The 461,373-nt window shown below is 63.9% G+C and carries 378 protein-coding genes, 9 tRNA genes, 2 pseudogenes and 1 riboswitch (2 of these 390 only partly in view); of the genes and pseudogenes, 166 read left to right on the forward strand and 223 right to left on the reverse strand.

Annotation, left to right across the window (positions count from 1 at the left end):
* On the reverse strand, positions 1-534 hold the beginning of the coding sequence (locus tag FFS30_RS01960; RefSeq protein ID WP_137911431.1) for a TonB-dependent hemoglobin/transferrin/lactoferrin family receptor. 1,788 nt of this gene lie to the left of the window's left edge; 534 of the gene's 2,322 nt are visible here — the first part of the coding sequence; its start codon is at positions 532-534; its stop codon lies beyond the left edge, outside the window.
* A 146-nt stretch (positions 535-680) separates the two neighbouring features.
* Complete coding sequence (locus tag FFS30_RS01965; protein WP_137911432.1) at positions 681-887, reverse strand: hemin uptake protein HemP; 207 nt, start codon at positions 885-887, stop codon at positions 681-683.
* 229 nt (positions 888-1,116) lie between these two features.
* On the opposite strand from FFS30_RS01965, the gene FFS30_RS01970 reads away from it, so the two are divergent.
* The 3 genes from FFS30_RS01970 to FFS30_RS01980 all read left to right on the forward strand — a co-directional run bounded on the left by FFS30_RS01970 (position 1,117) and on the right by FFS30_RS01980 (position 4,084).
* Entirely contained in the window at positions 1,117-2,151 is a 1,035-nt protein-coding gene (locus tag FFS30_RS01970) for a hypothetical protein (protein ID WP_137911433.1), read from the forward strand.
* Positions 2,152-2,218: 67 nt separating this feature from the next.
* Entirely contained in the window at positions 2,219-3,214 is a 996-nt protein-coding gene (locus FFS30_RS01975) for a hypothetical protein (RefSeq protein ID WP_137911434.1), read from the forward strand.
* A 309-nt stretch (positions 3,215-3,523) separates the two neighbouring features.
* Entirely contained in the window at positions 3,524-4,084 is a 561-nt protein-coding gene (locus FFS30_RS01980) for a TMEM165/GDT1 family protein (protein ID WP_137911435.1), read from the forward strand.
* Between the two features lie 56 nt (positions 4,085-4,140).
* Here the strand turns inward: FFS30_RS01980 and FFS30_RS01985 are convergent, their stop codons facing one another.
* Positions 4,141-4,518 (reverse strand): GFA family protein, encoded by a 378-nt coding sequence (locus FFS30_RS01985; RefSeq protein WP_343182320.1) that lies wholly within the window; start codon positions 4,516-4,518, stop codon positions 4,141-4,143.
* 27 nt (positions 4,519-4,545) lie between these two features.
* Positions 4,546-5,541 carry a LysR substrate-binding domain-containing protein gene (locus tag FFS30_RS01990; protein WP_137911436.1) on the reverse strand — a complete coding sequence of 332 codons (996 nt, stop codon included), beginning with the start codon at positions 5,539-5,541 and terminating at the stop codon, positions 4,546-4,548.
* 309 nt (positions 5,542-5,850) lie between these two features.
* Between FFS30_RS01990 and FFS30_RS01995 the strand changes: the two genes are divergently transcribed.
* The gene (locus tag FFS30_RS01995) at positions 5,851-6,867 is read left to right on the forward strand and encodes a cysteine synthase A (protein ID WP_137911437.1); all 1,017 of its coding nucleotides are present in this window, start codon (positions 5,851-5,853) and stop codon (positions 6,865-6,867) included.
* Between the two features lie 135 nt (positions 6,868-7,002).
* On the opposite strand, the gene FFS30_RS02000 is transcribed toward FFS30_RS01995, so the two are convergent.
* From FFS30_RS02000 to FFS30_RS02025, 6 genes and pseudogenes are all read right to left on the reverse strand, one after another.
* Entirely contained in the window at positions 7,003-7,941 is a 939-nt protein-coding gene (locus tag FFS30_RS02000; RefSeq protein WP_137911438.1) for an EamA family transporter, read from the reverse strand.
* Between the two features lie 194 nt (positions 7,942-8,135).
* A pseudogene (locus tag FFS30_RS02005) lies at positions 8,136-8,798 on the reverse strand (ATP-binding cassette domain-containing protein); the annotation flags it as partial.
* Positions 8,799-9,027: 229 nt separating this feature from the next.
* Positions 9,028-9,900 (reverse strand): sulfate ABC transporter permease subunit CysW, encoded by an 873-nt coding sequence (gene cysW, locus FFS30_RS02010; RefSeq protein WP_137911440.1) that lies wholly within the window; start codon positions 9,898-9,900, stop codon positions 9,028-9,030.
* A gap of 13 nt (positions 9,901-9,913) precedes the next feature.
* A complete protein-coding gene (locus tag FFS30_RS02015) occupies positions 9,914-10,930 on the reverse strand; it encodes a sulfate ABC transporter substrate-binding protein (protein ID WP_137911441.1) in 1,017 nt (338 codons plus the stop codon).
* A gap of 17 nt (positions 10,931-10,947) precedes the next feature.
* Positions 10,948-11,751, reverse strand: coding sequence for a sulfate ABC transporter permease subunit CysT (gene cysT / locus FFS30_RS02020; protein WP_137912545.1), 804 nt, complete (start codon positions 11,749-11,751; stop codon positions 10,948-10,950).
* Positions 11,752-11,808: 57 nt separating this feature from the next.
* The gene (locus tag FFS30_RS02025; RefSeq protein WP_171014367.1) at positions 11,809-12,798 is read right to left on the reverse strand and encodes a sulfate ABC transporter substrate-binding protein; all 990 of its coding nucleotides are present in this window, start codon (positions 12,796-12,798) and stop codon (positions 11,809-11,811) included.
* 374 nt (positions 12,799-13,172) lie between these two features.
* Between FFS30_RS02025 and FFS30_RS02030 the strand changes: the two genes are divergently transcribed.
* The 4 genes from FFS30_RS02030 (at position 13,173) to trmB (ending at position 17,716) form a co-directional block, all read left to right on the forward strand.
* Positions 13,173-15,818, forward strand: a complete 2,646-nt coding sequence (locus FFS30_RS02030; RefSeq protein ID WP_137911443.1) for a DUF6600 domain-containing protein — start codon at positions 13,173-13,175, stop codon at positions 15,816-15,818.
* Between the two features lie 103 nt (positions 15,819-15,921).
* A complete protein-coding gene (gene thiS, locus FFS30_RS02035) occupies positions 15,922-16,125 on the forward strand; it encodes a sulfur carrier protein ThiS (RefSeq protein ID WP_137911444.1) in 204 nt (67 codons plus the stop codon).
* Between the two features lie 98 nt (positions 16,126-16,223).
* Positions 16,224-17,036 (forward strand): thiazole synthase, encoded by an 813-nt coding sequence (locus tag FFS30_RS02040; RefSeq protein ID WP_137911445.1) that lies wholly within the window; start codon positions 16,224-16,226, stop codon positions 17,034-17,036.
* Positions 17,033-17,716, forward strand: coding sequence for a tRNA (guanosine(46)-N7)-methyltransferase TrmB (gene trmB / locus FFS30_RS02045; RefSeq protein ID WP_137911446.1), 684 nt, complete (start codon positions 17,033-17,035; stop codon positions 17,714-17,716). The genes FFS30_RS02040 and trmB overlap by 4 nt, the downstream gene beginning before the upstream one ends.
* Here the strand turns inward: trmB and FFS30_RS02050 are convergent.
* Positions 17,701-17,988, reverse strand: coding sequence for a hypothetical protein (locus FFS30_RS02050; protein ID WP_137911447.1), 288 nt, complete (start codon positions 17,986-17,988; stop codon positions 17,701-17,703). The genes trmB and FFS30_RS02050 overlap by 16 nt on opposite strands.
* Here FFS30_RS02050 and FFS30_RS02055 point away from each other — a divergent pair.
* Positions 17,980-19,824 carry an SLC13 family permease gene (locus FFS30_RS02055; RefSeq protein WP_171014368.1) on the forward strand — a complete coding sequence of 615 codons (1,845 nt, stop codon included), beginning with the start codon at positions 17,980-17,982 and terminating at the stop codon, positions 19,822-19,824. The two genes, FFS30_RS02050 and FFS30_RS02055, sit on opposite strands and share 9 nt — an antisense overlap.
* Positions 19,825-19,901: 77 nt before the next feature.
* On the opposite strand, the gene FFS30_RS02060 is transcribed toward FFS30_RS02055, so the two are convergent.
* Positions 19,902-20,249, reverse strand: coding sequence for a Rieske 2Fe-2S domain-containing protein (locus tag FFS30_RS02060; RefSeq protein ID WP_137911448.1), 348 nt, complete (start codon positions 20,247-20,249; stop codon positions 19,902-19,904).
* Between the two features lie 75 nt (positions 20,250-20,324).
* Here FFS30_RS02060 and FFS30_RS02065 point away from each other — a divergent pair, with 75 nt between their 5' ends.
* On the forward strand, positions 20,325-20,588 hold the full coding sequence (locus FFS30_RS02065; RefSeq protein ID WP_137911449.1) for a hypothetical protein: 264 nt from the start codon (positions 20,325-20,327) through the stop codon (positions 20,586-20,588).
* A 78-nt stretch (positions 20,589-20,666) separates the two neighbouring features.
* Entirely contained in the window at positions 20,667-21,572 is a 906-nt protein-coding gene (gene yedA / locus FFS30_RS02070) for a drug/metabolite exporter YedA (RefSeq protein WP_137911450.1), read from the forward strand.
* A gap of 124 nt (positions 21,573-21,696) precedes the next feature.
* On the opposite strand, the gene FFS30_RS02075 is transcribed toward yedA, so the two are convergent.
* The 6 genes from FFS30_RS02075 to FFS30_RS02100 are packed head-to-tail and all read right to left on the reverse strand — an operon-like array spanning position 21,697 to position 29,733.
* On the reverse strand, positions 21,697-22,122 hold the full coding sequence (locus FFS30_RS02075) for a type IV pilin protein (protein WP_137911451.1): 426 nt from the start codon (positions 22,120-22,122) through the stop codon (positions 21,697-21,699).
* Between the two features lie 24 nt (positions 22,123-22,146).
* Positions 22,147-26,400 (reverse strand): PilC/PilY family type IV pilus protein, encoded by a 4,254-nt coding sequence (locus FFS30_RS02080; protein WP_171014370.1) that lies wholly within the window; start codon positions 26,398-26,400, stop codon positions 22,147-22,149.
* Between the two features lie 52 nt (positions 26,401-26,452).
* Entirely contained in the window at positions 26,453-27,145 is a 693-nt protein-coding gene (locus tag FFS30_RS02085; protein ID WP_137911453.1) for a PilX N-terminal domain-containing pilus assembly protein, read from the reverse strand.
* Positions 27,132-28,616: a PilW family protein gene (locus FFS30_RS02090; RefSeq protein WP_171014475.1), complete on the reverse strand. Its 1,485-nt coding sequence runs from the start codon at positions 28,614-28,616 to the stop codon at positions 27,132-27,134. Before FFS30_RS02090 ends, FFS30_RS02085 begins: the two co-directional genes overlap by 14 nt.
* Complete coding sequence (gene pilV / locus FFS30_RS02095) at positions 28,613-29,191, reverse strand: type IV pilus modification protein PilV (RefSeq protein ID WP_171014371.1); 579 nt, start codon at positions 29,189-29,191, stop codon at positions 28,613-28,615. Before pilV (FFS30_RS02095) ends, FFS30_RS02090 begins: the two co-directional genes overlap by 4 nt.
* Complete coding sequence (locus FFS30_RS02100) at positions 29,188-29,733, reverse strand: GspH/FimT family pseudopilin (RefSeq protein ID WP_137911456.1); 546 nt, start codon at positions 29,731-29,733, stop codon at positions 29,188-29,190. Before FFS30_RS02100 ends, pilV (FFS30_RS02095) begins: the two co-directional genes overlap by 4 nt.
* A gap of 365 nt (positions 29,734-30,098) precedes the next feature.
* Between FFS30_RS02100 and FFS30_RS02105 the strand changes: the two genes are divergently transcribed.
* Positions 30,099-30,752, forward strand: a complete 654-nt coding sequence (locus FFS30_RS02105; protein WP_137911457.1) for a dihydrofolate reductase family protein — start codon at positions 30,099-30,101, stop codon at positions 30,750-30,752.
* A gap of 138 nt (positions 30,753-30,890) precedes the next feature.
* Here the strand turns inward: FFS30_RS02105 and FFS30_RS02110 are convergent, their stop codons facing one another.
* Positions 30,891-32,405, reverse strand: a complete 1,515-nt coding sequence (locus FFS30_RS02110) for a fumarate hydratase (RefSeq protein ID WP_137911458.1) — start codon at positions 32,403-32,405, stop codon at positions 30,891-30,893.
* A 288-nt stretch (positions 32,406-32,693) separates the two neighbouring features.
* On the opposite strand from FFS30_RS02110, the gene FFS30_RS02115 reads away from it, so the two are divergent.
* Positions 32,694-36,068: a PAS-domain containing protein gene (locus FFS30_RS02115; RefSeq protein ID WP_137911459.1), complete on the forward strand. Its 3,375-nt coding sequence runs from the start codon at positions 32,694-32,696 to the stop codon at positions 36,066-36,068.
* A gap of 824 nt (positions 36,069-36,892) precedes the next feature.
* Here the strand turns inward: FFS30_RS02115 and FFS30_RS02120 are convergent.
* Complete coding sequence (locus FFS30_RS02120) at positions 36,893-37,543, reverse strand: response regulator transcription factor (RefSeq protein WP_137911460.1); 651 nt, start codon at positions 37,541-37,543, stop codon at positions 36,893-36,895.
* Between the two features lie 63 nt (positions 37,544-37,606).
* On the opposite strand from FFS30_RS02120, the gene FFS30_RS02125 reads away from it, so the two are divergent.
* From FFS30_RS02125 to FFS30_RS02140, 4 genes are all read left to right on the forward strand, one after another.
* Positions 37,607-39,505 carry a D-(-)-3-hydroxybutyrate oligomer hydrolase gene (locus tag FFS30_RS02125; protein WP_249352120.1) on the forward strand — a complete coding sequence of 633 codons (1,899 nt, stop codon included), beginning with the start codon at positions 37,607-37,609 and terminating at the stop codon, positions 39,503-39,505.
* Positions 39,506-39,813: 308 nt separating this feature from the next.
* The gene (locus tag FFS30_RS02130; protein WP_212742385.1) at positions 39,814-41,214 is read left to right on the forward strand and encodes a pectin acetylesterase-family hydrolase; all 1,401 of its coding nucleotides are present in this window, start codon (positions 39,814-39,816) and stop codon (positions 41,212-41,214) included.
* Positions 41,215-41,265: 51 nt separating this feature from the next.
* Complete coding sequence (locus FFS30_RS02135) at positions 41,266-41,940, forward strand: hypothetical protein (RefSeq protein ID WP_137911462.1); 675 nt, start codon at positions 41,266-41,268, stop codon at positions 41,938-41,940.
* A gap of 84 nt (positions 41,941-42,024) precedes the next feature.
* Positions 42,025-43,452 (forward strand): TIGR00366 family protein, encoded by a 1,428-nt coding sequence (locus FFS30_RS02140; RefSeq protein ID WP_137911463.1) that lies wholly within the window; start codon positions 42,025-42,027, stop codon positions 43,450-43,452.
* A gap of 97 nt (positions 43,453-43,549) precedes the next feature.
* Here FFS30_RS02140 and metB read toward each other — a convergent pair whose 3' ends face one another.
* From metB to FFS30_RS02165, 5 genes are all read right to left on the reverse strand, one after another.
* Entirely contained in the window at positions 43,550-44,758 is a 1,209-nt protein-coding gene (gene metB / locus FFS30_RS02145; RefSeq protein WP_137911464.1) for a cystathionine gamma-synthase, read from the reverse strand.
* An 18-nt stretch (positions 44,759-44,776) separates the two neighbouring features.
* A complete protein-coding gene (locus FFS30_RS02150; protein ID WP_171014372.1) occupies positions 44,777-45,799 on the reverse strand; it encodes an alpha/beta fold hydrolase in 1,023 nt (340 codons plus the stop codon).
* Positions 45,800-45,857: 58 nt separating this feature from the next.
* Positions 45,858-46,010, reverse strand: a riboswitch (SAM riboswitch).
* A 128-nt stretch (positions 46,011-46,138) separates the two neighbouring features.
* Positions 46,139-47,035: a DMT family transporter gene (locus tag FFS30_RS02155; RefSeq protein WP_249352122.1), complete on the reverse strand. Its 897-nt coding sequence runs from the start codon at positions 47,033-47,035 to the stop codon at positions 46,139-46,141.
* Positions 47,032-47,694: a glutathione S-transferase family protein gene (locus FFS30_RS02160; protein ID WP_137911466.1), complete on the reverse strand. Its 663-nt coding sequence runs from the start codon at positions 47,692-47,694 to the stop codon at positions 47,032-47,034. Before FFS30_RS02160 ends, FFS30_RS02155 begins: the two co-directional genes overlap by 4 nt.
* 215 nt (positions 47,695-47,909) lie before the next feature.
* Positions 47,910-48,176 (reverse strand): DUF2007 domain-containing protein, encoded by a 267-nt coding sequence (locus tag FFS30_RS02165; protein ID WP_137911467.1) that lies wholly within the window; start codon positions 48,174-48,176, stop codon positions 47,910-47,912.
* Between the two features lie 124 nt (positions 48,177-48,300).
* On the opposite strand from FFS30_RS02165, the gene FFS30_RS02170 reads away from it, so the two are divergent.
* A complete protein-coding gene (locus tag FFS30_RS02170) occupies positions 48,301-50,028 on the forward strand; it encodes a glutamine--tRNA ligase/YqeY domain fusion protein (protein ID WP_137911468.1) in 1,728 nt (575 codons plus the stop codon).
* A 100-nt stretch (positions 50,029-50,128) separates the two neighbouring features.
* Here FFS30_RS02170 and FFS30_RS02175 read toward each other — a convergent pair whose 3' ends face one another.
* Positions 50,129-51,082 (reverse strand): haloalkane dehalogenase, encoded by a 954-nt coding sequence (locus FFS30_RS02175; protein WP_137911469.1) that lies wholly within the window; start codon positions 51,080-51,082, stop codon positions 50,129-50,131.
* A gap of 117 nt (positions 51,083-51,199) precedes the next feature.
* On the opposite strand from FFS30_RS02175, the gene FFS30_RS02180 reads away from it, so the two are divergent.
* The gene (locus FFS30_RS02180; protein ID WP_137911470.1) at positions 51,200-52,135 is read left to right on the forward strand and encodes a LysR family transcriptional regulator; all 936 of its coding nucleotides are present in this window, start codon (positions 51,200-51,202) and stop codon (positions 52,133-52,135) included.
* 105 nt (positions 52,136-52,240) lie between these two features.
* Here the strand turns inward: FFS30_RS02180 and FFS30_RS02185 are convergent, their stop codons facing one another.
* The 4 genes from FFS30_RS02185 to FFS30_RS02200 form a co-directional block, all read right to left on the reverse strand.
* Positions 52,241-57,694, reverse strand: coding sequence for an Ig-like domain repeat protein (locus tag FFS30_RS02185; protein ID WP_137911471.1), 5,454 nt, complete (start codon positions 57,692-57,694; stop codon positions 52,241-52,243).
* A 35-nt stretch (positions 57,695-57,729) separates the two neighbouring features.
* Entirely contained in the window at positions 57,730-62,394 is a 4,665-nt protein-coding gene (locus FFS30_RS02190) for an Ig-like domain repeat protein (protein ID WP_212742386.1), read from the reverse strand.
* 329 nt (positions 62,395-62,723) lie between these two features.
* A tRNA-Gly gene (locus FFS30_RS02195) sits at positions 62,724-62,797 on the reverse strand.
* 79 nt (positions 62,798-62,876) lie between these two features.
* Positions 62,877-64,328 (reverse strand): FAD/NAD(P)-binding protein, encoded by a 1,452-nt coding sequence (locus tag FFS30_RS02200; RefSeq protein WP_137911473.1) that lies wholly within the window; start codon positions 64,326-64,328, stop codon positions 62,877-62,879.
* Between the two features lie 326 nt (positions 64,329-64,654).
* Here FFS30_RS02200 and FFS30_RS02205 point away from each other — a divergent pair, with 326 nt between their 5' ends.
* The 3 genes from FFS30_RS02205 (at position 64,655) to FFS30_RS02215 (ending at position 69,159) form a co-directional block, all read left to right on the forward strand.
* The gene (locus FFS30_RS02205; protein WP_137911474.1) at positions 64,655-66,517 is read left to right on the forward strand and encodes an assimilatory sulfite reductase (NADPH) flavoprotein subunit; all 1,863 of its coding nucleotides are present in this window, start codon (positions 64,655-64,657) and stop codon (positions 66,515-66,517) included.
* Between the two features lie 25 nt (positions 66,518-66,542).
* Entirely contained in the window at positions 66,543-68,264 is a 1,722-nt protein-coding gene (gene cysI, locus FFS30_RS02210; RefSeq protein WP_171014476.1) for an assimilatory sulfite reductase (NADPH) hemoprotein subunit, read from the forward strand.
* A 175-nt stretch (positions 68,265-68,439) separates the two neighbouring features.
* Positions 68,440-69,159: a phosphoadenylyl-sulfate reductase gene (locus tag FFS30_RS02215; RefSeq protein ID WP_137911476.1), complete on the forward strand. Its 720-nt coding sequence runs from the start codon at positions 68,440-68,442 to the stop codon at positions 69,157-69,159.
* Between the two features lie 99 nt (positions 69,160-69,258).
* On the opposite strand, the gene FFS30_RS02220 is transcribed toward FFS30_RS02215, so the two are convergent.
* A complete protein-coding gene (locus FFS30_RS02220; protein ID WP_249352124.1) occupies positions 69,259-70,704 on the reverse strand; it encodes a glycoside hydrolase family 30 beta sandwich domain-containing protein in 1,446 nt (481 codons plus the stop codon).
* 297 nt (positions 70,705-71,001) lie between these two features.
* Here FFS30_RS02220 and FFS30_RS02225 point away from each other — a divergent pair, with 297 nt between their 5' ends.
* From FFS30_RS02225 to cfa, 6 genes are all read left to right on the forward strand, one after another.
* Positions 71,002-74,016 (forward strand): TonB-dependent receptor, encoded by a 3,015-nt coding sequence (locus tag FFS30_RS02225; RefSeq protein WP_137911477.1) that lies wholly within the window; start codon positions 71,002-71,004, stop codon positions 74,014-74,016.
* Positions 74,017-74,286: 270 nt separating this feature from the next.
* A complete protein-coding gene (locus tag FFS30_RS02230) occupies positions 74,287-76,143 on the forward strand; it encodes a glycoside hydrolase family 3 protein (RefSeq protein ID WP_249352126.1) in 1,857 nt (618 codons plus the stop codon).
* 16 nt (positions 76,144-76,159) lie between these two features.
* Positions 76,160-77,176 carry a LacI family DNA-binding transcriptional regulator gene (locus FFS30_RS02235; protein WP_137911478.1) on the forward strand — a complete coding sequence of 339 codons (1,017 nt, stop codon included), beginning with the start codon at positions 76,160-76,162 and terminating at the stop codon, positions 77,174-77,176.
* Between the two features lie 21 nt (positions 77,177-77,197).
* A complete protein-coding gene (locus FFS30_RS02240) occupies positions 77,198-78,616 on the forward strand; it encodes a glycoside hydrolase family 30 protein (RefSeq protein WP_137911479.1) in 1,419 nt (472 codons plus the stop codon).
* Between the two features lie 90 nt (positions 78,617-78,706).
* The gene (gene crcB / locus FFS30_RS02245; RefSeq protein WP_137911480.1) at positions 78,707-79,093 is read left to right on the forward strand and encodes a fluoride efflux transporter CrcB; all 387 of its coding nucleotides are present in this window, start codon (positions 78,707-78,709) and stop codon (positions 79,091-79,093) included.
* 360 nt (positions 79,094-79,453) lie between these two features.
* The gene (gene cfa, locus FFS30_RS02250) at positions 79,454-80,572 is read left to right on the forward strand and encodes a cyclopropane fatty acyl phospholipid synthase (RefSeq protein ID WP_137911481.1); all 1,119 of its coding nucleotides are present in this window, start codon (positions 79,454-79,456) and stop codon (positions 80,570-80,572) included.
* A gap of 55 nt (positions 80,573-80,627) precedes the next feature.
* Here cfa and FFS30_RS02255 read toward each other — a convergent pair whose 3' ends face one another.
* Together FFS30_RS02255 and FFS30_RS02260 are read right to left on the reverse strand one after the other, a co-directional pair.
* Positions 80,628-80,855 (reverse strand): hypothetical protein, encoded by a 228-nt coding sequence (locus FFS30_RS02255; protein ID WP_137911482.1) that lies wholly within the window; start codon positions 80,853-80,855, stop codon positions 80,628-80,630.
* Entirely contained in the window at positions 80,852-82,243 is a 1,392-nt protein-coding gene (locus FFS30_RS02260) for a putative sulfate exporter family transporter (protein ID WP_137911483.1), read from the reverse strand. The genes FFS30_RS02255 and FFS30_RS02260 overlap by 4 nt, the downstream gene beginning before the upstream one ends.
* A 177-nt stretch (positions 82,244-82,420) precedes the next feature.
* On the opposite strand from FFS30_RS02260, the gene FFS30_RS02265 reads away from it, so the two are divergent.
* The 7 genes from FFS30_RS02265 to FFS30_RS02295 all read left to right on the forward strand — a co-directional run bounded on the left by FFS30_RS02265 (position 82,421) and on the right by FFS30_RS02295 (position 92,365).
* The gene (locus FFS30_RS02265) at positions 82,421-82,918 is read left to right on the forward strand and encodes a MarR family transcriptional regulator (RefSeq protein ID WP_137911484.1); all 498 of its coding nucleotides are present in this window, start codon (positions 82,421-82,423) and stop codon (positions 82,916-82,918) included.
* A gap of 4 nt (positions 82,919-82,922) precedes the next feature.
* A complete protein-coding gene (locus tag FFS30_RS02270) occupies positions 82,923-85,034 on the forward strand; it encodes an FUSC family protein (protein WP_137911485.1) in 2,112 nt (703 codons plus the stop codon).
* The gene (locus FFS30_RS02275; RefSeq protein ID WP_137911486.1) at positions 85,024-85,224 is read left to right on the forward strand and encodes a DUF1656 domain-containing protein; all 201 of its coding nucleotides are present in this window, start codon (positions 85,024-85,026) and stop codon (positions 85,222-85,224) included. Before FFS30_RS02270 ends, FFS30_RS02275 begins: the two co-directional genes overlap by 11 nt.
* 10 nt (positions 85,225-85,234) lie before the next feature.
* A complete protein-coding gene (locus FFS30_RS02280) occupies positions 85,235-86,236 on the forward strand; it encodes an HlyD family secretion protein (protein WP_137911487.1) in 1,002 nt (333 codons plus the stop codon).
* 100 nt (positions 86,237-86,336) lie between these two features.
* Positions 86,337-88,577: a DNA topoisomerase IV subunit A gene (gene parC / locus FFS30_RS02285; protein ID WP_137911488.1), complete on the forward strand. Its 2,241-nt coding sequence runs from the start codon at positions 86,337-86,339 to the stop codon at positions 88,575-88,577.
* Between the two features lie 940 nt (positions 88,578-89,517).
* A complete protein-coding gene (locus tag FFS30_RS02290; RefSeq protein ID WP_137911489.1) occupies positions 89,518-91,953 on the forward strand; it encodes a penicillin acylase family protein in 2,436 nt (811 codons plus the stop codon).
* Between the two features lie 94 nt (positions 91,954-92,047).
* On the forward strand, positions 92,048-92,365 hold the full coding sequence (locus tag FFS30_RS02295; protein WP_137911490.1) for a pyrimidine/purine nucleoside phosphorylase: 318 nt from the start codon (positions 92,048-92,050) through the stop codon (positions 92,363-92,365).
* Positions 92,366-92,460: 95 nt separating this feature from the next.
* Here FFS30_RS02295 and FFS30_RS02300 read toward each other — a convergent pair whose 3' ends face one another.
* The 8 genes from FFS30_RS02300 to map all read right to left on the reverse strand — a co-directional run bounded on the left by FFS30_RS02300 (position 92,461) and on the right by map (position 101,880).
* Positions 92,461-93,528, reverse strand: coding sequence for a DUF5694 domain-containing protein (locus FFS30_RS02300; protein WP_137911491.1), 1,068 nt, complete (start codon positions 93,526-93,528; stop codon positions 92,461-92,463).
* 128 nt (positions 93,529-93,656) lie between these two features.
* Complete coding sequence (dapE, locus tag FFS30_RS02305) at positions 93,657-94,787, reverse strand: succinyl-diaminopimelate desuccinylase (RefSeq protein ID WP_137911492.1); 1,131 nt, start codon at positions 94,785-94,787, stop codon at positions 93,657-93,659.
* Positions 94,788-94,832: 45 nt separating this feature from the next.
* Positions 94,833-95,192 (reverse strand): Spx/MgsR family RNA polymerase-binding regulatory protein, encoded by a 360-nt coding sequence (locus FFS30_RS02310; protein ID WP_137911493.1) that lies wholly within the window; start codon positions 95,190-95,192, stop codon positions 94,833-94,835.
* Positions 95,193-95,270: 78 nt separating this feature from the next.
* A complete protein-coding gene (locus FFS30_RS02315) occupies positions 95,271-96,689 on the reverse strand; it encodes a sulfotransferase (protein WP_137911494.1) in 1,419 nt (472 codons plus the stop codon).
* Between the two features lie 171 nt (positions 96,690-96,860).
* Entirely contained in the window at positions 96,861-97,241 is a 381-nt protein-coding gene (locus FFS30_RS02320) for a VOC family protein (protein ID WP_137911495.1), read from the reverse strand.
* A 3-nt stretch (positions 97,242-97,244) separates the two neighbouring features.
* Entirely contained in the window at positions 97,245-98,072 is an 828-nt protein-coding gene (gene dapD, locus FFS30_RS02325; RefSeq protein WP_137911496.1) for a 2,3,4,5-tetrahydropyridine-2,6-dicarboxylate N-succinyltransferase, read from the reverse strand.
* Between the two features lie 143 nt (positions 98,073-98,215).
* Positions 98,216-100,945 carry a [protein-PII] uridylyltransferase gene (glnD, locus tag FFS30_RS02330; protein WP_137911497.1) on the reverse strand — a complete coding sequence of 910 codons (2,730 nt, stop codon included), beginning with the start codon at positions 100,943-100,945 and terminating at the stop codon, positions 98,216-98,218.
* A 167-nt stretch (positions 100,946-101,112) separates the two neighbouring features.
* Positions 101,113-101,880, reverse strand: a complete 768-nt coding sequence (gene map, locus FFS30_RS02335; protein WP_137911498.1) for a type I methionyl aminopeptidase — start codon at positions 101,878-101,880, stop codon at positions 101,113-101,115.
* A gap of 296 nt (positions 101,881-102,176) precedes the next feature.
* Here map and rpsB point away from each other — a divergent pair, with 296 nt between their 5' ends.
* The 25 genes from rpsB (at position 102,177) to FFS30_RS02460 (ending at position 133,180) form a co-directional block, all read left to right on the forward strand.
* Positions 102,177-103,070: a 30S ribosomal protein S2 gene (gene rpsB / locus FFS30_RS02340; protein WP_137911499.1), complete on the forward strand. Its 894-nt coding sequence runs from the start codon at positions 102,177-102,179 to the stop codon at positions 103,068-103,070.
* Positions 103,071-103,341: 271 nt separating this feature from the next.
* Positions 103,342-104,217, forward strand: a complete 876-nt coding sequence (tsf, locus tag FFS30_RS02345; protein WP_137911500.1) for a translation elongation factor Ts — start codon at positions 103,342-103,344, stop codon at positions 104,215-104,217.
* Between the two features lie 112 nt (positions 104,218-104,329).
* Positions 104,330-105,955, forward strand: coding sequence for a sigma-70 family RNA polymerase sigma factor (locus tag FFS30_RS02350; protein WP_249352269.1), 1,626 nt, complete (start codon positions 104,330-104,332; stop codon positions 105,953-105,955).
* 75 nt (positions 105,956-106,030) lie between these two features.
* The gene (locus tag FFS30_RS02355) at positions 106,031-107,230 is read left to right on the forward strand and encodes an acyltransferase (RefSeq protein ID WP_137911502.1); all 1,200 of its coding nucleotides are present in this window, start codon (positions 106,031-106,033) and stop codon (positions 107,228-107,230) included.
* Between the two features lie 64 nt (positions 107,231-107,294).
* The gene (pyrH, locus tag FFS30_RS02360) at positions 107,295-108,020 is read left to right on the forward strand and encodes a UMP kinase (RefSeq protein WP_137911503.1); all 726 of its coding nucleotides are present in this window, start codon (positions 107,295-107,297) and stop codon (positions 108,018-108,020) included.
* An 83-nt stretch (positions 108,021-108,103) separates the two neighbouring features.
* Positions 108,104-108,661 (forward strand): ribosome recycling factor, encoded by a 558-nt coding sequence (gene frr, locus FFS30_RS02365; protein ID WP_137911504.1) that lies wholly within the window; start codon positions 108,104-108,106, stop codon positions 108,659-108,661.
* A gap of 519 nt (positions 108,662-109,180) precedes the next feature.
* On the forward strand, positions 109,181-109,903 hold the full coding sequence (gene uppS / locus FFS30_RS02370) for a polyprenyl diphosphate synthase (protein ID WP_137911505.1): 723 nt from the start codon (positions 109,181-109,183) through the stop codon (positions 109,901-109,903).
* 139 nt (positions 109,904-110,042) lie between these two features.
* Positions 110,043-110,858, forward strand: a complete 816-nt coding sequence (locus tag FFS30_RS02375; protein ID WP_137911506.1) for a phosphatidate cytidylyltransferase — start codon at positions 110,043-110,045, stop codon at positions 110,856-110,858.
* Positions 110,859-111,000: 142 nt separating this feature from the next.
* Positions 111,001-112,179, forward strand: a complete 1,179-nt coding sequence (locus tag FFS30_RS02380; protein ID WP_137911507.1) for a 1-deoxy-D-xylulose-5-phosphate reductoisomerase — start codon at positions 111,001-111,003, stop codon at positions 112,177-112,179.
* Positions 112,180-112,372: 193 nt separating this feature from the next.
* Positions 112,373-113,722, forward strand: a complete 1,350-nt coding sequence (gene rseP / locus FFS30_RS02385) for an RIP metalloprotease RseP (RefSeq protein WP_137911508.1) — start codon at positions 112,373-112,375, stop codon at positions 113,720-113,722.
* Between the two features lie 110 nt (positions 113,723-113,832).
* On the forward strand, positions 113,833-116,313 hold the full coding sequence (bamA, locus tag FFS30_RS02390; protein WP_137911509.1) for an outer membrane protein assembly factor BamA: 2,481 nt from the start codon (positions 113,833-113,835) through the stop codon (positions 116,311-116,313).
* A gap of 140 nt (positions 116,314-116,453) precedes the next feature.
* Positions 116,454-117,029 carry an OmpH family outer membrane protein gene (locus tag FFS30_RS02395; RefSeq protein WP_171014373.1) on the forward strand — a complete coding sequence of 192 codons (576 nt, stop codon included), beginning with the start codon at positions 116,454-116,456 and terminating at the stop codon, positions 117,027-117,029.
* Positions 117,026-118,057: a UDP-3-O-(3-hydroxymyristoyl)glucosamine N-acyltransferase gene (gene lpxD / locus FFS30_RS02400; protein ID WP_137911511.1), complete on the forward strand. Its 1,032-nt coding sequence runs from the start codon at positions 117,026-117,028 to the stop codon at positions 118,055-118,057. Before FFS30_RS02395 ends, lpxD begins: the two co-directional genes overlap by 4 nt.
* A complete protein-coding gene (gene fabZ / locus FFS30_RS02405) occupies positions 118,054-118,521 on the forward strand; it encodes a 3-hydroxyacyl-ACP dehydratase FabZ (protein WP_137911512.1) in 468 nt (155 codons plus the stop codon). The genes lpxD and fabZ overlap by 4 nt, the downstream gene beginning before the upstream one ends.
* A gap of 118 nt (positions 118,522-118,639) precedes the next feature.
* The gene (gene lpxA, locus FFS30_RS02410) at positions 118,640-119,410 is read left to right on the forward strand and encodes an acyl-ACP--UDP-N-acetylglucosamine O-acyltransferase (protein ID WP_137911513.1); all 771 of its coding nucleotides are present in this window, start codon (positions 118,640-118,642) and stop codon (positions 119,408-119,410) included.
* Positions 119,411-119,846: 436 nt separating this feature from the next.
* Positions 119,847-121,121 carry a lipid-A-disaccharide synthase gene (gene lpxB, locus FFS30_RS02415; RefSeq protein ID WP_137911514.1) on the forward strand — a complete coding sequence of 425 codons (1,275 nt, stop codon included), beginning with the start codon at positions 119,847-119,849 and terminating at the stop codon, positions 121,119-121,121.
* Positions 121,122-121,262: 141 nt separating this feature from the next.
* Complete coding sequence (locus FFS30_RS02420; protein ID WP_137911515.1) at positions 121,263-123,068, forward strand: sulfatase-like hydrolase/transferase; 1,806 nt, start codon at positions 121,263-121,265, stop codon at positions 123,066-123,068.
* Entirely contained in the window at positions 123,065-123,652 is a 588-nt protein-coding gene (gene rnhB / locus FFS30_RS02425; RefSeq protein WP_137911516.1) for a ribonuclease HII, read from the forward strand. Before FFS30_RS02420 ends, rnhB begins: the two co-directional genes overlap by 4 nt.
* 6 nt (positions 123,653-123,658) lie before the next feature.
* Positions 123,659-125,392, forward strand: coding sequence for a sulfatase-like hydrolase/transferase (locus FFS30_RS02430; protein ID WP_137911517.1), 1,734 nt, complete (start codon positions 123,659-123,661; stop codon positions 125,390-125,392).
* Positions 125,393-125,540: 148 nt separating this feature from the next.
* The gene (gene mfd, locus FFS30_RS02435) at positions 125,541-129,080 is read left to right on the forward strand and encodes a transcription-repair coupling factor (protein WP_137911518.1); all 3,540 of its coding nucleotides are present in this window, start codon (positions 125,541-125,543) and stop codon (positions 129,078-129,080) included.
* Positions 129,081-129,189: 109 nt separating this feature from the next.
* Positions 129,190-129,510, forward strand: a complete 321-nt coding sequence (locus FFS30_RS02440; protein ID WP_137911519.1) for a hypothetical protein — start codon at positions 129,190-129,192, stop codon at positions 129,508-129,510.
* Positions 129,511-129,562: 52 nt separating this feature from the next.
* Entirely contained in the window at positions 129,563-130,060 is a 498-nt protein-coding gene (locus tag FFS30_RS02445; RefSeq protein ID WP_212742387.1) for a hypothetical protein, read from the forward strand.
* Between the two features lie 37 nt (positions 130,061-130,097).
* Complete coding sequence (locus tag FFS30_RS02450) at positions 130,098-130,562, forward strand: GNAT family N-acetyltransferase (RefSeq protein ID WP_137911520.1); 465 nt, start codon at positions 130,098-130,100, stop codon at positions 130,560-130,562.
* Between the two features lies 1 nt (position 130,563).
* A complete protein-coding gene (locus FFS30_RS02455) occupies positions 130,564-130,974 on the forward strand; it encodes a GFA family protein (RefSeq protein WP_137911521.1) in 411 nt (136 codons plus the stop codon).
* A gap of 226 nt (positions 130,975-131,200) precedes the next feature.
* Positions 131,201-133,180, forward strand: coding sequence for a sigma-54-dependent Fis family transcriptional regulator (locus tag FFS30_RS02460; protein WP_137911522.1), 1,980 nt, complete (start codon positions 131,201-131,203; stop codon positions 133,178-133,180).
* A gap of 105 nt (positions 133,181-133,285) precedes the next feature.
* Here FFS30_RS02460 and gfa read toward each other — a convergent pair whose 3' ends face one another.
* From gfa to fghA, 3 genes are all read right to left on the reverse strand, one after another.
* The gene (gfa, locus tag FFS30_RS02465) at positions 133,286-133,858 is read right to left on the reverse strand and encodes an S-(hydroxymethyl)glutathione synthase (RefSeq protein ID WP_137911523.1); all 573 of its coding nucleotides are present in this window, start codon (positions 133,856-133,858) and stop codon (positions 133,286-133,288) included.
* Positions 133,859-133,954: 96 nt separating this feature from the next.
* Positions 133,955-135,064: an S-(hydroxymethyl)glutathione dehydrogenase/class III alcohol dehydrogenase gene (locus FFS30_RS02470; protein WP_137911524.1), complete on the reverse strand. Its 1,110-nt coding sequence runs from the start codon at positions 135,062-135,064 to the stop codon at positions 133,955-133,957.
* Positions 135,065-135,084: 20 nt separating this feature from the next.
* Positions 135,085-135,936 carry an S-formylglutathione hydrolase gene (gene fghA, locus FFS30_RS02475; protein WP_137911525.1) on the reverse strand — a complete coding sequence of 284 codons (852 nt, stop codon included), beginning with the start codon at positions 135,934-135,936 and terminating at the stop codon, positions 135,085-135,087.
* A gap of 881 nt (positions 135,937-136,817) precedes the next feature.
* Between fghA and FFS30_RS02480 the strand changes: the two genes are divergently transcribed.
* Positions 136,818-137,054, forward strand: coding sequence for a hypothetical protein (locus FFS30_RS02480; protein ID WP_137911526.1), 237 nt, complete (start codon positions 136,818-136,820; stop codon positions 137,052-137,054).
* 94 nt (positions 137,055-137,148) lie between these two features.
* Here the strand turns inward: FFS30_RS02480 and FFS30_RS02485 are convergent, their stop codons facing one another.
* From FFS30_RS02485 to rfbB, 8 genes are all read right to left on the reverse strand, one after another.
* The gene (locus FFS30_RS02485; RefSeq protein ID WP_137911527.1) at positions 137,149-139,269 is read right to left on the reverse strand and encodes a S9 family peptidase; all 2,121 of its coding nucleotides are present in this window, start codon (positions 139,267-139,269) and stop codon (positions 137,149-137,151) included.
* Between the two features lie 79 nt (positions 139,270-139,348).
* Complete coding sequence (locus tag FFS30_RS02490) at positions 139,349-140,803, reverse strand: mannose-1-phosphate guanylyltransferase/mannose-6-phosphate isomerase (protein WP_137911528.1); 1,455 nt, start codon at positions 140,801-140,803, stop codon at positions 139,349-139,351.
* Between the two features lie 73 nt (positions 140,804-140,876).
* On the reverse strand, positions 140,877-141,818 hold the full coding sequence (rfbD, locus tag FFS30_RS02495; RefSeq protein WP_137911529.1) for a dTDP-4-dehydrorhamnose reductase: 942 nt from the start codon (positions 141,816-141,818) through the stop codon (positions 140,877-140,879).
* Positions 141,815-143,794 carry a S9 family peptidase gene (locus FFS30_RS02500; RefSeq protein WP_249352271.1) on the reverse strand — a complete coding sequence of 660 codons (1,980 nt, stop codon included), beginning with the start codon at positions 143,792-143,794 and terminating at the stop codon, positions 141,815-141,817. Before FFS30_RS02500 ends, rfbD begins: the two co-directional genes overlap by 4 nt.
* A gap of 88 nt (positions 143,795-143,882) precedes the next feature.
* Positions 143,883-145,841 (reverse strand): S9 family peptidase, encoded by a 1,959-nt coding sequence (locus FFS30_RS02505; RefSeq protein ID WP_137911531.1) that lies wholly within the window; start codon positions 145,839-145,841, stop codon positions 143,883-143,885.
* 45 nt (positions 145,842-145,886) lie between these two features.
* Positions 145,887-146,450 (reverse strand): dTDP-4-dehydrorhamnose 3,5-epimerase, encoded by a 564-nt coding sequence (gene rfbC / locus FFS30_RS02510; protein ID WP_137911532.1) that lies wholly within the window; start codon positions 146,448-146,450, stop codon positions 145,887-145,889.
* A complete protein-coding gene (rfbA, locus tag FFS30_RS02515) occupies positions 146,437-147,336 on the reverse strand; it encodes a glucose-1-phosphate thymidylyltransferase RfbA (protein ID WP_137911533.1) in 900 nt (299 codons plus the stop codon). The genes rfbC and rfbA overlap by 14 nt, the downstream gene beginning before the upstream one ends.
* Positions 147,337-147,486: 150 nt before the next feature.
* Positions 147,487-148,539, reverse strand: a complete 1,053-nt coding sequence (gene rfbB, locus FFS30_RS02520) for a dTDP-glucose 4,6-dehydratase (RefSeq protein ID WP_137911534.1) — start codon at positions 148,537-148,539, stop codon at positions 147,487-147,489.
* A 180-nt stretch (positions 148,540-148,719) separates the two neighbouring features.
* Between rfbB and FFS30_RS02525 the strand changes: the two genes are divergently transcribed.
* Positions 148,720-150,066: a hemolysin family protein gene (locus tag FFS30_RS02525; protein ID WP_137911535.1), complete on the forward strand. Its 1,347-nt coding sequence runs from the start codon at positions 148,720-148,722 to the stop codon at positions 150,064-150,066.
* A gap of 131 nt (positions 150,067-150,197) precedes the next feature.
* Here the strand turns inward: FFS30_RS02525 and FFS30_RS02530 are convergent, their stop codons facing one another.
* Positions 150,198-150,971: an RNA methyltransferase gene (locus FFS30_RS02530; RefSeq protein WP_137911536.1), complete on the reverse strand. Its 774-nt coding sequence runs from the start codon at positions 150,969-150,971 to the stop codon at positions 150,198-150,200.
* 184 nt (positions 150,972-151,155) lie between these two features.
* Between FFS30_RS02530 and FFS30_RS02535 the strand changes: the two genes are divergently transcribed.
* Complete coding sequence (locus FFS30_RS02535) at positions 151,156-151,953, forward strand: inositol monophosphatase family protein (RefSeq protein WP_137911537.1); 798 nt, start codon at positions 151,156-151,158, stop codon at positions 151,951-151,953.
* Between the two features lie 109 nt (positions 151,954-152,062).
* On the opposite strand, the gene FFS30_RS02540 is transcribed toward FFS30_RS02535, so the two are convergent.
* The 5 genes from FFS30_RS02540 to FFS30_RS02560 all read right to left on the reverse strand — a co-directional run bounded on the left by FFS30_RS02540 (position 152,063) and on the right by FFS30_RS02560 (position 157,165).
* Positions 152,063-153,388: an ABC transporter permease gene (locus tag FFS30_RS02540; protein WP_137911538.1), complete on the reverse strand. Its 1,326-nt coding sequence runs from the start codon at positions 153,386-153,388 to the stop codon at positions 152,063-152,065.
* A 10-nt stretch (positions 153,389-153,398) separates the two neighbouring features.
* Positions 153,399-154,559, reverse strand: a complete 1,161-nt coding sequence (locus FFS30_RS02545) for an FtsX-like permease family protein (protein ID WP_137911539.1) — start codon at positions 154,557-154,559, stop codon at positions 153,399-153,401.
* Between the two features lie 92 nt (positions 154,560-154,651).
* Positions 154,652-154,954: a GIY-YIG nuclease family protein gene (locus FFS30_RS02550; protein ID WP_137911540.1), complete on the reverse strand. Its 303-nt coding sequence runs from the start codon at positions 154,952-154,954 to the stop codon at positions 154,652-154,654.
* Between the two features lie 62 nt (positions 154,955-155,016).
* The gene (locus FFS30_RS02555; protein WP_137911541.1) at positions 155,017-155,706 is read right to left on the reverse strand and encodes an ABC transporter ATP-binding protein; all 690 of its coding nucleotides are present in this window, start codon (positions 155,704-155,706) and stop codon (positions 155,017-155,019) included.
* Between the two features lie 208 nt (positions 155,707-155,914).
* Positions 155,915-157,165, reverse strand: a complete 1,251-nt coding sequence (locus FFS30_RS02560) for an efflux RND transporter periplasmic adaptor subunit (protein WP_137911542.1) — start codon at positions 157,163-157,165, stop codon at positions 155,915-155,917.
* A gap of 181 nt (positions 157,166-157,346) precedes the next feature.
* Between FFS30_RS02560 and FFS30_RS02565 the strand changes: the two genes are divergently transcribed.
* From FFS30_RS02565 to FFS30_RS02600, 8 genes are all read left to right on the forward strand, one after another.
* Complete coding sequence (locus tag FFS30_RS02565) at positions 157,347-157,799, forward strand: DUF3052 domain-containing protein (RefSeq protein WP_137911543.1); 453 nt, start codon at positions 157,347-157,349, stop codon at positions 157,797-157,799.
* A 72-nt stretch (positions 157,800-157,871) separates the two neighbouring features.
* Entirely contained in the window at positions 157,872-158,273 is a 402-nt protein-coding gene (mscL, locus tag FFS30_RS02570; RefSeq protein WP_137911544.1) for a large-conductance mechanosensitive channel protein MscL, read from the forward strand.
* 241 nt (positions 158,274-158,514) lie between these two features.
* A complete protein-coding gene (locus FFS30_RS02575) occupies positions 158,515-159,954 on the forward strand; it encodes a M20/M25/M40 family metallo-hydrolase (protein ID WP_137912552.1) in 1,440 nt (479 codons plus the stop codon).
* A 71-nt stretch (positions 159,955-160,025) separates the two neighbouring features.
* Complete coding sequence (locus FFS30_RS02580; RefSeq protein WP_137911545.1) at positions 160,026-160,508, forward strand: glutaredoxin family protein; 483 nt, start codon at positions 160,026-160,028, stop codon at positions 160,506-160,508.
* Positions 160,509-160,547: 39 nt separating this feature from the next.
* A complete protein-coding gene (locus FFS30_RS02585; RefSeq protein WP_137911546.1) occupies positions 160,548-160,985 on the forward strand; it encodes an EamA family transporter in 438 nt (145 codons plus the stop codon).
* Positions 160,986-161,191: 206 nt separating this feature from the next.
* The gene (locus FFS30_RS02590) at positions 161,192-161,587 is read left to right on the forward strand and encodes a lysozyme inhibitor LprI family protein (RefSeq protein WP_137911547.1); all 396 of its coding nucleotides are present in this window, start codon (positions 161,192-161,194) and stop codon (positions 161,585-161,587) included.
* A gap of 150 nt (positions 161,588-161,737) precedes the next feature.
* Positions 161,738-162,088: a YciI family protein gene (locus FFS30_RS02595; protein ID WP_137911548.1), complete on the forward strand. Its 351-nt coding sequence runs from the start codon at positions 161,738-161,740 to the stop codon at positions 162,086-162,088.
* Between the two features lie 5 nt (positions 162,089-162,093).
* A complete protein-coding gene (locus tag FFS30_RS02600) occupies positions 162,094-163,326 on the forward strand; it encodes an RNA polymerase sigma factor (protein ID WP_137911549.1) in 1,233 nt (410 codons plus the stop codon).
* A gap of 12 nt (positions 163,327-163,338) precedes the next feature.
* On the opposite strand, the gene FFS30_RS02605 is transcribed toward FFS30_RS02600, so the two are convergent.
* Both FFS30_RS02605 and FFS30_RS02610 read right to left on the reverse strand, forming a co-directional pair.
* Complete coding sequence (locus tag FFS30_RS02605) at positions 163,339-165,582, reverse strand: alpha-N-acetylglucosaminidase (protein WP_137911550.1); 2,244 nt, start codon at positions 165,580-165,582, stop codon at positions 163,339-163,341.
* A gap of 4 nt (positions 165,583-165,586) precedes the next feature.
* Positions 165,587-166,459, reverse strand: a complete 873-nt coding sequence (locus FFS30_RS02610) for a TrmH family RNA methyltransferase (protein ID WP_137911551.1) — start codon at positions 166,457-166,459, stop codon at positions 165,587-165,589.
* Positions 166,460-166,498: 39 nt separating this feature from the next.
* On the opposite strand from FFS30_RS02610, the gene FFS30_RS02615 reads away from it, so the two are divergent.
* Entirely contained in the window at positions 166,499-167,017 is a 519-nt protein-coding gene (locus tag FFS30_RS02615) for an O-acetyl-ADP-ribose deacetylase (protein ID WP_137911552.1), read from the forward strand.
* A gap of 56 nt (positions 167,018-167,073) precedes the next feature.
* On the opposite strand, the gene FFS30_RS02620 is transcribed toward FFS30_RS02615, so the two are convergent.
* From FFS30_RS02620 to FFS30_RS02630, 3 genes are all read right to left on the reverse strand, one after another.
* On the reverse strand, positions 167,074-168,093 hold the full coding sequence (locus tag FFS30_RS02620; protein ID WP_137911553.1) for a class I fructose-bisphosphate aldolase: 1,020 nt from the start codon (positions 168,091-168,093) through the stop codon (positions 167,074-167,076).
* 184 nt (positions 168,094-168,277) lie between these two features.
* Positions 168,278-168,760 carry an energy transducer TonB gene (locus FFS30_RS02625; protein ID WP_137911554.1) on the reverse strand — a complete coding sequence of 161 codons (483 nt, stop codon included), beginning with the start codon at positions 168,758-168,760 and terminating at the stop codon, positions 168,278-168,280.
* Between the two features lies 1 nt (position 168,761).
* The gene (locus tag FFS30_RS02630) at positions 168,762-169,292 is read right to left on the reverse strand and encodes a hypothetical protein (protein ID WP_137911555.1); all 531 of its coding nucleotides are present in this window, start codon (positions 169,290-169,292) and stop codon (positions 168,762-168,764) included.
* A 180-nt stretch (positions 169,293-169,472) separates the two neighbouring features.
* Here FFS30_RS02630 and FFS30_RS02635 point away from each other — a divergent pair, with 180 nt between their 5' ends.
* Entirely contained in the window at positions 169,473-171,524 is a 2,052-nt protein-coding gene (locus FFS30_RS02635; RefSeq protein WP_137911556.1) for a S9 family peptidase, read from the forward strand.
* 136 nt (positions 171,525-171,660) lie between these two features.
* Here the strand turns inward: FFS30_RS02635 and FFS30_RS02640 are convergent, their stop codons facing one another.
* The 4 genes from FFS30_RS02640 to FFS30_RS02655 form a co-directional block, all read right to left on the reverse strand.
* Positions 171,661-172,179, reverse strand: coding sequence for a hypothetical protein (locus tag FFS30_RS02640; protein WP_137911557.1), 519 nt, complete (start codon positions 172,177-172,179; stop codon positions 171,661-171,663).
* A gap of 27 nt (positions 172,180-172,206) precedes the next feature.
* Positions 172,207-172,416: a hypothetical protein gene (locus FFS30_RS02645; RefSeq protein ID WP_137911558.1), complete on the reverse strand. Its 210-nt coding sequence runs from the start codon at positions 172,414-172,416 to the stop codon at positions 172,207-172,209.
* A 27-nt stretch (positions 172,417-172,443) separates the two neighbouring features.
* Positions 172,444-173,910, reverse strand: coding sequence for a pyruvate kinase (pyk, locus tag FFS30_RS02650; protein WP_137911559.1), 1,467 nt, complete (start codon positions 173,908-173,910; stop codon positions 172,444-172,446).
* Positions 173,911-174,239: 329 nt separating this feature from the next.
* On the reverse strand, positions 174,240-175,373 hold the full coding sequence (locus FFS30_RS02655) for a D-alanyl-D-alanine carboxypeptidase family protein (protein WP_249352128.1): 1,134 nt from the start codon (positions 175,371-175,373) through the stop codon (positions 174,240-174,242).
* 238 nt (positions 175,374-175,611) lie between these two features.
* Between FFS30_RS02655 and FFS30_RS02660 the strand changes: the two genes are divergently transcribed.
* From FFS30_RS02660 to katG, 9 genes are all read left to right on the forward strand, one after another.
* Entirely contained in the window at positions 175,612-177,609 is a 1,998-nt protein-coding gene (locus tag FFS30_RS02660) for an ATP-binding cassette domain-containing protein (protein ID WP_137911561.1), read from the forward strand.
* Positions 177,610-177,887: 278 nt separating this feature from the next.
* Positions 177,888-180,131, forward strand: a complete 2,244-nt coding sequence (locus FFS30_RS02665) for a patatin-like phospholipase family protein (protein WP_137911562.1) — start codon at positions 177,888-177,890, stop codon at positions 180,129-180,131.
* Between the two features lie 54 nt (positions 180,132-180,185).
* Positions 180,186-180,749 (forward strand): shikimate kinase AroK, encoded by a 564-nt coding sequence (gene aroK / locus FFS30_RS02670; protein WP_137911563.1) that lies wholly within the window; start codon positions 180,186-180,188, stop codon positions 180,747-180,749.
* Complete coding sequence (aroB, locus tag FFS30_RS02675; protein WP_137911564.1) at positions 180,746-181,852, forward strand: 3-dehydroquinate synthase; 1,107 nt, start codon at positions 180,746-180,748, stop codon at positions 181,850-181,852. The genes aroK and aroB overlap by 4 nt, the downstream gene beginning before the upstream one ends.
* Positions 181,853-182,946: 1,094 nt before the next feature.
* Entirely contained in the window at positions 182,947-186,054 is a 3,108-nt protein-coding gene (locus FFS30_RS02680; RefSeq protein ID WP_171014374.1) for an efflux RND transporter permease subunit, read from the forward strand.
* Positions 186,055-186,149: 95 nt separating this feature from the next.
* Entirely contained in the window at positions 186,150-186,617 is a 468-nt protein-coding gene (locus tag FFS30_RS02685) for a nuclear transport factor 2 family protein (RefSeq protein ID WP_249352130.1), read from the forward strand.
* Between the two features lie 74 nt (positions 186,618-186,691).
* On the forward strand, positions 186,692-187,741 hold the full coding sequence (locus FFS30_RS02690) for an efflux RND transporter periplasmic adaptor subunit (RefSeq protein WP_137911566.1): 1,050 nt from the start codon (positions 186,692-186,694) through the stop codon (positions 187,739-187,741).
* Positions 187,742-188,130: 389 nt separating this feature from the next.
* Positions 188,131-189,621 (forward strand): NAD-dependent succinate-semialdehyde dehydrogenase, encoded by a 1,491-nt coding sequence (locus FFS30_RS02695; protein ID WP_137911567.1) that lies wholly within the window; start codon positions 188,131-188,133, stop codon positions 189,619-189,621.
* A gap of 397 nt (positions 189,622-190,018) precedes the next feature.
* Positions 190,019-192,208, forward strand: coding sequence for a catalase/peroxidase HPI (gene katG / locus FFS30_RS02700; protein ID WP_137911568.1), 2,190 nt, complete (start codon positions 190,019-190,021; stop codon positions 192,206-192,208).
* A gap of 228 nt (positions 192,209-192,436) precedes the next feature.
* Here katG and FFS30_RS02705 read toward each other — a convergent pair whose 3' ends face one another.
* Positions 192,437-193,720, reverse strand: coding sequence for an OsmC family protein (locus tag FFS30_RS02705; RefSeq protein ID WP_137911569.1), 1,284 nt, complete (start codon positions 193,718-193,720; stop codon positions 192,437-192,439).
* Positions 193,721-193,872: 152 nt separating this feature from the next.
* Here FFS30_RS02705 and FFS30_RS02710 point away from each other — a divergent pair, with 152 nt between their 5' ends.
* The gene (locus FFS30_RS02710; RefSeq protein ID WP_137911570.1) at positions 193,873-196,959 is read left to right on the forward strand and encodes a TonB-dependent receptor; all 3,087 of its coding nucleotides are present in this window, start codon (positions 193,873-193,875) and stop codon (positions 196,957-196,959) included.
* Positions 196,960-197,030: 71 nt separating this feature from the next.
* Entirely contained in the window at positions 197,031-198,086 is a 1,056-nt protein-coding gene (locus tag FFS30_RS02715) for a DUF1684 domain-containing protein (protein ID WP_171014375.1), read from the forward strand.
* A gap of 128 nt (positions 198,087-198,214) precedes the next feature.
* Here the strand turns inward: FFS30_RS02715 and FFS30_RS02720 are convergent, their stop codons facing one another.
* Entirely contained in the window at positions 198,215-200,983 is a 2,769-nt protein-coding gene (locus FFS30_RS02720) for a serine/threonine-protein kinase (protein ID WP_171014376.1), read from the reverse strand.
* A gap of 388 nt (positions 200,984-201,371) precedes the next feature.
* Positions 201,372-202,115 (reverse strand): ECF-type sigma factor, encoded by a 744-nt coding sequence (locus tag FFS30_RS02725; protein ID WP_212742388.1) that lies wholly within the window; start codon positions 202,113-202,115, stop codon positions 201,372-201,374.
* 506 nt (positions 202,116-202,621) lie between these two features.
* On the opposite strand from FFS30_RS02725, the gene FFS30_RS02730 reads away from it, so the two are divergent.
* A complete protein-coding gene (locus tag FFS30_RS02730) occupies positions 202,622-205,309 on the forward strand; it encodes a DUF11 domain-containing protein (RefSeq protein ID WP_171014377.1) in 2,688 nt (895 codons plus the stop codon).
* Between the two features lie 799 nt (positions 205,310-206,108).
* On the opposite strand, the gene FFS30_RS02735 is transcribed toward FFS30_RS02730, so the two are convergent.
* From FFS30_RS02735 to FFS30_RS02805, 15 genes are all read right to left on the reverse strand, one after another.
* Positions 206,109-206,184, reverse strand: a tRNA-Thr gene (locus tag FFS30_RS02735).
* A 77-nt stretch (positions 206,185-206,261) separates the two neighbouring features.
* A complete protein-coding gene (locus FFS30_RS02740; protein ID WP_171014479.1) occupies positions 206,262-206,681 on the reverse strand; it encodes a type IV pilin protein in 420 nt (139 codons plus the stop codon).
* A 13-nt stretch (positions 206,682-206,694) separates the two neighbouring features.
* Positions 206,695-207,270: a PilX N-terminal domain-containing pilus assembly protein gene (locus FFS30_RS02745; RefSeq protein WP_137911576.1), complete on the reverse strand. Its 576-nt coding sequence runs from the start codon at positions 207,268-207,270 to the stop codon at positions 206,695-206,697.
* Positions 207,267-208,433: a PilW family protein gene (locus FFS30_RS02750; RefSeq protein ID WP_171014378.1), complete on the reverse strand. Its 1,167-nt coding sequence runs from the start codon at positions 208,431-208,433 to the stop codon at positions 207,267-207,269. The genes FFS30_RS02745 and FFS30_RS02750 overlap by 4 nt, the downstream gene beginning before the upstream one ends.
* 77 nt (positions 208,434-208,510) lie before the next feature.
* The gene (gene pilV / locus FFS30_RS02755) at positions 208,511-209,017 is read right to left on the reverse strand and encodes a type IV pilus modification protein PilV (protein ID WP_171014379.1); all 507 of its coding nucleotides are present in this window, start codon (positions 209,015-209,017) and stop codon (positions 208,511-208,513) included.
* Between the two features lie 225 nt (positions 209,018-209,242).
* The gene (locus tag FFS30_RS02760; RefSeq protein ID WP_171014380.1) at positions 209,243-209,680 is read right to left on the reverse strand and encodes a type IV pilin protein; all 438 of its coding nucleotides are present in this window, start codon (positions 209,678-209,680) and stop codon (positions 209,243-209,245) included.
* A gap of 35 nt (positions 209,681-209,715) precedes the next feature.
* The gene (locus FFS30_RS02765; RefSeq protein ID WP_137911580.1) at positions 209,716-214,263 is read right to left on the reverse strand and encodes a PilC/PilY family type IV pilus protein; all 4,548 of its coding nucleotides are present in this window, start codon (positions 214,261-214,263) and stop codon (positions 209,716-209,718) included.
* Between the two features lie 12 nt (positions 214,264-214,275).
* Positions 214,276-214,824 (reverse strand): pilus assembly protein, encoded by a 549-nt coding sequence (locus tag FFS30_RS02770; RefSeq protein WP_171014381.1) that lies wholly within the window; start codon positions 214,822-214,824, stop codon positions 214,276-214,278.
* 119 nt (positions 214,825-214,943) lie between these two features.
* Complete coding sequence (locus tag FFS30_RS02775) at positions 214,944-216,338, reverse strand: PilW family protein (RefSeq protein WP_137911582.1); 1,395 nt, start codon at positions 216,336-216,338, stop codon at positions 214,944-214,946.
* On the reverse strand, positions 216,335-216,997 hold the full coding sequence (pilV, locus tag FFS30_RS02780; RefSeq protein ID WP_171014382.1) for a type IV pilus modification protein PilV: 663 nt from the start codon (positions 216,995-216,997) through the stop codon (positions 216,335-216,337). The genes FFS30_RS02775 and pilV (FFS30_RS02780) overlap by 4 nt, the downstream gene beginning before the upstream one ends.
* On the reverse strand, positions 216,892-217,473 hold the full coding sequence (locus FFS30_RS02785) for a GspH/FimT family pseudopilin (RefSeq protein WP_137911584.1): 582 nt from the start codon (positions 217,471-217,473) through the stop codon (positions 216,892-216,894). The genes pilV (FFS30_RS02780) and FFS30_RS02785 overlap by 106 nt, the downstream gene beginning before the upstream one ends.
* Before the next feature lie 141 nt (positions 217,474-217,614).
* The gene (gene ispH, locus FFS30_RS02790; protein WP_137911585.1) at positions 217,615-218,565 is read right to left on the reverse strand and encodes a 4-hydroxy-3-methylbut-2-enyl diphosphate reductase; all 951 of its coding nucleotides are present in this window, start codon (positions 218,563-218,565) and stop codon (positions 217,615-217,617) included.
* 103 nt (positions 218,566-218,668) lie between these two features.
* Positions 218,669-219,154 carry a signal peptidase II gene (gene lspA, locus FFS30_RS02795; protein WP_249352132.1) on the reverse strand — a complete coding sequence of 162 codons (486 nt, stop codon included), beginning with the start codon at positions 219,152-219,154 and terminating at the stop codon, positions 218,669-218,671.
* A gap of 11 nt (positions 219,155-219,165) precedes the next feature.
* Positions 219,166-222,030: an isoleucine--tRNA ligase gene (gene ileS, locus FFS30_RS02800; protein ID WP_137911587.1), complete on the reverse strand. Its 2,865-nt coding sequence runs from the start codon at positions 222,028-222,030 to the stop codon at positions 219,166-219,168.
* Positions 222,031-222,208: 178 nt separating this feature from the next.
* Positions 222,209-223,138, reverse strand: coding sequence for a bifunctional riboflavin kinase/FAD synthetase (locus FFS30_RS02805; protein ID WP_137911588.1), 930 nt, complete (start codon positions 223,136-223,138; stop codon positions 222,209-222,211).
* A gap of 149 nt (positions 223,139-223,287) precedes the next feature.
* Here FFS30_RS02805 and FFS30_RS02810 point away from each other — a divergent pair, with 149 nt between their 5' ends.
* Positions 223,288-225,957 (forward strand): Ig-like domain repeat protein, encoded by a 2,670-nt coding sequence (locus FFS30_RS02810; RefSeq protein WP_137911589.1) that lies wholly within the window; start codon positions 223,288-223,290, stop codon positions 225,955-225,957.
* Between the two features lie 15 nt (positions 225,958-225,972).
* On the opposite strand, the gene murJ is transcribed toward FFS30_RS02810, so the two are convergent.
* Complete coding sequence (gene murJ, locus FFS30_RS02815) at positions 225,973-227,580, reverse strand: murein biosynthesis integral membrane protein MurJ (protein WP_137911590.1); 1,608 nt, start codon at positions 227,578-227,580, stop codon at positions 225,973-225,975.
* 101 nt (positions 227,581-227,681) lie between these two features.
* Between murJ and rpsT the strand changes: the two genes are divergently transcribed.
* Positions 227,682-227,945 carry a 30S ribosomal protein S20 gene (gene rpsT, locus FFS30_RS02820; protein ID WP_137911591.1) on the forward strand — a complete coding sequence of 88 codons (264 nt, stop codon included), beginning with the start codon at positions 227,682-227,684 and terminating at the stop codon, positions 227,943-227,945.
* 206 nt (positions 227,946-228,151) lie between these two features.
* On the opposite strand, the gene cgtA is transcribed toward rpsT, so the two are convergent.
* From cgtA to FFS30_RS02845, 4 genes are all read right to left on the reverse strand, one after another.
* Entirely contained in the window at positions 228,152-229,201 is a 1,050-nt protein-coding gene (gene cgtA / locus FFS30_RS02825; RefSeq protein WP_137911592.1) for an Obg family GTPase CgtA, read from the reverse strand.
* A 183-nt stretch (positions 229,202-229,384) separates the two neighbouring features.
* Complete coding sequence (gene rpmA / locus FFS30_RS02835) at positions 229,385-229,645, reverse strand: 50S ribosomal protein L27 (protein WP_137911593.1); 261 nt, start codon at positions 229,643-229,645, stop codon at positions 229,385-229,387.
* A 15-nt stretch (positions 229,646-229,660) separates the two neighbouring features.
* Positions 229,661-229,972, reverse strand: a complete 312-nt coding sequence (gene rplU / locus FFS30_RS02840) for a 50S ribosomal protein L21 (RefSeq protein WP_137911594.1) — start codon at positions 229,970-229,972, stop codon at positions 229,661-229,663.
* Between the two features lie 99 nt (positions 229,973-230,071).
* The gene (locus FFS30_RS02845; RefSeq protein ID WP_137911595.1) at positions 230,072-230,356 is read right to left on the reverse strand and encodes a hypothetical protein; all 285 of its coding nucleotides are present in this window, start codon (positions 230,354-230,356) and stop codon (positions 230,072-230,074) included.
* Positions 230,357-230,619: 263 nt separating this feature from the next.
* On the opposite strand from FFS30_RS02845, the gene uvrA reads away from it, so the two are divergent.
* A complete protein-coding gene (gene uvrA, locus FFS30_RS02850) occupies positions 230,620-233,472 on the forward strand; it encodes an excinuclease ABC subunit UvrA (RefSeq protein WP_137911596.1) in 2,853 nt (950 codons plus the stop codon).
* On the forward strand, positions 233,469-233,894 hold the full coding sequence (locus tag FFS30_RS02855) for a thioesterase family protein (protein ID WP_137911597.1): 426 nt from the start codon (positions 233,469-233,471) through the stop codon (positions 233,892-233,894). Before uvrA ends, FFS30_RS02855 begins: the two co-directional genes overlap by 4 nt.
* A 103-nt stretch (positions 233,895-233,997) precedes the next feature.
* Here the strand turns inward: FFS30_RS02855 and FFS30_RS02860 are convergent, their stop codons facing one another.
* Positions 233,998-234,429 (reverse strand): copper chaperone PCu(A)C, encoded by a 432-nt coding sequence (locus FFS30_RS02860; protein ID WP_137911598.1) that lies wholly within the window; start codon positions 234,427-234,429, stop codon positions 233,998-234,000.
* Between the two features lie 112 nt (positions 234,430-234,541).
* Between FFS30_RS02860 and FFS30_RS02865 the strand changes: the two genes are divergently transcribed.
* Both FFS30_RS02865 and FFS30_RS02870 read left to right on the forward strand, forming a co-directional pair.
* Positions 234,542-235,984 (forward strand): hypothetical protein, encoded by a 1,443-nt coding sequence (locus FFS30_RS02865; protein ID WP_137911599.1) that lies wholly within the window; start codon positions 234,542-234,544, stop codon positions 235,982-235,984.
* Positions 235,985-236,154: 170 nt separating this feature from the next.
* Positions 236,155-236,919 (forward strand): enoyl-CoA hydratase/isomerase family protein, encoded by a 765-nt coding sequence (locus FFS30_RS02870; RefSeq protein ID WP_137912554.1) that lies wholly within the window; start codon positions 236,155-236,157, stop codon positions 236,917-236,919.
* 6 nt (positions 236,920-236,925) lie between these two features.
* Here FFS30_RS02870 and FFS30_RS02875 read toward each other — a convergent pair whose 3' ends face one another.
* The 4 genes from FFS30_RS02875 to FFS30_RS02890 all read right to left on the reverse strand — a co-directional run bounded on the left by FFS30_RS02875 (position 236,926) and on the right by FFS30_RS02890 (position 239,550).
* Complete coding sequence (locus FFS30_RS02875; protein ID WP_137911600.1) at positions 236,926-237,774, reverse strand: sulfurtransferase; 849 nt, start codon at positions 237,772-237,774, stop codon at positions 236,926-236,928.
* A complete protein-coding gene (locus FFS30_RS02880; protein WP_137911601.1) occupies positions 237,771-238,403 on the reverse strand; it encodes a CoA pyrophosphatase in 633 nt (210 codons plus the stop codon). The genes FFS30_RS02875 and FFS30_RS02880 overlap by 4 nt, the downstream gene beginning before the upstream one ends.
* Positions 238,400-238,678, reverse strand: a complete 279-nt coding sequence (locus FFS30_RS24150; RefSeq protein WP_249352134.1) for a DUF1289 domain-containing protein — start codon at positions 238,676-238,678, stop codon at positions 238,400-238,402. Before FFS30_RS24150 ends, FFS30_RS02880 begins: the two co-directional genes overlap by 4 nt.
* Positions 238,679-238,794: 116 nt before the next feature.
* A complete protein-coding gene (locus tag FFS30_RS02890) occupies positions 238,795-239,550 on the reverse strand; it encodes an FKBP-type peptidyl-prolyl cis-trans isomerase (RefSeq protein WP_137911602.1) in 756 nt (251 codons plus the stop codon).
* Between the two features lie 305 nt (positions 239,551-239,855).
* Here FFS30_RS02890 and FFS30_RS02895 point away from each other — a divergent pair, with 305 nt between their 5' ends.
* On the forward strand, positions 239,856-240,638 hold the full coding sequence (locus FFS30_RS02895) for an enoyl-CoA hydratase-related protein (RefSeq protein WP_137911603.1): 783 nt from the start codon (positions 239,856-239,858) through the stop codon (positions 240,636-240,638).
* A gap of 154 nt (positions 240,639-240,792) precedes the next feature.
* On the opposite strand, the gene FFS30_RS02900 is transcribed toward FFS30_RS02895, so the two are convergent.
* The 5 genes from FFS30_RS02900 to FFS30_RS02920 form a co-directional block, all read right to left on the reverse strand.
* On the reverse strand, positions 240,793-241,698 hold the full coding sequence (locus tag FFS30_RS02900; RefSeq protein ID WP_137911604.1) for a DUF1684 domain-containing protein: 906 nt from the start codon (positions 241,696-241,698) through the stop codon (positions 240,793-240,795).
* 30 nt (positions 241,699-241,728) lie between these two features.
* A complete protein-coding gene (gene mutL, locus FFS30_RS02905) occupies positions 241,729-243,615 on the reverse strand; it encodes a DNA mismatch repair endonuclease MutL (RefSeq protein WP_137911605.1) in 1,887 nt (628 codons plus the stop codon).
* Between the two features lie 97 nt (positions 243,616-243,712).
* Positions 243,713-244,981 (reverse strand): N-acetylmuramoyl-L-alanine amidase, encoded by a 1,269-nt coding sequence (locus FFS30_RS02910; protein WP_137911606.1) that lies wholly within the window; start codon positions 244,979-244,981, stop codon positions 243,713-243,715.
* A gap of 98 nt (positions 244,982-245,079) precedes the next feature.
* Complete coding sequence (gene tsaE / locus FFS30_RS02915; RefSeq protein ID WP_137911607.1) at positions 245,080-245,553, reverse strand: tRNA (adenosine(37)-N6)-threonylcarbamoyltransferase complex ATPase subunit type 1 TsaE; 474 nt, start codon at positions 245,551-245,553, stop codon at positions 245,080-245,082.
* On the reverse strand, positions 245,550-247,031 hold the full coding sequence (locus FFS30_RS02920; protein WP_137911608.1) for an NAD(P)H-hydrate dehydratase: 1,482 nt from the start codon (positions 247,029-247,031) through the stop codon (positions 245,550-245,552). Before FFS30_RS02920 ends, tsaE begins: the two co-directional genes overlap by 4 nt.
* 82 nt (positions 247,032-247,113) lie before the next feature.
* On the opposite strand from FFS30_RS02920, the gene queG reads away from it, so the two are divergent.
* A complete protein-coding gene (gene queG / locus FFS30_RS02925; RefSeq protein WP_137912556.1) occupies positions 247,114-248,193 on the forward strand; it encodes a tRNA epoxyqueuosine(34) reductase QueG in 1,080 nt (359 codons plus the stop codon).
* A gap of 34 nt (positions 248,194-248,227) precedes the next feature.
* Here queG and FFS30_RS02930 read toward each other — a convergent pair whose 3' ends face one another.
* The 6 genes from FFS30_RS02930 to pcnB all read right to left on the reverse strand — a co-directional run bounded on the left by FFS30_RS02930 (position 248,228) and on the right by pcnB (position 253,120).
* Complete coding sequence (locus FFS30_RS02930) at positions 248,228-248,623, reverse strand: DUF4345 domain-containing protein (protein WP_137911609.1); 396 nt, start codon at positions 248,621-248,623, stop codon at positions 248,228-248,230.
* 44 nt (positions 248,624-248,667) lie between these two features.
* Entirely contained in the window at positions 248,668-249,048 is a 381-nt protein-coding gene (gene panD, locus FFS30_RS02935) for an aspartate 1-decarboxylase (protein WP_137911610.1), read from the reverse strand.
* Between the two features lie 421 nt (positions 249,049-249,469).
* Positions 249,470-250,312 (reverse strand): pantoate--beta-alanine ligase, encoded by an 843-nt coding sequence (panC, locus tag FFS30_RS02940; RefSeq protein WP_137911611.1) that lies wholly within the window; start codon positions 250,310-250,312, stop codon positions 249,470-249,472.
* Between the two features lie 5 nt (positions 250,313-250,317).
* Entirely contained in the window at positions 250,318-251,142 is an 825-nt protein-coding gene (gene panB, locus FFS30_RS02945; RefSeq protein ID WP_137911612.1) for a 3-methyl-2-oxobutanoate hydroxymethyltransferase, read from the reverse strand.
* An 81-nt stretch (positions 251,143-251,223) separates the two neighbouring features.
* A complete protein-coding gene (folK, locus tag FFS30_RS02950) occupies positions 251,224-251,715 on the reverse strand; it encodes a 2-amino-4-hydroxy-6-hydroxymethyldihydropteridine diphosphokinase (RefSeq protein ID WP_137911613.1) in 492 nt (163 codons plus the stop codon).
* Between the two features lie 10 nt (positions 251,716-251,725).
* Complete coding sequence (gene pcnB, locus FFS30_RS02955) at positions 251,726-253,120, reverse strand: polynucleotide adenylyltransferase PcnB (protein ID WP_249352136.1); 1,395 nt, start codon at positions 253,118-253,120, stop codon at positions 251,726-251,728.
* Positions 253,121-253,223: 103 nt separating this feature from the next.
* Between pcnB and FFS30_RS02960 the strand changes: the two genes are divergently transcribed.
* Positions 253,224-253,299, forward strand: a tRNA-Glu gene (locus FFS30_RS02960).
* A gap of 101 nt (positions 253,300-253,400) precedes the next feature.
* Positions 253,401-253,724: a ferredoxin FdxA gene (gene fdxA, locus FFS30_RS02965; protein ID WP_137911614.1), complete on the forward strand. Its 324-nt coding sequence runs from the start codon at positions 253,401-253,403 to the stop codon at positions 253,722-253,724.
* A gap of 136 nt (positions 253,725-253,860) precedes the next feature.
* Here the strand turns inward: fdxA and FFS30_RS02970 are convergent, their stop codons facing one another.
* Both FFS30_RS02970 and dapA read right to left on the reverse strand, forming a co-directional pair.
* Entirely contained in the window at positions 253,861-254,511 is a 651-nt protein-coding gene (locus FFS30_RS02970) for a hypothetical protein (RefSeq protein ID WP_137911615.1), read from the reverse strand.
* A gap of 31 nt (positions 254,512-254,542) precedes the next feature.
* Positions 254,543-255,457 carry a 4-hydroxy-tetrahydrodipicolinate synthase gene (dapA, locus tag FFS30_RS02975; RefSeq protein WP_137911616.1) on the reverse strand — a complete coding sequence of 305 codons (915 nt, stop codon included), beginning with the start codon at positions 255,455-255,457 and terminating at the stop codon, positions 254,543-254,545.
* Positions 255,458-255,629: 172 nt separating this feature from the next.
* Between dapA and FFS30_RS02980 the strand changes: the two genes are divergently transcribed.
* The 3 genes from FFS30_RS02980 to FFS30_RS02990 all read left to right on the forward strand — a co-directional run bounded on the left by FFS30_RS02980 (position 255,630) and on the right by FFS30_RS02990 (position 258,192).
* The gene (locus tag FFS30_RS02980; RefSeq protein WP_137911617.1) at positions 255,630-256,220 is read left to right on the forward strand and encodes a glycine cleavage system protein R; all 591 of its coding nucleotides are present in this window, start codon (positions 255,630-255,632) and stop codon (positions 256,218-256,220) included.
* Positions 256,221-256,236: 16 nt separating this feature from the next.
* Entirely contained in the window at positions 256,237-256,701 is a 465-nt protein-coding gene (locus FFS30_RS02985; RefSeq protein ID WP_137911618.1) for a peroxiredoxin, read from the forward strand.
* Between the two features lie 90 nt (positions 256,702-256,791).
* The gene (locus FFS30_RS02990; RefSeq protein ID WP_137911619.1) at positions 256,792-258,192 is read left to right on the forward strand and encodes a PhoH family protein; all 1,401 of its coding nucleotides are present in this window, start codon (positions 256,792-256,794) and stop codon (positions 258,190-258,192) included.
* A gap of 56 nt (positions 258,193-258,248) precedes the next feature.
* Here FFS30_RS02990 and FFS30_RS02995 read toward each other — a convergent pair whose 3' ends face one another.
* The 3 genes from FFS30_RS02995 to FFS30_RS03005 form a co-directional block, all read right to left on the reverse strand.
* Entirely contained in the window at positions 258,249-260,219 is a 1,971-nt protein-coding gene (locus FFS30_RS02995) for a YncE family protein (protein WP_137911620.1), read from the reverse strand.
* 141 nt (positions 260,220-260,360) lie between these two features.
* Positions 260,361-261,260, reverse strand: a complete 900-nt coding sequence (locus FFS30_RS03000) for a hypothetical protein (RefSeq protein ID WP_137911621.1) — start codon at positions 261,258-261,260, stop codon at positions 260,361-260,363.
* Between the two features lie 192 nt (positions 261,261-261,452).
* Entirely contained in the window at positions 261,453-262,703 is a 1,251-nt protein-coding gene (locus tag FFS30_RS03005; protein ID WP_137911622.1) for a hypothetical protein, read from the reverse strand.
* Between the two features lie 185 nt (positions 262,704-262,888).
* Between FFS30_RS03005 and thiD the strand changes: the two genes are divergently transcribed.
* From thiD to FFS30_RS03020, 3 genes are all read left to right on the forward strand, one after another.
* Positions 262,889-263,695 carry a bifunctional hydroxymethylpyrimidine kinase/phosphomethylpyrimidine kinase gene (gene thiD, locus FFS30_RS03010; protein WP_137911623.1) on the forward strand — a complete coding sequence of 269 codons (807 nt, stop codon included), beginning with the start codon at positions 262,889-262,891 and terminating at the stop codon, positions 263,693-263,695.
* 91 nt (positions 263,696-263,786) lie between these two features.
* Positions 263,787-264,074 carry a hypothetical protein gene (locus FFS30_RS03015; RefSeq protein WP_137911624.1) on the forward strand — a complete coding sequence of 96 codons (288 nt, stop codon included), beginning with the start codon at positions 263,787-263,789 and terminating at the stop codon, positions 264,072-264,074.
* Positions 264,071-266,470, forward strand: a complete 2,400-nt coding sequence (locus tag FFS30_RS03020; RefSeq protein ID WP_137911625.1) for a pre-peptidase C-terminal domain-containing protein — start codon at positions 264,071-264,073, stop codon at positions 266,468-266,470. The genes FFS30_RS03015 and FFS30_RS03020 overlap by 4 nt, the downstream gene beginning before the upstream one ends.
* A 48-nt stretch (positions 266,471-266,518) precedes the next feature.
* On the opposite strand, the gene FFS30_RS03025 is transcribed toward FFS30_RS03020, so the two are convergent.
* From FFS30_RS03025 to grxC, 3 genes are all read right to left on the reverse strand, one after another.
* On the reverse strand, positions 266,519-267,526 hold the full coding sequence (locus FFS30_RS03025; protein ID WP_137911626.1) for an isocitrate dehydrogenase: 1,008 nt from the start codon (positions 267,524-267,526) through the stop codon (positions 266,519-266,521).
* Positions 267,527-267,596: 70 nt separating this feature from the next.
* A complete protein-coding gene (locus FFS30_RS03030) occupies positions 267,597-268,031 on the reverse strand; it encodes a carboxymuconolactone decarboxylase family protein (RefSeq protein WP_137911627.1) in 435 nt (144 codons plus the stop codon).
* On the reverse strand, positions 268,028-268,294 hold the full coding sequence (gene grxC, locus FFS30_RS03035; protein WP_137911628.1) for a glutaredoxin 3: 267 nt from the start codon (positions 268,292-268,294) through the stop codon (positions 268,028-268,030). The genes FFS30_RS03030 and grxC overlap by 4 nt, the downstream gene beginning before the upstream one ends.
* Before the next feature lie 200 nt (positions 268,295-268,494).
* On the opposite strand from grxC, the gene FFS30_RS03040 reads away from it, so the two are divergent.
* The 6 genes from FFS30_RS03040 (at position 268,495) to dusB (ending at position 277,588) form a co-directional block, all read left to right on the forward strand.
* On the forward strand, positions 268,495-270,498 hold the full coding sequence (locus FFS30_RS03040) for a M48 family metalloprotease (RefSeq protein WP_137911629.1): 2,004 nt from the start codon (positions 268,495-268,497) through the stop codon (positions 270,496-270,498).
* 60 nt (positions 270,499-270,558) lie between these two features.
* Positions 270,559-271,254 (forward strand): phosphate regulon transcriptional regulator PhoB, encoded by a 696-nt coding sequence (gene phoB / locus FFS30_RS03045; RefSeq protein ID WP_137911630.1) that lies wholly within the window; start codon positions 270,559-270,561, stop codon positions 271,252-271,254.
* A 232-nt stretch (positions 271,255-271,486) separates the two neighbouring features.
* Positions 271,487-272,815 (forward strand): phosphate regulon sensor histidine kinase PhoR, encoded by a 1,329-nt coding sequence (gene phoR / locus FFS30_RS03050; RefSeq protein ID WP_137911631.1) that lies wholly within the window; start codon positions 271,487-271,489, stop codon positions 272,813-272,815.
* Positions 272,812-274,977 (forward strand): polyphosphate kinase 1, encoded by a 2,166-nt coding sequence (gene ppk1 / locus FFS30_RS03055; protein WP_137911632.1) that lies wholly within the window; start codon positions 272,812-272,814, stop codon positions 274,975-274,977. The genes phoR and ppk1 overlap by 4 nt, the downstream gene beginning before the upstream one ends.
* Before the next feature lie 170 nt (positions 274,978-275,147).
* Positions 275,148-276,497, forward strand: a complete 1,350-nt coding sequence (locus FFS30_RS03060; protein ID WP_137911633.1) for a nucleoside permease — start codon at positions 275,148-275,150, stop codon at positions 276,495-276,497.
* 107 nt (positions 276,498-276,604) lie between these two features.
* Positions 276,605-277,588 carry a tRNA dihydrouridine synthase DusB gene (gene dusB, locus FFS30_RS03065; protein ID WP_137911634.1) on the forward strand — a complete coding sequence of 328 codons (984 nt, stop codon included), beginning with the start codon at positions 276,605-276,607 and terminating at the stop codon, positions 277,586-277,588.
* Here the strand turns inward: dusB and FFS30_RS03070 are convergent.
* On the reverse strand, positions 277,539-278,483 hold the full coding sequence (locus tag FFS30_RS03070; RefSeq protein WP_137911635.1) for a LysR family transcriptional regulator: 945 nt from the start codon (positions 278,481-278,483) through the stop codon (positions 277,539-277,541). The two genes, dusB and FFS30_RS03070, sit on opposite strands and share 50 nt — an antisense overlap.
* A gap of 91 nt (positions 278,484-278,574) precedes the next feature.
* Between FFS30_RS03070 and FFS30_RS03075 the strand changes: the two genes are divergently transcribed.
* Together FFS30_RS03075 and FFS30_RS03080 are read left to right on the forward strand one after the other, a co-directional pair.
* Complete coding sequence (locus FFS30_RS03075) at positions 278,575-279,621, forward strand: putative sulfate exporter family transporter (RefSeq protein WP_249352138.1); 1,047 nt, start codon at positions 278,575-278,577, stop codon at positions 279,619-279,621.
* A 60-nt stretch (positions 279,622-279,681) separates the two neighbouring features.
* Positions 279,682-280,662 (forward strand): catalase family peroxidase, encoded by a 981-nt coding sequence (locus FFS30_RS03080; RefSeq protein ID WP_137911637.1) that lies wholly within the window; start codon positions 279,682-279,684, stop codon positions 280,660-280,662.
* 103 nt (positions 280,663-280,765) lie between these two features.
* Here FFS30_RS03080 and upp read toward each other — a convergent pair whose 3' ends face one another.
* The 4 genes from upp to FFS30_RS03100 all read right to left on the reverse strand — a co-directional run bounded on the left by upp (position 280,766) and on the right by FFS30_RS03100 (position 284,454).
* On the reverse strand, positions 280,766-281,395 hold the full coding sequence (upp, locus tag FFS30_RS03085; protein ID WP_137911638.1) for a uracil phosphoribosyltransferase: 630 nt from the start codon (positions 281,393-281,395) through the stop codon (positions 280,766-280,768).
* 172 nt (positions 281,396-281,567) lie between these two features.
* Positions 281,568-282,842 (reverse strand): URC4/urg3 family protein, encoded by a 1,275-nt coding sequence (locus FFS30_RS03090; RefSeq protein WP_137911639.1) that lies wholly within the window; start codon positions 282,840-282,842, stop codon positions 281,568-281,570.
* Positions 282,835-284,091 carry a GTP cyclohydrolase II gene (locus FFS30_RS03095; protein ID WP_137911640.1) on the reverse strand — a complete coding sequence of 419 codons (1,257 nt, stop codon included), beginning with the start codon at positions 284,089-284,091 and terminating at the stop codon, positions 282,835-282,837. The genes FFS30_RS03090 and FFS30_RS03095 overlap by 8 nt, the downstream gene beginning before the upstream one ends.
* Positions 284,092-284,103: 12 nt before the next feature.
* The gene (locus tag FFS30_RS03100) at positions 284,104-284,454 is read right to left on the reverse strand and encodes a hypothetical protein (RefSeq protein ID WP_137911641.1); all 351 of its coding nucleotides are present in this window, start codon (positions 284,452-284,454) and stop codon (positions 284,104-284,106) included.
* Positions 284,455-284,486: 32 nt separating this feature from the next.
* Between FFS30_RS03100 and metK the strand changes: the two genes are divergently transcribed.
* Positions 284,487-285,680 (forward strand): methionine adenosyltransferase, encoded by a 1,194-nt coding sequence (gene metK / locus FFS30_RS03105; RefSeq protein ID WP_137911642.1) that lies wholly within the window; start codon positions 284,487-284,489, stop codon positions 285,678-285,680.
* A 119-nt stretch (positions 285,681-285,799) separates the two neighbouring features.
* On the opposite strand, the gene FFS30_RS03110 is transcribed toward metK, so the two are convergent.
* The 6 genes from FFS30_RS03110 to FFS30_RS03135 all read right to left on the reverse strand — a co-directional run bounded on the left by FFS30_RS03110 (position 285,800) and on the right by FFS30_RS03135 (position 294,322).
* Positions 285,800-287,155, reverse strand: coding sequence for a hypothetical protein (locus FFS30_RS03110; protein WP_137911643.1), 1,356 nt, complete (start codon positions 287,153-287,155; stop codon positions 285,800-285,802).
* Between the two features lie 51 nt (positions 287,156-287,206).
* Entirely contained in the window at positions 287,207-289,807 is a 2,601-nt protein-coding gene (locus FFS30_RS03115) for a TonB-dependent receptor (protein ID WP_137911644.1), read from the reverse strand.
* Positions 289,808-289,905: 98 nt separating this feature from the next.
* Entirely contained in the window at positions 289,906-290,904 is a 999-nt protein-coding gene (locus FFS30_RS03120) for a FecR domain-containing protein (protein ID WP_137911645.1), read from the reverse strand.
* A 22-nt stretch (positions 290,905-290,926) separates the two neighbouring features.
* On the reverse strand, positions 290,927-291,475 hold the full coding sequence (locus FFS30_RS03125) for an RNA polymerase sigma factor (protein WP_171014385.1): 549 nt from the start codon (positions 291,473-291,475) through the stop codon (positions 290,927-290,929).
* A gap of 252 nt (positions 291,476-291,727) precedes the next feature.
* The gene (locus FFS30_RS03130; protein ID WP_137911647.1) at positions 291,728-293,398 is read right to left on the reverse strand and encodes an amidohydrolase; all 1,671 of its coding nucleotides are present in this window, start codon (positions 293,396-293,398) and stop codon (positions 291,728-291,730) included.
* Between the two features lie 126 nt (positions 293,399-293,524).
* Positions 293,525-294,322 (reverse strand): alpha/beta fold hydrolase, encoded by a 798-nt coding sequence (locus tag FFS30_RS03135; protein ID WP_137911648.1) that lies wholly within the window; start codon positions 294,320-294,322, stop codon positions 293,525-293,527.
* Positions 294,323-294,426: 104 nt separating this feature from the next.
* On the opposite strand from FFS30_RS03135, the gene FFS30_RS03140 reads away from it, so the two are divergent.
* Together FFS30_RS03140 and FFS30_RS03145 are read left to right on the forward strand one after the other, a co-directional pair.
* A complete protein-coding gene (locus FFS30_RS03140; protein WP_137911649.1) occupies positions 294,427-295,389 on the forward strand; it encodes a LysR family transcriptional regulator in 963 nt (320 codons plus the stop codon).
* A 68-nt stretch (positions 295,390-295,457) separates the two neighbouring features.
* The gene (locus tag FFS30_RS03145) at positions 295,458-296,024 is read left to right on the forward strand and encodes a DUF2845 domain-containing protein (protein ID WP_137911650.1); all 567 of its coding nucleotides are present in this window, start codon (positions 295,458-295,460) and stop codon (positions 296,022-296,024) included.
* A 75-nt stretch (positions 296,025-296,099) separates the two neighbouring features.
* On the opposite strand, the gene rpoC is transcribed toward FFS30_RS03145, so the two are convergent.
* From rpoC to FFS30_RS23725, 15 genes are all read right to left on the reverse strand, one after another.
* The gene (gene rpoC / locus FFS30_RS03150; protein ID WP_137911651.1) at positions 296,100-300,296 is read right to left on the reverse strand and encodes a DNA-directed RNA polymerase subunit beta'; all 4,197 of its coding nucleotides are present in this window, start codon (positions 300,294-300,296) and stop codon (positions 296,100-296,102) included.
* A 124-nt stretch (positions 300,297-300,420) separates the two neighbouring features.
* Entirely contained in the window at positions 300,421-304,593 is a 4,173-nt protein-coding gene (gene rpoB / locus FFS30_RS03155; protein ID WP_171014480.1) for a DNA-directed RNA polymerase subunit beta, read from the reverse strand.
* Between the two features lie 386 nt (positions 304,594-304,979).
* A complete protein-coding gene (gene rplL / locus FFS30_RS03160; protein WP_137911652.1) occupies positions 304,980-305,360 on the reverse strand; it encodes a 50S ribosomal protein L7/L12 in 381 nt (126 codons plus the stop codon).
* Between the two features lie 60 nt (positions 305,361-305,420).
* The gene (rplJ, locus tag FFS30_RS03165; RefSeq protein ID WP_137911653.1) at positions 305,421-305,948 is read right to left on the reverse strand and encodes a 50S ribosomal protein L10; all 528 of its coding nucleotides are present in this window, start codon (positions 305,946-305,948) and stop codon (positions 305,421-305,423) included.
* A gap of 373 nt (positions 305,949-306,321) precedes the next feature.
* Positions 306,322-307,023 carry a 50S ribosomal protein L1 gene (gene rplA / locus FFS30_RS03170; RefSeq protein WP_137911654.1) on the reverse strand — a complete coding sequence of 234 codons (702 nt, stop codon included), beginning with the start codon at positions 307,021-307,023 and terminating at the stop codon, positions 306,322-306,324.
* Between the two features lie 2 nt (positions 307,024-307,025).
* Complete coding sequence (rplK, locus tag FFS30_RS03175; RefSeq protein WP_137911655.1) at positions 307,026-307,454, reverse strand: 50S ribosomal protein L11; 429 nt, start codon at positions 307,452-307,454, stop codon at positions 307,026-307,028.
* Positions 307,455-307,616: 162 nt separating this feature from the next.
* On the reverse strand, positions 307,617-308,177 hold the full coding sequence (gene nusG / locus FFS30_RS03180) for a transcription termination/antitermination protein NusG (RefSeq protein ID WP_137911656.1): 561 nt from the start codon (positions 308,175-308,177) through the stop codon (positions 307,617-307,619).
* Between the two features lie 140 nt (positions 308,178-308,317).
* Positions 308,318-308,701, reverse strand: a complete 384-nt coding sequence (gene secE, locus FFS30_RS03185) for a preprotein translocase subunit SecE (RefSeq protein ID WP_137911657.1) — start codon at positions 308,699-308,701, stop codon at positions 308,318-308,320.
* A 108-nt stretch (positions 308,702-308,809) separates the two neighbouring features.
* Positions 308,810-308,885, reverse strand: a tRNA-Trp gene (locus tag FFS30_RS03190).
* A gap of 132 nt (positions 308,886-309,017) precedes the next feature.
* Positions 309,018-310,208: an elongation factor Tu gene (gene tuf / locus FFS30_RS03195; protein ID WP_137911658.1), complete on the reverse strand. Its 1,191-nt coding sequence runs from the start codon at positions 310,206-310,208 to the stop codon at positions 309,018-309,020.
* Positions 310,209-310,294: 86 nt separating this feature from the next.
* Positions 310,295-310,370, reverse strand: a tRNA-Thr gene (locus FFS30_RS03200).
* A gap of 96 nt (positions 310,371-310,466) precedes the next feature.
* A tRNA-Gly gene (locus tag FFS30_RS03205) sits at positions 310,467-310,540 on the reverse strand.
* 63 nt (positions 310,541-310,603) lie between these two features.
* Positions 310,604-310,689 (reverse strand) — tRNA-Tyr (locus FFS30_RS03210).
* 163 nt (positions 310,690-310,852) lie between these two features.
* Positions 310,853-311,365 (reverse strand): acyl-CoA thioesterase, encoded by a 513-nt coding sequence (locus FFS30_RS03215; RefSeq protein WP_137911659.1) that lies wholly within the window; start codon positions 311,363-311,365, stop codon positions 310,853-310,855.
* Between the two features lie 83 nt (positions 311,366-311,448).
* On the reverse strand, positions 311,449-312,294 hold the full coding sequence (locus FFS30_RS23725) for a glycosyltransferase (protein ID WP_171014386.1): 846 nt from the start codon (positions 312,292-312,294) through the stop codon (positions 311,449-311,451).
* A gap of 39 nt (positions 312,295-312,333) precedes the next feature.
* Here FFS30_RS23725 and FFS30_RS23730 point away from each other — a divergent pair, with 39 nt between their 5' ends.
* Entirely contained in the window at positions 312,334-313,053 is a 720-nt protein-coding gene (locus tag FFS30_RS23730) for a hypothetical protein (RefSeq protein ID WP_171014387.1), read from the forward strand.
* Between the two features lie 213 nt (positions 313,054-313,266).
* Here FFS30_RS23730 and ychF read toward each other — a convergent pair whose 3' ends face one another.
* The 9 genes from ychF to FFS30_RS03265 form a co-directional block, all read right to left on the reverse strand.
* Complete coding sequence (gene ychF / locus FFS30_RS03225) at positions 313,267-314,358, reverse strand: redox-regulated ATPase YchF (protein ID WP_137911661.1); 1,092 nt, start codon at positions 314,356-314,358, stop codon at positions 313,267-313,269.
* A gap of 69 nt (positions 314,359-314,427) precedes the next feature.
* Positions 314,428-315,015 (reverse strand): aminoacyl-tRNA hydrolase, encoded by a 588-nt coding sequence (gene pth, locus FFS30_RS03230; protein WP_137911662.1) that lies wholly within the window; start codon positions 315,013-315,015, stop codon positions 314,428-314,430.
* Positions 315,016-315,084: 69 nt separating this feature from the next.
* Positions 315,085-315,795: a 50S ribosomal protein L25/general stress protein Ctc gene (locus FFS30_RS03235; RefSeq protein ID WP_137911663.1), complete on the reverse strand. Its 711-nt coding sequence runs from the start codon at positions 315,793-315,795 to the stop codon at positions 315,085-315,087.
* Positions 315,796-315,959: 164 nt separating this feature from the next.
* Positions 315,960-316,895, reverse strand: a complete 936-nt coding sequence (locus tag FFS30_RS03240) for a ribose-phosphate diphosphokinase (RefSeq protein WP_137912559.1) — start codon at positions 316,893-316,895, stop codon at positions 315,960-315,962.
* A gap of 111 nt (positions 316,896-317,006) precedes the next feature.
* A tRNA-Gln gene (locus tag FFS30_RS03245) sits at positions 317,007-317,081 on the reverse strand.
* Positions 317,082-317,136: 55 nt separating this feature from the next.
* Positions 317,137-318,057, reverse strand: coding sequence for a 4-(cytidine 5'-diphospho)-2-C-methyl-D-erythritol kinase (ispE, locus tag FFS30_RS03250; protein WP_137911664.1), 921 nt, complete (start codon positions 318,055-318,057; stop codon positions 317,137-317,139).
* On the reverse strand, positions 318,054-318,755 hold the full coding sequence (lolB, locus tag FFS30_RS03255; RefSeq protein ID WP_343182321.1) for a lipoprotein insertase outer membrane protein LolB: 702 nt from the start codon (positions 318,753-318,755) through the stop codon (positions 318,054-318,056). Before lolB ends, ispE begins: the two co-directional genes overlap by 4 nt.
* Positions 318,695-320,344: a M28 family metallopeptidase gene (locus FFS30_RS03260; RefSeq protein WP_137911666.1), complete on the reverse strand. Its 1,650-nt coding sequence runs from the start codon at positions 320,342-320,344 to the stop codon at positions 318,695-318,697. The genes lolB and FFS30_RS03260 overlap by 61 nt, the downstream gene beginning before the upstream one ends.
* 66 nt (positions 320,345-320,410) lie before the next feature.
* Entirely contained in the window at positions 320,411-322,207 is a 1,797-nt protein-coding gene (locus FFS30_RS03265) for a tetratricopeptide repeat protein (RefSeq protein WP_137911667.1), read from the reverse strand.
* Positions 322,208-322,394: 187 nt separating this feature from the next.
* On the opposite strand from FFS30_RS03265, the gene hemA reads away from it, so the two are divergent.
* The 8 genes from hemA (at position 322,395) to FFS30_RS03305 (ending at position 332,271) form a co-directional block, all read left to right on the forward strand.
* Positions 322,395-323,660 (forward strand): glutamyl-tRNA reductase, encoded by a 1,266-nt coding sequence (hemA, locus tag FFS30_RS03270; protein ID WP_137911668.1) that lies wholly within the window; start codon positions 322,395-322,397, stop codon positions 323,658-323,660.
* A 99-nt stretch (positions 323,661-323,759) separates the two neighbouring features.
* The gene (gene prfA, locus FFS30_RS03275) at positions 323,760-324,851 is read left to right on the forward strand and encodes a peptide chain release factor 1 (protein ID WP_137911669.1); all 1,092 of its coding nucleotides are present in this window, start codon (positions 323,760-323,762) and stop codon (positions 324,849-324,851) included.
* Entirely contained in the window at positions 324,848-326,938 is a 2,091-nt protein-coding gene (locus tag FFS30_RS03280) for a tetratricopeptide repeat protein (RefSeq protein WP_137911670.1), read from the forward strand. The genes prfA and FFS30_RS03280 overlap by 4 nt, the downstream gene beginning before the upstream one ends.
* 178 nt (positions 326,939-327,116) lie before the next feature.
* Positions 327,117-327,638 (forward strand): molybdenum cofactor biosynthesis protein B, encoded by a 522-nt coding sequence (gene moaB, locus FFS30_RS03285; RefSeq protein WP_137911671.1) that lies wholly within the window; start codon positions 327,117-327,119, stop codon positions 327,636-327,638.
* 40 nt (positions 327,639-327,678) lie between these two features.
* A complete protein-coding gene (locus FFS30_RS03290; RefSeq protein WP_137911672.1) occupies positions 327,679-328,356 on the forward strand; it encodes an MgtC/SapB family protein in 678 nt (225 codons plus the stop codon).
* Positions 328,357-328,375: 19 nt separating this feature from the next.
* A complete protein-coding gene (gene ppk2, locus FFS30_RS03295; protein WP_137911673.1) occupies positions 328,376-329,143 on the forward strand; it encodes a polyphosphate kinase 2 in 768 nt (255 codons plus the stop codon).
* A gap of 250 nt (positions 329,144-329,393) precedes the next feature.
* Entirely contained in the window at positions 329,394-331,661 is a 2,268-nt protein-coding gene (locus FFS30_RS03300) for a TonB-dependent receptor (RefSeq protein ID WP_137911674.1), read from the forward strand.
* Between the two features lie 55 nt (positions 331,662-331,716).
* The gene (locus FFS30_RS03305; protein ID WP_137911675.1) at positions 331,717-332,271 is read left to right on the forward strand and encodes a hypothetical protein; all 555 of its coding nucleotides are present in this window, start codon (positions 331,717-331,719) and stop codon (positions 332,269-332,271) included.
* Between the two features lie 48 nt (positions 332,272-332,319).
* On the opposite strand, the gene FFS30_RS03310 is transcribed toward FFS30_RS03305, so the two are convergent.
* The 5 genes from FFS30_RS03310 to FFS30_RS03330 form a co-directional block, all read right to left on the reverse strand.
* A complete protein-coding gene (locus FFS30_RS03310) occupies positions 332,320-333,063 on the reverse strand; it encodes an MHYT domain-containing protein (protein ID WP_137911676.1) in 744 nt (247 codons plus the stop codon).
* A gap of 179 nt (positions 333,064-333,242) precedes the next feature.
* Positions 333,243-334,109: a 4-vinyl reductase gene (locus FFS30_RS03315; protein WP_137911677.1), complete on the reverse strand. Its 867-nt coding sequence runs from the start codon at positions 334,107-334,109 to the stop codon at positions 333,243-333,245.
* 204 nt (positions 334,110-334,313) lie between these two features.
* Positions 334,314-334,622: an acylphosphatase gene (locus FFS30_RS03320; protein WP_137911678.1), complete on the reverse strand. Its 309-nt coding sequence runs from the start codon at positions 334,620-334,622 to the stop codon at positions 334,314-334,316.
* Between the two features lie 11 nt (positions 334,623-334,633).
* Positions 334,634-335,101: a TlpA disulfide reductase family protein gene (locus FFS30_RS03325; protein ID WP_137911679.1), complete on the reverse strand. Its 468-nt coding sequence runs from the start codon at positions 335,099-335,101 to the stop codon at positions 334,634-334,636.
* 27 nt (positions 335,102-335,128) lie between these two features.
* The gene (locus tag FFS30_RS03330; RefSeq protein WP_137911680.1) at positions 335,129-336,388 is read right to left on the reverse strand and encodes a YihY family inner membrane protein; all 1,260 of its coding nucleotides are present in this window, start codon (positions 336,386-336,388) and stop codon (positions 335,129-335,131) included.
* 70 nt (positions 336,389-336,458) lie between these two features.
* Between FFS30_RS03330 and wrbA the strand changes: the two genes are divergently transcribed.
* The 15 genes and pseudogenes from wrbA to FFS30_RS03405 all read left to right on the forward strand — a co-directional run.
* Complete coding sequence (wrbA, locus tag FFS30_RS03335; protein ID WP_137911681.1) at positions 336,459-337,052, forward strand: NAD(P)H:quinone oxidoreductase; 594 nt, start codon at positions 336,459-336,461, stop codon at positions 337,050-337,052.
* Entirely contained in the window at positions 337,049-337,390 is a 342-nt protein-coding gene (locus FFS30_RS03340; protein ID WP_137911682.1) for a DUF2069 domain-containing protein, read from the forward strand. The genes wrbA and FFS30_RS03340 overlap by 4 nt, the downstream gene beginning before the upstream one ends.
* 147 nt (positions 337,391-337,537) lie before the next feature.
* Positions 337,538-339,148: an acyl-CoA dehydrogenase family protein gene (locus tag FFS30_RS03345; protein ID WP_137911683.1), complete on the forward strand. Its 1,611-nt coding sequence runs from the start codon at positions 337,538-337,540 to the stop codon at positions 339,146-339,148.
* Between the two features lie 129 nt (positions 339,149-339,277).
* Positions 339,278-339,853, forward strand: a complete 576-nt coding sequence (locus FFS30_RS03350) for an RNA polymerase sigma factor (protein WP_137911684.1) — start codon at positions 339,278-339,280, stop codon at positions 339,851-339,853.
* A complete protein-coding gene (locus FFS30_RS03355; protein ID WP_137911685.1) occupies positions 339,850-340,806 on the forward strand; it encodes a FecR domain-containing protein in 957 nt (318 codons plus the stop codon). The genes FFS30_RS03350 and FFS30_RS03355 overlap by 4 nt, the downstream gene beginning before the upstream one ends.
* Positions 340,807-340,883: 77 nt before the next feature.
* Entirely contained in the window at positions 340,884-343,370 is a 2,487-nt protein-coding gene (locus FFS30_RS03360; protein ID WP_137911686.1) for a TonB-dependent receptor, read from the forward strand.
* Between the two features lie 208 nt (positions 343,371-343,578).
* A complete protein-coding gene (locus tag FFS30_RS03365; RefSeq protein WP_137911687.1) occupies positions 343,579-345,279 on the forward strand; it encodes an ABC transporter ATP-binding protein/permease in 1,701 nt (566 codons plus the stop codon).
* Positions 345,276-346,982: an ABC transporter ATP-binding protein/permease gene (locus FFS30_RS03370; RefSeq protein WP_137911688.1), complete on the forward strand. Its 1,707-nt coding sequence runs from the start codon at positions 345,276-345,278 to the stop codon at positions 346,980-346,982. Before FFS30_RS03365 ends, FFS30_RS03370 begins: the two co-directional genes overlap by 4 nt.
* Before the next feature lie 29 nt (positions 346,983-347,011).
* Positions 347,012-348,214, forward strand: coding sequence for a LuxR C-terminal-related transcriptional regulator (locus FFS30_RS24395; RefSeq protein ID WP_283235188.1), 1,203 nt, complete (start codon positions 347,012-347,014; stop codon positions 348,212-348,214).
* Positions 348,215-348,415: 201 nt separating this feature from the next.
* Positions 348,416-349,969 carry an ATP-binding protein gene (locus tag FFS30_RS03380; protein ID WP_171014389.1) on the forward strand — a complete coding sequence of 518 codons (1,554 nt, stop codon included), beginning with the start codon at positions 348,416-348,418 and terminating at the stop codon, positions 349,967-349,969.
* Between the two features lie 60 nt (positions 349,970-350,029).
* On the forward strand, positions 350,030-351,637 hold the full coding sequence (locus FFS30_RS03385) for an ATP-binding protein (protein ID WP_137911690.1): 1,608 nt from the start codon (positions 350,030-350,032) through the stop codon (positions 351,635-351,637).
* Positions 351,638-351,664: 27 nt separating this feature from the next.
* Positions 351,665-353,041 carry a thioredoxin gene (gene trxA, locus FFS30_RS03390; RefSeq protein ID WP_137911691.1) on the forward strand — a complete coding sequence of 459 codons (1,377 nt, stop codon included), beginning with the start codon at positions 351,665-351,667 and terminating at the stop codon, positions 353,039-353,041.
* Positions 353,041-355,809, forward strand: a complete 2,769-nt coding sequence (locus tag FFS30_RS03395) for a pitrilysin family protein (RefSeq protein WP_249352142.1) — start codon at positions 353,041-353,043, stop codon at positions 355,807-355,809. Before trxA ends, FFS30_RS03395 begins: the two co-directional genes overlap by 1 nt.
* Positions 355,810-355,823: 14 nt before the next feature.
* Positions 355,824-357,323 (forward strand): hypothetical protein, encoded by a 1,500-nt coding sequence (locus tag FFS30_RS03400; protein ID WP_137911693.1) that lies wholly within the window; start codon positions 355,824-355,826, stop codon positions 357,321-357,323.
* 30 nt (positions 357,324-357,353) lie between these two features.
* Positions 357,354-357,953 (forward strand): annotated as a pseudogene (locus FFS30_RS03405) (FAD-dependent oxidoreductase); the annotation flags it as partial.
* Between the two features lie 527 nt (positions 357,954-358,480).
* On the opposite strand, the gene FFS30_RS03410 reads toward FFS30_RS03405, so the two are convergent.
* A complete protein-coding gene (locus FFS30_RS03410; protein WP_137911695.1) occupies positions 358,481-359,509 on the reverse strand; it encodes a N(4)-(beta-N-acetylglucosaminyl)-L-asparaginase in 1,029 nt (342 codons plus the stop codon).
* Between the two features lie 96 nt (positions 359,510-359,605).
* On the opposite strand from FFS30_RS03410, the gene FFS30_RS03415 reads away from it, so the two are divergent.
* Complete coding sequence (locus FFS30_RS03415; protein ID WP_137911696.1) at positions 359,606-360,094, forward strand: asparaginase domain-containing protein; 489 nt, start codon at positions 359,606-359,608, stop codon at positions 360,092-360,094.
* Between the two features lie 116 nt (positions 360,095-360,210).
* Here the strand turns inward: FFS30_RS03415 and FFS30_RS03420 are convergent, their stop codons facing one another.
* The 3 genes from FFS30_RS03420 to FFS30_RS03430 form a co-directional block, all read right to left on the reverse strand.
* The gene (locus FFS30_RS03420) at positions 360,211-362,811 is read right to left on the reverse strand and encodes a protease pro-enzyme activation domain-containing protein (RefSeq protein ID WP_137911697.1); all 2,601 of its coding nucleotides are present in this window, start codon (positions 362,809-362,811) and stop codon (positions 360,211-360,213) included.
* A gap of 599 nt (positions 362,812-363,410) precedes the next feature.
* The gene (gene sufT / locus FFS30_RS03425; RefSeq protein ID WP_137911698.1) at positions 363,411-363,968 is read right to left on the reverse strand and encodes a putative Fe-S cluster assembly protein SufT; all 558 of its coding nucleotides are present in this window, start codon (positions 363,966-363,968) and stop codon (positions 363,411-363,413) included.
* A gap of 902 nt (positions 363,969-364,870) precedes the next feature.
* On the reverse strand, positions 364,871-366,319 hold the full coding sequence (locus tag FFS30_RS03430; protein ID WP_137911699.1) for a PLP-dependent aminotransferase family protein: 1,449 nt from the start codon (positions 366,317-366,319) through the stop codon (positions 364,871-364,873).
* Between the two features lie 120 nt (positions 366,320-366,439).
* Between FFS30_RS03430 and FFS30_RS03435 the strand changes: the two genes are divergently transcribed.
* The 5 genes from FFS30_RS03435 to FFS30_RS03455 are packed head-to-tail and all read left to right on the forward strand — an operon-like array spanning position 366,440 to position 369,058.
* The gene (locus FFS30_RS03435; protein ID WP_137911700.1) at positions 366,440-367,090 is read left to right on the forward strand and encodes an FMN-binding negative transcriptional regulator; all 651 of its coding nucleotides are present in this window, start codon (positions 366,440-366,442) and stop codon (positions 367,088-367,090) included.
* Between the two features lie 30 nt (positions 367,091-367,120).
* Positions 367,121-367,621, forward strand: coding sequence for a DinB family protein (locus tag FFS30_RS03440; RefSeq protein WP_137911701.1), 501 nt, complete (start codon positions 367,121-367,123; stop codon positions 367,619-367,621).
* Positions 367,622-367,626: 5 nt separating this feature from the next.
* Positions 367,627-368,076 carry a GNAT family N-acetyltransferase gene (locus FFS30_RS03445; protein ID WP_137911702.1) on the forward strand — a complete coding sequence of 150 codons (450 nt, stop codon included), beginning with the start codon at positions 367,627-367,629 and terminating at the stop codon, positions 368,074-368,076.
* An 11-nt stretch (positions 368,077-368,087) separates the two neighbouring features.
* Positions 368,088-368,465, forward strand: coding sequence for an NIPSNAP family protein (locus FFS30_RS03450; RefSeq protein ID WP_137911703.1), 378 nt, complete (start codon positions 368,088-368,090; stop codon positions 368,463-368,465).
* On the forward strand, positions 368,462-369,058 hold the full coding sequence (locus FFS30_RS03455; protein WP_137911704.1) for a GNAT family protein: 597 nt from the start codon (positions 368,462-368,464) through the stop codon (positions 369,056-369,058). The genes FFS30_RS03450 and FFS30_RS03455 overlap by 4 nt, the downstream gene beginning before the upstream one ends.
* An 828-nt stretch (positions 369,059-369,886) precedes the next feature.
* Here FFS30_RS03455 and FFS30_RS03460 read toward each other — a convergent pair.
* A complete protein-coding gene (locus tag FFS30_RS03460) occupies positions 369,887-371,407 on the reverse strand; it encodes a glycosyl hydrolase family 39 (protein ID WP_137911705.1) in 1,521 nt (506 codons plus the stop codon).
* A gap of 218 nt (positions 371,408-371,625) precedes the next feature.
* Here FFS30_RS03460 and FFS30_RS03465 point away from each other — a divergent pair, with 218 nt between their 5' ends.
* The gene (locus FFS30_RS03465) at positions 371,626-372,081 is read left to right on the forward strand and encodes a hypothetical protein (RefSeq protein WP_137911706.1); all 456 of its coding nucleotides are present in this window, start codon (positions 371,626-371,628) and stop codon (positions 372,079-372,081) included.
* Positions 372,082-372,185: 104 nt separating this feature from the next.
* Here FFS30_RS03465 and FFS30_RS03470 read toward each other — a convergent pair whose 3' ends face one another.
* From FFS30_RS03470 to FFS30_RS03485, 4 genes are read right to left on the reverse strand one after another with little or no spacing between them, the layout of a single operon-like run.
* Positions 372,186-372,761, reverse strand: coding sequence for a YajG family lipoprotein (locus tag FFS30_RS03470; protein WP_171014390.1), 576 nt, complete (start codon positions 372,759-372,761; stop codon positions 372,186-372,188).
* 29 nt (positions 372,762-372,790) lie between these two features.
* Entirely contained in the window at positions 372,791-374,224 is a 1,434-nt protein-coding gene (locus tag FFS30_RS03475) for an NAD(P)(+) transhydrogenase (Re/Si-specific) subunit beta (RefSeq protein WP_137911707.1), read from the reverse strand.
* A complete protein-coding gene (locus FFS30_RS03480) occupies positions 374,224-374,532 on the reverse strand; it encodes an NAD(P) transhydrogenase subunit alpha (RefSeq protein ID WP_137911708.1) in 309 nt (102 codons plus the stop codon). Before FFS30_RS03480 ends, FFS30_RS03475 begins: the two co-directional genes overlap by 1 nt.
* A complete protein-coding gene (locus FFS30_RS03485) occupies positions 374,529-375,668 on the reverse strand; it encodes a Re/Si-specific NAD(P)(+) transhydrogenase subunit alpha (RefSeq protein WP_137911709.1) in 1,140 nt (379 codons plus the stop codon). Before FFS30_RS03485 ends, FFS30_RS03480 begins: the two co-directional genes overlap by 4 nt.
* Before the next feature lie 293 nt (positions 375,669-375,961).
* Between FFS30_RS03485 and FFS30_RS03490 the strand changes: the two genes are divergently transcribed.
* The gene (locus tag FFS30_RS03490; RefSeq protein WP_137911710.1) at positions 375,962-376,531 is read left to right on the forward strand and encodes a nitroreductase; all 570 of its coding nucleotides are present in this window, start codon (positions 375,962-375,964) and stop codon (positions 376,529-376,531) included.
* 120 nt (positions 376,532-376,651) lie between these two features.
* Complete coding sequence (locus FFS30_RS03495) at positions 376,652-377,551, forward strand: 5'-3' exonuclease H3TH domain-containing protein (protein WP_249352144.1); 900 nt, start codon at positions 376,652-376,654, stop codon at positions 377,549-377,551.
* A gap of 24 nt (positions 377,552-377,575) precedes the next feature.
* Here FFS30_RS03495 and FFS30_RS03500 read toward each other — a convergent pair whose 3' ends face one another.
* Positions 377,576-379,180: a hypothetical protein gene (locus tag FFS30_RS03500; RefSeq protein WP_137911712.1), complete on the reverse strand. Its 1,605-nt coding sequence runs from the start codon at positions 379,178-379,180 to the stop codon at positions 377,576-377,578.
* A gap of 132 nt (positions 379,181-379,312) precedes the next feature.
* Between FFS30_RS03500 and FFS30_RS03505 the strand changes: the two genes are divergently transcribed.
* Complete coding sequence (locus tag FFS30_RS03505; protein WP_137911713.1) at positions 379,313-379,852, forward strand: NUDIX hydrolase; 540 nt, start codon at positions 379,313-379,315, stop codon at positions 379,850-379,852.
* A gap of 4 nt (positions 379,853-379,856) precedes the next feature.
* Here FFS30_RS03505 and FFS30_RS03510 read toward each other — a convergent pair whose 3' ends face one another.
* From FFS30_RS03510 to rsmD, 6 genes are all read right to left on the reverse strand, one after another.
* Positions 379,857-380,567, reverse strand: a complete 711-nt coding sequence (locus FFS30_RS03510) for a TMEM43 family protein (protein ID WP_137911714.1) — start codon at positions 380,565-380,567, stop codon at positions 379,857-379,859.
* A gap of 31 nt (positions 380,568-380,598) precedes the next feature.
* Positions 380,599-382,308, reverse strand: coding sequence for a gamma-glutamyltransferase (gene ggt, locus FFS30_RS03515; protein WP_137911715.1), 1,710 nt, complete (start codon positions 382,306-382,308; stop codon positions 380,599-380,601).
* Complete coding sequence (locus FFS30_RS03520) at positions 382,301-382,579, reverse strand: YfhL family 4Fe-4S dicluster ferredoxin (RefSeq protein ID WP_137911716.1); 279 nt, start codon at positions 382,577-382,579, stop codon at positions 382,301-382,303. The genes ggt and FFS30_RS03520 overlap by 8 nt, the downstream gene beginning before the upstream one ends.
* A 106-nt stretch (positions 382,580-382,685) precedes the next feature.
* The gene (locus FFS30_RS03525; protein WP_137911717.1) at positions 382,686-383,234 is read right to left on the reverse strand and encodes a hypothetical protein; all 549 of its coding nucleotides are present in this window, start codon (positions 383,232-383,234) and stop codon (positions 382,686-382,688) included.
* A 35-nt stretch (positions 383,235-383,269) separates the two neighbouring features.
* Entirely contained in the window at positions 383,270-383,782 is a 513-nt protein-coding gene (gene coaD, locus FFS30_RS03530) for a pantetheine-phosphate adenylyltransferase (RefSeq protein ID WP_137911718.1), read from the reverse strand.
* A 25-nt stretch (positions 383,783-383,807) separates the two neighbouring features.
* Positions 383,808-384,413, reverse strand: a complete 606-nt coding sequence (rsmD, locus tag FFS30_RS03535; protein ID WP_137911719.1) for a 16S rRNA (guanine(966)-N(2))-methyltransferase RsmD — start codon at positions 384,411-384,413, stop codon at positions 383,808-383,810.
* A gap of 65 nt (positions 384,414-384,478) precedes the next feature.
* Between rsmD and ftsY the strand changes: the two genes are divergently transcribed.
* The 3 genes from ftsY to FFS30_RS03550 all read left to right on the forward strand — a co-directional run bounded on the left by ftsY (position 384,479) and on the right by FFS30_RS03550 (position 387,075).
* Entirely contained in the window at positions 384,479-385,636 is a 1,158-nt protein-coding gene (gene ftsY / locus FFS30_RS03540) for a signal recognition particle-docking protein FtsY (protein WP_137911720.1), read from the forward strand.
* Positions 385,633-386,715, forward strand: coding sequence for an A/G-specific adenine glycosylase (gene mutY, locus FFS30_RS03545; RefSeq protein ID WP_137911721.1), 1,083 nt, complete (start codon positions 385,633-385,635; stop codon positions 386,713-386,715). Before ftsY ends, mutY begins: the two co-directional genes overlap by 4 nt.
* An 84-nt stretch (positions 386,716-386,799) precedes the next feature.
* Positions 386,800-387,075: an oxidative damage protection protein gene (locus tag FFS30_RS03550; RefSeq protein WP_137911722.1), complete on the forward strand. Its 276-nt coding sequence runs from the start codon at positions 386,800-386,802 to the stop codon at positions 387,073-387,075.
* A gap of 196 nt (positions 387,076-387,271) precedes the next feature.
* On the opposite strand, the gene FFS30_RS03555 is transcribed toward FFS30_RS03550, so the two are convergent.
* Together FFS30_RS03555 and FFS30_RS03560 are read right to left on the reverse strand one after the other, a co-directional pair.
* Positions 387,272-388,513 carry an NAD(P)/FAD-dependent oxidoreductase gene (locus FFS30_RS03555; RefSeq protein ID WP_137911723.1) on the reverse strand — a complete coding sequence of 414 codons (1,242 nt, stop codon included), beginning with the start codon at positions 388,511-388,513 and terminating at the stop codon, positions 387,272-387,274.
* A 117-nt stretch (positions 388,514-388,630) separates the two neighbouring features.
* A complete protein-coding gene (locus tag FFS30_RS03560) occupies positions 388,631-389,047 on the reverse strand; it encodes a DUF6491 family protein (protein ID WP_137911724.1) in 417 nt (138 codons plus the stop codon).
* 214 nt (positions 389,048-389,261) lie between these two features.
* On the opposite strand from FFS30_RS03560, the gene FFS30_RS03565 reads away from it, so the two are divergent.
* Positions 389,262-389,337, forward strand: a tRNA-Phe gene (locus FFS30_RS03565).
* Between the two features lie 68 nt (positions 389,338-389,405).
* On the opposite strand, the gene FFS30_RS03570 is transcribed toward FFS30_RS03565, so the two are convergent.
* Entirely contained in the window at positions 389,406-390,935 is a 1,530-nt protein-coding gene (locus FFS30_RS03570; protein ID WP_171014391.1) for an alpha/beta hydrolase-fold protein, read from the reverse strand.
* A 113-nt stretch (positions 390,936-391,048) separates the two neighbouring features.
* Here FFS30_RS03570 and FFS30_RS03575 point away from each other — a divergent pair, with 113 nt between their 5' ends.
* The 5 genes from FFS30_RS03575 (at position 391,049) to FFS30_RS03595 (ending at position 395,503) form a co-directional block, all read left to right on the forward strand.
* Positions 391,049-392,464 carry a PLP-dependent aminotransferase family protein gene (locus FFS30_RS03575; protein WP_137911726.1) on the forward strand — a complete coding sequence of 472 codons (1,416 nt, stop codon included), beginning with the start codon at positions 391,049-391,051 and terminating at the stop codon, positions 392,462-392,464.
* A 258-nt stretch (positions 392,465-392,722) separates the two neighbouring features.
* Positions 392,723-392,932: a twin transmembrane helix small protein gene (locus FFS30_RS03580; protein ID WP_137911727.1), complete on the forward strand. Its 210-nt coding sequence runs from the start codon at positions 392,723-392,725 to the stop codon at positions 392,930-392,932.
* 26 nt (positions 392,933-392,958) lie between these two features.
* The gene (locus FFS30_RS03585; RefSeq protein ID WP_137911728.1) at positions 392,959-393,666 is read left to right on the forward strand and encodes a c-type cytochrome; all 708 of its coding nucleotides are present in this window, start codon (positions 392,959-392,961) and stop codon (positions 393,664-393,666) included.
* Positions 393,663-394,943, forward strand: a complete 1,281-nt coding sequence (locus FFS30_RS03590; protein ID WP_137911729.1) for a cytochrome c — start codon at positions 393,663-393,665, stop codon at positions 394,941-394,943. Before FFS30_RS03585 ends, FFS30_RS03590 begins: the two co-directional genes overlap by 4 nt.
* 236 nt (positions 394,944-395,179) lie before the next feature.
* Complete coding sequence (locus tag FFS30_RS03595) at positions 395,180-395,503, forward strand: hypothetical protein (protein ID WP_137911730.1); 324 nt, start codon at positions 395,180-395,182, stop codon at positions 395,501-395,503.
* Positions 395,504-395,653: 150 nt separating this feature from the next.
* Here the strand turns inward: FFS30_RS03595 and FFS30_RS03600 are convergent, their stop codons facing one another.
* Both FFS30_RS03600 and FFS30_RS03605 read right to left on the reverse strand, forming a co-directional pair.
* On the reverse strand, positions 395,654-396,814 hold the full coding sequence (locus tag FFS30_RS03600) for a PilT/PilU family type 4a pilus ATPase (protein WP_137911731.1): 1,161 nt from the start codon (positions 396,812-396,814) through the stop codon (positions 395,654-395,656).
* Positions 396,815-396,991: 177 nt separating this feature from the next.
* Entirely contained in the window at positions 396,992-398,029 is a 1,038-nt protein-coding gene (locus tag FFS30_RS03605; protein WP_137911732.1) for a type IV pilus twitching motility protein PilT, read from the reverse strand.
* Positions 398,030-398,107: 78 nt separating this feature from the next.
* Here FFS30_RS03605 and FFS30_RS03610 point away from each other — a divergent pair, with 78 nt between their 5' ends.
* From FFS30_RS03610 to FFS30_RS03635, 6 genes are all read left to right on the forward strand, one after another.
* A complete protein-coding gene (locus FFS30_RS03610) occupies positions 398,108-398,779 on the forward strand; it encodes a YggS family pyridoxal phosphate-dependent enzyme (RefSeq protein WP_137911733.1) in 672 nt (223 codons plus the stop codon).
* Positions 398,780-399,003: 224 nt separating this feature from the next.
* Positions 399,004-399,468, forward strand: a complete 465-nt coding sequence (locus tag FFS30_RS03615) for a YfiR family protein (RefSeq protein WP_171014392.1) — start codon at positions 399,004-399,006, stop codon at positions 399,466-399,468.
* Positions 399,465-400,766, forward strand: a complete 1,302-nt coding sequence (locus FFS30_RS03620; protein WP_137911735.1) for a sensor domain-containing diguanylate cyclase — start codon at positions 399,465-399,467, stop codon at positions 400,764-400,766. Before FFS30_RS03615 ends, FFS30_RS03620 begins: the two co-directional genes overlap by 4 nt.
* Before the next feature lie 40 nt (positions 400,767-400,806).
* Positions 400,807-401,349 carry an OmpA family protein gene (locus tag FFS30_RS03625; RefSeq protein WP_171014393.1) on the forward strand — a complete coding sequence of 181 codons (543 nt, stop codon included), beginning with the start codon at positions 400,807-400,809 and terminating at the stop codon, positions 401,347-401,349.
* Positions 401,346-402,179, forward strand: a complete 834-nt coding sequence (gene proC / locus FFS30_RS03630; protein ID WP_137911737.1) for a pyrroline-5-carboxylate reductase — start codon at positions 401,346-401,348, stop codon at positions 402,177-402,179. Before FFS30_RS03625 ends, proC begins: the two co-directional genes overlap by 4 nt.
* A gap of 160 nt (positions 402,180-402,339) precedes the next feature.
* Positions 402,340-402,906, forward strand: a complete 567-nt coding sequence (locus tag FFS30_RS03635) for a YggT family protein (protein ID WP_137911738.1) — start codon at positions 402,340-402,342, stop codon at positions 402,904-402,906.
* A 54-nt stretch (positions 402,907-402,960) separates the two neighbouring features.
* Here FFS30_RS03635 and FFS30_RS03640 read toward each other — a convergent pair whose 3' ends face one another.
* From FFS30_RS03640 to FFS30_RS03680, 9 genes are all read right to left on the reverse strand, one after another.
* The gene (locus FFS30_RS03640; protein ID WP_137911739.1) at positions 402,961-403,341 is read right to left on the reverse strand and encodes a VOC family protein; all 381 of its coding nucleotides are present in this window, start codon (positions 403,339-403,341) and stop codon (positions 402,961-402,963) included.
* A 37-nt stretch (positions 403,342-403,378) separates the two neighbouring features.
* Positions 403,379-404,074, reverse strand: a complete 696-nt coding sequence (locus FFS30_RS03645; protein WP_137911740.1) for an SRPBCC domain-containing protein — start codon at positions 404,072-404,074, stop codon at positions 403,379-403,381.
* A 23-nt stretch (positions 404,075-404,097) separates the two neighbouring features.
* Positions 404,098-404,895 carry a cobalamin-binding protein gene (locus FFS30_RS03650; RefSeq protein ID WP_137911741.1) on the reverse strand — a complete coding sequence of 266 codons (798 nt, stop codon included), beginning with the start codon at positions 404,893-404,895 and terminating at the stop codon, positions 404,098-404,100.
* Positions 404,896-404,983: 88 nt separating this feature from the next.
* Entirely contained in the window at positions 404,984-405,598 is a 615-nt protein-coding gene (gene pdxH, locus FFS30_RS03655; protein ID WP_137911742.1) for a pyridoxamine 5'-phosphate oxidase, read from the reverse strand.
* Between the two features lie 64 nt (positions 405,599-405,662).
* On the reverse strand, positions 405,663-405,866 hold the full coding sequence (locus FFS30_RS03660; protein ID WP_137911743.1) for a dodecin family protein: 204 nt from the start codon (positions 405,864-405,866) through the stop codon (positions 405,663-405,665).
* A gap of 78 nt (positions 405,867-405,944) precedes the next feature.
* A complete protein-coding gene (gene xrtH, locus FFS30_RS03665) occupies positions 405,945-406,475 on the reverse strand; it encodes an exosortase H (protein ID WP_137911744.1) in 531 nt (176 codons plus the stop codon).
* Between the two features lie 539 nt (positions 406,476-407,014).
* Positions 407,015-407,422: a hypothetical protein gene (locus tag FFS30_RS24060; protein WP_212742389.1), complete on the reverse strand. Its 408-nt coding sequence runs from the start codon at positions 407,420-407,422 to the stop codon at positions 407,015-407,017.
* A 16-nt stretch (positions 407,423-407,438) separates the two neighbouring features.
* Positions 407,439-412,274, reverse strand: coding sequence for an RHS repeat-associated core domain-containing protein (locus FFS30_RS03675; protein ID WP_137911746.1), 4,836 nt, complete (start codon positions 412,272-412,274; stop codon positions 407,439-407,441).
* Positions 412,275-412,289: 15 nt separating this feature from the next.
* Complete coding sequence (locus tag FFS30_RS03680; RefSeq protein ID WP_137911747.1) at positions 412,290-414,281, reverse strand: hypothetical protein; 1,992 nt, start codon at positions 414,279-414,281, stop codon at positions 412,290-412,292.
* A 210-nt stretch (positions 414,282-414,491) separates the two neighbouring features.
* Here FFS30_RS03680 and FFS30_RS03685 point away from each other — a divergent pair, with 210 nt between their 5' ends.
* Positions 414,492-415,505 (forward strand): cytochrome c peroxidase, encoded by a 1,014-nt coding sequence (locus tag FFS30_RS03685; RefSeq protein WP_171014394.1) that lies wholly within the window; start codon positions 414,492-414,494, stop codon positions 415,503-415,505.
* A gap of 247 nt (positions 415,506-415,752) precedes the next feature.
* Here the strand turns inward: FFS30_RS03685 and FFS30_RS03690 are convergent, their stop codons facing one another.
* The 13 genes from FFS30_RS03690 to FFS30_RS03750 all read right to left on the reverse strand — a co-directional run bounded on the left by FFS30_RS03690 (position 415,753) and on the right by FFS30_RS03750 (position 427,506).
* The gene (locus tag FFS30_RS03690) at positions 415,753-416,493 is read right to left on the reverse strand and encodes an acetoacetate decarboxylase (protein ID WP_137911749.1); all 741 of its coding nucleotides are present in this window, start codon (positions 416,491-416,493) and stop codon (positions 415,753-415,755) included.
* 95 nt (positions 416,494-416,588) lie between these two features.
* A complete protein-coding gene (locus tag FFS30_RS03695) occupies positions 416,589-417,083 on the reverse strand; it encodes a phosphatidylglycerophosphatase A (RefSeq protein WP_137911750.1) in 495 nt (164 codons plus the stop codon).
* The gene (gene thiL, locus FFS30_RS03700; RefSeq protein WP_137911751.1) at positions 417,080-418,042 is read right to left on the reverse strand and encodes a thiamine-phosphate kinase; all 963 of its coding nucleotides are present in this window, start codon (positions 418,040-418,042) and stop codon (positions 417,080-417,082) included. Before thiL ends, FFS30_RS03695 begins: the two co-directional genes overlap by 4 nt.
* A gap of 1 nt (position 418,043) precedes the next feature.
* Complete coding sequence (gene nusB, locus FFS30_RS03705) at positions 418,044-418,505, reverse strand: transcription antitermination factor NusB (protein ID WP_137911752.1); 462 nt, start codon at positions 418,503-418,505, stop codon at positions 418,044-418,046.
* Positions 418,498-419,022 (reverse strand): 6,7-dimethyl-8-ribityllumazine synthase, encoded by a 525-nt coding sequence (gene ribH, locus FFS30_RS03710; protein WP_249352146.1) that lies wholly within the window; start codon positions 419,020-419,022, stop codon positions 418,498-418,500. Before ribH ends, nusB begins: the two co-directional genes overlap by 8 nt.
* A 69-nt stretch (positions 419,023-419,091) precedes the next feature.
* On the reverse strand, positions 419,092-420,807 hold the full coding sequence (locus FFS30_RS03715) for a DUF3300 domain-containing protein (RefSeq protein WP_137911753.1): 1,716 nt from the start codon (positions 420,805-420,807) through the stop codon (positions 419,092-419,094).
* A gap of 240 nt (positions 420,808-421,047) precedes the next feature.
* On the reverse strand, positions 421,048-422,157 hold the full coding sequence (gene ribB, locus FFS30_RS03720) for a 3,4-dihydroxy-2-butanone-4-phosphate synthase (protein ID WP_137911754.1): 1,110 nt from the start codon (positions 422,155-422,157) through the stop codon (positions 421,048-421,050).
* A gap of 56 nt (positions 422,158-422,213) precedes the next feature.
* Positions 422,214-423,050, reverse strand: coding sequence for a type II CAAX endopeptidase family protein (locus FFS30_RS03725; protein WP_137911755.1), 837 nt, complete (start codon positions 423,048-423,050; stop codon positions 422,214-422,216).
* A gap of 1 nt (position 423,051) precedes the next feature.
* Positions 423,052-423,642 carry a riboflavin synthase gene (locus FFS30_RS03730; protein WP_137911756.1) on the reverse strand — a complete coding sequence of 197 codons (591 nt, stop codon included), beginning with the start codon at positions 423,640-423,642 and terminating at the stop codon, positions 423,052-423,054.
* 3 nt (positions 423,643-423,645) lie between these two features.
* A complete protein-coding gene (gene ribD, locus FFS30_RS03735) occupies positions 423,646-424,719 on the reverse strand; it encodes a bifunctional diaminohydroxyphosphoribosylaminopyrimidine deaminase/5-amino-6-(5-phosphoribosylamino)uracil reductase RibD (RefSeq protein ID WP_137912562.1) in 1,074 nt (357 codons plus the stop codon).
* Between the two features lie 65 nt (positions 424,720-424,784).
* Complete coding sequence (gene nrdR, locus FFS30_RS03740) at positions 424,785-425,312, reverse strand: transcriptional regulator NrdR (protein WP_137911757.1); 528 nt, start codon at positions 425,310-425,312, stop codon at positions 424,785-424,787.
* A 108-nt stretch (positions 425,313-425,420) separates the two neighbouring features.
* Complete coding sequence (glyA, locus tag FFS30_RS03745) at positions 425,421-426,674, reverse strand: serine hydroxymethyltransferase (protein WP_137911758.1); 1,254 nt, start codon at positions 426,672-426,674, stop codon at positions 425,421-425,423.
* 64 nt (positions 426,675-426,738) lie between these two features.
* Positions 426,739-427,506, reverse strand: coding sequence for a DUF817 domain-containing protein (locus FFS30_RS03750; RefSeq protein WP_249352149.1), 768 nt, complete (start codon positions 427,504-427,506; stop codon positions 426,739-426,741).
* A gap of 267 nt (positions 427,507-427,773) precedes the next feature.
* Between FFS30_RS03750 and ettA the strand changes: the two genes are divergently transcribed.
* The 3 genes from ettA (at position 427,774) to FFS30_RS03765 (ending at position 431,326) form a co-directional block, all read left to right on the forward strand.
* Positions 427,774-429,435, forward strand: a complete 1,662-nt coding sequence (ettA, locus tag FFS30_RS03755; protein ID WP_137911760.1) for an energy-dependent translational throttle protein EttA — start codon at positions 427,774-427,776, stop codon at positions 429,433-429,435.
* A 13-nt stretch (positions 429,436-429,448) separates the two neighbouring features.
* Complete coding sequence (pyrF, locus tag FFS30_RS03760) at positions 429,449-430,306, forward strand: orotidine-5'-phosphate decarboxylase (protein ID WP_137911761.1); 858 nt, start codon at positions 429,449-429,451, stop codon at positions 430,304-430,306.
* A 78-nt stretch (positions 430,307-430,384) separates the two neighbouring features.
* The gene (locus tag FFS30_RS03765) at positions 430,385-431,326 is read left to right on the forward strand and encodes a glycosyltransferase (RefSeq protein ID WP_171014395.1); all 942 of its coding nucleotides are present in this window, start codon (positions 430,385-430,387) and stop codon (positions 431,324-431,326) included.
* On the opposite strand, the gene FFS30_RS03770 is transcribed toward FFS30_RS03765, so the two are convergent.
* From FFS30_RS03770 to xerD, 25 genes are all read right to left on the reverse strand, one after another.
* Entirely contained in the window at positions 431,294-432,208 is a 915-nt protein-coding gene (locus FFS30_RS03770) for a glycosyltransferase family 2 protein (protein WP_249352151.1), read from the reverse strand. The two genes, FFS30_RS03765 and FFS30_RS03770, sit on opposite strands and share 33 nt — an antisense overlap.
* 10 nt (positions 432,209-432,218) lie before the next feature.
* Positions 432,219-434,075, reverse strand: a complete 1,857-nt coding sequence (locus FFS30_RS03775; protein ID WP_137911763.1) for a hypothetical protein — start codon at positions 434,073-434,075, stop codon at positions 432,219-432,221.
* Positions 434,076-434,133: 58 nt separating this feature from the next.
* The gene (locus tag FFS30_RS03780; RefSeq protein ID WP_137911764.1) at positions 434,134-435,024 is read right to left on the reverse strand and encodes a class I SAM-dependent methyltransferase; all 891 of its coding nucleotides are present in this window, start codon (positions 435,022-435,024) and stop codon (positions 434,134-434,136) included.
* The gene (locus FFS30_RS03785; protein ID WP_171014396.1) at positions 435,021-436,295 is read right to left on the reverse strand and encodes an ABC transporter ATP-binding protein; all 1,275 of its coding nucleotides are present in this window, start codon (positions 436,293-436,295) and stop codon (positions 435,021-435,023) included. The genes FFS30_RS03780 and FFS30_RS03785 overlap by 4 nt, the downstream gene beginning before the upstream one ends.
* The gene (locus FFS30_RS03790; RefSeq protein WP_137911765.1) at positions 436,292-437,065 is read right to left on the reverse strand and encodes an ABC transporter permease; all 774 of its coding nucleotides are present in this window, start codon (positions 437,063-437,065) and stop codon (positions 436,292-436,294) included. Before FFS30_RS03790 ends, FFS30_RS03785 begins: the two co-directional genes overlap by 4 nt.
* Before the next feature lie 98 nt (positions 437,066-437,163).
* Positions 437,164-438,099 (reverse strand): peptidylprolyl isomerase, encoded by a 936-nt coding sequence (locus FFS30_RS03795; protein WP_137911766.1) that lies wholly within the window; start codon positions 438,097-438,099, stop codon positions 437,164-437,166.
* A 193-nt stretch (positions 438,100-438,292) separates the two neighbouring features.
* Positions 438,293-438,682: a hypothetical protein gene (locus FFS30_RS03800; RefSeq protein WP_137911767.1), complete on the reverse strand. Its 390-nt coding sequence runs from the start codon at positions 438,680-438,682 to the stop codon at positions 438,293-438,295.
* A gap of 895 nt (positions 438,683-439,577) precedes the next feature.
* The gene (locus FFS30_RS03805; RefSeq protein WP_137911768.1) at positions 439,578-441,044 is read right to left on the reverse strand and encodes a hypothetical protein; all 1,467 of its coding nucleotides are present in this window, start codon (positions 441,042-441,044) and stop codon (positions 439,578-439,580) included.
* Positions 441,045-441,267: 223 nt separating this feature from the next.
* Positions 441,268-441,825: a hypothetical protein gene (locus tag FFS30_RS03810; RefSeq protein ID WP_137911769.1), complete on the reverse strand. Its 558-nt coding sequence runs from the start codon at positions 441,823-441,825 to the stop codon at positions 441,268-441,270.
* Complete coding sequence (gene gspD, locus FFS30_RS03815; RefSeq protein WP_249352153.1) at positions 441,825-444,242, reverse strand: type II secretion system secretin GspD; 2,418 nt, start codon at positions 444,240-444,242, stop codon at positions 441,825-441,827. Before gspD ends, FFS30_RS03810 begins: the two co-directional genes overlap by 1 nt.
* Positions 444,243-444,279: 37 nt before the next feature.
* On the reverse strand, positions 444,280-444,684 hold the full coding sequence (locus FFS30_RS03820; protein WP_137911770.1) for a hypothetical protein: 405 nt from the start codon (positions 444,682-444,684) through the stop codon (positions 444,280-444,282).
* Between the two features lie 31 nt (positions 444,685-444,715).
* Complete coding sequence (locus FFS30_RS03825) at positions 444,716-445,489, reverse strand: hypothetical protein (RefSeq protein ID WP_137911771.1); 774 nt, start codon at positions 445,487-445,489, stop codon at positions 444,716-444,718.
* Entirely contained in the window at positions 445,486-446,124 is a 639-nt protein-coding gene (gene gspM, locus FFS30_RS03830; RefSeq protein WP_137911772.1) for a type II secretion system protein GspM, read from the reverse strand. The genes FFS30_RS03825 and gspM overlap by 4 nt, the downstream gene beginning before the upstream one ends.
* The gene (locus tag FFS30_RS03835; protein ID WP_137911773.1) at positions 446,108-447,322 is read right to left on the reverse strand and encodes a PilN domain-containing protein; all 1,215 of its coding nucleotides are present in this window, start codon (positions 447,320-447,322) and stop codon (positions 446,108-446,110) included. Before FFS30_RS03835 ends, gspM begins: the two co-directional genes overlap by 17 nt.
* Positions 447,323-447,494: 172 nt before the next feature.
* A complete protein-coding gene (locus tag FFS30_RS03840) occupies positions 447,495-448,406 on the reverse strand; it encodes a general secretion pathway protein GspK (RefSeq protein ID WP_171014397.1) in 912 nt (303 codons plus the stop codon).
* On the reverse strand, positions 448,403-449,062 hold the full coding sequence (locus FFS30_RS03845; protein ID WP_137911775.1) for a prepilin-type N-terminal cleavage/methylation domain-containing protein: 660 nt from the start codon (positions 449,060-449,062) through the stop codon (positions 448,403-448,405). The genes FFS30_RS03840 and FFS30_RS03845 overlap by 4 nt, the downstream gene beginning before the upstream one ends.
* A gap of 2 nt (positions 449,063-449,064) precedes the next feature.
* Positions 449,065-449,547, reverse strand: coding sequence for a type II secretion system protein (locus FFS30_RS03850; protein ID WP_137911776.1), 483 nt, complete (start codon positions 449,545-449,547; stop codon positions 449,065-449,067).
* Complete coding sequence (locus FFS30_RS03855) at positions 449,544-449,990, reverse strand: GspH/FimT family pseudopilin (protein ID WP_249352155.1); 447 nt, start codon at positions 449,988-449,990, stop codon at positions 449,544-449,546. Before FFS30_RS03855 ends, FFS30_RS03850 begins: the two co-directional genes overlap by 4 nt.
* A 45-nt stretch (positions 449,991-450,035) precedes the next feature.
* On the reverse strand, positions 450,036-450,464 hold the full coding sequence (gene gspG / locus FFS30_RS03860; protein ID WP_137912566.1) for a type II secretion system major pseudopilin GspG: 429 nt from the start codon (positions 450,462-450,464) through the stop codon (positions 450,036-450,038).
* A gap of 48 nt (positions 450,465-450,512) precedes the next feature.
* A complete protein-coding gene (gene gspF / locus FFS30_RS03865; protein ID WP_137911778.1) occupies positions 450,513-451,730 on the reverse strand; it encodes a type II secretion system inner membrane protein GspF in 1,218 nt (405 codons plus the stop codon).
* Positions 451,730-453,433: a type II secretion system ATPase GspE gene (gene gspE / locus FFS30_RS03870; protein WP_137912567.1), complete on the reverse strand. Its 1,704-nt coding sequence runs from the start codon at positions 453,431-453,433 to the stop codon at positions 451,730-451,732. Before gspE ends, gspF begins: the two co-directional genes overlap by 1 nt.
* Before the next feature lie 43 nt (positions 453,434-453,476).
* Positions 453,477-454,169, reverse strand: a complete 693-nt coding sequence (locus tag FFS30_RS03875) for an exosortase H-associated membrane protein (protein ID WP_137911779.1) — start codon at positions 454,167-454,169, stop codon at positions 453,477-453,479.
* Between the two features lie 7 nt (positions 454,170-454,176).
* A complete protein-coding gene (gene purL / locus FFS30_RS03880; RefSeq protein ID WP_137911780.1) occupies positions 454,177-458,064 on the reverse strand; it encodes a phosphoribosylformylglycinamidine synthase in 3,888 nt (1,295 codons plus the stop codon).
* Positions 458,065-458,238: 174 nt separating this feature from the next.
* Positions 458,239-459,072 carry a DsbC family protein gene (locus FFS30_RS03885; RefSeq protein WP_137911781.1) on the reverse strand — a complete coding sequence of 278 codons (834 nt, stop codon included), beginning with the start codon at positions 459,070-459,072 and terminating at the stop codon, positions 458,239-458,241.
* Positions 459,073-459,273: 201 nt separating this feature from the next.
* Entirely contained in the window at positions 459,274-460,155 is an 882-nt protein-coding gene (xerD, locus tag FFS30_RS03890; protein WP_249352277.1) for a site-specific tyrosine recombinase XerD, read from the reverse strand.
* A gap of 170 nt (positions 460,156-460,325) precedes the next feature.
* Between xerD and FFS30_RS03895 the strand changes: the two genes are divergently transcribed.
* Positions 460,326-460,778: an RDD family protein gene (locus tag FFS30_RS03895; protein ID WP_137911783.1), complete on the forward strand. Its 453-nt coding sequence runs from the start codon at positions 460,326-460,328 to the stop codon at positions 460,776-460,778.
* A gap of 63 nt (positions 460,779-460,841) precedes the next feature.
* On the opposite strand, the gene lptG is transcribed toward FFS30_RS03895, so the two are convergent.
* On the reverse strand, positions 460,842-461,373 hold the end of the coding sequence (gene lptG, locus FFS30_RS03900; RefSeq protein WP_137911784.1) for an LPS export ABC transporter permease LptG. Its footprint extends 605 nt past the window's final position; only the last 532 of its 1,137 coding nucleotides appear in the window; its start codon lies beyond the right edge, outside the window — the gene reads right to left on this strand; it ends in the stop codon at positions 460,842-460,844.

Consider the following 461,373-nt stretch of genomic DNA (forward strand, 5'->3'; position numbering starts at 1 on the left):
ATAGCTGACCACGCCGCCGAGCGCGTCCGATCCGTACAGCGACGATGCCGCGCCGCGCACGATCTCGACACGCTTCAGGCTGTCGATGTCGACGCTGTCGCGGCCCGCGTTCGAGTAGCTGCCGATCGCGAACGCGTCGGGCACGGCGATGCCGTCGACGAGAATGCGCACGCGATTGCCGTCGAGTCCGCGGATCGTGAAGCCGTTGAAGCCGAAGCGCGTACCGTCACCGTTGACCGAAACGCCGGGCTCGTAGCGCACGAGGTCGCGAATGTCCTGCGCAAGCCGGCGCTCGATCTCGGCCGCATCGATCACGCTGGTTTCGCCGGCGATGTCCTTTTGCTGGCGCTCGTTCAGCGTCGCGCTGACCACCACCGTGTCGAGCACGTCGAACAGCGTGGGCTTGTCCCGCGCGGCATCGGTGTCGGGAGTCTCGGCCGCATCGGCCGCTCCCGCCGCACCGAGCGCGATCGCAATCGCCGCGCTCAGGCTGCGGGCGCAGATTTTTTTATAGAAAGAATGACGGCGGCGCATGTTTCCAGCAGATTCCTAAGAAGGAACGGCGTGCTGGCGTGCAACCCGATGCGGGCCGCGCGAGGCTGGCTACCGTGATTGATGACGCTGCCCGCGAACGCGGGCAGCGAGGCTTGCGGATCGGCGGCCTGACGGCCGCGCGAAGGCTATTTGGTCAGAATCAATTTGCCGTTGCGCGTCTGGCGCAGACGATATTCCTGGCCGAAATGTTCGATGCGCACTTCCTGCGCGCCGCCGAACAAGGTGCGGCTGTCGAACTGGCGCTGGACCTGCGCCGCATGCGGGCGCGGTGCCGGAGCAGCTGTGCGGAAAGAAACGTCGCCCGAATTCAGCGGCAGGGTTGCGGTGTGCATGACGCGACTCCGTTGTGGGGTTCGGTCAAATGATAATAATTCTCATTTGCGTGTCAAGCGATTTCTCGAACCCGCTTCTATCTATGCATATTCCTCCGTGCGGAAGTGCTGCAAAACATCGCGCAGGAAATGTGCAGGCGACTTTTCAATTCTTAACCCATCTTGCTTCGACAACGCGTCCACGGCTGAGCAAAAATGCGTGGTCTTGTTGCGAAGATGTGGAGTTCGTGTGTCGCGCTTTTCTTTTCCGATAGTTCTCGGTGTCATTGCCATCGCCGCGATCGCCTTCTACAGCGGCCGCCACAGCGCCCCCGTCGCGGCGGAAGGCGCGGAAACCGAAGCGAAGCAAAAAGTGGAAAATGCGGCAATTTCCACAAAGGGCAAAAGCGTCTCTCCCGCCACACAGCCCAAACATGCCCTCGTCCGCGCACCCGGCAGCCATATGCTCGACAGCGCCGTATCGAACGCGAGTCAGCGAGCGCCGCTGCCGCCGGCGAACACGCCGCTCAAGTCGATCCTCGCCGACCTCAAGGCGCGCGCCGATGCCGGCGACGCCGATGCTGCGTCACGCCTGTTCAAGGACATGCAGACATGTACTCAGGTGCAGCGCCTTAGCCAGACCATGCCCGGCCTCGCCAATCGCGTGCTCGGCGACGCCTCGGCGATGGATGCGCAGCGACAGAACCGCATGCTCGACTTCGTTCAGCGCAATCTGGACTACACCAAGAACAACGCGGCGATGTGCGCGGATCTCAGCGCCGACGACATGGCCTCGCTCGTGCCCGCCACCCTGCAGGCCGCGCAGCTAGGCGATCCGGAGGCGGCGAACTGCTACGTCGGCGCCAATCTGAACAACTGGCCCGGCCTGCTCGACAATCCGCAGTGGGTGCAGGACTACAAGAGCAATGCGCTCAATCTCGCCAACGGCGCCCTGCAGCAAGGCGACTGGGCGATGGCGACGCTGATGGCGCAGGCCTACGGCGGCAGTACGCGTCAGAGCAATATGCTCGGCCAATTGACCGGCGCCAATCCAGCCCAGGCCTATACCTACGCCAAGCTGATGAGCCTCGGCCAGCCCTCCGGCTCGCAACCTTCGACGCGCTCGACCAATGCGCTGACCAATCTCTCGAGCCAGCTCACTCCCGACCAGATCCAGGCGGCCGACGCACAAGCGCAGCAGATGTACCAGCAGTACTTCAACAGCACCCCGCGCCAGACCGGCGACGTCGCCAACGCGATGCGCTCGTGCCAGGGCGGCCCGTAAATCTCGCTCTGGACGCACCAAAACCGAGACGGCACACTTCGCCTCTGCTGGGCCGGAGGAAGAGTTCGTGCTGCGCAAATATGGATGGATCGCCTTGGTTTTGTGCGCAGCCCTCGCATGCGGCTGGCTCTACTGGCCCGATGCCTTATCCCACAATGATGTTTCGGCCTCAGCGGACCCGCACAAGGGCAACTCCGCCGCAGCCGCTTCAGTCGTTGCGCCGACGACGCTGTCGACTGCAGCGAAATCCGCCGCGCTCCCCGCACGCGTCAGTTCGGGTTCCGCACCGCCGCTGCCGCCGTCCGGCACCCCACTCAAGCAGATTTTCGACGAATTGAAGGCACGCGCGGATGCGGGCGATGTCACTGCGGCTTCACGCCTGTATCGCGACCTGAGCACCTGCTTTGCCGCAGAAGCGACGATGCGCAGCAATACGCTAAACGCGAGTGCGCTGCTCGAACACCCGGACAACTCGGCTCCGGCTGCGATCCAACAGCAACAACTGGACCGGGCGCAGGAATTGCTCAAGGGCACGGACCGGCTGAAAACATTGTGCGCCGGCGTCGATCAGGGCCTGCTCGGCTCGCTCGCCACGACAACCCTGCAGGCCGCGCAGCTCGGCGACGCCTCTGCGCGCGACTGCTACGTCCACCGCGGGCCCTTCGTCAATCCGCGCGGCATGGTCGACGATCCCGCATCGGTCGGCGCCTATCGGCAGCAGGCGCCAGCGTTGATCGACTCGTCGATCGCGTCGGGAGACTGGAAGATGGTCGATATGCTTCAGTACGCCTACGGCCCCTCCGGCACCAATCTGATTGCCGGCCTCGTCGGTCCCGATCCCGTTCAGCACTATCGCTATTTGAAACTGTATCGCCTTGGCGCCAGCGGCACTCGCATTCCGGCTTTGGACAGGCAGTTGGCTTACGCTGCCAATCAACTCGACGCCCAGCAACGCGCCGACGCGGACGCCTGGGCGGCGACGACCCAGCAATCCTATTTCCACGGCAGCTCGACCGATGCGACGCCGCAGAACTGGAACGCCTGCGCAGTACCCAACGAATAACGCACTGCACATACCGCAGGGCTCAACCCGAATTCCGCACGCGCAAATACGCGCAAGTGCGTATCGCACATCCGCTGCCTGTTGCGATCCGCGCGGCCCAGTCGTTACACTGCGCGCACTCCATCGGGGAGTAGTCGGCCGGATCGATCCATCGATTGGGCGTCGCGCGTCAACACACTCGGGCAGCAGCCTGTGGCGCGCAAAGCGGAATCTTCCGCTCGACGAGACCTTTGGTTCGCTCGTGTCGCACCCAAGCCGGGGCCGCGCGGGAGAATCATTGCGTCCATCGCCCCGGCTTCGGAGTTTTTCGTGGAAACACTTTTCATCTCGACGCTGACCGTCACCCTTGGCGAGATCGGCGACAAGACCCAGTTGCTGGCGCTGATCCTGGCGGCCAAGTACCGCCGGCCATGGCTGATCTGCCTCGGCATCCTTATCGCCACGCTGGTCAATCACGCGCTCGCCGGCGCGTTCGGCGCCCTCATCAGCCAATGGCTGTCGCCGCAGACGCTGCGCTGGATCGTGGCGATCAGCTTTCTCCTCATCGCGGTGTGGACGCTCAAACCGGACAAGGCCGACGAAAGCGAAGCCGCCCATGGCAGCGGCTACGGCGTGCTGATCGCGACGGTATTCAGTTTCTTTCTCGCCGAAATGGGTGACAAGACGCAGATCGCCACGGCCGTGCTCGCCGCGCAATATCACCCGCTCTGGCAGGTGGTCAGCGGCACCACGCTCGGCATGCTGATCGCCGACGTGCCCGTGGTCTGGCTCGGCGCGCGCTTCGCCCATCGCCTGCCGCTGCGCGCGGCGCGCATCGGTGCGGCGCTATTGTTCGCTGCGCTCGGGCTTTGGATTATTTTCGGCAGCTGATTCGCTCCGATTCCAACGAGCAAGCTCCCGCTTCGGCGGGAGCGGCAAGAAAGCGTCTAGCGCGAACGTCCGTCGAAGTGGTTGACGGACAACGCGGCGAGATCGACGTCGTCCAGACAGCGCGCATTGATCGCAGCCATCGCGTTGCCCGAAGCGTCGACGCCTTCGCCGAACGGATGGATGCCGCAAGTCGGACAGAACTTGTGCTGGATGACGTGCTTGTTGAAGGTGTAGCTCGACAGCGCGCGATCACCGCGCAGCATATGCAGGTTTGCGCGCGGGACGAACCACATCAGCGAGCCCTTGCGCTGGCACATCGAGCAATTGCAACTCATCACGCTGTTGAGATCACCCTCGACCTCGAACGCCACCTGTCCGCAATGACAACTACCCTGGTACTTCATCACGCCGCGCTCCTGCATGCCGGAAGACATGCAGGGTAACGCAGCAATCGGGCAAAGTCAGGCGACCTTCGCGACGAGTTTTCTCTGCAACTCGCCCCAGTATGGCGGCAGCGGCCATTCCGCGGGCTCCTCGCCGGCGAGCGCACGCTGCAGGTCGCGCTGGTCGATCTGCGGCGCAATCAGCTCGGCGAGCGTTGCTGCATAGGCGCGCAGCACGCGATCGCGGCGCAGGACCAGCCAGGTCGTGCATTCGGGAAACAATCCCGTCGCATCGATCTGGTGCAGGTCGCGTGCGTCCTCGGCGGTGAACGCCATGTCGGCGAAGATGCCGACGCCGAGGCCGGCGCGCACGTAGGTCTTGATCAGGTCGGCGTCGCGCGAGGTGCACGAGAAGCGCGGTGTGATTCCTGCCGCGGCGAACGCGCGGCGCAGCGACGATTCCGGGCGCAGCGAAGATTCGTAGCTGACCAGCGGCTCGCCGTCGAGATCGGAGAGCTTGAGCGGACGCTTGAGCTGGGCTAACGCATGTCCGTTCGGCACGACCACCGCGCGGCGCCAGCGGAACAGCGGCACGGCGAGGCCGTCGCTCGGCGACGCGCCCGTCGTCGAGATGATCGCGAGATCGGCTTGGCCGCGCTCGAACAGGCCCATAACCTGCGCATCGCCGAGCGGTTTCAGATGGACGTTGACCGCCGGATAGCGCAGCTTGAGCGTGGCGATCGCATGCGGCAGCACGAAACGCGCCTGCGTATGCGTGGTCGTGATGGTCAGCTCGCCCTTGTCGTCGCCGCGCAGATTCGCGGCAAGCGCACGGATGTTGCGCGCTTCGGCAAGGATAATGCGTGCACGGTCGATGACCTGCTGGCCGGCCGGCGTGATCGCGGAAAGACTTTTGCCCTTGCGGGCAAAGAGTTGGAAGCCGAGCTCGTCTTCGAGCTGCTTGAGCTGCTTGGACAGGCCCGGCTGGGTGGCGTGGACCTGATCGGCGGCCTGGGTGATGTTGAGGCCGGCGTCGGAAATGGCAACGAGATAGCGGAGCTGGGTCAGGGTCATAACGGTGTACTCAAAGGCGGTCGCAATCGGGATTCGACAAGACGGGAAACGGCGGATTGGCGACAACAACAGCGAGCCTTATGCAAAAACGTCATGGATTTCTCCCGATTGATGCCACGCAGCATAACCGTTCGTTATTTGGGGGTCCAGACGTCTAGACGGCCAAATGCGCCATTTTGGCCGCACTTTATGCTTAATAACCCGAAGTTATATATCAAGCCGGGTACGATCTGAACGAGAAAACGGTCGCCCTTTGACTTTTTCCCTTCGACCTTCGACCCTTTGCCACCCGCCTCCCACCTTCCGGTCATGGACATTCGCCAAGATTTCGCCGACGCGGTCGGCCGTACGCCGCTGATCCGCCTGCGCCGCGCCTCCGAACTGACCGGCTGCGACGTGTTCGCCAAATGCGAATTCGCCAATCCGGGCGGCTCGATCAAGGACCGCACCGCCCTGGGCCTGCTGCTCGACGCCGAGAAGGCCGGCGCGCTCCGCCCAGGCGGCACGATCGTCGAAGGCACCGCGGGCAATACCGGCATCGGTCTCGCCCTGCTCGGCGCGAGCCGCGGCTATCGCACGATCATCACCATGCCGAACACTCAGAGCCGCGAGAAGATCGACGCCCTGCGCGTCACCGGCGCCGAGGTGCATCTCGTTCCGGCCGTGCCCTACGCCAATCCTGGCCACTACGCTCACGTCGCGCGGCGCATGACCGAGGAACTCAACGAACGCACACCCGGCAGCGCCTGGTTCGCCAACCAATTCGACAACACCGCCAATCGCGACTTCCACGAAGCCACGACCGGGCCGGAAATCTTCGTGCAGACGGCCGGCCGCATCGACGGCTTCGTCTGTTCGACCGGCACGGGTGGAACGCTCGCCGGCGTCGGCCGCTATCTCAAGGCGAACAAGCCCGGCGTCTGCGTCGCCTTGGCCGATCCCGCGGGCTCCGCGCTCGCTAACTACGTCAATACCGGAGAACTGAAAGCCGAGGGCGGTTCGATCACCGAAGGCATCGGCTCGAGCCGCGTCACGGCGAATTTCAAGGATGCGCCGATCAATCTCGCCTGGTCGATTGCCGACGCGGAATCGCTGCCTCTGGTACACGCACTGCTCGCCGAGGAAGGCCTCAACGTCGGCGGATCGAGCGGCGTCAACGTTGCCGGCGCGATCCGGCTCGCGCGCGAACTCGGCAAGGGGCACACGATCGTCACCTTGCTCGCCGACGCGGGCACGCGCTATCAGGCAAAGCTCTTCAATCCGGAGTTCCTGCGGTCTAAGGATTTGCCGGTGCCGGAGTGGCTCGCGCGCGCATTCCCTCAATAACGATCCCCTTCTCCCCTCGAGAGAAGGGGATCGAATGACGGATCAAGGGGAAGAACCCGTCACATAACGGCACTGAAATCGTGAAGTGCCCGTTCACTCGGCGCTTCGCACAACTGCACGCAGCGGTAACCAAGGCTAGAACCGGGCGCGCAATCGCGGCCACAACGTAATCGTCATTAGGCCGAGCAGCACCAGCGCGCCGGCTTCGAGCTTCCACACCGGCAACGGTTCGCCGAACCAAACCGCCGCGCTCGCCATACCGACGACCGGCACGAGCAGCGACAACGGCGACACCGTCGCCGCCGGATAGCGTGCGAGCAGCCAGTTCCAGGCGCCATAGCCGAACAGCGTATTGGCGATGCCCTGCCATACCGACGCCACCCAGCCGAACCAGGTCGCGTGCGCGAGGCCGTCGGCGATGCGCTGTGGCCCCTCGAATATCAGGCTCGCGAGCAACAGAGGCGGCACGGCGAACAGGCTCGACCAGACCATGAAGCCGAGCATGCTGAATTCTCGCGGTCGGCTCTGACTGTGAGCATCGAGAGATGCTCCCACCTGGGTGTTCCCGACCGCGCCGTTCTGGCTGGCCTTCTTCGCCGCCAGATTCGCTATCGCCCATGATAGGCCGCAACCGAGCGTCAATATCAAACCGCGCGTCGTCGTCGTTGCGTCGACGTGCAAAAACAGCATCACGAGTCCGGCAATGCACAGCGCCAGGCCCCCAGCCTGAAACGCGCGCAGTCGTTCGCCGAGCAGCAGCATCGACAAACCGATCGTGAAGAACGCCTGGGTCTGCACCATGAGCGACGCGATGCCGGGCGCGATGTCGCTGCGCATCGCGATGAACAGCACTCCGAACAAGCCGAAGCCGAGAAAGAAGCCGTTCGCGATCAGCAGCCACCACGACACGGCCGGGCGCCGGATAAAGAACAGCCACGGCACGCAGGAGAAGAAAAAGCGCAGCGTCGCGAACAGCAGCGGTGGCAGTTCGCCGAGACCGAGCTTGATGATGACGAAGTTCGTGCCCCAAACAACGATGACCGCGAGGGCAAGCAAGAGATGGGAAAAAGACATGGACTGCAGAATGACGGCGTATGTGCCGCCATTTTAACCGCTCACCGCACCGATCTTGCTCAGCCGACTCGCGAGAAGCGCGCGACCTTCGAATGCACGGTATGGTGCGGCGGCGTGGGAACGAAGCTCTTGCCCGAATCCTGTTCGATGAATTCGGCGACGAAGCGCGTCGCCGGCCGGCGCAGGATCGCTTCCGGCGTGTCGACCTGTTCGATCGAACCCGCATTCATCACCACAACCCGATCGGCAAGTTCCAGCGCCTCTTCCTGGTCGTGAGTGACGAAGATCGTCGTATAGCCGGTTTCGTCGTGCAGCTGACGCAGCCAGACGCGCAGTTCCTTGCGCACCTTCGCATCGAGCGCGCCGAACGGCTCGTCGAGCAACAGCACACGTGGCTCGATCGCCAGCGCACGCGCGAGCGCGACGCGCTGACGCTGTCCACCGGAGAGCTGATTCGGATAACGTTCCTCAAGACCGCCGAGTTGAACTAGCTTGAGCAATTCCTCGCCACGACGGAGGATTTCTTCGCGCGTGGGGCGGTATTTGCGCTTGCGTACGCGCAGACCGAAGGTGATGTTGTCGAGCACGCTCATGTGCTTGAACAGCGCGTAGTGCTGGAAGACGAAACCAACGCGGCGCTCCTGCACGGACAACTCGGTCGCATCGATATCACCGAACTGGATGCGGCCGCCGTCGATCGGTTCGAGTCCGGCGATCGCGCGCAGCAGCGTAGTCTTGCCCGAACCCGACGGACCGAGCAGCGCGAGCAGCTCGCCCGAGGCGATGTCGAGATCGATCGCGTTCAGCGCGGCGACACTGCCGTAGCTCTTGTTCAATTTGCGTATCGAAATCTGCATGGATGCCTCATAAAAGAGCTGCTTTGACACGGATCAACACGGATGGACACAAAAGACACGGTGACACTTGAAATGAATCAACGGCGTGGAGATTTCGATTCATCGAATGCTGATTTCAACGCTCGGCGAATCAATTGCAGAGCCGCGGTTTTCGCCCTCTGCTCGCATCCATTTCGCAACGGCTCTCCGATCCGTGTTCATCCGTGCCAATCCGTGTCCAAAAATCCATTTAACGATGGCCTCGCAATGCGGCAAGCTCGTCGCCGTGCCGCCATTCGAGGAAAGTTTTCAAACCGAGCGTCAACAAGGCTAGCAGGGCGAGCAGCGAAGCTACCGCAAACGCCGCGACCATCTTGTTGTCCTGGTACAGCACTTCGACATGCAGCGGCATGGTATTGCTCGCGCCACGAATCTTGCCCGATATCACCGATACCGCGCCGAACTCGCCCATCGCGCGCGCGTTGCACAGCAGGATGCCGTAGAGCAGGCCCCAGCGTATGTTCGGCAGCGTGACGTTCCAGAACGTCTGCCAGCCACTCGCGCCGAGGCTCAACGCGGCGTATTCCTCGTCGGTGCCCTGCGCCTGCATCAGCGGAATCAGTTCGCGCGCGACGAATGGAAATGTGACGAATACCGTCGCGAGCACCAGGCCGGTCTGGGCGAAGATGATGCGGATATCGTGATCGATCAGCCACGCGCCGAGCCAAGTCTGTGCACCGAAGATCAAGATGAAGACCACACCGGAAATCACCGGCGACACCGAGAACGGCAGATCGATCAAGGTGATCAGGAAATTCTTTCCGCGGAACTCGAATTTCGCCACGGCCCAGGCCGCGGCGACGCCGAACAGCGTATTGAGCAGCACCGCAATCGCCGCGGTCTTCAGGGTCAGCACGATCGCGGACAACGAATCCGAATCGGACAGCGCCGCCAGATACGCCTTCACGCCGCCGGCGAATGCCTGCACGAACACGACGATCAGCGGCAGCAGGAGGAACGCAGCGAGGAATACGAAGGTAAAGCCGATCAGCAGCCAGCGCACGGAGCGCGGCTCGGCGGTGGCCGAACGGAAACGGCGACGTGGGGCGAGGGTCGCACTCATGCCGTTTGAACCTTCATTTCTTCGCCTCGGCGATCGCCTTATCGAACGTCCCGCCCGCGGCGAAGTGCTCCGGCTGCGCCTTGGCCCAACCACCGAATGCCTCATCGACGGTGAACGTCTTCAGCGCCGGGAAGTCCGCGTGTGCCTTGGTCACGTCGGCGTCGACCACGCGCAGGCCGTTCTTGGCGAAGATCTCTTGCGCCGGCTTGCCGTAGTGGAATTGCAAATAGGCTTCGGCGAGTTTGCTTGTGCCTTTCTTGTCCGCATTCCTCGCGACGACCGCAACCGGGTTGTCGGCGCGCACCGTCAACGAGGGATAGACGATCTCGAAACCGCCGTTCGCGAAGGTCGTACGCAGCGCGCGCGCTTCGCTCTCGAAGGTCAGCAGCACGTCGCCGATGCTGCGCTGGGCGAAGGTCACACTCGCGTCGCGGCCGCCGACGTCGAGTACGGGCACGTTGGCAAGCAGCTTTTTCTCGAATTCAAACGCGGCAAGTTCGCGCTGAACGCCGGCATCTGCACTGTTTTGCGTCCGCGCGAACTGCCACGCGGCAAGGTAGCTATAGCGGCCGTTGCCCGAGGTCTTCGGATTCGGCAGCACGACGGCGGTGTTGGGCTTGACCAGGTCCGGCCAATCCTTGATCGCTTTCGGGTTGCCGCGGCGCACGACGAAAACGATCGCCGACCACGACGGGCTCGCCGCATTCGGAAACTTCGCCGCCCAATCGGTCGGCAAAAGTCCCGCCTTCGCGATCACGTCGATGTCGAGCGGGCTGTTCATCGTCACCACGTCAGCCGGCAGGCCGTCGATCACCGCGCGCGCCTGTTTGCTCGAACCGGCATGCGACTGGTCGATCGTCAGCGTCTCGCCGGTCTTCGCCTTCCACTCGGCGGCGAAAACCGGGTTCAATTCTTCATACAGCGCGCGCGCAACGTCGTAGGAAACGTTGAGAAGCCCTGCCGCCGACGCATCGGCTGCGCCGGCGATCAGGGCGAGAACTGCGGCGATGTATTTCGCGATCGTTTTCATCTTTCTCTTGAGTGGATTCAACTGCCGCTTCGCCGTGCCCAGGCCTGCAGCAGATTGATGCAGAACAGGATCGCGAACGAGAGTACGAGCATCGCCGCCGCGATCGCAGTGGCGGCGCCGATTTCATGCTGATCGAGATTGATCGCGATCAGCAGCGGCGCGATCTGGGTCAGGTTCGGCAGGTTGCCGGCGATGAAAATAATCGAGCCGTACTCGCCGACTGCGCGCGCGAACGCCAGCGCCGTGCCGGTCAGCAGAGCCGGCGTCATCGCCGGGAAAACGATGCGCGAAACCGCTTGCCAGCGCGTCGCGCCGAGCGTCGCGGCGGCCTCCTCGTACTGTTTGTCGATCTGTTCCAGCACCGGTTCGAGCGTGCGCACGACGAAAGGCAGGCTGATGAAGGTCATCGCGACGATCACGCCGAGCCGGGTATAGGCGACCTCGATGCCGATCGCTTCGAGCGGCACGCCGAGCCAGCCGTTCGGCGTCGAATACAGAGCGGTCAGCGCGATGCCGGCGACCGCGGTCGGCAGCGCGAACGGCAGATCGATCATCGCCTGCAGCGCGCGCTTGCCCGGGAAGTCGTAGCGCACGAAGGTCCAGGCGATCAGACTGCCGAACACGGCATTGATTGCCGCGGCGATCAGCGCGCCGCCGAAACTGAGCCTCAGCGCACTGAGCACCTGCGAGGAATTGAGCACCTTCCAGATGCCCGCTACACCGAGGCCCGCGGCATTGACCATGAGCGCGGCAAGCGGAATCAGCACGATCAGCGAGAGATAGCTCAGAGTGAAGCCGAGCGTCAGGCCGAAGCCGGGCATCACGCGCCTGCGCGCGGGCGCGGGGGCCTGCTCGATCGCGATCGCACTCACGGCCGGCTACTTCTTGTCGTAGATCTGATCGAACACGCCGCCGTCGCCGAAGAATTTCGGCTGGGCGGTCTTCCAGCCGCCGAATTGGGCGATCGTGGTCAGATCGATCTTCGGAAAACTCGAAGCGTATTTGGCCGCGACGCCGGAATCGAGCGGACGATAGTGGTTCTTCGCGATGATTTCCTGCGCCTCGGGCGTGTAGAGAAACTTGAGGTAGGCCTCGGCGAGCTTCTCCGTACCATGCTTCTTCGCGTTCTTGTCGATCACCGCGACCGGCGGCTGGGCGAGGATCGACGTCGCCGGCACGACGATGTCGAACTTGCCTTCGCCGAATTCGCTGATCGCCAGATAAGCCTCGTTCTCCCAGGCGATCAGCACGTCGCCGAGGCCGCGCTGGGCGAAGGTGACGGTCGAACCGCGCGCACCGGTGTCGAGCACCGGCACATTCTTGTAAAGCGCGCCGATCCATTCGCGCGCCTTGGCCTCGTCGCCGCCGTTCTGCTTGAGCGCGTAGGCCCAGGCGGCGAGGAAATTCCAGCGCGCGCCGGCCGAGGTTTTCGGATTCGGCGTGATGACCTTGATGCCAGACTTGACCAGATCGCCCCAATCCTTGATGCCCTTGGGATTACCCTTGCGCACGAGCAAGACGATGGTCGAGTTATACGGTGTCGAGTCGCCCGGCAGACGCCCTTGCCAGTCGGCCGGCAGCAAGCCGGCTTTGTCGGCCAGAATATCGATATCGGAGGCGATGCCCAAGGTGGCGACGTCGGCTTCGAGACCGTCGATGATCTTGCGCGACTGCGCGCTGGAACCGCCGTGCGATTGCTTGATCGTTACGGTCTCGCCTGTCTTCGTCTTCCAGTCGGCGATGAACTTTTCGTTGAGCTGCGTGTACAGTTCGCGCGTCGGATCGTAGGAAACGTTGAGCAACTCGGCCGCCGACGCGCCAGTCGCAAGGGCGCTCAACACGGCAAAAGCCCAAATGTATCGTTTCATACTTCCCCCGATTATGAACATCCGGTAGACAGGTTAACGGAACTTGGTTGCACCGCAATATGCACGAACGCATATCCTTATCGCCATGGCGACTTTGCGCGTGTCGGCGTTGTCTTTTCGTTAGCGGGAAAACCGGCGGCGCCCGAGTGGGGAATTCATCGCTAAGCGCCCGATAAATCCTCCTTCGCGGCGGCCTCGCGAGGGCCAAACCGAAAGTCCTCATTCAGCTTGGTTGCGCTTAACTATATGCACGTAAAGTCACGCAATTCGACAGGGGCAGGCGCAGCGCCATCACCGCATTCGTCGCGCCGTTTCCGCATCGAGATTTCGGACCTTACCCCCACACTTCCGCGTAACGCAAAGGAGCGTTCGCCATGACCATGTTCAAACCTGTTGCCGTGCTGCTGGCCGGGCTGCTGTTCGCCGGTACGGGTTTCGCCCAGCCGCCGCCGGATTACTCTTCCGACGACCCCGGTTCCTATAACGACGCTTCCGGCACCGCCATCGATCCGCCGTCGCGCGTCGCACGCCTGTCGGTGATCCGCGGTGCGGTGAGTTTTGTACCGGCCGGCGAGAACAACTGGGTGCAGGCCGAGGTCAATCGCCCGCTGATTTCCGGCGACAAACTATGGACCGACCGCGGTGCGCGAGCCGAGCTGCAGATCGGCTCGTCGGCGATCCGCGTCGACGAGCAGTCGAACTTCCACTTTCTCAATCTCGACGACAACATGGCGCAGATCGAGCTGACGGAAGGCACGATCAACCTGCGCGTGCGCCGCATCTACGATGGCCAGACTTATGAGGTCGACACGCCGACACTCGCCTTCGTCATCAACCGCGTCGGCGAATACCGCATCGACGTGGCTCCGGACGGCCGCGGCACCATCGTCACCGCATTCCGCGGCGGCGGCGACGCCTACGGCGAGGCCGGCGCGCGCTTCCGCATCGAGGAAGGCCAGTCGATCCGCTTCAACGACGCGCAACTGCGCGATTACGTCAGCAACGGCGTGCCGAGCCCGGACGACTTCGATCGCTTCTGCTTCGATCGCGACGGACGCTGGGACAACTCGCGCTCGCGCCAGTACGTTTCCGAAGACATCATCGGCTACGACGATCTCGACAGCTATGGCTCCTGGGACTCGACGCCCGACTACGGCAACGTCTGGTATCCGAGCCAGGTGGCGGTCGGCTGGACACCGTACAGCTACGGCCGCTGGAGCTGGGTTGGCGCCTACGGCTGGACCTGGGTCGACTCTTCGCCTTGGGGCTTCGCGCCGTTCCACTACGGCCGCTGGGCCTGGGTCAACAACCGCTGGGGCTGGTGCCCGGGCCCGGCCAATGTGCGTCCGTACTACGCCCCTGCCCTCGTCGCCTTCGTCAGCGGCGGCGGCGCGCGCCTGGCCTTCAACGTCGGTGGACCGGTCGGCTGGTTCCCGCTCGGCCCGCGCGACGTCTACGTGCCGAGCTATCGCGTGAGCCGCAATTACTTCACCAGCATCAACATCCACAACACGACGATCAACAACGTCACGATCAATAATTTCTACGGCAACTACCAGCGCGGCAACTTCGACTACAGCCGCGTCAACTACGCCAACCGCAACGTCACCAATGCGATCACCGCGGTGCGCGGTGACGTTTTCACCGGCTCGCGCGAAGTGCGCGGTTCGGTGGTCGCGGTCAATCGCGAGACGTTCGCCAATGCACGCGTGTCCGGCTTCGCCGCGATCGCACCGACGCGCCAGAGCTTGGCTTTCGATGCCGGCGGTCGCAGCGCCGCGGCGCCCCCGCAGGCCGTGCAGTCGCGCAGCATCATCGCGGCGACGCGCCCACCCGCGCCGATGGCTTCGTTCGCGCAGCGTGAGAATGCCCTGCAGCGCGATCCCGGCCGTGCACTGCCGGTCGCGCAGCTGCGCGCGGCTCCGACCGTGATCGGCAACGGCGAAGCGGCGCAACGCGCCGCGATGACCTCGCGTCCGAACGTGAACGTGGTCACGCGCGACGGTGCGCCAGCGCGCTCGATCGCACCGTCGATCCAGCCGCGCGGTCCTGCTCAGGCGGACGGTCGTGCGGTCGATATGCGCCAGAGCAACGACAACGCCCGCGCCGGCGCCGACAACCGCAGCATCGATACGCGCCGAGCGATCGACAACAACAGTCGCGCGCCGAATGATCAGGCGCAGCGCGGCCAGCAGCCGCAGGGTAATCCAGTCCAAGGCCGCAGCATTACCGTACCGCCGGGCGGCCACCCGCAGCCGGAAGAGCAGCGCGGCCTGCCGTCGAGCCGCTACGTGAATCCGAACGCGCCGGACAACAGTGCCCAGCAGCGTTCGCTGCGCGGCAACGACAATGCCGGCCAGCGCGACAACACGCCGCAAAACCGCTCGGTACCGATCGAGCGCCAGCCGCAGCAGGACAACCGCTCCGCGGTGCAGATGCAGCAGCGGCAGACGCCGGAGTATCGCTCCGCGCCGGTCGAGCGTGCGCCCCAGGTCGATATGCAGCAACGCGCCCAGCAGCAACAGGAAATGCAGCAGCGCCGTCAGCAGGAAGTCGATCAGCAGCGTCAGCAGTCGCAGCAGCGCGAGATTCAGCAGCGCGCCCAGCAGCAACAGGAATTCCAGCAGCGCCAACAGCAGGAATCTCAGCAGCGCGCTCAGCAACAGCAGGAGATGCAGCAGAGAGCGCAGCAGCAGCGCGATATGCAGCAGCAACGTGCGCAGCAACAACAGGAAATGCAACAACGCGCCCAGCAGCAACAGGAGGTGCAACAGCGCGCGCAACAGCAGCGTGAAATGCAGCAACAGCAGATGCAGCAACGCGCCCAGCAACAACAGGAAATGCAACAGCGCGCGCAGCAGCAGCGTGAAGTGCAGCAACAGCAGTTCCAGCAGCGTGCTCAGCAGCAACAGGAAATGCAGCAGCGCGCGCAGCAACAGCAGCGCTCAGAACCGCAGCAGCGTTCGGAGCAACCACGCAGCCGCGGCGATAACAACAACGATCGCAACAATCACCGTTGATCCAAACGGCCTTAGATCCTCTCCGCGAACGCCCGGTACATGCCGGGCGTTTCGTTTTGCGCACACTGCGCCGGCACGTAGTGCAAAGCGCTACAATGCGCGCATGCTTACCATCCAACTCAACGGCGAAACGCGCGAGACCCCCAGCGGAACCAGCGTCGCCAATCTGCTCGAAGCCAGCGGCTACGCCGACCGAAAAGTCGCCGTGGAGATCAACCGCGAAATCGTGCCGAAAAGCCTGCACGGCGAACGCGTGCTGCGCGAAGGCGATCGCGTCGAAATCGTGCACGCGCTCGGCGGCGGCTGATCGACACAGACCTGCCCGGCGACCGGCCTGACTGCGGCCGGCACGGCGAGACCGAACTGCAGTGTTCCCCATTTTGATTCTGCATACGAACCGCACCGATGAACGCTCAAATCCGCTCCATCCCCGCCGCTGACAACGACACGCTCGTCATCGCCGGCAAGACCTATCGTTCGCGTCTGCTCACCGGCACCGGCAAGTTCAAGGATCTCGAAGAGACGCGTCGCGCGACCGAAGCAGCCGGTGCAGAAATCGTGACCGTCGCGATTCGCCGCACGAATATCGGCCAGGACAAGAACCAGCCCAACCTGCTCGACGTGCTGCCGCCCGATCGCTACACGATCCTGCCGAACACCGCCGGCTGCTATACGGCCGATGACGCCGTGCGCACCTGCAAGCTCGCGCGCGAGCTGCTCGACGGACACAATCTGGTCAAGCTCGAAGTGCTGGGCGACCAGAAAACGCTGTTCCCCGACGTCGTGCAGACCTTGAAGGCCGCCGAACAGCTCGTCGCCGACAAATTCGAAGTGATGGTCTATACCAGCGACGATCCGATCCTCGCGCGCCGGCTCGAAGAAATCGGCTGTGTGGCGGTGATGCCGCTGGCCGCGCCGATCGGTTCGGGCCTCGGCATCCAGAACCGCTGGAACCTGCTCGAAATCGTCGAAAACGCGAAGGTGCCCGTGCTCGTCGATGCCGGCGTCGGCACGGCGTCCGATGCCGCCATCGCGATGGAACTCGGTTGCGACGGCGTGCTGATGAACACCGCGATCGCTGGCGCGAAGAATCCCGTGCTCATGGCGAGCGCGATGAAGAAAGCCGTCGAAGCCGGCCGTGAAGCGTTCCTCGCCGGCCGCATTCCGCGCAAGCGCTTCGCATCGGCATCGAGTCCCATCGACGGAACGATCGGGTGAACGAAGCGCAGCACCGTCATATCCGCAGCTTCGTTCTGCGCCAAGGACGTTTCACCCCAGCACAGCAGCGCGCATTCGAGCAGCACTGGGCGCGGTTCGGCCTCGAGCCCTCGCCGAGCGTGCCCGACTATGCGCAGATTTTCGGGCGCAGCTCGCCGCTCGTGCTCGAGATCGGCTTCGGCAACGGCGAGCAGTTGCTTCACGCCGGCCTGCACGAGACCGAGAAGAGCTTCATCGGCATCGAAGTGCACCGCCCCGGTGTCGGCCGTCTGATGAACGCGCTTGCCGCTCAAGACGTCGCCAATGTGCGTCTCTACAACCACGATGCGGTCGAGATATTGCGCAACGCGATCGCGCCGGACTCACTGGCCGAAGTGCGCATCTATTTCCCCGATCCTTGGCCGAAAAAGCGCCAGCAGAAGCGCCGCCTGATCCAGCCCGATCTGCTGCATCTGCTCGCGACCCGCACCGAACGCGGCGGCCGCTTGCATTTGGCTACCGACTGGGCCGACTATGCCGAGCATATGCTCGCCGTGCTCGACGCGGCGCCGGATTGGCGCAACACGGCCGGCGAAGGCCAGAGCGTGCCGCGGCCCGACTGGCGCATCGAGACGCACTTCGAGAAACGTGGTTTACGCCTCGGTCACGGCGTATGGGATTTCATCTACGAACGGATTTGAAGACGCAAAGAGAACACGGCCTCAGAGCAAAATGTTTTTGATTTGTGCCGCACCACCGAACCCTGCTTGCCGCGACGAGAATAAGACATAAACGCTTCAAGGGCTGCGTGCGCGAGGCGGGCGAAAAACCGAATCGACGCACCGGCAATCGAGATCGAAAACGAAAGGCACTGGATAAGCAGCCCCGCGGCTGTTGAGAGCCCCGCCGAGAACATGCGGGAACGACGAGCGAAACAAGAAAGCACCGAGCCCCGACGGATGAGATGAACCAAGGCCTGATCCTCACCCACGACATGATGCTCGTGTTCGGCCTTCTCGCCTTCACCGTGCTCATGCTCGTACTCGAATGGATACGCGGGGATCTGATCGCCCTGCTCGTCATCGTCGTGATCGGCATCACGCGCCTCGTGCCGGTCGAGCAACTGTTCGAAGGCTTCGCCGGCAACGCAGTGATCTCCCTGCTCGGCGTAATGATCATGGGCGCCGGGCTTGACCGCACCGGCGTACTCGGCAAGGCCGCTTCGTTCCTTCTGCGCGTATCGCGCGGCGCCGAATCGCGGCTCAGCTTCGCGATCAATGCAATGGTCGGTAGCCTTTCATCGATCATCCAGAGCCAGGCCCTCGTCACGTTGTTCCTGCCCGTGGTCAGCCGGGTCAGTTCGCGCACCGGCGTGCCGCTGTCGCGCCTGCTGATGCCGATGGCGTTCTGCATCCTCGCCGGCACGAACATGACCATGATCTCGAACTCACCGCTGATCGTGCTCAACGACCTGATCGTCAGCGCAAACCGCAACCTGCCGCAGGGCGCGCGCACGATCGAGCCATTCTCGCTGTTCTCGATCGCCCCGGTCGGCATTCCGCTGCTGATCGCCGGCCTCGCCTACTTCGCCCTGTTCACGCGCCGGTTGCTGCCTTCGGATGCGGAAAGCCAGGGCGTCACGCCGGGCCGCACCGACACTTACTTTGCCGAGACCTACGGCATCTCGGGCGAAGTCTTCGAACTGACCGTGACCGCGGAAAGCCCGCTCGTCGGCATGAGCGTGCTCGAAGCCGAGGCGCTGCGCGGCGCGCCGCTGATCCTCGCGATCAAGAACGGCGACGAGGTGCGTCTGGCGCCCCCCGCCGACACGATGATCTGGGTCGGCACCGTGCTCGGCACGCTCGGCAAGCGCGCCGACATCGAGCATTTCGCCAACCTCAACCTGCTGCTCGCGCAGACGCGCCTGCGCTGGTTCCGCGACATGTTCAACCCGACGCGCGCCGGCATCGCCGAGGCGGTGATTCCGCCGAATTCGGAATTCGTCAAACAGAACGTCGGCGCCCTGCACCTGCGCAAGCGCTACGGCATCAGCGTGCTCGCGGTCAATCGCGGCGAGGAGATTTTCCGCGAGGACGTGCGCGGTATCGCCCTGCGCGCGGGTGACACCCTGGTCCTGCACGGGCTCTGGCGCGATCTCGCCGTCGCCGCCGAGGATCACGACTTCGTCGTCGTCACCGATTATCCGAAGGACGAAGGCCGCCCGGCCAAGATCTGGCACGCGGTCGGCTTCTTCGCCCTCGCCATGGGCCTCGGCCTGTTCACCGACCTCAAACTCTCGATCGCGATGCTGACCGGAGCGGTCGGCATGCTGCTCGCCGGCGTGCTCAAGATGGAAGAGGCCTACAGCGCGATCAACTGGAAGACGATCTTCACTCTCGCCTGCCTGATCCCGCTCGGCTGGGCGATGGACGCAACCGGCGCCGCAGCCTGGCTCGCACAAGAGGTGCTGCGTTATCTCGGCGCGTGGCCGCAATGGGCACTGCAGGCGGTGATCGCGGTGCTGACGCTGTTTTTCGCCCAGATCGTCTCCAACGTCGGCGCGACGGTCATGATGGTGCCGATGGCCATCAATACCGCGCTCGCCTCGAACGGCAACCCGGCGATCTACGCGCTGATCGTCGCGATCTCCACCTCGAACAGTTTCCTGATCGCAAGCGCGAACCCGGTGCTGACCCTCGTCGCTGGCCCCGGCGGCTATCGCGCGCGCGATTTCCTGCGTGTCGGCCTGCCGTTGACGGTGCTGATGCTCGTGGTGATGCTCGTCGCGGTGAACCTGGTTTTCCGCTGAGCGGGATTCTCCCCGATCCGCGGCAAACACACCGCGGTGTCTTTGCCGCGGCGCAGACGAAAAACTATCGACTCGGCTTATTCGCCGCTTTCGAGGACCACTTCATCCCCGCGCGATTCGACCGCCACCGACGCCAGATGCGCGCCGCGGCACGGTCCCGATACGCACTCGCCGGACTCAAGCCGGAACATCGCCCCGTGCGCCGTGCAGATCACGAACCCGTCCTCGATCAGGAACTGTCCCGGCGACCAGTCGAGCGGCCGCCCGGCGTGCGGACAAATGTTGCGATAAGCGCGCACCGCGACGCCGCTGCGCGTCAACATCAGCGAGTCGCGAATTGAGTCGCGCTCCGAAACGACGCCCACTTCGATCGCACCGCCATCGGGGATGTCATTGATTCTGCATAACGTTTTCGTAACGGCCATCGGTGTATTTAGTTGCCTTGCTCAACGGTATGCGGGGGTACCGTCCTGTCCATTTTGCCACGGAGCGTCGCCGACATGTTTTATTGGCGCTGGTTCAACCGCCCTCGTCACCCGCTAATGCGCATCCTCATCGGCGCCCTCGGTCTCATTCTACTTGGGGGCGTACTGGCCCTCGGCTTGGTGGCGCTCGTCGCATTTGCCGTGATCGGCACGATTATCGCGATCGTGCGTGCGGTCGGCCGCTCGAATGCACCGAAAAGTACCGCACCGCGCCATCCCGACGTGATCGAAGGCGAGTTCGTCGTACTGCCGAACCGCACCGCGCCGATCAAACACTGAACGCAAGCATCACCGGCACCTGACGGCGCTGCGCAAGCGGCGCTGTTGCATTGCCACACCGGCCAGTAAAATCTGCCGATGAACGATGCTGCGCGTGCCGAATCCGCCTCCCCTTCACGCCTGAATTCTCGCGCGCTGGTTCCGCTCGCGCTGATCGGCGTCTACCTGATCTGGGGTTCGACCTACTACGGTCTGCGCGTGGCGCTGACCGGCTTCCCGCCGTTCGCGCTTGCCGGGATTCGTTTCTTCATCGCCGGCGGCCTGTTGTTCGCGCTGCTGCTCTGGCGCGGCGGCAAGGCACCGACGGCGCGGCAGTGGTTCAACTGCCTGATCACCGGCACCTTGCTACTCGGCATCGGCAACGGCGGGGTCTGCTACGCCGAGCAGACCGTCGCCTCGGGCATCGCCGCCGTGGCCGTCGCGAGCGCCGCGCTGTTCATCGCGATCTTCGCCGGCCTCTACGGGCACTGGCCGAACCGCATAGAATGGATCGGCCTCGGCATCGGCTTCGTCGGCATCATCGTCCTCAATCTCGGCGGCGAACTGCGCGGTTCGCCGGCCGGCGCGATCGCGCTCGTCGCTTCGCCGATCGCCTGGGCATTCGGCTCGGTGTGGAGCAAGCACCACGATATGCCCGAGCCGATGATGAGCGCCGCAGCGCAGATGCTCGCCGGCAGCCTCCCGCTCGCCCTCGCTTCGTTCGTCAGCGGTGAACACTTTGCCGCGGCGCCAAGTCCGACCGCGCTGGCCGCAATGGGTTACCTGATCGTGTTCGGCTCCCTGCTCGGTTTCAGTTCGTACATCTATCTGCTGCACCATACGCGGCCGGTGCTGGCATCGAGCTATGCCTACGTCAATCCGCCGGTCGCCGTGTTGATCGGCGTGCTGCTTGGTGGCGAGGCGGTTTCGCGCCTCGATATCGTCGGCACGGTGATCATCGTTGCCGGTGTTGCCGCGATTACGCTGGCGAAGGCGAAGTCCTGAGGAAGCCGGGCGAACTGCCCGTTGTTTTTCTGAACGTTGTTTGCCGAACGACGCTCGCTAAAATCGACCCGAAGCCGCGGCTCTCGAATTCTTCGGCTGCGCGAACCGAACTCTTTTCACCGATTCACCAGCACGAGCCGTTCGCCGTCAGGCCCGCAGGCGCTTTGTTCAAGGCATTGTCTACGCTCAGGGTCGGACAAGCGGTGTCGCCCGTCTGCGCCCCTTGCGGTCTGGCCAGAATCGTATAGCCGGTCGCGCTCGCGACGACATCGGCAGGCAGCACGCGGTAATAGCCGCTCGAGGAAGTGCTGTTCATGGCTAGCCCCCCTGGCGCGGAGCCGGTAATGTCCGCGGTGTATTTGTTGAAATTCGTGTAGTAGCGCTCCTGCGCCGCCGCGATTCGCATGAGCAAATCCTGGCCGTCGGCGCGGCGCGCGCGGTAGACGTATCTCGTATAAGAGGGGTACGCGATCGCCGCCAGAATCGCGATCACCGCGACGACGATCATCAGCTCGATCAGAGTGAATCCTTTTTTTGCGCTGCTCCGCATCTTATCGCTCCGCACCCTTCGTTCTTATTGCATTTCGAGCAGCTGGCGCCACGCTCCGCGATGCGGAGTCTGCGCGCCGTCGATCGGGAAAACGCCGCCGCCGAACAAGACCCGATATTGGCCGCCGCCCGGCGGCACGAGCACTGAAATGCCGTCGCTCTTGGTCGGAATGGCGTTGTCGTTGCGCCGTACCTTTCCGGTCACCCGCGAGGTCGATGTATTCGCGCCGCCGAACGACCCGGTCAGGTCTTGGATCGGCGCTCCGCCGGTCGCACCGTTGAGCATCATCAAGGCGCCGCTCAAACCCGGCCGGCAGGGATCGCCACCCGGGATCAGCGTGGACGCAATGAAGTTGTTGCTGTCGAACAAGGGGCTGATCGTGGTGACGACACGCTCGCCCGCATCGATGCCGCCCAGATTGAGTCTGATTTGCCAGCCGCCATTCGCACTCGCGGAAACCGGCGTGTTGGTGACCGAGCGTACATCGGCAGCCTCGGACATTTTCTGCTGCACGAGCACGCCACCGCTGGCACGCGGGCCATTCTTGTTCACCGGATAATTGCCCGACTTCGTGCCGTAATCGAAGATGCCGTAGAACGACTGGATCGCCGCGCTCGAATCCGGGCCGCAGTTGCTCTGCCCCGACGTCGCCGTGCTCGTGGTCGTATCGCACTTGCCGAGATACTTGCCGGTGCCGAAGATCCACACGGGCATCATTCCCGTGGCATCGCGCAGCGCAATCGGCTCAGTCGATATCGGCTGCGTGCCGATCGTATTCGCGGTCGTCGGATCGTAGGTCTGGAACAGCAGGTCGACACTCCACTTGTTCGGATTCGCATCGGAAATATCGAAGCGCCAGACATTGCCGGCCAGATCGCCGGCGACGGCGACGTCGGTAGCCTGGTCGTTGCCGACGTCGTACGCGGCCGGCGTCGACAAACCGTAGCTCGTGACGGTCATGTTCTGGTTGTTCGTCGCGGTCGGAATCTCACGGATCAGTTTGCCGCTCGCGAGATCGATCACGAACAGCGAGGTCTGCGATGCTCCGGCTTCGGAACTCGCGGGATCGCCGCTGTCGGCATTCGGGAAATAGCCGCTCGAGGCAAGCACGGCCCAGGTGCCTCCCGTTCCGGAACAGGCTGCGTTCGTCGCGCTGTTGCAATTGATGCGCACGATGTTCTGCGACGCATAGGTGTAGCCGAGATTCTTGAACGGCGTCGTCGCGAGGCTCCCGCTGCCGACCGACGTCGTGTTGTCGATGTCCCAGAGCACCTTGGCTTGCAAGTCGCTCTCGCTCTTGATCGACGCGGGATCGGTGATGTCGAGCGCGAACAGGCCGCGGCCGCCGAGGCGCAGGCCGCCGACGAGAATCGTGCGCCAGCGGTTGTTGAAAAACACATCCGCGACGACCGGCGTATCGTCGACGCCCGGCGGCGGCGTGACTCCGTTGGTGATGCCCGCAATCGCCGAGTTTTTCACCAGCTTGCCGGTCGTATCGATCGCGCGGTTGTACTGCACCGCAGGCAGATAAGCGAAACGCTCCTTGCCGCTGACAGTGTCGAAGGCGTGCAGCATGCCGTCGGCCGCACCGACGTAGAGCGTGGCCGGACGCGAACGCTGATCGACCGCGAATTGTTGATAGGTATTGCCCGCGGCCGCCGCCGTGGCTTCGCCCGAACCGGACGGGAACGCGTCGGCCCAGCCGCTGGTCGCGGACGACACGTAGACCGGCGACGAATTCATGATCGCACCGAGCATCGAGGCGCGGACGCGGAACTTCGCCTGCGCGGCAGCGCCCTCCTGACCGTGATCGCCGCGCAGATAGTCGATGCGCGCATTGGCAAAGCCGTCGCAGCCCGCGGGCGCGGACTGCTGGCCGAGCAGCGAAGTGAGGATGCCGTTGACCAGCGGCGCAAGCAGGCCGCTCTGGCAGGCGACACCGCCGCTCGGCGCCTGATTGAGCGCGGAGAATTTCGTTACGCCAAGCACCTGCCCGAGCGTGCTCGTCAGGCCGTCGATCAAATTGCCGAGCAGGTTGGTCACTCCGCAGAGCAGGCCGCCGAGCAGCCCTCCCGATGAACACGATTTCGTCGGAATTCCGCGCAACGGCGATTGGCCGCTGACGATGATGCGCGCCGCCGCGCGCGTGGCGCTGTCGCTGCCGATCTGCGTGCACTTGGGCGAGGAACCGCTCTTGTCGAGCGTGCCGCCGTCGAGCACGCAGCCGGCTTCCCAAACCGATTGCGACAACGGCTTGGCCGCGCCGTAGTTCGGGTCCGTGGGATCGGAGATCAGCGGCACCTTGTACAGGGTGCCCGCCCAGGTCGTGCTGTTGTAGCCGGGGACGAAACCCTGCGAGGCCCCGGTGAGGATGTTCATCGTCGTCGATGCCGCCGCCGGCTGCGCGCCGCGGCCGACGACGTTGTTCAAGATGTTGTTGAGCTGGGTGGTCATCGCCTCGGGATCGGTCGCGAGGAAGAACGAACCGCGGCTGTTGATCGCCGCATGCCAGGTATCGTCGATGTTCTGCGGGATGCCGCCGCCGGTTCCGTTCGGCTGCGGCCAGCCGATGCTGCCGGTGGAATTCTTCTGTCCCTTGCGCAGCGCGCAGGCATCGTTGGCCGAGCCCGCGGTGCAGTCGAGATCGTTCGGCGAGCTGCTCAGCGCACCGCCCGCGCCGAGCGAGATGGCGAACTGCACCATGTGCGGCCAGGTGGCGGGGTCGTTGTTCGGATTGAAGTAGACCTCGGCCGGGAAATTGCTGTCGCTCGGATCGAGCCAGAGCCTCGAAGGATCGGTGACGGCCGCCCCGGTGACGCCGGTCATCGTGTCGGCGATGTAGGCCGGCACCTTGACGCCCGGAAACTTGGTCGCGAAGTCCGGGCGCAAATTCTTCGCCCAGTAGTGGAAGGCGATGTTCGACAAGGTCGCGTTGCCGGCGGTGTCCGTACCGAAGCCGTTGTAGATCAGCGAGGTCGCGTCCGCGGGGCTGTAGGTTTTTCCGTCGGGCAGCGCGGTCGAAGTCGACGTTTTCAGATACGACGCCGCACTCGGCGTATCGACGTTCCAGTAACCGTCGGTCACGAGCAGATTGAAGTTCTGCCGGCAGGCCAGTTCCTGGCCGCCGTTGGCGCTCGAGTCGGGCTGCCAGTACGGATTGGTCAAGCCGGTGCCGCTGCGCATGAAGAACTGGCCGGCCGCGTCGATCGCGGTGCGCGTCGGCGTGCCGTTGTAGCTGCCGATCTGATAGAGCCAGTTGAAGAACCGCGTGCGATAGCCGGTGATGCCGGCCACCGTCGCGTCGGTGAACGTAGTGATGATCGAACTGCTCTGCAGCAGACCCGGACTGTTCGCGCCGAGGTTCTGCCACGCCACGCGGATGTTCGCCGCGGTGAGGCTGCCGAAGGCGCGCGACAGTGAGGTGCGCGCCATCTGGCTGCGCGTGCGGTAGTAGGCGTACCAATTGGCGAAATTCTTGCGTTCGTTCGCGTCGGTGATCTGCACCGCCTCCCAGTTCGCCGCGTTGTAGAGCACGCTCGGATCGGGCACGCCGTTGACCGCGGTCAGAGTCACGCCGGACTTCAGGCGATAGTAGTAAGGGCCGCCGCCGCTGTTGGCGAAAGGATTCGCGTCGGTGAAATTTTCGGGAGTGCGATAACTGTCGTAGCCGTCGTTCAGGTTCGCCGTCACTCCGCACTTCCAGGCGCTCGTGCCGGTGCCGGTCAGGTTGGTACTGCCGGTGTCCATCGCCGCGAGATTGCCGTTCACCTTCAGATTGGCGGTCAAGTCGCGATTGTTGTTGAACCCGACCGGGCTGGCCGACACCGCGTTGACCGGTCGATACACCGCAATACCGTCGATCGGCGCATTGGCGATGCCGAAATCGCCGTTCTGCGCGTCGGGGAACGGCGTGCCGTCCGGCTTCAGTGGCGGCCGATAGGTCACGCGCGGGTTGTAGTAAACCGCATTCATCGGCAACTGGCGCAACGCGGCGTCGCTGGCGTTGGCCGGCGGGATCGCATCGATCACCGCGGCGCAGCGCCACGGGCCGTTCCAATGCTTGCCCGACGTGTAAGGCGGGTAATCGCCCATCCGCGCCCACGTCATCGATCCGGAATCGTCGAAGGTGATGACGAAATTCGGCAGCACCGACGAATTCACCTGCGGCGGAATCGCACTGAGGTCCACGGCCTGCGCGCCGGAAGCGCAGACCAGTCCGAGCACGAACGCGGCGAGCGCGGTGCGCAGGCGCGGTTTGTTGGCGGCTGACATCATCATGACTCTTCCCTTTCCCATTCCGATGCGATCGCGCGGAGATCCTTCCGCACGCTCACGAGTTGTACGCACAGGTGACGTAGGCACTGAACACGCTCTCGGCGACGCGCACGGTCGAAGCATTGCCTCCCGAGCTGCGCGCGGTGACGCGGAACAAACCCATCTTCGGCGTGCTGCCGTCGCAGACCTGCTGCGAGCCGCGCTGCGCCGTGCCGCTCATCACGCCGCGCTGCTGGGTCGCGTCGGACGAGTAACCGAGCCACTCGATCACATATGTCGGCTGGCTCAGCAGCGGACCGCCCGGCGCCGTCAGCGCGACCGAAGCGATCGGCGTGGCGATCGCGCAGACCGCCGGCTTCGCATCGCAGGAATCGGGCGAGACCTTGAACGTCGCCACGGCAGCGTCGATGACGCCGCCGTCGGCGCGATACACGCAAGGCCGCGGCGTACCCGCGCCGAGACAGAACGTCAGCGCCGCCGAACCGATCGAGCGCTCCGCCAGCGTGCGCGCGGAACGCTCGCCTTCGCGCAACGCCGTCTCCGCGCCCATCAGCGCGAGCTGGCCGTTGCGCAAGCCGCCGGTCATGCGCTCCTGCAGCACTGACGAACTCGACGCGGTGACCGCGAGGACCGTGATCAGCAGCAGGAACACGAGCGCGACGAACAGCACCGCGCCGTGCTGGCGTGTCCGCGCAGAATGGCCGCGGCAGCACATTGCGAAGCGTGGCGGAAAGTCAGCGATTGCCATTGCGCACCGCCACCATCGAAATGAACTCGCGGCGCATCAAGCGGCCGGCCTTCGATCCATTGGTTACCTTGGCGCCGCCGACGCAGTATGTCATGTTGTCGGCCGCCGAACTCGGCGGCGTGCACGACGTTCCGCCGTCGACGCTGTAGCTGTAGACGGTCTCGGCATCGCTCAGCGGCAGATTGCCGACCGAGTTGAGCAGCATATTGACCTGCACCGACCTCACCGAGCCCCATAGGCAACCAGTCGGGTCGGTCACACCAGCCGGTACGGCACAGTTGACCAGGTTGCTGTTCGCCGTGACTTCGGCCGCGGTGAGGTAATGGAACCCGCCGTCGCTCTTGTATTGCACGCCGTAGAGAAAATCGAGCCGCTCGACGCCCTGCACGACCTCGTCGCCCTGATTGGCAACGCCCTGATTGGCACCACCGTTGACCTTGCGCATCAGCGTCGGGACCACGCGCCCGGCCGTCGCCGGATCGGCCTGATAGCTCAGGTAGTAGGTGACGGTGACGAAGTTCTTGGTGAAATTGAACACGCGCGCATCGAAGGTCGTGGCGTGACCGACGCTCGGATCGTCGACTTTGAATGTGCTCGAGATCGGCACCGTCGGATCGGGCGACAGCGTCGGCGTCGTTCCTGTGCCGGCGACGCTGACCTGGAAAATCTGTCCTCCGGAACACTTCGTCACCAGGGCGCGATCGCCGGTGGTGAAGGAATAGCGCGGATCCGTCGGATCGTCGTCGAAGTAGCGGTTGGGTACGGCGGGCGGCGCGTACTGAGGATTCTGCTGGGGATTGAGAATGAACGTCGCGTTGTTTCCGCTGCCGACGCCGGTCAGCGTATACGCCCAGCCCGTGCCCGATTGATAGCGGATCGTCAGCACGTCGGCGCCCTGCACGCGATTGCCGACTGCGGTCCCGATCGGCGGCAGACCGTCCGCCGCATTGGCCGAGCCGCTGGGAACGGCCCCGCACGTGGCATCACTGAGGCCGCAGTCGTAGCCCTGCGCCGAAATGGCCGGACTCAGTGCATACGGCGCCATGGTGAGATCGGTTCCGCTCGGCACCGCGCCAGCGATGCCCCCGCCGTCCGGCAGCGCATTGGCCGTCGTACCCAACGAAGCCGCGCCCGCGCCGGGCGCCCAGGACAGAATCGCATTGTTCGGATACACCACCCCATTCACGGGTGTCGCGTTCGCATCGGCGGCCGACGCGGTCGAGCAATACTGGCCGCCGAGCATGCGCAGGTCGGCCGCCATTCGAATCGAAGCGTAGCGGCCGTTCTCCTGCAGACGCGCGAGCGCGTCCTCCACGCGATTGGTCGCGCCGACCGCGCTGAACACTGTGACGATGCCGAGACTCAGCAACAGGCCCAGCGCCATTGCGATCATCACTTCGAGCAGGCCGAAACCTCTCGCCCGGTTCCGCACGCCGCAACGTTCGGGTGATGTCGAGGTCGAGCGGCTCATGGGGTAAACACCCAGTTGAAAGTTTGCGGCGGCTGCGCAGAGGTGTCCGCCACTGCCGTACTGCCCTGTGTCGCGCGGTTGAGCGACAACTCGGTCCATCTCAGCGTGATCGCGCACGTGCCGCTATAGGGTGCGCCGTTCGCTATTTCCGCTGCCAACGGGGCATAGTTCGGGTCCGTCACCTGGGTGCATAGGATGACCGCGCTCGTTTGCGCCGGCATCAAGGTCTGCACTTGCGTCCGCCATTGATAGAGATCGCGGCTGGCGACCTGGGCGCGGCTGCAGCTCGTGCTGCCGCTCGCGCAGGGATCGCTGCCGGGCACCGGCGTCGCCGCGGAAACGTAGGAATCGTTGTAACTGCCCGCCCACACCATCGGCACGTTTGCGCGCATGCGGTCGGCCATGGACTGGGCGAGGAAATTCGCCTGGGTGCGGATGTAAGCGCCCTGCGTGGTGCGCACCGACATGACGAGACTGGCGGCCAGTCCCATGAGCCCGAGGCTGAAGACGAGCAGCGCAATCAGCACTTCGATCAGGGAAAAGCCGGCAACGCGGTCCGGCGGCAGCGACGTCATGACCCGCATCCCGTCGCCGAAGTTGCGGCGTTCTGCAGCGCGAATGCGAGAACGCCTCCCGACGAGCGCACGAGAATCTGCTGTCGCGCCGAGGAGCTGCTGCTTCGTTCGCAGGCCGTAAAGGTTTGTGTCGCCGCGCCCACGAGGTTGCCCATCGGCTGAAATACAACGGAACCGGCCGCCGCGGAGGGCGGCGTGCCGCTGCCGGCGAGATTGGCCGAGACGAGATAACGCGGATCCGGGGCATCGCGGTTCACGATCGCCCCCCCGCCGGACGGATCGGCCACGTACCAACCGCCGCTCCAGTCCGACGCGGTACCGCCGTTGGCGTAGACGCCGATCGGCTTGCCGCGGCGGATCGCCTCGGCCTGCGCGAGTTTCAGGTCGCGATACAGCATCGTCGCCAGGCTGTTGACCTGGGTCGAACTTATCGTCGAGCGGAAATTCGGCAGCGCGATCGCGGCGAGGATGGCGACGATGGCGATCGTCACGAGCAACTCGACCAGCGAAAATCCCCGCGCTACGGCGTAAACTTTGACCATCCAGGTCCTCCCCCATCCGCCGGCACGGCAGATCGCGCAAGAGATTAATGTGATCTCCGCCTCACTATAGAGCAAAACCGCTGAGCGGTATCAATTTACCGATAAAAGGTAGTTTTGAATCTGCCCCCACGCCGACGGCCAGACGAGCCGAAGGGATCGGGCTCCGGCTCGGGGAATTTTAAACGGCGCTATGAGGACTGCGACACAGAATCCGCCGCTCGGGAGCACGTCCACAGACGGACCTGCCGGCTCCGGTGCAGCACGAACCGGCTATTTTCGGCGCAATGTTTCGCCCGATGTCGATTTGGCGCTCGGCCCTTCGTCGTGGTGAATGAGCCCCTTCCTTACCGACCTGTGAGCCGCCCATGTCCAAACTCTGCGTGAAATGTTTCTCGTTGTCCCTCGACGGCTACGGCGCCGGGCCGGACCAAAGCCTCGACTATCCGCTCGGCAAGCGCGGCCCCGAACTGATGGAATGGTTTTTCGCCACGCGCGCCTGGTGCTCGACGCACGGCCTCGGAGACGGCGAAACCGGCATCGACAATGGCATCGCCGAGGCCGGCATGAAAAATAATGGCGCGTGGATACTCGGCCGCAACATGTTCGGCCCCGTGCGCGGGCCGTGGCCGGACGAAAACTGGAAAGGCTGGTGGGGCGAGGAACCGCCGTATCATGTGCCCGTGTTCGTGCTGACCCACCACGCGCGCAAGCCTCTCGAAATGAAGGGCGGCAACACGTTCTTCTTCGTCACCGACGGCATCGAGTCCGCGCTGAAGCAGGCGCGCGCCGCGGCGGGCGACAAAGACATTCGCCTCGGCGGCGGCGTGGCGACGGTGCGCGAATACTTGCACGCCGGCCTGATCGACGAACTGCACCTCGCTGTGCGCCCCATTCTGCTCGGTCGCGGCGAGAACCTGTTCGCCGGCATCGACATGGACGCGCTCGGCTACGAAGGCGTGAAATCCGTGGCCGGCGAGCGCGCGACGCATATGTATCTGCGCAAGCGCGCCGCTGCGTAAAGGAAGCCACTACGGCCGGCGAATCCAAAAGCAGGTTGCGCCTACGGCAGACGATTTGCCGGCAACGCAGTCGCCATCAGCAGCAAGCGGACGCGATCGCCGATCCTCGTCCGCCATGCTCCGGCAACTCGACCGACGTCAGGCGACCACCACCGGAATCTTGCCGATCTTCGCCTGCCATTCGCGCGGGCCGGTCTGGTGCACCGAGGTGCCTGCGGAATCGACCGCGACGGTGACCGGCATGTCCTTCACGTCGAATTCGTAGATCGCTTCCATGCCGAGGTCGGCGAAGCCGACGACGCGCGATGCGCGGATCGCCTTGGACACGAGATACGCGGCGCCGCCGACCGCCATCAGGTACACCGAGTTGTGCTTCTTGATCGCTTCGATCGCGGTCGGGCCGCGCTCAGCCTTGCCGACCATGCCGAGCAGGCCGGTCGAGGCGAGCACCTGCTCTGTGAACTTGTCCATGCGCGTCGCCGTGGTCGGGCCGGCCGGGCCGACGACTTCGTCGCGCACCGGATCGACCGGGCCGACGTAGTAGATAAAGCGTCCCTTGAAATCCACCGGTAGGGTTTCGCCCTTGTTGAGCATGTCGACGATGCGTTTGTGCGCGGCGTCGCGGCCGGTCAGCAGCTTGCCGTTGAGCAAGAGCACTTCGCCGGGCTTGAACGTGGCGACGAGTTCGGGCGTAACCGTATCGAGATCGACGCGGCGCGCACCGGTCGGGCTGTAGGTCAGTTTCGGCCAGTCTTCGAGCGAGGGCGGCTCAAGCGCAACCGGGCCCGAGCCGTCGAGGACGAAATGTGCGTGGCGCGTCGCCGCGCAGTTCGGGATCATCGCGATCGGCAGGTTCGCCGCATGGGTCGGATAATCGCGCACCTTGATGTCGAGCACCGTGGTCAGGCCGCCGAGCCCCTGCGCGCCGATGCCGAGCGCGTTGACCTTTTCGTATAGTTCCAGGCGCAGTTCCTCGGCGCGGTTCGACGGCCCGCGCGCCTGCAGGTCAGTAATGTCGATCGGCTCCATGAGCGATTCCTTCGCCAGCAGCATCGCCTTCTCCGCGGTGCCGCCGATGCCGATGCCGAGCATGCCGGGCGGGCACCAGCCGGCACCCATCGTGGGCACGGTCTTGAGCACCCAGTCGACGATCGAGTCCGACGGATTGAGCATGGCGAACTTCGATTTCGCTTCCGAGCCGCCGCCTTTTGCCGCAACGATCACGTCAACCTTATCGCCCGGCACAATGCGCACGTTGATCACCGCCGGCGTGTTGTCCTTGGTGTTCGTGCGCTTGCCGGCGGGATCGGCGAGGATCGAGGCGCGCAGCTTGTTGTCCGGATCGTTGTAAGCGCGGCGCACGCCTTCGTTGACCATGTCCTCGACGCTCAAGGTCGCGTCCCACTGCACGTTCATGCCGACCTTGAGAAAGACGGTGACGATGCCGGTGTCCTGGCAGATCGGCCGATGGCCCTCGGCGCACAGGCGCGAATTGATCAGGATCTGCGCGATCGCATCCTTGGCCGCGGGCGACTCCTCGCGCTCGTAGGCGCTCGCGAGATTCTTGATGTAGTCGACCGGATGGTAGTAGCTGATGTACTGCAGCGCGTCGGCGACGCTCTGGATAAAGTCGGCTTGCTTGATGGCTGGCATGGGAAGGATTGAAAACCTGGGGCTGAGGACTGCCCGCCTATTTTCGCACCGCTGGCGCTGCGGCGCACCATGCGTCCGGATTGCGCTCCCGTGCCGCGCGAATCGATCGCACGCCAATCCGCCCCGCTTTGCCTGGGGGCACGATTTATCGCGCCCGACTCTTTATTTTTCCGCGCCGTAAAGAGCCGCACGTGACAAATCGCGCCCCTAAACATCCCGTTTCCACAGGCCGGTCTCGCTGCCGCGGCAGCCCGTGCGCGGCCCTCGCGAGGCCGCTATGCTTGGCCCATGTTGAGCGCCGCTCTCGTCATCGCTTCGGGCATTGTCTGGCTCGGCGTACTGTTCGCCGTCGCGGTCTACGGCGAGCGCCACCCGCGCGTGCTCGAACGGCGCTGGGCGATCGTCTACGCGCTTTCGCTCGCCGTGCACTGCACGTCGTGGACCTTCCTCGGCAACACGACGCAGGCGAGCCGCTCGGGCTGGTGGGTACCGCCGAATTTCGTCGGCGCGATCGCGATGTATATTTTTGGCATTACGATACTTTTTCGCCTCGTGCGCCTCGCGCGCGAACACAACTCCAGCTCACTCGCCGACCTGATCTCGACGCGGCTCGGGCGCAGCCCGGCGCTCAGCGCGCTGATCACTGCGGTCATGCTGCTCGGCATCCTGCCCTACATCGCGCTGCAGCTCAAAGCCGTCGCGATGAGTTTCACCACCATTCTTGGCGACCCGCGCGGTCTGACCGCCTGGCGCGACGGCGCGCTCTGGGTCGCGCTGTCGATGGCACTGTTCGCGATCGCGTTCGGCACGCGGCGGTCGTCCGCCGTCGCGCACAACCGCGGCCTCGTTCTTGCGATCGCGTTCGAGTCGCTGTTCAAGCTCTTCGCGATGCTGGCGCTGACCAGCCTGCTGCTGACCGTGCCACTGCCGGACGCTGCCGCGGCGCCACCGCCGACGCACGATCTGACCGGATTCCCAAGCCTGATCGTGCTCGGCGCGCTCGCGATGTTCACCCTGCCGCACCAGTTCCATACCGGCGTGGTCGAATGCCGCGACGAGCGCCATCTGAATACCGCGCGCTGGCTGTTCCCGCTCTACATGGTGCTGATCTCGGTGCCGGCGCTGCCGCTCGCGCGGCTCGGCGACGCGCAGCTCGCCGCACGCGGAATACCGTCCGACCTCTACCTGCTCGCCCTGCCGCTCGCCCACGGCGAGCATGCGCTCGCCCTCACCGCCTTTCTCGGCGCACTGTCGGCCTCGACCTGCATGGTCGTCGTTGCCACGCTCGCGCTGAGCCTGATGGTCGCGAATCATTTCATCGCGCCGTTGCGCCTGCGCGCGGGCTGGGGCCAGAACGAAGAGAACGACCTGCGCGGCGAAGTACTCTGGCAGCGCCGCGTCGCCATCGTCGCGATCATCGCGCTTGCCTGGGCCTACAGCCGCATGATCTTCGACGACGCAGCGCTCGCCGACATCGGCGCGCTGTCGTTCTCCGCGCTCGCCGGCCTCGCGCCGGCGACCTGGGCGGCGCTGTACCGCCCACAGCTCGGCGCGCGCGCGGTGTTCGCCGGCCTAGCCGCCGGCACGCTCGTGTGGATGTATACCTTGCTGCCCAAGGTGCTCTTTCCACATCAGGCCTGGCTCGCACAGGGGCCGTTCGGCATCGAGCCGCTTGCGCCGAACGCGTTGCTCGGCCTCGGCGGCTTCGGCGCGCTGACGCGCGCGGTGATCCTCGGCACGGCGACCAATATCCTGGTCATGGCGTCCGTCGCCCTGTTCGGCCGGCGGCCCGCGGCGATGCCGGAAGCGCATCCACTCGAATACCGCGAACTGCGCGCACTGGCGACGCGCTTTCTTTCCGACGAACGCGCACAAGGACTGATCGGCAGCGCGCCCGCGGCCAAACCCGCCGACGCGGCAACGCTCGCCTCGGTCGAGCACGAACTCTCCGCCGTGATCGGCGCGTCGAGCGCACGCCTGCTGCTCGACGTCGCGCGCCGCGACCGGCGCCTGCAGCTCGATACCGTCGCAGCGATCGTCGACGAAGCGTCGGCCGATCTGCGCTTCAATCAACGCGTGCTGCTCGCCGCGCTCGAAAACATGAGCCAGGGCATTTGCGTGGTCGACGCCAAACTGCAGGTCGTCGCCTGGAACCGGCGCTACGCCGAACTGTTTCCCTATCCGCCCGGCCTGCTGCGCGTCGGCCGACCCGTCGAAGAATTGGCGCGCCACGCGATCGCCGCGGGCCTGAGCGGCGGCGTCGCGCTCGATCCCGTGCAGTTGGAGGCCGCGGTGCAACGCCGCCTCATGCACATGCGCCGCGGCACCGCGCATCTGTCCGAGCGCCGCTTTCCCGACGGCAGCGTGGTCGAGATCCGCGGCAATCCGATGCCGGGCGGCGGCTTCGTCGCCACCTTCACCGACGTCACCGAATTCCGCCGCGCCGCGCTCGCGCTCGAACGCGTCAATGAGACGCTCGAAGCGCGCGTCGCCGAGCGCACCGCCGAGCTCGAACGGGCCAGACATGCCGCAGAAGCCGCGAACGAAACCAAGACGCGCTTCCTCGCCGCGGTCAGCCACGATCTGATGCAACCGCTGCACGCCGCGCAGTTGTTCGCCCACAGCCTCGCCGCGCGCGCCGACGACGACGGCCGCGTCACCGCGCGGCATCTTCATTCGTCGCTTGCCGCGACCGAGTCCCTGCTCGGCGGCCTGCTCGACATGGCGCGGCTCGACGCCGGCAAACTCGTTGCGCGCCCGCGCGCGTTCGCGCTCAACGAACTGCTCGGCGCGCTCGCCGCCGAGTTCGGCGCACTCGCAAGCGAAAAGGGTCTCAAGCTGTGCCACGTGCCGACGCGCGCATGGGTGCGTTCGGACCCGCACCTGCTGCGCCGCGTGCTGCAGAACTTTCTTTCCAATGCGTTGCGCCACGTCGAATCGGGACGCATCCTGCTCGGCTGCCGGCGCGCGGGCTCGAAGCTGCGCATCGAAGTCTGGGACACCGGCCCCGGTATCGCCGAAACCGAGACGGCATCGATCTTCGAGGAATTCCGCCGTGGCAGCCGCGCAAGCAACCAGGGCCTCGGACTCGGCCTCGCGATCGCCCAGCGCATGGCACGCCTGCTCGAACATAACTTGACCCTGCGTTCGCGCCTCGGCCGCGGCAGCGTGTTCGCCGTCAGCGTGCCGCGCAGCGCAGCGGCCTACGCCGCGGTCGCAAGCGCCGTGCCCGCAGCGGAAGGCGCATCGCCCTCCGACATGCCGAAAGGCACCGCGCTGATCGTCGACAACGAACCGCAAGCGCTTACCGCGCTGCGTACTCTGCTCGAACAATGGGGCTGGCGCGTACTCGCCGCGCCCGACACGCCACGTGCACTCGAACTCGCGCGCGGCGAACGCGCCGACATCGCCATCCTCGATTACCACCTCGCCGGCGGCGACAACGGACTGGATTTGTACGCCAAGCTGCAAGACATGCTCGGGGACATTCCCGCCGCGATCCTCACCGCGGACCGCGATGCCGCACTGCGCCAGCGCGCGCTCGAACTCGGTCTGATGTTGCTCTACAAACCGTTGAAGCCGCTGGCGCTCAAGCAAGTGCTGAGACGGAGCGAAAGCGCGGGGGTGCGCTTTGTCGCGTCGGTGTTGACGCCGCAGGGGTAACTCGTACGCTTTTTTTCTCGTCATTCCCGCATGCTCTTAGCGGGAATCCAGCGACTTTGCTTTGGTTCTTTCTTGCCTTTAAGAGCAGAGCTTCCACTCGTCCTGCGGACGAGCGGGTCACTTTCTTGTCACCAGCGACAAGAAAGTAACCAAAGAAACGCCGCCCCGGGAGCCGCGCTCGCAGCTTCGCTGCGAGTTCGCAAGGTCATGCCGGGGTTCGCTCGATGGACATCCCTGTCCATTCGCGAACTCGCGCGCATCCTGCGCGCGACCCTAAAGGGCGATTCCGTCATGCCCCCGCCGCGGCTGACGGGGACCCGAGATCAAGAGCAAAAAGAGCAAGAGCCAAGCGCGGGATGCCTAGCTCTCGCTCTGTCTTCGGCGCGCACGATGCGCGCTGCTTCGGCTTCTCCGGGTCCCCATTACATTGCGGCGGCAGCGGACGAAAAGGCCCGCAGGGTCGGCGCGATGGATCGCGCCGATTCCGCTATTGCACACGGATGTGCAATTAGCGGAACCCGGCCGTTGGCGCGGACCCGGAGCGCAGGATGCGCGTAGGGCGCAATGTTCTGGGGCGGCGTCTTTTGGTTACTTTTCTTCGCTGCTGAAGAAAAGTGACCCGCTCGCCCAAAGGGCGAGTGGAAGCCTTTGCTCTTAAACCAAAAAAAGCAAAGTCGCTGGATTCCCGCTAAGAGCACGCGGGAATGACGCGCATAAGCATGAGCGGAATTTCCGCTTGACCGGCCCTCCGGCCGTAGAGAGTCACGGAAATAACCAGCTTAAAGAGCAAAAAAAGCGGCCGCAGGCCGCCCCACCCACCAGAGTTATTTCTGTTGCAACCTGAGCCGTTGCAACACGACGCTCGCCTGCGTGCGATTGCGTACGCCGAGTTTCTCGAAGATCGCACTGACGTGTGCCTTGACCGTGCGCTCCTGGATGCCGAGCGAGTCGGCGATCTGTTTGTTGAGGCGGCCTTCGCCGATCTGCGCTAGCACGCGGAATTGTTGGCCTGTGAGGCGCGCAAGGCGCGCGGCGAGTTGCGTGTCGGCCGGGTCGCTCACGGTTTCGTCGAGCGTGTCGGCGAGTGCGGGCGGCAGCCAGCGGCCGCCGTCGAGGACGGTGCGGATCGCGCCGACGATTTCCGCCGGCGGTGTGCTTTTCGGTACGAAGCCGACCGCGCCGTGATCGAGCGCGCGGCGCACGACGCCGCCTTCTTCGGAACCGGAGACGACGAGGGTCGCCGCGGCGGGAAACTGCACGCGCAGCGCGGCGAGTCCGGTCAGTCCGTGGCTGTCGCGCATATGCAGGTCGAGCAGGACGAGATCGGTCTCCGGTTCGGCGTCGAGCCGGGCGAAAACGCCGGCGAGATCGTCGGCTTCGGCGATCAGCGCATCGGGCTCTGCCTGCGCGACTGCGCTGCGCAGCGCGGCACGAAATAACGGATGGTCGTCGGCTATGAGGACACGCGTGCTCATCGCCCGCACTCTAGCAGTTCAGTGCAGGTCCGGGTTTAACGAAGCGCATGTTATCGTCGGCCGATGAACGTTTTTCCCCGCCTATTCTTGCCCGTCGTTGCCGCCGCGCTGGTTCTCGGCGCGTGCAGCCACAACCCGCCGCCCAAGGAGCGCCCGATGGAGATCAGTTTTCCGCTCGGCACGATTCGCGAAACCGCCCATCGCGGCAGCGACGATCTGCTCAGCGCCGGCCTCGGCCTCGCGGGGTTGCGTGCGACGCCCGCTGCGTTCGCCGATCCCGCGGCACCGAATCCGGTCGAACTGCGCCGGCGCGCGATCCAGACTGCGTGGCTCGGCATCGCCGACCTCGGCGCGCTCGGCGGGTTCGGCACGGTCTACGGCGCCGTGCCGAACGTGCCGGGCCGCGAATTCCAGGCGTTCGCGCATGCGCTCGGCGCGACTCAGCCACATCGCGTGCTCGCGCAGATTCCGGACTCGTTCGACACGAAGACACGCTGCCTGATCGTCACCGCTTCGTCGGGCTCGCGCGGCATCTACGGCAGCATCGCGTTTGCCGGCGCGTGGGGCCTGCCCAAAGGTTGCGCGGTCGCCTACACCGACAAGGGCGCCGGTTCGGGCTATTTCGACACCGCGTCGAACACCGGCGTCGCGCTCGACGGCACGCGCGCCGAGCGCGGCAAGACCGAACTCGAATTCGCCCCGAGCGGCTACGCCAGCGATGCGGGTGTAGCGGTCAAGCACGCGCATTCGACCGACAACCCCGAGGCGCATTGGGGCGCACATGTGATGCAGGCGGCGCAGTTCGGCCTCGCGATGCTCGACCGCGCGTTCCCCGACGCGGCGCCGTTCACACCGCACAACACCAAGATCATTGCGGTCGGACTGTCGAACGGCGGCGGCGCAGTGCTGCAAGCAGCGGGCATCGACGACGCGGGATGGCTGGCCGGCGTCGTCGCCGTCGAGCCGAACGTCTATGCGCCGCATGTCGACGCGAAGAAGAAAGATTATTCGGTGAAGACCGAGGTCAAGGGCAATAACGCGCGTGCGCTCTACGACTATGCAAGCGAGGCCGCCCTGCTCGCGCCGTGCGCGCTGCTCGACGCGCATTTCAGCGACGTCGTCGCAACCTTGGCCAAGCTGCCGGGGAATACGATTGCAAGCTGGTCGACGCGCTGCGCGACGCTGCACAGCGCCGGCGTGATCAAGGCCGGCGATGCCAAGGCGCAGTCCGCGGAAGCGCTTGCGCGCATGCGCGCCGATGGCTGGGAAGACGGCGCGCTCGCCACGGCGGCGAGCATCACCGCCTACGACATGTGGCGAGCGTTCGGCGTCACCTATGCGAGCACCTACACGCGCAGCGGCGTCGGCTCGATGCCGTGCGGCTTCCGCTTCGACGCGATTGGGGCCGACCGCAAGCCGCGCGCAGCGACGCCGGCCGAGCGCGCCGCATGGTGGAGCGACGCGAGCGGCATTCCGCCGGGCAACGGCGTCTTCGTCAGCGAATCCGCGCCGGGACAAGGCCCGGACCCGAGCTGGAAAGGCATTTCCTGCCTGCGCGAGCTGTGGACCGGGAAGAGCGACGCGGCAACGCGCCTGCATGAGTCGGTGCAGGCCACCCAGGTGCGGCTGCCGCGCAAGGATCTACCGATCTTCCTCGTCCACGGCGCCGAGGACGGTCTGATCCCGGCCATGTTCACCTCGGACGCTTATGTCGCCTGGCTGCGCGCGAACAAGCAGGACGCGAGTTACTGGCGCGTGCCGCATGCGCAACACTTCGATGCCTTCCTCGCCTGGCCCGGCTTCGGCGATCGCTACGTGCCGATGTTGCCCTACGCTTACGCGGCGCTCGACCGCGTGTATGCGCATGCGATCGAAGGCAAGCCGCTCGTCGCGGGCGAAGCGCCGGCAGCGGCACCGCGCGGACCCGGCGCGCTCGAAGCGAAGCACATCGCTTTGCCTTAGAGGACGTACGGCCTGGGTGATTTGGCTGGTCTGCCCCCCAAAGGCGACCTCAAACACCCATTTGAAAACTGTATTTGAAATCTGCGACACTGCCGCCGCTGTTTTGCAATGCCCGCATTTGCGGTTGATCGGCACGGAGAACCTTGCCACCAGGCAGAATTCCGGATCGCGCGGCAGTAAACGCCCAACACGAATGAAATTCGCTACACCGGATTGCTGCAGGCAAGTCGGAAGCGGTGCCACCCCAGTGATCGTCGAGACACGGGATGCGTCTTGGCGGTCTCTCATAAGTTATTGGAGGGATACCCGTGTTGCGAAATCTACATAAGCGTCTTTGCGCGGTCGCCTTGCTCGGCCTGCTCGCCCCCGCCGCGCATGCGGAACTCGGCGACTACAGTGTCTGGCAGACCGCCTGGAATCTCGTCTCGCCGCCGTCCCCGGACAATCGGGTGACCGCCGCACAAAGCGGCGCGGCGCAATATCCGCTGCTCGACAATCCGTCCGGATTCAACGACGGGTTTTCCGCAGGCAAGTACGGCGTCTGGCAGACCATCACCATGTCGCCCGACAGCGACTCGACCTGCAGCGACGGTTCGCCCTACAAGTTCTTCGTCAACCGCGCGCCGAACACCAGCAATATGCTGATCTATTTCGAGCCGGGCGGCGCCTGCTGGGACTACGAGTCGTGCACGAACCCGAGCGGGAGCATCCTCGGCGCGCGCAATCCGCACGGCATTCCCGACAACTACATGAGCCTGCTCAATCCGGGCGCCTCGCTGGTCACGCCGTTCGTGACCCGGGTCAGCCCGTTCGAGCAGATCAAGACGCAGAACTGGAACATCGTCTACGTTCCGTACTGCACGGGCGACGTGTTCGGCGGCGACAAGGTGGCCGTCTACACCGGCCCGAATGCCGGCGACCCGACCAACGTGTTCTATCACAACGGTGTGCGCAACACGCGCTCGGTCGTCGCCTGGCTGAAGAATCATCTGCAGCGTCCAGCGCAGTTGTTCATCACCGGCAGCAGCGCCGGCGGCGTCGGCAGTCTGGTCAACTACTATCCGTTCCGCCGCGACATGGCGCCGGACAAGGCGTTCCTGATCGACGACTCGGGTCCGCTCATGGACGCACCGGCCGGTGGCGATCCGACCGTGCATCCGTCGATCCCGCTGCATACGCAGATCCGCACGGCCTGGAACGTCGCCGCGCCGATCGCCTATCTCGCCGCGGAACTGACCGCGCTCGATCCGAATAATTTCGGCACGATCTACGCTGCGCTGTCGCAGAAGCTGCCGAACGACCGCATGGGCTTGACCCATTTCTGGCAGGACGCGATCTTCTCGGACTACTCCTACGGCCGCTTCTTCGCAGACATCATCAACGCCCCCGACGCGACGACGCGCAGTCAGCGCATCAATGCGCGCTGGACGGCCGACACCACGGATCTGCGCAACACGCTCGCCGGCCTGAGCAATTTCGGCGGCTACTTCCCGCAGTACCGCGCGCTCAACAAGAGCCACTGCACCGAGATCGTCGATTTCAAGAACGGCGACATCCAGGAGCGCAACCTGCAACTGCGCGACTTCATCAACAGCGTCCTCGATGGCAGCGGTCCGATCCTGCAGGCTTCGGAAGCCAGCCCGGCCGCGGACTATGCGAAACCGTTCAACCTGCTCTACTGGACGGTCGACCAGATTCTCGGCGACTGACCTGTATCGCGGCGGAGGAGACGTTCTGCTCCTTCGCCGCATTCTCTGCTTATGCCAAACCGCAACTCATCATTCCGCTGGCTGATCCCCGCCCTGCTCGTGCTCGGCGCGATCGGTGCTTATTGGTGGCTGCGTCAGCCGGCCCCGACCGCGCGGACCGCGGCCGCGGCAGGCGCGCCATCCGCCACCGCCGCTGTACCTGCGCGCCAGTCTCCTGCGGCGACTTCGTCGTCCGCAGCTTCCGCCGCATCGCCACCGCCGCTCGATATGAGCGACCCGAATATCCAAGCCTGGCAGGCGCAACAGGATTTCAAGAATCGCATCACCGCCTTTTTCAACGAAGCGAAAACCTTCCCCGCAGTCCGGCGACGCAGCGAAGCGGCCGAGTTGACCGAACAGGTCAAAACCTATGAAAGCGAAAAGCGCCTTACCGCGGCCGAAGCCATGATGCTGCGCGTCGAATTGATCCGCGCGAGTGTCGATGACGAGCAAGAACAGACGCGGCAGATCCAGGCTTTGAACGACCAGTATCGGCAGGCGTACGACCAGTCGCAGGCTCAGGCCATGTCCGATCCGCGCATGCAGGACTACAAGCAGCGTGAGCGCGAAATCGTGCAGCGGGTCATGGGCATGACCCAGTTCCCCGGCGGCATGGACCGCGACGCGTATCTGCGCCAGCAATTGCAGCAGGCGCGCATGCAGGTTTTCTCTCAGTCTTCACCCTGACACTTTCCTCTCGGCGCGCGCAGGACATCTGCGCGAAACCGCCGCTGCGCTACACTCGCGCGAGTTGCCGCAGCGGGAAAACCGATGAGCGTAGCCACGAACGACTCTTCCATCCTGTCGCGCGGCGCGCTGCGCCTGTCGGGCTGGGCCGAACGCTGGTTTCCCGACGCGTACATCTTCGCCGCGCTCGGCGTCGTCATCGTCGCGCTGGCCGCACTCGCGATCGGCGCGGAACCGCAGGCGACCGCGGTCGCGTTCGGCGACGGCTTCTGGAGCCTGATCCCATTCACCATGCAGATGACCTTCGTGGTCATCGGCGGCTACGTCGTCGCCACGGCGCCGCCGGTCGCGCGCCTGATCGACGCGCTCGCGCGCCTGCCGCGCACGGGCCGCGGCGCGGTCGCCTATGTTGCCGTCGTCAGCATGCTCGCCTCCCTGCTCAACTGGGGCTTCAGCCTGGTCTTCGGCAGCCTGCTCGTACGTGCGATCGCGCGGCGCGAAAGTCTTGCGATGGACTATCGCGCCGCGGGGGCGGCCGCTTATCTCGGCCTCGGCGCAACCTGGGCGATGGGCTTGTCGTCGTCCGCGGCACAGTTGCAGGCGACGCCGGCCAGCATCCCGAAGACGTTGCTCCCGGTGACCGGCGTAATCCCGTTCACCGAGACGATCTTCCTCTGGCAGTCGATCGCGCTGACCGCGATCCTGATCGTCGTCTCGGCACTGATCGCCTGGCTGTCGGCGCCGGGCGCCGGTGCGGCGCAAACCGCGGCGCAGTTCGTCGACCTAAAGGCGGACAACAGCGCGGAAAACGCTGATGCGAAGGGACACAAACCGGGCGAATGGCTCGAACGCACGCCGCTGCTGACCATCCTGCTCGTCCTGCTCGCGCTCGGCTGGGTCTGGCACGAGTTCGCCGGCAAAGGCGCGATGACCGCGGTGTCGAATCTCAACACCTACAACTTCCTCTTCATCATGGCCGGTCTGCTGCTGCACTGGCGGCCGCGCAGTTTTCTCGACGCGGTCAAGCGCGCCGTGCCGAGTACGACCGGCGTGCTGATCCAGTTTCCGCTCTACGGCGGCATCGCGACGATACTGACCCAGGCCAAGGGCGCGGACGGCCAGACCGTCGCCGAGAAACTTGCGCACGTATTCGTGCAGCTCGCTTCGCACGACACCTACGCAATCGTGATCGGCGCCTACTCGGCGATTCTCGGCTTCTTCGTGCCGTCGGGCGGCGGCAAGTGGGTGATCGAAGCGCCCTACGTGATGCAGGCCGCGAACGATCTGCAATATCACCTCGGCTGGGCCGTGCAGATCTACAACGCCGCTGAGGCATTGCCGAACCTGATCAATCCGTTCTGGATGCTGCCCCTGCTCGGCGTGCTCGGCCTGAAGGCGCGCGACATTGTCGGCTTCACCTTCCTTCAGTTGCTGATCCACGCCCCGCTCGTGCTGTTCCTGCTCTGGGCCTTCGGGCAGACGCTGGGCTACCACGCGCCGGTCATGCCCTGAGCCGCACGGCGGACCGGAAATCGTCACGCATACGAAAACGCTCCATCGGGCGAACCCCCGATGGAGCGTTGATCAAACCGCAAACGATTGCTGAGTCTTAGCGCGCGTTGGCGACCGCGCGCGGCTCGACGAATGCCGCAGCGCGGTCGAGCGCTTCGGCGATGTCCGCGCTCAGATCTTCGACCGCTTCGATGCCGACCGACAGGCGTAGCAGGCCGTCGCCGAGACCGGCGACGCGGCGCGCTTCGGCATCCATCGCCGCGTGCGTCATCGTCGCCGGGTGCGCGATCAGGCTCTCGACGCCGCCGAGCGATTCGGCCAGGGTGAACGACTGCAGGCCGTTGACGAAGGCCTCGACCGCGGGCACGCCGCCGACGAGGTCGAAACTCAGCATCGCGCCGAAACCGCGCTGCTGGCGCGCGGCGAGCGCGTGCTGCGGATGCGTGGCGAGACCTGGAAAGTAGACCCTCTCCACGGCAGGATGCGCATCGAGCTGCTCGACGATCGCCGCCGCGTTCTCCTGGTGCGCGCGCAGGCGCGGCTGCAGGGTGCGTAGGCCGCGCAGGGTCAGATAACTGTCGAACGCGCCGCCCGACACGCCGAGGCAGTTGCACCACCAGGCGAGCTGCTCGCCGACTGCGGCGTCCTTCCACACGACCGCGCCGCCGACCACGTCGGAGTGACCGTTGAGATACTTCGTCGTCGAATGCACGACGATGTCGGCACCGAGCGAGATCGGCTGCTGCAACGCCGGCGACAGGAACGTGTTGTCGACGACGACGAGCGCGCCGATCTCGTGGGCGAGGCGCGACACCGCGGCGATGTCGACGATGCGCAGCAGCGGATTGCTCGGCGTTTCGATCCAGACGATCTTCGGCTTGCAGGCGAGCGCCGCAGCGAGCGCGACGGTGTCGTTGAAATCGACGATCGAGCAGCGGTACAGGCCGCGCTTGGCCTGGTTGACGAACAAGCGATAGCTGCCGCCGTAGCAGTCGTGCGGTACGACGATCAAGTCGTCCGGGCCGAGCTGCGACGTGACCAGCGTGATCGCGGCCATGCCGGTCGCGGTGACGACCGCGCCCGCGCCGCCTTCGAGTTCGGCCAGGGCGCCGGCAAGCACGTCGCGGGTCGGGTTGCCCGAGCGCGAGTAGTCGTAGGCGCGCTTCTTGCCGAAGCCTTCAAAGCTGTAGTTCGTCGACAGATACAGCGGCGGCATCACCGCGCCATGCGCGATGTCCTGATCGACGCCGGCGCGGGCGGCGATCGTGGCGGCTTGGCGAGCGGTTTTCTGGGCGACGAAACTCACGGCATATTCTCCAGCTTGTTATGCGATCAAACAGGTTTCGAACAGGCGGCTGACGCTCGCTTCCTCCTTGAGAAAGGCGTCGTGGCCGTAGTTCGAGGAAATTTCAACGAGATTGCACGGGCCGCCTGCGCGCGAGCGGTACTCGTGCACGAGCGACAGCGGTACAGTCAGATCCTCGCGCACCGCGAACAGCGTGGTCGGCACGCGCACCGCGGCCGGATCGACGACGTGCGCATCGAGCGAGCGGCCGAGGCAGCGGTACGCGTCGGCGTCGAAGCGGCGCACGAACTTGCGGCCGTGATGCTCGACCCAACCGACCACGCCATCGGCGTGCGCATCGAGCGGCGCCTCACCGCCGAAGCGCTGTTCGACGCCCTCGGCCGTGCGGTAGCCGAGCACGGCGAGCGAACGCGCGAGCGCAAGCGCTTCGGCCGTATCGCTGCCGAGATCGAGGATGGCGCGCTGCACGTGGCGTAGAGCGAGGCCGAACTGCGCCGCCTTGTGCGCCGCGCTGAGCAGAACCAGATGGCGCAGGCGGTCGCCGAGCAGCGCCGCGAGTTGCTGGGCGACGTTGCCGCCGTACGAGGCGCCGACAACGAGATGTACGCGGCGCACGCCAAGCCGGTTGAGCAGCAGCAACAGGGCGCGTGCCTGGTCGCCCGTGGATATCGCGGGGAATTCGGCCGCGCCGCCGGCCTTCGGTCCGGTCGAGGCGTCGCAGCCGCCGAGCCAGTCGATGCCGAGCACACGATAGCGCTCGATATCGAGCGTCTTGCCGGCGCCGCACTGCGACTCCCACCAGCCGCGGCCATCCTGCGCCACGGCGCGGCGATGCGCGGAAATACCGCCGAGGACGACGATCAGCGGCGCATCGGCCGGGCCGACGCACTGCCAGGCGAGCTTGGCTTCGTTGAGGGATGCGCCCGATTCGAGGACGAAGGGCTGCGGCAGCGCGAGTTCACCGTCGAGCCACTGCACGGCCGGTACGGCGGCGATGGCCGCTGCCTGGGCGTGGGGATGACGTTGCGGTTCGGCGCTCATTTCGGTCTCGTCTTTCATTACCTGACCCAACGAGACGACACGCCGACTGCCAACGTTCGCCTCATCTTCACGGGGTTCACCGCAGCCGTTCGGGCTGCGGACCTCGCAGGAATTGGCACCAATGGCAGGATCGTTCCGCATGTCGCGGTCGGATTCTGCAACGGTTGCCCCGGCTTCGCTGGGCCTGTCCCTCAGCCGGTCTTGATGAGTACGGGGCGTATGCTACGGAGGCAATTTTTGGATGTCAAGACGTTTAGACGTTTGGACGTCTAAATTCGACATTTCGACGACTCAGTCCGCGGCCATCCTTCCGGCGGCCGGGAATTGAGCGAAAGAAGGCTATTTCCTGCGCTGGCTGGCGACGAAGATGCCGAGCAGCGACAGGCCGAGGCCGATCCAGTCGGTCGGCGCAGTCGGCCGCGCGAACAGGATCACATCGAGGATGAAGGAAAGCCCCGGCTGCAGCAGCAGAAGCAGGCCGACGAGTGACGCCGGCAGCACGGGCATCGCCTGCGAGATCAATACCCAGCCGAGCACTTGGCCGAAAAAGGCCAGCGCGAGCAGCGCCGTCCACGACCGCGCGTCGGGAATCGCAAAGCTCTGGCCTTCGGCCACGACGGCAACGGCAAGCATGACGGCGCAGATCACGGTCACGCCGCACAAGGCCAGTTGCGGCGTCAGCGCGGGCCGGCGCAGTTGCGCACGGCGCTGGGTCAACATGTAGACCGCGTAGGCGATCCCGGTCAACACGCCGAGGATGACGCCGGTGCGGTAGTCCGCGCTCAGATTGGCCCAGCCCTGCCCGACGATCAGCCACAGGCCGAGGATGGCCAAAGCCAGACCCAGCGCGAAACGCCAGCCGAGCTTCTCGCGATAGAAGACGACGCCGGCCAGCGCCATCACGAAGACCTGAAAATTGCCGATCAGGGTCGCAAGTCCGGGGCCGATGTAGTGGATGCTCCGGTGCCACATGATCAGATCGACCGCGAACGCCGCTGCGGGTACGGCCAACCACAGTGCGTCGCGCCAGCCGAAGCCGCGCCAGCCGCCGCGCACGGCGAGCAGCACGGCGAGCATCACGCCGCCGAACGCAAGCCGGTAGAACGCCGACACAGTCGGCGCGACGTGGGCGTAGCGCACGAAGATGCTCGTCGTCGAAATTAGCGCAGCGCCCGCAAGCATTTTCAGGAAGGCGCTGCGATAAGCCGCAGTACCTTCCGCGACGGCAGCGTTCACGGCGTGGTTTTCTCGTGCTCGACCGCGATTTCCTCGGTGGCCGCCTCGGCCAGCCACTCGCGCAGCGCCGGCAGCGCGAACAAGGTATCGATGTAGGCACGTTCGACCGCGCCGACATCGACCGAGTAGCTCAGGAAACGCAGCGCCACCGGGGCGTACATCGCATCGGCGATCGAAAACGCGCCGAACAGGAACGGTCCGTGCGCTGCATGCTTCTCGCGCGCTTCGCTCCACAGCTTGCAGATGCGCGCGATGTCCTTGGCCGTATCCGCGGCGATCGCCGGCGCCGGTCCCTGCCGGCGCGTGTTCATCGGCATATTCGTGCGCAGCGCGACGAAGCCCGAGTGCATTTCCGCGCTGATCGCGCGCGCCGAGCCGCGCGCGGCGCGAGCGGCCGGCCAGCCGCGGCCGTCGAGAAAATAGTCGTTCGCATACTCGCAGATCGCCAGCGAGTCCCAGACGTGCACGTCGCCGTCGATCAGCACCGGCACGCGGCCGGCCGGCGAGTAGTCGCCAATGCGCGCATAGAACTCCGGCGTGTCGAGCGGCAGCTTGACTTCATCGAAGGCGACGCCGAACTGGCGCAGCACCAGCCACGGCCGCAGCGACCACGACGAATAGTTCTTGTTGCCGATGACGAGGGTCGGTTGTGCGCTCATGTGAGGGTATCGGGCGAGGGGGCGAAGGATTCCATCACACCGACATGGCGCAATGAAGTGCCGCTTTCAAACAAAATCCGTCATCGAAGCGGCGCGAGACAAGAGAATTTGCGCGTCGCCCGAGCGCGGCAACTCAAGCGCATGTTCAAGTACTCGAGATTCCGGCCATTGCCTGCGCGCAAATTGTCGAGCGTCACCGCTGCGCGCACGGATTTTCAAACCGGATCGGCCGCCCAATCGTCGTTGTAGCTCGGATCCGCGCGCCGCTCGGCCAGCGCCGCGTCGATGCGTTCGGCGATCACGCGCGCCTGCGGCCATTCGGACTCGGCGACCATCACGTTGACCAGTCCCGACACCGGCAGCTCGCCCGCGGCCCCGGTCAGATAGTGTCCGCCGACGAAGGCGCCGATGCCCTCGTCGGCAAGCGCGTTCTTGACGAGGTTCGCGTCGATGATGTTTTCGGCCCGGTAGACGATTTTCATGACACCCGCACGCTAGCGCATTCGCGCGCCGCAGGCAAAGCCTGTCGAATTCCTGCGCCGGACCGGTATACTCCAGTGCCCTGCCCGAAGAACGGCCGCAGAGCCGCGTTCATCCAGCGAATCCATGAGCAGCAATCCCCCGATCGTCAATAATTTCATCCGCCAGATCATCAACGGCGACCAGGAAAGCGGCAAGCACGGCGGCCGCGTCGTCACGCGTTTCCCGCCCGAGCCGAACGGTTATCTGCATCTCGGCCACGCCAAGTCGATCTGCCTCAACTTCGGCGTCGCCGGCGACTACGCAGGCGTCTGCCATCTGCGCCTCGACGACACCAATCCGACGCGCGAAGACCCCGAATTCGTCGAGGCGATCAAGAACGACGTGCACTGGCTCGGTTTCGAGTGGGATGCGCTGCGCCACGCTTCGGATTATTTCGAGGTCATCTATCTCTGCGCGCTCAAGCTGATCCGCGACGGCAAAGCCTTCGTCTGCGATCTCTCGGCCGACCAGGTGCGCGAGTACCGCGGCACCCTGACCGAGCCGGGCCGCAACTCACCGTACCGCGAACGCAGCGTTGAAGAGAACCTCGACTTGTTCCAGCGCATGCGCGCGGGCGAGTTCCCCGACGGCGCCAAGACCCTGCGCGCGAAGATCGACATGGCCTCGGGCAACATCAACCTGCGCGACCCGGCGCTGTACCGCATCCGCAAGACCACGCATCAGAACACCGGCGACGCGTGGCCGATCTATCCCATGTACGACTACGCCCACTGCATCTCGGACGCGGTCGAAGGCATCACACATTCGCTGTGCACGCTCGAATTCGAGGACCATCGCCCGCTCTACGACTGGTGCCTCGCGCAGATCGATCTGCCGAATCATCCCGAACTCGTAAAGCCGCTCGTCGATGCGGGCCTGCATATGCCGGTCAGCACGCCGCAGCAGATCGAATTCGCGCGCGGCAATATCGACTACCTCGTCACGAGCAAGCGCAAGCTGGCCGCGATGGTCGAAGACGGCATTGTCGACGGCTGGGACGATCCGCGCCTGCCGACCCTGGCCGGCGCACGCCGCCGCGGCTATCCGGCAGCGGCGATCCGCGCGTTCTGGGAGCGCGCGGGTGTGTCGAAGCAGAATTCGACGATCGAATATTCCGTGCTCGAAGCCTGCGTGCGCGAAGAACTCGACGCTTCCGCGCCGCGCCGCCTCGCCGTGATCGATCCGCTCAAGCTCGTCATCACCAATCTGGCCGACGACCACACCGAGACGCTGACCTTCCCGAACCATCCGAAGAACGAGACGTTCGGCACGCGTGCCGTACCGTTCTCACGCGAGCTGTGGATCGAGCGCGAAGACTTCCTTGAAGAGCCGGTCAAAGGTTTCCACCGCCTTGTGCCGGGCGGCGAAGTGCGCCTGCGCGGCGTCGGCATCGTCAAGTGCGAGGAAGTGAAAAAGGATGCGAGTGGAAAAGTAGCCGAAGTGCACTGCACGCTCGACGCCACCTCGCGCACGGGCCAGAGCGGCGCCGAGCGCAAGGTCAAGGGCACGATCCATTGGGTCAGTGCGCGCCACGCCGTCGAAGCCGAAGTGCGCCTGTACGAGCGCCTGTTCACCGCGGCCGATCCGGACGACGACAGCGACGGCAAAACCTATCGCGACCATCTCAATCCGAATTCGCGCCGCTCCGTCGTCGGCTGGCTCGAAGCCTCGCTGGCCGATGCGAAGCCCGCGGACGCATTCCAGTTCGAGCGCCTCGGCTACTTCGTCGCCGACAGCCGCGACCACACGCCGCAAAAGCCGGTGCTCAACCGCATCGTGACCTTGCGCGACTCGTTCGCCAAGGCAAAGTGATCGACGCCGGCAAAGCCGGCGCCGATCAAAGCAATCCAAGTCGTCTGCTGTTGCCGGCAGACGCAGTCGCTAACAAGAGGGAATTCCCCGATGCTCCGGCTCAACCGGCCGATCTCATCGCGGCTTGTTCAACTGCGGCATCGGTCGCCCGCGACTCCGTGACGCTCGAACTCCCCTCGATGCCGTCGATCCACTCGCGCAGTTCTTCGCCGATTCGCGCCGCGTGGTCTTCCTGCAGATAGTGAAAGCCGGGGCCCAATTGCACCGTACGGATATTGCGCTGGGTCGCCGCGAACTGCTGTGCAAAAGCGGGCGACACCACGGCGCCGGGATCGCCGACGAATAACAGCTTCGGGAAGGTCGAAGTCTTCAGGGCCGCGTGCGCGTCGGTCAGCCAATGGTGCACGTCCGCCGGCTGCCCCTCGATCGGCAATTCGTTCGCCAGACGCCAGATCGGCTTGCGCGATTCTTCGGTAGGGAACGGCGCGCGGTAGGCGGCGATTTCCTCGTCGGACAAGGTCCGCTGGATCGAACCCGGCAGCACGCGATCGAGGAACAGGTTGTCGCGCTGGATCAGTTGTTCGCCGATGCCCGGCGTGCGGAATTTCTGGAAAGTCGCGCGCGCCTGCGGGTTCTGGTGAAAGTCGTCCCAGCGCTCGAACGGCCGGATGAATTCCATAAAGGCCAAGCCCTTCACGCGCTGCGGAAACCGCGCCGCGAAATGGAATGCGAGCGCCGTGCCCCAATCCTGCGCGATGAGGTAAAAGCGATCCAATCCGAGCGCGTCGATGAAACCGTCGAGGTAGCGCACATGATCGGCGAAGCGGTAATCGATATCCGGCTTGCCCGACTGCCCGTAGCCGATCAGATCGGGCGCAATGGCCCGGTGCGTGCCGGCGACCGCGGGCATGATGTTGCGCCAGATATAAGACGACGTCGGATTTCCATGCAGGAAGAGCACGGCCGGAGCGTTTTCCGGCCCGTCCTGGCAATAGCTCATGGTCGAACCGAGAACGGGCACGCGCGGCAGAGCAGACATTGCGTATTGAGACATGGCACGAGACTCCCTCTGGTGGATTCGGACTGACGAGTGCGAACCATCCTAATTACGAGTCATTAGGTTGATAATACCGCCATGAAGTGAAAGACAATTTCCCAAGAGTGAACAATCATGGACCGCATGACCGCTTTGCTCGTATTCCGCACGGTCGTTTCCCTCGGCAGCTTCACCGCGGCCGCAAAGCAACTTCGGCTGTCCCCTGCTGCGGTCAGCAAGAACATCGGCGAACTCGAAGCGCATCTGCGCGCAAGGCTGCTCAACCGGACGACGCGGCGACTGAGCCTGACCGAAGCCGGTACGCACTATTACGAACGCATCTCGCGCGTCCTCGACGATCTCGATGAGGCCGACGGTTCCGTCGGCGAATTGCAACAACGGCCGACCGGGCACCTGCGTGTCAGCGCACCGATCACGCTGACCCTGCTGACCATTTCCCAGTCGGTGCCGCGCTTCCTCGAACGCCACCCCGGCATCTCGCTCGATCTTCGACTGGACGACCGCCGCGTCGACCTGATCCGCGACGGTTACGACTGCGCCCTGCGCGGCAGCGACAAGTTGGAAGATTCACGGCTCGTCGCGCGCAAGCTGATGGTACTCAAACATGTGCTGTGCGCTTCGCCGGCGTATTTCCGGCGCTTCGGTACGCCCGAGAATCCGGCCGATCTTCTCCAACACACTTGTGTGCAGTTCACCCTGTCGGACCATTCCGCGGTCTGGGCGTTTCGCAAACACGGCGAAACCGTGTCGATACCGGTCGACGCCCGCTACAAGGTCTCTTCGAGCCTCGCCGTGCGCGACGCACTGCTCGCCGGATTCGGCTTGAGTCTGATTCCCGAACTCTATGTCCGTCGACAGTTGGCCGAAGGCGCACTCGTACCGGTACTCGCCGATTGGCAAGGCGACGAAACCGCCATCTATGCGGTCTATCCCTCGCGACACTTTTTGCCGGCAAAGATAAAAGTGTTCCTCAACTTCCTCGTGGCGGAACTCGGCGAGGGTGAACCGGAAGCGTCGCCGGCAACGGCGTTCGCCGCGTTGCCCGCCTGAAGGCGGCTGCGCTCCGCGGTCGAACCGTCGCGCTGTCTCGGCGCCGACAATAATCCGAGAAAAACACTCGCAGCGCCGAAGCGCTGCGGGCGCTTTCCCCTGAATCTACCGGATCGTCGCTGTCGCTCGCCGCCAAGCCGCCGCAAGCAGGACGAGCGCAAGCAAGACCAGCATCCAGACCGACACAGCCGGCGCCGGTACCACCGCCGCGGGCGCTGCGCCGACGGTCTGTGTCAACGTCGCGCTGGCCGCTGCCGTTCGCGCATCGCCCGAGTAGGCGGCGACGATCGTATGGCTGCCCACTACCAGTGCGGAGGTCGTGTAGCTCGTCGTGCCCATTGCGTCGAGCGTCAACGTGGCGAGAGTGCTGCCGTTGTCGCTTAGTACGACTGTGCCGGTTGGTGCGACATTCGCCGCGGCGAGAGTCGCGGCTGTCGCTCCAGAAGTGGATTGCGCCGCGACCGTTACGGTGAACGTGACGGCACCGCCCAGCGTGGCGGGATTGGCCGAACTCGTCAGCGTGACCGTGCTGCGCAGCGTGCCGACGCCGAGCGGTGCCGTCGCATTGCTGGTATCGAAGTTCACATCGCCGGCATACGTTGCACTCAGATGCAGGTTGCCGGATGCGACCGGCGTCAGCGAGCAGCCCGTCGCCGGCAACGCGATCGTGCACGTCGCGCCGGCACCGTCATCGATAGTGACCTCACCGCTTGGAGTACCGGCGCCCGGAGCGACGACGCCGAGGCTGATCGTCACGTTCGCCGATTGTCCCAACGTGATTGCCGCCGGCGCGGAGAGCGCCAGCGTTGTCGCGGCTTTGTTCACCGTCTGCGTCGTCGCCAGCGACTGCGAGGCGAGATTGTTGGCGTCGCCGCCATAGCTTGCCGTGATCGCGTGCGCGCCCGCGGCCAGCCCGTTCGCAGCACAGGTCGCCGCCGCGTTGCCGCTGCCGGCAACCAGCGCGACCTGGCTGCACAACACCGTCGCACCGTCGCGGAATGTGACGCTGCCGGTCGGCATTGCCCCGCCGGCCGCCGGTGTAACCGTCGCAGACAACGTGACGCTTTGTCCGAATACGCTCGGATTGACGGAACTCGTCAGCGTCGTTCCCGCGGTGGCGGCATTGACCGTCAAGCTGGCGGTTGCCGTGCTTGCGGCGAAATTCGTAGTAGCCGTATAGACGGCCGAAATCGAATGCACGCCGGTCGGCGCTTTCGGCGTCAGCGCGCAACTGCCGCTGCCGTTCGACAACGTCGCCGTACAAGTCACGCTACCGTCGCTGATCGCGACCGTGCCGCCCGGCGTACCGGCACCGGGCGCTTGCGCGGCCACCGTCACTTGCACGGCGACGCCGGCGCCGAGCGTGATCGGCGCGAGCGGCGAGATCGTCGTCGTCGTCGCGGCGGCATGCACGGTCTGGCCGCCGGCCAGGGTTGCCGTCGCCGGCTGGTTGTTGTCGTCGCCGGAATAACTCGCGCTGATCGCATGATTGCCGACGGCGAGAGCCGACACCGCGCAGGTCGTGATGCCACCGCCCACGGTCACGGCGACCTGGTTACACAGCACAGTCGTGCCGTCACGGAACGTAATGCTGCCGGTGGGCATCGCGCCGCCGACTACGGATTTCACCGCCGCAGACAGCGTGACGTTTTGTCCGAACGCGCTCGGGTTGGCGGAGCTGGTCAGAGTCATCGCTGCCGTTGCCGCATTGACGGTCAAGCTGGTCGTTCCGCTGCTCATGGCGAAATTCGCAGTAGCCGTATAGACGGCCGAAATCGAATGTACGCCGGCCGGCGCTTTCGGCGTCAGCGTGCAACTGCCGCTGCCGTTCGACAACGTGGCCGTGCAAGTCACGCCGCCGTCGCTGACCACGACCGTACCGCTCGGCGTGCCAGCACCGGGCGCCTGCGCGGCCACCGTCACCTGCACGGCAACGCCGGTGCCGAGCGTGATCGGCGCGAGCGGCGTGATCGTCGTCGTCGTCGCGGCGGCCTGCACGGTCTGGCCGCCGGCCAGGGTCGCCGTTGCCGGCTGGTTGTTGGCGTCGCCGGAATAACTCGCGCTGATCGGATGATTGCCGACGGCGAGAGCCGGCGCAGCGCAGGTCACGCTCGCGCTTGCCGCGCCCGGGAGCAGCGCCGTCGGCGGACACAGCGGCGCAGCGCCGTCGAGGAAGGTCACCGTGCCGCCTGGAGGCACTCCGCCGTTTGCCGGCGTGACCGTAGCGGTGAACACCACGTTCTCGCCGAACGCCGACGGATTCACCGAGGAAGCCAACGACATTCCACTCGGTGCAGCCGCCACCGTCAGGCTGCCGCTGGCGCTGCTGCCGGTGAAATTCGCACTCGCTACGGAATCGGGCGTGTACGTCGCGGTCAGGGCCTTGGCTCCCGCACTGCTTGGCGTTAGCGAGCACGCCATCGCTGGCAGCACGATCGTGCAAGTGTCGCCTGGACCGCTGCCGCCATCGCTGACCGCGATCGTTCCGCTCAGCGTACCCGCGCCGGGCGCGACGACGGCGACCGCAGCACTGACAATGACCGAGTTGCCGAGCGTGATCGGTGCGGGCGCGGTCAACGTCACTGCCGTCGCCGCCTGATCCACGGTTTGCGTCAACGGCGCGTTCGCGCTGCTCGCTCCGACGGTATTGGCATCGCCCGAATACGTTGCGACGAGCGAATGCGTGCCGACGGAAAGCGCGCTCGTCTGGCAGTTGGCGATACCAGTACTCAGCGCGACCGCGGCGCAGCCCGCGATCGGCGTGCCGTCCGCTTCGCTGAAGTCGACGCTGCCGGTCGGCGGCGGGCCCAGCGCGGACACCTTCGCTGTCAAGGTGATGGCCTGGCCGAAGACAGCCGGTTCGTCGCTCGACGCGAGGGAGATCGTGCTGGCAGCCTGGCTCACGATCAGGCTGCCGCTCGCGCTGCTACCGCTGAAGTTCGCAGCAGCAGCCGCATCGGGCGCAAAAGACGCGTTCAGCGTCAGCGTGCCGACGCTGCTCGGCGTCAGGCTGCATTGCGTCGCCGGCAGGACGATCGTACAAGTGTCGTGCGGCGCGCTGCCGCCGTCGCTGATCGTGATCGTTCCCGTAAGCGTGCCCGCACCGGGCGCAACGACCGCGACTGTCGCGCTGACGCTGATCGAATTGCCGAGCGCGGTCGCGCCCGGCGGCGTCAACGTCACCGCGGTCGACGCTTTGATCACGGCCTGCGACAGCGGCGACGCGGCGTTGCTCGATGCGGGCGTAGCGGCATCGCCCGAGTATGCCGCCACGAGCGCATGAGGGCCGGTGGACAGGCTCGCGGTCTGACATACCGCAATGCCGCCGCTCGCCATCGCGATGGCACCGCAGCCCGTCAGCGCCGTGCCGCCTTCACTGAAGCTCACGGTGCCGCCTGCGTTCGGATTGCTCGTGGTGACGACGGCAGTCAGCGTCACGCTCTGGCCGAACACGGCCGGATTCACGCTCGAACCGAGCACGACGCTGCTGGTTGCCGGATTGACGGTCAATGCGGCCGTCGCGCTGCTACCGCTGATATTCGCGCTCGATCCGCTGTCGGGTACATAGGTCGCCGTCAGCGTGGCGTTTGCCGGGGTGCCCGGAGTCAGGGTGCAATGGTCGGCCGGCAGCGCGATCGTGCAGGAATCCCCTGGGCTCGCACCGCCGTCGCTGATCGTGATGCTGCCCGTCGGCGTGCCCGCACCGGGCGCTTTGACGGCGACGGTCGCGGTGACATCGACCGATTGACCGAAAACGATCGGCGCCGGCGCGGTCAGCGTCGTCGTCGTCTGCGCCTTGGCGACGGATTGATTGAGCGCGGGAGTGCTCGATCCCGTCGTATTGATGTCTCCCGAATAGACGGCGGCAATCGTGTGTGTGCCGGCGATAAGGGCGGTCGTCGCGCAGTTTGCGCTGCCGCCGACAAGCGGCTGCACCGGGCAGAGCGGCGCCGGGGAGCCGTCCGCGGTGAAGGTGATCGTACCGGCAGCACCCGCGTTCGCCGAGATCACGACAGCGCTGAAGGTCACCGCCTGGCCGAACACCGAAGAAGCCAAGCTCGACGTCAGGCCGAGCGCGCTCGATGCCTGACCGACCGTCAGCGTCTGTGTGGCCGGCGGCGCGGACGAATAATCGGCGTTGCCAGCCTGGTTCGCGGTCACCACACAGGGACCGACGCTCAGGCCGCTCACCGCACCATTGGCAGCGACCGAGCAGGCCGTGCTCGTCGTGCTGAAGACGACGGGATTGCCCGACGCGCCTCCGCTCGCGCTGACCGTACCCGATCCGCCGACCGCGATGCCCGGCGCGGCGCCGAACACGATCGTTTGTGGCGCCTGATTTACCGTCAGCGTGGTGGCACCGCTCGTGGCGCTGTTCGCGAAGTGAATCGTATCTGTGCTGACGAACGCTGCCGATAGCGCCTTGGCACCGGCGCCGCTGATCGGGATCGCACAGGCGCTCGCGCCGGGCAGCGATATCGTGCAACTCGTGCCGTCGGTCGTGTTGCTGACGGTGACCGTACCGCCACTCGGTGCGGTTTGGTCGCTGCCGCGCACGACGCTGACGCTGACCGTCGCTGTCGCGCCGGGGGCGAAGGTCAGCGGATTCGGATTGATCGCGCTGATCGCCGTCGCCGTCGCATTGCTCAGTGTCATAAACGTGAATGGCCCGGCGAGCGCCGAGGAGTTGCCGAAAGTGTCGTTGGCGACAAAGTACACATCGTACGAGGTCGCCGGAACGAATCCGCTCAGAGGAAACGCGGTGGCGGCGCCTGCGCTCAAAAAATCGAAGGCGGAGGCAATCACGTTCACCGTGTTAGTCCCGCTCGTGTAGCTGCCGGCTCCGCCGGCCTTGGCGACGCTGATCACCTGCGCCGTGGTCGGTGCCGCGCTGCCCGTCGGTACCGCGATGACGAAACCGGCACCGGCCGCATTGCTGGTCGCGTTGAACGTGGCGTTGGTATAGCCGATCGGCGCGACGGAGGTCGCGCTCACGATCGGCGGCGGATGCAGCGTATCGAACGACTGGCCGCCGCGCACGAGCAGCGCATAGGCGTTGTTGCTGATCTGCAGCGGCGTGAAACTGCCGTCATAGGTGAAGATGACGAACGCGGAGATGACGCCGGCCTGCGCCGCGGGGTAAGTGGTGGAACTCCAGAAATACGTCGTCGGCGACGGTGCACCGATCAGGCCATTGGCAAAAACCGCCGGCGCAGTCGCTGACCGGGTGATGTCGACGAGCGATTCCAGCTCTTTGATGTTCGGCAGGCGCCAGTCGTTGTGGCCGCGGTAGTTGCAGCCGCTCGCCGTGCTGGCCGCCGTCAACGCGCTCTGCCAGTTGCGCGGCGCCGCGCCGGTGCCGCCGCAACTGGTGAAGGGAGCGTGGTCCCAGGTCAGGCCGGTGACGCCATCGCTGATCGTGCCGTCGCCGTTGTCGACGAAGGCGGCGCTTGCCGGCGCGCTAACGCACAACAACACGGCGAGAATGGCCGCTGTGCGCAAACAACGCGCGCCGCGGCTGAGAGTGTTCGACGCGATCGCTGCGATCGATGAGCGCATGACAAATCCTTCGATGTGAATTTCGCAGGGACGGCTCAGGGCGAGCCGTGCACGACGCGGACGCGCGAACCCGAGCGCACGTCGCCGAACGTGGCGTGTCCCAGGCCGAAGTCGACCATCCACGCGGACGGCCCGGCGTTGGGGATGAATTGCGGTGGTGGCAGGTAGGTGTCGGCGCTCCAGAAATAGAAACCGCCGGTGCCGGGGAAATAATTCGTGTCGATCAACGGGCCGGTGGCCGCGCCGTAGTTGACGATCGAGAGCAGTTCGCGCCGCGTCGGCAGGCGCCAGCCCGAGTTATAACCGCACAGCGAGTTGGCATTGGCGAGAGCGACGTCGTTTGTCGTACTCGTGCTGTCGGCGGCCCGCGACCATAATTCGTTGTTGTTGATGTAAAGCGCCCAGACCAGGCCGGTGATGTTGTCCTTGGTGCAGGTCCAATCGGTCGCGGCCAGTCCGGTATAGCCACTTGCGTTGGCATTGCCGGCGCAATTCTTCGTGCCGTTCTGACAGATCTTGGTGAGATCGAAACCGTTCGCGCCGCCGCCGGTCTTTGCAAGTGCGCCGGCAATAGCCGCCGCATCGCGGCCGAAGCGCGCGTCCTGGCGCGGATAGGTGCCGCTGTCGCCGAAGATCGCCGTCGTGCAGGCGACGAGCACCGGGTTCATCGCTGCGCCGCTGTCACACAGCGTTTGTCCTGTGTCGTTGAGTGCGATCGATGTGCCGGGTGCCTGCACGGTTACCATGATGGACGGTGAGTTGTTCGATCCGGTCGTGCTCGCGTCGCCCGAGTAGGTCGCCGTGATCGAATGCGAACCCAACGCAAGGTTGGCTGCGGTGCAGGTTGCCCGCAGGGTCGATGCCGTTACCGCGACCGCACCGCAGCCGGGCAGCGTCGTACCACCGTCGGTGAAGCTCAGCGTACCGCCGGCAGCGGCGTTCTGCGTCGTGATCGTCGCCGTCAACGTCGTACTCTGCCCTTGCAGAATCGAAGCCGGAGCAGCGACCAGCGCGACCGAACTCGTCGCCTGCTGCACCGTCAGCGTGAAGGTCTGGGTGGCATCTGGCGTGATGCCGTTGCGCGCGAGGATTTGCACGGTGTAGCTGCCCACACTGCCCGCGCCCGGTGCGCCGGACAGTGAGGCCGTACCGTTGTTGTTGTCGACGAGCCGCATGCCGTTCGGCAGCGTCCCGCTCGCGAGCGCGAAGCTCGGCGTCGGTGTGCCGCTCGCGCTGACGGAGAAGCTGCCGGACTGGCCGATCTTGAGCGTCGTTGCATTCGCGCTCGTGAACGCCGGCGCGTTGCCGATAAGTTCGGACAGCGTGCCGCTCGTCGCCGCGCCGTTGTTCGCATCGCCGGCGAAGTACGCGCTGATCGCGTGCGTGCCGGACGCGAGCGTACTCGTCGAACACACCGCCTGCGAGCCGCTGACCGGCACGGTGCACAGCAGGGTGCCCCCGCTGCAGGCCGCATTGGTGGTCGTCGCATCGGCGCAGAAGCTGACGTTGCCGCTCGGACTCACTGCATTGGCCAAGGTCACGGTGAAGGTCACACTCGCACCGGATGCGCTGGGGTTGCTCGAGGTCGCCAAGGTCAGCGCCGGCGCGGCAGGTTGCACCGTCAGCGTGAAGGCCTGCGTCGCGTCCGGCGTGACGCCATTGTGTGCGAGGATTTGTATGGTGTAAGTGCCCATGCTGCCAGCGGCCGGCGTGCCGGAGAGCGAGGCCGTGCCGTTGCCGTTGTCGACGAATTGGGTTCCGTTCGGCAGCGTGCCGCCCGAGAACGTGAAGGTCGGCGTCGGTGTGCCGCTCGCGCTGACAGAGAAGCTGCCGGACTGGCCGACCTTGAACGTCGCTGCATTCGCGCTCGTGAACGCCGGCGGGTTGCCGATGAACTCGGATAGCGTGCCGCTCGTCGCCGCGCTGTTGTTCGCATCGCCGGCGAAATACGCGCTGATCGTGTGCGTGCCGGCCGCGAGCGTGTTCGTCGAACACGCCGCCTGCGAGCCGCTGACCGGCACCGTGCACAGCAGGGTGCCGCCGCTGCAGGTCGCATTGGTGGTCGTCGCATCGGCGCAGAAGCTGACGTTACCGCTCGGACTTGCCGCGTTGGCCAAGGTCACGGTGAAGGTCACGCTCGCACCGACCGCGCTCGGGTTGTTCGACGTCGCCAAGGTCAGCGCCGGTGTGGCGGACGTTATCGGGATCAGGCGCAACTGCTGCGGCGCGTCGGCCCAACTCGTGCCCGTATCGATGAAGCCGTTTCGGGTTGCACGCACGCCGCACAGCCCGGGCTTGAGGCCGGTCACTCCGCCTCGGTATTGGTCGGTCACCGTACACGTGTCCGGGGTCCACGAATCGAGCGTGGCAACGCTGCCGTTGCTGACCGGGATCGACAGCGTCGTGCCCGCTGCGGCGGCAAGAGACGACGGCGCGGTAAGGCTCAGCGAAACACCCGCGAGCACCGTGTACGGCGCTTTTGCCCCGTTGAACCCAGTGCCCCAGCACTGCACACCGCCGACACTCGTCAGCGCGCATGTGGCGCTATCGCCGCCGACCGCTGCCACGACACCGCTGGCGAGATTCGTCACCGCCAACGGTGTGGAGGTGTCCTTGGTCGAGCCGAGGCCGAGCTGGCCGTTCAAGTTGCGGCCCCAGCACTGCATCGCTCCCGACGTCAGTACCGCGCAGGAGTGGTAGCCGCCCGACGCAATGGAGGCGACGCTGCCTGCGAGACTGATAACCCCCACAGCGGTGGAAACCGGCGTGGGGGTCGCCGAACCGCTGCCGAGTTCGCCGAAAGTGTTGGAACCCCAGCACTGCACTGCGCCCGAAGCCAGCAAGGCGCAGGTGTGATCGGAGCCTGCCGCGATCGCAACGGCAGGGCCGGAGAGAGTGGTCGTGACCGGCGTGTACGAGTCGGCATTCGCACCGTTGCCGAGCTGGCCGAGGAGGTTCCAGCCCCAACATTGCACACTGCCTGACGCAGTCAACGCGCATTCGTGCCGCGATCCCGCTGTGATCGCGACCACGCCGCTGCCGAGCCCCGCAACGCCGACCGGCGTCAACGAGTTCGTATTCGTGCCATTGCCGAGCTGGCCGAACACGCCCGAGCCCCAGCATTGCACGCCGCCGCCCGTCGTCAAGGCGCAGGTGTGCGCGTTGCCCGGCGTAATCGCCGCGACGCCGCTGCCGAGATTAGTGACCGCCACCGGCACCGGAGAATCCGCGGTGGCACCGTTGCCGAGCTGGCCCGAGTTGTTCAGGCCCCAGCACAGCGCGCCGCCTGTGTTCGTCAGCGCGCAGGTGTGAGAACTCTCACTGCCGGCCGCAATCGCGGCAACGCCGACGGCAAGGTTGGTCACCGGTGCCGGCCACAACGAGGCCGAAGTCGAGTTGTTGCCGAGCTGGCCGTGGTTGTTCTGCCCCCAGCAGCGCACGCCGCCGGCATTGGTCAGCCCGCAAGTGTGGACATAGCCCGTGACGATCGTGCTTGTGGGTTGGGTGTAGGTGCTGCCGTTGACAACGATGTTGCTTGTGGCGACGGCGACGGCGGTGGCAAGACCGGGAACCGCAACCGGCGTGAGTGAACTCGTTGTCGTCCCGTTGCCGAGTTGGCCGGAACTGTTGTATCCCCAGCACACCACACCGCCGAAGGTGTCCAACTGGCAGGAGTGTCCGGAACCCATCGTCACCGCCATGGCGCCCCCGGGCAGCGCCTTCGCGACGACCGGCGCCGGCGAGTTCGCGGTCGAGTTGTTGCCGAGCTGACCGTAGACGTTCCAGCCCCAGCACTGCATGACACCTAAGCCGAGCAGCGCACAGGTTTGATACTTGCCTGCCACGACCTTCACCACGCCGGTGGCAAGACGCGTCACCGCCCCCGGCGTGGACGAGCTTGTGGTCGTGCCGTTGCCGAGCTGACCGTAGACGTTGTAGCCCCAACACTGAATTCCACCCGCCGTCATCAGCGCGCAGGTATGGCGATAACCCATAGCAAGGTCGGCTACCCCGCTGGCGAGGTTCGTCACCGCCACCGGCGTCCTGGAATCTGTGGTCGACCCGTTGCCGAGTTGGCCGTTGCTGTTCGCACCCCAACACTGCACACCACCGGCGCTGGTCAGCACGCAGGTGTGGTAGCCACCCGTATAGATGCCGACCACGTCGCTCGGAAGATTCGTCACCGCCACCGGCGTCGACGAGTCGGTGGTAGAACCGTTGCCGAGCTGGCCGTTGCCGTTCGCGCCCCAGCATTGCACGCCGCCCGAGGTCATCAGCGCGCAACTGTGCGCCTCGCCCACCGCGATCGCGGCGACACCGCTGGCGAGATTCGTCACCGCGACCGGTGTCGACGCGTTCGCAGTCGTGCCGTTGCCGAGTTGACCGTTACCGTTCGCCCCCCAACATTGCACGCCGCCCGAAGTCATCAGCGCACAGTTGTAACTGTTGCCCGCGACGATCGCCAAGACGCCGCCGGCAAGATTCGTCGCCGTCACCGGCGCCGCGGAATCCGTGGTCGAGCTGTTGCCGAGCTGGCCGAAGGCATTGCTGCCCCAGCAAAGCACGCTGCCGCCCGTGGTCAGCGCACAGGTATGGTCGGTGCCTGCGGCGACCGTCGTCGCGCGCCAATCGAGCTGGCTCGGCGCGCCCTGGCTCCACGCGGCCGGCGCGACGAACACGGCCGACAGCAGACACAGCATTGCGGCGCATCGCACAGCAACGGAACGATTCCGCACGCTCATGGACTTTCCCCTGATTTATCGGCATGCACCGCCCCTTCCCGAGGAAGGACGATGCGGAGGGGAGATTGGCGGAGCGCGGCGCGCAGCCACATCCCCAGAATTGGGGATTTTTGTGTGGGCGAATTCTTCGGGCGAAATGCCTGGCGTTGCGAGAAGCCGGGCAAACGTTATCGCGAATATCGGTTATCTTCGCGCCGACTACCAAGGCGCAGGATCGGTATCAGGCTTCTGCAGAAGCCGAGATCCGAGCGAATCGTGGAGCTGAAAATGAGCGGCTAGTCGCCGATTGGAGCGGGTGATGGGAATCGAACCCACGTTAGCAGCTTGGGAAGCTGCAGTTCTACCATTGAACTACACCCGCGTTCCGAAGAATCTTCGGCAAGCCCGCAGATTATCGGGCTTGCCGTGACGAACGCAAGACGCGGCCGAGCGCTGGTGCTTCAGGCGACAGCCGAAGCGAGCGAGCTGATGCGTGGCCGATTCGCGCGCGCCGGCGCGGATGCCGCCGCCTGCCGCAGTTCGCCCGGCATGTCGCGCGCGATCGCCTTCGCGAGCGAACGGATTTCCGGCAGGCCGCTGCATTCCCAGATCGAGCCACGCAGCAGGGTGCCGAGGCAGCGCAGGCCGTGGGCCGGCGTGCCGTCGGCGCGCAGCAGGCGGCCTTCGGCATCGGTGGCGAGGCCGAGGTCGAGTTCGTCGGGATGGGCAATGCCTTCGCTCTCCATCTGACGGATCAGCGGATGATCGGTGGCCTTGACCGAGATGTTGAAACCGGTCGCCTGGATGACGAGATCGGCGGCGAAGCTGCGCACGCCCTCGGCGCCGCGCGGCTGCACGCGCACTTCGAGCTGACCGCGCTCGCTTGCATGGGTGTCGATCGAGCGGATGTGTGCGGCGAGAACCTTGAGCCGCCCCTGGGTGCGCAGGCGCGCGAGTTCGTTGGTCGTCTGCTGCGGCAGGCGGTGGCGCGCGGATTCCCAGAGCCAGCGCAGATGGCGCAGGAAGCGCGCGCGCTCGTGCGCGTCGAGCATGCGCCACAGATTCTGCGTTTCGGAGCGCAGGCCGTCGACGACGGAACGCCATTCGACGTCCTCGTCCTGTATTGCCGCGCGGATTTCGCGCAGCCAATGCGCGACATTCGGCTTCGCGCGCAGCGCTTCGATCAGGGAAGCCTGCTGTTCGTACGGCTGGCCCGGCGCGGCGTTGTGGCTGCGCGGCAGGCGCCCATGCCGCGAAATCGCGGTGAGCTGCGCGTTCGGCCACAGACGCGCCGCGCTCTGCAGCGCATCGACCGCGGTCAGGCCAGTGCCGAGCACGACGACGCGTTCGGGCGCCTTGCGCGGCAGCGGCCAGTGCCAAGGGTCGGCCGTGTAAGCGTGGCTGGCGCGCGCGGACTCGCTGACCTCGGCCAGCGCCACCGAAGGCAGCGCGCCGATCGCGAGCACGACGCCGTCGGCGACGAGTTCCTCGCCGTCGGCCGTGCGCACGCTGTAACCGTTTGCATCGTCGCCGCGCACGCTCGCGGCATCGACCGACAGCACGCGCATGGCGAGGCCGCGTTCGCGCGCACCGGTGATCTCGCGGGCGAGCACGGCTTCGAGGTAATCGCCGTACCAGGCACGCGGGACGAAATCGAGGCCTTTGACCGGCCAGCCCTGGGTCTGCGCATAGGCGATGAACGCGCCGGCGTCGTCGGCAAACAAGCCCATGTTCGCGGCGCGAACGTTGAGCAGGTGGTGTTCGGCCGTGGTCGAGTAGGCCACGCCGCGCCCGGGCGCCTGGCGGCCGACCAGCCAGGTAAGGTCGAAGTCGCCGGGTTGGCCGCGGCGCAGGAATTCGCCGACGACGGCGGAGCCAGCGGCTCCTCCGCCGATCACGATAAGTCGCTGCATGTTGTCTATTCGGGAGCCGCATCGATGCGGCGATAACTGAATGGAAGCACAACGTTCGTTAGGACTTCGCTAAATCGACATGCCCTCGGGTGATGTGGATATATGTCCCGCGGCGCTGCGACGCAGCATTGCAGGCCGCATCACGCTTCGCTTGCAGCGGCCGATTGTCAACCGTCCGCCGCACTTATCACCGCAAGCAATAACCGCAGCGCATGACCCTATAACTAAAGGTACGTTCTGGCCTCCTCCGGCGAGGACTAGGATCGGCCGATATCTCGTCTTCCATTAGACGTATAGCCGTCCAAACCAGCCAAGCGAGCGCCGACGTGTCAGCCCAACCGAACCGTATCCTGTCGCCGTTCTCCGAGGACAAGCTCGCCCTGCTGGCGCGCTTGACCGAAGGGCTCGACGCCGATTCGCTGTACTGGCTGTCCGGCTACGTCGCCGGAGTCGCCGCCTCGTCGCGGCATGTGCCGCTGACGGCTTCGGTCGCCAGCCACGTCGCCGTGCCGCTGCAGACCGCCGTAGCCCCAGCCGCCGAAGCCGCGCCGTCGACACGGCTGACCATCGTCTACGGCAGCCAGACCGGCAACGCCAAACGCGAGGCCGAAAAGCTCGCCCGCGAGGCCGAGGGCGCCGGGCTCAACGTGCGCCTGGTGCGCGCCGACGCCTATGCGACCAAGGAACTCGCCGCAGAGCGCCTGCTCTACGTCGTGATCTCGACCCAGGGCGACGGCGATCCGCCCGACGACGCGCGCGGCTTCGTCGAATTCCTCTCCGGCAAGCGCGCGCCGAAGCTGCCGCAGCTCAAGTTCGCCGTGCTCGGCCTCGGCGATTCGAGCTATCCGCAGTTCTGCTCGATCGGCGTCAAGATCGACACGCGTCTCGCCGAACTCGGAGCGACGCGGCTGTTCGAGCGCGGCGAAGCCGATCTCGATATCGCCAGCGTCGCCGCGCCGTGGTCGAAGCAGGCGCTCGAACAGGCGCGCGATCTGCTCAAGGCCGATGCGCCCACCGGCCCGCGCGCTGCGACCGTCACGCCGTTGCGCAGCACCGTGCAGGCACACGTCCCCGCGTGGACGCGCGAGAAGCCCTATGCCGCCGCGGTGCTCGCCAATCAGCGCATCAGCGCGCGCAACGGCAGCAAGGACATCCGCCACATCGAACTCTCGCTCGAAGGCTCGGGCCTCGCCTATCAGCCGGGCGATGCGCTCGGCGTGCACGCGACCAATCCACTCGCACTCGTCGACGCCGTACTCGCTGCGCTGCGCTTCGACGGCGACAAGGCCGTCGCGCTGCAAGGCGAATCGCATTCGCTGCGCGAGTGGCTCCTGCGCAAGCGCGAAATCACGACACTATCGCGACCGTTCCTCGTCGAGCATGCGAAGCGCGCGAAGAACGAAGCGCTCGACCGCGCCCTGTCGCCCGACGGCAAGGACGCACTGCGCGAACTGCTCGCGGACTATCAGCTCATCGACGTGCTGCGTACTTTCCCGGCCGCATGGTCGGCCGATGAGTTCGTGGCCGCGCTGCGTCCGCTTGCGCCACGCATGTATTCGATCGCATCGAGCCAGAAGGCCGTCGGCGAGGAAGTCCACCTCACCGTCGCGGTGCTCGACTATGAAAAGTTCGGGACCCGGCACGTCGGCGCCGCGTCACAATTCCTGGCTACCCTCCCGGAAGACGCCGGCGTGCCGGTCTTTATCGAAGAGAACGAACGCTTCCGCCTGCCCGCGGACGCGTCGCGCGATGTGATCATGATCGGCCCCGGTACGGGCATCGCGCCGTTCCGCGGCTTTATCCAGGAACGCGCCGAAACCGGCGCCGCGGGACGCAATTGGCTGTTCTTCGGCAATCCGCATTTCCGCACCGACTTTCTCTATCAAGTCGAATGGCAGAAGGCGCTCAAGGACGGCACCCTGCATAAACTCGATCTGGCGTTCTCGCGCGACCAGTCCGAGAAAGTCTACGTCCAACACAATCTGCGCCGCCGCGGCAAGGAGCTGTACGACTGGCTCGCCAACGGCGCCCACGTCTATGTCTGCGGCGACGCGACACGCATGGCCGCCGACGTCGACGCCGCGCTGCGCGACATCGTCATCGAGCATGGCGGCAAGTCCGACGAAGACGCGCGCGATTTCCTCAACCAGCTTGCCGCCGAGCGCCGCTACGCGCGCGACGTTTACTGATATGTCCACGACTGCACCCGCTCCCATTCTCTCCGCTGTCGAAGGCATCAAGACGCGCAGCCGGCGCCTGCGCGGCACGCTCGTCGAAAGCCTTGCCAACGACGTCACCGGCGCGATCGCCGACGACGATACCCAGCTCATCAAGTTCCACGGCAGCTATCAGCAGGACGACCGCGATCTGCGCGAAGAACGCCGCGCGGCCAAGCTCGAACCCGACTACAGCTTCATGATCCGCACGCGCCTGCCGGGCGGCGTGGTGACGCCGGAACAGTGGCTCAAGCTCGACGCGATCGCGGAGCGTTACGCCAACGGCACGCTGCGCCTCACCACGCGCCAGGCTTTCCAGTTCCACGGCGTGATCAAGCGCGAACTCAAGCCGACGCTGCAGGCGATCAACGCCGCGCTGATCGACACGGTCGCGGCCTGCGGCGACGTCAATCGCAACGTGATGGTCGCAGCGAATCCGCTCGAATCGGCGCTGCACGCGCGGGTCTACGACGACGCGGCCAAGCTGTCGGAATTTCTCAAGCCGAAGACGCGCGCCTACTACGAAATCTGGCTCGACGAAGAAAAGGTCGCGGGCTCGGGCGAGGAGTACGAGCCGATCTATGGACCGGTCTACCTGCCACGCAAATTCAAGATCGCCTTCGCCGTGCCGCCGGTCAACGACGTCGATGTGTTCGCCAACGACCTCGGCTTCATCGCCGTCGTCGAAAACAATCAACTGCTCGGTTACAACGTCACGGTCGGCGGCGGCCTCGGCGCGACGCACGGCGAGGCGGCGACCTACCCGCGCCTCGCCGACGTGCTCGGCTTTGTCGCCGCAGATCGCGTCAACGCGATCGCCGAAGCGGTGGTGACGGCGCAGCGCGACTTCGGCGGCCGCGCCGACCGCAAGCACGCGCGCCTCAAGTACACGATCGACGACCGCGGCCTCGACTGGTTCAAGGCCGAAGTCGAACGCCGCTTCGGCGCGCCGCTGCGCCCGGCGCGGCCGTTCCACTTCGAACACAACGGCGATCGTTTCGGCTGGGTCGAGTCCGCCGACGGCCGCGCCCATCTGACCCTGCGCATCGAAGCGGGCCGGGTCGCCGATCGCGGCGAACACACTCATCTGAGCGCGCTGCGCAAAATTGCGCAGATCCACGCGCAGAAAAATTCCGGCCTGAGCTTCCGCCTGACGCCGAACCAGAATCTGCTGATCGCCAACGTGCCCGCCGCGGACCGCGCCGAAATCGACGCGATCGTCGCCGAGCATCGTCTCGATCTCTACCGCACGGCGAGCAAGGTGCGCCTCAACGCGCTCGCTTGCGTCGCCCTGCCGACCTGCGCGCTCGCGATGGCCGAAGCCGAACGCTACCTGCCCGACTTCACCGGTCTGGTCGAAGCGCTGCTCGACAAGCACGGCCTCGGCGAGACGAATATCCACCTGCGCCTTTCCGGCTGCCCGAACGGCTGCTCGCGTCCCTACCTCGGCGAGATCGCCCTGGTCGGCAAAGCGCCGGGCCGCTACAACCTTATGCTCGGCGCCGACGCGCGCGGCCAACGCCTCAACCGCCTGCACCGCGAGAACGTCGACGAAGCGCAGATCCTCGCGACCTTGGACGAGTTGTTCGCGCGCTATGCCGCCGAACGTGCGGACGGCGAAGCGTTCGGCGATTTCCTCGTGCGCGCGGACGTGCTCGCAGAAGCGCCGTACAAGACCATCCCGGTCACCCTGCTTGCGGCGTCGTCGGTTGCGGCCTAGGTCGAAGCACCCGCTCATGCCGCCCCGTTCAATCCATGCCTGCGCCGTCGCTCACGACGCTTCGACTCGGCAAAGCGCACTCCCCGGCCGTAGTGCCGCGGCGCCGCGCCGGACCAAGCCGCGTCCGCAGAATCCAAGCAACAACACCAATAAACACAGCGCCGGAGAGCGCGTCATGCACCTTCCCGATATCCAAAGCGTCGCCAAAGACCAGACCGGACTGGCCGAACTCAACGCCTGGCTCGAAAGCTGCAACGCACACCAGCGGGTAAGCTGGGCGCTGGAAAACCTGCCCGGCGAGCATGTGCTTTCGTCGAGCTTCGGCGCACAGTCCGCGGTGTTATTGCATCTGATCACGCGCGAACGCGCCGACATTCCGGTCGTGCTGATCGACACCGGCTATCTGTTCCCGGAAACCTATCGCTTCGCCGACCAGCTCACCGAGAAACTGTCGCTCAACCTCAAGGTGTACCGGCCGAAGCTCGGCATCGCCTGGATGGAAGCGCGCCACGGCAAGCTCTGGGAGAACGGCGTCAACGGCATCTCCGAGTACAACGCGCTGCGCAAGGTCGAACCGATGCGCCGCGCGCTCAGCGAACTCGGCGCGAAGACCTGGATCGCCGGGCTGCGGCGCGCGCAGTCGACGACGCGGCGCAACTCGAACGTGCTCGAAGTGCGCGACGGCCGCTGGAAACTGCATCCGCTGATCGACTGGAGCGATCGCGACATCTGGCAGTACATGCAGCAGAACGCTCTGCCCTATCACCCGCTCTGGGAACAGGGTTACGTCTCGATCGGCGACGTGCACACCACGCAAGCGCTCGGCGACGGCATGCGCGAGGAAGACACGCGCTTCTTCGGGCTAAAGCGCGAGTGCGGGCTGCACTTCGACTGATCTTCCTAGGCATCCACAATCCAACGCGATCTGCGCCGCGGCACGGAGCGGAATGCGCCGCAGTGAGCTTTGCGCACAGTCAATAAAGCACTGCTTGCGCTATTGCCGCCAGACAAACGTCGCGACACTGTACGCCGGCATTTCATAAACGAATGATCGAGCGTCGGCACGCACGGCAATGTGCTGCGCGGAGGCCGATGAGTTTGCCGCGATCATGACGAGCGAACCGTCGTCCGCGTTACGGAACACGACGTTGTCGACCTCGTTGCCTGTCTCACTCGACTCGACGCGCTGCGCGCCGCGCCGCACGAAGCGGCTCGCGTGGGCGAGTGCGACGTAGTCGACCGTGCGCACGTAGGTGCCGGTCTTCGAGTCGATGGTGACGAGTCCACGGCAGTCGCTGCAGCCGCCCGCATGCGGACCGTGGTTTTCGTCGAGCGCCAGATTCCACAACAGCACGCCGCGCGACCATCCGCGCGTCGAACCGATGACGAGCCGGCGCACGATCGTCAGCAGCGCATCGTCCTTCATCGGCTTCCACTCGCCGCCCGAGCATTCGGTCAGATACTCATCTTTGTCCGGGTGCGCGTCGTGCACGGCGGTCTGCGCGCGCACCGCACCCGCGTAGCAATGCCAGGCGACGCCCGCGACATAGCGGCGCGCAACCGGATCAGCGAGCACGGCCAGCGGCTCCTCGGGCCGGTCCCAGTTGTGGTCCCAATCGAAAATCTTCGTCGCCGGCGCGCGCCGCGCGAGCAGCGGACCGAGATGTTCGCCGATCAGTTTCGCGCGCGCGGACGCATCGAGCTTCATGCCGGGATAGTCGTCCGGCGCAAAGCCCGGTTCGTTCTGCACGGTCAGCGCGAAGATCGGCACGCCTTCCGCCGCGTAGGCCTCGACGTAGCGCAGCAGATATTCGGCAAACGGCGCATAGGCATCGGCGCGCAGGGTTCCGCCGATCATGCTGCCGGTGGTTTTCATCCAGCCCGGCGCACTCCAAGGCGAAGCCATCACCTGCAGCTTTGGATTGACCGCCAGCGCCGCGCGCACGACCGGCAGCACGTCTTGCCGGTTCGGCTCGATGGAAAAATGCGCGAGCTGCGGATCGCGCTGACCCGGCGGCATGTCGTCGAAGCTGTAGTGATAGCGCGAAAAATCCGACGCGCCAATCGTCAGGCGGGTGAAGCTCAATCCGATGCCGTCGCCTGCGCGACCGAACAGATCCTGCAACAGGGCTTCGCGCTGTACGCGGCTCATGCGCTGCTCGATCAGCCAAGCCGAGGCATCGGTGATCGCCGCGCCGAAACCGACGATGTCCTGATAGCGCCGCGTCACGTCGATCTCGATATTCGCATCAACGCTCTTCTTGGCGGCGAAGGCAAGATCGCTTTCGCGCGTGAGCTGTTTGCTTGCGTCGGCGGTGCTGAGCCAGACCTGCACCGCTTTCGCAGGTGCACTTGCTGACCGCGCCGCCTTGTCGGAAACGCTTGCACAGCCGGCCAGCGCAAAAGTCGAAAGGGCAAGCAGGCAGCGCATGAATTTCATCGATCGATCTCGGATTGTGGAAGCGTTCCCATTCGTGCCGCCGAAATATAGCAAAAGTTCCACTCGTGCCGACTGCAGGCGCGAGCCCGAATGATCGGCCCTGAACACGATGAGTATGGGCGATTTGTTGCGCCGCACAGTGACGCAAGGAATTTACTCGGGCATATTTCGCGGCGAAATTGGTAACGTTTCCAATTTCATGCCGTTGCGGCATGGGAGAACGCAAGGGGTTGCGCCGCCGCGCAAAGCGGAGGGCAACGTGGGACTAGACACAACAAGAACTAGAGGGTGATTACGATGAATCATTCCAACACGTGCCGCGCCGCGTTGGCGCGCGCTGGCATTTTGCGTAGACATCCGCTCGCTTTGGCCTGCGCCACGGTGCTGATGTCGACGACGATTCATGCTGCGGACGGCGCGCCCGCGCTCGATCCTCAGACGGCACCAACGCAAGCGACGGCGAATGCAGCGGAGAAGAAGACCGGAACCGACGCCGATTCGACTCTCGGCACGATCACGGTGACCGGCATCAAAGCTAGTCTGCAGACTGCGATGAAGATCAAGCAGAACTCCGATGCTATCGTTGAAGCAATTTCGGCCGAAGACATCGGCAAGCTGCCCGACGTGAGCATCGCCGAGAGCCTGGCACGCCTGCCCGGCGTGACCACGCAACGTCTCGACGGGCATGCAAATCTGATCTCGATTCGTGGCCTCGCGCCCGACTTTGTCGGCACCACCCTCAACGGCCGCGAACAGGCCACAGTCGGCGAAAACCGAGGCGTCGAATTCGATCAATATCCTTCCGAACTGATCAGCGGCGCCGTCGTATACAAGACGCCGGAAGCCAGCTTGATCGGCCAGGGCCTTTCCGGAACGGTCGATCTGCATACGCTGCGTCCGCTGGATTTCAAGGATCGCAAGTTCGCATTCAATCTCCGCGGCGAGCACAACACCAACGGCGATTTGAATCCGGGCGCCGATGTCGGCAACAACGGACATCGCATCAGCGCCTCGTACATCGACCAGTTTTTCGACCATACCGTCGGCTTGGCGATCGGTTTTGCTCAGTTGGATTCGCCGATTCAGTCGAAGAACTACAAGGCGTGGTGGTTCGCCGCGCCCAACGGCGACTATCCCGGCAGTCTTGCCCATTGGGGCGCGGATCCGACTAAGGGCGTTCCGGACAATGTTCTTGTGCAGCAAGGCATGGAGTTGCGCGCCAAGTCGGAAAGTCAGCTGCGCAACGGCATCATGGGTGTGCTCGAATGGGCGCCGAGCGACAGCTACCACGGCATGCTCGATATCTACTACTCGAAATTCAAACAGGAGGCGCATACCAACGGTCTGCAGTGGTCGAGCAGCGCCTGGGACGGTATCGAATTCTCCAACATCAAGACCGGACCGGGCATCACTCCTTATCTAGGCAACTCGCTCGTCACCAGCGGCACGATGAATGGCCTCGCCCCGATCGACCAGAACGAGTACAACAAAGAGCGCGACTATCTGTTCTCGGTCGGCTGGAACAATCGTTTCCAATTTGCCGACCAATGGTCGGCGATGGTGGATCTTTCGTACTCGCGCGCGACCAACAAAATTCAGGACGCCTATCTCTTCTCCGGTGTGGCCAGCGGCCTGACCAGCGCACAGTTCAACATATTGAACGGGCCGGGCTTTCCGACTTTCACCCTTCCCGTCGACTTGACCAACCCGGCGAACTTCCGCCTGGTCGACGCCGCCGGATACAGCCGCGGCAGTTCGGGCGGATACACCTATGACGGCCGCGAAGAATTCGACAAGCAGAAGGATACGATCAAGGCGTTCCGAGCCGAGGTATCGCATCCGCTCGGCTGGATATTCTCGAGCATGGATCTGGGAGTCAATTACTCCGAGCGCCGCAAGGACAAACAGGCCGACGTCTATTACGCCTATTTGATGGGCAACGGCTGCAGCACGGCATACAGTAGTTCCGCACCCGACTTCAACGCATCGTGCAAGAACCTTCCGTATGTCCCGACCTTTGCCGTCCCCCTGGGCTCCGGCCTCGCCCGCGGAATAACCAACCTGAGCTTCGGCGGTATTCCGGGCATTCTCAACTACGATGTTCTGGGCGCCCTCGCCAGCCAGTACTACATTCTTCCGGTCAACGGCACCAACGACTTGAACCGCAACTATTCGGTTACGGAAAAAGTCCCGGTCGCCTACGCCAAGTTCAACATCAGTACCGAACTCGCGGGCATTCCGATACGCGGCAATGTCGGCGTGCAGTTCGTGCATACCGACCAATCGTCGTCGGCGCTTCAGATCAATGATCACGCGGTGGTCGGCACGATTTCAGGCTCGACGACCTACAACAACGTGTTGCCCAGTCTCAACCTCGCTGCCGACCTGGACGAAGGGCAGGTGCTGCGCTTCGCACTCGCCAAAGAAATGGCCCGCGGCCGCATCGACGACGAAAAGATCGCCAGCTCCGCGTATGTTGCGCCGGTGGGATCCGGCCCTTGCCCCGTCGCGATCAAGCCGGGCGAACCCTGCAACGTCTGGTCGGGCAGCGGCGGCAATATTTTCCTCAAGCCCTATGTCGCCGTAGGTACCGATCTGTCGTACGAGAAGTATTTCGGCGAGATAAGCTATTTCGCGGTCGGCGTATTCAACAAGAATCTGCTGAACTACATCTACCAGTCCGTCGATCCGAATTACGACTTCTCGAAGTACACCAACACCAGCAGCCTTACTCCGGTCTCGCAGTTCGGCACCTACACTACTTCGCGCAACGGCACCGGCGGAATGATGCAGGGTGTCGAGATCAGCGCGCAGCTCGAAGGCCAGTTGATTCATCCCGTCCTCGACGGATTTGGCATCAAAGCCGGCTTCGCCTACGTCAAAAGCAAACTTCCAACTACATCTTTCAGCAAGGTGTCCAATGCAGGCGGTTTCGATCCGCCGACGACACTGCCCGGCTTGTCGACGAAGAGCAGCGACGTCGGAGTTTTCTACGAGAAGAACGGCTGGTCGTTCCGGCTCGATCAAAACTATCGCTCGGATTACACCGGAGAGATCACCGCCGCGTTCGGTCAGCTCGGCTACACCAAAATCCGCGCGCATACGCAAACCGACTTCCAGGCGGGCTACGAATTCACGTCGGGTCCGGCCAATGGACTTTCCCTGCTATTGCAGGTGGTCAACTTGACCAACGCGCCGAGCTTGGTGGACTTGAAGGTTCAGAACAACCCGGACAACATCACCATGTTCGAACCTCAGCGCTACAACGTCACCGGCCGCACGATTCTGTTCGGCCTCAACTACAAGCTGTAGCGGAAAGCGGCACCGCCACCTGCGGTGCCGCTTTGCGTCTGCCCCGGTATATTTCCAAGGCACGGATGCGAAATCACGCGGATGAGACAATCTCGAACCAACAAGAAGATAAGCCGCGTGGTCGCGATAGCGCGAAATCCTCTCTGCTACGCTGCCGCAGCCCTAGCGCTGGCAGGTTGCCCGACGCAGACGACTAAACACGCTTCCACCACTTCGGCACCGGCAAACGCAGAGATTCGCGACGACGCCGGCCTCGCCGAATGGCCGCAAGTGACGAGTCCGATCAAGCCCGATGCGGCGGTGGAAGCGCGCATCCGCAAGATCGTCGCCGGCATGACGATCGAGCAGAAGATCGGCCAGATGACCCAGGCCGATATCCGCAAAATCACGCCCGACGAAGTGCGCCGGTTCTATATCGGCAGCGTGCTCAACGGCGGCAATACGCAGCCGGAAAACATCCGCGGCGCGAGCTTCGCGCAATGGCGCGAGGCGACGGCGCGCTATCACGCTGCCGCGCTTGCGACCGATATGCCGGTCAAGATTCCGCTCATCTGGGGCACCGACGCGGTGCACGGCCACGGCATCGTCGCCGGTGCGACGGTCTTTCCGCACAACATGGGCCTCGGTGCGACGCACGATGCCGCGCTCGTGCGCGAGATCGCCGCGGCGACCGCGCGCCAGGTGCGCGCGACCGGCATCGATTGGGTATTCGCACCGACGCTGGCCGTCGTGCAGAACTATCGCTGGGGACGCAGCTACGAAAGTTTTTCGTCGGACCCCGCCGTCGTGCGCGAACTCGGCGCGGCTTACGTGCGCGGATTGCAGGGCACGCTCGGTAGCGACTCCAGCGCGCTCGCCACGGCCAAGCATTTCATCGGTGACGGCGGCACCGATCGCGGCAAGGATCGCGGCATCAATCTGTCCAACCAAGCCGACATGATCGCGGTGCATGCGCAAGGCTACTTCGGTGCGCTCGCCGCCGGCGCGCAGACGGTGATGGCTTCGTACAACAGTTGGAACGATGCCGCGGGCGGACACGACTACGGCAAGATGCACGGCGCCCAGCACCTGCTGACCGACGTGCTCAAGCAGCGCATGGGCTTCGACGGCTTCGTCGTTTCCGACTGGAACGGCATCGCCGAAGTGAGCGGCTGCGAGCGCGACCATTGCGCGCAGGCAATCAACGCCGGCGTCGACATGGTCATGGTGCCGGAGAAGTGGGAGAAATTCATCAAGAAAACGGCGCGCCAGGTACGCATGGGCGATATTCCGTTGGCGCGCATCGACGATGCGGTGACGCGCATTCTGCGCGTGAAGATGCGCGCGGGTCTGTTCGAGCGCAAGCCCGGCGCAAGCGTCGGCAGCGAGCGCGATCTGCAGGCACGCGATCTCGCGCGGCGCGCGGTGCGCGAGTCGATCGTGCTGCTGAAGAACAACGACGACGTGCTGCCGCTGCGCCGCGGCGCGAAGATCCTCGTCGTCGGCAAGAGCGCCGACTCCCTGCGCAACCAGTCCGGCGGCTGGACGCTGAACTGGCAGGGCATGAAGAACCGCAACGCGGACTTTCCGGTCGGCGACACGATCCTTGCCGGCATCCGCGAGGCGGCAGGCGCAAAGAATGTCGTATTCGACGAGACCGGCGCGGCGTCGAACGTCGGCGCGTTCGACGCAGTCATTGCCGTGATCGGTGAAACGCCCTACGCCGAGATGAAGGGCGACATCCTGCCGCCGGACAATATCGCCGAGAGCCGGCGCTTTCCCGAAGACCTGGAGGTGCTGCGCCGCGTGGCCGGCCACGGCAAGCCGGTCGTCAGCGTGCTCGTGTCGGGACGGCCGCTGTACGCGAACGACCTGATCGATCTGTCCGCCGCATTCGTCGCCGCGTGGCTGCCCGGCACCGAAGGCAAAGGCGTCGCCGACGTGCTGTTTCGCGATGCGCGCGGCGCGGTCGCCTACGATTTCACCGGCACGCTGGCGTTCAAGTGGCCGCGATCGCCATGCCAGTCTTCGTTCGCCGCGGGCGACGGCGAGCCGTTGTTTGCTCTCGGCTACGGATTGAAGTATACAAACCCGCAACATCTCGGACCGCTGGCCGCGCCATCGGCGTCGAGCAGCTGCTCCCAGTAACGGACGCAAGGACGACGTGGCCACGATCAACGACGTCGCACGCCTTGCCGGAGTCGGACTCGGCACGGCATCGCGCGTAATCAGCGGCAAGGGTTCGGTCTCGGCGAAGACCGCCGAGCGCGTGCGCGCGGCGATCGAAGAACTCAAATACCGTCCCTCGCACGCGGCGCGCACGTTGCCGACCGGTGCCTCGCACATGATCGGCGTCTACATCCCGATGCTGAAGGGATCGTTCTATACACCGATCCTCAACATCATCCACACCGAGCTGCGCGCGAACGGACAGAACATGGTCGTCGCCTTCGGCAGCGGCAACGGCGACGCGCGCAAGCAGGCGACCGAAGGGCTCGAATTCCTTATCGAGCGCGGCTGCGACGGCTTCGTCCTGGTCAGCGATGCGCTCGACGAGGACGACGTCGCCGCGATCGACGCGCAGGCGTCGCGCCTGGTGCTGCTCAATCACTCGCTCAAGGCGATCCATCATCAGTGCTTCTCCGCCGACCATCGCAAAGGCGGCCAGCTCGCCGCGCAGGCCTTGCTTGAAATGCGCCACCGGCGCATCGCGGTGATCGCCGGCTTCGCCAACTCGCGCGACAACGTGGCGCGCATCGACGGCTTCATGGACGAACTCGCCGCCGCCGGTATCGAAGCCGGCACGGTGCCGGTGATCTACAGCGACTTCTCGCCCGAAGGCGGCTGGAATTCGGCCGCCGCGCTGATCGCGGCGAAGCACAAGTTCACCGCGCTGTTCTGCGCCAACGACGAAATGGGCATCGGCGCGCTGTCGTACTTCCAGCAGGCCGGCATCGCCGTGCCGGAAAAAATCTCGGTGCTCGGCTACGACGACACCGCCACCGCGGAGTACTCCGCGCCGCGCCTGACCTCGGTGCATATCCCGTGGTACGACGTGGCGCTCAACGGCGTGCGCTGGCTGCTCAATCAGTGCTACGACACGAACAAGCCGGTGCGGCGCAAATTCGCGGCCAGCGTGACTTGGCGAGCGTCGGTCGCGCGGCTGGCCAACGGCAAGTGATACAGAACGGACAATCGACTCATGCAGACACGTAGAGAATTTCTTCGCTTCGGCGCCGCGGGCGCACTCGGCCTCGCCCTGCCGCGCGCGTTCGCCAAAGGCGCCGCGGCGGGCAACTGGTCCCTGGTCGAAACCTCACGCGACGGCGCGCGGCTCACGTCGCGCACGCCCGCCGGCGCCGCGGCGGCGAACGCGCCGACGCTGAGCTGCGATCCGTCGCGGCGTCACCAGAAGATCACCGGCTTCGGCGGCGCGCTGACAGAATCGTCCGCCTACGTGCTCAAACAGTTGCCCGAAGCGGCGCGCCTTGAAGTATTTCGGCGCTACTACGATCCGCACGAAGGCATCGGCTACACGATGGCGCGCACGCACATCGGCTCGTGCGACTTCTCGCTGTCGACTTGGTCGCTCGCCGAATCGCCGGGCGACTACGAGCTGCTCGACTTCAGCCTCAAGCCGATGCGCCGCTGGCTGATGCCGCTGCTGCACGACGCGCACAAAATCGCCGGCACCGAGCGCTTCCGACTCGTCGCCTCGCCGTGGAGCCCGCCCGGCTGGATGAAGAGCAATAACCAGATGGACCGCGGCGGCACCTTGCGCGAAGAGTACGCGGCGACCTGGGCCAACCACTACGTCAAGTTCGTCAGGGCGATGCGCGACGAGGAAAAGATTCCGGTCTGGGGCCTGACCGTGCAGAACGAACCCGAAGCCAACCAGAGCTGGGAATCGTGCCTGTACACGCCCGAGCAGGAACGCGACTTCGTGCGCCGGCATCTCGGCCCGACGCTCGCGCGCGAAAATCTCGGCGGCCTCAAGCTGTACGGCTTCGACCACAATCGCGACACGCTGGAAAGGCGCGCCGACGCGATGCTCGGCGATGCGGAAACGGCCAAGTACATGAGCGGCATGGCCGTGCACTGGTACGTCAGCGACGACTACGGCGCCGAAGCGCGCGTGCTGAAAAAGTATCCCGACAAGGAAGTGCTGTTCACCGAAGGCTGCGTCGAGGGCGGCGCCAAGCCCGGCGACTGGGCGGTCGGCGAGCGCTATGCGCGCAATCTGTTCGGCGATCTCAACGCCGGAGTCAGCGGCTGGATCGACTGGAACATCGCACTCGACCTGCGCGGCGGCCCGAATCACGTCGGCAACTTCTGCGATGCGCCCGTGCTCGTCGACACCAAGGGCGGCAAGGTGCTCTATCAGCCGTCGTTCTATGCGATCGCGCATTTCTCGCGCTATGTGAAGCCGGGCGCCTACCGCATCGAAGCGGGCGGCGGCCCGCAGGGCTTGCAGTCGAGCGCCTACGTCAATCCCGACTCCAGCGTCGCGGTCGTCGCCTTCAATCCGGGCGACGCGGCCATCGACTTCAACCTCGATATCGCCGGGCAGCGGCGCGGCTGCCGCATTCCGGCGCACGCGATCCAGACCTATCTCGTCTGAGTCCGGCATCGGCCGCTCGACGGCCGGCGCATCGACTTCATCCGCTGCGCGCGCTAACCTGCGCGCGGAGTTTTTCATGCGAGCGTATCGATGGCTTGGCTTTCCCTGCTTTCCGTCCTGATCGGCGGCGCTATCGGCAGCGCGCTGCGCTGGATGGTCGGAGTCACGCTCAATCCGGTGCTGCCGAACCTGCCGCTCGGCACGCTCGCGGTCAACCTGATCGGCGGCTTCGTGATCGGCGCGGCGATCGCCTATTTCGACCATTTCCAGAGCCTGCCGCCGGAATGGCGGCTGTTCGTCATCACCGGCCTTTGCGGCGGCTTCACCACGTTTTCGGCGTTCTCGGGCGAAACGGTCGGGCTGATGCTGCGCCAGGAGTACGGCTGGTCGTTCGCGATCGTCGCCGCGCATGTACTCGGCTCGCTCGCGATGACGCTCGCGGGGCTCGCCGTCGTACGCGCGCTGATCAGAGCTTGAACGAAGCACACTCTTTCGACTAGCGCAACAAAGAGCAGAAAGAGCTCGAAGAAGGATTGAGACACGGAGAACACGGAAGGCACGGAGAAGAGCTTGGATACGTTTTTCTCCGCGTTGCGCGTGTTTCAGGCTTTTCGATCTCTATCGATTTTCCAGAAAAACGTCCTTGCACGCACGAGCGAAAGTCGAAGTCTGGATTCGCGGCTCTTCTTAATGATCTTCGTGGTTCAATCTTCGCGACATCCGCCGCACGATCACGCAAGCGCGCGGCGAGGCAAGTGAAATCTCTTTAATTCCGCATCGCTTGATAGGTTCGCCGCCGCGTCCCATCTTTTCGACGACGCAGACGAGGTTCCGCTCATGGCTCGAAACAGTGCACGCACTCGCATCGAATCCCTGCTCACCGTCGCCGGCTCGCGCATCGACGGCGACGCGCCTACCGATATCCGCGTGCACGACCCGCAGCTCTACGAACGCGTGATCGCACACGGCTCGCTCGGCTTCGGCGAGGCGTACATGGACGGCTGGTGGGACGCGACCGACCTCGACGGTTTTCTCTACCGCCTGCTCAACGCGCATATCGACGAGCGTGTCGGCGGCATCGACGACGCGGCTTTGTTCCTGCGCGCCAAGCTGGTCAACATGCAGCGCGGGCGGCGCGCGTACAAGGTCGGCGAACAGCATTACGACCTCGGCAACGATCTATTCCACGCGATGCTGGGCAAGCGCCTCGTCTACAGTTGCGGTTACTGGAAACAGGCGACCGATCTCGACACCGCGCAGGAAGCCAAACTCGATCTGGTCTGCCGCAAGCTCGGCCTGAAACCCGGCATGCGCGTACTCGACATCGGCTGCGGTTGGGGCGAAGCGCTCAAGTACGCCGCGCAGAAATTCGGCGTCAGCGGCGTCGGCATCACCGTCTCCGAGGAACAGGCGCAGTTCGCGCGCGAACTGTGCGCCGGCCTGCCGATCGAGATCCGCGTGCAGGACTACCGCGAGGTGAACGAGAAATTCGACCGCGTCTGGTCGATCGGCATGTTCGAGCATGTCGGCGTGAAGAACTATCGCGCGTACTTCGAGACCGTGCGCCGCTGCCTGCCCGATGACGGCCTGACCCTGCTGCACACGATCGGCGGCAACGAGTCGACCAACCACACCGACCCGTGGATCGCTAAGTATATTTTTCCCAATTCGATGATCCCGTCCACGGCGCAAATCGCCAAGGCCAGCGAAGGCGACTTCGTCATCGAAGACTGGCACAACTTCGGCCCCGACTACGACCGCACCTTGATGGCCTGGCGTGCGAACTTCGATGCCGCGTGGTCCTCGTTCGCGGAGAAGTACGGCGAACGCTTCCGCCGCATGTGGCATTTCTACCTCGCCGCGTCGGCGGCGAACTTTCGCGCGCGCCGGCTGCAGCTTTGGCAGTTCGTCCTGTCGCCACACGGCGTGCCGGGCGGCTACGCCGCGGTGCGCTGATACGCGCCGCACGCGCTTTATTGGCGTTCACGCCACGCGGGGAAATCGCCGCGTTCTATTTCGGCGCGAATTCCGCGCAAGCGCTCGTCGCGCGCAGCAGGCGCAGATGCTTCGTGCACAGGCCGTCGCCATCGCGCACCGAGGCGTAGCCGGAGCTGAGCGAACTCAGCCCGGGAAACTGGCTTTCGATCGTCGCCGCGCCCGAGTCGAAGAACGCACAGCGCGCGCAAGCCGCGTGCGGCTGCAGCGCGGGTTCGAGGCGCAGCAGCGACAGTAAGGTCACGGCTGGCCCAACTGTTGCCAGAAGCCGGCGAACACCTGGGTCGAGAGTATGTAGCCGAGCACGAGATTGACCACGACGCCCGCGCTGAACGCGTAGAACGGTTTCGCCCCGGCCGCGGAGAGGTCGCGCAGCCGCGTGGTCAGCGCGATGCTGAGGAAGCAGAAGGTGAAGGCCCAGGTGCGCAGGCCCTGCAGCGGCGCGACCACTTCGGGCACCAGGGTTTTCTTGTACGCGGCATAGTCGAGCCCGTGCGCGACCAGGGTCACGATGATCGACGCGGCGAAGAAGCCGAGCACGAATTTCGGAAAGCGCCGCCAGATTTCGCCCGAATCGGTGCGCGTGGCGATGCCGGTCGATTCCCAGCGCGACGCGGCGACGATCGACAGGACCAGCGCCCAGACGCCGATCCACAAATCGCGCCCAACCACTTTCATCAGGGTGAACGCCTGCACCGCCGCATCGCCCGTGCCGGCGATGCCCGGTTGGCCGGCGAACCCGGCGTACGTCTGCGCCGCGGCGAAGCCGGCCGCGTCGGCGAATTCGGACGTGCCGATCCACGCGCCGGCGACGCCGGTCGGTAATCCGAGTGCCTTGGCCAACAGCGGCAGCACGAAGATCATCACGATCGCCCAGAGGAACACGATCGTGATCGTCACCGAAACCTGTTCTTTCTTCGCTCCGACCGCGCCGCCGATGGCGATCGCCGCAGAGACGCCGCATACCGCGCCGCCCGTGCCGAGCACGGCGGCCAGGCGGCGGTCTAGGCCGAGCCGCTTGGCGACGAAGAAGATCGTGCCGAACGTCGCCAGCGAAATGATCGCCGCCTGTACGATCGCGACCGGGCCGGCCCAGACGATCAGGGCGAGCGGCACGCCGGCGCCGAGCAGGACAATGCCGGTCTTGATATAGAACTCGACGCGCAGGGCGCTCTTGAACCAGTCCGGCAGCTCGAACAGGTTCGACACGATCAGGCCGACGACGAGGGCGACGAGCGGCGGTTCGAGGCTGTAGTACGCCGCGCGCTCCCACAAGCCGACGAAATAAATGAGTGTCGCCACGACGAACAGCACGGCGAAGCCGGGCAGAAACTGCGCAAGGCGCAGGCCGAGGGCGCGTGCAACCGTGCCGAACAGCACCAGCCAGAGCACGAACAGCGCGAGGTAGCGCGGCAGGTCGCCGCCGAACTGCGCGAGCGCCTGGCCGACGCTGCTCCACTTTTGCGGAGTCACCGCGATCCACTTGATGCTGCCGCCCAGGGCGAACGCGACGACGGCGGCGATCACCAGAGCCAGGCCGATCCAGATCGCCCACCAATCCTCCTTGGCAAAAAACTCGCGCCAGCCCGATGCGGGCAGGGGCGCGGAGACGACAGCGGGATCGGCGGACATGAGGGCGATTCTCGGGGACGGAAACCAGCCGAATGCTACGCAAACCGCGCAGGCCCGCTATTCGCTCTCGTTATATCGACATACCCGACCCGCGAGGCCGCCGCTCCTCAGGTCAAATGATTGACAAATCAATATTACATTTATAAAATATCAACAAGCATAACAATACTGCCAATCATGTCCTATCCTCCGCACTCTTCGGAACCGCGCATCGCCGCGATTTCGCAACGCCATCCCTCCTTCCCGTCGAAGGCGGCGCTGCTGTCGCGTCTGCTCCGCGAGGCCTACCACGGCCTGCGCGACGAGATCGGCGCCGCGCTCGCCGAGTGGAACGTGAACTACGCCGAATACAGCGTGCTCATGATGATGTACGGCAGCGAGCAGCACACCGTACTGCCCTCCCAGCTTGCCGAGGCCAGCGGCGAAAAGGCCGCCAACGTCACGCGCCTGACCAACGGCCTTGTCGCGCGCGGCTGGATCGAGCGCGCCGCCGCGACCGAAGACCGGCGCCAGGTGCTGCTGACCCTGACGGCCAAGGGCCGCGCCGCGGTCAAAGCCTTCCTGCCGGCGGTCAGCGCGGCGCTACAACAGCAGACCGCCGACTTCAGCGCGAAGGAAGCCGAGCAATTCGAACTGCTGTTGCGCAAATTCCTCGCGCGCACCGATCCCCACTGACGCCATGTCTCTCGCCGCCGCCATCAAGAACGTGCCGCGCGAGTTCGTCGCCGACGAACTCGGCACCTGGAAGCACGTCGCGAAATTGCTGATCGCGCTGTATGCGGCGGCATGGCTGGCGATGCTGTTCGAGCTCGAACAGCCGTCCACCTCGATGATCACCGTCACCCTGCTCATGCATCCGCAAAGCGGCATGGTGCTGGCCAAGAGTTTCTATCGCACCATCGGCACGCTCTGCGGCTGCGTCATGGGCGTGCTGCTGATCGCGCTGTTCGGCCAGCAGCCGGAAATTTTCCTCGGCTGCCTCGCCGTATGGATCGGCTTCTGCGCGGCGGGCGCGGTGCTGTACCGCAACTTCATGTCGTACGCCTTCGTCCTCTCCGGCTATACGGCGGCGATCGTGACGATGCCGGTCATCAACGCGCCGACCGCGGTGTTCGATTCCGCGGTCATGCGCCTCAGCGAAGTGATGCTCGGCATCGTCGTCTCGGGCGTCGTTGCTGACACGCTCTGGCCCGACCGCCTGCGCGCGAGCCTGCGCGCCACCGCGCGCAATCAGTTCGACAAGCTCGTCGGCTTTCTGCGCGGCAGCACCCTCGGCGACGTGCCGCGCGCGCAGATGGAAAAGATCAATCTCGATTTCGTGCGCTCGTCGGTCGCGTTCGAGGACTTGCGCGCCTCGGCCATCTTCGAAGACCCCGAGGTGCGCGCGCGCAGCCTCGGCATCCGTACCTTGAACCAGCAGTTCATGGACGCGGCGACCACGTTCCAGTCCCTGCATCATTTCATCAACCGCGTGCTGCGCAGCGGCGACAGCGGCGTCGCCGCCGCGCTGATCTCGCTGTACCAGCCACTCGGCGCCGCGCTCGCGACCTATTCGGGCCCGGCGCAGGACGACATCGGCGAATTGCGCGCGAATCTGCTCGCCTGCCGCGGCGAGATCGACGAACTCGCCGCCGGCCTGCGCGCTCGTTTCGCCGGCGAGGCCGCAGTCGAATTCGACGTCGGCAGCGAACTGATCGGCCGCCTGACCGACGAACTCGCACGCTATGCCGGTACCGAGTCGTCGCTGCGTGAGACGCGCGTCAAGGGCGGCGGCGAGCGCGTGCGGTTCCTTCGCAGCAACGATTACGCCGTCGCCGCGGTCACGTTCCTGCGCACGGCTCTCGCTCTCGGCGCGGTCTCGTTGTTCTGGATCGAAAGCGCTTGGCCGTCGGGCGCCAATGCCCTGCTGATCGCAGTGATTTTCTGCGCGCTCTATGCCGCCGCGCCGACGCCGGTCAAACGCATCGCGCAACTCTGGTACGGCTTCGCCCTTGGCTCCGTGGTCGGCCTGGTCTGCCTGTTCGGGCCGCTGCCGCGCAGCGAAGGCTTTCCGATCCTTATCGCGGCGACTGTCACCCCGCTCCTGTTCGGCGCATGGCTGACCGCGCGTCCCGCGCTCGCCGGCGCCGGCCTCGGCTATTGCGTCGGCCTGCTCAATACGCTCGCGCTGAGCAACGACATGAGTTTCGATCTGGCCGCCTCGCTCAACGCCGCGCTCGCCGCGCTCATCGGCCTCGCCTTCACCGGCCTCGCCTTCGTCGTCGTGCCGAGCCTGACCGGCAGCGCCTGGCAGAGCAAACGCCAGTTGCAGCGCCTGCGCGAACACGTCGCGCTCGCCGCCAATGCGCCGCTGCGCGGCTTGTCCGAGCGCCTCGAAAGCGCACAGCACGATCTGCTGCATCAGGCGGCGCCGTATCTGGCCGTGCAGAGCGACGATTCGACGCGCTTCCTCGCCTGGGCGCTCGCGGTGCAGGAAAGCGCACGCATGCTCGTCGACCTGCGCCTTGAAACGACGGCCGACACTGCGATCGCTCTGCGCCGCGCGATCGACCGCGTGCTGCGCACGGTCGCGCAGTTGTATCGTCGGCCGAATCGCGCCGCGCTCGAGAACACGCAAGCCGCGCTGACCGATGCGATCGACCTCGCCGCGGGCGGCGACGATGCGCGTTCGGCCGCATTGCTGCGCCGCTTGCACGCATTGCGCTGGGCGCTGCGCGACGATCTTTCCGTCTTCGCCACTTATCGCGAAAGCGCGGGTCTAGCCGCGCCGGAGGCCAACCATGCCGCTTGAACTTTCCATCGCCGGCATTTTCGTGCCGGGCATCCTGCCGCTATTCCTGCTCAGCGCCGCGGCGATCTGGGCGCTCGACTGGATCGGCGGCCGTCTCGGCCTTTATCGCCTGGTCTGGAATCCACCCCTGTTCCGCCTCGCCCTGCTGACCTGCCTGTTCGGCGCGGCGGGCTCCCTGTTCCTCTACTGAAGAGCGTGTCATGAACCGCACTGCCCTGCTTCGCTTCCTCATCACCGCCGTCGTCGTGGTCGCCGCTTTCCTCGCCGGCCGCGCGCTGTGGAACCAATCGCAGTACGCGCCGTGGACGCGCGACGGCCGCGTGCGCGCCGACGTGGTGCGCATCGCGCCCGACGTCTCCGGTCTCGTCACCGACGTCGCCGTGCAGGACAACAAGCTCGTGCATCAGGGCGACGTATTGTTCCGCATCGATCGCGCACGTTTCGAACTCGCGCTCGCGCAGGCGCGCGCCAATCTCGACGCCGCGGTCGCCAACGCGCGCGCCGCGGGCGCCGGTGTCAGCTCGGCCCAGGCCGCCGCCGCCGCGCGCAACGCCGAGTACCGCATGCGCGCCGAAGAAGCAGAGCGCCGCCGCCGCATCGGCGACGTGATTTCGCAGGAGATCCGCAGCGACGCCGTCGCCACCGCCGCGTCGGCGCAGGCGACCCTGCATCAGGCGCAGGCCGCGACCGGCCAGGCCAGCGCCGCTCGCGAGCACGCGGATGCGGCGATCGAACAGGCGCGCGTCGCCGTCGACAGAGCGCAACTCGATCTCGATCGCACCGAAGTGCGCGCGCCGGTCGACGGCTACGTCACCAATCTCGAACTGCGCGTCGGCGACTATGCCAGCGCCGGCACCGCGCGCATGGCTCTCGTCGACAGCCACAGCTACTACGTCTACGGTTATTTCGAAGAAACCAAACTGCCGCAGTTGCGCATCGGCGATCCGGTCGACGTGCGCCTGATGGCCGGCAACGTCCTGCTTCCGGGACGCGTGGAAAGCGTCGCGCGCGGGATCACCGATCGCGACAACCCGACAGGCGCCGACCTGCTCGCCAACGTCAACCCGACCTTCAACTGGGTGCGCCTCGCCCAACGCGTGCCGGTGCGCATCGCGGTCGATCCCGAAAAAATGCCGGCCGGCACGGTGTTGTCCGCGGGCATGACCGTCACCGTCATCGTGCGGCCCGCGGCGCGGTCCTGAATCGCCGCTGCGCGCCGGACGCGCGCAGTCTCGCGCGAAGCGCGCATCCGGCCGCCGCTTCGCCTAAAATCGCGCTTCGATTCGCGCAATACGGTATTTCATGAATCTGCAAGCCAACTACGAACAACTGCCGCTCAAGGAATTCGCCGAGCGCTCCTATCTCGACTACTCGATGTACGTGGTCCTCGACCGCGCGCTGCCCTTCGTCGGCGACGGTCTCAAGCCCGTGCAGCGGCGCATCGTCTATGCAATGAGCGAACTCGGCCTCGACGCCGCGGCGAAACCGAAGAAGTCGGCGCGCACCGTCGGCGACGTGATCGGCAAATTCCATCCGCACGGCGATTCTGCGTGCTACGAAGCGATGGTGCTGATGGCGCAGCCATTCTCGTACCGCTATCCGCTGATCGACGGCCAGGGCAACTTCGGTTCGCCCGACGACCCGAAATCGTTCGCGGCGATGCGCTACACGGAATCGAAACTGACGCCGATCGCCGACCTGCTGCTCGACGAAATCGGCCAGGGCACGGTCGACTTCACGCCGAACTTCGACGGCACGCTGAAGGAGCCTTCGTGGCTGCCCTCGCGCGTGCCGCATGTGCTGCTCAACGGCTCGACCGGCATCGCTGTCGGCATGGCCACCGACATCCCGCCGCACAACCTGCGCGAAGTCGTCAATGCCTGCATCCAACTGCTCGACGATCCGGACGCGTCGATCGCCTCGCTGTGCAAGGACATCAAGGGGCCCGACTTCCCGACCACGGCCGAGATCATCACGCCGAAGAGCGAACTCAAGGCGCTCTACACCACCGGCAACGGCTCGGTGCGTGCGCGTGCGCGCTACGCCGTCGAAGACGGCAACGTCGTCGTCAATGCGCTGCCGTACCAGGTTTCCGGCGCGAAGATCATCGCCCAGATCGCCGACCAGATGCGCGCGAAGAAGCTGCCGATGCTCGAAGATCTGCGCGACGAGTCGGACCACGAGAATCCGGTGCGCCTCGTCCTCATTCCGCGCTCGAACCGCATCGACCTCGACGCGATGATGCAGCACCTGTTCGCGACGACGGACCTGGAGAAGAGCTACCGCGTCAACCTCAACATGATCGGCCTCGACGGCAAGCCGCAGGTCAAGGATCTGAAGAGAATCCTCAGCGAGTGGCTGGTGTTCCGCCAGAACACGGTGACGCGGCGCCTGCAGTATCGCCTGGAGAAAGTCGAGCGCCGCCTACACTTGCTCGAAGGCCTGCGCATCGCCTATCTCAACCTCGACGAAGTCATCCGCATCGTACGCACCGAGGACGAGCCGAAGCCGAAGCTGATCGCGCGCTTCAAGCTCAGCGAGGAACAGGCCGACTACATCCTCGAAACCCGGCTGCGCCAACTCGCCCGCCTCGAAGAGATGAAGCTCAACGCCGAACGCGACACGCTCGAAGAAGAGCGCGCGCGCATCTCGGTACTGCTCAAGTCGCCGGCGAAGCTGAAGACCCTGATCAAGGACGAACTGCAGGCCGACGCCGAGAAGTACGGCGACAAGCGCCGCTCGCCGATCGTCGAGCGCGAAGCCGCGCAGGCGCTCGACGAATCCGCGCTCGTCGCGAGCGAACCGATCACCGTGATCCTCTCGACCAAGGGCTGGGTGCGCGCGGCGAAAGGCCACGACATCGACGCCGCCGCGCTGAGCTACCGCGAAGGCGACGCCTTCCATCAGGCGACGAAGGGCAAGACCACGCAACAGGTCGCCTTCATCGACTCGAACGGGCGCAGCTATTCGACGCCGGCGCACACGCTGCCGTCCGCACGCGGCAACGGCGAGCCGCTGACTGGCCGCTTCACTCCAGCCGGCGGCGCACGCTTCGATGCGATCGCGATGGCCGACGCGGCAACCAAGCTCGTACTCGCCTCCGACTTCGGCTACGGCTTCGTCATCAAATTCGACGCCCTGCTCGCGAACAAGAAGGCCGGCAAGCAGATCATCAACATCGACGACGAAGCACGCGTGCTCGCGCCGGCCTACGTCGCCGACCCCGCGCGCGACCGCATCGCCGTAGCGACCAACATGGGCCACTTCCTCATGTTCTCCGTCGCCGAACTGCCCGAACTCGACAACGGCGGCAAGGGCAACAAGCTGATCGAAATCCCCAAGGCCAAACTCGCCGAGGGCGAACGCCTCGCCGGCATCGCCGTGGTCAGCGAAGGTTCCGGCGAAGTCACCGTCTACGCGGGCCAGCGCAAGCTGATCCTCAAGTGGGCCGACCTCGTCGAATACAACGGCAACCGCGCCCAACGCGGCGGCAGCCTGCCGCGCGGGTTTCAGCGCGTGGAGCGCGTGGAGACGACAGGCTGACGCGCGGTTTCGTTCTTTGAGTGTCGCTCCCGCGAATGCGGGAGTTTGGCTTTTTTGCTCGTCATCCCCGCGTGCTTTTGGCGGGGATCCAGCGACTTTGCTTTTGTTTTTGTTGGGTTCAGAGCAAGGGCTTCCACTCGCCCTGCGGGCGAGCGGGTCACTTTCTTGTCTCCAGCGACAAGAAAGTAACCAAAGAAACGCCGCCCCAGAACATTGCGCCCTACGCGCATCCTGCGCTCCGGGTCCGCGTCAGCGGCCGGGTTCCGCTAATTGCACATCCCTGTGCAATAGCGGAATCGGCGCGATCCATCGCGCCGACCCTCACGGGCCTTCTCGTCCGCTGCCGCCGCAATGTAATGGGGACCCGAGAGCCGGAGCAGCGCGCATCGTGCGCGCCCAAGCAACGGCCGTCTTCGTAGGTGGCGGCTTTTGATCTGTCTTTTGATCTCGGGTCCCCGTCAGCCGCGGCGAGGGCATGACGGATAAGCCTGAAAGGTCGCGCGCAGGATGCGCGCGAGTTCACGAATGGACAGGGATGTTCATCGAGCGAACCCCGGCATGACCTCGCGTACCGCCGCAGGCGGCGCGGCTCCCGGGGTGTGTTCTCTTTGGTTACTTTCTTGTCGCTGCTGACAAGAAAGTGACCCGCTCGCCCGTAGGGCGAGTGGAAGCTCTGCTCCTAAAGCACAAAAGAACCAAAGCAAAGTCACTGGATTCCCGCTAGGAGCACGCGGGAATGACAAGCATAGGCAAGAGCTGGATTCCTGCTTGACCAGCCCTTCGGCTGTTGAAAGCCGCAGGAATGACGAGCAAAAGAAACAAAGCCCGGCACGTGAATCGTGCCCGATAAGCGAGATAGCCCGCACGAAAACCCCGATCGAAAGAAACACTGCCTCTAGTCGCCCCCGGCGATAAACAAAAATAACGCTAGAATCGAGTGATGCATACCCTCCTCCGCGTCATCAAACGATTGCTCCTCCTCGTCGTCGTCGTGCTGATCGCCGCGGCGGCCGGGGCCTATTTCCTCGTCCGCGCCAGCCTGCCGCAGCTCGCCGGTACGGCGCCGACGAATCAGCTCAAACATCCGGTGTCGATAGAACGCGACGCCCTCGGTATGGCGACGATCAAGGGCGAGAGCCGCGTCGACGTGTCCTGGGGACTTGGCTACGTGCATGCGCAGGAGCGCTACTTCGCCATGGACCTGATGCGCCGTGTCGCCGCGGGCGAACTCGCCGAACTGGTCGGCGGCAAGGCGCTTCCGCTCGACCGGCAGCGCCGCGCGTTCCGCATGCGCGCGCGCGCCGAGGCGCTGCTCGCCGCGCTGCCGCCCGACCAGCACGCCGACATCGCCGCGTATCGCGACGGCGTCAACGCCGGGCTCGATGCGCTCGCGTCGCGGCCTTGGGAGTACTGGCTGCTCGGCTCGGCGCCGCGGCCGTGGAGCGAGGCCGATTGCATCCTCGTGCTCGATGCGATGTTCTTCGACCTCAATGATTCAGGCAACGCACGCGAGCTCGCCTATTCGCGCCTGAAGGCCGCGCTGCCCGAAAGCGTGTTCCGTTTTCTGCGCACGACCAGCGGACCGTGGGATGCGCCGCTGCTCGGTGCGGCGATGCCGCTGCCGGCGTTGCCGGCCGAAGGCGACATCGATCTGCGCAAGGTCGATGCGAAACTGCTGAAGCTGGCCGATGCCGACGTGCGCGCCATCGTCCCGGCTGCGTTCTCCGCAGCCGTGGAAGAAGAGCCCGAATACCAAGTGCTCGGCAGCAACAATTTCGCCGTCGGCGGCACGCTGACTGCGACTGGCGCGGCGATGGTCGCGAACGACATGCACCTCGGCCTGCGCGTGCCGAATATCTGGTTCCGCACGCGCCTGCAGTATCCGGATCCGCACCGCGCGGGAGAACGGCTCGACCTGATCGGCGTCACCCTGCCCGGTCTTCCGTCGCTCGTCGCCGGCAGCAACCGCCATGTGGCATGGGCGTTCACCAACAGCTACGGCGACTGGCTCGACTGGGTGCGCGTCAATCTCGACCCGGCCGACGACAGCCGCTACCGCACCACGGACGGCTCGCAGCCGATCGCGCGCAACACGGAAATCATCAAGGTGCACAACGCGCCCGACGAAAAGCTCGACGTGCGCGACACGCAGTGGGGACCGATCCTCGCCAAGGATGCCGACGGCACGCCGCTCGCGCTGGCCTGGACCGCGCTGCAGCCCGGCGGAGTCAATCTCGAACTGCTCGATCTCGGCGGCGCCGCGACGGTGGACGAGGCGATGGCCGTCGCCAACCGCGCCGGCATGCCGGCGCAGAATTTCGTCGTCGGCGACGCTGCCGGCGCGGTCGGCTGGACGATCGCCGGGCGCATCCCGCGCCGCGTCGGCGACTGCGATCCGCAGTTGCCGTGCGACTGGAGCCATGGCGGCGGCTGGGACGGCTGGCGCGATGCCGCCGAGTATCCGCATGTGGTCAATCCGCCTTCGGCGCGCATCGCGACGGCGAATTCGCGCACGCTGGACTTCGACGACGCCGCGTATGCACGCGTCGGCGATGGCGGCTTCGATCTCGGCGCGCGCCAACAGCAGATTCGCGACGGCCTCGCGGCGAAGGAGCGCTTCGCCCCGGCCGATTTCCTCGCGGTCCAACTCGACGACCGCGCCCTGTTTCTCGAAACCTGGCACCGGCGTTTGCACGACACGTTGGCCAAGGCGGATGCGGCCGATCTGACCGAGATGAAGAAATACGCCGACGACTGGAACGGCCGCGCCGATCCGCAATCGGTCGGCTATCGCCTCACGCGCGCGTTCCGTCTCGAAGTGATCGACACCGTGCTGAGCGGTTTCGCCGCGGCGGTGCGGACGAAGTATCCGGAGTTCAAGTTTCCGCCGCAGTTGCAGAGCGAGCACCAGGTCGAAGCGATTCTGCAGGGCCGTCCGCCGTACCTGCTGCCGCCCGGCTATGCCGATTGGGACGATCTGCTGCGCCAGTGCGCGCAGCGTGTCGCGGCCAAGCTCGGCGCGCTGCCCGGCGGCCTCGCCGCGCGCAATTGGGGCGAGGTGACGACAACGCATATCGCCCATCCGCTCAGCGCGGCGGTGCCGCTGCTCGACAAGTTGCTCGACATGCCTGCCGAAGCGCTGCCGGGCGACAGCAATATGCCGCGCGTGCAGGGCGCGACGTTCGGCGCGAGCGAGCGTTTCGGCGTGCAGCCGGGGCACGAGGAAAGCGGCTACTTCCATATGCCCGGCGGGCAGAGCGGCAATCCGCTGTCGCCGTTCTACGGCGCCGGCCACGAAGACTGGGCGCAGGGCAAGCCCGCGCCGTTCCTGCCCGGCGAGACAAAGTATACTTTGACACTTTCTCCACAGCATTGACCGGCAGCGGCTCGCCGCATCGAACCCGGTTTTCCCCCACAAAGCGGACGCGACGACGTACCCGCGCGAAAGCAGCCACAAGGACTCAGCAAAGATGACGACCGAAACGCTCACCCCGGCCAGCGTCGCGACCAAGGCCAACGTCTACTTCGACGGCAAGTGCGTCTCGCACACGCTGCATTTCGCCGACGGCAGCCGCAAGACCATTGGCGTGATCCTGCCGGCGTCGCTGACCTTCACCACGGGTGTGGCCGAAGTCATGGAATGCGTCGGCGGCTCCTGTGAGTACCGGCTGCCCGGCGACGACGCGTGGACGCACTCGGGCATCGGCGAAAAATTCAGCGTGCCGGCGAACACGGCGTTCGAGATCCGCACGAGCGAGGGTTATCACTACATCTGCCACTTCGGCTGAGCGTCCGCGTCACGACTCGAGGTATATACCGGGGCGAAGCGCAAACCGCGCCGTTTCCGCTTTCGCGGCGGACGGCGCGGCTTCATACACCCCCGTTACTTGAGTATCTGCTCCGCATCGACGATCTCGACGACCTGCATCTGACCGAGGAAATTGTCGAACCACGGCTTGTGCATCGCGCCGACGATCGCCAGCACGCGTGCACCGGGACGATCGCCGAACGCGGCGCGCACGTTGGACACCATGCGCAGATTGCGCGTCTCCCAGCCGGCGACGTACAACTGGCCGTAATGCTGCGGCGACGGATCGCGCAACGCTGCGGCGAAATCGCTCTGCGCCCGCAGGCTCAGGCTGTCCGGCTTGTTGACCAGGCGATACAGGGCCAGCATGTCGCCGCCCTTGCTCAAGGCGTCTTCTTTTTCGCCCAAGGTTTTGGTCAGCCCCGCTGCGCCGTTCCATGCCTGCTGGATCGCTTTGCCATAGGCCTGCTCGTCGTCGATCGGCAGGTTGTCGCCGGTGTGATCGTCGGCCGGATACACGCGCTGCAGGCCAAGTCGCGCCGCGACGCGCGCGGCGATCAGATAATCCTCGTTGTTCTTCGTTTCGAGCTTGCGCAGCGTCGCCGCGAGCGTCTCGTCCAAGCCGTCGCCGGCGATGCGCTCGGCCGCCGGCAACTGCAGCCACTGCACCACGGCGGAAGCATCATCGCCTGCAGCGAGAAACAGCGCAGCGAGATGCCGGCGCTGTGCGGCGGTCGGCTTGGCCGGCCACGCCTTGAGAGTCTTGTCTACTTCGCCGATCGCCGCGGGCATGTCGAGTCCGGTCGCGACTTTCGCCGCCGACGTGTCGCGGCAGTAATGCTTCACGTCGTCTGCCGAATACAGCGATGTATAGCGCTTCATCCTGTCGCAGCCTTCGCCCGAGATCGCTTCGATCGTGATGACGTCGGGCTTGTAGGCGACGAGCCGGTCGAGCAGCGGATTCAGCGACTCGGGCTTGAAACCCTTCGGCATCTGCGAAAGATGCACGCTGCCGAGCACGAGCACCTGCGTCTTCGGCCCGACAATATCCTTGCTCAAGCCCGACAGATCCACGCCTGCCTGAGCACTGCCGCCTGCGAACAGAGCCGCCGCCAATCCAAGTACCGAATACCGCTTGCGCATTGCTTCTCCCATGACATGAAGGCCCGGCCGTTCGCGCCGGTTCGACTTACGCTGCCGGCGACGCCGGCAGCAAACGAAGCTAGGATGCGCCGCTCGACGGAAAAGGTTTATTCCTGCCGATATGCGACTCAGGCCAGCAGCCGCCGCGCGATGTCCAGGTAGAGGTCGGGAAGTTTTTCGATTTCCGCGAGCGCCACGTGCTCGTCGATCTTGTGGATCGACGCGTTGACCGGACCGAGTTCGACGACCTCGGCGCCGAGCGGCGCGATGAAGCGCCCGTCGGAGGTGCCGCCCGCGGTATTCGTTTCGGCGACGACGCCGCAGACTTCGCGGATTGCGGCACCGGCCGCGGCGCGCAGTGCGCCGTTGCGGGTCAGAAACGGTTCGCCGGACAAATCCCAGGCGATCTCGAAATCGAGACCGTGTCGGCGCAGGATCGCCTCGCTGCGTTCACGCAGCGAATCTGCCGTGCTCTCGGTGCAGAAGCGGAAATTGAACGTCACCGCCAGCTCGCCCGGGACGACATTGAGCGCGCCGGTGCCGGCGTGCACGTTGGAGATCTGCATCGAGGTCGGCGGAAATTCGTCGTTGCCCTCGTCCCAGCGTGTCGCCGCGAGTTCGGCCAGCGCGGGCGCGGCGAGATGGATCGGATTGCGCACCTTATCCGGATAAGCGACGTGACCCTGCACGCCGCGCACCGTCAGGCGCGCGGACAGCGAGCCGCGGCGGCCGACGCGCATGACATCGCCGAGCTGCAGCGCCGACGACGGCTCGCCGACGACGCAGTAGTCGATGCGCTGAGCGCGGCGGCGGAACTCGTCGGCGACACGACGCACGCCGTCGAGATTGGTCGGCCCTTCCTCGTCGCTGGTCAGTAACAGCGCGATCGTGCCGCGATGCTGCGGATGCGCCTTGGCGAAGGCTTCGAGCGCGAGTGTCATCGCCGCGACCGACGATTTCATATCGGCCGCGCCGCGGCCGTACAAGCGCCCTTCGCGCACGGTCGGCTCGAACGGCGGGCTCGACCATTTTTCTACCGGACCGGTCGGCACCACGTCGGTATGGCCGAGGAACACGAGCACCGGCGCGCCGCTGCCGTGCGTTGCCCAGAGGTTGTCGACTTCTCCGTAGCGCAGCGACTCGATCGCGAAGCCCGCGCGCGCGAGACGCTCGCCGAGCAGTTTCTGGCAGCCCCGATCGTCGGGCGTGATCGAAGGACGCCGGATCAGGTCGATAGTCAGGTCGAGGATTTCGGACATGGGATTCCGGGATTCAAAAAGACTGTGCTGCCGTAGGCGCGAAAGTTATTTCTTCGCGCCGAACAGACTGGCGAACAACTTGTCGGTAAAGCCGAGGCTGACGCCGTCGGCACGCACCACGACCGGGCGGCGCACGAGGGCCGGATATTCCTTGATCAGCAGCAGCCATTCCGGATCGGACTCGGGCGATTTGCGGTTCGGCGGAAGATTGCGCCAGGTCATGCCGGTGCGGTTGACCAGCTTCTCCCAGCCGCCGACCTGCTTGGCCCAGTCCTTGAGCACGGCCGCGTCCACGCGATGCTCGCGATAGTCGACGAAGCGATAGTCGATCTTGTGTTTGTCCAGCCACTTGCGCGCCTTGACGCAGGTGCTGCATTTGTCCAATCCGTACAGCGTGGTCGTCATCCGTCTCTCCGATGGAAGCAGGCGGCGCGCACGCGCACGCCGCGAATCAGCTTCGCATTCTAAGGGAAGCGGAGGGGCTTAAAAGCGGCGCAGGAAATCGCGCATCGCGCCGCGCAGGTGCGCGCGGCGCATCCACAGAAACGCGAACGCCCCGCCGGTGCTCGACGCGGCATAGAGCGGCCAGGCGACGTGCGCGGCGCGCAGGCCGGCCGCGCCCGCATAGCGCATACCGACGATCAGCACGAACTGCACGAGCAGGAGTGCGCCGAAGCGGCCGAGAATGCGGTCGAGGCGCTGTGCCCAATGCGTGCTCTCGGTGAGTTCCGTCTGCAGGCCGAGAATGCGCGTGTCACGGCGCTGCACTTCCGCATCAAGTTCGCCGGCCCAGCGGTTGCGCTGTGCCACTTCGTCCTGCAGCGCGACGATGACGGCGGATTGCTGCGCGGCTTGCGCATCGAGCGACTGCGCCCAGGCGTTGCCTTGTTCGACCTCGTGCTGCAAGCCGAGGATCGCCGCATCGCGTTCCGCCACGGCGGCGTTGCGATCGCGCGCCCACGCATTGGAACGTTCGAGTTCGGCATGAAGGCCGGCGAGCTTGTCCTGCGCGACCGCGTATTCGCCGTCGAGCGCGGCGACGAAATCGACGCGCTCGTCGAATGCGCGGTCGAAGCCGGCCGCGACGGACTGCGACGGCTCGCATCCGGGCACGTTTTCCTGCAGCGATCGGCTCAGCTCGCGCGCCGCACGCAGCGCGTCCGCGTCGACCCGCGCGGTATCGACGGCGAAATCGGCCGGCACGTTCGAGCTGTTGATGCGCATGCGCAGCGGTTCGCGGCAGCAGGCTTCGTAGGGCTCGTCGAGAAATTCGCAGACCTCGCGCAAGGTCGCTTCGGGCCGCTCGACCAGATCGGCGTAGCGCAACCGATGCACGACCTCGCCGCCGAGCGCGCGTTCGGCAGCGACGCAGGCGCCGACGGTCGTGCTCCAGTAGGCATAGGCCTGCGCGGCGTCGGCGACCAGGCTCACGCCGCCGATGCGATGGAAGTTCAGCATCGACGCGGCCACGTCGTCGACGTCGCGCACGATATGCAGGAATTTCGCCGCCGGAAACAATTTGCGCAAGCCGCAGATATGCAGCGAGTACTCGGGCGTGCCGTCGATCCAGCGCGTCTTCGCGTCCGCTGCGTAGCCCGCCGGCGATCCGGGACGATGACGGAAGATCAGGTTGTCGATGGCGACGCCGAATTCGGCGATGAAGGCGTCGCGCTCGACGCCGATCGCGGCCAGTTGGGAGCGCTCACCGCGACGGCTGCCGGCCTTGTGCCGAGCGCCGACGTCGGCAGCGAAATCGCCCATCCAGCCGGACTCTTCGAGCGCCAGTAGGTTCGAGTGCTGGCCCAGGCACCAGGTCAGAATGCTCGTGCCCGAGCGCGGCGAACCGACGATAAAAATCGGTGCGGGAGCGAAGCGCAGCGGGTGGACGGCCGATCGGTTCATCGTGCGTGGCGGGAGACTCGAAGGTTCTACGGCGAACCCTCAACGCTCCAGCGGCGATTCCGCTGACAGGCAGGTTCGGCAGTTCGACCACTGTCGATCGCCAAAGCGCACGAAATGTGAAGGAATCTTGGATTTACATCGCGGTGAGACCTAGGCCGCAATGTGTCCGGGTCAGGCGATGAAGTTCAGCTCGACGCCGTTGCCGGCGGGATCGTCGAAGAAAATCTGACGCTGCCCGCTCGCCGGGACTTCGTCGACCTCGTGCACAATGCCCTGTGCGATCAAGGCCGCGCTCATCGCCGCAAAATTCTCGCAGGCGAACGCGACGTGGTCGAACGTCGCGACCGCATGGAGCGCACGTGTCTCGTCCGCGCGCGTCTCGGTCAGATGCAGCACATCCTTTTCGCCCGCGTAGAGCCAATAGCCGCGGCTGCGGAACGGCGGCCGCGGACCGACGCGCAGGCCAACCGTTGCGCAGTAGAAATCACGCAGCGCTTCGAGCAGCGGACTCGGCGCGCGCAGGTTGTAGTGATCGAGCCCGAGCGCAGCCACGAATCACTCGCCGCCGCGCAGCAGCTCGTTGATCGATGTCTTCGAGCGCGTCTTCTCGTCGACCTGCTTGACGATGACCGCGGCATAGAGGCTGTGGCTGCCGTCCTTGGCCGGCAACGAGCCGGCGACGACAACGCTGCCGGCCGGTACGCGGCCGTAGGAAATCTCGCCGGTCGCGCGGTTGTAGATGCGCGTCGATTGGCCGATGAAGACGCCCATGCCGATCACGCTGCCCTTCTCGACGACGCAGCCTTCGACGACTTCCGAGCGCGCGCCGATGAAGCAGTCGTCTTCGATGATCGTCGGCCCGGCCTGCAGCGGTTCGAGCACGCCGCCGATGCCGACGCCGCCGGACAGATGTACGTTCTTGCCGATCTGCGCGCAGGAGCCGACCGTGGCCCAGGTGTCGACCATCGTGCCCGCACCGACGTAAGCGCCGATGTTGACGAAGCTCGGCATCAGCACGACGTCCTTGGCGACGTGGGCGCCGCGGCGCACGATCGCGCCCGGCACGGCGCGCGCGCCGAGTGCGCGGAATTTTTCCTCGTCGTAGCCTTCGAAGCGCAGCGGCACTTTGTCGAAGTACGGCGCCGGTGCCGCATCCATCACTTTGTTGGCGTTGATGCGGAACGACAGCAGCACGGCTTTCTTCAGCCACTGATTGACCTTCCAGCCGCCCTGTCCATCGGGCTCGGCGACGCGCAGTTCGCCGGTTTCGAGCAGGTCGAGCGCGCGCTTGATCGCAGGGCGCAATGCGGACTCAACTTCGGCGGCCGGCAGATCGGCGCGGCGTTCCCAAGCCGAGTCGATGGTGTCTTCAAGGGATAGCATAGAAAACCTCTGGATGAGCATCGCGGGCGCAGGCGGCACGCGCATTTGAATCGGGCGCGGCGCCGGAACGCAGGAACCGGAGTTTACTGGGAGTGCAAAAAGATTCCGAGCGGCGCCGCGCGCAAGCCGCGACGCGCCATCGTTCAGACGGAGATGCTGTAGGCCTCCGCGGCCTTGGCCGCAGGCGCGATCTGCGCGGCGAGGCGTTCGGCGAGCGCGGCGCGCAGCGCTGCGCATTCCGTTGCGCCGAGCATGCGATTGTCGTCGTCGGTGAGTTGAAAGAAATCCTCGACGCGCTCGCCGAACGTGGCGATGCGCGCATCGTGCACGCGCAGCCGGCGCGCACGGAACACCTGCGCGACCGCGGCGAGCAGGCCCGGACGGTCCGAGCAGACCAGCGCAAGTTGGGTGCGCCCGCTCTGCGCGTCGTCGCGGAACTCGATGCGCGTCGGAATCTGGAAATGCTTGAGCCGGCTCAGCGGCCGCTGCGCACCGACCGACACCGGATACGGATTCTGCTTGAGGGTTTCCTCGAGCGTGCGGCGCAGGCGTTCGACCGTGCCCGCATCGAGCACGCGCGAGTTGGCGTCGAGCACAAGGAAATTGTCCATGCCCATGCCGCTCTTCGAGGTAACGATGCGCGCGTCGAGCACGGACAGGCGCATGCGCTCGAACACCGCGGTGACCGCGGCGAACAAGCCGTCGCCGTCGGGCGCATAGACGAACACTTCGCTGCCGCCGCGCGGGCCCTGCGGATCGACGAGGACGAGCGGCGCCTTCGCATGCGAAGCATTGGCGATGCCGGCGGTCTGCCAGGCGATCAGGCTCGGCTTGAAGCGCAGGAAGGTTTCCTCGGGGAAGTCCGACCAGATGCGCCCGACCGACTGCGCCGACAGGCCGAGTTCGGCGAGCGCCTGATAGGCCTGCATCTGCGCCTCGCGCACGCGCTCCGCCGCGTGCGGCGGCCGTTCGAGGCCGCCGCGCAGCACGTAGCGCGTGCTCGTGTAGAGGTCGGCGAGCAGCTTGTCCTTCCACGAATTCCACAACTTCGCGCTGGTGCCGGCGATATCGGCGCAGGTGAGCAGATACAGATAATCGAGGCGTTCGGAATCTTCGACCGTGCTGGCGAAGCGGTGCACGACGTCGGGATCGTTGATGTCCTGGCGCTGCGCGGTGACGCTCATATGCAAATGCCAGCGCACAAGCCAGGCAACGAGATCGACGTCGGCCGAGGACAGGCCGAGCACGGCGCAGAATTCGCGCGCGTCCTTCTCGCCGAGTTCGGAGTGATCGCCGCCGCGACCTTTGGCAATGTCGTGGAACAGCGCGGCGAGGATCAGCAGTTCCGGCTTCGCGAGGCGGCCGAACAGCTCGTGCGCAAGGGCGAACTCGCGGCTCGCCTCGACATCGGCGAACTTGGCCACGTTGCGCAGCACGCGCATCGTGTGTTCGTCGACGGTGTAGACGTGGAACAGGTCGTACTGCATGCGCCCGACCACGCGGCCGAACGCCGGCAGGTATTGCGCGAGCACGCCGTAGCGGTTCATGCGCACGAGCGCGTCGATCGCCGGCGCGCCCTTGCGCAGCAGGCGCGCGAAGGCGGCGTTGACCTCGTCGTCGAACGCGAGGTCGCGGCCGATCCGCGTCAGCGCCTCGTTGATGCGGCTGACCAGATCGGCGCGCAGTCCTTTCACTTCGGGATGCTCGATCCAGACACGGAACAGGTCGATCAGCGCGGCCGGACGGCGCAGGAATAAATCGGGCGGATCGCAGTCGAGGCGGCCGCCGAGATTGACGAAGTCGAGACTCAGCCGGCGCGGCTCCGCCGACGCAGAATCTTCGTCGAGCGCCTCCTCGCAGCGCTGCACGAACTGTTCGTTGAGCCGCGCGACGACGATCGCCGCACGAAAGAAACTCTGCATGAACTGTTCGACGCCGAGGTTTTGTGCATGCTCGTCGCTGTAGCCGAGGCGCCGCGCCAGCTCGCGCTGATAATCGAACAGCAGGCGCTCTTCGGGACGGCCCGCGGCGAGATGCAGCGCATAGCGGATGTGCTGCAGGCGCGCGCGTGCCTGGTCGGCCGCGGTCGCTTCGTCGGCCGACAACATGTCGCATTCGACCAGCGCGGCGAACGTCGGCGCGGCGAACAGGCGCTGGCCGAACCAGAGGATCAACTGCAGCGCGCGCAGGCCACCCGGACCGTCTTTGAGATTCGGTTCGAGGTTGTAGGCCGTGTCGTTGAACTTGGCGCGGCGCTGCTCTTCTTCCTTGCGCTTGGCAGCGAAATACTGCGCCGGCGGCCAGATCGTTTCGTCGCGCATCAACGCGGCGAACTCCACGGCAAGCACAGGCGCGCCGAGAATCTGCCGCGCATCGAGCAGGCTCGTGTAGATCACCGCGTCGCCCGCGGCGAGTTCGCGGCACTCGACCAGCGTGCGCACGGCGTGGCCCGGCTTGAGGCCGATGTCCCACAGGCAGGTGAAGAACGACTCGACGGCGCGCAACGCGGCCGGCTCGGGGCACGGCACGGTCAGCACGAGCAGGTCGACGTCGGAATACGGGAACATTTCTTCGCGGCCAAAGCCGCCGACGGCGAACAGGGCCAACGCCTCGCTTTCGCCGACGCAGGAAGTCCATACATGGGCGACGATGCGCTCGACGGCACGCGAACGCAACCGGATCAGTTCTCCCGTCGCCGCGTCGTAGCGCTCCCTGTCGATCGCGGCGAACGCCTCGGCGAAACGCCGGTCGGTGTCGCCGAGCAATTGCTTGAGCGACAGGCGCGCCTGCTCGGAGACGCCCGAACGCGGCACGCTCCTCGGCAGGCGCGGCAGCACGATGGCTAGTTCGGCGGAGTTGCTCGGCGCAGGCATCGAATCAACGGACCTTTATGGAGAAACCGTTCTCTCGGCGGGAGAAGGTGCCGGCAGGCGGATAAGGAAAAAACCTTCCGCGTGCACAATACCCTGAAAATTTGTAGCGCCTTTCCTTTATCCGCTCGTTCTGAGCTTCTTCTCGGCGCGGGAGAAGGAAAGCGGCATCACGCCGCCTTCGGCCAAGGCGTGAGTATCTCGAAACCGTCGTCGGTGACGGTGACCGTATGCTCCCACTGCGCCGACAGCGAATGGTCGCGCGTGACCACGGTCCAGCCGTCGGGCAGCAAGCGCGTCTGTGCCTTGCCGGCGTTGACCATCGGCTCGACGGTGAAGGTCATGCCCTTTTCCAGGCGCAGGCCCTGGCCGCGATGGCCGTAGTGCAGCACCTGCGGGTCCTCGTGGTAGATCTGGCCGATGCCGTGGCCGCAGTATTCGCGCACGACCGAGAACCCGGCCGCCTCGACGTGCTTCTGGATCGCATGGCCGATGTCGCCGAGCGTCGCGCCGGGGCGGACCTGGCCGATGCCGAGCATCATCGCCTCGAAGGTGACCGTGCACAGGCGTTGCGCGCGCACGTCGGGCTTGCCGACGTAGTACATGCGGCTGGTGTCGCCGTGCCAGCCGTCCTTGATCACGGTGACGTCGATATTGACGATGTCGCCGTCCTTCAAGATCTTGCCCGGGCTCGGAATTCCATGGCAGATCACGTGGTTGACCGAGGTGCAGATCGTCTTCGGGAAGCCCTTGTAGCCGACGTTGGCCGGAATCGCCTTCTGCACGTTGACGATATGGTCGTAGCAGATGGCGTCGAGCTCTTCGGTCGTCGCCCCTGGCTTCACGTGCGGCACGATCATTTCGAGCACCTCGGCGGCGAGCTTGCCGGCGACGCGCATTTTTTCGATCTGCTCGGGGGTTTTGATGGTAACGGGCATGGCTTTCTCGGTCCGATTCGCCGCCGCTTGTCCTGAAACGGCGGCACAGGCTATAATTTCAAAGTTTCGTGGCTCGCTGCAATACCGCAGCGCTGTTCCGAAATGCGGGCGCGGGGGCTTATTCCCAAGTCCGCCAGGGCACAGTGCCCAAATCCGCACACGTATCGTTACCGTTGTCGGGGTGCTTCGGTCCCTTCGGGATTCGAGGTCGCCAACGCTGGATACGTGGAGGTTCAACCCCGGACTTTCATCGCGCCGATGAGCGCGGTGCAGTCCATTGTCGAGAGAAGTATACAATGCCTCAAGTCACCATGCGCCAGATGCTCGAAGCCGGCGTGCATTTCGGTCATCAGACCCGCTACTGGAATCCCCGCATGGCGCCGTACATCTTCGGCGCGCGCGGCAAGATCCATATCATCAACCTCGAAAAGACCCTGCCGCTGTTCACCGACGCGATGAACTTCCTGTCGGCGATCGCGCAGAAGCGCGGCACCGTGCTGTTCGTCGGCACCAAGCGCTCGGCGCGCGACACGCTCAAGGAAGAAGCCGCGCGCTGCGGTATGCCCTACATCAGCCAGCGCTGGCTCGGCGGCATGCTGACCAACTTCCGCACGGTCAAGCAGTCGGTCGCGCGCCTCAAGGAAATCGAAGCGATGTCCACCGACGGCCGCTTCGAGAAGCTGGTCAAGCACGAAGTGCTCGGCCTGATCCGCGAGAAGGACAAGCTCGAGAAGTCGCTCGGCGGCATCAAGAACATGAACGCCCTGCCCGACGCGCTATTCGTGATCGACATCGGTCACGAGGACATCGCGATCAAGGAAGCGAAGAAGCTCGGCATTCCGGTCGTCGCCGTGGTCGATACCAACTATGACCCGTCCCTGGTCGATTACGCGATCCCGGGCAACGACGATGCGATCCGCGCCGTGCAGCTCTACGCGCGCGCCGCCGCCGACGCGGTGCTCGAAGGCAAGGCCGCCGCCCCGGCCTACGTCGCCGCAGCCAAGGACGAGTTCGTCGAACTCGACGCCGAAGGCAACCCGGTGACGAAGCGGGCCGACGCGCGCGAGCGCGACGATCGCCGCAAGCCGGGCCCGCGCAAGCCGGCGCCGAAGAAGGCCCCGGCCGGACGCCGCGGCCCGCCGCCGTCGGCGAAGAAGGCCGACGACGCCGCGCCGGAAACCGCGGAGTAATCGCCCCGTTCCTCTTCCCCTCGCCGGGAAGAGGACGCGAAACGCCGGACGAGGGTCGAAATCGACACGCTACGCGATGCCTTGAACGGCGCCGCGTGCGTCCACCGAGGGCAAGGCAGGGAGGCCGATTGGAAACAACACGGCAGGTTCCTTGCCGCGCCTTTTCCTCATCCGACCCTTAGGGGCGGCTTCTCCCGGCGGGAGAAGGAAAGAATCCTGTCACGCGCGGTCTTCAAGATCGCGCCCCACATTCAAGCAACCGAGGTACCCCATGGAAATCACCGCAAGCCTGGTCAAGGAACTGCGCGAGCGCACCGGCGCCGGCATGATGGAGTGCAAGAAGGCACTCACCGAAAACCAGGGCAACATCGACGCCGCGGCCGAGTGGCTGCGCAAGCAGGGTCTCGCCAAGGCCGACAAGAAGGCCAGCCGCGTCGCTGCCGAAGGCCGCATCGCGATGGCGCAGAACGGCGGCAAGGCCGTGCTCGTCGAGATCAACTCGGAGACCGATTTCGTCGCCAAGGACTCGAACTTCATCGCCTACACCGACGCCGTCGCCCAGGCCGCGCTCGCTTCGGGTGCCGCCGACGCCGAGGCGCTCAAGAGCGTCAAGCTCGCCTCGGGCGAGACGGTCGAGGAAGCCCGCGCCTTGCTGATCGCCAAGGTCGGCGAGAACGTGCAGGTGCGCCGCCTCGTGCGCATCGACAGCGCGAACAACGTCGGCGCCTACCTGCACGGCGGCCGCATCGGCGTGCTCGCCGAGGTCAAGGGCGGCGACGCGGAATTCGCGCGTGGCGTGGCGATGCACGTCGCCGCGATGAACCCGCCGTACAACAAGGCGGCCGACGTGCCGGCCGATTTCGTCGCCAAGGAAAAGGAAATCGAACTGGCCAAGATGACCGAGAAGGACAAGGCCAAGCCGGCCGAAATCCTCGAGAAGATCATCGGCGGCAAGATCGCCAAGATCGTCAACGAGAACACGCTGTACGGCCAGCCCTACGTGCTCGACACCGACAAGACCGTTGAAGCCGCGGCCAAGGCCGCCGGTGCGGACGTGATCGGCTTCCAGCGCCTCGCCGTCGGCGAAGGCATCGAGAAGGTCGTCGAGGACTACGCCGCCGAAGTGGCGAAGGCCATGAAGGTCTAAGCAGTTGGGCCGCACGGCCCGCACTGTTGAAAAAAGCCCGCGGACTCCGCGGGCTTTTTTATTGCGCGCATTTCTGTCACCTTTTTCCCCGACCGAGCCACCAGTGCGTACCATGCAAATGACCGCACGCCTGTTCGACTCCCGCAGCGACGACGCCAAGCTCGTCGCGCAAAGCCTCGCCGGCAGCCGCGACGCGTTCGCGCGTATCGTCGCGCGCTATCAGTCCCTGGTCTGCTCGATCGGCTACAGTGCGACCGGCAATCTGAGCCAGAGCGAAGACCTGGCCCAGGAAACCTTCATCAGCGCCTGGAAACAACTGCGCGACCTGCGCGACCCAGACAGCCTGCGCGCCTGGCTCTGCGGCATCGCGCGCAACGTGGCCCAGAACACACGCCGCCGCGACGGCCGCGAGCCGGCACATGCCGCAGACCCGATCGATGCGACCTTCGACGCGGCCGCTGCAGACGCGCCACCGCACGAGCAGGCGATCAGCGACGAGGAGCAGACGATCCTGTGGCGCTCGATCGCGCATATTCCGCCGCTCTATCGCGAACCGCTCGTGTTGTTTTACCGCGAGCAGCAGTCGATCGAGGCAGTCGCCGCCGCGTTGAATCTCAGCGAGGAAGCGGTCAAACAGCGTCTGTCGCGCGGACGCAAGCTGCTGCAGGAACAGATCGCGAGCTTCGTCGAAGGCGCACTCGCACGCAGCGCGCCGAACGCCGCATTCACCCTGGCCGTCGTGGCCGCGCTGCCCGGCACGACGACTTCGGCGGCTGCGGCCGCGGTCGGCGCGACCGCGGCGCAGGGCGGCACCCTGGCCAAGTGGGCCGGGTTCGCCGCGTTGTTCAACGCTTTGTCCGGCCTGCTGCTCGGCTTCGTCGGCACGTACATCGGCTATCGCCTCGGCGCCGAGGCCGCGCGCACTCCGCGCGAACACGCCCTCCTGCATCGGCAGATGCGCAACATCCTTCTCGGGCTCGCGTTTTTCCTGCCCGCCTTGTTTGCGTTCACGTTCGCTGGGCCGTTCTGGGCCGAACACCTGTGGCTGTTTCTCGCCGCGGCGGTGGCGCTGCCGCTGACATTCGCGGCGTGGATCGTGCTCACCGTGCTCGCTTCGGCGCGCGCCGTGACGGCCCTGCGCGAAGCCGAACGCCATGCGTATCCGCAATTGTTCGCCGATGACGACGCAGGCGCCCGGCGCGATTTCAGCGAGTACCGCAGCCGCGCCACACTGCTCGGTCTGCCTCTTTTGCATATCCAGTTCGGCGTGCCGCCGCGCGGCGCGGGATCGGCGCGCGGCTGGATCGCGATCGGCCCGGCGCACGCGTTCGGCGTCCTCTACGCGATGGGTGCGACGAGTTGCGGCGGCATCAGCGTCGGCGCGATCTCGTTCGGCATCGTCTCGATCGGTTCGGTCAGTTTCGGACTGGTCTCGCTCGCCACGATCGCGCTCGGACTGTTTGCGTTCGGCGGCATCGCGATCGGCGATTACGCGATCGGCGGTTTCGCCGCGGCGTGGACGGCGGCCGCCGGCGGCCTTGCCGTCGCCTACGACGTCGCCGGCGGCGGCTTCGCGATTGCTCAACAACATGCCAACGATCTGTTCGCCCGCGACTACTTTCAGCGCCACCAGTTCGATCTGCTCTTCCGCACCGCACTCGGCGCAATCGTGCTGCTGATGGGCGTGCCCGGAATCGCCTATCTCGTCGCCTTGCGACGACGTCGCCGCGCGGCCTAAACGCCAGCGCTGCCGGCCGCATCTTTACCGCGGCCTTCTCCCCACTCCCGCCAAAGAGCATTCGCTCTCGAACCCATGCAGCCGACCATCACCGCCCCATCGACACACGAACGCCACTTCGCCCTCGACTATCTGCGCGCATTCATCACCGTGCTCGTCGTCGCCCATCATGCCGTGCTCGCCTACCACCCCTACGCGCCGCCGCTCGGCAGTTTCGGTGCCGCCAATATGTTTTGGGCCGCGTTTCCGGTGGTCGACACGCAGCGCTGGGCCGGCATCGACGTCTTCGTCGGCTTCAACGACACGTTTTTCATGTCGCTGATGTTCCTGCTTTCGGGACTGTTCGTCTGGCCGAGCCTGCGGCGCAAGGGCGCGGGTTCGTTCCTGCGTGACCGCTGCCTGCGCCTAGGCCTGCCGTTCGTCGTTTCCGCGCTCGTGCTGGCGCCGCTCGCCTACTATCCCGCGTGGTTGCAGCGTGGCGGCGAGGCGGGCATCGGCGGATTCGCCCAAGCCTGGCTCGCACTCGGCGTCTGGCCGGCCGGACCGGCCTGGTTTCTCTGGGCCCTGCTCGCGTTCGACGTGCTTGCCGCGCTGTCTTCGCGCATCGCGCCGGGCTGGGCCGAAGCCGCGGGGCGCGCGTTGGCGTCCCGCTCCCCAGCGGTTTTCTTCGCGTGGCTTGCGGCGATTGCGCTGATCGCCTTCGTTCCGCTCGCGTCGCTTGTCGATCCGTCGGCATGGTGGAGCTTCGGCCCGTTCTTCTTCCAGACCTGTCGCGTTGGGCTGTACCTGAGCTTCTTCGCCGTCGGCATCGCCGTCGGCGCCTGGGGCATCGAACGTGGGGTGTTCGCCGCAGGCGGCAATCTCGGGCGACGTTGGATGCTCTGGCTCAACGTGGCGGTCGCGGCCTATTTTGCGCTCGTCGCACTGTTCATCACTCTTCTGGTTACCAATGGGAAGCAACAGCCGATCGCCGGACTCTCGACGGCGACCCTGGCCGCGTTCGCGCTATCCTGCACCGCCACATCGATCGCGTTGCTGGCGATTTTCCTGCGCTTCAAACAACGCCGCTCCGCCGTTCTCGACAGCCTGAGCCGCAACGCCTACGGCATTTACATCGTCCATTACGCCTTCGTCAGCTGGTTGCAGTTCTCTTTGCTTGGCGCGAGCTGGCCCGGAGCGGCGAAAGGCACGATCGTGTTTCTCGCCGCGCTCGCGCTGAGCTGGCTCACCGTCGCGACGTTACGTCGCAGCGGTTGGATCGCCCGCGTGATCTGACGACGCTCCGCTGCCGAGCGCTCTGGGCTAGAATGCGCGCGTTTGCCCGCCGCAAGGAACTGCTATGCCCGCCGAGATCAAGTACAAGCGCATCCTCTTGAAACTTTCCGGCGAGGCGCTGATGGGCGAAGCCAACTACGGCATCGACCCGAAAGTAATCTACCGCCTCGCGCGCGAGGCGCATGAAGTGCAGCGCGCCGGCGTGCAGATCGGCATGGTCATCGGCGGCGGCAACATCTTCCGTGGCGAAGGCCTCGCGGCCGCCGGCATGGACCGCGTGACCGGCGACCACATGGGCATGCTCGCCACCGTGATCAACGCGCTGGCGATGCAGGACGCGCTGGAAAAAGTCGGCGCCGAGGCACGCGTCATGAGCGCGATCAAGATCAACGAGGTCTGCGAGGATTTCATCCGCCGCCGCGCGATCCGCCATCTGGAAAAGGGCCGCATCGCGGTCTTTGCCGCCGGCACCGGCAATCCGTTCTTCACCACCGACTCGGCCGCGGCACTGCGCGCGATCGAGATCGGCGCCAACCTCGTGCTCAAGGCGACCAAGGTCGACGGCGTCTATACCGCCGACCCGAAGAAAGATCCGACCGCGACGCGCTACGACCGCCTCACCTACGATCAGGTCATCGAGCGCAAACTTGCGGTGATGGACACGGCGGCGATCGCCCTGTGCCGCGACAACAAACTGCCGCTGCGCATCTACGACATGAGCCGCGAAGGCGACCTTATGCGCATCGTGCGCGGCGAAGCGGTCGGCACCCTCGTCGACACCGGCAGGTAAACGCCCCGAGGCCGCGGCAAACACGCCGCGCCGAGCGACGCTGATATACTTTGCGGCCTTTCCAAAGGCCAGCGGAGCCCGTCATGCTCAACAACATCAAATCGGACGCGCAAACGCGCATGACCAAGAGCGTGGATGCGCTCAAGCACGAACTCGTCCGCCTGCGCACGGGCCGCGCGAGCACCGCGCTGGTCGACCATCTCAAGGTCAACTACTACGGTTCGGACGTGCCGATCGGCCAGGTCGCCAACATCGCCGTCGCCGACGCGCGCTCGCTGACAATCACACCGTGGGAAAAGCCCATGGTCGCCGCGGTCGAGAAGGCGATCATCGCCGCCAACCTCGGCTTCACCCCGACCACGGCCGGCACGGTGATCCGCATCAATATCCCACCCCTCACCCAGGAGCGCCGCAAGGAACTGTCCAAGCACGTTTCGCACGAAGGCGAGAACGCCAAGATCGCGATCCGCAACGTGCGCCGCGACGCCCTGCACCAGGTCAAGGAACTGCTCAAGGACAAGAAGATCACCGAGGACGAAGAGCGCAAGGCCGAAGAAGACATGCAAAAACTGACCGACAAGTTCGTCAAGGACGTCGACGGCGTGGTCAAGGCCAAAGAAGACGAATTGATGGCGATGTGAGAGCCGGGATTCGGGATTCGGGATTCGGGATTCGGGATTCGGAGAGAGCTTAGCTTCGCGCTTTTGATCTCCGCTCGGCTTTTTCGCTCTTCGGGTCCCCGTCAGCCGCGGCGAGGGCATGGCGGAACCGCCCGTAAGGGTCGCGCGCAGGATGCGCGCGAGTTCGCGAACGTACATGGATGTCCATCGAGCGAACCCCGGCATGACCTCGCGAACCGCCGCAGGCGGCGCGGCTCCCGGGGCGGCGTTTCTTTGGTTACTTTCTTGTCGCTGTAGACAAGAAAGTGACCCGCTCGTCCGTAGGACGAGTGGAAGCTTTTGCTCATCCTAACTAAAAAAACAAAGTCGCTGGATGACCAGCCCTGCGGCTGTTAAGAGCCCCGCCAAGAGCACGCGGGAATGACAAGCAAAAAAAAGAGCGCGGACGTGCTGGATACGTTCGCGCAAGGCGCGCGAAAGTCACCCCGCGGACCCGCATGGTCCGTCGCAGAAATACGAACGGAAGTGGAAAAATCCACAATGCAGCAACCCCGCCACATCGCCATCGTCATGGACGGCAACGGCCGCTGGGCGAAGCAGCGCCATCGTCCGCGTACGTTCGGCCACCATGCCGGCCAGAAAGCGGTGCGCGCGACGATCGAAGCCTGCCTGCACCGTGGCGTCGAAGCCCTGACCCTGTTCGCGTTCTCGTCGGAAAACTGGCAGCGACCCAAGGACGAAGTCGGTGCGCTGATGGAGTTGTTCCTCAAGGCGCTCGACCGCGAAGTCAACGAACTGCACGGCTACGGCGTGCGCATCCGCTTCATCGGCGAATTGTCCGCTTTCGCACCAGCGCTGCATGAGCGCATGCAGGCGGCGATGACGAAGACCCGGGAAAACACCAAGCTCGCGCTCAACATCGCGGTCAACTACGGCGGCCGCTGGGACATCGCCCAGGCCGCGCGCCGCGCGGCCGAGGCCGCGGTCGGCGGCGAAATCGACGCGGGCCAGATCGACGAGGCACGGCTGGCCGGCTATCTCGCGCTGGCCGATCTGCCGCCGCTCGATCTGTTCGTCCGCACGGGCGGCGAAAGGCGCGTGAGCAATTTCCTGCTCTGGCAGCTTGCCTACGCGGAACTCTACTTTTCGGACGCGTTGTGGCCGGACTTCGACGCCGCTCACCTCGACGCCGCGATCGCCGATTTTGCCGGACGCGAGCGGCGTTATGGTAAAACGAGCGCTCAGGTCACGGGCGAAGACTGATGCGGATTCACGAGTTGAACCTTGCCACCCCATTCGTGGTGAGGCACCGAACCACGAACGGCAATCTCGGCGTGGTATTCACCCTGCGCTACCTCAGGGCGGACGGCGTTGATTTCCGGCTTGGCCAATCGGGGGTTGCTTGAAACAACGGATTATCACCGCACTGCTGATCACGCCGTTCGCGATCGCCTTGATGCTGTTCGTGCCGACGCCGGCCTTCGTCGCCGTGATCGGCACGCTCTGCGGCATCGGCATGTGGGAATGGACGCGCCTGTCCGGCATGCGCTCGCGGCCGTGGCGCGCGGTGGCGGTCGCGCTCGGCGTCGGCGCGATGCTGGCGCTGTATTTCACCTCGAACATCGTGCTGTGGTGGGCCTTCATCATCCTCGGCTGCCTGGCTTGGATCGGCGCCGTGTTCTGGCTGCGCCAGTTCTCGTTCGCCGCCTCGACCACGCCGGAGCACACGGCGCTCAAGCTCGCCGCGGGCGCACTCGCCATCTTGCCGGCGTTCGCGGGCCTGATGCGCATTCACCAGACGCAGGCGATTCCGCACACCTGGGCGCTCTACGCGCTGCTTCTGGTCTGGTGCGCCGACACTTTCGCCTATCTTGCCGGCAGCCGCTGGGGCAAGACCAAACTCGCGCCGCAGATCAGTCCGGGCAAGACCCGCGAGGGACTCTACGGTGCGCTGATCGGCTCGGGCATCATCGCCGCAATTGGCGGCTGGCTCCTCGACGTGCGCGGCGCGAGCCTGGTTCTGCTCGTGCTCGTCGCCCTGATCAGCGTGGCGTTCTCGGTGGTCGGCGATCTGTTCGAGAGCATGATCAAGCGTCACGCCGGCGTGAAGGACTCGGGCAATCTGTTCCCCGGCCATGGTGGCGTCTGCGATCGTCTCGACGGCGTGTTCGCGGCCCTACCGTTCTTTGCCCTCGGCAAAGCCCTGCTGGGACTATGAGCCTGCTTCCAAATCTACTGCGCTCGACATTTCACGCGCGTAGCGTGCTCGGAATCCTCATTTACCCCTCTGTAAACTTCGGTTCTTGCGCTCCGTGCGCGCGCGAACTGTCTTCGCTCGCTACGATTTGGAAACAGGCTCAATGAGGAACGTCGCGGTACTCGGCGCCACCGGCTCGATCGGTGCGAGCACGCTCGACGTGATCGCGCGCCATCCCGGCCAGTTCCGCGCCAGCGTGCTCGCCGCGCATCGCAAGGTCGACGAACTCGCCGCCCTGTGCGTGCGCTTCCGCCCCGACCTTGCTGTCATAGCCGACCCAGCACTCGAAATCGCCCTGCGCGACCGGATCGTTGCGGCCGGGCTGCAAACCCGGGTCGCAGCAGGCACGCAAGCGCTCAACGAGGCCGCCTCGGGCGAACTCTGCGACACCGTGGTCGCCGCGATCGTCGGTGCCGCGGGCCTGGAATCGACGCTCGCCGCGGCGCGCGCGGGCAAGCGCCTGCTGCTCGCCAACAAAGAGTCGGTGGTGATGGCCGGCAAACTCCTGCTCGACGCCGTGCATGCGGGCGGCGGCGACCTGATTCCGGTTGATTCCGAGCACAACGCGATTTTCCAATGCCTGCCGGGCGGGCGGCCCGATCTCGCCGTCGCGGGTGTGCGCCGCATCCTGCTGACTGCCTCGGGCGGCCCGTTCCGCGGCCGCAAGCGCGCGGACCTCGCTGCGATCACGCCCGATCAGGCCTGCGCGCATCCGAAGTGGAGCATGGGCCGCAAGATTTCGGTCGATTCGGCCACGCTGATGAACAAGGGCCTCGAGGTCATCGAGGCGCATTGGCTGTTCGGCGCCGCGCCGGCCGAAATCGAAGTCGTCGTGCATCCGCAAAGCCTTGTGCATTCGCTGGTTGAGTACGCGGACGGGTCGGTGCTCGCCCAACTCGGCAATCCCGATATGCGCACCGCGCTCGCCCACGCCCTCGCTTGGCCGCAGCGCATCGATGCCGGCGTCGCGCCGCTCGACCTGATCCGCGCGGGCGCCCTGCAGTTCGAGGCGCCGGACCGCGACACGTTCCGCTGCCTCGACCTCGCCTACCGGGCGCTCGAAGCGGGCGGAACGGCGCCGACCGTGCTCAATGCGGCCAACGAGGTAGCCGTCGGTGCCTTCCTCGAAGGCAGCCTGCCCTTCCTTGCCATTCCGGAGTTGATCGAGGCCGCTCTCGACGCAATCTCCGCTGAACCGGTGGACGGAGTGGAGCATCTGCTTCACACTGATTTAACGGCACGCCGAATAGCGCAACGTAAGATGCAGCAAGGCTTTTGTTGAATTTTCGCCTTTCCCGGCCAGGGACAAGGCCGCAGATGGTGATACAGGGGAAGGTGTTTCCAGGAAGGAAAGCCGCCCGAACGCACAATATTTTCTCGTCCGGCATTGCCGCTGCCTCGTCCTCGATGGATCGAGCCGCGCAAGCGCCTTTCCGCCCCGATAGTTAGGATCTCCGATCTCGGTTCTCTCGCCCATGCAAGAAGTTTTCGGTTCCATCTTCTGGCTCGCGGTCACGCTCGGCGTGCTCGTGACCTTCCATGAATTCGGCCACTACTGGGTCGCACGGCGCTGCGGTGTGCGCGTGCTGCGCTTCTCGATCGGCTTCGGCAAACCGATCGCGTCGTTCTACCGCGACGGTACCGAATGGGCGATCGGCGCGATCCCACTCGGCGGCTACGTGAAATTCCTCGACGAGAACGAGGTCGACGGCGCGGTCGGATCGCAGTCGCTCGAAGGTGCGGTCAACCGCAAGCCGCCGTGGCAGCGCATCGCGATCGCCGCGGCCGGCCCGGCATTCAATATCCTGTTCACGATCGTCGCATTCTGGGCGATGTTCGTGATCGGCCGGCCGGACTACCAGCCGGTGATCGGCAAGCCGCAGGGCCTCGCCGCCGAAGCGGGACTGACGGCGGGCGACCGCATCCTTGCCGTCGGCGGCGAAAAGGTCGATTCGATGAGCTCGGCGATGCTCGCCGTGACCCAGGCCGCGGCCCTGCATCGCGACACGCCGGTCGAAGTCGCGGACAAAAACGGCCAGACCCGCTCGGTCACCCTGGCCCTGAGCAAGCTGCCCCCCGGTGCGCCCGACAATCTCGCGGTGTACGAGCGCATCGGCCTCGGCCCGGCGCCGCGGCCGGCCGTAATCGGCCTCGTCGAAGCGGATACGCCTGCGTCCCGCGGCGGCGTCAAGCTCGGCGACCGCATCCTCAGCCTCAACGGCCAGATCATCGCCGATTCAACCGACGTCTCGCGCCTGCTGGCCGAGGCGGCGCCGAAGAATCCGCAGATCTCGCTCGTGGTCGAACGCGACGGCGCCCAAGTCCCGCTGACCGTCACCTCCGAACAGCGCGTGCGCGACGGCGAGACGCGCTGGATGCTCGGCGTCGGCTGGAAGGAACGCACGCGCGACGCGCTCGAACGCTTCGGCCCGGTTGCCGCGGTCCCGGCCGCCTTCACCGAGACCTGGAAGCAGGCCGCCTCGATGCTCGGCATGATCAAGAGCATGATTGTCGGCGAGGCGTCGACGAAAAACCTGTCGAGCGTGATTTCCATCGCCCAGGTCGCCAATGCCTCGGCGAACGAGGGACTGCCGTGGTTCCTGACCTTCCTCGCGGTGATCAGCCTGAGCCTCGGCATCCTCAATCTGCTGCCGATTCCGATCCTCGACGGCGGGCATATCGTCATGTGCCTGGCCGAGTGGATTAAGGGCAGTCCGGTCAGCGAACGTACACTGATCGCCGGCCAATATGTCGGCCTCGCTCTGCTGGTATCCTTGATGAGCTTGGCGTTCTATAACGACATCGTGCGCCTAGTGACTTCATAAAACCGCAGCGAGGGCGGATAATTGCCGGCCCTCGTCCTGCCGGGGACGAAAATCTGCGTTTTCTGGTCTGTACCCCGGCTCGCCGGTCAATCTCTGTTTTGGAAGTGACGATGAAGCGTATCGCCGCCCTAGTTCTGTTCGCCTGCCTTACCGCCAAAGCCCACGCCATCGATCCTTTCGTCGCTTCCGACATCCGCATAGACGGATTGCAGCGCATCGCCCCGGGCACCGTGTTCACCTATCTGCCGGTGGAAAAGGGCGACAACGTCACCACTGAGCGCGCCCAACAGGCCGTGCGCGCCCTGTACAAGACCGGCTTCTTCACCGACGTGCAGATCGGCCGCCAGGGCAACATCCTCGTCATCACGGTGAAGGAGCGCCCGGCGATCTCGAAGATCCAGATCAAGGGCAACAAGGATCTCAAGGAAGAAGACCTGCTCAAGGGCCTGAAGGACATCGGCCTCGCCGAAGGCGAGCCGTTCGACCGCCTCTCGCTCGACCGCGTGACCCAGGAACTGACCCGCCAGTACTACAACCGCGGCAAGTACAACGTCACGATCAAGCCGACCGTGATCAACCTCGACCGCAACCGCATCGAGTTGGCGATCAACATCGCCGAGGGCAAGGTCGCCAAGATCAAGAGCATCGAGCTGGTCGGCAACAAGACCTATCCGACCGGCGAGATCCGCAGCGATTTCGAGTCGGATACGAGCAACTGGACCTCGTGGTATTCGCGCGACGACCAGTACTCCAAGGAAAAACTGACCGGCGACCTGGAGAAGTTGCAGTCGTTCTATCTCGACCGCGGCTATCTCGACTACAGCCTCGATTCGACCGAGGTTTCGATCAGCCCGGACAAGCGCGACATGTACCTGACCGCGTCGATGACCGAAGGCCAGGTCTACAAGATTTCCGACATACAGCTTTCCGGCACGCTCGTCGTCAGCGAAGACGAGATGCGCAAGTTCATCGACTTCAGGCCGGGCGAAGTGTTCTCGCGGCAGAAGGTGCAGAAGGCCTCCGAGCAGATGACCGCGGTGCTCGCGAACATCGGCTACGCCTTCGCCCAGGTGACGCCGATCCCGACGCCGGACAAGGAAAAGCTCACGGTCGGCATCAACTTCTTCGTCAATCCGGGCAAGCGCGTCTACGTGCGCCGCATCGAGTTCGCCGGCAACGGCCGCACCGAAGACGAGGTCATGCGCCGCGAAATGCGCCAGCTCGAAGGCGCCTGGTACTCGCAGGCCGCGATCGACCGTTCGAAGATCCGTCTGCAGCGCCTCGGCTACTTCAAGAAAGTCGATATCTCGACGCCGCGCGTACCCGGTACGGACGACCAGATCGACATCCGCGTCAAGGTCGAGGAGACCAACTCGGGAAGCTTCACCTTCGGCGTCGGCTACTCGCAGCTCGACAAGCTGATCCTCTCGGTCGCGGTGTCGGAAAACAACTTCCTCGGCTCGGGCGACCAGGCCGGCATCAGCGCGTCGAAGAGCTACTACCAGACATCTTACGGGCTCAACTACTATCAGCCCTACCTGACCGACAGCGGCATCGGCCTCGGCTACACCCTGCGCTACACCAAGAGCGATTTCGGCAACGCCAACATCGCCAACTTCACCAACGACACGGCCTCGTTCGCGGTGAACACGGGCATCCCGATCGGCGAGAACGACGCGATCAGCCTGTCGCTCGGTGCGAGCAAGACCAAGATCAAGACGTTCTACGACTCCTATTTGTGCGTCAAAGGCGCGAACGGCCAGTGCTTGGTCGATGCCAACGGCAATCAGATCCTGCAGACCGACCCGAATGGCAATAACTTGCTCTATCGCCAATACTGGTCGCCCGCTCCGATCGTCGATTACCTCAACGCAATCGGCCACTACACTTTCCACCAGTTCACGCTGTCGGCCGGCTGGACGCACGATACGCGCAACAAATACTTCAACCCGACCCACGGCTCGATCCAGTCGCTCGGTATTGAAGTCGCGCTGCCCGGTTCGACCGCCGAGTACTGGAAGATCAACTACCGCTACCAGCAGTACATTCCGGTCACCCACGGCTTCGTGCTCGAAGGCACGGTCAACGTCGGCTACGGCGACGCCTACGGCAAGAATTCGAAACTCGGCCTGCCGTTCTTCGAGAACTACTACGCCGGCGGCGTCTCCGACGTGCGCAACTTCCGCGACAACACGCTCGGCACGAACTATCAGCTCGACAAGAACGGCAACCCGATTCCCGGCACCGGCAACCGCTATTACCTGCCGAACTGCGGCAACTCGGACTACTGCCTGCAGCCGCTCGGCGGCGCGTTCAAGACGACCGGCTCGCTCGAGCTGATCATCCCGATGCCGTTCATCAAGGACGACTCGGCCACGCGCCTGTCCTGGTATGTCGACGTCGGTAACGTCTACCGCAATTTCAGCGATTTCTCCTGGACCGGCACGAACGGCATGCGTGCCTCGACCGGCCTCTCGCTGCACTGGCAGGCTCCGGTCGGTCCGATCGTGATCAACCTCGGCCGTCCGATCATCAAGAAGCCGGGCGATATCTCCGAGACGCTGCAGTTCAACTTCGGCGGCACGTTCTGATTCCACGGAGCGGATTCGCCCCGCCCCAAGCGGGTGGGGCGACGCAAGGCGCGCTCTCAGGTTAAGATTGGGCATCGACTCGTAGCCGATGCCTTGCGGCCTGTCCGCAACGCTCGGTTTTGCAAGCGGGAGCCCGACGCGTGATTCAATCTGGCGGTGCGAACGGATTTTGCGGCAAATATGCGCTGATCGCAGCGCTGACCCTGTCCGCATCCGCCGCCGCGCAGGCGCCATCCGCCGCACCGGCCACGGCGGCCGCGCCGCGCATCGGCTATATCGATGTCAGGCGCCTGATCGACACCGCGCCGCAGTTCCTCGAATCCAAGGCGAAGCTGGAACGCGAGTTCGCCAAGCAAAACAGCCAGATCAATGCCGATGAAACCAAGCTGGGCGCCCTCAAACAACGCTACGAGCGCGACAGCGCGATCATGACCAAGGACAACGCCGAAGCGCTCAAGCGCGAGATCGAAGCGACCGAGCGCGACAACAAGCGCCGCCGCGACGAAGCGCGCGCCGAATACAACGAGCGCGCCAAGGCCGAGGCCAACCGCAATCTCGCGATCATCAACGACACCGCGATCGAGTACGCGCGTGCGCAAGGCTACGACATGGTCGTCGGCAGCCAGGCCGTGCTTTACGCGAGCCCGCGCGCCGACATCACCGACGCGGTGCTGCAACGCCTGAAACAGCTCGGCGCGGACAGCGCGAAACCGTGAACGACCCCAAGGCAAACTACACGCTGGCGGACCTCGCCCGGCGTTTCGCGCTGGACCTGCGCGGCGACGGCGGCGTGTGCATCGACGGCGTGGCCAGCCTGGCGACGGCGCAGGAAACCCAACTCGGCTTCCTTGCCAACCCGCGCTACCGCGGCGAACTCAAGACGACCCAGGCCGCCGCGATCGTCTTGCGCGCTGAAGAAGCAGAGCATTTCCCGCGCGCGGCGCTGGTCGCCAAAGACCCTTACGTCGCGTTCGCAAAGATCGCCGCATTGTTCGAGCACAAGGCGGCGGACGTGCCCGGCGTGCACCCGAGCGCGGTGATCGCCGCCGACGCGCAGATCGCCGCGAGCGCGAGTATCGGGCCGTTCTGCGTCGTCGAAGCGGGCGCCAGCGTCGGCGACGGTGCCCAGCTCGGCCCGCACTGTCACGTCGGTACGGATTGCCACGTCGGCGCGCAGTCGCGCCTGGTCGCGCGCGTCACCCTGGTCACGCGCGTGCGCCTCGGCCAACGCGTGCTCGTGCACACGGGCGCAGTGCTCGGCGCCGACGGCTTCGGCCTCGCCGTCGACAAGGATCACTGGATCAAGGTGCCGCAGCTCGGCGGCGTGGTTATCGGCGACGACTGCGAAATCGGCGCGAACACCACGATCGACCGCGGCGCGCTCGAAGACACCGTGCTCGAAGAAGACGTGCGCCTCGACAACCAGATCCAGATCGCGCACAACGTGCGCATCGGCGCGCATACCGCGATGGCCGGCTGCTCGGCGGTCGCCGGCAGCGCCAAGATCGGCCGCTGGTGCCTGATCGGCGGCGGCGCCGGCGTGCTCGGCCATCTTGAGATCGCCGACAAGGTGACGATCACCTCGATGGCGCTCGTCACCCACTCGATCCACGAGCCCGGGGAGTATTCCTCAGGCACCCCGATCCAGGATAATCGCGCCTGGCGCCGCAATGCCGCGCGCTTCAAACACTTGGATGAATTGACCCGGCGCGTACAGGCGCTGGAGAAGGATGCACCCCGATGAACGATACGAAAGCCCTGCCCGCCCTGCCGATCGAAGCGCACGACATCGCCAAGATGCTGCCGCATCGCTATCCGTTCCTGCTCGTCGACCGCGTGCTCGCGTTCGAAGCAGGTAAAACGCTGACGGCACTCAAGAACGTGACCATCAACGAGCCGTTCTTCCAGGGCCACTTCCCCGGCTATCCGGTGATGCCCGGCGTGCTCATCATTGAAGCGCTCGCACAGGCTTCCGGCGTGCTCGTGCACCTCACCTCGACCTACGCGCCCGGCGCGCACCCGCTCTACTTCCTGGTCAAGGTCGACAAGGCCAAGTTCACCCAGATCGTCAAGCCGGGCGACCAGCTCGTGCTCGACATCGAACTGAAGCGCATGATCCGCAGCATGGCGATCTTCCACGGACGCGCGAGCGTCGGCGGCAAGGTCGTCGCCGAGGCCGAAATGATGTGCGCCGAAAAGGCCGACTGAAGAAGAGCAGTTCGACCGCGGATTGCACGGATCAACACGCACAGAGCAAAAAAATTCGCTTTGATCCGTGTAATCCGTGGTCCAAATCTTTTGCTTTTGTTCTGGAATGACTAACCGGATGATCCATCCCACAGCGCAAATCGATTCCTCGGCGAAACTCGGCGCGAATGTCGGGGTCGGCGCCTACAGCGTGATCGGTGCCGAGGTCGAAATCGGCGACGGCACCCAGATCGCGCCGCACGTCGTGATCCAGGGCCCGACGCGCATCGGCCGCAACAACCGCATCGCCTCGTTCGCCTCGGTCGGCGGCGACCCGCAGGACAAGAAATACCACGGCGAGCGCAGCGAACTCGTCATCGGCGACGACAACCTGATCCGCGAGTTCGTCACCATCAACCGCGGCACCGGCGACGGCGGCGGCGCCACACGCATCGGCGACGGCAACTGGATCATGGCTTACGTGCACATCGCGCACGACTGCCTGGTCGGCAACCACACGGTGTTCTCGAACAATGCCACCCTGGCCGGCCACGTCGAGATCGGCGATCACGTGATCCTGTCCGGCTTCGCCGGTGTACACCAATTTTGCCGCGTCGGCGCGCACGCTTTCGTCGGCATGAACTGCTTCGTCAACGGTGACGTGCCCCCATTCGTGATGATGGCGACCGAGTACGGCCGCCCGCGCGGCATCAACGCCGAAGGCCTCAAGCGCCGCGGCTTCTCTGCCGAGCGCATCGCCGCGATCAAGCGCGCCTACCGCGCGCTGTACGTGTCCAAGTCGCCGCTCGAAGAAGCCCGCGCCGCACTCGCCAGCGCAGCCGAATCGGAACCCGACGTGCGCACGATGCTCGACTTTATCGAGCGCGGACAAAGGCCGCTGGCGCGGTAGGGCCGGGATTCGGGATTCGGGATTCGGGATTCGGGATTCGGGATTCGGGATTCGGGATTCGGAGAGAGCTTAGCTTTGCGCTTTTGATCTCTGCTCGGCTTTTTTGCTCTTCGAGTCCCCGTCAGCTGCGGCGAGGGTATGACGGAATCGCCCGGAGGGGTGCGCGCAGGATGCGCGCGAGTTCGCGAATGGACACGGATGTCCATCAAGCGAACCCCGGCATGACCTCGCGGACTCGCAGCGAAGCTGCGAGCGCGGCTTCCGGGGTGTGTTCTCTTTGGTTACTTTCTCTTGCACAAGCAAGAGAAAGTAACCCGCGCGCCGGATGCGCGCGGAAAAGCGCATGGACGCGGTCGGAAAAACCGAAGGCAAGGAGCCGGATGACGAGCCTTTCGCCTGCCAAGAATCCCGCCTCCGCGGAAGCGACCCTGCTCTTATGCCTTCAGCCGAATCCCCAATCCCAAATCCCCAATCCCGGCTCTTCATCCTCGTCGCCGGCGAAGCCTCGGGCGACTTGCTCGGCGCCGATCTGATCGAAGGACTCAAGCGGCGATTCCCCGGCGCGCGCTTCGCCGGCATCGGCGGCCCACGCATGGGCGAGGCGGGCATGGAGATCTGGCATCCACTCGAACGCCTCTCGATCATGGGGCTTGTCGAAGTGCTGAAGCATCTGCCCGCGCTGCTCGCGCTGCGCCGCGACGTGTTCCGGCGCACGCTGCAGGAAAAGCCAGACGTCTTCATCGGCATCGACGCACCGGACTTCAACCTGGGCCTCGAACGCCGCCTGAAAAAAGCCGGCATCCGCACCGCGCACTACGTGAGCCCGTCGATCTGGGCCTGGCGCGAGAATCGTGCCGAAAAAATCGGCCGCTGCGCCGACCGCGTGCTCTGCCTGTTTCCGATGGAACCGCCCATCTACGCGCGCCACCGCGTCGACGCGCGCTTCGTCGGCCATCCGCTCGCCGACGCGTTCGCGCTGCATCCCGACAAGCTCGCAGCGCGACGCACTCTCGGCATCGCCGACGACGCGCTCGTGCTCGCCGTATTGCCCGGCAGCCGGCTCGGCGAAATCGCGCGGCTCGGCCGCGATTTTCTCGATGCCGCGACGCTGCTGCGCAAGGAATTTCCCGAACTGCAGGTCGTGATTCCGGCGGCGAATGCCGGCTGCGAGCAAGCGATCCGCGCGCTGGCCCAGGAAGCGGACTCCACGATTGCAGACACGCAAACGCCGCCGCACAACCCTGCACGATGGCTGCATATTCTGCCGCCTCGCAGCAGGACTGCTCCCGATTCCAGCGCACGGTCCGAAGCGCGAACCGCGAGTTACGAATCCCATCTCTGCATGCTTGCCGCCAACGCGATCCTTCTGGCCTCGGGCACCGCGGCACTCGAAGCGATGCTGGCCAAGCGGCCGATGGCCGTCGCCTATCGCATTGCGCCGATGACCTACCGCATCGTGAAGACCCTGGGCCTGCTGCGCACCGACGTCTATTCACTGCCGAACATCCTCGCCGGCCGCCGCGTCGTGCCCGAACTGATGCAGCACGACTGCACCCCGGCCGCGCTCGCCGCAACGCTCGCGCCGATGTTGCGCGCGCGCGCGCTGCCCGACGACACCCTGCGCGAATTTGTACGCATCCACGAGTCGCTGCGCGGCGACGCGGAGCACAATGCCGCCGCCGCGATCGCCGGGATGCTCGGCAATCCTTAGCGGGACGTTTTCGCGAAGGCGGCAAAGTGACCGCGACGAGCCGTCACGGCATTCGCAAAAATCTGAACCTTCACTCACCGCTATCGCGCCGCAGCAACGCCCGTCGTTGACGAGGCCACGCCCTGCCCGTAACGTTGCGCGGTGCCGACACCCGTCCTCATCGCGATGCCCGGATTTGCGTCGCTTCCGCGTCGAAGCAAACTGCTCTTTCTCGTCGTCCTCGCCGCATTCGCTGCTCTGATCGTTTTCGGTCCGCTGCTCGAAGCGACCTGGATCGAGCGCGCGTTTTCCTCGACCTTGATCATCGCTTTTGTCGTTCTGATCGCGTTCCTCACGCGGCGCTGGCTGTTCGCGTTCGCGCTGCCGACCGTGATCTTCGGCGGCCTGCTGATCGCCAGCGTGATGAAGTTCCGTTATCTGACGACGCCGCTGATGGCGCCCGATCTGGTCTACTTCGTCAACCGCGATCTTGCCGACGTCGCCCTGCACTATCCGCCGATCCTCATCGCGATCCTCATTGCGGCCGTCGCCATTCCTCTGCTGCTGATCCTCGCCTGGCGCTGGAGCCCGTCCGCCTTTCTCACCCGCTACGCGTCGCCGCGCCGCCACTACGCGCGCATCGGCGGCGCGTTCGCCGCACTCGGCGTGCTCGCCCTCGCCCTGTGGCCGCACGGCCCGTTCGCAGCGGTGTTCGAGAAAGGCATGTGGCAGGCGATGAACGACAAGAGCTACCTCACCGACTTTGTAACGTCGTTCTACCAGACCCAGGTCGTGATCCCGCCGTTCGCTACCGACGAGGAAAGCGGCCTGGTCTGGACTCAGGGCATCGCGGAAAACCCGCCCGCCTGCGCGTCGCCCGCGTGCCGGCCCGAGGCGACGAAGCTCAAGGACGGCCAGGAACATCCCGACGTCGTCGCCGTGCTCGAAGAAAGCACGTACGACCCGACCATGCTCAAGGTCTGCACGCGCGCCGACGTGTGCAAGCGCAAGATGTTCGTGCCCGACGGACGCACGCGCGCACACGGCCTGCTCACGGTCCACGTCTGGGGCGGCGGCACCTGGACCAGCGAGTTTTCGCTGATGACCGGGCTGAATCACCTCAGCTTCGGCGACGCGGGACTCTACGCGCCATACAACCTCGCGCCGCGCGTCAACTTCACCTTACCGCGCGTGCTGCACGAGGCCGGCTACCGCGTCATCGCGATCTATCCGATGTCGGGCGATTTCATCAACGCGCGCAACGCCTACAAGAACTACGGCTTCGACGCGTTCTACGACGGCAAGGACTACGGCCTGTCGTGGGAATCGTCCGACAACGATCTGTTCCAGGTGTTCAACCAGATCTACGACAAGGAAAAACAGGTCTACGGCAAACAGCCGCTGTTCGTGATGATGCTGACTCTGCGTCAGCACGGCCCGCACATGACGCCGCTGAAGAAACTGCCGCCGCCCTACGACAAGCCGCTATTCGCGGGCAAGTTCTCGCCGAAAGGGCTCGATGACTGGATGAACCTCAACCTCGGCAACTATCTGCAGCGCCTCGAAGGCTCCGACATCGCCATGGCCGCGCTCGAAAAGAAGCTGCTCGATGCCGACCGTCCCGTGTTGCTATTCCACTTCGGCGACCACCAGCCTTCGTTCGACGGCGCGATGCGCGGCCTCGACAAGAATCCGCCCGACGCGGCCGGCGACGCGAACTTCCTCACCTACTACATGCTCAAGACCAACTACAAACCGACACGCCAGTACGGCGAACGCGAGATGGACCTGAGCTTTGCGCCGTCGCTGATCCTCGACCTCGCCGGAGTGAAGAAGGACACCTTTTTCCAAGCCAACGCGCTGATGCGCGAGCGCTGCGACGGTTTTTATCTCAACTGCGTCAAAAAGCCCGTACTGGACTCGTACCAGAATTACATCTTCTACCAGTTGGGGGCGCTGCACGAATGAACGGGGAGATCTTGGTCGCAGGCGTCGACGAAGCCGGCCGCGGGCCGCTCGCCGGACCTGTCGTCGTCGCCGCGGTGATTCTCGATCCGGCGCGCCCGATCGTTGGCCTTGCCGATTCGAAAGTGCTCAGCCCGGCGCGTCGCGAAAAACTCGCGGCGGAGATACGCGTGCGCGCACTCGCCTTCAGCGTCATCGAAGTCGGCGTCGCCGAGATCGACGCATTGAACATCCTCCAGGCGAGCCTCGTCGGCATGTCGCGCGCCTTGCACGCGCTGACGCCGCAGGCAGTGCTCGCCCTGATCGACGGCAACAAACTGCCGCGCGACCTGCCCTGTGCGGCCAAGGCGATCGTCGACGGCGACGCGCTCGAACCGGCAATCGGCGCGGCCTCGATTCTTGCCAAGGTCGCCCGCGACGCGCGCATGCGCGAACTCGACGCGCTGCATCCGGGCTACGGCTTCGCCGTGCACAAAGGCTACCCGACCTCCGCCCATCGCGCCGCACTCGAACGCCTCGGCCCCTGCGCCGAGCACCGACGCAGCTTCGCGCCGGTCAAGCAGCAGTTGCTGTTCGCGGAAGCCTGATTCTCCATGCCGGCGGATTTTCGCGGTTTCGACGCGCGCGGACGGCGCGCGCTCGTCCTCGTTCTCGCTGTGCTCGGCTTCGCCGCGGCGCTCATGCGCGCCACAAGCGAAGAGACCGAGCCCGGTGAAATACTGTTCATCGCCTGCCTGGTACTCGCGTTTGCATCGGCGCTGATCTTCGCCACGCGACGCATCGTCTTCGGCCTTCTGCTCAGCGCCGGCTTTTTGCTCGCGCTGCGCACAATCAGCCTGGTCAAGATGCGCTATCTGCAAATGCCACTGTTCGCACCCGACCTGCTCTATTTCAGCAATGGCGACACGCTCGACGTCGTCGCTCACTATCCTGAAATCTGGCACGCCCTTGTCGTACGCGCGCTGCTCGCCTTCCTCGTGCTCGGCGCCTGCATCGTCTGGGAGAAGCCTCTTTGGAATACGCTGCGACGGCGTCCGCGCATCGCTCTGCAATGCAGCGGGACCCTGCTAGGCGCGATCCTGCTTTGGGGCCTGTCCGCGCCGGGCGGCCCGTTCAAGCACATCCACGCCAAAGACGGCTGGGTCGCGATCAATCCGAACAGTCCGCTGACCAACTTCGTGCTGTCGCTGCATCGCATGCGCGTGAGCGTACCGACGCCCGATCCGCAGTGGGCTGATCGCTACAACTGGGGCGAGGCGCCGACAGCCGACGGAACTGCGCTGCCGAACACGAAACGCCACTTGCCCGATATCGTCGTCGTGCTCGAGGAGAGCACATTCGATCCGGCTATCCTCGCCGACTGCACCATCCCGGAATGCCGCTCCGCCATGTTCGAGGCCGATACGCAGACCACCGCCCACGGCCCGCTGCGCGTGCATACCTTCGGCGGCGCAACCTGGACCAGCGAATTCACCTTTTTCTCCGGTCTGCCCAATACCCTGTTCGGACCGGGCGGCGCCTACGCGCCATTCAACCTCGCCCCGCGCGTACGTTATGCCTTGCCGCTCGTACTCAAACAGCACGGCTATCGCAATATCGCCGTGTATCCGATGCAGGCGAACTTCGTCAACGCCCGCCGTGCCTACGGCTACTACGGGTTCGACGCTTTTCACGACTCGAGCGAATTCAACCTGGTCTGGGAAAGCCCCGATCTGGCGATCGAGCAGGAACTGGAAAAAATATACCGCCGCGAACGCGCATTAACCGACGACCCGCTCTTCGTCATGCTGTTGACCATGCGCCAGCACGGTCCGCACAACGATCCGTACGCGAAGCTCGCCAAACCCTTCGATCACGCACTGTTTCCGCAGCTCGACGGCAAATCCAATCTGCATTTGTGCAACTACCTCGCACGCATGACCGGCTCGCAGGAAGCACTGATGCGCCTGCAGGCCATGCTGTTCGCGGGCGGCCGCCCGGCGATCCTCGCGCATTTCGGCGATCACCAGCCGTCTTTCGACGGTGCGATCCACGCCCTGCGCAGCAGCGAGATCGCGGAAAAACTCGGCGATGCGCGCGGGCTGACCTACTACATGATGCGCAGCAACGAAACGAATGCACGGAAGTTTTCCTATCCCGTACTCGACCTTGGCTTTCTCGCCGGCCTGATCCTCGACCAGGCGGACATTCCCAAAGGCCCGTTCTTCACCGCCAACGCCGCACTGCGCGAACGCTGCGGCGGCCGCTATCTCGATTGTCCCGACAGGGATCTGCTCGATTCCTATCTGAGTTTCGTCTTCAGCCGCCTGCATTCGATCTCGCGCTGAGCCGGCCGCAGCCGCGGCGCACGGGTTACAATTCGCACTCCGCTGGACGCAGATACGCGTTCCGGCGGTGCCGTCGTTTTCTCGCGCCGGCTCCCGATAGCGAAACCGCATTGCAATCGGGTGCAGGCGCCTCATCTACCAGCTTCCCATGACCGACTCGCTCCTGCTCCATCCGCCGCTTCCACGCGATCCCAAACAGCGCCGCTACTGGAACGCGCCGCACGGCAGTTCGCTCGCGCTTGCGATCGCTGCGGCCGCGCGCGCGCACGACAGCGTCGTCGTCGCGGTGACGCGCGACACGCACGCGGCACATACGCTGGAAACCGATCTGCGCACGCTCGCCGGCGATGCGGTCGACGTGCTGCATTTCCCGGATTGGGAAACCCTGCCCTACGATCTGTTCCCGCCGCATCCGGAGATCGTCTCGCAACGCATCTCGGCGCTGTACCGCCTGCCGACGACGAAGCGCGGCGTGCTCGTCGTGCCGGCCTCGACCCTGATGCAGCGCCTCGCGCCGCGCAGCTTCATCGGCGGATCGAGCCTCGTGCTCGCGCTGAAACAGACGCTCGACCTCGCGACCGAGCAGCGCCGCCTCGAAGCCGCCGGTTACCGCAACGTGCCGCAAGTGCTCGAACCGGGCGACTTCGCCGTGCGCGGTGCACTGCTCGACATTTTCCCGATGGGCACGAACGAGCCGTATCGCATCGAACTGTTCGACCGCGAGATCGAGTCGATCCGCACCTTCGATCCGGAAACGCAGCGTTCCGCGCACAAGGTCGACAAGGTCAGCCTGCTGCCGGCGCGCGAATTTCCGCTGACCGAAGAGTCGGTAAAGGCGTTCCGCAACACGCTGCGCGAGCGCTTCCCGATCGACCCGCGCCATTGCCCCATCTATCAGGACATCAAAGAAGGTACGACCCCGGCCGGCATCGAGTACTACCTGCCGCTGTTCTTCGCGCAGACGGAAACGTTGTTCGATTACCTCAGCGAATCCGCCGTATTCGTCCTCGCCGAAAACGCGCTCGATGCGGCGGAGACGTTCTGGCAGCAGGCGCTGACCCGCTACGACAGCCGCGCTCACGATATCGAGCGGCCGATCCTGCCGGTCGCCGAACTGTATCTGCCGCCGCAGGAGTTGCGCGAACGCTTGAATCGCAGCCTGCGCGTCGAGATCGTCGCCAAGGGCTCGAACGAGCACGCGGTCGATCTCGGCACGCAATCCGCGCCGAGCGTGCCGCTCAACCAGCGCGGCGAAGAGCCGGCGCAGGAACTGAAGCGCTTCCTCGACGCCTATCCGGGCCGCGTGCTGATCGCCGCCGATTCGGCTGGGCGGCGCGAGGCGCTCGTCGAGCAGCTTGCCGGCATGAATCTGCGGCCGAAAGTCGTTGCTTCGTGGAACGAATTCTTTTCTGCTCGTCATCCCGGCGACACGCGAAGCGTGAACGGCGAAGCCGGGCCGGAGGCCGAGCGACGCAGTCGCGAGTCAAGCCCGACAGACGAGCAAAGATTCTTCATCACCGCCGCCGCACTCGACGACGGCTTTGCCCTGACCGAACCCGCGCTCGCCGTCCTCACCGACCGCCAGCTCTACGGCGAACGCGCGCGCGCGACGCGGCGGCGCAAACACGCGGTGCGTGAGCCCGAGGCGATCCTGCGCGATCTGTCCGAGCTGACCATCGGCGCGCCGATCGTGCATGCCGATCACGGCGTCGGCCGCTACCAGGGCCTGATCAAGCTCGACGTCGGCGGCGCGGGCGGCGAGTTCCTCTGCATCGACTACGCCAAGGGCGACAAGCTCTACGTGCCGGTCGCCCAGCTGCACTTGGTCTCACGCTATTCGGGCGCGGCACCCGAACTCGCGCCGCTGCATTCGCTCGGCGGCGAAGCCTGGGAGAAAGCCAAGCGCAAGGCCGCGCAGAAGGTGCGCGACGTCGCCGCCGAATTGCTCGCGCTGTACGCGCAGCGCGAGGCGCGCGGCGGCACGGCATTCGTTTACGACCGCAATCTCTACGAACAATTTGCCGCCGCGTTCCCGTTCGAAGAAACGCCGGACCAACTGCGCGCGATCGAAGCGGTCATCGCCGATCTCGCCTCGGGCAAATCGATGGACCGCGTCGTCTGCGGTGACGTCGGCTTCGGCAAGACCGAGGTCGCCCTGCGCGCGGCCTTCGTCGCGGCAACCGCGGGCAAACAGGTCGCGATGCTTGCGCCGACCACTTTGCTCGCCCAGCAGCACTACCAGAACTTCCGCGACCGTTACGCCGACTGGCCGGTGCGCGTCGAGGTGATCTCGCGCTTCAAGTCGAAGAAAGAAGTCGAGGAAGCGCTGAAGAAACTCGAAGACGGCCAGATCGACGTGATGATCGGCACGCATCGCCTGCTCCAGCCCGACATCAAGTTCAAGGACCTCGGCCTAGTCATCGTCGACGAGGAGCAGCGTTTCGGCGTGCGCCAGAAGGAAGCGCTGAAGAAGCTGCGCGCCGAAGTCGATCTGCTCACGCTCACCGCGACGCCGATCCCACGCACGCTCAATATGTCGATGAGCGGCCTGCGCGATCTGTCGATCATCGCCACGCCGCCGTCGCATCGCCTCGCGGTCAAAACCTTCGTCGCCGCCTGGGACACGGCGCTCGTGCGCGAAGCGTTCCAGCGCGAACTCGCGCGCGGCGGCCAGGTGTACTTCCTGCACAACGAAGTCGAGACGATCGAGAAGACCGCGCGCGAACTCGGCGAACTCGTACCCGAAGCGCGCCTGCGCGTCGCCCACGGCCAGATGCCCGAGCGCGAACTCGAACAGGTGATGCTCGACTTCTACCGCCAGCGCTTCAACGTGCTAGTCTGCACGACGATCATCGAATCGGGCATCGACGTGCCGAGCGCGAACACGATCGTGATCAACCGCGCCGATCGCTTCGGCCTGTCGCAGCTGCATCAGTTGCGCGGCCGCGTCGGCCGTTCGCACCATCGCGCCTACGCCTATCTGGTCGTGCCGGACAAGCGCAGCATCACGGCCGACGCGGAGAAGCGCCTCGAAGCGATAGCGTCGCTCGAAGAACTCGGCGCGGGCTTCACGCTTGCCACGCACGATCTCGAAATCCGCGGCGCGGGCGAACTGCTCGGCGAAGAACAGTCGGGACAGATCGAAGCGGTTGGCTTCTCGCTCTACTCCGAACTGCTCGAACGCGCGGTGCGCGCGCTCAAGTCAGGCAAGGTGCCGGACTTCGATCTGGTCAATGAACACGATGCCGAGATCGAATTGCACGTGCCCGCCCTGATCCCCGACGACTACCTGCCCGATGTGCACGCGCGCCTGACCCTGTACAAACGCATCGCCAGTGCGCGCGACGCGCACGCCCTGCGCGAGCTGCAGATCGAGATGATCGATCGCTTCGGCCTGCTGCCCGATCCGGTCAAGCACCTGTTCGTCGCGGCGGCGCTGAAGCTCGCGGCGACGGCGATGGGCATCAAGAAACTCGAACTCGGCGAGCGCGGCGGCCGCGTGCTGTTCAAACCGACGCCGAACATCGATCCGATGCGCATCATCAAGCTGATCCAGGCGCAGCCAAAAGTCTATTCGCTCGACGGCCAGGACAAATTCAAGATCCGCATGGAGCTGCCCGGCGCGGCCGAGCGCATCGGTGCGGCGCAGAGTCTGCTGACCGCGCTCGGCGGCCGGCTGGAGCAATGACCGCCGCCGCTTCTTGAGCACGCCGCGCAGTCCGCATTCGCAACGCTGCCGCGCGGAACAATATGGGATACTCGCCGCCGGACAGGGACATCATGCACAGGAATACGCGATGAAAATTGTCGGCATCGAGAATCTCAGCACCGCGCAGATCCGCGACGAAGTCCAGCGCGGCGGCAAGTTCGTCTACTTTCAGTTCTGCATTTCCGTAATCATCATGACCTTTCGCCGGCCGAGTGAAATTCACTTCGTGCGCTCCGGCGAAAGCGCGGTCACGAAAGGCTTGAGTTACTCGCTGATTTCGTTCTTCGTCGGATGGTGGGGCATTCCCTGGGGACCGATCTACACTGTCGGCTCGCTGGTCAGCAACTTCCGCGGCGGCAAGGACGTCACCGAACACGTGCTGGCGAATCTTCAGCAGCACGCCGTCTGAAGGCGCGACGCGAAATCGAGTGGACGCCGCAAGCCAAAACCGTACACCGCACGTGCGTCCGATCGAATCCTGTTCACTTCCCGAAGGCGCGCTGCTGAGCGCGTATGCGCGCGCGGATGCCTATACCGACTGCTACACCACCGAAGTCGCCGGCACGATCGCGTGCGCGCGCTACATCGAAGCGTTCTACACGACGCCGCTGTTCAAGCTGGAACGGCTGATCCTCAGATTCGCCGTGTCCAAGCCTTCGACCAACGCGCAGGCGCGGCAGTTGGCCGACGCCCAGATCGACGCGTTCGCCGCATGGCGCGTCGAAGCGCGCACGCACGACCAATTGCTGATGTGCGATCTGTTCGGCAATACGCGCTCCTGGTTCATGGCCGCACCGATCCCCGGCGAACCGATGCGCACGTGCCTCTACTTCGGCTCCGCGGTGACCGCGACGGCGATGCGCAGACCGCTGTTCGGCAAGCTGCTCGGATTTCATATGGCGTATTCCAAAGCGCTGCTCTCCGGCGCTCGGCGCCGGATCGAATCGCGCAGCGGGTAAAATCGCGGGCGCTCGCGCTTTCTCAGATTCCTCTGCAATGAACATCGTCTATCGAAAAGCCGTAGCCGACGATACGGCTGCCTGCATTGCCCTGCGCGGCAAGACGCGCGAGAACGCGTTCTCGGCCGAAGAATTGAAAGCCGTCGGCGTGACCCACGCGAGCTGGCGCGCAGGCATCGACGACGGTTCGTTTCCCGGCTACGTCGCGACGCACGAAGGCGAGCTGGCCGGCTACTGTTTTGGCGACCGCGGGACAGGCGAGATCCTCGTCCTCGCCCTGCTGCCGGAATACGAGAGCCGCGGCATCGGCAAAACCCTGCTGCGCCTGATGATCGACGAGTTCAAGAGCGTCGGCTTTGCGCGGCTGTTTTTGAGCTGCTCGTCGAATCCGCGCGTGCGTTCGTACGGCTTCTACCGCCATCTCGGCTGGCAGCCGACCGGCGAGGTCGACGCGGCGAACGACGAAGTGCTGGAATATTTTCACATCCGCATCGGAGAATGAAATGAGCGAATCGGCCATTCACGGCGGCTGCCTCTGCGGAACGGTGACGTTCGAGATCGATCCGCCGTTCCAACGCATGGTTCATTGTCACTGCTCGCGCTGCCGCAAAGGCACGGGCACCGGGCATGCGACCAATCTGTTTGCGGCGCCCGGACAAATCCGCTGGCGCTCGGGCGAGGACGCGATCTCGCGCTACGAATTGCCGAGCGCCAAGCGCTTCGGCAAATGGTTCTGCGCCCGCTGCGGCAGTCCGCTGCCGCGTGTGACGCGCGACGGCCAAGCGCTGGTCATTCCGGCCGGCTCTCTCGACGACATTCCGCCGATGGCGCCGACCGACCGCATTTTCTGGGCGTCTCGCGCGCCGTGGAGCTGCGCCGACGGACTGCCGACCCACGGCGAATATCCCGGGTGACGCCGGTCAGCCCGGCGCGTGGTCCGCGTGGATTCACCTCGTTGCACGGCTCGTCGCCCTGTCCCGTTTCCGGCACAGCGGCCGAATTGCTGCAGCGCAGTTTGCGCCATTCCCGCAATAGCGGGAACCTAGCCGCCACGACGCCGCGCGCGCAGGGGCAACCCGATCCCGCGCGACCGGAGCAAGCGTACGCGGCGCCGTCTCCTCCCCGCACGGCCACCGCATCATGACCCAGTCCGTACTCGCATCGAGCCATGCCGCGCGCATCATTCACACGGTACGCAGCGGATTGAAGCCGGCCGGCATCGAGCCGCACGTCACGCGCTCGTGGTACCGCTGCATCAAGGAGTACGGCATTGAACCGCAGGGCCGGCGCCAGCCCGCCGTGCTCGATCCGCTTTCGGTTAAGGAGGTGCAGCAGCGCATGGGCGAATTGCTGCGCGTCGCGCGCGCGGAAATGGAAAATCTTTACGAACAGATTTCCGGCTCGGGCTTCGCCGTCATCCTCGCCGACGCGCGCGGCGCCCTGCTCAGCACGATCACCGACCCGACCCTGCAGCGCGAATTCCGCCAAGCGGGCCTCTGCCACGGCGCCCTCTGGGACGAACGCCACGAAGGCACCAACGGCATCGGCACCTGCATCGCCGAAGGCGGCTCGGTCACCGTGCATCGCGAGGAACATTTCCGCGGCTACAACATGCCGCTGTCGTGCTCGGGCGCGCCGATTCTCGATGCGCACGGCGAGCTGATCGCGGTGCTCGACGCGTCCACGGTCAATTCACTCGACAGCCGCCTGATCCAGCGCCACACCATGGCCCTCGTCAACATGTCGGCGAGCCTGATCTCGCGCTGGAATTTCCTGCGCGAGTTCGGCGACGCGTTCGTGTTGCGCTTCCATAGCCGTCCCGAATTCGTCGGCCTGCTGCACGAGGCCCTGCTCGCGATCGACGGCAACGGCAACGTTCTCGCCGCCAACGAATCGGCCCTGCTCCAGCTCGGCTGTGCGAACCGCAAGCAACTCGTCGGCAGGCCAGTGTCGGAGTTCTTCCAGTTCGACTTCGCCACGCTAGAAATGCGCGCACGCAGCGAGGCCGGCGCGATCTGGCCGGTGCGCGACGTCGCCCTCGGCAGGCGCTTCTTCGCGGTCGTGCGCGCGCCGTCCACGCAGCAAGCCGGCACGTCCACACGCACAGCCACCGCAGCGACCGTGACGCTTGCACAAGCCGATGGGCGCATCGAACCGTCACCGAGCTATGTCGGCGACGACGAAGTGCTGCGCAAGGCGCTCGCCGACGGGCACCGGCTGTTCGCAAAGCAGGTGCCGATCCTGCTGCAAGGCGCGACCGGCACGGGCAAGCAAGCCTTCGCGCGCGCCCTGCACCGCGAAAGCCGCCGGCGCGATAAACCTTTCGTCGTCGCCAACTGCGCGGCGATGGCACAGAACCTGATCGAAACCGATCTGTTCGGCGGTGCGGGCGACGCTAATACTGCAGAAAGACGCGTCGGCAAGATCGAACAGTCGAGCGGCGGCACACTGTTTCTCGACGATATCGGCGGCCTGCCGCTGCCGTTGCAAGCGCGCCTGCTGCGTGTGCTCGAGACGCGCGAGACGACGGCGCTCGGCGGCGATACGATTCCGCTCGATCTGCACGTCGTCGGCGCCAGCCATCGCGATCTGCGCGGCCTCGTCGCGAACGGCGAATTCCGCGAAGACCTCTACTACCGCCTCAACGGCGCGACCTTGGTGCTGCCCACTTTGCGCGACCGCAGCGACAAGGCCGAACTGATCCGCACCGTGCTGCGCGAGGAAGCACCCGATACCGCGATCGAAATTGCGCGCGACGCGTTCCAGCGCCTCGTCGATTATGCGTGGCCCGGCAACGTGCGCGAGCTGCGCAACGTGCTGCGCACGGCCGCGGTGCTGTGCAGCGAGCGCACGATTCGCTTGGCGAACCTGCCGCAGGAAATTCTCGACGATGACGGCACAAGTGTGCCGGCGCAGGCTGGCTGCGCTATGGACGCTACATGCTCCGCAATCGAAGCGCCTTCACCTTCCACTGCGCTGCGCGAAGCCGAACGCGCCGCGCTGCTGCGCGAACTCGAACGCATGCGCTGGAACGTCAGCCGCACTGCACTTGCGCTCAACATCAGCCGCAACACGCTATATCGCAAGATGCACAAGCACGGCATCGTGTTGTCGCACTGAAGTCGAGTCGTCGCCACAGCGGGCGGCAAAAACGGCGAAGCGAAAATTCGGCGCAAAAAAAGGCCGGCATCATGCCGGCCTTTGCTTCGTCCCGGTTCGGGCAGCTCAGGTCTTGAGTACACCGTTCTGCTTGGCGACGTGGGTCGCGATCGCGTCCATCAGCGGCGGGCTGAGGCAGTCGTAGGTCGGCAGGCCGAGTTCGTTGAGCCGTGCGCGCACCGCGCCCATGTTCGCCGGGTCAGCGCCCGATTCGATGATCGAGGACACGAACGCGGCGAAGCCCGGCGCCGACCAGCCGCTGTCGGGCGACAGTTCGGTATGCACGAAATCGAGACCGTAGAACGGATGCCGGGCGTTCTCGATGCGGCCGTACATGTGCACGCCGCAGCCTTTGCACGCGTGACGCTGGATCGCCGCTTTCTCGTCGACGACCGCGAGCTTGTCGCCATTGTCGACCACGCTGAGTTTGTCCTTCGACACGACGGCGACGACGGAGAACAGCGCGCCTTCGGGCTTCCAGCACTTGGTGCAGCCGCAGGCGTGATTGTGCGCGGTCTGCGCATCGATCTTCACCTTGACCGGCTTGTCCGCGCAGCGGCAGACCAGGGTGCCGCCGGCGAAATCCGGCACGGCGGCCTTGATGCCGTTGTCGACGGCGGGATGAATCGCGGTTGCCATGACTCTACCTCCCGATGTTGTGAGTGGCTGCTGCGGCATCCCGGCCGGTGCGGATCGCGGCGGCGTGCGCCGCCGCTCCGTTTCCAGAAAACGGACTCAGTATTTGATGACCGAGCGGATCACCTTGCCTTCGTGCATCAGGTCGAACGCGTGGTTGATCTGCTCGAGCGGCAAGGTCTCGGTGACGAACTCGTCGACCTTGAGTTCGCCGGCGAGATAGCGGTCGACATAGCCCGGCAACTGCGAGCGTCCCTTGACTCCACCGAAAGCGGTGCCGCGCCAGACGCGCCCGGTGACGAGCTGGAACGGACGCGTGGCGATCTCCTGGCCCGATCCCGCGACGCCGATGATGATCGATTCGCCCCAGCCCTTGTGGCAGCACTCGAGCGCAGAGCGCATGACGTTGACGTTGCCGATGCACTCGAACGAAAAATCGACGCCACCGTCGGTCAGGTCGACGATGACCTGCTGGATCGGCCGGTCGTAGTCTTTCGGATTGACGAAGTCGGTCGCGCCCATCGCCTTGGCCATGTCCCACTTCGATGGATTGAGATCGACCGCGATGATGCGCGAAGCCTTCGCCATCACCGCGCCCTGCACCACGGCGAGGCCGATGCCGCCGAGGCCGAACACGGCGACCGTCGCGCCGGGCCACACCTTCGCCGTGTTGAGCACCGCGCCGACGCCGGTCGTGATGCCGCAGCCGAGCAGGCAGACCTTGTCGAGCGGCGCCTTCGGATTGATCTTTGCCAGCGAGATCTCCGGCAACACGGTGTATTCCGAGAACGTACTCGTGCCCATGTAGTGCAATACCGGCTTGCCCTGGTAGGAGAAACGCGAAGTGCCGTCAGGCATCAGGCCCTTGCCCTGGGTCACGCGAATCTTCTGGCACAGATTGGTGCGCCCCGACTTGCAAAACTTGCACTCGCCGCACTCGGGTGTGTACAGCGGAATCACATGATCGCCCGGCTTGACGCTGGTCACGCCGGGGCCGACTTCTTCGACGATGCCGCCGCCTTCGTGGCCGAGAATCGCCGGAAACAGACCTTCCGGATCGGCGCCCGACAAGGTGAACGCATCGGTATGGCAGACGCCGGTCGCAACGATGCGCACGAGCACCTCGCCGGCCTTCGGGCCTTCGAGATCGAGATCGACGATTTCTAGGGGCTTGCCCGATTCGAATGCGACTGCCGCTCTGGTTTTCATTCCTGATATCTCCTTAAAAATTATCCGTGCAGCACTTTCTCGTGATGACGCATGTGGTCTTCGATGAAGGTGCTGACAAAGTAGTAACTATGGTCGTAGCCCGGCTGCATGCGCAGCGACAACGGCTGGCCGACTTTCTCGCACGCGGCGGCGAAAATCTCCGGCCGCAGCGTGTCGTTGAGAAATTGGTCCGCGTCGCCCTGGTCGATCAAGATCGTGCCGGGAAATTTTTTCCGCTGCACGAGTTCGGTCGCGTCGTACTGCTTCCAAGTCTCGCGGTCGGGACCGAGAAAGCGCGGGAACGCGGTTTCGCCCCATCGCACCTGGATCGGTGCGACGATCGGCGCGAACGCGGACACCGAGCGGAAGCGGTCGCTGTGCTTGAGCGCAATCGTCAGCGCACCGTGGCCGCCCATCGAGTGGCCGAAGATGCCCATGCGCTGCGGATCGATCGGAAAATGTTCCGCGATCAGCTCAGGCAGCTCGGCGCTGCAATAAGTATACATATTGAAATGCTGCGACCACGGCTCGACCGCGGCGTCGAGATAAAAGGCCGCGCCGGCACCGAACTGCCAGTCGTCCGCTTCGCCGGGAATCCCAGTATTGCGCGGACTCGTGTCGGGCGCGACCACGATCAAACCGAGTTCCGCGGCGATACGCTGCGCGCCGGCCTTGATCGTGAAATTCTCTTCGGTGCAGGTCAGTCCCGAAAGCCAGAACAAAACCGGCACGCGCCCGCGCTGCGCCTGCGGCGGCTGGTAGACAGTGAAGCGCATCGGCCCGGCACACGCCGTTGACGCATGCCGGTAGAAACCCTGCACGCCGCCGAAACTCTTTTGCTCGGAAATTTTTTCTATTGCCGCCACGGGCATGATCCTTCGTTGCTTGGATAATCTTGCGGACCGCAACGGCACGGCCGTTCCTCAAGTCAGGACGAGGATTCTAGGGCGGCTTTGCGGCACGGGGAATGGTGCGCGAAATCTCGGCGTATCGCCGGGCGAATTGTCACGGAAGCGGGACAGAGGTTACTCCCGTCGTTGGTTGGTGTTCCAGCTTGCGCTGGAGGTGTTGCGTTCGGCCTGTTGTTCCCGCGAAGGCGGGACTCTCGGTAACTGGAGAACTGGGTCATGCAGAGTTAGTCTTTGCTCGTCATTCCCGCGTGCTCTCAGCGGGAATCCAGTGACTTTGCCTTTGCTTTTCCGTGGGGTCTAGGAGCAGAGCTTCCACTCGTCCAGCATCTCAGGCTTGCCTTTGCTCGTCATTCCCGCGAAAGCGGGAATCCAGCTCTTGCTTTGGTGCTTTTAAGAGCCAAGGCTTCCACTCGTCCTACGGACGAGCGGGTTACTTTCTTTGCTTGCACAAAGAAAGTAACCAAAGAAATGCACCCCGGGAGCCGCGCCGCCTGCGGCGGTTCGCGAGGTCATGCCGGGGTTCGCTCGATGGACATCCGTGCCCATTCGCGAACTCGCGCGCATCCTGCGCGCGACCCTGTGGGCGAATCCGTCATGCCCTCGCCGCGGCTGACGGGGACCCGAGATCAAAAGACAGATCAAAAGCCGCCGTCTACGAAGGTCGTTCTTGCTTCGGCGCGCACGATGCGCGCTGCTCCGGCTTTTCCGGGTCCCCATTACATTGCGGCGGCAGCGGTCGATAAGGCCCGCAGGGTCGGCGCGATGGATCGCGCCGATTCCGCTATTGCACAGGGATGTGCAATTAGCGGAACCCGGCCGCTGACGCGGACCCGGAGCGCAGGATGCGCGTAGGGCGCAATGTTCTGGGGCGGCGTTTCTTTGGTTACTTTCTTGTCGCTGTAGACAAGAAAGTGACCCGCTCGCCCAAAGGGCGAGTGGAAGCCTCTGCTCTTAAACAAACCAAAGCAAAGCAAAAGCTGGATTCCGGCTTCCGCCGGAATGACAAGCCGAAGAAGCAAAGTCGCTGGATGACCAGCCCTACGGCTGTTGAGAGCCCCGCCAAGAGCATGCGGGGATGACGGACAGAGAGCCGAAGCAGGGTGAACGCCAACCCTCTCCCCATTGAAAATCCAGCCCTCAGAGATCGAAGAACAAAACCACTAAATAGTGACGTCAGGGCGCCGTCCACTTCTTCAACCAGGCATTGACCGTATCGTGCCAGAGCACACTGTTCTGCGGCTTCAGCACCCAATGGTTCTCGTCGGGAAACGTCAGCAGCTCGCTCGGAATGCCGCGACGTTGCAGTGCGGTGAAGGCGGCGAGGCCCTGTTCGACCGGAATGCGGAAATCCTTCTCGCTGTGGATCACGAGCATCGGCACGCGCCAGTCTTTGACGTAGTTGACCGGGTTGAATTTCTCGTAGTTCTCCGGCTTGTCCCACGGCGTACCCTTGTTCTCCCATTCGGAGAACCAGAGTTCCTCGGTCGAGTAGCCCATCATGCGGTTGTCGAACACGCCGTCGTGGTCGACCAGGCACTTCCACGGCTGGTTCCACTTGCCGGCGATCCAGTAAACCATGAAGCCGCCGTACGATGCGCCGAGCGCGCAGGCGCGGCCGCCGTCGAGAAAAGTATATTTTTCCTGCGCAGCAGCCCAGCCTTTCTGCAGGTCTTCGAGCGGCTTGCCGCCCCAGTCGCCCGAGATCGAATCGGTGAAGGCCTGGCCGTATCCGGTCGAGCCATGGAAGTTGATCATGACGACGGCAAAGCCCTGGCCCGCATAGGTCTGCGGATTCCAGCGGTAGCTCCAATCGTTGCCGAACGCGCCCTGCGGACCGCCGTGAATCAGGAACGCGACCGGGTACTTCTTGCTCTTGTCGAAACCAACCGGCTTGACCACGTAGCCCTGTACGCTGTCGCCGTTCGCGCCTTTGAAGGTGAACGGTTCGAATGCGCCGGTGTCGACGAAGGCCATCTTGGTCGAGTTCTGATTAGTCAGCTCGGCGACTTTGCCGCCGCGCGCGGCGACGCGGAACAGATCGGCAGGCGTCTTCAGCGTGGCGCGTGAGAACACGATCGTATCGCCCTGCACCGCATAGTCGTGCACCGCGCCTTCGCCGGCGATCTTGGTCGCCTTGCCCGACGCCACGTCGATCGCAAACAGCGGATGCTCGCCGTTTTCGTCGGCAGTCGCGAACAAGGTTTTGCCGTCGGCCGAGAGCTTCAAGCCGCCCGCGGAACGGTCCCATTGCGGAGCGATCTCACGCGTCGCGCCGCTCGTCAGGTCCATCGCCATGATGGCGAAGCGGTCAGCTTCGAAACCCGGACGCTTCATCGCGAGGTAGTACAGCGTCTTGCCGTCGGCGGACGCGACGGGCGCAGTATCCCAGGCGAGATTCGCCTGAGTCAGATTCTTCGGCGCCGCACTGCCGTCGCTCGGCACCGAGTAGATGTCGAAATTCGTCGACCACGGCTCGCTCGTGCCGGCAATGCGCACGCTGAAGTAGGTGGTCTTGCCGTCGGCCGAGAAGGCGAACTCGTCGTCGCCGCCGAACGGCTTGGAGGGAACGTCGCCGTCGATGCCCTGGCTCAGCAGCTTCGGTGCGCCGATTTTTCCGCTCGCATCGACCGGCGCGACGAACAACTGCGAACGGCTTCCGTCGGCCCAAGTGTCCCAGTGACGCACGAAGAGCTTGTCGTAGACGCGCCCGCTGGCCTTGCTCTTTTCTTTGTCGTCGGTGTGCTTTTTCGTGCACGCAATCGGGTCGGCATCCTTCGCGCATGCCTCTTGGATATCGAGCGCGAGCAGCACCTGTTTGCCGTCCGCCGAAAACTTGTAGGCGTTGACGTCGAGGGCGAGTTTGCTCGCCTGCACCGCGGGCTGGCGATGATCGAACTCCGCGTGGTAGGGAACGCCGAGGACTTTTCCGTCTTTGACGTGGGAGTCGAAAGCACCGGCGACTTCCTGGCGCCAGATCTGGCCTTTGTCCTGGTAGTACACCGCGCTGCCGTCCGCCGACCAGCGCGGCGTCATCGCATTGACGGAGGCATCGGTCAGCCGCAGGCTTTCCGCCTTCGGGTTGGTCAGGTCGAGCAACCAGATGCCGTTCTTGCCCTTGTTCTTCTCGTAATCGGTTTCGCGTACCTGGTACGCGACGCGCTTGCCGTCGGGCGAAATCTGCGGATCGCTGACGCGATCGAGCATGACCAGATCGTGGATGCCGAACGGATGCGGCACGGAGGCGGATGCCTGTGCACAGAGGAGCAGCGACACGGCCGCGGCCAACACTTTCATTTCTCTCTCCCGACGGTAGTTTTTGTTTTTGCGCGTCGCTCCCGCGTCCGCGGAAGCGACGGATTTCGAATTCGCGAACTTAGGAAGCCTTGGCCGGCACCGGCACGCGGCCGTAGCGATCTTCGAGACGCACGATATCGTCCTCGCCGAAATAATCGCCGCACTGCACCTCGATCAGGTGGATATCGGTGTCGGTCGGATTTTCCAGACGATGCAGGGTCTCGACCGGGATGTAGCAGGACTCGTTGCGGTTGAGCAGGAATTCTTTGTCGCCGACGCGCACCTTGGCCGTGCCCTGGACGACGGTCCAGTGCTCGCTGCGGCGGTGGTGCAGCTGCAGGCTCAGCACCTGGCCCGGCTTGACCGTAAGGCGCTTGACCTTGCAGTCGCTCTCGTCCTCGAGCACGGTGTAGCTGCCCCACGGGCGGTGCACGGTCTGGTGATGGCGTACGCTGTGATGGTCGTCGACGCGCAGTTGCTCGACGACCTGCTTGACCTGCTGCACGTGCTCGCGATCGGAGACGAGCACGGCGTCGCCCGTATCGACGATGACGAGATCCTTCACTCCGACGACGGCGACGATGCGCTTGTCGCTCTGGATGTAGCAATTCTCGCTGCCGACCACGACGGCCTTGCCGTGCACGCGGTTGCCGGCCGCGTCGGCCTGGGTCGATGACGGAATCTCGCTGACCGCCTTCCACGAACCGACGTCGCTCCAGTCGAAGCCCGCGGCGACGACCGCACGGCGTTGCGCACGCTCCATCACCGCGTAGTCGATCGAGATATCGGGCTGGGCGAGGAAGCTGTCCTTGTCGTACTCGACCGGGCTCTCGTGCGCGCGCGCGCTGGCATGGCAGGCCTGCGCAGCGGCCAGCACGTCGGGGCAGGTCTGCTGCGCCGCTTCGAGCAGGGCGTCGGCGCGGAAGCAGAACATGCCGGAATTCCACACATAGTCGCCACTGGCGAGATATTCCTTCGCCTTGTCCAGGCTCGGCTTCTCGACGAAGGCTTCGATCTGCCTCTCCACGCCGTTGCCGATCGCCGCGCCCTGCTTGATGTAGCCGAAACCCGTGTCGGGATGCTGCGGCGGAATGCCGAAGGTGACCAGCCAGCCGTCCTGCGCGAGCGTCCGCGCACGCGCGACGTCGGCGACGAAGGCATCGACATCGTTGATCAGATGATCGGCGGCGAGGATCAGCAGGCACGCGTCCGCACCGAAATGCTCGCGCACGTGCAGCGCGGCGAGCACGATCGCCGGTGCGGTGTTGCGCCCGGCCGGTTCGAGCAGGAAGCGCATGCGGTCGATGTTCGCGCCCGGATGGCGCGCGTATTCGTCGCGGTTGAGGAAGTAGAAGTCGCGCCCGGTCACGGTGAGCACGTTGCCTTCGCTGGCCACGCGCAGCGCACGCGTCAAGGTCTTGTAGAGCAGCGATTCGCCGTCGGCCATGCGCATGAACGGCTTCGGATACGCGCTGCGCGACACCGGCCAGAGGCGGGTTCCGGCGCCGCCGGAGAGGATTACGGGAATCAACATCGGTACGTCTCCATTTCGACGGCCGTCGCCGGCCGCACATCTTTTCTCGCGGCATCCCCTGACCGCACTCTTTTCACTGGGCGGCGTGGCCGCCGTTTTCGGCCAGTTCGCCGATCACCGCGTCGAGCCCGGACCGCCAATCCGGCAGAACCACGCCGAAGCGCTCGCGCAGCTTCGAGGTGTCCAGCACGGAATAGGCCGGGCGCCGCGCCTTGGTCGGAAAATCCGCGCTGCGGATCGCCGCCACCTCTACTTCGCGCGGGATCAGCCCCGCCGCGGCCGCCCGTGCCACGATCGCCCGGGCGAATCCGCACCACGTCGTCTCCCCGGCCGCAGCCAGGTGATACGCGCCATTGTACCCTGCGCGGCCCGCCGCATCGCCATCGGACCAGCGTTTGAGCACGGCGGCGGTGGTCGCCGCGATCAATCGGCTCGAGGTCGGCGCGCCGTGCTGGTCGTCGACCACGGTCAGGCGGTCGCGCTCGCGCGCCAGGCGCAGCATGGTGCGCAGGAAGTTGCCCCCACGCGCGCCGTAAACCCAGGCCGTGCGCAGGATCAGGTGCGCACAGCCCGCCTCGCGCAGCGCGGTCTCGCCGGCAAGCTTGCTGCGCCCGTAGACGCCGAGCGGCGCGGTCGCGTCATCCTCGCGATATGGCCGCGCGTCCTGTCCGTCGAACACGTAGTCGGTCGAATAGTGGACGACGAGCGCCCCGCTGCGCGCGGCCCAGGCGCCGATCTGGGCCAGCGCTTCGCCGTTGATCCGCGCGGCAAGCTCCGCCTCGTCCTCGGCGCGGTCGACCGCGGTGTACGCGGCCGCATTGACGACGATGTCCCAGGACTCCCCCTGCAGCGCTTGAGCGAGCGAATCCGCGTCGCCGAGGTCGGCACGCAGGCCATCGATGCCGCCCGGCAGCTTGCCGCCACGCGTCGCCGCGGCGAGCGCGCCGAGCGGCGCGAGTGCGCGCTGCAGTTCGAAACCGACCTGGCCGTTCGCGCCGAGCAGCAGGATCTTCATTTTTTCTCCACGGCCTTATTTCCGGAGCCGATATTCTTATCCAGAAAGGCAAGCATTTTCTCGTACAGATCAGCGACGTGCTTTTCGTCGTAGAAACCGTGGCCCTCGGTACGCTCGTAAATCCATTCCGGCGGATTGCCGGCCTTTTCGAGCGCGAGGCGCATGCTCTCGCCCTGCGCCTTCGGCACTCTCTCGTCGGCGCCGCCGACCACGAGCATCACCTTGGCCTTGATCCGGTCCGCATAGCCGACCGGCGAGCGCGCGGCGAGATCGGTCGCGTCCTTGCCGAGCACATTGTCCAGATATCCCTCGGACGAGGCCGAACCGATCAGGTCGCTGCGCCGCGACCACAGATTCAGGTCGTAGATGCCGACGTAACCGATCGCGCAGCGGTACAGGTCCGGCTCCTTGGAGACGCCGCGCAGCGCAGCGTAGCCGCCGTAGCTGGAGCCATAGATGCAGATGCGGCCGGCATCGGCGATGCCGCGGTCGATCGCCCAGCGCGTCGCGTCGGTCACGTCGTCCTGCATCTTGTTGCCCCACTCGCGATAGCCTGCTTTGATAAATTCGCCGTCGTAACCGCCCGAACCGCGGAAATTCACTTGCAGCACCGCATAACCGCGCGTGGCGAAAAGCTGCACGTCGGAGTCGTATCCCCACACGTCGAATACTCCGTACGGACCGCCGTGGACCATGACGACCGTGGGCAGATTCTTCGCCTGCTCCTTGCTCGGCGGAAGGGTCAGATAGCCATGCAGATCGAGGCCGTCGCGCGCCTTCAGGGCGATCGGCTCCATTTGCGCCATCCGGCCCGGCTTGATCCAGGATCTGCGTTCGAGCAGTGCGGTCAGCTTTTTCGTCTCGGTTTCGTAGAGATAGAACACGCCGGGATCGTCACCGCCGCTCGCGAGCAGGATCGCCTTCTTGCCGTCGCGTGTCGCGTTGATGATCTCCACGTCGACGCCCGGAAGCTGCTTCATCACCGAAATGAGCGCGGCCGCTTCGGGCGCGTTCTTGTCGAGCAGGGCCGTCGCCGGCCGGCCCGCATGCGTGCGTATCGCGAAAGCATCGAGGCCGTCGAACGTCGGCACCAGGTAGCCTTTGGCACCGTCGGCCGACGTCCACAAGGTATCGAGCTTGCGCGTCTTGCTGTTCCATTTGCAGATGCTGTTTCCGTTCTTGCAATACGCGTAGACCGATTCATTGCCGCGGTCGAACTGGATCGGCGCGAACGCCTCCGCGTTTCCACCGGCGACCTGCGTCCATTCGCCGTCGGCGGAATCGCGGTAGAACACCTTGCCGATGAAAATCGTGTCGTCGGTACTGCCATAGTACATCCTGATCACGCCCTTGTTGTCGGCGAGAAATTTCGCACCGCGCAGCGGCGAGCTGGACATGCGCACCTTCTTGCCGTCGCGCAGATCGATCTTGTAGGCGGTCGGATTCACATCGCTGCTGTTGCCCGTGCCGAGCCACGGATAGGAGGCGATCAGCGCATGCGTGGGATCGTCACGCAGCGGCGAAATCAATTCTCCCGTCGCGCGCTCGCTCGTCACGACCTGGATATTCGTTCCCGTGGATTGGCGCTCATTGCCTGCGCGCACGCCGAAGATCAGGGCGCTGCCCGTACCGTCCGCTTTCACCGTGTACAGCTCACCGGTGCCTGCCGGGTTGAGCGCGGTGCCGGAATGGACGGTGACCGAGTACATCACGCGATCGGGAGCGACCCACTCGAAACTGCCGACATCCTCGTTGGTGTTGCGCGGATTGACGTTCACACCGCTCTTGTCGGCGAGCCGGATCAGACTCAGCACGGTCTTTTCGCCGACGATGCCGGTAACCGCCACATAGTCCCCATCGGGCGAAATCTTCGCATCTTTGTAGGTAGGGTGCCGCGCCAAGTCCATGACCGGAACTTCCGCGACAACGACACCCGACACCGCGACGAGAAACATCGCCAACCATCCCCTGTTCATCACTTTCACCCCTTGCTCCTTTGATTGAAATACCGTTGACCCACTGGAAAACCCGTTTGGCAAAATTGGGCGACGTACCGGACTCCCGTCACGGCGCGTCCTTCGCTTTACCCACACGCGCGCCCGCACCGATATTGCGGTCGAGGAACGCGAGCATCCTCTCGTACATCTCGGTGCGGAATTTCTCGTTGTAGAAGCCGTGGCCTTCGGTGCGCCGATAGAACCATTCGTGCTCGATCTTGCGTTCGTCGAGCGCCTCGTGCAGGCGCCGTCCCTGATCGGGCGGCACACGCCGGTCCGCACCGCCCACGATCAGCATGACCTTCGCTTTGAGCTTGTCGAGATGCGTAATCGGCGAGCGTGCCGCAAGATCGTTCTTGTCCTCGCCGAGCACTTCGCTCAAATAAGCGCGCCCTTGCTTGCTCTCTTGCACGTCACTGCGCTCGGCGAACGCGTTGAGATCGTAGACACCGGCGCTGCCGATCGCGCAACGGTAGAGATCCGGCTCTTTCACCGCGCCCTCCAGCGCGGCATAGCCGCCATAGCTGATGCCGTAGATGCAGATGCGGTCGGCATCGGTGATGCCTTCCTTGATCGCCCAGCGCGTGGCGTCGGTAACGTCGTCCTGCATCTTGCCGCCCCATTCGCCGACGCCGGCATTGGCAAAGGCGGCGCCGTATCCTTCCGAACCGCGGAAATTCACCTGCAGTACGGCATAACCACGGCTTGCGAGCACCTGCACGTCGGGATCGAAGCCCCATTCGTCGCGGACGAAATACGGCCCGCCGTGAACCAGCACGACGAGCGGCAGGTGCTTCGCTTCGGATTTGCCGGGCGGCCGCGTCAGATAGCCGTGCAGCCGCAAACCGTCGCGCGCGGCGAGTTGGATCGGCTCCATCGGCGCCATCGCATCCGGGTTGATCCAAGGCATCGCCGAGAGCAGCCTCGAAAGTTGCTTGCTCTCGCTGTCATATAGATAGAATTCGCCCGGGTTGACGTCGCCGTCGACGAAGACGATGCGTTTGCGACCGTCGCGGGTCGACGCGCCGAGGCTGACGCGCTCTCCCTGGAAACTCCCGTAGAGGTCGATCAGCATTTTCGCTTCGGGTGCTTTCTTGTCGAGCACGTCGAGCGCAGCTCTTCCGGGCATCCACGTGACCGCGAATACGTCCTTGCGGTCGGTCGTCGGCACGAGTTGCATCGGACCGGACTCCCTGCCGCTCCAGAGCGTGTTCAACTGGTGCGTGGCCAAATCCCAACGGCAGATGCCGCCGACGCCGTTGGCACCATCGCATTCGACATAGACGTTCTTGCCGTCGCGGTCGAAACGCCGCGGCAGGACCGGCTGCTTGTCGCGATTGCGGTCGAAGACGAGCTTCCACTCGGCTGCCGCATCGGCGCGATAGTATACTTTTTGCTTCCAGTCGGTGCCGACACCCCAGGAGACGCGCACGTTGCCTTCATTGTCGGCAAGGAATTCGGCGTTGCGCAGAGGCGCTTTGGCAAGCAGTTCGGTATGGCCGTTGCCAAGGTCGATGCGATGCGCTTCGGCCTGGGTGTCGTAGGATTCACGGCTGCCGTAGCGCACGCGCGAAATCAGCGCGTGCTTGGGGTCGTCGGGCAAAACAGAAATCAGCTCGCCGACCACATAACCCATGCCGCGCTGACCGCCGTAAAGCAGTTTGTGGTGGTCGCCATCGGCGTCGACCACATAGAGTTCGCCCGTCGGATACGGTGCCTCGCGCCGCACGCTCTGCTCGCCCGTGGTGTACATCACCTGATGCGGTGCGACCCACCAGAAGTCGCTCACTTCACTGTCTTCGCTGGCGCTCAGGTTGACGCCCTTCAAATCGCTGACGCGCATCAGCGAGAGCACGGCCTTGCCCTTGATGACCGAATTCGCCGCCAGATAGTCGCCATCCGGCGATATCTTCACGCTGCGAAATTGCGCATGGCGCGCAAAGTCGGCCAGCGGCACTTCCGCTGCCGCGGCCGTGCCGGCGAAAAAGAAAACGAAAAGCCCCCTACCCCATTTCCCCACACGCATGCCGCTTCCCCTGGCGATGCCCCGAACGCCGCCGTCCGCTGGGCGTCAAACCGGCGGAGTATAGCCCGGCAACTTTTCCGCGGGCACGTCGCGCAGGAACGGCGCCTTCGCGTCCTTCTCCGAGAGCTGCGGCGCGCTGAGCGGCCAGTCGATCGCGATGTCGGCGTCGTTCCAGCGGATGCCCGCGTCGGCGGCGCCGTCGTAAAGCGCGGTGCATTGATAGGTGAAGGTGGCGTAGTCCGAAAGCACGGCGAAGCCGTGGGCGAAGCCTTCCGGTATCCAGAAATGGCGCTTGTTCTCGGCGGTCAGCACGGCCGCGGCCCAGCGACCGAAGGTGGGCGAGCCGCGGCGCACGTCGACGGCGACGTCGTAGACCTCGCCCTCGACCACGCTGACGAGCTTGCCCTGCGGATTCGGCCACTGATAGTGCAGCCCGCGCAGCACGCCGCGCGCGGAGCGCGACACGTTGCTCTGCACGAAGCGGCGATCGATGCCGGCATTTTTATACTTTTCCGCGTTGTAGCTTTCGTAGAAATAGCCGCGCGCGTCGCCGAATACCTGCGGCTCGATGATGAAGCAGCCCGGCAGGTCGGTCTCAATCCATTTCATTCTTGCGCCCTTGCTTGGCCAACTGCTGCAGATACTGTCCGTAGCCGTTCTTCGCGAGCGGCGCGGCGAGACGCAACACCTGCTCGGCGTCGATCCAGCCGCTCAGGTAGGCGATCTCCTCGGGGCAGCAGACCTTGAGGCCCTGGCGGTTCTCGATCGTCTCGATGTAGTTCGAGGCTTCGGTCAGCGACTCGTGCGTGCCCGTGTCGAGCCACGCATAACCTCGTCCGAGCTTCTCGAGCATCAGCGAGCGGTCGTCGAGATAGCAGCGGTTGAGGTCGGTGATCTCGAGTTCGCCGCGAGGCGACGGTTTCAGCGCGGCGGCGAAATCGCTCGCCCGACCGTCGTAGAAATACAGGCCGGTCACGGCGTAGTTCGACTTCGGCTGCTTCGGCTTTTCTTCGAGGCCGGAGACCTTGCCGTCGGCGGCGAACTCAGCCACGCCGTAGCGCTCCGGATCGCGCACCCAGTAACCGAATACGGTCGCACCGTGCTCACGCGCGGCGGCGCGCCGCAGTACTTCGGTGAGGCCGTGGCCGTAGAAGATGTTGTCACCGAGGATCAAGCAGCTCGGCTTCGCATCGACGAAGTCGCGCCCGATCAGATAAGCCTGAGCGAGTCCGTCCGGCGAAGGCTGCACCGCGTAGCGGATCGAGATGCCCCACTGCGAACCGTCGCCGAGCAGGCTGCGGAACAGCGCCTGCTCGTGCGGCGTGTTGATCACGAGCACGTCGCGGATGCCGGCGAGCATCAGGGTCGACAGCGGATAGTAGATCATCGGCTTGTCGTAGACCGGCAACAGCTGCTTGCTGACCACCTGGGTCAACGGATACAGGCGCGTGCCCGAGCCACCTGCGAGGATGATGCCTTTTTCCGTTTTTGCCATTTTATACAAATCCAGTAAAAGCGCTTTAGCCACGGATTACACGGATGAACTCGGATAGAGCAACTCAAAAACCTTCAAATTTTATCCGCACATATCCGTGTTCTTTGCTCTTCATCCGTGTAATCCGTGTCGAAATCTTTTGCGTTTCTTTCAACCCGCGCCGAGACGTTCCATGCGATAGCTGCCGTCGAGCACGCGCTGCGCCCAGGTTTCGTTGGCGAGATACCAGTCGACGGTCTTGGCGATGCCGGTCTCGAAACTCTCCGCGGGCTTCCAGCCGAGTTCGCGCTTGAGCTTGGACGCGTCGATCGCGTAGCGACGGTCGTGGCCGGGACGGTCCTTGACGAAGCCGATCAGCGACTCGCGTTTGGCGCCGCCTGCCAGCGGCCGGCGCTCATCGAGCAGGGCGCAGATCGTTCTGACCACGTGGATGTTCTCGCGCTCGGCGTCGCCGCCGACGTTGTAGACCTCGCCGGGCCTGCCCGCGTCGAGCACGCGGCGAATCGCGCTGCAGTGGTCGCCGACGAACAGCCAGTCGCGCACGTTCTTGCCGTCGCCGTAGACCGGCAGGGTCTCGCCGACGAGCGCCTTGTGGATCATCAGCGGGATCAGTTTTTCCGGAAACTGATACGGGCCGTAGTTGTTCGAACAGTTCGTCGTCAGCGTCGGCAGTCCGTAGGTGTGGTGGAACGCGCGCACGAGATGGTCCGACGACGCCTTCGACGCGGAGTACGGCGAGTTCGGCGCATACGCCGTCGTTTCGCTGAACTTGCCCTCGGCGCCTAGTGAACCGTAGACCTCGTCGGTCGAGACGTGCAGAAAGCGGAACGCCGACTTCTCCGCCTCGCCGAGCGCGCGCCAATGCTTGATCGTCGCTTCGAGCAGGCCGAGTGTGCCGACGACGTTGGTGTGGACGAAGGCCGCCGGGCCGTCGATCGAACGGTCGACGTGCGACTCGGCGGCGAAATTCACGATCGCGTCGGGCTTGTGCTCGGCGAGCAGCTTGCCGACGAAATCGCGATCGCCGATGTCGCCCTGGGCAAAGACGTGGCCCGGATTGCCGTCGAGCGGCGCGAGCGTGTCGAGATTGCCGGCATAGGTCAGCTTGTCGAGATTGATCACGCGATGGCCGTCGCGCACGGCGTCCAATACGAAATTGCCGCCGATGAAGCCGGCGCCGCCGGTGACCAGAATGGTTTTCATGCCGTGGAATCGTCTCGTTGCGCCGCGGAAGCAAGGCTGGGTCGGACATTTTAGCCCAGACCCGCGACCCAACGGCCATTCGCGAAGCCAAATACTTGATTTGGCTAAATTTGCAGCAGCGCAACGAAGCGCCGGGCACGGGCCTGCTACACTGCGATTCGATTCCCCATCCGCTGCGGAATGATTACCGAAGTCGTCCTGGTCGTTTTCCTGGCCCTGCTCAACGGTTTCTTCGCCTTGAGCGAAATGGCGTTGATGACCTCGCGCAAACTGCGCCTCAAACAACTCGCCCAGACCAGCCGGCGCGCCCAGGTTGCGCTCGAACTCGCGCAGCAGCCGGAAAAATTCCTGTCCACCGTGCAGGTCTTCATCACCCTGCTCGGCATCGGCACCGGTACCGCCCTCGGCGCCACGATCGGCGCGGAAATCGCGCGCTGGCTCAATGCGCTCGACCTGCCCGGCCTCGCCCAATATGCGTTGCCGCTCGGCGTCGCGCTGAGTATCTCGGGCATCACCTTCGTCAACATGCTGCTCGGTGAGCTGATTCCGAAACGCCTCGCCCTCGTCGCGCCGGAAAAGTTCGCCACGTCGGTCGCCATCCCGATGCGCGCGCTGACCTGGCTGGCCCTGCCGTTCGCGTTTTCGCTGAGTTGGATCACGCGCAAACTGCTGCAGTTGTTCCGCGTCGGCCAAGCCAGCGAAGCGCGCGTCAGCGAAGAGGAAATCCGCCTGCTCGTGTCCGAAGGCGCCGAACAGGGCGTGATCGACTCGGACGAACACAATATGGTCAACCGCGTGCTGCGCCTCGGCGACCGCAGTGTCGATTCACTGATGACGCCGCGCCCGCGCATCGCCTGGCTCGACGTGACCGCGCCGCTCGCCGAGAATCTCGCGGTGATGCGCGAGTCCTCGCACTCGCGCTACCCGGTCTATCGCGGCAGCGACCAGGACGTGCTCGGCATCCTCGAAGTGAAAAACCTTATCGAGGTGCTCGAGTTGCGCCAGGGCGGCGAGCCGAAGTTCGATCTGTTCCGCACCTTGGCCAAACCGGTCTACGTGCCCGGCGCCGCGCGCGCGCTCGACCTGCTCGAAGATCTGCGCGATGCGGCGACGCCGATGGCCTTTATCGTCGACGAATACGGCGACATCGAAGGTCTCGTCACCCTCAACGACCTGCTCGGCGCCGTCGTCGGCAAGGCCGCGCTGCCCGCGATCGAGGCGCGCCCCGGCGACGACGCACCGATCGTCACGCGCGATGACGGCAGCTGGCTGATCGACGGGGCGCTCGGCATCGACGATCTGCACGAACTGACCGGCATCGTCACTCTCCCGCACGAAAAAGACGACGACTACCGCACCGCGGCCGGCATGGTCATCGCGCAGTTCGGCCGCATTCCGGCCTGCGCGGAACACTTCGATTGGTCGGGTTTCCGCTTCGAAGTCGTCGACCTCGACGGCGCACGCATCGACAAGATCCTCATCAGCCGCCTCGGCGAGGCGACGGCGTCTGCGGACGAGACGGGTTGAAGGCAGGGATTAGAGATTCGGGATTGGGGATTCGGCAGAGCCAACGACGTCTTCGCGCTGGCGCAAGAAAAAAGTGCCGGGATGCGGATTTTCCGAATCCCGAATCCCCAATCTCGAATCCCGGCTCCTCCCTAATCCCGGCTTTTAACCATCCTCGCCATTCTCTGCGCATCGTCAAAAATGCCGCGCAGGATACGCACCTCGCGCTGGTCGAGGCTCGCGTGCTGAAATAGCTTGCGCAGGCGCTGCTCGATCGTCACGGGCGAGCGGCCTTTGTGGAAGTCGATGTCGTTGAGCGTCTGGAACAGATGGCCGAAGAAATACTCCATCTGCTCGGCCGTGGCCGGCGGATCGGATTTCGGAGCCGCTTTGTCGATCGGCCGCGCTTCCAACTGCGCCAGTCGAAGCTCGTAAGCCAGCACCTGCACGGCCTGAGCCAGGTTGAGCGAGGAATAGCTCGGGTCCGCGGGAATATGCACGGCGGCATGGCAGCGCATCAGTTCCTCGTTCTCCAGGCCGGTGCGCTCGTTGCCGAACACCACGGCCACCTCTCCCGCCGCCTCGCCCACGCGCGCCGCCGCGTCGCGCGGCGCGATCTCGGGCAGGGACACGCCGCGCCGGCGCGCGGTGCAGCCGAGCACGAAATTGCAGTCGGCGATCGCCTCGTCCAGGGTCGGCACGACGACGATGTTTTCGAGCACGTCGTCCGCGCCTGCGGCCATCGCCGTGGCGTCGGCGTGCGGATACTTGTGCGGCGCGACCAGCACTAGACGGGTGAAACCCATCGTGCGGATCGCGCGCGCCGCGGCGCCGATATTGCCGGGATGCGAGGTGCGGACGAGGACGAAACGGATATTTTGCGCGCCGGGCGACGCAGGCTGCGGGTTGGAAACGGGCACGGACATGAAACCTGATTTTGCTGTTTTTCGGATGCCGCCATTATGCGCGAAGCGGAATCGCGCGAAGCGCGCCGGCCTCCGGCGGCCGCCTCGGCGCTAGGCCGCAGGCCTCCGGCGTGATAATCTACGCGGTCGCGCAGGCCGCTGGCCTGACGTGTGTTCTTTACCAGCCATCGATCGGAGTTCCACCATGCCACGCCCCGCCGTCAATGTCGCGGTCAAGGCCGCGCGCGCCGCCGGCAATATCATTCTGCGCCATCTCAATCGCGTCGAGGGGCTCAACGTCGAGGAAAAATCGCGCCACGACTACGTCAGCGAAGTCGACAAGCTGGCCGAGGCCGAGATCATCAAAGAACTGCGCCGCGCCTATCCGGATCACGGTTTTCTCGCCGAGGAATCGGGTCAGAAAGGCAAGACCAACAAGGTCTGGATCATCGACCCGCTCGACGGCACGCACAATTACCTGCGCGGTTTTCCGCATTTCTGCGTGTCGATCGCTTTCCGCGATCACGGCGACCTCGTCTACGGCGTGGTCTACGATCCGCTGCGCGACGAAATGTTCACCGCAAGCAAGGGCGACGGCGCCTTCCTCAACGACCGCCGCATCCGCGTCACCCGCCGCGACAGCCTCAGCGGTGCGCTGCTCAGCACGGGCTTTCCGTATCGCCAGCGCCGTCACCTAGGCGCACAGCTCGACATGACCCGCGCGCTGCTCGGCGAGGCCGAGGACATCCGCCGCACCGGCTCGGCCGCGCTCGATCTCGCCTATGTCGCCGCCGGACGCCTCGACGGTTATTTCGAGACCGGCCTGTACCCGTGGGATATGGCCGCGGGCATCCTGCTCGTACGCGAAGCGGGCGGCCAGTGCAGCGATTTCGCCGGCAACGCCGGCATGCCCGAGAACGGCAACCTGATCGCCGGCAATCACTTCGTCGCCGCGGCGATGGCCAAAGTGATCTCCGCACACTCTCCGCCGACCCTGCTCTAACAACCGGCTTTCCACATTCCGCGTATGCGGATAAGAGACCCGGCGCCAGTCTTTCCGCCGCCGCACGCAAACGCGGCGGCGGCGAATCGATGCGGGATATTGCGCGAGTCTAAGACTCGCGCAACGCCGTGGTCACCGGCAGACGCGCGGCGCGCAGGGCCGGATAGAGGCCGCCGATAAAACCGATCGCGAGCGCCCACTTGATGCCGGTCCACAGCACCGACGGCGCAACCTGGAGCTCGAACATCAGCTGCCCCGTGGTGCCCGCGGTCATCGTCGAAGCCGTATAGCCGTTGAACACGAGCCACGCAATCAGGCCGCCGAGCGCGCCGCCGATCAGGGCGAGCAGCATGGTCTCAAGCATGATCGCAACCACCACAGGCACACCGCGGAAGCCGATCGCGCGCAGGGTGGCGATTTCGCGCGCGCGCGTCGCGACTGCGGCGAACATGGTGTTGAGTGCGCCGAAGATCGCACCGATCGCCATGATCGTGCCGACGACGTAGCCGATGGCGCTGATCATCTTGGTCGTACCTTCGCTCTGCTTGCCGAAGTAGTTCGCGGTCGTGTCGACGTCGACGGTGAGGCGCGGGTCGGAAGTCAGCGCGGCCTTGAACGGCTCGAACGCAGAAGCGGAGGTCAAACGCACGAACACCGAGCTGCGGCTGTTGCTGCCGTTCGGGCGATAGGTCGAACCGACCACGTCGCCGTCGCCCCACAGTTCGGATTCCATCGCGTCCTTCGACTCGAAGACGCCGACGACCTTCCAGGTCTGGTTGCCGAGCTTGATATCGTGATCGACGTCGAGCCCTGCGTACTGGCGCTGCGCACCCTTGCCGACGACGAGTTCGCGCAGACCCGGAGTGAACTTGCGCCCGGCGATGATCTTCGCGTTCGGACGCACCTTCCAGGCCATATCGCCGACGCCGCGCAGAGTCACGCTGCCGACGTCCTGCTCGGGATCGCCGCCTTTGATCGGCAGATTCGCCGCGACGACGAGTTCGGGCGAAGCGATCGGCTTGCCCGCTTCGTCCTTGGCGATGCCCGGGGCCTGCTCGATGACCACGGTCGCATCATGGCCGAGTACCGAGGACACCTCGGAGGCCGACGCGCCGCGCATCACGATTGCCGCATCTTCGCCGCCGCTGCGGCGCAGGGTTTCGCTGTAGCCGTTCGCCATTGCGAGCATGGCGACGAGCACCCCGACCACGCCGGCGATGCCGACCACGATGACCGCCGAGGAACCGAGACGCTGGCCGATCGTGCTGACGCCAATGCCGGTCACCTGCGCCGCTTGCTGGCCGCGCCGGGTCAACAGCATCCACGCGCCGAGCAGAATCACCAGCGCGATCAAGCCCTGCCACGGCAGGCTGAGGAAAACGAACACGCCGACAAGAACGACGACGAGGGTGAGAAGACCAATCAGGAATTTCATATGTTTCTCCTCAGCGTCCGGCCAGTGCGTCGACGATATTCAGGCGCATCGCGCGCAGTGCCGGCAGCGCACCGATGACGACGCCGATCGCCAGTGCGAGTGCCAGCCCGAGCAGCCAGCTCTTGGGACCTACGGCCGCGCCCGTGATCATGCCGCCGCTCATCTTCGGCAGCGCCGCTCCGATCGCGGTCACCAGCCCGATGCCGACGATGCCACCGAGCAGCAACAGCAATATCGACTCCGCGAGCACCATGCCGAGCACGCTGCCGTTCGAGAAGCCGATGGTCTTGAGCACGGCGAGTTCGGAGGTGCGTTCGCGCACCGCCTGCATCATCGTGTTACCGGTCAGCAGAATCAGGGTGAAGAACACCGCGCCCATGATCGAAGTGACGATCAGGCCGATGTCTGCGAGCTGCTTGATCCAGTTGCGCGTCGCCGCCTGTTCGGTCTGGGTCTTGGTCTCGTGATCGGAATTGGCCGACAGCGCATCGATCGCCTTGGCCACGCGGTCGGCGTCGTTGACGTCCTTGACCCGGCTGATGTACCAGCCGACCTGACCGCGGTTGTACGGCGTGGTCTCGTCGAAATTCTTCCAGTGCAGCAGGATCATCTGACTCTGGAAGGCCTTGTCGTTCTCCGACTTCATCACCCCGCGCAGGTTGAAGCTCCAGTTCTTCGAGCCTTCCTTGTTCGGGAATATCTGCGACTGCAGCGGAATCTTGTCGCCGATGTTCCAACCGTACTTTTTCACCAGCACCTCGCCGACGAGCACGCCGTTGAGATCTTCGTTGTAGGCTTTCATCTGCGCGGGATCGACACTGACCTCGGGATAGATGTCGAGATAGTTGTCGCTGACCGCGAAGGTGAATATCTGATTGTGCGGGTCTTGATAGGCGCCGCCGAACCAGTTCGCGTGAGCGACGTCCTTGACCCCGTCGATCGCGCCGATGCGCGCGAGCAGGGATTGCGGCAGCGGCTGGATGAAGGACAACTTCGCCCCGGTCTGCAAACGCTCGGCGCCGTTCGCCGACTGCCCCGCTTCCGCGAACGATACGCGCACCGCGTCGAGCAGGCCGAACAACAGAAACGCCGCGATGATCGACACCAGGGTCAGGATCGTGCGCGTCTTGCGGCGGAACAGCGCCGCCCAGATGAGATGTAGATATTTCATGACAGCTTCTCGATACGTTGAAGTCCAGTCGGACATGGGACGGCAAGCTCGTCATTCCCGCACGCTTCTGGCGGGAATCCAGCGCCTTCTCTTTACTCTCCGGCCACGATTTCCGAATACAAATCACGCCAATACGGATTGCTCTTCTCGATCAAGCGGATTTTCCAATTCCGCTCCCACTTCTTGATTTGCTTCTCGCGCAAAATTGCCTCTTTCATGCCGACGTGAAGCTCGAAGTAAACGAGCAGGTGCGCCTGATATTCCTTGCTGAATCCTGTGATCACATCATTTCGATGTTGCCAAACTCGCTGCACCAGATCGCTGGTGACGCCGACATACAAAGTGCCATTGCGCCGGCTCGCGAGGAGGTAGACAGCAGGCTGCTTTTCCTTCATCGCAAAGCAAAACCAAAGTCACTGGATTCCCGCCAGAAGCGCGCGGGAATGACGATCAAAAGCTAAGCGTGCTCGGCCTGCTCGACCAGGGTGCCCTTGTCGAGGTGCAGGGTATGGCTCGCGTACTCGGCTGCCTTCGGGTCATGGGTGACCATGACGATGGTCTTGCCGTGCTGGCGGTTGAGTGTCTGCAGCAAGCCGAGCACGTCCTCGGCGGACTGGCGGTCGAGGTCGCCGGTCGGTTCGTCGCAGACCAGCAAGGTCGGATCGGACACGATCGCGCGTGCGATCGCGACGCGCTGCTGCTGACCGCCGGACAGCTCGGTCGGCTTGTGCCCCGCGCGCTCGGCGAGGCCGACGAGCTGCAGCGCGATCGCCGCATTCTTCTTGCGCTGCGCCGCGCCGAGCTTGGTCAGCAGCAACGGCAGTTCGACGTTCTTCTGCGCCGACAGCATCGGCAGCAGGTTGTAGAACTGGAAGATGAAGCCAACGTTGGATGCGCGCCACTTCGCCAACGCGCCCTGGTTGAGATTGTCGATGCGCTGGCTGCCGACGCTGATCTGACCCTGGGTCGGCGAGTCGAGCCCGCCGATCAGATTCAGCAGGGTCGTCTTGCCCGAGCCGGATGGCCCCATCAGTGCAAGGAAATCGCCCTGCGCGATGTCCAGATCGATGTGATGCAGCACTTCGACTTTCTGCTTGCCGCGTTCGTAGGTCTTGCTGACATTGCGGATTTCGACCAGCGTGCTCATGCATTGCTCCTGTGCTTTTTGTCTTTACCTTCTCCCGCCGGGAGACAGGTGGCGCGAAGCGCCGGATGAGGGAAAAGCCTCTGCTCTCGCAACTTCGTTACAAACTGCGGCGCTCTTCCCCAGCGGTTTTTCAGGCACCTTCTCCAAGAAGAAGGGAAGAACGCTCTTTCGACGTTTCAGCGATGCCGGTTTCGACATCCGCAGACGATTATTTCGCCGCTTTGATTTCCACTTTCGCGCCGTCGGCCATGTCCGCGGGCGGCTGCTTGACCACGCGTGTGCCGGCGGCGATGCCTTCGACGAGGCGCAGGTCGTTGTAAGTCTGTCCCGGCGCCACCGGCTTGGCGCGCACGCGGTCGGCGTCGAGCGCGTACACCGTGTCCTTGCCCTCGCGCTTGACGATGGCCGAGCCCGGCACCAGCACGCCCTTCGGCGGCGGCGCATTCGCAGTCTTCGGCGCGTCTTCGAAGAACGACACGCGCGCGCCCATGTCGGGCAGCACGCGCGGGTCCTTCGCGTCGATGCCGATGCGCACTTTCACCGTGGCCTTGCCGCGGTCGGCGGTCGGGATGATCGCGACCACATGCGACGGAATCTTCCAGTCCGGATAGGCGTCGAGCACGGTCTGCGCCGGCTGCTTCGGCACGACGCGGGAAATGTACGACTCGTTGACGTCGACTTCGATCTCAAGCGATTCCATGTCGACGATCGTGCCGACGCCCGTGCGCGTGAAGCCGCCGCCGGCCGACAGCGGCGAGACGATTTCGCCGACCTGCGCGGCCTTGGCGGTGACCATGCCGGTGAACGGCGCGCGCACCGTGCAGTAATCGAGCTGGACCTGCGCGGCCTGCACGTTGGCCTGCGAAACCTCGACCTGGCGACGCTGCGCGGTGACCGCGGCGAACTGCGTGTCGACCTGGGTGCGCGCGAGTTCGAGCGACTGGGTCGAGGCGAGCTTGCGCGCAACGAGATCTTCCGCGCGCTTCAAATCGCGCTGGTTCTGCCCGAGCTGCGCCTGATACTGGGTCAGTTGCGCCTGCGCGGCGCGCAAACCGGCCTGCGCTTGATCGAGCCCGGCGCGCCATGCGGTGCTTTCCAGGCGCGCGAGCACCTGGCCTTTCTCGACGCGGTCGCCCTCCTCGATCAGCACCTCGGTCAAGGTGCCGGTGATCTGCGCCGACACGGTCGCCGAGCGGCGCGCGGTCACGTAGCCGGTCGCCTGCAGCACCGAGGTATCGGCACCGCCCGCGCTCGGCGCGACCGCCGTCGCGGCCTCGACCTCGAACGACTTGGCCCCGTTGAAGAAGAAATACCAGCCTGCGCCGACGGCAGCGATCAGCGCCGCGACGGCGACCGCGGCGATCCACGACCACGGCGAACGGCCGCCGACATGATCATCGCGATGCTCCTTGCCGATGCGCAATTCATTGAGCAGGTCCGATTTGTCCATGATCCCCATCGCGATTGCCTTCAACCTCAAAGTTTGCCATAGACTGCCGCGACGATGATTCGCGCGACAGGGAAAATCCTCACGTATGCGCAATGACAATTGTCAGATTCCCCCGCCCCCAGGCCAGGACTGAGGCGCAGCGCGCATCCGCCTTCATTGTTTACGACGAACGGACGACCCCGATTTCGACATGCCCAGACCCGCTGCCCCGACAACCCCGAGCGAGAACGCTTCGTCCGCATCGACCGCGGGCTATTCAGGCAAACCGCTGTCGCAAAAACTGGGACTGAAAGCCGGGCAGCGCGTGCGCCTCGTCCGCGCCCCGGCCGACTATTGGACTTTATGCGGATTCGATGCCGGCGAATTGACTCTGATTGCGCGCAACAACCAGGCTTTCGATTTCGGCCATATCTTCGCCACCGAGCGCGTCGAACTGGAGCGCGAGCTGCCCGCGCTGACCGCCGCGCTCGACCGCGGCGGCATGCTCTGGGTGTCGTGGCCGAAGAAGGCCTCGAAGGTGCCGACCGACATCGGCGAGGACACGCTGCGTGAGCTGATCCTGCCGCTCGGTCTGGTCGATGTGAAGGTCTGCGCGGTGACCGCGGTCTGGTCCGGGCTCAAATTTCTGCGGCGGCGTGAATAGGATCACATATCCGCCTTGGTGTAGATTACGTGCGCAGTAGCATCCTCATCCACCCTGCAAGGAGATAGCACCATGAGTCTGGCTACCGAGTTCAAAGCATTCATCCTGCGCGGCAACGTGGTCGATCTCGCCGTCGGCGTCGTGATCGGCGCGGCGTTCGGCAAGATCGTCACGTCGCTGGTCGACAACGTGATCATGCCGCCTATCGGGCTGCTGATCGGCGGCATCGACTTCTCCGCCTGGAAATGGATACTCAAGGCCGCCGGGCCGGACGGCAAGGGCGAGGTCGCCATGCAGGTCGGCGTCTTTCTCAATACGATCATCCAGTTCCTCATCGTCGCCGCGGCGATCTTCCTCGTCGTCAAGCTGGTCAACCGTATGACCAAGAAGGCCGAAGAGGCGCCCGCCGCGCCGCCCGAGCCGACGCCGACCGAGAAGCTGCTCACCGAAATCCGCGACGCCTTGAAGAAATAACCCGCATACAGTTTAATGAAGGGCGCAGCTTCACCGCTGCGCCCTTTTGTTTTTCCGGCAATGGAATCGCGCCCGACCCGCTGGCCACCCGGCCTCGCGGCGAAGTGGCACTACAAGACGTCCGGTGGACTTGCCATTCTCCGCGTCGCTGCTCAATTCCATTCACCCGGAACCCGTTTCAGAACGCAGCGCACCTTCGCACGCTGCCGGCCTGAGCCGGGTTCATGCCAGCCCGGAGTCGATCGTGAAACATTTGCTTGCCCTGAGCCTCGCTGCCGCCTGCTGCGCCGCCGCTGCGGCCGCCCCCGCTGAAACACGTATTCCCGACGCCGCCGTGCGCACGGCCGAACAGTTGCGCGACCGCGCGCTGAGCGACGATACCGCCTATAAATTCGTCGAGGGCCTGACCACCGAGATCGGCCCGCGCCTCGCCGCGGGCGACAACGACGCCAAGGCGCGCGACTGGGTCGCGGCGAAGTTCAAGGCGCTCGGCTTCGACAAGGTCTATACCGAACCGGTCACCTATCCAAAGTGGGTGCGCCGCCATGAGGCCGGCGCGATCGTCTCGCCGTTTCCGCAGCCGCTCGTGCTCGCCGCGCTCGGCCACAGCTTCCCGACGCCGCAGGGCGGCCTGACCGCCGAAGTGCTGCGCTTCGAAAGCTTCGACGCGCTCAAGGCCGCCGATCCGGCCAAGGTCAAGGGCAAGATCGTCTACATCGGCTTCCGCATGCAGCGCCACAAGGACGGCCACGACTACGGCATGGGCTCGACGGTCCGCGTCGGCGGCCCGCCGCTCGCCGCGTCGAAAGGCGCGGCCGGCTTCCTGCTGCGCTCGGCCGGCACCGATGCGACCGACCGCATGGCGCACACCGGCGTCACCGGCTTCGCCGACGCCAAGGCCAACGGCATCCCGGCCGCGGCGTTGTCGAATCCCGACGCCGACCAGCTCGAACGCATCCTCACATACGGCAAGCCGGTCACGGTCAAGCTCGATCTCGATGTCGGTTTCGAGGGCGACTACACCGGCGCCAACGTCATCGGCGAAGTCACCGGCAAGAAGTATCCCGACCAGGTCGTCGACATCGGCGGCCATCTCGACTCGTGGGATCCGGGTACCGGCGCGATCGACGACGCGGCCGGCGTCGCCATCGCCGCGGCCGCCGCGCATCTGATCAAGCAATTGCCGGAGCGCCCCGATCGCACGATCCGCGTGATCGCTTTCGCCAACGAGGAGTCCGGTCTCTACGGCGGCAAGGCCTACGCCGAAAAGCACGCCGCCGAAGTCGCCAAGCATGTGCTCGGCAGCGAATCGGATTTCGGCGCCGCACCGATCTGGCGCATGCGCGCGAGCGTCAAGCCCGAAGCACGCGCAGCGATCGCGCAGATCGCCGCAGTGCTCAAGCCGATCGGCGTCGAGTACGACGCGAACAGCCCCGGCAACGGCGGCTCCGATCTGTCCGTGCTGCACCAGAAAGGCATGGCCGCGCTTTCGCTCGGCCAGGACGGCACCCACTACTTCGACCTGCACCACACGGCCAACGACACGCTCGACAAAATCGAGCCGAAAGACATCGCGCAGAATGCCGCCGTCTACGCCGTCTACGCTTACCTGGCCGCGCAGGCCGAAGGCGATTTCGGCTCCAAGCCGGGCGCCTTTGCCAAGGACAAAGACGAGGATTGAGTCCCTGACGAACTGCTAGACTCGGACGAGGCGGCGATGTCTGCGCCGCCTCGTCCGCATAGGGGCATCCGATGAAAACGCTGATCCTCATCTTCGCCGGCCTGATCAGTTTTTCGTCTTCCGCTTTGCAGGCACAAACCGTCTACAAATCGACCGGGCCGGGCGGCGCGGTTGTCTTCAGCGATCGGCCGCCGGCAAACGGCAAGATCGAGCAGACGATCAACTTCGAGAATCTGCCGAGCAGCCCGCTGCCCAGCGCGGCCGCACAAAAGCTCGAGCGCATGGCTACCCAAGCACCGAAGCCGCTTCCGCGCACACAGTCCGCGGGCGTAACTCTGTACACGACGAGCTGGTGCGGCTACTGCAAACGCGCGCGCGCCTATCTTGCCCAGAGAGGCATCGCCTACCAGGACATCGACATCGAAACGCCCGGCGGTGCCGCGGCATTCGCCCAGGCCGGCGGCCGCGGCGGCGTTCCGCTGATCGTCGCCAACGGCCGCCGTGTGCGCGGATTCAGCACCGCCGCTTACGATGCCATCTTCGGCGACCGCTGACCCATTCCAACGACGCAGGAACGAGGAGCCGTTTCCGCCATGACGACCGCGACATCCACCTGGTTCTTCTGGGCGCTCGGCTCGGCGGTCTTCGCCGCACTGACCGCGATCTTCGCCAAGATCGGCATCGAGGGCGTGAACTCCGACCTCGCCACGCTGATCCGCACTGCGGTCATCCTCGTCGTGCTCGCGGCCTTCGTCGCCGCGACGGGCAAATGGGCCAACCCGCTCGAACTCTCGGCGCGCACCTGGACCTTCCTTGTGCTGTCGGCGCTGGCGACAGGTGCGTCGTGGGTCTGCTATTTCCGCGCGCTCAAACTCGGCGATGCGTCGCAGGTCGCGCCGGTCGACAAGCTGAGCCTCGTCCTTGTCGCGGTGTTCGCGTTCTCCTTTCTCGGCGAGCGGCCGTCGTTGCGCGAATGGTTCGGCATCGCGATGGTCGGCGCGGGCGTCGTGGTGCTCGCGCTGAAACGATAGGCGCCGAACATTCGGGCGCCGGGTTCCTCGTCGTCGAGTCTCATTTCTATGCGGAACGGCTTCGCATGCGCCGGCATCGGCATGCGATTCGAATGCTAAGATCGCAACGACTCTCGCGGTGTCGCCGGCATGCAAAGCCTCTGGCGAAACAGCCACACCGGCGACCCGGGCATTACTTCCGTCAGAAAGACGTATAGGACGCCACGATGTTCTGGAAATCTTCTCTCGTTCTCGGTGCCGTGCTCAGCATCGCCGCATTTTCTGCAAACGCGCAGCAAAGCGCGGAGTTCGATGCGTGCATGAAGCGCGCCGACGGAGTTTCCGACGCCATGCTCGGTTGCGGCAAAGCCGAAATCGGCAAGTGGGACCCGCGCCTCAATGCCGCTTATCAAACCCTGCTGCACAGACTCAAGGGCGCGGACCGCGCGCAATTGCAGCAAGAGCAGAGAGCCTGGCTCAAACATCATTTGAGCGAAACTCATCGTCTGGCCGCCAATCCCGACAATGGCTCCGTCGCCTTTCTCGAATCGCAATCGTTTGAATTGGACGACCTGATCGAGCGAACGCAGGTGCTCGAAAAGCGCGTCGACGCAAAGCCCTGAGCCTTCGTCCCGGTCCGTCTCGCGCCGGTGCGAACGATCCGATCGGCATCGAGAGAACTGCGTTCGAAAATTCTTTCGCCGAAGTTGTCGATCCACGGCATTCCCGTTCGACCAATTCACGGCAATCTCGCCAAGCTCGAGGAAACGAACATGCAATACCTTTTGCTGATCTACGAAAACGAAGCCCGCTACGACAAGATGAGCGAAGCCGACCTCGGCAAGGTGCTAGGCGACTACCGCGCCTTCACCGAATCAATCATCCAGGGCGGCCAGTTCAAGGCCGGCGACGCACTGCAACCGACGACCACGGCGACGACCGTGCGCGTGCGCGACGGCAAGATCGCGGTCACCGACGGTCCGTTCGCGGAAACGCGCGAGCAGCTCGGCGGCTATTACCTCGTCGAAGCAAAGGACCTCGACGAAGCCGTTGCGCTCGCCGCGCGCATTCCGAGCTCGTCGGTCGGCAGCATCGAAGTGCGGCCGATCCAGAAATTCGAATAGGCCGCGTGAGCGGACAAATCGAAGCGGTGCTGCAACGGGAAGCGGGTCGCGTGCTTGCCACGCTGATCCGTCTTCTCGGCGACTTCGATCTGGCCGAAGAGGCGCGCCAGGACGCGTTCGCCGCCGCGATCGAGCAGTGGCCGGCCGGTGGCGTGCCGGCCAATCCGTCGGCATGGCTGGTCCAGGTCGGACGCAACAAGACGATCGACGCGCTGCGCCGGCGCGCGCATTTCGACACGCGCATCGCGCCGGAATTCTCCGCGGCGACGGCCGCCAACGACGACGAGCGCCTCGACGCCGCGCACTTCGACGACGACCGCCTGCGCCTGATCTTCACCTGCTGCCATCCGGCGTTGAACATCGAAGCGCAGGTCGCGCTGACTCTGCGCACGGTCTGCGATCTCGATACGCAGGCGATCGCGCGCGCCTTCCTCGTCGGTGAAGAGACGATGGCGCAGCGCCTCGTGCGCGCGAAGAAGAAAATCCGCGATGCCGGGATCCCCTACGAGACGCCCGCACCGGCCCAACTCGAAGAACGCCTCGCCGGCGTGCTCGCTACGATCTATCTGATCTTCACCGAAGGCTATGCGGCGACCGCGGGCGATGCGCTGATCCGCCGCGACCTGTGCCGCGAGGCGATCCGCCTCGGCCGCCTGCTCGACGAGTTGTTGCCGCAGCGTTCCGAAGTGCTCGGCCTCAACGCGCTGATGCTGCTGCACGATGCGCGCGGCCGCGCACGCACCGATGCGGCCGGCGACATCGTGCTGCTCGAAGAGCAGGATCGCACGCTCTGGAACGGCGTGCAGATCGATGCCGGCGCCGCCCTGCTCGACCGCGCGCTGCGCACGAAAGACCGCATCGGGCCCTACACCGTACAGGGCGCGATCGCCGCGCTGCATGCACGCGCACCGCATCACGGCGACACCGACTGGGCGCAGATCGCCGGTCTCTACGAAGTGCTCGCGCGCCTGCAGCCGACGCCGATGGTCGAACTCAACCGCATCGCCGCGATCTCGATGGTCGATGGACCGGCGCGCGCGCTCGATCTGCTCGACGCGCTGATCGCGCGCAGCGGCGCCGAGCACAGCCACCTGTTCGCTTCGACGCGCGCGAATTTCCTGCAGCGGCTGGGCCGCAGTGACGAAGCGCTGCAGCAGTATCGCGATGCACTCGCTGCGGCGAAGCTCGAACCGGAACGGCGCTGGCTGGCGAAGCAAATCGTCGCGCTCGGCGGCTGAGCGCCGCGACGATCAATCCGACAGGCCGAGGGCCTTCGCCGTCTCGGCGGCGAGCGCATAGCTGTCGCCCTGCGGCCGCGTCGTGTAGCGCTGCTGGCCGCGATTCCACTCCTCGCCGAGCGCGAACCAGTCGATCGGCTTCGCCGTGATGCCGCTGCGCAGTTCTTCGTCGAGCGCGGCAAAGTATACTTTCCAGCGCTTCATGTAATAGTCGCGCGTCAGACCGGCCCAGTCTTTGTTGCCGTAGTCGTGCAGGTCGGCGCCTTCGCTCGCCTTGCGTTCGCCCCAGGTGGTCAGGATCGAGCGCGCGTCATAGTCGAGGCGACGCAGCTCTTCCGGCGTCGATGCCCAGGCGCGCACGCGGTCGAGCCAGACGCCGACGAGGAAATCGCGCTGCGTCGCGAGCAGACGGTCCTGCAAATCCATCAACGCGAGCCAGTGCTGGGTCAGCGCGGTGAATTGACCGCGGTCCTTCGCCTCAAATGTAGCCTTGATCCGCGGCAACAGGGCGCGGCTCTCGTTCGCCAGCGTCTGCCGCGCGACGTCGACGAGATCGTAGCGATAGGTATCGCTCGTGCGCAGTTCGGGCGCGACGCGCAGCAGCTCGGGCAGCGCGCCGGCGAATTTGCCGGCGTCATAGCGCATCGCGACCGGCGACCAGTGCGACGCCTGGAACGCAGTCAGGCTCGGCTGCGCGGCGAACAGCGACTCCTGTCCGGCTTCGCGCTCGCTGTTGAACTCGACCGTGTCGGGTGCGATGGCGTACGCGGTCTCGCGCAGGATCTTCCATGCGGCGAGCGCATGCGCATCGGCCGCGCCGTAGCGGCGCTGCACGTAGCCCGCGGTCCATTGCGCGCCGTCGACTTCGCCGTCGCGCCAGGCCATTTCGGTGAACAGGTCGAAGGCGAACGGATTGGTGTCCATGCCTTCGGCGAACACCGCGGTGCCGATCATGTTCGGATTCGCGTCGGCCATGCGCGGCAGGCGCTTCGCGTAGTTCTGCAGATCGGCCCCGAAGGTCGTGCGGCCGCCGAACGCCCAGATGCCGCCGAACAGGAACGGCGCGCCCTTGAAGTCGGTCTCGCGGTCGTCGCGCGGCACTTTGTCGTGGTCGATGTCGATGATGAAGAGCCGGCTACGGTCGACGCCGGCGAGCAGTTCCGCCTGCGGGTTGCCCTGCCAGGCGAGCATCATCCATTTCGCACCGGGATGCGCCGCATCGAGCGCGGCCTGCACGAGATGCGCGCCTTCGCGCACGGGCACGTTGCCCGAGCTGCCGCCCTCCTGGAAGATTTCCATATCGTAGATATCGGCAAGCGCAGGCGCTGCGCCGGCTTTCTGATCCTTGCGATCGGCGACAGCCGGAGGGTTGTTTTCGCCGAACAGCTCGCGCTGATGGCGATAGAAACTCGCCGCGATCTTGGCGAACAGCGGATCGCGCGGGTCGAGCCAGCCGGGCCGCGTGAAACCGGCCCAGTCGCCCTGCTCGATCACGTGCGCCTGCGGAAATTTCTTCGCGAAGTCGGCCGGCACGATGCCGTAAAAGCCGGGCAGCACGGGCGTGATGCCGAGTTCGCGCAGGCGCGCGAGGATCTGTTGCGCCGACCGCGCACGCTTGCCCATCAGCTCGCGGCTGATCGGACCGTCGAAGCAGCAGAGGTTGCCCATAAGCTGCCAGTTCTGGTGCGCCGGCTGAGTGATCCAGGAGCGCAGCTCGCGGTCGGAGTAGCCGAAGTCGCGGAAGGTCTCGTAGAGCACGCTGTCCATGCCGCGCTCGACGATCATCGCGTTGATCCCGCTCAGCGCATAGAGATCGATTTCGCGCTCCCAGCGCGGCCAGTCCCAGTACGGCATGGTGTAGCCGTCGGTGTTCTGATTGAGCGCATAGCGCCACGGCAGGCGCGCGCTGTGCTCGATCGTGTCGTCGGGCAGCGGCAGCGGTGCGTCGCCGAGACGATCGCCGTTCGTCGATACCTGGCGGTGCGCGACGTATTTCAGATACCAGTTGAGGCCGAACAACAGTGCGCTGGCCGTGCTGCCTTCGATCCTCACGCGCGCGCCGCTGCGCGCGATGCGAAAGCGTTCGCCGTCCTGCGCTGGCAGCGCCGCGAGCTCGATCTGTTTCGCGCGTGCACCGAGCACGCGCTGCACGACCGCCTGCGCCGGCCGCAGATCGAACGCCGGCGCCTCGGCCGGCGTGGCCGCGCGCGCGCAGATGCCTAGCCCGAGCAGCAGCAGTGCGGCGAGCAGGCGCATAAGCTCAGTGGTGCTGCCGCCAGTATTCGGCGAACAGCACGGCGGCGCTCGCCGACACGTTGAGGCTCTCGACCGCGCCGGTGCCCGGAATCGTCAGGCGCAGATCGGCGCGCCGGATCAGGTCCATCGACATGCCTTCGCCTTCGGCACCGAGGATCAAGGCGAGCCGCGGCGGAAGTTCACTTTTATACAATTCCTCGCCCGCACGCGGCACCGTCGCGGCGATCGCGAAACCGGCCTCGCGCAGCAAGGCGAATCCGTCCTCGCCGGCGCGCAGTTGCGCAAGCGGCACCGCTTCCGCCCCGCCCTCGGCCACGCGCATCGCCGCTCCCGACAAGGCCGGCGCTCCGGCCGGCAGGATCGCGCCGCGCGTGCCGAAATTAGCCGCGCTGCGCAACAACGCACCGACGTTGTGCGGATTGCCGACTCCGTCGAGCCAGATCAGCAGCGCCGGGCGGTCTTGCGCAATGCCCTGCAGCAAGGTCGAAAGCGACGGCGGCGCGTGCCGGCGCACTTCGAAGCAGACGCCCTCGTGATGCTGGCTTTCGGAGAGCCGGTCCAGATCTTCGTTCTCGACCACGCGATAGCCGACGCGGTGCTGCACGCACCAGGCGAGCACCGGCTTGAATCCGGCGATGCGCGCTTCGCTCAGATACACCTTGCGCACGTCCTCGGCACGCCGGGCGAACACGGCGAGGCAGGCGTTGCGGCCGTAGACGCGCACTTCCTCGCCGCGGCGCTGCGCCGGCGGCGGCTTCGCTTCGTCCTGGCGCGGATGCGCGGGCGCACGTTCGGGCGGCGCCGGGTCGCGCTGCGCGGGCGCCTTGATCCGCGCGTTCTGCCAGGGGTTGTTCGCATCGGGATTTTTTCTTTGCATGTGCCTATGCTACATGCAAGCCGCGCGGAGTATCCCGATATGACAAGCATCGACGTCGTCGCAGCCGACATCACCGGCCTGACGGTCGACGCGATCGTCAATGCGGCGAACGAAGCCCTCGCGGGCGGCGGCGGCGTCGACGGCGCGATCCACCGCGCGGCCGGCCCGCGTTTGTCCGTCGCCTGCCGCGCGATACCGCTAGTCCGCGCCTGCGTGCGCTGCCCGACCGGCGAAGCACGCATCACGCCGGGCTTCGATCTACCGGCGCGCTATATCGTGCATACGGTCGGCCCGGTCTGGCACGGAGGCCGCAGCGGCGAGCCCGAGTTGCTCGCTAGCTGTTATCGCGAATCGTTGCGCCTCGCCGCGGCGCACGGCATCCGCAGCATCGCGTTTCCGTCGATCAGTTGCGGCGTGTTCGGCTACCCGCTCGCGCAGGCCGCGCGCATCGCGGTGACGCAGGCGCAAGCCTGGGGCGAGAGCCTGCCCGAGCGTATCGTATTCTGCTGCTTCGACGGCAAGGCGGCGGCCGCTTACCGCAGTTTGCTCGATGCCTAGAAACGCGAACGGGCGCCACAGCGCCCGTCGCGAACATCATCTGAGCCGAGCGGCGATCAGGCCGCCTTGGCTGCCTTCGTCCACTGACCGAGCGCGGCGAGGCCGTTCTCTTTCGCACGCGAGACGACGATCTTCTGCGCATCGGCGAAGTTCTTGACCAGGTCTTTCGACCAGAACTTGAGCGCGGCCGACTGCATCGCGCGGCCATAGCTGAACGACAGCGGCCACGGATGCGGGCCCATCTGGTTCATCGCGTTGAGGTGCGCGGTCGACTGCTCGTCGGTCTGACCGCCCGAGAGGAAGACGATGCCCGGCAGCGACGCCGGCACGGTGGCCTTGAGGCAGCGCACGGTCGCTTCGGCGACTTCGTCGACACTGGCCTGATCGGCGCAGTCCTTGCCCGCGATGACCATGCTCGCCTTGAGGATGGTGCCTTCGAGCATGACGTTCTGCTCGTAAAGCGCGCCGAACAGCGAGCGCAGCGTCGCTTCGGTCACGTCGTAGCAAACGTCGAGATCGTGGTTGCCGTCCATCAGCACTTCGGGCTCGACCATCGGCACAATGCCGGCTTCCTGGCACAGCGCCGCGTAGCGCGCGAGCGCGTGGCAGTTCGCTTCGATGCAGGTGCCGCTCGGCGCGTCGTCGGCGATGTTGATCACCGCGCGCCACTTGGCGAACTTGGCGCCGAGCTTGGCGTATTCGGCAAGGCGCTCGCGCAGACCGTCGAGACCTTCGGTGACGACTTCGCCCGGAAATCCGGCGAGCGGATGCGGGCCCTTGTCGACCTTGATGCCCGGCAGGATGCCGTTGTCGAGCATGATCTTGGTGAACGGGACGCCGTCCCGGGTCGTCTGACGGATGGTTTCGTCATAGAGGATCGCGCCGGAGATGTGCTCGCCGAGCTTCGGTGCGGTCAACAGCATCTCGCGGTAGGCGCGGCGGTTCTCTTCGCTGTTCTCGATCTTGACCGAGTCGAAGCGCTTCTTGATCGTGCTCGTGGACTCGTCGATGGCGATGATCCCTTTGCCCGGTGCAACCATCGCCTGGGCGATGCTTTCCAGTTCTTCGATGCTCATGGGTGACTCCGTAACGTTTGAATTCGTGCGCGTGCGCGCTGCCGCGATTCGCAAATCGCGGGGGCCGGCATTATAGGCCGATTCGGATTTCGGTGCTGTAACGGCCGACGCAGAGGCGCGATTCATCGCGCCCGGCTTTCGCGGACGCGAAAAAATCAAAAGCGCGGTTCGAGGAATCGAGCCCTTATGCGGGCGGCAGCTTGAAATCGTCGATCTTGCACGGATCGAGCAGACGCTGTTTTTCCGCGGCGGCACCGGGGCCCTTGTTGACGTCGGGCGCGTTGAACGGCAGGACGACGTAGGTGTAGACCGGGTCCTTGCCGATGTTCTGCTGGGCCGCCGTGTAGCGCAGTCCTTTGACGATCTCGATCGCGACCGCACCGAGGTCGCCGTCGGGCACGACTTTCTCGAGTTTGATCTGGCTCGTCGCGCCGCCGCGTTCGATGCGGTAGGACACCGCGACGCAGGTCGGCGTCGTCAAACCTTTGCCGTACGACGGCATCTTCGGATCGCCCGTGCTCGACACCAGCCACCACTTGGACAGATCGGCCGGCTGCACGAGATGCGCGCGCTCGAGCGCGAACGCCGTACCGGCGGCACCCGTCAGCGCGACGGCCAGCGCCAGCCGGCACCATCCGCGAAACAGGCTCTTTGCAGGAATACGCATATCAGTTCTCCTCGCTCGACAGCTTGCCGCTGGCCACGGCGTTGACAAAATCGGGAATCCGGCACGGCTCCGCGGCACGATCGTTGGGGCGCTTCGACGACGCGCCTCCCGGTCCGGAAGATAACATGCGCTCGATCGTGAATATCGCGTAGGTGTAGACCGGTTTGCGCGCCGAGTTCGCTTCGGTCGGAGTGAAATGCGCGCCGGCGAAATAGCGCAGCGCTGCCTGCTTGAATTCTTCGCGCGTCTCGTCGCTGACCTTACCGAGGCTCATGCGCAGCACGCGCCGGTTCGCCGTCGTACCGTCGGCTTCGATCGACATCGCGGTCGCAACGCAGGCCGAACCCAAGCTCAGTTTGCGCACCGGGAACGGCACGCCTTCACTGCGTTTGTCGCCGGTCCACTGCGCCTTGCGTCCGTCTTCGTCGACGACGAGATAGTCGGCTGTGGCGGCTGCGGCAGAATGCAGCGGCACGACCGCCGCCAGGACGAAAGCGAACCACGACGACAACCCGATGCCTGAATTCGACATGCCGTTTCTCCGCGACGATTCCGCTCCGACGCAACCCGGCCGAGTAAAGCATACGCCCGTCGCGCCACGCAACGCCGGTCTGCGGCTGCGCGTTTCGCGCTCGCGTCCGTGCACAACGGCACATTGTCGGCGCGCGCAGGCGTGGCAGAATCGCCGGACTTTGTCGCGGGAGTATCTGATATGCGTGTGTTTGCACTCGGCGCCGTCCTCTTCCTCAATCTTGCCGCTGCCGCCGATGCGCCGCCGGACCCGCAGATCTTCGCCCCGCTCGACGTGTTCAAGCTCGAATGGGCCGACCACCCGCAGATTTCTCCCGACGGCAAGCACGTGGTCTACGAGCGCGTGCGCTTCGACATCATGAAAGACCGCAAGCGCTCGAACCTCTGGCTCGTCGACGCGGAGGGCCGCGGCCAGCGCGCGCTGACCTCGGACAGCGCCGATCAGCGCGGCGCGCGCTGGTCGCCCGACGGCAAGCGCGTCGCCTACGTCAGCGCGAGCGAAGGCAAGGCGCAGATTCACGTACTCTGGCTCGACTCGGGCGCCAGCTCGGCGATCACGCATCTGACCGAAGGCCCGGGCAATCTGTCCTGGTCGCCCGACGGCCGCTGGCTCGCATTCACTCAGCGCGTGCCCGCGCAGGACGCGCCGTTGGCGAAACTGCCCGGCGCGCCGAAGGGCGCCGAATGGGCGGAGCCGGCCAAGCTGATCGACCGGCTGACCTACCGCATCGACGGCGGCGGCTATGTCGATCCGGGCTACTCGCACGTCTTCGTCGTCTCCGCCGACGGCGGCCCCGCGCGCCAGGTGACGACCGGCAAGCACGATTTCGCCGGCCCGATCGCTTGGGCGCGCGACGGCAAGAGCGTCTTCGTCTCGGCCAACCTCAACGACGACTGGGAATACCAGCCGCTCGAAAGCGAGCTGTATCGCGTCGATGTCGATTCGGGCACGGCGGCCAAGCTGACCGACCGCCGCGGTCCCGACCGCAATCCGGTGATCTCGCCCGACGGCCGCTCCCTCGCCTACCTCGGCTTCGACGACAAGGGCCATCCCTATCAGGCCGCGCATCTGTACGTGCTCGATCTCGCCAGCGGCAAGTCGCGCGCGCTGACCGCGGACACCGACATCAGCGTCGACCAGCCGGTCTGGGACGGCAACGGCGGCCTGTACTTCAGCTACGACGAACGCGGCACGACCAAGATCGGCTACGTCGGCGCCGGCGGCGGTAAGGTCGAGACGGTCGCAAGCGACCTTGGCGGCACCGAGATCGGCCGGCCTTACACGAGCGGATCGATGTCGGGCGCAGGCGGCCGCATCGCCTATACGCGCGACTCGGTCACGCACTCGGCCGACGTCGGCATCGTCGCACGCGGCGCCAAGCCGAAGTCGCTGACCGATCTGTCTTCCAACCTGCTCGACCACAAGACACTCGGCCAGGTCGAGGAGATCAATGTGAAGTCCTCAGCCGATGGCCGCAGCGTGCAGGCCTGGGTCGTGCGCCCGCCGCGCTTCGATGCACAGAAATCCTATCCGCTGCTGCTCGAAATCCACGGCGGCCCGTTCGCCGCATACGGCCCGCACTTCGCGCCCGAAACCCAGCTCTACGCCGCGCAGGGCTATGTCGTCGTCTATGCCAACCCGCGCGGCAGCACGAGCTACGGCACCGAGTTTGCCAACCTGATCGAGAACGCTTATCCGAGCCAGGACTATGACGACTTGATGAGCGTGGTCGATGCGGTGATCGCGCGCGGCAGCATCGACACGAGCAATCTCTTCGTCACCGGCGGCAGCGGCGGCGGCGTGCTGACCGCGTGGATCGTCGGCCACACCGACCGCTTCCGCGCGGCGGTCGTCGCCAAGCCGGTCATCAACTGGTACAGCTTCGTACTGACCAGCGACTTCTATGCGCTGTTCACCAAGTACTGGTTCCCCGGCGTGCCGTGGGAAAACGCCGAGCATTACCTCAAGCGCTCGCCGATCGCCTACGTCGGCAACGTGAAGACGCCGACGATGCTGGTCACGGGCGATGCCGACCACCGCACGCCATCGAGCGAAGCCGAGCAGTTCTACCAGGCGCTCAAGCTGCGCCACGTCGATACGGCGATGCTGCGCATCCCGGGCGCCTCGCACGAGATCAATACGCGTCCGTCGAACATGCTCGACCAGGTGCTCTACACGATCGGCTGGTTCGAGAAGCACCGCGCAGGCAAGACCGACAAGCCGGCCGGCTGAGTTCAGCTGCTCAATGCAGAGGCGAGACGGATCGCGCCTCTGCTATTGCACGACGGATCGTTGCGTTTTATCGCAACGATCCCGGCAGCGAGAATCGCGCCGACGTTATTCGCGCAGTGCGCTGCAAGCAGACGGCTTATTTGCCTGTGCGAGTGAAGTTGATCGCGTACAGCGCGTAGCCGTCGCGAAATTCCGCGCTCATTCCGCCGATCTCGTAGCCCCAAGCGCTCCACCAGGGCTGGCGAGTCAACTCGCTCACTGTCCGCGTGATATCGATCGGCCCCTGCGGCAACGAGACATTGCCGCCCGCAGCGACGAGGACGATTCCGTTGGCCGCGAAAAGCGCCTGGCAGGCGTTGGCGCGGCACTCCACCGAACCGATCGCGACATGCTGCTGCACGTCGGCGTCGAGGCCGGAAAAATATTGCTGCAAGTTGGCCTTCGCCCCGTCGGTCAGCGCCGGATCGATCGGATTGCGCTCGAACTTCATGCGTTCGAGCACAGCTCGCGCATCGGCCTTCTCGTCCTGCTCTTTCATCACCTTGTCGGCGAGCAGATCGAGCGCACGATTGCGGTCGATAGGCGGCGCATCGCGCCAGGTTTTCCACTGCGGTGCGGTGGTATCGCGTTCCGTATCGGAGGCGTGCGGATTCAAGTTGTGCTGCGCGGAGTGCGATGCGGACTACGCGACGGCGGCCGCACGCACACTGTCCTTCACCGGCTCGGGCCGCCCTGAAAGCGGCGCAGCATCGCGTGCTGCAGAGACATCCACCACCCCGCCCGGCTTGGCGGAGACCGCATGCACGGCATCATTTCCGTGCGTCGTGAAAAAGACTGCCGAGCCGGCGGCAAGAACCAGGGCGATCGCGAGGACCAGATGTCGTCGCTGCACGATCGCCTCGTCTCTAGCCGGCCGCCGTCAGAGATCGCCGAGACCTTCGGCGATCCCGCCCGGCCCCACGCGCAGCAGCTTCATCGTGTTCGTGCCGCCGTGCTGACCAGTGTGGTCGCCCGTGGTCAGAATCACGCGATCGCCTTCACTGAGGTGGTTCAAATTGAACAAGGTCTGGATCGCCGCCTTGGCCGCATGCGCCGGATCGACGCCGTGCGCGTCGAACGCGATCGGCATCACGTCGCGGTAGATCATCATGCGCCGGCGCGCGCCGATGCGTCGCGACAGCGCGTAGATCGGCACGCGCGAACGATAGCGGCTCAGCCATTGCGCGGTGCCGCCCGACTCGGTCAGCGCGATGATCGCGCGCACGCCGATGTGACCGGCGGTGTACATCGTCGCCAGCGCGATTGCCTGATCGACGCGATCGAGGCGCAGCGTCGGACTGAACTTGTTCTTCGGCTCGAACTGATGCTCGGCACCGACGCAGACGCGCGCCATCGCCGCGACGGCCTTGTCCGGATGCTTGCCGGCCGCGGTTTCCTGCGACAGCATTACCGCGTCCGTGCCGTCGAGCACGGCGTTGGCGACGTCGAGCACTTCGGCGCGCGTCGGGATCGGCGACTCGACCATCGACTGCATCATCTGCGTCGCCGTGATCACGACTTTGTTGCGCGCAAGCGTTTCGCGAATGATCTTCTTCTGGATGCCGGGCAGTTCGGCGTCGCCGATCTCCACGCCGAGGTCGCCGCGCGCGACCATGACCACGTCGGACGCGTCGATGATGCCGGCGAGCGCCGGGCCGATCGCCTCGCTGCGCTCGATCTTCGCCACCATCGCCGCGCTGCCGCCGGCCGCACGCATCAACTTGCGCGACTCTTCGATGTCGGCCGCGGATTTAACGAAGGACACGGCGAGGAAATCCGCATTCAACTGCGCCGCAACCTTGATGTCGGCCTTGTCTTTCTCGGCGAGCGCCGCGAGCGAGAGGCCACCGCCTTGGCGGTTGATGCCCTTGCGGTCGGACAGCGCGCCGCCGATGACGACCGTGGTGTGGATGCTCGTGCCTTCGATCTTGTCGACCTTGAGCGCGATCAGGCCGTCGTCAAGCAACAGCATGTCGCCGGGCTTCACGTCGTTGTTGAGATTCAGATAGCTCACGCCGATGCGCGTCGCATCGCCCGGAGGCGCCTCGGCGCGGCAGTCGAGTTCGAACGGATCGCCTGGCGTGAGAATCACCGGACCGGCAAGGAACTTCTCGATGCGGATCTTCGGCCCCTGCAGATCGGCGAGCACGGCGACTTCGCGACCCAGTTCGGCGGCAACTTCGCGCGCTTCCTTGGCGCGGCGCTCATGGTCCTCGGCCTTGCCGTGCGAGAGGTTCAGCCGCACCACGTCGACGCCCTCGGCGAGAATTTTTTTCAACATACCCGGCGCGTCGGTGGCCGGGCCCAGCGTGGCGATGATCTTGGTGCGGCGGACTTGCGTTTCCATCTCTCCCTCTCGACTTTGTTTGGTTTTGGTATCGATGTCCCTACGCTAGCACACTGCCCGGACATCCGTGACATCGCGGCCACGCGATCCGGCAGCGCCGCGTTCGGACGTCCGTTTCAATCGCGCAAACGAAGCACGTCGGTGGCGACAGGTGTCGTCGGGAATACGCGTCGGGTTCTATTCGTGCTGCAACAAAGCGACGAAGTTGCCGCTCAAACCGAAGCCGCGCGCACGGTGCACGCAGCCACTGCGCTAGCTTTTGATTCTTCGGACTGGGAAGTTCTTTCCGCCGCGCCGGGGAAAAGTAACGTTGCGTTGCGCGCAGCCCGTCAGTCGCCCTTGCGCGAAGCGACCTGCACCGGCTTCTTGCTCTTGGCGTGGTGCGGCTTCTGCGCGAGCGCGGTTTTCGCCGCAGCACTCGAACGCGGCGCGGGTTTCGCGCGAGTGCGCGCGACCGCGTTCTGGCCCTTGCAGTTCTTGTTGACGGCGGCTTTGCGCGCACTGACCGCGCAATGCTTGCTGCTCGTCTTCTCCGGAATCGGCTCGGCCGCCTCGGCGCTCGATATCGGCGACAACGCGGCGAGTACCTTGCGCACGCCGCTGCCCTTGTTGTCGGCCGGCAACGGGCGCAGGGGTTCCTGCTCGAAACCCTTGTCGAGCAGGCGCGCCATCTCCTTGTCGCGCGAGGCCGCGGTCTGCCCGCCCATGACGATGGCGAACAGACGCTGGCCGCTGCGGATCGCGGTCGAGGCGAGATTGAATCCCGAGGCTTCGGTGTAGCCCGTCTTCAATCCGTCCATGCCGGCGTAGCGCTGCATCAGATTGTTGTGGCCGCGCACGAGGCGTCCGCGGAACTGAAATTCCTTGGTGGCGAACAGCGGCGCATGCTGCGGATAGTCGCGATATAGCGCCTGCGCGAGCTTGGCCATATCGCGCGCGGTGGTGCGGTTTGCCGGATCGGGCAGGCCGCTCGCGTTGCCGAAGCGCGTGCCGTTCATGCCGAGGCGCAGCGCCTCGGCGTTCATCAGTTTGGCAAAGTTCGCCTCGGAACCGCCGATGCGCTCGGCGACGACGGTCGCGGCATCGTTGGCCGACTTGACGATCATGCCGAGGATGCAGTCGCGCACGCTGATGCTCTGGCCGGCGCGCAGATCGAGCTTGGTCGGCGCCTTGCCCGCGGCAACGGCCGACACCGGCAGCGCCTGATTGAGCTTGAGCTTGCCGCTCTGCAAGGACTGAAACGTCAGGTACAGCGTCATCATCTTGGCGAGCGAGGCCGGAATGTTTTCCTCATCCGGATTGACCGCCTCGAGCACCTTGCCGCTCTTCGCGTCGACGACGATCGCCGCATAACCCGCATGCGCCGAACCGGCAAAACCGCTGCCGCAGACCAAGGCGAGCGCCGCCAATGCGGTAACGCCCCTGAACGGCAACCAGACCCCCGGCAACGGCTTCGCAATCACGGTATTCCCCGGGTCGCCCACGACAAAGTTTGAAGATGCGCAAAGATATCGCAAAGTTGCACGATTTTCCAGAGGTAGTTCTTTAGAGTATTTCATTAATTTTCTGTTTTCATTCAGAAAATTCCCGATGGCAATTTTCGCCCGGACCGGCGTTTTCGACCCCGCCCGGGCACCCGAAACACCATCCCGACGAAAACCGGCCGACTAAGCCGCCCGTCTTCGCGGATACAATGGCGGCATGCCCCTGATCCAACTCCAAAACGCCGACTACGGCGTCGGCGGTCCGCTGCTGCTCAAAAACGTCGACCTCGCCATCGAAGCCAACGAACGCGTCTGCGTCGTCGGCCGCAACGGCGAAGGCAAATCCACCCTGCTGCGCCTGATCGCCGGCGAAATCCGGCCCGACGACGGCGAAGTGCGCGTGCAGAACGGCGTGCGCGTGGCCAAGCTCGCCCAGGAAGTGCCGCAGGACACCGTCGGCAGCGTGTTCGACGTGGTCGCCTCGGGCCTCGGCGATCTCGGCGGCCTGCTCGCCCGCTATCACCATTTGATCGGCACCGACGATCTCTCTGCGCTCGGCGAGGTGCAGGCACAGATCGAGGCGCAGCACGGTTGGGATCTCGACCGCCGCGTGCAGCAGGTGCTGGTGCGCCTGGAACTGCCCGAAGACGTCGATTTCGCCGCGCTGTCGGGCGGTATGAAGCGCCGCGTTCTGCTCGCGCAGGCGCTTGTGCGCGCACCCGACGTATTGCTCCTCGACGAGCCGACCAACCATCTCGACATCGAGGCGATCGCCTGGCTCGAAGAGTTTCTGCGCAACGCCGAGTTCAGCGTGGTCTTCGTCACCCACGACCGCAGCTTCCTGCGCGCGCTGGCGACGCGCATCGTCGAGATCGACCGCGGTCAGGTCACGTCCTGGCCCGGCGATTACGCCAACTATCTGCGCCGGCGCGAAGAACGTCTGCACGCGGAGGCGCAGGCCAACGCGCAGTTCGACAAGAAACTCGCCCAGGAAGAAGTGTGGATCCGCCAGGGCATCAAGGCACGGCGCACGCGCAACGAAGGCCGCGTGCGCGCGCTCAAGGCGCTGCGCCGCGAACGTGCCGAACGCCGCGAACTCGGCGGCAACGCGAAGATGACCCTGGCCGCGGCGCAGACCTCGGGCAAGAAGGTGATCGAAGCGCGCGCGGTCGACTATGCCTGGAATGACAAAATCATCCTGCGCGATTTTTCGACGACGATTATGCGCGGCGACCGCATCGGCATCGTAGGCCCGAACGGTTCCGGCAAGAGCACCCTGCTCAAGCTGCTGCTCGGCGAACTGAAACCGCAGCGCGGCGAGATCGAACTCGGCACCAATCTGCAGATCGCCTATTTCGACCAACATCGCAGCGCGTTGCGCGAAGACTGGAACGCGCTCGACAACGTCGCCGAAGGCCGCGAGTACATCGAACTCGCCGGCCAGCGCAAACACGTACTCGGTTATCTGCAGGATTTCCTCTTTTCGCCCGAGCGCGCACGCGCGCCGATCACGCGCTTGTCCGGCGGCGAACGCAACCGCCTGCTGCTCGCCAAGCTGTTCGCGCAGCCGTCGAACCTGCTCGTCATGGACGAGCCGACCAACGACCTCGACGTGGAGACGCTGGAACTGCTCGAAGAGATGCTCGCTGCGTACCAGGGCACTCTGCTGCTCGTCTCACACGACCGCGAATTCATCGACAACGTGGTGACTTCGACGCTGGTGCTCGAAGGCGAAGGGCGCGTTGGCGAATACGTCGGCGGATTCAGCGATTGGCTGCGGCAGCGACCATCGGGCGCTTCGAAGATCTTTGCCCGTCAGTCGCGTGACGGCGGAACAAACGCGAAACGCGCGGAACGTCCGACGGACGACTCCGAAGGCATGGACGAAGCGCGCGATTCGGTACCTCTCGTTGCCGCCGACGCGAGAGGAGAAACCGCCGCAATCCCGCCCAAAGCAAGCGCGAATGACGAGCCGAAAGAAACACCTGCCCCGACGAAACGCAAGCTGAGCTACAAGGACGCACGCGAACTGGAGCTGCTGCCGGCGCGCATCGAAACGCTCGAGTCCGATATCGCGGCACGCACCGCGGCAATGAACGATCCGAGCTTCTTCAAACAGGACAGCGCGGCGATCCTCGCGGCGAACGGTGAACTCGCCAAGCTGCAGGCGGAACTCGATCATGCTTACCAACGCTGGCAGGCACTCGAAGGCTAAGGCCCGAGTGCCCGATTCGCCGACGCCCGCGTTATAGGGACTCGATTTTCGCGCGCCTCGCGCGAAAGTATCGGTACGATCGAGCCCCTCTCTTTTCGTGCGCCGATGGAGAATCAAAAGTCGGGCCTGATGAATCGCCCGCTACGACCGTTCGCTACGCCATGGAAACGCACCGTACGTTTCGTGAACGATGCACGCATCCCAGGCCGAAGTGCGCTATGGGCGCGCGCCCGAATCGGCTAGTCTTTTAGCCCGTTGCCGCCGCTGTGGATCGTTCCATGTTTCGCGCTCTTGCCTGCCTTCTGCTCGCCGTCACCTGCGGCATTGCGTTCGACGCGTTTGCGCAGCCGCCGACAGCGCATGCGAAAACCTGTCTCGTCCTCGGTGGCGGCGGCGCGCGCGGCGCGGCGCACATCGGCGTGCTCAAGGTGCTCGAACGCGAGCATGTGCCGGTCGAGTGCATCACCGGCACCTCGATGGGTGCGATCGTCGGCGGCCTCTACGCGGCCGGCTACAACGCGACCGAGATCGAGGTGGTGCTCAAGAGCATCGACTGGAAGGACATGTTCAACGACGATCCGCCGCGCGAAGAACTGCCGATGCGGCGCAAGGAAGACGAGCTTCGTTTTCTGGGCGGCATCGAACTCGGCCTGCGCGACGGCAAGATCGCGCTGCCGCGCGGCGTGATCCAGGGTCAGAAACTGCAGCTGCTGCTGCGCCGCCTGCTGCTGTCGACCTTGCAGACGCAGAACTTCGACGATCTGCCGATTCCGTTCCGCTCGGTCGCCACCGACATTGGCAACGGCGAAAAAGTCGTGTTCGCCAAGGGCGATCTGCCGATGGCGATCCGCGCGAGCATGTCGGTGCCCGCGGCGTTCGCGCCGATCCGCTATCAGGGCCATCTGCTCGTCGACGGCGGCATCGTCGACAACGTGCCGATCGAGGAAGCGCGCAAGCTCGGCGGCACGCGCCTGATCGTCGTCGACGTCGGCGCGCCGCTGCTCAAAGAAGAGAACCTCACGTCGCCGATCCAGATCGCGAACCAGATGCTTACCGCGATGATGAAGCGGCAGACCGACGCGCAGTTGCACACACTCGGCGCCGCCGACGTGCTGCTCGTGCCGCAGCTCGGCGATCTATCCAGCACCGCGTTCGACCGCGCCGCCGAAGCCGTGGTGTTCGGCGAACAGGCCGCCGATGCCAACCTCGTCGCGCTGCGCCGATTCTCCGCGAGCGAATCCGACTACGCGCAGTTCGCCGCAAACCACAAGCAGCGCCCGTTCGATCCGCCGCTGGTCGCCTTCCTCGACGTGCTCACCGGCCGCAGCCGCACCGCCGACTACGTGCAACAGCGCCTGTCAGACGTGGTCGGCAAGCCGTTCGACCCAGCCAAGCTCGAAGACCGCATCGGCCTCGCCTACGGCGAAGGCAGCTACGAGCGCATCACCTACGACATCGTGCAGAAGGACGGCCAGACCGGTCTCTCGGTGCAACCGGTCGACAAGAGTTGGGGACCAAACTTCCTGCGCCTCGGCCTGCGTCTCTCGGACAACTTCGCCGGGCGCAACAGCTACCAACTCTTCACCGAAGCGAATTTCACCGGCCTCAACTCGCTCGGCGGCGAGAGCCGCAACCGCGTCCAGCTCGGCCAGATCACCGAGCTGTACAGCGAATTCCTGCAGCCCTGGGGTACGACCGGCGAGTTCTACATCGCGCCGCAGCTGCAGTACAAGGCCTATAACTTTCCGATTCCGGGACAGAAGGACAGCGAACTCGCCGAGTACCGGCGCAGCCGCCGCCTCGCCGCGCTTGAATTCGGCTACACGCCCGATTCGAGCTGGCAGTTCTCGAGTTCGCTCGAATACGGCCGCGACCTGGCGCGCCTGCACATCGGCCAGCCGGCTTCCGCCAGCGCCGCTTCCGGCCTGCCGCCGAGCATTGCGACCAACTTCGGCGGCGTCGTGCTGCGCGCGGTCTACGACGATCTCGACTCTTCCGGCTTCCCAACGCGCGGCATGCGCGTGGACGCATCCGAAGAAGTGTTGCTGACCCAGCTCGGCTCAACCGATGCCGCGCGCATCACGCGCCTGCGCTGGGACCAGGCCCTCTCCTACGGCCCGAACCACTGGCTGCTCGGCGCCAGCATCAACACCGCGACCGGCGCGGGCGCCAATCTGCAGATCGCCGCGCAGAGCCAGCTCGGCGGACTCGCCAATTTCTCCGGTTTCGCCGACAACCAGCTCTTCGCTTCGCAGACCGCCCTGCTGCGCGCCGTCTACTATCGGCGCATGACCAACACCGACAGCCTGTTCAGCCTGCCGCTCTATCTCGGCGGCAGCCTCGAAGCTGGCGGCTATTGGAACTCGCGCAACCAGATCGGCAAGAACATGCTCGGCGCCGGCAGCGTCTTCGTCGGCATCGACACCTTCCTCGGGCCGATCTTCCTCGGCTACGGCTATGCGCAAGGCGGCCACAACGCCGCCTATCTGACCTTCGGATCGCTGCTGCGCACGAACGAGTAGAAGGCGATTCGAGGGCGCAGTGCGTAGCCCGTCACTTTGTTACCATTCCGTATCATGAATCCCGCCCCCAGCCTTTTCCTGATCGGCCCGATGGGCGCCGGCAAGACCACGGTCGGACGGCGCGTGGCCGCACATCTCGGCCTCGACTTCTTCGACCTCGACCACGAGATCGAGACGCGCAGCGGCGCGACGATCACGCTGATCTTCGAGCTCGAAGGCGAAGCCGGCTTCCGCAAGCGCGAGGCCGAACTGCTCGACGAGTTCAGCGCTAAATCCGACATCGTCCTCTCGACCGGCGGCGGCGCGGTGCTCGGCGCGGAGAACCGCCGCCATCTCGCCGCGCGCGGCTACGTCGTCTATCTGGAAACCACGGTCGACCAACAATTGAAACGTCTCGTCCACGATCGCAAACGTCCGCTGTTAGCCGCGCCCGACCGGCGCGAACGCCTGAGCAAGCTCGCCGCCGAACGCGAACCGCTCTACCGCGAAACCGCCGACCTTATCGTGCCGACCGGCCTCAACGGTTCGAGCGGCGCGGCGGCGCGGCGCCTCGTCGAAGAACTCGGCGTGCGCTGGCACCGCAGCGCGACATCCACTTCTTCCGGGCAAGCCGCATGAACTCCGTTTCCTCTTCACCCACGGCGAACGAACTCGCCGTCGAGCTCGGTGCGCGCAGCTATCCGATCGCGATCGGCGCAGGCCTGATCGACGATGCGCCACGCCTCGCCACGGCGATTCGCGGGCGCCATGCGCTGATCGTCAGCAACGATGTCGTCGCGCCGCTTTATTTCGAACGCGTCGCCGCAGCCATCCGCGCGGGCAACGACAAGGTGCAGATTTCCAGACTCATCCTGCCCGACGGCGAAGCGCACAAGACACTCGCCTCGGCCGCACGCGTGTTCGATGCGCTCGCCGCGATGAAGGCGAACCGCGACGCGACCATCGTCGCCCTCGGCGGCGGCGTGATCGGCGACCTCGCCGGCTTCGCCGCAGCGTGCTGGATGCGCGGCATCGCCTTCGTCCAACTGCCGACGACCCTGCTCGCGATGGTCGACTCCTCCGTCGGCGGCAAGACCGCGGTCGATCTGCCGCAAGGCAAGAACCTCGTCGGTGCGTTCCATCAACCGCGCGCGGTCATCGCCGACACCGACACACTCGCCACCCTGCCGCTGCGCGAACTGCGCGCCGGCTTCGCCGAGGTGATCAAGTACGGCGCGCTCGGCGACGCGGACTTCTTCGCCTGGCTCGAACGCCATGCCGATGCCCTGCTCGCGCGCGAAGCCGAACCGCTCGCGGCGACGATCGCACATTGCTGCCGGCAGAAAGCCGGCATTGTCGCGCGCGACGAAACCGAACAAGGCGAACGCGCCCTGCTCAACCTCGGCCACACCTTCGGCCACGCGATCGAAACCGCGATGGGCTACGGCGGCCTCCTGCACGGCGAAGCCGTCGCGGTCGGCATGGTTCTCGCCGCGCGCCTGTCGGCAAACCTGCAGCGCGCGCCGGCCGCGGACACCGAGCGCCTCGTCGCTCTGCTCGAACGCTTTGGCCTGCCGACCGCCATCCCGCGTGGCCTCGATGCCGATGAGCTTATTGGCCTGATGCAGCTCGACAAGAAAAACCTTTCTGGCAGCCTGCGGCTGATTCTCTGGCGCGGGATCGGGCATGCGGACATCGTGGCGGACGTCGATGCTCGGGATATTCGCGTCGTTCTTGCGTAAGGTTTTCTCTCGGTCTCTTCGTTTGTCATTTCTCGCGCCTCGCTCGTCATCCCCGCGCGCCCTTGGCGGGGCTCTCAACAGCCGGAAGGGCTGGTCATCCAATGACTTTGCTTCTTTCGCTCGTCATTCCGGCGGAAGCCGGAATCCAGCTTTTGTTTTGTTTAAGAGCAGAGCTTCCACTCGCCCTGCGGGCGAGCGTCTTACTTTCTCTGCTCGTGCAGAGAAAGTAAGCAAAGAGACACGCCCCAGAACATTGCGCCCTTCGGGCTCCTGCCCGAAGGGTCCGCCTCAGCGGCCGGGTTCCGCTAATTGCACATCCCTGTGCAATAGCGGAATCGGCGCGATCCATCGCGCCGACCCTAGCGGGCCTTGTCGTCCGCTGCCGCCGCAATGTAATGGGGACCCGGAAGAGCCGGAGCAGCGCGCATCCTGCGCGCCAGAGCCAGAGCAAGGAGCAGACGCTCTGCGCTCCGCTCTGCCTTTGCTTTTGCTTGTGATCTCGGGTCCCCGTCAGCCGCGGCGAGGGCATGACGGAATCGCCCTTCAGGGTCGCGCGCAGGATGCGCGCGAGTTCGCGAATGGACACGGATGTCCATCGAGCGAACCCCGGCATGACCTTGCGAACCGCCGCAGGCGGCGCGGCTCCCGGGGCGGCGTTTCTTTGGTTACTTTCTTGTCGCTGGAGACAAGAAAGTGACCCGCTCGTCCAAAGGACGAGTGGAAGCCTTTGCTCTGAAACACAAAAAGAACCAAAGCAAAGTCACTGGATGACCAGCCCTTCGGCTGTTAGGAGCCCCGCTAGGAGCACGCGGGAATGACGAGAAAGAGCAGGAGCTGGATTCCTGCTTTCGCAGGAATGACGAACAGAGACAAAAGCTAGATTCCTGCTTGACCAGCCCTTCGGCTGTTGAGAGTCGCAGGAACGACGAGCAAAAAAAAGCAGACCTGAATTCCGGCTTCGCCGGAATCCCCACGCTTCACCGCAGAAAGCAAACGCTTCGTCGCACACCGTGCAAACTTCCGCCGTGCCGCCCTATCCAATCTGCGAGCGCGCGCCGTCCGGTGTCGTGCGGATGCAGCCAGGGAACCGACGCATGAAGATCATCGAAGCCTCGCTCAAGAATCCGGTCGCTGCCGGGATGGCGGTTCTGCTGGTCTCCCTGCTTGGGTTGATGAGCCTGCGCGAGCTGCCGCTGCAGTTGTTCCCCGACATCGATCCGCCGCAGATTTCGATTCAGACGAACTGGCGCGCAGCATCGCCCGAGGAAGTCGAGGCCGAACTGCTCGAACCGCAGGAAGAGGTGCTGCAGGGTCTGCCGGGCCTCGAAGAACTCGACGGCAATGCCGCCTCGGGCGGCAGCAATATCAATCTGACTTTTGCGATCGGCAGCGATATGAAGAACGCGCTGGTCGAGGTGATCGGGCGGCTCAACCGCGTGCGCTCGATCCCGAAAGACGCCGACCGGCCGATCGTGCAGATGGGCGGCAACAACGGCAACGCGAACGACGTGCTCACCGTCTTCTTCGTGCAGTTGCTGCCCGGCGCTCAGGGACCGATTGACAAGTATCGCCGCTATCTGGAAACCACGGTGAAGCCGCGCATCGAAGCGGTGCCCGGCGTGGCCCAGGTCGTGGTCAACGCGGGGCCGCCCGACGAAGTGCGCATCACAGTTGACATGGACAAGGCGGCGGCGCTCGGCGTTTCGATTCCCGACATCGCCGCGCGCGCCGCGAGCGCGACGGACGTGTCCGGCGGTCAGATCGACGTCGGCCGCAATCAGTACGAACTACGCTACACGGGCCGCTATAAACCGGCCGAACTCGGCGGCCTCGTGCTGTCCACGCGCGCGGACAAGACCATCCATCTGAGCGACGTCGCGGTCATCGAAGTGCGTCCGCCGAAGAGTCAGTTCTTCGTCTATCAGAACGGCAATCCGGCGATGAGTCTGCAGATCCGCAAGGCGAACGGCGCGAACGTGCTGCAGACGCTGACCGATGTGAAGAAGGTCGTCGCCGAGTTGCGCGACGGCCCGCTCAAAGCAAAGGGTCTCGGCATCGAGCAGTCGTTCGACTCGGCGCTGTTCATCAACCGCGCGGTCAGCCTGCTCGGCGAGAATCTGATCGTCGGTGCGCTGCTGTCCCTGCTCTGCGTCTGGTGGTTCATGCGTGACGTGCGCGCGACCGTCCTTATCGCGGCGACGATCCCGATCTGCCTGCTCGCCACGTTCTGCGTGCTGCACCTCAGCGGACACAGTCTCAATGTGATCTCGCTCGCCGGCCTCGCCTTCGCGGTCGGCATGGTGGTCGAGGCCGCGATCGTCGTTTCCGGCAACATCCTGCGCCTGAAGGAGAGCGGCATCACACCGCACGAGGCCGCGCTGACCGGCACGCAGCAAGTCGTCGGCGCGCTGATCGCATCGACGATCACGACGATCGCGGTGTTCCTGCCGGTCGTGTTCCTGCGCGACGTCGAAGGTCAGATTTTCTCCGACCTCGCCCTGACCATCTCGATCGCGGTCGCGATCTCGGTCGTCGTCGCGATCACGGCGCTGCCGGCCGCCGCGGGCTGGCTCAAGGCGAAGAAGCTCAAATCCGGCTACGGCGACGGCTGGCCGTGGCTGACCGACCGGATCATGGCCTGGACCGACACGCGGCCGAAACAGATCGGCTGGGTGCTCGCCCTGCTCGTCGTGCCGCTCGTCGCCACGTTCGTGTTCATGCCGCGCCTCGACTATCTGCCGCCGGTGCGGCGCGCGGCGATCGACGCGAACTTCAGCCTGCCGCCCGGCATGCCGCCCGAAGTCGTCGACCGCGAAATGGTGCCGAAAATCCTCGAACGCATGAAGCCGTACATGGACGGCACCAAGCAGCCGCAGCTCAAGAACTGGTACGTGTGGATCACGCCCAGCTTCGGCACGCTCGGCGCGCGCGTAGTCGACGACAAACGCATCGGCGAACTCGAACGCATCGTGCGCGACGAGATCACGGTCGGTTTTCCCGACACGCGCGTGTTCACCGAAGAAGGCAATCTGTTCGGCGGCTTCGGCGGCTCGGCGCGCGCGGTGTCGATCCACTTGCAGGGCGAGGACACGGCCAAGCTCTACCAGACCGCCGAAGCGGGGCGCAAACTGCTCGAAGCGAAATTTCCCGGCGCCAACGTGCAGGCGTTCCCGCCGACCGACGCCGCCCAGCTTGAACTGCACGCGGTGCCCGACGACCGCCGCATCGCCGAAGCCGGCTGGGACCGCGTCGCACTCGGCGACATCGTGCGCACGCTCGGCGACGGCGCGTGGCTCGGCGAATACTTCGACGGCGACCAGCGCGTGCCGGTGATCCTGCGTGCGAGCGCCGGGCAGACGCCGGAAGAACTCGCGCAGACGCCCGTGGTCGCACCGAACGGCAAGGTGATGACGCTCGGCGACATGGTGCGCCTGGAGACCGCGCTCGGGCCGTCGCAGATTCGCCGGCTCGACCATCGCCGCACGGTGACGCTGACCGTCGATCCGCCCGCGTCGATGGCGCTGGAGACCGCGCTGGCGACGATCGAGCAGGACGTGTTGCCGAGCCTGCGCCAGCAACTGCCTGACGGCACGGTGCGCCTCGCCGGCAGCGCCGACCGCCTCGGCCGCATCGTCGGCACGATCGGCAAGAATTTCCTCCTCGCCCTATTCGTGCTCGGCCTGCTCATGGCGGCGATGTTCAAGTCGCTGCGCTACGCGCTGATCGTCGTGCTGACCGTGCCGCTCGCGCTGATCGGCGGCATGCTCGGCCTGCGCGTGCTCGACCTGTTCGCGTTCCAGCCGCTCGATCTGCTGTCGATGATCGGCTTCATCATGATGGTCGGCGTCGTCGTCAACCACGCGATCCTGCTCGTCGATCTGACCCGCCATGCGCAGGCACACGGCGCGAATCTCAGCGACGCGATCCGCATGTCGCTCAACCAGCGCCTGCGTGCCATCCTCGCCTCGACCCTCACCGGCGCGCTCGGCGCGCTGCCGATGGCGGTCAATCCGGGCCCCGGCAGCGTGATCTATCGCGGCCTCGCCGCAGTCAACGTCGGCGGCGTCGTGGTCAGTCTGATTTTCTCGCTGCTGTTGTTGCCGAGCCTGATGCGGTTGTTCTTCCCCGCCGAACGCAAGAGCGCTGCGCTTGCCCCGCCGCGCGGCGAGCGGCCGCGATTGATCGAAGCGGAGGCGGCGTGATTTTTATCGAACGCGCGGAATCGCATGCTTTCGCGATGTTTTGAAACTGCCGGATTCTGTTCGCACAACGGTTCAACGAAATGGAAAGGAAAAATATGTCGGCCAAATCGATCATGCGATCACTTGCCTGCGCTCAGCTCGGTTTATGGATCGCCGTGGCGAACGCCGCGCCGATGCAGAGCAATGCGGAAACGCTGCGGGCGATCGAAGCGACCGCCTACGACTATATGGACGGCCAATTGGAAGGCAACGCCGAGCGCGTGGCGCAGGCTCTGCATCCGGACCTGGCCAAGCGCAATCTCAAACCCGGCTCGCCCTACGAGACGCTGGCGCTCGGTCGGATGACGTCCGACGAGTTGATCGGCCTGACCCGCAAAGGTGCGCTGAAGACGCCGAAGGAACAGTGGCAGCGCTCGGTCAAGGTGCTCCAGGTCGACGAGGACATCGCCACCGTGCGTCTCGAAAGTCCGTGGTTCGTCGATCACCTGCAAATGGGCAAGTTCGGCGAGCGCTGGGTGATCGTCAATGCGCTGTGGCACAGGAAGACGCCTGCACGCCCCTGATCCGCGTTGACGCGGCGCGGACATATTTTTGCCTGCAAACTATCCCTATCGAATCCGACTCTGCGGACCCGCCCATGAAAATCCCTTTCGCCATCGCGTTCGCCTGCCTGCTCTGCGCAACGGCGCAGGCACAGACCACGAGCACGCCGCCCGCCATCGTCGAGGTCAGCCAGGCCACCGCGTCGAAACTCGCGCCGTCGCGCTGGGTGCCCGGCAGCGTGGTCAGCCGCGACGACGCCAAGATCGCCAGCGCCGAAGCCGGGCGGCTCGAGTTTGTCGCCGAAGTCGGCACGCGCGTGAAGGCCGGCGAACGCTTGGCCAAGCTCGACGATCAGGCGCTGCGCCTGCGCCGCGAAGAACTGCTCGCCGAGTTGCGCCGCACCGAAGCCAAGCGCGCGCTGTCGCAGACCCAGCTCGAACGCCTGCGCAAGCTCGAAGCGAGCAGCGCGATCGCGCGCGCGCAGCTCGACGAAGCGCACGCGACCTTGGAAACCGACGGCCAGACCGCCGCACGTGCGCGTGCGCAGTTGCGTCAGGTCGAGTACGACATCAGCCAGGCCGACGTGCGTGCGCCGTTTCCCGGCGTCGTCACCGAACGCTACGCGCAACGCGGCGAATATCTGCAGATCGGCGCGAACATCGTGCACTTCGTCGACACCGGGCGCATCGAAGCGCGCGTGCAGGCGCCGCTCGCACTCGCCGACAAGGTGCGTGCCGGCATGCAGGTGAACGTGCGCAGCGGCGGCGTCGAACGCGCCGCGAGCGTGCGTGCGATCGTGCCGGTCGGCGACGAACGCGCGCGCCAGTTCGAACTGCGCGTCGGCCTCGATCCCGAGTTCGCCCTCGTCGGCAGTGCGGTCGAAGTCGCCCTGCCGGAAACCGGCACGGCCGCGCAGGTGGCGCTCGCCGTGCCGCGCGACGCGCTCGTGCGGCGCGCGGACCGCACCTACGTCATGCGCGTGTCGGGCGACAACAAAGCCGAGCCGGTCACGGTGACGCCCGGCACGAGCAGCGGCGACTTCGTCGAAGTGCAAGGCGCGCTCAGCATCGGCGACCGCCTCGTCGTGCGCGGCGCCGAGCGTCTCAGCGCAGGCCAGGCCGTGTCGGTGCGCTCGGGAAGCTGAGCGCCGCTTTTCCCTATCGCTGGACAACCTTGCCGGCACGTTTGCCGATCCGCGTCGTCTAAACAAGCCGAAGGGTGACGATCGTCTGCGTGCAAAGCGCCAGCGCACAGGTTTGAACTTGCACCCACACTACCGAGATCGCGCCGCTGTGCATGTCGATGAAGTGGGTGGCGCATAACGTTCCCATAACAGCCTTCGAGTCCTCAGCCGGCTGCGTGCAAACGAACTGCTCAACGGCCGCTCTTGCATCTGCGCCGCTTGCCACGAGATTCTTGGTGTCGTGACGACCGCGAGATGACGCGGACCGCTCAGTCCCGCGTCGTCATCGGCTCGGCGACGGCGACAGCCCTAGTCGGAATCCACCGAGTGCAGACCACGGAGAAATCCCCATGACTTCCCCTTCCTCCTCCAGCGAACTCGCGCGCCTCGCGCTGCGCGACCCCGACCTGCTGCGCGAACGCTGCCCGATTGCGGGCGCCTGGCGCAGCGCCGACAGCGGCGCCGAATGCGCCGTGTCGAATCCGGCAACCGGCGCGCGCCTCGGTAGCGTGCCCGATATGGGTGCTGCGGAGACGCGCACGGCGATCGACGCCGCTGCGGCCGCATTTCCCGACTGGGCACGCCGCAGCGCCAAGGAACGCGCGAGTATACTTTTACGCCTGCATCGCCTGATGCTGGAAAATCGGGACGATCTCGCCCGCATCATGACCGCCGAGCAGGGCAAGCCGCTGGCCGAGTCGAAGGGCGAGATCGCCTATTCCGCGTCGTTCTTCGAATGGTTCGGCGAAGAAGCCAAGCGCATGTACGGCGACGTGATCCCCGGTCATGCCGCGGACAAGCGCATCGTCGTCCTGCGCCAACCGGTCGGCGTCGTCGCCGCGATCGCGCCGTGGAATTTCCCCTCGGCGATGCTCGGCCGCAAGATCGCTCCCGCGCTCGCCGCGGGCTGCACGATCGTCTGCAAGCCGGCGCTGCAGACGCCGTTCTCCGCGCTCGCGATCGGCGTGCTCGCCGAACGCGCAGGCGTGCCCGCGGGCGTGATCAACATCGTCACCGGCGAAGATGCGCAGGCGATCGGCGCCGAGATGACCTCGCACGCCGCGGTGCGTAAGCTGAGCTTCACCGGCTCGACCGCGGTCGGCAAGAAATTGATGGCGCAATGCGCCGATGGGGTGAAGCGCGTGTCGCTCGAACTCGGCGGCAACGCGCCGTTCATCGTCTTCGACGACGCCGATCTCGACGCCGCCGTCGAAGGCGCCATCGCAAGCAAGTTCCGCAACTCGGGACAGACCTGCGTCTGCGCGAACCGCATCTTCGTGCAGGCCGGCGTCTACGACGAATTCGCCAAACGCCTGGTCGCGGCGGTGTCGCGCCTGCGTGTAGGCGACGGCCTCGCCGGCGTCACCGACCAAGGCCCATTGATCGATGCGAAGGCGCTCGACAAGGTGCGCGCACACGTCGGCGACGCGCTGGCCAAGGGCGCGCATGTCGCCCTCGGCGGCAAGCCGCACGCGCTCGGCGGCACGTTCTTCGAGCCGACCGTGCTGCTCGACGTCGATGCGCACATGCGCATCGCACGCGAAGAAACTTTCGGCCCGGTTGCGCCGCTGTTCCGCTTCGAACGCGAAGAAGAGGCGATTGCCCTCGCCAACGCCACCGAGTTCGGCCTCGCGAGTTATTTCTACACGCGCGACCTCGCACGCAGCTGGCGCGTGGCCGAAGCGCTCGAATGCGGCATGGTCGGCATCAACACCGGCCTGATCTCGACCGAGGTCGCGCCGTTCGGCGGCGTCAAACAATCGGGCTTCGGCCGCGAGGGTTCGCACTACGGGCTCGACGACTACACCCAGCTCAAGTACACCTGCCTAGGCGGCATATAAACGTTCCGTGCCCGCTGGCGCTGTCGGCAGTCGGAGAAAATTGGGAATCCCCTATCGCGCAGCGGTCGCTGCGTGGCGGCCAGCATATGTCGCGCAAGGCAAAGCGCACCGGCGATGCAACGAACGCGCAAAATTCACGGTCCAGACTTTCCCGTGCAGACGCAAGGATCCTCAGACCGAGAGGAAACAAAGTGCCGTGCAACATGTCGAGCGCGCGCCAAGAAGAGATCGCGAGACGTTCGCCAACGGAATCTTTCATCGACCGCAGTATCCAATCGAAGAGCAAACGTCATATATCGCCACTATGGGAATCATCGGCAAGAACGATTTGATCTATGAAGGCCGAAGTTCCAGACTGGTTCGTACCGTCCACGCAGCAAGCCAGGAGTAGGTAGCCATGTCGACCGAATCGAAGTGCCCGTTCCACAACCCCGCCGCCGGCCCGTCCAACCGCGACTGGTGGCCGAACCAGTTGAGCCTGAAAAACCTGCATCAGCATGGACCCAAGTCGAATCCGATGGGCGAGGATTTCGACTACGCGAAAGAGTTCAAGAGTCTCGATCTCGCCGCGGTCAAAAAAGATCTGCTCGCCGTGATGACCGATTCGCAGGAATGGTGGCCCGCGGACTTCGGCCACTACGGCGGCCTGTTTATCCGCATGGCCTGGCACAGCGCGGGCACCTATCGCATCGCCGACGGCCGCGGCGGCGCCGGACAGGGCCAACAGCGCTTCGCGCCGCTCAACAGCTGGCCGGACAATGTCAGCCTCGACAAAGCACGCCGCTTGATCTGGCCGATCAAGCAGAAGTACGGCCGCAAGATTTCCTGGGCCGATCTGATTGTGCTCACCGGCAACGTCGCGCTGGAATCGATGGGCTTCAAGACTTTCGGCTTCGGCGGCGGCCGCGTGGACGCGTGGGAGCCGGACGACGTCTACTGGGGATCGGAAAAGGTCTGGCTGGAACTGAGCGGCGGCCCGAACAGCCGCTACTCCGGCGACCGGCAGCTCGAAAAGCCGCTCGCCGCGGTGCAGATGGGCTTGATCTACGTTAACCCGGAAGGCCCGGACGGCAAACCCGATCCGGTTGCCGCTGCCAAAGATATTCGTGAAACCTTCGCGCGCATGGCGATGGACGACGAAGAGACCGTCGCCTTGATCGCGGGCGGTCATAGTTTCGGCAAGACCCACGGTGCCGCGCCCGCCTCGCATGTCGGCGCCGAGCCCGAAGCGGCCGGACTCGAAGCGCAGGGATTCGGCTGGGCGAACAGCTTCGGCACGGGCAGAGGCCGCGATGCGATCACGAGTGGGCTCGAAGTGACCTGGACCAGCACGCCGACGCGCTGGAGTCACGACTTCTTCAAGAACCTGTTCGGCTACGAATGGGAACTGAGCAAGAGCCCGGCCGGCGCGCACCAGTGGGTGGCGAAAAACGGTGCGGGCGCGGATACGATTCCCGATGCCTACGATGCGTCGAAGCGCCATGCGCCGACGATGCTGACGACCGATCTTTCGCTGCGCTTCGATCCGGCCTACGAAAAAATTTCGCGCCGCTTCCTCGATCATCCCGAGCAGTTCGCCGACGCGTTCGCGCGCGCCTGGTTCAAGCTGACCCATCGCGACATGGGGCCGCGCGTGCGCTATCTCGGCCCCGAAGTGCCCGCCGAAGAGCTGATCTGGCAGGACCCGATCCCCGCGGTCGATCACAAGCTGGTCGACGAGCAGGACATTGCCGCGCTCAAGCAGAAGATTCTCGCCTCGGGCCTCTCCGTCTCCGAACTGGTCTCGACCGCATGGGCATCGGCCTCGACGTTCCGCGGTTCGGATAAGCGCGGCGGCGCGAACGGCGCGCGCATCCGCCTCGCTCCGCAGAAAGATTGGGCGGTAAACCAGCCTGAACGACTGGCGAAGGTATTGAAGGCGCTCGAAGGCATCCAGGGCGAATTCAACAAAGCCCAATCGGGCGGCAAGAAGATTTCTCTCGCCGACCTCATTGTGCTGGCCGGCGGCACCGCCGTCGAACAGGCGGCGAAGAACGCCGGTCAATCGGTGACGGTGCCGTTCGCGCCGGGACGCGCGGACGCGACGCAGGAGCAGACCGATGTGGAATCGTTCGCCGTGCTCGAACCGGTCGCCGACGGCTTCCGCAACTATCTCAAGAGCCAGTACTCGGTTCCGGCGGAAGCCCTGCTCGTGGACAAGGCGCACTTGCTGACCCTGTCCGCACCCGAAATGACTGTCCTCGTCGGCGGCCTGCGTGCCTTGAACGCCAACGTCGGCCAGACGCAGTATGGTGTCTTCACCAAGCGGCCCGAAGCGCTGACCAACGACTTCTTCATCAACCTGCTCGATATGGGCACGGAGTGGAAACCGACCTCTGACGCCAAGGACTTGTTCGAGGGACACGACCGCAAGACCGGCGAACTGAAATGGACCGGCACCCGCGCCGATCTCATTTTCGGCTCGCATGCCCAGCTTCGCGCCTTGTCGGAAGTCTATGCAGCGGTGGATGCGCAGCAGAAATTCGTCCGCGACTTCGTCGCGGCCTGGACCAAGGTGATGAACCTCGATCGTTTCGATCTTGCGTGATGTGAGAAGTCGGGTACGCCCGGAGGTCTGAAGCTTCCGGGCGCTTGCGCAGAATCCACCGCATACGAACTTGCTGCAGAAACGAAAGGCCGCAACGCCGGCGCTTCCGACGATTTGAGCCACTTCTCCAGCGGCTTGTTTACCGATGCGACGCAGGTGATCTACCGCGTCGCTCTCCCCACATTCAACAACGGCGACAGAGGTGGCGACTCTCTGTTATGTCGGGAATTACCGCGCCTCGGCGACATAAGCGTGATGCACGATCTTGCCTTCCAACTTCTGCGCATCCTTGACTAAGTTGTAGAGCGGGCAAGTCTCTTCCACCGCTTTGGCCAGACCGTCGATATCGGCAGCACTGTTCGGCGATTCCACTTTCACCTTGTAGGTGATGAAGCCGTAGCGCGCGGGCGTAGCGACATTTTTGCCGAAACGCGGGCTGAGGTCGGCGTCAGCGGTGAGTTCGAGCTTGTCCAGCAGCACGCCGCGCGCCGCCGCCTGGATTTCAAAGATGTGCGTCGGACAAGTGGTGACCACGCCGAGCAGATTTTCTTCCACGGTCGGGGCGAGGCCGCGGCCGAGCAGGCCCGGTGCACTGTCATGCAACGCCTGGAAGTAGTTATCTTGTCCCAACCAAGTCTGGCGCAGGCCGGTGTTCGGTTCGACGCGGGTATGCGCAATCAAGGTGCGCGGTTCCGTCGCTGCCGGTTTCGGCCCGCCCGGCTTCAACGTGCCCTTCGTCACCGGCACCTGCTCTTCGGTGATGAAATCGCGCAGACCCGGTTGCGAATTCGCGGCGCGTTGCGCCGGCGTTTGCACGTACTCGATGGCGAGCGGACTGACTTGATGCGGCTGCGTCACCAGGTCGATGACCGAAGAATTGGCATGCACAGCGGCTTTCAGTTCTTCCAATTTCGCATCCGACACCGGCGATTGGATATAAGCCTCGTAAGAAAGATTGTTCGGGTAGGCCAGCGTGGCGCTCTTGCGTTGCGGGATGCTGGTGAACACGATATCGAGCGAATCGAGCGGGATGTCCTTCAAAGCCGCCTGCACTACGTACTCGTCGGCTACCGCGCTCGACAGCATGGCGACCAGTGACTCCCACGAACCGGGCGCGAGATTGAAACCGGCGCCGTTGCGCGGACTGTCGCTGAGCCATTGAAATTGTTCCTTGTCGCCGATGCGCAAACGACGCACACCGGAACGGCCTTCTGCAATGACATGGGCATGCAAATGAGTTGGCACGGCGTCCTGCTTTTGTGCGGCGACGATGGCTTGCTTTTTCGCTTTCAAATGATCGCGCAATGCTGAAGCATCCGCAGAAGGAGCTTCCGCGGCATGCCCGATGTCGATACCGCCGAGCGCAACAATGGAAAGCGATGCGGCCAGCATGAGCCTAGCGGCGACTTTGAGCGAATGTTTGCGAAACGTGACGTGCATGGACAGGCGATTCCGTTGGTGGCGTTGAAGGAGTAGCACCATTCTGCGGCACCCTCGCCGCAGCGGCCACATGCCGCGTCGTCATGTGCAAATACCGTTTGCGTGCAAACGATGTGTGGCTGACGCGCGTGGCATAAGCACCTGGGCAAAAGGAATTTCCGCACGCAAACTTTCATCAATACCTTGCGAGGCCCACCATTGCCCACGCACGGATTTCTGCATCGATGCTCCAACCCATTTCTGCGCATGCCCGGCGCTTCGTTCCCATCCGCGCGCCGTTGGCTCTGGCGCTGTATACCATTCTGGTCAGCGGCGCTTTGCACGCGCAGCAAGCGCCCAATGGCTCCAATGCTGCACCGGCCGATCCGGCCAAAACGGCGGATGACGCAGAGGCGGACGGAAGGAGCGGCACGAAAACTTTGAGTACGGTTTCCGTGATCGGTTCGCAAATCGCCGGCGGCGGTGCCCAGGCCGCGTTGCCTGTGATCGGCGTGAGCAAGGAGCAGATCGATTCCACCGGTGCCGCCAACGGCGACCAACTCTTTCGCGACCTGCCGCAATTCGGCGATGTCGCTTTCACCCAGAAAGTAGTCAATCAAGGACGCAATCAAAACTACGCCCGCGGCGACGTGGCTTCGATCAACCTGCGCAATATCGGCTCCCAATACACCTTACTGTTGGTCGATGGCCGTCGCACCGTCGCCTATCCGCTGAGCGGCAATACACCGTCGTACAACGCGAACGCCATTCCGGCCTTCGGCCTCGATCGCATGGATGTGCTGCTTGACGGCGCAGCCGCAGTGTATGGCTCCGATGCGATCGCCGGTGTGGTCAACCTGGTTCTGCCGAGTAATCTCAACGGCGGCGGCATCGAAGCCGGATACGGGAAGGCAGAGGGCACGCAACGCTCCAACGAATCCATCAACGGCTATTGGGGCAGCGACTTTGCCGGCGGCCGCGGCAACATCAGCGTGTTGTATGGCTTTTCTCACCAAAGCGCGCAGTTGAACAGCGACCAGTGGTATACCGCGACCGATCGCCGCAGCATCTCTGCCAATGGCGATGCGATCCCCGATCCGAACGGCACGGCTGCCGGCTTGAGCTCGAATACGCCGTGGGGACAGTTTCAGCTGGTGAAGAAGAATGCAGACGGCGCGGTGTCCACCGTCGGTCAGCCGTACTACGTCGATATCACGGGCGCGCTCAAGCAAGGAGCGCTCCCCACTTCATTGAAATACGACATTGCGCGTACGCCGGGCGTCACCCAGGAACCGCAGATCAACAGAGGCAATTTTTTCGCCAACGCGCACTACGATCTGACCGACTCGTCGCAGTTGTTCGGCGAATTGAGTTATTACCGCGCCAAGTCCGAGACCTGGTTTGGCAGCGACCCAAACTCCGTCCTCAGCTCCACCGTACCCAACTACGTCTACATCAACCCCAATGCTTATTGGGTGCCGGCGGCGTTGAAAACAGCGGCCGCCAATTCAGGCGCCACTGCCATTCGCTTGTACAACTACAATCTTGCCGATCAACCGCTGCGCAAGTTGACCGACGACAATTCGGAACTGCGAGTCCTCGTCGGCTTGCGCGGCTGGACGGACAGCGGCTGGAATTGGGAAACGGCCTTGTTGTATTCGCGTTCCCGCACAGTCGACAGTCAACAGAGCGGCCTGTTCAACCAATTTGTCGCCGCGCTCAACGGCACGACAGCCAGCGCCTACAACCCTTTCAACGGCGGCGATCCGGCACACCCGAGCTATGGCGACGCCACGCCCTCCGACATTTCCGGCATCGTCGGCTGGACTACTCGCGTGGGCACCAACACGTTGGGGCTGTGGGATTTCAAGATCAACCGCCCGGATGCGGTGCATTGGTACGCCGGCGACATCGGCATAGCCGCCGGTGTCGAGCTGCGCCGCGAAACCACCGCGGACGACCGCGACCCGAACGTCGACGGCACCATTCAATACACCGACTGGTACACCGGCAACGTCAACTCAAGCAATGTCTTCTTGACCAGCTACTCGTCCGACATCCAGGCGAGCCGCAATGTGAAATCGGTCTTCGCCGAAGTGGCAGTGCCGCTGGTGTCGCCCGAAATGGACATCCCGCTGGTGAAATCGCTGGACCTGCAGATTGCCGGCCGCTACGAGAATTACAGCGACGCCGGTAGCGTGGCCAAGCCGAAATTCGCCGTGGCGTGGAACGTGGACGACAGCTTGCTGTTGCGCGGCTCGGTCAGCGGCGGCTTCCACGCGCCGGCGCTGGAACTGGCCAATTCCGGCACCATCTGGCGCGGCGGCAGCACCCTCGATCTGATTCGATGCAATGCCTTGGTGCGCAGCGGCGCTTATAGCCAATACAGCTCCTGCGTCACCGCCAACAGCGGCAATCCGGCGTTCTATCCGACGATCGACACCGGCACCACTTACGACAAAAGTCGCGTCAAGCCGGAAACCAGCAAACAGTATTCGTACGGCTTCGTGTTCGAACCGAAATTCCTGCCGGAAGCTGCAGGCAAGTTCAGCATGGGCATCGACGCATGGCAGATCAAAATTGAAAATCCGATCACCTCGCTCGGCACCACCAATGAGCTGCTGTACGACGCTTACCTGCGCGCCACGCACCAAGGCTCCAATCCGAATGTGATTCGCGTTGCCCCGACGGCCGCAGATGCCGCGCAGTTTGCCGGTTCCGGCATCGACCCGGTCGGCGCGCTGCAATACGTGGTGACGGACTACGTCAACGGTCAACCACTCACGGCCAAAGGCATCGACTACCACTTGAGTTGGCGCAAGCGTGACACCGCGTGGGGCAATTGGTCGTTCTTCGTCGACGTCAGTCAACTGCGCAGCTATTCGCAGACTCCGCTACCGGAATTGCAAGCGGTGGCCAAAGCGATCGCCAGCGGTCAGCTCGTCGGAATCGTCAACCCCGCTACCTTGGCTGCCTACAATCAGGTCGGCCTCAACGGCGCCAAACCGCAATGGCGCGGCAGCGCCGCATTGATCTGGAACTACGCCGATTGGACTGTACGTCTGCGCGACAACTACATCGGCAGCGTGACCAGCGCCGCGTACAGCTACGTTGCCGCCGCTGCGCCGCAAAAAGTCGACTCGACCCAGTTGTGGACCTTGTCCCTGCGCAAGGACTTCAGCCACGACTTCTTCAAGGGCGGTTATATCGAAATCGGTGCGCGCAATTTGTTCAACAAGCAGCCTCCGCTCGATGCTGGCGGCAACTATCTGCCCGCGTTGTACGAGGACTACGGCCGCTACCTCTACTTCAACATCGGCAGCAAATGGTAATCCGCCGGATTGTCCATGCCGCGACGACTCTCGTCGTCTCCGGCTTGTTTCCGCCCATCAGGAATCTCACCATGAAAACTTCGCTCCATTATCGCAAGCGTCTTTTCCTCCCCGTCTCCGTTGCGCTGGCATTGTCTGCGGGCGTCGGCACCATCAATGCGTCGTGGCCGTTCGCCGCAGCGCTGCTCGCATTGAGCGGCACGCCGATGTTTGTCGATGCTGCCGAAGGCGGCGAAGTGCAAACCGCCACCGACTTCCAGAACCAGCATGCGCAATGGGTGAAGAAGCGCGAAGCGGAACTGACCCAAGCCGACGGCTGGACGAGTCTGATCGGCTTGCATTGGGTGGACAGCAATCGTGAGAGCGTAGGCGGCGGCCAAGGCAATGACATCCGCCTGCTCATCGCTCCGGACAAACTGGGCAAGGTGGAGCAACGCGACGGCGCGTTGTTCTTCAGCGCGGCCGATGGCGCCAAGGTCAGCGTGGATGGCAAGCCGCTGCAAGGCGTCGTACAACTTAAACCGGAAGGAAAGGACGGCGGCACCAAACTCGGTTACGACGACGGCAAAGGCCAAATCACCGTCATAGATCGCCAGGGCCGCCTCGCTTTGCGCGTGCGTCACGCCGATTCGCCCGACCGCCTGCACTTCAAGGGACTGGATGTTTTTCCGCCGGATCAGCAATGGCAGGTGAAGGCGCGTTTCGTGGCGCATCCGCCGGGCAAGACCATCCAGATATCCAACATCATCGGCAACGTCAGCGAAACTCCCAATCCGGGTTATGTCGAGTTCGACAAGAACGGAAGGACGTGGCGGCTGGAAGCCACCGGCGATGCGGCCAAAGGCTTGAACTTCATTTTCAAGGATGCGACCAGCGGCAAGGAAACCTACGGCGTGGGCCGTTTCCTGCATACCGGCCCGGTGGCATCGGACGGCACGGTCGTGGTGGATTTCAACCGCGCCTACAACCCGCCGTGCGCGTTCACCCAATACGCGACCTGCCCGCTGCCGCCGCCCGAAAACCGTTTCGTGCAGAAGGATGCTAAGGGCGAGGTCGCGCGGCTTGCGGTGCAAGCCGGCGAAAAGAAGTACCGCGGGCACGAGGAAAAATCCGCCTCTGACGGATAGTCCGCACCACGGAACTCAGGGCGTGCGGATAGCCCAAGTTCATAGAGCGCGAACGGTTTGCCGGCGAGCGTCTCTTCAGTGTGCCGCTTGCTTTGCTTCGCCGATGTTTGATGTGCCGAGCCGGCAAATCAAGCTGAGATGTCGGCAGGCATATGCAACGGAGCCTTCGTTTCGAACGGCAGCGTGACGTCTGCCGTGGTCGCATCGAGTCGATGGAGGCGGGCTTGCCATTCGAGGACGCGAGGATGTTCGGAGCCAAGCGCTGTCCGCATACGTGCAACGGCGCGTTCGAGGTTGGCGCGCGCCAGCGGCCGTTCCTTGCCGTTTTGCCAATCGATGAATGCAGAAACAGCGTCGCAAATGTCCAATTGCCATCCCTCGGGGTCGGCGACGTTCACGAAGAACTCTCGCGCTTCCTTGATCTTTTTTCCAGCAAGATCGGTATCGCCCACATCGAGTGCGGCTTCGGCAGTACCGAGCATTGTTTTGACCAAAGTCGGTTTGGATTTACTGCTCAGCGCTCGTAGTTCATTCTCGGCGCGCATGAATCGGTCGAGTGCCTCCTGCGGATTCTTGGTCTTGACCAGAGTCGTGATGAATATTTCAGTCTCGCGCACAATAACGCGCAGGAGATTTTCTGGAGGCAGTTTTAGGTTGTCCGCGGCCTCGTGCGCTTCGGCGATCTTCGCGTCGCGCTGATTCTCATCCCCCAACAGCGCGGCGATACGGATGCCGGAGACCGCCCAATGGACGCCAAAGCGCGCCATTTGCTTCGGCGCGAAGTCGCGAACCATTGTTTTTGATCGATCGAGCAAAACAGTCGCTTCCTCAGGGCGCGCCAAATCTATGGCCACTTGCGTTTGAGCAACCAGCATCATCGCAATGTTTGCGGTGGGGCCGGTGGCTTTCAGGTGGAGATCTATGCTGTGCCCCATTTCGTCGAATGCAGAGAGCGGAAAGCCGATGCGAGCCGTGCAATTTGCCATCATCATCCGCGAAGCCAAAGCGTCTGCGCTGTTTTCACGCCCCAGGCGGGTATAGATATCAATCGATTTGCGAAACTGAGCGCACGCTTCGACGGGCTTGTCGGCCAGAGTGAGCAGGGTTCCATAGTTGCTGAACAACTGTGCGACGCTACGCGAGTCGTTCGGCACATTGCTCAATGCGTCGATGCCCTGACGATAGAATTCCATTGCTTGATCGAGCTTGCCCGATTGAACGGCTACTTCGGCCAAAATGCGCTGACAATTGGCGCGAATCTCACGGGTTTGTTCTGGCGCAAGTGCAGCAGCCTGTTGCAATCCGACCTCGGCCCAGTGTCGTGCTTCGTCCCGTTTGGCAAGGTTCCGTTCCAGGTCGGCAAGCGAACAAGACAGCTCGGCGCTTATAGAAAGCGGAAGGGTCTTCTGCGGATTGGTGAGTAGCGGCAGCAAGAGTTGTTCGAGCGGCTGCCTGTTGCCGCGTTGCTCGTACGCTTGTCTGAGCGTATCGAAAAGAAGCGGATAGAGTTCCGGACGGTTTTCCGCTTCCTTGGAGACACGTTGCGCTGCCAACGCGAGCAGATCGTCGATCTTGATGGCCTCGTTGTTCGGCGCGGCCGACCCGAGCACCGAGAGGAGAAAGTCGACGGTCATGTCCGAACGTACGGCTTGCGCTTGCGCGTTGGCCCGTTCGGTCTCGGCGTGGGCGCGCGCCGCTTGTGCTTGGTCGCGCTGTTCGGCAGCCACGCGCGCCTGCCACAAGGCCAGCACCAATCCCACGGCCAGGCTCGCGACGATGGCGGTGGCAACGCCGAGCGCCAGGCCGTTGCGCCGGACGAAGCGCCGCGCGCGATACCAACGGCCGTCGAGCTTGCGCGCTTCGATCGGGCGGTGGGCAAAAGCGTTGTCGAGATCGTGCAGCAGGCCGTCGACGTTGGCGTAACGGTCATCCGGCGATTTCGCCAGCGCTTTCAGCGCGATCGCATCGAGATCGTCGATCAGCTCGCGTGGCAGGTCCGCGATCGCGCCCGTCGCGCTCGGCCGTACCGGCATATCTTCGCCGATCAACTTCACGCATGCGGCGATCGAGATGTTGTGAAAGTCGAACGGCGGTTTTTTCGCGATAAGGAAATAGAACAACGCGCCGAGGCCGTAGATGTCGGTACGCACGCTCGCTTTTCCGTTGCGGATTTGCTCCGGCGCGGCGTATTCGAGCGTCAGCGGCTGCATGGTGTCGGCCCTGCGCTCCTCGTCGAGCAAACGAGCGACGCCGAAGTCGAGCAGGTAGGCGTGGCCGTCACGATCGACCAGGACGTTGTTCGGTTTGATGTCGCGATGCACGACCGAGTTGTCGTGCGCGTGTGCTACGGCGGCGGCGATCTGACGGAATATGCTGATGCGTGCGCCGAAATCCGCCGTTCCCTGGAGCAGGCTCCACTTGTCGAGCGGCATGCCCTCGACGAAGTCCGTGATGAGGTAGGGTTGTCCCCCCGCAGTCACGCCGCCGTCGATGAGTCGCGGGATATTCGGGTGTTGCAGTTGCGCGAGCAGATGGCGCTCCATTTCCAGGCGGATGCGCAATTGCGGCGTGTCGCCGTACAGGAACTTGATCGCGACGCGCTTTTCATACGTGCCGTCGTTGCGTTCGGCCATCCATACGTCGCCCATGCCGCCGCGGCCCAGCCGATGCAGGGCCCGCCAGGGACCGACGCGTTCGCCGTCGTGAGTCTGCGCCAGCGGATCTTGTTCGGCCCGATCGATATCCGCCAGCCATCGGCGCAACGCGTCGGCATGAACGGGTTCGCTTTGGTCGAGTTCGGCCAGGCGCAGCGCACGTTGCTTCGGCGGAAGATCCAGCAGCGAATCGAGCTGTTTTTCCAGCGATTGCCAGCCGAGGACGGAATTGGAGGTCGACATGATTGGATTCGGTGGCTCTCGAGATGGGTGGAGCAAAAATCGAAATTCGGTGCGAAAGACGGGCATTGCCCATCGGTGAAGCGCGTCCGGCCAACGGACGCGACTCTTCCTTGAAGGCTCCTGCCGTTCCCCATTCCAGCCGGCACGCGCTGCACACGGGCCGGCTTCGACGCTTTACCGCGGCGCGCCCTATTCCGCCGACACGATCGGCGGATTCCTCAAAGGCCCGGCGCGCGCAGCGTTGCCTTCCGGCATGCCGATTGGCGCGATTCGGCTTTCTCCCCTCACCCGCCAAGGTGTTTGCTTTGCCTTTACGACCGGCCAATCCCCCGGACTTAGCATTGACGCCGATGCCGCCATCCCCTATGCGCGGTGCGCATACGTCGCGTCAGTCAGACTCGCGCAACCGGCCGATCATCCAGCCCCTCGCCTTGATCCAATCCCGGCGCACCGTGCGCTCGTCGATGCCCAGCGCAGCGCCGATTTCCGCGTCGCCCAATCCGACGAAGAATCTCAACGAGACGATTTGCGCCATGCGCGGAAAAATCTGTCCGAGCTGATCGATGACTTCATTGATCTCCAATACTTGCTCGGCATGGCGGCCGTCGGTATCCGGAGCGACATGCTCTTCGAGCGTTTCCGTCGGGACTGCACTGCCGCGCTTTTGCGCCAACTTCCTGCGCGCATGATCGGTGAGCACGAAGCGCATGGCGCGCGTGGCCAGATAGTAGAAATGGTTGATGTCCGCGACCACCAGATCGGGCGAGTCCTGCAACTTGAGATAGACCTCGTGGACGAGCGCGGTCGTCGACAGCGTGGGACTTGCGCCGAAGGCGTTGCGCTGCACGTGTGCCACGCGCAGCAGACTCCGGTACGCCTCCGTCATCATTGAAGCCAGGCTGTTGGACGGATCGCGTATGGCACCGTCCAATGTCTCTTGCAATCGCATGAGGACAAGATCGTCGGCCGAGTCGGTGGCTTGGGTCATGCGGTGTGCCGATGCTTCAACTCGGAGCATTGTAGCGATTGGCCATACATCCCATCGTGCTTTTGCGAAGTACCTCACGCAATTTGCTGCGTCGTTGCGCCTCAGCCGACACCTGTCATTGACGAAAAATTTTTTGCCGGCCATGCCCGGATTCATCGCGCTTTTGCGAAATAGGGAAAGCTGCAAAGTGCGTGCGCCGGCTGTGCGAGTCACACAACCCGCTCACGAGGAAAAGGAAAAGGGGTTTCTGCGGGTGTTTCTGTCTGCGCAGAAGGGCCGATGGCTGTGAAAGCAGGCGCCTTTGGCGCGATTCAACCGGAGCAATCACGCCACGGCGTTTTTGAATCGCCGCAAGAGTCGATTGTTCCGCGGCATGTCGGTTCCGCTGCGAAAGCCTGAATTTCATTCTGCCCTGTAAGAAAGCCCTTCGTCACGGGGAACACAAGCAACACTGGGAGTAAGTCATGTCTTGTTTCAAGAATCTCGTCGAGCACGGTTTGGTATTGGGCACGATGCACAAGGTCAAATCCCGAATTGGCATCCTTCCGCGCGGAGTCGATCGTCACCAAGCAAATCTTCGCATGCCTGCGAAGCGAGACTTCGGTAGAACGTTGGCATGGCTATGCTTTTCATTGCAGGCAACAACGGTTTTGGCTCAGCAACAGGCGCCGACCACGATCTATTCGGAAGATTTTCAGAATGACCAAGCCGCGCATATTGCCGCCATCATCAAGGTCAACAGCTACACCGGGGCGGGAGGAGCGACCTATACCGCGTCGCCGGCCTGGTTGACGAACTGCAATGGCTTGTTGTCTGCCTGGAACCAGGCTGTGAACCCCGCCTCTGCAACGGCCAACGGCGAGTGCAACGACCAGGCTGCCTGGAACAGCGTGCAACAGTTGGCGGAAGCGCTCGGCATGTTGAACGGCGGAACCACGGGAGCCGGCGGCACGGCACGCAACAATCTGGCGGTCAGCGCCTATACGCAGGCCAATCCGCCTCCGGCTCCCAACAACATCGAAGTCCAGTCATCGCAGATTCCATTGAACGGTTCCGGCAGGTTTCTGGTCTTCGGCGCGGACGTCGCTGCGATCAATTGCAGCATTGCCGCGCATCCCGTGCTGCAGTTCTACGCCGTCGACGCCTCGAACACCGCGGTTGCCGCCGGTGGGCAGGTCGATGGCTGCGGCGGCAATTCCTTCACCACAGAAGCAATCGGCGCCGCCTCTGCGTTGAGCGTCAAGGCCGGGCACTACACCAGCGGAAGCGCCATCCTGGTTTCCGGCAACAGCACATCGATCCGGATCAACAACCTGACCTACACCGGAGGCGGCAACGACCACGCATTCGACAATCTGCTGATACAGGACGTCACGCCCACGCTGAGCAAGGCATTCGGCACTTCCACGGCGTCGCCCAATGCCGCCGTCACGCTCACATTCACCGTGACCAATACGACGGACAATCTGCGCAAACAGGGATGGGCGTTCACCGACACGCTGCCTTCCGGTTTGACGATCGCCGATACCACCGTCGCATCGACGTGCACCGGCACGACGGTGACTATCGCCTCCGGCGGCAACACGGTCGCGATCAGCAACGGCAACCTGCCCGCCGGTGCCTCATGCACTATCACTGTGGATGTGACGGCGGCGGCCCCGGGCAGCTACACCAACGATGCGTCGAACATCAGCGGGTCGAGCGGGCTCAATCCGCCGCCGTCGCCCACGACGCTGACCGTGGTGGCGCCCACGCCCTATGCGTGCAGCGTACCGACGATCTTCATCGCGCAAGGCGCGCCCACGCAACTCGAAGCCCTGATTTCCGCCTCGGGCAGTTCGAGCTTCGTCAACATCGGCCCTGCCGCTGCGATCCGCTACAACGCCGTCGGCTACAACACGCTGGACAATTTCCTTTACGGCGTGGCTTCGTCGAACAATCATCTGGTGCGCATCGATCCGGCCACCGGCAATTTGACCGATATGGGCGCGATCACCGGATTGGCCGCAACGTCGACGGGCATCAATGCCGGCGCGTTCGACGATTCCGGCAACTTCTATATCGGCTTGTCGACCGATACGACGCATGTGATCTATCGCGTCGATCTCGCGACACTGGCCGCCACCCAGATACCGATCTCGGCGGCACTCGGCGTCAGCGATTTCACGTATTCCGGCGGATTCTTCTGGGCCGTGCCGGACGGGGCCGGCAAGGCGATCCGGCGCATCGATCCCGCCACCGGCACGATCACCACGTTCCCCGTGGCCTTCCTGCCGGCAGCGAGCGCCTACGGGGCCGCGTGGACCTATGGCAACGGCAACATCGGCTTCAGCAACAACGATACCGGCAGCGTCTATCAGATCGCCGTCAACAATCCGGGCAATACGCCGACCTTCACCCTTGTCTCCACGGCGAGCGGACCGGCCAACAGCAACAACGACGGTGCGGCCTGCTCGCTGCCGGTCGATCTGGCGATCACGAAAGCGGGTCCGGCAACCGTGGCGGCGGGTGGTGCGATAAACTGGACGCTCACGGTGACGAACAAGAGTGCAAACCCGAGTTCGGGTTTCGTCGTCACCGACAGCGTGCCCGCGGGCGTGACGAACATTGCCTCGCCGACGGCGGGCTGCACGGTTTCGGGCAACACGGTGACCTGTGTCGGCGGTGCGCTCGCGGCCAGTGCGTCGGCAACGATCGCGATCACCGGCAACGCGCCAAGCCCGTTCACGACGTGCATCACCAACTCGGCGAGCGTGCTCGGCAACGAAGCCGATCCGTCTTCGGCGAACAATTCGGCGAGCTTGCAGACCTGCCCGCCAGCGTCGCCGGCTTCGATCACGACGATGAAGGCGCTGACCGCGATCAACGGCGCACAGCCGGCGGCAGGCCAGCTGGTCAACGCCGGCGACGTGCTGACCTATACGATCACCAGCACGAATGCCGGCCAGACCGCAGGGGCAACCACACTGACGGAGACGATGCCTGCGAGCACGACGTACAAAGGCCCGGACGGCGGCGCATGGACCGGATGTGCGCCGGGAGCGGCGAATCCGACCCAGTGCATCGCGGTCCAGAACGTGCCGGCGAACAGCAGCACGAGCAACACATTCACGGTCGCTGCCAGCAAACCGCTCGCGAGCGGTACGCGTTCCATCACCAACGTGGTCACGAGCAGTGCGGACCCGATATGCGCGATGTGCTCGGTGACCGTCCCAGCTGCAGCGCAGCCGCCGGCCGCAGCGGTCCCCGCGCCCGCCAATCCGATCTGGATGCTGGGGCTGCTGAGCCTGTGCCTCCTCGTGATCGGCGGGGGCACTGCATACAGGCAACTGCGCTGAGCGGCTCTTTCGGTAGACGAATGACATAAGTTGAATTACTGGCGCGCGGCATCCTACGGTCTTCTCGGATTCGTCTGACCCTAGGGTCGCCGAGCGCCAGCTTTCAACGGTTATGCGTGTGCGGGTTGGCGGCGCGGATTCCCACTTCGGCGCCGCGTTCGCGGGATTCGGTATGGTTCACGCGCCACGCCATCGGCTGGATACTTGCTTCGCGGCAGGACAGTTGACCCAACTACTTGATGCGTTCCCGCCATAGCCGAGTCTAGTTAACTATCGTCTGATCGCTCGCTCACAATCCGCGGCAGCACCGCTTCGCAAGCCCCTTTAGCAAAGCGCGTGCTGACGTGGGTTCGTTCTCTGCAACACCAGGGAACAGTAAAGGCACGGTAGCTTCGGTGGCCCCCAAGACCGAAGAAGAAGCAATCGATTGCGCCGACTTCACGCGTCATTACGGCGATCTCGCGCGGCGTTCAACGAGACGTCGGAGTACGCGCCGAGCTTGCAGGCGCCGCGATACTTGAATCGCTATCAGCGTGCGCCGCTGGCCTGCAGCAATGAGAACGAACCGCCGCCATCAAGGGGCCTGAGCGGACGATCGTTCGGCTTGGCATTGCGGATACCGGCCCCGGTCAGCAAGATCGAAGTTTCCCTCGCAACGATGAGAGATATCCCAGTACTTACCCCTGAAAAGCGTGGGAGGTCGCCGGACCGGGATGGATTGCCTGGGATGCCGAGGGCACGAAAAAGCCCGCTGTTATGCGGGCTTCGGGACATCCTGGGATGTCGATGGATTTGATTGTGGTGCCGGAGAAGGGAATCGAACCCCCGACCTACGCATTACGAATGCGCCGCTCTACCAACTGAGCTACTCCGGCACGGAGCCGCGCATTGTAGCGGCGGAATTCCAGCATCACAAGTCCGACCGATTTTCGGGAACCCCGCCAGGCAACCATCAGCGGCATTCCTCGGCTGCCGACCCTGAGGCGGCATACAAACCGGTCGAATCGAGGCTCAGGTCGCCGCAGGAATCGGTGGCCTGCGCACCTTGCGGGCTGACGGTGATCTTGAGCCGCTGCGCGTCGCCGCTCAGGTCGAGGCCGAACAATAGGTAGTAACCACCCGGCTGCGAGGACGCCGGCAGGTTCAATCCCTTCGGGCCCGTGTCCGCGGTGTAGCGGTTGAAACCGGCGTAGTACCGTTCCTGCGCCATCATCAGCGTATGCAGAAACGCTTTGCCTTCCACGCGCCGGGCCTTGCGTACGGATGCCTGGTACGACGGTATCGCGAATGCGGCGAGGATCGCGAGCAATGTAAGCACGACGACCATTTCGATCAGGCTGAATCCCAGACAATCGGCTTTCCCTGCGCGCATGACACTCCTCGCTTCAACTTGCGGGCAACGCTTCCTCCGCAACGGCATATACGCTTTCGACGACGCGGACGAAATCCTCGGTTGCGCCGATGCCTTTGGCGGTGATGCGGAACAGGCGGCGTTCCGCTCCGGACGAACCGGATGCCGAAGGCGCGGCGCCCAGATCCTCCACGACGTAGACCGGCGACGCAGCGAGTTGCGCGGTCGCATCGGCATTGCCCAACTTCGCGAGATCGATACGGAACGGATTTGCAGCGGCCAGCGCGGACGGCGTGCGCATATACGTCGCCGGATCAGTCGGCGCGGCCGCGTCACGTGTTATGCAGCGCAGCGAGGCGCAAACCACCTTCGCTCCGTTGCGCGCCGCGATCTGTTCGATCCGTGCACGCGCGCCGCTCATTGCGCTGTCTGCGGCAAGCTGTGCGAGCTGCGCATTGTGCGCCGAAGCGACCATCTTGTTTTCGATCACCGCGTTCTTTGCCATCGCCACGGCAAGTAACGAAAGTACGAGCAGGATGATCGTCGATACGAACAGCACGGCGCCGCGCTGCCGACGTTCGCAAGAAGATCGAGTCGCACGCGCAGTCATGTTGCCAACTCCCTGAGCGCGACGACGGTGCGGAATTCGCGGCGCAGCATGCGCCCTGGCGGGAGGCCGGTGACCGGCATCGCCGCACCGGGTCTCTGCACGCGCTCGCCGTCGATCGAATAGCGGTAATCCCAGGCATCCGCAGCCGCTTCGGCGGGAAGATCGTCGACCGTGTTCACGAGCATCGACACTTCGACCGCGGTGACGTCTTTCCACGCACAGGGTTCCACCGTACCTACCCGCTTACATTGCAGGGCTTCGCCGCTCGCTGCTGCATGACGGCTCAGCTCGTCCGCATTCAACCAGTGCGCATCGCCAACCGCGTCGATCAACGAATAGCGCAGATCGAAACGCTCGATACCTTGCATGACTTCGTTGGCGATGCCGTTGGCTCGCCGCATCAAGGTGGCGATCTTGCGGCCGCGCGCTTTGTCGTCTTCCGCCACCTGCAGGTAATAGGTCGAGGTCTGCAGTTGCGCATCGAAGTCGAACAGCCGTGCCTGCGCATCGGTCGTCGCACACGTCGGCGCGCCGGACTTTCCAACAACAGGCTTCACCGTGTTGCCTTCGACGCCGACCTGAAATATCTGCGCCTGCTTGCAGCCGGCGAGCAAAGCCAGGTGCGCGGACTTGAGCCCATCCAGCACCGTGTCGCCGGGCATGCGGCGCAGGCTGATCGCAACGATCCTGCCATCGACGGCGCAGACTTGGCTTGTCCCATCTGCCGGCAAGCCATCGCCCTGCAGATAGCGCACGCTCAGCACATCGGTGCCCGGCACTTTATCGCCGACGCCGAGACCGGCTCGCGGCAAGCCGGGAACCGCCGGGCTGCATGACTTTGCAGCACAAGCGCTACCGCCTAGAAAGAGGCTGCGATCGAGCGCATACGCAGCACCATCAGGCACGCCCGACGGCATGTGTGCCTCGCTGGGTTGGCCGCTGATGTGATTCAGCAACGCATCCGTGAAAACCTGCGGGCTCGCTTTCGAGCCGCAAGGCAGGCGTCCCGCCGAACGCAGGTCGTTGGCGATAATGTCCATTGCGATGCGGCCGTTTTCTTGCAGTCGCGACAGTGCTGTCTGCGTCGTGTTGACCTTGCCCGCGGCCGCAAACAGGATGTAGACGCCTTCGGCGACGAACAGGCCAAGTACAAGCGCGATCATCAATTCGACCAGCGAAAACCCGACCGCACGCCGACAAGCACCGAGATTGGTTCTAACGCAAGGCGCGATTTTGCCAATCACGGCTGAAAAACCCAGACGAGCGATTGCGGCGAAGGCACGCTGCCCTTCGCCAGCGTGCGCTCGGACCAGGTGACCTCGATCCGGCAAATGCCATCGTAGACATCGGCAGTCGCGACGGCGCCGGCCGAGTCGCATTTCAACGTGCTCTGCGCATCGGGCAATGCGTTCTCAAGAGCACGATCGAATTGAGCGAGATCGTAGTCCGCGCGCGATGCAACGCTGCACGCGTGCTTGCGGCAATCGGCACCGGCCAGCGCATTTTTCTTGCGAACGCCGTCGTAACGCCCCAGCGCAACCGCCGCCGGATTGACGTGCATTGACTCGACGAGCGCTTGCACCGCCAAACCGACTTGGGTGCGCTGATACGCGGCTTGATTCACTTTGGCCGTCGTCGCCATCAATCCCGCGAGGCCGAGCAAGCCGACGCTTGTCACGACAACGGAGACAAGTACCTCAATGAGGGCGACACCCGATTGGCGCAGATATATCTGATGCTTTCGCATTGCGAAATCGCCGGCATGGAGATGAACCATACCGGCGATTCTCGTCATCGCCCTAGGCTAGGGAAACTGGCAGATTTCCACGCTCAGTGTAAGAAAACGCATACACAATGCGTCGTCGCTGGAGAAGCGTACATTCACGGCGACGAAGCTCAAGGCACTAACATCGATCCCCGCATTGCAGGCCCGTCACCCGACCCACTGAATTGCTTTCCGCTGATTCTGATACTACCAGCAGCTTCCATTTGCCTGTTGACCCGGAGTCGGCGTCTTGGCAAGCGTGTTGTCAATTGTCAAGGTAGGACAAGATGTATCACCATCTTGCGGAGCAACCGGTTTGGCCGTTGCAATGAAGCTTGTCTTGATATCGCCGGTCAAACCGACGTCGACGGAAGCGTTGTAGTACAGACTGCCGTTGGAGGTCGACGGAAATCCCAATCCATTTGGCGAAGCCAGGGCGATATTTTTCGTGTAAGTATTGAAATTTGTGTAATACCTTTCTTCCGCTGCGGCAATCAGCATGAGCAGATTTTGCCCATCGGAGCGCCGTGCACGGTAGACGTATTTCGTGTACGACGGATAGGCGATTGCCGCGAGTATCGCGATGATCACCACGACGATCATCATCTCGATCAGAGTAAAGCCTTTGGCATTTCCCGTCTGCATCGAATGCTCCCGTCTCGTTTCTGTTTCAGAATTCGTCATTGGCCTTGGAGCAGCTCGCTCCACGAGCGGCGATGCCAGAAGCTGTCGAAAACGCTGAATCCCGGCAATCCCGGAATCAATATCTTGCCGCCGCCAAGCGGCATGACCGGCGAAATTCCGCTGCCCGAGGTCGGCGCATTAGGTAGGTTCGATACGCCGACGGCCGGCGCTCCATTGTTGGTCGACCCAGACGAACCGCTGATTGTCACCGCCTTAGTCGACGGCGCGCCACCTGTCGATGCACTCACCACCATTACGCTGCCGGTCAATCCGGGCTGGCAGGGATTGTTATTGGACGGAATCAACGAACTCAGGATGACCAATCCACTACTGTACAGTGGCGAACCCACTGCCACATCGCGCTCGCCGTTGGCGACCATATTGAAATACCAGCCAGGGGCGAGGCTGTTGCCTGACATCACGCCATTCTGAGTGAGGTAACGAGTGCCGCTGACGTCGCTCAGAGTCTGCGCCACCAGCTTGGTGGGGTCGATCGGATAGTTACTGCTGCTGGAGCCGTAGTCGCGGATGCCGTAATACGATTGCGTCGGCCCGACGCTCGTGTTGTCCACAGGAGCGAGATACTTGCCCGTGCCGAATATCCAGATCGGATTGCCGCCGTTGGCCGTATCGGAGAACACATTCGGCATCACCGTGATCGGCTGCTGCGCCGGCGAGGTGCGCGATGTACCCGAACCTGACGGAATCGGCGTTTGGAACATCTTCACAAACGTCCAATTGCTCGAACTGGCATCGCGAAGATCGAACCGCCACAGATTGCCCATCAAGTCGCCGGCTACCGCAATGTCGTCCACCTGTCCACCGAAAGACCACACCGCCGGCGTGGTCAGACCATAAGCATTGACGCCCGTCGAATCCGTAATGATTTCCTTGATCACGGTGCCCTTTTCCGCATCGAGCACGAACAACGACTCGGTCGTGGTGGCCGGATCGGAGCTCGGCGCGCTCGGTGGCATATAACCGTTCGGCACCAGCACCACCCATTTGCCCGCATTGGTTCCATCGCTGTAACGCAGGCGCGCGATGTTCGGCGTGGAGAAGGTGTAGCCGAGATTGGCTCCGCCGGTCGAGTTATTGCTGAACTCCCACAACACCTTCGGCGAAGTCGGGTTCGTAATGTCGACTGCGTAGATTCCGCGGCCGCCGTAGCGCAACGCACCGACCAGAATCGTGTGCCATTTGCCGTCGCTGAAGAAAACATCCTGCTCGGTCATGCCTCCGTCCACGGTGGGCACAAGATTTCCGGTAGACCCCGAATTGGTATAGGCATTCACCGCACCATTCTGGATCACGGTCTGCGGGACATACGCCCACTGTTCCACACCGCCGGTACCCGCAGCGGGTGGAGTCACCGCACCGGTAGAACTGATCGCCACCTGCCCTACGCTGAACGCATGCACCATGCCGTCGTTCGCCGCGGCGTAGATGATTGGAATGCGCCCGTTCTGCGCAGCGATGAACTGCGAATACGTCTGCGCCGTCGTCGCGGCCTCCGGCGAACCGGCAGGCCAACTGTCGGTAAACCCGCCGGTCGGCGAGCCCACGTACAAAGGCTGCGAATCGACGATCGCACCGAGCAACGACGTACGCGTACGAAACTGTGGCGTGGAGCCACTCGCCTCGTTTGTGCGATCACCGCGCAGCCAGTCGATGCGCTTCGGACCGTAGCCGTCCCCACCGGCACAAGTACTGCCATTCCACGTGCCTGCATTGAGCACGCACTGGCTCCAGGTGTTCAGGCTCGTGAATCCGGCCGACGTCAATGACTGCGTCGGCGTCGAGGTCGTCCCATACGTATAGATATTGCGATTGGCGGGCGTGGGGTTCTGTGTGTAGCTGGACTGGGTCGTCACTGTCGGGCATGGGGTGGTTGCCGTTCCGGTCAGTACGCAACCCGCATCGAGCACTGCTGGCGAAATAGTTTGCCCGGTACTGGGACTGATGGCGTATTCCAGCAAATTCCCGGACCAATCAATGTTGTATCCGCCGACAAAACTCGCCGTACTCGCTGTCGCCACGGGGTTGCTTGTAGTCAGCGCAACCGAGGAACCCGCACGCGCGGTGATGTTGGCGAGGAACGAAGTCAGCGCCGAAATCAATTGCTGCGGGTTGCCCGCGCTATAGAACTGGCCGCGGCCCGCGAGCGCGGCGTGCCACGTGTCGTCCACATTGGCGGCGATGCCTTGGCCGGAGCCGTTGGGCGTTGGCCAACCAATGATTCCGGCGGAATTGGTCGAACCTTTACGCAGTAAACAAGCATCCTGCTGCGCAGGGTCGCTGCTGGTGCAATTGGTATTCTGCGAAAGATTCAATTGTCCATTGACGCCCAGCCCCACCAGGAACTCGTCCATATGCGGCCAAGTTGCCGGATCGTTGTTCGGATTGAAATAGATTTCCGGATTGACCTTAGTCGAAGCCACGTTCGACGCCACGGTATTGGTCAGGTTGAATACGCTGGTGGTCTGGTCGGGCAAGTACGCCGGTACGATACCCATGCCTTGCGGCGGAGTGGTGGCGGTGCTGTACAAATCGGTGCGCAGATTCGTGGCCCAGTAGTGGAAAGCGATATCGGAAAGCGAGGCATAGCCGGAATTGCCGCCGTCATGCACCGGGTTGTAAATCGAGGTCACGCCGCTCGTGGTCGGATCGGGGAAAGTCACGCCATCCGGTAGCGTGATCTTTCCCGACGGCAATGTCAGGTTCGTGTACTGCGGACCATCGTTACCGCCATTCCATAAACCATCCGTTACCAACATGTGATAGTTCTGCCGGCAGTACAACTCGTTGCCTGGGTTGGTCGTCGCATTGAATGTGCCGGTCACCGGCGGTTGCCAATAAGGATCGTGCAGATCGCCGGTGATACCCGTCTTGCCATTTCCACGTGTGAAGAATGTCCCCGCACGGGTCACGGCACTTCGCGTCGGCGTTCCACCGCTGGCGGGAACCTGGAAAATCCAGTTGTAGAATGCGCTGCGATAGCATGCAGGCGGTGTCGTGGTCGAAGTACCGGATAGTTGCGCGGTAGTGGAGGGACTTGCACTGGCACCGCTCGTGCAGGCCGAGGTATCGATCAATTCGGAAATGATCGTCGAGCTGGGCAATTGGTAAGTACTGCTGTCCAGGTTCTGCCAAGCGACGCGTTGGTTGCCGCCGTAACCGTTGGTGACGGTCTTGGATAGCGAGGAATCGCCAAATACGCGCGAGAGCGCCGTGCGGGCCATCTGATTGCGAGTGCGGTAGTACGCGTACCAATTGGCGAAGTTCTGATATTGGCTACTGGGCACCGGCACGGCTTCCCAATTGGCGACGTTGTACAAAGTGCGCAAACCATCGCAGTTAGCCGTGCTGCAGGTAGGGTCGTAGGTCGGCTGGCCAAACTGGTTGAGAGGGACGGAGACAGTTTTTATCAAACGGTAGTAGTGCGGTCCGCCGTTCGGGTAGGTTACCGTTGTACCGTCGCTCAACGTATGCTTTTGCCCATCCATTGGGCTCGGCGCATTCCACAAGTTACCGCCGCCACCGCTGATGGCCGGGCCGCTACCGCATTGCCAGCGGTTGTCGTTGGTCGCGGCTGGGGCAGTCGTCGACCAAGTGATGTAAGTCGCCGTGGGACTGTTTCTGGTATTGGTCGGATCGCCGTATACCCTCGTGCCAAGATTGGTACTGTTCGATACTTGAAGATCCGTGGCGGAGTCGACCTCGTAGTTGCCGCTGTTGTCGGTATTGACGTTTGTTCCTGAGTAGGAATAGTAGTAGTAGCCCGACCGACTTCCGGAATTTCTCTGGGTGCACGAGACCGCGCCGGCGGGACAATTGGCAGTCGTCCCGAACGTGACATAGGTCGTTGTGACATTGGTGAAGGTGGCGGTTCCCATCAAATTGGTCAGCGCCCCCGCATTCGAAACGTTGTTGCCGTTCGCGTCGTATGCCCGGTCCAGATCGGGATTGTCGTTGTAGTACGCGGTACTGCTTACGGTAGCCGGATTCAAGGGGCGATTGACGGCAATACCGTCCACCCATACGGCTTTCAGCGTGGCATCGGCATTCGACTTGCTGCCATCCGTATCGCCTTTGATAAGCTTGCCGTTTGCGCCTAGCGGCGGGTTGTAGGTGATATTCGGGTTATAGTAAACGCCGTTCATCACTTTGGCGCGCAATCCCACGCTAGGCAAGAGATTGTCGGCGTCGATTACGTTGGCACAGCGCCACGGGCCGCCACTGACGCCGCTGGTGCTCGTGTTGTTGCCTCCGTTGCCCCAGTCGGGAACGCCCGACAATTGGTTGCCGCTGTTATCCGTAGTCCACGGAGGATTGTCATTGACTCGACTGGATTGCATCGACCCGGAATCGTCGAAGGTCAGCACGATATTGGGTGCTACTGCAACCGTGAGATTCGGCGGCGCTGCACCCAATTGGACTGTGCCCGCCCGAACCCAATCTCCCGAGCCTGAAAATAGAACGGCGCCGATCACCGCAGACAACACCCAAAGGCGGCGACCTATATCGTTGTTCTTACGCATCATGGCGAGCCCCCTTTAGTAACTCGGTTTGATGCTGGCGAATGTGGATTGCGCCACGCGCAAGGTATTGGCGTTGCCGCCGGGGCTGCGCGCGGTGATGCTGTAGATGTACTTGGTCTGATTGTTAGGACCGCCGTTCTGCTGCAGCAGCGAGCCGCCGGAACGGCCCGTACTGCCGGGCGGCAGGTCCGGCCCGAGCATCTTGATCAGATACTGCGGTTGCGCGGCGAGGTTGGCCGACAAGCTGTTGCCACCCTGCCCGGTCAGCGCCGGCGTGTACGTGGTGCCGCCGGTTACCAACGAAGGCGACCATGCGGTCGCCGTAGCGAAAGTAGAAGTGCCGGATGAAAAATTGTTGCTGCCATCGGGCATGTAGCAACCGCCGCCGCCGTCGAAGGAACAATACAAAGTCAGCTTGTTGCCTGCAGCGGAAGTCTGCGCGGCGATCCACAGATTGAATTCGGCACCGCGCAATGCGCTTTCCGCTCCCATCAATGCCATTTGGCCGTTGCGCATGCTGCCGGTCATGCTTTCCTGCAGAACGGCGCGACTGGAAGCAGTCATGCCGAGCAGGATTAGTAGAATGAGAAACATCAAGGAAACGAATAGCACGGCGCCGCGCTGCAGGCGATAAAAAGGAACTGGGCGGATAGACGGTTTCATGGTTGGATTTCCCGAAAAAGCTACTGCCCGCCGCGGCGTACGCCGACCAGCGAGACGAATTCGCGGCGCATCATGCGCGAAGGTTTACCTGCGGCGTCGGTCGCCGGCGGCGTTGTAAGACTGGCCATCTGGGTGCAATCGACGGTGGCGAGACTCGTCGTCGGATCGATGCTGTAGCAATACGGTATTTCGTCGCTGCCGAGCGTGTAGACGTTGTTGACCGTGTTCATCAACATGTGTACTTCGATCGACTTGATCGAGCGCCACAAACAGCCGTTCTGTTCCACCGAACCGGTGACGTTCTGGAACTGCACGGGCGCAGCCGAGCAGTTCGCGGCAGTGCTGCCGCTGTCCACCAGATCCGCGGTGAAGTAGGAGACATTGCCATTGATGTCGGAGACACCGTAGAGAAAATCGAGTTTCTCGACGCCCTGTACGAGAACGCTGTCGATGCCACTGGTGGCGCTGCTGCCGTTGAAGCGACGGTAGAGGCTGGAGATAAGGCGACCCGGTGCGTTCGGATCCGGGTCGTAACGCAGGTAGTAGGTGACAGTGACGTAGTCGCTGGTGTAGTTGTAGACGCGCACGATATTGGGCTGCCAGCCGGAGCAGCCCGCACTGTTACCGCCCGCGGCGCCCACACTGAGCGTAGCGCTCGCATTGGCGCCGGCGGTAACTGCTCCCGTAGTCGCCGCCACGATCGGATTACCGCAAACGCCGACGAAAAGATTGGCACCACCGGAACTGAAATTGAAAGCCGGATCGCCCGTATCTCCACCGAACGTGATCGTGCAGGTGCCTGCGCCCGCAGTGGAGCTTTTTAACCCCCACCCCGGACCTTGCAGATAGCGCACCGTGAGCACGTCAGCGCCCGCCACGCGCGAGCCTGCCGTCGTGCCGACAGCAGGCAGGCCCGTGGCCCCCGCGGGAGGCGCGCAGGTAGTCGTGCCCTTGTCGCACTCGTAACCCTTGATATCGATACTCGGACTAAGTGGATAGTTATAAGGGGCCGTCGTCTGCCAGTTGGTCGGCCAACCGGTCGGCGCGCCGGCGCTGACGCCGGAAGGCAGATCCGGCAAAGTCAAGCCGCCCGCGTAGATCAGCGTGGCGATAGAGGTATCCATCGCACCGTTGCCGGCAGTGATCGTGGCCGGTCCGGACGAACCGCTGCAGAACGGCGCGCCGGCCATGCGCAGGTCGGCATTCATCTGGTTGGTGGCGAAGCGGCCGTTTTCCTGCAGCTGCGCGAAGCCATTGACCATCTTGCTCGTGCCGCTGGTGGTCTGAAACAAATAAGTGATGCCTATGCTGAGCAGCAAGCCCAGCGTCAGCGCGATCATCAATTCGAGCAGGGTGAAGCCGTCGTGACGACGCAGGTGGCCGATGGAGATTCGAGATGAAGACGACGAACTCATGGCTGGAATGTCCAAGCAAAAGTTTGCAGCGTCGGATTGCCGCCTTGGCCCAACGGGGTTTCGCTCCAGTTGATTGTGACGGTGCACAGCCCGCTGAATGGCGGCAGCATTTGATAAGTGGCCGATGGAACGTTTGCACTCGCGCTGGCATTCGCAGCGCAAACGATGGATTCCGTCGCATTCGGCAAGAACCGGGCGATTTGTGCAGTCCACACGGCAATGTCGCGCGCGGCAATCGCACCGAATGCGCAACTCGCCGGGTTCGCACCCGGCTGGCAGGTCGCAGTTCCCGGTTGCGCCGCGCTCCATCCTCCGGACGGGCTGTTGTACAAATTGGTCCACAACGCCCAACTTGAATTCGCACGCATGCGATCGGCGATCGATTGCGCAAGAAACGCCGCCTGCGTGCGCAGGTAAGCACTCTGGTTGACGCGCACGGAGAGCACAAGGACACCCGCCATGGCGAGCATGCCGAAACTGAAAATCACGATCGCAATCAGCACCTCGAGTAAGGTGAAGCCTTTGGTAGACGAAGGACGCATCCGCGGGTTCCTCAACATGACGGTGCCGACGTACTTGCGGGCGTGGTGGAATTCACCACGCCCGATTGCAGGACGGTGATGCTGGTTTCCTTGGTGCCATCCTGATCTGGACGGCAAACGTTGAAGGTGACCGGTCCTGCGCTGAGAATCGCCCCCGTGGGGCCGAAAACGATTTGCCCCACGCTGGTACAAACGCCGGAACACGCCCACCCCGTACCGACGACGGCAGTGATGCCATAGCCTGTTGCGAATGGGCCATAGCTGCGCAACGCAGTTCCGCTCGGCCCGGCGAACACGACATTGTTGCTGCTGTTCAGAGTGCCCGCCTGTACGATCCAGCCGGAACTACTCCAGTTGGCGGCGCTGGTGCCAGCCTTGGCGATGACCGCCACCGGCAAACCGCGCTTCACTGCTTCAGAACGCGCAAGATTCAGCGCCCCGATCATACTGTTGGTGTTTGACGTCACGTTCATCTGCATCATGAACTGACTGAAACTGGGCAGCGCCAAGCCGGCCAAGATTGCAACGATCGCTATCGTCACAAGCAATTCAATCAACGATACGCCCCTGACCCATGTCGCCGCCGAACGCATGGCAATCCCCAAAATGCGGAACAGCGCGAACGCTACAACATCGTCTTAACGTTATGCGCCGCGCGCGGACGCCCGGCCTCAGGCGTCTGACGAGCGGCGAGGAAATTTTCTGATTTGAGAACCGCTTCGCGCTTTCGTCAGCTAGTTCACTAGGCTGATGCGCAGCTCTTTGGGTAGAGCGAAGGTGACGTTCTCGGGATCGCCGGCGAGTTCGACGGCGTGTATGCCGCCCCATTCGCGCAGGCGTGCGACGACGCCCTGGACCAGGCTTTCGGGCGCCGAAGCGCCGGCGGTGACGCCGATACGCGATTTGCCTGTGAGCCAGGCCTGATCGATATCGTCGGCACCGTCGATCAGGTAGGCCGGGACGCCCTGCTTCTGCGCAAGTTCGCGCAGCCGATTGGAGTTGGAACTGTTCGGCGAGCCGACGACGAGGACCAGATCGCATTGCTGACCGAGCTTGCGCACGGCGTCCTGGCGGTTCTGCGTGGCGTAGCAGATGTCGTCGTGCTTGGGCCCGACCATCGCTGGGAAATGCCTGCGCAGCGCGTCGATCACCGCCTTCGTGTCATCGACCGAGAGCGTGGTCTGGGTGACGTAGGCGATCTGCTCGGGATTCTTCGGTCGCAGCTTGGCGACGTCTTCCGGCGTTTCGACGAGATGGATTTCGCCGCTCGCGCCGGCCTTGTCCCATTGGCCGAGCGTGCCTTCGACTTCGGGATGCCCCGCATGGCCGATCAACACGACGTCGAATCCCGACTTCGCGTAACGCGCCACCTCGATGTGCACCTTGGTCACGAGCGGGCACGTCGCATCGAACACGCGCAGGTCGCGCGCCTCGGCTTCGGCGCGCACTTTCTGCGAGACGCCGTGCGCGCTGAAGATCACCGTCGCGCCGTCGGGCACTTCGGAGACTTCGTCGACGAAGATTGCGCCGCGTGCTCGCAAACCGTCGACGACGAATTTGTTGTGCACAACTTCGTGACGCACATAGATCGGCGCACCGAAGGATTCGAGCGCGCGCTCGACGATTTCGATTGCGCGGTCGACGCCGGCGCAGAATCCACGGGGGTTGGCGAGGAGGATTTGCATAAAGATATTATCGCGCGTTCCACGATGCGACGGGTATTCTTTGCTCGTCATTCCCGCCTTCGCGGGAATGACGAGCAAGTGCTAGGCACGATAAATCGTGCTTCTACGACTTCTTCGCTGCGAAGAATCCGAACCAGATCAACAACACCGCACCGACCGTGATCGCCGAGTCCGCGATATTGAATGCGGGGAAATGCGCATCACGCCAATAGACGTCGATGAAATCGGTGACCTGGCCGAAACGCACGCGGTCGATCAGGTTGCCGAGCGCGCCGCCGATCACCAGCGACAACGGCAACGCGTTGCGCCAATCGGATCGGGCGATCGAAGCGAGCCAGCGAACGAGGACCACACTGACGCCGATGGCAAGCAGCGAGAACAGCCAGCGCTGCCAGCCCGACTCGTCGTGCAGGAAACTGAAAGCCGCGCCCCTGTTGAACGCGAGCGTCCAGTTCAGCAGCCCCGCAATCGCTTCATGCGGTTCGTAGGGCCGCAGCACCGCGAGCACGATCGCCTTGACGATCTGATCGGCGACGATGACGACGGCGGAGAGCACGAGCCAAGGCAATCCGCTGGCCTTCCATGACACGGGTTTGTCCATTAGAAATACCGCCGCTGCTCGCCGGGGCCGTCAGGCAGGTTGTCCACGCAACGCCCGCAGATTTCCGGATGTTCGGCATGCGCACCAACGTCTTCGCGGCGATGCCAGCAGCGGATGCACTTCTGCCCTTCCGCAACTTTGGCGGAAATCCACACCGCGGCCGGCGCGGAACCATCGCCTGCCACTTCCAGCTTCTGCGCATTCGCCGGGACATTCTTGTCGTCGCCGAGATGCAATCCGGAAGTGATGAAGAAGAAACGCAGTTCCTCGGCCACCGGCGCGAGGCGCGCATGCAGCGACGCGTCGGCATACAGCGCGACGTCGGCTTCGAGCGCCGCGCCAATCTCACCGGCGTTGCGCATGCCTTCGAGCTGCTTCGCCACCGCCGCGCGGATCGTCAGCAGATCCGCCCACAGCGCACGCTGCTCGGGTTTGCTTTGCGTCGCAGCGAGACCGTCGTAGAAGGTCTCGAAGAGCACCGAGCCGTCGCGCTTGCCCGGGATCAGCGGCCAGATTTCCTCCGCAGTGAACGACAGGATCGGCGCGAGCCAGCGCGCCATTGCCTCGACGATGCGGTACATCGCGCTCTGCGCGCTGCGCCGGCCGTGGCTATTCGGCTGCATCGTGTACAGGCGGTCCTTGGTGATGTCGAGGTAAAGCGAGCCCATTTCGTTCGTGCAGAAGTTCTGCACGCGCTGGACGACCTCGGGAAAGTCGTAGCGCGCATATGCCGCGATCACCGCCTGCTGGGTGTCATAGGCCTGCTGCACCGCCCATTGGTCGAGCAGCAAACTGTCTTCGACCTTGACCAGATGCTGCGCCGGATCGAAGCCGTGCAGATTGCCGAGCAGGAAGCGCGCGGTGTTGCGGATGCGGCGATAGGCATCGGCGACGCGCTTCAGAATCTCGTCCGAGAGCGCCATCTCGTTGCGGTAGTCGGCCGACGCGATCCACAGGCGCAGGATGTCGGCGCCGTAGTTCTTCATCACGTCCTGCGGCTCGATGCCGTTGCCGAGCGACTTCGACATCTTGCGCCCCTGCGCATCGACGGTGAAGCCGTGCGTGAGCACTTCGTCGTACGGCGCGTTGCCGTGCATCGCCACCGAGGTCAGCAGCGAAGAATGGAACCAGCCGCGATGCTGATCCGAGCCTTCGAGATACATGACCTTGTCGCCCGGCTTGCGCGCGAGTTCCGCACGCTGGTCGAGCACGCAATAGTGCGTCGTGCCCGAATCGAACCAGACGTCGAGAATGTCGGTGACTTTCTCGTACTGTTCGGCTTCGTCGCCGAGCAGCTCGCGCGGATCGAGCGCGTACCACGCATCGGCGCCGGCCTGCTCGACGCGCTGCGCGACTTGCTCCATCAGCTCGACGCTGCGCGGATGTGGCTCGCCCGTGGACTTGTGAATAAACAGCGCGATCGGCACGCCCCACGTGCGCTGACGCGAAATGCACCAGTCCGGGCGGCCGGCGATCATGCCGTAGATGCGCTCCTCACCCCAGGCCGGATACCAGTCGACATCGTCACGGATCGCCTTGAGCGCACCGGCGCGCAAGCCCGCCGTCTCCATGCCGATGAACCACTGCGGGGTCGCGCGGAACACCACGGGCGTGCGATGGCGCCAGCAGTGCGGGTAACTGTGGGTGATCTTCTCCGCCGCGAGCAGGACGCCGCGTTCGCGCAGCAGCTCGACGATGGCGTCGTTCGCTTTCCAGATGAATTGGCCGGCGAACAATTCCGTCTCGGGCGTGTAGACGCCGTTCGGTCCGAGCGGATTGACGCCGGCGATACCGTACTCGCGCGCGACGACGAAGTCTTCCATGCCGTGGCTCGGTGCGGTATGCACGGCGCCCGTGCCGTCCTCGGTAGTGACGTGGTCGCCGTTGATCAGCAGAATCTCGCGCTGGTAGAACGGATGATGCAGTTTGACCAGATCGAGCCCGGCGCCTTTGACGTGGCCGAGCGCAACGGGATTTTCCAGGCCGTAGCGCTTCGCAACTTTTTCCAGGAGCGCCTCGGCGACGACGAGCAGCACGCGCTTGCCGTCGCGTGCGGGGCCATCGATCAGCACGTAGTCGATATCGGGACCGAGCGTGACCGCGACGCTGGCCGGCAGCGTCCACGGCGTCGTCGTCCAGATCGGCACGGCGACGATATCGCCGTCGTCGACCGTGACGCCGAACTTGGCTGCGAGCGCTTTTGCATCGAGCGCGTCGTAGGCGACGTCGATCGCACTCGACACCTTGTCCTGATATTCGATTTCGGCTTCGGCGAGCGCCGAGCCGCAGTCGAAGCACCAATAGACCGGTTTTTCGCCGCGCACAAGATGGCCGTTCGCGATCACTTTTGCCAGCGCGCGGATTTCGTCGGCCTCGAACTTGAAATCGAGCGTGCGGTACGGATTGCTCCAATCGCCGAGCACGCCGAGACGCTTGAAGTCGGTGCGCTGCAGATCGATCTGCTTGGTCGCGTATTCGCGGCAGAGTTTGCGAAATTCGGTCGCATCGACTTTCTGCCCGACTTTGCCGACTTTCTTCTCGACCGCGACTTCGATCGGCAGGCCGTGGCAGTCCCAGCCCGGCACGTACGGCGAGCGCAGCCCCGCGACGAGCTTCGACTTGACTACGATGTCCTTGAGAATCTTGTTGACCGCATGGCCGAGATGGATCGCGCCGTTCGCGTACGGCGGGCCGTCGTGCAGAATGAAGGCGTGCGCGCGATCCGCGGTCTTCTTCTGAATCTCGCCGTAGCGGTCGGATTTCTCCCACTCCGCCAGCATCGCCGGCTCGCGCTTGGCGAGATCGGCCTTCATCGCGAAATCGGTCTGCGGCAGGTTGATCGTGGATTTGTAGTCGATGCTCATTCTCGCTCCAGTCGCCGCCGTCGTGCGGCAACCCGTTGGTTGTTCACCGCCGAATTCCGCGCATCCTGCGCTGATATCGGCTCGCATGAGTCCGGCACCGGTCCGAACTCACGCCAGGACGTCCGGGCAAAGACCCGAACGCAACCGGCCCCCTCGTGGGCCGCAATCTTGTTTCAGGCTAGCGCAGCAGGATCACGCGCGCCTGTTCGGCGTCGCGATCGATCTGCTTCACCATCGCGTCGAGGTCGGCGAATTTCTCCTCGTCGCGCAATTTTTCCACAAATTCCACTTGTATACGACGACCGTAGAGGTCGCCGGCGAAATCGAACAAGTGCGCTTCGAGCAGCGGCTCCTTGCCGTTCACGGTCGGGCGCACGCCGAGGCTCGCCACGCCGGGATGCGGCGCATCGCCGACGCCATGCACGCGCACCGCGAAGATGCCCTCCACGGGCGAGGTGCGCGAGCCGAGACGCAAGTTCGCGGTCGGATAGCCGAGCTTGCGCCCAAGCTGTTGACCGCGCACCACGTGGCCACCGATCGCGAACGCCCGGCCGAGCCAGCGCGCGGCGAGTTCGAAGCTGCCTCCGGCCAGCGCTTCGCGGATCGCCGAACTGGAAATACGCTCGCCCTCGACAACGACCGGCTCGAGCGCCTGCGCAGTGAATCCGTGCTCACGGCCGAGACGCTGCAGCAGTTCGACATCGCCGCCGCGCGCATGGCCGAAGCGGAATCCCTCGCCGACCCAAACCTCGCGCGCGTTGAGGCGCTTGACCAGCACGCGTTCGACGAAGTCCTGCGCGCTCATCGCCGCCAGGGCCGCGTTGAAACGCAGCAGCAAAGCTAGATCGATGCCGGCAACGCGAAACTGCTCGATCTTTTCACGCGCGCTCGACAGCCGCGGCATCGGCCGGCCGCGTGCAAAGAATTCGCGCGGCAACGGTTCAAAGCTGGCGACGACCGAATCCAGATTCAACTCGCGCGCCCGTTCGCACACGCGCGCAAGCACGGCGCGATGGCCCAGATGCATGCCATCGAACGCACCGATGCAGATCACGCTGCCGCTAGGGGCCAGACTGGGGCCCGAAGCGTCCCGGAACAAACGATTCATTCTACCGAGTATACCGACTGCGCTGCGCCGCACAAAGAATCGCTTGCGTTTGGCATTGTACTGTCATCGATCCGGGTGATATTTTCAGCCGCCGCGCCGCTACAGCAGCGCCGGTTACGATTCGCCGTAACCATTGAAGAGGCCGTCTCATGAATCTGCGCATTCGGAGAATGCTGCGCTCAGCCGCGATCACCCTTGTCGCCTTCTGCCCCCTCGCGGCGACCGCGGCACCAGCTGCGTACATCGCCAATTTCGGCGACAACACCGTTTCGGTGGTCGATCTATCTTCGTTCGCCGTCACCAACACGATCGCGGTCGGCGCCGGGCCGCAGAGCGTTGCGATTCACCCGAGCCGGCCTCGCGTCTACGTAAGCAACTATAACGACGGCACGGTCTCGGTGATCGACACCCAGCTCAACACCGTCGTGGACACGATTTCGTTGACGGCTTTATCGATTCATCCCTGGTCCGTCGTCGTCGATCCTTCGGGTGGGCACCTTTACGTCGGTCTCGATGGCGGACCCAGCGCCAATCCGCAGCCTCTCGTAGCGACAATCGATACGACGACCAACCTGTCGAGCACGTTTCTCCCAAACCGCACCGCGGTTCGTGGCTTTGCCTTCAGCCAGGATGGTGCGCACCTGCTGCTGACTCGAAACGTCTTCAACATCGTCGAAAGCGCCACGGTCCCCTCGGGCAGCGGAGGCAATTGGACGAACCAGCAAGAACCCGGTGCGTTCGGCATCGCGGTGGACGCCAACAATCAGGCATTCTGGGTCGATCACAACTGCAACGGCATCGATACCTGCGGCAGTATCCGGACAAAAGCCGCCGGCGCCGGTCTCGGCGCCAGCACGCCGCTGCTCACGAATGAAACCCATCCCACCTCGATCGCGGCGGATGCGAGCAGCCTGTACTGGACGACGAACGACAACCCCGGTACGGTGCGCACGATGATCAAGACCGGCGGCGCGGCGACATCGCTCACGACCGGTCTCAACACCCCGCAAGCCATCGCCCTGGACTCGAACTACGTCTACGTCACCGAGTCGGGCAACAACAGGCTGGTGCGGATTGCCAAAACCGGAGGGACTCCAACCTACCTTACGGTAGGCACCACACCGAATTCCTTCGGCAATTTCATCGGCAACAACGCCGGATTCGCCGACTCCAGCAATATCACGATCGGCGCGAATCCCGCCGCGTCGAGCTACGGCCAACCTGTCGTGCTGACCGCAACGATAGCGCCCGGATTTTCCGGCGGCACGGTGAATTTCTGCGACGGCGGCCCTGCGAATGACGCGCGCTTCTGCAGCGGCGGTACGCCGCTATGCGGTGGACCGGTCAACGTCAGCGGCAACACGGCCACCTGCACCACGAGCACGCTCGCGCTCGGCACACATGCGATCACTGCGCGCTACAACGGTGCCGGCTTCACCTCCACCACCCCCTCCGCGGCGACCGAACAGGTCGCGGCGACGGCCACCACGACCGCGCTGACAAGCGATGCGAATCCCAGCGTCTTCGGTCAAACCGTAACGTTCACCGCGAGCGTAAGCGCGAATGCTCCCGGCACGGGCACGCCGTCCGGCACCGTGACCTTCCTCGACGGCACAACGACGCTGGCTTCGGTCACGCTCAATAGCGGCGGTCAGGCGGCGTTTTCGATCGGTTCCCTCGGCGTCGGATCCCATTCGATCAGCGCCAGCTATTCCGGCGACACGAATTTCAGCGCCGGCACCAGCGCCGCACTGAACCAGGTCGTAAACCAGGCTGGCACCACAACGACCCTCGCCAGCAGCGTCAATCCGAGCGCACCGGGGCAGACCGTGACGCTCACTGCAACCGTCAACGTCAATGCACCCGGCGCGGGTACGCCATCCGGCACGGTGACCTTCCTCGACGGCACGACGGTGCTTGCTTCGGTCACGCTCAATGCCGGCGGCCAGGCGACCTTTTCCACCGGCGCACTGAGCGCTGGGTCGCACGCCATCACCGCCAGCTACTCCGGCAGTACGAATTTTTCGGCCAGCAGCAGCTCTACGCTGACGCAGGTCGTGAACCATGCGGCCAGCACGATGACGCTGAGCAGCGGCAGCAACCCGAGCACATTCGGACAAGCCGTAACCTTCACCGCCACTGTCAGCGGCTCATCCGGGCCGAGTACGCCGACAGGCACGGTCACCTTCGTTGATGGCACAACGACGCTCGGTACAGGAGCACTGAACAGTAGCGGCCAGGCAGTCTTTTCCACCAGCACGTTGCATGCGGGATCGCACACGATCAGCGCCAGCTACCCGGGCGATGCGAATTTCGCGGCCAGCAGCGGCACGCTGACACAGTCCGTAAACCCGGCGACGACTTCGGTTGTTCTCAGCAGCAGCTCGAACCCCAGTACGTTCGGACAAGCCGTCACTTTCGGCGTGTCCGTGAACGCAGGGCAAGCGCCGACCTTCGCACGCACTGTCGGCGCACAAGCTATGCCGGCGGCAAAAATGGGGCTCGCGCTCGCGTCGGCAACCGGCATGCTGACCATCCTCGACGGAACGACGACGCTGACAACAGTGGCGCTCGACAGCAACGGTCAGGCTAGCTATTCAACCAGCGCGCTTGTTGTCGGCACTCACGCCATCACGGTCAACTACTCCGGCGACAGCAATAATGCACCAAGCAGTGCGAGCATCAACCAGGTCGTCAATTCCGCCGTCGTCGGTACACCAGCGGTAGCGGCGCCGGCAGCGAATTCCGCACTGCTCGGCCTGCTCGCTCTACTGCTCGCCGCGACGGCCATCGGCGCATTGCGCCGGCCTGGAAATTGATTCGTCTCTCAGGTTTTAGTGCGCGCGCAAATCGCGCAGACGCATGCCGCCGGCATAAAGGGCGGCGATATAGACGCCGCCAGCGACAGAAATGATGGCGCCCAACCGCCAGGCGCGCTGAACCACGCCGGCCGTCGTCCATTCGGGCCAGATCGCCAGACCGGCGAGGATCACGCCGACCATCAGCACGCAGGCCACCGTCAGGCGCAGCAGATGCCGCCCCCAACCTGGCTCGTGCCGATAGATGGCCTCGCGGCGCAGCGCGCGCCAGAGCAGCAGCAAGTTGAGATAACTCGCCAGGCTCGAGGCCAAGGCCACACCCATATGCAGGCCGCGCACGTTGGCGATGCGCGCGAGCAGCCCTTCTCCGGGCATCTCCGCACCGCGCCAGAGCAGGTACAGCGCACCGACCAGGAGGATGTTGAGCGCCATGTTCGCGACCATCGCGGCGATGCCCGCGCGCACCGGTGTTTTCGTGTCCTGGCGCGCGTAGAACGCCGGAACGAGCACTTTGACCAGAGCAAACGCCGGCAGGCCGAAGCTCAGCGCGGACAAGCTCAGCGCAACCATGTCCGCGTCGCCCGCGGTGAATTTGCCGTGCTGGAACAGCGTCGCGACGATCGGCTTGCCGAGCAGGACCAGACCGAGCATGGCCGGAACCGCGATCAGCAAGGTCGTGCGCAGACCCCAGTCGAGCGCGCGCGAGAACCCGGCATGGTCGGTGTTGACGTGATGACGCGACAGGCTCGGCAGGATCACAGTGCCGAGCGCGACGCCGAAGATACCGAGCGGCAGTTCGAGCAGGCGGTCGCCCGTCTGCAGCCAGGTCTGCGAGCCGGTGATCAACAGCGAGGCGATCACCGTGTCGAGCAAGAGGTTCACCTGCGCGACCGACGAACCGAACAGGGTCGGGATCATGAGCCGCATGATCCGTCGCACTTCCGAATGCGCCCAGCCCCAACTCGGCCAGGCAAGCAGGTCGAGCCGGCGCAGCGCGGGGAACTGAAACAGCAATTGCAGGATGCCGGCGATGAAGATCGACCAGGCCAGCGCCTTGATTGGCACCTGGAAATAGCGGCTCCACCACAGCGCGCCGACGATCATGCACAGGTTGAGGATGACCGGCGTCAACGCCGGCAGGGCAAAGCGGTGGAAGCTGTTGAGCACACCGCCCGCGAGCGCGGTCAGGGAAACGAACAGCAGAAACGGGAAGGTGATGCGCAGCAGGTCGGAAGTCAGCTGCGCTTTTTCCGGCGTGTCGAGCGCGCCGAACGAGAACAGCGCGGCGACCTGGTCCGAACCGAGCACGCCAAGCGCAGTGACGACCAGCAGTACGCCGCCGAGCGTCCCGGCGGTCTTCGCCACGAGCGCCTTCAGCTCCGCATGCGAGCGCTTTTCCTTGACCTCGGTGAACACCGGCACGAAGGCCGTGCTGAACGAGCCTTCGGCAAACAGCCGGCGCAGGAAGTTCGGGATGCGGAAGGCGACCCAGAAGGCATCGGTCATCCAGCTCACGCCGAATGTCGCGCTGATCGACTGATCACGCACAAGGCCGAGCACGCGCGATATCATCGTCATCGCGCTGAACGAGAACATCGAACGCAGCAGGCTAGGCGGCTTCATGCGACGGAAACGCCGGCCAAGTTGACCAGACTTGACATAACCATTACAATTCCGCCCCTTTTTCCACCCCCGATTTTCATTCTTTTTTCTGGAGTCATCCCTTGGCCAATATCAAATCTGCGAAGAAGCGTGCGCGTCAGGCCGTCAAGCGCAACGCCCGCAATTCCAGCGCGCGCTCGGCGCTGCGCACCTCGATCAAGAAAGTCGTCAACGCGATCGCCGCGAAAGACAAAGCCGGCGCCGAAGCCGCCTATAAGGCTGCTGAGCCGATCATGGACCGCTATTCGAGCCGCGGCCTGATCCACAAAAATAAGGCTGCCCGCCATAAGAGCCGCCTGAGCGCGCATATCAAAGCCCTGGCCTGATTCTAGGCACTTCGCTTTGCCGAGAAAGCCGGCTGATGCCGGCTTTTTTGTTGGCTTTGTCTTTTCCGTCGGTCTCGCGCAGAGGCACGATTCGTTGCGTCCGGTTTCGGCTCCGATGGGCGCTTTGGTGCGCGCCGGAACGAAGGACAAAGCGGGCACGATTAACCACGCTCCGGCGAACGATTCCGGGCCAGCCGGAACTGCGCTCAAGCGTCCTCGCTCGGCGATTCCTGCGCCGCCTCGGCCTTGAGCCGATCGAAGAAATCCTGGATTTTCAGCGCAACCGGCCAGATTCCCTCGCGCGCAATCGCGGAGACGACGAACCACGGCTGCTTCCACTTGAGCTTGCGCACGAGCGCCTTGGCGAGCTTCTCGCGCTCGTCCTCGGGCAGCAGATCGGCCTTGTTGAACACGAGCCAGCGCGGGCGACCGAGCAGATCTTCGTCGAACTTCTCGAGTTCCGCCTCGATCGCGCGCACCTGTTCGGCCGGATCGGTCTCGCCATCGAGCGGCGCGATGTCGACCAGATGCAGCAGCAGACGCGTGCGCGACACGTGCTTGAGGAACTGAATGCCGAGCCCGGCACCTTCCGCCGCGCCTTCGATCAGGCCCGGAATATCGGCGATGACGAAGCTCTGGTCTGTACCGATGCGCACGACGCCGAGATGCGGCTGCAAGGTCGTGAACGGGTAGTCGGCCACGCGCGGAGTCGCTGCCGAAACGGCACGGATGAAGGTCGACTTGCCCGCGTTCGGGAAACCGAGCAGGCCGACGTCGGCGAGCACTTTCAGCTCCAGGCGCAACTCGCGGGCTTCGCCTTCCGTACCCGGTGTCGCCTTGCGCGGCGCGCGGTTGGTCGAACTCTTGAAGTTGACGTTGCCGGCGCCGCCGTGACCGCCCTCGGCGACCTTGAGCAACTGGCCGTGATGAGTCAGGTCGCCGATCACTTCGTCGGTATCGACGTTGATCACTGCGGTGCCGACCGGCACGCGGATGATCCTGTCCTCGCCGGCCTTGCCGGCCATCTGCCGCCCCATGCCGTTCTCGCCGCGCTGCGCACGGAACGAGCGCTCGTGGCGGAAATCAATCAGGGTATTGAGGCCCTCGTCAGCGACGAGGAAGACGCTGCCGCCGTCGCCGCCGTTGCCGCCGTCCGGCCCGCCGAACGGAATGAATTTTTCACGCCGGAAACTCACGCAGCCGCTGCCGCCGTTGCCGGCGTGGACGGTGATCTCGGCTTCGTCGACGAATTTCATTTGAGTAAGGTAATAGCGTGAGCGGTGAGCGGTGAGCGGTGAGCGGTGAGCGGTGAGCGGTGAGCGGTGAGCGGTCAGAAGCGTAAACGCTTTTTGCTTTTTGCGCTCACTGCGGAGGGCTTACTTCACAGAAACGAAAAGCCCGGCACGAGGCCGGGCTCTGTCGATTCGCTGGCGCGCGGATCAGACCGCGGCAACCACGCTGACCGTGCGACGGTTCTTGATGCCCTTGGTGCGGAACTCGACGGTGCCGTCGACCAGCGCAAACAAGGTGTGATCGCGACCGAGGCCGACGCCGGCGCCCGGATGGAACTGGGTGCCGCGCTGGCGCACGATGATATTGCCGGCTTCGACGGCTTGGCCGCCGTAGATCTTCACGCCGAGGTACTTCGGGTTCGAGTCGCGGCCGTTACGGGTACTGCCGCCTGCCTTTTTATGTGCCATGACTGATTGCTCCTCTTAACCCGAAATGCCGGTGATTTCGATTTCGGTGTAATGCTGCCGATGACCTTGCTGCTTCATGTGGTGCTTGCGGCGGCGGAATTTGATGATACGGATCTTGTCGAGACGGCCGTGCTTGACGACCTTGGCCACGACCGAGGCACCGCTGACGGTCGGCGCGCCGACCTTGATGCCTTCGCCGGAGCCGAGCAGCAAAACCTGGTCGAAATTGACCGCGGCGCCGACGTCGGCCTCGATTTTTTCTACGCGCAGGGTTTCCCCCTGAGCGACGCGGTATTGCTTACCGCCGGTGACGATAACTGCGTACATTGGGCATTCCTCTGTAGTTATTTTGACAACTGCCGTTAAAAACAGCCGCTTACTATAACCTTTTCAGGGAATTAACGTCAACACGCGGCGCGTGGCGGTCTATTCGACCTCGATTTCGATGCCGCCGATCACGCCGGCGACGAGATTGTAGATGAATGCGCCGATCGCCCCACCGATGAATCCGAACACACCATAGAGAATCGGCAGGAAAATCACTGCGCCGATGCCACCGATCAAGCCGGCCGCCGCCCCAGTGTCGCCGCTCATCCTGCCGATCATCGAGCCGAACAGCAGGACGAAGATGCCTGCGATGAGACCGACGATCGCGGCCAAGACGGCCTGGAAAACCGCGAGCTTGATGACATTGACGCTCTTGATGACCATTTTTGTCCCCGGAGTGAGGCGGATGTCCGCCGGCGCGGCCACGGTAGCGCCTATCCCCTACCCTCGCAATCCGTTTCGAAGTCTGCTGACAAACTGCGTCAGCAGACTTGCCGTACCGCCTCCTTGAATCGTGCTCGGGCTGGCAATATTGATGAGGTACGCTGGCGCGTCTCGATCGCCGAGACAGCTTGGCGCTGAAATCCCCTCCGCCGCGACTTGACCGGCGCGTTATAGTACTCAGTCGGCCCGAACCCCTTGCAGCTATGGATACGATCCGCATCCGCGGTGCCCGCACGCACAATCTGAAAAACATCGACCTCGACCTGCCGCGCGACAGCCTGATCGTGATCACCGGCCTGTCGGGCTCGGGCAAGTCTTCGCTCGCCTTCGACACGATCTATGCCGAGGGCCAGCGCCGCTATGTCGAGTCGCTGTCCGCCTACGCGCGACAGTTTCTCTCGGTGATGGAGAAGCCCGACGTCGACCACATCGAGGGCCTTTCGCCCGCGATTTCGATCGAGCAGAAGTCGACCTCGCACAACCCGCGCTCGACGGTCGGCACGATCACCGAGATTTACGACTACCTGCGCTTGCTGTTCGCACGCGTCGGCACGCCGCGCTGCCCGGACCACGGCATTCCGCTCGAAGCGCAGACCGTCAGCCAGATGGTCGATGCGACCCTGGCGATGAATGCCGAGCGCCGCTACATGCTGCTCGCGCCGATCGTGCGCGAACGCAAGGGTGAGCACCTGCAGGTGTTCGAGCAGTTGCGCGCCCAGGGCTTCGTGCGTGCGCGCGTCGACGGCGTACTGCACGAACTCGACGCCGTGCCCGCGCTCGCCCTGCGCCAGAAACACACCATCGAAGCCGTCATCGACCGTTTCCGGCCGAACGACGAGATCAAGCAACGTCTCGCCGAATCGTTCGAGACCGCGCTGCGCCTCGGCGACGGCATCGTCCTCGTGGTCGATCTCGACGACGAGAAATCGAATCCGACGATCTTTTCTTCGCGCTATTCCTGCCCGGTCTGCGACTACTCGCTGCCCGAACTCGAACCGCGCCTGTTCTCGTTTAACTCGCCGGTCGGCGCCTGCCCATCCTGCGACGGCCTCGGCGTGACCCAGGTGTTCGACCCGACGCGCGTGGTCGTGCATCCGAACCTGTCGCTCGCCGCCGGCGCGGTGCGCGGCTGGGATCGGCGCAACATGTATTACTTCCAGATGATCATGTCGCTGGCCAAGCACTACGGCTTCGATATCGACGCACCGTGGGAGTCGCTGCCGGAATCGAGCCGCAAGGCCGTGCTGTTCGGTTCGGGCGACGAGCAAATCACCTTCCGCTATCTCACCGAAACCGGTGCCGCGGTGACGCGCAAGCACAAGTTCGAAGGCATCGTGCCGAACCTGGAGCGGCGCTACAAGGAAACCGAATCGCCCGCGGTGCGCGAGGAACTCTCCAAGTTCATCAGCGAACGGCCCTGCCCCGACTGCCACGGCCAGCGCCTCAATCGCAGCGCTCGCAACGTCTTCGTCGCCGACAGCAACCTGTCCGCGCTGACCGCGCTGCCGATCGACCGCTCGCAGGCGTTTTTCGACACACTCAAGCTCGCCGGCTGGCGCGGCGAGATCGCGGCGAAGATCGTCAAAGAGATCCGCGAACGGCTGAAATTCCTTGTCGACGTCGGCCTCGACTACCTGACCCTCGACCGCCAGGCCGATTCGCTTTCGGGCGGCGAAGCGCAGCGCATCCGCCTCGCCTCGCAGATCGGCGCCGGCCTGGTCGGCGTCATGTACGTACTCGACGAACCCTCGATCGGCCTGCATCAGCGCGATAACGAACGTCTGCTCGGCACACTGACGCGCCTGCGCGACCTCGGCAACACGGTGATCGTCGTCGAACACGACGAGGACGCGATCCGTATCGCCGACCACATCGTCGACATCGGCCCCGGCGCGGGCGTGCACGGCGGCGAAGTCGTCGCCGAGGGCAAGCTCAAGAACGTACTCGAATCGAAGCGCTCGCTGACCGGCCAGTACCTTTCCGGCAAGCGCGGCATCGAAGTGCCGCGCAAGCGCCATCCTTTCGATCCGCAACTCGCGCTGCGCATCAAGGGCGCTTCGGGCAACAATCTGAAGAACGTCGATCTGGAAATCCCCGCGGGTCTGTTCGTCTGCGTGACTGGCGTTTCCGGCTCGGGCAAGTCCACGCTGATCAACGACACGCTGTTCCGCTACACCGCGGCCGAACTCAACGGCGCGAACGAGAAGCCGGCACCGTTCGAGAAAGTCGAAGGATTGGAGTTGTTCGACAAGGTCGTCGACATCGACCAATCGCCGATCGGACGCACACCGCGATCGAATCCGGCGACGTATACCGGCCTGTTCACGCCGCTGCGCGAGCTTTACGCGCAGGTGCCCGAAGCGCGCGCGCGCGGCTACCAGCCGGGGCGCTTTTCGTTCAACGTCAAGGGCGGCCGCTGCGAAGCCTGCGAAGGCGACGGCATGATCAAGGTCGAGATGCACTTCCTGCCCGACGTCTACGTGCCGTGCGACGTCTGCCACGGCAAGCGCTACAACCGCGAGACGCTTGAGATCATGTACAAGGGCCACACGATTTCCGACGTGCTCGACATGACTGTCGAGGACGCGCTGAAACTGTTCGAGCCCGTGCCCGCACTCGCGCGCAAGCTGGAGACGCTGGTCGACGTGGGCCTTTCGTATATCAAGCTCGGCCAGAGCGCGACGACCTTGTCGGGCGGCGAGGCACAGCGCGTCAAGCTCTCGCGCGAACTGTCCAAGCGCGACACCGGACGCACGCTCTACATCCTCGATGAGCCGACTACCGGCCTGCATTTCCACGACATCGAGCAGTTGCTCAAGGTGCTGCACCGCCTGCGCAACGACGGCAACACCGTGGTCGTGATCGAACACAATCTCGACGTGATCAAGACCGCGGACTGGGTCATCGATCTCGGCCCCGAAGGCGGCCACCGCGGCGGCCAGATCATCGCGACCGGCACGCCCGAAGACATCGCCAAGAACGAGGCTTCGCACACCGGCCGCTTCCTTGCGCGCGTGCTCGGCACGAGCAACGGCAAGAAGAGGAAAGCAGCATGAGCGAGACCACGACTTCCTCGGCACCGATGAGCAAGCTGTTCGAGCTGCGCATGCCGCTGCGCTGGGGCGACCATGACGCGCTCAACCACGTCAACAACGCCGCCTACCTGGTCTATCTGCAGGAAGCGCGCGTGCAATGGCTGGCCGAGCACGTCGCCGACTGGGCAGCCCACGACAGCGCGCCGATCATGGCCGCGGTCCATGCCAACTATCGCCGCCCGATCACCTGGCCCGGCGAGATCGTCGTCCAGTTGTTCTGCGAACGACTCGGCACCAGCTCGATCACGATCGCGCACCGCATCGTCGATGCGAAAGACGAATCCGTGCTCTATATGGACGGCAACGTCGTGATGGTGTGGATCAACCCGGCAACGGGCAAGTCGGTGCCGCTGCCCGAGCAGGTTCGCGCGGCCTGCGTGTAGAGGCGCGTCCCGCGCACGTTCCGCGAGAAAAGTATTCAATACGTTCGAGTTCCGCTCTTGCACCCGTCTAGCGGATCGAGAGCGGACTCGATGAGTCGAATCCTTACGGCGCGGTGTCGCGCACGACGAAACCGGCCGTCGCGCCGTCGCCCGGCTTTGCTTCAATGTGGATTTTTATACTACCGCCGGGCTTGATCTCGCCCTTGGGCCGCATCAGCATCAAATGCTTGCCACCCGGCGCGAAAACGACGCTCGCGCCCGGAGCGATTTCCAGCGGGCCGAGCGCTTTCATACGCGCCACGCCATCGACCTCGACACTCTCGTGCAGCGAGGCATCGCCGAACGTTTCGCTGCTTGCTCCGACCACCGTCAGCGGTGCGTCGCCGGTGTTGCGCAGAGTCGCGTAGCCGGCCAACATCATCGCGCCCGGCGGCGCGGTGCGAATCCAGGCGCGATCGATTTCGAGACGCCCGGCGGCCAGTGCGGTCTGGCTCAGCGTGAACACCAGCAAAAGCAGCGCAGTCAATCGGCGCATCGAAACATTCCTCGCAAGGTTTCTGGCTATGATATCGCGCATGACCGACCCAGCACGGACCGCGACCATGCGCCGCACGATACTCGCCGCTTCCCTACTCGCCGGATTTTGCATGAGTACCAACGCCCAGACGCCGCCCTCGCGCTATGCGCTCTCGATCTACAGTGCACAGGCGAACAACGGCGACGGCCTGTTTGAAACGAGCGATGCCGACAATGCGAACGCGGTCGGCGGCTACGCGGTGGTGCGCGACCGGCGCCAGTTCAATCTGAATCCGGGCAGCAACTCGCTCGAAGTGCGCGACGTCGCGCGCTATCTCGATCCGTCCGCGCTCAGTGCGCGCGTGGTCGATGCGGGCGACGCGACCATCGTCAGCCAGCGCTTCGACGATCAGACGCTGTCGTTCGACGCACTCGTGCAGCGCCAGATCGGCCATTCGGTCGAGATCGCCGGCAGCAGCGCGAATCCGAACGCGACGCCGATCACCGGCATCCTGTTGTCGAATAACGGCGGCCTCACCGTGCAACTGCCAGACGGCCGCGTGACGACGGTGACGGACTACGGCCGCGTCACCTTCCCCGACCTGCCGCGCGGCATGTCGGCGACACCGGCCCTGCGCCTCGACGTCAACGCAAAGCAGGGCGGCACGCGCAATTTCGAGTTCGTCTATCCCACCCTGGGCCTGGCCTGGCGCGCGGAATATTCGGGCTGGATCGGTGCGGGCGGCGACTGCAAACTCAATCTCTCCGGTTGGGCGCTGATCGCCGACCGCAGCGGCACGAGCTATCGCGGCGCGCAGGTCAAGCTGATCGCTGGCGCGCCGAACCGCGTCGGCCGCACCCAGGCGCCACGGCCGATGATGATGGCGAAAGCGGCCAGTGCCGATGTCGTCTCCGCCGCCGAAACCGGCACAGTCGGCGACTATCACGAATACACGATCGACACGCCGCTCGATATCGTCGACAACAGTCTGCAGCGCGTCGCGCTGTTCCCCGACCAGGCGGTCGCCTGTCAGCGCCAATACCTGTTCGAGGCGACGCACTATCGCGCCAACCCGGGCATGGCGCCGATCACCGATCGCAGTTACGGCGCGGGTACGCCGCCAGCCGTGCGCTCGACGCTCGCGTTCCGCATCGACCGCGCCCTGCCGGCCGGACGCGTGCGCCTGCTGCAGAATTCCAACGACGGCGCGCCCGAATTCATCGGCGAAGACCAGATCGGCCACACGCCGAAGAACGAGCCGATTGCACTCCAGCTCGGCGACGCCTTCGACTTGCGCGGCGAGCGCCGCCAGACCGATTTCCAGATCGACAAGGGCCAGCACAGCCTCAGCGAATCGTTCGCGCTGCGCATCAGCAATGCAAGCGACGCACCGAAGAGCGTGGTCGTACGTGAGCACCTGTATCGCTGGACGCAATGGAACATCAGCCAGTCCTCGGCCAAGTACGAAAAGAAAAATTCCGATACGGTCGAATTCAAGCTCGACGTGCCGGCGAACGGCGAGGCGACGGTGACGTACACCGTGCAATATCAGTGGACCGAGTCGTACAAGTGACTTGCGCGAAGCGCTTGGCGCTCCGACGCGGATCGATTGCATCGACGCATTGAGCTTCGCGACAGCTACGAGAGAGGCCGGCCTTCGCACAGCGAATGTCCGGCCGAGCACGCGGCAGGAGCCGCATGCCATCCAGACCGCAGGGACGCTTCAGCAAAAACGGGATTCCCATGCTCGAACAGATTCGCCACGACGATATCCTTGAACTGCGCCTAGCGCGGCCGCCGGTAAATGCGCTGAATCCCGAGTTTGTCGCGACTTTGCGCGCCGCGGTCGAAGCCGCGCCCGCGCAAGGCGCGCGCGGTGTGATTCTGTCCGGCCAGCCGGGCATGTTCTCCGCCGGCCTCGATCTGCCCGCGCTGCTGCAGCTCGATGCACCGGCGATGAAATCGTTCTGGCACGATTTCTTCGCCCTCTGCGCCGCGCTCGCGCGCTCGCCGGTACCGGTCGTCTCGGCGATCACCGGCCACAGCCCGGCGGGCGGCGCCGTGCTGGCGCTGTTTTCCGACTATCGCGTGATGGCGAGCGGGCCGTACAAAATCGGCCTCAACGAAGTGCAGGTCGGCATCGCTGTGCCCGAGGCGATCCAGCTCGCTCTGCGCCGCGTCGTCGGCGCCTATCGCGCCGAGCGCCTGCTCGTCGCCGGTGCGATGATCGATGCGGACGAAGCGCTGCGCGTCGGCTTCGTCGACGAGCTGGCCGAGCCCACGCACGTCGTCACGCGCTCACGCGAATGGCTCGCCGCCCTGCTCAAGCTGCCGCCGACCGCGATGAACCAGACGCGGCTAATCGCGCGCGGCGATCTCGCCGCAGCCTTCGCGGATCTGAGCAAACTCGGTGTCGACGAATTCGTCGCCGGCTGGTTCTCCGCGGAAACGCAAACCACGATCAAGGCGCTCGTCGCCAAGCTCAGAGCGCCGAAAGCCGCGGCGTGAGAGCGGTCAGCCGCGCTCGACCGGGTTGTCCGGATCGGCGATCCAGCCACTCCACGACGGCGCATAGACGTGCGAACCGGCCAGCCCCGCCACCTCGAATGCCAACAGGTTCTGGCAGGCACTGACACCTGAGCCGCAACTGTGGATCACTTCGCCCGGCGCATGCGCGCCGATCGCGGCCTGAAGCTCAGCGCGCAGCTCGGCCGCCGGCTTGAAGCGTCCGTCCGCCTGCAGGTTCTCGGTGAACGGCCGATTGTGCGCACCGGGAATATGGCCCGCAACCGGATCGATCGGTTCGACCTCGCCGCGGAAACGCTGAGCGCCGCGCGCGTCGAGCACGAGCGCCGATGGCACCGATCGCAAAGCACGCAGTTCGTCGGTGTAGACGATTTCCTTTGTGGCAAATTCGAGCGAAACCTGCGTTGCAGTGCGCTTGGGTTGGCTCGCATCGACCGGCAACCCTGCGCGCTTCCACGCAGCCCAGCCGCCGTCGAGCACGGTGATATTTTCAGCACCGACCAGGCGCAACATCCACCATAGCCGCGCCGCCGCGAGCGCGCCACCCGCATCGTCGTAGGCGACGACACGCGTTTGCGGCGTCCAGCCCCAACCGCCGAGCACGGCGGAAAACGCCGCCGCATCGGGCAGCGGATGACGGCCGAGCTTGGGCTTCGACAAATCGGACAAATCCCGATTGAGATCGGCGTAAACCGCGCCGGCGATATGCGCCTCGGCATAGTCGCGCGCACCGCGCTGCGGATCGGCCAGATCGAAACGGCAGTCGACGACCAACAGGTTCTCGTCGCCGAGTCGCGCGGCGAGGTCGGCGGCCAAGATCAACGGCGAGGCATTCATGGCGAAGCAGTCTCCATCCGGTTCACGAAGTTCAGCAGCATGGCCGCGGTCGCGCCCCAGATGCGCTGGCCGCCATAGAAGAATTCATAGATCTCGCGCTCTTTGCCCAGATAATTCATGCGCAACGTGTGCTTGTTCGCCGGATCGACAAAATACGCAAGCGGCACTTCGAAAATCTCGGCGACTTCGCGCGGGTTCGGCACCGGGTGATAACCCGCATCGAGCCACGCGACGACGGGCGTGATGCGGTAACTCGAAATCGTCTCGAACGTGTCGAGATAGCCGATCGGCTCGATCAATCCGCTGTCCACGCCGATCTCTTCGTGCGTTTCGCGCAGCGCTGCGGCGATCGCATCGGCGTCGTCGGGCTCGATTCCTCCGCCCGGAAAGCTGACCTGCCCCGCGTGGTTGGCCAAGTCGTCGGTCCGGCGCGTCAGCAGCACGTTGAGATCATCGCCGCGGTCGACGAGGGCGAGCAGCACGGCCGCCGGGCGGCGCGGCCCTGTGCCGATCAGAAGACGCATATCGTCGTGGTTCCAGCCGGCGGCTGCCGGCTGCTCGCCGAGCGGACGTACGCTGCGCAGCACGCGTTCGCGCAAAACGGCCAGAGCGTCTCCTCCCGCGATCATGCCGCCGGACTCGGCTCGCGTTGCGGCAGGACTTCGCTCATCAGGCGCGCACGTTCGCCATCGCTCATCGATCCCCATCGGGCAATCTCGTCCACCGTGCGGTGGCAGCCCTTACACAGACCGGCCGCATCAAGTTCGCAGACGCCGATGCACGGCGTCAGGATCGGTTTCGGCGGCGGGCTTTTCCAGGAGAACATGCTTGACGGAGAAGTGCAGGCAGCAACGGCCGCTTTCGATTTCACAACCGCGGATGATCGCAAATATTGCGGCCGCATGCGGCGAGAAGCGGCGGCTTGTCGATTTGCATCAGCGTAAATGATGGCATTGAACCCGAAAACATCAACGCCGCGACGAGCGCGGCGTTGTGTGACTGCTTTACATCTGGACTTGCTTACGGCTTGACGTCCATGAGCTTCAGCTCGAACACCAGGGCCTCGTCCGGGCCGATGCGGCGGCCGTCGCCACGCTCGCCGTAGGCGAGATCGGACGGCACGTAGACGCGCCAGTAGTCGCCGATCTTCATCAGCGGCAGCACTTCCTGCCAGCCCTTGAGCACTTCGTTGACCTTGAACTTAAACGGCTCGCCGCGCGCGAACGAGGAATCGAGCTCCTGACCGTTAAGCAGCGACAGGCGGAAGTTCGCCGTCACTTCGCTCTGCAGGGTCGGGTGCTTGCTGCCCGAGCCTTCTTCGATCACGACGTACTGCACGCCGCTCGGCAGCGCCACGACGCCCTTCTTCGACTTGTTCTCGGCGAAGAAACGCTGCGCCTTCGACTTGTTCTCCGAAGAGACCTTGTCGTACTCGCTCTTGGCCTTGGTGTACTGCTCGTACTGGAAGCGGCCGAGCACGTCGCGCATCGTGTCGACGGTGACGGTCGGCTGGCGCTTGGCGTAGCCGTCCTGCAGCGCCTTGACGACCTGGTTGATGTCGATGTCGACCTTGCGACCGGCGAGATCGTCACCGATCTGGAAGCCGAGCGCGTAGGAGAGATTCGGCTTGTCCGCGGCGGTCAGCGGCGCGGGCGGCTTCTGCGCCTGTTGCTGCGCGGCGGCAGGAGCAGCGGCAGCCGACGACTTAGCGTCCTGAGCGGACACCGATCCGGCGGCGAGAACACCGGCCGCGATAAGACAAAAACGCAATTTCATGCATACCTCCAGAGGGAAAATCCGTCGCCGGTCGCCCGGAAAATCGCGCGCCCGAGCCGCAAACTGGGTGAAAACCCGCGCGAAAGCCGCGCATTCTACCCCAAGCCTTCTAACCCCGGCCAGCGATACTACCGGCGGCGCCTGAACGGCGGCTGTTCAGGCGGTCCATATTTATGCCAGCGTTGGCGGATGCGACAATCGCCGCGAGGCCGCAGGCGGCCGCTGAGTCTAGCGTGCGTTCGTCTCCCAAACGCGAAATTCGCAAAACGGCCACATCCGGCCACACTTTTTCACAGAGAGCACCCATGGCTTATCGCAATTTGCTCATCGAAGACCGCGGCACCGTGCGCCGCATCACGATCAACCGCCCCGACAAACTCAACGCGCTCAACCGTGAGACGATCAACGAACTCGCCATCGCCTTCGGCCAGGCCAAGGCCGACGATGCGGTGCGCGTCGTGATTCTCGGCGGCAGCGGCGAGAAAGCCTTCGTCGCCGGCGCCGACATTTCGGAACTGGCGACGTTGACCCCGATCCAGGCCCAGGAATTCGCGCGCCGCGGCCAGGCGATGATGCTCGGCGTCGAGCGCCTCGGCAAACCCGTGATTGCGCGCATCCAGGGCTTTGCCCTTGGCGGCGGCCTGGAACTGGCCATGTGCTGCCACCTGCGCATCGCGAGCGACAAGGCCAAGGTCGGCCAGCCGGAAATCAACCTCGGCCTGCTGCCGGGCTTCGGCGGGACGCAGCGCTTGTTACGCCTCGCCGGACGCAGCGCGGCGCTGGAACTCTGCCTGACCGGCGCGCCGATCGACGCGGCGCGCGCGCAGGCGCTCGGCGTGCTCACGCGCGTTATTGCGGCCGAACAGCTCGACGCGGAAATCGACAAGCTGGCCGATCAGCTCGCTGCCGGCGCGCCGCATGCGATCGCGGGCATCCTTGATGCTGTGCTGATCGGCGGCGAGTGCGGCATCGAGGCCGGATTGGACTACGAATCGCAGGCGTTCGGTCTCGCCTTCTCGACCGAAGACATGCGCGAAGGCACGCAGGCGTTCCTCGAACGGCGCAGGCCGAGTTTCAAAGGCGCGTAGGGGCTCGATTCGCCGAACCCGCGGCTCCGCGTTGCGGCGGAGAATGCAAAAACACATGCGGGAGTAATTTATTCCAGCCGCATATCGCGCATCAACCTAACGACAATTCTTGTAGCGGGAAGCACAGAAGCCGCCCGCAGCAAGCCACGGCGGCCTATTCGTGACCGCCGCGATACTTCTTCTCGCCCGCAGTCACGCGCACGTCGAGACGATTTTGCTGCGTCGGCAACGGGCAGGTCGCGTACGGCGTGAACGCACAAGGCGGGTTGTAAGCCTTGTTGAAATCGAGCAGCACCTTGCCGTCCTTCGGCGCAGCGGCGTACAGGAAACGCGCGGCACCGTAAGTTTCCTTGCCGCTGGTGCGGTCGGCGAAGACGAGGAACAGATCGGTGTCGCCGGGATTTTCGATGATGGGCTCGACGCGATACGTCTTGCCGTCGTGCTCGAACACGGCGGCGCCCGGCACCACGGCCTTTTCGATCTGGCCGAGAATGTTGCCCTGCTCGATCTCGTGCGGCGGATCGTAGGCCTCCCACTTCGCCTCGATGCGCCAGGAAGGATCGATGTCGAAATTGTCGATGCCGACGAAGTGCGTACGCGTCGGCGCCGCGGTGTCCTTGATGCGCAGGCCGAATTTGTCGTCGCGCTTGATCAAGTAGAAATTCGCGCTGCCGAAACTGACCGTCGTCGGCTTCTCCTGACTGTCGTCGACCAGTTCGGCGCCGGGCTTCGATTCGCCGTCGATCTTCGCATCGCGCGCGCGCGGGTCGAGCGATATCGTCGCGCGGCCGCGATCGAGAACCACCGTACCGAGGTGCGGCGGCGCCTTGGCGATCACGATCGCGTTGTCCTTGGCCGAGCCGATCGTGTTGGCACCTTCCTTCAGCCATTCCAGGCCGACCAGGCTGAGCCAGCCGTTCGGCGCCTTGAGCCGCTCGACGCGCTTGGCGCGCCAGTCGTCGATCTGTTTGCGATAGGCCGCGTCGTCTGCGGCTTTCGGCGTGGCGACTGCACCTGTTGCGAGCACGGCACCCAGTGCGGCGATGGCGAAATATTTCATACGAGTTCCCGTTGAGCTCAGCAATCAGTATCAGCGTCCGCGCAAAAACATGCGGTCCAGATCGGCAATCGAAAGCTGCACCCAGGTCGGGCGGCCGTGATTGCACTGGCCCGAACGCTCGGTCGCTTCCATGTCGCGCAACAATGCGTTCATTTCGGGCAGAGTCAAGCGTCGATGCGCGCGCACCGAGCCGTGGCAGGCCATCGTCGACAGCATATCGTTATGTACTTCCTGCATGCGCCGCGTGGTGCCGTGCGTCGATAGATCGCCGAGCACGTCGCGCACGAGTGCACCCACGTCCGCACCTTCGAGCAATCCCGGATAGCGCTTGATCGTCACGCTCTGCGGTCCCGAGCGCACGATCTCGAAGCCGAGCGCCACGAGTTCCTCGGCATGATCTTCGGCCACGGCGGCCTCGCGCGCGCTGACCGCGAGCGACAGCGGCACGAGCAATAGCTGCGCACGAATGCCGTCGGTCGCCTGCGCGGTTTTGAGCTTTTCGTAGGTGATGCGCTCATGCGCGGCGTGCATGTCGACGAGGATCAACCCTTGCGCATTTTCGGCGAGCACGTAAATACCGGCCAATTGCGCGAGCGCGTAACCGAGCGGCGGCACGTCGTCCTGCGCTGCAGGCAGCGCGACCGCGCTGGCCGTTATGACACCGTTCGCCGCTTCCGCGCCGTGAATCTTTTCTTCGCCGCCGCTGAGCAGCGCGAGGTAATCGACGCGCGATTCGCGCACGCCGAGATTGAGGCCCGCTTGGCCTCGCCAGACCGGCTGCGCGAGCGGCGCATAGTTCGCCGCAGTGGCGGCCTGCATCGCGCCGTCGAAATGCGAAGTTGCGGAATTCGACGCGGACAAGTTCTGTGCGTCCGGGATCGGCGACGTTCCCGCGATCACCGAAGTGACCGATCCGGCACGCGTCTGCGCAAGGGCTTCGTGCAAGGTGCGATAGAGAAAATCGTGGACGAGGCGGCTTTCGCGGAAACGCACTTCGGACTTGGCCGGATGCACGTTCACGTCGACGATCGCCGGATCGAGTTCGAGGAACAGCACAAAGGCCGGATGGCGCCCGTGATAAAGCACGTCGGCATAAGCCTGGCGCACCGCATGCGTCACCACCTTGTCGCGCACGAGGCGGCCGTTGACGTAGAAATACTGCTGATCGGCCTGGCTGCGCGAGGCAGTCGGCAGGCCGACCCAGCCCGACAGCCGCAGGCCTGCGGCTTCGTGTTCGACGCGCAGGCTCTGCGCCGGAAAGTCCTCGCCGAGAATCTCGGCCAGACGCAGCGTCAGCGCCGCGTCGCTGTCGGCTGGCCGCATCAAGCGTGCCGGCTTGCCGTTGTTGCTCAGGCGAAATTCGATCCGCGGCCGCGCCAGCGCGAGCGATTTGATCAGTTCGTCGATATGGCCGAACTCGGTGCGCTCCGCGCGCAGGAATTTGCGCCGCGCGGGCACGTTGTGAAACAGATCGCGCACTTCGATCGTCGTTCCGGCCGGGTGCTGCGCGGGCCGCGGCTTCGAGGTCTGTCCGGCTTCGATCTCAATGCGTGACGCCGCATCGGATTCGCGCGTACGTGAGGTCATTGCGAAACGCGAGACCGACGCGATCGACGGCAGCGCTTCGCCGCGGAAGCCGAGCGTGCGCACTTGTTCGAGATCGTCGAGCGAGGCGATCTTGCTCGTCGCATGCGGCGACACCGCAAGCAGCAATTCGTCGGCCATGATGCCGCCGCCGTCGTCGCGCACGCGGATCAGGCGCGAGCCGCCGTCCTCGATGTCGATCTCGACGCGCGTCGCGCCCGCGTCGAGGCTGTTCTCGACGAGTTCTTTGACGACCGAAGCGGGCCGCTCGATGACTTCGCCCGCGGCGATTTGATTGACGAGTTCCTGCGGAAGCTGACGTATGTGCGGCATGCGTCAATCATAACTCGGCGGTGCCGAGACTGCTCTTTCGTGGGAGTCAGACAAGGGTTCCAGGCCGTCCTCTGCCGATCAGGCAGGGCGACGGGAATCAGCTGCGCGGCACACGCGCGAGAGCGACACCACCGCTGTCTTCGTCGTCCTCGTTCGCCGTCTTGCGCGAGGCGAGGCGTTCGGGCTTGTTCTTCTCGGCACCGATCGCAAACAGCGTGCCGGGCGGCGGCACCGACTGGAAGTAATTGCGCATGCCGTTCAAGATCGCCGTCGCCAACTGCTCGCGCTGCTCGGGACTGTTCAAGCGGCGCTCTTCTTCAGGATTGGTGATGAACGCGGTCTCGACGAGAATCGACGGCACGTCGGGCGAACGCAGCACGACGAAGTTGGCCTTTTCCACGTAGCCGCGATGGGTCGGACCGAGCTTGCCGATCGCACGCAGCACCTGCAGTGCGACCGCGCCGCTCGCTTCGAGCGTCGAACTCTGGGAAAGATCGAGAAGGACGGCGGCGAGCGTGTTGTCTTTCTTGTCGAGCTTGACCCCGCCGACGAGGTCGGCGTTGTTCTCGCGGTCGGCGAGGAAGCGCGCCGCCTCGCTCGTCGCGCCGCGCGGCGAGAGCATCCACACCGACGAACCACGCGCGTCGCTCGACGTGAACGCATCGGCGTGGATCGAGACAAACAGGTCGGCTTTGACTTCGCGTGCTTTGTGATAGCGCTCTTCGAGGTCGACGTAGTAATCGCCGTCGCGCGTCAGCACCGCACGCATGCCCGAGGTTTTTTCGATCTGGCGCTTGAGCTCGCGCGCGACCATCATGGTGATGTGCTTCTCCAGCGTACCCGCGCTGCCTTTCGCGCCCGGATCGTTACCGCCGTGGCCCGGGTCGATCATGATGACGACGTCGCGCGTCTTCACCGGCGCGACGCGCGCACTCTTGACCACTTCCGCCTTGGCGCCCTTGCCTTTCGGGTACAGGTCGACGATCAGGCGATAGCCCTGGCCGCCTTCGGGCGGCATGAGAAAACTCTTTGGCCGCACGTCGGCGGCCAGATCAAGCACGACGCGCAGGTCGGTCTTGTTCTGCGCGCCGGTGCGCAACGACTTGAGCAACCCTTTGCCGGACGGCGTGGCGAAACCCGCGACGGCAGCGGAGTCGCGCATGTCGAGCACGATGCGATCGGGATTGGCGATCTCGAACAGCTTGTAGTCGACCGGGCCGGCGAGATCGAGGAAGACGCGCGTGCGGTCGGGTTCGACCGAAATCTTGGCGTTCTTGAGTTCGGCCGCAAAGGAAAACGACGCCGTCGCCAGCAGCAGGCCGCCGGCGATCAAGTGATGCAAAGCATGGCGCGGTTTTCCCCACATGCCGCGAATTGAAGCGCAGCGGACCGGGAAAATCAAGAGTTTTTCTTTATAAATCCGATATCTAGATCAGATACCTGAACAACCACTAGAGATTGTGTTTACGCTCTCATTTCACCACTAAGGATTCCGGCCCAGGCACCGCCGCGCGCCGTTCGGGAATCGAAGTGCAGTCGGCGCCGCTCCCCCGCATGGGCAAGATGCACGACCAGATCGGGCACCGGCAGCGCATCGCCGCCGCGCTCCGGCCATTCGGCGAGCAACAGGAATCGGCCGGCGGCGAGATCCGAAAGTCCGAGGAATTCCAACTCGTCGGGCGCGGCGATCCGGTACAGATCAAGATGGTGGATGAGCAGGCCGTTCGCTTCGTACGACTCGATCAGGCTGTACGTCGGACTCTTGATCCGTGCGCCGACGCCGAGCGCACCGAGCAGGGCGCGCGCAAACGTGGTCTTCCCGACACCGAGGTCGCCTTCGAGATAAATCACGCCGCCGTCGGCGACCCGGTCGGCGAGACGCCGCGCGAGCGCGACAAGCTCGGTCTCGTTCAATTCGAGTTCGTGTTGAGCTGTCATAGCGCCGCCAGTCCGTTGCGCAGACGGCGCAACGGCATGAACAGATCCCCGGCGACGAGGCCTGCCTCGCCGTCGCGCGCCGCCAAGTCGCCCGCGCGCGCGTGCAGAGCCACGCCGGCACGGGCCGCATGCCAGGCATCGAGTCCCTGGGCGAGCAACCCGGCAATCACGCCGGTCAGCACATCGCCCATGCCCCCCGTCGCCATGCCGGGATTGCCCCACGGGCAGACGGCAATTTCGCCGTGCGGATTCGCGACCAACGTTCCCGCGCCTTTGAGCACCACGACCGCATGATGCCGGCGCGCCAACTCGCGCACGGCCGCATAGCGATCGCGCGCAATCGAATCCGTGTCGGTCTCGAGCAGGCGCGCGGCTTCGCCGGGATGCGGCGTCAGCACGGTCTGCCCCGGTAACGCGAGCGTCGTGCGCGCGAGCAGGTTCAAGCCATCGGCATCGAGCACGAGCGGCTTGCCCGCGGCGATCGCGGTGTGCCAGAGCGAATGCCCCCAGGCGCGTTGGCCAAGTCCCGGTCCGAGCGCGACGACGCTGGCGCGATCGAGCAGGGATTGCAGTTCCTGAATTCCGCCGACGGCATGCGCCATTAGCTCCGGCCGCGCCGCATTCAAAGCCGTGATGTGCTCGGCTTGCGTGGCGACGCTGACGAGTCCTGCGCCGAGGCGCAATGCCGCTTCGCCGGCGAGACGGATCGCCCCGCCCATGCCGAGATCGCCGCCGATCGCGAGTACGTGGCCATAGCGTCCTTTGTGACCGTCGCGCGATCGCGGTGGCAACCAAGCCGGCAACTCGGCGGGAGCGATAAGATGCGCATCGACAGGTGCCTGCGTTTGGATTTCCGCGGGCAGTTCGAGCGGATCGACGAGAACCTCGCCTACATAGTCTGCCGCCGCTCCGGTGTGCAGTCCGCGTTTGTCGGCAAGAAACGTCAGTGTCGCCTCCGCCCGTACCGCGTGGCCGTACGCGAAGCCGGTATCGGCGTTCAAGCCCGAAGGAACGTCGAGCGCGAATACGGGCGTAGCCTGCGCATTCAATTTCTGCACCGAGGCCAGCGCAAGGCCTTCGAGCGGCCGCGCGAGGCCAATGCCGAACAAGGCGTCGACGTAGACGTCCGCCAAGGGCCATTCGGTGTCGGCGGCGCGCACCTCTCCTCCCGCCGCGTGCCAGTCCGCCAGCGCTTGCGCCGCCTCGCTGCCTTCGCGCGGCGCCTCGATCGCCAAAACGGCGACCTCGAAGCCCGCGGCGCGCGCAAGCCGCGCGAGCACATAGCCGTCGCCGCCGTTGTTGCCGCCGCCGCAGAGCACGGCGATGCGACGCGCGCCGGGCCAGCGCAGGCGCACCACATCAAATGCGGCCTTGCCCGCGCGGCACATCAGCTCATAGCCGCGAATTCCGAGCGATTCGGTCGCGATGCGCTCCATCTCGCGCACCTGCGCGACGGTGTACAGCCGATAGGGGTTCATGCAGAAAGTATAATTGTTGGGCTCGTTCGCATTCACCCTGAGCGCGAAACGAGCAAGCGACATTCCCGAGTCCCCGCATCCGATGAACTATCCGCCGCCCGATTACACCTGGCTCGCCGCGCAGATCAAGCGCTGGGGCGGCGAACTCGGTTTTCAGCAGGTCGGCATCAGTTCGACCGAACTCGGCGCGGACGAGACCCATCTCGTCAATTGGCTGGCGGACGGCAGGCATGGCGAGATGGACTATATGCAGCGCCACGGCGTCAAACGCAGCCGTCCTGCTGACCTGCACGCCGGTACGCTGCGCGTCGTCTCGGTACGCATGGACTACGATCCGCCGCAGGCGCGCGATGCCTGGGAAGTGCTTGGCGATTCGACGCTCGCCTATGTTTCGCGTTATACCCTTGGCCGCGACTATCACAAGTTGCTGCGGGCGCGTCTGCAGAAGCTCGCTGAACGCATCACCGCCGAGATCGGGCCGTTCGGTCATCGCGCCTTCGTCGATTCCGCGCCGGTGATGGAGAAGGCCCTCGCGCGCAACGCCGGCCTCGGCTGGATCGGCAAGCACACCAATCTGATCAATCGCAACGCCGGCTCGTGGTTTTTTCTCGGCGAACTCTACACCGACCTGCCCTTACCTGTGGACGCGCCGGCCAGCGAACACTGCGGCACCTGCACGCGCTGCATCGACGTCTGCCCGACGCAGGCAATCGTCGCGCCGAATCAGCTCGACGCGCGCCGCTGCATTTCTTATCTGACGATCGAATTGCGCGGCTCCATTCCGATCGAATTCCGTTCGCAGCTCGGCAACCGCATCTACGGCTGCGACGACTGCCAGCTCGTCTGCCCGTGGAACAAATTCGCCAGGAAAAGCGCCGAACCGGACTTCATCGCGCGTCACGGACTCGACAGCGCTTCGCTGATCGAACTGTTCGCGTGGAGCGAAGAAGAATTTCTCAAGCGCACCGAAGGCTCGGCGATCCGCCGCATCGGCTACGAATGCTGGCTGCGCAATATCGCGGTGGCGCTGGGCAATGCGCCGCATGGCGAGGAAGTGGTTGCCGCGCTGCGCGCGCGGGAAAATCATTCTTCCGCTCTGGTGCGCGAACATGTTGACTGGGCTTTGTCGGAACAACGCGACGGCGGTACGACAACCCGGTGATATCCGCAACCGTTATCGCGGCAAGCGCGGCCGATCAGGCCGACGCGGACTTCGCCACTCGATACTGCCAATAGACAAACAACGGCGCACCGACGATTTCCAGCGCGGTGAAACCGATGAACGGCAACGGCGGCAAGCCGGCAAACAGAATCGACAGCAGGCGGCCGATTCCGCCGAGAAACACAGCGCCCCAGATCACGCGGAAAAGAACTGTCTGCCGCTCTATCGACGGAATCATCCAAAACAGCGCGATTCCGAGCGCGCACCAGACACCACCGAAAAAGCGCAGATTGCTGTCCAGCAGCGGGGACTGCGGCAATTGCATCGATGCGTACAACGGATCGCTCAATCCGAACATCGTGATGATGCCCGTGGCGAGCGGGATAAGGCCGAGCAGCGCCGTGAGAATCTGCAGCAGGCGTCTGCTCACGGACAGTCCTCGCAGCGCGCTCGATACAGGCTCTTGCCGCTTGGCTACGCCGCCTGTTTCGGAATCGAATTCTTCGTGTGGCTGAGCTGGTTCTGCCGATCGACGTAGACCAGGGTCGGCTTGAAGCTGGCGACCTCGGCCTCGCTCAGCACGCCATAGGCGCAGATGATGATGATGTCGCCCGGCGCGGCGCGGTGCGCTGCGGCGCCGTTGATCGAGATAATGCCCGAGCCTTCGTCCGCACGGATCGCATAGGTCGAGAAGCGCTCGCCGTTGTTGACGTTGTAGATATGGATTTGCTCGTACTCGCGGATGCCGGAGATATCGAGCAGGCGGCCGTCGATCGCACAGGAACCCTCGTAGTGCAGTTCCGCATGGGTCACCGTCGCGCGGTGGATCTTCGCCTTGAGCATATTGAGCTGCATAACCATCACCGTTGCAAGAAAACAACAAAATGGCGATCAGATTTCGCCACCGCGACCGTCATCAGTCGGCCGTATTGCCACCGACCTTACGGACGGCAGCCAATGCCCGCGGCATAGCCATATGGCAGAGACGCATATTGTCTCGTGCTATTTGGCTGCATAGCAACATTCCGCGAGAGATTTCATAAATATCAATGAGTTACACATTACTCGCAGACAAAAAAAACCCTCGTCTGAATCCAGCGAGGGTTTGTAAGTCAGAGTGACGATTACCAAACATGCGCCCTGCGTGCACTGGGGCAACGAGCTCGCGTTGCGAAAATCCCAATGACGGTGGTGACTTTACCACAGGAAAAACTTTTTTGCTACAGGTTTGCAAGCAAAACTGCAAAGAAGCCGACTTTCGTCACAGGTTGCCGGTTCAGCAGAGCAAATTGTCGATCAATCGCGTCTTGCCGAGCCGTGCGGCAATCAGCGCGATCAGCCCATCGCGCTGATCGGGCAACGGTTCGAGCAGATCGTCGGCCCGGCGCAACGCCGCATAGTCCGGCACGAATCCTGCTTCGGCGAGCTGCTGTTGCGCGTGCTTCTCGATGTCCGCCGCGGCATCGCCCGCATGCAGGCGATCGCGCATGGCCTGCAGCGTGCGGTAGATCGTGCCAGCCTGCTCGCGCTCGTCCGCCGACAGGTACTGGTTGCGCGAGCTCATCGCGAGCCCGCTCGCCTCGCGCTTGGTCGGCGCAGGCAAGATGTCGATCGGCAAGCGCAGATCGCGCACGAGGCGCTCGATCACGAGCAATTGCTGATAGTCCTTGCGCCCGAACACGGCGAGGTCGGGCTGGACCAGATTGAACAGCTTGGTCACCACCGTCGCGACGCCGGCGAAGTGGCCCGGGCGCATCGCACCCTCAAGCGGCTCGCTGACCACGGGCACTTCGACACGCGCGGTCGCGCCGGCGCCGAACGGATAGATTTCCTCGACCGTCGGTGCGAACAGCAGGTCGCAGCCGTTTGCGGCGAGGCCGGCCTGGTCCTGAGCCAGCGTGCGCGGATAGCGCGCGAAATCTTCGTTCGGTCCGAACTGGGTCGGATTGACGAAAACGCTGGCAATGACTCGATCAGCCTCGGTACGGCAAAGCGTGATCAGGGAGAAATGACCCTCGTGCAAATTCCCCATCGTCGGCACAAATCCGACGCGTTTGCCTTCGCGGCGCCAGGCGGCGACGCGCGCACGCAACTCGACTGCGGTCGTGACGGTATCCATGGCGGTCAGAACGAGTGTTCCGCGGCGGGGAACACGCCGCCGCGCACGGCTTTCGCATAGGCCTTGATCGCGTCGAGGACCGAACCCGAGCCGGCGAGAAAATCCTTGGAAAATTTGGGCCGCTTGCCGGGCGTGACGCCGAGCATGTCGTAGAGCACGAGCACCTGTCCGTCGCAATCGACACCGGCGCCGATGCCGATCGTCGGGATGCGCAGTTCCTTGGTGATCGTCTTCGCGAGCCCCGCGGGCACGCACTCCAGTACGAGCAGGCTTGCGCCGGCCTCTTCGACGGCGTGGGCATCCGCGATCAAACGTTCTGCCGCCGACTTGGTCTTGCCCTGCACCCGATATCCGCCGAATTTGTGCACCGACTGCGGGGTCAACCCCAGATGCGCGCACACCGGCACTTGGCGACGGTCGAGCGCATTGATCACGTCGAGCACATAGTCGGCGCCTTCGAGCTTGACCATGGCCGCACCGCCCTCGGCGACCAAGCGCGCGGAAGAACGCAGCGCGGTATCGACGTCGCGGTAGGTCATAAACGGCAGATCGGCGATCAGCAGCGGCGTGGACAGGCCGCGCTTCACCGCGGCGGTGTGGTAGACCATGTCGTCGAGCGTCACCGGCAGCGTGCTTTCACGCCCCTGCACGACGTTGCCGAGCGAATCGCCGACGAGGACGACGTCCACGCCGGCCGCCTCGCACTGCGCGGCGAAGCCCGCGTCATAGCAGGTCAGCACGACGATCTTTTCGCCCGCCGCCTTCATGTCGATCAAGCGCGGCGCGGTGACGGGCGGCTTGGTCGCCGCGGACTTCAGATAGCCGGACATCGTTCGTTCGCGCGAAAGTGGGCACCGTAGTGTACTGAATCGCCGAGATGTATGTTGCTATGCCGCAATTCAAGGCGCGCGTCAGGCGCCGACGGCCCGCATTACGCTTTCGACGGCTTCGACGCGGGCCAGCAGGCTGCGCACCGCCCCCTGCCCCGGCACGGCCAGATCGGGCGCGATTTCGGCCAGCGGCACGAGTACGAAAGCTCTCTCGTGCAGGCGCGGGTGCGGCACCTGCAGGTCGGCATCGGCAATCTGCGCATCGCCATAAAGCAGCAGGTCGAGATCGAGGACGCGCGGACCGTTGCGCTCGCCGTTACGACGGCGTCCGGCGCGGTATTCGATGTCGAGCAGGGCGCGCATGAGATCGTGGGCATCGAGCCCGGTTGCCAATTCCGCGACCGCATTGATGAAATCGGGCTGCTCGACACCGCCCCAGGGTGCCGTGCGGTACAGCCGCGAACGCGCGACGAGCCGCGTCTGCGGCAACGCGTCCAGCTCGCGCAGTGCACGCTCTACCTGATCGCCCGGCGCAGCGAGATTGCTGCCGAGCCCCACGTAAGCGGAAACCATGCTCGCGAATCTACTCGACGGACGAATCCGGCGCTGCGCTCGCTGCAGCGGACGGACGTTTGCGGCGACGGCGTGGACGCTTCTTCGGCGCGGGGCTGTCGGAATCGCCGTCGTCCTTCTCGGCAACGGCAGGCGCCGGCGTCGCATTCAATTTCGCCGCCAGTTCGTCGTGCTGCAGGTTCTGCGCCTGCGTCCACCATTCGCCCAATTCGGCGATTTCGGGGCTTTCGCCCGCGCGCAGCAGAAGAAAATCGTAGGCGGCGCGAAAACGCGGATGGGTCATCAGGCGGAACACGCGCTTTTTCTGCCGCTGCTCGAAGCGCGGTTGCAGCGACCAGATTTCCTCGATCGCGATGCCGAAGCGGCGTGGGATCGCGACATGCTTAGCCTGCTCGTTCATGACCACATGACCGATACGCGTCCATGCCAGCGCCATGTCGGTGCCGCGCGCCAGCTCTTTCTCGACCTGCGCGCGCACCGGCCCCCAAAGCAGAATCGCGAACAGAAAGGCCGGCGTCACCGGCTTGCCCTCGGCGATGCGCGCATCGGTACTCGCCATACCCTGCTCGATCATCGCGCGAAATGCGCCGCCGCCGCGATGGGCGAGAGCGCGCGCGGTCAGCGGGTAAACGTCGGCCAGCAGGCCCGAAGCATCGAGCGCGCGAAAACTCCCGAGGCCGTTGCCGGCCATGAACATCTTGAGCGACTCGTCGAACAATCGCGCGGGCGGCGCCTGCAGCAGCAGCTCGCCGAGTTCGTCGAACGGCGCGCGCGCTTCGGGCGCAATCGCGAATTCGAGCTTGGCGGCCAAACGCACGGCACGCAGCATGCGCACCGGATCTTCGCGGTAGCGCAGCACCGGATCGCCGATCAGGCGCAATTCGCGCCGCAACAGATCTTCATAGCCGCCGACATAGTCGCGCACCGAGAAATCGGAGATGTCGTAGTAGAGCGCGTTGACGGTGAAGTCGCGGCGCACCGCGTCCTCTTCGATCGTGCCGTAGACGTTGTCACGCACGATGCGGCCGTCGACGACATGGCGGTCGCCGCTACCGTCGTCGCTCGATCCGCGAAACGTGGCGACTTCGACGATCTCGTTGCCGAACACGACATGGGCGAGACGGAATCGCCGCCCGATCAGGCGGCAATTGCGGAACAGGCGCTTGACGTCTTCGGGCGTCGCGTTCGTGGCGACGTCGAAATCCTTCGGCCTTCCGCCGAGCAACAGATCGCGTACGGCGCCGCCGACGAGGAAAGCGGTGAAGCCGGCTTCGTTGAGCCGGTAGAGCACACGCAATGCACCCGAGGAAATGTTCTTGCGCGAGATCGTGTGCTGTTCGCGCGGGATAACGCGCAAGGTCACCTGCATGGCGACATTGGAAGCGGGCTGGGCGGCATCGGTCATTCGTTGTCGTTTTTCATCCTGCGGACAGCAGCGGGCGGCCGGACATCTATGTTGCGGCCGATCAAAACGATATACTAACGCGCTTGCGCCACAGACCCAATGCGCTCCCTTCGTCTAGAGGCCTAGGACGGGGCCCTCTCAAGGCCTAAACAGGGGTTCGAATCCCCTAGGGAGCGCCAATTTCGGCCTTAGCTGCCGCGTTCGGATCGGCGGTGCAATGACCCCCAGCTCGCCGGCGTCGAAAGGCTGCCGGAAGCAGCGCCGCTCAACAAGAAAGCTTATGCCCTTCGTCGTCACCGAAAACTGCATCAAGTGCAAATACACCGACTGCGTGGAAGTCTGCCCGGTCGATTGTTTCCACGAGGGGCCGAACTTTTTGGTGATCGACCCCGAGGAGTGCATCGACTGCACGCTCTGCGAACCGGAATGTCCGGCGAACGCGATCTACCCGGAAGACGACGTGCCGGCAGGCCAGGAACACTTCGTCCAGCTCAACGCGGAACTGGCTAAGGATTGGCCGGTGCTGACCGTGCGCAAAGACGCGCCGGCCGATGCGAAGGAATGGGACGGCAAGCCGGATAAGCTCCCGCTGCTGGAGCGCTGAGGCTGCATCGGGCGGGCTGCTTGCCGCCTTAGAGAGAATCGCCTCAGAGATATGCCGCAACGCGGATTCGCCCTAGCGAACCCGGATTTCCCCAGATCAAAAAGAATCGGGCGCGACAAACCGCGCCCTCGATCCCTTACGACAGGCGCTCGCGCAATACGGCGAGCACGCGCTGAGCCGCCGCTTCGCCCGACTTGTCGCCCGGCGCCGGCACGACGCTGACACGCGAACCGCCCGCATCTTCGCTGACGTTGACGCGCAGCGAAGCCTTGACGTTCTGAGTTTCCGCCTTGTCGCCACCGCCGCCGAACGGATGCAGGATGCGCGAATACCAATGATGTTCCTGCGGCTGCGCGGGCTTCGTCGTGATCGCGCCGTCGAAATCGAAGGCGTAGCTGCGCGAAGCGTCATCCTTGCTGGCCACCTTGCCGAGCTGCGCGCGTTCGAGCGCAAGACCGACGCGCTGGTAGGCGTTGTCGACCGCGTCGACGACGTGCAGATCGGTCGCGCCGGAAGCCGCACCACCGGTCACGCTCGGCGGCACACTGCTAACGCTGGACGCGGCGGCACCGCCAGCCGAGGCGGCGCGCGGCGCTGAGCCGGGAACGACCAGTTCGCGCGTCGTCGCCGGGGCGTCGAGATCGGGCGGCACTTCGAGCGGGCGCGACTCCTGCGCACTCTTGTAGTAATCGACGCGATCACGATGGAACCAGCCGCAACCGCTCAAAAAAGCCGTAGCAACGATCAGCGTCGGGACAGACAGGCGAACAAAGGAATGGCGCGTCACGGTTGCATCCTGGGCAAAAGAAGAAACAAGTTTAAGCGGCGCTGCTGTGCCGCGGCTGAATCGAGACGGCCAGCCGGGTCGCGGCATCGAGTGCTCGAGCCACGCGTTCGTGGTAGGCGTCCGCAAGCGGCGTCAGCGGCAGGCGCAGCTCGCCCGCGCTGATGCCGAGGCGCGCAAGAGCCCATTTTAGCGGGATCGGATTCGACTCCGCGCCAAGCGCGTCGAACAGCGGCGTCAGTTCGTCGTGCAGGCTTTGCGCGTATGCGCGATCGCCCGTACGCGCCGCATCGCAAAGCGCACGAAACGGCCTCGGCGCGACATTGGCTGTTACCGAAATGACGCCTTCGGCACCAGCCAATATCGCTGCCATGCCGGTCGGATCGTCGCCGCTGAGAAAGGAAAATTCTGGACCTTTGAGTGCCGTCAGGGCGGCAACACGCTCGCCATCTCCGACCGCCTCCTTGATACCAACGATACGCTCGTGCAAGGCGAGCTTTGCCACCGTTTCAGGCTTGAGATCGCAGCCGGTGCGGCCCGGCACGTTGTAGAGCATGACCGGCAGGCCGCCGTGATCGGCGACTTCGGTGTAGTGACGCAACAGACCTTCCTGGGTCGGACGCACATAGTAAGGCGTCACCACCAGGGCAGCGTCGGCACCGAGTCCTTGTGCACGCCGGGTTTGTTCGATCGTCTTGCGCGTGCTCGCGGTGCCGGTGCCGGCGAGAATCGGCACACGGCCGCCGACGCGCTGCACTGCATGGCGCAGCAATTGATCGTATTCGGCTTGGTCGAGGGCGTGCGCCTCACCGGTCGAACCGGCCACGACGAGCGCCTGAGTACCGCCGTCGAGTTGAAAATCGATCAGCCTGGAGAATGCGTCGAGATCGAGCGCGCCTCCGCGAAACGGAGTGGCCAGGGCGCAAATGCTGCCGACGATTCTCTTCAAGGCAAACTCGTTTCGGACATAGGGAATTCTTGGGGAGCCGCGATGTTACTTGCGGGTACGGGGCGTGGCAAGTATTCTTCCGGACGGTAATACAGGCGCGGCAGCACGCCGCCGCTTCAGGTTTGCAGAGTGCGGCCACCGAAGGCCGTTTTTTCGCTTTTCGCGATCAAGGATGATTGCAAAATTATCGGACGGCCTTGCCTTGACCGACGCTGCGCAACGTCCCACCGCGAACGAAAATTATCTGCTGATCAGCGCGTTCGCCGAATACGCCAAATCACCTTTGATCGCCATCGCCAAACGCATCGCGGACTGCAGCTGCAGCCTCGCCGAGTCGCGCGTGGCGGTGCTCGGCCAGGACGTGACGGTGCTCGTTCTCGCCCAGGGCCCTTGGGACGCGATCGCAAAACTCGAATCCGCGCTGACCCGGCTCGAACGCGACGACAGGCTGCGCCTGACCTTCTCGCGCACCGGCGCGAAGGCCGTGCAGACGAATCTTCTGCCGTATATCGTCGAAGTCGTCGCGGCCGAGAAGCCAGGCATCCTTTATCAGCTCGCCGATTTCTTCCAGCGCCATCAGATCAGCATCGAGCAGCTGCAGTCGACGCGCTATCGCGCGATGCAGACCGGCGCGGACATGTTCTCGGCGCAGATCACGATCGGCATTCCGTCCGACACGCACATCGCCGGACTGCGCGACGACTTCCTTGAGTTCTGCGACGGGCTCAATCTCGACGCAATCATGGATCCAATGAAATTTTGAGTAACGGCCATTGCTCATGAAAATCGGCGATAAAGTTCCAGACCTGCGCGGCGCCGTCGGCGACGAAACCGAGATTCGCCTGCGCGACCTCAAGGGCCGATACGTCGTCGTCTACTTCTACCCGAAGGACGCCACACCGGGCTGTACCCTCGAAGCGCAGGACTTTCGCGATCGGCAGAAGGATTTCGCCAAACGCGATGCCCTCGTCCTCGGCGTGTCGCGCGATTCGCTTGCCTCGCATGGCAAATTCAAGCAGAAGCAGGCACTCAATTTCGAGCTCGTTTCCGACACCGACGAGACCTGGTGCAAGGCGTTCGACGTAATCCACGAAAAGGTGCTGTACGGCAAGCGCCACATGGGTGTCGTGCGCTCGACCTTCCTGGTCGGACCCGACGGCAAGCTCAAACACGAATGGCGCGGGGTCAAAGTCAAAGACCACGCCAAGGCCGTTCTCGACGCGTTGGACGCCGAGCGCAAGTGAGCCGAGCCCACATACGCTCTGCTGTCACATTCCTGCCGCATTCTGCGGCGCTGCCGTTCATTCCGAACGATCGACGAGGGTGACTACCGCATGACCCGAGGCAAGCGCATCTACGTACTCGACACCAATGTGCTGATGCACGATCCCACCGCCCTGTTCCGCTTCGAGGAACACGACGTGTTCCTGCCGATGACGGTGCTCGAGGAGCTCGATGCGGCGAAAAAAGGTGCCTCGGAAGTCTCGCGCAACGTCCGCCAAGTCAGCCGTTTCATCAACGAACTGATCGAACTGGGCAACAGCAAATCGATCGAGCAGGGCCTCGAACTGCGCCTGCCGAAGACGCTGCAATTGAAGCGCGGCGCGCAAGTCGGCCGCCTCTACTTCCAGACGCAGAACTTCACTCCGCTCAACGGCGCAGCGGCGAAGAAGAAAGGCATACCGGACAACCTGATTCTCGCCTCGATCGTCGATCTGCGCGAGCAGCGGCCTGATGTGCCCGTCGTGCTGGTGTCGAAAGACATCAATCTGCGCATCAAGGCTTCGATCTACGGCATCACCGCCGAGGATTACGAGAACGACCGCGCGCTCGACGATTTCAGCCTGCTCTACACCGGTCACAACGAGCTGCCGACGAACTTCTGGGAGAAGCATCCCGAGGTGCGCTCGTGGTCGGAGCGCGGCCACACATTCTACGAAATCAAGCTGAAGAAGGACGAAGCCTGGGTCGCCCAGGAGTTCGTCTACCTGCCCGGCGAAGACGAAATCGAAATGCGCGTGCTGCGCGTCGTTGACGGCAAGGCGACTCTGCAGATCATCGACGACTATCGCGGCTCGCACGCGGTCTGGGGCGTGCATGCACGCAATCGCGAGCAGAATTTCGCGCTCAACGCGCTGATGGACCCGGAAATCGATTTCGTCACCCTGCTCGGCACGGCCGGAACAGGCAAGACCTTGCTCGCCCTCGCTGCGGGCCTAGCGCAAACCATGGATCAGCAACGCTATCGCGAGATCATCATGACGCGCGCGACCGTATCGGTCGGCGAGGACATCGGCTTTCTGCCCGGCACCGAGGAAGAAAAGATGACGCCGTGGATGGGGGCGCTGACCGACAACCTCGAAGTGCTCGCGACGCCGCAGGAAGGCGGCGCCTGGGGCCGCGCGGCGACGAACGATCTGCTCGCCTCGCGCATCAAGATTCGCGCGATGAACTTCATGCGCGGCCGTACTTTCCTGAGCCGCTACTTGATCATCGACGAGGCGCAGAATCTCACTTCAAAGCAGATGAAGACGCTGATCACGCGCGCCGGCCCCGGCACGAAGATCGTCTGCCTCGGCAACGTCGAGCAAATCGATACGCCCTACCTTACCGAGACGACTTCGGGCCTGACCTACGCTGTTGATCGATTCAAGGGCTGGCAGCATTCCGCCCATGTCACCCTGCGTCGCGGCGAACGCTCGCGGCTCGCCGACTACGCGTCGGAAATGCTGTAAGTCTCGCGCCACAGCCTCACAAAAAAACGGCCGCTTCGAGCGGCCGTTTTTATTCGTTATTGACAACCTGTTGGTGGTTGCCCCAGCCGCACAAGATTCAAGGTACCACCGAGCCCCTTGTTGGCGCCGGCGGTAAAGCTATAGGTCAACGTCATCGTCGTGCAAGTGGGGAAAGTGACGGTCGCCGTGCCAACCTGGGTCGTCGTCACCGCCAGCGGATTCACGAAGATTCCGCCGCTACCCGCATTGATATTCACCGTGTAGGAATTGCCTACCGCAGGCTGCGTAGAAGGCGACTGCAACGAGAACCAGTTCTGGCTCGCGCCGCCGCCGGTCTGCTGTCCGTTTTGGGCGTACGTGAACCAGCCGCCGAACAAGAATGATCCCTGCGCGGTGGAATAGGTGTTCAACACCAGCCCCTGCCCGCTTGTATCGGGGTTGTACCAGCTGCCCGAATATTGATCGCCGGCGGCCGGCGATCCGCTATCCCCCGTAGGAGTACAAGTCGCGCCACCCGTCAAACGATTCAGAGTGGTAAAGCCTTGACGACCATCGTTGAACGTATAGCTAAGAATTCCATGCGTGCAGTCGACAAACCGCAGCTTGGCCTGGCCCACCGCAACGGGCGACACAACCGGGCCGGCATTGAAGTTGCCGCCGGTTCCGGCATAGATCGTCAGATTGGCGACGAGATCCGTGCTGGTCACGTCCCCTTGCAGCGAATACCAGCGCTGACCGCCGGCGGCCGTCACGTCGTAGGTGAACCAGCCGCCGAACAGCGTCCCGTTGCCGGCGCCTTTGACGTCGGGCATGGATTCCAAAAGGATGCCTTGGCCGCTCGCGCTCTGGTTGTACCAGGAGCCGGTCAGGCCGCGCTGGTCGAGATTCACCGTCATATTGGCCGAACTCGTCGTTACGCTGTAGAGCGGCGTCTGACCAACGCCGATCGGCCCGCGCGCGACATTGACCGACAGATCGACGATCGCGACCGACCCACCGCCAGCGATACTGACGTACGCATAGGTTCCGGTTGAGTCGAGCGATATGCCCGAAGGATTGATACCGATCCCCACCAAAGCAGTGACGGCTTTGGTCGCGGTGCTGATGAGGGAAAGGGTGCCGTCGTAGTAATTGGCTACGTATACAGTCACGCCGTCGGACGAGATCGCGATAGCGTTCGGCCCCGCGCCGACCGGAATGGCCGTTGTTTCGACCCCAGCAGCCAGGTCGATGACCGAAACCGCGCCTTTTTGTCCGTAATCGCCAAATGCATAGTCACTGACGTAAGCAAATTTGCCAGCCGGGTCGATGACGATCCCAATCGGATTGCTGTAGCTCAAGGCAATCGTACTGAGTGCCGCATTGTTCACTGCATCGATCACCGCAACGCGGCTTTTATCCGCGAGCGTCACATAGGCCTTGGTTCCGTCCGGAGTAAACGCGACACCGACCGGATAGCCGCCCACCTTGATCGTCGCGGTAACTGTATTCGTCGCCAAATTGATCGCCGAGAGGGTGTTGTCGACGGTATTGGTAACGTAAGCGGTCGTGCCCGCAGGATTGATTGCAATTATCTGCGGTCGGATGCCGACCGTTATCGTCGTGACTATCGCCGGGTTCGCCGCAGCGGGATTGGTGGAATCGATCACCGAAACCGTTCCCGGTGTTTTCGTATCCGTGCTGTCGCCGAAGTTGACTACGTAAACACGCGTCCCGGCAGGGTTGATCGCAATACCGACAGGATTCACACCAATGCCGGGCTTTGCCGGATCGGTCGTCGTCGCCGCAACCCGCGTCGGGACGGTCGTCACTACCTTGTTCGTCGACTGATCGATCACCGACACGGTACTGTCGGTGTAATTGACGACATAGCTGTAGGGGGCAGCGAACGCAGTTCCTACGCTGAACCAGATGCCCAGTGCCGCCATCAGGAAACGCTTCGCGCCCCAGATTTTCTCGAGAGTATGGGCGACACGGGACGGACCCAGCGCCTCCCTCAGCCAATGCGCGCCGGACGCGTTGCTCATGCTTGCACCTGATGTTCGTAACTACGAACGCGGAATGATACGTCAAAAACCACTGATCACGCGCACTGAAACGCATTGGCACAAAGGGCGTTCAGTTCGCATTGTTGTCGCGCGGGCTATGCGAGCCGCGAAAGCAGGCGCTCAGTGACTCCGCTGCCGCCTATACGCAATACCGGCACCGGCGAGCAAAGAAAGTACGAGGGTGCCGAGCCCAGCCAAAGACAACGACGGCGCTCCGACCGCAGGGGGCGGTGGATCGACGCCTCCCGAAGAGCACGAGGGCGACGAAATGGCCAGGCCGCTCATCGGCGTCGGAAATAAAGGCTTCGTCTGAGGTTCAGCAATCGTGCCGACCGTGTTCATCGCGCCGCTCTTGGGATTGATCTGCCCGAGAGAGTTGAGCTGGTTCGGCAGTCCGTTGTTGAGGTTTCCGTTGAAATTGCGCAGCAGACTCCAGAGCGTTCCGGAGCCGTCGAAAGAAGCATCGATCGGATTCGGCACGTTGACTCCGTAGCCCCCGCCGATGGCCGTCGCTTTCGCGGTGTCGGTGGCGATCGTGTAGAGATTTCCGTTGCCGGCGCCGCCTATTCCGTAAAGCACTTTGTCGCGAAAAGCCAATCCGGTGATCTTGACGCCGAGATTGCCCACCGAACGCGCATCCCCGCTCCCCGGCGTGATCTGCCAGAGATTGTTGCTGCTCGAAGAAGCCATCCAGAGATTGCCGTCGCAGTCGAAAGACATCGACAGGTTCGGCGCCGTGGCCGCATCGATGCCGCGAAGCTGGGAGACAAAGCTCGCTTTTCCGTTGAGGGTATTCAGCGTCAGAAGCGAAGCACCCCCCCCCGTCCCGGTAACCGCGTATAACGCCTTGTCGGTACCGATCGTCAGCCCGCTGACGGCCGTAATCGGAGTTCCGTTCAACGACCCGACAGAGCCGATCGGAGTGGCGGTCCGCGCAGACAAATTAAGCAGATAGATCGCTTGAGTGCCGTCCGCGGCAGGGCCGCCGGCCGTATAGGCAGATCCTTGCGCGCGGCACAAACCGGCGACAACAAGGAAACTCGCGGCGATGAAAGCACGCAAAGCCATCTGACTTTAGATTCTATTGTTATAGTAGTTTTGGTAATCGTCTGCCCGCGCAAACCTATTGCAGGCTACCGGAGCCTAGCACAATGATTGCGGAAAACAAGAGGTTAGCGCGGACGGTGTAGATGACCGCGGCGCGAGACGGCTCTAGAAAGTCGTAGTCAACAACGCCTCGTAGCGCATGCGATTGGCGCCGAAGTTGTTATCCGCAGTGTAGTTCGGAATACCGAACATTTGCAGCGGAGCATAAGCGGCCCTGAAACGAAACGTCGCACGATCGCCGAAAGCCCTGGCGTAGTCGAACTCCCAATCGTGGGACGAAAGACCATTCAAGAGAAGCAGTTGCTTCAAGGCAAGCATGGCAGGCAGCGGCTGCTCGCGCGTGCTGTAGCGAACGGCAAACTCACCCAGGATCGCATTGCGCCAAGCCGCCGAAACCGAATAAACGCTCAAATCTTCCCAAGCCGGGGCACGCGTGGACTGAACGATGAAATATCGCACCTCCGCAGGCAGTGAGTAACCGACAAACGGAGTGATCTGCGAATACATGACGCGCTCGGCTTCGGCGCTCACGCGCAAACTGCGCTCAGGCACCCAATCCAAGCCGAAATTGGCGCTCGCCGGTATGTCGAAACTGCCCGGCTGTCCGAACAGCCCGCGATAAGTGTAGAAATTATCCATCGCGACGCGCGTCTGGTATCCCGCACGCCAGTTCAGACCGAGTTTGGTAACGAGGCTGCCGCCCAGATCGAAACGCGTACCGAAGCCCGCGGAATTTTCCTTATAGCGCAAGGCCGACGGGTTCTCCATCCATGCCCAGCCATTCTGCCCGAAAGCGGACGACGAACTCTGCATGGGGGCGAACAAGCTGAAGCGCTGATAGGCCAGGATCAGCGAAAACCGCATATAGCCGAAATTTTCTAGCGGTTGCGTGAACGACGGCGCGACGATCGTGCGCCGCAGCCCGGGCGACTGATCGGCAAGAAGGTTGCCCGCATCGGTCACCGCCGCATGAATCGGCGAATCGGAAATGCGCGCCGACTGCATAGCCACATGAAACGGTTTCGCATCCTCGACCGAAGTGCCGGGAAAGCGTGACGCCGGCGTGCGCGCCCAGCTTGAACGTGAGCGCGTGAAAATCGTCGGCGGCTCGACTGTCTCGCCCGGCTCGCTGGCCCACGAGAAACCCGACTTCAGACTGTTGAGCGCGTAGTCGCCCCAGCTCTCGGCGAGATCGCCCGAAGCCGCCATCTCCTCCAGTGCGGAAGTTCGCACCGCATCGGCGACGTTTTTGAATTTGCCCGCGGGTTGAGCGGCGAACGACAATGCAGCAGGCAGCGTCAACGCTGCGCCGATCAGCGCAGCGAGAAAACGTTGCTTGATAGCTGTTGACAGCATAAGGTCCAGACGCACGTCCAGATCGCTCCCCGAATTGGCGCAGATATTGGCGAAAAAACCACATCACGTCAAGGTGTTTTAACAATTTCGGCCTTTGCCGATGCGGTTTCTTGCCACTTATTCCAATCCCACCATTGCTTTCGTGACCTTATCTGTTGCGCACACGCAACATATCGGATTTCATCGTGCTTCGATCCCAGCTTCCCCCCTGCGTTTTGACCATCGCCGGTTCGGACTCGGCCGCGGCGGCCGGCATTCAGGCCGATCTGAAAACGTTCTCCGCGTACGGGGTGCACGGATTGACCGCAATCGCCGCGGTGACGGCTCAAAACACCCATAGTACGAGTGCGATCCAAGTGTTGCCGCCGCGCATTCTGCTCGCCCAGCTCGAAGCACTGCGCAACGACTTCCGTATCGCCGCCGTGAAGATCGGCATGCTCGGCAGCGCGGCGAATATCCGCCTGACCGCGCAATGGCTACGCGAGCACCAGATGCCAAACGTGGTTCTCGACCCGGTATTGGTCGCCAGCAGCGGACGCAATCTGCTGCCGGCCAACGCACTATCGATTCTGCGCAGGCATCTGTTGCCGCTCGCGCAAGTGCTGACGCCGAACTTGCCGGAAGCTGCGGCGCTGCTTTCGCGACCGATCCGTACGCATGACGAAATGCAGAGCGCAGCGAGCGAGTTGCGCGATTTAGGCGCGGACACCGTGTTGATCAAAGGCGGACATCTCGATGCGCGCGGAGTGCGCGACTACTTCGTCGACAATCGCGGCGTAGTGGAATACGCCCACCAGCGGCGCAGCTATGCCGTGCGCGGCACTGGCTGCAGCTTGTCTTCGGCAATTGCCGCCGGTCTGGCCCTGGGTCTGTCGGCGCGCGCCGCGGTGGAACGCGCCGAGCGCTATCTACAGAACACATTCCGCAACGCACGCCGAATCGGTCGCGGCCCGTCGCGCATCCTGCAACACAACGCCCCTCACGGCGATTGACGAACCGAATTGCGCTCTCGCGCATTTGCGGCTAAAACGCAGACGCACCCACGCCGATGCCATCCTGGTATCGGCTCACACGGAGGTTGTCATGAGGACGATGTTGTTTCTGACTGCGGCGCTGGCCGCAAACGCATCCGCTGCCGAGACGACGGCGACGCCGCAAGCCCAGCCGCTTGCTGAACCGCTCGCAGCGACGCCGGGCATCGCAAGCATCAAGGCAAAAGCGGAAAGCCAGACCGCCACCAGCCCGAAAATTCACGAGATCGTCGCAACACGCAATGCCGACGGCACGCTCGAAATCGGCTGCGCCGAACGCCCGAATCCGACAGCGCACAAGCCGCCTCTCAACACGATCTCGCCGGAGCCGCAGCAATGAGCGCGCGCAAGCCCTGGGTCCGCGCCCTCCTCTTCGCAAGCACGGCCTTGTGTTCGTCGGCCGCATTCGCAGACGCGCCGCTCGCGGCCGCCGGCGCGACCAATCTGACGTTCAATCCCTATTCGCTCTATACGAACCTGTACATCGACATCGATGCTAGCGCGCAGCAGCTCAACGTCAACTTGACCGGCACCGGCGGCGACGTCGACCTGTATCTGCGCTACGGCTCGCCATTCCCCGACTGCAGCGCGACGCGCTGCAGCGACGACATGATCCTGCGCTACGCGCAGTATCACTCGATGAGTTCGTCATCGAACGAGTCGATCGTCGTCACCAACGCGAGCACGATTCCGCTCAAGGCCGGGCGCTGGTACATCGCCGCACTCAACGGCTCGAGCGCGAGCGCGACGGCGACGCTCTACGTGACCACCTCGGCCACCGTGCAAGCCGCGAATATCCAACTCGATTTCGGCAACCCGCGCAGCAGCTCGAGCGACCCAAAGAACAACTGCGACGTCGCCCCATGGTCCGATACGACGGCGGCTACGCCGGTCGGCGGCAATGCCGGCACAACGCTCGGCGACCAGCGTAAAAATGCGCTGCAATACGCCGTGCAACAGCTGGCGCAGCAGATCCAGTCGCCGGTGCCGATCAACGTCCATGCTTGCTGGGCCCACCTCGGCGGCGACAAGAACCGCGCCACGCTCGCACACGCATCGTCGACCAGTTTCGCCTTCAGCGACACGAGCTTCCCGATGCCGTGGCTGGTGAAAAAGTATACCTGGTACACGAACACGCAAATCGCGCGCATGGGCGGCGTGAGCAACTGCGGAGCCCTCGGCGGCGACTGCAGCGGCGTACGCAACGACGTCATCGAAATCACCTTCAATTCGGACATCGGCACGCCGAACGTCATCGGCGGCAGCCCGTTCTATCTCGGCTACACGGCGGGTGCGAACTCGAATTCGTCCGACTTCATCGCCGTCGCGATGCACGAGATCACGCACGGCCTCGGCTTCCTCGGCCTCGCCAACGTGGATCCAAGCTCGGGCCCGATCGGTGCGCGTGCCGGCATCACCACCGGCGCCTCATCGATCAGCTATCAGAACTACGATCAAGGCCCGTGGGACGACATCTTCGGCGACAATATCGTCAAGGTCGCAAGCGACAGGCAGAACTACACGCCGTTTTACGGCTATGAACTGACCAGCCAGCCGGGCAACGCGGCGCGCGCTGCGGCGATGACCTCGGGCAATACCGTCACCGCGACAGACCTCGGCGCGCTCTACACCCCGACTCTGCTGCGCTGGTCCGATCCGCTCGCTGTGAATTCTTCGGCGAATCAAGCCACCGGCAATCCACCGGACAACTTCCCCAGCCTCTACGCACCCTGCGATCTCACTCAGACCGCGACGTGCAGCACGTCGAGCGGCTCGACGCTTTCGCACACCGTGCAGCAAGGCGACCTGATGAACGCCTTCATCAATCGCGGGCAGGTACGCCAAATGGGCCTCGCCGCGCCGATGCTCGCCGCGATGGGCTGGTCGACCTCGCCCGCTGCGGCACCGGTCTACGCCAAGCCGTTCACCGGAATCTGGTACGACCGCACGCACAGCGGCCACGGCATCGATTTCCGTCTCGTTCGCCACGATGCGAACTACGGCGATGCCTATCTCCTGGCCTTCTACACCTACGACGCAACCGGCTCAGTGGAAATCTTTCAGGCCCAGGGCAACATCGTCGATGGTGTCTTCGTCCCCATCATCATCGGCCCTGACGACAGCACGCTGACACGCTTTCAGTACGACCCCGTTGCCAAGACGATCAAACCGGTCGCCAATACCGGCGGTCGTGTCGTCGTCGACTTCAATCAGGCCGCCAACTCTCCCGCGTGCCGGAACATCGACCGCAGCGCTGCGCCCTTGCTCGGCGTCATGAGCTGGTCGTTCGCTGACACGACCGGGAAAATCACCGAACAAAGCGACTGGTGCCTGGAGCCGCTGACCACACTCGCACAAAATGCGTCGCCCGATCACGGCGGCCTGTACTACGGTGGTTCGGGCGATACCGGCTGGGGAATCTCCGTGCTCGATATCAACCGCGGCGCTGCGGGCGAACAGCTGTGGATCGATTTCTATTATCCGGACGCCAACGGCAAACCAATCTGGGCGGTCGCCAACGCGCAGCCGTACGTCAACGGCCAGACGATTCCTCTGATCCAGAATGCCGCGGGTTACTGCCGCACCTGCAAGCCGGTGGCGCAGAACCAGGTGCAGGTCGGCACGATCACGCTGAACTTCGGCACGCCGACGACCGCAACGATCGTCGCGAATTATACCGGCGGTTCGTTCATGCGAACGAACGTACCGCTGGTCAATCTCGGGGTCGCGCAGTAAGCGCGGAAACGTGCAAAAAAAGCCCGGCTCAAGCCGGGCTTTTTTTATTCAGCGCAGACGTTCGATCAAGGCGTCCGCGAAGGTCTCGGTCGTGCCCGCACCGCCGAGGTCGGGCGTGACGCGGTCCTTCGCCGCGATCGTCGTACGGATCGCACCGCGCAGACGCGTCGCTTCGGCCTCGAAACCGAGATGGCCGAGCATCTGGCAGGCGCCGAGGAGCAGGGCGCACGGATTGGCAATGCCCTTGCCCGCAATGTCGGGCGCGGAACCGTGCACCGCCTCGAAGATCGCCACATCCGCGCCGATGTTCGCGCCCGGTGCGAGACCGAGTCCGCCGACAAGACCCGCACACAGATCGGAGAGAATGTCGCCGAACAAGTTCGTCGTCACGATCACGTCGAACTGCCACGGATTCATCACGAGCTGCATGCAAGTGTTGTCGACGATCATCTCGTTGTGCTCGATGTCGGGATACTGCGCCGACACTTCGCGCGCGACCTTGAGAAACAAGCCCGAGGTCGACTTGAGGATGTTCGCCTTGTGTACGATCGTCACCTTCTTGCGCCCGGCCTGGCGCGCCAACTCGAACGCGTAGCGCACGATGCGCTCGGAACCCTTGCGCGTGATCTTCTGGGTTAAGGTCGCCGTATCGCCGTCGGCAGAAACCTGCTGGCCTTCGCCGATGTACGCACCTTCGGTGTTCTCGCGCACAGTGAGGACATCGATGTTCTCGTAGCGCGACTTGGTGCCTGGAAACGAGATCGCCGGACGCACATTCGCGTACAGGTCGAACTTCTTACGCAGAGTGACGTTGATCGACGTGAAGCCTTCGCCGACCGGCGTGGTCAACGGGCTCTTCAGCGCGACCTTGTGCTTGGCGATCGCGTCGAGCGTCGCCTGCGGCAGCAGGTCGCCGAATTTGTTCTGCGCGGCGAGGCCGGCCTCGACGAAGTCGTATTTGAGATCGAGGCCGAGCGCGTCGATCACGCGCAGCGTCGCCTGCATGATCTCCGGGCCGATGCCGTCGCCGGGGATCACTGCAATGGTGGTGGTCATGGTTTTTCTCACAGCTTCTTTGATTTGAAGCCGCCTATTATCGCAAAGGCAGAGGTAAAAAGAATGTCAGCTATGCCGGCGCGGTTTCGATCTGATCGAGAAAATCCACCGCCCGGCGCAGATGCGGGATCACGATCGAGCCGCCGACCACGAGGCCGACACTGAACGCCTCGAAGAACTCGTCGCGGTTCACGCCGGCATCGCGGCACTGGGCGATGTGATAGCTGATGCAGTCGTCGCAGCGCAGAACCATCGAGGCGACGAGGCCAAGTAGTTCCTTCGTTTTCAGATCGAGTGCACCAGCTTTGTAAGTCTGTGTGTCGAGAGCGAAGAAACGCCGCACGACCTGATTGTCGTGCTCGAGGATGCGCTCGTTCATGCGCCGGCGGAATTCGCCGAATTCTTTGACCCGATCCGGCGCTTTAGCCGCAGGCTTGGCCGAAGCGCGTTTCGTCGCAACCTTCTTCGTCGCAGCCGCGCGCGCGGGACGCTTGCCCGCGCTCATGCGCCGGCACCGATCAGTTGCGCGAGCTTGCCGCTGCGGTCCGCCGCGGCGAGATCGTCGAACCCGCCGACATGCTCGCCGTTGATGAAAATCTGCGGCACCGTGCGGCGGTTCGCCGAGCGCGTGAGCATCTCGTCGCGACGCACGGGATCGAGGTCGATGCGGAACTCTTCATAATCGAGCCCCTTCGACTTGAGCAAATTCTTCGCCGCCACGCAGTAGGCGCAGTTGGCACCGGTGAAAATTTCGACTTTTGCACTCATTTTGAGATTTTCCTGACACGGTTTCAGGCACGCAAGCAGTTTGGGGGCTGTGAACCCGAATTTCCAGGGCTGTCTGCACGCCGTCCGGGCTTGAACATGGCCTGAGCGGATGCGTGATAGAAGCCCGCAACGGTAGATACGGAACCTGCGCAGGAGTAAGGTAGTCGAAGCGTCCGTCTAGCTTTCGTGTCACCTCCGCCATGTTCATCAAGCGCCTTCCACTCGCCTCCCTCGTCGCCACCATCGCCGTACTGACCAGCTACGGGTATGCGGCGGATACCCGCCTGCCCAACCTCGGCAGTTCGGCGGGCAAGATTGCCTCGCCCGAGGAGCAGCGCCAATACGGTTTCTATGTGCTGCACGAGCTGCGCAATCAGAACGGCGTTTTGGACGATGCGCTGCTGGCGGATTACCTGAATACCCTCGGCTACCGCCTCGTTTCCTATAGCCCGCAGCCGGACCAGCCGTTCACTTTTTTCATCGTGCGCGACAACGACATCAACGCCTTTGCCCTGCCGGGTGGTTTTGTCGGTGTCAATGCGGGCCTGTTCACCACCACCGAGAGCGAAGGCGAACTTGCTGCGGTGCTCGCGCATGAAGTCTCGCACGTCACTCAGAATCACCTGATTCGTGCCGTCGAAGCCGAGCAGAAAATGACTCCGTTCATGCTGCTCGCAATGCTCGGCGCGATCGCCGCCGCGTCGAAATCGAGCCCCTACAGCACGAGCAACGCCGATGTCGGCGCGATTGCCACTGTGCAGGGCCTGTTCGCCCAGATGCAGATCAACTTCACACGCGCCGACGAATCCGAAGCCGACCGCGTCGGCATCACGACCCTGGCCAAAGCCGGTTTCGATCCCGACGCGATGGCCGGATTCTTCGAGCGCATGCAGCGCGCGCTGCGTCCGGGCTTCGACGAGAACGACGTGCCCGCATTGCTGATGGACCACCCGGTCACGACGACGCGCATCAGCGAATCGAAGGCGCGTGCGGAGCAGATCAAGAAGGAATACCAGCCGGTCGTCACCGTGGGCAACGTCGAGGCGGCGCCGAAGGAACTTGCCGGCGTACCCAATGCCCAGCCGGCCGTCGGCACCGACGCCAAGAGCGACGCAAAGACCGCGGCCAAGCCAGCGACGCCGGGCAGTGCCTCCAGCCCAGCGACGCCTATTTCCATCCCGCCGTCTTCGTTGCTCGCCTCGATCAATCCGAGCGCACGCCCGAATCTGAGCAGTCTGCGTCCGATCCAGCCGACCGCCGAGCAGCGCGCCCGCTCGCAGGCGTACTACGAGTTGATGCGCGAGCGCGTGCGCGTGCTCAGCGGCAAGCGTCCGCAGGAAATGATCACCTACTACGCCGACAATCTGCGCGATCACAAGGAATTCGACACGCCGGCGAATCACTACGGCTATGCCCTCGCGCTGATCCAAGGCGGCAAGGCGAAGCAGGCGCTCGAACCGTTGCAGAAACTCGCCTCGAACGACCCGGAAAACCTCGTCTACCAGATCGCGCTCGGCGATGCAGAACTGCATTCCAGCCAGCGCGAGGCCGCACTGCAGCGCTACGTGCGCATGGAGAAATCGTTCCCGAACAATCGCGCGCTCGCACTTGCGCATGCCGACGCGCTGCTCGCCTTCGGCGACAAGAAAGCCGGCAAGGAAGCACAGGAACTGCTGCGCCCGCAGATCGCCAAGGACGACGAAGACCCGGCCCTGCAGACCATGTTCGGCCGTGCCTGCGAACTCGCCGGCGACTCCGTGCGCGCAGGCGAGGCCTATGCGACCGCGGCCTATCTCAACGGCCGCGCCGAAGACGCGCTCAACCAGTTGAAGGACATTTCCAAGCGCGGCGACCTCGACTACTACCAGCGCACACGCGTCGAAGCGCTGATCGCGGCAATGACCCCGCTCGTACTCGACCTGCGCCGGCACAAGATTCGCCCGGAGGATCAGGGCAAGCTCGCCGCGACGGGAAACTGTCTGAAGAAGTCCTCCGGCTTGAGTTTCAGCGTGCACAGCGACTCCGCTTCTGCGCAAAACAACCCGTTTGCGCGCACGGACGACACGACGAGCGGCCCCGGCGACCCGCGCTTCAGCTCGGCGTTCGGTGCCTCACGCATGCCGTCGCGCCTCAATGAGACGGCGCAAAACGACAAGGATTCCAGGCCCGACTGCACCGCGCCGTCATTCAACCGTAACAATTGACGTTTGAAATACAGCAATCTGTCATAAAGCGTCCGCCGGACGTTGCTACGGGTTGACCACGTGCAAAAAAACATTCTGATCGTCGAAGACGAACCCGCGATCCGCGACATGGTCGCCTTCGCCCTGCGCAAGGCCGGCATGGAGCCCGCCCACGCGGCGGACGCGCGGGCCGCCCAGACCATGATCGTCGAGCGCGTACCCGACCTGATCCTGCTCGACTGGATGCTTCCGGGCATGAGCGGCCTCGATCTCGCCCGCCGCCTGCGCAAGGAAGAGCTGACCCGCGACGTGCCGATCATCATGCTGACCGCGCGCGGCGAGGAGACCGATCGCGTCGGCGGCCTCGAAGCTGGCGTCGACGACTATGTCGTCAAACCTTTTTCGCCGCGCGAGCTGATCGCGCGCATCAACGCCGTCATGCGCCGCACCCACGGCGTCGATACCGACGGCGTGATCGAAATCGGCCCGCTCAAGATCGACAGCGCCGCGCACCGCGTCTATGCGGGCGAAGACAGCGTATCGATCGGTCCGACCGAATACCGTCTGCTGCATTTCTTCATGACCCATCCCGAGCGCGTCTACTCGCGCAGCCAGCTACTCGATTACGTTTGGGGCGGCAGTGTCTACGTGGAAGAACGCACGGTCGACGTGCATATCCGCCGCCTGCGCAAGACCCTGGAGCCGCACCGCTGCGACGAACTCGTGCAGACCGTGCGCGGCGCCGGCTATCGGTTTTCGACGACGCCGGTCGCTTGAATTTCTTCCCTTCCTCCCCTGGGAGAAGGTGGCCGGAAGGCAGATGAGGGAAAAGCCGAGCACTGCCGGTTTTTATTGATTCGTCGGTGCGTTTCTCCCTCATCCGGCGCTACCGCGCCATGCTTTCTTGAGAAATGTGGCCAGGATGGCTACTTCTTGACTCTCGCGATCAGGGACGAACGCAAAAGCAAGGCTACAATTGTGCATTACCGCACTTCTGCTTATTTAGCCGATGCAGCTGCAATTTCTGCAAAGCCACGCATGGCAAGTCTCGCTGGGACGCTTCGTCGTCCTGCTGGCGGTCGCGCTCGCGCTCGGCTGGTGCTTCGGCATCGCCGACTATGCGTTGCTCGCCGCCTTGTTCGGGTACTCCCTGTATTCGCTGTTCGAGCTCCATCAACTGCAATCCTGGCTGCGTTCGCGCCGGCGTCTGCCGCCGCCGGAAGATCGTGGCGTGTGGTCGGACATCTCCGTGTATATGCATACCAAACTGCACGCTGAGCGCTCGCGCAAGCGCCGCCTGATCACCCTGCTGCGCGCTTTCCGCGAAGGTGCCGCCGCGCTGCCGGACGGCGTCGTCGTGCTCGACCGCGGCCGCAGCGTGGTCTGGTTCAACGAGGCCGCGGAGCGCCTGCTCGGCATGGCCGCGCCGCGCGACCGAGGTGCGCACATCGACGACTTCCTGCCGCTGTCGGCGAAATCGTGGTTCGAGGAAGACCCGACGCGCGAGCCGCTGCGCGAGGTTGCCTCGAACATGGACGAAGCCACGCGCCTGTCGTTCCGTTTGATCCCCTATTCCTATGATCACAGCCTGCTCGTCGTGCGCGACATCACTCCGCTCGCGCGCCTGGAACAGGTTCGTCGCGATTTCGTCGCCAACGTGTCACACGAGCTGCGTACACCGTTGACCGTGCTGCACGGATATCTCGAGATGCTCGAACCCGAAGTCATGCCCCAGCTCGCCCCCGTGCTCGCCGATTTGCGCGGCCAGTCGCGGCGCATGACGCAGATCGTCGAGGACCTGCTGACGCTTTCGCGCCTCGAGGCACAGCAGCAGATCAACGACAACGAACGCGTATCGATGCGCGCCCTGCTGTCGACGCTGAAGCGCGAAGCGGACGGGCTCTCCCAAGGCCGCCACCGCGTCGATGTGGTGCTCGGCTGCGAGGCCGACCTGCGCGGATCGACCGACTATCTGCACAGCGCGTTCTCCAATCTCGTCTCCAACGCCGTGCGCTACACGCCCGAAGGCGGCCGCATCGAAATGTCGTGGCAGTCCACGGCCAACGGCGGCGCGCGCTTCGCCGTCGCCGACACCGGCTACGGCATCCCGGCCGAGCACCTGCCGCGCATCACCGAGCGTTTCTACCGGGTTTCCACGAGCCGTTCGCGCGAATCGGGCGGCACCGGCCTCGGCCTGTCGATCGTCAAGCACGTGCTGCAGTTGCATCAGGCGCGGCTCGAGATCGAGAGCGAGCTCGGCGTCGGCAGCACGTTCTCCTGCGTCTTCGCGCGCGAGCGCCTGCTGGCGTTCGAGCCATTGTCCGAGGAAGTCCAATGAGTGCCGAAGAATCCGCCGTCACCGCGCAGACCGTGCGCCGCGCCAACGGCAAGGCGCGCGCCGCCGCGCCCGCCGAGGTGCACTCGGAGATTCATGCCGAACCGCGCAACCTGCGCGATCCCGCGCTCTACCTCAACCGCGAACTCGCCCAACTCGAATTCAATTTCCGCGTGCTCGCGCAGGCGCAGGACGCATCGGTGCCGCTGCTCGAGCGCATGCGCTTCCTCTGCATCTCGAATTCCAACCTCGACGAATTCTTCGAAGTCCAGGTCGCCGTGCTGCGCCATCACGTCGCCTTCGGCGACGCCAAGGCCGGCCCGGACGGCACGTCGCCGGCCGAACTGCTCGCGCGCATCCGCGCGCGCGTGCTCGATCTGGTCAGCGCGCAATACACGTTCTGGAACGACACGCTGCTGCCCGAACTCGACCGCGAAGGCATCCGCTTCATCGCGCGCGACAAGTGGACGTCGAAGCAGACCCGCTGGCTGCAGGGTTACTTCCAGAACGAAGTGATGCCGGTGCTGTCGCCGCTCGGCCTCGATCCGGCGCACCCGTTTCCGCGCATCCTCAACAAGAGCCTCAACTTCGCGGTTTCGCTGGAAGGCCGCGACGCATTCGGGCGCGAAGGCCACATGGCCCTGCTGCGTGCGCCGCGCTCGCTGCCGCGCATCGTGCGCCTGCCCGACGAAGTCGCCGAGAAACCGTACGACTTCGTCTTCCTGTCGAGCATCCTGCACCAGTTCGTCGATGAGCTGTTCCCCGGCATGCGCGTGACCGGCGCCTATCAGTTCCGCGTCACCCGCAACAGCGAACTGTTCGTCGATGAGGAAGACGTCGAAAATCTCGCGCTCGCACTGCGTGACGAATTGCGCGGGCGCGGTTTCGCGCGCGCGGTGCGCATCGAAATCGCCGACACCTGCCCGAAGCCGGTCGCCGATTACCTGATGCACAATTTCGAGCTCAACGAATCGGACGTGTATCGCCTGCCCGGACCGGTCAACGTGCACCGGATCAACGCGATTTACGATCAGGTCGAGCGGCCCGATCTGAAGTTCCCGAAATTCAAGCAGCGCCCGATCCCGCCGCTCGTCGCCGAGCGCAGTCTGTTCGAAGCGATCGCCGAACGCGACATCCTGCTGCACCACCCTTACGAGTCGTTCAGCGCGGTCACCGAACTGGTGAAGGAAGCCGCGGCCGACCCCAACGTCCTCGCGATCAAGCAGACCCTGTACCGCACCGGCAACGATTCGCCGCTGGTCAATTCGCTGATCGATGCGGCGCGTGCGGGCAAGGACGTCACCGTCGTCGTCGAGCTGCGCGCGCGCTTCGACGAAGAAGCGAATATTTCACTCGCCAACCGCCTGCAGGAAGCCGGCGTGCAGGTCGTCTACGGCGTGGTCGGCTACAAGACGCACGCCAAGGTGCTGCTGATCGTGCGCCGCGAGAAAACCGGCTTGCGCCGCTACGTGCACTTGTCGACCGGCAACTATCACACGGTCACCTCGCGCATCTATACCGACTTCGGCCTGATGACCGCGGACCGGGACATCGGCGAGGACGCGCACAAATTGTTCCAGCAGCTTTCCGGCCTGGGCCCGGTGATCAAACTCAAGCGCTTGCTGCAGTCGCCGTTCACCCTGCACAAGGGCGTGATGGAGAGGATCGAGCGCGAGATCGCCCACGCCCAGGCGGGCAAGCCGGCGCGCATCATCGCCAAGATGAACGCGCTCAACGAACCGAGCGTGATCGAACTGCTCTACAAAGCCTCGATCGCCGGCGTCTCGATCGACCTGATCGTGCGTGGCGCATGCACGCTCAAGCCCGGTCTGCCGGGCGTCTCGGACAATATCCGCGTGCGCTCGATCGTCGGCCGCTTCCTTGAGCACAGCCGCGTCTACTGGTTCGCCAATGACGACGCGCCGGAAATCTACTGCTCCAGTGCAGACTGGATGGAGCGCAACCTTCTGCGCCGCATCGAAACCTGTTTCCCGATCCTCGACGCCGATCTCGCCAAGCGCGTATTCGACGAAGGCCTCGCCAACTACCTCGCCGACAACACCCAGGCCTGGGTGCTGCAGGAAAACGGCCACTATCATCGGCTGACGCCCGACGGCGACAAGCCGCATTCGGCGCAACAGGCGCTGCTCGCCAAGATTTGCTGACACGAAACGCCGGAGACTTCGCCGGCGTTTTCCGCTGAGCGGCGCAGCTAGACGGAGCACGTCTTCCGCCCCGGTTCGCAGCCCCCACGGGCGCGGCCTGCGCGCGGCGGCGCAGCTTGCGCTCTGTCACATTGCTGTTACGCTCCGCGCAACCCATGGGGAGTGACAGAATGAGTCTCAAGCTGCGCCTGATCGCGATGAATTTCCTCCAGTTCTTCATCTGGGGGGCTTGGCTGATCTCGATCGGCGCGTACTGGTTCCAGAACAAGCAATGGTCGGGTACGCAGTTCGGCGCGATCTTCTCGACGATGGGCATCGCCTCGCTGTTCATGCCGACGATCGCGGGCATTCTTGCCGATCGCTGGATCAATGCCGAGCGCCTTTACGGCATCCTCCATCTCGTCGGCGCGGCGATGCTGTTCGTGCTGCCGACGATCGACAATCCTGGCACCTTCTTCTGGGCCATCTTGCTGACCATGATGTGCTACATGCCGACGATCGCGCTCGCGATCGCGGTGTCGTACAACGCGCTCAAGCAGCGCGGCGAGGACATCGTGCAGGTGTATCCGCCGATCCGCGTCTGGGGCACCGTCGGCTTCGTCGTCGCGCTGTGGGTGATCGCGCTGCTCCACCTCGGCAAGTCGGCTGGCCAGTTCTATGTCGCCGCCGCGGCCGCCGCCGTGCTCGGCCTGTACGCATTCACCCTGCCGCCGTGCCCGCCGAAGCTCGGCCGCAAGCAGGAAGGCATCGTCGGCGATCCGGAGCAGCTCGACGCGAGCGCCCTCGACGCGCTCGGCAAGCAGCATCGCTACGCCCTGCTCGCCGACACGCTCGGCCTGCGTGCGTTCACCCTGTTCAAGAATCCGAAGCTCGCGGTGTTCTTCCTCTTCGCCATGCTGCTCGGCGCGGCACTGCAGCTGACCAACGCCTACGGCGACACCTTCCTCCACGACTTCGCCAAGCTCGACGTCTATAAAGACGACTTCGCCGTGCGCTACCCCGAGTTCATCATGTCGATCTCGCAGATCTCGGAAACCTTGTGCATCCTGCTGATCCCGTTCTTCCTCAAGCGCTTCGGCATCAAGACCGTGATGCTGCTAAGCATGATCGCCTGGGCGCTACGTTTCGGCCTGTTCGCCGTCGGCGATCCCGGATCGGGGCTGTGGATGATCCTGCTGTCGTGCCTGGTCTACGGGCTCGCCTTCGACTTCTTCAACATCTCCGGCTCGCTGTTCGTCGAAGGTCAGAGCGACGAAAAAATCCGCGCGAGCGCGCAGGGCCTGTTCATGCTGATGACCAACGGCATCGGCGCGGTGCTCGGCAGCACCATCTCAGGCTACGTCATCGACCGCTTCTTCACCGACCACGCCTGCAACGACGCGGTCGCCATTTGCAAGAACTGGCCCGGCATCTGGACCTCGTTCGCCCTGTACGCCCTGATCACGGGCATCGCCTTCGCCTTGCTGTTCAAGCACAAGCACGATCCGGCGACGGCGATCAAGGCGCGGGCGGCGCATTGAGCTGGGCCACGGTGAGCGGTGAGCGGAAAGAACTTCGGTCGAATTCGATTTTCCGCTCATTTCTCGCAGTTCGCCTTGCCGAAAAAAGAAGCAAGTACAATACGCGGATGCAGATCGGTCCTTACCGCATCGACCCTCCGCTCGGACTCGCGCCAATGGCGGGCGTCACCGACAAACCGTTTCGCCAGCTGTGCAAGCGGCTCGGTGCGGGCCTTGCCACGTCCGAAATGACCACGAGCGATCCGCGCCTATGGATGACGCGCAAATCGCTCAAGCGCATGGATCATGCCGGCGAACCCGATCCGGTCAGCGTGCAGATCGCCGGCTATGATCCGGCGATGCTCGCCGATGCCGCACGCTACAACGTCGACCATGGCGCCCAGATCATTGACATCAACATGGGCTGCCCGGCGAAAAAGGTGTGCAATGTATACGCGGGCTCCGCCCTGCTCCAGGACGAGGCGCTGGTCGCACGCATCTGCACGGCGACGGCGCGCGCGGTCGCCGTGCCGGTGACGCTGAAAATCCGCACCGGCTGGAATCGCGACAACCGCAACGGCATCCGCATCGCGCAGATCGCACAGGAATCGGGCATCGCCGCACTCGCCGTGCACGGCCGCACGCGCGCCGACCTCTACAACGGCGAGGCCGAATACGACACGATTGCCGCGATCAAAGCCTCGGTGTCGATCCCGGTGCTCGCCAACGGCGACATCGACACCCCACAGAAAGCGCGCGACATACTCGCCCATACGAAGTGTGACGGCCTGCTGATCGGCCGTGCCGCCCAGGGCCGGCCTTGGATCTTTCGCGAGATCGCGCATTTCCTCGCTACCGGCGAAACCCTGCCCGCGCCGTCGGCGCAGGAAGTTTGCGCAATCCTGATCGAGCATCTGGAAAATCTCTACGCCTTCTACGGCGAGCGCCAGGGCGTGCGCATCGCGCGCAAGCACCTCGGCTGGTACGCAAAGGATCGCGAAGAGAACGCCGCTTTTCGCCGCGTCGCCAATCAGGCCGAAACCGCCGCCGAGCAGTTGCTCCTTACCCGCGAGTATTTCGGCGGGAACGCGGCGTTCGCCCAGGCGGCTTGAGCGCCGCCATATCGCTGCGCGTGGCGCTGTCGAGAAACGCGCCGACCAGCGCGCCGTGATAGCGCGAGCGGCGCAGAATCCACGACAACCTGCGGCGCAGATCGAGAAACGGCGTAGGCAGCGCGACGAGACGCTGCGCCTTGACCGCGTCGCCGACCGCGATTGCCGGCAGCACCGCAATACCGAGCCCGGCGATCACCGCCTGCTTGATCGCCTCGCTCTGGCCTAACTCGAGCACGGTCTGGCCCGGCGGCAGCGAGGCGAGGATGCGCTCGGTCATCGCACGCGTGCCCGAGCCGTCTTCGCGCAGAATCCAGCGCGCGCCGGCGAAGTCGCGCGCAGCGAGGCGTTTGCGCCGGGCGAGCGCGTGATCGGGCCGTGCGCAGATCACCAGTTCGTCGTCGCGCCACGGCCGTACTTCGATGTCGGCGTGAACGACGGCGCCCTCGACGCAGCCGAGATCCAGCGCGTGGTCGAGCACCCCCTTCACGATCGCATCGGTATTGCCGACGGCCAGGCGAATCGAAACCTGCGGATGCGCGGCGGCGAAGGCGCCGAGCAGGTCGCCGACGAGATAGTTGCCGATGGTATTGCTCGCACCGAGGCGCAGCTCGCCGTCGAGCACGTCGCTGCGCCCCTGCGCGCTGCGCTTGAGTTCGACCGTGCGCTCGAGGATTTCCTGCGCCAGCGGCAGCGCCTCGCGTCCGCGCTCGCTCAGATACAGACGGCCGCGTTGCCGGTCGAACAAGGTCACGCCGAGCTGTGCTTCGAGTTCGGCCAGCGCCATGCTCAGCGCAGGCTGCGACAGATGCAGCTTGCCCGCGGCCGCGCGCACGCTGCCCTCGCCGGCGACGGCGGCGAACACTTCGAGCTGGCGCAGGGAAATGCCGATCATCAGAAAATCTTATTCCTCCGATAAAGAGTTTTCAATTTTCTTATTGAATCCGTGCGCGGAAAATATGCTCACTTCCTGCGGATTTCCGACCGTGAACACGCATATTCTCGCTGCCCCTTCTTCCAAGCCCGAAGGCAATATCGTCCGCCGCCATCTTCCGGGCCTCGCGCTCGCCGTCACGCTCGGCGTCGCCGGCCTGCTGCTCGCCGGCTGGGCACCGTTGCAGCGCGCGCAGATCAGTGCGCTGACGATCGCGATCGTTCTCGGCATGGTCGTCGGCAACGCCTTCGGCAAGCAGTTGCCCGTGGTGTTCGCGCCGGGCGTGCTGACCGCGCAGCAAAAGCTGCTGCGCCTCGGCGTCATACTCTACGGCCTGCGCCTGTCGTTCGGCCAGATCGCCGCGATCGGACCTGCGGGCCTCGCCATCGACGCGATCGTCGTCGTCGCCACGCTCGCGCTCGCGTCCGTGCTCGGCCGGCGCGTGTTCGGACTCGACCGCGACAGCGCCCTGCTGACCGGTGTCGGCAGCGCGATCTGCGGCGCGGCCGCGGTGCTCGCGCTCGAACGCGTGCTCAAGCCCGATCCGGCCAAGGTCGCGATCGCGGTCGCCACGGTCGTGCTGTTCGGCACGCTCGATATTTTTCTCTACCCCGTTCTCTATCCGCATCTCGGCATGGACGCAGCGCATTTCGGTTTGTATACCGGCGCGACCGTGCACGAAGTTGCACAGGTCATCGCGGTCGGCAGCGCCGTCGACCCGGCGACAGCGGACTCCGCCGTCGTGGTCAAACTGACGCGCGTGATGCTGCTCGTGCCCGTGCTGTTCTTCTTCGGCTGGCGCCAAGCGAAGTTCGCTCAGGCGAGCGGCGCGGCCAAGACGAAAGTGCCGCTGCCGTGGTTCGCGCTGGCCTTCGTCGCGGTCAGCGCGATCAATTCGCTGATCACGTTCCCGCACGAAATCAAAGGGCCGCTGCTGACCCTCGACACCTTGCTGCTTGCCGCCGCGATGGCCGCACTCGGCCTGGAAACGCGCATCGCCAAGCTGCGTGCGCTCGGTCCGAAGCCGCTGCTGCTTGCTGCGCTGCTCTGGCTCTGGCTGATCGGCGGCGGCGCGCTGCTCGTGCATTTTTTCGCCTGACGAGTTGAAAGCTGCGGCGCCCGGCGGCGTTCTTCTTCGCACGATCCTTAGGAAAACGTCATGAAGAATTTCACCGCCGCGCTGCTCGCTGTCGCCGTCGCATTGCCCGCGGCGAGCCACGCCTCCGATCCGAACGTCAACGTGCAGATCGTCGATGCACTGCAGAAGCGCTACGGCGCGCATCCCGGCTATCGCGCCAATCACGCCAAGGGCGTCGTCGTCGAAGGCAGCTTCACGCCGTCGGCCGAGGCCACGCCGCTCACGCGCTCACCGATCTATGCCGGCGCGACGTTGCCGGTGACCGCGCGCTTCTCCGACGCAGGCGGCCTGCCCGACCTGCACGATGCCGCGCCCGAGGCGAACCCGCACGGCATTGCAATCAAGTTCCATCTGCCGAACGGCGTGGACAGCGACATTGTCGCAAATTCGTTCAAGTTCTTTCCCGTCGCCACGCCCGAGGATTTCCGTGATCTGCAGCTCGCCGCCGCGTCGAGCGCGCCCGGCGCACCGAAATCGGCGCAGCTCGATGCGTTCCTCAAAGCGCACCCGAGCGTCGGCAAAGCGGTCGCCACACTCGGAACGCCGGCGAGCTTCGCCGACGAGGAGTACTACGGCATCGACGCGTTCGTGTTCGCGAACAAGGACGGCACGAAGCAGGCATTCCGCTACGTCATCGCGCCCGCCAAAGTGGTGCATCTGCCGAAAGCCGAGGCAGCGAAGAAGTCGGCGAACTACTTGTTCGACAATCTGCCGCAGCGTCTCGCGAAAGGACCGGTGACTTTCCACATCAAGGCTCAGCTCGCCACGCCGGGCGACCAGACCAAGGATCCGACGCAACCGTGGCCGGCCGACCGCAAAATCGTCGATCTCGGCGTACTGACGATCACCAAGGTCGTCGCCGACAGCGACGCCGCGCAAAAGAAGCTCCTGTTCATCCCGGGCCGATTGACCGACGGCATCGCACCCTCGGACGATCCGCTCATCCCGGCGCGCGACGGCTCGTACGCGGTCTCGTTCGGGCGGCGTAGCGCGGGCTCGTAAGCAGTCGTCCGCCGTGGCGGGACGCGCACCTCTCTAGCGGCACATCGGTGCAGGTGTGCGAATTCCGTTCGCACACCGCTCTCGCGGATCGGAAAACTGCGGCCTATTTGGTGCCGAACAAGCGGTCGCCCGCGTCGCCGAGACCCGGCACGATGTAGCCGTGGTCGTTGAGATGGCTGTCGATCGCCGCCGTGTAGATCGGCACTTCGGGATGCGCGTCCTGCAAGACCTTGATGCCCTCGGGCGCGGCGACGAGGCAGACGAATTTGATCGCCTGCGCACCGCGTTCTTTGATCCGGTCGAGCGCGGCGACGGCGGAATGTCCCGTTGCGAGCATCGGATCGAGCACGACGGCAAGGCGCTCGCCGATGTCGAGCGGCAGCTTGCAGTAGTACTCGACCGCTTCGAGCGTGTGCGGGTCGCGATACAGGCCGACATGGCCGACGCGCGCCGACGGAATGATGTCGAGCATGCCGTCGAGCAAGCCGTTGCCGGCACGCAGGATCGAGATCAGGCAGAGCTTCTTCGACGACAGAGTTGGCGCGTCGATGGTCGCCAACGGCGTTTCGATCTGCATCGTCTCGAGCAGCAGATCGCGCGTCACCTCGTAGGCCATCAACGTGCCGATTTCCGAAAGCAGTTGACGGAACTCCGCAGTCGACGCCTGCTTGCGCCGCATCAGGGTCAGTTTGTGTTGGACCAGCGGATGATCTATGACGACGACGTTGGACATATTCGCAACCTCACGGATTGATAAAGCGCCTGCCTCCCTTCTCCCCGCGGGAGAAGGTGGCGCGGCAGCGCCGGATGAGGGAAAAGCACCCCGGTTTCGCAATGCGTCGCAAATTGAGATGCTTTTCCCTCATCTGCCCCCGGGCGTTTTCTTCCGAAGGGCGAAGGGAAGATTAAAAAACGGTTCCGTCACTGACGATATTCAAAGGCGGCGCGCCGCCCGGCCGCTTCTCCGCGGCGATCTTGCGCCCGGCTGTCCAAGTGCCGCCTTCGAGCACGCGCACGAGCGGCAGGCTGTCGGCATCGAGGCCGAGCTTGACACGGATGCGCTCGGCGACGCGATCGAGGCCGATTACGGTCAGCGCACGCCACTCGACGATCGCCGGATGGTCCACGCTGAGCGCCTGAGTATACAAATTCGCATCGCGCGACCGGATCACGTCGAAATCGAGCAGAAGGCCGCCGTTGCGGTACTCAGGCAGGCCGGTCAGCCGGTCGAGGCCCGTGACTTCGAGGCCGCCGTCGGCGAGTGGCTCCAGCAGCGAATAAGCGAGCCACTGGGTCAGCTTGTGGAACGGTACGAGCCCGTCGGTCGGATCGTTCGCGTCGGCCGCCGCACTCGGATGCTTCCAGCAATCGCCGAGATCGACGCCGCCGATTTCGAGGCGCCCCGGCCAGACCGGGCCGAGCGCGTGCAACAGGGTTTCGAGCAACAGGCTCGCCGGAATCTTCCCATCGACGGCGCGCGCCGCCAGATAGTCGTAGAGATGACCAAGCCGTGCCGGCGCGCCGAACACCGCCGCGTTGGTGCGAGCCGCCGCACCGAGCCGGCGCAGCAGGTTCGTGCGCCCCGGCACGCCGACCAGCGGATTGTTGGCGTCGACCTGAAAGCCGCGCTCGATATCGTCATCGGCGAGCTGCATCAGCGCGGCCGCATCACTGCGCAGCGGCGTGGTCTTGTCGGCCGAGAACGCGCCGGCGACGAACATGTCGAAGCTCGCCACGCCGAGGCCTTCCGAGCGCGAAAAGCCTTTGTGATTCGCACCGTCGTAGTATTCCCACGACGCGCCCGCGCCGGCGTCGAGCAGGACGCTCGGAATGGTCAGATCGATGCCGATGCGCGCGCGTTCCGCCGCATGCTCCGGCCCGGACAATCCCTGCTGCTCGACCAGCCTACCCCAGCGGTCGATGCCGCCCGCCTCGAAATGGCGGCGGCGGCTGTGGATCGGCACCTTCAGATCGGGAAAGCGCTTGCGCATCACGCCGAGCACGTAGTCGGCGCAGGCGTCGAGCTTGTCCTCGTGCCAGGTGAAATGCGGCGTCTTGCCCGCTTCCGCGGCGGCCATAATGCGGCTGCAGCGCTCGCGCACCGCGTCGGCGCTCAGCAGCTTCAGCGCGGCCTGCTTTTCCTTGCTCTGCGCCTGCTCACTGCCCCCTGGGTTATTCATTCAGTCCTCGTCCTTTTGCCTGTGCGAGCACGTCCGCCGTCGGTGCGGCTTCGGTGCTGAAGTAGCCCGCCGCGACTTTCGCGTCCATTTCCACGCGCGCATCCTGCGGAATCAGTTCGTCGGGAATCGCCACGCGTTCGACCACGTCGATGCCCTGCTCGACGAGCGCGCCGTGCTTCATATTGCTCATCGAGGCCCAGCGGTCGATGCGCCTGATGCCGAGCCAGTGGAACACGTCGGGCATAAGTTCCTGGAAGCGCATGTCCTGCACGCCGGCGACGCATTCGGTGCGCGCAAAATACGTTTCGGCGCGGTCGCCGCCTTGCTGGCGCTTGCGCGCGTTGTAGACAAGGAACTTGGTCACCTCGCCGAGCGCGCGGCCTTCCTTGCGGTTGTAGACGACGAGACCGACACCGCCCTGCTGTGCCATTTCAATGCAGACCTCGATGCCGTGGGCGAGATACGGGCGGCAGGTACAGATGTCCGAACCGAACACGTCGGAGCCGTTGCATTCGTCGTGCACGCGGCAGGCGACCTTGGTTTCGTCTTTGCCGAGCTGGGTCGTATCGCCGAAGAAGTACAGGGTCATGCCGCCGATCGGCGGCAGGAAGACGTGCAGGTCGGAGCGCGTGACCAGTTCGGGGAACATGCCGCCGGTCTGCTCGAACAGGCCGCGGCGCAAGTCCGACTCCTTGATGCCGAAACGCTGCGCAATACCGGGCAGATACCAGACCGGATCGACCGCGGCCTTGGTCACTTTCACGTCGCCGTTCGCGTGAAGGATGTGCCCGTCGGCCTTGAGCCTGCCCGCTTCGATCGCGTCCTTGAGCTCGGGCATATTGATGTGCGCGCGCGTCACCGCGATCGTCGGCCGGATATCGGCACCGGCAGCAATGTCGTCGGCGAACGCCGTCGCGACCATATGGCCCCAGGGATCGAGCGAAACGATCTTGTCGTTGCCGGCCGCGTTCTTCTCCGACCACTGCGCATGCGGGCCTAACGGATCGGCCGGCGCGGTATTGGTCAGATCGGGCCGATGCCCGCGGTCGAGGCGGCCGGCGGCGATCGCCAGGGCGCGGTATACGGCGTAGGCACCCGAGTGCGTGCCGATGACGTTGCGTTTGGCGGAATCGGTCAGCGAAGCGATAATCGGCCCGCGTTCTTTCGGCGTGGGTGCGCCCCAGTGAATCGGTGCCGCCTGACTGCGGCTGTCGGGGTGTGACGTCAGGACGATGTGGCGTGAACTCATGTCTTTAGGCGGTCACAAAAATGCAGCATACCGAGTTTTAAGGACGTGTAAAGTAGATTGAAAAAGCGCGCTGTAACGTGATTCCGGCGCGCGCCGAGTGTTGAACGAACTCAGTACCTGCAGTCGAATTTTCGCCTCGGGGTGTTGTTGAACGGTTTTACGCGACGGAATAGGACAAAGGTGAAGATCGAGAAATGGAGTTGCGCTCGAACTGGAGTGACGAACGAATGAATCCGCCATCTTCGACCGAATGGATAAATAGCCGTCTAAACGTCCAAATAACCCGCCGCTGAACACCCTGCCTCTTTCCACGCCTGCAAGCTGCAAAGCCACCTCGATCCGTGTATGATGCGCGGTTTCCATCTTTCCATCCGAATTAAAGGATATATACCGAAATGAGCAACTATCTCTTCACCTCCGAATCGGTGTCCGAAGGCCATCCGGACAAGGTTGCCGACCAGATCTCCGACGCCGTGCTCGACGCCATCCTCGTGCAGGACAAGCGTGCGCGCGTCGCCTGCGAAACGCTGGTGAAGACAGGCGTTGCGATCGTCGCGGGCGAAGTCACGACGAGTGCGTGGATCGACCTCGAAGCGCTGACCCGCAAGGTGATCCTCGACATCGGCTACAACTCGTCCGACGTCGGCTTCGACGGCGCCACCTGCGGCGTGCTCAACCTGATCGGCAAGCAGTCGCCCGACATCAACCAGGGCGTCGACCGCAAGTCGCCGGAAGAACAGGGCGCGGGCGACCAGGGCCTGATGTTCGGCTACGCGACCAACGAAACGCGCGACTACATGCCGGCCGCGATCTACTACTCGCACCGTCTCGTCGAACAGCAGGCCAAGGTGCGCAAGAAGGGCAAGCTCAAGTGGCTGCGCCCCGATGCGAAGTCGCAGGTCACCCTGCGCTACGAGGACGGCAAGGCCGTCGCGATCGATGCCGTCGTGCTCTCTACCCAGCACGATCCGGGCATCAAGCAGAAGGATCTCGTCGCCGGCGTGCGCGAGGAAATCCTCAACCCGGTGCTGCCGGCCAAGTGGCTGCACAAGGGCACCAAGTTCCACATCAATCCGACCGGCAAGTTCGTCATCGGCGGCCCGGTCGGCGACTGCGGCCTGACCGGCCGCAAGATCATCGTCGACACCTACGGCGGCTGGGCCCGTCACGGCGGCGGCGCGTTCTCGGGCAAGGATCCGTCCAAGGTCGACCGCTCGGCCGCTTACGCGGCGCGCTACGTGGCGAAGAACATCGTTGCGGCCGGCATCGCCGACCGTTGCGAAATCCAGGTCAGCTACGCGATCGGCGTGGCCGAACCGACCTCGATCTCGGTGACCACGTTCGGCACCGGCAAGATTCCGGACGCGCAGATCGAAAAGCTGATCCGCAAGCACTTCGACCTGCGTCCGTACGGCATCATCAAGATGCTCGACCTGATCCACCCGATGTACCAGCAGACCGCCGCCTACGGCCATTTCGGCCGCACCCCGCAGCAGGTCAAGCTGGCCAACGGCGAAACCTACACCACGTTCTCGTGGGAGAAGACGGACAAGGCCGAGCAACTGCGCGCGGATGCGAAGCTGAAGTAAGCCACCCGCGTCATCGATTCGCAAAAAAGGCCGCGATTGCGGCCTTTTTTGTGCGCGGCGGATTTGCCCCGCGCGAACAACGGTGCGAGTCCCTGTCTGGACTCAGCCGAAGCGGCGCTCTAGGGATTCGGCTTGTTGCCCGTCTCGACCCAGCCGATCACGTCGTTGACCGCGGCGACGATCTGCTCCGAGGTGAATCCGCAGTGTGCGAGACCCGGCGTATCCGAGCCGAGCACGTGGGGGTCTTCCTTCTGCGGCACCTGGCGGTCGACGAAGTTCGCGCCGTTGCCGGCCTGCGCGATCGCCTCGCGCAACATCGGCTCATGGACGTCGGTCGGCACGAGCGGATCGACGGCGTTGTAGATCGAGATCAACTTGGCGTCGAAGCGGCCGGTCGGCTTGTACCACGCGTTAGCCTTCGCCACGGCCGCGGGATCGGCATGCACGCGTTCGATGTCGCGGTTCAAGGCCGCGTTCTCGGCTTCCGACAGATGCGGGCTCGAATAGGTCTTCGCCGAATTGTCGTAGATCGGGCCGCCGAAGGTCGCGTTGATGTCGTCCTGGCCCAGTGCGAGCGTCGCTAGCGGCACGGCAAACGCCGCCGGGTCCTTCACCGTGCCGGCGACGGCGACGATGTTGTCGATGATGCGGTCCTCGGCGCCGCCCGGATGCGCCTTGGCGACCGCAAACAGCGCGAGCATAGGCGCGCGCACGCGCAATATCTGCACGGCGAGCGTGGCCGGCGCGACGTAGTTGAGCGGCCCGGACGGGAAGCTCGCGAGCGCCGAACGCGCGATGCTCTTGTCGCCCGGTAGTTCGTAGGCCGTGCCGCGCGTAAAATAGTTGTAGGCCGCGCGGATATCGATCATCCAGCCAATCTGACGCGGCCAGTCGCCGACCACGCCGCAGGCGGCGATCGCGCCGGCAAATTCGTGCGGATATTTCTCGATGAGTCCCATCGTGATGTTGCCGCCCATCGAGCCGCCGAACATGTAGGCGCGCGTCGAACCGAGCCGGTCGGTGAACTGTTTTAGCCGATAGGTGTTTTCGATCGCGCTCTCGACCGCGACGCCCGACTTGTCGTAAGCGCTTTCGCCGACGGCGAAGCCGCGCGCATACGGCGTGCGCACGACGCCCAATGCATCGCGATCGAGCGGATTGGCTGCCACGCCGAGATTGTTCCAGGCTCCGGGCGGGCTGTAGCCGTTGGCCCAGAGCACGACTTGCTTGTTCCAGCGCCACGGCACGGCGAGATTGAACGGATGTCCTTCGAGATATCCCTTGAAGCGCAGGCCGCCGTCATCCGTGCGGGTGACGCCGAGCGAGGTCGCGCCGGCTTTCTCCGCAAGTTCGACGAGGGCTTTCTGCTCGTCGTCGAAGCTGCCCGCGCTGCGACTGATGAACCAACTGCCGCCGACGCCGAGCGCAACGACAAGCGCGAGCAGCACGACGACGAAAAGTATAATTTTTCTCATGATCTTCCCCTGCTTCGATTGCCGCCGTCGCGGCGCTGGCCCTGCAGCCGCTCAATAACTTCCGGACAACCGCAGCATCCAGGTGCGCGGCTGGATATAGGTGACTTCATGCCAAGGATATGCCGGGCCGCCGGAGTAGGCCGTGGTGATGCCACGCCGGTCGAATGCGTTGTTCAAGCTCAGCGAGATCTCCGGAGACGTCGGCAGTGTGGAGAATCCGACGCGCAACTGCGCATCGACTTCGCTGTAACCGAACACCGTATCGGGCTGGTTGATGCCGTAGGTCGCGCGGCCGATGTAAGCATCGGTAAGATAACCACCCCAGTACCACGAACCCATGCTGCGCTGATAGTCGAGTGTCGCCGCGCCCTGCCATTTCGGCGACAGCGGCCACGCCGTGCCCTTCGGCACCAGCGGCTGTGTCGATACGGCGGTGACGAAATCTGATGTCGTCTTCGCCAGATTGTAGGTCGCCGCGAAGCGAAATTTCAGTCCGGACACCTGTGGAAACAGATATTGCAGCGAGGTCTCGACACCCTTGCTCGTCACGCCGCCGACGTTGTCGATGTACGAGCCGAGCCCGCCCTCGGTGAACACGAGCACCTGCGGGTTGTTCCACTTTTCGTAGAACGCCGTGGCGTCGACCTGCAGGGTATTGTCGAGCCACCTCGAGCGCAGACCGATTTCGTAGTTCCAGATCGTGTCGGTCTTGAACGTCGGCGGCGCCTGCATCGTCGTGAACAAGCCGGACACGCCCCACTGCACGCCGCCGACGCGATAACCCTTGGAGACGGCGCCGTACAGCATTGCCGAGTCGGTCACGTGCCACTGCAGCGAGACCTTGGGATCGAAGCCCGAGTCCTTGACCGTTTGGTCGATGTAGCGCCCATTCGGACTTCCGGTCAGCGCGAGCAGCAGACCGGTATTGTCGGCCGTACCGCCCGAAGAGGTGCGATACAGGCGGCCGCCGATGCTCGCTTCCCAGCTGTCGCCGAACTTGCGCGTCACATCGAAAAACGCGGCAAGCTCTTTCACCTGCACGTCGAGATCGAGTTTCTCGTACGGCGGCTGGCCGAGTGCGAGCCATGCCGCTCCGGCGCCCGGCAGGAGGATCCGATCGAGCAGGCTAGCTGCGGTCAACGGCGACAGCGAAGGATCGCCGAGCGGATATGCATCGCGCTGGCTGATGCTTTGATGTGAGGCGAACACCCCGCCCACCCAGCGCCAGTTCGAATCGGCATCGTCCTTGGACACCAGGCGCAGTTCCTGGCTCCACGAGTTCGAGGTGTCGTGATACGTCGTCGCCACGAGCGGATAGCCTCCGCCCGGTATCTGCTGCCCGGTGCCTTCGATGAACGAGCGGTAGTCCTTCCACACATAGCCGGTGCTGGAGACGAAATCGAACGCGCCGAAGTCGTATTGGACCTTGAGCGAGGTGAGATCGTAGTTGCCGCTCCACGGACTCTGGCGCAGATGATCGTCGTTGGCGAGAACGCCGTCGCGGTTGTTCGCTTCGCCGATGTCGTGCTGGGTGGTGCGTTGCGTGGCATAGGTGAGCTGCACCTGCAGAGCCTCGTTCGGCTTCCACGCGAGGATCGCGCGCTGGCCGCTCTGGTGGCCACGGTTACCGTCCTTGTCGCCTCTGAGCACGTTGTCGATCCAGCCCGGCGTGCCCGAATCGTAGGCGACGACGCGCAGCGCCAGAGTGTCGCTCGTCAGCGGCACGTTGATCATCGCGCCGGCTCCCCACGGATTGTTGCCGTGGCTGACGCTGCCGCCCTGCACATAGTATTTGCCTTCGAGCGCGCCGAAGTCCGGCGCAACGGGCACGTAGCGGATCGCGCCGTTCAAGGCCGAGGCACCGAACAGCGTGCCCTGCGGGCCTTTCAACACTTCGACGTTCTCCATGTCGAACGGATTCGGATCGAGGGTCACGTGCGGCACGTAGGAATCCAGGAACGAGATATCGTCGAACAGGATGCCCGCGGTCGGATTCGTGTTGGCCTCGCCCGAGATGCCGCGGATCGTGATGCGCGCGGCGTTGCTTGCCGGCGACGTCAGGTTCACACCCGGCACGAGTTCGACGATGTTCGCGAGATTCTGCGCGCCGCGCTTTTCCAGTTCGCTGCCGGTGATCACCGCGATGCTGCCGGGAATCGATTCGACCGACTGCGCGCGCTTGGTCGCGGTGACGACGACCGATTCCAACGCCGCCGGCTTGTCGCCCGCAGGCGGATCGCTCTGCGCAGAAGCCGGCGCAACGGCCGCCGATGCGCTGGCGCTGCCGCCGCCGTTCGCCGCGGCCGCCTTGATCGCGATCGTGTTCGCGTCGGTAAATTCGTAGGTGAGGTGGGTGCCGTGCAGCAGCGCCTTGAGCGCCTCTTCGGTCGAAGCCGTAGCGGCGAACGCCGCGACGCGGATTCCCTTGACCAGCGCCGGCGCATACAAGACCTGCATGTGGCTCTGCGTCGCGAGCTGGCGCAGCGCCTCGTCGAGCGTACCGGCGGCGATGTGGAACGGCACAGCACCCGCGCTCGGCGGAGGATTCGCGGCGGCGTTGCCGTGCATGCCGATGGCGATTGCAACGGCCACGGCGAGCGCACCGGCGCGCCAGTTCGAACGCCTTGCGCGGCGCGGATCGTATCGAAACATTGTGCCTCCCTGAGTGTGGACGGACTTGAGCCGTCTTCACCTTATGCACAACGCAGCGGTTCCGCGATTCCCCTATCCGCGTGCAAACGCCGCTTCGATCATCGCCGGGCGTACAGCTTCGTCTCGCCGTCCGGCGAGGTTTCCGCGCGCACCGGAAACGCGCTCTGCAGCGCGCGCACGAGCGCATCGGTGTTGCCGATGCGGAAGTCGCCGCTCACTTCCATCGACGCCAACTGCGCATCGGCGATGACGAGACGGCCGGGCCCGTAGCGGTTGACCCGCGCGACGACGTCGGCGAGCGGTGTTGCGCGGAATATCAGATGGCCGCTGCTCCAGTCGGTGACGGCGGCCAGATTGGTCACGCTCAGTTTTCGCCACACGTTCGCGGCGGAAATCAGTTGATCGCCCGGCACGAGTTCGACCGCGCCCGCGCCGCCGTCGCGCGTCACTTCGGCGCGGCCGCTGATCAAGGTCACCTGAGTGTCTTCCGCGCTGCGGTGGATATTGAAACTGGTGCCGAGATCGGTGACGGTGATTGCGCCCATACGCACGTGAAACGGACGCTCGGCCTCGTGAGTCACGTCGAACAGCACCTCGCCGCGGACCAGTTCGACATCGCGCTTCTGCACATCGATGCGCACGCGGATGCTCGTGTCGGTGTTGAGTTTCAAGTGCGAGCCGTCGGCTAGGACCAGCTCGCGCTGTTCGCCGGCTTGGGTCGTGTATTCCGGCGTGTCCGGCGTCGCAGCGTTCCTCGGCGCCAGGCGTACGCCGAGGGCGAGACATGCAGCCGCGCCAGCAGCAAGGAGCGCGCCGCGCCGCCAGGTCATGGGAAAGCGGAAGTTTGTCGGCGCCGTGCTGCGCGCAGCCTCGGCGCGCCATTCGCTCATTTTCGGCTGCGGTGCGAGCGCATTCAGGTCGTTCCAGAAGCGCTGCACGCGCGCATACGCTTCGGCGTGCTCGGGCGCTGCGGCGATCCACGTATCGAAAGCGCGGCGCTCCTGCGCCGTGCAATCGTCGGCGCGCAGGCGCGCGAACCAGAACCGTGCCTGGTCGCGGGATGTGCCTGACGCTGACGATGTTGCCGGATTCATCATGGATGGAAACGCACTCGACCGATCAATCCCCTATCACATTCATGCACGCCGCCAGTGCGTGCGCAACCTGGTTCTCGACCGTCCGCGGCGACGTGCCGAGACGCTGGCCGATTTCTCGATAGCTCAAGCCCTCGAAGCGATGCAGCACGAACACCTCGCGGCAGCGCGGCGGCAGATGTCCGATCGCGTCCATGATCAGGGCCAGATTCTCGCGCCCCATTTCCACCTGCTCCGGCCCCGCCCCGGCCGGCGGCAGCTCGGCCTCGTCGAGCGCGCAATGATCGTGAGCGCGATGCGACTCGGCGCGGCGGTGGCGATCCGTTATCACGTTGGCGGCAATGCGGTAGAGCATCGCGCGCAAATCCTCACCGGCGATACTGCCGCGATAGCGCAGCGCGCGCAGGCAGCTTTCCTGAACCACGTCGTCGACCGCATCGGCCGCGGAAAGCTGACCGCGCAGATGCTGACGCAGCCCGGGAATGGTTCCGGCCAGGCTGCGTCCGAACGCATCGTCCGCGGCCAATGCAGCAGGGGCTGCGGGATTCAGCTCGGTGGAAAAAGGCAGATTCATTTCACTGCTTCGACCAGAGAGACAAGTGAATGGTATCGGTATCATAGCCGGCCGCCCAGCACTGTCAATTTGCGTTCGCAGCAAAGCGTGCCGGAACATCGGCGCATTCGCCCGGCAAGTCTCGCGGTGCGGGCCAGGGATGCTCCGCGCGCTTATACCCGCGCGGCAGCCGCTGTACTTCGAGTAGTGACCAAACGCTCTCGCAGCATCAGGCACGAGGTATACGGTTTCTTTAGTGGACGCCGAGTCGTTTCAGTCCGCCCCGCGAGCGTAGACGCGGCGGCCGCCGACCCAGGTTTCGAGCACGACGGTCGACCAGATCTGCGCGGGCTTGCCCGCAAAGATGTCGCGGTCGATCAGGAGGAAATCGGCGCATTTGCCGGGCTCGAGCGTACCGAGCGTCTTCTCCGCGTGGCCGGCGTAGGCGGCGTCGAGGGTGAACGCGCGCAGCGCCTCGGTCAGCGTCAGTGCCTGCTGCGGATACCAGCCGCCGGGCGGGCGGCCGTCATGGTCCTGGCGCGTCACTGCCGAATACAAACCGTAGAACGGATTCGGCGATTCGACCGGAAAATCCGAACCGCCCGCGACCACCGTGCCCTGGCGCAGGAAGGTACGCCAGGCGTACGCGCCCTGCATACGTTGCTTGCCGAGGCGGTCTTCGGCCATGTTCATGTCCGAGGTCGCGTGCGTCGGCTGCATCGAAGCGATCAGGTTCAATTCGCGGAAACGCGGAATGTCCTCGGGCGCGACAATCTGTGCATGTTCGATGCGATTGCGCAGATCCTTGCCGCCCTGCGTCTTGTAGACCGCGGCGAAGCTGTCGAGCACCTCGCGGTTGGCGGCGTCGCCGATTGCGTGCACGCCGACCTGATAGCCCTTGCCGATCGCCTTGGCGATCATCGCGGTCAGCTCGTCGGGTTTGTGGAACAGCAGGCCCTTGTTGTGTGCGTCATCCGAATACGGCGCGAGCAGCGCCGCGCCGCGACTGCCCAAGGCGCCGTCGGCATACAGTTTCACCGCGCGTACGTCGAGAAAGCCGCCGCCGTAGCCCGTGAGCGGGCCGTCCACCGCAAGGCGGTCGAAGTCCTTGCCGGTGCCGCCGATCAGCGCGTAGATGCGCGCGCTGAGCTTGTGCGCGTCGGCATAGCGTTTGAACAGAGCGACCGTATCCGCATCGATGCCAGCGTCGTGCGCGCCGGTCAGGCCGTTCTTCGCCATCTCGGCAAGCGCCGCGTCGAGCGCCTTTTCCGCCTCGGCCGCGGTCATCGCCGGAATCTTCGCGGTGATGAGTTCCATCGCGGCGTCGACGAACACGCCGCTCGGTTTTCCCGCGGCGTCGCGTTCGATGCGGCCGCCGGCCGGGTCCTTGGTATTCGCATCGATGCCCGCGAGCTTTATCGCCGCGCTGTTCGCCCAGCCGGCGTGGCCGTCGACGCGCTCCAGCCAGACGGGCCGATCGGCAACGACGCCGTCGAGCTCGCGCGCGGTCGGAAAGCGGCCGAGCTTCCAGATCGCCTGGTTCCAGCCGCGGCCTTCGACCCAGGCCATGTCCACATGCGCGGCCGCGTAGGTTTTCACCGCCGCGAGTGCATCGGCCAGTGACTTCGTTGCAGTGAGATCGGCCTGGCGCAGCGCGATGCCGAGCCCCATCACGTGACCGTGTGCGTCGATCAGGCCCGGGATCAGTGTGCGCCCCTTGCCGTCGAGCACCTGTGCGCCGCCGGACCGCTGCGCGAGATCGGCGTGCGAGCCGGTCGCGACGACGCGGCCCTGCTCGACCAGCATCGCCTCGAAGCGCTGGAGCTTGCCCGCGCTGTCGAGCGTATAGCCGTTGACGTGATCGACGAAGAGATCGGCTGCCACTGCGGGCACAGCCAGCAGAGCAGCGACGGCAAAAACGCACACGCGACGCAGGACGATCATGATGCAACGCTCTCCCGGTTGGCGGAACGAAGCGCGTGGTCGCCACACGGCGTCCGCGGCGCGCCGTGTGAGCATACCGATTCCGCGGCGCTTGTCAGCCTGCGAGCCGGGCGTTCATGACGCAGTTCACGCCGCGAGCAGGAACTCGCTCGTCGCACGCAGGAATTCGTCGCTGCGTTCGATGTTGGGCATATGCACGACGGGCAGAGTCAGCAACTTGGCTCCCACAATCGCGGCTGCGATCGCTTCACCGTGGCTAGCCAGCGTCACGGTATCGTCGCGCCCCGCGAGCACGAGCGTGGGACGCGTGACGAGCGCGACGCTTCTGCGCAGATCGGCGTCGCGCACGGCCGCATAGGCGCCGGCGAGGCCGTGCCGGTCGATCGTGAGCAGCATCGCGCGGAAGCGTTCGATCACCGGCGGGCTCGCTTCGAGCATAGGCGTCGGAAACCAGTTGCGAAGAAACATCTCCGCGATCCGGGTCATGTCAGTCGCCTGCAAAGTCTCGGAGATACGCGCGTCGAATTGATCGGCCGGGCCGAGATGGGAAGAAGTGTTCGCGAGGATCAGGCGATCGATACGTTCGGGCGCATGGATGCCGAGCCACTGGCCGATAAAGCCGCCCAGAGACAAGCCGAGGAAATGCACGCGCTCGATGCCGAGCGCGTCGAGCAGCTCGATCACGTCGCGGCCAAGGCGGTCGAGCGAATAGGCACCCGCCGGCACGCTCGACGCACCATGTCCGCGCAAATCGTAGCGTAGGACGTGGAACTGCTGCGACAGCGCCTCGATCTGTTCGTCCCACATGTGCAGCGTACTGGCGATCGAATTCGACAACATCAGGATCGGCTTGTCGGCATCGCCGTCGAACCGATAGGCGATGCGGTGTCCGTCGCCGGCCGTGAAATAAGAAAGATCGTTCATCGCACTTCGTTCCGTTGGCGGTGGATTCCGCGAAACGAATCCTAGTTGCGGTCCAACCGGATAGATATTACAAAGATCGAGCAATCTCTGTAGAGAAATCCGACATGACCGCATTCACTCTCCACGACCTGCAGTGTTTCGACGCGGTGGTCCGCGCGGGCGGCTTTCAGGCCGCAGCCGCGTTGCTGCACCGCTCGCATCCGTCAGTGTTCGCCGCCGTGGCGAAGCTGGAAAAGCAGCTCGACCTGCCCCTGCTCGACCGCAGCGGCTATCGCGTCGCGCCGACCGCGGCCGGGCGGTCATTCCACCGCCGTGCGCAAACATTGCTGCGCGAATTGGACGGCCTGCGCACGCACGCGGCCCAGTTGGCGATGGGCGAAGAGAGCGAGCTGCGCGTCGTGATCGGCGACCTCTGCCCGCTGCAGCAGACGCTGGGCTTGCTGACCCGTTTCTTCGCGACCTGCCCCGCCACGCGCCTGCATCTGCATTTCGAGGCCGTCTCCGGCCCGCGCGAACGTCTGCTCGACGGCGACGCCGACCTGGTCCTGCATCATGTCGACCGGGCCGATCCGCGTGTGGAGTGGTTCGATCTGTGCCGGCTGGCGATCGTGCCGGTGGTCGCGCCGGGTTTCCTGCCGTTCGCGGCGTCGCGCAACATCAGGCCCGAGTCGCTGCGCGATCTCACTCAGTGTGTGATTCGCGACACCGCCCGGCATTCGCCCGCGTCGAATTACTTCATCGTCGAGGGCGCGCCGCAGTGCACGGTCGCCGATCAGTCGATGAAGAAGGAAATGATCCTGCAGGGCATGGGCTGGGGCCACCTGCCGCGCTACCTGATCGAGCGCGAACTACGCGACGGGCGGCTCCTGTCGATCGCAGGCCGCCATTTGCGCGGCAAGACTGAAGAACTCGCGGTCGCCCGGCGCAGCGACAGGCCGCAGGGTCCGGTCGCGAACCGGCTGTGGCGCTATCTGCAGGAGCAGGCGCCGAAGCTGCGCTCCGCGCTGGACCCGGCAACGCCGAAACTACGCAAAGAACGGGCACGCCGCGGGTCCGCACGTCGCTAGACGCATGCAACGGAACTTGTCCTTTTCCCGTCGATCTATGATCGAACCGTTGCCGGAGCCGTTGCGCCATGTGCCGTTACCTGTTGCTCGCCCTCGTCCTCCTGTTCGCCAGTCCTCACGCCTTCGCCCTACGCTGCGGCAACATGCTGGTGACGAAGGAGATACAGGATTTCCAGGTGCGCGACCGCTGCGGCGATCCGTTCTGGACCGAGAGTTATACCAACTACGACCTGCTCGGCTCGCAGGATAACGGACAGATCGCGCGCGAGGTGCAGTACGACGTCTGGTACTACAACTTCGGTCCGAGCAATCTCATGCACCGGCTCGTGTTCCGCGATGGCATCCTCAAGCAGGACGACACTCTGGCCTACGGGGTGCGTGAACTCGGCACGAAATGCGATCCGTTGATGCGCTTCGTCGACCTGAGCGTCGGCGAACTCGTCGCCTTCTGCGGTGAACCGCTGACGCGCCGGCAGAACAACGACACCGTCGTCAACCGGCTCGCTCCGGGCTATCGCCGCATCCGCGAGCAGCGCAGGGAGTTGTGGACTTACGATATGGGCGAGAACCGCTTCCTGCGCCAATTGCAGTTGGTCGAAGGGCGTGTCGTTTCGATACGCGCCATCGAACGCTGACTTCCCACCCTCCGGGCATGAAAAAGGCCGCTTGCGCGGCCTTTTTCATTGCTGATTGGCGAGAACTCGCGCCGCTCAGTCGCCGTGCGCTTCGCCGACGAACTCGGTCACGCCGCCACGCAGCGTCTCGAAGTCGGCGTCGGACAGGGCGCCGGCCTTCTTGCGACGCTGGCTGTGATAGGCCAGGCCGGTACCCGCCGGGATCAAGCGGCCGACGATCACGTTCTCCTTAAGACCGCGCAGCGTATCGCGCGTACCGCGCACCGCCGCTTCGGTCAGCACGCGCGTGGTCTCCTGGAACGAGGCCGCCGAGATGAACGACTCCGTCGCCAGCGACGCCTTGGTGATACCCAAGAGCATCGGATCGAACTCGGCCGGACGCTCGTCGCGAGCCTTGGCGCGGGCGTTCTCTTCGCCGACGCGCTTGCGGTCGCTCTGTTCGCCTCTGAGATAACGCGTGTCGCCCGGAACGGTGATCTCGACCTTGCGCAGCATCTGGCGAATGATCGCTTCGATGTGCTTGTCGTTGATGCGCACGCCCTGAAGGCGGTACACGTCCTGGATTTCCTTGACCAGATAAGCGGCAAGCGGCTCGACGCCGAGCAGGCGCAGGATGTCGTGCGGATTCGGCTCGCCGTCGACGACGGTTTCGCCCTTCTCCACATGCTCGCCTTCGAAGACGATGACCTGACGCCACTTCGGAATCAGCTCCTCGTGATCGTTGCCGTCGGCGTCCTTGATGACCAGACGCTGCTTGCCCTTGGTGTCCTTGCCGAAACTGACGATGCCGGAGACTTCGGCGAGGATCGCCGGTTCCTTCGGCTTGCGCGCCTCGAACAGGTCGGCCACGCGCGGAAGACCACCGGTGATGTCGCGGGTCTTCGAGGTTTCCTGCGGGATACGCGCGACGACGTCGCCGACGCCCACTTCCGCGCCGTCCTGCAGCGAGATAATCGCACCGGCCGGCAGGAAGTACTGCGCCGAGATGTCGGTACCCGGCAGACGCAGTTCCTTGCCCTTCTTGTCTTCCAGACGCACGATCGGACGCAGATCCTTGGCCTGCGTACCGCGGCGCTTCGGATCGGTGACGACCGCCGACTCGAGGCCGGTCAGTTCGTCGGTCTGCGCCTGCACGGTGACACCGTCGATGAAGTCGATGAAGCGCACCCTACCGGCCACTTCGGTGACGATCGGGTGGGTGTGCGGATCCCAGTTGGCGATGGTCTGGCCAGCCTTGACCGGCGCGCCGTCCTTGACCGAAATCGTCGCACCGTACGGCACCTTGTAGCGCTCACGCTCGCGGCCATGCGCGTCCATGATCGACAACTCGCCCGAACGCGACACGGCGACGAGATGGCCCGCGCTGTGCTGCACGGTCTTCAAGTTGTTGAACTTGACCGCGCCGGTGGTGCGCACCGACACGTTGTCGACTGCGGCCGCACGCGACGCCGCACCACCGATGTGGAACGTACGCATGGTCAGCTGCGTGCCCGGCTCACCGATCGACTGTGCGGCGATGACGCCAACCGCTTCACCCATGTTGACGATGTGACCGCGCGCGAGGTCGCGTCCGTAGCAGTGCGCGCAGATGCCGAAGCTCGATTCGCAGGTGATCGGCGAACGCACGAGCAGGGTCTGCACGCCGGCGGCTTCGAGTTTCTCGACCCACTTTTCGTCGAGCAGCGTGTTGCGCGTGACGATCGGCTCGTCGTCGTTGCCCGGCGCGTAGGTGTCTGCCGCGACGACGCGACCGAGGACGCGGTCCTTCAACGGTTCGACGACATCGCCGCCTTCGACGATCGCGGTCAGAGTCAGGCCGTTGTGGGTGCCGCAATCCGGCTCGGTGACGACCACGTCCTGGGCGACGTCGACGAGACGACGCGTCAGATAACCCGAGTTCGCCGTCTTCAACGCCGTGTCGGCCAGACCCTTACGAGCGCCGTGCGTCGAGTTGAAGTACTGCAGCACGTCGAGGCCTTCGCGGAAGTTCGCCTTGATCGGCGTCTCGATGATCGAGCCGTCCGGCTTGGCCATCAGGCCGCGCATACCGGCGAGCTGACGGATCTGCGCCTGCGAACCGCGCGCGCCCGAGTCGGCCATGATGTACAGCGAGTTCATCGACTTCTGGTCGACGTCCTTGCCGTCGGCGGTCTTCACCTTGTCGAAGCCGATGCCCTTCATCATCGCCGCGGCGATCTTTTCGTTGGTGCGCGACCAGATGTCGACGACCTTGTTGTAGCGCTCGCCCGCGGTGACGAGACCCGAAGCGAACTGCTCCTGGATTTCGGTCACTTCGGTTTCGGCTTCCTCGAGGATGCCGGCCTTCTCGGCCGGAATCTTCATGTCGTCGATACCGATCGAAATGCCCGCACGCGTCGCGTAGTTGAAGCCCGTGTACATGAGCTTGTCGGCGAACACGACGGTGTCCTTGAGGCCGAGGCGGCGGTAGCAGGCGTTGATCAGGCGACCGATCGCTTTCTTGGTCAGCTCGATGTTGGCGATTTCGAACGGCAGGCCTTCCGGCAGGATTTCGGCCAGCAGCGCACGGCCGACCGTCGTGTCGACGATCGACGTCTTCTGCGTGCGCGTACCGTCTTCACCCACCTGCACTTCGGCGAGGCGCACCTTGATTTTGGCGTGCAGCTCGACCGCGCGGTTGTCGTAGGCGCGCTTCACTTCGGCCGTGTTGGCGAAGACCATGCCCTCGCCCTTCACGTTGGTCAGCTCGCGCGTCATGTAGTACAGACCGAGCACGACGTCCTGCGACGGCACGATGATCGGATCGCCGTTCGCTGGCGAGAGGATGTTGTTCGACGACATCATCAACGCGCGCGCTTCGAGCTGCGCTTCGAGCGACAGCGGCACGTGCACGGCCATCTGGTCGCCGTCGAAGTCGGCATTGAACGCGGTACAGACCAGCGGATGCAGCTGGATCGCCTTGCCTTCGACCAGCACCGGCTCGAACGCCTGGATGCCGAGACGATGCAGGGTCGGCGCACGGTTCAGCAGCACCGGATGCTCGCGGATCACCTCTTCAAGGATGTCCCACACTTCGGCTTCTTCGCGCTCGACCAGCTTCTTCGCCGCCTTGATCGTCGTGGCGAGGCCGCGACGCTGCAGCTTGGAGAAGATGAACGGCTTGAACAGTTCCAGCGCCATCTTCTTCGGCAGGCCGCACTCGTGCAGCTTGAGCGTCGGGCCGACCACGATGACCGAACGGCCCGAGTAGTCGACGCGCTTGCCGAGCAGGTTCTGGCGGAAACGGCCCTGCTTGCCCTTGATCATGTCGGCGAGCGACTTCAGCGCGCGCTTGTTCGTGCCGGTGATGGCGCGGCCGCGACGGCCGTTGTCCATCAGCGCGTCGACCGCTTCCTGCAGCATGCGCTTCTCGTTGCGCACGATGATGTCGGGCGCATTGAGTTCGAGCAGGCGCTTCAGGCGGTTGTTGCGGTTGATGACGCGGCGGTACAGATCGTTGAGGTCCGACGTGGCGAAACGGCCGCCGTCGAGCGGGACGAGCGGACGCAGGTCGGGCGGCAGCACCGGCAACACGGTCATGACCATGTATTCCGGACGGTTGCCCGACTCGATGAAGGCCTCGACCAGCTTGATGCGCTTGGACAGGCGCTTGAGCTTGGTCTCCGAGCTCGTGCCGGCGATTTCTTCGCGCAGCTTGATCAGCTCGGCGTTGAGGTCGATGGTCTTGAGCAGCTCGTAGACGGCCTCGGCGCCCATGCGCGCGTCGAACTCGTCGCCGTGCTCCTCGACCGCCTGCAGGTACTGCTCTTCGTTGAGCAGTTGGCCACGCGTCAGCGCGGTCAGGCCCGGATCGACGACGACGTAGGCTTCGAAGTAGAGGATGCGCTCGATGTCGCGCAGGGTCATGTCGAGCATCAGGCCAATGCGCGACGGCAGCGACTTGAGGAACCAGATGTGCGCGACCGGCGAAGCCAGCTCGATGTGGCCCATGCGCTCACGGCGCACCTTGGTCAGGGTCACTTCGGTGCCGCACTTCTCGCAGACGACGCCGCGGTGCTTCATGCGCTTGTACTTGCCGCACAGGCACTCGTAGTCCTTGATCGGGCCGAAGATGGCCGCGCAGAACAGACCGTCGCGCTCAGGCTTGAACGTACGGTAGTTGATCGTCTCGGGCTTCTTCACTTCGCCGAACGACCACGAGCGGATCAGTTCCGGCGAGGCCAGCGCGATCTTGATCGAATCGAAATCGAGCGACTGGCGGGTTTGGTTGAAGAGGTTCAGAAGGTCTTTCATGGTGTACTCCGGGGAGGAGGAATCTTTGTCGAGGGGGCTTGTGAGCGGTCAACAGTGAGCGGTAAGCGGTGAAGAGCGGGAGCGTTTTTTCCGCTCACCGCTCACCGCTATCCCGCTCACGCTTTCAATGCTCCTCAAGCTCCATGTTGATCGCCAGAGAACGAATCTCCTTGACCAGCACGTTGAACGACTCGGGCATGCCCGCAGCCATCTCGTGGTTGCCGTCGACGATGTTCTTGTACATCTGGTTGCGGCCCGGCACATCGTCGGACTTCACCGTCAGCATTTCCTGCAGCGTGTACGCCGCGCCGTAGGCCTCGAGCGCCCAGACTTCCATTTCGCCGAAGCGCTGGCCACCGAACTGCGCCTTGCCGCCGAGCGGCTGCTGGGTGACGAGCGAGTACGGACCGGTCGAACGCGCGTGCATCTTGTCGTCGACAAGGTGGTTGAGCTTGAGCATATGCATGTAGCCCACCGTCACCTTACGGTCGAACGCTTCGCCCGTGCGGCCGTCGAACAGCGTGGTCTGACCGGACTCCGGCAGGTCGGCGAGCTTGAGCATGTGCTTGATCTCGCTTTCCGCCGCACCGTCGAACACCGGCGTCGACATCGGCACGCCGACCTGCAGGTTCTTCGCCAGGGCGAAGATTTCCTCGTCGCTGAGCGACTTCAGATTGACGCGCTGGCCGAACGTATCCTTGTCGTGGTTGTAGATATCGTCGAGATACTTGCGCAGTTCGATGACCTTGGCCTGCGCTTCGAGCATGCGCTGGATCTTCTCGCCGATGCCCTTCGCGGCCCAACCGAGGTGCACTTCGAGAATCTGGCCGATGTTCATACGCGACGGCACGCCGAGCGGGTTCAGCACGATGTCGATCGACTGACCGTTCGCCATGTACGGCATGTCCTCGACCGGACGGATCATCGAGACCACACCCTTGTTGCCGTGACGGCCGGCCATCTTGTCGCCCGGCTGAATGCGGCGCTTAACGGCGAGGTAGACCTTGACCATCTTAAGCACGCCCGGAGCGAGATCGTCGCCAGCGGTGATCTTGGCCTGCTTGGCCTTGAAGCGCTTCTCGAACTCGGCGCGGTGCGCGTCGATCTGCGCCTTGGCCTTCTCGAGCAGGTCGGCGGCGTCCTCTTCCTTCATGCGCAGCGAGAACCACTCGTCGCGCTTAAGGCTGTCGAGGAACTCGCTGGTCAGCGCCGTGCCCTTCTTGACGCCGGCCGGGCCGCCGTTGGCGACCTGACCGATCAGCTGGCCGCGCAGACGCGAGTAGATCGCGCCTTCGAGGATGCGGAACTGGTCGTCGAAGTCCTTCTTGACGCGCTTGATTTCCATCTGCTCGATCTGCAGCGCGCGCTTGTCCTTCTCGATACCGTCGCGGGTGAACACGGTCACGTCGATGACCGTGCCGTCCATGCCCGGCGGCACGCGCAGCGACGAGTCTTTCACGTCGCTGGCTTTCTCGCCGAAGATCGCACGCAGCAGCTTCTCTTCCGGCGTGAGCTGCGACTCGCCCTTCGGCGTGACCTTGCCGACGAGGATGTCGCCCGCCTTCACTTCGGCGCCGATGTAGACGACGCCCGATTCGTCGAGACGCGACAGCGCCTGTTCACCGACGTTCGGGATGTCCGCGGTGATTTCTTCCGGTCCGAGCTTGGTGTCGCGCGCCTGGATCGTCAGTTCTTCGATGTGGATCGTCGTGTAACGGTCTTCCTCGACGACGCGCTCGGAGAGCAGGATCGAGTCTTCGAAGTTGTAGCCGTTCCACGGCATGAACGCGACCAGCATGTTCTGGCCGAGCGCGAGCTCGCCCAGGTCGGTCGACGAACCGTCGGCCAGCACGTCGCCCTTGGCGACGATGTCGCCGACGTTGACGAGCGGACGCTGATTGAGGTTCGTGTTCTGGTTCGAGCGCGTGTACTTGGTCAGCGTGTAGATGTCGACGCCGGCGTCGTTGTCGCCGATCTCGTCTTCATGCACGCGTACGACGATACGGCCCGCGTCGACCTGGTCGATCACGCCGCCGCGACGCGCGGTCGCAGTGACGCCCGAGTCGCGCGCGACCGGGCGCTCGATGCCCGTACCGACGAGCGGGGTCTGCGAACGCAGCGTCGGCACGGCCTGGCGCTGCATGTTCGCGCCCATCAGCGCGCGGTTCGCGTCGTCGTGCTCGAGGAACGGCACGAGCGCGGCCGCGACCGACACGGTCTGCATCGGCGAGACGTCCATCAACTGGATGTCCTGCGGATGACGCAGTTCCGATTCGCCCTTGTAACGGCAGGCGACGAAGTCTTCGGTGAACGCGCCGTTCTTGTCGAGCGGCGAGTTCGCCTGCGCAATCACGTAGTCGCCTTCTTCGATCGCGGAGAAATACTCGACCTTGTCGGTGACCTTGCCATTGACGATCTTGCGATACGGCGTCTCGAGGAAGCCGTACGAGTTGGTGCGCGCATAGACGGCGAGCGAGTTGATCAGGCCGATGTTCGGACCTTCCGGCGTCTCGATCGTGCAGACGCGGCCGTAGTGGGTCGGATGCACGTCGCGCACTTCGAAGCCGGCGCGCTCGCGCGTCAGGCCGCCCGGACCGAGCGCCGAAACGCGGCGCTTGTGGGTGACCTCGGACAGCGGGTTGTTCTGGTCCATGAACTGCGAGAGCTGCGACGAGCCGAAGAACTCCTTGATCGCCGCACCGACCGGCTTGGCATTGATCAGGTCCTGCGGGGTCAGGCCCTCGGCCTCGGCCAGCGACAGGCGCTCGCGCACCGCGCGCTCGACGCGGACGAGACCGATGCGGAACACGTTCTCGGCCATTTCACCGACCGAACGCACGCGACGGTTGCCGAGGTGGTCGATGTCGTCCACAGTGCCGCGGCCGTTGCGGATGTCGACCAGCACCTTGAGCACGTCGAGGATGTCCGACGTGTTGCCGTACTTCTCGACGAGCGACTTCGACTCGGCGTCGTTGCGCGCACCGAAGTACTTCGAGTCGTACAGCACGCCCGTGCCGGTCGTCTCCTTGCGGCCGACGCGGCGGTTGAACTTCATGCGGCCGACGGCCGAGAGGTCGTAGCGCTCGAAGGTGAAGAACAGGTTGAAGAACAGGTTCTGCGCGGCTTCCTTGGTCGGCGGCTCGCCCGGACGCATCATGCGGTAGATTTCGACCAGCGCTTCGAGCGGGGTCTTGGTCGCGTCGATGCGCAGCGTGTTCGAGATGTACGGACCACGGTCGAGATCGTTGACGTAGAGCGTGCCGATCTTGTCGATGCCGGCCTTGCGGAAGTTGGCCAGATGCACGGCGTCGATCTCGGCGTTGGCCGCGGCGAGCAGTTCGCCGGTCTTCGCGTCGACGATGTCGTGCGCGAGGATGCGGCCGAGCAGGTAATCGTCCGGCACTTCGAGCGACTTGATCTTGGCTTCCTGCAGCAGACGCACGTGGCGCGCGGTGATGCGCTTGCCGGTCTCGACGATGATCTTGTCGCTGGCCTTGACGTCGAAGTTCAGCGTTTCACCACGCAGACGCTCGGCGACGAGTTCGAGCTTGGCGCCTTCCTTCTTGTCGAGGTGGAAGACGTTCTTCTCGAAGAAGATGTCGAGGATTTCTTCGTTGTTGTAGCCGAGCGCGCGCAGCAGCTGCGTCACCGGCAGCTTGCGGCGGCGGTCGATACGCGTGAACAGCGCGTCCTTCGGGTCGAACTCGAAGTCGAGCCACGAACCGCGGTAAGGAATGATGCGCGCCGAGTACAGCAGCTTGCCCGAGCTGTGCGTCTTGCCGCGATCGTGATCGAAGAACACGCCCGGCGAACGGTGCAGCTGCGAGACGATGACGCGCTCGGTGCCGTTGATGATGAAGGTGCCGGTGTCGGTCATGAGCGGCAGTTCGCCCATGTAGACTTCCTGCTCCTTGACGTACTTGATCGCCTTGTTCGACGCCGGCGATTCCTTATCGTAGATGACCAAGCGCACGAGCACGCGCAGCGGCGCGCCGTAGCTCATGCCACGCGAACGGCACTCGCGCTCGTCGAACGCCGGCTCGCCGAGACGGTAGCTGACGTACTCGAGCGCGGCGTTGCCCGAATAACTGACGATCGGGAACACCGACTTGAGCGCCGCGTGCAAGCCATGCTCGGCACGCGCCTTGACGTCCACGCCCTCCTGCAGGAACTCGCGATAGGAGTCGGTCTGGATCGCGAGCAGCGGCGGCACGCCGAGCACGACCGGGCGTTTGCCGAAGTCCTTGCGGATGCGCTTCTTTTCGGTGAAGGAGTAGGTTGTCGACATGGCGGGCACCACCTTGATAGTCATGCGCCGGTTCAAGCAAACCGGCTGGGGAGGAAACTTCCGTGGAATCACCGACCGGGTCGCGACGCGCGGTTGCCCGCACGCTCGATCGGCAAATCCTTGAAGGCGTCAGACAGAAGACGTGAAGCGAAGCCGAAACACAGAACTTTCAATGAATCGTTTCGAACTTCGAGAACTTCACATCTTCTGTCTGCCGTCTAACAAATTGCGTCAACGAACAAAGCCCGGGGGCTTGCGCCCCCAGGCTAAATGCTCGTCATTCCCGCAACAGCGGGAATCCAGTTTTTGCTTTTTTTGTTTGCTTCCACTCATCAATAACTGGATCCCGGAACAACGCACGTCTATGTGCCGTCCGGGATGACGTCATCCTGACGTCACTTGATTTCGACAGTCGCGCCGGCAGCCTCGAGTTCCTTCTTGAACTTCGCGGAGTCGTCTTTGTTCACGCCGTCCTTGACGGTGGCGGGAGCGGACTCGACGAGGTCCTTGGCTTCCTTCAGACCCAGACCCGTGATCGTGCGCACAGCCTTGATCACTTCGACCTTCTTCTCGCCGGCGGCCTTCAGGACGACGGTGAACTCGGTCTTCTCTTCCACCGGAGCGGCGGCGGCGGCGGCACCGCCGACGGCGGCAACGGCCACCGGGGCAGCGGCGGACACGCCGAACTTGTCTTCCATCAGCTTGACCAGGTCGGTGACGTCGATCAGGCTCAGGTTGGCGATTGCTTCAACGATTTCTTCTTTCGTAACGGCCATTTTGATTTACCTCAAAGTAAAAATGTATAGTTTTTGCCTAGTGGCAAAAGTGGACTGACGTCAGCCGGCGGCCTTCTGATCGCGTACCGCAGCGACCACGCGCGCCACTTGGGCGGCGGGTTCGGCCAGGGTGCGGACCAGCTTGGTGATCGGCGCCTGAATCACGCCGAGCAGCATAGACAGGGCCTGTTCGCGGGTCGGCAGAGACGCGAGCTTCTCGATGTGAGAGCCCGGGAACATCTGTCCGCCGATCGCGACGACCTTGGGGACCAGCTTTTCGTTCGCCTTGGAGAACTCCTTGACCAACCGGCCTGCAGCACCCGGGTCTTCCTCGGAGAAGGCATACAGCATCGGGCCGACCAGCGCGTCCTTGACGACGGCGTAATCGGTACCTTCCACTGCGCGCCGCACCAGGGTGTTCTTCGCGACTTTCACGAAGACCTTGGATTGGCGAGCCTTCTTGCGCAGCTCGGTGAGCTGTCCTACGGTAAGACCTGCGTACTCGGCGGCGACCATCGAGTGAGCCTTGGCGGCCACATTCGCCAGTTCGGCAACGACGACTTTCTTTTGCTCTAGATTGAGCGCCATTGCTTTACCTTCCGAATTGGGAACGGGTTGCGCTGCATGCGCTTGCCGCTCCGCTATTCCATCGAGTCCGTTTCCCTGTGGACTCGCTGGCATCTTTCGATGCCGAACTGGTGGCCGTATGCGTTACGAATAACTCTTACGGGCTGCACCATCTACGCAGGCTGTTTTCCATCTCGATTAAGGTCCGGTATCGCTCGCGTTGGCTTGCGCTTCTTGCGCCTGCGAGCACTTCCTTGCGGCGACACTTCGACCACCTGCGGTCTTTGACGGCTCCCGCCTTGCAGCGGGCGCCCTCAAATAGGTTTATTACTGCGTTCGTCCTTGATCGCGAAGATCACAAACCGGCCGTCCTGGCCGGGCTTTTCAAAGAGACTTAAGCCGACAGCGAAGCCTGGTCGACCGGGATGCCGAGGCCCATCGTGCTCGACACGTAGACCTTCTGCAGGTACACGCCCTTGGCGGTCGACGGCTTCGACTTGTTCAGATCGGCGAGCAGCGCGTTGAGGTTGTCCTTGAGCGCGGCGACTTCGAAATTCACCTTGCCGATCGAGGCGTGGACGATGCCCGCCTTGTCATTGCGGTACTTGACCTGGCCGGCCTTCGCGTTTTTCACCGCGGTGACGACGTCGGCGGTGACCGAGCCGTCCTTCGGGTTCGGCATCAGGCCGCGCGGACCGAGCAGCTGACCCAACTTACCGACGACGCGCATGGCATCTGGGGTGGCGATGATGCGGCCGAAATTCAAGTCCCCGCCCTGCATTTTCTCGGCGAGATCGTCCATGCCGACCGCGTCGGCACCGGCGGCCTTGGCCGCTTCGGCCTTCTCGCCGGCCGGGCAGAACACCGCAACGCGCACGGTCTTGCCCGTGCCGTGCGGCAGCAGCGTCGAGCCGCGCACGCCCTGGTCGGACTTCTTCGCGTCGATGCCGAGGCGGATCGCCACGTCGACCGACTCGACGAACTTGGTCTTCGAGCTGTCCTTCAGAATCTTGAAGGCTTCGTCGATCGGGTAGAGCTTGCCTTCGGCGACCTTGCCCTGCATCGCCTTGAGGCGCTTGGTAATTTTCGTTGTCATGGTCAGATCTCCGTGTTCAGGCCCATGCTGCGCGCGCTACCCGCAATGGTGCGCACGGCGGCATCCAGATCGGCAGCGGTGAGGTCCGCCTGCTTGATCTTCACGATTTCTTCGAGCTGCTTGCGCGTCACCTTGCCCACCTTCTCGGTGTTGGGACGCTTACTGCCCGAAGTAATGCCTGCGGCCTTCTTCAACAGGATCGACGCCGGCGGCGACTTCATGATGAAGGTGAAGCTGCGGTCCGAGTACGCGGTGATGATCACCGGAATCGGCAGACCGGGCTCCATTTTCTGCGTTGCGGCGTTGAACGCCTTGCAGAATTCCATGATGTTCAGACCGCGCTGACCAAGCGCGGGACCGACCGGCGGCGAGGGGTTGGCCTGACCGGCCTTCACCTGCAGCTTGATGTAGCCAACTACTTTCTTTGCCATTGTTTTAGCTCCTGGAGTTCAAGCGTCTGCACGTCCGTTGGGGACTGCGGGACTCCTCCGTTGGTTGAATCTGTGAGCGGTGAGCAGTGAGCGGTGAGCGGAAAAAGCCGGAGTGCCCCGATGCTCTTTCCGCTCACCGCTCACCGCTGACCGCTCACGCCCTCAGGCCTTCTCCACCTGGCCGAATTCGAGTTCGACCGGCGTGGAACGCCCGAAAATCAGCACCGCCACACGCAGGCGGCTTTTTTCGTAATTCACTTCCTCGACGACGCCGTTGAAGTCGTTGAACGGGCCTTCGGTGACACGCACCATTTCGCCCGGTTCGAACAACACCTTCGGACGCGGCTTTTCGACGCCTTCCTGCACACGCTGCAGGATCGCATCGGCTTCGGAATCTTTGATCGGCAGCGGGCGATCGGCGGTGCCGCCGATGAAACCCATCACCTTCGGCGTTTCCTTGATCAGATGCCAGGATTCGTCATCGATCTTGATCGCCTTGTTTTCCGTGTTCGTCTCGATCTGTACGAGAACGTAACCAGGGAAGAACTTGCGCTCGCTGCGGCGCTTCTGGCCGCCGCGCATTTCGATCACTTCTTCGGTCGGCACGAGCACTTCGCCGAACTTGTCCTGCATGCCGGCGCGCGCGACGCGCTCTTTCAGCGTGCGCGCAACCTGATGCTCGAAGCCCGAATAGGCGTGAACCACATACCAACGTTTAGCCACGATAGTCACCTTTGCGCTCGTCCCTGATCGCCAAAATCAAGAGCCGGCCATCCCGATCGGACATCTAGTCTCTTTGCGCCCGTCCCTGACCGCAAAAATCAAAAACCGGCCATCCTGGCCGGACTTCTCAATCTCGTTTTTCAGCCGCCTTTCAACAAACCGTCGAGGATCGCCCATTTCAGCAATAGATCGATCAGGCCCAGAATCAGGCTGAGCACAATGACGACGACGAAAATCACCAGCGTCGTCTGGATCGTTTCCTGGCGCGTCGGCCATACGACCTTACGCAACTCGAACAGCGATTCGCTGAGGAAGTCGCGCGTCGCACGACCCGAGTGGGTGAAGTACGCGATCGCACCGGACGCGGCGAAACCACCGAGCAGAATCAACAGACGCTGCCAGGACTGGAACTCGTTGTACCAGTAATACGCAAAGATCGCCGCGCTAAGAATGAGCAGCGCAACGATCAGCTTCGCGATGTCGGCAGCGGAATTCCCGCCCACCTGTTCAACTTTCGTATTCATAGTTTCCGGCGAGGCAAAAGGCCGTCACACCATCTTTAAATTTGCATCCGCCGCCATCTTGCGCCGCGGAAACCAAAAAACCAGCCGTTTGGCTGGACTGTTCAGCGCTGGCACGCCAGGAGGGACTCGAACCCCCAACCTGCGGTTTTGGAGACCGCTGCTCTGCCAATTGAGCTACTGGCGTGTGGTAGTTCCGACCTTCCGCGGCGAATCGTTGCCGACCCGCCGTTTCCCTGCGCAGGGCGCGGTTTTCGCGCCCGGATTTGCTCTTCCGTGTCTTGCAAAGAGCGGGCGCGACGAGTCGCGCCCGGTTACATCACTTGACGATCTTGGCGACGACGCCCGCGCCGACCGTACGGCCGCCTTCGCGGATCGCGAAGCGCAGACCTTCGTCCATCGCGATCGGGTGGATCAGGCTCACCACCATCTTGATGTTGTCGCCCGGCATGACCATTTCCACGCCTTCCGGCAACTGCACCGAGCCCGTCACGTCCGTCGTGCGGAAGTAGAACTGCGGGCGGTAGCCCTTGAAGAACGGCGTATGACGACCGCCCTCTTCCTTGCTCAGCACGTAGACTTCGGCTTCGAAATCGGTGTGCGGGGTGATCGTGCCCGGCTTCGCCAGCACCTGACCACGCTCCACGTCGTCGCGCTTCAGACCGCGCAGCAGCAGGCCCGCGTTGTCGCCCGCACGACCTTCGTCGAGCAGCTTGCGGAACATTTCCACGCCCGTCACCGTCGTCTTCTGCGTCGGACGGATGCCGACCACTTCGATTTCGTCACCGACCTTGATGATGCCGCGCTCGATACGACCGGTCACCACGGTGCCGCGGCCCGAGATCGAGAACACGTCTTCCACCGGCATCAGGAACGGCTTGTCGATGTCGCGCTGCGGCTCCGGAATGTACGTGTCCAGCGCGTCCACCAGCTTGATGATCGCCGGCACGCCGATTTCGCTCTGGTCGCCTTCCAGCGCCTTCAGCGCCGAACCCTTGATGATCGGGGTATCGTCGCCCGGGAACTGGTACTTCGACAGCAGGTCGCGCACTTCCATTTCCACCAGCTCAAGCAGCTCGGCGTCGTCCACCATGTCGGCCTTGTTCAGGAACACGACGATGTACGGCACGCCGACCTGGCGCGACAGCAGGATGTGTTCGCGCGTCTGCGGCATCGGGCCGTCCGCGGCCGAGCACACCAGGATCGCGCCGTCCATCTGCGCCGCACCCGTGATCATGTTCTTCACGTAGTCCGCGTGGCCCGGGCAGTCGACGTGCGCGTAGTGGCGCGTCGGCGATTCGTATTCCACGTGCGCCGTCGAGATCGTGATGCCGCGCGCCTTTTCTTCCGGCGCCGCGTCGATCTGGTCGTACGCCTTGAACTCGCCGCCGAAGCGCTCCGCACCGACCTTCGTCAGCGCCGCCGTCAGCGTCGTCTTGCCGTGGTCCACGTGACCGATCGTGCCTACGTTCACGTGCGGCTTGGTCCGTTCGAATTTGCCTTTTGCCATGAGACTAAAACCTCGGGTAGTTCTTCAAGGTGGAAAAGTAAAAAAGTATAAACAGCGGATATTACGGCGGCGATGTTGCGACTATGTGGTGCTCACGATTGGAATCGAACCAACGACCTCCTCCTTACCAAGGAGGTGCTCTACCGACTGAGCTACGTGAGCATGGAGCAACGCTTGCCTCCATCCCTGAGAAACCGGATCGCAACCCGGTCGTCCTGACCGGCACTTTCCAAACCAGCGCCCGGTGTTTGCAGTCAATGGAGCGGGAGACGGGAATCGAACCCGCGCTAGTAGCTTGGAAGGCTACAGTTCTACCATTGAACTACTCCCGCCCGGGGGTACTTCGCTTTGTTCCACAACTTTCGAGAGGCTTCCCTTCCGAGCTTTCGCCAGGATGGTGGAGGGAGGTGGATTCGAACCACCGAAGGCATGAGCCAGCAGATTTACAGTCTGCCCCCGTTGGCCGCTTGGGTATCCCTCCGGCGCTCTCGAATTTTCAAAATCGCTTACAAATTCCGTTGGGGGCGTGACAACTGCAGGCATCCTGCCCTTAGCCTCATCCCGCTACGCGAGACGAGCAACCCTCCACGGAGCCGCCTATTTTCGGGCCCTGGGATACCCATTGTCAAGGACAGTTTTGCTTTTCAGGACGACTGACCGTGGACCCAGGCCAGATGCGCCGCATCCCGGTAGCGGGCGACCTCTTGTTCGATGTTCTTGTCGAGCTCCATGAGCTTCTGCGCATAGGCCGCCAAAGCCCTGTCGTCATCGCTTTCCGGCAGCCATTTCGGCACGGAAGTCGGCTTGCCGTCCTTGTCGGTCGCGACCATGACGATGACGCAGTGCGTGGCGAGCTTTTCCTCGCCCGTTTCGAGCCGCCGCGCAATCACGTCGACGCTGAAATGCATGCTCGTATTGCCGGTGTAGATCAGCTGGCAGTGCACGGTGACCATATCGCCGATCAGAATCGGATTGACGAAGCGGATGCCGCCGACCGCCACAGTCACGCAATACTGCCCGCTCCAGGCGACCGCGCAGGCATAGCCGGCCTGGTCGATCCACTTCATCACCATGCCGCCATGCACCTTGCCGCCGAAATTGACGTCGGTCGGCTGGGCCAGAAAACAAAAACGGACTTCGCGATCGACGCCGGGCATGCCGCTTCTCCACGAAAGGGATTCAGCACAACAACTTAGCAGATCGACCTGTCTGAGACACCTGCTCGATCAATCCCGGTCTGTCATCCGCAGTAATAATCGATGATTTCGGATTCCTGACGCCGTTGCAGATCGACCAACGTTTGCCGCGCCGCAGTGCCGATGCGCCTGCGCAGTCCGGGATCGGCGCGTAGGCACTCAATGACCTCGAACGCTTCGGCTTCGCTGGACACGAGAAATCCGTTTTCTGCATGTACGATAAGTTCCGCGCAACCGCAATGTTCAGGAAAAATAACAATCGGCAATTCCATCGCCATCGCCTCGAGAATGACCGCCCCGCCCGTTTCTACCCATTGCGGGTGCTTGCGATAGATGAAGACGTCGAGACCGGCGAGAAAGTCCTTAGCACCGAGCGTTCCAACCTCGATCAATTCAGGCTTCACTCCCTTGTCGTGGGCGAAAGTCCGTTCGATTACCGTGCCGCCGAGCAGGCGCACGCGATGCCCTCTTGCCAGCAGTCCGCGAAAGAATGCAGGGTCGTTCGGATGGAATTTGAGGCTGAATGCGCGTCCGTGCCGACCGATCGCAAGACCCGCAGCCGAATCGGTCGCTGGGGATATACGCCGGAAATGCGCAAGATCGACCGGGGAATACTCCACCAAACCGGGTAAATCGCACATATCGCGAAACATCTGCGACGGAAAGGTGAGCCGCACTCGCGGGCGTGCAGGATTTTTCTCTATCTGCCCCATGCGCGCGAGCAGATCCTTCGCGTTGTCGACCAGATTATGGCAGATGACCACTCTGTCGAAACGTCCGTCAACCAGCCAATCCCCGCACGGAAAGTAAGTACCGACCAGCACCAGCGTACCGCCCGATGGCGCTGCATCCGCAGTGATCAGACGTATCTCGCACCCATGCAAATACATGGAATGCACAGGATGCGTGGACCACAACGTAGCCTGAGTATGCCCGGACAGATGGCGATGGAGATTGAGCGCACGGCGCTCGGTTCCGCCGATCGCGTCGAGCCTGCAGACGACATGGACGTGAGATCGCCCGGTTCCGCGCGGTGGCGACACCAGAGAATTCAGACGATCAAGTATGGCGCGAATCGCTCGACCATCACCCCGCTGAATCATAGGCAAATCAAGTCGGTAACGGCACTCCGCACGCAATTCCGCAACTTCCGGGTCATCGCGATTCAGCACACCGGCACGCTCAACCGCAGCGAGCGCGGGCATAAGAAGGTGGACATCAAGCAGCATTTCAGCCGCGATCAGCGCTTCTCGCGCATTGCTTATCTGCTCCGGCTGCAATTCACCCAAGATCTGTTTCGCCTGATCTCCCTCGCCCGCCTCGAGCAGAACAGCGGCGCGCGTGAGAACGTCCCGCTGCTGCAAACCCAGGTCCAAAGCAGTGTGCGGATTCATGGCTTGCACAGTGCGCCGTCGCGTATGCAAACGATTCGCAGGCATGCACCCCGCGGCCGGCGAAAATGCCTAAAAGCCGCCGCCCCATTGCAATATGATCCCATACGCAGGATGGGCGACACCGAGCAACGCTCGGTCAATGCATACTCCGTCGCGCTGCCGCAGTACGGCACCGAACCAAACGAAATGATCAAGCTCCCCCCTGTAACGATTGCGGCCCTCCCTTGCCAAGCAAACGTACAGATGCGCCATTAGCCATTACGTACGCGACGGTGCATCCTCGTCGCTCAGCTTATATCACGCTATATTCGATGCACAGCGGGCGTCCGCAGAACCCTCTTTCCACGCATGCCTAGTACCCCGCCGGATGGATACTTCCGCGACAAAAAGCCCGACATTGCCGGACTTTGCAGATGATCCCGAGCGATCCTGCAGACTCGCCGCGTCTGTCTGAAACAGTTTTTCAGGTCAAACGTTGAAGCGGAAGTGCAGCACATCGCCTTCTTTGACGATGTAATCCTTGCCTTCGAGACGCAGGCGGCCGGCGTCGCGCGAGCCCGATTCGCCCTTGTACTTGATGTAGTCGTCGTAGGCGATCGTCTCGGCACGGATGAAACCGCGCTCGAAGTCGGTATGGATCACCCCGGCGGCCTGCGGCGCGGTGGCGCCCTTCTTTACCTGCCACGCACGTACTTCCTTTTCGCCTGCGGTGAAATAAGTCTGCAGGCCGAGCAGCTTATAGCCAGCACGAATGACGCGGTTCAGGCCCGGCTCTTCCAGGCCCATGTCGGCAAGGAAGGCGAGCTTGTCGGCGTCTTCGAGCTGGGAAAGCTCTTCCTCGATCGCCGCACAGACCGGCACGACTTCGGCACCTTCGATCTTGGCGCGCTCGACGACCTTGTCCAGGAACGGGTTGTTGCTGAACCCGTCTTCCTTGACGTTGGCGATGTACATCAACGGCTTGAGCGTGAGCAGGAACAAGTCACGCACGAGCGCCTTTTCGTCGTCGTCAAGGCCGGCCGCGCGCGCGGGCTTGCCTTCGTTGAGGATCGTGGCGAGTTTCTGCAGCACCGGGCGCTTGGCCAGCGCCTCCTTGTCGTTCGCCTTGGCCGCGCGCTCGACGCGCGCGAGCGCCTTGTCGACCGAATCGAGGTCGGCGAGCGCGAGTTCGGTGTCGATCGTGTCGATGTCGGAGATCGGATCGATTTTGCCGGCGACGTGGACGATGTCGGCATTCTCGAAGCAGCGCACGACGTGCGCGATCGCGTCGACCTCACGGATATGCGCGAGGAACTTATTGCCGAGCCCCTCGCCCTTCGACGCACCGGCGACGAGGCCGGCGATGTCGACGAACTCGATCGAGGTCGGAATGATCTTGAGCGGCTTGGCGATGCCGGCAAGCGCTTCGAGACGCGGATCGGGCACCGGCACGACACCGATGTTCGGATCGATCGTGCAGAACGGGAAGTTCGCCGCGGCGATGCCCGCCTTGGTCAGCGCGTTGAAAAGAGTCGACTTGCCGACGTTCGGCAGGCCAACGATGCCGCATTTGATTCCCATGAAAATCCCGTGAGCGGTAAGCAGTCAGCGGTGAGCGGTGAGAGCGATTTCCCGCTCACCGCTCACTGCTCACGGCTCACCTTTACTCGTATGCAACCGCTTCATCGCCTCGTTGACCTCGCCGCGCACCGCCAGCGGCAGCACGTCGAGCGAGCGGCCGACCGCATCGATGATGGCCCTTTCGTCGTCGACGCCGGGCCGGCCGAGCACCCAGGAGGTGACGCGATTCTTGTCGCCGGGATGGCCGATACCCAACCGGAGCCGGTAAAACTTGCCATGCCCGAGATGGGCGAAGGTGTCACGCAGCCCGTTTTGGCCGCCGTGGCCGCCGTCGAACTTGAGCCGCGCCGCGCCGGCCGGCAGGTCGAGATCGTCGTGGGCGACGAGCATTTCCTCCGGCTCGATCTTCCAGTAGCGCAAAGCGGATTGGATCGAGATGCCGCTCTTGTTCATGTAAGTCGTCGGCTTGAGCAGCCAAAGGGTCTGGCCTTCGAGAACGATTTTCGCCGTCTCGCCATGCAGCTTCGACTCCATGCCGAAACGCGCGCCGTGGGCTTGAGCCAAGGCGTCAATAAACCAGAACCCGGCGTTGTGCCGGGTTCGCAGGTGTTCGGCACCGGGATTGCCCAGGCCGACGAGTAGCCGCAGTTGCGCCATGACGAGCCGGGCGCCGGGCGCCCGCCGAACGCGGTTCCCGCTTCGCGAACGAAGCGGGAACCGGAACGGTTATTTCTTCTCGTCTTTCTTGGCCGCCGGCTTGGCCGCAGCCGGCTTGGCCGCAGCAGCGGCAGCGGCCGGAGCGGCAGCCGCCGTCGCGCCCGCCGCGGCGTCCGCGGCCGGAGCGGCTTCGACTTCTTCCTTGACTTCCTGCGCGGAAACCACGGCCACGTCGTGTTCCTTGCCCAGGCGCAGTTCGGGAATTTCCACGCCTTCCGGCAGCTTGACCTCGGACAGGTGGATGATGTCGCCGACTTCGAGGTTGGCGAGATCGATCTCGACGTACTCCGGCAGGTCCTTCGGCAGACACGAGACTTCGAGCTCGTTGAGCGCGTGCGAAATCAGCACGCCCGCCTTCTTGCCGGCCGGCGACTTCTCCTGGTTGAGGAAGTGCAGCGGCACGCGGATGCGGATCGCCTTGTTCGCGTCGACACGCTGGAAGTCCAGATGCAGCAGCTGCTGCTTGAACGGGTGACGCTGCAGATCACGCAGCAGCACCTTCTGCACTTCGCCGTTGAGCGACAGGTCGAGAATCGCCGAGTAGAACCACTCGTGCTGCGAAGCGAGCCAGACGTCGTTGTGCACGATCTGGATGCTGACCGGGGCGAGTTCGCCGCCGTAAACGATGGCCGGAACCTTGCCCGTGTTACGCAGGCGGCGGCTCGCACCCCTCCCGTCGTTCTCACGGCGTTCGACCTTGATTTCATGAGTAATTGCCATCTTGAAGCTACCTTTGGTGTTGCAGTTGAGCCGCCTCGCGGCGGCGGATCAACTCTCCCGCGACCAGGAGAGTTGGTGAAAACTTGGGATTAAGGATTGGAGATTCGGGACTCGACAGATGTAGCTCTGCCGAATCTCCAATCGCTAATCCCCAATCCCTGCAATTAATCCACGTACAACGAACTGACCGACTCGCCGATCGCGATACGGCGGATCGTTTCGGCCAACAACTCGGCCACGCCGAGCTGACGGATCTTGCTGCACGCTTTCGCGTCTTCCGACAAGGCGATCGTGTCGGTGACGACCAGCTCGTCGAGCTGCGACCCGTTGATGTTGCGGATCGCCGGTCCCGACAGCACCGGATGCGTGCAGTACGCGACCACGCGCTTGGCGCCGTTCTTTTTCAGCACCTCGGCACCGGCGCAGAGCGTGCCCGCGGTGTCGACGATATCGTCGATCAGCACGCAGACCTTGCCTTCGACGTCGCCGATGATGTTCATCACAGCCACCTCGTTGGCGCGCGGACGGCGCTTGTCGATGATCGCGAGATCAGCGTCGTCGAGGCGCTTGGCGATCGCGCGTGCGCGCGCCACGCCGCCTACGTCCGGACTGACCACGATCAACTCTTCGGGGCGGTTGTATCGCCAGATGTCGGCGAGGATGACCGGCGAAGAGTATACATTGTCCAGCGGAATATCGAAAAAGCCCTGGATCTGGTCCGCATGCAGATCCACAGTCAGCACGTGATCCGTGCCGACCGACGAAATCATCTTCGCCGCGACCTTGGCCGTGATCGGCACGCGTGCCGAGCGCAAACGGCGATCCTGCCTGGCGTAGCCGAAGTACGGGATCACCGCAGTCACGCTGGCCGCCGAGGCGCGCTTGAGCGCATCGATCATGACCAGCAGCTCCATGAAGTTTTCCGCGGTCGGCGCCGAGGTCGGCTGGATCACGAACACTTCCTGGCGGCGCACGTTCTCGTCGATCTCGACGCGCACTTCGCCGTCGGAGAAGGTCGACACCTGCGCCTTGCCCATCGGCACATTCAGCACGCGGCAGATGTCGAGCGCGAGCTGCCGATTCGCATTACCCGAAAAAATCTGCCAGCCGCTGCGTTCGCCGCGGCCGAGCGGATAGGCTCCGGAATAAACCGCCGCCGGATTGATCGTGTTCACTGGACAGAGCCTTTCAGGTATTCAAGCGTTGTAGGGTGGCTGGGGCGGCTGGATTCGAACCAACGTATGCCGGGATCAAAACCCGGTGCCTTACCGCTTGGCGACGCCCCACCATGGATGCCGCTCCCGTTTTGCGGGAGCTGCGCCAAAAATCAAAGGTGAAAAGTCAATCGGACATGCCCGACGACGCCGGGCTTTGACTTTTGATCTTTGACTTCTGACGCTCTCGAAACACCTGTACCGCATCGAGCAACGGCGACCCGGCCACACCATGCGCCCGGTACGCTGCGAACTCCGCCGGACACGCGTTCACGACCGCGTCCGCCTCGCGCGCATCGACCGCGGCGAAGACGCAACCGCCGCTGCCGCTCAAGCGCGCGTCGCCGAACCGGCTCAGCCAATCCAACGCCGCCGCGACTTTCGCGTAACGCGTCCGTACGACCGGAGCGAACACGTTGCCCGTCTCGATCCCTGAAAGGAAGCTCTCTATTGTCGCGGGCGGACAATTTCGTGTCAATTCCGCAGCTTGAAAAAGTACCGCGGTCGGCACCGTCTCATGCGGATCGAGAATGACATAGTCGCGCGGCGGCAATTCGATCGGCGTCAGCCGCTCGCCGACGCCCTCGGCCCAGGCCGAGCGGCCACGCACGAACACGGGCACGTCGGCGCCGAGGCGCAGGCCGAGTTCGGCCAGATCATCCACGGACAAGCCGGTTTCCCACAATTCGTTGAGTGCGACCAGAACGGTCGCCGCATCCGAGCTGCCGCCGCCGAGTCCGCCGCCCATCGGAATGCGCTTGTCGAGCGCGATGTCGACGCCGAACTCGGCCTCGGCGTATTCCGCCAATGCCCGCGCGGCGCGCACGCACAGATCGTTTTCGGGCGCGACGCCCGGCGCGCCGTTGATCCTCACGATTTCCGCATCGTCGCGCGGCCGCAGATGCAGCGTGTCGCCCCAATCGAGCAGTTGGAAAACCGTCTGCAACAAATGATAGCCGTCGGCACGACGGCCGACGATGTGCAGGAAAAGATTGAGCTTGGCCGGCGCCGGCCACGTGCTCCAGCCGACCGCGGTCGCTCCGGTCAATCGAAACTCCACGATTGGATAATCAGCTTGACCTTGTCCTTGCCGCGCGTGGCGAACACTTTCTTCGGCAGCGCCGGATTGCGGTCGGCGAACCAGTCGAGATATTCGACCGTCCAGCCGTTCTGGACGAGTTGGGCCGGCAACTGCCGATCGTCGAACTGGAGCTGTGCCGGCTCGCCGTCGACACGCAGGCCGAGCGCCCAGCGGCGCAGCGCCGCGAACGGCACATCGGTACCGAGGCGCTCGCGCAACAAGACTTGCGGATCGCTGCCGACCTCGGGCTGAGCGTCGACGCCTTCGAGAACCGCGCGGCCCGCGTCGCCGCTGAGGCGCAAGGTCTTGCCGTTCGCGCCGCGCACGCTGAACGAATAGGTATCGCCGTCCTGGCGCCAGACCAGATCGCCCGAACCGCCATTTTCGCCCGATACGGCGATGCGCGCCTCAAGCGTCCAACGCGATTTCCCGGCCAACGCGGCCTCGCGCGCATCCTGCGCAGCGAGTGCTTCGGACGTCGGCGCATTCTGCTTCACGCGCATCGGCGCACACGCGGCCAGCGCTGCGATCAGCGTCATCGAAAGCAGCAGTCGAAGCGTTCGCGCTGTGGGCTGGGTCAGGACACTCATCGGAAAAATTCGCATCAACGGCGCGATGCCGCGCTCTTGTCGCGCAATGCCTTGAACTCCGAACCCGCTTTCCATTCGGGCCAGCGCACGGAACCGGCGAGATCACGACCGATGGCGTACATCAACTCGATATCCTGCACGGCGCCGTCGAGCTTCCAATCCGGGCCGTAGGCGTCGCAGGGCTGGTGGTAGCAGCGCCCGGTGTAGTCGTCCACCCACTTCTGCCCGGCCGCGCGACCGCCGTCGACGAGATCCGACGCGCCGGCGATGCCCATCATCAATAGCACCGGCACGCCGCGCTTGGCGAACGAGAAATGATCGGCGCGATAGAACAGACCGCGTTCGGGCAGGCTTTCCGGCGTGACGACGCGGCCCTGCGCCTTGGCAAATCGGCCGAGATCGTCTTCGAGGTCGTCCTGTCCCGCGCCGACAAGGATCACGTCGCGCGCCTTGCCGGCCGTCTGCAACACGTCGATGGTCAGATTGGCGACGGTCTTTTCCAGCGGATAGACCGGCGCAAGCGCGTAGGCCTCCGAACCGAGCAAGCCGCGTTCCTCCGCGGTCCAGACGCCGAACACGACGCTGCGTTTCGGCGCCGGCTGCGACTTGAACGCATGCGCGATCTCGATAAGGCCGGCCACGCCGATGCCGTCGTCGTTGGCGCCGCGGCGGATCGTGTTGCCCTGCGCATCCGCCGGGCCTTTGCCATAGGCGTCCCAATGCGCGCCGTAGAAAACGATCTCGTCGGGCCGCGCGCTGCCCGGAATCTTCGCCAGCACATTGTGGCTCTCGACGACTTCATGCTCGACCGGAATATCGGCGGAGAAGGTCTCACCTTTCAGCACGACGGGACGAAAATTCTCGCCGCGCGCCGCCTTGCGCTGCGCAGCCAGATCCAGCCCTGCATCGGCGAACAACTTGGTCGCGGCCTCGCCCGAGATCCAACCCTGCAGGGCGAGGCTGGTCAGTTTGTCCTGCGCACGCACGATGTCGTAACTCTCGCCCTGTGGGCTGACCACGACGTTCCAACCGTAACCCGCGCCCGGCTTGTCGTGCACGATCAGCGCGCCGATCGCACCGCGACGCGCGGCCTCCTCGTACTTGTAGGTCCAGCGGCCGTAGTAGGTCATCGTCTTGCCGCCGAAGCGGCCGAAGACCTGCTCGCCCTTCGCCGCCTCGAAGTCCGGATCGTTGACCAGAAACACCGCGACCTTGCCTTTGAGATCGACGCCTTTGTAATCGTCCCAATGGCGCTCAGGCGCGGAGACGCCATAACCGACGAAGACCAGCGGCGCGCGGTCGATCACGGCGCGATCTTCCGGCCGGTTCGTCGACAGATACACCTCTTTGCCGCGTTGCCATGGCTGCAGTGCGGTAGCGACGTTCACGCCGAGCGTCTTCGGCTCGCCGAGCTTGGTATGCAGCAGCGAAGCCGTCTGCACCCAGCTTCCGTCCTTTCCGCCCGGCTGCAGGCCGAGCGCCTCGAACTGGCCGATCAGATAACCGACCGAACGTTCCTCGCCGCGCGTTCCGGGCGCACGGCCTTCGAAGAAATCCGAGGACAAGGTCTGCACCGTCGTGGCGATGCGGTCGGCGCTAAGCGATTGCGCAGCGGCGGGCGCCGCGAGAACGGAGAGCAGCAACGCGGAGGGCAGAAGTTTCATCACGACACCATCGGGGAGAAGCGCGTGATTCTAAGCGAAACTTTGCGCGACGACGCGCATCTGCGGCTAGGATGGAAACCGCTTGATCGTTTCCAGCAGAACCTTGTTCTCGCCGTCCTTCTTGCGCCCTTCTTCCCAGACCTGGCGCGCTTCGTCCTTCTTGCCCGAGACCCAGAGCACTTCGCCGAGATGCGCGGCAATCTCGGGGTCGGGCTGCTTGGCATAAGCGGCGCGCAGCGCCTCGGTCGCGGCACTGAGATTGCCGAGGCGGTACTGCACCCAGCCGAGGCTGTCGATGATCGCCGGCTCGTCGGGCTTGAGCTTGAGCGCCTGCTCGATCAGGGCGAGCGCCTCGGCTTTCTTGTCGGTGCGGTCGGCCAGGGTGTAGCCGAGCGCGTTCATCGCATCCGCGTCGTCGGGTTTCAGTTCGAGAACGCGGCGCAGATCGCGCACCGACTCGTCGACGCGGTCGAGTCCTTCGTAAGTCAGCGCGCGCGCATAGAGCAGGCGCGTGTCGTCAGGCAGCGCCTGCAGGCCGCGATCGTAAACCGCGACCGCATCGGCCGGGCGTTTGCCCTTGCCGACCAGCTCGGCTTCGAGCAGGAACACTTCGCCGAGCGTCTTCGCCTCGTCGGCGACGCGCGCTTCGAGCTCATGCAGCAGGTTCATCGCATCATTCACGCGCCCGGTGTCGTAGAGCAGGATCGCGATGCGCTGCTGCCCGTCGAACCACTGGTCGTCGTCCTCGTCGATCTGCCCGTACCACTTGAGCGCATCAGGCTTGCGTTCGGCGAGCTCGCTGAGCTGGCCGAGCAGGAGCAGGCGTACCGCCGAGCGCGGCTCGGGCGCGGCGAGCACCTGCTTATACAGCGCTTCGACCTGCGCCTTGTTGTCCTTGCCGCCGCTGCGCGCGAGATAGGCCGCACGCGCGGCGAAGACGCGATCGTTCTGCGGTCCCTGCGCAAGTACGGCGGCGGCCTGCGAATAATCGCCGAGATCGCCGAGCAGGGCCGCATAGGCGACGCGCAGACGCGCACTGTCCTCGCGGCCTTCCTTGCCGGGCGCGGTCCGCGCGCTGCGCAAGGCGTCGGCGAAAAGTTTGCGTGCACCGTCCTTGTCGCCGATTCCGATCCGCACCTGCGCCGCCCAGGCGTAGGTCTCGGGTGTATGAAAACGGTCGACGGCGCGCTGCGCCAGGGTCTGCGCGATATCGCCGCGGTCCAGACGCATGGCGATCTGCCCGACCGCGATCCAGACCTGCGGATCGTTGCCGAAATCAGCGGCCTTCACCGTGTTGCCCGGCGTCGCGCCGTCGCCGCGCAGCAGGCGCTCGAATACGAGGCCGGCAAGCCGTTTGTCCTCGGCGCTGAGCAGCGCCTGCGATACCGCGCGCCAACCGCCCGTCGGCTGGCGTGCCAGCCAGGCCAGGTCCATAAAAGCCGCATCGTCGGCGCCCGCATGCAGAGCCAGCATCGCGCGCGCCTGGCGCACGCCGATCTCGTCGCCGTTCAGCGCCTGCCAGCGCAGCAGCGCCGTGCGCGCGGGCTCCCACTGCTTGCTCGCTATCGCGATATGCGTGGCCTGCTCGGCGACCGCGGGATCGTTGCTCGCCTGCGCGGCATCGACGTAGCGCTGGGTCGCCGCGGCGGTATCGCCGTCGGTCAAGGCCAGCTCCGCGGCGAGCAGGTTCGCGATCAGTTCGCTTTCGCTCTTGTCCGGGGCGACGTCGAGACGCTGCAGCGGCTGCGGCGCCGAACCCGCGCGCGCGGCCGATTTTCCGGCCGGCACCGCCGCACAGGCGGAAAGCAGGGCCGCTGCCGCCACGAGAACCCATTCACGCCGTCCGAACGAATATGTCTTCACTGTTCCTTCCACATGCCCGCACCTGCGGCGATTCGTCGCTGCCCTGCTTATCTCAGGGCGCAAAACCCGGATTTCAAACCGCAACCGACCCGCCGTTTGCTTGATATCGCACCGTGCGGACCGCACAATTTCGCACCAATCCTGGCTGTTTCGGCGACCGCCGCCAGCTTAACCGATTACTTCTTACATGGCCCTTATCGCCCTCGGACTCAACCATCTCACCGCGCCGCTCGATCTGCGCGAGAAGGTGGCGTTCGCGCCCGATGCGACTTCCGGCGCGCTGTCCGATCTCGCCAGCCAGCCCGGCGTCAAGGAGGCGATGATCCTGTCGACCTGCAACCGCACCGAACTCTACGTCGAGGTCGATGCGGGCGCCGAGACCGCGGCCCAGCGCTGGCTGCTCGACCATCATGGACTGACCGAGCGCCGCCTCGACGAGTTCCTCTACCGCCACGAAGACAACGCCGCAGTGCGCCACCTGTTCCGCGTCGCCACGGGCCTCGACTCGATGGTGCTCGGCGAACCGCAGATCCTCGGCCAGGTGAAGGACGCCTACCAGACCGCGCGCAGCGCCGGCACCTTGCGCACCTCAATGGAGCGTCTGCTGCAGCAGACCTTCGCCGTGGCCAAGCGCGTGCGCACCGATACGCGCATCGGCGCGAATCCGGTTTCGGTCGCCTACACCGCGGTGCGCATGGCCGAACGCCTGTTCACCAACCTCGCCGACGCCTGCGTGATGCTGATCGGTGCCGGCGAAACCATCGAACTGGCCGCGCGGCATCTGTCCGAATCGAAAGTGCGCCGCTTGATCGTCGCCAACCGCACCCTGGAGAACGCGCAGGCCCTGGCCGGGCGCTTCGGCGCCTATGCGATCTCGCTCGGCGACCTGCCGCAACATCTGGCCGAGGCCGATATCGTCATCTCGTCCACGGCGAGCACGCTGCCGATCATCCGCCGCGATCTGGTCGAACGCGCGATCCGCGCGCGCAAGCACAAGCCGATGTTCCTCGTCGACATCGCCGTCCCGCGCGACATCGAGCCCGCGGTGGCCGAGGTCGACGACGTGTTTCTCTATACGGTGGACGATCTCAAGCAGGTCATCGACGACAACCTGCGCTCGCGCCAGGCCGCGGCCAACGAGGCCGAGGCGATCATCGAGCTGCAGGTCGAACACTATCTCGCCTGGCGCCGCGCGCTCGATGTGCGCAATCCGCTCGCCGCCCTGCGCTCGGACGCCGAGGCGCAGCGCGACGCGACGCTGGACAAGGCGCGCGCCCTGCTCGCGAGCGGCCGCTCGCCCGAACAGGCGCTCGAATTCCTCGCTCACACCCTGACCAACAAACTGCTGCACGCGCCGAGCGCAAACCTGCGCGCGGCCGCACTGCGCGGCGACGTCGAACTGCTGCGCGCCGCCGAGGCGCTGTTCGATCCCTCGGCACCGGCGAAAGAATGAATACAGGGCAGTTTGGCCGCGGATTACACGGATAGAGCAAGAATCGAATTTGCTTTGATCCGTGTTATCCGTCTGATCCGTGGTTAAAATTCGCTCTTTATGAATCCATCAATCCGACGCAAGCTCGACGAGCTTGCCGAGCGTCACCAGGAAGTCTCCCTGCTGCTCGCCCAACCCGAAGTCATCGACGACAGCGCGCGTTTCCGCGATCTGTCGCGCGAGTTCGCCCAGCTCGAACCGCTGACCGCGTCGCTGCGCGCCTACGACGACGCCGGAAAAAATCTTGCCGCGGCGCAGGCCATGCTCAAGGACCCCGAACTCAAGGAACTCGCCGAAGGCGAAGTCATTGAGCTGGAAGCGCGGCGCGAAACGCTCGACCGCGAACTGAACCTGCTCCTGCTGCCGAAGGATGCGCGCGACGAAGCCAACATCTTCCTCGAAGTGCGCGCCGGCACCGGCGGCGACGAAGCCGCGATCTTCGCCGGCGACCTGTTCCGCATGTACTCGCGCTATGCGGAATCGCAAGGCTGGCGCGTGGAGATTCTCTCGGCCAATTCGGGCGAGCACGGCGGCTTCAAGGAAGTCATTGCGCGCGTCGAAGGCAAAGGCGTGTTCTCCAAACTCAAGTTCGAGTCGGGCACGCATCGCGTGCAGCGTGTGCCGGAAACCGAGGCGCAGGGCCGCATCCACACCTCGGCCGCCACGGTCGCGATCCTGCCCGAGATGGACGAGATCGAAGACGTCGAACTCAATCCGGCCGATCTCAAGGTCGACACCTTCCGCGCTTCGGGTGCGGGCGGCCAGCACGTCAACAAGACCGACTCGGCGATCCGCATCACCCACCTGCCGACCGGCATCGTCGTCGAATGCCAGGACGAGCGCAGCCAGCACAAGAACCGCGCGCGCGCGATGTCCCTGCTCAAAGCGCGCCTGACCGACGACGAGCGCAGCAAGCAGGCCGCCGCGCAAGCCGAGTCGCGGCGCCTACAGGTCGGCTCGGGCGACCGCAGCCAGCGCATCCGCACCTACAATTTTCCGCAGGGGCGCATCACCGATCATCGCATCAACCTGACTCTGTACAGTCTGCCGGCGATCATCGGCGGCGATCTCGATCCGTTGATCGGCCCGCTGACCCAGGAATACCAGGCCGACCAAATGAAGTCGCTCACCGAGGGCGGCCTCGCCGGATGAATGCCGCGCTGCTGCCGGCGACGCTCGACGCGATCGCCAGCCTGATCGAACGCGGCGACTTCGCCGGTGCCGAACGCCGCGCCCAGAGCGCGCTGCAGACCCTGCCTCCGCACGCCGAAGTCTGGCGCCTGCTCGCGATCGCCCAGCTCAGGTCGGGCCGTCTCGACGCCGCCACGCGCTCGCTGCAACAGGCGGCGCGGCTCGATCCGAACTCGATCGAAGTGCTGTGCAACCTCGCCACGGTCGAGATCCACAGCGGCCACCCGGAAAACGCCAAGGGCACACTTGAGCGCGCCCTCGCGATCGCACCGAATCATCTCGGCGCGCTGAACAATCTCGGCCGCCTGCGCCATCAGCTCGGCGACTATGCCGGTTCCTCGCTGTGTTTCGAGCGCAGCCTGCGCATCGATCCCTCGCGCGCGGAGACCTGGTTCGATCTCGCCAACGCCAGCGCGTCGCTGTACCAGTGGAGCGCCGCCGAGTCGCACGTGCGCCAGGGCCTGAAACTCAATCCGCGTTCCGCCGACGGCTGGTATCTGCTCGGCTATCAGTACGAGCGCCAGGGCCGGCTGAGCGACGCGGTCGAGCCTTACCGCAACTCGATGGAACTGAGCCCACGCCCGCACACGGCGCACAACCTCGCCCTCGTGCTCGACCAGCTCGGCGACTGGCAGGGCGCGGCACGTACGATGGAGCGCGCCCTGCAGCTCGACCCAAACCTGCCCGAAGCGCTCGGACAGCTCGTGTTCGGCAAGCGCAAGTTGTGCGAATGGGACGGACTGCCGGCGCTGAGCGCCCGCCTCGTCGCCGCCGTCGATGCGGGCGTCGAGGGCTTCACGCCGTTCTCGTTCCTCGCCGAAAGCGCCACGCCCGCACAACAGCTGCGCTGCGCGCGTAGCTTCGCGCGGCAGTTTGCGCGCGAGGCCGCACGACACACCGATTCCGTCATGCCGGCGCCCGCGTCGAATTCCGCGGACCTGCGCGTCGGCTTCGTTTCTTCGGGCTTCAACGAGCACGCCACGGGTCTGCTCGTCGTCGAATTGATCGAATGCCTGCGTTCGACCGGTATCACCGCCATCGCCTTTGCCACGACCGCGGACGACCGCAGCGAGCTGCGCCGCCGCCTGACGCGCGCGTTCGCCGAGTTCCATGACGCGAGCGGGATATCGCCCGCCGCGATCGCGCAGAAAATCCGCGAAGCGCGCATCGACATCCTGATCGACGTCGACGGCTACTGCATGGCTTCGCTGCCGGGCATTTTCGCGCTGCGTCCCGCGCCGATCCAGGTCAACTGGCTCGCCTATCCGGGCTCGCTCGGCGCGCCGTGGTACGACTATCTGATCGCCGACGCGTACGTGATCCCTGCGCTGCAGCGTGCGCACTACGACGAGAAGATCGCCGTGCTGCCGCGCTCCTACCAGCCGACCGACACCACGCGCGTCGTGCGCGATGCACCTGCACGTGATGCGCTCGGACTGCCCGCGGACGCGTTCGTCTACTGTTGCTTCAATGCAAACTGGAAAATCACGCCGCAGAGCTTCGCTTTGTGGATGCGCATCCTGCGCGCCGTTCCGCGCAGCGTGCTCTGGCTGCTCGACGAACGTCCCGGCAATGGCGTGATCGAGCGCTTGCGCCTCGAAGCGCAAAAGGCCGGCATCGATCCGCAGCGCTTGGTTTTCGCGCCGAAGACTCGACACGCCGAATACCTCGCGCGTTATCGTCATGCCGATCTGTTCCTCGACACGAATCCGTACAACGCACATACGACGGCGTCCGATGCACTCTACGTCGGCTGCCCGGTGCTGACGCGTCCCGGCAACACCTTCGCATCGCGCGTGGCCGGCAGTCTCAATAGGCAGCTCGGTCTCGACGAACTGAGCGTCGTCGACGATGAAGCCTATGTCGCGCTCGCTGTCGAACTCGCACAACAGCCCGAGCGCCTCGCCGCGCTGCGCGCACGCCTGCGCGATCCGGCGACGCGCACGCAGTTGTTCGACATGCAGGCTTACGCCGACGATTTCGCCGCGCTGCTCCGGCAAATGGCCGCGCTCGCGCGCAACGGCGAAGCGCCGCGCGATATCGGATAAGGGCGCCGTCCTGGTCGGCCGCATGCGCGGCATCCAGCCGCTTCGCAGGTTTGTCGACGCTCGAAAAACCACGCGGCGAGAATGACGCCCCTACGATCATCGTGCGTGCGGATGTATGCTGTCCCGGGCTTGCGTTTCGCGAACTCGAATCTCCAAACCGGATTTCGGCCTTCGACCCATGACCGCCGCCAAGGATTTCATCGCGCTCAATCTCTGCGTGCTGACCGTGTCCGACACGCGCACGGCCGACAACGACACGTCGGGCGACTATCTCTGCGATGCGCTCGGCGAAGCCGGCCATCGCCTGCATGCGCGCGCGATCAGCGGCGACGACAAGTACCGTCTGCGCGCGCTCGTCTCCGCATGGATCGCCGAAAGCGAAGTGCACGGCATCCTCGTCACCGGCGGCACCGGCTTCACCGGCCGCGACTCGACGCCCGAAGCGCTGCGCCCGCTGCTCGACAAGGAAATGCCGGGTTTCGGCGAAATGTTCCGCGTGCTCTCGTTCGAGGAAATCGGCACTTCGACCCTGCAGTCGCGCGCGTTCGCCGGTCTCGCCAACGACAAATTCCTGTTCTGCCTGCCCGGTTCGACCTCGGCCTGCCGCACGGCCTGGGAAAAACTGCTGCGCGCCCAACTCGACTCGCGCACCGCGCCGTGCAATCTCGCCGGGCTGCGCCCGCGCCTGCGCGAATCCTGAGCGCGGTGCACCGAGCACGACGGCGCGCGCAGCCACCGCCATGATCGCCACGTCCGAAATCGTCCTGCGCCTGCTCACCGCCGCCCTGCTCGGTAGCTTGATCGGCATCGAGCGCGAACGCCGCGCATGGACCGCGGGCCTGCGCACGCATATGGTCGTCTGCGTCGCCGCGTGCCTGCTGATGATCGTCTCGGCATTCGGTTTCGCCGACGTGCTCGGCGACAGCCATGTCGTGCTCGACCCGTCGCGCATCGCCGCCCAGGTCGTCAGCGGCATCGGTTTTCTCGGCGCCGGCATCATCATCTTCCGCCGCGAAGCGGTGCGCGGCCTGACCACGGCGGCGAGCATCTGGGGCGTCGCCGCGATCGGGCTCGCAGTCGGCGGCGGCATGTACAGCGCCGCGCTCGCCGCAACCGGCGTCATCCTCGTCATTCTCGCCGGCATCAAGCCCATCGAGGAGCGTCTACTGCGGAAGAAGCGGCCGTCGCGCATGGAACTGACCATCGCGCGCGGCAGCGTCGGCATCGACGCGCTCATGCAGACCGTCGCGCGCGCGGGACTCGCCCTGCAGGACATCGAGATCGAACAGGCCGGCGACGGCGACGAAGAACGCGTCGGCCTCGTCGTGCTGCCGGCCGCCGCGGCGCAGTTGCACGCCGCCGCCGAAAGTCTGCGCGGCGTCGACGGCGTGCGCGCGATCAAACTCTCGCCGAACTGATCGCCAAGGAGAAAGACGCATGAAGAAGAAGAAATACCAGCACTATCTGAAGGAACTCGCGGTCGATCTCGTCGAGTTCCAGCGTTGGCTGATTCATACCGGCAAACGCGTCGTCGTCCTGTTCGAGGGCCGCGACGCCGCCGGCAAGGGCGGCACGATCAAGGCGATCAGCGAGCATCTCGACACGCGCCACTACCGCATCGTCGCCCTGTCCAAGCCCGACGAGCGCGAGCGCACGCAGTGGTACTACCAGCGCTATATCGAACACCTGCCCGCGGCCGGCGAGATCGTGCTGTTCGACCGCAGCTGGTACAACCGCGCCGGCGTGGAGAAGGTGATGGGCTTCTGCAGCGACGACGAGTACAAGCGCTTCCTCGCCGAATGCCCGGTGTTCGAGCAGGGTCTGGTCAACGACGGAATCCTGCTGTTCAAGTACTGGCTCGCCGTCGATCAGGCCGAGCAGGAAGAGCGTTTCGCCGAACGCGCGCAGAATCCGCTCAAGCGCTTCAAAATGTCGCCGGTCGACATCGCCGCGCGCAACAAATACCACGAGTACAGCGAGGCGCGCGACGCGATGATCGCCGCCACCCATACCGACTATGCGCCGTGGCACGTGGTCGATTTCAACGACCAGCCGCGCGGGCGCCTGAGCCTGATCCGCCACCTGCTCGACCACCTGCCCGACCGCAAAATCCCGGTCAAGCCGCTCAAGCTGCCCAAGCTGAAGGGCGATCTCGGCGTCGAGGAACTCGCCGACAAATCGCTCTGGGTGAAAAACGCCTACTGAGTCCGGCCATCGGCCGCATCGATCCGCTTCCCGTCACGCCGCCGCAAATAACGCGGCGGCTTATACGGGTAATTTTTTGCAATTCTTTTACATCTCCGGTAAATAAGCGCAGGGGAAATCCCGCAGGCGATACTCAAGCTGTCACATACGAGCACGCGGGTTGGCATCGACAAGCTCCGGCACGACCGGAGCGCGACGCCGGGGTAGGGACGAGATTCTGCAACCGCCTATTCCAACTGGAGATCTGACCATGTCTTCGCACCGCACCGCCCGCGCTCCGAGCGCGCCGCGTCGATACACCCTGAGTTTCGCCATTGCCTGCGCTCTCGCCGGCAGTGCCGTTCACGCCGCCGACGCGGCTCCGGCCGACGATGCCGAGGCGCCCAAGCAGCTTGCCGACATCACGGTCACCGCCGAGAAACGCAGCGAGAACATCCAGAAGGTTCCGATTTCGGTCACCGCGATCGACACGGAAAAACTCGACATCCTCAAGTCCGGCGCCGACGACGTGCGTTTCCTCTCCGCGCGCGTGCCGAGCCTGCTGGTCGAATCTTCGTTCGGGCGCACGTTCCCGCGCTTCTACATCCGCGGCCTCGGCAACACCGACTTCGATCTCAACGCTTCGCAACCGGTGTCGCTGGTCTACGACGACGTCGTGCTCGAAAACCCGATTCTCAAAGGTTTCCCGATCTTCGACATCGACCAGGTCGAAGTGCTGCGCGGTCCGCAGGGCACCCTGTTCGGCCGCAACACGCCGGCCGGCGTGGTCAAGCTGCAGTCCAAGCGCCCGACCCAGGATGCCGACGGCTATGTCGACGTGAGCTACGGCCGCTACGGCACGACCAACGTCGAAGCCGCGTTCGGCGCCGGCATCAATCCCGACTGGGCGTTCCGCGTCTCGTTCCTCGACCAGCACCGCGACGACTGGGTGAAGAACACCGCGCCCGGCAAGAGCAACGAACTCGGCGGCTACAACACGCAGGCGCTGCGCCTGCAGCTCGAATACAAGCCGTCGGACACCTTCGACGCCTTGCTCAACGTGCACGGCATGAACATCAACGGCTCGGCGATCCTGTTCCGCGCCAACATCATCCAGCCGGGCACCAACGACTTCGTACCCGGCTTCCAGCGCGACCAAATTTCGATCGACGGCAAGAATTTCCAGAACGTCACCTCGAGCGGCGTGAACCTGCACCTGACCTGGGACTTCGAGAACATGGAACTCGCCTCGATCACCAGCTTCGACAAGGTCAAGACGCTGAGTCACGGCGACATCGACGGCGGCTACGGCGCCGTGTTCGCGCCGCCGTCCGGCCCCGGCGTCATTCCGTTCCCGTCCGAATCCGCCGACGGCCTGCCGTTCCATCGCCAGATCACCCAGGAAGTGCGCCTGTCGTCGAAAAATTCGTCGCCGCTCGACTGGATCGTCGGCGCCTACTACTTCAACGAAAACATCAGCGTCGACAGCTTCGACTACGCCACGCTCGCCGGCGGCGTCGAGGACGGCTACGCGCAGCAGAAGCAGAAGGACACGAGCGCCGCCGTGTTCGGGTCGATCGGCTATCAGATCAACGACGCGTTCAAGATCAAGGGCGGCCTGCGCTATTCGCACGACGACAAGAACTGGACGGCGACGCGCTATCTGTCGCCGATCGGCGCCGGCCCGATCGGTCCGCTGTACGAAAACCCGACCTACTCGCGCACGACCGGCGACCTCTCGGCCACCTACAGCCTGAGCAAGGACACGACCCTGTATGCACGCGCCGCGACGGGCTATCGCGCGCCGAGCATCCAGGGCCGTCTGCTGTTCGGCGACACGCCGTCGGTGGCCAAGGCCGAGACGATCACGTCGGGCGAATTCGGCATCAAGTCCGACCTGTTCGATCATCGCGCGACGATCAGCGCCGACGTCTACACCTACGAAATCAAGAATCAGCAGCTCACCGCGGTCGGCGGCACGACCAACTTCGCACGCCTGGTCAACGCCAAGAAGACCGAGGGCCGCGGCTTCGAGTTCGACGGCCGCGCCTACGTCACCGACAACCTGATGGTCACCGCGGGCGGCAGCTACAACTACACCAAGATCAAGGACCCGAATCTTTACATCACGCCGTGCGCCGCATGCACGGTGCTCAGCCCCGAGATCGTCCAGGGCGGCGTGACGCTTGCCGCGATCAACGGCAACCCGCTGCCGCAGGCGCCGAAGTGGATCGCCAACGTGACCGCGCGCTATTCGATCCCGTTCAAGGAAGGCGAACTGTTCGCCTATACCGACTGGGCGTATCGCAGCAAGGTGTCGTACTTCCTGTACAAGTCGGTCGAATTCACCGGCAAGGCCTGGGTCGAAGGCGGCCTGCGCGCCGGCTACGCCTGGGACAACGGCAAGCGCGAAGTCGCCCTGTTCGGCCGCAACATCCTCGACAAGAAGGCGATCACCGGCGGCATCGACTTCAACAACCTGACCGGGTACGTCAACGAGCCGCGCATCTGGGGCGTGCAGTTCCGCGGCGAGCTTTGATCCACCGCGCGCGGCACCGTGCGATCATGCGGCCGACGACGATTCGGCGGCCGCCATGACCCTCCACGATCTCTCGATCCGACCACGCATCGACCTGCTCGAAGACATCTTCGGCGCCTGGCGCGAGCGCATCGGCGCCGACTACGAGGGTTACCGCAACCACGTCTACCGCATGGTGCATTGCTGCGGCGCGCTGCACGACTGCAGCGCGGAGGATCGCGACAAGATCGCCATCGCCGGCGCGTTCCACGACATCGGCATTTGGTCCGACCACACGGTCGATTATCTGCCGCCGTCGGTCGCTCAGGCGCGCGCCTATCTCGCGGGCGGGCCGCGTGAGGCGTGGAGCGCCGAGATCGAGCGCATGATCGACTTGCACCACAAGCTGCGCCGCGTGCGCGACGACGCGTCGCCGCTGGTCGAAGCATTCCGCAAGGCCGATCTCGTCGACTTCTCGCTCGGTGTCGTGCGCTTCGGTTTGCCCGGAAGTTACATCGGCGAGCTCAAGGCCGCGTTTCCGAATGCCGGCTTCCACAAGCGCCTCGTCCAGCTCGCCGGCGGCTGGTTTCGCCAGCATCCGCTCAGCGCGCCGCCGTTCCTCAAGTGGTAGCGCGGCAGCCGGCGCAATGTCGGCTGCCGCGCCTTACCTCTATGCGAACTAGATCTGGATTTCGGTGCGTTGCTGCTGGCGCACCGTCGTCACGATCAGGGTGCCGAACAGCAGCACCGAGGCAACGATGAAGATCGTGATGCCGAGACTTTCGCCGTGCAGACCCTGCGCGACTTCGTTGGCGCCTTGCGCGAGCGGAACGAAGCCCGCTGCGGCCATGGCCGTGTAATGCATGCCGCAGACCGCGACGCCCATGACCAGCGCGGCGCCGAGCAACTGCATCCAGCCGCGCATATTGAACGCGAGCCAGAGCGCCGCGATCGAGGCGACGATCGCGATCAGGATCGACACGCCGACGATGATCGGGTCGTAGACGATCTGCGCGGGCATCAGCATCGCCGCCATGCCGGTGTAGTGCATGCCGGCCACGCCGAGCCCCATGAGCACGCCGGCAAGTGTGAGCTTCACCCAGGAGAACGTGCCGCTGCTCGCGACGGCGAGGCCGAGGGTGCACGCGGCAATGCCGATCAGCGCCGAGAGGACGGTCAGCGGCAAATCGTAGGTCACCGCAATGTTCATCTGGCACGCGAGCATCGCGATAAAATGCATCGCCCAGATGCCGCCTCCGCCGACCGCCGCGCCCGATCCGAGCAGGGCGCGCCAGCGTTCGCCCGCGGTCTTCGCGGCCGGAATGCCGATCGCGAGCTGCAGCGCGGTGTACGAACCGAGCACCGACACCACATAGGACAGGATGACGAGAAACGTATTGTGATGACAGTGCACGGCTTCCATGATCTAGCCCCTAAGAAGGCCCGCACGACCCGGTCCCGGAGCCGGCAGTCCGCGCCGGATCCGCAGCGGACCCGGACTCGACAACGCCGAATCGAACATCGCCATGCCCGATTCGCGGCGAGCCGTCCCTGACTCGCGAAAGCCCTGCCCTACGCAGGGCTTTCTTAAAATACGAAGATTCAATCGGTGAAGGTAAATACGCAGTAACTCGCGCCCGAATTGCGGCAATGCGCTTCTTCGATGTTCGCCGGTTTGTCGGTACGCGAAGTATTGATGAGTCCTTCGAAGAATCCGCGGAAGAAATGACAGGTGCGTCCGTGCTGGCCGTTACCGCAGAACGGACTCGCCTTGATGCGCAGCCCCTCGTCTTCGACGTCGGCCGGCAGCAATTGGCGCACGGCGGGCAGAGCGATGTGGCGCACGGCATCGTGCAGACCGAGGCGCGCGCCGAGGGAGAAATCGCGCTTGTATACCCAGGCGCCGACGCGGTTGCCGACATAGCGCAGAATCGCGTCGTGCTCTTCGGGCGGCACTTCCTGCTCGAGCAGCGCGAGGCGCGGCAGAATCTGCGGATAGTCGGCGGCGAGCTTCGGCAGCAAAATTTCCAGGCGCGAGCGATCGTAGGTCGGCCGCGGCGCCGAAGCGGCCACGCGATGGCCGAACTCGGCCGTGCGCCCGTTGAGCAGCATGTCCGGCGGTGCCGAAGCGGAATGATAGGCGTGTGACGCATAGCCCGGCGGCGTGGCGCGCGGTGCCGGACCCGGCGCCTTCGGCGGCGCCGGCGCGGACACCTCGTGCATCATCGATTCGTAAGTGCGCACGCGGCGATGCGTGGCGAGGCGATCCTCGAGTTCGAGCGCGCCGCCCTCGGGGCCGCGCACCGCGAAATTCAGCGAGATGCCCTCGTTGCTCTCGGCCATGCGCTGACGCACCATGCTGAAGCCGCACGCCATGACGGCCTGACCGAGCTCGAACAGCAAGCCTTCCTTCTGGTCCGCGACGACGCGAATCTGCAATTCCACGTAACGCGAATATGGCTCGACCAAGCGAATCCCTCCCCTCACCTTGCTGCAGCGCGAACGACACCGCGCCGACGCAAAATCCGCGCCAGCCGTGTTCGCAAACATCCTACGAGCGTGAGTTGTAACAATTTTTCTGCGGGCAGAATGAGAATTGCCGCATGTTCCGCAGCGATTCTTAAAATATCGAAATGATTTTTCGAAATTGTGCGCAGCGGTTCGCAGTCCGCTTCATTGGCTGTCGATAAAGAACTCGTCGCGCGACGAATTGCCTGGCGAATTCGCCAGACAATCCGCGACGGAATCGTCGAGGTCGATGCGGCGCAACTCGTCGACGCGAGCCTGCGGCGGCCCGTGCTCAAGCCAGCGCTCGAGCTTGCGCAATGCGTCTGCCTCACCGCAGGCCAACACTTCGACGCGGCCGTCGGCGAGGTTGCGTGCGTAGCCGCGCAAACCGAGCGCCTGTGCCTCGGTGCGCGTCGACGCGCGAAAGAACACGCCCTGCACTCTGCCGCCGACGAAGAACTTCGCGCACGGCATCGGCGCGAACCTCAGGGCTTGATGATCGCGTCGAGATCCTTCATCTGGATCGGCCCGAGAAACGCCTTGGCAACGGCGCCGTCGGGGGCGATTAGATAAGTGTTCGGCAGGCCTTTGGGCGTATCGAAATCCTTCGGCGGATCGATCACGTCGACCTGGGCGACCGGATAGCTCAGCGGATGCGCCTTGAGGAATTTCTCGATGTCGGCCTTGTCGCTGTCTTCGTAGGCGAGGCCGATCGCAGCGACCTTGTCTTTGTGTTTGTCGACATACGCGGAGATGTCCGGCAGTTCCTTAATGCACGGCGAGCACCAGGTGGCCCAGAAGTTCACGATGACCCATTTGCCCTTCTGCGCGGCAAGGTCGAAGCTCTTGCCGTCGAGCGTCGTGACCTTGAGCGCGGGTTTCGCTGCGGTCGCGGCGACAGCGCTGCCGGCGGTCAGAAGAGTGGCGCAGAGCGCGACGAGAATACGTTGCATGTTTCGTCCTTCGGAATCGTCAATAACTCAGGGATTCGACCGCGCGAGCGGCGGAAAGATTTCAGCGAGCGGCATTTCGAGGTTCGCGCGCAGGCGGTCCGCAGCCGTGTCGAGCATGCGCGTCGCGACCTCGTCGGGCACTGCGTCGCCGACGGCAGGCAACGGCTCGTGCAGCGGAATGCGGTAACCGGTCGCCGCGTACAGATCGTAGAGGCTCATCGAAGCCAGGTCGCGCGCAAGCACGAAATCGCCGCGCTCACTGCGCCGGATCAGCCCGGCGCGACTCAGATCGCCGAGATATTGCTGGGTCAGCGCATCGCTGAGGAACGGTTCGCGCCGGCGCAGTTCATCCGCGGTCAGTCCTTCGCCCGTGCGCTGTGCCGCGGCGAAATGCGCAAGCACGCGCACGAGGCCGCGGAATTCGTCGCCCGCCGCGAGCTTCGGCGCGTCGGGACGGTAGTCGAACGCGGCCAGGGTCGCCGCTATCGACGCGCCGACCAGCACGATGATCCACGACAGATAAATCCAGACGATGAACATCGGCAGGATGGCCAGCGCGCCGTAAACGTCCTTGTAGCTCTTGCCGACGTAAAGCGCGAACCCGCGCTTCGCCGCTTCCGATGCGACCGCCGCGATCAGCGCGCCGATCACCGCATGGCGCACGCGCACGCGGCAGTTCGGCACCAGCACATAGATCGCGGTCAACATAAACCACGAAATCAGGAAGGGCAGCAGGCCGAGCAGGCGTGCCTTGATCTGGAACGACTCGCCGGCCTCGGCGAGCATCGGCAGCGCGAACACGTACGACGAGATCGCGAGCGCACCGACCATCAGGATCGGCCCCGCGGTGAGCACGGCCCAGTACATCAGCAGACGCGAGGTCAACGCGCGCCCGGTCGGCACGCGCCAGATGCGGTTGAATGCGTCTTCGATGCTCATCATCAACGACACCGCACTGAACAGCAGCACGAGGATGCCGACCGCCGTCGCCTTGCCTGCGTTCGCGGTGAACTGGGTGAAGTATTCCCTAATCGTGTCGCCGGCCGACGGCACGAAGTTGTCGAACATGTACTGAACGATCTTGTCCTGGTATTCGGCGAATGCCGGAAACGCGCTGAGAATGCCGAGCACCGCGGTGATCAGCGGCACCAGCGCGAACAGCGTGGTGTACGCGAGCGCACCGGCAGCCTGTGGACAGCGGTCTTCGAGGAAGCGCTGTAGCATGAAGCGGCCGAAGCTCGATGCGCGCGCGCGATCGAGAGGAACGCGTGAAAGAATCGCACTCATGGCAAACTAGCCGGCAGGTTCTCCAAGTTTCAGCCTAACCGATTCCGCAAGGCGAGTGAAATTCCGCGCGATGAGCGACATCCTGATTGTTTACTACAGCCGCACCGGCAACGTCGCCCAGCTCGCGCGCCTGGTCGCGCGCGGCGTCGAAGAAGTGCCGGGCATGCGCGCGCGTCTGCGCAGCGTGCCGCCCGTCGCGCCGATCACCGAGACCGCGGCACCGCCGGTGCCCGAAGAAGGCGCGCCGTACGCGACCCTCGCCGACTTGCGCGAATGCGCGGGCCTGATCCTCGGCAGCCCGACGCGCTTCGGCAACATGGCCGCGCCGCTCAAGCATTTCATCGACTCGACCGTCGCCGAATGGGCGTCGGGCGCGCTGGTCGGCAAACCTGCCGCCGCGTTCACTTCGACCGCAACGACGCACGGCGGCCAGGAATCGACCCTGCTCACCATGCTGCTGCCGCTGCTGCACCACGGCGCGCTGATCGTCGGCCTGCCCTACACCGAGGCGGCGCTCAATACGACGCGCGCCGGCGGCACGCCGTACGGCGCCAGCCACGTCGCCGGCGCGAACGCCGATCGCGCACTCGGCGAGGAAGCGAAAATCCTCGCGCGCGCACTCGGCCGCCGCGTCGCCGCGACCGCCGCGAAACTCGCCGCATGAACGCCGCGCTGCGTGTCGCCGTCGCGGCGTTGATCGCCCTGCTCGTACTGCAGCCGGTGTGGCATGCCTGGCTCGCGCCGCCGAAGCCGGGCTTGCTGATGCCGGCGCTTTTGCTTGCGACGGTGCCGCTGCTGTTCAGCCTCTGGGTCGCGGCGAAATCGCTGCGCCGCGGTGTGTTGCTCGGCGGCATGGTCTGCCTGTTCTACTTCTCGCACGGCATCAGCGAACTCTGGAGCGGTGCCCCGCCGCGCTGGCCCGCCGCGGTCGAAGTCGCGCTGGCCCTAATCGTCGTGCTTGCGCTAGGCTGGGACGTGCGCATGGCCAAGCGCACCTCGTAGGACTGCGAATCCCCGCGCCCGATTTCCGTCGCGTTTGAAACGAAAATCGGAGCCGCCGCGAACGAATCTCCTTCGCGCCGCGCGCGCGAAATTCGTCCCTGCGAAAAGAGACTTTGCACCGGCCGCACAACGCGTGAGGAGACCGCCATGTCTTTCGTCCAAACCGCTCCGTCGCTCGGCAACCAATACCGCGACGACGCCGTATTGCGTTCGTATCTGCGCCGCGCCGTCCCCGCAAACACGCTCGCCGCGATCGAGCCCGATCTCGATGCGCTCGGCCAATACGCGGCCGAGGCCTGGGCCGACGCGCGCGCGCGCGCGGACGAGGAGCCCGCGCTGACCCATTGGGACGTTTGGGGCAACCGCATCGACCGCGTTGACCTCACCCGCGCCTGGCGTGCCGCCGCGCCGCTCGCCGCGCAGTACGGCCTCGTCGCCGCGGGACACGAGGCTGCACATGGCGCCGCGGCACGCGTGCATCAATTTGCACTTTTATACTTGTACCATTGCCCGAGCGAATTTTTCTCCTGTCCGCTCGCGATGAGCGACGGCGCCGCGACGGCGATCAAGGCTTCGAACAACGCCGAACTCGCCGCACACGCCCTGCCGCACTTGCTGAGCCGCGATCCCGCGCAGCACTGGATCAGCGGCCAATGGATGACCGAAAACCCCGGCGGCTCCGACGTGTCGATGAGCGAGACCGTCGCGCGCCTTGTCGACGGCCAATGGCGCCTCTACGGACGCAAGTGGTTCACCTCGGCGATCAATGCACAGATGAGTCTGGCCCTCGCGCGTCCCGAAGGCGCACCGGCCGGCGCCGACGGCCTCGCCCTGTTCTACGTCGAACCGCGCGATGCGCAGGGCCGTTGGCAAAACGTTCGCCTCGACCGGCTCAAACACAAACTCGGCACGCGCGAACTGCCGACCGCGGAAATCCATCTCGACGGCGCGCCGGCACGGCTGGTCGGCGAGAGCAGCCACGGCGTGCGCGGCATCGCGCCGATGCTCAACGTGACCCGCACCTGGAACGCGATCTGCGCCACCGCCACCATGCGCCGCGCCCTCACGCTTGCCGAAGACTACGCCTTGCATCGGCACGCATTCGGCAAAGCGCTCGCCGAACAGCCGTTGCACCGCGCGACGCTCGCCAACCTGCGCGCGCAGTTCGAGGCCGCGTTCCACCTCAGCTTCCACGTCGCCGAACTGCTCGGCCTCGCCCAGACCGGCGGCGCGAGTCCGGCGCAACAAAATCTGCTGCGCCTGCTGACGCCGCTCGCAAAACTATGGACCGGCAAGCTCGCCGTGGCGATCGCATCGGAATGCTGCGAATGCTTCGGCGGCGCCGGCTACCTCGAAGACACCGGCATGCCGCGCCTGCTTCGCGACGCCCAAGTGTTCTCGATCTGGGAAGGCACGACCAACGTACTCGCGCTCGACTTCCTGCGCGCACTGCGCAGCGCCGGCGGCGCGCAGACCTTGGTCGAAGCACAGGCGCTTTGGCACGCCGAAATTTCCTCGCCCGAGCTGGCTTCCGCAGCCGGCACGGCCGCTCACCGCGCCGCGCAAGCGGCCGCAAAACTGCAGGCCCTGGGCGGCGATCGCGAAGCGCTTGAAGCACACGCTCGCGACCTCGCCCTCGCCTTCGCACAAAGCCTCGCACTGAGCCTGCAAACGCGGCACGCCGACTGGGCGCTGCGCACCGAACACGACTCCGCGCGTGCGGCGTCGGCGCAACGCTTCGCCGAGTTGCTTAGCTGACTGCGTTCAACCGCAAACACGACAACCGCCACCGCGCGCTCATCCAATTGGAGAAAAATCGTCTTTCTTGTTACGGGTTTTTCTTTCCGGCTTGTCTAGGCAGTGACCGGGATTGCGCGGGGGGCGCAAATGATCGACGACAAAGTGCTCAAAGACTGGTTCTTCCGGGAGATATTTCCGCTGGAGGCGGTGCTGACTCGATACCTGCGCCGCAACTGGCGGGATCAGGCCGAGGTAGGCGATCTACGTCAGGAAATTTATGCGCGTGTCTACGCTGCGGCACGCGAACGGCTGCCGCTGCAAGCCAAGCCGTTTCTCTTGACCGCGGCGCGCAATCATTTGATCAACAGTGCCAAGCGCGCGCAAGTTGTGTCGATCGACTATGTAACGGATTTGGAATCGTCGACTGTCGTAGCAGACGACGAGACGCCCGAACGGCAATTCGGCGTGCGCGAGGAACTGCGCCGCGTCCAGGCTGGCCTGGAGCGGCTGCCGCCGCGCTGCCGCCAAGTCGTCACCCTGCGCAAGATCGAGGGTCTGTCGACGCGCGAGGCCGCACAGAGGTTGCGCGTCAGCATCGACACGATCGAGCAGCAGATGGTGTACGGCATGCGTGCGCTGGTCGATTTCATGCTGGGCGGCACGGGCAAGATCCGGCGCAAAGCGCCGGCATCGCCGCACGACGCGAGGAAAGGTGAACCATGACAAACGCAATTCAGACCGAAGAAACTGCGGCACAGTGGCTGCTGCGACGCGAACAGCCGGAATGGACTGCCCAGAACCAGGCCGAGTTGGACGCCTGGCTCGACGCGGATGCAGAGAACAAGACGGCTTATTGGCGCCTCGAGTACGGCTGGCGCAAGGTTGACCGCATCGCTGCGCTACGCTCGCCGACCATAGGCTCGCATCGCGGAAGAAGACCGCTCCGGCACGGCTGGCGACGCTTCGCACTGATCGCGGCTTCAATCGCGGGCGCCGCGGCTTGTCTCGTCGTGTTCACAACGTCGACGGATTTCTGGAAGCACAAAACGTACGAAACCGATATCGGTGCTCGTGAAACCGTTTCTCTGAACGACGGCAGCACGATCGAGCTCAACACCGCCACCGTCCTGCGCGCGGCTGTCGATGCCAAGGTGCGCGATGTTTGGCTTGAGCGCGGCGAGGCGTATTTCGAAGTCGCGCACGACCCCTCGAGGCCGTTCATCGTGCATGCCGGTGACCGTACCATCACCGTTCTCGGCACCAAGTTCTCGGTCTGGCGCGAGGGCACTCGCGTCAACGTGTCCGTCGTCGAAGGCCGCGTCCGCGTGGACGATGCCCAATCGCGCAACGCGCCGAGCATCGTCACCAAGGGCGATGTCGTCCTCGCGCAGGGCGCATCGAATCTGATCGCGCACAAATCGGCCGGAGAGGTCGACACGACTCTGAGCTGGCGCCAGGGCCTGCTGCGTTTCGATCAATCGACCCTGGCCGACGCCGCCGCAGAATTCAACCGCTACAACCGCAAGCGGCTCGTCGTCACCGGGGCGAACGTCGCACAGATGCGCATCGGCGGCAGCTTCGAGCCGTCCAACGTCGATGCATTCGCGCGTCTGCTGCGCCAGGCTTACGGCCTCAAAATCGAAGAAAACGGCAACGAGATAAAAATTTCCGAGTGAGCGTGTTACGGCTTTTCATCGTTTTGCTGTCTTGACTTCACACGGCCGTCACGAGCCGAGGACAAGGGGAGGCAAAAATGATGCGGACGACATGGGGCAAGACGCTGGCGCTGTACGGTTTCGGCATGCTGATGCTTGGCGGGACCGCCGCGGCCCAGGTGACCAGCGGGGCGGCTGCGGCCCAGGTGCGCAGTTTCGATATCGCGAAAGGGGACTTGAAGCGCGCGCTCGACGACTACTCCCGGCAGGCCGGAGTGCAGGTCATCTACCGCATCGAAGACGTGCGCGGGGCGACCACTGCCGGAGCGAACGGCGCACTCGACGCGACGGCCGCGTTGAATGCCATCCTCGCCAAGACCGGCCTGAGCTTCAGCCGCGACAGCAGCGGGGCCATCGCCATTGTCAAGAATCCGCCTTCGGGGGCCGGTCCGGGCGGAAAGAGCACTCCATCATCGCCGGATCACGGCGGCGACGTCGGACAAACGCTCAACACGATCAATGTGACCGCAAAGGCGGAAGGTCTTGCGGCGATGCGCGTGCCGACCGAACTGCGTGAAATCCCCCAGTCCGTGTCGGTGATCTCGCAGGAACTCCTGCAACAGCAGAATGCGACCGATCTGACCAAGGCATTCGCCTGGGCCACAGGTGTTACAGCGTGGGAAACCGAAGCTGGCACAGGCTTCTCTGTGCGTGGCTTCGAAGTCAGCTCGCTGCATATCGACGGAGGTGCGTCGCTTTCGCAAAGGAGCGGCCTTCTATCTTCTTACCGCGAACTTTCCGAATTCGACCACATCGAGGTGCTGCGCGGTGCCGACGCGCTGTTCGGCGGCATCGGCGAACCCAGCGCTACGGTCAACCTGGTGCGCAAGCAACCGCTGGCGCAAACCGCAGCGAGTCTGACGGCGTCTGTGGGATCGTGGGAAAACTACCACGTCGCGGCCGATGCATCCGGCCCGCTCGGCTTCGACGGCGCACTGCGCGGCCGCGTCGTCGGCGTGGTCGACGATCAGAACTATTTCTACGACACGGCTTATCGGCGACTCATGAAGTTGTACGCGGTAGCCGACTACGATCTCGGGCAAAGCACGAAACTGACCCTCGGCGGATCGATCGAGCAATCCGATTATATTCCGGGCGGCAGCGGCTTGCCGCGCTACGCCAACGGCGCTGACGCAAAACTGCCGCGGTCCACTGCCTTAATATTTCCCTGGATGCAAAACACTTCCACCAAACCGGAAGTGTTCGCGCAACTGGAGCACCGTTTCAACGAGGACTGGAAACTCAACGCTAATCTAACGCAGATCAAGCAGAGCCAGGACGGCATCACTGCTTCGGTTAGGTCGGCGATCAATCCAGTGACGAACCTCATGAGCGGAACTCCCACGGTAAACCGCAATCATGCGTCCAGTACGCAACAGACGATCGAAGTCACCTTGACCGGCTCTTTCGAATGGCGGGACAGAAAGCAGGACTTCGCGGTTGGCCTGGATCACTCCGGCTCGAACAATTTGGGCCGGAGCCGGGGGCTCAATGTGACCGGCCCAGCGCTGAATCCATTCGCGTTCGATCCTAACGCCTACCCGGTTCCGACACCGAGTGCATTCGCGGTCAATGTAGATTCCGAGTCGGAAGGGGAGCGCTACGGCGCCTACACATCACTGCGCTTGCGCCCCTGGGATGGCCTTGCATTGATCGTCGGCGGTCGCGAAAACTACATCCGCTCCGAGTCAGGTTTTTCCCTGAGCGTAGGACCCATTCCTCTCTCGGCGAACAGCAGTAAATATACCGACACCGGCGTTATCACTCCGTACGCGGGATTTACCTACGACTTGAACCGGGAGTATTCGATCTATGCGAGTTATGCCGACGTCTTCAGTTCGAACATCGGATCTATTCGAGCTGACGGCTCAATCATCTCTCCGATGACCGGCTCCAATCTCGAAGCGGGAATCAAGGCCGCCTGGAACGAGGGGCGCTTGAACGGTTCGTTGGCGCTATTCAAAATCAAACAGGACAACTACATCACCCTGGACTTCGACCACACGAGCACGAATGCGCTTTGCTGCTATCTCACCGGGGTTAGAAGAAGCAAAGGCGTAGAAACCGAATTTAGCGGTCTGCTGACGAAAGGCTGGCTGCTCAGCGCCGGCTATACCTTCGATCTCAATCGAAACGAAGCCGGCATTGCGTTGTCCACGATAACGCCCAAACATTTGATCAAGCTCTGGACGAATTACCAGTTGCACGGCGACTGGGCGAACTGGAGCATCGGCGGGGGATTCACCGCGCAAAGCTCCAACTATCTCAGTGGCTTCGCCTGCAGTCCGTATGACCCCGTGAGTGGACAATGCGTCGGGTCAAGGCAACCGTACCGCAGCGTTCAGGGGTTTTACACCGTAGCCACGCTGCGCGCCGAGTATCGCATCAACCCACACTGGAGCGCGTCGCTCAATATCGAGAACCTGTTCGACCGCATCTACTATCAATCGATTGCAAGCCCGGTCGGAGGTAGCTGGTACGGCTCCCCGCGTAACGTGATGCTGAAAATCAACGGCTCGTTGTGAGCGGCGCAATAGGGCAGTTTCGCTGCGCGCCGCCACAAGCGCGCAGCGTCCGTATGGGAAATGCGCTTTGGTCAAGATCGAGAGGATTCGGCAGCTTGAGCTGTTCCGCCGCATCCCAGAGTTGCTTGCCTCTCGCATCGCATGTGCGAACGCACGTGAGCATCCCACGCTTCCTCGATGAATCCCGCTCGCCCCCGTCGATCCAGACATGAGCCGCAGACGCGTTGTTTTCAAGCTCGTCAGCACGCTGGTGCACTCGCCGTATCGCTGGCGCATGCTGGCAACCTTACTGCTCTCGCTCCTGATCCTCGGCATCGAACTGTGGATTGGGATACAGCTTGCATCGTTTCTCGGCCGCATCGTCGATACGCTGACGCAGCGCGATGCCGCAGGTTTTCGCACCGCGTTGCTGGGACTGTCGGGCAGTATCGCCTCCTTCTTCGTCTGCATCAGCGCCTATGTCTATTTCAGCTCGCACCTGCAGATGCAGGCGCGTACCGCGCTGACCTATCCGTGGCTGCGCGACTGGCTCGACGGCGAGGCGGTCTACCGCCTCGAGCGCGAACAGCAAATCGACAATCCCGACCAGCGCATAGCCGAGGACCTCAAACTGTTCGTGACGCACTCCCTCGGCCTGTTGATGGGCGCAGCCAATGCATTCGGCGGTGTCTTCGCCTATTCGACACAACTGTGGTCGCAGGGCGGCGAACTGGGCTTCGAGTTCGCCGGCCGTATTTGGACGATTTCGGGCTATCTGTTCTGGATCGCGCTGATCTACTCGATCGTCGATTTCGTCCTGACGCGACGCATCGCCCAGCCGCAGATCGGCCTCAATATGCAGCAGCAACACTTCGAGGCCGACTTCCGCTTCGGCATGGCGCAGGTGCGCGAGCATGCCGAGCAGGTCGCGCTGTATCGCGGTGCCGGCACTGAATTCCGCCGTCTCACTGCCTGTTTCGAAAAGGTACGTCAGAACTGGTGGCGGCTGATTGCGTACCAGCTCGGCCTGAATGTCTATAGATCGGCAATCAGCAATGTTTCCACGTTCCTGATCTTTCTCCTGCTCGGCCCACGCGTGCTGGCCGGCGTGCTCACGGTCGGCGCGATGACCACTTTGCAGAGCTTGTACGGGCAGACACTCAGCAAATTGAACTGGTTCGCCGTGTCGTGGACGGACATCGTCGCATGGTTGGCCGTAGTCAACCGTCTTGCCGAGTTCGATCGCGCCGTCAATGCGACACCACGCGGCGGCATCGAAGTCGATCCGCCGCGCGGTCCGGTACTCATGCTGCGCGGACTGTCCTTGACTTTGCCGAACGGGACTGCGCTGTCGACGATCGGAGACATCACGATCGAGACAGGACAGCGCTGGCTCGTACGCGGTCCGTCGGGCGTCGGCAAAAGTACCTTGCTGCGCGCGATCGCCGGCCTGTGGCCGCACGGCCGCGGCCGAATCCAGCCGCCACAAGCCCGCGTGCTGTTCCTGCCGCAGAAGAGTTATCTGCCATGGGATACGCTGAAAGTCGCCCTTGCCTACCCGCACTCCGCCGAATCGCTCGACGACGACGCCTGTCGGCTCGCGCTGGAAGACTGCCGTCTGCCGCGTCTGGTCTCACGACTGCATGAAAGCGATCGCTGGAGCATGCGCCTGTCGCTTGGCGAGCAGCAGCGCATGGCGTTCGCGCGCGCATTGCTGCACAAACCTGACTTCCTGTTTCTCGACGAAGCCACGAGCGCACTCGATCTCGACACCGAACGGCATCTGTACCAGTTGTTATGCGAACGGCTGCCGCAGACGGTGCTCGTCAGCGTCGCCCATCGCACCACACTGGATCCATTCCATACGCACGCGCTTGAGCTCGGGTCGGACCACCCTGCACGCACGCAGCCGGTGGAGGCGGCCTTATGAGCAGCAGCACCTGCCTACTCCGTTTCGCAACGAAGCTGCTTGCGACCCTGCTGCGCTCTTCGTATCGCCCCCGCATCCTCGCGATGCTGATCGCGGTCGGAATTCTCGCCGCAGCAAACACTTGGTTCATGCTGCAGATGGCCACGTACACCGGGCGCATCGTCGACGCACTGACCGCACGGGATGTCGACGGCTTCTATGCGTCGCTGTCGAACCTGTTCGTCGCTTCGGCCACCTTAGCCGCAAGTGCCGCCAGCTTTTCTTACTTGTCGAGCCGGGTGCTCATGGAAGCACGCACGGCGCTGACGCACCCATGGCTGAGGCTATGGCTGCACGATGAAGCACTTTACTGCATCGAGCGAGAACAGCGGCTCGACAATCCCGACCAGCGCATCGCCGAAGACCTGAAGCTCTTCCTCGAACTGTCGGTCAAGCTCGGCATCGGTGGCTACTCCGCCTTCGTCGGCCTGATCACTTTCTCGGCGACGCTGTGGCAACAAGGCGGAGCGCTGGATTTTTCCATCGCGGGTATCGCCATACATATTCCCGGCTATCTGTTCTGGTTTGCTCTGCTGTTTGCCGCCGGCAATACCTGGCTGACACAGCGGATCGCGCGGCCGCTGATCGGTCTGAACATGCAGCACCAACGCATGGAAGCGGATTTCCGCTTCGGCATGATCGCGGTGCGCGAACACGCCGAACAGATCGCGTTCTATCGCGGCACCGACGTCGAATACACGCGCCTCACTAGACGCTTCGAGCAAGTGCGACAGAACTGGTGGCGGCTGATCTTCTATGAGATGCGCCTAACTAGCTTCGCCTTAACCGTCAGTAGTTTCTCCACGTATATGCCGTATGTCTTGCTGGCGCCGAAGGTGTTGACCGGAACGATGACGATCGGCGCGATGACGGCCCTGCACACCGTATTCAGCCACGTTAAGAACGATCTGAACTGGATGGCGGGCGCGTGGGGCGACATCGTGCAGTGGCTGGCGAGTGTTCGTCGCCTGCAAGAACTGGAGATTGCGGCCGAGAGTCCGCCGAGGGCGGACGGTATCCATATCCGGCAGACCGGCGCGCCCGCACTCTCAACGCACGAATTGGAGTTGACTCTGCCGGACGGCAGCCCGCTCACCGCGATCGGCAACCTGCGCATCGATATGGGGCAACGCTGGCTGGTGCGCGGACCTTCAGGGGTCGGCAAGAGCACGCTGTTGCGCGCGATCGCCGGCCTATGGCCCTTCGGCAGCGGAACCATCGAAAAGCCCCGAGAAGGTCTGCTCTTTTTGCCGCAGAAGAGTTACCTGCCGTGGGCCGCTCTCAGGGCTACGCTTGCCTATCCCATGCCTGCCGAGAGCTTCAGCGACGACGTGTATCGACAGGTCCTATGCGATTGCCGCCTGCCGCACCTCGCCAGCCGTCTCGACGAGGTCGCACGCTGGAATCTGCAGCTCTCACCCGGCGAGCAGCAGCGCGTCGCTTTCGCTCGTGCGCTGCTGATCCGCCCGCACTTCCTGTTCCTCGACGAATCGACGAGTGCGCTGGACCCGGACACCGAGCGGCATCTCTACACGCTGCTGCACGCGCGCCTCACCGACACGGCGATCGTCAGCGTAGCGCATCGCCCTGCGCTAGCGGAATTCCATCCATATCGCCTCGACTTGGCTAGGGCTACCGCGCAGGCGCCCGCGCCGGCTGGCTGATTGCGATGACGCAGCAGAGTCCGAAATCGATGTCCGCATTGCATCCCGGCGAAGACGATGCAATGCAAGAGCGGCGCGATTTTGCGACTCCAGCGATCGGCGGCGGCTGGCCGCTGTCGCCATGGATGCCGCAATTGGCCGAACTGGCCGCCGCACACAACCTTGCCGACTACTGGAAGCGGCTCAGCGTTCTCCTCGGCAGGCTGATGCCATACCGTACCGCCATTGCGTGGAACGATTGGTCGACCGACGTCTTCGGCGAAACCCCAAGTCCGTTCGTCGCGGAAGCGGAACCTTCGATGCGCGACGCTTGGCGAAACTATCTGCTCGCGGCGGCGACATTGCATTTTTCCGGCGAGCGGCCGCCAGGCGAACCGTTCGCATTGAAGCTGATGCAGTCGGGCGCCGCCGAACAGGCCTATCGACAACTGTTCCGTCCTTCGGGTTGGGAGCACGCGCTGGTGATCCCGTTCCGTCGCGGCGGCATCGTGCGCGCGGGCATAACCTTGTTTCGCAATGCCGCGCAGGGGCCGTTCGATTCAAACGCGAGCGCGCGCCTGCGCGAGATGTACCCGCTGCTCGAAGCGCTGGCACGGCGCGTACTCGAACACGAGCAGCATCGCGCCGTGCAATCGAGCGTGCTGAATGTACTTGGCAATCTTCCCGTCGGGCTTTTGCTGCTCGACTGGGAACTCAAGCCGATCTTCGGCAACTCGGAAGGATATCGGCAGACGCAACGCTGGAACCGGCTCTCGGCGGCGACGACGGGCATCGAGAGCAAGTACGACTTCCATTTGCCCGATGCACTGCTCGCGGCCTGTGATAGCTTGCGCCAGCAGTGGGCGACGGAGGTTTTCAGCCTGCATGCTTACGAAGACGACCCGCGACGGGAAGTGGCGCACCCGCAGCAACCGGGTCTCAAGGCTGCGATCGAAATTCCGCCGTCGTACCGCGGCGGGACCGGCCTGCCCTCGTTCCTGATCCGCTATGCGGGGATGGCTGCGCGAAGCGCCGAGCCGCATGAACCCACGTCCGCACAGCTCGCCGTGCTCGCCCAGCTCACGCCGGGCGAACGCAACGTCGCCCTGCTCGTCATGCAGGGCAAGAGCAATCGCGAAATCGCGGCGCAACTGCATCGCGAAGTCAGCACGGTCAAGGATCACCTCAGCAACATCTATAGCAAGCTCGGCATCCAAAATCGTACGCAGCTTGCAGGACTGTTCGCGCCCTAGCGACCAAACCTCTGCATTTGAGGGCTTGCGCTTCGACAAGACCCGTCCGATGGCGGGTGTGTACCTGGAAAGGGTCACCTAGCATGTGCACCCATCTCCAAGACCGCGAGCACTTGGACGATTCGCGAACCGTCAATCGCGAAGTCGCCAGACACGATGCTTGCTCGCCTCGCATCACGAACGGGAAATCAAAGAGAACTAATGAACTCAAAAATCGGAACTTCGCTTAAGTCGACCCGCGATCTCATGTCAACGGCAGCCGACGAAATTATCCTGACGCCCGTACAGCAAGCGGCTTACGACAAGCTCGAGCTTCTGCTTGGAATTTCGCCCGTGATCGCACTAAGCGGCGTCGACGGTATCGGAAAGACCACAATCGCAGCGGCGTTTGCGAGAAAACACGGTGGCGTCGTTCTCGGCATGGGTGATGTCTTTGCCGCCGCCGAGCCTTTCGAAGGCGCGCAATGGCAGGAAGCGGTGGAGGCTATGGTCCTCGACGCGCTGCGTCGCGTCGATCTGGTTGTCGTCGACGACTATACCAAATTGGCCTTCGTCTCCAAAGGAATGTTGCGCATGAACTTCCTCGGCGAGGTTGTTGGCAAGCGTTTGTGTGACGCCGCAGCGCAGGCAGGCAAACACCTTGTGCTCGTGGGCTCGGCATTGCCATTGTGGGGATCGGTGACCGGGGAATTCAGCGACCAAGCCGTCCTCGTCGACGTGCCGATCTTCGGCGCGGACGACTATACGCGGATAGCCGTCAACGTTCTCGGCGACGATCGCGCTGCGAATATCGACTTCAAGGTCATCCATCGCTACTCCAGCATGCTGCAGGGCTATGAGTTGCGTCTTGCCTGCCAACTGCTGCGGCAAAGCAACGCAGCGCCGACGACCGAAGATTTCATCGATTGCCTCAACACCTACGTCGTCGCAAGCAACCTGCGCCTCGGCGAAGTCGAAGCGCTCAGCTTCGACTCGCTGCCGGGCGCAGAGCACATCGCCGAAGCACTGGAAACCAACATCGTGCTGCCGTTCGAGAATCGCGAACTCGCCGCCGAACTCGGGCTCAAACCGAAGCGCGGCGTGCTGCTTTACGGACCGCCGGGTACCGGTAAAACCAGCATCGGGCGGGCGTTGGCGCATCGCATTCAAGGCAAATTCTTCCTGATCGACGGCACCTTCATCACCGAACCACCGACCGTTTTCTTCCAGCGCATCCAGAAGGTGGTGCAGGAAGCAAAGGATAATTCCCCTTCGGTGCTGTTCATTGATGACGCCGACATCCTATTCAAAATTGATCACGTTGCGGGTCTTTCGCGCTACCTGCTTTCGCTGCTTGACGGGTTGGAAAGCGCTACGGCAGGCAACGTCTGCGTGATGATGACGGCGATGGATCCGAAGAAGATTCCCGAGGCGCTGTTGCGTTCCGGACGCGTTGAATTGTGGTTGGATACGAAGGCGCCCGATGAGACGACGCGCGCGCGCATCCTGCAGCGCTGGATAGGTGTCGAGATTCCGGGCCACGATGCGGTGGACTACGCCGCCCTAGCCCGAATCACCCACGGCTGCACCCCCGCGGACTTGCGCCGCATCGTTCGCGATGCCCGAACGATGTACGCCGCAGACGTCGTCGCGGGCCACTCGACGGTGAGCGCCAGCGACTATGTGCGTCGCTCGGTGGAGGAGATCGTCGCCTCGCGCAACAACATGGCCCAGTTGCTCGGAGACGACCGCCTGCGCATCGGTGCGCCGGCCTGACGATTCGTCTTTTCTAACCTTCGCGCACCTCGTATTCGCCACCTCATCAGGACACTTTTTATGAAAGCTACAATCGAATTCAATCATCGTGTGGCGTGTGCATCCGCTGTGCCGGCGCACGCCTTGACCCCGGCCCAACAAAGGGCTTGCGAAAAACTGGAAACGCTGCTCACCGCCTCTCCGATCGTGGCCTTGACCAGTGTGGACGGCCTCGGCCGCACCAGGATCCTCGACACTCTTGCGCGCAAGTACCAGGGCAAGTTGATCTCGCTGCGCGACGTCACCGAGGCGACCGCGAATCGTGGGCCGGACACTTCGGATGCTGCGATCGGGGCCTTGATTCTCAGCGCGCTGGAGCAAGCCGACACGGTGCTGGTCGACGATTTTCAGGCAATCTCGCTTTCGACGCTACCGACACGCATGGCCTACTTCCGTTTCGTCGCGCGGAAGCACATCTACGATACGGTAATGAAGTCGGGCAAGCGACTGATCATTGCGGGCCAGCCGCCCATGCGGATGGAGTCGGGCGGCGACTTTTACGGCAATGAGGTTGCGGTAGCGGACATGCCATTGTTCACCGCGGTCGACTATGCGGTCATTGCCGAAAATATCCTGGGCTCGTCCAGGGCGGCCGGGATCGACTTTCAGCAAGTGTACCGCTATGCCCCGATACTGAACGGGCATCAGCTACGCGCCGTATGCAAGCTCATCGAAGCCGATCCGGCACCTACGACGTCGGCGTTCATCGACCAGTTGGAGCGACATATCCTCACTTCGAACACGCGCCTGAGCGAAGTGGAATCTTTGCGCTTCGATTCGCTGCCCGGTGCCGAGCACATCGCGGCGCAGCTGGAAACCCATGTGGTGATGCCGCTGAAGAACCATGCGATCGCGCGACAGCTTGATCTGAAGCCGAAGCGTGGCGTGCTGCTCTATGGGCCGCCGGGCACCGGCAAGACGAGTATTGGACGGGCGCTGGCGCACCGGATCGAAGGCAAGTTCTTTCTCATCGACGGCTCTTTCGTGACCGAACCGCCGGCCCTGTTCTTCAAGAAACTCCAGGATGTGATCGCAGAGGCCAAGAAGAACTCTCCGTCGGTTCTGTTCATCGACGATGCCGACGTACTGTTCCGCATCGAGCATATCAGCGGCCTCGCGCGCTACCTGCTGTCGCTGCTCGACGGCCTGGAGAGCGAGACCGCGAACAATGTCTGCGTGGTGATGACGGCGATGGATGTGCGCAAGATCCCCGACGCTCTCCTGCGATCCGGGCGCGTTGAACTGTGGTTGGAAACGCGCGAGCCGGATGAATTCATCCGTGCGCAGATCCTCCAGCGTTGGATCAGCGCGGACCTGCCCGGTCATGCGTCGATCGATTACGTTCTGCTGGCGCGCGCCACCGAAGGCTTCACTCCTGCCGATCTGCGCCGCATCGCCGGCGATGCCAAATCGCTTTATGCCGCCGACCGAATCAAGCAGAGCGCGCCGGTGACGGGCACCGACTATGTCAAGCGCGCTATCGATGCGTTCGTGACCACGCGCAGCCGCATGGCCACGACTTTGGGAGACGAATCGCTGCGTGTCGGCGTGGATCGCCCGAAGAGCAAGTACGCCAAGGGCGTGGGCGGTTCCGCGCAAATCGGTACCTGTGAGGCTGACGGCTGGTAGTCATTCCTCCACGCCAAGAAAGGGCGGATGGGCCGCCGATTGTTCAAGGCGTCGCCCATCCGATCCTATATTCATCCCAAAGGAGCACAGATTGTGAGCAACAACGCTATCGAGGTCGACCAGGCCCAATTCGCCGGTGAGGTTGAACAATCCGAACTTCCCGTCTTCGTTGATTTCTGGGCGCCCTGGTGCGGTCCCTGCAAGGCGCTCGCGCCGTTGTTTGACGAATTGGCGCAGATCTATGCGGGTCGGATCAAGTTCGTGAAAATCAACTCTGACGACAACAAAGAAGTCGCGACGCGCTTCGACGTTCGCAGCCTGCCGACCATGCTGTTGCTAAATAAAGGTAAGGAGCTCGAACGTATCACCGGCGCGCAAACCAAATCGCGCCTTACGGCCATCCTCGATCGTCACGTCGCGGCCCCCATCGCCGCCGCACCGGTACAGCCGGCGAAACACTGGCGCGCGTTCTACGGCGACGAAGCGCTCAAGAAAAGCGTTATCGACCGCGTGCGCGAACACGCCGCTGCCGATCGGATTCGCGCCTTCGGCAACACTTCGCCTGTCTTCGATGCCGAAAGCGGCGCCTGCAGCCTGATCGGCGCAGCGCTTCACGGCATCGATCTGGACCGCTATGAAGGCACGTACGGCATTCCGGCACACGTCGCCCTGCTCGAAGAGTTCGTCCACACCTTCATTTCCGAGGAAGTGACGGCGGAAGACGGAAGCACTTACTACAGTTTGCGCGGAGCCACCGGCGAATATCCGCTGCAGTGGTTGGACGCGATTCCGCCGGGCGCCGATTTGCAAAGCGTCACGCCTAGGTTCCTGCATGGATTCCTGATCGATCTGATCGACGCCCCCCTGCCGTTCGGCGGCGCCGTTGCCGACGATATCAAGCCGGCGGTTCGCAGTCTCGCCGCGTTGCATGCGCGTGAAGCGGCCGGCGATATGCCCTCTGCTGCACTATGGAAGGCCGCGCGCGAGGCAGTGGCCGCCACCGCTCCCGATAACACGAAGGATTTCGTGTCGTGGGCTGTTGCGACAGGCGCCGACACCGTGGGTTGGCGGACGCCGGAACTCGGCCATGCCATCCAGAGTGCTCTGAGCCTCGTCTGGTTCGGTTTGCGTGAAACTGCGATTCGGCACGCCTGTTCGAACGAGGAATGGACGGCGCGTGAAGCAGCAATGGCTGCAGCACGGGAAAAATGGAATTCGGACCCGGAGGCGAGTCAGGAAACACGCGAGGCGTATGCGGAAGTGAAGGCACTGCGCGCGCTGCAGGCGCAATGGCAGCCCACCGACGACGCGCAGCAGCTAAAACTCAAGCGCGAATTCGGCGAACGCTGGCATCGCATATTGATGCAGGCGCTGGCGGCGGCGACACAACAAGGAGCGAAGTGATGGACATGCCGGTTATTTCATTTTCCAAATTCCACCTCGACAACGGGCTGACCGTGATCGTGCACGAAGACCACAAGGCGCCCGTCGTCGCCGTGTCGATTTGGTATCACGTCGGCTCGGCGTACGAGCCGAGCGGCAAGACTGGGTTCGCCCATCTGTTCGAGCACTTGATGTTCTCCGGCTCGGAACATCACAAAGACGTGTTCTTCAAGCCGTTCGAACTGGCCGGCGCGACCGACCAGAACGGCACGACCTGGTTCGACCGCACCAACTATTTCCAGACTGTGCCGACGACGGCGCTCGACATGGCGCTGTGGATGGAGTCCGACCGCATGGGCCATCTGCTCGGCGCAATCGGACAGGCCGAACTCGACACGCAGCGCGGCGTCGTGCAGAACGAAAAGCGTCAGAACGAGAACCAGCCGTACGGGCGCGTCTGGGAGCGCATCCAGCTCGATGCGTTTCCGGCGAATCATCCATACCAGCACACGACCATCGGCTCGATGAACGATCTCGACGCGGCGTCACTCGACGACGTGCACCAGTGGTTCCGCACCTATTACGGTGCGGCCAACACGACCCTGGTGCTGGCCGGCGACATCACGCCGGAAATCGCCAGGGAAAAAGCGCAAGCCTATTTCGGCGACATCCCTTCAGGTCCACCGATCGTGCGTCCCGCACCGTGGCCGGCGGCGCGCACGCAATCGACGCGCGGCGAGATCTACGACCACGTGGCGCAGATCCGCCTGATGCGCGAATGGAATGCACCGGGCGTGGCGAATGAAGACGTACCGCTACTGGAACTTGCCGCGACCGTGCTCGGCGGCGGTGCGACGTCGCGCCTCGTCCAGCGTCTCGTCTATCGCGACCGTCTCGCGGACACGGTCTCTGCCGGCCTGTTGGCACTGGAACTGGCGAGTATGTTCGTCCTCAGCGCGGACATCCGCAGCGGCGCTGATCCGACAGCAGTCGAACGCGCTGTTGCGGAGGAATGGGAGAGCTTTCTCATCACAGGGCCGACCGAGGACGAAGTGCTACGGGCGAAGACCTCACTGCAGGCCACGTTCGTACGCGGCCTGGAGAAAGTCGGCGGCCTCGGCGGCAAGGCCGCGGTGCTCGCCGAAGGCCAGGTCTATCGCGACGACCCCGCTGCCTACCGCACCGATCTCGAACGGCTGCAGGCGGCGACGCCCGCGAGTGTGCGCGCCGCGGCGCGGCGCTGGCTGGCGCACGGCGACCATACATTGCTGGTGCGGCCGCTCGAACCCGGTGTGGATGCCGCCATCGCCAATCGTGCGGCGCCGGGTCTGCCCGCCGCCGCCGACAAGCCGGTGCCGTCGCCGTCCGCTGCGCAGAAGAAGTACACTGTCACGGACAGCACGATCGATCGCCTCCGCGGCGTTCCCTCGGTCGACCAATTCCCACGCCTGAGTTTTCCTTGCGTACAACGCGCGCGACTGAAAAACGGCATCGAAGTCGTGATCGCCGAGCGCCACGCCATCCCGGCGACACAGGTATTGGTCCAGTTCGACACGACCGTATTTGCCGGCCGCGGCCGCCGTTCAGGCCTTACCGCGCTGGCGATGTCGATGCTCGAAGAAGGCACGCAGGACTGCGATTCCGTCGAAATCGCGAAACGGCTGCAACGCCTGGGCGCCTCGCTTTCCGTCTCATCCGGTCTCGACATCGGCACAGTCGGCATCAACGCATTGAATTCGGGACTGGCGGGAGCGTTGCAGTTGCTCGCCGACGTCGTCCGCAACCCGGCGTTTCGCGCCGACGATCTGGAACGTCTGCGCGCGCAAAAGCTCGCCGCGATCCGCCAGGAACGCAGCAGTCCGGCGGCTATGGTCAATCGCGTCCTGCCGCAGCTTCTGTACGGCGAAGAACATCCGTACGGCGCACCGTTTTCGGGGATCGGCACCGAGCAGTCGATAGGATCGTTGACCTCTGCCGATCTTTTTTATTTTCACCGCGAAGTCGTACGCCCCGACAATGCCACGATCTTCGTCGTCGGTGCGACGGCTCCGGAAACGATCGTCACCCTGCTCGACAACACATTCGGCGATTGGATGGCGACCAGCGCCGTCGCACATCCGGACGTCTTCGCTGCGGTCGCTCCGCCGTCGCGGCCTCGGGTATTCCTGATCCATCGCGCCGATGCGATCCAATCGCAGATTGCCGTCGGTGCGTTGGCGACACCAACCTCGTCGCCGGACTGTCTCGCCACACAGATCGCCCACGGCGTGTTCGCAGGGACGTTCACCTCGCGACTCAACATGAACCTGCGCGAAGACAAGCGCTGGACTTACGGTGTACGCGGCATGCTGGCGGACGCTCTTGGACAGAGACCCTTGGTGATCTCGGCCCCCGTACAGACCGACCGTACCGCGGAAGCCATACGCGAAATCTCGAACGAGCTGCACGCGGTCAGTAGCCACCGTCCGCCGACTCAGGAAGAAATCGACAAGCTGCGCCTGCAGCAAATACGCACCCTGCCGGGCAGCTATGAAACCTCCGGCGCCGTGCTCAGCACACTGTCGAGCAATCATCTCTATGGACGCACCGACGACCATGCAGTGCACTTGAAGGATCGCCTCGACGCCTTGACCGACGCGGAGGTAACCGCTGCAGCAAAAGCGCTGCTCGAGCCCGAGACCTGCACCTGGGTCGTGGTCGGTGATCTGTCCAAGATCGAGCAGCCGCTGCGCGCGCTCGGCATCGGCGAGGTCATCGTACTCGGCGAAGAAGAATTGGCCGGCATCTGATCAAAGGAGCTTGCATGCGCATTGTCTATGCCGGAGAAGCCGGCACACCCCACACCGATTCTTACCTGCGTTTTCTCGACGGCTTCGGCAGCGTCACCTTCATCGATGTCGATCTTCTGCCGAGGGCCGTTCTCGACGACGTGAATCTGCTCGTCGTCGATGCCGGCTGGCAACATGAAGCGCCGCCCGGCCTGTCGCTGGAACGCTTGGCTGCGCCGACTGTGCTGGTCGGCACTTTCGGCGCGAAAGTCGGCGACAGTCTGCATCTGAAGTTAGGCAGGAACTACGGCTGCATGTGTCTCGGCGGAGACGCCATCGTCTGGAATGCTGCGCATCCGGTCTTCAGTGGTCTGGCCGGCTGTCTGGCCGAGAAAGCACCGCCAGCGAATTTCCGCGCGTATTCCTCGATACTCGACGTCCCCGACGCGGTCTCGACCCTGCGCGTTCTGCGCGATCCGATCGGCAAACCAGGATACGTGACGGCGGGCTTCGGCTTTCTCGATTCGCCCGAGTGCGAAATCCTTGCCGGGGGATTCAACGAAAAGACCCAGGAACACTTCGCAATCGCGCGCCAAGGACGTTTCCTACAGTGGGGATTCGCCGGTTCGCCGGACGACTACACCGATGAGGGCAGGATGCTCCTTGCGAACTGCCTGCGCTACATTCGCAGATTCGGCGGCGATCCCGTGCGCGAATTCCGCACGACCTCACCGCGAGCGATCCTCATGATGCTGATCGCGATGGAAGGATGGCGCGGCATAGGCCTGCCACGCGAATTCAGCGACGCCATGCAGATGGAATTTCTGCAGAATCTGTTCGTCGGCGAGATTCCCGAAGCGATGTTCGGCGAGCGCGCGCAGCGCGTGGCCTGGTTCCGTGCAAACGAGCCCTTTCTACGCAACGAAGGCGATGGCTGGTTCGTCGACCGCGAAGCGCAGCAGTTGGGCCTCGGCAACCACACCATCGCCATGCTCGATGCCTGCTTGAGCCGACCGGACGGCGCAGCGTCCTCGTTATGGCTGCGCTACACCGGCCGTTCGCTCGACGATGTCGATCGGGAGCGGGTGTGGCTGGCCGAACATTACCGCTATCTGTATTTCACCGATTGGGGCGGATACCGCTGGGCGTCGACGCTCGATCCGCCACAGCCCTTGCTGCCGCGGGCAGCACCGCGGGTACCCGAACCCAAGGCAATACTGACCGCCGCACGCTACGAAAACCGGATCAACGCGATTCTGCTGCTCGATATTCCCACCGGTTTCCATGCCTATGCGCCGGGAGCCACGGATGGCCTGCCGCTTTCGCTCAAGATCGGCGAAGGCTTCGAGCTGATCGAAGATCTGCAGATATCGCAACCTTCCGAAGAACACATTCAAGGCGCGGCCGTAATCCGATTTTCCGCACGCGGCAATCTCGATGTCCTGCACGCATCCCTACGCGTGCAGCTATGCGACAGCCTGGCCTGCCTGCCGCCGCAGATATTAACACTGCGTTGCGCCCTCACTACCGCATGAAAGTAGACGATGAAACCGTAGCATAGCCGCCTGATCATCCTCGGCTCGGGCCCCGCCGGCTACACCGCCGCGATCTACGCGGCACCCGCGAACTTGAAGCCTGTCTTGATCACCGGGCTCGCCCAGGATGGCCAGCTCATGACCACGACCGAAGTCGACAATTGGCCCGGTGACGTCGAAGGGTTGCAAGGCCCCGGTCTCATGGAGCGCATGCAAAAGCATGCCGAGCGCTTCGATACCGAAATCGTGCTCGACCATATTCACACAGCCGGCCTGAAATCGAAGCCGTTCCGCCTGATCGGCGACAATGGCGAATACACCTGCGACGCCCTGATCATCGCCACCGGTGCGACGGCGAAGTATCTCGGCCTCGATCCCGAAGAGAAGTTCAAGGACCAGGGCGTCTCCGCCTGCGCGACCTGCGACGGTTTCTTCTACCGCGACCAGGACGTCGCTGTCATCGGCGGCGGCAACACCGTGGTCGAAGAAGCGCTGTATCTGTCGAACATCGCCAAGAAGGTCACCGTCGTGCATCGCCGCGACAAGTTCCGCGGCGAGAAGATTCTGCAGGACAAGCTGTTCGCCAAGCAGCAGACCGGCAAGGTCGTCGTCGTCTTCGCGCGAAGCCTCGCGCTAGCCTGCAAACGCGGCGCGCCGACTGGGCGCTGCGCACCGAACACGACTCCGCGCGTGCCGCGGCGGTGCAGCGCTTCGCCGAATTACTCTCGCAGAAACGTGGCTTTTTCGCGAAGTGTGAAAAAGCGATCAAAGCTGTCGCGCCCGCCCCGCTCTGCCTCTAGCTCTTGATCCGTCTTTTGATCCCGGGTCCCCGTCAGCCGCGGCGAGGGCATGACGGAATCGCCCATAGGGTCGCGCGCAGGATGCGCGCGAGTTCGCGAATGGACAGGGATGTCCATCGAGCGAACCCCGGCATGACCTTGCGCACCCGTAGCGCGCAGCGCGAAGGGCGCGGCTCCCGGGGCGGCGTTTCTTTGGTTACTTTCTTGTCGCTGTAGACAAGAAAGTGACCCGCTCGGCCGTAGGGCGAGTGGAAGCCTTTGCTCTTAACCAACCTTAAGAAAGCAAAGTGACTGGATCCCCGCTAAGAGCACGCGGGGATGACGAGCAGAGACAAGCCGCCCTTTCGACTCACGCAGCTACAAGCTACTCGCCGATTGATAGAGCGCATCCTGCTTGCGCGCATCGCAAACCGCATAACTGAATCCCTTCTGGATTGCGTAAGCGCCGATCTCGCCACTGCGGCTCAAAGCAAGAAATCCGACCTGCAAATCCTTCGCCGTCTTCATACGCTTGCGCACGATGCGCTGCACGGCGTAGCGGCAGGCCTCTTGCGGCGAATGGCCTTGGCGCATCAGCTCGACGACGAGAAAACTGCCGGCGGTGCGGATGACTTCTTCGCCGACGCCGGTCGAGGTCGCCGCGCCGACTTCGTTGTCGACGTAGAGGCCCGCGCCGATGATCGGGCTGTCGCCGACGCGGCCGTGCAGCTTCCAGGCCATGCCGCTGGTCGTGCAGGCGCCGGCAAGGCGGCCTTGCGCATCGACCGCGAGCAGGCCGAGCGTGTCGTGATTGTTCGCGCCGCCCGGTTTGCCGGCCGGCTGCGCTTGCGTGCCGTAAGTCTTGTTCTCGCTGTTAGCCGAGGGCTTGTATTCGCTTTTCTTCAGCCACTCGTGCCAGGCCTGTTCCGATTCCGGCGCAAGCAGTTCTTCTTTCGGAAACCCCTGCTCGACCGCGAACTGCAACGCGCCGTCGCCGACCAGCAATACATGCGGCGTCTTCTCCATCACCCGGCGCGCAACCGAGATCGGATGGGCGATGTGCTCCAGCGCGGCAACCGCGCCGCAATCGCCGTTGCCGTCCATGATGCTCGCGTCGAGGGTGAGCCGGCCGTCGCGGTCGGGATAGCCGGCGCGGCCGACACTGTGATTCTTCGGGTCGGCCTCGGGCACGCGCGCGCCGGCTTCGACCGCATCGAGCACGCTGCCGCCCTTGGCCAATATCTGCCATGCGGCCTGATTCGCGGCGACGCCGAAATCCCAGGTGGAAACGATGCGCGGGCGCTTCTTGCCCAACCCCGCAGCAGACGCCGCGCTTGCGTTGCCGCTCATTGCGCCGCTTGCGAGCGCGGCAACGGAGGCGGCGAGAAAGCGGCGGCGGTCGGTCATGGCGATTTGCTCTGGCTGGGGCGCTGCGGCGAGTTTAGCCGAAAGCGCCTCGGCGCCTGATAAACTTTCGCACGGGCCTACATCGCGGATCGCACCATGCTTCAACATCTGACCATCGTCACCACCGGCGGCACGATCGACAAAGTATACTTCGACGACAAGTCGACTTTTCAGATCGGCGCGCCGGCGATCGGCGACATCCTCAAGCAGCTCGGCGTCGCTTTCGACTTTAACGTGATCGCGCTGCTGCGCAAGGACAGCCTGCACATCACCCAGGAAGACCGCGACCTGGTGAAACGCACGATCGAAGCGCAATCGCATCGGCACATCCTCGTCACCCACGGCACCGATACGATGGTCGAGACCGCACGCGTGCTGCAATCGATTCCAAACAAAGTGATCGTGCTGACCGGCGCGCTCAATCCGGCGCGCTTCCAGGGTTCGGACGCGGTGTTCAACATCGGCTGCGCGGTCGGTGCGCTGCAGACCTTGCCCGACGGCGTCTACATCGCAATGAACGGACGCATCTGGGATCCACTGCGCGTGCGCAAGAACCGCGAAGCCAATCGCTTCGAAGCCGACTGAAGTGAAATCAGCGGCCGGGAGCGGCCACTTCGCCGATCCTCGCCATCGAAGGCGAGCGCAATAAAAAAGGGCCGCATTGCGCGGCCCTTTTGTTTTTTATCCGTTCGGAAAACGGCTTACTGCACCGTCAGCGTGACGTCGTCGAGGACGAAGTTCGTCGGTAGCGACGAGTCTGTCTTGCCGGTGAACTTGATCGTCACGGCTTGACCGATGTACGCGGACAGGTCGTTCGTATGCACCGCATAGCCGCTGGCCGCATTCAAGTTCGAATACGTCGCCAACGTCTTCAGCAGTGTGCCCGAGCTGTTGTAGACCGCCACGGTCAGCTTGTCGTATGCCGTCGACGTCGTCGTTTCCTGCGTGTCGACGTGCAGGTAATACTGCAGCGTCGCCTTGGTTTTGCCCGCAGTGATCGTCACGCTCTGCGACAACGTGTCGGTGGCGCTGTTGTAACCGTCGAGCCAAGCGAACCAGGACCCGGTGTGCGCGCTTTCGGAGCCGCAGCTGCTGTTGCAGACGAGCTCGTAGCCGCCGCTCGAAGTCTCGGCCCACGGCGATGCCGTGCCGGTTTCGAAGCCCGTGTTGCCAAGCAACTGGGTCGACGTGCCGCCGCCGGACGAATTCACCGTCAGGCTCAACGAGGTCGTGTGGCTCAGCGAGCCCGAGGTACCGGTGATCGTCAGCGTCGCCGTGCCGGTGGCCGCGGTGCTGCTCGCGGTTAGGGTCAGCGTGCTTGCGCTCGTCGTGCTGGTCGGGCTGAAGGCCGCGGTGACGCCGCTCGGCAGGCCCGAGGCAGACAGTGCAACGCTGCCGCTGAAGCCGTTTGTGCCGGATACCGTGACCGTCGCCGTGCCGCTCGCGCCCTGATTGAGCGTGAGGCTGCCCGGCGAGTCGGACAGGCTGAAGTCGGCCGTGCCGCCGCTGCTCGTGCCGGCCAGCGTGTTGACCAGCGCCGCCTTCGGACTGCCCCAGCCGGTGACGAGATCGTAGCCGGCAACGGCATTGAACGACGGACCACCGGAAATCACCTGCTGATTCGAGTTGATCGCCGGATTGCTGCCGCTGGTGATGTCGTGCATGTTGCTCGCGTAGTTCGAGCTGACGCCGAGGTTGTACAAGGTCGCGTTGAAGAAACCGACCGGACCGTTGCCGTTGGCGACGGACTGCTGGTTGATCAGCGCGACGAAACCGGCCCAGCGTGGCGCGGCGAAGCTGGTGCCGCCGTAGCCGGTGAGGAACTGGCCGTTACTCACGGTCGGGTTGTCGAAGTTCGCTTCCATGGCGACGTCGGGCGAGTTGCGATAGCTCGTCGAACCCTTGTTCGAAGAGTTGATCACGCCCGAGATCAACTGCCAGCTCGGCGCCGGCGCACCCTGCGTCGAAACGTAACCGCCGCCGCTGTCCGCCCACGCCGTTTCCGACGACCAGGCACCGCCCGCGCTCGCCGTGGTCAGGTCGGTACCGCCGACCTGGAGGATGTACTGCGACTGCGAGGGATACTCGGCCGCGATCGTCTGGCTCGTGCCCTTGCCCCACGCACCGGAGTCGCCCGTGGCGTTGAGGAAGGTCTGGCCCTGCGTGGCCATCTGCTGGAAGATCGAATCGTCCGTCGCTTGGTTCGCGCCCCAGCCCCACGAGCAACTCAGCACTTTCGCGCTGTTGTCCGTGGCCATCTGGTTGAGGATCTTCGTGTCGGCCGAGGAGTCGGACGGGTCGCCCTCGTAGAACAGAATCTGCGAGATGCCCGGCGCCATGCCGATCGCGTTGACGATGTCGAGAATCTGCTCGCCGTCGTCGCAGACGCTGGTGTTGATCGTGCCGTTCGAGTTGAACGAGACGCAGGCGCCGCTATAGCCGTTCACGAGCACGTTGTTGATCGGCACGCTCGACGACATGCCGGTGCTCGAGTAGTAGAGCGACACGTCACTGGTCTGGTAACCATCGAACGACAGAATGCCGATCGACTGGCCGGCGCCGGTCAGCGAACCCGAACCGTAGTAGGCCGCGCGCATGTCGCTCGGCAGGAACTCGCCCGACGGGCCCGAACCGCCCGCATGGGCCACGGGCGCACTGCCCTTGTGCAGATGCGGATGCGGAGTGATGAAGCTGTTGAGGCCGGTGATCTGCAGCAGCGGAATGTCGAGGCCGCTCGTCGTCGGCTCGCGGTCGGCCGAGAAGAAGGTGCGGTCCTCGCTCGGATGCTGATACTCGGTCATCGTCACGTTGAGCGCGCGATTGATCGTGTCGGCATCGCCTTCGATGCTGATCAGGCGGCGATTCGGCGTGGTGCCGGTGATCGAGAAGCCGTTGGCCTGCGCCCAGGCGGCGACCGCGTCGTAGTCGGCCTGAGTCGGGCCGAAACGCTCGGTGAACTGCTCGGGGGACAGATACTTGTGAAATTGCGGACTCTGCGGATCGTACAAATCGTGCACGAGCAGATCGAGTTCCGCTTGGTTGCGCGTCGGCAGCGAGATGCCGAGCTTGAACCGCTGCGAGCCTGCGAGCGGCCCCATGCGCGGGGCCTGGCCGTTGGCTACCGCCGCGGGAAGATGTTGTGCTTGGATCGACGGCGCCCTGGCGATCAGACCGATGCCGTTGGCGCTGGCGGTGCCTCCGCAGCCGACGGTCAGCGCCGCGGCGAGCAGGGAGAGGGCGATACCCGACTTGAGCGAACGCGGCGTGGTACGACGCCCGTTCGCGAATTGGAATTGCTTCATCTAGGGGTCTCCAGAAAGTTGAGAAAAGAACAGTGCTTCCATTGACGTGTCTTTCGCTTTTCTGTTTGCTCCTTGAGAGCCCGGCGCGTGCTTCCTACCGAACGCAAAATCCCCCGTCCGTGCGTACCCCTACGCTCGGTGTCGCTGCGGTCGAAATGCACTGGGACGAAACGACTACCTGATCCCCGGCCCGTTTTTGCGGCGCCGTTCCGTCTGCCGAATTCACGTTTTCACCCATATGAAAAACGTGGGCGTAGAGAACATCGGCCACGTTAAGTCTTTCTAAAACCGCAGGCCGTTTTAGATTATTCCGGGCAATGTAATAGCGCGCTATCGCATTAAAATAGCCGCGTGAGAGCGGGATTCGCGCGCGCGCCGCGCGACTGGAAGCGTTTCGATAACGACTTATTTGCCGCGGCGCAAAAATCGGACGGATTGGCGAGAGATTCGCCGCCGATGCGCGAAGCGAGCGCAGAAGCGCGGGCGGACGTGTCCGCTGAAAACCTTTTCATCGAAAAAACAAATGTGCCGTAGGGCACATTTGCGTACCGTAGCGGTTTCTCCCGAGCGTCGCGCGAAGCGTTCCGCCCAAGCGGCGGCTACATCATCCCGGTTTCGAGCTTGGCCACATCGGACATCATCGAGTGATTCCAGGGTGGGTCGAAAGTCAGCTCGACGTCCGCTTCGGCAACGGTCGGAATCGCCTCGACCTTGCTGCGCACGTCATCGACGAGAATATCGCCCATGCCGCAGCCAGGCGCGGTCAGAGTCATCGCGACTTTGACCTTGCGCTCGCCGTTTTCCATCTTCTCGATCACGCATTCGTATACGAGGCCGAGGTCGACGATATTGACCGGAATCTCCGGATCGAAGCAGGTGCGCAACTGCTGCCAGACCAGCTTCTCGACTTCCTCGTCGCCCGCATCGGCTGCGAGTTCGATCGGTGACGGCGGCTCCTTGCCGATCGCGTCGGCGTCCTTGCCGTCGATACGGAACAGATTGCCGTCGACGAACACGGTGAAACTGCCGCCGAGCGCCTGCGTGATGTAGCCGTTCTGCCCGGCCGGCAGACTCACGGTCTGCCCCTGCGGCACCATGACCGCATTGCAGTCGCGCTCGAAGACGATCGGTTCGGAAGTGTTGCTGTAGCCGCCCATGGCGTGGTTGCTGTCTCGTGGAATTGCGAATTATCGCAGGTTCTTTGGGTTCGGTTGAGATGTGTGTGCTTGATGGGGGAATGCAAGTCGCCCGATGGCTGGTCCGGGCGCAGTGCGCCCTGCTTTTGCTCGTCATTCCCGCGTGCTCCTGGCGGGAATCCAGCGACTTTGCTTTTGTTGTGTTGGTTTAAGAGCAGAGCTTCCACTCGTCCTACGGCCGAGCGGGTCACTTTCTTGTCTACAGCGACAAGAAAGTAACCAAAGAAATGCCCCCCGGGAGCCGCGCCCTTCGCGCTACGCGCTACGGGTTCGCGATGGCATGCCGGGGTTCGCTCGATGGACGTCCGTGTCCATTCGCGAACTCGCGCGCATCCTGCGCGCGACCCTGAAGGGCTTATCCGTCATGCCCTCGCCGCGGCTGACGGGGACCCGAGATCAAAAGACAGAGCAAAAGCCACTGCCTACGAAGGTGGTTGTTGCTTGGGCGCGCACGATGCGCGCTGCCCTGCTTCTCAGGGTCCCCATTACATTGCGGCGGCAGCGGTCGATAAGGCCCGCAGGGTCGGCGCGATGGATCGCGCCGATTCCGCTATTGCACACGGATGTGCAATTAGCGGAACCCGGCCGCTGACGCGAACCCGGAGCGCAGGATGCGCGTAGGGCGCAATGTTCTGGGGGGTGTTTCTTTGGTGACTTTCTTTGCACAAGCAAAGAAAGTTACCCGCTCGCCCGCAGGGCGAGTGGAAGCTCTGCTCCTAAAACACAAAAGAACCAAAGAAAAGTCGCTGGATTCCCGCCAAGAGCACGCGGGAATGACGAGCGAAGAGCAAGAGCAGCCAACCTTCCAAACATTGAAAGAAAGCCAACAACGCAATGGCTCAAAGCCAAGCGAAAAACACCCGTCACATCTCCCTAAGACATTCCCCCAATATGCGCATCGCCGCCTGCAAATCCGCCGCCGGCAGATCGGCGAAGCCGAGCAGCAGGCCGGGCCGCGCCGACGACTTCAAGAAATACGGCGCAATCAGATAGAGCCCGAGCCCGCGTTCGCTCGCGCGCGAAACGAGTTGGCGCGCCTGCGTGGGTTTCAGGCGCGTGAGCCAGGCGAGGACGTGCATGCCGGCGCTCGAATCGGCGACTTCGACTTCGTCGCCCGCGTATTTGCGCAGCGCCGCGAGCAGGGTTGCGCGCCGCGCCTTGAGCGATTTCGCCGCGGCGCGCAGATGGCGTTCAAATGCACCGTCGGCCATGAGCCGCGCGAGTGCGGCCTGTTCGATCGCCGGGCAGCCGCGATCGGTCAGCCACTTGGCGCCGATGAAGGAGTCGCGCAGGCTCGGCGGCAGCACGATGTAGCCCAGGCGCAGCGAAGGGAACAGCACCTTGGAAAACGTGCCGAAGTAGAGCACACGGCTGTCGCGGTCGAGTGACTTGAGCGCGGCGAGCGGGCGCGCGTCGTAGCGGAATTCGCCGTCGTAGTCGTCCTCGATGATCCAGCAGCCGGTCTTCGCCGCCCAGGCGAGCAGTTCCATGCGCCGCGAAAGGCTCAGCACCGCGCCGCTCGGAAATTGATGCGAAGGGGTGACGAGGGCGAGCTTCGTGCGTCCCTGGGTCGGCAGGTCGGCGGTGACGATGCCGTTCTCGTCGACGCGGCAGCCGACGATCTCGGCGCCCGAGGCCTGCATGATCTGGCGCTCACCCTGATAGTGCGGATCTTCGAGCAGGACGCGGTCGCCTTCGTCGAGCAACAATTCCGCTGCGAGCGTGAACGCCTGCTGCGCACCGCTGACGATCAACACGTCGTCGGGAGCGGCGAGAATGCCGCGGCGGCGCGCGAGGTAGTCGCAAATCTGTTCGCGCAGCGCGAGCAGGCCCTGCGGCTCGGGGTAGTCGGTCTGCGCGTGAGCCGCCGCATGCGCCAGCTCACGCCGCCACGCGCTGGCAAGCTGCGGATTGGTCATCGGCATGCCGTACTGCAGGTTGTAGCGCAGACCGATGTGTTCGCGGCCGGGAATGCGCCGGTCCCAGAGTTCACGGATGCGCTCGCCGCGCCGCGACAGCGGTACGCGCGCGGCGCCGCTGCGTGGGAGCGTCTTCGCCGCCTGTGGCGCCTGCATCGCACCGATCGCCGCGACGTAGCAGCCCGAGCCGACGCGGCCTTCGATAAAGCCTTCGGCGGCAAGCTGTTCATAGGCCGCGAGTACGGTATTGCGCGACAGGTCGAGATCGCGTGCGAGCACGCGCGTCGCCGGCAGGCGCGAATGCGCGGCGACGCGGCCGCTCAGGATCGCCTGCTTCAGACCGCGCGTCAGTTGAGCGTAGCGCGGACCCTGCCCATCGAGTTCCAGGTACATCATTGGCTCCACAATTGTTGTAAATTGTGGCACTGGATAGGGCCATTGTCCAATCCCACACTGAGTCGGATCGGATGCCGGAATGCCCGGCCCAGAAATCATCCAGCCCAGAGAAGTCCCATGCTTATCCCGGCCTCCTTTGCCGAGTCCCGCATCGACGAGATGCACCGGCTGATGCGCGCGAGCCCGCTCGCAACCGTGGTGATCGCCGGCAGCGGTGGACTCGAAGCACATCACTTGCCGACTCATCTCGACACGACGCAGGGCTCTTACGGCGCCCTGCAATGCCATGTCGCGCGTGCGAACTCGCTTTGGCGCGAAGGCGGTGACGGCATCGATGCACTGGCGATCTTTCACGGACCCGATGCCTACATCACACCGTCCTGGTACGCGACCAAGCGCGACGGCGGCAAAGTCGTTCCGACCTGGAACTACGTGACCGTGCATGCGCACGGACGCTTGCGCGCGATCGACGAGCCGCAATGGTTGCGTGCGCATCTCGAACAACTCGTCACCGACAATGAATCGCGCGAGGCGTTGCCGTGGAAGATCGCCGATGCACCGCCCGAATATATCGAGACGATGCTGCGCGGCATCGTCGGTATCGAGTTCGAGATCGTGAAGCTCGAAGGAAAATGGAAGGTCAGCCAGAACCATCCCGAAGCGAACCGCAGCGGCGTCGTCGACGGCCTGCGCCGACGCGGCGGTGACGGCGCGACGGCAATTGCCGACTTGGTCGAAGCGCGAGGCCCGCGTGATTCCCAGCGTTGAATCAAAATCACGAGCCGCGAGGAAAGAGTCTTGAACACGACAACTCTGCATGCGCTGCAAGCGTTCCCCGAGCGTCTGCAAGCGTTCTACGAAGCCATTCCCGCCGGCTACGAAAACTGGGCGCCCCCGTCGTGGGACGGCGTGCCGAGCGAGAAATTCACGCCGATCGAGCAGATCTGTCACGTACGCGACGTCGAGATCGACGGCTATCACGAGCGCTTTCGGCGCGCGCTCGACGAAACCAATCCGTTCCTTGCCAACCTCGACGGCTATCGTCTTGCACGCGAGCGCGGCTACGTGCAGGCCGATGCGACGGACGTGTTCGCCGCGTTTCACGCCGCGCGCGCCAAGACGCTCGATCTGCTCTCGACGTTCGGCGTGAGCGAGTACTTACGACCCACAGTGTTCGAGGATCTCGGCGCCGTCAACGTGCGCGGCCTCGTGCATCTCTTGTGCAGCCACGACCAGCAACATCTCGCCGGCCTGCAATGGCTGCTCGCACGGATCGAGACGGAGCGCACGCACGGATGAATACCATGACCTACCGTGTCCATCAGGCCGGCGTGCACGATCTCGATGCGATCGTGCCGCTGTTCGACGCCTACCGCCAGTTCTACAAGCAGGCCAGCGACCCCGATCGTGCACGGCGCTTTCTGCACGAGCGTTTCGCCCACGCGGAGTCGGTGATTTTCCTCGCCGTGGATCAAGATGGCGCGGCACTCGGCTTCACCCAACTCTATCCGCTGTTCAGCTCGGTGCGCTGCGTGCGCACCTATCTGCTAAACGACCTCTACGTGATGCCGGCGACACGCGCGTGCGGCGTCGGCGCGAGCCTGCTGACCGCGGCAGCGGAGTTTGCGCGCTCTATCGGCGCGGCAAACCTGTCGCTCAGCACGGCCGTCAACAACATCGTCGCGCAGAAGCTCTACGAATCGCTCGGCTGGAAGCGCGAGACCGACTACTACGAATATCATCTGCCGCTTTAAGGGAAATCCGCATGCCGACCTCTGCCGGGAAACGTTTGATCGAAGTTCGCTCCTACAAACTCAAGCCCGGCGCGGCGGCCGAGTTCGACCGCCTTATCGTCGGCACCGCGCTGCCGATGCTGCGCACAGCCGGCATGGACGTGGTCGCCTGCGGCGCCTCCGCGCACGAAGCGGACACTTATTATTTGATTCGCGCCTACGCCGATCTGGCCGATCTCAATGCCCAGCAGGATGCGTTCTACGGTTCCGATGCCTGGCGCAAAGGCCCGCGCGAAGCGGTGCTGGCCTGCATCGATCATTTCCTCAACACCGTGCTTTGGTTGTCACCGGAAGGCGTCGATGACCTGCGCCGATCCAATCCGACCGGCACCGCGGGAGCCGCACGATGAGCTGGCCCGCAGCCGTCACCCTTCAAGGCGAACGCGCCATCGTCGCACCACTGTCGATGGAACATCACGACGCGCTCGTCGATGTCGTCCGCGACGGCGAGCTGTGGAAACTCTGGTACACCAGGGTACCGTCGCCCGAAACGATGCGTGCCGACATCGAACGCCGCCTCGGCCTGCGCGAGCGCGGCAGCATGCTGCCCTTCGTCATCATCGACAACGCGCACAACAAGATCGTCGGCGCGACGAGCTACATGAACATCGACGCCGACAACAAGCGCGTCGAGATCGGCAGCACCTGGTATGCGCAGAGCGCACAGCGCACCGGCGTCAACACCGAGTGCAAATACCTCATGCTGCGGCATGCGTTCGAGACCCTCGATTGCATCGCCGTCGAATTCCGTACGCACCACATCAACCGCCAGAGCCGCACCGCGATCGAACGCCTCGGCGCCAAACTCGACGGCATTCTGCGCAGCCACTGGCGCCTTGCCGACGGTGCTTTGCGCGACACTTGCGTCTACAGCATCATCGCGGCGGAGTGGCCTACCGTGCGTGCGCATCTGAAGTGGCAGATGACGAAGCCTAGGTCTTGATGGCTCGGCTCCCTGCTGTTTTTTTGTAGAGCGGAGCTTCCACTCGTCCTACGGACGAGCGGCTTACTTTCTCTGCTCGTGCAGAGAAAGTAAGCAAAGAGACACGCCCCAGAACATTGCGCCCTATGGGCATCCTGCCCATAGGGTCCGCGACAACGGCCGGGTTCCGCTAATTGCACATCCGTGTGCAATAGCGAAATCGGCGCGATCCATCGCGCCGACCCTAGCGGGCCTTATCGTCCGCTGCCGCCGCAATGTAATGGGGACCCGGTGAAGCAGAGCAGCGCGCATCGTGCGCGCCAAAGCAAAGCGAGAAGCAGACTCTCCGCGCTCGGCTCTGTCTTTTTTCTCTTGATTTGTCTTTTGATCTCGGGTCCCCGTCAGCCGCGGCGAGGGCAGGACGGATTCGCCCGTTAGGGTCGCGCGCAGGATGCGCGCGAGTTCGCGAATGGACATGGATGTCCATCGAGCGAACCCCGGCATGACCTCGCGCACCCGTAGCGCGTAGCGCGAAGGGCGCGGCTCCCGGGGCGGCGTTTCTTTGGTTACTTTCTTGTCGCTGCTGACAAGAAAGTGACCCGCTCGTCCAAAGGACGAGTGGAAGCCTTGCTCTTAAATCAACACAATCAAAAGCAAAGGCGCTGGATTCCCGCTAGAAGCACGCGGGAATGACAAGCAAGAGCACGAGCTGGATTCCTGCTTCCGCAGGAATGACGAGCAGAGGCGAGAGCTGGATGACCAGCCCTACGGCTGTTGAAAGCCCTGCTTTCGCAGGAATGACGACCAAAAGAGCGAAAAACTGGGCGCGACGAATCGCGCCCCGCCAAGTCATTTAACTTCGACGAGCGCCAAACCCTGCGGAGGCAAGGTGATCGTCAACGTCCCATCCTTGATCGCCACCGACTCGGGCGCCGGCAACATCGCGGCTTCGCGCAGCGCTTTGATTTGCGCCTGGGTCGGATTGCGCGGCGAACCCATCTTCTCGTAGGCCGGCCTGAGGTCGCCGTGATCGCGGTCGACTCGCGAAACCTGCGCGGTCTGCGCTTTTGAGTTCTTGAGCTTGAGGGTCAACGTGATCGGTTCGCTCTTCGCTTTGTCGGCTTTATCAGCGTCCTGATCGAGCCCGCTCGGTGCGTAGTTCCACGCGGCGACGATGAGTGTGCCGTCCTTGCTGCGCGTCGCGAGTACCTGCTCGGACTGCAGCGGAATGCGCTCGTCCCCGAGCTTGTGCAGCAGCTTGAACGCGTTGAATGCGGGCTTGGGCAGGTTGTGTGCAGCAATCAGGCCGAAGCCGCCGTAGAGCGGCGTCTTCACCACGCCCTGCTCTTCGAACACGTCCGAGAACGACCAGTACGACATGATGTCGACGAGGCCGTCGCACTGCGCGATCGTCGACGCCATCCACGGGCCCATGTAGGTCGAGTCGGTCACCGGCGGCGTATTGTCGTAGGCTGCGTTGAACTCGCTCCAGATCAGCGGCGTATTCGGCGCCGCCGATTTCTTGATCTCGTCGTGCACCTTCTTCACCGCCCGGCAGACCATCTTACTGCGCGGAATCGCTTCGTTCGTGCCGAACACGTTGTCCGCGGTGTCGTTGCCGTAGACATGGGTCGAGGCGAAATCGAACGGGATATTCTTTTCCTTGCAATGCTTGATGAACTCGGCGACCCACGCCGCCTGCGCGGTCGACGGACCGCCGACGCGCAGGCGCTTGTCGACCGACTTGAGTGCGAGCGCGGTGTGGTCGTATAGATTCCAGTAAGTCTTCTGCGGCGGGAACCCGGCCCAGAAGCCGATATTCGGCTCGTTCCAGACTTCGAAGTACCAGCTCGCGACCTCGTCGATGCCGTAGCGCTCGATCAGATGCTTGGCGAACGCGACCATGAACGCATCCCACTTCGCGTAGTCCTTCGGCTCGGAGATGTTCGGCCGGTACCAGAACGGATGCCAGAACTCGGCGCTGGCGAGCTTCTTCGGCATAAACGAAAGTTCGACGAAGGGCTTCACGCCGCGCGCGAGCAGGCCGTCGTAGATTTCGTCGACGTAAGACCAGTTGTAAACCGCGTTGCCCTGCGCGTCTTCGTCGTAGACGCCGTTCTCGTCGTGGAAGATGCCGTGGAAGCGCACGTACTTCGTGTCAGTGATCGCCTTCACTTCCTCGAGATCGCGGCGATAGGCGTCGCGCAGGGCGAGGTTCGCGCGGCCCGAACCGAAGCTCGCCTCCCAGAAATGCGGGAACGGCCGCGCCTTTGCCGCGGCGTCGATCTCAACAGTCTGCGCGAACAAGGCCGGCGACACAGCGGCCAGCGCGAGGAACAACAGACGCGACTTCAACTTGGAACGGTGCATGGATACCTCCCCGGAATTCTGATTATGGATGTGCTCGCCAGCCGGCACTCGGCGACCGCGATGGCGGCTAGGTTAACAGCTAATCCCAACCATGAAAACGTTTACATTCGCGTCACAGCAATGCTTTGCAAATAGCGTGACCGGACGCCGGTTTCGCCGCGCACCCGCGCCGCGGTGTTCGCTGAGATAATGCGCGCGACCTCAGAACGAAGCCCGTCATGCCGGAAATCCAACCCACTGTCCGCCCGAACCCCACCGCCTCGCCAAGCGCATTCGCCATCCTTGTCTCGGCCCTGCTCGGTGGCCTCGCTGGCGGCGTTGCATGGTGCTTCGTTTCATTGCCGCTGCCGTGGTTCGCGACGTACGGGATCGTGGCGATCGGCGTCGCCCTCGCCGCGTTCTCGCGCTGGCAGGGTTATCGCGGCGTCGCCGCGATTGTCTGCACCGTATTCGCGATCCTGATCGCCTTCGTTTACGCGCAATACCTGTTCGGCGCCGTGCGCATCGCCGATTCGCTCGGCATGCCGTTGCGCGAAGCCTTGTTCAAGGCTGGCTTTGATCTCACCAGCAGCGTCGCCTGGGCGAATTTGCGCATCGACGACTGGGCGGCGCTTGCGGTCGCGATTGTGACCGGATCTGTGGTGGCTGCGATTGGTTCGCGCCGGCCGCACTGAAAAAAATAGGCACGGCTATATGCTTCTCGCCGCGCCCATTTTTATCGGGCTTGCACCCGCTCACCCCAATCTTGGCAAGGCAATGCGCCCCTCAAAATCTCTCGCTATTCTGCGAGACAGCGTAGCATCTTGTCGTCGCTGACCAGCTTGTTGACGGAATCTGCAACTGCCTGCGAGACATACTTGTCGTTCGCTTCGCCCGTCGGCACCACCTGAAGACTGGTTTCAAATACGCCGTTATACATTTCCTCGTAGTCGGTCCCCTTGCTTGATTTGCAAGCTCCCTTCAAGGAAAACTCGTCACGCAAGGTACCCGACCAGAATCCCATGATGTTCTTCGAACTCAGATTACGGATTTCCACTCGAAGTTGGGCTGCCCCGTCGCCTGTATTGGACGCAGAAAAATTGCGCTGACTCAAACCCGACAGGACGGCTCCCGAGACGATGTTAACTAGGTCGCCTTCCACTGTCATATCGGCACCTGCACCTCCGACGCCGCGCTGACCGATTACTTTGGAAGGCCTCTCATCGCGAACCGATAGTTGAACCCCCTTGCCACCACCATTGATCGTGGCCGAAGACTTCACGTCCGGATGTATCTTCACCGCCTGAGACTGAAACGCGCACCCCGAACAAATCGAAACAACTGCCGACAAAGCGGCAACCTTTCCTAGCCTCACTTTCTTCCCCTGTTGGTTGTTGAAAATCCTTAGTGCCCACCGCCCCCATCGACCGCCTTGAGCCCCGCGATCAACTTGTTCGCAGCGTCCTGGCCGTCCGCGTAGAGCATGCGCGTGTTGTCCTGGTAGAACAGCGCGTTCTCGATGCCGGCGAAGCCGGTGCCCTTGCCGCGCTTGATCACGATGACCTGCTTGGCGTTGGCGACGTCGAGAATCGGCATGCCGTAGATCGGCGATGATTTGTCGGTTTTCGCGACCGGATTGACCACGTCGTTCGCGCCGATCACGATCGCGACGTCGCAGTTCGGGAATTCCGGATTGATGTCGTCCATGTCGGCGATCAGGTCGTAAGGCACGCCGGCTTCGGCGAGCAGCACGTTCATGTGGCCGGGCATGCGGCCCGCGACGGGGTGGATCGCGAACTTCACGCTCTTGCCGCGATCGATCAGGTTCTTCGATAGCTCCCAGATCTTGTGCTGGGCCTGCGCCACGGCCATGCCGTAACCCGGCACGATGATGACGTTGTCGGCCATGTAGAGCAGCGATGCCGCATCGTCGGCTTCGATCGGCTTGAGCGAACCCTTGATGTCCTGTGCGCTGCCACCGCCGCCGCCGAAGTTGGAGAACAGCACGTTGCTGATCGAGCGGTTCATTGCCTTGGCCATCAGCCGCGTCAGCAAGGTGCCCGCGGCACCGACCACGGTACCGGCAATGATCAGCGCGATATTGCCCTGCACGTAGCCCTCGAAGCCGACCGCCAGGCCGGTGAACGCGTTGTAGAGTGAGATCACGACCGGCATGTCGGCGCCGCCGATCGGCAGGGTCATCAGCACACCGAAGGTCAAGGCGAGCGCGAAGAACAGCACGACCCACTGGGTTTCGAGATGCCACACGGCGTACAGGCCGATCAGCGCCGCGGCGAGGAAGCAGGCGCCGTTGACGACCTGCTGACCGCTGAAGCGGAAAGTCTTGTCCATACGCCCGTCGAGCTTGGCCCAGGCGATGACCGAGCCGGTCAGCGAGATCGAGCCGATCAAGGCGCCGATCACCGCAAGCAAAGCCTGCGTCATCGTCAGGGCGTGCTCGGGATTGTTCGACATCGCCGCGTCGAGCAGCACGCTCGCACCGATCGCCGCCGCCGAGCCGCCGCCCATGCCGTTGTACAGCGCGACCATCTGCGGCATGTCGGTCATCGCGACCTTCTTGCCCCAGACCCAGGCGATCGCGGTCGACAATGCGATCGCAACGAAGATCAGCGCCGCGTTCTCGATCAGAACATGGCCCGGCTTGCCGCTATGGAAAAAGGTGGCGACGACCGCGACGAGCACGCCGATGCCGGCCCACTGGATGCCGCTGCGCGCGGTCACCGGCGAGGACATGCGCTTGATGCCGAGGATCAGCAGCACCGCGGCGACGAAGTAGCTCGCCTGGATCAGGAACGAAACGATCTGCGCGGTTTGCATCACTTGTTCTCCCCGCCCGCCGCCGGCTTCTTCGACGACTTGAACATTTCGAGCATGCGCTCGGTGACCACGTAGCCGCCGGCCGCGTTGCCCGCGCCGAGGAACACGCCGATGAAGCCGATGATCTGCTGCAGCGGCGTCGTCGCTTCGCCGAGCGCGATCATCGCGCCGACGAGCACGATGCCATGAACGAAGTTCGAGCCCGACATCAGCGGCGTATGCAGGATCACCGGCACGCGCGAGATGATCTCGTGGCCGGTGAACGCGGCAAGCATGAACAGGTACAGGGCGAGAAATCCGTCGATCATGACTGCACTCCTTCTACCAGTTGCTTGGTCGGCTCGTGTTTGATTTCGCCTGCATGGGTGACGCAGGTTTTGGCGATCAACTCGTCGGTCCAGTCGAGGTTGAGGTCGCCGTCCTTGCCGATCGACAGTTCGAGGAAGTTGTAGAGGTTCTTCGCGTACAGCTCGCTCGCGTGGATCGGCGCGGTCGCGGCGAGATTGACCGGGCCGATGATGGTCACGCCGTTGTCGGTCACGATGGTCTTGCCGGCTTCGGTCAGTTCGCAGTTGCCGCCGGTCTCCGCGGCGATGTCGACGATGACCGAACCGGGTTTCATGCCCTTGACCATGTCCGCGGTGATGATGCGCGGCGCCTTGCGCCCCGGCACCGCCGCAGTGGTGACGATCACGTCGACGCCCTTGATGTGCTCGGCCAGCGCGGCCTGCTGCTGGGCGCGTTCCTCCGCACTGAGCTCGCGCGCATAGCCGCCGGCTCCGGCGGCGCTGACACCGAGTTCGACGTATTTGGCGCCGAGCGACTGGATCTGCTCCTTGGTCTCGGGGCGCACGTCGAAGCCTTCGACCTGGGCGCCGAGGCGGCGCGCGGTCGCGATCGCCTGCAGGCCGGCCACGCCGGCGCCGACGATCAGCGCCTTCGACGGCCGCACCGTGCCGGCCGCGGTCGTCAGCATCGGGAAAAATTTCGGGCTCGCCTCGGCCGCAATCAGCACGGCCTTGTAGCCGGCGATGTTGGCCTGCGAGGACAGCACGTCCATCGCCTGCGCACGCGTGGTGCGCGGCAGGAGTTCCATCGCGAAACTGGTGATCTTCGCGTCGCGCAGCGCTTTGATTCGCTCCGGCGCGAGATGCGGCTGCAGATAGCCGATCGTCACCGTGCCGGGCTTGAGCGCGGCGATTTCTTCGAGCGTCGGCGGCTGTACGGTCAGCAGCACATCGGCCTTGGCCAGCGCGGCGTGCGCATCGGCAGCGATTTCGACGTCCTTGTAGGTCGCATCGGGAAAGCTCGCCAGCGTACCGGCACCGTGCTCGATCACGAGATTGACCTGCTTGGCCTTCAGCTTCTTCGCCACGTCCGGCGTCAACGCGACGCGGCGCTCGCCCGGCACGGTCTCGCGTACCGTGCTGATCGTGATGCTCATGCGCAAATCCCCGATGGGTACTGAAACCCAATCCTAGCCGAGCTTCGCCGCGCGCGCCAATGGGCGCCGCGAAGATCGCGGCGCCAACGACAGAGAGAAATGCCGCCCGCAATCGAGCGGCCTAGCGCCTGGGCGCAGAGCAGACTCCCTATTGATCTCGGACTCCGCAATTCGCCGACGGGCGGTCCGCGCGGTTCCCGAGCCTCTGCGCAGGCACGCCTTTGGCGAAACCGTTTCCGCCGTAATCGCGGCGCGATGCTATTCTGCGACGCCCAGTTGGTTTTCCTATCCGTATGTCCGCACTCGATTTTCTGAATAGCCGTCTATCCGTCCCTTCACGCCAGCTCGGCGAGCCGGCGCCGTCTGCCGAGCAACTCGAACAACTGCTGACCGCGGCACTGCGCGCACCCGATCACGGCAAACTGATGCCAACGCGCCTGCTGCTGATTCGCGGCGAAACGCGCGCGAAACTCGGCGAGGCCCTCGCCGCGATCCATCGCCGCATCGAACCCGACGCACCCGAAGCCGCTTTCGACAAAGACCGCGAACGCTACAACTTCGCGCCGCTGATCGTCTGCGTGATCGCACGCGTGGACGAGGCGCACAAGAAAGTCCCGGCGCAGGAACAAATCCTGTCCACGGGCAGCGTCGCCTACAACCTGCTACTCGGCGCACAGGCGCTCGGCTACGGCGCGCAATGGCTGACCGGCTGGGCGGCGTACGACCGCGACGCCGCGTCGCTGCTCGGCTTGGCTGCCGACGAACACGTGATCGGTTTCGTTCACATCGGCACCGCGCAGAGGCCTGCGGTCGACGGGCCGCGGCCGGTGCTTGCGGATGTCGTCAGTGAATTGAAGTTATAGAGGAAGCGGTAAGCGGTAAGCGGTAAGCGGTAAAGAGCATAATGCACGCGATGGCAGAAGGCTCTTGGCTCTTCCCGCTCACCACTCACCGCTCACTTCTCACCGCTCATGCTCCAAACCATGCAAACCGTCCACCTGATCGATTCGAGCCTCTACGTCTTCCGCGCCTGGCATTCGCTGCCCGACGAATTCCATGACGTCGACGGTGCGCCGGTCAATGCGGTGCAAGGCTACACGCGCTTTCTCTGCGACTTCCTCGAGCGCGTGCGGCCGACGCACGTGCTCGCCGCGTTCGACGAATCGCTGGTCTCATCGTTTCGCAACGGCATCTATCCGGAGTACAAGGCCAACCGCGAGCTGCCGCCGCCGGAGCTGAAAGTGCAGTTCGCCTACTGCAAACAGGTCGCCGCCGCGCTCGGATTGACCGTGCTGGCCGACGAGCAGTACGAAGCCGACGATTTGATCGGCAGCGCGGTCGAGATGTCGCGCAAGGAAAATTTCCGCAGCGTGATCGTTTCCGCCGACAAGGATTTCGGCCAGCTAGTCGGCCTGCACGACGAACAGTGGGACTTCTCGAAGAACGAGCGCTGGGATGCCCAGGGCGTCAAACAGCGCCTCGGCGTGCGGCCGGATCAGGTCGTCGACTATCTCGCCCTGACCGGCGACGCGGTCGACAATATTCCGGGCGTGCCGGGCGTAGGCCCAAAGACCGCCGCGACCCTGCTCGCGCATTTCGGTACGCTCGACGCCCTGCTGACGCGCATCGAGGAAGTGCCCTATCTGCGCCTGCGCGGTGCTGCCCAGGTCTACGCGAAGATCAAGGCCCATCGCGACCAGGCGCTGCTCTCGCAGCGCCTGTCAGCGATCGTACTGGATGCGCCGATTCCCGACCGCGTCGAGGCACTGCGCTGGCGCATCCCCGACCACACCGCGCTCGACGCGCTGTTCGACCGGCTGCGCTTCGGCCCGCTCACGCGGTCGCGTTGCCGGCAGCTCGTGCCAGCGGCCGCGGCCGCTTAAGCGGCGCGCGGCAACAGGCTCCCGTTAGGGATTTCCCTGCGCGGGCGGAGCCGGCTGCTGCGTCTTGGTCGCGTCGTCGTCGGACTGCGGCACGACGCCTTTGGGCGGAGTCGTGCGCATTTTCTGCAGCTCCTCCGGGGTGATTTTGCGCGGCGGCGCCATCTGCGGCAGCTTCTTGTCCCAGGCATAGCGCATGTTGGTGCGGAAGATATGCACCGGCTCGAGCTTGGCCGCATCGGTCAGCACGCCGAGGTCGTTGTAGAGCGCCTTCTGGCTATTGGCGATGAAGTACAGATCGTTGCCCGACACGGCACCGACCGTCGGCAGCCCGAACGCCTCTTGTGCCGCATCGAGCGGCTGCGCATCGACAATGCTGCGGCCGTCGTCGGACAGTTTGAAGCGCATCACGCGCTTCGGCGTAATGTCGTTCTGGATCGCGACGAGGGTGCCGTCGTACCAGACCAGGCCGTCGATACCGCCTAGCGTCATGCGGTCCTGATTGTAGTTGAGCGAGAACGGCTTGCCCTGAGCCAGATCGATACCGAACAGGCCGAGCGCAACGTCGGCGAAATACAGCGTACGACCATCGCCCGACACGGCGATGCCGCGGATGCCGCTCAGCGCGGGATTGCCGGCGACCAGCTTCAACTCTCCGCCATCGTACTTGTAGATCTGCTCAACAACGCCGTCGGCGACGTAAACCTTGCCCTTCGCGTCAACCGTGATGCTCGACAGGATGTGCCTGCCGTCCTCTACGGGCAGCAGTGCCTTACGCACAAACTTTCCGCTCGACAGCGCGAATTCGTACACGCCCGCCTTGCCGGCAAGGTCCGCACTGAAGTGGTCGAAATGAGCCACGCCGTTGCTGATCGCATACACGCGATCATGCTCGGCATCGACTGCGAGACCGAACACGGCCATCAAACCATTCGCCTCATCGGCCTTGATGAATTCCTTCACGCCGCCCTTGCCGTCGGCAAGGTAGATTCCACCGTCGCGTACGCTGCCCACGAGAAATTGCTTGCGCTTCGGATCCCACGCGATCGACTCGAACAGACTGTCACCCTTGGGCAGATCGAAAGCCACCTTGCCTTCGCCGAACGGCTTGTTGTTGTTCTCGAAGGTCTGCACGATGTAGTCCCATACCTTCGTGCCGTGCGCACCGTCGAAGCGCGGATCCTTCGCGATGTCGTAGTAGTAGCCCTGATTAATCAGGCGCAGCAGCGTGTCATAGGTCGGCGTCTTCTCGTCCGATCCGGCGTAAGCCATCGCAAGCTGCAGACGCAAATTGCCGGAATTGGGAAACAGTTGAGTCAGACGTTCGAGCGTCCAGATGAACCGCTCCGGCTCGCCCGCTTCGGCATAAATCTGGCCGAGCTTGCCCAACGAATTCGGATCACGCGACTGCATGATCTCTTCTTTCGTCAGCGCCTTCGCCTTGTTGATTATTTCGGCCTTCGCCGCTTCCTCCGGCGTCTGCGGCTTGGCCGGCTGTTCGGCCGCAGCCTGCTGCGCAGGCGCGGCGGCGGCCGGGGCCGGCGCGGCTTCCTTGGCCGGATCCGAGCCGGGCTGGTTCGAACAGGCGCCGAGGGCAAACGCAATAATCAGGGAATAGTATTTTGTTTTCATAAGTATCTTGATAAAAGCGATCGGAGGCTGGGCGGCGAGCGCACGGCGGCGAAGCCGGAACCGCGCTGAGACCGTACGGCGGCGGCGAAGTTCGTCGCAGAACCGCTAAAAATGTCCGGAGAACTGCACAAGATGACGCAAACCGAAGTCCTTTGCAACGGCCGCTGGCTGCGCCTGCTCAAGCGCGGGCGCTGGGAATACGCCGAGCGCACCAACCCCGGCGGCGCCGTCATCATCGTGGCGGTCACAGATCGGGACTGCATTCTCTTCGTCGAGCAGTGGCGCGAAGCGATCCGCAGCAAGACCATCGAGATGCCCGCCGGCCTGGTCGGCGACGTCGCCGGCGGCCACGATGAATCCGCCGCGATCGCCGCCGAACGCGAGCTGCTCGAGGAAACCGGCTATCGCGCAGCGCGCATCGAATATCTGATGGAAGGACCGTCGTCCTCGGGCATGAGCAACGAGATCATCGCCTTCGTGCGCGCCTACGGGCTCGTGCGCGAGCACGCGGGCGGCGGCGACCACACCGAGGACATCGTCGTGCACGAAGTCCCGCGCAGCGAGGCGCCGCGCTGGCTGCTGAAGAAAATGCGCGAAGGCTACTCGATCGATCCGAAGCTGTTCGCCGGCCTGTATTTCCTCGAGCACGGCGAAGCCCTGTTCCGCGAATAGCGGACTACTTCAGTTCGAGCTTGTTGCCGCGGCGTACGCCGGAAAGCTCGACCTCGCCCGCGGGCACGACGCGGTAGCGCACGCGCACCGTGCCGACCTGCGGATGCGCGGCGTCGCCGCCCGCATAGAGGGCCCCGTTGACGACGCTGAACGTCGCTTCGAGATTGGGCGGCAGCGCACTCGCCTTGACCGGAAAGTCGACCGCGACCTGCCCGTCGAGCAGCTTCGGATCGACGATCAGATCGCCGAGACGGATTTCGCCCGCGACGAAGCGCGCATCGGCGAACGGCGTCGGCGGATTCTGATGTCCGGCTTGCACGCGGAATTTGCTCGAATCGACATGGCCCGACGACCAGGACGCCTCGTACGCGCACGAACCGCCGGTCAGTTCGCAGCGCTCGTGCCATTGATACATCTCGACCACGCGCAACAGGATCGGCGCGTCGGCGGCAACGCCGAGCTGGGCATCGCGCGCCGGCCGGCGGACCGACAGCTTGCCATTCACCTTGGCCGGCGTCGGCACTGCGTCGGGATTCGCCTGTGGCGTGCCGGTATTCTGCGGCGGCAGCGGCAGTTCCTTGCTGACGGACGATACGACCGACTGCATGCGCGCGCGGTGCTGCCATGCCCAGACCGCGGCGATGATCAGCAGGATCAATACGACGATCGCCGCGATCCTGCCTGGTGAAACCGTTTGTTTGCGTTTGCGCGGCATATCGATGGCCCGTCGAAGTTTCCGAACGGCGCTACTTTACTTCCGCGCCGCCCGAGGTCTGGCGCGGATCGGTGCCGGCGTGCAGATTGCCGGTCTTGCGGTCCCAGCTCACCGCGTTCATGAAGCCCCAGGTGCGCTCGGATTCGCTGACCTTGTGCCCCATCGCCTCAAGCGCCTTCACCTCGTCGGCGGTGAAAGCGTTCTTCTCGGCCGAGATCACATCGGGCATGTACTGATGGTGATAACGCCGGTTGCCGACGAATTTCTCCGGCGTCTCGCCGTCGATAAAAGCAAGGATGCCTTCGAGCACCATCGTGATGATGCGGCTGCCGCCCGGCGTGCCGATCACGCCGACGCGCTCATCGCCGACAACGAAGCTCGGCGACATCGACGACAGCGGCCGGCGGCCCGCGGCCGGCGCGTTCGCATCGGTGCCGACCACGCCATAGACGTTCGGCTTGCCGGCGACGAGGGCGAAGTCGTCCATCTCGTCGTTGAGCAGGAAGCCCGTGCCCGGAACGACCATGCCGGAACCGAATACGAAGTTCACCGTCTGCGTCGCCGAAACGCGGTTGCCGTCCTTGTCGATGATCGAGAAATGCGTCGTGTGCGGCCCCTGCGGCGGCGTCATGTACGGCGGCAGCAGATCGCTCGGCGTCGCCTTCTCGGGATGAATCGTCGCGCGCAAGCCGGCGGCATAGAGCGGACTCGACAGTTCGTTGAGCGGCATCTTGACGAAATCGGGATCGCCGAGATATTGCGCGCGGTCGCGATAAGCGCGGCGCATCGCTTCGACGGTCAGATGCACGCGATGCGCGCGATCGAGCTTGCCGAGATCGTAGCCCGAGAGAATATTGAGCATTTCCTGGATCGCGATGCCGCCCGACGACGGCGGCGGCGCGGTGACGATGCGCCAAGTCTGGGCGGTGCCCGCGGGGCGGTAGTCGAACGAAATCGGCTCGCGCTCCTTGACCTTGTAGCTGGCAAGATCTTCAAGCGACCAGCGGCCACCGTTCTTCTTCACGTCGTCGACCAGCCGCTGCGCAAACTCGCCGCGATAGAAGCCGTCGAAGCCTTTGTTCGCGATCAGTTCCAGCGTGACGGCGACGTCGGGATTCTTGAAAACCCAGCCGGCCTTCGGCACGTCGCCGTTCGGCAGGAACAGCGCCTTCGACGCGGCATAGCGCTCGAAGATTTCCTTGCGATAGCCGGCCTCGTCGGCAAAACGCTTGTCGATCGCGAAGCCCTCTCGTGCAATGCGGATCGCCGGAGCCATCGACTTCGCCAGCGGCAATTTGCCGTAGTGCTCGGCCAGCCAGATCAGCCCTGCGGGCTCGCCCGGAATCGCGGCCGACAACGGTCCGTTGAGCGAATGGTCTTTGTCGAGATCGCCGTTGGCGGCGAGATAGTCTTTCGGATCGACCGCGGCCGGCGCGGTCTCGCGCGCATCGATGAAGAAGTCCTTGCCGTCGCTTGCCCGATGCAGCAGGAACATGCCGCCGCCGCCGATGCCGGAGCTTTGCGGCTCGACGACCGAGAGCGCAGCCGCGACCGCGACGGCCGCGTCGAAAGCGTTGCCGCCCTGCGCGAGCGCCTCGAAGCCGGCCGCGGTCGCAAGCTTGTGCGCACTGGCGATCGCCGCGTGGCCCGGCTTCGCTGGCGAAGCGGGCTCAACAGCCGACGCGCCCGAGACGGCGACGAGCAGCGCAAGAGCAAAAACACACAGGTGTCGGTTACGCATCGTTCGCCTCCAGCTTGTTCGTTTGATCTGCGGTCAGCGCACGGTATTTTTCAAGCAGGATTTCCTGCGATTCCGCATGCTCGGGATCGACGATGATGCATTCGACCGGGCACACGTCGACGCACTGCGGCGTGTCGTAGTGGCCGACGCATTCGGTGCAGCGCGAGGGCGCGATCTCGTAGATGAGCTCGCCCAGCGAGATCGCCTGGTTCGGACAGACCGGCTCGCAGACGTCGCAGTTGACGCAGGTATCGAGAATTTTCAGTGACAAGAAAAACTTCACGCGCGGCCGTGCCGCGCGTCCTCACTTCGGCCGTCATCGCTGACAGCAAGAGCATAAGGCGGCCGTCCGTGGCCGCGATATCGGCGGGATCGAATTACTTCAGTTCGACAAAGTAATAAGTCGCACCGGTGCGTTCGATCGCCGGCTTGACGCGCTCGGAGTCGGCAGTCGAGCCGATGAACAGGATGAACACGCCCTTGAACGAACCGTCCTTCGCGTCTTTGAACGCGTCGACCGTCGTGTCGGCCGTGTAGGTCGAGTTCGGACCGCCGAAGGCCATGAACGCACCCGGCAGCACGCCGCGCTGCACCGTCGTCTGGATGTTGTCGAGACCGTTCTGACGATCGGCCTTGGCCGCATCGTCGTCGCCGGCCGGGATGTAGTAGACGTACGGATGGTTGGTCTTCACCGTCGACGAGTTTTCGCGCAGGAACTTGGTGACGACCGCCTTGAAGTACGGCGCCCAGGCTGCCTTGTCGATCGTGTCCTTCGGAATCACCAGCGCTGCGGTTTCCTTGGCCAGCGCTGCAGCCTTGGCGGCGTCCTCGGCAGCCTTGGCCTTCTCCTCCTCGCTCGGCCCGCAGGCGGCGAGCAGCAGCACGGCGGCGAGCGCTGCGATCATGCGAAAAGTGTACTTTTTCATTTTATCTCCCGTTGCTTTGCTTACGATGAAAATTCTCAGGCGTGGCCCCAGCGCTTGCGCAGCGCGTGCTGCACCGCTGGGTGGACGAAGCCGGATACGTCGCCGCCGAGGCGCGCGATTTCGCGCACCAGCGAGGACGAGATGAAACTGTACTGCTCCGCGGGCGTGAGGAACAAGGTTTCCGCGCGCGGAATCAGATGCCGGTTCATGCTCGCGAGCTGGAATTCGTACTCGAAGTCCGACACCGCGCGCAGGCCGCGCAGGATCACGCCGGCGCCGGCTTCCTCGACGAAATGCGCGAGCAGCGACGAGAAGCCGCGCACCTCGACGTTGGCGATCCCGGCGAGCGCCTCGCGCGCGAGCGCGATGCGCTCGTCGAGGCTGAAACCGGGGCCTTTGTTCGGACTCTCGGCGACGGCGACGATGATGCGCTCGAACACCGGCGACGCACGCAGAGCCAGATCGACATGCCCGTTGGTAATCGGGTCGAACGTGCCCGGATAGATCGCGATGCGCGCGCGCTCCGCGGGGATGCTGTGGTTCGACATGAATCGCGTCCGGCGTTGGAAAGCGTCAACTGCGCGTTAGCTTAGCCGATCGGCGATACAGCGCATAGCGCACCGCGCCGGCGCGGTTCTCGCGATGCAACTGCCAGCTCGGCGGCGGCTCGGGCGGCCGCTCGAACGGCGATTCGACGTAGATCAGGGCGTGCGCCGACAGCCACGCATTTGCTTCGAGCCGTCGCGCCGATTCGTCCCATAGATCGAGCGCGAACGGCGGGTCGAGGAAGACGAGATCGTAGGCGCGCGACGGCGATTCGGCCAGCACGGACAGCGCGTCGGCATTGCGCACGCTGGCGGTTTCCTGCTTGAGCCGCGCCAGATTCTCGCGCAGCGTCTGCGCCAGGCGCACATCGCGCTCGACGAAATCGACCTCGGCCGCGCCGCGCGACAGCGCCTCGATGCCGAGCGCACCGGTGCCGGCATAAAGATCGAGGCAACGCGCACCATCGATGAAAGGCATCAGCCAGTTGAACAGGGTCTCGCGCACGCGGTCGGGCGTCGGCCGCAGACCTTCAACATCGGCCACGGCGAGCTTCGATCCGCGCAGACTGCCGCCGACGATGCGCAGCTTGCCGGCCGTCGCAAGCGGGCCGCGGGCACTTGATGCGCGCTTCATCGACCCAAAATCCCTGGCGGCGCGAGTGGTAGCATGGCGTCATTGTCTTTCAATTCGTGGCGAAGATGTTCAAGTTCTGGAAGAAAAAACCTACCGAAGGAGATCGGGACCCGGCCCTCGAAACTCGCAATCCGGACACCGGCAAAGAGGCCGAAGAAACGAAAATCGGTTCGGATGGCGAGGACAGCGGATCGTCAGACGTGGATGCGATCGAAATTCCAGCGCCGATTGAGCCCGCCGGTTCCGAGCTTGTCGTTGCGAATGCCGATTCCCTACCCTCGAATCCCGTCAAGAAGACTTGGCGCGAGCGTCTCGCCGGCAGCATATTCAACCGCAGCATCGGCAGCCTGTTCGCGCGCAAGCCGAAGCTCGACGATGCGCTGCTCGACGAACTCGAAACCGCGCTGCTCGGCGCCGACGTCGGCGTGACCGCGACGACGGCACTCGTCGAAGGCCTGCGCAAGCGCATGGCGAAGCGCGAATTCGCCGATGCCGATGCCATGCTCGCGGCGCTGCGCGGCGAACTCGTCGAGTTGCTCGTGCCGGTCGCGCAGCCGCTGCGCATCGATGCAACGAAACAGCCTTTCGTGATCCTGATGGTCGGCGTCAACGGCGTCGGCAAGACTACGACGATCGGCAAACTCGCGCGCCGCTTCCAGACCCAGGGCCACGGCGTCGTGCTCGCCGCGGGCGACACCTTCCGCGCCGCCGCGGTCGAGCAGTTGAAGACCTGGGGCGAGCGCAACGGAGTCGCCGTGATCGCACAGGGTTCGGGCGCCGATTCGGCCAGCGTGATCTTCGACGCGCTGCAATCCGCGCGCTCGAAACAGCTCGATATCCTGATCGCCGACACGGCCGGGCGCCTGCATACGCAGTCCGGACTGATGGACGAACTCGCCAAGATCCGCCGCGTGCTCGGCAAACTCGACACCGAGGCGCCACACGAAGTGCTGCTCGTGATCGACGGCACGACGGGCCAGAACGCGGTCAATCAGACGCGTCAGTTCCGCGCCGCGATCGGCGTCACCGGCCTCGTCGTCACCAAGCTCGACGGCAGCGCCAAGGGTGGCGTGGTGTTCGCGCTGGCCAAAGAATTCGGCCTGCCGATCCGCTACGTCGGCCTCGGCGAAACCGCCGAGGATCTGCGCGAATTCGAGCCCGCCGCATTCGTCGACGCGCTGCTGCCGGCGAGTCTCGGCAGCGGCGACGCCGCGATGCCGTGAGCGACGACTTCGCCCCGCGCCTGCTGCGCTGGTTCGATGCGCACGGCCGTCACGACCTGCCCTGGCAGCATCCGCGTACGCCGTACCGCGTCTGGTTGTCGGAAATCATGCTGCAGCAGACCCAGGTCGCGACCGTCGTTCCGTACTTTCTGCGCTTTGTGGAAAAGTTGCAAAGTATAAAAGAGCTGGCCGCGGCATCCGAGGACGAGGTATTCTCGCTCTGGTCGGGACTGGGCTACTACAGCCGCGCACGCAATCTGCATCGCGCAGCGCGGATCTGCAACGACATTCACGGCGGCGACTTGCCGGACGATTTCGACGCGTTGATCGCGCTGCCCGGCATCGGCCGCTCGACCGCGGGTGCGATCCTCGCCCAGGCTTACGGTCGCCGTCGCGCCATTCTCGACGGCAACGTCAAGCGCGTGCTCGCGCGCTTTCACGGCGTCGCGGGCTGGCCCGGCGAAAAGGCCACAGAGAATCGTCTCTGGCAATTCGCCGAGGCACACACACCAAGTGAACGCGTCGCCGATTACACACAGGCGATCATGGATCTCGGCGCCGGCGTATGCGCGCGCGCGAAACCGCGCTGCGGGAATTGTCCGCTGCACCCCGACTGCGCGGCGTATCGCGACGGCCTCACCGCCGCGTTGCCCGCACGCAAGCCGGCGAAAGCGCGACCCACACGCAGCACTGTCATGCTCGTACTGCGCGATACGCAAGGCCGCCTGCTGCTCGAGCGTCGCGGGCCTAGCGGCGTCTGGGCCGGCCTATGGAGTCTGCCCGAAGCGGCGAGCGAAACCGCAGCACGTGATGCCGTGGCGCATATTCGCCGGCTCGATGCGGACGCGATCGTCTTCAGCGCGTTACCGCCGTTCGTACACGGTTTCAGCCACTACCAGCTCGACGTGACGCCGCTCGCGTTCGACGTCGAATTCGCGCACGCGGTCGGCGACGGCGACGACCGGCGCTGGCTGCATCCGCACGAGGCCGCCGCACTCGGCCTGCCCGCGCCCGTGCGCAAGCTGATCGAATCGCTGCCGCGACATCGCTCCGAAGGCGCGCCTTCGGACAGCCGATAAACGGCTGTCGCGATCTTCTGCAAGAATATTGAAAGAACATCCGATCCCCGCCTGCGCGGGAACAAGAAAAATCCAGGAACCGCCATGTCCCGCACCGTTTTCTGCAGCAAACTGCAACGCGAAGCCGAAGGGCTCACTTATGCGCCTTATCCCGGCGAACTCGGCAAGCGCATCTTCGAGCACGTGTCGAAGGAAGCCTGGTCGCAATGGCTCGGCCACCAGACCATGCTGATCAACGAGAACCGCCTCTCGCCGCTCGATCCGAAGGCGCGCAAGTTTCTCGAAGGCGAAATGGAAAAGTTCTTCTTCGGCGAGGGCTCGGTCGCTCCGCAGGGCTACGTGCCGCCCGACGCCACGTAGAAGCACGCCTTTCTAGCGCTTCGCGCGAAAGGCTTAGATGTTTCCGCGGGCTTCGCGCAAAAATGGGCGCCTCCGCACGCGGCGCCGCGAAGAATGGATGCCATCGCATATTTCGTGGAAAAAGCTCGTGCATTCGCGCCTTGCTTTTCGAGCCGTCACGCCGATTGACGAACGGCCGCGCGCAATAAATCGCGCCCTACGAGGGCGAGCGCACGCTCTCTTCCGCCAACGCTGCCGCCGGCCGCAAACGCCCGAACGCACCGCATTTCACCCCGGCCAGCACCTTGAGCATTTCGCCGCGTAGGATCGGCGCCCGGCCGAACGGACCGAAGAACGCATCGCGCAGGCGCGCAACAAAGTCGTGATCGGATTGGAACAAGGGCGTCAGCCAGCGACTGATGAATTGATAGATCGGCACATGCCTGCGCCGCTCGCGCGTGTAGGCGGCCAAGCCGCCTTCGACCGTCTTCTCCCCGGCGAGCGCCGCCGCGAGCGCCTGCGCGTCGAGCAGGGCCATGTTCGCTCCCTGACCGAGCTGCGGACTCATCGCGTGCGCGGCATCGCCAAGGAACACCACACGCCCGCGATAAGGGCGGCGCATCACGACGTCGCGATAGTTCGCACGCGCAAACTCGACATGGCTGCGTTTGTCGGCGAGCAGATCGGCAGCCTCGGGCCAGTAGGCGCGCACGTCGGCCTTCCACGCATCGAAGCCGGCCGCGGGCCAGTTCGCCAGAACATCGCCGCGCAAGCTCCAGAAAAAACTTACCCGATGCGCGGCTTCGTCCTCGCCCGGTAGGCGGCCTACGGGCAACACGCCGCACATGCGCCGCGCTAGTTCGTAGCGTTGGTGCAGTTGCCCGTCGAAGCGGCGCTCCGGATCGGCGCATAGGCACCAGACCGCGCCCCAGGGATAGAGGCGGTCGCGCGCTTGCGGCATGCCTTCTTTGCGCAGCGCCGAGGCGGCGCCGTCGGCCGCGACGATCAGATCGAATGGACCGTGTTCGTCTCCGCGCGTGTCGCGCAGGCTGCGTCCGTCGGTACTCGTCCCGACGATCTCGATGTCCGCCGATATTTCCCCCCTATGCACGAATGCGCTTTTCAACAATTCGAACAGAGCGCCGCGCTGCATGCCGAGACCGAACCAGTCCGCGTCGAGATCGCGATAGCGCATGTCCATCACGCTGCGCCCGTTTGCGTTGGTGCCGACGAGACGGTGCACCGGCGCACCGCAGGTCAATGCCCGATCAAGCAGGCCGAGGTCGGCGAGCACCGACAAGCCGGTCGGCTGCAGCAGGATGCCCGCTCCGGCCGGGCCGGGCGCGGGGCTGCGCTCGAATACGCGCACGCGATGACCCGATCTCGCCAGATAGATCGCCGCGGCCTGCCCCGCCGTACCGTAGCCGACGATGGCGATATTCAGTTCTTGCACGCTCATGCGCGCAAGAATGACATAGGCTCGCAGTCTTTCGCGCGGCGCTTCGATCCACGCCGCCGGTCTGCGATCACAAACGATCCGATCGGCAGGCTCGGTGGAACTGCAACTGCAGCCCGATCAGGACTTCGTCTTGTCCTCGCCGCGCCCTTGCTTGAGCATCGCCGCATAATCGATCGGCCGGATCTGCTCGATCTTGCAGCTCTCTCCCGATGCGGTGACGAAATCGAAAGCACGGCTGACGACATGGCGCTGGTTGGACGTCACTCCGATCGCCTTGGCCCACTGCAGCTTCGTGCACGGCTGCGCGACGCTCAACAGATAGGCGTTCTTGACCGTCGACCAGACCACGACCTTGTCCGACCCGACCAGCTCCCATTGATACAGCGACCAGAACGGAAATTCATCGACCGGCGCGCCGGCGAACTGCAGATAGCGATCGAGATTGCGCTGCTGCGTCTCGCGCGTCTGCGCCTGCACGTGCGTCGTGGCGAGCGCTGCGAGAGCGAGTGCGAAGAGGAAAAGTCCGCGTCTCATGGCATGTCTCCTGCGATTGCCGTCGGAAATTCAGACGTTCCGAGGCGCGACGGCGTCGCGCTCCGCGTCGTCGCTATAATCGCGCAGAAAAGCCGACCTTGCTGGGAAATCGTGGCCGGTCCGCCTCACCGGCTTGACGCGGCGCCATTCACCGGGTCTAATACGCGACCTTCCGCGCCGCCCCTCCGGGCCGCGCACGCAGATTCTGCACTCCGGCCAGGTAGCTCAGTTGGTAGAGCAGGGGACTGAAAATCCCCGTGTCGGCGGTTCGATTCCGTCCCTGGCCACCATTCCTAGATTCATTCCCGCCCGCATCAATCGCTTCGACGCATGAAGCGGGCTGCCGAACGGTTGTGATTCAGTTCTTCGCATCAGCCGCCAGCTCAAACACCCTGCTCTTCCACCACCGCGGATCTTCGTCCTTGTAGCGAAAGACGACCAGGTTTACGTCGGCCTTTTTCTCGACGTGATCGAATTCGACGCGCACGGAGTGCGTGCCCGCGCGCAGCGGCACGATGAACGCCTGTTGGCGATGGCCGTGGGTGCCGTCGTGGTCGATCAGTGTCTTGCCCGAGACGGTGACGCGCATTTTCCCGGGCGAGACGGCGTCGAAAACGTAGTAGCCGTCGGCAGCGACTTCGAAATTGCGCTCGGCGGAACCTGCGAAGCGGTCGCGGCCTGCTTCGATGAAATCGAGCTTCTGCTTGGCCTCGCCATTCTTGAACAGCTTGGCTCGTTTGAGATTCGGCCATGCGTCGTCCGCATAATAGGCGTAACGCCAGAGATCCTCCTTTGCGTCCGCTGCCCGCTGCACCGGCGATAAAGCATTGCCGAATTTCAAATTGTGCGGGATATCCTGATCGAACACGCCGCGGTTCGAGACGAGCCGAATTTTCGTCCGGTCCGGATCGGCGATCGAGAGCGTGCCGTCGATTTTCGGCGACGACGCATTCGGTGCCGAACCGTCGGTCGTGTAGCGCACGTCGGAACGCTCGCCATTGACGACGAGGGACACCGGTTTGCCCTTGAGCACGATGCCGGCCATCGGCGCCATTTCAATCTTGTCGGGCGAGTAGCCCTGATAGGCGAACTTGAGCGCATCGTAGGTGCCCTTGAGCTTGAGCGAATCGTGCGTCTCGTCGGGATACGTGGTGACCTCCCAAGACAGACCGTGCGGTGCTTTGCTCTTGAAGATCGGCTCAACCGTCGACATGCCCATGTCCTCGAACGCGCGCCCGCTACGCGCAGCCACATAGATCGCCTTGCCCTCTACCGGCAGCTCGGGCAGCTTCACCTCGATCAGCTTGTCGAGCGCATGCTCGCCCCACCACATCGCCGGATCGAGGATCAGATAACCGTCGAACAGCGCGGGTTCGTGGGTCAGCGCATAGAACGCGAATACGCCGCCGTAAGAATGGCCGTGCAGCAGGTTCGTTCCATTTGCCGGATAGTGCGCGCCGACATAGGGGATCAGCTCGGTCTTGAGGAAGGCCAGAAAATCCCGCGCGCTGCCCGGCTTGGGTTTGCCGTCCTGCATATGCGGCAAGAAATTGTTATCGCGGCTGCTGCGGCCCTTGGCATCGATGAAGTTCGGCACGCTGACCACGATTACCGGCGGCATGCGTCCGACCTGGCGCATAAAGGTGATCGTGTTGACGACCATCTGTGTATTCCAATCGCCGTCGAGCACGTAAATCGTCTCGAAGCGCGCCTTCGCGTCCTTCTCTGCCTCCTGCGGCAGATAGATCTCGATCGCGCGCTTCTGCGCGAGGACGACCGAGTCGACCGCATCGGCCTTCGGTGCCAGGAATTGCGCCTGTATCGGCGCGCAAACCGAGACCAGCAAGCACAGTGCGAGCATTCGCAGCAATGGATTGCGCAAGAACATGGCCATCCTTCCCCGGCAGAGTCAGCGACGGAATGCGATTTAAGCAGATTCCTTTCGCCTGGGCGCGTGCCGGAAGTCGGCGGTTATCATGGGGCGGTGAACGGGACCTCGCATTGAAACGCTACGAAGCGCTCGCCGACGAAATCGCCGCGGCCATCCTGGCCGGCACGCTGCGCGCGGGCGACCGCCTGCCGTCGGTGCGCGCAACGGCGGCCGGCCACGGCGTCAACGCCTCGACCGTATTCCAGGCCTACTATCTGCTCGAAGCGCGCGGCCTGATTCGCGCGCGGCCGCGCTCGGGCTATTTCGTTGCTGACGCGGCAACGGAGACACCGCGTGCACTCGACGCCGCATCGGCGCCGGACAGCGAATCAATCGCGGTCGACCTGCCCGAGCGCGTCTACGCGATCCTCGAAGCGACGACCAAGCGCGAAGTCGTGCCGTTCGGCTCGGCGTTCCCTTCACCGGAATTGTTCCCGCTGCAGCGCCTGGCGAAGACGCTCGCCGCGACGGTGCAGAAGCTCGATCCGCGCGTCAGTGTCGAGACCCTGATCCAGGGCAGCGCGCAGTTGCGCCGCCAGATCGCGCGGCGCTACGTCGCCGACGGTATCGCGATGCAGGCCGACGACCTCGTCGTCACCAACGGCGCGATGGAAGCGCTCAATCTCTGCCTGACCGCAGTGACCGAGCCGGGCGACGCGGTCGTGATCGAATCGCCGACGTTCTACGCCGCGCTGCAGGCGCTCGAACGCCACCGCCTGCGCGCAATCGAAGTGCCGACTCATCCGAACGAAGGCATCGAACTCGATGCGCTTGCCGACCTGCTCAAGCGCCGGCGTCCGCGCGCGCTGTGGCTGATGACGAATTTCCAGAACCCACTCGGCGGCACGATGAGCGAGGCGAAGAAGCGCGACCTCGTCGCCCTGCTCGCACGCCATGGCACGCCGCTGATCGAAGACGACGTCTACGGCGAACTCTATTTCGACGCGCAGCGGCCGAAGCCGGCGAAGGCGTTCGATAGCGAAGGCTGGGTACTGCATTGTTCTTCGTTCTCGAAATGCCTGGCGCCCGGCTACCGCGTCGGCTGGGCCGCGCCGGGGCGTTACGTGCGCGAGATCGCGCGGCTCAAGCTGTCTACGAGCCTGACCGCCTCGGTGCCCGCCGAAGCGGCACTTGCCGCATTTCTCGAACGCGGCGGCTACGACCGGCATCTGCGCGGCCTGCGTCGCGCGCTGGCGCGCCAGCAGCAGACGATGATCGCGGCGATCGCGCGGCACTTTCCCGCAGCGACGCGTATCACGCGTCCGCGCGGCGGCTATTTCCTCTGGGCCGAACTGCCGCGCGGCGTCGATGCGGTCGAGCTGCACCGGCGCGCACTCGCACGCAACATCTCGACCGCACCAGGACCGATCTTCTCCTCGCGTGGCGAGTACACGAATTTCCTGCGCCTCAACTACGGCTCACCGTGGGACGCACGGGCCGAAGAAGCGATGGCGATACTCGGCAAGCTGGTACGCAGCCTGCTCTGAACTGCGCGGGTGTTCGTCGTCGCTGCTGCAACGACCGGGATGCGGCTTCCGCTTCGATGCCATAGATATTGCAGCCCACGAGTCGCATTCGCGCCCCCACCGGAACGATGCGCGCATGGCACCTGCCTCGCGCCGCTGCGACAAAACGCCTCGCCGACGCCGCACTGATACGGTCTTTTCCGCCGCAACTGATCGGCCTGCACCAGCGTGGCGAGGGGTAAAATGCGGGGCGTCGAAAAGGCTTACAGGAAACGATCCATGTTCGGGAAAATCATCGTCATCGCAACGCTCGCCGCCATCCTCTACAACCTTGGCGCCGGCCTGTACTACATGATGATCGAGGACGGCGGCACCGGCCGCACGGTCGGCGCACTGACGCGGCGCATCGGTCTGTCGGTCGCACTGATCCTGTTCGTAATGCTGTGTATTGCGATGGGCTGGATCCAGCCGCACGGCGTGGGCCGCTGAGCAGTAGAGAGAAAGCGGAATCGACGATGCTGCATCGACTCGCCATTCTGGTCTTCGCCCTCGCCTTCGCGCCGTTCGCGCACGCCGACGACGGCGATTTCGGCGACCGCCTCGCCGCCTGCGCCGCTTGCCACGGCAAGCACGGCGAAGGCGTGCGCGGCTCGGAGTATTACCCGCATCTCGCCGGCAAACCCGCGGGCTATCTGTTCGAGCAGTTGAAAGGTTTTCGCGACGGCCGCCGCGTCAGCACGCAGATGGCTTGGTACGTGCGTTTTGCCGACGACGCGTTCCTGCAGCGCATCGCCGACTACTATGCGGCGCTGCCGCCGCGCACGCGCGGCGCCGATACCGGTGCGGCGCAGCTCACCGACGAGCGCCGCCGCGTTGCCCAGGGTCTCGTCGAACACGGCGATCCCGCGCACAAGGTGCCGGCCTGCAGCGCCTGCCACGGCGCCAATCTGGCCGGCCTCGAACCGGGCGTGCCGGCCCTGCTCGGCCTGCCGGTCGACTATGTCATCGCCCAATTCGGCGCATGGCGCGAGGGCATCCGCAACGGCGCGCCGCCCGACTGCATGCACGACGTCGCCGGCAAGATTGCGGCGGACGACATCCGCGCGATCGCGGTCTACCTTTCGCAGCAATCGAACGTCGACGGCCTGCGCCCCGCGCCGGCCGGCAGCTTCGTGCCGCCGCAGGCCTGCGGGTCGCTGCCGCATGCGGAGGCAGCGCAATGAAGATGCTGCGCATCGGCTTCTTGATCGCGATTCCGTTTCTGCTCGCCGCATTCGCGATCGGATTCTTTCTGTTCGAGCGCCAGGGCGGCCTCGCTCCGTACCGCATTCCAAAGGACAGCGGCCGCGTCGTGGCCGCCGATGCCGACACGCTCGCACGCGGCGAATACCTCGCGCGCATCGGCGACTGCATGGCCTGCCACACCGCGCCGGGCGGCGCGGCCTACGCGGGCGGCCGCGGCTTCGCGACCGGCTACGGCATGATCTATTCGTCGAACCTGACCAGCGACCGCGACCACGGTATCGGCGCGTGGTCGATCGACGAATTCGCGCACGCCCTGCGTCACGGAGTCAGCCGCAGCGGCCCGCTCTATCCGGTGTTTCCCTACGAGCATTTCGCGACGCTGAGCGACGCCGATATCGACGCGCTCTACGCCTATCTGCACAGTCTGCCGGCGAATGCGAACGTGCCGCCGGCGAACCGCCTCGATTTTCCGGCGAACCGGCGCGGCGCGCTCGTGCTCTGGCGCATGCTGCACTATCGCCCCGCGCCGCCTGCACCGGCCGGCGCGGATCGCGGCCGCTATCTCGTCGACGGCCTCGGTCATTGCGCGATGTGCCACAGCACACGCGAATCGAACGGCGCGCTCGCCGCCGACGGCTATCTCGCCGGCGGACGCATTCCGGGCAGCGGCTGGTATGCGCCGCCGCTCGACGCCAAGCAGTTGCAGCGCTACTCGGTCGAGCAGCTCGCCGGCTATTTGCGCTCGGGCGCGAGCGATCACGGCGCGGCATACGGGCCGATGGCCGAGGTCGCCTATCGCAGCCTGCAGTTCCTGCGCGAGGACGATGCACTGGCGATGGCGCGCTATCTCAAGGACGTGCCAGCGCACGCGCGCCGCGACGGCGAATTCACCCTGCTGCCCGAACCGCCGCGCCAGGCCGTGCTCGGCAACGGCGCCGATATCTACAAGCACGCCTGCGCCGACTGTCACGGCCGCGATGGCGAAGGCAAGAACGGGCAGTATCCGGCTCTGCGCGATGCGGTCGCGGCGACCGCACCGGACCCGATCAACGCCGTGCGCATGATCCTCTACGGCGGCTTCCCGGCGACGACGGCCGGCAATCCGCTGCCGCACTCGATGCCGCCGTTCGTGCAGCAGCTCAGCTCCGCCGAGATCGCCGCGGTGACGAACTATGTGCGCGAAACCTTCGGCAGCCAGCGCTCGCAATTGACCGCGGCCGACGTGGAGGCGATGCACGGCATCGTGCTCGATTGAGAATCCGTGCGTTCTCGAAGCGACTGCGCTCGACGTTTCGCATCCGTACCGAGCCCGGCCCGCGAAGGCAAGATGCTCGCGCGAACCATCGCGCGGCGATTGGCTCGAAGAGTGAGCCGCAGAAGCAGCGGATGGTCGTCGCATGCTCGTTTGCATGCACCGCCTCGCGCGCTCCGCGCACACGCGAACTGTCTTCGCTCGCTGCGTATTGAGGACAGGTTTTAGAGGAGCCGCCTATGCCCGCGACCATCCAGATCGATCTTGCCTTCATCCTGTTTTTGCCGGCGTTCTGTATCGTCGGCGCGCTTTACTGCCTGTATCCGCGCGCGCCGCGCGGCGCCCTGCGCTGGTTGGCCGACCTTGGCGTGCTCGCCATCGCCGCGCTCGCGAGCATCGTCGCGATGCGCTGGGGTTTCCGCGCGGCAACCGGCGTCGGCGGCGCGCTGTGGAAACAGGTGCTCGCCACCCTGCTCGCTTTCGGATTCTTCTTCGCCGTGGTCGGCGTGGCCGCACTGTTGCGATCGCGATGGTTTCGTCGCCTAAAGCAACGGACTGCTTAGTTCGCGGAAATATTCTTTACGCAGGGGTCGATTTATCGAGCCCTGCCTTAGCGGTCCCGGGCATCGAGACTCGGTCGCAGCGAATCGCATCCCTACGGCCTCTGCCGATAGAAAGCCGAGTCGTGCTAACTGCGATCGAATCCGAGCACTCTAAACGCGGAACGAGAATCCGCCGCGCTTTGCCTCGTCCTCGACCAGCTCGACATCGCCAAGCTCCTGCGCGAGCGTCGTCGCGTCGCCGCCTTGGGCGAGCTTGATCTTCAGGCGCACTTCGTTGGCCGAGTCGGCGTAGCGCAAAGCATCTTCGTAAGAAATTTCGCCGGCGTGGAACAGGGCGACGAGGCTCTGGTCGAACGTGCACATGCCGAGATTGGTCGAATCGCGCATCACGTCCTTGAGCTTGTGCACCTCGCCCTTGCGGATGTAGTCCGAGATCAACGGCGTACCGAGCATGACTTCGATCGCGACGCGGCGGCCCTTACCGTCTGGTGTCGGGATGAGCTGCTGCGCGACCACGCCCTTGAGGTTGAGCGAGAGGTCCATGAACAACTGCGCGCGGCGGTCGTCGGGGAAGAAGTTGATGATGCGGTCCATCGCCTGGTTCGCGTTGTTCGCGTGCAGGGTGCACAGACACAAATGGCCGGTTTCGGCGAAGGCAATCGCGTGTTCCATCGTCTCGCGCGTGCGCACCTCGCCGATCATGATCACGTCGGGCGCCTGGCGCAGCGTGTTCTTGAGTGCGTTCTCCCACGAATCCGTGTCGATACCGATTTCGCGCTGGGTGACGATGCAGCCGGCGTGATTGTGCATGTACTCGATCGGGTCTTCGATCGTGATGATGTGGCCGGTCGAATTTTGGTTGCGATAGCCGATCATCGCCGCAAGCGAGGTCGATTTGCCGGTGCCGGTCGCGCCGACGAAGATGACGATGCCGCGCTTGGTCATCGCGAGCTGCTTGATGACCGGCGGCAGGTTCAGCTCGTCCGTGGTCGGAATCTTGCCTTCGATCCGGCGCAGTACCATGCCGACGTTGCTGCGCTGATAGAAAGCGCTGACGCGGAAGCGGCCGACGCCGGCGAGCGATATGGCGAACTGGCACTCGTGGGTCTTCTCGAATTCCTCGCGCTGCGACGGCGTCATCACGCTGAGTACCAGATCGCGCGCCTGCTGCGGGGTCAGCGCTTCTTTGGTCACTGGCGCGATGCGCCCGGCGATCTTGATCGACGGCGGCAGGCTGGCCGTGATGAACAGGTCCGAAGCCCGCTTATGCACCATCAGCTTGAGGTAGGAATTGAAATCGGCTGGATTCATGACTGCGATCCGGAAATCGGGAATCGGGAAGAACTCACATCGCCGTTATTCCCGCGAACGCGGGAATCCAGCTTTGCCTGTCTTACTCTGAAAAAGCGTTGAAAGAAAGAACCTGATTACCGCCGAAACGATGCGCGAAAAGCTCGCCCACCGATCTCCTCTCCATCGACTCTCGGCTTAGCGGAATACTTCCTTGCTCTTCGCATAAATCGACGCTTCCTGACGCGAAACCTGGCCGCGCTTGACCATGTCGAGCAGGCATTGGTCGAGCGTCTGCATGCCGAACTGGCTGCCGGTCTGGATCGTCGAGTACATCTGCGCGACTTTGTCTTCGCGGATCAGGTTGCGGATCGCCGGGATGCCGACCATGATCTCGTGCGCGGCGACGCGGCCGCCGCCGACCTTCTTCAGCAACGACTGCGAGATGACCGCGCGCAGCGACTCCGACAACATCGAGCGCACCATCGGCTTCTCGCCGGCCGGGAACACGTCGATGATACGGTCGATCGTTTTCGCCGCGCTCGAAGTATGCAGGGTGCCGAACACGAGATGGCCGGTTTCCGCCGCGGTCAATGCGAGGCGGATCGTTTCCAGGTCGCGCAACTCGCCGACGAGAATGTAGTCGGGGTCTTCGCGCAACGCCGAGCGCAGCGCCTCGTTGAAGCCGTGCGTGTCGCGGTGCACTTCGCGCTGGTTGATCAGACACTTCTGCGCAGTGTGGACGAATTCGATCGGGTCCTCGACGGTGAGGATATGGCCGTATTCGTTTTTGTTGATGTGGTCGACCATCGCCGCGAGCGTCGTCGACTTGCCCGAACCGGTCGGGCCGGTGACGAGGATCAGGCCCTGCGGCTGGTTGATCAGTTCTTTGAAGATCTTCGGCGCGGCGAGATCGTCGAGAGTGAGCACTTCGGACGGAATCGTACGGAACACCGCGCCCGCGCCGCGATTCTGGTTGAACGCGTTGACGCGGAAGCGCGCCATGCCGGCGATCTCGAACGAGAAGTCGATTTCGAGGAATTCTTCATAGTCGCGGCGCTGCTTGTCCGACATGATGTCGTAGACGAGCGCATGGACCTGCTTGTGTTCGAGCGCCGGCATATTGATCCGGCGCACGTCGCCGTCGACGCGGATCATCGGCGGCAGCCCTGCGGACAGATGCAGGTCGGACGCTTTGTTTTTGATCGAGAACGCCAACAGTTCCGCTATATCCACGCCATGCCCCTCGTCGCTTGCCGGATTGCCGCGGCGAAGTATAACGTGGGGAACAGACTACCGATGTGTATGGGATTCATGGATTCAAAGGCCAATTACCACGCTCTCTGCGAGCGCATTGCCGCCGCCGCGCAGCGCGCCGGCCGCGAGGTGAAGCTGCTCGCGGTCAGCAAGACCCAACCTGCCGCCGCATTGCGCGGCCTCGCCGCGCTCGGCCAGCGCGCTTTCGGCGAAAACTATGTGCAGGAGGCGCTCGCCAAGCAGAGCGACCTCGCCGATCTCGATCTCGAATGGCATGCGATCGGTCCGCTGCAGTCGAACAAGGCGCGCGAAGTCGCGGCGCATTTCGATTGGCTGCAGAGTCTCGACCGGATCAAGCTCGTCGCCGCACTCGACCGGTCGCGTCCGGCCGCACTGCCGCCGCTGCAGGTACTGATCCAGGTCAACGTCGACGACGAGGCGAGCAAGTCAGGCTGTGCGCCCGACGAGATCGGCGCACTCGCCGAGGCAGTGGACGCTGCGCCGCGCCTCACCCTGCGGGGCCTGATGGCGATCCCGGCGCCCGATCCCGATCTACGCCGACGCGAGGCCGCGTTCGCGCGCATGCGCGCCTTGTTCGAAGATCTGCGCCGGACGCAGCCGCAGGCCGATACCCTGTCGATGGGCATGTCCGATGACTTCGAGGCCGCAATCGCCCACGGCGCGACTCTGGTCCGCGTCGGTTCGGCCTTGTTCGGCCCGCGCGGGTAAACTCATTTGGTATACTGCATCACAGTTTCATGGGGCAAAAAGCACAACCGGCCGCCTTGCCGGCAGAGTTGCCGCAGGCAGACACCGGGCGTACCTTGTATTTCACGATGAAACGCGTGCTTTCACTTCGCGCAAGCCTCATCCGGGCCGCGTCATGGATCGTGGCCGCTTGGTCGTGCCTGGCATTCGCCGCGCCCGCGCAAGAACCCGCTCAGATAGACGGCTTGAGCAGTTCGGCGGAATACATCGCCGGTTTCGTCCGCTACATACACTGGCAGGACGAAGAGCGCCTTCAGGCCTGGAATGTCTGCATCGTCGGCAGCCTGCCGGCCGAGCAGGACCGCGCCTATGCCGACCGCCTCGTCCGCGGCAAGCCGTTCAAGGTGCATCGCCTCGATGCGGAAGATCCCCTCGGCGAATGTCAGGTGCTCGACCTGACCGCAGTCGACGCCGGCACGGCGCGCAAACTGCTCGCACGCGCGCGCCACCTGCCTATTCTCGCGGTCGGCTCGGGCGGCGCGTTCTGCTCGGCGGGCGGGCAGATTTGCCTGCACCTCGCCGACAGTCCGACCAACGATCGGCAGAAGTTCGAGGTCAATATTTCGGCGATGCGCGAAGCCGCTCTCGGCGTCAGCGCGCGCCTGCTCACGCTCGGCACTTCGCGCACCGCGAGCAAGGACACGCCATGACCCGGGCGAGGCGCGCGCGCAAGCACCCCCCGGCGAAGGCATCGGCCGCGCACATCGCGCGCGCGCTGCTGTCGATCTCGGCGCTCGCGATCATGATCGTCGGCACCGGCGCGTTCCTGCTCAGTTATTACTTTCTGCACGAACAAACCGCGCGCCACCTGCACACGCTGATCAGCTTCGCCGCGAGCGAGAGCCGCAGCGCGATCGAATTCCGCGACACGAAGACCGCCTCGGAAATCCTGCAGTCGATCCCGCAGGCCGAAGGCATCACCTTCGCCCAGATCCGCGACGCCTCCGACATCGTGCTCGCGAGCATCGACGCGCGCGCCGACAGCGGCATCGGCCGCCTCGCCGACTGGATCGGCAACGAGCGCGTGAGCCAGGACGTCGTCGTCGAAGGCCGGCGCATCGGCAGCGTCGTGCTCGAAGGCGGCAGCGAACCGATGCTGCGCACCCTGACGGGGCTGCTCGTCTGGTTCGTCTTCGGCATGCTGCTCGTCGCCGTCTGTGCGCTGGCGCTCGCACGTTCCTACACGCAGCGCTTCACCCAGCCGATCTGGCAGCTGCGCAACGTCATCAAGCAGCTTATCGAGAACCGCAACTTCAACCAGCGCGCGCCGGCGTCGTCGCTCGCCGAAGTCGAAGACCTGCGCCGCGAGTTCAATGTGCTGCTCGACGAAATCCGCATGCGCGACCATCTGCTCACGCAGAGCAACGCCGCTTTGCGCCGCGTCGCCTATGTCGACGCGCTGACCGGCCTGCCGAACCGCGCGATGTTCGAGCCGGCCCTGCAGAAGACCATCGACGCCTGCAAGCGCAGCCGCACGCGCGCCGCGTTGTTCTATCTCGACATCGATGCGTTCAAATCGATCAACGACAACCTCGGCCACACTGTCGGCGACGAACTGCTCAGCCAGATCGCCGCACGCCTGCGCACGTGGAGACCGCACGAGACGACGGCGACGCGCATCGGCGGCGACGAGTTCGTCGTCCTGCTGTCGCCGCTGGCCGAGAAGGCCGATCTGCAGGACATTCTGAGCCAGTTGCACGCGCAACTCGAAACACCGATCGAGCACGGTAAAATCGTGATCCACCCGAGCACGAGCATCGGCGCCGCGGTCTATCCCGATGTGGCGCGCGACACGGAAGAACTCGTACGTTTCGCCGATCATGCGATGTATGCGGCGAAAAGCCAGCGCTACCGCGAAGGACTGGTGACGCACTGGCAGACCTCGCCGACGATCGGCGAAGAACCGGCGAATTCCGACTGGATCGATGCGAATCCGGCCGCGATGTAACCCTTACCCGAATACCCCCATGCGATTTAAGGAAGCAGTCATGCAAGCAAGTCCCGTCCGCGTGTCGTTGCGCCGACAACCCCGTTTCCTCACCCTGCTCGCAGCCCTGATTGCTGCGTTCGTGCTGCTCGCCGGCTGTGCCTCGGCGCCGCCGAAGCCGACGCTGGCGCAGCGCCAGGCCGAAACGCTCGGCAAACTCGGCTTCAAGAAAGTCGAGGACGGCTGGCTGCTGATCTTGCCCGAGCGCATTTCGTTCGAGTTCGACAAGGACAATCTCAAACCCGAGTTCCGTAAGACGATCACCGATTTCGCCCAGCAGTTGCTCGCCGTCGACATCCGCCAACTGCGCGTCGAGGGCCACACCGACAACATGGGGGCCCGCGATTACAACCTCGCCCTGTCGCAGCGCCGCGCCGACATCGTCGCCGACGCCTTCGTCGCTGACGGCTTCGCGGCGAAGGACGTCGAGCGCAAGGGCCTCGGCTTCGACCGCCCGGCCGCCGACAACAAGACGCCGGAAGGCCGCGCGCAGAACCGACGCGTGGAGATCATCATCACGTCCAGCTCGTTGGCCGCGCCATGACGCCCGCCACCGAACCGCGCGTCGCCTTCGTCGGCGGCGGCAACATGGCGCGCAGCCTGATCGGCGGCCTCGTACGCGCCGGTGCTGCCGCATCGCATATCACCGTGGCCGAGCCGAATGCGGATCTGCGCGATGCGCTCGCACGCGACTTCGGCGTCGCCGTATACGACAACGCGGCCGACGCGGCACGCGGCGCCGATGCGGTCGTACTTGCAGTCAAGCCACAGGTCATGAAAACGGTTTGCACGTCGCTGAGCACGGTCGCGCAGGAGCGCAAGCCGTTGATCGTGTCGATCGCGGCCGGCATCCGCATCGAGCAGATCGACGCGTGGCTCGGCGGCGGTTTCGCCGTCGTGCGCACTATGCCGAATACGCCGGCGCTGATCGGTGCGGGCGCGAGCGGCTTGGTCGCCAATGCGCACGTCGACGAAAACAAGCGCAAGCTCGCGCAAAACATTCTCGACGCCGCCGGCCTCGCCGTGTGGATCGCCGACGAATCGCTCATGGACACGGTCACCGCGCTGTCGGGCTCGGGGCCGGCCTACTTTTTCCTTCTCGTGGAAGCGCTCGAAGACGCCGCCGTCGCCCAGGGCCTGCCGCGCGACACCGCACGCGCGCTCGCGACCCAGACCTGCCTCGGCGCCGGGCGCATGCTGCGCGAGGACGGCGAAGCGCCCGCGCTGCTGCGCCAGCGCGTCACCTCACCGAACGGCACGACACAGGCGGCGGTCGAGAGTTTCGAGGCCAGCGGCTTGCGCGAAATCGTGACGCGCGCCGTACACGCGGCGACGCGACGCGGCGAGGAGTTGTCCGCCCAACTCGGCGGGTAAAAAGGCAAAGCCGGCGCACCCGATCTTGCCTGGATCGGACGCGCCGTGCGCCATCGACACGCAGATCGGTTTCGCCGCCGGCGTGTAAACTCTATTGCCCGCGTACCGGCCCGCAATCGCAGAGGCACGGCGCCGCAAACTCCAGAAAGATTCCGAACCCATGCCTTACCTAGCCAACGCCGCGGTCTTCCTGATCCAGACCTTTTTCGATTTGCTGATCGGCATATTCCTGATCCGCACGATGCTGATTGCGGTCAACGCGTCGTTCTACGATCCGATCTGCCAGTTCGTCTACAAGGTGACCAACCCGGTCATCACGCCGATCCGGCGCTTTTTTCCGCGTGCAGGGAAAATCGACACCGCCTCGGTCGCCGTCGCCTTCGTGTTGGCTTTAGTCGAACTGGCCCTGCTCGCCGGCGTCGTCGGCTCGGGCTTCAGCCTGTCCGGCTGGCTGGTCGGCGCGGTGGTCACCGTGCTCAGCATCGCCGTCTGGATCGCGTTCTGGGCGCTGCTGATCCGCGCCGTGCTGAGCTTCTTCACGAATGAGCGGCATAACCCGAACGCGCAGGTGCTGGTGCAGATCACCGAGCCCGTCGTGCGGCCGTTCCGCCGCTTTGTGCCGCCGGTCGGCGGCATGGATTTTTCGTTCCTGATTGCGTCGGTCGCGCTCATTCTCGTGCGCCTGCTCGTGATCGCACCGCTGGCCGATCTCGCGGCGCGGCTGTAACAGACCCCGGGCGGCGTTAGGCCGCCGTCGCCTGCGCCGCAGTTTGCGCTGCCGTTAGCCGACCTGGGTGCCGACCCACCAGGTCGTGCCGCCGGCGTCGCGGAAACCGCCGCGCTTGTCGGCATCGCCCTTCTGCATCGGTTCCTGCACCGAAGTCGCGCCGGCCGCGATCGCCTTGGCGAACGTGCGATCGACGTCGGCGACGTAGACGTGCACGTTCGCCGGAATCGCCGGCCAGCCTTCAACCGCGTCGCAGAGCATCAGCACCGTGTCGTCGATGCGCACTTCGCCGTGCGCGATCTTGCCATCGTCGCTGCGAAGCATGCGCAGCGGTTCGGCGGCGAAGACTTCGACGAGAAAATCGATCGTGCCCTGCGCGCCGTTCACGATCAGATACGGCGCGAGCGAAGTGTAGTTGTCGGGTTTGAACGCCATGAAATCCTCCGGAAAGCGAACTGGGTGCCGCTGCGGCTCAGCGCGCCGGTGCGGCGAACCCGCCGATGTAACCGCGCAGCCGCTCGATCTGATGCCCAAGCACCGCATCGACGTCGCCGCGCACCGCTTCGAGGCCGCCCGGAAAGTAGCCGTCGGCGAGATAGCTCATGGCGACTTCGCTGCCGTTACCGTCGCGCTTGATCGTCCAGGTCATCACCGCGTTCACCGCGCCCGACTGCAGCGGGCCGAGGCCGCCGGAAAGACGCAGCATGCGCCCCGGCATCGCCGCCAGCACGGTCATATGCTGCACGCTACCGCCGTCGGCGAGCTGCTCGCACCAACAGCCGCCGGCGCGTGCGTCGAGGCTCAGGTTCGACGCGTTGCCCGAATAGGTGTGGCTCGAATCCCACCAGCGCGCCGGGCCGGTGATCGCCGCATAGACTTTGTCCGGCGTGGCGGGCGTCTTGAACGCGTAGCGCAGTTCGATGTGATGATCCGCTGCTTTGCCTGCGGCGGCAGCCGCGCTCGTCGCGGGAGCGGCAGCCGTCATCGCTGGCGGCGCGGGTTCCGGCTTCGGCGGTGCACTTGGCGGCGGCGTAGGCTTTCCCGCGGGCGCGGCCGGCTGGGCGGCGTCCGCCTCCTTGTCGCCGCGGCCGATCAGCGGAATATGCGAGCAGGCCGCGGACGCAAGCGTCAGCACGAGGAGCAACGAGGCATTCGTATACTTTTTCATTTTTATTCCCGAGGCGTGGACGACTACAGACGAGACTTCTCGGCCCAACGGACGACGATGCGATGCAAGGCATCGAGTCCGTCGAACAGCGCAGCCGGACCGGGCTGCAGAATGATCGGGGATTTTACCTCGTGCAACTCGCCGTCGCGCACGGCGGGAATGCGATCCCAGCCCGGGCGCGCGGCGACTTTTTCCGGGCGGAAACGTTTACCGCACCAGGAGCCCATGATGATGTCGGGCGCACGCCGGACCACTTCGGCCGGGTCGGCAAGAATGCGGTCACGCGCGAGCGATTTCTCCGCGAGCTCCGGAAAAACATCGTCGCCGCCCGCGATGCGCACGAGCTCGGCGACCCAGCGAATGCCGGAAATCAGCGGCTCGTCCCATTCCTCGAAGTAGACGCGCGGGCGCTGCGGCAGACGCGAGGCCGCGTCCTGCACCGCGGCGATTTTGCGCTCCGCCTCGCACGCCAGCGCATCGGCCTTGGCCGCCGCACCGACCAGGGCGCCGAGCCGACGCACGTAGTCGAGAATGCCGGCGACCGAACGGTGGTTGCTGATCCAGACCTCGACGCCGGCCGCAATAAGCTCACGCGCGATGTCGGCCTGGATGTCGGAAAAACCGATCACGAGATCGGGTTCAAGCTTGAGGATCTCGCCGGTCTTCGCGCTCGTGAATGCGGAAACCTTGGGCTTTTCCTTGCGCGCGCGCGCCGGGCGCACGGTGAAACCCGAGATGCCGACGATGCGGTCCTGCTCGCCGATGGCGTAGAGGACCTCGGTCGGCTCCTCGGTCAAACAGACGATACGTTGCGGACCCATGCGTCGCAAACCGATGAATGACGATCGGGAATCGGAACGACGATGCGGCGGCGATGTTCCGTTGAGCCCGGATCGGCCGCCGCCATCGTCACGGATAGAGCAGTTGCTTGGTCCAGCCGTCGGCACCGGCTTCGTAGCGCACGCGATCGTGCAGGCGCGCGCGCTGACCGAACCACAGCTCGATCACGTCGGGCTTAAGCCGGTAACCGCCCCAGAACGGTGGCCGCGGTACTTCCACACCTGCGTAACGCTGCTCGGTCTCGGCAACGCGCGCATCGAGCTCGGCGCGGTCGGCCAGCGTCTGCGACTGCTTCGACGCCCAGGCGCCGATGCGGCTCGCGCGCGGGCGCGAGGCGAAGTAGGCATCGGCCTCGCCTGCATCGGCCTTCTCGACCGTACCTTCGACGCGCACCTGGACGACGTGGCGCAGGTTTTTCCACAGGAAACACAGCGCCGCGTTCGCATGCGCGGCGAGCTGCTGCGCCTTCGCGCTTTCGTAATTGGTGTAAAACACGAAACCGCGCTCGTCCACCGCTTTGAGCAGGACAATGCGCGCCGAAATGCGTCCGCTGGCGTCGGACGTGGCCAATGTCATCGCGGTCGGTTCGGGTTCGCCGGCGGTGTTTGCCTCGTCGAGCAGATCGCGGAACTGGGCGACCGCTTCGAGATAGATCGGATCGGAATCGTTGTGCGTTGCGCTCATGCGCGGATGCTAGCACGCCGCGCGATCGGCTCGCCGCTTGCGCGGCGAGCCGTGCCGACGCAGATCAATCCAACACGAAATTGACGCGCATGTTCACGCGCCACTCGCTGACCTTGCCGGCATCGTCGGTCACCACCTTGATGTCGTTGATCCAGGCGCCGCGGATATTGTTGATCGTCTTCGCCGCGCGTTTCAGGCCGTCCTTCACCGCATCCTCGATGCCTTTCGACGAGGACGAACTGATCTCGATCACCTTCGCTACCGTCATGATCCCAGCCTCCATAGTGGATGCGCGCGGCAACGCGCCGTGCGTCGACCGAGTCTAGTGCGCGAGGCGGGTGAAGGCTTATGCGGTTGCAGCAACCGGCGGCGTGGGCGGCGGGGCGCGCGGCGGGGCCGGATTGCGCGGCAGCCAGCGCAGCCAGACCAGCCAGAACACGAGCGCATCGAGAATGATCAGCGCCTGCCACAGGTACAGATGGAACCAGTCGAACCAGACCCGGTTCCACAGCAGCAGGTAGTACAGGCTGATGATGCGCACCAGATTGAGCGCCTGGATCGCGAGGAAGCCGATGCCGATGCCGGCGAGCTTGTGCTTCCACGGCGCCGGAAACGCGAGCACGGCCGAGACCAGGATCAACACCGCCTCGACGCCGTTGCAGCCCGCGACGATCTCGATGCCCGGCCCATCGATCCCTTTGCGGATGCTGTTGAGCTGCGCGACGACACTGCCGTCGAAGATCTGCATGATCCACACCGCGACATGGGCCAGCGAACCCGTGAACGGAATGATCACGTGCTGCTGCACGGGCTGGAGCAGCTCGATCGTAAACAGCGCGATCAAGGTGCCGAGGAAGATGAGGATGAAGCGGACCATGGGGCTATTTTACGCGATTTGGCGAGCAGGGCGCATTCATAGAAAAACTTCGAGCCTTTGTCAGTGCACAGCACTTGCGACCAACCGCACTGAATGCACAACTGTTCGACCATGCGCACCAGCCGCAATGAGATGATCTAGTTGCCAATTTCGATGTTTAGGGGGCTTCCTGTTTGAAGTCGTCGATCGCGCTGAGCATGCACAGATTCCTCGTGTAGATAGACGCGGCCGCCATAAAGTCGCCCGATCACACTACACCCAGCAGTTGCAGTATGCGCAACGTGACACGCTCACATTGGACAAAGCCCCGGCGTCTCGAAGCCGCGGATTAAATTGCACGACATTCCAGTAGCCGCCCTCAAATTTAGCACCGGCAACTCGCTGACCAGACAACCTTGCGAGACCCATCTCGCAATGACAATGGACCCCACATTAATAATTCCCCAATTACTACGCGGAAGCCATCCAGACGCCCCACCAGACTCATCAATTTAATAGCCAAACCAAAACGCCAACCTCAATTTTCAAACCAGAATTTATCAATATCCGAGCCGGCTCTGCTCCGCCCATCGACGCAGACTGTCAAACCCAATAAAGAGAACATTCACGCTTATTTTTCTGCCCCCAGAAAACATCAACTCCATTGAGAACGGCCTTGCGTTGTTTGGAGCATATCTAATTCCAACCAATTCGCCCCTGTAGAAATAATTATTCCCCAGCAATCCAAAAAAATATCTTTTCTCCAAAACATCATTCCTCAACCTATAACTCGAACTAAATCCCCACGCAGAAATAATAGAAAAAGTCAAAATTATTACATCGATAACTATACGCTTCACTTCTATCAACTGGCAGCAGAAAAAAAAATTTTTCCACAGTAAAAATCCACCCAACGAAAATCCCACTACGGAAAGCATAAACCCGTAAATTGAACGAATATTCTTCATATACGCAGTCATATTTCTACTGACAACGGCAAGGCGGGCTATCCCCATTCATTGTGCTCGACGTATTAAAAGCATTATTAATCCCGGTTCCAGCACTCGCCCCCGCGACATTACCAATAAAATCGCCAAGCTCTTGGCTACCCGCCGCATATATCCCCCAGTCACTCGTTAGAATGCTGCCAACGTTACCCCCGACCCAAGAGCCAATTCCGCCAGCAGTGGCACCGATGCCGATATCCACGTAGGGGTTGGGCGAAACCATCACGCCATCTTGGCGATTTAGGTATGTCGTGACCGCACCGCCAGCCGCACCACCAAGAATCGGCTGACCGGCCACGGTCGCAATGCCAGTTACGGCTCCGCCTGCGAAACCATTCTCAAACCCTTTCCAAAAGCTGCATCCCAATGAGAAGTAGTTCAATCCATTGACTACTCCACCGAACAGGCCTCCTACGACAGCAGCTCCTGCGTATTGCCATACTCGACCCGATGGATCGGAGTACGACATTGGATTTCCGTTCACATAAGCGTACGCATTCAGCCCTCCCACAAGCCCAATCGGATCTTCCGAAAAGAACCGCTGCCAACCGTGAGAATAATATCTTGCGCGATAGTAATAGAGCCCATTGCCATCATTCTCACGCCCGGCGTATTGATACGGATTGGCGCTTGATCCAGATGCAGCTACTTTGCCGTAAGGCTCGTATGCATACGTTTGCACAACGTTGGCGCTGGCATCGGTCAGCGCAACGGTGCTTCCCAGCGCATCAGTTAGGAAATAGCGCCGGCCCGCCGCCTCGCTGCGCGCGTAGCGCTCATCAATGCCCAAACCATTTAGGATGCTACTGATAGCGCCGCCCTGGGTTTCCTGTACCGGATTGGCGCCGTCGTACAAAAATGTCGTCGTCGTTCCAAAGATTGTCTTGCTCGTACGGCGCCCAAACACGTCGTAGCTGAAAGAATGAACGACCGAACCGTTCTGGCTCACGGCGGACAGACGATGTCTAGCATCGAATATGTACGTAACCGGGATGGAGACCTGAGTCATGTCACCGTTGGCGTCATAACTGAAACTGTAGCCGCTGCCTTGCGTCAGACGGTTATTGGCGTCGAACTGACTGTTGCTGGCTGTCGTGCCGGTCAACGGATCGGACGCGAATCCGCCAGTTTTTCTGATGCGTTGCCCTGCGGCATCGTAGGCATAGGCGATAGACGATAGTACGGCATTACCGGAGGTGCGATACACGATATTGGTGAGCTGATTCGCATTGTCGTAGGTGTAGTTCGTTACAACACCATTCGGCAGCGTCACGCTCGTGCGTCGATTGGCAGCGTCGTAACCTATCGACACGGTTTCACTGCCTTGGCTGACTTGGGTCAATCTGTTCGCTGCGTCGTAGGAGTAGCTAACCTGCGCCTGGCTCGCCGCAGTCATCGTTGACCTACGGCCTGCGGCATCATAGGTATAACTAACCGTACCTTGCGGCGTCTGCTCTTGCGTGAGGCGATCGAACTGATCGTAGCTACGTGTGATCGTGCCGGACACCGAGTCGACGGCTTGAGTAAGGCGATTTCCGTTGTCGTAATACAGTGAGGTGGTATTGCCGTCGGCATAAGTCACTTTACTGACGCGATCTAGGGCATCGTACGAATAGGTGGTCTTCTGGCTTTTGCGATCCGTATACGTCGAAAGGTTGCTGCTACCGTCGTACGTCCAGGACTCGGACTGGTTTAGGGCATCGCGCCGTTGCGTCGTGCGATCACGGTTGTCGTAGGAGAAATTCTGCGTGCTGACTGCCCCACTGATATTCGTGAAATTGCCGTTGTTGTCATAACCGTAGCTATAGGACAAGTTCTTGGGATCCTGCGCACCTGTGATCCGATCATTGCTATCCGGTTGAATAGTGGACGTCCGTCCCAGCGGGTCTTGAACCGCCGTGAGCCGGCCCAGTGCATCGGTGGTATAGGTGATCAGCTGATTGAGGGGACTGTTCACAGCACTGAGATCTTTGCCTGAATACGCCAGCGTGGTGGTATGGCCCAACGGGTCGGTGACAGCGGTAGGCTGTCCGGACCCATTGCAAACGAACCTCGTGATGTTGTTCAACGCATTCGTAACTGATGTAAGGCAACCTGCCGTATAACCGAATTGGGTGACGTGCCCCAGAGGATCAGTGATCGAGGCGATTTGGTTATAGTCCGAGGTGTAGGTATAGGTAACGATCGCTGCATTCGCCGTGCCTGCTAGCGCCGTAATGCTGGCCACGTTGCCGAGCGTATCGTACGCATATGTCGTCACACGTCCGAGCGGGTCAGTTTGCGATGAGACCAAACCCGAAGCGGCCCGACTATAACTGGTGGTTTGCGCGAGAGACGTCCCATAACCTCGGGTAACAGCCAAGGGATAGCCACTCACGGAGTCGAACGTGTAGTAGTCGCTGTTGCCGTTCGGCTTGGTCACCTGCGTGGCCGTGACGTTGTTGCCCGAGGTCGTATACGAGAAACCGTATGAGGTTCCGTCCGCCAGCGTCTGTCGCGAGACTCGCCGCCAACTTATGCCATTGCAAGGACCAAACGCCGGGCAGTTCTGGCTGTAATAGTCGTTGGTCAGGTACGTATTCCCCTTTCGATCCTGCATGGTTGTCCTGAGCGTGCAGCTGAACCCGCTGCAATTTCTATAAGTATACTTTTCCGTCGTATTGTCAGGATATGTCACCGTACCCAGAGCCGTGGTTCCGGTAGACGTGCCGTCGAACATCGTTGCGTTGTAGGTGTATTTGACCACTCGCCCGGTGTTGTCTGTGGCAGTCGCAATGCGATTGCTGGTGTCGTAGGAAAAGGCCAACGTGCGGCCGCTCGGAGAAGTGATTTGGTTGATCAGCCCCGCGTTGTAGCTGTACTGGGTTTGATTGCCGAAGCGATCTTTGGTCCATTGGAGCCTGTTGGGTGCGTGTGCCTCGAATGCATACTGAAATCCGCTGCGTAGCGTCACCAGCCAATATCCGAGGAACTGCAATTTGGCTCCGTAGTAGCCAGTGGCGCTCTTCGTATGAGTCCAAACCGTACCACTGAACGGATACGTCGCTGTCCCTGCAGTCAAGTCGAAGGCGATGCCCTGGCCGCAATCCAAAACGAGTTGAGGCTGGGTGTAACTGCCATCGCTGCTGTAGAGATGCATGCCGAAGTTTGAACTGCTACCGACACCAAAGGCGTGCGAAACGGTATCTGCGGAATTGAAGGACCGCTTCAGCACCAGCGGCACGACGTCGTTTATGACCAAGTCGGCCCATTCGTGATAGAAAATGCCGGTTTGCAGATCAATCGGATCCGCCGCGCAGGCGCCACCTGGGCGATTCGCAGTAGGTGGCTCACTGTTGCCCAGAGACGCGCCCGCTCCTACAGTCCACACCAACGATACGCCCGGATCAGGGGCAAGATGTTTGGCATCGTCGGTGACGTGACCTCCACCGTACATTTTCCATCCGGCCTGAACGTCGTAAACCCAGAAATTGCCCTGCGTGCGCGGCGCCGCCTTGCCGTAGTTCGGATACACGACACGAATGCCTTGCCCCGCCTGCGCAGTCAGCCCCTGAATGACTGCATCGCTTGGCTGGACCGTGAAGTACATCGGAAAATTATCAGGCAGCGGGAACGGAGCCCGATCCACCGGCGTCGGCACGATCGCGATCTTGGTCAGCACCTTGCCTTCTCGATCGCGCAATACCGTGCCGGGCGGAATATGAACCTCCAGTCCCGGCATATCGGGATGCGTTACGACTACTTCCTGTGTAGTCGGTGCCGGCAGAGTCACTTCGTCTCGCGGAAGTACCCGCGGTAAATACATCACGAACGGCATATGGTTGATCGCCTTCGCGCCGACATCCGCCCCGACCACGAAACGTCCGTACTGCTTTTGATCTTTTCCGGCACTGCGGCCATCGACGAACACTTCCTGCCGGCCTGCAGGCACGTCCTTGAGGACAAAGACGCCGTTGATGTCGGTTCGTACTTTGCGAGCGCCGATGCTGACCTCGACATTCGCAACCGGTTTTTCGTCGATCTGGCGGATTTGCCCTATCAGCGCTGTCGTGCCTGCTGGCAAAGCGCTTTCCATCGCCGAGGTATCCGGCAAGGTCGAACGCGCCTGGTAAAGACGCCAGTGCCCTCCCGTTGCATCGGGTATGTTGTCGTTGCCAGGATACCAGGCACCGTCGCGAATAAAGCTGTGTTCGCGACAGAGTTCGTCCGTCGCTCCCGGACAACCCTTGCCATCACCTGTCATCACGACGAGCGGCGGCTGGCCGGAGGATGCCCGCTGATCTGGAACCGTGCGACGGTTGCCGTCGCCGGCCAGCATCACGCTCGTGGCGGGACTGGCCTGGGTTGCAAAACCGGCAATCGTATCCGACAAAGGCGTTCCGTCCGCCGCGTGCAGACCTTTGACGAACAGCGTGTAACGCGAGCCCGGGTAGAGATCATCGGGCACTTGCACGAATGCCAGGCGCCCTTCGTTCGTCGCCATCACTTTCGCAGTTACAGGGCCCGTTGGCCCAATCAAAGTAACGGCATCGGTGTTCAGTTCGCGCACGTTAACCGGCTTGGCGAAGCGCAGCACTAGGGGGCCGTGCAAGGAGGCAGCAAGACTGCGGTCAGCCGGAAAGGTCGCAATCGCCTGCGCCGCATATTCGGCCGCGAGCTGCGGTTTCATACCCATTTTCGAAACGCGTGGGTCAAAATACGTGGCAGCGGCAAGTACTTTGCCCGACGCATTCACGCCGCCCTCGATGCGCACCGTTCCATCCGCCTGCAAAATCGCGCTACCGGCCAAACGAATGTCGGACCCGCCCTTCACTGCAGCGGCTTTATGTCATGCAGGCTGCCACAACGCCGACGTACCGATCGGCGCGCCATCAGCGCCCCATCCTCCAGACAGGAGAATCTGACCGTCAGTCAGCACGGTCAGAGTATGACCTGCGCGAGCCTGCATGCCGAGTTCACCTGTCGGAGTAAACAGTTGGCTGGCCGGATCGAACCATTCGCCCGTAGGAATGACCTTGCCACGAGTATCGACGCCGCCCCAGAGCAGCACCTGCCCACCGGGCATGGCCGTTGCCGATGCATAGCGCCGCGGCTCGGGGAGCGAGAGATTTTGTCGCTTAATCCCGTCGATCAAATAGGCCAGACCCTGCGCGCCGTGAATCTCCAGCGTGCGTCCATCCGCCAATAAGACGCGCTGAACTTCCGCCGAAGGAGGCAAGGAGAAAGCCATGCGCTCGGCGCGATTTTGAGCCGGTATGGCGACCGGTTTTTTCTGTGCAGATGGCAATCCGACATTGCTCGCCGTCGCCGAATTCTTGCCAGGAATCGTTTTCGCCCCAACGGCCGCATTACCGCCACTTTTCTTTCCGGGCACCGTCGCAGCGATTAGACGCTCGGCGGTAGAGAACAGGCTGCGTACAGGTCGCGCCAGACTCGAGGTAAAAACACCCGTGACGGTCACGGCATAAAGATTGCCGTGATTGTCGTAACTGTATTGGCGCGCGTCCGTCGCATTGCTGGCCGCAATGAGTTGGCCGTTGTTGTCGTACATGTAATTCATGACATTGGACGACGTCGGCGGAGCGCTGGGCAACCACCCGACCACGTCGGCAATCAGGTGCGTCGAGCCGTTGCTGTTGTACAAGGAAACCTGTCCGTTGGCCCCGACTTGCGCAATCACCAGACTCGGAATGACATTTCCCGCGTTGAAATTGATGTCCATCGCTTGCGGTGGACCGGAAGTCGTCCCCGTTCCCCAGGCGACCACATAACCGGCTGCAGTGGGAACCACGGCCGTTACGTTGAGTGCTACCGCTCCGACACCCGAACCGGGCACGCCGCCTCGACCTGCAACCGTCAGATTAAGCGTGCCGCCACTACCGACCGCTCCCTGGCCGACAAATTGGCCGTCAATCGTGGCCGTGCCCGGACGCGTATCCAATAACCTCGCCGGAACCAGTGGAACCAAGGTCGACGAGGACGAGAAAAATCCAACGACATCGACGATTAGATCGGTCGAACCCACGTTGTTATAGAGCGAAATCGCGCCCCCGGATCCGGGCGCCACGACCACAAGATTGGGAATCGTCTGACCGGCGATCAAATTGAGATTGGACGCATTGGGACGAGCGTTGCCGGAGGGCCATGCGGTAATGAACGTCGAACCAGTCGGGCCGGTCCCCGTGACGTTCACCACGACCGCGCGGACCCCACTTCCGGGGACTCCGCCACGCCCCAGAACCGGCAGATTCAAGGTGCCGCCGGCGGCCACCGCGCCGCCGCCGGCGTACTGGCCATCCACCGTCGCCATTCCGGCTCGAGTATCGAGCAGGCGCGCCGGAGTCAACGGTGTCAGATCGGAATTCGACGGAAAATATCCCGCAACATCGGCGACCACATTCGCCGAACCACCGCCGGCATAGACATAAATCGACACTTGGCCATTGGTTCCGACCTTGGCTATCACCTGGTTGGAAATGCTAAGTCCGGCGACGAAATTGAGATTGGAAGCATTAGGCAGGGGCGAGCCCGCGGGCCATGCTGTGAGAAAGCCCGCACCGGCCGGATTCGTCACCGTGATGTTCAATGCGACGGCGCTAACCCCGCTGGACGGAATTCCGGCACGCCCAAGCACCGTGAGATTTGTGGTCGACCAACTGGCAACCGGACCGGAACCCGCAAATTGACCGTCTACCGTCGTGTTGCCGGGGCGTGTGTCCAGAAGGCGTACGGGCACCATCGGAGCGTAAGTCTGTGCTGAAACCAGACTCGCAAACAGCAACCCAACAAAAAACACCACACACCTGATCAGCTTGCCCATCTTTGCCTCCGGCGAAGATACTGCGGTTGACGTGCGATTGATTTTTATTTCAAGGCTGGACCCGACGAAGCCCGAATGAAATTTGAACTGTATTGATAGCTCGCTGTATGCGAATGTAAAAGAATGTACTTCATAAATGCAGAAACGGTCTACTCACCAATGCCAACTGGTTCTCCAGCAATAAATCAGTCACATTTTTCGTGGGCTCGGATGGTTCTGATCGCACTACTAATGTGTGCGCCTGAGGTTAAAGCGGCTTCGTCGGAACAAGTGGAATTAGGCCGTGCATTATTCGGCTCGGCCGGATTGAGCCGGGACGGCAGCGTCAGCTGTCAGAGCTGCCATCATCCCGATCACGCTTATGCCGATATCCAGGCGCGCTCAATCGGACTGAGCAACAAACAAGGCACGCGCAACGCACCGAGCCTTGTCGATGTGGCGCAGCGGCCGCTGTTGTTTTGGGATGGCCGACGAACGCGCTTGAGCGAAGCAGTGCTGGATCCGCTCGTCAATCCCGTAGAGATGGGTTGGCCTTCACTGAATGAGCTTGAGGCCAAGCTGCAGGCCGATCCGCAATGGCCTGCGCGCTTCAGAAAGGCGTTTCCTGAAGCCCAGGCAAAACCCACTTCAAATCAGATTGCCTCGGCTCTGGTCGCATTCCTGGCAACGCTAAAGAGCGAGGACAATCCGTTCGATCGGGCTCGGCAACAACAGACACCGCTGCCCGCACTCGCCGAGCAAGGAAAGGCACTCTTTCAAGGCAGCGCCCAGTGCGGTCAATGCCACTCGCTCGACGGGAAGGCGTCCTTCACCGATGAGGCCTTTCATCATTCGGGAATCAACGATCCGTCGCAGCAAGCCGGGCTTCCTCAGCTCGCGAAGACAGTCATGGACGTTGCGCTCACTGGCAACGCCTTGGCTGCCCGGCTGCTCAGTGATCCGCAGTGGTCGGCGCTCGGACGCTTCGCGGTCTCGCACCGTCCCGCCGATATCGGCGCTTTCCGCACGCCTTCGCTACGCAATGTGGCCGTCACTGCGCCGTATATGCACGACGGCAGTATCGCCACACTCGAAGAAGCAGTCGACCACGAAATCTACTATCGCGGGCTGAACACTGGGCGGCCCATCAACCTGACCGTGCAGGAACGCCGCGCGCTTATAGCATTTTTACGCAGTCTGACTGATATGCAGTACGCCACCGCATCTTCAGGCACGAAACCCTAGCAAGGCTGCGCGAATGCAACCGAATAAAATATTCGTCGCCAACGGCTTGATTGCGCGAGCGCCTCTCTTCGCGCTTCTCATCGACATCGATCCGGCACTCAACACAATAAATGCCGGATTTATGTCGATGACATTGGCGCTTCTCTCAGCCCTGCAAATTTCAATCGATAGGGCAACCTTGGCTTGGCGTTTTCGACTACGGCAGCCCAAACGAAATTCGTCGCGAGTTAATCGTCGAATCGATATTTCACTTTGCGAGGTAGTCGTGCACGACCTCGCCGTAAGGCAGCAGCAGATCGGCCTTGAGATGCACCGCGGAGAGCACTTCGCGCACCGGCAGGTCGGCGACCGGTGCCAGCGCGTGGGCGAACAGTTCGAGCGCACCGGGGCCGGTCCACGCGCCTTTGAATTCCTTGCACTGCATCGAGTAGCGCACAAGTTCGCAGATGCGCGGGGTGCCGTCGACATGCGGCACGATCTTAAGCAGATAGGACGGCGCCTCCATGCTCGCGATCGCCTTGTTCTTATCCATCGGCGCGTACTTGTAGCCCATGGTGCCGCGCGCGACGGGCATGTCCGAATAGCGCAGCTCGCCGACCAGGGTATCGCGATGCACTTTGAGGGTCGGCTCGCCGATCTTCTTCGGGAAGCCCCAGATCTCTCGCCCGCCCGCGGTCGGCGGATGGTCGTCGAGGAACATCATGCGCACATATCCGCCCGCTTCGCCCTTGTACTTCACCGGAATTACCTGGCCCGATTCGGTGTAGTCGCCGAAGCCGGTCGAGTCGGGCATGCGGATGAATTCGTACTTCACCACCGGATCGGTCATCTCGAGCGGTGCCGGAATGATCTTCGCGAGCGCGTCCGGATCGGTGCGATAGGTGATGATCAAGTATTCGCGATTGACGAACAGATACGGCCCCGGCGGATACGCCGGATTGTCGATCGGCATGGCGAACGCGTTCTTGCGGATTTCGTCTTCGGTCATGATGGGGGCTCGATGGGGAGGAGATCGAGAAACACGGCTCGGCACGGCCGCGTCATCGGTTTCGCGCTCGAGGGCGAACGCGAAAACTCGCCGCACTATCCCACAAGCCGCGTTAAAACCGTCACCGCCGCCGCGGCATAAATACCGGCGAGCACGTCGTCGAGCATCACACCGAGACCGCCTTTCACCTGTCGGTCCGCCCAAGACACCGGCCAGGGCTTGGCGATATCGAATACGCGGAACAAAGCAAAGGCCACCACAGGCCACCACCACGCGAACGCTATCCACGCGAGCGGCGCCAGCGCGATCCATTGACCGACGAATTCGTCCCAGACTACGAAGCCTGGATCGTCGTCGCGCAGCGTGCTCACGACCCAGGCGCAGGCCCAGATACCGAGCACGAAGGCGCAAGCGATGACGGCGACATACACAGGCCAGGGCAGCTCGCGCAGCGCAAACCATAGCAGTACGGCGGCGAGCGATCCCGCTGTGCCCGGCGCGACGGGACTGAGGCCCGAGCCGAAACCCGCCGCGATCCACCCAGCCGGGTGCGCAAGCAGAGCGCGCCGCTGTGCGCCGCTCAGGCTCATGCGCCGAAATGTTCCCAGCCGGCGCGACCGATGCGTACTTCGCCGCCTGCGCCGTTGCGCACGCGTATGCCGGGGTCCGCAACGATGCGGCCGATGCGCGTGGCGCCGCAGCCGCTACGTGCGAGATCGCTGAGCAACTCCGATGCGAGCGCTTCGGACGCGGTGAAGCACAATTCGTAATCGTCCCCGCCGCCAAGCTGCAATGCGATGCGCGCTTCGTCGTCGAACAAGCCGAGCAAGGCCGGCGACGCCGGCAGCAGCTCGGCTTCGATCTCCGCACCGACGCCGCTGGCCGCGCAGATATGGCCGAGATCGGCGAGCAGGCCGTCCGACACGTCGATGCAGGCATGCGCACGCCCGCGCAGCAGCAACCCTTGGGCAACGCGTGGCGTCGGCCGGTCGAGACGATCGACGAGCGCCGTGCGCTGGCGCCCGTCATGCGCGGCATCGTGCAGCAGGCGCAAGCCTGCCGCCGCGTCGCCGAGCGTGCCGGTGACGAGCACCGCGTCGCCGGCCTGCGCGCCGTCGCGGCGCAAAGCCAGATGTTCGGGAACGAAGCCGTGCACGGTGACCGTGATCGCGAGCGGGCCCTGCGTCGTGTCGCCGCCGACGAGGGCCAGCTTGAATTCTCCTGCAAGTGCCGCGAAGCCGTCGGCGAACGCGGAAACCCATTCGCGGTCGGCCTGCGGCAGGGTCAAGGCCAGTGTCGCCCAAGCCGGCGTCGCACCCATCGCAGCGAGATCGGAAAGGTTGACCGCGAGTGCTTTCCAGCCGATGTCGCGCGGCGGCGTGTCCTTGGGAAAGTGCACGCCCGAAACCAGCGTATCGGTGCTGACCGCAAGCGCCTGCCCCGCCGGCACCGCAAGCAAGGCCGCGTCGTCGCCGATGCCGAGCCGTACGTCCTCGCGCGCGATCTCGCAGCGCGCGCGGATCAGGTCGATCAGGGCGAACTCGGCCACGTCAGGCGCGGGCGCTCGCCGCGTACTCGACGGGTCTGGCTTTGGCGGCGAGCTTGTCGAGGACGCCGTTGATGTAAGTGTGTCCGTGTTCGGCGCCGAAACGCTTGGTCACTTCGATCGCTTCGTTGATGACGACGCGATACGGCACGTCGATACGGTGCTGCAGCTCGTAGGCGGCAAGGCGCAGCGCGGCGCGCTCGATCGGATCGACCTGGGCCACTTCGCGGTCGAGATACGGCGCGAGGCTCGCGTCGAGCTCGGCGCAATGCACGTTGACGCCGCGCAGCAGGTCCTCAAAATAACCGAGGTCGGCGACTTCCATGTCCTGCTCGTGACGGAACTCTTCCATCACCTTGGCCATCGAATTGCCGCTCAGCTGCCAGGCATAGATCGCCTGCAGAGCGCGACGGCGCGCGCGCGAACGCGCGGCAAGGTCGATGCCGTCGGGGCGCGGCTTATTCATTGCGCCCGTCCTTGGCCGCGGCCGCCACAGAACGGCTGTCGAGGCCCGCGCTTTTCAATTTTTCGCATAAATCCACCATTTCCATTGCAGCGAGTGCGACTTCCTCGCCCTTGTTGCCGTGCGCGCCACCGGCACGCGCCTGCGCATCGGCATGGCGCTCGACCGCAAGCACGCCGTTGAGCACGGGCACGCCATGGTCGAGTGCAACGCGCATCAGACCCTGCGCGCAATTGTCGGCGACGTGCTCGTAGTGGCGCGTGTCGCCGCGCACGACGCAGCCGAACGCGAGGATCGCCGCATGCCTGCCCGCCCGGCCCAGTTCCGCCGCGACGGCAGGAATTTCCCAAGCGCCCGGCACGCGCACCAGATCGACGGCGTCATCGGCAACGCCGTGTTCGTGCAGCGCGCGGCGCGCGCCGTCGATGAGCACATCGACGATGCCCGGGTTCCAGCGGCTGGCGATGATCGCGAACCGCGCCGCCGCGACGGGGCGCAGTTCACCGGAATAATTTTGCATCGAGGAGAAATGAAGACGGCGCGGAGGATTCCGCGCCGTCTAGTTTACCGGAAGGCTGCCGTCGCCGGCTCAGCGGTGACGTCCATTCGGCGCGGCGCGGCCGCCGCCACCGCCCGAAGGTGCGCTGCGCGGGGCGGAATAGTGCGGTGCCTGCGCGCGCGGCGCATTGGCGAACGAGCGGCTCGCCATCGGCGCCGGGCCGCGCATCGACGCCGGTGGCGCGTAGCTGCGCGAAGGAGCCGAATAGCTGCGCGAAGGACCGCTATAGCTGCGCGCCATCGACTGCGGCGCGGAGAAGCTGCGCTGCATGGACGGACCCTGCGCCATGCCGCGCGGCGCGCTCTGCGTGCGATAACCGCCGTCGTAGGCCTGGCGTTGCGGCGCTGAGGCAAAGCTGCGAGCCTGGCCACCGCCGACCGGGCCACGCGACGAGCCGTCATAGCCGCCGCGCATCGATGCCGGCACATAACGGCTCGACGGCAGCGCGCCGGGGCGATCGAAGGTCTGCGCGGAGCGCGATACCGGCGACGAAACAAAGCTCGACGACGCCAGACCGCCCGGCCGCGTTTCGGCCATCGAAGACCTGCCCGGCGCAAAGCCGGCGCGTGTGGCAGCAACTGCACTGCGCTGCGCCATCGCCGCGGTGAACTGCGGCCGGCTGAGGCGGTTGAAATCGGTCGGCGCCGTGTGCGGCGCGAAGCCGGCGTTGCCCGTCATGCCGGGACGCAGCGCCGCGGTGCGCGCAGCCGGATCGAAGTTCGCGCGGCCGCCGGCAAAGCCGCCACCGGCATCGAAACGATTGATCACCGTCGTCGAGCGGCTAACGTACGGCCGGTTGTTGAACACGACCGAGGCGTTGCGCCAGCCGCGGTCGCCCCAGTGGCGATCGAAGCCGCGGCCCCAGCCCACGTCCCAGTGATGCCAGCCCCAGCCCCAATGGTGGTAGCTGCCGATCCAGATGCCGAGACCGAACGCGAAGCTCGGACCCCAATACACCGGCGCGGGCCAGGCGTAGTAGTAGCCCGGCCAGACATCGATCGGCGCACCGTAATAGCTCACCGGATTGAAATACGGCACGTAGACGTAGTCGGGCTGCGCGGGTTCGATTTCGATGACGTCGTCGGGCGGCGGAATGACCGGCGGGCCCGAATAGCTCGGCGCCTCGTCGACGTATTGCTCGGTCGGCGTTGTCGTATTCTTCGCCGTCTTGGTCACGGTGATGTACTTATTCGACTTCAGGTTGTTGCAGGCAAGCGCCTGCGCGCGCAGCGCCTGGATCGCGTTCATCACGTCGTTCGGGTCGTTGACGTAGGCCTCGCCGAGCGCGGTCGTCCACGGCACATTGTTCGCCATCTGATGCAGCACGTCAGGGAAGACGACGATGGCCTTCACGCTCGGATCCCAATCCTGCTTGTCGATCGCTTGCTGCAGAGCATCGCCTTTGAGCGATGAATTCTGCGCGAGCCAGCCGTTCGCCTGGGTGATCTCATCGGGATAGCTCGACGCAGCCAGCACCTGCGCGACGAGTTTGTCGGGAAAAACGGCGATCGGCGCCAGCAGTGAAATCAGCTGCGCCGCAGTCGGCGGTGTGTACGCTGGCGCTGCGTGCGGCGGTGGCGGATCGGCCGGCTTATTGGCGTCGGCGGCCGGAGCCGCATCGCCAACAAGCTGTGCGACGGAGGCGCCCTGTTGCTGCGCCGTCGGTTTGTTCTGATCGCAGCCCGCGAGCAGCACGAAGCTGCTGCAAACGAGTGCGGCAAAGGTAAAACGGATCGTGGTGTTCATGGCTTGCCCCGGCAAGTAGGACGAGGGGAACAACGCCACTATAGACCTCGCGTTGACCGCGAAACTGAGCTGGCTGTAAATGACTGAATTTTAATGATTGTATGCAAAAGCTCCTGCGAGTTTTTGCATACGCGCCGAGACCGCCAGGCGCTTCGATCTGGCTACGCCGGATCAAGCAAAACGCGCTGGATTCGCGAGACGCGCCGGCTCACAGAAACGCTGAATCAACTCAACGTTTCTTTAATCTTTCTGATGAACCGAAGACTCTTCGTAGCCGGCAATCTCGAGGCCGAATCCGCCGAGGCCGAGGAACCGCCGCGGCGTGCCGAGCACGGTCAGACGGCGCACGCCGAGGTCGGCGAGAATCTGCGCGCCGAGGCCGTGCTGGCGGCCGTCGTGGGCAGCGTCGCCTTCGCGCTTGGCGTCGGTGTCGAGCCGTTCGAGCGCGCTCGCTGCCTCCTTCGCATCGGCAAGCACGACAACGACGCCGCGCCCTTCCGCAGCGACGCGGCGGAGTGCCGCACTGATCGTCATGCCGCAGGGCGTGCCAGTCAGATGCAGCACGTCGGTCAAGGTGTCGCGCACGTGCACACGCGTGAGCACCGGCGCACCGTCATCGACCTTGCCGCGCACCAGGGCGAAATGCGCCTGACTGGACAAGGCGTCGCGATACCCGATCAGACGGAACGGACCGAATTCGGTTTCGACTTCGCGTTCGAAGACGCGCGCCACGGTCTTTTCGGTCTGCAGGCGATGGCGGATCAGGTCCGCGATCGTACCGACCTTGAGCCCGTGCTCGCGTGCGAACGCGATCAACTGTGCGCCGCGCTTCATCGTGCCGTCGTCGTTGACGATCTCGACGAGGATGCCAGAGAGCATCGGCAGACCGGCCAGGCGTACAAGATCGATCGTCGCTTCGGTGTGCCCGGCGCGCGTCAGCACGCCACCTTCGCTATAGCGCAGCGGGAAAATGTGTCCGGGCCGCGCGAAATCGCCGGACTGCGAGGTCGGATCGGCGAGCGCGCGGATCGTGCGCGCGCGATCGGCCGCGGAGATGCCCGTCGTCGTGCCGTGGCGATAATCGACCGAGATCGTGAACGCGGTGCGGTGGCTCTCGCTGTTCTCCGTCACCATCTGCGGCAGCTGCAGCTCTTCGAGGCGCGCACGCAACATCGGCTGGCAGATGATGCCGCTGGAATGGCGCACGATGAAGGCGATCGATTCTTCCGTGACCGCCTGCGCCGCCATGATGAGGTCGCCTTCGTTCTCGCGATCTTCGTCGTCGGCGACGATGACCATGCGCCCGGCGCGGATGTCGGCAACGAGGTCTTCGATGGTGTCAAATTGCATGTACGGCCTTTGCTCTTTATGGGCCGCCGCTGCCGGTTCACGGCAACGGCGAGTGATCAGATGGAATGGCTCGGCTTCCAGAACGGCGCGACGAATCGCCCGCGCCGCCAAGCGTGAATCAGAAATCCGGCCGCCACGATAGCGCAAAGCGCGACGCTCAAGGCAGACGCTTCGATGCCGAACGCACCGCCGGTCAGCCAGGCCGGGCCGCTCAGCTCGGTGTGCAGCAGGCCACGCCCCGGATGGCCGGAGTCGGCGATGCCGAATAATCCGGTCTGGGTGAAATTCCACGCCGCATGCACGCCGAAAACCCACCACAGCGAGCGCGTCGCGACATAGACCGCGCCGAGCATCAGGCCGCCCTCGACGCCGATCGCGGCGATCGACAGCGGCGTCCAGTTCGGGTTGCCGATATGCAGCACGGCGAACAGCGCCGCCGACAGCACCAGCGCCACAGCACTGCCGAACACGTTCTCGAGATTGCGCAGCACGACTCCGCGCGCGACCAGTTCCTCGAATGCGGCGGCGAGAATCGCCACGCCCGGCAGCCCGGCAAGCGCAAACGCGCCGCCTTCGCCGACTTTCGCCGTGCCGGTCAGCGCCAGCGCCGCGACGACAAGCCCGATCAGCAGCGCACCGAGTCCCGCTCCATACAATGCACCGCGCGCGCGCCGCGGCGCCAACTCGTCGGCGCTGCGCTTGGCGAAGAATCGCGCGCAGAGGTTGTAGGCGTTGCACGCGACCACCGCGGCGATCAACGCGAACAACGTTCCCCACAACGCGTCGAGCCGATAGACGATCTGCATCGCGAAGCGATACGCCAGATTGAGCGGTATCGCAAGGATCGCGATTTCCACGACCAAGCGGGCGGCCGGATGGCGCAGCCAGTGCATATCAGCCGCGCAGCAGCCTTTCGACGTAGCGCGCGACCAGATCGACTTCGATGTTCACCGCGTCGCCGACGCACTTGTGTTTGAACGTCGTCACGTCGATCGTATGCGGAATCAGGTTGACGCCGAAGCGCGCACCGTCGGTTTCATTGACGGTCAGACTCGTGCCGTCGACCGAGACCGAGCCCTTGCCGGCGATGTACTTCGCCAGCTCGGCGGGAACCTCGAAGGTCCAGCGCTGCGAACGCGCGTCGGGCTCGATTGCGACCACGCGGCCGACGCCGTCGACATGTCCGGACACGAGATGCCCGTCGAGCCGATCGGAAAGACGCAGCGATTTTTCGAGATTCACCGTGCCGCCCTGACCGAGCGCACCGAGCGCGGTACGCGACAAGGTTTCGTTCGAGACATCGAAAGCGAGCTGCGTGCCGGCGATCTCGACCGCGGTGAGGCAGACGCCCGACACGGCAATGCTGTCGCCGAGGGCGACGCCCGCCACATCGAGACTGCCGGCATCGACCACGAGGCGCACATCGCCGCCGCGCGGCTGCAGCTCGACGACTTTGCCGACTGCCTGGATGATTCCACTGAACATCGTCTATTCCCGTAACAACAAACGTAAATCCGCGCCGACCTGGCGGCTGTCGATCGTGCGCAAGCGCCTCGTTCGAGTCATTTCCGCCATGTCGGGCAAGGCAAGCAGCGGCCGCGCCTTGTCGCCGAGCAGCACCGGTGCGACGTACACAAGCAGTTCGTCCACCCAGCCGTCCTGCAGCAAGGCGCCGCAGAGTGTCGGCCCGGCTTCGACCTGCAATTCGTTGATGCCCCGCCGGCCGAGTGCAGGCAATACCTGCGACAGATCGAGGCGGCCATCGCGGGTTTCAACCGCAAGCAATTCCACGCGCCCGAAGCCGTCGTGCGCCGCTTTCGCGCCGGCGGCATGAATCACCAGCGTCGGCGCGCTGCCATCGAGCACGTTGGCAGCGCGCGGCGTGCGCAGTTCGCGGTCGAGTACGACGCGCAACGGCGCGATGCTCTTGTTCTCTTCGCCGTCCGCAGCCAGAGCGGCTAGGCGCAGTGTCAGCCGCGGATCGTCGGCGAGCACGGTGCCGCTGCCGGTCAGAATCGCCGACGAGCGCGCACGCCAATACTGCACGTCTTCGCGCGCGGCCTTACCGGTGATCCATTTCGATTCGCCGTTCGACAGCGCCGTGCGCCCATCGAGACTCATCGCGAGCTTCACGCGCAGCCACGGCCGTCCGCGCTCGACGCGCGAAAAAAAACCGCGGTTGAGCTCGCGTGCCGCGCTGCGCATCAAGCCCGATTCGACGGCAATGCCTGCCGCGCGCATGCGCGCGATGGCGCCGCCCTCGTGCTGAAACGCGTCCTCGCTCGCGATGACCACGCGCACCACGCCCGCGGCGATCAGCGCATCTGCGCAGGGCGGCGTGCGCCCATGCAAGCCGCACGGTTCGAGGGTGACGTAGGCGGTCGCGCCGCGCGCACGTTCGCCCGCGGCGCGCAGGGCAAACACTTCCGCATGCGGCTCGCCGGCGCGCACGTGCCAGCCTTCGCCGACAACGGTGTCGCCGCGCGCGAGCACGCAACCGACGCGCGGATTCGGCTGGGTTGTGTAGAGGCCGCGCTTGGCCAAGCGCAGCGCGCGGGCCATATGACTGTGATCGACGGCCGAGAAGCCGAAATCCGCGGCGGCGGGATCGCGACTCGAAGCGGACATCAGCGCTTCTTGTTCTTCTCGATCTGCACGACGACTTCGCCGAGCAGCGGAAGCTGCAAGCCTTCGATCGCCGGCAGGTCGCGCTCGAGTTTTTCGATTTCTTCGCGGAACGCCTGCACGTCCTCGAAGCGGCGATATACCGAGGCGAAGCGCACGTAGGCGACCTGGTCGATGCGCTTGAGTTCGTTCATCACCCATTCGCCGATCAGGCGCGAGACGACCTCGCGTTCGTTGACCTGGCGCAACTGGCGGATGACGTTGCGCACCACGTCGTCGAGCGCGTCGCTCGCAACCGGCCGATGATGCAGGGCGCGCTCGATACCGAAGCGCAGCTTGCGCTCGTCGAAGGCTTCGCGGCGACCGTTGCTCTTGACCACGGCAGGCAACTTGATTTCGGCGGTCTCGAAGGTATTGAAGCGTTCGCCGCACTGCGGACACTCGCGCCGGCGACGGATCGTTGCGCCGTCGTCGGCTTCGCGCGAATCGATCACGCGCGTGTCGCTGTGCTGGCAGAAGGGACAGTGCATCAGAAAACCGGGATTGGAGATTCCTGATTCGTGATTCGCGAGCAGCGGAAAGCGGCGGCGCGCAATCGCTCTTGCGAATCACGAGTCACAAAAATCGAATTCCCGCTCTTAGCCATATACCGGAAATGCCCTGCACTGCTTCTCGACGTTCTCGCGCACGCCGGCGATCACGCGCTCGTCGCTCGGCGCGTCGAGCACGTCGCAGATCCAGTTCGCGAGCGCCACGCATTCGGGCTCCTTGTAGCCACGCGTCGTCACCGCCGGCGTGCCGATGCGCAAGCCCGAGGTCACGAAGGGCTTTTGCGGATCGTTCGGCACGGCGTTCTTGTTGACCGTGATATGCGCCTTGCCGAGTGCAGCCTCGGCGTCTTTGCCGGTGACGCTGCGGCCGATCAGGTCGACGAGCATCAGATGGTTCTCGGTGCCGCCGGAGACGATCTTGTAGCCGCGTGAGACAAAGGTTTTTGCCATCGCCTGTGCGTTCTTCACGACCTGCTGCTGATAGGTTTTGAACTCGGGCTCGAGCGCTTCCTTGAACGCGACCGCCTTGGCCGCGATCACGTGCATAAGCGGGCCGCCCTGGATGCCCGGGAAAACGATCGACTGCAATTTCTTCTCGATCTCCTCGCCCGCGCCCTTGGCGACGATGATGCCCCCACGCGGCCCGCGCAGGGTCTTGTGCGTGGTCGAGGTGACCACGTGCGCGTGCGGCAGCGGACTCGGATACACGCCCGCGGCGACGAGGCCGGCGATATGCGCCATATCGACGAACAGATACGCGCCGATCTTGTCGGCAATGGCGCGGAAGCGCGCCCAGTCCATCACCTGCGAGTAGGCCGAGAAACCGGCGACGACCATCTTCGGCTTGTGTTCGAGAGCGAGCTTTTCGACTTCGTCGTAATCGACCAAACCCTTGTCGTTGACGCCGTACTGCACGGCATTGAGCACCTTGCCGGACAAGTTCACCTTGGCGCCGTGGGTGAGATGGCCGCCGTGCGCGAGCGACATGCCGAGGATCGTGTCGCCCGGATTGAGCAAGGCGAAATACACGGCCTGGTTCGCCTGCGAGCCCGAATGCGGCTGCACGTTGGCGTAGTCGGCGCCGAACAATTGCTTGACGCGCTCGATCGCGAGTTTTTCGGCAATGTCGACGTATTCGCAGCCGCCGTAGTAGCGCTTGCCCGGATAGCCTTCGGCGTACTTGTTGGTCAGCACCGAACCCTGCGCCTCGAGCACGCGCGGACTGGCGTAATTTTCCGACGCGATCAGCTCGACGTGATCTTCCTGGCGCTGAGCCTCATCGCCGATGGCTTTGGCGAGTTCATCGTCGTAACCGGCGATCGTGCACGTTTTTGCGAACATTCGATTCTCGTGGGGCAGCGGCAGCGGGACTGGAAAGTGTAGCGCCACGCCCCCGTTCCAGCCACTAGCAGTACCGTTCGTGGAGTCTGCGCCGATGCAGGGCCGCCACGAGTACGTAGCTGATGATCATCAGCAGCAGCCAGGCACCGAGCTTGCCGATCGGCACCGGCTGCCAGGCGCCGCGCTGGCTCGGGTACTGCCAGGCGTGAGCGAACGTACCGACGTTTTCCGCCAGCCAGATGAACAAGGCGACGAGGAAAAACCCCAACAGCAGCGGCATGCGCCGATAAACGCGACGAATCCGATAGTGAATCCAGGTGCGTCCGAACAGAACGGCGATGCCGACGAACAACGGCAGACGCAGATCCGGCAGATAATGATGGCTGAAGAAATTCAGGTAGATCGACAGCGCCAGCACTGCGCATGCGGCGAACGGCGGATGTCGGGAAAAGCGGAAATCGAACAGCCTCCAGGCACGCGCGATATAACTGCCGACCGCGGCGTACATGAAGCCGGTGAAGAGCGGCACGCCGCCGAGGCGCAACAGCGAGGGCTCGGGATAGATCCAGGAACCGACCGCGGTCTTGAACAGCTCCATGAGCGTGCCGACCAGGTGGAACACGAAGATCGCGGCGGCCTCTTCCCGCGTTTCGAGCCGCGCCAGAATTAGGCACGACTGCACGGCCAGCGCGGCGAGAGTGAGGAAGTCGTAGCGCGCCAGCAGCATGTCGCGTGGATACCAGCGCCAGGTGACGACGAGCAGCGCGAGCATGATGCCGCCGAAAAGACAGGCCCAGGCCTGCTTGATTCCGAACCAGAAGAACTCGTGCACGGCGATGGCATAAGCGCCTCGCCTTCGGCACCAGACTGCCAATCTCCAGTCTTGCGCGCGCAGGAACGCGCGCCACGATGTCGCCGTTACCTGCCCCATTCGCCCGCTCTCTCCGTCGCCTCGATCCGGCTTGAGGATGGTCGTGCGCCAACGCGTTGCGTTTGCGACGGAACGGGCAAAAAACATGGCAAGAAAGGGGGCTATCGGCGATAATTCGCGGCCTTTGCGAGCGGCCTTCTCTCGCCGTCGCCACCCACGGAGTCAGCAATGCAGTACATCTACACCATGATCGGTGTGTCCAAGGTCGTGCCGCCGAAGCGCGAGATCATCAAGGACATTTCGCTTTCGTTTTTCCCCGGCGCCAAGATCGGCCTGCTCGGCCTGAACGGCGCGGGCAAATCGACCGTGCTGCGCATCATGGCGGGCGTCGACACCGAGTACAACGGCGAGGCGCGGCCGCAGCCGGGCATCAAGATCGGCTATCTGGCGCAGGAACCGCAGCTCGACCCCGAGAAGACGGTGCGCGAATCGGTCGAGGAAGGCCTGTCCGAAGTGACGGATGCGCAAAAGCGCCTCGATGAGGTCTATGCCGCGTATGCCGAGGAAGGCGCCGACTTCGACAAGCTCGCAGCGGAGCAGCAGCGCCTCGAAGCGATTCTCGCCGCGGCCGACGGCCATACGCTTGAACGCACGCTCGAAGTCGCCGCCGACGCGCTGCGTCTGCCGCAGTGGGACACGAAGATCAAGACGCTGTCGGGCGGCGAGAAGCGCCGCGTCGCGCTGTGCCGCCTGCTGCTGTCGAAGCCCGACATGCTGCTGCTCGACGAACCAACCAACCATCTAGACGCCGAATCGGTTGAGTGGCTGGAGCAGTTCCTGCAGAAATTCCCGGGCACGGTCGTCGCGGTCACCCACGATCGCTACTTCCTCGACAACGCCGCCGAGTGGATTCTCGAACTCGACCGCGGCCGCGGCATTCCGTGGAAGGGCAACTATTCCTCGTGGCTGGAACAGAAGGATGAGCGCCTGAAGCAGGAAGCCTCCAGCGAAAAAGCTCGGCAAAAGGCGATCCAGCGCGAACTCGAATGGGCACGCCAGAACGCCAAAGGCGGCCGCAGCAAGGGCAAGGCGCGTTTGTCGCGCATCGACGAGCTGCAATCGGTCGACTACCAGAAGCGCAACGAAACCAACGAGATCTTCATCCCGCCCGGCGAGCGGCTCGGCGACAACGTCATCGAGTTCAAGGGCGTCTCCAAGTCCTTCGGCGATCGCCTGTTGATCGATGATTTGAGCTTCAAGGTGCCGCCCGGCGCGATCGTCGGCATCATCGGCCCCAACGGCGCCGGCAAATCGACACTGTTCAAAATGATCACCGGCCAGGAAAAGCCCGACAAGGGCGAGATCGTCGAAGGTCAGACGGTGAAGATCGCCTACGTCGACCAGAGCCGTGACAAGCTCGACGGCAAGCACAACGTCTTTCAGGAAGTCTCGGGCGGCTCGGACATCCTCAACATCAACGGCATCGAAATCCAGTCGCGCGCCTATATCGGCCGCTTCAACTTCAAGGGCCCCGACCAGCAGAAGATTGTCGGCCAGCTCTCCGGCGGCGAACGCGGCCGTCTGCATCTGGCGAAAACGCTGCTACAGGGCGGCAACGTGCTGTTGCTCGACGAGCCGTCCAACGACCTCGACATCGAAACCCTGCGTGCGCTCGAAGACGCGCTGCTGGAATTTCCCGGCAACGCCTTCGTGATCTCGCACGACCGCTGGTTTCTCGACCGCATCGCCACGCACATCCTCGCGTTCGAGGGCGACTCGCACGTCGAGTTCTTCTCCGGCAACTACCGCGAGTACGAGGCGGACAAAAAGGCGCGCCTCGGCGAGGAAGCGGCGAAGCCTCACCGCATCAAGTACCGCAAGCTGGTCTGAGGCGCGATCCGGCATGAGCTTCATCGCGGCATTGACGCAGGCGGCGCGGGCGAACGATTCGCTCGTCTGCGTCGGCCTCGATCCGGAGCCGGCCAAGTTTCCGGCGCACCTGCACGGCGCGCCGGACGCGATCTTCGCGTTTTGCCGCGAGATCGTCGACGCAACCGCCGATCTCGTCTGCACATTCAAACCGCAGATCGCTCACTTCGCCGCGCGTCGCGCAGAAGATGCGCTCGAACGGCTGATCGCACATATCCACGCGCAGCATCCCGGCGTTCCGGTGATTCTCGACGCCAAGCGCGGCGACATTGGCTCGACCGCGCAGCATTATGCAACCGAGGCGTTCGAGCGCTATCGCGCCGACGCAGTCACGCTCAATCCCTATCTTGGACGCGATTCGGTACAGCCGTTTCTCGAGCGTGCGGACAAAGGCGTGATCCTGCTCTGCCATACCTCGAACCCGGGCTCGACGGACCTGCAGGAACTGACCGTACGCGGCGCCGCGGGCGCGGAACTTCCGCTGTATCAGCACGTCGCCGCCACGATCGCGAATGAGTGGAATGCGAACGGCAATTGCGCTCTCGTCGTCGGCGCAACCTGGCCGGAGCAGCTCGCTCAGGTGCGCGCCCTCGTCGGCGACATGCCTCTGCTCGTCCCCGGCGTCGGCGCCCAGGGCGGCGACGTCGAAGCCGTCGTGCGCAATGGCGCAACGCGCAGCGGCGAAGGTTTGATCATCAGTTCGTCACGCGCGATTCTCTATGCCGGCAATGACGAGAACTTCGCCGGAGCGGCACGCGAAGCCGCGCTCGCGTTGCGCGCGGAGATCAACGGACACCGGCATGCCCTCGCCCGCGAACGCGGCATTCGATAAGCGACCGTCAGTCGCTGCGGTTTCCCAATGAGCGATTCCGCTTCAGCAAGACCGCTCGTCTCGATCCTGATCCGCAGTATGGATCGCCCTACATTTGCGCGCGCCCTCGACTCGGCAGCGGCGCAGACCTGGTCCAATATTGAAATCGTCGTCGTCGCGGCCTGCGGCAGTGTGCACCGCTCGTTACCCACGAGTTGGAAGGGCCGCCCCTTGCGTCTGGTTTATCCGCAGCCCGACCGCAGACTACCGCGCCCCGAGGCGGCCAACTTGGCTCTCGACGAGGCTCGCGGCGAATGGCTCAATTTTCTCGATGACGACGACGAGTTGCTGCCGCAACATGTGGCGACGCTGCTCGGCACATCGCGTTCGCGCGGTGAACTTGTGGTCTATGCGCGCACGCGCGTGCTCGATGCGCAAGGCCGCCTGCTCGGCCATATCAGCCATGCCGGCAATCACGTGCAGTTGTATTTCCACAGCCGCGCGACGACCTGCGCGACCTTGTTTCACCGCAGTCTCGTCGACGACGGCGTGCGTTTCGATCCGGATTTCGCCGTGCACGAAGACCACGACTTTCAAGTCGCCTGCGCGACGCGGACCGAATTCCGCTATGTCGACGAGGCGACCAGCGTCTGGCATGCGCAGGCCGGCGATTCGGGCTGCGGATTCGGTGTCAACGACGACGCCTCGCTGCGATCGAAGAGCATAGAGAAGATTCGCAGCAAGTGGGCCGAGCCCTTCCTGCGCTGGCTGACGGACGCCGATGCCGTGTTCTTCACCGCACGCCAATATCTGGAAGGCGGCGATCACGTCGCCGCGTCCATGTGCTTCGACCAGGTCCTGTACCTGCGCCCCAGCGACATCAACGCGCTCAATCTCGGCGGCATGGCGAATCTGCGTGCGGGAAGACTCGATCGCGCGGAACAGCTACTGACGCAGGCCGCGAACAAATTGCCCGGCCATGCCGGACTGCAACAGAATCTGGACCTGCTACGTCGAGCGCGCGCGGCGCAACAGCAGTAGCGGCACGCTGGCTGCGAACGCCATCCATATTCCGCACCAGACCAGGACGCGCAGCAAAGGATTGTGTGCCGCGGGATCGAACTTGGTGAACCAGCGCCACATGCCGCGACGCTTGTGCCAAGCAACGAAGACGGGACGGCGCCGGCTCGAACCGCCCTTGCCGTGCACGACGCGCAAGTCGTTCACACAGGCAACACGATAGCCTGCGTCGCGTACACGTCGGCAAAGATCCAGATCCTCGCAGTGGAGGAAGTAACCTTCGTCGAACCCGCCGACGCGGTCGAACACGATGCGCGGCAACAGCATCAAGGCGCCGGATACGGCGTCAATTTGTTCGACAACGGCATCGTTACGATCCGCCGGCATTTCCACGCCGGCGAACGCCGGCCAGCGCGCGGCGAAACGCGTCAACCCGGATGCCGTCGCGAAGGCGCGTCGAAGCAAGGGATCATGTCGGCGCGAAGCGGGATCGACACGCCCCTCGGCATCGATCTGCAAGACGCCGAGCAACCCAATATCAGGATCGGAAGCGAGCACGGCACGCAGCCGTGCAATCGTGTCCACGTCGATCGCACAGTCCGGATTGAGCAGCAGGATAGTGTCGCCTTTCGCCGCGGCCGCGCCGCGATTGCAGGCCGTGCCGAAACCGAGATTCCGCTCGTTGCGAAGAATGCGCAGCGCAGGAGTCTGCGCAAAACGCGCGGCAAGGTGCTCGACGCTGCCATCCTGTGAGGCGTTGTCGACGACGAGAACCTCAACCGGCACCGCACTCGCAAGAACCCGGGCGATGCACTCGCCGATGCCATCGCCGCTGTTCGCCGTCACGACGACGACGCTGGTCAAGCCTGGCATCGCGGGCAATCGCTCGGCGGTATCGCTCACGAGAGAAGACTCAGAGTGCGCCGAGCAACTTCTCGCCCTGCTCGGCCGCGTGGTGCCACAGCGCCGGCCAGTGCTCGAGGGCGTCGGCCATGCCGTTCAGCTCGGTGACTAAGGCTTTCGCACAACCCGAGTCGTCGATGTCTTCAGGCCAGTCGCCGAGGCGCGGCGGCGCTTTCGCGAGGAGTGCCTTGGCGTTGCTTTCGACGATTGCGCGCGCGTCGGCCTGCCAATAGATCGGCGCTTCGGTCGCGGCTTCGATCTGATGTTGAAGGCGATCGATAAGGTCGGCACGCGCAAAGCTCAAGTATTCGCGGAGGTGTGCCACGCGCTCGGCCGGAGTCGCTCCAGCCAGATCACGCAACACTTCGGCGAAGAACGAGAGACGCTGGCCGCCATCAGCGGCCTTGTACAAACCGAACTGACGCTGGATGTAGTCGCGCAGGAATAGATTCACCCGCGGGACGAAGGCCTTGCGTGTGATGTCCGAGCGGATGCGCTGGCTCTCCTGGACATGCGCGATGGCGTCGGGTAGTTCGAGCACGACCGCATCGGGGTGCGCATAGCGCGTCAACGCGCTCCACAGACTGTCCTCACCGCGGCCGATCGGATTCGTACACGGCAACAGCAAGCTATTGTCGAGCGTGAACGGCGTGAAGCCGGTGACTTCCTTCGGCTGCGCCTGGGCGACGCCGAACCAGATGTGCTGTGCTTCGGCGTTGCGCAAATAGCTCGCGCGCTCATGCCAGAATTCGTCGCGGCTGCGGCCTTCGAGTCGATACAGCCAAAGCCCGTTTTCGGTGCGCGCGCTGCCGTAGGTGCCGACTTGAGTCGCAACGACGCGCGAAGGGGCGGACAGGAGTTCGAGCCGCGATAGATTCAGCCCGCGCAGAGCTTGGCGCGACAGCGGATACAAGGTTCGTGTCAGTGCGCCGAGCGTCTGCCCGCACGCGTCGAGATGCATGGCGAACGGATCCTCATCCACATCTTCGCCGTAGCCGAGCGCTTCCTCCATGTTCGCCAGGAACGCGGCTTCCATCGGCGCCGACGGGTTCGGATCGAGGCCCGGCTGCGCAAACGGCGGCCGCTTGAGATTCAAACGCAGGTCGTCGTCAAGCAACGCCAATCGCGATCCGGCCGAAAGCAGCAAGGCCATGTTCCAGCCGCGACCTCCGCCGAAACGTTGCGTGCCGGCGTTCTTGTCGCGCATGAACAGACTTTGGACCGTCGCTTTCGCCTGAGGAAATTCGCGCACGAGCTTGTCGACGATCTTGGTGCGCTCGGCATTGCCGATGTAGTGCACCTTGCATCCGGTGGTGCGCGCGAACTCGCGCAGCAGATCGCGTTGCTCGTTGATGCTTGCCTGAAGTACCGAATCGTCGAGCAGGACATAGCGCCGACCGGCACGAAACCGCCGCTCGTAATCGGCGAGCGAAGTCAGCAGATGGGCGAGTTGCTGCGGCCGGTCGCAGGCGCGGATGAAGACGGCGCGCATCGGTGCCTGCGCGATGGCGGCGGACGAACCGAGCCGCTCGACGAAGCCCGCGTCCGATATCAGCAACTGGCGCTGCACCAGGCTTTCGAGCACACGCCTCACGTCTTCGCGCTTGTTCGCGAGCGCCGGCTGGGTCGACTGGATGCGCGCCACATGCTCATCGAGCGTGCGGAACTCGCGGCATTGATCCATCGCCTGCAGCACCTGGAACGTCATCACGTGAGGCTCGCCGGTGCGGCGGATCTGGAAGATGCATTCCTGGCTCGACAGCGACGCAACCATGCCGTCTTCCGAGGCATAGGTCGGCGCGTTCGGGTCGGCCTTGGGCGCCGCGGCATTCAGCGGCGGCAGGGTGTAGTTGAATTGATAGCTCAAGAGATTGCTCGAAGGATGAAGATGCCGCCGCGGCACAACCGCGCGTTCGGACCTGGGCTTACGGCGCTGCTCCGCCGCGCAGTCGTTCGACCTCGGCGCGCAGTTCCTCGACCTGCGTTTCGAGTTCGACGATGCGCCCGCCGGCGGCGATGTTCTTGCGCACTTCGTGGTTGTAGTGCTGGTACACCGACTCCTCTCGATCGCCGAACAGCGCAAGCTGGGGCAGATCGTCGAGCGGCCGGCGCGAACAGACAGCGATGAAATACAGCGGGTCGTAGCGCAAGCCGGATTTTATCAAAGTCGAGCCGTCCGCGGCCTGCTCGGTCGTCGCGGCAGCGGCGGCCGCCGCAGAGGGACCTTCGTCCAAGGACCAGATCGCCGACTGAAACAGCAGCTTCTGTCCGAACAAGCGCACCTCGGGGAAATGCGCCTTCAGCAAAGCCAGCAATTCCTCGCGATACAGCTCGCGCACGTGGAATTCGTTACGGAAACCGGTGATGTCGCTGTAGGTGCGCTTGTCCGGAGAGGAGACGATAAAGACGCCGTCGTCCGCAAGCACGCGGGCGAATCCGGCAACCATGTCCTCCTGCGCCGCGACATGTTCGAGCGTTTCGATCGAAATGGCGAGATCGAAGCTCGCCGGCGGCAGGTCGAGACGGGTGCAGTCACCCTGCACATAGCGCAAGTTGGCCACGTCGCCGTAGCGGGCCTGCGCATGCGCGACCGCCTGGGCGGAAATATCCAGCCCCGTCACCTGACGGGCCACGCGAGCCAACGCCGCACTGCCGAACCCCTCGCCACAGGCGGCGTCAAGCACGCGCTTGCCCTTGGCGAGATCGAGCGCAAAGGCATAGCGCGCCCAATGCTCGTACCAGATCTCTCGCACGCATTCGGGCGTGAAGCGCTCGCCGGTGAAATCCAAGGTCGGAACGGGTTGCGGAGTGGTCATGGGGAATCGGAGGACGCGGAAGCCGCCATATTTTGCCGCAGTAGCCGTTCGCTCGCCTCGCCCCAACGGTGATGCAAACGCACCAGGCCAAATTCACGTGTGCTGCCGCGCACGACAATGCCACGCTCAAGTGTGTCGAACAGACGCACGCCTTCGGTATCCATCGGGTGCGCTTTGATGGTGTAGGCGCCGGGCAACAGAGCGAGATCGTCGAACACGATCTCGCCGACGAAGGTATCCGCGCTGTCGAGATACGGCGCTACACCGTCCATTTCGCTGCTGACGCCGTACACGGCGGTGCCGTCCGCACGCGTGATGCCGAAGGCCACCGTCGGTACGCGCCCGTCGCGCGAGCGCACGCGCGCTCTGAGACGCAGCGTATCGCCTTGATTGAGGAAGACCGGGGTTTCCTGATCGACGCCGTTGACATCGAATCCAACGAGATGGAACTCGATACCTTGTGCGGCAATCGCACCGCGATCGGGCGTTCCGGCGAGCTTGCGCTCATGATAGGCGAGGTAGGCCTGAGTCACGTCGAACACATCGCCCGCCGCCGCCACTTCGCCCTGCCGCAGCCATAGCGCGTGCCGGCAAAGCTTCTGGATGTGATACATGCTGTGCGAAACGAGGATCAGTGTACCGCCGTCGGCGAGGTAATCCTCCATCCAGCGCACGCACTTCTTCTGGAACGATTCGTCGCCGACCGCAAGCACTTCGTCGGTAATCAACAAATCGGGCCGGAGCGCGGCGACGATCGCGAAACCGAGGCGCACGACCATGCCGGAGGAATAATGTTTGACGGGTTCGTCGATATATCGACCGATGTCGGCGAAGGCGATGATCTCCGGCAGCTTTTCGCGCAACTCATCGGCGCCAAGGCCGTATAACGCAGCGGACATCGAGATATTGTCACGCCCCGTATATTCCGGGTGGAAGCCTGCACCGAGCTCGAGCAGCGCGCCGACGCGTCCGCGCACTTCAACGCTCCCCTTGGTCGGCGTCAACACCCCGGTCAGCAGCTTCAGCAAGGTCGACTTGCCCGCACCGTTCTCGCCGATCAGACCTAGCGATTCGCCGCGCACGACTTCCAGGTTCACTCCGCTCAGCACCGGCACCGAATCGATATTGTCGATGCCGACGAGCAGCTTGCCCAGAGCGCGCAGACGATCGCGAGGGCGGAATACCTTGGGATAGGACTTGCCAAGATCGCGCGCGACAGCGAGCAGACTGCCGTCGACCGCCGACACTGCAGAGGTGTTCGCTGCGCTCACAGGAAGTCCTCGAAACGAGGGTTGAGGCGCCGAAATACCGCATAGCCAACCGCGCACATCACGATGGCAAGCGCGAGTGCCATCAATTGAGCACCGATACCGACCGTGCCGATACCGAGCAATTCGGCACGCAGGTACTCCGGGTAGAACGTGAACGGGTTCCAGTCGAGCAACGAGCGGAATCTCTCGGGCAGAAATTCGCGCGCATACAGCACCGGCGCCGTGAACATCATCAACGGCAACACTTGGCCGAGCACCTGGGAAAGATCACGCACGAACACCTGCACTGCGGCGAAGAGATAGCCGAATCCCAAAGCAAGCATGAACAACATGGCAAACACCGCGAGCGCCAACGGCAGCATCGCGAGCCGCACGGGAATGCCGAGCAACTCGATGACGATTATCACGACGACGAAACCGAAGGCATGCAGCAAGAAACTTGCGCTGCTCGCGGCGAACACGAGGACCCCGCGCGGAAACGCCACCTTGCCAATCAATCCGGCGTTGTCCTGGATCGACGTGGCCGAACGCATGACCGCCTCGCTGAACGCATTCCACGGCCATACTCCGAGCGCGAGGAATGGCACGATTGCCGCGGGCGAACTTCCTTCGTCGCCCGGCAGGCGCATCTTGAACACATAAGTCCAGACGAAACTGTAGATCGCCAGTTGGATCAGGGGCTGTAGCAACGCCCACAGGCCGCCGCTGATGCTGCCGAGGTAGCGGTTACGCAGTTCGCGGCGGATGAAATGGGCGGTGAGAGCAAGCATGGCCGTCAGCGCCCCGCGCCGGCCGCGTGCTTTCGGCGCATTCCACGAACTACCGTGTTCGACATTCCGGCCGTCCGCCAATTCGGATACTGCCAAAGTCAGTTGCTCGGCTTGCCCTTGACAGCGTCTTCGATCGACGGCATTCCGTTTGGCGCATAGCGGTTATGCAGGAGCTCCATGACTTGCGGATCCACTTTCGGAGCGCCGCTATCGAATTTCGCCATCCAGTTCTTGCGCTGCTCGTTGACGTAATTTTCCTTGAGTTTGGCTTCGAGTTTACCCTTCACTTCGTCATAGGGAATCGGCTTTCCAGGAACGCTGGTAACCAGCCTGAGCACATGTAGGCCGTATTTGGTCTGTACGATCGGCGAGATTTCGCCCGGCTTCTTGAGCTTGCCCGCGGCTTCGGCAAAGGCAGCCACCATCTTGTCGGAAGCCGCTTCTGGAATATGTCCCTTGTTGGATGTTTTCGAAGGATCGTCGGAGTACTTCTCAACGAGATCGTCAAACGCTTTCGGATTGGCAAGCGCTTCGCTACGTACCTTTTCGGCCAAGGCTTTTGCGTCGGCCTCGCTGCGACCGTTGAAAGAAATCAGCACGTGCTGGACTTCTACGTCGGGAGGTATGACGTACTCGCTCTTGTGCGCCGCGTATTCCTCTTTGGCCGCGGCAGCCATTGACGGCACATTCAGCGAATCGTCGAACGACCGCACACGCGCACGAGCAAGTACGTCATCCGTCAAGAAATTGACCTCGGCTTTAACCTCGGGGGCCTGGTCAAGCTTCATGTCGGCGGCCTCGCGGGCTAGCTGCTTGTTGCGCAGGATGCTGATCAGCATTTGGTTGACTCGCGTCGGATTGGCAAAAAAGCCGGCCCTGCGCTCCTCCGGGATGCGCTGCATAAAGGCATCGACATCGCCCATTGTCACTGACGCGCCGCCCTGCGTGACTATGGATTTGTCCAGATCACCTGCCCAAGCCGTCCCTGCCGAAACACAGAGCATGAGGCCACCGATCACTACGCTCTTCAACATGTCTTCACTCTCTATTGAAACTCATAAAAAAGAAGCGCCGGAAAACTCCGGCGCTCCTGATTCTATCTTGCGCCCCACCGAACCTAGAGTCAGGTTCTGCGTGACTTGTTGACCATCGAAAAGCAGCCCAGTTCAATTTCTTACAAAGAACTTGTTCCGGGCTATCGGCGATTCCGGTCGATTTGCCGCAAGATCAAGGATTTCTGCTCACGTATTCCGTGTAGGAAATCTTTGACGTGGTGCAGGTACCCGGGGTCGAGTTGTAACAGTACTGCACGCCCGTGTAGTCCGCATCGGCGAAATTGATGTAGTACGTAGTACCAACATTGATCTGGCACTGCGAGCCCGGATCGGTGCTGATATAGATACCGTTGCTACCGCCCGCGCCCTGGCTACAGATGACGCCCGGCTGGCCCAAAACGAGACCACCCGGCCGCGTGCTGACCGAGATGATACCGCCGTCGCCGTAGCTCGGGTTGGCCGCAAAGTTCAGAGCACCCGACTGGGTCGGCGTGATCGCCAACGCAACGTACGAGCCCGAGTTCACCGTCATGATCATCGGCGCGCCCGAAAGCAGGCTCATGAAGTTGCGACTGCTACCACCACTGAGGATGTTCGTGAGATCCCACAGATTACCCGTATAGTCCGCCTTAGGGCTATACGAACTCTGCGGACCATGGAACTGAACCTGACCAGTACACTGGCGACTTAACTGAATCGAACCCAGGTAATCGCTCTTCTGCGTAGGATCACACGGCCCTTGCGGGGTACCTCCGACCTGCATGCTAGACGAGTTACCGGGCGACCAGGTGATCGACGTATAAGTAGCCGGCAAAGCGCACGAGATCGAGAAATTGTACGTTCCATTCACGGTCGGCGCAGCGAAGGTCACCGTCGTGCCGGAAGTTTGCTGCGAAAGCGTAGCGGGGCCGGTCTGGGTTACGGTACAGGTCGTCGCTGGGGTGCTGCTCCAGCTTACCGTCGGACTTCCGCTCGTGTAAGTCGCAGCAGGGAAGGTCACGGAAACAGCAAGCGGATTCGGCTGCGGACCGATGCCGCAACCAGAATTACCAGTAACGCCCTGAAGCGTAATCGTAGAACCACTTACTTGAATGCCAGTGGCACCTTGATGGATACAGGCTCCGGCGGAGTCATAGACGGTCGCACCGCCAGAGAACGTCATGCTGGTTGTAGTTTGCGCCAGCGCGCAGGCGGGTGCCGCGCATACTGCGAGCGCGACTAAAATTAGCTTTTTCATTACGGGTACTCCAATTTGCAGGTACAGGCATGTTTGGTTGGCAAACCAGCTGACCTTACCACTTGATGAATAAAGTGGACGTTAAATGCCTAGCGGATTTGTCCGAGCTTTTCTACCACTTATCATTTTATTAAATCTGCGACATATGCCGCGATTACAAAAAAACAGAGGGAAGCAGTGCTTCCCTCTGTTTGTAACACTACTCAGCAACTCGACTCTATTAGGAGCACGACGAGCCGCTGCTGCTGCAGATGCGATGCAGCTTGTGGCGATACAGACCGCTGTAGTTCGACAGCACGCCACCAACGTTGCCGTTGACGAGCTGGCCGACCCAGAAGCCCGTGACCGGGAGACCACGGTACTGGTTGCCCGAACCCGTGCTCGACAGGATGTGCGAAGCGTTGCCGTTATACAGGTCGATCTGCGCCCAACCGTTCGGGTAGCCCGTCGAGATGTTCGCCGTCAGACGCGAGCCGAGGATGGTGCTGCCCGCGCTGCCCTGGTTGAACGTCACGACCTGAGCCTCATAGCACAGCGAGTTGCCGTACACCGGCGCCGGCGAGAAGCCGACGTCGCCGCCCGGCTGACCTTCTTCGCGATCGTAGTAAGCGATACCGATCGAGGCGCACGAAGTACCACCGTTAGCGCTGCTGAACGCCACTTCAAACGGCGGCAGCGGAGCGGTCGGGGTGGTGTAACGGTCGACGTAGAAGCGCTTGGTCGGGAAGGTGATAACCCACTCGGAAGAAGCGTTGGTGCCCGCACCGGTCCAATACTCGTTGTAGATCGCATCGGCCATGAACAGCGACGAGACCGCGTCAACCGAACGCGAGTAGGTCGTGGTCACGAGCGACGGAACCGCACTGGTCGGGCTCGGAGCAAACACGTAGCTCGTCGTCGACGTACCGTCGTTCAAGCTCGGAGCCAGAGACTCCGGCGCCGTGTGCTTCGGAATGCCGTTCGCCAGATAGAACTGGTCGATCGCATCGGCATTGTAGCCTTCGATCGTGCCCATCGGAACGTTGATGATGCTGGCCGAGCCGAACAGGCCGCCCGTCGGGCTACCCGTATCGTTGGCACCAGCAGACTGGGTCCAGTAGCCACCCGACCACGCCTTGACGACCTGCGGGCAGTTAGCCGGAACGCCCGAGCTGTGCGTGATCGCCGACAGCGAGTTGTTCTCGTCGTTGGTGACCGTAGCCATTTCGATCAGCTCGATATAGCCTTCCAGCGTACGCGACAGATCACGCGGACCACCGTCGACCGGCGCAACACGGCCGTCGAACGCAGCCGTCGAGAACTGACCCTTGCCAGCGGCAATCGCACCAGCGGACTTCTGCAGGGCCGGAACCGTGCAGCTGTTGTCGGTGCTGAACACGCCAGCGCCCGTGCCCGACGGAACGACAGCAGCCGTCCACACGTCATGCGGCGACAGGTAGAGGTTGAAGTCGAGTACTTCACGGCTGTTGTACGCTTCGAGGAAGCGAACCTTGACAGCCTTGCCGGCGTTCGTCGTATTGACGACCGACAGGAGCGTCTGGTTGTTGCTGTTGACGGTGTAGTACGGGTAGATGAGAACTTGGCCCAAGCCGTCGCTGTTCAGATAAACGGCGCTCGCCATGTTGGAAATGCCAGCCACGCCAGCGATACCGGCGATGACGGCAGTCGTAAGACTGGTTCTTTTCATTACTAAACTCCTTTCGGTCACAGGGCTTAATGTTATTTGCCGGCCCGCCCATTCGTACTCTAGCCATGACAGCTAAAGTTTCGACGAGTCCAAGCAACAGCAACCTTAGCTTACGACAATCGAAAAGGCAACGCAACAGCCGTTGTCAAATTTTGACGCGGGTTATCACACCTTCAATTGCTGTAATTCCAAGGGGCGGAGCAATTGAACAAATCAGAGGGAATTAATTGTTTTGCTTGGCTTTTTCCGGATTGGTCTCGGGCCCAGGTTGCGTCGACGCGGGCGCTTCCGCCGCCGGCACCGAAGGTTGCCCGACCTCCGCCTTCACTTGCTCACTGAGACTTTCGGCCTTGATCTGCGAATCGGGCAGGAAATACCACTGCCCGTCGCTGCGCACCCATCTCTCGGTGACGGGACCAGAGTGCTCGATGTCCTTGGGTACCCTTAGTAGAGATCCGGGAATTGCCGATGTCACGATCAGATGTGCCGTGCAAGCATCTTCATCGCATTGCACCGATTCGATCTTCGCCGATTTCCATTGCAGCCGCGCTGTCGCGATGAAAGCTACATACTGCTCTAGGGTATGGGTGGTGCGATACCCCGGGCTCAGATAGTCGTAGGCCTTGATCGCATGCCTTCCCGCGAGCAAATCCCAGCGCTCAAGTGCTCGTTCACGAACGAGATCCGCCGGATCTTTTTTGCTGCAGCCGGCAATGGCGAACAGCGACAGGCCGATGCCACAGGCGAGGAGGATGTTACGGACATTCTTCATAGCGATCATCACAGATTCGGTTTTTGAGTGGGCGTCGGTGTTGCAGCCGGCGCGTCCTGCGGAAGCGGTGTGGTGACCGCCCCCTGCCCATCATTGGGGACAGCTCCCTCCGATTGCGCTTTCTTAGCCTTCATTTTGGCGCGGATAGGGGCAAGGGATTCGAATTTGTCCTGGTACTCCTGAGTAATTGTCTGCGCATCCTCGGTGTTATAAATGACCCGCGGAGTAATCAGTACGATGATCTCAGTGCGAGTCCGGGAATTCTGCGAGCTCTTGAACAAATTCCCCAGGACAGGAACGCTACTGAGAAACGGGACACCGGTATTCGAGACGACATTGTCTTCGCGGATCAAACCACCGAGCAGAACGGTTTGCCCACTCTGCACCGCAACCTGAGTGTTCAGATTGCGCTGACTGATTGGCGGATTCGGATTCGCTGCAGTGCTGGAACCTGGAGTAGTGATCTCTTGGGCTACGTCCATGTAAACCAAACCACCGGGGTTCACTCGCGGAGTGATCTGCAGCGTAGTACCTGTGCTGATGTACGACGTGGAGCCGATGCCGGTATTGCTTCCGAGGTTGTTCGTTCCATTTGAGACCGTCCCAGTACCGTAGCCGACGATGGATGTGGTCACAATCGGAATCTGGTCGCCAACCGTAATGCTCGCTTGTTGGTTATTCAACACGACCATGGATGGAGCGGAGAGCGTCTTGGCCGTTCCGTCCGTCTGCAGCGCATTGATCGCCACCTCAAAATTCTTGTTCAGAAAGGAATAGAACAACCCACCCGTATTCGGATTGGGGGGCTGCGCGCTGCCACCTCCGCCCATCATGGCACGATGGCGATCGTTAGGATTGCCCGAGAAATTCAGAACGCGCCCAGTAGTAGGATCGACCGTAGTGCTCGTACCGTACCGTACTCCGGTGTCTCCCGAACCGCCCGGTTGATTGATGAGGCCGGTGAACCACCACTGCACCCCAAAATTGAGCGCGCCCGTCAATTTTACTTCCAGGACTTTTGCTTCGATCTGCACCTGCAAGGGCGATACGTCGAGGCGGTGAATCGCGGCCAATATCGAGTCGTACTCCCCCGGCGTCGCCATGATTAGCAACTGATTATTCTCTTCAATTGCGGTAATGCGGATATCGGTATCCTTGTTGCCGCCGCCGGCAAGCGCTCCGCCAGTGCCTGTCGTGGTCAGATTCGGCGTTGCGGGGCGCTGCTGATTGTTGATACTCATCGCACCGCTGCCGATACCGCTACCGAGCGAACCACCGATCGAACTACCACGAAGGCCGGGAGCCGTATTGCCCGAATTGCTCTTCGAGGATCCGCTGCTCTTGCCGGTGAAAATTGCATTCAAGTGATCAGACAAATCCACTGCCTTGACGTTCTTCACGTCGTAGACGTAAAGCTGCGTACCGTTCTCGCCGACGCCAAGGTCGAGGCGATATATCCACTCCTGCGCGCGCCGGAGGTAGTCCGGCTGCGGCGTGATGACGACCACGGAATTAGTGGCCTCCATCGGGATGAAGCGGAACATCCCTGCCAACGGGGTATCCGCCTTCTCACCGAACATCTTATCGAGCTCAGGCATCAGCTTGCCGACTTCCATATTGCGCAAGCCGACCACACCGACCGACATGCCTTTGAGCCAGTCGACGTCGAAGATGTTGATCGTGTGCTCATAGTTCTGCAGTTCGAAGGCGGTACCGGCCATCACGATCATCGCGCGCGCGTTGTCGGCCGAAACGATCGCATCTGGCTTCGCGTAAGGCTTGAGCAGCTTCTCCATCTCCTTCGGTGAGATGTATTTCAGCGGGAACACGCGCACCTGATAGCCAGGCACCGATTTCACCGAATACAGGCGCGGACTCAGGCTGCCGGCGATAGCATCCTTGACCGGCACGACTTCGTAGCGACCCTGCTTGCGCACAAGCGCATTGTTCGTCCAAGCCAGCAGCATCTCGAGGATAGGCATCGCCTGATCGATCGCAACCGGCTTCGAGCTGGAGAACGTGACGTTGCCGGTGACGGCCGGAGAAACCGTGTAGTTCTCGTTCAGCAGTCCACCGAGTATGTTCTGCACCACCGCCTGGATCGGTAGATTCTCGAAGTTAAACGTGATTTCGCCCGAACCTGCCGACGCGGCCTTGGGCGGCGGAGCATCCGCCGCCCCGTAGTTGATCAACTGCCCAGTGCCCGGGGTCAACTTGGAATCGGTGCGCGGCTTGCTGCCCGCCCCGTTCTTGATCGTGATTGGCTTCGATTCGTCCGGCGCATGATAAGGCGGAGGCAAAGGCGGGGGCTTGTCGGTGCTCAACTCTGCAGTGACGGCATCCTGCTTCATGCCAGGCAGGTTCGCACAGCCGGCAAGCAGCACTTGAGCGAGAAACAGGACGACAACAACTGGACGTAGGGTCACGTGCACACTCCAAATAGCCGGCGCTTCCGCGGCGGCATCAATTCGACTGCGATTTGGCGGCCCCGTTCTGAGCCTGCTCTGCTTTGGCTTTGCTTTCGCGCTTCTTTTTTAACTCCAGCCAATATGCCTCGCGCTCCGCTTCGGTCATCGTCGACTGGTTTGCATCCTGGTTCGGACCGGGCCCGAAGGACGCTTCGTCCTTTGCTGGAATATGAGGCGTTGCCGAATCTTGCGGAGAAGCCGTCGCAGCCGGCGTCAAATTGGATTGCGCCTGCGGCGAAGACGCTTGCTGTGAAGCATCGGGCGGAGTGGAGTTCGCCGCGTCGTCGGCAGCGAGCGCATCGACCGCAGTCGACTTGGAAGACTCCGGCTTGGACCGACCGCAACCCGCCAATAGGGCAAGCGCGACGCACAGACTTAAAAATAGGGCTTTCATAGACATTGCTTCATACCTCTTCAAACTCAATCTCGAATTATTGTTGCTGCGGCAACGGCTGCGGCATCGGTGATGGCGCTTCCTGCGGCGGCACCTGCTGCTGTAATTGCTGCTGCTGTTGCTGTTGTTCGCGAATCTGCTGACGGCGGGCATCGATACGCTGTTGCAAATCGGCGGCCGCAGCGGCATCCGGAGGCAACGGTTGTGCCGGTGCTGGCAGAATCTGCGGCTGCGGCGCTTGCCCCGGTGCGGGTGGCGGGGGGGGCGCCACACGCGGCGGCGGCGGCGGTGTGGGCTTCTGACTGTTGGCGACGGCGATGAGTTCCACGGTAGCACTCTCTCCGATCGAATTCTTGAACACCGCACTGCGCGGCTTGACCTCGGCCAAGCTCCATGCGCCGAGCTCGCCCGGCATCGCACCGCCCTCCTTGACCGTCGTCGACTTCTCCTTGCCCTTTTCCTTGATCATCGCAAGGCGCACCTTTGAAGTGATGATGACGCCGGCAAGGACCACGTCGAGCTTCGGAATCGGTTTTACGTCAGCCTGCTGTTCAGGCGGCATCGGCGGAGTCGGCCTGCGGTCCTCGTTAAACAGAGGCCGCGCGTTGACCTCAGCGAAATTGTCCCAGGACCCGAGTTTGTACTGCGCATTGACCAGTTTCTTCTTGCCTGCGGCATCGTCAGTCGGATCGAGTGTCCACCAACTGTAGCCCCGCCCCACACCGAACCAGAACAGCACGACCAGCAGAAGGAATAGCGCACAAATACCGGCCAGAACCAGAGTCAGGCCGCGGGAGACTCGCAGATTCATTTGACCCCCTTCGCGTTGCCGGGCTGCTGACCGCCGGGCTGACGCAGAAAGCCGGACAAATTGAACTGGGCATTGACCAAAGTCGCCCCTGGCGGAGCTTTACCCCCGGGGGTGAACATGGCTTGCTGGCGATACATCACGAGCCGATCCACGAACAAATAAGGATTGCTCGTCTCGAGCGAATAGAGCACTTTGGCAAACGTTTCCGCCTGGCAGCTCAAGTTGACGTTGGCCGAGACACGCAGATATACCTCAGGCGCGGGGTTGCCTGCAGGCGAAATGCCGTTGACGATACAACGCGCGTTCGGGTCGTGATTTTCCTCCACCGCACGCTTCAATCGCTCGGACAAATCCGAGAATGCGCTCGCCGCATCCGCGTCGTTGAGAAATGCCTGATTCTGCTGCTCGAGGCCGGCGACCTCCTTGAGCTGCTTTTCGATCTGCGGCTTGCTCTGGATCAGCTCGGCGAAGTGATACTGTTGGTCTCGCAGATCGTAATACTGGTCGCGCATCTCCAAATACGGCGATACCAGCCACCAGTGGACTAGCAACAAATAAGCGAGCAGCAACGCGATCAGCAACAGCCCAATCGCGAAAACTCGCTGACTGCGGGCAGACTCAGGCAGCAGGCGCATCGGCGGCCTCCGCAGGTTGCTTGCCGGCCTTGCCGTTCGGTTTCTTGTCTTTGTCCGTGGCCTGCGCGTCAGCTCGCTTATGCAGCTGGAAGTTCATGGTGAAACGATCCTTCTTCGTACGCGCATCCGGCTGCACCGTACCGATGAAAGCCGCGTTTTCGAGCACTTCAGATTTCTGCAGGTCTTCAATCAGCTTGTTCGCATTGCCACTCTGGCCTTGCACTTCCACCTTGCCCTTTTCATCAACCGTCAGACGTTCGAGGAACGTATTGTCGGGCAGGCGCTTGGTCAGGTCGGCGAGCATCGCCGTCATGGGCGTCGTATCGCGCTTGACTCGATACAGATAACTGGCAGAGGTCGTATTGTCTTTGAGCTTTTTTGCCAAAACCGCAGTCTGCTTCGCGTCGGCCTTGGCTTTTTCGACTTCGGCGCTCATCGCATCGAGTGCCGTCTGCCGATTGCTCAGGAACAGCATTCCGGCCACCACGAACAGCACTGCAGCTCCCGCGCCAAGCGCCAGATTGAGACGCAAACGCTGGTTCACGCGCTTGACACGGCGTTCCTGGGGCAACAGGTTCAGACCTGCGCGGCCGCTGCCGGGCGCATCGCGCCAGCAATCGACACCGTCGAGGGCAATGCCCAACCCCGACAACGCAGCCAACTCCTGATCGAGCTGGCCGCGCGGCACGACGTACAAATCGATCTTGAGACTCTTAGCGGCAACATCCCGCTGTACGACACGGCAATCGAAGTACACCTGATCGGCTTTGAACGGCGTCTGCCGATCCATTTCGAACGCGAGCACTTGACGCAATTTATCTTCGGCTGCGGCCGGCAGATTTAGCTCTCGGCGCAAAGCGCGTCGCGCCGGTATGCAGTAGAACACACGCAAGTTGGGATCATCGATGCGATCGCGCAACCGGGAAAACTCATTGCGCTGATCTTCCGGAGCCTGATCGCGGAGGATACGACCGTATTCGGCGGAGCGCCCACCCGACTGTCGCCATACGCCGATCTCGCCCGCGCTCGCATCGACGAGTAGCTCTTGCGCGCCGTCGGCAAAGAGCCCACGCCAGCGCTGTGGCAACAGCTCTTTCAGCTCGCGCGCCCACCACGCCAAGAACTTCGGAACACCGCTGTTCGCGTAGCGCACGCGCAAGCGTGCAAGCTGAATATTGATGGCGGAGATTGCACTCATTGATAAAACATCGGCACGTCAAAAAGTTGTATTGGTTTCTTCTTGTTCGCAACGCAACACGCGGCTTAAAGACTGCGCCGGAAAGGATAAGTTCTCAAAACATAATGAAAAACAACGAAGCCGGGCGCGATGGCCGCAGCGCAAAACCGCCCCTTTGCCGACACGACCTGCGCTACGAGGCTTCCCCGTCGCGCCAACGCAATATCGTGTACGGCCTCCCCGACGAACTTACCCCGCCTATGCGAATGGTGGTGTCGAACATGATGTTGACACCGTTCTGGAGGGTGGCCTTGGACTTGATACTATACGTGAGACCTCCACCCGAGGCCATGACCCCACCGCCGCCGGGCAGTGTCAAGCCTTGGATCGCGCCTGTCGTTCCAGGCGGAGCCGCCTGTCTCGCGGCAATGATTTGCTGAGCGAGCTGCGGAGTCATACCTGGAATTGCCATCAGCGCCTCGTACGGCGCGAAAGCGGGATTGGGTGTGCGCGTACCGGAATACACCGTGATTGCCGGCTCGATCTTCTTGAACAGATCGTAGGTCATGCCGAGTACCTGCTGGACCTCGGACACGGTCTGAAACGGCAGGTTGGTCGGACCGTAGTCGAGCCCTGCGGCGGCATATTGCGGCGCCTCTGCGCCGTGCGGGCGCACCTGGCTGTCCGCGTCGCGCCAATCCTGGATTGCATCGGACAAGGCTTCGGCCGCACCAAGATCCACTCCGACGGATTGGAACAGAGCCATCAAGGTAGGGCTGTCAGCAACATTGAGGTCGATCTTGCCCGACTCGTTCGTGACTTCCACATGCACGATCGCTCCCTCGTACGGAAACTCGTAGGGCCGGCCGTCGGCGACCCAGCGTTGCAGAGGGTCGGGATTTCGCAACTGGAACAAGGCAAGTTCTACGCCGGCGATCGCGTCGTAGCGCGCCGCCGTCGTATCGAACATATGCCGCGACTCGAGATTTTCGGTGCGCGCAATCAGCGCGAAACTGCCGAGCAGCACCGCCATCAGTGCGACGACCCACATGACGAGAATCAGTGCAACGCCGCCCTGGCGGCGCATCGGGCGCAGGCGCTTCATCGGCTCAACCCTACCGGACCGGAGCGGCGTGCGCCGACATCCATCATCAGCGGGATCGTCATTTCCGGCCATTGCACCTGCGCACCGTTCATCAGGCGCAAATCCAAACTGACCAGCAAGGGTGTCGTGCTCGGATCCTTCCAGCTCTCGCCCCAATTCATCAGGTCACCCTGCTGGTTCAGGCCGCGATAGCGAAATGTGCCTTCCTCGATGCGGTCGAGCAGAACCACCGTCGACTCCTCGCTGGCTTTGCCTTTGTCCTTGCTGAAACCGTTCAGCAGTGTGCTCGTGAACACAAGCTGCATTCCATCATTGCCGGAGGTCAACTCCAGGGTTTGTACATAAGCGCCGCCACGCGAAAGATAGCCGGGCATCGGTGCGACGAAGCGCATAAACTTGCCGTTGCCCTGGAATATCTCGACCTTCGTGCCTTCCTGCGCATACGGGAAAGGTAGGATGCGCGAAACCTGACGGCGCAGGAATTCCTGCACGGTGCGCACTTTGTCGACACGCTCGATCAAAGCCTCACCCGACTTCATGCTGTGTCGGGCCGCGGTAATGCCGCTGTACGCGCCAGCAATCAAAAGACCGAGCAGCAGGATCGCCAGCATCACCTCAAGCAGGCTGAATCCGCATTGGCGCAAAGACGCGCGCATACTCAGCCGAACCCTGCCGGCAGCCCGGGCTGCGCCTGACCGCCCGGTCGCGCCGGCGCCATCGAACGCAAGGTGACGAAACGCGCGTGATGCTGCAGATATTGATTGCCCCAGCTCACCACCAACTCGATTTGGTAAAGCTCAGGCTGCCCGGGCGTCGCCATGGCCGGCGCCAACGTCGAACCGGCAGTGGTCTGCGGCTGGTATCGCACCACGGCGAGCTGCCAGTGATAGGTATCGTCGAAATCGCCGCTACTGCCGCCTTCCTTGAGCGGTTGGCCGATGCCCTGCACGTCGAGCAGAGATTGCGCGTAGAGCGCTGCCTGCGTCGCCTCCTTTGCCTGCTTCGCGGTGCGCACGGAGTCGCCCAGTATCTGCAGCAGCACACCGAAGCCTAGGGCGAAGATGACGAAGGCGGCAATCAGCTCAACCAGGGTAAAGCCACCCTGATGCCGCGCTGCCGCGGTGGGAAATCCAGCTCTCATCGGTTCAGCTCCTCGCGCGTTATCGCGCCGGTCAGCCAGTCGACGTTGATGCGCCACTCCACGCGCTCCATGAGCACGGAAATGTGGCCACCAGTCGAAGCGCCATCGGCGAAGAAGCGAATGCGCCCTGAGGTCTCGCTGGTGATTTCCTGGTCGGCCGTATACAACGTCAGGCGCATGTTCTTGGGCAACTGCACCGTGGGCTTGCCCGGCGCCTGGTAACTGTTGCCGCCAAGATCAAGATTGAACGTGGTTTCCTTGCCTTTGACGATCGCTTGCCCGCGCGTGTAGCGCAGTGCGGCAACGAGATCGCGCGTCGCCGCCTGCACCTTCGCGCCGCTCATGCTCTTCGAGAACGAAATCGACACGGCGCCGATCGCCAAGGCGATCAGGAACACCACCGTGATGATTTCGATCAGGCTGAAGCCACGCGATTTGCGCACGCAGGTTGTCATCGGAGTAGCGCGGCACGGCCCGACCGGCGCAGGTTACTGCCAGCTACCCACGTCGCGGTCCAGTCCGTCGCCGCCGGCCTTGCCGTCCTTGCCGAGGAAGACCAGGTCGAAATCGCGCCCGTCATTGCCCGGCATCCGGTAATCGAACGGATGACCGAACGGATCCTTGAGCGCGGACTCGGTGGCGTATGGGCCATTCCAATTCGCCGCGCTGCTCGGCCGCGAAATCAGGTCGTTGAGGCTGGCCGGGGGGCCGCCGTTGTCGAGCGCGTAGTTTTCGATCTTCGTCGACAGCGAACGCATCTGCGCAATGCCCGCATTCACCTTGCCGCGATTGATGCTGTCACCGACGCGGTTCGCGACCACGCCCATGACGATGCCGATCAGGACGAGCACGGCGATCATTTCGATCAGGGTGAAGCCCGCGCTGCGCAGCATGTTCGCGGGCATATTGCGACGCATGCCGGCCGTACCGGACTGCGAAAAATTATACTTATTCATGGCCATTTCTCATTGAATGGAACTGCTCAAACTCAAGATCGGCAGCAGGATCGCCATCATAATGATCGCCACCATGCCGGTCATCACCACCGTCAACAGGGGAACCAGCGCGGCGAGCATGCGATCGACCGTATTCTTCGCGTCGATGTCGAACGTATCCGCGATCTTCATCATCATTCCGTCGAGCTCACCGGATTCCTCGCCGACCGAAATCATCTGCGTCGCAAGTTTCGGGAAGCGCTTGCTCTGTGCCAGGGCATGAGCCAAGCCACCGCCGGTCTTCACGTCCTCGGTCGCCTTGTCGATCGACTCGGCGAGTGCCGAATTGCCGAGCACGTTGCGCGCGATCGACAAGGCCGTGAGCAATGGAACACCATTCTTGAGCAAAGTTCCCAGCGTGCGCGACAAGCGCGCCGTTTCGAGCTTGCCGACCAGTGGCCCGACCACGCGCAGGCCGAGCACGCGCGTATCCCAGGCGAGCTTCTTTTCCGGATCGGCGAGGCGATTGCGCATCCACACGATGCCGGAGACAGCCGCAATGATCATCAGCCACCACCAGTTCTGTAGCAGCGTACCAACGAACAGCGTGCCCTTCGTGATCAGCGGCAGCTCGACGTTCATGTCGCGGAACATCGGCAGGAACTGCGGCACCACGACAGTAAGCAGAACGAACAGCGCAGCGAACACCATCACGACGAGGATCGCCGGATAGATCAACGCGTTGACCACGCTTTCCTTCAGCGACTTCGCGCGCTCGAGGTAATCAGCAAGGCGCGTCAGCGTCGAATCGAGCGAACCACCGACCTCGCCCGCGCGCACCATGTTCACATACAGGCGCGTGAACACACCGGGCTCGGCTTCGAGCGCCTCCGACAGCGGCGCACCGCTGCGCACGTGATCGCGGATACGCTCGACGACGCGTCTGGCCTTCTCGCTTTCCGGCAGCTCAAGCAGAATCTGCAGCGCACGGTCGAGCGGTTGGCCAGCACCGAGCAGGGTCGCGAGCTGCTGAGTGAACTGCAGCACCTGGGTCTGGTTCATCGCCTCGCGCTTGAACAGCCCGGCGAGGCCACCTCCGCCCGCTGCGCCGTCCGCAGCGAACACTTCGAGCGGAATATTGCCCGCGTCCTGAATCTTCGCGATCGCCTCGTCGTTCGAAGCGACGTCGTACTGGCCTTCGACGATCTCTCCGGCCGGCGTGACGGCTTTGTAGCGGTAAAGTGCCATCAGCTTTCCGAAGTGACGCGCAGCACTTCCTCGATCGTGGTCTGTCCTTGCAGCGATTTGACCAATCCGTCTTCGTACATGGTGCGCATGCCTTCGGTGCGCGCGAGCTCTTCGAGCTTGCCCATGTCGGCGTGTTGCATGACGAGGCGACGCAGCGGCTCGCTCATGACGAGAAATTCCATGATCGTCGTACGGCCGTGATAGCCCGTCGAAGACACCGGAGAGGGCATCGGCTTGTACAACTCGATCTTGCCTTCGGGTTGGAAGCGGCGCAGGCCAAACTCCTCAACCACTTCGGGCATCGCTTCGTACTTGTGCGCATGCTCGGTGTCAAGCCGGCGCACGAGGCGCTGCGCAAGCACACCGTTCACGGTCGAAGTGAGCAGATAGTCCTCAACACCCATATCGAGCATACGCGTCACCGCGCCGGCGGCGTTGTTCGTGTGCAAGGTCGACAATACCAAGTGACCCGTTAAGGCGGACTGGATCGCGATCTTCGCGGTTTCCAGATCGCGCATTTCGCCGATCATGATGATGTCCGGATCCTGACGCACGATCGAGCGCAGCGCATGGCTGAAGTCGAGACCGATCTGCGGCTTGGCCTGAATCTGGTTGATGCCCTCGATCTGATATTCGACCGGGTCTTCGACCGTGATGATCTTCACGTCGGGCGTGTTGAGCTTGGACAGCGCGGTGTACAGCGTCGTCGTCTTACCCGAACCGGTCGGACCGGTGACGAGCAGGATGCCGTGCGGCAGCTCGAGCACCTTGAGGAACTTGGACAGGAACTGGTCGGTGAAGCCGAGCTTGTGGAAATCGAACACGACCGATTCACGGTCGAGAATACGCATGACCACCGATTCGCCGAAGCTCGTCGGCACGGTCGACACGCGCAGGTCGAGCTCCTTGCCCTGCACGCGCAGCGGAATGCGGCCGTCCTGCGGCAGGCGGCGTTCGGCGATGTTGAGCTTCGCCATGATCTTGATACGCGAGATCACCGCCGCGGTCGACGCCGCCGGCGGCGATTCGGCTTCGAGCAACACGCCGTCGATGCGGTAGCGCACTTTCAAGCGGCTCTCGAACGGCTCGATGTGCACGTCGGACGCGCGCTGTTCGACCGCACGCTGGATGATCAGGTTGACGAGGCGGATGACCGGCGCTTCGGAAGCGAGATCGCGCAGATGCTCGATGTCGTCTTCGCTGCGCGTCGCATCGTCGGACAGACTCTCGACGATCGAACCCATCGCCGAACGGCCCTGGCCGTAATAGCGCTCGATCAGATCGTCGATCTCGGAACGGAAGCCGACCTTGATCTCGGCCGCCTTGCCGGTCGCGAGCTGCACCGCTTCGATCGGATACTCTTCGGCCGGATCGGCGACGAGCCAGATGACTTTGTCCTCGGTTTCGCCGATCGGGACGATGTGATGCTGCTTGAGGAAGCGGATCGACATCGACACGTTCTGCGGTGGAGTCTCCGGAAATTCCTTCGCGGTGACGAGCGGCAGGCCCATCACTTCGCTCAGCGCATCGCCCATCTCGCGCTCGGAGACGAGGCCGAGGCGCGTCAGCAGCGGGACGAGATTGCCCTCGCCGTTTTCCTCAAGCAGGCGCCGCGCACGCGCGAGGTCGTTTTCCTTCAGGCGACCGCGGCCGACGAGGTAAACACAGATGCGCTCGTCGAGCGATTCGTTCTGATCCTGCATGGATGGCGGTTGCGGCAATGGTTGTACGGCGGACATAGTCGGTTCATTCCCCCTGGTGCCGCGTTTCGACCGCGGTCTCGCGATTAGGTTCCGCGGATACGCCGTCCGCCGGGCGTGTCAGCTCTTCGATGAACGGACGATTTAACAGAATCCACAGCACAGCGGGCACGAGCGGAGGCAGGATCAGATAACCGAACTGATAGCACAGTGCGATCACCTCCAGCGAATAGCCCAGTTCGTGCATCTTGGCCGTGCCTTCAGGCAATTGCAAACCGAGCACCTTGAACGCCTCGGCGACCACGCCGAACGTCTGGACCAGAAAAAGGACGACGAGGCCTAGGCCGATCTGCGCGAGCCGCTGCCATTTTTCCAGAGGCGTGGCCATGACCAAACCGCCGAACAACGGCAGGCTGTAACCGTAGATCATCGGATTGATGATGTAGTCGAAGAACGCATACTTCGGCGGCCCGTTGGCGACAGCGTTGTAAAGAACATTGCTGTTGACCTGCAGCCAGTCGGAATGATGCGCGACGAGCTGCCCGGTCGCCTGGTTGATCTCGTCCGCACCGACGAGGACGTCGACGAACAGCCCAGGCCATATATGCAACAGCACCGCCTTGGCGATCTGTACCACCGGCCAGGCGAACTGCGCGCGGAACGCGAACCAGAGAAAGAACGCGAACGGCAGCCAGAGGACGGCGGCCAGCATGAAGCGCCGGAGCGGGGAGATCGTCATCGGCCTGTCAACAAGCCCAGACGCGCGCGTTGCGGAACATGCGCATCCACGGCGAATCCTCACCCCACTCCCGCGGCGCCCACGACATCTGCACGCTGCGGAACACGCGCTCGGGATGCGGCATCAGCGCCGTCACGCGGCCATCGGCAGCGGTGATGCCGGCCAAGCCGCCCGACGAACCGTTCGGATTGAGCGGATAGGCTTCGCTCGCGCGACCGTAGTTGTCGACGTAACGCAAGGCCACCGTCGTACGTCGCGCATCGCCGGCCTTGGCGAATTCGGCACGGCCTTCGCCGTGCGCAACCGCGACCGGAATGCGCGATCCGGCCATGCCCTTGAAGAACAGCGAAGGCGAATCGGCCACTTCGAGCGTGACCAGGCGCGCTTCGTACTGCTCCGAGGCATTGCGCTCGAAACTCGGCCAGCCTTCGGCGCCCGGGATGATTTCTTTCAACGCGGCGAGCATCTGACAACCGTTGCACACGCCGAGCGCAAACCGGGTCTGGTCGGCGAAGAACGCGGCGAACTGGTCGCGCAATTGCGCATTGAACAGAATCGACGTCGCCCAACCACGGCCCGCGCCGAGCACGTCGCCGTACGAGAAACCGCCGCAGGCGGCGAAGCCGCGGAAGTCGTCGAGCTTGCGTCGGCCGCTCTGCAGATCGCTCATGTGCACGTCATAGGCATCGAAGCCCGCGCGCGTGAACGCCGCGGCCATCTCGACCTGACCGTTGACGCCCTGGTCGCGCAGAATCGCGATCTTCGGCCGTGCATCGGTGTGGATGTACGGCGCGGCAATATCCTCGGCCGGATTGAACGTGAGCTTCGGCGTGATGCCCGGATCGCCGTCGTCGCTGCGCCAGCCGTCTTCGTCGCGCGCGCTCTGCGGGTTGTCGCGCAACTTGGCCATCTGGTAGCTCGTTTCCGACCAGCCACGCATCAAGTCTTCCCAGGTCCAGCGCGCGAGCGACTCGCCGCCGAGCCAGAGTTTCACGCGCTTGCGCTTGTGCGGGTTACCGCAGAAATTCGCGAGCTTGTCGAGCCCGTACTCGGCGAGCAGGGCGAGAAATGCACTGCGGTCGCTCGCGCGGATCTGCACGACCGCACCGAGCTCTTCAGCAAACAGCGAAGACAGGATCGACTCGCCCCAGCCGTTCATTTCCACGTCGATGCCACAGTGGCCGGCGAGCGCCATTTCGATCAGGGTGATCAGCACCCCGCCGTCGGCGCGATCGTGATAAGCAAGCAGCAGGCCCTGCGCGTTCGCCTTCTGGATCGCGGCAAAGAAATTCTTCAAGCGCTGCGGATCGTCGACGTCGGGCGGCAGGCCCGCGGAGCGGTTGTAGACCTGGGCCAGCATCGAGCCGCCAAGGCGATTCTTGCGCGCGCCGAGATCAATCAGCCACAACTCGCTTTCGCCCGCGTCGGTGCGCAACTGCGGCGTCAACGCCTGGCGCACGTCGGTCGTGCGCGCGAATGCGGTGATGTTGAGCGACACCGGCGAGACGGTTTTCTGTTTGCGTCCGTCGAGTTGCCACACCGTCGCCATCGACAGCGAATCCTTGCCAACCGGAATCGAAATGCCGAGCGCCGGGCACAGCTCCATGCCGACCGCCTGCACCGCATCGAACAGCGCGGCGTCTTCGCCGGGTGCGGCGACCGCGGCCATCCAGTTCGCCGACAATCTGATTTCACCGATATCGGCGATCGGCACCGCAGCGATATTCGTGATCGCTTCACCGACCGCAAGCCGCGCCGAAGCGGGCGCCGACAGCAGCGCGACCGGCGTGCGCTCGCCCATCGCCATCGCCTCGCCGGCATAGCCGTCGAAGTCGGTCAGGGTCACCGCGCAATCGGCGACCGGCACCTGCCATGGGCCGACCATCTGATCGCGCGCGCAGAGACCGCCGACCGTACGATCGCCGATCGTGATGAGGAATGATTTCGATCCCACCGTCGGCGAACGCAGTACGCGCTGCAGGGCATCGTCAAGCGCGATGCCGTCGAGATCGGGCACGATGTCGAGGCGTGCCGCCTTGCGCTTGCTGTCGCGCTGCATCTTCGGCGGCTTGCCGAAGAGCACGTCCATCGGCAGGTCGATCGGAGAGCGCTGGGATTCGGGACTCGGGATTCGGGATTCGGCAGCGGCCGCGTCGCTGAGAACAAGTTGCCGCTCCGCGGTGACTTCGCCGACGACGGCGAACGGACAACGCTCGCGCTCGCACAACGCGGCGAAATGTGCGACGTCCACGGCGCGCAGGCCGATCACGTAGCGTTCCTGCGACTCGTTGCACCAGATTTGCATCGGCGACAGCGACGGATCGGCGGAAGGAATCTTGCGCAGCTCGATGCGTCCGCCGACGTTCGAGTCGTTGAGGATTTCCGGGATCGCGTTCGACAAGCCGCCCGCGCCGACGTCGTGCACGCTGACGATCGGATTGGCGTCGCCGAGCGCCCAGCAGCGGTCGATCACTTCCTGGCAGCGCCGCTCCATCTCGGCGTTGTCGCGCTGCACCGAAGCGAAGTCGAGCGCCTCGGACGAATCGCCGCCGGCAAGCGACGACGCCGCGCCGCCGCCGAGACCGATCAGCATCGCCGGGCCGCCGAGCACGATGATCGCATCGCCGGCGCGCAGCATGCCTTTCTCCACATGCGCAAGACGCATATTGGCGAGACCGCCGGCGATCATGATCGGCTTGTCGTAGCCGCGGCGGTAGCTCGGATCGGCGCCTTCCTGCTCGAACGCGCGGAAATAGCCGCCGAGGCACGGGCGGCCGAACTCGTTGTTGAACGCGGCGGCACCGAGCGGTGCGTCGCGCATGATCTCGAATGCGGTCGCCATGCGCGGTGGCAGCGGACGTTCTTTTTCCCAAGGCCGCGGCCATTCGGGAATGCGCAGATACGACGTGGCGTAGCCGACCAGGCCGGCCTTCGGCTTGGCGCCGCGGCCGGTCGCGCCTTCGTCGCGGATCTCGCCGCCCGCACCGGTCGCCGCGCCCGGATACGGCGCGATCGCGGTCGGATGGTTGTGCGTCTCGACCTTGATCGCGTACGGCACCGCTTCGTTGCTCGCGACGAAGCGGCCGTCTTCGCGCGGGAAGAATCGCGCGGCGGCATTGCCTTCGATCACCGCCGCATTGTCCTTGTACGCCGACAGCGTATGCGCCGGCGCAACCTGATGCGTGTTCTTGATCATCGCGAATAAGGACTTGTCCTGCTCTTTGCCGTCGATCGTCCAACTCGCGTTGAACACCTTGTGCCGGCAATGCTCGGAGTTCGCCTGCGCGAACATCATCAGCTCGACGTCGGTCGGATCGCGGCCGAGTTCGGCATAGCGCGCGATCAGGTATTCGATCTCGTCGGGCGCGAGGGCAAGGCCGAGACGTGCATTCGCTTCGTTCAGAGCCAGGGCCGGATCGGCACCGAGCACGATGCATTCGAGCGGCGCCGGCGCGCCGGCGCGGAACAACTGCGCCGCCTCGTCCAGCGTCGCGATCACCGACTGGGTCATCGGATCGTGCAGCGCACCGGCCAATTTCTGCCACGGCGTCGAGCCCGGCTTCGGCGGCTGTTCGATCGTGAAAGCAATGCCGCGCTCGACGCGCTTCACCGCGAAGCCGCAGCCGACGAGAATCTCGGTCGCCTTCGTCGACCACGGCGACAACGTGCCGAGACGCGGCGCGACCCAAAGCGTCGCGGGCTTCGCCGGCGCGTTCGTTGCGCGCAGTACGCGGCACAGTGCGTCCCGATCGACCGTGGCAGCCGGATCGACGTCGACGAAGTAGACGTAGCGTGCCGCGCCGACGCGAAAGTCGGGCGATACGCGGTTCAAATCACGATTGAGACGCTCGAGGCGGAACGCCGAGAGGGCGGGTTGCCCGTCGAAAACCAACATGGCGCGCGTCGGCAGGAAGCGGAAGGGGCGCGCATTTTAACGGATGCGGCCAAGCACCGCGAGAACTACCTCATTCGGACCCGATTTTCGCCCATCTTGCGCGAAAACACCGGCTTGTTGCGAGCCGGCCGCAGGTTTTCCTGCGCCCGCACAAGGCGAGCGCGGGATATTTCGTCAATTCGCCGCCGCGACCGGGCCTTTCGCCGCCTGTGCGGCCAACCGGTCGAGCTCGGCCAGGAACTGCTTCGGATCCTGCGCCGCGTTGCCGTTCACCTGCACTCCGTACTCGTTGAGGATAGTCGGTGTGCCGCCGATGCCGATCTTCGTCGCCAGCGCGGTGGTTTCCGCGACCGGATTGGCGCAGGTCTTCTTGCCGGGATCCTGACCGTTCATCGCCGCGGTGTAGGCGGCATTGCGGTCCTGCGAGCACCACACGGCCTCGGCTTTCTTGTCCGCGCCCGGATGGATCGACAGCGGGAACAATACGTATTCCACCGCGATGCCGACCTGGTTGTAGGCCGCGATCTGCTTATGGAACTGACGGCAGTACGGGCAATCCACGTCGGTGAACACGGTCACGGTGTGCTTGGCGTTCGCCGGCGCGAAGACGAGGCGCTTGCTCTGCGGCAGCGTCTTCAGCGCGGCGAGGCGGATTGCCGCCTGCGCGCGGCCGGTCAGACTGGCCTTCTGGGTCACGTCATAGACGTCGCCCTGGATCAAATACTTGCCGTCCGCGCTGATGTAGACCACTTGGCCGTTGCTGACGACCAATTCGTAGAAGCCCGGCAGGTCGGACTTCGCCACCGCCTCCACTTTCGCGGTCGGCGCCAGCTTGGCGAACGCGTCGCGGACGATCTTTTCTTCACCGCCGGCCGCAGCAGGCGCCGCACTCGCCGTCGCCGCGGGCGCGCCGCTGCTGGTGACGTCGGCAAACGAATTTCCGGTCTGCGCGAGGGCGGCCGACGCAAGAATCGCGAGACTGGCGGCGGTCAGGAACTGTTTGAACATGGCGGTACTCGTCAGGTTGGGCGGGCGAAGCGAACGATGTCCGACCCGCGCGGAAAGCGAAAGTTCGGTCTCGACTCAAGCTCGACTCAAGACCGGGAATGTCCGCAGATTCTTGCGATTATCGCATGCCCAATGCAATCGGGCCGATTTCGCCCGGACATGGACGTTCGCCCCGGATAACTGCGGCCGCGCCGCGCGATGTCAACCGCGCGGGTGATGCTCGGCATGCAAACGCTTGAGGCCTTCGCGCGCGACCAGGGTGTAGATCTGCGTCGTCGACAGCGAACTGTGGCCGAGCAGCATCTGCAAGGCGCGCAAATCAGCGCCGTGATTGAGCAGATGAGTAGCGAAACAATGCCGCAGCACATGCGGCGAGATGCGTTTGCCGTCGATGCCGGCCTTGGCCGCATGCTGCTTCACCATCGTCCAGAACATCTGCCGCGTCATCGCGCCCTTGCGCGTGGTGACGAAAACCGCATCGACCACCTTGCCGGCCAGCAGCACCGGCCGCGCGTCGCGGTAGTAGCGTTCGAGCCAGTCCTGCGCTTCCTCGCCGATCGGCACGAGACGGTCCTTGCCGCCCTTGCCGGTGACGCGCAGCACACCCTGGCGCAGATTGACCTGGTCGCTGGCGAGATTGACCAGTTCGGACACGCGCAGCCCGGTCGCATACAACACCTCGAACATCGCGCGGTCGCGTAGGCCGAGCGGCGCATCGACGTCGGGCGCGCGGATCAGCGCCTCGACCTGCGTTTCGGTCAGCGCTTTCGGCAACGGCCTCGGCAGCTTCGGCGTGTCGAGCAGCAAGGTCGGATCGACCGTGATCGCACCGAGCCGCTGCTGCATGCGGTAGAAATGGCGCAGGCTCGACAGCAGCCGCGCGTTGCTGCGCGAGGAATAGCCGCCCTCGCTGCGTTCGGCCAGATAGCGGTGCAACTGTTCGCGCGTGCAGGCCAGCAGACTCGCGCCCGCACTCGCGCACCAGCGTGCGAGACCTTCGAGATCGCGGCGGTAGCTCGCCAGCGAGTTTTCGGCGAGCCCCGACTCCGACCACGCGCGCTCGAGAAAGCTCTCGATCAGCATGCGTTCGTCGTCGCCGAGCCGGTCGCTGACCCGCAGCGCGGCGTTCGCAGACTGTTTTGCGGATTTCTTCATGTTCGCGTCGAAGATAGACTTTGCGGCGGCATATCCGCCCAGACCCCGATGGTCGCCGTTCCCGCGAAGTCGCGAACGACGGCCGAAAAGCATACCCGATGAACTCGATTCCCGAACGCAAAGCCGCCTCCCCCGCCCACCTCGGATGGCGCCTGACCGCTGCCGTCTACGATTTCCTGCCGCTGCTCGCGCTGTGGTTCCTCGCGTCCGGCATCGCCCTCGCGATCACCGGCGGTGCGCTCGACGTGCACCGCTTGGGCTACAAGCTGCTCGTGCAGATTTTCGTGCTCGGCGCGAGTGCGGCGTACTTCATCGTGTCGTGGATGCGCGGCGGCCAGACCGTCGGCATGAAACCGTGGCGCCTGCGCGTCGTCGGCGAGGACGGCGAATCGATCGGATTCCGCCGCGCACTGCTGCGCTTCGTCGTCGCCGTCGCGTCGCTGGCCGTACTCGGCCTCGGCTTTCTCTGGTGCCTGGTCGACCGCGAGAAGCGCAGCTGGCACGACATCGCCGCGGGCACTCTTCTTGTGCGCCTGGACAAGAATCCCTAAGACCCGCGGCTTGCGCGCGGATGCTCAACGGCGCGGGCTCGACGAATCGAGCCGCGACGCCGATCACGCATTTCTGCGGAAATAGACGAATGCCGCCACGGCAAGGAACAGCGACGGCAAGGCATTCACCACGGCGAGGTTGAAATTGTAGACCGCACCCATGCTGACCACCGACTTCTGGAAGAAGTAGTAGCTGATCGCCAGCGCCATGCCCATAAACAAGCGCTTGCCGAGACCGCCCGTGCGCAACGAGCCGAACGCGAAGGGCACCGCACAGAACGCCAGCACGAGCACATTGAGCGGATAGAAGATGCGGCCCCAGTAGGCGAGCTTGTAGCTGGTCGCGTCCTGGCGGTTGCGGTTCATGTAATCGATATTGCGTGCCAGGTCGGCCATCGACAGGTATTCGGGATGAATCATCGACACGGCGAGCACGCTCGGATCGAGCGCCGACTTCCACTGCGCGGTCTGTTCCAGCTTGCTCGTCGCCGAGCGGCCCGCAAACTCGGTGCGGCGCACGTCGTGCAGAGTCCATTCGCCGTCCACGTGGGTCGCCGTCTTCGCGATCGACAGGGCCGAGAGCTGGCCGATCGGA

The sequence above is a fragment of the Rudaea sp. 3F27F6 genome, assembly GCF_005503555.1.
Lineage (GTDB): Bacteria > Pseudomonadota > Gammaproteobacteria > Xanthomonadales > Rhodanobacteraceae > Rudaea.

Excerpts from the sequence above, each read along its gene's own strand:
- FFS30_RS01965 (WP_137911432.1), bottom strand. The coding sequence starts at position 887 with ATGCACACCGCAACCCTGCCGCTGAATTCGGGCGACGTTTCTTTCCGC.
- FFS30_RS01985 (WP_343182320.1), bottom strand. The coding sequence starts at position 4,518 with ATGTCTTCCGGCATGCAGGAGCGCGGCGTGATGAAGTACCAGGGTAGT.
- FFS30_RS01990 (WP_137911436.1), bottom strand. The coding sequence starts at position 5,541 with ATGACCCTGACCCAGCTCCGCTATCTCGTTGCCATTTCCGACGCCGGC.
- FFS30_RS01995 (WP_137911437.1), top strand. The coding sequence starts at position 5,851 with ATGGACATTCGCCAAGATTTCGCCGACGCGGTCGGCCGTACGCCGCTG.
- FFS30_RS02000 (WP_137911438.1), bottom strand. The coding sequence starts at position 7,941 with ATGTCTTTTTCCCATCTCTTGCTTGCCCTCGCGGTCATCGTTGTTTGG.
- cysW (WP_137911440.1), bottom strand. The coding sequence starts at position 9,900 with ATGAGTGCGACCCTCGCCCCACGTCGCCGTTTCCGTTCGGCCACCGCC.
- FFS30_RS02015 (WP_137911441.1), bottom strand. The coding sequence starts at position 10,930 with ATGAAAACGATCGCGAAATACATCGCCGCAGTTCTCGCCCTGATCGCC.
- cysT (WP_137912545.1), bottom strand. The coding sequence starts at position 11,751 with ATGCCCGGCTTCGGCCTGACGCTCGGCTTCACTCTGAGCTATCTCTCG.
- FFS30_RS02025 (WP_171014367.1), bottom strand. The coding sequence starts at position 12,798 with ATGAAACGATACATTTGGGCTTTTGCCGTGTTGAGCGCCCTTGCGACT.
- FFS30_RS02030 (WP_137911443.1), top strand. The coding sequence starts at position 13,173 with ATGACCATGTTCAAACCTGTTGCCGTGCTGCTGGCCGGGCTGCTGTTC.
- thiS (WP_137911444.1), top strand. The coding sequence starts at position 15,922 with ATGCTTACCATCCAACTCAACGGCGAAACGCGCGAGACCCCCAGCGGA.
- FFS30_RS02040 (WP_137911445.1), top strand. The coding sequence starts at position 16,224 with ATGAACGCTCAAATCCGCTCCATCCCCGCCGCTGACAACGACACGCTC.
- FFS30_RS02055 (WP_171014368.1), top strand. The coding sequence starts at position 17,980 with ATGAACCAAGGCCTGATCCTCACCCACGACATGATGCTCGTGTTCGGC.
- FFS30_RS02060 (WP_137911448.1), bottom strand. The coding sequence starts at position 20,249 with ATGGCCGTTACGAAAACGTTATGCAGAATCAATGACATCCCCGATGGC.
- FFS30_RS02065 (WP_137911449.1), top strand. The coding sequence starts at position 20,325 with ATGTTTTATTGGCGCTGGTTCAACCGCCCTCGTCACCCGCTAATGCGC.
- yedA (WP_137911450.1), top strand. The coding sequence starts at position 20,667 with ATGAACGATGCTGCGCGTGCCGAATCCGCCTCCCCTTCACGCCTGAAT.
- FFS30_RS02075 (WP_137911451.1), bottom strand. The coding sequence starts at position 22,122 with ATGCGGAGCAGCGCAAAAAAAGGATTCACTCTGATCGAGCTGATGATC.
- FFS30_RS02080 (WP_171014370.1), bottom strand. The coding sequence starts at position 26,400 with ATGATGATGTCAGCCGCCAACAAACCGCGCCTGCGCACCGCGCTCGCC.
- FFS30_RS02085 (WP_137911453.1), bottom strand. The coding sequence starts at position 27,145 with ATGGCAATCGCTGACTTTCCGCCACGCTTCGCAATGTGCTGCCGCGGC.
- FFS30_RS02090 (WP_171014475.1), bottom strand. The coding sequence starts at position 28,616 with ATGAGCCGCTCGACCTCGACATCACCCGAACGTTGCGGCGTGCGGAAC.
- pilV (WP_171014371.1), bottom strand. The coding sequence starts at position 29,191 with ATGACGTCGCTGCCGCCGGACCGCGTTGCCGGCTTTTCCCTGATCGAA.
- FFS30_RS02100 (WP_137911456.1), bottom strand. The coding sequence starts at position 29,733 with ATGGTCAAAGTTTACGCCGTAGCGCGGGGATTTTCGCTGGTCGAGTTG.
- FFS30_RS02105 (WP_137911457.1), top strand. The coding sequence starts at position 30,099 with ATGTCCAAACTCTGCGTGAAATGTTTCTCGTTGTCCCTCGACGGCTAC.
- FFS30_RS02110 (WP_137911458.1), bottom strand. The coding sequence starts at position 32,405 with ATGCCAGCCATCAAGCAAGCCGACTTTATCCAGAGCGTCGCCGACGCG.
- FFS30_RS02115 (WP_137911459.1), top strand. The coding sequence starts at position 32,694 with ATGTTGAGCGCCGCTCTCGTCATCGCTTCGGGCATTGTCTGGCTCGGC.
- FFS30_RS02120 (WP_137911460.1), bottom strand. The coding sequence starts at position 37,543 with ATGAGCACGCGTGTCCTCATAGCCGACGACCATCCGTTATTTCGTGCC.
- FFS30_RS02125 (WP_249352120.1), top strand. The coding sequence starts at position 37,607 with ATGAACGTTTTTCCCCGCCTATTCTTGCCCGTCGTTGCCGCCGCGCTG.
- FFS30_RS02135 (WP_137911462.1), top strand. The coding sequence starts at position 41,266 with ATGCCAAACCGCAACTCATCATTCCGCTGGCTGATCCCCGCCCTGCTC.
- FFS30_RS02140 (WP_137911463.1), top strand. The coding sequence starts at position 42,025 with ATGAGCGTAGCCACGAACGACTCTTCCATCCTGTCGCGCGGCGCGCTG.
- FFS30_RS02150 (WP_171014372.1), bottom strand. The coding sequence starts at position 45,799 with ATGAGCGCCGAACCGCAACGTCATCCCCACGCCCAGGCAGCGGCCATC.
- FFS30_RS02160 (WP_137911466.1), bottom strand. The coding sequence starts at position 47,694 with ATGAGCGCACAACCGACCCTCGTCATCGGCAACAAGAACTATTCGTCG.
- FFS30_RS02165 (WP_137911467.1), bottom strand. The coding sequence starts at position 48,176 with ATGAAAATCGTCTACCGGGCCGAAAACATCATCGACGCGAACCTCGTC.
- FFS30_RS02170 (WP_137911468.1), top strand. The coding sequence starts at position 48,301 with ATGAGCAGCAATCCCCCGATCGTCAATAATTTCATCCGCCAGATCATC.
- FFS30_RS02175 (WP_137911469.1), bottom strand. The coding sequence starts at position 51,082 with ATGTCTCAATACGCAATGTCTGCTCTGCCGCGCGTGCCCGTTCTCGGT.
- FFS30_RS02180 (WP_137911470.1), top strand. The coding sequence starts at position 51,200 with ATGGACCGCATGACCGCTTTGCTCGTATTCCGCACGGTCGTTTCCCTC.
- FFS30_RS02185 (WP_137911471.1), bottom strand. The coding sequence starts at position 57,694 with ATGCGCTCATCGATCGCAGCGATCGCGTCGAACACTCTCAGCCGCGGC.
- FFS30_RS02190 (WP_212742386.1), bottom strand. The coding sequence starts at position 62,394 with ATGCTGTGTCTGCTGTCGGCCGTGTTCGTCGCGCCGGCCGCGTGGAGC.
- FFS30_RS02200 (WP_137911473.1), bottom strand. The coding sequence starts at position 64,328 with ATGCAGCGACTTATCGTGATCGGCGGAGGAGCCGCTGGCTCCGCCGTC.
- FFS30_RS02215 (WP_137911476.1), top strand. The coding sequence starts at position 68,440 with ATGCACCTTCCCGATATCCAAAGCGTCGCCAAAGACCAGACCGGACTG.
- FFS30_RS02220 (WP_249352124.1), bottom strand. The coding sequence starts at position 70,704 with ATGAAATTCATGCGCTGCCTGCTTGCCCTTTCGACTTTTGCGCTGGCC.
- FFS30_RS02225 (WP_137911477.1), top strand. The coding sequence starts at position 71,002 with ATGAATCATTCCAACACGTGCCGCGCCGCGTTGGCGCGCGCTGGCATT.
- FFS30_RS02240 (WP_137911479.1), top strand. The coding sequence starts at position 77,198 with ATGCAGACACGTAGAGAATTTCTTCGCTTCGGCGCCGCGGGCGCACTC.
- crcB (WP_137911480.1), top strand. The coding sequence starts at position 78,707 with ATGGCTTGGCTTTCCCTGCTTTCCGTCCTGATCGGCGGCGCTATCGGC.
- cfa (WP_137911481.1), top strand. The coding sequence starts at position 79,454 with ATGGCTCGAAACAGTGCACGCACTCGCATCGAATCCCTGCTCACCGTC.
- FFS30_RS02260 (WP_137911483.1), bottom strand. The coding sequence starts at position 82,243 with ATGTCCGCCGATCCCGCTGTCGTCTCCGCGCCCCTGCCCGCATCGGGC.
- FFS30_RS02265 (WP_137911484.1), top strand. The coding sequence starts at position 82,421 with ATGTCCTATCCTCCGCACTCTTCGGAACCGCGCATCGCCGCGATTTCG.
- FFS30_RS02270 (WP_137911485.1), top strand. The coding sequence starts at position 82,923 with ATGTCTCTCGCCGCCGCCATCAAGAACGTGCCGCGCGAGTTCGTCGCC.
- FFS30_RS02275 (WP_137911486.1), top strand. The coding sequence starts at position 85,024 with ATGCCGCTTGAACTTTCCATCGCCGGCATTTTCGTGCCGGGCATCCTG.
- FFS30_RS02280 (WP_137911487.1), top strand. The coding sequence starts at position 85,235 with ATGAACCGCACTGCCCTGCTTCGCTTCCTCATCACCGCCGTCGTCGTG.
- parC (WP_137911488.1), top strand. The coding sequence starts at position 86,337 with ATGAATCTGCAAGCCAACTACGAACAACTGCCGCTCAAGGAATTCGCC.
- FFS30_RS02290 (WP_137911489.1), top strand. The coding sequence starts at position 89,518 with ATGCATACCCTCCTCCGCGTCATCAAACGATTGCTCCTCCTCGTCGTC.
- FFS30_RS02295 (WP_137911490.1), top strand. The coding sequence starts at position 92,048 with ATGACGACCGAAACGCTCACCCCGGCCAGCGTCGCGACCAAGGCCAAC.
- FFS30_RS02300 (WP_137911491.1), bottom strand. The coding sequence starts at position 93,528 with ATGCGCAAGCGGTATTCGGTACTTGGATTGGCGGCGGCTCTGTTCGCA.
- dapE (WP_137911492.1), bottom strand. The coding sequence starts at position 94,787 with ATGTCCGAAATCCTCGACCTGACTATCGACCTGATCCGGCGTCCTTCG.
- FFS30_RS02310 (WP_137911493.1), bottom strand. The coding sequence starts at position 95,192 with ATGACGACCACGCTGTACGGATTGGACAAATGCAGCACCTGCGTCAAG.
- FFS30_RS02315 (WP_137911494.1), bottom strand. The coding sequence starts at position 96,689 with ATGAACCGATCGGCCGTCCACCCGCTGCGCTTCGCTCCCGCACCGATT.
- dapD (WP_137911496.1), bottom strand. The coding sequence starts at position 98,072 with ATGCTATCCCTTGAAGACACCATCGACTCGGCTTGGGAACGCCGCGCC.
- glnD (WP_137911497.1), bottom strand. The coding sequence starts at position 100,945 with ATGCCTGCGCCGAGCAACTCCGCCGAACTAGCCATCGTGCTGCCGCGC.
- map (WP_137911498.1), bottom strand. The coding sequence starts at position 101,880 with ATGCCCGTTACCATCAAAACCCCCGAGCAGATCGAAAAAATGCGCGTC.
- rpsB (WP_137911499.1), top strand. The coding sequence starts at position 102,177 with ATGCCTCAAGTCACCATGCGCCAGATGCTCGAAGCCGGCGTGCATTTC.
- tsf (WP_137911500.1), top strand. The coding sequence starts at position 103,342 with ATGGAAATCACCGCAAGCCTGGTCAAGGAACTGCGCGAGCGCACCGGC.
- FFS30_RS02350 (WP_249352269.1), top strand. The coding sequence starts at position 104,330 with ATGCAAATGACCGCACGCCTGTTCGACTCCCGCAGCGACGACGCCAAG.
- FFS30_RS02355 (WP_137911502.1), top strand. The coding sequence starts at position 106,031 with ATGCAGCCGACCATCACCGCCCCATCGACACACGAACGCCACTTCGCC.
- pyrH (WP_137911503.1), top strand. The coding sequence starts at position 107,295 with ATGCCCGCCGAGATCAAGTACAAGCGCATCCTCTTGAAACTTTCCGGC.
- frr (WP_137911504.1), top strand. The coding sequence starts at position 108,104 with ATGCTCAACAACATCAAATCGGACGCGCAAACGCGCATGACCAAGAGC.
- uppS (WP_137911505.1), top strand. The coding sequence starts at position 109,181 with ATGCAGCAACCCCGCCACATCGCCATCGTCATGGACGGCAACGGCCGC.
- FFS30_RS02380 (WP_137911507.1), top strand. The coding sequence starts at position 111,001 with ATGAGGAACGTCGCGGTACTCGGCGCCACCGGCTCGATCGGTGCGAGC.
- rseP (WP_137911508.1), top strand. The coding sequence starts at position 112,373 with ATGCAAGAAGTTTTCGGTTCCATCTTCTGGCTCGCGGTCACGCTCGGC.
- bamA (WP_137911509.1), top strand. The coding sequence starts at position 113,833 with ATGAAGCGTATCGCCGCCCTAGTTCTGTTCGCCTGCCTTACCGCCAAA.
- fabZ (WP_137911512.1), top strand. The coding sequence starts at position 118,054 with ATGAACGATACGAAAGCCCTGCCCGCCCTGCCGATCGAAGCGCACGAC.
- lpxA (WP_137911513.1), top strand. The coding sequence starts at position 118,640 with ATGATCCATCCCACAGCGCAAATCGATTCCTCGGCGAAACTCGGCGCG.
- lpxB (WP_137911514.1), top strand. The coding sequence starts at position 119,847 with ATGCCTTCAGCCGAATCCCCAATCCCAAATCCCCAATCCCGGCTCTTC.
- rnhB (WP_137911516.1), top strand. The coding sequence starts at position 123,065 with ATGAACGGGGAGATCTTGGTCGCAGGCGTCGACGAAGCCGGCCGCGGG.
- FFS30_RS02430 (WP_137911517.1), top strand. The coding sequence starts at position 123,659 with ATGCCGGCGGATTTTCGCGGTTTCGACGCGCGCGGACGGCGCGCGCTC.
- mfd (WP_137911518.1), top strand. The coding sequence starts at position 125,541 with ATGACCGACTCGCTCCTGCTCCATCCGCCGCTTCCACGCGATCCCAAA.
- FFS30_RS02440 (WP_137911519.1), top strand. The coding sequence starts at position 129,190 with ATGAAAATTGTCGGCATCGAGAATCTCAGCACCGCGCAGATCCGCGAC.
- FFS30_RS02450 (WP_137911520.1), top strand. The coding sequence starts at position 130,098 with ATGAACATCGTCTATCGAAAAGCCGTAGCCGACGATACGGCTGCCTGC.
- FFS30_RS02455 (WP_137911521.1), top strand. The coding sequence starts at position 130,564 with ATGAGCGAATCGGCCATTCACGGCGGCTGCCTCTGCGGAACGGTGACG.
- FFS30_RS02460 (WP_137911522.1), top strand. The coding sequence starts at position 131,201 with ATGACCCAGTCCGTACTCGCATCGAGCCATGCCGCGCGCATCATTCAC.
- gfa (WP_137911523.1), bottom strand. The coding sequence starts at position 133,858 with ATGGCAACCGCGATTCATCCCGCCGTCGACAACGGCATCAAGGCCGCC.
- FFS30_RS02470 (WP_137911524.1), bottom strand. The coding sequence starts at position 135,064 with ATGAAAACCAGAGCGGCAGTCGCATTCGAATCGGGCAAGCCCCTAGAA.
- fghA (WP_137911525.1), bottom strand. The coding sequence starts at position 135,936 with ATGCCCGTGGCGGCAATAGAAAAAATTTCCGAGCAAAAGAGTTTCGGC.
- FFS30_RS02480 (WP_137911526.1), top strand. The coding sequence starts at position 136,818 with ATGCGCGTAGGGCGCAATGTTCTGGGGCGGCGTTTCTTTGGTTACTTT.
- FFS30_RS02485 (WP_137911527.1), bottom strand. The coding sequence starts at position 139,269 with ATGAAAGTGTTGGCCGCGGCCGTGTCGCTGCTCCTCTGTGCACAGGCA.
- FFS30_RS02490 (WP_137911528.1), bottom strand. The coding sequence starts at position 140,803 with ATGTTGATTCCCGTAATCCTCTCCGGCGGCGCCGGAACCCGCCTCTGG.
- rfbD (WP_137911529.1), bottom strand. The coding sequence starts at position 141,818 with ATGAAGATCCTGCTGCTCGGCGCGAACGGCCAGGTCGGTTTCGAACTG.
- FFS30_RS02500 (WP_249352271.1), bottom strand. The coding sequence starts at position 143,794 with ATGAACAGGGGATGGTTGGCGATGTTTCTCGTCGCGGTGTCGGGTGTC.
- FFS30_RS02505 (WP_137911531.1), bottom strand. The coding sequence starts at position 145,841 with ATGCGTGTGGGGAAATGGGGTAGGGGGCTTTTCGTTTTCTTTTTCGCC.
- rfbC (WP_137911532.1), bottom strand. The coding sequence starts at position 146,450 with ATGAAATGGATTGAGACCGACCTGCCGGGCTGCTTCATCATCGAGCCG.
- rfbA (WP_137911533.1), bottom strand. The coding sequence starts at position 147,336 with ATGGCAAAAACGGAAAAAGGCATCATCCTCGCAGGTGGCTCGGGCACG.
- rfbB (WP_137911534.1), bottom strand. The coding sequence starts at position 148,539 with ATGAAAACCATTCTGGTCACCGGCGGCGCCGGCTTCATCGGCGGCAAT.
- FFS30_RS02525 (WP_137911535.1), top strand. The coding sequence starts at position 148,720 with ATGATTACCGAAGTCGTCCTGGTCGTTTTCCTGGCCCTGCTCAACGGT.
- FFS30_RS02530 (WP_137911536.1), bottom strand. The coding sequence starts at position 150,971 with ATGTCCGTGCCCGTTTCCAACCCGCAGCCTGCGTCGCCCGGCGCGCAA.
- FFS30_RS02535 (WP_137911537.1), top strand. The coding sequence starts at position 151,156 with ATGCCACGCCCCGCCGTCAATGTCGCGGTCAAGGCCGCGCGCGCCGCC.
- FFS30_RS02540 (WP_137911538.1), bottom strand. The coding sequence starts at position 153,388 with ATGAAATTCCTGATTGGTCTTCTCACCCTCGTCGTCGTTCTTGTCGGC.
- FFS30_RS02545 (WP_137911539.1), bottom strand. The coding sequence starts at position 154,559 with ATGAAATATCTACATCTCATCTGGGCGGCGCTGTTCCGCCGCAAGACG.
- FFS30_RS02550 (WP_137911540.1), bottom strand. The coding sequence starts at position 154,954 with ATGAAGGAAAAGCAGCCTGCTGTCTACCTCCTCGCGAGCCGGCGCAAT.
- FFS30_RS02555 (WP_137911541.1), bottom strand. The coding sequence starts at position 155,706 with ATGAGCACGCTGGTCGAAATCCGCAATGTCAGCAAGACCTACGAACGC.
- FFS30_RS02560 (WP_137911542.1), bottom strand. The coding sequence starts at position 157,165 with ATGGGGATCATGGACAAATCGGACCTGCTCAATGAATTGCGCATCGGC.
- FFS30_RS02565 (WP_137911543.1), top strand. The coding sequence starts at position 157,347 with ATGCCCAGACCCGCTGCCCCGACAACCCCGAGCGAGAACGCTTCGTCC.
- mscL (WP_137911544.1), top strand. The coding sequence starts at position 157,872 with ATGAGTCTGGCTACCGAGTTCAAAGCATTCATCCTGCGCGGCAACGTG.
- FFS30_RS02580 (WP_137911545.1), top strand. The coding sequence starts at position 160,026 with ATGAAAACGCTGATCCTCATCTTCGCCGGCCTGATCAGTTTTTCGTCT.
- FFS30_RS02585 (WP_137911546.1), top strand. The coding sequence starts at position 160,548 with ATGACGACCGCGACATCCACCTGGTTCTTCTGGGCGCTCGGCTCGGCG.
- FFS30_RS02590 (WP_137911547.1), top strand. The coding sequence starts at position 161,192 with ATGTTCTGGAAATCTTCTCTCGTTCTCGGTGCCGTGCTCAGCATCGCC.
- FFS30_RS02595 (WP_137911548.1), top strand. The coding sequence starts at position 161,738 with ATGCAATACCTTTTGCTGATCTACGAAAACGAAGCCCGCTACGACAAG.
- FFS30_RS02605 (WP_137911550.1), bottom strand. The coding sequence starts at position 165,582 with ATGCGCCTGCTCGCCGCACTGCTGCTGCTCGGGCTAGGCATCTGCGCG.
- FFS30_RS02610 (WP_137911551.1), bottom strand. The coding sequence starts at position 166,459 with ATGCAAAGAAAAAATCCCGATGCGAACAACCCCTGGCAGAACGCGCGG.
- FFS30_RS02615 (WP_137911552.1), top strand. The coding sequence starts at position 166,499 with ATGACAAGCATCGACGTCGTCGCAGCCGACATCACCGGCCTGACGGTC.
- FFS30_RS02620 (WP_137911553.1), bottom strand. The coding sequence starts at position 168,093 with ATGAGCATCGAAGAACTGGAAAGCATCGCCCAGGCGATGGTTGCACCG.
- FFS30_RS02625 (WP_137911554.1), bottom strand. The coding sequence starts at position 168,760 with ATGCGTATTCCTGCAAAGAGCCTGTTTCGCGGATGGTGCCGGCTGGCG.
- FFS30_RS02630 (WP_137911555.1), bottom strand. The coding sequence starts at position 169,292 with ATGTCGAATTCAGGCATCGGGTTGTCGTCGTGGTTCGCTTTCGTCCTG.
- FFS30_RS02635 (WP_137911556.1), top strand. The coding sequence starts at position 169,473 with ATGCGTGTGTTTGCACTCGGCGCCGTCCTCTTCCTCAATCTTGCCGCT.
- pyk (WP_137911559.1), bottom strand. The coding sequence starts at position 173,910 with ATGGAAACGCAAGTCCGCCGCACCAAGATCATCGCCACGCTGGGCCCG.
- FFS30_RS02660 (WP_137911561.1), top strand. The coding sequence starts at position 175,612 with ATGCCCCTGATCCAACTCCAAAACGCCGACTACGGCGTCGGCGGTCCG.
- FFS30_RS02665 (WP_137911562.1), top strand. The coding sequence starts at position 177,888 with ATGTTTCGCGCTCTTGCCTGCCTTCTGCTCGCCGTCACCTGCGGCATT.
- aroK (WP_137911563.1), top strand. The coding sequence starts at position 180,186 with ATGAATCCCGCCCCCAGCCTTTTCCTGATCGGCCCGATGGGCGCCGGC.
- aroB (WP_137911564.1), top strand. The coding sequence starts at position 180,746 with ATGAACTCCGTTTCCTCTTCACCCACGGCGAACGAACTCGCCGTCGAG.
- FFS30_RS02680 (WP_171014374.1), top strand. The coding sequence starts at position 182,947 with ATGAAGATCATCGAAGCCTCGCTCAAGAATCCGGTCGCTGCCGGGATG.
- FFS30_RS02685 (WP_249352130.1), top strand. The coding sequence starts at position 186,150 with ATGTCGGCCAAATCGATCATGCGATCACTTGCCTGCGCTCAGCTCGGT.
- FFS30_RS02690 (WP_137911566.1), top strand. The coding sequence starts at position 186,692 with ATGAAAATCCCTTTCGCCATCGCGTTCGCCTGCCTGCTCTGCGCAACG.
- FFS30_RS02695 (WP_137911567.1), top strand. The coding sequence starts at position 188,131 with ATGACTTCCCCTTCCTCCTCCAGCGAACTCGCGCGCCTCGCGCTGCGC.
- katG (WP_137911568.1), top strand. The coding sequence starts at position 190,019 with ATGTCGACCGAATCGAAGTGCCCGTTCCACAACCCCGCCGCCGGCCCG.
- FFS30_RS02705 (WP_137911569.1), bottom strand. The coding sequence starts at position 193,720 with ATGTGGCCGCTGCGGCGAGGGTGCCGCAGAATGGTGCTACTCCTTCAA.
- FFS30_RS02710 (WP_137911570.1), top strand. The coding sequence starts at position 193,873 with ATGCTCCAACCCATTTCTGCGCATGCCCGGCGCTTCGTTCCCATCCGC.
- FFS30_RS02715 (WP_171014375.1), top strand. The coding sequence starts at position 197,031 with ATGAAAACTTCGCTCCATTATCGCAAGCGTCTTTTCCTCCCCGTCTCC.
- FFS30_RS02720 (WP_171014376.1), bottom strand. The coding sequence starts at position 200,983 with ATGTCGACCTCCAATTCCGTCCTCGGCTGGCAATCGCTGGAAAAACAG.
- FFS30_RS02725 (WP_212742388.1), bottom strand. The coding sequence starts at position 202,115 with ATGGCCGGCAAAAAATTTTTCGTCAATGACAGGTGTCGGCTGAGGCGC.
- FFS30_RS02740 (WP_171014479.1), bottom strand. The coding sequence starts at position 206,681 with ATGCGCGCAGGGAAAGCCGATTGTCTGGGATTCAGCCTGATCGAAATG.
- FFS30_RS02745 (WP_137911576.1), bottom strand. The coding sequence starts at position 207,270 with ATGACTGCGCGTGCGACTCGATCTTCTTGCGAACGTCGGCAGCGCGGC.
- FFS30_RS02750 (WP_171014378.1), bottom strand. The coding sequence starts at position 208,433 with ATGATCGCGCTTGTACTTGGCCTGTTCGTCGCCGAAGGCGTCTACATC.
- pilV (WP_171014379.1), bottom strand. The coding sequence starts at position 209,017 with ATGCGAAAGCATCAGATATATCTGCGCCAATCGGGTGTCGCCCTCATT.
- FFS30_RS02760 (WP_171014380.1), bottom strand. The coding sequence starts at position 209,680 with ATGCAGACGGGAAATGCCAAAGGCTTTACTCTGATCGAGATGATGATC.
- FFS30_RS02765 (WP_137911580.1), bottom strand. The coding sequence starts at position 214,263 with ATGATGCGTAAGAACAACGATATAGGTCGCCGCCTTTGGGTGTTGTCT.
- FFS30_RS02770 (WP_171014381.1), bottom strand. The coding sequence starts at position 214,824 with ATGACTGCTTCCAGTCGCGCCGTTCTGCAGGAAAGCATGACCGGCAGC.
- FFS30_RS02775 (WP_137911582.1), bottom strand. The coding sequence starts at position 216,338 with ATGAGTTCGTCGTCTTCATCTCGAATCTCCATCGGCCACCTGCGTCGT.
- FFS30_RS02785 (WP_137911584.1), bottom strand. The coding sequence starts at position 217,473 with ATGCGTTCGGCGGCGACATGGGTCAGGGGCGTATCGTTGATTGAATTG.
- ispH (WP_137911585.1), bottom strand. The coding sequence starts at position 218,565 with ATGCAAATCCTCCTCGCCAACCCCCGTGGATTCTGCGCCGGCGTCGAC.
- ileS (WP_137911587.1), bottom strand. The coding sequence starts at position 222,030 with ATGAGCATCGACTACAAATCCACGATCAACCTGCCGCAGACCGATTTC.
- FFS30_RS02805 (WP_137911588.1), bottom strand. The coding sequence starts at position 223,138 with ATGAATCGTTTGTTCCGGGACGCTTCGGGCCCCAGTCTGGCCCCTAGC.
- FFS30_RS02810 (WP_137911589.1), top strand. The coding sequence starts at position 223,288 with ATGAATCTGCGCATTCGGAGAATGCTGCGCTCAGCCGCGATCACCCTT.
- murJ (WP_137911590.1), bottom strand. The coding sequence starts at position 227,580 with ATGAAGCCGCCTAGCCTGCTGCGTTCGATGTTCTCGTTCAGCGCGATG.
- cgtA (WP_137911592.1), bottom strand. The coding sequence starts at position 229,201 with ATGAAATTCGTCGACGAAGCCGAGATCACCGTCCACGCCGGCAACGGC.
- rpmA (WP_137911593.1), bottom strand. The coding sequence starts at position 229,645 with ATGGCACATAAAAAGGCAGGCGGCAGTACCCGTAACGGCCGCGACTCG.
- rplU (WP_137911594.1), bottom strand. The coding sequence starts at position 229,972 with ATGTACGCAGTTATCGTCACCGGCGGTAAGCAATACCGCGTCGCTCAG.
- FFS30_RS02845 (WP_137911595.1), bottom strand. The coding sequence starts at position 230,356 with ATGGTCATCAAGAGCGTCAATGTCATCAAGCTCGCGGTTTTCCAGGCC.
- uvrA (WP_137911596.1), top strand. The coding sequence starts at position 230,620 with ATGGATACGATCCGCATCCGCGGTGCCCGCACGCACAATCTGAAAAAC.
- FFS30_RS02855 (WP_137911597.1), top strand. The coding sequence starts at position 233,469 with ATGAGCGAGACCACGACTTCCTCGGCACCGATGAGCAAGCTGTTCGAG.
- FFS30_RS02860 (WP_137911598.1), bottom strand. The coding sequence starts at position 234,429 with ATGCGCCGATTGACTGCGCTGCTTTTGCTGGTGTTCACGCTGAGCCAG.
- FFS30_RS02865 (WP_137911599.1), top strand. The coding sequence starts at position 234,542 with ATGAGTACCAACGCCCAGACGCCGCCCTCGCGCTATGCGCTCTCGATC.
- FFS30_RS02870 (WP_137912554.1), top strand. The coding sequence starts at position 236,155 with ATGCTCGAACAGATTCGCCACGACGATATCCTTGAACTGCGCCTAGCG.
- FFS30_RS02875 (WP_137911600.1), bottom strand. The coding sequence starts at position 237,774 with ATGAATGCCTCGCCGTTGATCTTGGCCGCCGACCTCGCCGCGCGACTC.
- FFS30_RS02880 (WP_137911601.1), bottom strand. The coding sequence starts at position 238,403 with ATGATCGCGGGAGGAGACGCTCTGGCCGTTTTGCGCGAACGCGTGCTG.
- FFS30_RS24150 (WP_249352134.1), bottom strand. The coding sequence starts at position 238,678 with ATGCGGCCGCAATATTTGCGATCATCCGCGGTTGTGAAATCGAAAGCG.
- FFS30_RS02890 (WP_137911602.1), bottom strand. The coding sequence starts at position 239,550 with ATGAAATTGCGTTTTTGTCTTATCGCGGCCGGTGTTCTCGCCGCCGGA.
- FFS30_RS02895 (WP_137911603.1), top strand. The coding sequence starts at position 239,856 with ATGGCTTATCGCAATTTGCTCATCGAAGACCGCGGCACCGTGCGCCGC.
- FFS30_RS02900 (WP_137911604.1), bottom strand. The coding sequence starts at position 241,698 with ATGAAATATTTCGCCATCGCCGCACTGGGTGCCGTGCTCGCAACAGGT.
- mutL (WP_137911605.1), bottom strand. The coding sequence starts at position 243,615 with ATGCCGCACATACGTCAGCTTCCGCAGGAACTCGTCAATCAAATCGCC.
- FFS30_RS02910 (WP_137911606.1), bottom strand. The coding sequence starts at position 244,981 with ATGTGGGGAAAACCGCGCCATGCTTTGCATCACTTGATCGCCGGCGGC.
- tsaE (WP_137911607.1), bottom strand. The coding sequence starts at position 245,553 with ATGACAGCTCAACACGAACTCGAATTGAACGAGACCGAGCTTGTCGCG.
- FFS30_RS02920 (WP_137911608.1), bottom strand. The coding sequence starts at position 247,031 with ATGAACCCCTATCGGCTGTACACCGTCGCGCAGGTGCGCGAGATGGAG.
- queG (WP_137912556.1), top strand. The coding sequence starts at position 247,114 with ATGAACTATCCGCCGCCCGATTACACCTGGCTCGCCGCGCAGATCAAG.
- panD (WP_137911610.1), bottom strand. The coding sequence starts at position 249,048 with ATGCAGCTCAATATGCTCAAGGCGAAGATCCACCGCGCGACGGTGACC.
- panC (WP_137911611.1), bottom strand. The coding sequence starts at position 250,312 with ATGGATACCGTCACGACCGCAGTCGAGTTGCGTGCGCGCGTCGCCGCC.
- panB (WP_137911612.1), bottom strand. The coding sequence starts at position 251,142 with ATGTCCGGCTATCTGAAGTCCGCGGCGACCAAGCCGCCCGTCACCGCG.
- folK (WP_137911613.1), bottom strand. The coding sequence starts at position 251,715 with ATGGTTTCCGCTTACGTGGGGCTCGGCAGCAATCTCGCTGCGCCGGGC.
- pcnB (WP_249352136.1), bottom strand. The coding sequence starts at position 253,120 with ATGACCGATGCCGCCCAGCCCGCTTCCAATGTCGCCATGCAGGTGACC.
- fdxA (WP_137911614.1), top strand. The coding sequence starts at position 253,401 with ATGCCCTTCGTCGTCACCGAAAACTGCATCAAGTGCAAATACACCGAC.
- FFS30_RS02980 (WP_137911617.1), top strand. The coding sequence starts at position 255,630 with ATGATTGCAAAATTATCGGACGGCCTTGCCTTGACCGACGCTGCGCAA.
- FFS30_RS02985 (WP_137911618.1), top strand. The coding sequence starts at position 256,237 with ATGAAAATCGGCGATAAAGTTCCAGACCTGCGCGGCGCCGTCGGCGAC.
- FFS30_RS02990 (WP_137911619.1), top strand. The coding sequence starts at position 256,792 with ATGACCCGAGGCAAGCGCATCTACGTACTCGACACCAATGTGCTGATG.
- FFS30_RS02995 (WP_137911620.1), bottom strand. The coding sequence starts at position 260,219 with ATGAGCAACGCGTCCGGCGCGCATTGGCTGAGGGAGGCGCTGGGTCCG.
- FFS30_RS03005 (WP_137911622.1), bottom strand. The coding sequence starts at position 262,703 with ATGCTGTCAACAGCTATCAAGCAACGTTTTCTCGCTGCGCTGATCGGC.
- FFS30_RS03015 (WP_137911624.1), top strand. The coding sequence starts at position 263,787 with ATGAGGACGATGTTGTTTCTGACTGCGGCGCTGGCCGCAAACGCATCC.
- FFS30_RS03020 (WP_137911625.1), top strand. The coding sequence starts at position 264,071 with ATGAGCGCGCGCAAGCCCTGGGTCCGCGCCCTCCTCTTCGCAAGCACG.
- FFS30_RS03025 (WP_137911626.1), bottom strand. The coding sequence starts at position 267,526 with ATGACCACCACCATTGCAGTGATCCCCGGCGACGGCATCGGCCCGGAG.
- FFS30_RS03030 (WP_137911627.1), bottom strand. The coding sequence starts at position 268,031 with ATGAGCGCGGGCAAGCGTCCCGCGCGCGCGGCTGCGACGAAGAAGGTT.
- grxC (WP_137911628.1), bottom strand. The coding sequence starts at position 268,294 with ATGAGTGCAAAAGTCGAAATTTTCACCGGTGCCAACTGCGCCTACTGC.
- FFS30_RS03040 (WP_137911629.1), top strand. The coding sequence starts at position 268,495 with ATGTTCATCAAGCGCCTTCCACTCGCCTCCCTCGTCGCCACCATCGCC.
- phoR (WP_137911631.1), top strand. The coding sequence starts at position 271,487 with ATGCAGCTGCAATTTCTGCAAAGCCACGCATGGCAAGTCTCGCTGGGA.
- ppk1 (WP_137911632.1), top strand. The coding sequence starts at position 272,812 with ATGAGTGCCGAAGAATCCGCCGTCACCGCGCAGACCGTGCGCCGCGCC.
- FFS30_RS03060 (WP_137911633.1), top strand. The coding sequence starts at position 275,148 with ATGAGTCTCAAGCTGCGCCTGATCGCGATGAATTTCCTCCAGTTCTTC.
- dusB (WP_137911634.1), top strand. The coding sequence starts at position 276,605 with ATGCAGATCGGTCCTTACCGCATCGACCCTCCGCTCGGACTCGCGCCA.
- FFS30_RS03070 (WP_137911635.1), bottom strand. The coding sequence starts at position 278,483 with ATGATCGGCATTTCCCTGCGCCAGCTCGAAGTGTTCGCCGCCGTCGCC.
- FFS30_RS03080 (WP_137911637.1), top strand. The coding sequence starts at position 279,682 with ATGAAGAATTTCACCGCCGCGCTGCTCGCTGTCGCCGTCGCATTGCCC.
- upp (WP_137911638.1), bottom strand. The coding sequence starts at position 281,395 with ATGTCCAACGTCGTCGTCATAGATCATCCGCTGGTCCAACACAAACTG.
- FFS30_RS03090 (WP_137911639.1), bottom strand. The coding sequence starts at position 282,842 with ATGAATAACCCAGGGGGCAGTGAGCAGGCGCAGAGCAAGGAAAAGCAG.
- FFS30_RS03095 (WP_137911640.1), bottom strand. The coding sequence starts at position 284,091 with ATGAGTTCACGCCACATCGTCCTGACGTCACACCCCGACAGCCGCAGT.
- FFS30_RS03100 (WP_137911641.1), bottom strand. The coding sequence starts at position 284,454 with ATGGAAACCGCGCATCATACACGGATCGAGGTGGCTTTGCAGCTTGCA.
- metK (WP_137911642.1), top strand. The coding sequence starts at position 284,487 with ATGAGCAACTATCTCTTCACCTCCGAATCGGTGTCCGAAGGCCATCCG.
- FFS30_RS03110 (WP_137911643.1), bottom strand. The coding sequence starts at position 287,155 with ATGAGAAAAATTATACTTTTCGTCGTCGTGCTGCTCGCGCTTGTCGTT.
- FFS30_RS03115 (WP_137911644.1), bottom strand. The coding sequence starts at position 289,807 with ATGTTTCGATACGATCCGCGCCGCGCAAGGCGTTCGAACTGGCGCGCC.
- FFS30_RS03120 (WP_137911645.1), bottom strand. The coding sequence starts at position 290,904 with ATGATGAATCCGGCAACATCGTCAGCGTCAGGCACATCCCGCGACCAG.
- FFS30_RS03125 (WP_171014385.1), bottom strand. The coding sequence starts at position 291,475 with ATGAATCTGCCTTTTTCCACCGAGCTGAATCCCGCAGCCCCTGCTGCA.
- FFS30_RS03130 (WP_137911647.1), bottom strand. The coding sequence starts at position 293,398 with ATGATCGTCCTGCGTCGCGTGTGCGTTTTTGCCGTCGCTGCTCTGCTG.
- FFS30_RS03135 (WP_137911648.1), bottom strand. The coding sequence starts at position 294,322 with ATGAACGATCTTTCTTATTTCACGGCCGGCGACGGACACCGCATCGCC.
- FFS30_RS03140 (WP_137911649.1), top strand. The coding sequence starts at position 294,427 with ATGACCGCATTCACTCTCCACGACCTGCAGTGTTTCGACGCGGTGGTC.
- FFS30_RS03145 (WP_137911650.1), top strand. The coding sequence starts at position 295,458 with ATGTGCCGTTACCTGTTGCTCGCCCTCGTCCTCCTGTTCGCCAGTCCT.
- rpoC (WP_137911651.1), bottom strand. The coding sequence starts at position 300,296 with ATGAAAGACCTTCTGAACCTCTTCAACCAAACCCGCCAGTCGCTCGAT.
- rplL (WP_137911652.1), bottom strand. The coding sequence starts at position 305,360 with ATGGCCGTTACGAAAGAAGAAATCGTTGAAGCAATCGCCAACCTGAGC.
- rplJ (WP_137911653.1), bottom strand. The coding sequence starts at position 305,948 with ATGGCGCTCAATCTAGAGCAAAAGAAAGTCGTCGTTGCCGAACTGGCG.
- rplA (WP_137911654.1), bottom strand. The coding sequence starts at position 307,023 with ATGACAACGAAAATTACCAAGCGCCTCAAGGCGATGCAGGGCAAGGTC.
- rplK (WP_137911655.1), bottom strand. The coding sequence starts at position 307,454 with ATGGCAAAGAAAGTAGTTGGCTACATCAAGCTGCAGGTGAAGGCCGGT.
- secE (WP_137911657.1), bottom strand. The coding sequence starts at position 308,701 with ATGAATACGAAAGTTGAACAGGTGGGCGGGAATTCCGCTGCCGACATC.
- tuf (WP_137911658.1), bottom strand. The coding sequence starts at position 310,208 with ATGGCAAAAGGCAAATTCGAACGGACCAAGCCGCACGTGAACGTAGGC.
- FFS30_RS03215 (WP_137911659.1), bottom strand. The coding sequence starts at position 311,365 with ATGCCCGGCGTCGATCGCGAAGTCCGTTTTTGTTTTCTGGCCCAGCCG.
- FFS30_RS23725 (WP_171014386.1), bottom strand. The coding sequence starts at position 312,294 with ATGTATTTGCATGGGTGCGAGATACGTCTGATCACTGCGGATGCAGCG.
- FFS30_RS23730 (WP_171014387.1), top strand. The coding sequence starts at position 312,334 with ATGCCCGGACAGATGGCGATGGAGATTGAGCGCACGGCGCTCGGTTCC.
- ychF (WP_137911661.1), bottom strand. The coding sequence starts at position 314,358 with ATGGGAATCAAATGCGGCATCGTTGGCCTGCCGAACGTCGGCAAGTCG.
- pth (WP_137911662.1), bottom strand. The coding sequence starts at position 315,015 with ATGGCGCAACTGCGGCTACTCGTCGGCCTGGGCAATCCCGGTGCCGAA.
- FFS30_RS03235 (WP_137911663.1), bottom strand. The coding sequence starts at position 315,795 with ATGGCAATTACTCATGAAATCAAGGTCGAACGCCGTGAGAACGACGGG.
- lolB (WP_343182321.1), bottom strand. The coding sequence starts at position 318,755 with ATGGAAAGCGGGTTCGGAGTTCAAGGCATTGCGCGACAAGAGCGCGGC.
- FFS30_RS03260 (WP_137911666.1), bottom strand. The coding sequence starts at position 320,344 with ATGAAACTTCTGCCCTCCGCGTTGCTGCTCTCCGTTCTCGCGGCGCCC.
- hemA (WP_137911668.1), top strand. The coding sequence starts at position 322,395 with ATGGCCCTTATCGCCCTCGGACTCAACCATCTCACCGCGCCGCTCGAT.
- prfA (WP_137911669.1), top strand. The coding sequence starts at position 323,760 with ATGAATCCATCAATCCGACGCAAGCTCGACGAGCTTGCCGAGCGTCAC.
- FFS30_RS03280 (WP_137911670.1), top strand. The coding sequence starts at position 324,848 with ATGAATGCCGCGCTGCTGCCGGCGACGCTCGACGCGATCGCCAGCCTG.
- moaB (WP_137911671.1), top strand. The coding sequence starts at position 327,117 with ATGACCGCCGCCAAGGATTTCATCGCGCTCAATCTCTGCGTGCTGACC.
- FFS30_RS03290 (WP_137911672.1), top strand. The coding sequence starts at position 327,679 with ATGATCGCCACGTCCGAAATCGTCCTGCGCCTGCTCACCGCCGCCCTG.
- ppk2 (WP_137911673.1), top strand. The coding sequence starts at position 328,376 with ATGAAGAAGAAGAAATACCAGCACTATCTGAAGGAACTCGCGGTCGAT.
- FFS30_RS03300 (WP_137911674.1), top strand. The coding sequence starts at position 329,394 with ATGTCTTCGCACCGCACCGCCCGCGCTCCGAGCGCGCCGCGTCGATAC.
- FFS30_RS03305 (WP_137911675.1), top strand. The coding sequence starts at position 331,717 with ATGACCCTCCACGATCTCTCGATCCGACCACGCATCGACCTGCTCGAA.
- FFS30_RS03310 (WP_137911676.1), bottom strand. The coding sequence starts at position 333,063 with ATGGAAGCCGTGCACTGTCATCACAATACGTTTCTCGTCATCCTGTCC.
- FFS30_RS03320 (WP_137911678.1), bottom strand. The coding sequence starts at position 334,622 with ATGCCGTGCGCGAAGTTCTTCGTCGGCGGCAGAGTGCAGGGCGTGTTC.
- FFS30_RS03325 (WP_137911679.1), bottom strand. The coding sequence starts at position 335,101 with ATGCAACGTATTCTCGTCGCGCTCTGCGCCACTCTTCTGACCGCCGGC.
- FFS30_RS03330 (WP_137911680.1), bottom strand. The coding sequence starts at position 336,388 with ATGAGTGCGATTCTTTCACGCGTTCCTCTCGATCGCGCGCGCGCATCG.
- wrbA (WP_137911681.1), top strand. The coding sequence starts at position 336,459 with ATGAGCGACATCCTGATTGTTTACTACAGCCGCACCGGCAACGTCGCC.
- FFS30_RS03340 (WP_137911682.1), top strand. The coding sequence starts at position 337,049 with ATGAACGCCGCGCTGCGTGTCGCCGTCGCGGCGTTGATCGCCCTGCTC.
- FFS30_RS03345 (WP_137911683.1), top strand. The coding sequence starts at position 337,538 with ATGTCTTTCGTCCAAACCGCTCCGTCGCTCGGCAACCAATACCGCGAC.
- FFS30_RS03350 (WP_137911684.1), top strand. The coding sequence starts at position 339,278 with ATGATCGACGACAAAGTGCTCAAAGACTGGTTCTTCCGGGAGATATTT.
- FFS30_RS03355 (WP_137911685.1), top strand. The coding sequence starts at position 339,850 with ATGACAAACGCAATTCAGACCGAAGAAACTGCGGCACAGTGGCTGCTG.
- FFS30_RS03360 (WP_137911686.1), top strand. The coding sequence starts at position 340,884 with ATGATGCGGACGACATGGGGCAAGACGCTGGCGCTGTACGGTTTCGGC.
- FFS30_RS03365 (WP_137911687.1), top strand. The coding sequence starts at position 343,579 with ATGAGCCGCAGACGCGTTGTTTTCAAGCTCGTCAGCACGCTGGTGCAC.
- FFS30_RS03370 (WP_137911688.1), top strand. The coding sequence starts at position 345,276 with ATGAGCAGCAGCACCTGCCTACTCCGTTTCGCAACGAAGCTGCTTGCG.
- FFS30_RS24395 (WP_283235188.1), top strand. The coding sequence starts at position 347,012 with ATGTCCGCATTGCATCCCGGCGAAGACGATGCAATGCAAGAGCGGCGC.
- FFS30_RS03380 (WP_171014389.1), top strand. The coding sequence starts at position 348,416 with ATGAACTCAAAAATCGGAACTTCGCTTAAGTCGACCCGCGATCTCATG.
- FFS30_RS03385 (WP_137911690.1), top strand. The coding sequence starts at position 350,030 with ATGAAAGCTACAATCGAATTCAATCATCGTGTGGCGTGTGCATCCGCT.
- trxA (WP_137911691.1), top strand. The coding sequence starts at position 351,665 with ATGGGCCGCCGATTGTTCAAGGCGTCGCCCATCCGATCCTATATTCAT.
- FFS30_RS03395 (WP_249352142.1), top strand. The coding sequence starts at position 353,041 with ATGGACATGCCGGTTATTTCATTTTCCAAATTCCACCTCGACAACGGG.
- FFS30_RS03400 (WP_137911693.1), top strand. The coding sequence starts at position 355,824 with ATGCGCATTGTCTATGCCGGAGAAGCCGGCACACCCCACACCGATTCT.
- FFS30_RS03410 (WP_137911695.1), bottom strand. The coding sequence starts at position 359,509 with ATGACCGACCGCCGCCGCTTTCTCGCCGCCTCCGTTGCCGCGCTCGCA.
- FFS30_RS03415 (WP_137911696.1), top strand. The coding sequence starts at position 359,606 with ATGCTTCAACATCTGACCATCGTCACCACCGGCGGCACGATCGACAAA.
- FFS30_RS03420 (WP_137911697.1), bottom strand. The coding sequence starts at position 362,811 with ATGAAGCAATTCCAATTCGCGAACGGGCGTCGTACCACGCCGCGTTCG.
- sufT (WP_137911698.1), bottom strand. The coding sequence starts at position 363,968 with ATGGGCGGCTACAGCAACACTTCCGAACCGATCGTCTTCGAGCGCGAC.
- FFS30_RS03430 (WP_137911699.1), bottom strand. The coding sequence starts at position 366,319 with ATGTACCTGGAACTCGATGGGCAGGGTCCGCGCTACGCTCAACTGACG.
- FFS30_RS03435 (WP_137911700.1), top strand. The coding sequence starts at position 366,440 with ATGCTTATCCCGGCCTCCTTTGCCGAGTCCCGCATCGACGAGATGCAC.
- FFS30_RS03445 (WP_137911702.1), top strand. The coding sequence starts at position 367,627 with ATGACCTACCGTGTCCATCAGGCCGGCGTGCACGATCTCGATGCGATC.
- FFS30_RS03450 (WP_137911703.1), top strand. The coding sequence starts at position 368,088 with ATGCCGACCTCTGCCGGGAAACGTTTGATCGAAGTTCGCTCCTACAAA.
- FFS30_RS03455 (WP_137911704.1), top strand. The coding sequence starts at position 368,462 with ATGAGCTGGCCCGCAGCCGTCACCCTTCAAGGCGAACGCGCCATCGTC.
- FFS30_RS03460 (WP_137911705.1), bottom strand. The coding sequence starts at position 371,407 with ATGCACCGTTCCAAGTTGAAGTCGCGTCTGTTGTTCCTCGCGCTGGCC.
- FFS30_RS03465 (WP_137911706.1), top strand. The coding sequence starts at position 371,626 with ATGCCGGAAATCCAACCCACTGTCCGCCCGAACCCCACCGCCTCGCCA.
- FFS30_RS03475 (WP_137911707.1), bottom strand. The coding sequence starts at position 374,224 with ATGCAAACCGCGCAGATCGTTTCGTTCCTGATCCAGGCGAGCTACTTC.
- FFS30_RS03480 (WP_137911708.1), bottom strand. The coding sequence starts at position 374,532 with ATGATCGACGGATTTCTCGCCCTGTACCTGTTCATGCTTGCCGCGTTC.
- FFS30_RS03485 (WP_137911709.1), bottom strand. The coding sequence starts at position 375,668 with ATGAGCATCACGATCAGCACGGTACGCGAGACCGTGCCGGGCGAGCGC.
- FFS30_RS03490 (WP_137911710.1), top strand. The coding sequence starts at position 375,962 with ATGTCCGCACTCGATTTTCTGAATAGCCGTCTATCCGTCCCTTCACGC.
- FFS30_RS03495 (WP_249352144.1), top strand. The coding sequence starts at position 376,652 with ATGCAAACCGTCCACCTGATCGATTCGAGCCTCTACGTCTTCCGCGCC.
- FFS30_RS03500 (WP_137911712.1), bottom strand. The coding sequence starts at position 379,180 with ATGAAAACAAAATACTATTCCCTGATTATTGCGTTTGCCCTCGGCGCC.
- FFS30_RS03505 (WP_137911713.1), top strand. The coding sequence starts at position 379,313 with ATGACGCAAACCGAAGTCCTTTGCAACGGCCGCTGGCTGCGCCTGCTC.
- FFS30_RS03510 (WP_137911714.1), bottom strand. The coding sequence starts at position 380,567 with ATGCCGCGCAAACGCAAACAAACGGTTTCACCAGGCAGGATCGCGGCG.
- ggt (WP_137911715.1), bottom strand. The coding sequence starts at position 382,308 with ATGCGTAACCGACACCTGTGTGTTTTTGCTCTTGCGCTGCTCGTCGCC.
- FFS30_RS03525 (WP_137911717.1), bottom strand. The coding sequence starts at position 383,234 with ATGAAAAAGTACACTTTTCGCATGATCGCAGCGCTCGCCGCCGTGCTG.
- coaD (WP_137911718.1), bottom strand. The coding sequence starts at position 383,782 with ATGTCGAACCACAGCATCCCCGCGGAGCGCGCGCGCATCGCGATCTAT.
- rsmD (WP_137911719.1), bottom strand. The coding sequence starts at position 384,413 with ATGAAGCGCGCATCAAGTGCCCGCGGCCCGCTTGCGACGGCCGGCAAG.
- ftsY (WP_137911720.1), top strand. The coding sequence starts at position 384,479 with ATGTTCAAGTTCTGGAAGAAAAAACCTACCGAAGGAGATCGGGACCCG.
- FFS30_RS03550 (WP_137911722.1), top strand. The coding sequence starts at position 386,800 with ATGTCCCGCACCGTTTTCTGCAGCAAACTGCAACGCGAAGCCGAAGGG.
- FFS30_RS03555 (WP_137911723.1), bottom strand. The coding sequence starts at position 388,513 with ATGAGCGTGCAAGAACTGAATATCGCCATCGTCGGCTACGGTACGGCG.
- FFS30_RS03560 (WP_137911724.1), bottom strand. The coding sequence starts at position 389,047 with ATGAGACGCGGACTTTTCCTCTTCGCACTCGCTCTCGCAGCGCTCGCC.
- FFS30_RS03570 (WP_171014391.1), bottom strand. The coding sequence starts at position 390,935 with ATGTTCTTGCGCAATCCATTGCTGCGAATGCTCGCACTGTGCTTGCTG.
- FFS30_RS03580 (WP_137911727.1), top strand. The coding sequence starts at position 392,723 with ATGTTCGGGAAAATCATCGTCATCGCAACGCTCGCCGCCATCCTCTAC.
- FFS30_RS03585 (WP_137911728.1), top strand. The coding sequence starts at position 392,959 with ATGCTGCATCGACTCGCCATTCTGGTCTTCGCCCTCGCCTTCGCGCCG.
- FFS30_RS03590 (WP_137911729.1), top strand. The coding sequence starts at position 393,663 with ATGAAGATGCTGCGCATCGGCTTCTTGATCGCGATTCCGTTTCTGCTC.
- FFS30_RS03595 (WP_137911730.1), top strand. The coding sequence starts at position 395,180 with ATGCCCGCGACCATCCAGATCGATCTTGCCTTCATCCTGTTTTTGCCG.
- FFS30_RS03600 (WP_137911731.1), bottom strand. The coding sequence starts at position 396,814 with ATGAATCCAGCCGATTTCAATTCCTACCTCAAGCTGATGGTGCATAAG.
- FFS30_RS03610 (WP_137911733.1), top strand. The coding sequence starts at position 398,108 with ATGGATTCAAAGGCCAATTACCACGCTCTCTGCGAGCGCATTGCCGCC.
- FFS30_RS03620 (WP_137911735.1), top strand. The coding sequence starts at position 399,465 with ATGACCCGGGCGAGGCGCGCGCGCAAGCACCCCCCGGCGAAGGCATCG.
- FFS30_RS03625 (WP_171014393.1), top strand. The coding sequence starts at position 400,807 with ATGCAAGCAAGTCCCGTCCGCGTGTCGTTGCGCCGACAACCCCGTTTC.
- proC (WP_137911737.1), top strand. The coding sequence starts at position 401,346 with ATGACGCCCGCCACCGAACCGCGCGTCGCCTTCGTCGGCGGCGGCAAC.
- FFS30_RS03635 (WP_137911738.1), top strand. The coding sequence starts at position 402,340 with ATGCCTTACCTAGCCAACGCCGCGGTCTTCCTGATCCAGACCTTTTTC.
- FFS30_RS03640 (WP_137911739.1), bottom strand. The coding sequence starts at position 403,341 with ATGGCGTTCAAACCCGACAACTACACTTCGCTCGCGCCGTATCTGATC.
- FFS30_RS03645 (WP_137911740.1), bottom strand. The coding sequence starts at position 404,074 with ATGAAAAAGTATACGAATGCCTCGTTGCTCCTCGTGCTGACGCTTGCG.
- FFS30_RS03650 (WP_137911741.1), bottom strand. The coding sequence starts at position 404,895 with ATGGGTCCGCAACGTATCGTCTGTTTGACCGAGGAGCCGACCGAGGTC.
- pdxH (WP_137911742.1), bottom strand. The coding sequence starts at position 405,598 with ATGAGCGCAACGCACAACGATTCCGATCCGATCTATCTCGAAGCGGTC.
- FFS30_RS03660 (WP_137911743.1), bottom strand. The coding sequence starts at position 405,866 with ATGACGGTAGCGAAGGTGATCGAGATCAGTTCGTCCTCGTCGAAAGGC.
- xrtH (WP_137911744.1), bottom strand. The coding sequence starts at position 406,475 with ATGGTCCGCTTCATCCTCATCTTCCTCGGCACCTTGATCGCGCTGTTT.
- FFS30_RS24060 (WP_212742389.1), bottom strand. The coding sequence starts at position 407,422 with ATGAAGAATATTCGTTCAATTTACGGGTTTATGCTTTCCGTAGTGGGA.
- FFS30_RS03680 (WP_137911747.1), bottom strand. The coding sequence starts at position 414,281 with ATGGGCAAGCTGATCAGGTGTGTGGTGTTTTTTGTTGGGTTGCTGTTT.
- FFS30_RS03685 (WP_171014394.1), top strand. The coding sequence starts at position 414,492 with ATGGTTCTGATCGCACTACTAATGTGTGCGCCTGAGGTTAAAGCGGCT.
- FFS30_RS03690 (WP_137911749.1), bottom strand. The coding sequence starts at position 416,493 with ATGACCGAAGACGAAATCCGCAAGAACGCGTTCGCCATGCCGATCGAC.
- FFS30_RS03695 (WP_137911750.1), bottom strand. The coding sequence starts at position 417,083 with ATGAGCCTGAGCGGCGCACAGCGGCGCGCTCTGCTTGCGCACCCGGCT.
- nusB (WP_137911752.1), bottom strand. The coding sequence starts at position 418,505 with ATGAATAAGCCGCGCCCCGACGGCATCGACCTTGCCGCGCGTTCGCGC.
- ribH (WP_249352146.1), bottom strand. The coding sequence starts at position 419,022 with ATGCAAAATTATTCCGGTGAACTGCGCCCCGTCGCGGCGGCGCGGTTC.
- FFS30_RS03715 (WP_137911753.1), bottom strand. The coding sequence starts at position 420,807 with ATGAACACCACGATCCGTTTTACCTTTGCCGCACTCGTTTGCAGCAGC.
- ribB (WP_137911754.1), bottom strand. The coding sequence starts at position 422,157 with ATGCAATTTGACACCATCGAAGACCTCGTTGCCGACATCCGCGCCGGG.
- FFS30_RS03725 (WP_137911755.1), bottom strand. The coding sequence starts at position 423,050 with ATGCACTGGCTGCGCCATCCGGCCGCCCGCTTGGTCGTGGAAATCGCG.
- FFS30_RS03730 (WP_137911756.1), bottom strand. The coding sequence starts at position 423,642 with ATGTTCAGTGGAATCATCCAGGCAGTCGGCAAAGTCGTCGAGCTGCAG.
- ribD (WP_137912562.1), bottom strand. The coding sequence starts at position 424,719 with ATGGCCCGCGCGCTGCGCTTGGCCAAGCGCGGCCTCTACACAACCCAG.
- nrdR (WP_137911757.1), bottom strand. The coding sequence starts at position 425,312 with ATGCACTGTCCCTTCTGCCAGCACAGCGACACGCGCGTGATCGATTCG.
- glyA (WP_137911758.1), bottom strand. The coding sequence starts at position 426,674 with ATGTTCGCAAAAACGTGCACGATCGCCGGTTACGACGATGAACTCGCC.
- ettA (WP_137911760.1), top strand. The coding sequence starts at position 427,774 with ATGCAGTACATCTACACCATGATCGGTGTGTCCAAGGTCGTGCCGCCG.
- pyrF (WP_137911761.1), top strand. The coding sequence starts at position 429,449 with ATGAGCTTCATCGCGGCATTGACGCAGGCGGCGCGGGCGAACGATTCG.
- FFS30_RS03765 (WP_171014395.1), top strand. The coding sequence starts at position 430,385 with ATGGATCGCCCTACATTTGCGCGCGCCCTCGACTCGGCAGCGGCGCAG.
- FFS30_RS03780 (WP_137911764.1), bottom strand. The coding sequence starts at position 435,024 with ATGACCACTCCGCAACCCGTTCCGACCTTGGATTTCACCGGCGAGCGC.
- FFS30_RS03790 (WP_137911765.1), bottom strand. The coding sequence starts at position 437,065 with ATGCTTGCTCTCACCGCCCATTTCATCCGCCGCGAACTGCGTAACCGC.
- FFS30_RS03795 (WP_137911766.1), bottom strand. The coding sequence starts at position 438,099 with ATGTTGAAGAGCGTAGTGATCGGTGGCCTCATGCTCTGTGTTTCGGCA.
- FFS30_RS03800 (WP_137911767.1), bottom strand. The coding sequence starts at position 438,682 with ATGAGCCTGCTTTCGGGCGCGCCGATGATCATGACGGTGAACTCGGGC.
- FFS30_RS03805 (WP_137911768.1), bottom strand. The coding sequence starts at position 441,044 with ATGAAAAGAACCAGTCTTACGACTGCCGTCATCGCCGGTATCGCTGGC.
- FFS30_RS03810 (WP_137911769.1), bottom strand. The coding sequence starts at position 441,825 with ATGATCGCTATGAAGAATGTCCGTAACATCCTCCTCGCCTGTGGCATC.
- FFS30_RS03820 (WP_137911770.1), bottom strand. The coding sequence starts at position 444,684 with ATGTCTATGAAAGCCCTATTTTTAAGTCTGTGCGTCGCGCTTGCCCTA.
- FFS30_RS03825 (WP_137911771.1), bottom strand. The coding sequence starts at position 445,489 with ATGAATCTGCGAGTCTCCCGCGGCCTGACTCTGGTTCTGGCCGGTATT.
- gspM (WP_137911772.1), bottom strand. The coding sequence starts at position 446,124 with ATGCGCCTGCTGCCTGAGTCTGCCCGCAGTCAGCGAGTTTTCGCGATT.
- FFS30_RS03835 (WP_137911773.1), bottom strand. The coding sequence starts at position 447,322 with ATGAGTGCAATCTCCGCCATCAATATTCAGCTTGCACGCTTGCGCGTG.
- FFS30_RS03840 (WP_171014397.1), bottom strand. The coding sequence starts at position 448,406 with ATGAAGCGCCTGCGCCCGATGCGCCGCCAGGGCGGCGTTGCACTGATT.
- FFS30_RS03845 (WP_137911775.1), bottom strand. The coding sequence starts at position 449,062 with ATGCGCGCGTCTTTGCGCCAATGCGGATTCAGCCTGCTTGAGGTGATG.
- FFS30_RS03850 (WP_137911776.1), bottom strand. The coding sequence starts at position 449,547 with ATGAGAGCTGGATTTCCCACCGCGGCAGCGCGGCATCAGGGTGGCTTT.
- gspG (WP_137912566.1), bottom strand. The coding sequence starts at position 450,464 with ATGCGTCGCAATATGCCCGCGAACATGCTGCGCAGCGCGGGCTTCACC.
- gspF (WP_137911778.1), bottom strand. The coding sequence starts at position 451,730 with ATGGCACTTTACCGCTACAAAGCCGTCACGCCGGCCGGAGAGATCGTC.
- gspE (WP_137912567.1), bottom strand. The coding sequence starts at position 453,433 with ATGCAGGATCAGAACGAATCGCTCGACGAGCGCATCTGTGTTTACCTC.
- FFS30_RS03875 (WP_137911779.1), bottom strand. The coding sequence starts at position 454,169 with ATGACGATCTCCCCGCTCCGGCGCTTCATGCTGGCCGCCGTCCTCTGG.
- purL (WP_137911780.1), bottom strand. The coding sequence starts at position 458,064 with ATGTTGGTTTTCGACGGGCAACCCGCCCTCTCGGCGTTCCGCCTCGAG.
- FFS30_RS03885 (WP_137911781.1), bottom strand. The coding sequence starts at position 459,072 with ATGTTCAAACAGTTCCTGACCGCCGCCAGTCTCGCGATTCTTGCGTCG.
- xerD (WP_249352277.1), bottom strand. The coding sequence starts at position 460,155 with ATGCTGATCGAGAGCTTTCTCGAGCGCGCGTGGTCGGAGTCGGGGCTC.
- FFS30_RS03895 (WP_137911783.1), top strand. The coding sequence starts at position 460,326 with ATGAACTCGATTCCCGAACGCAAAGCCGCCTCCCCCGCCCACCTCGGA.